Annotated in this window: 366 protein-coding genes, 4 tRNA genes, 7 rRNA genes, 1 other RNA gene and 6 pseudogenes (2 of these 384 cut by a window edge); 195 read left to right on the plus strand and 189 right to left on the minus strand. The window is 38.7% G+C overall.

Translation table 11 applies throughout. The annotated features are described in order from the left end of the window. The 13 genes from A3Q33_RS09640 to A3Q33_RS09700 all read right to left on the minus strand — a co-directional run. Nucleotides 1-296 carry the start of a polysaccharide deacetylase family protein gene (locus tag A3Q33_RS09640; protein WP_081179746.1) on the minus strand. 691 nt of this gene lie to the left of the window's left edge, so 296 of the gene's 987 nt are visible here — the first part of the coding sequence; the start codon lies at nucleotides 294-296; its stop codon lies beyond the left edge, outside the window. A gap of 3 nt (nucleotides 297-299) precedes the next feature. Then, on the minus strand, nucleotides 300-1,394 hold the full coding sequence (locus A3Q33_RS09645; protein ID WP_231295822.1) for a hypothetical protein: 1,095 nt from the start codon (nucleotides 1,392-1,394) through the stop codon (nucleotides 300-302). 71 nt (nucleotides 1,395-1,465) lie between these two features. Beyond that, the gene (locus A3Q33_RS09650; RefSeq protein ID WP_081179747.1) at nucleotides 1,466-2,638 is read right to left on the minus strand and encodes a glycosyltransferase family 2 protein; all 1,173 of its coding nucleotides are present in this window, start codon (nucleotides 2,636-2,638) and stop codon (nucleotides 1,466-1,468) included. Then, a complete protein-coding gene (locus A3Q33_RS09655; RefSeq protein WP_081179748.1) occupies nucleotides 2,638-3,162 on the minus strand; it encodes a serine O-acetyltransferase in 525 nt (174 codons plus the stop codon). Before A3Q33_RS09655 ends, A3Q33_RS09650 begins: the two co-directional genes overlap by 1 nt. A gap of 1 nt (nucleotide 3,163) precedes the next feature. Then, the gene (locus tag A3Q33_RS09660) at nucleotides 3,164-4,357 is read right to left on the minus strand and encodes a glycosyltransferase family 4 protein (RefSeq protein ID WP_231295823.1); all 1,194 of its coding nucleotides are present in this window, start codon (nucleotides 4,355-4,357) and stop codon (nucleotides 3,164-3,166) included. Beyond that, the gene (locus A3Q33_RS09665) at nucleotides 4,357-4,599 is read right to left on the minus strand and encodes a polysaccharide deacetylase family protein (RefSeq protein WP_081179749.1); all 243 of its coding nucleotides are present in this window, start codon (nucleotides 4,597-4,599) and stop codon (nucleotides 4,357-4,359) included. The genes A3Q33_RS09660 and A3Q33_RS09665 overlap by 1 nt, the downstream gene beginning before the upstream one ends. A gap of 169 nt (nucleotides 4,600-4,768) precedes the next feature. Continuing rightward, complete coding sequence (locus A3Q33_RS09670; protein WP_196798077.1) at nucleotides 4,769-4,939, minus strand: polysaccharide deacetylase family protein; 171 nt, start codon at nucleotides 4,937-4,939, stop codon at nucleotides 4,769-4,771. 88 nt (nucleotides 4,940-5,027) lie between these two features. Next, the gene (locus A3Q33_RS09675; RefSeq protein WP_081179751.1) at nucleotides 5,028-6,185 is read right to left on the minus strand and encodes a glycosyltransferase; all 1,158 of its coding nucleotides are present in this window, start codon (nucleotides 6,183-6,185) and stop codon (nucleotides 5,028-5,030) included. Continuing rightward, nucleotides 6,175-7,515 (minus strand): phenylacetate--CoA ligase family protein, encoded by a 1,341-nt coding sequence (locus A3Q33_RS09680; protein ID WP_081179752.1) that lies wholly within the window; start codon nucleotides 7,513-7,515, stop codon nucleotides 6,175-6,177. Before A3Q33_RS09680 ends, A3Q33_RS09675 begins: the two co-directional genes overlap by 11 nt. Before the next feature lie 553 nt (nucleotides 7,516-8,068). Next, a complete protein-coding gene (locus tag A3Q33_RS09685) occupies nucleotides 8,069-8,710 on the minus strand; it encodes a polysaccharide deacetylase family protein (RefSeq protein ID WP_081182488.1) in 642 nt (213 codons plus the stop codon). Between the two features lie 341 nt (nucleotides 8,711-9,051). Further along, nucleotides 9,052-10,149, minus strand: a complete 1,098-nt coding sequence (locus A3Q33_RS21025; protein WP_081179753.1) for an acyltransferase family protein — start codon at nucleotides 10,147-10,149, stop codon at nucleotides 9,052-9,054. Nucleotides 10,150-10,201: 52 nt separating this feature from the next. After that, a complete protein-coding gene (locus A3Q33_RS09695) occupies nucleotides 10,202-11,530 on the minus strand; it encodes an O-antigen ligase family protein (RefSeq protein WP_081179754.1) in 1,329 nt (442 codons plus the stop codon). 92 nt (nucleotides 11,531-11,622) lie between these two features. Next, the gene (locus A3Q33_RS09700) at nucleotides 11,623-15,753 is read right to left on the minus strand and encodes an FG-GAP repeat domain-containing protein (RefSeq protein ID WP_081179755.1); all 4,131 of its coding nucleotides are present in this window, start codon (nucleotides 15,751-15,753) and stop codon (nucleotides 11,623-11,625) included. A 296-nt stretch (nucleotides 15,754-16,049) separates the two neighbouring features. On the opposite strand from A3Q33_RS09700, the gene A3Q33_RS09705 reads away from it, so the two are divergent. Then, on the plus strand, nucleotides 16,050-18,017 hold the full coding sequence (locus A3Q33_RS09705) for a tyrosine-type recombinase/integrase (RefSeq protein ID WP_081179756.1): 1,968 nt from the start codon (nucleotides 16,050-16,052) through the stop codon (nucleotides 18,015-18,017). 80 nt (nucleotides 18,018-18,097) lie between these two features. Here A3Q33_RS09705 and A3Q33_RS09710 read toward each other — a convergent pair whose 3' ends face one another. The 5 genes from A3Q33_RS09710 to A3Q33_RS09730 all read right to left on the minus strand — a co-directional run bounded on the left by A3Q33_RS09710 (nucleotide 18,098) and on the right by A3Q33_RS09730 (nucleotide 24,120). Next, nucleotides 18,098-19,621, minus strand: a complete 1,524-nt coding sequence (locus A3Q33_RS09710) for an oligosaccharide flippase family protein (protein WP_081179757.1) — start codon at nucleotides 19,619-19,621, stop codon at nucleotides 18,098-18,100. 95 nt (nucleotides 19,622-19,716) lie between these two features. After that, the gene (locus A3Q33_RS09715; RefSeq protein ID WP_081182491.1) at nucleotides 19,717-20,808 is read right to left on the minus strand and encodes a GNAT family N-acetyltransferase; all 1,092 of its coding nucleotides are present in this window, start codon (nucleotides 20,806-20,808) and stop codon (nucleotides 19,717-19,719) included. A 131-nt stretch (nucleotides 20,809-20,939) separates the two neighbouring features. Further along, entirely contained in the window at nucleotides 20,940-21,596 is a 657-nt protein-coding gene (locus A3Q33_RS09720) for an acyltransferase family protein (protein ID WP_155866745.1), read from the minus strand. A gap of 53 nt (nucleotides 21,597-21,649) precedes the next feature. Continuing rightward, complete coding sequence (locus A3Q33_RS21030) at nucleotides 21,650-21,904, minus strand: acyltransferase family protein (RefSeq protein ID WP_353615525.1); 255 nt, start codon at nucleotides 21,902-21,904, stop codon at nucleotides 21,650-21,652. Between the two features lie 281 nt (nucleotides 21,905-22,185). Then, nucleotides 22,186-24,120 carry an acyltransferase family protein gene (locus A3Q33_RS09730; RefSeq protein WP_081179760.1) on the minus strand — a complete coding sequence of 645 codons (1,935 nt, stop codon included), beginning with the start codon at nucleotides 24,118-24,120 and terminating at the stop codon, nucleotides 22,186-22,188. A 630-nt stretch (nucleotides 24,121-24,750) separates the two neighbouring features. Between A3Q33_RS09730 and A3Q33_RS09735 the strand changes: the two are divergent. Continuing rightward, nucleotides 24,751-25,142 (plus strand): annotated as a pseudogene (locus A3Q33_RS09735) (FAD synthase family protein). Between the two features lie 9 nt (nucleotides 25,143-25,151). Continuing rightward, on the plus strand, nucleotides 25,152-26,309 hold the full coding sequence (locus A3Q33_RS09740) for a CDP-glycerol glycerophosphotransferase family protein (protein WP_081179761.1): 1,158 nt from the start codon (nucleotides 25,152-25,154) through the stop codon (nucleotides 26,307-26,309). A gap of 137 nt (nucleotides 26,310-26,446) precedes the next feature. Here the strand turns inward: A3Q33_RS09740 and A3Q33_RS09745 are convergent, their stop codons facing one another. The 6 genes from A3Q33_RS09745 to A3Q33_RS09770 all read right to left on the minus strand — a co-directional run bounded on the left by A3Q33_RS09745 (nucleotide 26,447) and on the right by A3Q33_RS09770 (nucleotide 32,815). After that, nucleotides 26,447-27,604, minus strand: a complete 1,158-nt coding sequence (locus A3Q33_RS09745) for a CDP-glycerol glycerophosphotransferase family protein (protein ID WP_081179762.1) — start codon at nucleotides 27,602-27,604, stop codon at nucleotides 26,447-26,449. Between the two features lie 99 nt (nucleotides 27,605-27,703). Continuing rightward, nucleotides 27,704-28,567, minus strand: coding sequence for a glycosyltransferase family 2 protein (locus A3Q33_RS09750; RefSeq protein ID WP_081179763.1), 864 nt, complete (start codon nucleotides 28,565-28,567; stop codon nucleotides 27,704-27,706). A gap of 47 nt (nucleotides 28,568-28,614) precedes the next feature. Further along, entirely contained in the window at nucleotides 28,615-29,880 is a 1,266-nt protein-coding gene (locus A3Q33_RS09755; RefSeq protein ID WP_081179764.1) for a glycosyltransferase family 4 protein, read from the minus strand. Between the two features lie 2 nt (nucleotides 29,881-29,882). Then, nucleotides 29,883-30,704: a glycosyltransferase family 2 protein gene (locus A3Q33_RS09760; protein WP_081179765.1), complete on the minus strand. Its 822-nt coding sequence runs from the start codon at nucleotides 30,702-30,704 to the stop codon at nucleotides 29,883-29,885. Continuing rightward, nucleotides 30,701-31,696 (minus strand): glycosyltransferase, encoded by a 996-nt coding sequence (locus A3Q33_RS09765; protein WP_081179766.1) that lies wholly within the window; start codon nucleotides 31,694-31,696, stop codon nucleotides 30,701-30,703. The genes A3Q33_RS09760 and A3Q33_RS09765 overlap by 4 nt, the downstream gene beginning before the upstream one ends. A 24-nt stretch (nucleotides 31,697-31,720) precedes the next feature. After that, nucleotides 31,721-32,815: a glycosyltransferase family 4 protein gene (locus tag A3Q33_RS09770; RefSeq protein ID WP_081179767.1), complete on the minus strand. Its 1,095-nt coding sequence runs from the start codon at nucleotides 32,813-32,815 to the stop codon at nucleotides 31,721-31,723. Between the two features lie 121 nt (nucleotides 32,816-32,936). Here A3Q33_RS09770 and A3Q33_RS09775 point away from each other — a divergent pair, with 121 nt between their 5' ends. The 4 genes from A3Q33_RS09775 to A3Q33_RS09790 all read left to right on the plus strand — a co-directional run bounded on the left by A3Q33_RS09775 (nucleotide 32,937) and on the right by A3Q33_RS09790 (nucleotide 38,446). After that, the gene (locus tag A3Q33_RS09775; RefSeq protein WP_081179768.1) at nucleotides 32,937-34,007 is read left to right on the plus strand and encodes a glycosyltransferase family 4 protein; all 1,071 of its coding nucleotides are present in this window, start codon (nucleotides 32,937-32,939) and stop codon (nucleotides 34,005-34,007) included. After that, nucleotides 33,997-34,998, plus strand: a complete 1,002-nt coding sequence (locus A3Q33_RS09780) for an endonuclease/exonuclease/phosphatase family protein (RefSeq protein ID WP_081179769.1) — start codon at nucleotides 33,997-33,999, stop codon at nucleotides 34,996-34,998. Before A3Q33_RS09775 ends, A3Q33_RS09780 begins: the two co-directional genes overlap by 11 nt. A 44-nt stretch (nucleotides 34,999-35,042) precedes the next feature. Next, nucleotides 35,043-36,572 (plus strand): hypothetical protein, encoded by a 1,530-nt coding sequence (locus tag A3Q33_RS09785; RefSeq protein WP_081179770.1) that lies wholly within the window; start codon nucleotides 35,043-35,045, stop codon nucleotides 36,570-36,572. A gap of 740 nt (nucleotides 36,573-37,312) precedes the next feature. Further along, nucleotides 37,313-38,446, plus strand: a complete 1,134-nt coding sequence (locus A3Q33_RS09790) for a hypothetical protein (protein WP_081179771.1) — start codon at nucleotides 37,313-37,315, stop codon at nucleotides 38,444-38,446. Here the strand turns inward: A3Q33_RS09790 and xrt are convergent. Beyond that, nucleotides 38,432-39,838 (minus strand): exosortase, encoded by a 1,407-nt coding sequence (xrt, locus tag A3Q33_RS09795; RefSeq protein WP_196798078.1) that lies wholly within the window; start codon nucleotides 39,836-39,838, stop codon nucleotides 38,432-38,434. The two genes, A3Q33_RS09790 and xrt, sit on opposite strands and share 15 nt — an antisense overlap. A 360-nt stretch (nucleotides 39,839-40,198) precedes the next feature. Between xrt and prsT (A3Q33_RS09800) the strand changes: the two genes are divergently transcribed. The 3 genes from prsT (A3Q33_RS09800) (at nucleotide 40,199) to A3Q33_RS09810 (ending at nucleotide 47,014) form a co-directional block, all read left to right on the plus strand. Next, complete coding sequence (gene prsT, locus A3Q33_RS09800) at nucleotides 40,199-42,952, plus strand: XrtA/PEP-CTERM system TPR-repeat protein PrsT (RefSeq protein ID WP_196798079.1); 2,754 nt, start codon at nucleotides 40,199-40,201, stop codon at nucleotides 42,950-42,952. 215 nt (nucleotides 42,953-43,167) lie between these two features. Next, nucleotides 43,168-45,927: an XrtA/PEP-CTERM system TPR-repeat protein PrsT gene (gene prsT, locus A3Q33_RS09805; RefSeq protein ID WP_081179774.1), complete on the plus strand. Its 2,760-nt coding sequence runs from the start codon at nucleotides 43,168-43,170 to the stop codon at nucleotides 45,925-45,927. 220 nt (nucleotides 45,928-46,147) lie between these two features. Beyond that, nucleotides 46,148-47,014 carry a PEP-CTERM sorting domain-containing protein gene (locus A3Q33_RS09810; protein ID WP_081179775.1) on the plus strand — a complete coding sequence of 289 codons (867 nt, stop codon included), beginning with the start codon at nucleotides 46,148-46,150 and terminating at the stop codon, nucleotides 47,012-47,014. A 547-nt stretch (nucleotides 47,015-47,561) separates the two neighbouring features. On the opposite strand, the gene A3Q33_RS09820 is transcribed toward A3Q33_RS09810, so the two are convergent. From A3Q33_RS09820 to A3Q33_RS09835, 4 genes are all read right to left on the minus strand, one after another. After that, nucleotides 47,562-48,578, minus strand: a complete 1,017-nt coding sequence (locus A3Q33_RS09820; protein WP_081178157.1) for an IS110 family RNA-guided transposase — start codon at nucleotides 48,576-48,578, stop codon at nucleotides 47,562-47,564. A gap of 378 nt (nucleotides 48,579-48,956) precedes the next feature. Further along, a complete protein-coding gene (locus tag A3Q33_RS09825) occupies nucleotides 48,957-49,847 on the minus strand; it encodes a ThiF family adenylyltransferase (protein WP_081179776.1) in 891 nt (296 codons plus the stop codon). A gap of 83 nt (nucleotides 49,848-49,930) precedes the next feature. After that, nucleotides 49,931-50,734, minus strand: coding sequence for a PEP-CTERM/exosortase system-associated acyltransferase (locus A3Q33_RS09830; RefSeq protein WP_231295824.1), 804 nt, complete (start codon nucleotides 50,732-50,734; stop codon nucleotides 49,931-49,933). Between the two features lie 142 nt (nucleotides 50,735-50,876). Next, on the minus strand, nucleotides 50,877-51,698 hold the full coding sequence (locus A3Q33_RS09835; protein WP_081179777.1) for a patatin-like phospholipase family protein: 822 nt from the start codon (nucleotides 51,696-51,698) through the stop codon (nucleotides 50,877-50,879). A 111-nt stretch (nucleotides 51,699-51,809) separates the two neighbouring features. On the opposite strand from A3Q33_RS09835, the gene A3Q33_RS09840 reads away from it, so the two are divergent. After that, on the plus strand, nucleotides 51,810-52,574 hold the full coding sequence (locus A3Q33_RS09840) for a S1 family peptidase (protein ID WP_081179778.1): 765 nt from the start codon (nucleotides 51,810-51,812) through the stop codon (nucleotides 52,572-52,574). 51 nt (nucleotides 52,575-52,625) lie between these two features. On the opposite strand, the gene A3Q33_RS09845 is transcribed toward A3Q33_RS09840, so the two are convergent. The 3 genes from A3Q33_RS09845 to gpmM all read right to left on the minus strand — a co-directional run bounded on the left by A3Q33_RS09845 (nucleotide 52,626) and on the right by gpmM (nucleotide 56,244). Then, the gene (locus A3Q33_RS09845; protein WP_155866747.1) at nucleotides 52,626-53,390 is read right to left on the minus strand and encodes a divergent polysaccharide deacetylase family protein; all 765 of its coding nucleotides are present in this window, start codon (nucleotides 53,388-53,390) and stop codon (nucleotides 52,626-52,628) included. Nucleotides 53,391-53,489: 99 nt separating this feature from the next. After that, complete coding sequence (locus A3Q33_RS09850) at nucleotides 53,490-54,608, minus strand: murein hydrolase activator EnvC family protein (protein WP_081179779.1); 1,119 nt, start codon at nucleotides 54,606-54,608, stop codon at nucleotides 53,490-53,492. 94 nt (nucleotides 54,609-54,702) lie between these two features. Then, the gene (gene gpmM / locus A3Q33_RS09855) at nucleotides 54,703-56,244 is read right to left on the minus strand and encodes a 2,3-bisphosphoglycerate-independent phosphoglycerate mutase (RefSeq protein WP_081179780.1); all 1,542 of its coding nucleotides are present in this window, start codon (nucleotides 56,242-56,244) and stop codon (nucleotides 54,703-54,705) included. Nucleotides 56,245-56,507: 263 nt separating this feature from the next. On the opposite strand from gpmM, the gene A3Q33_RS09860 reads away from it, so the two are divergent. The 4 genes from A3Q33_RS09860 to gpsA all read left to right on the plus strand — a co-directional run bounded on the left by A3Q33_RS09860 (nucleotide 56,508) and on the right by gpsA (nucleotide 58,802). Beyond that, a complete protein-coding gene (locus tag A3Q33_RS09860; protein WP_081179781.1) occupies nucleotides 56,508-56,933 on the plus strand; it encodes a rhodanese-like domain-containing protein in 426 nt (141 codons plus the stop codon). Nucleotides 56,934-56,957: 24 nt separating this feature from the next. Beyond that, nucleotides 56,958-57,218: a glutaredoxin 3 gene (gene grxC, locus A3Q33_RS09865; RefSeq protein WP_094122788.1), complete on the plus strand. Its 261-nt coding sequence runs from the start codon at nucleotides 56,958-56,960 to the stop codon at nucleotides 57,216-57,218. Between the two features lie 63 nt (nucleotides 57,219-57,281). Then, nucleotides 57,282-57,791: a protein-export chaperone SecB gene (gene secB, locus A3Q33_RS09870; RefSeq protein WP_081179782.1), complete on the plus strand. Its 510-nt coding sequence runs from the start codon at nucleotides 57,282-57,284 to the stop codon at nucleotides 57,789-57,791. Between the two features lie 3 nt (nucleotides 57,792-57,794). Next, entirely contained in the window at nucleotides 57,795-58,802 is a 1,008-nt protein-coding gene (gene gpsA / locus A3Q33_RS09875) for an NAD(P)H-dependent glycerol-3-phosphate dehydrogenase (protein ID WP_081179783.1), read from the plus strand. Nucleotides 58,803-59,341: 539 nt separating this feature from the next. On the opposite strand, the gene trmL is transcribed toward gpsA, so the two are convergent. Then, the gene (gene trmL, locus A3Q33_RS09880; RefSeq protein ID WP_081179784.1) at nucleotides 59,342-59,806 is read right to left on the minus strand and encodes a tRNA (uridine(34)/cytosine(34)/5-carboxymethylaminomethyluridine(34)-2'-O)-methyltransferase TrmL; all 465 of its coding nucleotides are present in this window, start codon (nucleotides 59,804-59,806) and stop codon (nucleotides 59,342-59,344) included. A gap of 111 nt (nucleotides 59,807-59,917) precedes the next feature. Here trmL and A3Q33_RS09885 point away from each other — a divergent pair, with 111 nt between their 5' ends. Beyond that, nucleotides 59,918-60,841 (plus strand): cation diffusion facilitator family transporter, encoded by a 924-nt coding sequence (locus A3Q33_RS09885; RefSeq protein ID WP_231295825.1) that lies wholly within the window; start codon nucleotides 59,918-59,920, stop codon nucleotides 60,839-60,841. A gap of 32 nt (nucleotides 60,842-60,873) precedes the next feature. On the opposite strand, the gene A3Q33_RS09890 is transcribed toward A3Q33_RS09885, so the two are convergent. The 3 genes from A3Q33_RS09890 to A3Q33_RS09900 are packed head-to-tail and all read right to left on the minus strand — an operon-like array spanning nucleotide 60,874 to nucleotide 64,035. Beyond that, entirely contained in the window at nucleotides 60,874-61,884 is a 1,011-nt protein-coding gene (locus A3Q33_RS09890) for an alpha/beta fold hydrolase (RefSeq protein ID WP_155866749.1), read from the minus strand. Between the two features lie 49 nt (nucleotides 61,885-61,933). Next, the gene (locus tag A3Q33_RS09895) at nucleotides 61,934-63,334 is read right to left on the minus strand and encodes an ATP-binding protein (protein WP_081179786.1); all 1,401 of its coding nucleotides are present in this window, start codon (nucleotides 63,332-63,334) and stop codon (nucleotides 61,934-61,936) included. Next, a complete protein-coding gene (locus A3Q33_RS09900) occupies nucleotides 63,334-64,035 on the minus strand; it encodes a response regulator (RefSeq protein ID WP_081179787.1) in 702 nt (233 codons plus the stop codon). Before A3Q33_RS09900 ends, A3Q33_RS09895 begins: the two co-directional genes overlap by 1 nt. 172 nt (nucleotides 64,036-64,207) lie before the next feature. Here A3Q33_RS09900 and A3Q33_RS09905 point away from each other — a divergent pair, with 172 nt between their 5' ends. After that, nucleotides 64,208-64,693: a Spy/CpxP family protein refolding chaperone gene (locus tag A3Q33_RS09905; protein ID WP_196798080.1), complete on the plus strand. Its 486-nt coding sequence runs from the start codon at nucleotides 64,208-64,210 to the stop codon at nucleotides 64,691-64,693. Between the two features lie 3 nt (nucleotides 64,694-64,696). Here A3Q33_RS09905 and A3Q33_RS09910 read toward each other — a convergent pair whose 3' ends face one another. From A3Q33_RS09910 to rsgA, 5 genes are all read right to left on the minus strand, one after another. Next, nucleotides 64,697-66,562 carry a M56 family metallopeptidase gene (locus A3Q33_RS09910; protein ID WP_196798081.1) on the minus strand — a complete coding sequence of 622 codons (1,866 nt, stop codon included), beginning with the start codon at nucleotides 66,560-66,562 and terminating at the stop codon, nucleotides 64,697-64,699. A 123-nt stretch (nucleotides 66,563-66,685) separates the two neighbouring features. Beyond that, a complete protein-coding gene (locus A3Q33_RS09915) occupies nucleotides 66,686-67,072 on the minus strand; it encodes a BlaI/MecI/CopY family transcriptional regulator (RefSeq protein ID WP_081179790.1) in 387 nt (128 codons plus the stop codon). Between the two features lie 224 nt (nucleotides 67,073-67,296). Further along, a complete protein-coding gene (locus tag A3Q33_RS09920) occupies nucleotides 67,297-68,040 on the minus strand; it encodes a glycerophosphodiester phosphodiesterase (protein WP_081179791.1) in 744 nt (247 codons plus the stop codon). A gap of 44 nt (nucleotides 68,041-68,084) precedes the next feature. Then, on the minus strand, nucleotides 68,085-68,966 hold the full coding sequence (gene asd, locus A3Q33_RS09925; protein WP_231295826.1) for an archaetidylserine decarboxylase: 882 nt from the start codon (nucleotides 68,964-68,966) through the stop codon (nucleotides 68,085-68,087). Between the two features lie 29 nt (nucleotides 68,967-68,995). Further along, entirely contained in the window at nucleotides 68,996-70,033 is a 1,038-nt protein-coding gene (gene rsgA / locus A3Q33_RS09930; RefSeq protein ID WP_081179792.1) for a small ribosomal subunit biogenesis GTPase RsgA, read from the minus strand. A gap of 213 nt (nucleotides 70,034-70,246) precedes the next feature. Here rsgA and orn point away from each other — a divergent pair, with 213 nt between their 5' ends. The 5 genes from orn to A3Q33_RS09955 all read left to right on the plus strand — a co-directional run bounded on the left by orn (nucleotide 70,247) and on the right by A3Q33_RS09955 (nucleotide 77,365). Next, nucleotides 70,247-70,792, plus strand: coding sequence for an oligoribonuclease (gene orn, locus A3Q33_RS09935; RefSeq protein WP_081179793.1), 546 nt, complete (start codon nucleotides 70,247-70,249; stop codon nucleotides 70,790-70,792). Nucleotides 70,793-71,044: 252 nt separating this feature from the next. Then, on the plus strand, nucleotides 71,045-71,533 hold the full coding sequence (locus A3Q33_RS09940) for a DUF4442 domain-containing protein (protein ID WP_081179794.1): 489 nt from the start codon (nucleotides 71,045-71,047) through the stop codon (nucleotides 71,531-71,533). Between the two features lie 330 nt (nucleotides 71,534-71,863). Further along, a complete protein-coding gene (locus tag A3Q33_RS09945; RefSeq protein WP_081179795.1) occupies nucleotides 71,864-75,490 on the plus strand; it encodes a hypothetical protein in 3,627 nt (1,208 codons plus the stop codon). Next, nucleotides 75,487-75,693, plus strand: coding sequence for a DUF1289 domain-containing protein (locus A3Q33_RS09950; RefSeq protein WP_081179796.1), 207 nt, complete (start codon nucleotides 75,487-75,489; stop codon nucleotides 75,691-75,693). Before A3Q33_RS09945 ends, A3Q33_RS09950 begins: the two co-directional genes overlap by 4 nt. A gap of 22 nt (nucleotides 75,694-75,715) precedes the next feature. Beyond that, on the plus strand, nucleotides 75,716-77,365 hold the full coding sequence (locus A3Q33_RS09955) for a response regulator (protein WP_081179797.1): 1,650 nt from the start codon (nucleotides 75,716-75,718) through the stop codon (nucleotides 77,363-77,365). Nucleotides 77,366-77,397: 32 nt separating this feature from the next. Here A3Q33_RS09955 and queG read toward each other — a convergent pair whose 3' ends face one another. Continuing rightward, a complete protein-coding gene (gene queG / locus A3Q33_RS09960) occupies nucleotides 77,398-78,543 on the minus strand; it encodes a tRNA epoxyqueuosine(34) reductase QueG (RefSeq protein ID WP_081179798.1) in 1,146 nt (381 codons plus the stop codon). A gap of 517 nt (nucleotides 78,544-79,060) precedes the next feature. Between queG and tsaE the strand changes: the two genes are divergently transcribed. From tsaE to A3Q33_RS10040, 16 genes and pseudogenes are all read left to right on the plus strand, one after another. Beyond that, nucleotides 79,061-79,546: a tRNA (adenosine(37)-N6)-threonylcarbamoyltransferase complex ATPase subunit type 1 TsaE gene (tsaE, locus tag A3Q33_RS09965; protein ID WP_081179799.1), complete on the plus strand. Its 486-nt coding sequence runs from the start codon at nucleotides 79,061-79,063 to the stop codon at nucleotides 79,544-79,546. A 102-nt stretch (nucleotides 79,547-79,648) separates the two neighbouring features. Then, the gene (locus A3Q33_RS09970; protein ID WP_081179800.1) at nucleotides 79,649-80,968 is read left to right on the plus strand and encodes an N-acetylmuramoyl-L-alanine amidase; all 1,320 of its coding nucleotides are present in this window, start codon (nucleotides 79,649-79,651) and stop codon (nucleotides 80,966-80,968) included. Between the two features lie 7 nt (nucleotides 80,969-80,975). Next, on the plus strand, nucleotides 80,976-82,943 hold the full coding sequence (gene mutL, locus A3Q33_RS09975; protein ID WP_081179801.1) for a DNA mismatch repair endonuclease MutL: 1,968 nt from the start codon (nucleotides 80,976-80,978) through the stop codon (nucleotides 82,941-82,943). Between the two features lie 12 nt (nucleotides 82,944-82,955). After that, nucleotides 82,956-83,912, plus strand: a complete 957-nt coding sequence (miaA, locus tag A3Q33_RS09980; RefSeq protein WP_081179802.1) for a tRNA (adenosine(37)-N6)-dimethylallyltransferase MiaA — start codon at nucleotides 82,956-82,958, stop codon at nucleotides 83,910-83,912. A gap of 106 nt (nucleotides 83,913-84,018) precedes the next feature. Further along, nucleotides 84,019-84,267, plus strand: coding sequence for an RNA chaperone Hfq (hfq, locus tag A3Q33_RS09985; protein ID WP_081151180.1), 249 nt, complete (start codon nucleotides 84,019-84,021; stop codon nucleotides 84,265-84,267). A 33-nt stretch (nucleotides 84,268-84,300) separates the two neighbouring features. Further along, nucleotides 84,301-85,587, plus strand: coding sequence for a ribosome rescue GTPase HflX (hflX, locus tag A3Q33_RS09990; RefSeq protein WP_081179803.1), 1,287 nt, complete (start codon nucleotides 84,301-84,303; stop codon nucleotides 85,585-85,587). A gap of 82 nt (nucleotides 85,588-85,669) precedes the next feature. After that, nucleotides 85,670-86,821, plus strand: a complete 1,152-nt coding sequence (gene hflK / locus A3Q33_RS09995; RefSeq protein WP_081179804.1) for an FtsH protease activity modulator HflK — start codon at nucleotides 85,670-85,672, stop codon at nucleotides 86,819-86,821. Between the two features lie 3 nt (nucleotides 86,822-86,824). Beyond that, nucleotides 86,825-87,709 carry a protease modulator HflC gene (hflC, locus tag A3Q33_RS10000; protein WP_081179805.1) on the plus strand — a complete coding sequence of 295 codons (885 nt, stop codon included), beginning with the start codon at nucleotides 86,825-86,827 and terminating at the stop codon, nucleotides 87,707-87,709. A 256-nt stretch (nucleotides 87,710-87,965) separates the two neighbouring features. Then, nucleotides 87,966-88,151: a DUF2065 domain-containing protein gene (locus A3Q33_RS10005; RefSeq protein WP_081179806.1), complete on the plus strand. Its 186-nt coding sequence runs from the start codon at nucleotides 87,966-87,968 to the stop codon at nucleotides 88,149-88,151. Nucleotides 88,152-88,277: 126 nt separating this feature from the next. Then, nucleotides 88,278-89,576 carry an adenylosuccinate synthase gene (locus A3Q33_RS10010; protein ID WP_081179807.1) on the plus strand — a complete coding sequence of 433 codons (1,299 nt, stop codon included), beginning with the start codon at nucleotides 88,278-88,280 and terminating at the stop codon, nucleotides 89,574-89,576. A gap of 617 nt (nucleotides 89,577-90,193) precedes the next feature. Continuing rightward, a pseudogene (locus tag A3Q33_RS10015) lies at nucleotides 90,194-90,886 on the plus strand (IS110 family RNA-guided transposase); the annotation flags it as partial. Between the two features lie 667 nt (nucleotides 90,887-91,553). Next, complete coding sequence (locus tag A3Q33_RS10020; RefSeq protein WP_081179809.1) at nucleotides 91,554-92,795, plus strand: malic enzyme-like NAD(P)-binding protein; 1,242 nt, start codon at nucleotides 91,554-91,556, stop codon at nucleotides 92,793-92,795. Nucleotides 92,796-93,093: 298 nt separating this feature from the next. Beyond that, nucleotides 93,094-94,518 carry a sigma-54 interaction domain-containing protein gene (locus tag A3Q33_RS10025; RefSeq protein ID WP_081179810.1) on the plus strand — a complete coding sequence of 475 codons (1,425 nt, stop codon included), beginning with the start codon at nucleotides 93,094-93,096 and terminating at the stop codon, nucleotides 94,516-94,518. Nucleotides 94,519-94,707: 189 nt separating this feature from the next. Continuing rightward, nucleotides 94,708-96,087, plus strand: a complete 1,380-nt coding sequence (gene ccoG, locus A3Q33_RS10030; RefSeq protein WP_081179811.1) for a cytochrome c oxidase accessory protein CcoG — start codon at nucleotides 94,708-94,710, stop codon at nucleotides 96,085-96,087. Between the two features lie 145 nt (nucleotides 96,088-96,232). Continuing rightward, nucleotides 96,233-96,646, plus strand: coding sequence for a VOC family protein (locus A3Q33_RS10035; protein WP_081182501.1), 414 nt, complete (start codon nucleotides 96,233-96,235; stop codon nucleotides 96,644-96,646). A 388-nt stretch (nucleotides 96,647-97,034) separates the two neighbouring features. Next, nucleotides 97,035-97,292: a hypothetical protein gene (locus A3Q33_RS10040; RefSeq protein ID WP_081179812.1), complete on the plus strand. Its 258-nt coding sequence runs from the start codon at nucleotides 97,035-97,037 to the stop codon at nucleotides 97,290-97,292. Nucleotides 97,293-97,409: 117 nt separating this feature from the next. Here the strand turns inward: A3Q33_RS10040 and metJ are convergent, their stop codons facing one another. Further along, nucleotides 97,410-97,754, minus strand: a complete 345-nt coding sequence (gene metJ / locus A3Q33_RS10045) for a met regulon transcriptional regulator MetJ (protein ID WP_081151198.1) — start codon at nucleotides 97,752-97,754, stop codon at nucleotides 97,410-97,412. 230 nt (nucleotides 97,755-97,984) lie between these two features. On the opposite strand from metJ, the gene metB reads away from it, so the two are divergent. Both metB and metL read left to right on the plus strand, forming a co-directional pair. Then, nucleotides 97,985-99,142 carry a cystathionine gamma-synthase gene (metB, locus tag A3Q33_RS10050; RefSeq protein WP_081179813.1) on the plus strand — a complete coding sequence of 386 codons (1,158 nt, stop codon included), beginning with the start codon at nucleotides 97,985-97,987 and terminating at the stop codon, nucleotides 99,140-99,142. Between the two features lie 105 nt (nucleotides 99,143-99,247). After that, nucleotides 99,248-101,755, plus strand: a complete 2,508-nt coding sequence (metL, locus tag A3Q33_RS10055) for a bifunctional aspartate kinase/homoserine dehydrogenase II (protein ID WP_081179814.1) — start codon at nucleotides 99,248-99,250, stop codon at nucleotides 101,753-101,755. Between the two features lie 165 nt (nucleotides 101,756-101,920). On the opposite strand, the gene A3Q33_RS10060 is transcribed toward metL, so the two are convergent. After that, on the minus strand, nucleotides 101,921-102,565 hold the full coding sequence (locus A3Q33_RS10060) for a TorF family putative porin (protein ID WP_081179815.1): 645 nt from the start codon (nucleotides 102,563-102,565) through the stop codon (nucleotides 101,921-101,923). 360 nt (nucleotides 102,566-102,925) lie between these two features. On the opposite strand from A3Q33_RS10060, the gene rpe reads away from it, so the two are divergent. Together rpe and trpS are read left to right on the plus strand one after the other, a co-directional pair. Beyond that, nucleotides 102,926-103,597 (plus strand): ribulose-phosphate 3-epimerase, encoded by a 672-nt coding sequence (gene rpe, locus A3Q33_RS10065; protein ID WP_081179816.1) that lies wholly within the window; start codon nucleotides 102,926-102,928, stop codon nucleotides 103,595-103,597. A 51-nt stretch (nucleotides 103,598-103,648) separates the two neighbouring features. Next, nucleotides 103,649-104,653 carry a tryptophan--tRNA ligase gene (gene trpS, locus A3Q33_RS10070; RefSeq protein WP_081179817.1) on the plus strand — a complete coding sequence of 335 codons (1,005 nt, stop codon included), beginning with the start codon at nucleotides 103,649-103,651 and terminating at the stop codon, nucleotides 104,651-104,653. A 176-nt stretch (nucleotides 104,654-104,829) separates the two neighbouring features. Here trpS and A3Q33_RS10075 read toward each other — a convergent pair whose 3' ends face one another. Both A3Q33_RS10075 and A3Q33_RS10080 read right to left on the minus strand, forming a co-directional pair. Further along, nucleotides 104,830-105,798 carry an FHA domain-containing protein gene (locus A3Q33_RS10075; protein WP_081179818.1) on the minus strand — a complete coding sequence of 323 codons (969 nt, stop codon included), beginning with the start codon at nucleotides 105,796-105,798 and terminating at the stop codon, nucleotides 104,830-104,832. Then, nucleotides 105,789-107,042, minus strand: a complete 1,254-nt coding sequence (locus tag A3Q33_RS10080) for a S1 family peptidase (protein ID WP_081179819.1) — start codon at nucleotides 107,040-107,042, stop codon at nucleotides 105,789-105,791. Before A3Q33_RS10080 ends, A3Q33_RS10075 begins: the two co-directional genes overlap by 10 nt. 427 nt (nucleotides 107,043-107,469) lie before the next feature. Here A3Q33_RS10080 and A3Q33_RS10085 point away from each other — a divergent pair, with 427 nt between their 5' ends. The 4 genes from A3Q33_RS10085 (at nucleotide 107,470) to A3Q33_RS10100 (ending at nucleotide 112,061) form a co-directional block, all read left to right on the plus strand. Then, complete coding sequence (locus A3Q33_RS10085; protein WP_081179820.1) at nucleotides 107,470-109,548, plus strand: bifunctional diguanylate cyclase/phosphodiesterase; 2,079 nt, start codon at nucleotides 107,470-107,472, stop codon at nucleotides 109,546-109,548. 445 nt (nucleotides 109,549-109,993) lie between these two features. Then, nucleotides 109,994-110,386: an MmcQ/YjbR family DNA-binding protein gene (locus A3Q33_RS10090; protein ID WP_081179821.1), complete on the plus strand. Its 393-nt coding sequence runs from the start codon at nucleotides 109,994-109,996 to the stop codon at nucleotides 110,384-110,386. A gap of 439 nt (nucleotides 110,387-110,825) precedes the next feature. Beyond that, the gene (locus A3Q33_RS10095; protein ID WP_231295851.1) at nucleotides 110,826-111,437 is read left to right on the plus strand and encodes an HAD family hydrolase; all 612 of its coding nucleotides are present in this window, start codon (nucleotides 110,826-110,828) and stop codon (nucleotides 111,435-111,437) included. Between the two features lie 33 nt (nucleotides 111,438-111,470). Further along, complete coding sequence (locus A3Q33_RS10100; RefSeq protein ID WP_231295827.1) at nucleotides 111,471-112,061, plus strand: CIA30 family protein; 591 nt, start codon at nucleotides 111,471-111,473, stop codon at nucleotides 112,059-112,061. Between the two features lie 38 nt (nucleotides 112,062-112,099). On the opposite strand, the gene A3Q33_RS10105 is transcribed toward A3Q33_RS10100, so the two are convergent. The 3 genes from A3Q33_RS10105 to A3Q33_RS10115 all read right to left on the minus strand — a co-directional run bounded on the left by A3Q33_RS10105 (nucleotide 112,100) and on the right by A3Q33_RS10115 (nucleotide 113,969). Further along, nucleotides 112,100-112,846, minus strand: a complete 747-nt coding sequence (locus tag A3Q33_RS10105; protein WP_081179823.1) for an SDR family NAD(P)-dependent oxidoreductase — start codon at nucleotides 112,844-112,846, stop codon at nucleotides 112,100-112,102. After that, nucleotides 112,809-113,234: a thiol-disulfide oxidoreductase DCC family protein gene (locus A3Q33_RS10110; protein WP_081179824.1), complete on the minus strand. Its 426-nt coding sequence runs from the start codon at nucleotides 113,232-113,234 to the stop codon at nucleotides 112,809-112,811. Before A3Q33_RS10110 ends, A3Q33_RS10105 begins: the two co-directional genes overlap by 38 nt. 84 nt (nucleotides 113,235-113,318) lie before the next feature. Then, the gene (locus A3Q33_RS10115) at nucleotides 113,319-113,969 is read right to left on the minus strand and encodes a flavin reductase family protein (protein ID WP_081179825.1); all 651 of its coding nucleotides are present in this window, start codon (nucleotides 113,967-113,969) and stop codon (nucleotides 113,319-113,321) included. Nucleotides 113,970-114,233: 264 nt separating this feature from the next. On the opposite strand from A3Q33_RS10115, the gene A3Q33_RS10120 reads away from it, so the two are divergent. Then, complete coding sequence (locus tag A3Q33_RS10120; protein WP_081179826.1) at nucleotides 114,234-115,250, plus strand: ABC transporter substrate-binding protein; 1,017 nt, start codon at nucleotides 114,234-114,236, stop codon at nucleotides 115,248-115,250. 13 nt (nucleotides 115,251-115,263) lie between these two features. After that, on the plus strand, nucleotides 115,264-116,586 hold the full coding sequence (locus A3Q33_RS10125; RefSeq protein WP_081179827.1) for a GGDEF domain-containing protein: 1,323 nt from the start codon (nucleotides 115,264-115,266) through the stop codon (nucleotides 116,584-116,586). A gap of 55 nt (nucleotides 116,587-116,641) precedes the next feature. Here A3Q33_RS10125 and A3Q33_RS10130 read toward each other — a convergent pair whose 3' ends face one another. From A3Q33_RS10130 to A3Q33_RS10150, 5 genes are all read right to left on the minus strand, one after another. Further along, a complete protein-coding gene (locus A3Q33_RS10130; protein ID WP_081179828.1) occupies nucleotides 116,642-118,408 on the minus strand; it encodes a sugar phosphorylase in 1,767 nt (588 codons plus the stop codon). A gap of 14 nt (nucleotides 118,409-118,422) precedes the next feature. Continuing rightward, a complete protein-coding gene (locus A3Q33_RS10135) occupies nucleotides 118,423-119,649 on the minus strand; it encodes a glycosyltransferase family protein (RefSeq protein WP_081179829.1) in 1,227 nt (408 codons plus the stop codon). A 13-nt stretch (nucleotides 119,650-119,662) separates the two neighbouring features. Next, nucleotides 119,663-120,520: an HAD-IIB family hydrolase gene (locus A3Q33_RS10140; protein WP_081179830.1), complete on the minus strand. Its 858-nt coding sequence runs from the start codon at nucleotides 120,518-120,520 to the stop codon at nucleotides 119,663-119,665. Further along, the gene (locus tag A3Q33_RS10145; protein WP_081179831.1) at nucleotides 120,517-121,398 is read right to left on the minus strand and encodes a kinase; all 882 of its coding nucleotides are present in this window, start codon (nucleotides 121,396-121,398) and stop codon (nucleotides 120,517-120,519) included. The genes A3Q33_RS10140 and A3Q33_RS10145 overlap by 4 nt, the downstream gene beginning before the upstream one ends. A 283-nt stretch (nucleotides 121,399-121,681) precedes the next feature. Continuing rightward, nucleotides 121,682-122,554 (minus strand): LysR family transcriptional regulator, encoded by an 873-nt coding sequence (locus tag A3Q33_RS10150; protein WP_081179832.1) that lies wholly within the window; start codon nucleotides 122,552-122,554, stop codon nucleotides 121,682-121,684. Between the two features lie 94 nt (nucleotides 122,555-122,648). On the opposite strand from A3Q33_RS10150, the gene A3Q33_RS10155 reads away from it, so the two are divergent. From A3Q33_RS10155 to A3Q33_RS10175, 5 genes are all read left to right on the plus strand, one after another. Beyond that, nucleotides 122,649-123,152: a lactoylglutathione lyase family protein gene (locus A3Q33_RS10155; protein ID WP_081179833.1), complete on the plus strand. Its 504-nt coding sequence runs from the start codon at nucleotides 122,649-122,651 to the stop codon at nucleotides 123,150-123,152. Between the two features lie 317 nt (nucleotides 123,153-123,469). Further along, complete coding sequence (locus A3Q33_RS10160; protein WP_196798082.1) at nucleotides 123,470-123,742, plus strand: hypothetical protein; 273 nt, start codon at nucleotides 123,470-123,472, stop codon at nucleotides 123,740-123,742. Then, nucleotides 123,742-124,008, plus strand: a complete 267-nt coding sequence (locus A3Q33_RS10165) for a DUF3081 family protein (RefSeq protein WP_231295828.1) — start codon at nucleotides 123,742-123,744, stop codon at nucleotides 124,006-124,008. Before A3Q33_RS10160 ends, A3Q33_RS10165 begins: the two co-directional genes overlap by 1 nt. After that, nucleotides 124,005-124,220 carry a TIGR02450 family Trp-rich protein gene (locus tag A3Q33_RS10170; RefSeq protein WP_081179835.1) on the plus strand — a complete coding sequence of 72 codons (216 nt, stop codon included), beginning with the start codon at nucleotides 124,005-124,007 and terminating at the stop codon, nucleotides 124,218-124,220. Before A3Q33_RS10165 ends, A3Q33_RS10170 begins: the two co-directional genes overlap by 4 nt. A gap of 471 nt (nucleotides 124,221-124,691) precedes the next feature. Continuing rightward, entirely contained in the window at nucleotides 124,692-126,884 is a 2,193-nt protein-coding gene (locus A3Q33_RS10175) for a hypothetical protein (protein WP_081179836.1), read from the plus strand. Between the two features lie 111 nt (nucleotides 126,885-126,995). Here A3Q33_RS10175 and A3Q33_RS20970 read toward each other — a convergent pair whose 3' ends face one another. Then, complete coding sequence (locus A3Q33_RS20970; protein ID WP_286160903.1) at nucleotides 126,996-127,130, minus strand: hypothetical protein; 135 nt, start codon at nucleotides 127,128-127,130, stop codon at nucleotides 126,996-126,998. A gap of 409 nt (nucleotides 127,131-127,539) precedes the next feature. Then, nucleotides 127,540-127,956: a DUF3429 domain-containing protein gene (locus A3Q33_RS21035; protein ID WP_081179837.1), complete on the minus strand. Its 417-nt coding sequence runs from the start codon at nucleotides 127,954-127,956 to the stop codon at nucleotides 127,540-127,542. A 132-nt stretch (nucleotides 127,957-128,088) separates the two neighbouring features. Between A3Q33_RS21035 and A3Q33_RS10185 the strand changes: the two genes are divergently transcribed. The 13 genes from A3Q33_RS10185 (at nucleotide 128,089) to A3Q33_RS10245 (ending at nucleotide 139,068) form a co-directional block, all read left to right on the plus strand. Further along, nucleotides 128,089-128,604: a DUF2878 domain-containing protein gene (locus A3Q33_RS10185; RefSeq protein ID WP_081179838.1), complete on the plus strand. Its 516-nt coding sequence runs from the start codon at nucleotides 128,089-128,091 to the stop codon at nucleotides 128,602-128,604. Continuing rightward, nucleotides 128,594-129,211 (plus strand): chalcone isomerase family protein, encoded by a 618-nt coding sequence (locus A3Q33_RS10190; RefSeq protein WP_081179839.1) that lies wholly within the window; start codon nucleotides 128,594-128,596, stop codon nucleotides 129,209-129,211. The genes A3Q33_RS10185 and A3Q33_RS10190 overlap by 11 nt, the downstream gene beginning before the upstream one ends. Beyond that, entirely contained in the window at nucleotides 129,208-129,768 is a 561-nt protein-coding gene (locus A3Q33_RS10195) for a DUF3833 domain-containing protein (RefSeq protein ID WP_081179840.1), read from the plus strand. The genes A3Q33_RS10190 and A3Q33_RS10195 overlap by 4 nt, the downstream gene beginning before the upstream one ends. A gap of 243 nt (nucleotides 129,769-130,011) precedes the next feature. After that, a complete protein-coding gene (locus A3Q33_RS10200) occupies nucleotides 130,012-130,587 on the plus strand; it encodes an LON peptidase substrate-binding domain-containing protein (RefSeq protein WP_081179841.1) in 576 nt (191 codons plus the stop codon). A gap of 69 nt (nucleotides 130,588-130,656) precedes the next feature. Beyond that, nucleotides 130,657-131,319 (plus strand): sigma-70 family RNA polymerase sigma factor, encoded by a 663-nt coding sequence (locus A3Q33_RS10205; RefSeq protein ID WP_231295829.1) that lies wholly within the window; start codon nucleotides 130,657-130,659, stop codon nucleotides 131,317-131,319. Further along, nucleotides 131,312-132,001: a ChrR family anti-sigma-E factor gene (locus A3Q33_RS10210; RefSeq protein ID WP_081179842.1), complete on the plus strand. Its 690-nt coding sequence runs from the start codon at nucleotides 131,312-131,314 to the stop codon at nucleotides 131,999-132,001. Before A3Q33_RS10205 ends, A3Q33_RS10210 begins: the two co-directional genes overlap by 8 nt. An 11-nt stretch (nucleotides 132,002-132,012) precedes the next feature. Continuing rightward, nucleotides 132,013-132,972: a YbgA family protein gene (locus A3Q33_RS10215; RefSeq protein ID WP_081179843.1), complete on the plus strand. Its 960-nt coding sequence runs from the start codon at nucleotides 132,013-132,015 to the stop codon at nucleotides 132,970-132,972. A 19-nt stretch (nucleotides 132,973-132,991) separates the two neighbouring features. Continuing rightward, nucleotides 132,992-134,395 carry a deoxyribodipyrimidine photo-lyase gene (gene phrB, locus A3Q33_RS10220; RefSeq protein WP_081179844.1) on the plus strand — a complete coding sequence of 468 codons (1,404 nt, stop codon included), beginning with the start codon at nucleotides 132,992-132,994 and terminating at the stop codon, nucleotides 134,393-134,395. 91 nt (nucleotides 134,396-134,486) lie between these two features. After that, entirely contained in the window at nucleotides 134,487-134,966 is a 480-nt protein-coding gene (locus tag A3Q33_RS10225; RefSeq protein ID WP_081179845.1) for a nuclear transport factor 2 family protein, read from the plus strand. After that, complete coding sequence (locus A3Q33_RS10230) at nucleotides 134,963-135,733, plus strand: SDR family NAD(P)-dependent oxidoreductase (RefSeq protein ID WP_081179846.1); 771 nt, start codon at nucleotides 134,963-134,965, stop codon at nucleotides 135,731-135,733. Before A3Q33_RS10225 ends, A3Q33_RS10230 begins: the two co-directional genes overlap by 4 nt. After that, on the plus strand, nucleotides 135,730-137,016 hold the full coding sequence (locus A3Q33_RS10235) for an NAD(P)/FAD-dependent oxidoreductase (protein WP_081179847.1): 1,287 nt from the start codon (nucleotides 135,730-135,732) through the stop codon (nucleotides 137,014-137,016). The genes A3Q33_RS10230 and A3Q33_RS10235 overlap by 4 nt, the downstream gene beginning before the upstream one ends. Beyond that, on the plus strand, nucleotides 137,009-137,839 hold the full coding sequence (locus tag A3Q33_RS10240; RefSeq protein WP_081179848.1) for a DUF1365 domain-containing protein: 831 nt from the start codon (nucleotides 137,009-137,011) through the stop codon (nucleotides 137,837-137,839). Before A3Q33_RS10235 ends, A3Q33_RS10240 begins: the two co-directional genes overlap by 8 nt. A gap of 2 nt (nucleotides 137,840-137,841) precedes the next feature. Then, a complete protein-coding gene (locus A3Q33_RS10245) occupies nucleotides 137,842-139,068 on the plus strand; it encodes an SAM-dependent methyltransferase (RefSeq protein ID WP_155866750.1) in 1,227 nt (408 codons plus the stop codon). Between the two features lie 104 nt (nucleotides 139,069-139,172). Here the strand turns inward: A3Q33_RS10245 and A3Q33_RS10250 are convergent, their stop codons facing one another. The 4 genes from A3Q33_RS10250 to A3Q33_RS10265 all read right to left on the minus strand — a co-directional run bounded on the left by A3Q33_RS10250 (nucleotide 139,173) and on the right by A3Q33_RS10265 (nucleotide 144,259). Then, nucleotides 139,173-141,308 (minus strand): sensor domain-containing protein, encoded by a 2,136-nt coding sequence (locus A3Q33_RS10250; protein WP_081179850.1) that lies wholly within the window; start codon nucleotides 141,306-141,308, stop codon nucleotides 139,173-139,175. A gap of 4 nt (nucleotides 141,309-141,312) precedes the next feature. After that, a complete protein-coding gene (locus A3Q33_RS10255; RefSeq protein WP_081179851.1) occupies nucleotides 141,313-141,807 on the minus strand; it encodes a Rab family GTPase in 495 nt (164 codons plus the stop codon). A gap of 158 nt (nucleotides 141,808-141,965) precedes the next feature. Further along, a complete protein-coding gene (locus A3Q33_RS10260) occupies nucleotides 141,966-143,723 on the minus strand; it encodes an OmpA family protein (RefSeq protein WP_081179852.1) in 1,758 nt (585 codons plus the stop codon). Beyond that, nucleotides 143,723-144,259 carry a hypothetical protein gene (locus A3Q33_RS10265; protein ID WP_081179853.1) on the minus strand — a complete coding sequence of 179 codons (537 nt, stop codon included), beginning with the start codon at nucleotides 144,257-144,259 and terminating at the stop codon, nucleotides 143,723-143,725. Before A3Q33_RS10265 ends, A3Q33_RS10260 begins: the two co-directional genes overlap by 1 nt. A gap of 793 nt (nucleotides 144,260-145,052) precedes the next feature. Here A3Q33_RS10265 and A3Q33_RS10270 point away from each other — a divergent pair. The 3 genes from A3Q33_RS10270 to A3Q33_RS10280 all read left to right on the plus strand — a co-directional run bounded on the left by A3Q33_RS10270 (nucleotide 145,053) and on the right by A3Q33_RS10280 (nucleotide 149,491). Further along, nucleotides 145,053-146,636, plus strand: a complete 1,584-nt coding sequence (locus A3Q33_RS10270; RefSeq protein WP_081179854.1) for an alkaline phosphatase — start codon at nucleotides 145,053-145,055, stop codon at nucleotides 146,634-146,636. Nucleotides 146,637-146,660: 24 nt separating this feature from the next. After that, complete coding sequence (locus A3Q33_RS10275; RefSeq protein ID WP_081179855.1) at nucleotides 146,661-148,475, plus strand: alkaline phosphatase; 1,815 nt, start codon at nucleotides 146,661-146,663, stop codon at nucleotides 148,473-148,475. Nucleotides 148,476-148,783: 308 nt separating this feature from the next. Next, complete coding sequence (locus A3Q33_RS10280; RefSeq protein ID WP_081179856.1) at nucleotides 148,784-149,491, plus strand: hypothetical protein; 708 nt, start codon at nucleotides 148,784-148,786, stop codon at nucleotides 149,489-149,491. Between the two features lie 3 nt (nucleotides 149,492-149,494). Here A3Q33_RS10280 and A3Q33_RS10285 read toward each other — a convergent pair whose 3' ends face one another. Next, nucleotides 149,495-150,460, minus strand: a complete 966-nt coding sequence (locus A3Q33_RS10285; RefSeq protein ID WP_081179857.1) for an NAD(P)-dependent oxidoreductase — start codon at nucleotides 150,458-150,460, stop codon at nucleotides 149,495-149,497. Between the two features lie 82 nt (nucleotides 150,461-150,542). Continuing rightward, nucleotides 150,543-151,025 (minus strand): putative 4-hydroxy-4-methyl-2-oxoglutarate aldolase, encoded by a 483-nt coding sequence (locus A3Q33_RS10290; RefSeq protein ID WP_081179858.1) that lies wholly within the window; start codon nucleotides 151,023-151,025, stop codon nucleotides 150,543-150,545. Nucleotides 151,026-151,211: 186 nt separating this feature from the next. Between A3Q33_RS10290 and prmA the strand changes: the two genes are divergently transcribed. The 6 genes from prmA to purD all read left to right on the plus strand — a co-directional run bounded on the left by prmA (nucleotide 151,212) and on the right by purD (nucleotide 157,780). Beyond that, entirely contained in the window at nucleotides 151,212-152,093 is an 882-nt protein-coding gene (gene prmA / locus A3Q33_RS10295; RefSeq protein ID WP_081179859.1) for a 50S ribosomal protein L11 methyltransferase, read from the plus strand. A gap of 196 nt (nucleotides 152,094-152,289) precedes the next feature. After that, the gene (gene dusB, locus A3Q33_RS10300) at nucleotides 152,290-153,267 is read left to right on the plus strand and encodes a tRNA dihydrouridine synthase DusB (RefSeq protein ID WP_081179860.1); all 978 of its coding nucleotides are present in this window, start codon (nucleotides 152,290-152,292) and stop codon (nucleotides 153,265-153,267) included. Nucleotides 153,268-153,272: 5 nt separating this feature from the next. Continuing rightward, nucleotides 153,273-153,560 carry a DNA-binding transcriptional regulator Fis gene (gene fis, locus A3Q33_RS10305; RefSeq protein WP_044832893.1) on the plus strand — a complete coding sequence of 96 codons (288 nt, stop codon included), beginning with the start codon at nucleotides 153,273-153,275 and terminating at the stop codon, nucleotides 153,558-153,560. A gap of 218 nt (nucleotides 153,561-153,778) precedes the next feature. Beyond that, the gene (purH, locus tag A3Q33_RS10310) at nucleotides 153,779-155,374 is read left to right on the plus strand and encodes a bifunctional phosphoribosylaminoimidazolecarboxamide formyltransferase/IMP cyclohydrolase (protein WP_081179861.1); all 1,596 of its coding nucleotides are present in this window, start codon (nucleotides 153,779-153,781) and stop codon (nucleotides 155,372-155,374) included. A 226-nt stretch (nucleotides 155,375-155,600) separates the two neighbouring features. Further along, entirely contained in the window at nucleotides 155,601-156,428 is an 828-nt protein-coding gene (locus A3Q33_RS10315; protein WP_081179862.1) for a class I SAM-dependent methyltransferase, read from the plus strand. 65 nt (nucleotides 156,429-156,493) lie between these two features. Next, nucleotides 156,494-157,780 (plus strand): phosphoribosylamine--glycine ligase, encoded by a 1,287-nt coding sequence (gene purD / locus A3Q33_RS10320; RefSeq protein ID WP_081179863.1) that lies wholly within the window; start codon nucleotides 156,494-156,496, stop codon nucleotides 157,778-157,780. Nucleotides 157,781-157,890: 110 nt separating this feature from the next. Here purD and A3Q33_RS10325 read toward each other — a convergent pair whose 3' ends face one another. Continuing rightward, on the minus strand, nucleotides 157,891-158,634 hold the full coding sequence (locus A3Q33_RS10325; protein WP_081179864.1) for a hypothetical protein: 744 nt from the start codon (nucleotides 158,632-158,634) through the stop codon (nucleotides 157,891-157,893). 804 nt (nucleotides 158,635-159,438) lie between these two features. On the opposite strand from A3Q33_RS10325, the gene A3Q33_RS10330 reads away from it, so the two are divergent. The 7 genes from A3Q33_RS10330 (at nucleotide 159,439) to epmA (ending at nucleotide 166,479) form a co-directional block, all read left to right on the plus strand. Continuing rightward, nucleotides 159,439-160,983 (plus strand): 16S ribosomal RNA (locus A3Q33_RS10330). Nucleotides 160,984-161,096: 113 nt separating this feature from the next. Then, nucleotides 161,097-161,172 (plus strand) — tRNA-Ala (locus A3Q33_RS10335). Nucleotides 161,173-161,206: 34 nt separating this feature from the next. Then, nucleotides 161,207-161,283, plus strand: a tRNA-Ile gene (locus A3Q33_RS10340). Between the two features lie 494 nt (nucleotides 161,284-161,777). Further along, nucleotides 161,778-164,670: ribosomal RNA gene (locus tag A3Q33_RS10345) — 23S ribosomal RNA — on the plus strand. Nucleotides 164,671-164,826: 156 nt separating this feature from the next. Next, nucleotides 164,827-164,941, plus strand: a 5S ribosomal RNA gene (gene rrf, locus A3Q33_RS10350). Between the two features lie 98 nt (nucleotides 164,942-165,039). After that, nucleotides 165,040-165,154 (plus strand): 5S ribosomal RNA (rrf, locus tag A3Q33_RS10355). The 16S, 23S and 5S rRNA genes sit together here with 2 tRNA genes alongside, the layout of an rRNA operon. Nucleotides 165,155-165,501: 347 nt before the next feature. Further along, complete coding sequence (gene epmA / locus A3Q33_RS10360) at nucleotides 165,502-166,479, plus strand: elongation factor P--(R)-beta-lysine ligase (protein ID WP_081179865.1); 978 nt, start codon at nucleotides 165,502-165,504, stop codon at nucleotides 166,477-166,479. 177 nt (nucleotides 166,480-166,656) lie between these two features. Here epmA and glnG read toward each other — a convergent pair whose 3' ends face one another. From glnG to glnA, 4 genes are all read right to left on the minus strand, one after another. Further along, nucleotides 166,657-168,063 (minus strand): nitrogen regulation protein NR(I), encoded by a 1,407-nt coding sequence (gene glnG / locus A3Q33_RS10365; protein WP_081179866.1) that lies wholly within the window; start codon nucleotides 168,061-168,063, stop codon nucleotides 166,657-166,659. Further along, complete coding sequence (glnL, locus tag A3Q33_RS10370; protein WP_081179867.1) at nucleotides 168,063-169,148, minus strand: nitrogen regulation protein NR(II); 1,086 nt, start codon at nucleotides 169,146-169,148, stop codon at nucleotides 168,063-168,065. Before glnL ends, glnG begins: the two co-directional genes overlap by 1 nt. 77 nt (nucleotides 169,149-169,225) lie before the next feature. After that, on the minus strand, nucleotides 169,226-169,753 hold the full coding sequence (locus A3Q33_RS10375) for a DUF4124 domain-containing protein (RefSeq protein WP_081179868.1): 528 nt from the start codon (nucleotides 169,751-169,753) through the stop codon (nucleotides 169,226-169,228). Between the two features lie 122 nt (nucleotides 169,754-169,875). Beyond that, a complete protein-coding gene (gene glnA / locus A3Q33_RS10380) occupies nucleotides 169,876-171,282 on the minus strand; it encodes a glutamate--ammonia ligase (RefSeq protein ID WP_081179869.1) in 1,407 nt (468 codons plus the stop codon). Between the two features lie 345 nt (nucleotides 171,283-171,627). Here glnA and typA point away from each other — a divergent pair, with 345 nt between their 5' ends. From typA to dtd, 6 genes and pseudogenes are all read left to right on the plus strand, one after another. Next, nucleotides 171,628-173,445, plus strand: coding sequence for a translational GTPase TypA (gene typA / locus A3Q33_RS10385; protein WP_081179870.1), 1,818 nt, complete (start codon nucleotides 171,628-171,630; stop codon nucleotides 173,443-173,445). Between the two features lie 629 nt (nucleotides 173,446-174,074). Beyond that, nucleotides 174,075-174,257 carry a hypothetical protein gene (locus tag A3Q33_RS20735; protein WP_081179871.1) on the plus strand — a complete coding sequence of 61 codons (183 nt, stop codon included), beginning with the start codon at nucleotides 174,075-174,077 and terminating at the stop codon, nucleotides 174,255-174,257. A 38-nt stretch (nucleotides 174,258-174,295) separates the two neighbouring features. Next, a complete protein-coding gene (locus tag A3Q33_RS20600; protein ID WP_155866751.1) occupies nucleotides 174,296-174,460 on the plus strand; it encodes a hypothetical protein in 165 nt (54 codons plus the stop codon). Nucleotides 174,461-174,683: 223 nt separating this feature from the next. Continuing rightward, nucleotides 174,684-175,562, plus strand: coding sequence for a virulence factor BrkB family protein (locus A3Q33_RS10395; protein ID WP_231295830.1), 879 nt, complete (start codon nucleotides 174,684-174,686; stop codon nucleotides 175,560-175,562). 64 nt (nucleotides 175,563-175,626) lie between these two features. Then, nucleotides 175,627-176,588 (plus strand): annotated as a pseudogene (gene pip / locus A3Q33_RS10400) (prolyl aminopeptidase). Next, the gene (dtd, locus tag A3Q33_RS10405) at nucleotides 176,589-177,026 is read left to right on the plus strand and encodes a D-aminoacyl-tRNA deacylase (RefSeq protein WP_081179873.1); all 438 of its coding nucleotides are present in this window, start codon (nucleotides 176,589-176,591) and stop codon (nucleotides 177,024-177,026) included. Nucleotides 177,027-177,041: 15 nt separating this feature from the next. Here dtd and A3Q33_RS10410 read toward each other — a convergent pair whose 3' ends face one another. Next, nucleotides 177,042-177,812: a spermidine synthase gene (locus tag A3Q33_RS10410; RefSeq protein ID WP_081179874.1), complete on the minus strand. Its 771-nt coding sequence runs from the start codon at nucleotides 177,810-177,812 to the stop codon at nucleotides 177,042-177,044. 57 nt (nucleotides 177,813-177,869) lie between these two features. Between A3Q33_RS10410 and A3Q33_RS10415 the strand changes: the two genes are divergently transcribed. From A3Q33_RS10415 to A3Q33_RS10425, 3 genes are all read left to right on the plus strand, one after another. After that, nucleotides 177,870-178,766, plus strand: a complete 897-nt coding sequence (locus tag A3Q33_RS10415; RefSeq protein ID WP_081179875.1) for a bifunctional GNAT family N-acetyltransferase/hotdog fold thioesterase — start codon at nucleotides 177,870-177,872, stop codon at nucleotides 178,764-178,766. A gap of 101 nt (nucleotides 178,767-178,867) precedes the next feature. Next, a complete protein-coding gene (locus A3Q33_RS10420) occupies nucleotides 178,868-179,344 on the plus strand; it encodes a nuclear transport factor 2 family protein (RefSeq protein WP_155866752.1) in 477 nt (158 codons plus the stop codon). A gap of 53 nt (nucleotides 179,345-179,397) precedes the next feature. Beyond that, complete coding sequence (locus tag A3Q33_RS10425) at nucleotides 179,398-180,273, plus strand: Rossmann-fold NAD(P)-binding domain-containing protein (RefSeq protein ID WP_081179877.1); 876 nt, start codon at nucleotides 179,398-179,400, stop codon at nucleotides 180,271-180,273. 772 nt (nucleotides 180,274-181,045) lie between these two features. Here the strand turns inward: A3Q33_RS10425 and A3Q33_RS10440 are convergent. From A3Q33_RS10440 to hutC, 7 genes and pseudogenes are all read right to left on the minus strand, one after another. Then, entirely contained in the window at nucleotides 181,046-182,062 is a 1,017-nt protein-coding gene (locus tag A3Q33_RS10440) for an IS110 family RNA-guided transposase (RefSeq protein WP_081178032.1), read from the minus strand. Between the two features lie 389 nt (nucleotides 182,063-182,451). Further along, complete coding sequence (locus tag A3Q33_RS10445) at nucleotides 182,452-183,390, minus strand: SPFH domain-containing protein (RefSeq protein ID WP_155866753.1); 939 nt, start codon at nucleotides 183,388-183,390, stop codon at nucleotides 182,452-182,454. Continuing rightward, nucleotides 183,387-184,306, minus strand: a pseudogene (locus A3Q33_RS10450) (SPFH domain-containing protein). Before A3Q33_RS10450 ends, A3Q33_RS10445 begins: the two are co-directional and overlap by 4 nt. A 63-nt stretch (nucleotides 184,307-184,369) precedes the next feature. After that, nucleotides 184,370-184,822 (minus strand): NfeD family protein, encoded by a 453-nt coding sequence (locus A3Q33_RS10455; protein ID WP_196798085.1) that lies wholly within the window; start codon nucleotides 184,820-184,822, stop codon nucleotides 184,370-184,372. A 254-nt stretch (nucleotides 184,823-185,076) separates the two neighbouring features. Continuing rightward, nucleotides 185,077-187,089 (minus strand): urocanate hydratase, encoded by a 2,013-nt coding sequence (gene hutU, locus A3Q33_RS10460; RefSeq protein ID WP_081179881.1) that lies wholly within the window; start codon nucleotides 187,087-187,089, stop codon nucleotides 185,077-185,079. An 18-nt stretch (nucleotides 187,090-187,107) separates the two neighbouring features. Continuing rightward, complete coding sequence (gene hutH / locus A3Q33_RS10465) at nucleotides 187,108-188,625, minus strand: histidine ammonia-lyase (RefSeq protein WP_081179882.1); 1,518 nt, start codon at nucleotides 188,623-188,625, stop codon at nucleotides 187,108-187,110. Nucleotides 188,626-188,648: 23 nt separating this feature from the next. Further along, a complete protein-coding gene (gene hutC / locus A3Q33_RS10470) occupies nucleotides 188,649-189,359 on the minus strand; it encodes a histidine utilization transcriptional repressor HutC (protein WP_081179883.1) in 711 nt (236 codons plus the stop codon). Nucleotides 189,360-189,589: 230 nt separating this feature from the next. Here hutC and hutI point away from each other — a divergent pair, with 230 nt between their 5' ends. Further along, nucleotides 189,590-190,825: an imidazolonepropionase gene (gene hutI, locus A3Q33_RS10475; protein ID WP_081179884.1), complete on the plus strand. Its 1,236-nt coding sequence runs from the start codon at nucleotides 189,590-189,592 to the stop codon at nucleotides 190,823-190,825. A 73-nt stretch (nucleotides 190,826-190,898) separates the two neighbouring features. Next, a complete protein-coding gene (locus A3Q33_RS10480; RefSeq protein ID WP_081179885.1) occupies nucleotides 190,899-192,998 on the plus strand; it encodes a GGDEF domain-containing phosphodiesterase in 2,100 nt (699 codons plus the stop codon). Here the strand turns inward: A3Q33_RS10480 and rraA are convergent, their stop codons facing one another. Then, nucleotides 192,999-193,484, minus strand: a complete 486-nt coding sequence (rraA, locus tag A3Q33_RS10485) for a ribonuclease E activity regulator RraA (protein WP_081179886.1) — start codon at nucleotides 193,482-193,484, stop codon at nucleotides 192,999-193,001. It abuts the gene before it with no gap. A 171-nt stretch (nucleotides 193,485-193,655) separates the two neighbouring features. Here rraA and A3Q33_RS10490 point away from each other — a divergent pair, with 171 nt between their 5' ends. Then, complete coding sequence (locus tag A3Q33_RS10490) at nucleotides 193,656-195,656, plus strand: putative bifunctional diguanylate cyclase/phosphodiesterase (protein WP_081179887.1); 2,001 nt, start codon at nucleotides 193,656-193,658, stop codon at nucleotides 195,654-195,656. Between the two features lie 99 nt (nucleotides 195,657-195,755). On the opposite strand, the gene A3Q33_RS10495 is transcribed toward A3Q33_RS10490, so the two are convergent. The 5 genes from A3Q33_RS10495 to priA all read right to left on the minus strand — a co-directional run bounded on the left by A3Q33_RS10495 (nucleotide 195,756) and on the right by priA (nucleotide 201,842). Further along, entirely contained in the window at nucleotides 195,756-196,154 is a 399-nt protein-coding gene (locus A3Q33_RS10495; RefSeq protein WP_081179888.1) for a gamma-butyrobetaine hydroxylase-like domain-containing protein, read from the minus strand. A 27-nt stretch (nucleotides 196,155-196,181) separates the two neighbouring features. Then, a complete protein-coding gene (gene hslU, locus A3Q33_RS10500) occupies nucleotides 196,182-197,510 on the minus strand; it encodes an ATP-dependent protease ATPase subunit HslU (RefSeq protein WP_081179889.1) in 1,329 nt (442 codons plus the stop codon). A gap of 23 nt (nucleotides 197,511-197,533) precedes the next feature. Beyond that, nucleotides 197,534-198,052, minus strand: a complete 519-nt coding sequence (gene hslV, locus A3Q33_RS10505; RefSeq protein WP_081151324.1) for an ATP-dependent protease subunit HslV — start codon at nucleotides 198,050-198,052, stop codon at nucleotides 197,534-197,536. A 202-nt stretch (nucleotides 198,053-198,254) separates the two neighbouring features. Then, nucleotides 198,255-198,809 carry an SPOR domain-containing protein gene (locus A3Q33_RS10510; RefSeq protein ID WP_081179890.1) on the minus strand — a complete coding sequence of 185 codons (555 nt, stop codon included), beginning with the start codon at nucleotides 198,807-198,809 and terminating at the stop codon, nucleotides 198,255-198,257. Nucleotides 198,810-199,613: 804 nt separating this feature from the next. Then, complete coding sequence (gene priA, locus A3Q33_RS10515; RefSeq protein WP_081179891.1) at nucleotides 199,614-201,842, minus strand: primosomal protein N'; 2,229 nt, start codon at nucleotides 201,840-201,842, stop codon at nucleotides 199,614-199,616. Between the two features lie 235 nt (nucleotides 201,843-202,077). Between priA and rpmE the strand changes: the two genes are divergently transcribed. The 3 genes from rpmE (at nucleotide 202,078) to alr (ending at nucleotide 205,330) form a co-directional block, all read left to right on the plus strand. After that, nucleotides 202,078-202,290, plus strand: a complete 213-nt coding sequence (gene rpmE / locus A3Q33_RS10520) for a 50S ribosomal protein L31 (RefSeq protein ID WP_077286181.1) — start codon at nucleotides 202,078-202,080, stop codon at nucleotides 202,288-202,290. A gap of 535 nt (nucleotides 202,291-202,825) precedes the next feature. Continuing rightward, on the plus strand, nucleotides 202,826-204,244 hold the full coding sequence (gene dnaB / locus A3Q33_RS10525; RefSeq protein ID WP_081179892.1) for a replicative DNA helicase: 1,419 nt from the start codon (nucleotides 202,826-202,828) through the stop codon (nucleotides 204,242-204,244). Nucleotides 204,245-204,250: 6 nt separating this feature from the next. Next, a complete protein-coding gene (gene alr / locus A3Q33_RS10530) occupies nucleotides 204,251-205,330 on the plus strand; it encodes an alanine racemase (RefSeq protein ID WP_081179893.1) in 1,080 nt (359 codons plus the stop codon). Between the two features lie 182 nt (nucleotides 205,331-205,512). Here alr and A3Q33_RS10535 read toward each other — a convergent pair whose 3' ends face one another. The 9 genes from A3Q33_RS10535 to A3Q33_RS10575 all read right to left on the minus strand — a co-directional run bounded on the left by A3Q33_RS10535 (nucleotide 205,513) and on the right by A3Q33_RS10575 (nucleotide 214,718). Continuing rightward, entirely contained in the window at nucleotides 205,513-206,160 is a 648-nt protein-coding gene (locus tag A3Q33_RS10535) for a DsbA family oxidoreductase (protein ID WP_081179894.1), read from the minus strand. Between the two features lie 100 nt (nucleotides 206,161-206,260). Further along, entirely contained in the window at nucleotides 206,261-206,818 is a 558-nt protein-coding gene (locus A3Q33_RS10540) for a carboxymuconolactone decarboxylase family protein (protein WP_081179895.1), read from the minus strand. A 393-nt stretch (nucleotides 206,819-207,211) separates the two neighbouring features. Beyond that, nucleotides 207,212-207,850 (minus strand): TetR/AcrR family transcriptional regulator, encoded by a 639-nt coding sequence (locus A3Q33_RS10545; RefSeq protein WP_081182512.1) that lies wholly within the window; start codon nucleotides 207,848-207,850, stop codon nucleotides 207,212-207,214. A 160-nt stretch (nucleotides 207,851-208,010) separates the two neighbouring features. Next, complete coding sequence (locus tag A3Q33_RS10550) at nucleotides 208,011-208,433, minus strand: secondary thiamine-phosphate synthase enzyme YjbQ (RefSeq protein ID WP_502687246.1); 423 nt, start codon at nucleotides 208,431-208,433, stop codon at nucleotides 208,011-208,013. A 495-nt stretch (nucleotides 208,434-208,928) separates the two neighbouring features. Continuing rightward, nucleotides 208,929-209,393: a chemotaxis protein CheX gene (locus A3Q33_RS10555; protein ID WP_081179897.1), complete on the minus strand. Its 465-nt coding sequence runs from the start codon at nucleotides 209,391-209,393 to the stop codon at nucleotides 208,929-208,931. A gap of 76 nt (nucleotides 209,394-209,469) precedes the next feature. Further along, nucleotides 209,470-209,970 carry a DUF6702 family protein gene (locus tag A3Q33_RS10560; protein ID WP_081179898.1) on the minus strand — a complete coding sequence of 167 codons (501 nt, stop codon included), beginning with the start codon at nucleotides 209,968-209,970 and terminating at the stop codon, nucleotides 209,470-209,472. Beyond that, entirely contained in the window at nucleotides 209,970-212,336 is a 2,367-nt protein-coding gene (locus A3Q33_RS10565; RefSeq protein WP_081179899.1) for a M1 family metallopeptidase, read from the minus strand. Before A3Q33_RS10565 ends, A3Q33_RS10560 begins: the two co-directional genes overlap by 1 nt. A gap of 413 nt (nucleotides 212,337-212,749) precedes the next feature. Continuing rightward, complete coding sequence (locus tag A3Q33_RS10570; protein WP_081179900.1) at nucleotides 212,750-213,247, minus strand: DUF6436 domain-containing protein; 498 nt, start codon at nucleotides 213,245-213,247, stop codon at nucleotides 212,750-212,752. A 4-nt stretch (nucleotides 213,248-213,251) separates the two neighbouring features. Beyond that, complete coding sequence (locus A3Q33_RS10575; protein ID WP_081179901.1) at nucleotides 213,252-214,718, minus strand: methyl-accepting chemotaxis protein; 1,467 nt, start codon at nucleotides 214,716-214,718, stop codon at nucleotides 213,252-213,254. A gap of 653 nt (nucleotides 214,719-215,371) precedes the next feature. Between A3Q33_RS10575 and A3Q33_RS10585 the strand changes: the two genes are divergently transcribed. The 10 genes from A3Q33_RS10585 to A3Q33_RS10625 all read left to right on the plus strand — a co-directional run bounded on the left by A3Q33_RS10585 (nucleotide 215,372) and on the right by A3Q33_RS10625 (nucleotide 222,645). Beyond that, nucleotides 215,372-216,540, plus strand: a protein-coding gene (locus A3Q33_RS10585) for an IS3 family transposase (protein ID WP_155866728.1) whose coding sequence is annotated in 2 segments (ribosomal slippage) — nucleotides 215,372-215,618 and nucleotides 215,618-216,540 — 1,170 coding nt in all. Because the reading frame shifts where the segments join, the coding sequence is not laid out codon by codon here. Nucleotides 216,541-216,609: 69 nt separating this feature from the next. Then, the gene (locus A3Q33_RS10590) at nucleotides 216,610-216,915 is read left to right on the plus strand and encodes a hypothetical protein (RefSeq protein ID WP_081179903.1); all 306 of its coding nucleotides are present in this window, start codon (nucleotides 216,610-216,612) and stop codon (nucleotides 216,913-216,915) included. Between the two features lie 174 nt (nucleotides 216,916-217,089). Continuing rightward, nucleotides 217,090-217,452, plus strand: coding sequence for a MaoP family protein (locus A3Q33_RS10595; protein ID WP_081179904.1), 363 nt, complete (start codon nucleotides 217,090-217,092; stop codon nucleotides 217,450-217,452). A 378-nt stretch (nucleotides 217,453-217,830) separates the two neighbouring features. Beyond that, on the plus strand, nucleotides 217,831-218,817 hold the full coding sequence (dusA, locus tag A3Q33_RS10600) for a tRNA dihydrouridine(20/20a) synthase DusA (RefSeq protein ID WP_081182514.1): 987 nt from the start codon (nucleotides 217,831-217,833) through the stop codon (nucleotides 218,815-218,817). 826 nt (nucleotides 218,818-219,643) lie between these two features. Continuing rightward, the gene (locus A3Q33_RS10605) at nucleotides 219,644-220,507 is read left to right on the plus strand and encodes a sulfurtransferase (RefSeq protein ID WP_081179905.1); all 864 of its coding nucleotides are present in this window, start codon (nucleotides 219,644-219,646) and stop codon (nucleotides 220,505-220,507) included. Nucleotides 220,508-220,930: 423 nt separating this feature from the next. Then, entirely contained in the window at nucleotides 220,931-221,224 is a 294-nt protein-coding gene (locus A3Q33_RS10610) for a hypothetical protein (RefSeq protein WP_081179906.1), read from the plus strand. Between the two features lie 13 nt (nucleotides 221,225-221,237). Then, on the plus strand, nucleotides 221,238-221,900 hold the full coding sequence (gene pspA / locus A3Q33_RS10615; RefSeq protein ID WP_081179907.1) for a phage shock protein PspA: 663 nt from the start codon (nucleotides 221,238-221,240) through the stop codon (nucleotides 221,898-221,900). Between the two features lie 23 nt (nucleotides 221,901-221,923). Beyond that, on the plus strand, nucleotides 221,924-222,055 hold the full coding sequence (locus A3Q33_RS20975) for a hypothetical protein (protein WP_286160889.1): 132 nt from the start codon (nucleotides 221,924-221,926) through the stop codon (nucleotides 222,053-222,055). 3 nt (nucleotides 222,056-222,058) lie between these two features. Beyond that, nucleotides 222,059-222,271: a PspC domain-containing protein gene (locus A3Q33_RS10620; RefSeq protein WP_081179908.1), complete on the plus strand. Its 213-nt coding sequence runs from the start codon at nucleotides 222,059-222,061 to the stop codon at nucleotides 222,269-222,271. A gap of 35 nt (nucleotides 222,272-222,306) precedes the next feature. Then, entirely contained in the window at nucleotides 222,307-222,645 is a 339-nt protein-coding gene (locus A3Q33_RS10625) for a hypothetical protein (protein ID WP_081179909.1), read from the plus strand. 93 nt (nucleotides 222,646-222,738) lie between these two features. Here A3Q33_RS10625 and A3Q33_RS10630 read toward each other — a convergent pair whose 3' ends face one another. Then, nucleotides 222,739-223,476, minus strand: a complete 738-nt coding sequence (locus A3Q33_RS10630) for an enoyl-CoA hydratase-related protein (RefSeq protein ID WP_081179910.1) — start codon at nucleotides 223,474-223,476, stop codon at nucleotides 222,739-222,741. Nucleotides 223,477-223,545: 69 nt separating this feature from the next. On the opposite strand from A3Q33_RS10630, the gene A3Q33_RS10635 reads away from it, so the two are divergent. Genes A3Q33_RS10635 through A3Q33_RS10645 form a run of 3 tightly spaced genes read left to right on the plus strand, consistent with a single transcriptional unit; the run spans nucleotide 223,546 to nucleotide 225,776 of the window. After that, the gene (locus tag A3Q33_RS10635) at nucleotides 223,546-224,013 is read left to right on the plus strand and encodes a copper chaperone PCu(A)C (protein ID WP_081179911.1); all 468 of its coding nucleotides are present in this window, start codon (nucleotides 223,546-223,548) and stop codon (nucleotides 224,011-224,013) included. 8 nt (nucleotides 224,014-224,021) lie between these two features. Next, nucleotides 224,022-225,014 (plus strand): DUF2333 family protein, encoded by a 993-nt coding sequence (locus tag A3Q33_RS10640; RefSeq protein ID WP_081179912.1) that lies wholly within the window; start codon nucleotides 224,022-224,024, stop codon nucleotides 225,012-225,014. Nucleotides 225,015-225,020: 6 nt separating this feature from the next. Then, complete coding sequence (locus A3Q33_RS10645; RefSeq protein ID WP_081179913.1) at nucleotides 225,021-225,776, plus strand: TIGR04219 family outer membrane beta-barrel protein; 756 nt, start codon at nucleotides 225,021-225,023, stop codon at nucleotides 225,774-225,776. Nucleotides 225,777-226,189: 413 nt separating this feature from the next. On the opposite strand, the gene A3Q33_RS20980 is transcribed toward A3Q33_RS10645, so the two are convergent. Further along, entirely contained in the window at nucleotides 226,190-230,062 is a 3,873-nt protein-coding gene (locus A3Q33_RS20980; protein ID WP_196797941.1) for a S8 family serine peptidase, read from the minus strand. A gap of 817 nt (nucleotides 230,063-230,879) precedes the next feature. On the opposite strand from A3Q33_RS20980, the gene A3Q33_RS10655 reads away from it, so the two are divergent. Further along, nucleotides 230,880-234,815, plus strand: a complete 3,936-nt coding sequence (locus tag A3Q33_RS10655) for a rhombosortase-dependent M36 family metallopeptidase (RefSeq protein WP_081179915.1) — start codon at nucleotides 230,880-230,882, stop codon at nucleotides 234,813-234,815. A 156-nt stretch (nucleotides 234,816-234,971) separates the two neighbouring features. Further along, nucleotides 234,972-235,553 (plus strand): hypothetical protein, encoded by a 582-nt coding sequence (locus tag A3Q33_RS10660; protein ID WP_081179916.1) that lies wholly within the window; start codon nucleotides 234,972-234,974, stop codon nucleotides 235,551-235,553. Nucleotides 235,554-235,650: 97 nt separating this feature from the next. On the opposite strand, the gene hslO is transcribed toward A3Q33_RS10660, so the two are convergent. Both hslO and hslR read right to left on the minus strand, forming a co-directional pair. Then, nucleotides 235,651-236,508 carry an Hsp33 family molecular chaperone HslO gene (hslO, locus tag A3Q33_RS10665; RefSeq protein ID WP_081182517.1) on the minus strand — a complete coding sequence of 286 codons (858 nt, stop codon included), beginning with the start codon at nucleotides 236,506-236,508 and terminating at the stop codon, nucleotides 235,651-235,653. Between the two features lie 9 nt (nucleotides 236,509-236,517). Continuing rightward, complete coding sequence (hslR, locus tag A3Q33_RS10670; RefSeq protein WP_081179917.1) at nucleotides 236,518-236,931, minus strand: ribosome-associated heat shock protein Hsp15; 414 nt, start codon at nucleotides 236,929-236,931, stop codon at nucleotides 236,518-236,520. A 201-nt stretch (nucleotides 236,932-237,132) separates the two neighbouring features. Here hslR and gspC point away from each other — a divergent pair, with 201 nt between their 5' ends. The 12 genes from gspC (at nucleotide 237,133) to A3Q33_RS10730 (ending at nucleotide 248,735) form a co-directional block, all read left to right on the plus strand. Then, a complete protein-coding gene (gene gspC / locus A3Q33_RS10675; protein WP_081179918.1) occupies nucleotides 237,133-238,086 on the plus strand; it encodes a type II secretion system protein GspC in 954 nt (317 codons plus the stop codon). Nucleotides 238,087-238,103: 17 nt separating this feature from the next. Further along, the gene (gene gspD, locus A3Q33_RS10680) at nucleotides 238,104-240,191 is read left to right on the plus strand and encodes a type II secretion system secretin GspD (RefSeq protein ID WP_081179919.1); all 2,088 of its coding nucleotides are present in this window, start codon (nucleotides 238,104-238,106) and stop codon (nucleotides 240,189-240,191) included. A gap of 2 nt (nucleotides 240,192-240,193) precedes the next feature. Beyond that, nucleotides 240,194-241,810 (plus strand): type II secretion system ATPase GspE, encoded by a 1,617-nt coding sequence (gene gspE / locus A3Q33_RS10685; protein ID WP_081179920.1) that lies wholly within the window; start codon nucleotides 240,194-240,196, stop codon nucleotides 241,808-241,810. Between the two features lie 81 nt (nucleotides 241,811-241,891). After that, the gene (gene gspF, locus A3Q33_RS10690) at nucleotides 241,892-243,115 is read left to right on the plus strand and encodes a type II secretion system inner membrane protein GspF (protein ID WP_081179921.1); all 1,224 of its coding nucleotides are present in this window, start codon (nucleotides 241,892-241,894) and stop codon (nucleotides 243,113-243,115) included. 2 nt (nucleotides 243,116-243,117) lie between these two features. Next, nucleotides 243,118-243,552, plus strand: coding sequence for a type II secretion system major pseudopilin GspG (gene gspG / locus A3Q33_RS10695; protein ID WP_081179922.1), 435 nt, complete (start codon nucleotides 243,118-243,120; stop codon nucleotides 243,550-243,552). Between the two features lie 34 nt (nucleotides 243,553-243,586). After that, nucleotides 243,587-244,216 (plus strand): type II secretion system minor pseudopilin GspH, encoded by a 630-nt coding sequence (gene gspH / locus A3Q33_RS10700; protein WP_081179923.1) that lies wholly within the window; start codon nucleotides 243,587-243,589, stop codon nucleotides 244,214-244,216. 19 nt (nucleotides 244,217-244,235) lie between these two features. Further along, on the plus strand, nucleotides 244,236-244,610 hold the full coding sequence (gene gspI / locus A3Q33_RS10705; RefSeq protein WP_231295594.1) for a type II secretion system minor pseudopilin GspI: 375 nt from the start codon (nucleotides 244,236-244,238) through the stop codon (nucleotides 244,608-244,610). A 47-nt stretch (nucleotides 244,611-244,657) separates the two neighbouring features. Continuing rightward, nucleotides 244,658-245,287, plus strand: coding sequence for a type II secretion system minor pseudopilin GspJ (gene gspJ, locus A3Q33_RS10710; RefSeq protein WP_081182519.1), 630 nt, complete (start codon nucleotides 244,658-244,660; stop codon nucleotides 245,285-245,287). Next, nucleotides 245,280-246,296: a type II secretion system minor pseudopilin GspK gene (gspK, locus tag A3Q33_RS10715; protein WP_231295596.1), complete on the plus strand. Its 1,017-nt coding sequence runs from the start codon at nucleotides 245,280-245,282 to the stop codon at nucleotides 246,294-246,296. The genes gspJ and gspK overlap by 8 nt, the downstream gene beginning before the upstream one ends. Next, a complete protein-coding gene (gspL, locus tag A3Q33_RS10720; protein WP_081179926.1) occupies nucleotides 246,296-247,528 on the plus strand; it encodes a type II secretion system protein GspL in 1,233 nt (410 codons plus the stop codon). The genes gspK and gspL overlap by 1 nt, the downstream gene beginning before the upstream one ends. Continuing rightward, a complete protein-coding gene (locus A3Q33_RS10725; RefSeq protein WP_081179927.1) occupies nucleotides 247,525-247,992 on the plus strand; it encodes a type II secretion system protein M in 468 nt (155 codons plus the stop codon). Before gspL ends, A3Q33_RS10725 begins: the two co-directional genes overlap by 4 nt. Then, complete coding sequence (locus A3Q33_RS10730; RefSeq protein ID WP_081179928.1) at nucleotides 247,992-248,735, plus strand: type II secretion system protein N; 744 nt, start codon at nucleotides 247,992-247,994, stop codon at nucleotides 248,733-248,735. Before A3Q33_RS10725 ends, A3Q33_RS10730 begins: the two co-directional genes overlap by 1 nt. A gap of 62 nt (nucleotides 248,736-248,797) precedes the next feature. Here A3Q33_RS10730 and A3Q33_RS10735 read toward each other — a convergent pair whose 3' ends face one another. Continuing rightward, the gene (locus A3Q33_RS10735) at nucleotides 248,798-249,292 is read right to left on the minus strand and encodes a hypothetical protein (RefSeq protein ID WP_081179929.1); all 495 of its coding nucleotides are present in this window, start codon (nucleotides 249,290-249,292) and stop codon (nucleotides 248,798-248,800) included. A gap of 338 nt (nucleotides 249,293-249,630) precedes the next feature. Between A3Q33_RS10735 and A3Q33_RS10740 the strand changes: the two genes are divergently transcribed. Beyond that, on the plus strand, nucleotides 249,631-249,837 hold the full coding sequence (locus tag A3Q33_RS10740) for a CsbD family protein (protein ID WP_081179930.1): 207 nt from the start codon (nucleotides 249,631-249,633) through the stop codon (nucleotides 249,835-249,837). Nucleotides 249,838-250,273: 436 nt separating this feature from the next. Here A3Q33_RS10740 and A3Q33_RS10745 read toward each other — a convergent pair whose 3' ends face one another. Further along, nucleotides 250,274-251,389: a DUF748 domain-containing protein gene (locus tag A3Q33_RS10745; RefSeq protein ID WP_081179931.1), complete on the minus strand. Its 1,116-nt coding sequence runs from the start codon at nucleotides 251,387-251,389 to the stop codon at nucleotides 250,274-250,276. Nucleotides 251,390-252,153: 764 nt separating this feature from the next. Here A3Q33_RS10745 and A3Q33_RS10750 point away from each other — a divergent pair. After that, entirely contained in the window at nucleotides 252,154-253,089 is a 936-nt protein-coding gene (locus A3Q33_RS10750; RefSeq protein ID WP_081179932.1) for a YihY/virulence factor BrkB family protein, read from the plus strand. Nucleotides 253,090-253,325: 236 nt separating this feature from the next. Here A3Q33_RS10750 and yrfG read toward each other — a convergent pair whose 3' ends face one another. After that, on the minus strand, nucleotides 253,326-254,003 hold the full coding sequence (yrfG, locus tag A3Q33_RS10755) for a GMP/IMP nucleotidase (protein ID WP_081179933.1): 678 nt from the start codon (nucleotides 254,001-254,003) through the stop codon (nucleotides 253,326-253,328). Between the two features lie 171 nt (nucleotides 254,004-254,174). Here yrfG and nudE point away from each other — a divergent pair, with 171 nt between their 5' ends. The 3 genes from nudE to A3Q33_RS10770 all read left to right on the plus strand — a co-directional run bounded on the left by nudE (nucleotide 254,175) and on the right by A3Q33_RS10770 (nucleotide 256,216). Next, complete coding sequence (nudE, locus tag A3Q33_RS10760; protein WP_081179934.1) at nucleotides 254,175-254,732, plus strand: ADP compounds hydrolase NudE; 558 nt, start codon at nucleotides 254,175-254,177, stop codon at nucleotides 254,730-254,732. After that, nucleotides 254,729-255,553 carry a 3'(2'),5'-bisphosphate nucleotidase CysQ gene (gene cysQ, locus A3Q33_RS10765; protein WP_081179935.1) on the plus strand — a complete coding sequence of 275 codons (825 nt, stop codon included), beginning with the start codon at nucleotides 254,729-254,731 and terminating at the stop codon, nucleotides 255,551-255,553. The genes nudE and cysQ overlap by 4 nt, the downstream gene beginning before the upstream one ends. Before the next feature lie 81 nt (nucleotides 255,554-255,634). Beyond that, nucleotides 255,635-256,216 (plus strand): YceI family protein, encoded by a 582-nt coding sequence (locus A3Q33_RS10770; RefSeq protein WP_196797942.1) that lies wholly within the window; start codon nucleotides 255,635-255,637, stop codon nucleotides 256,214-256,216. A gap of 145 nt (nucleotides 256,217-256,361) precedes the next feature. On the opposite strand, the gene A3Q33_RS10775 is transcribed toward A3Q33_RS10770, so the two are convergent. From A3Q33_RS10775 to A3Q33_RS10790, 4 genes are all read right to left on the minus strand, one after another. Continuing rightward, entirely contained in the window at nucleotides 256,362-256,598 is a 237-nt protein-coding gene (locus A3Q33_RS10775) for a YheU family protein (protein WP_081179937.1), read from the minus strand. Then, on the minus strand, nucleotides 256,595-257,566 hold the full coding sequence (locus A3Q33_RS10780) for a hydrolase (protein WP_081179938.1): 972 nt from the start codon (nucleotides 257,564-257,566) through the stop codon (nucleotides 256,595-256,597). The genes A3Q33_RS10775 and A3Q33_RS10780 overlap by 4 nt, the downstream gene beginning before the upstream one ends. 520 nt (nucleotides 257,567-258,086) lie before the next feature. Beyond that, nucleotides 258,087-258,809 (minus strand): tetratricopeptide repeat protein, encoded by a 723-nt coding sequence (locus A3Q33_RS10785; RefSeq protein ID WP_081179939.1) that lies wholly within the window; start codon nucleotides 258,807-258,809, stop codon nucleotides 258,087-258,089. 83 nt (nucleotides 258,810-258,892) lie between these two features. Beyond that, on the minus strand, nucleotides 258,893-260,794 hold the full coding sequence (locus A3Q33_RS10790) for an ATP-binding cassette domain-containing protein (protein WP_081179940.1): 1,902 nt from the start codon (nucleotides 260,792-260,794) through the stop codon (nucleotides 258,893-258,895). Between the two features lie 189 nt (nucleotides 260,795-260,983). Between A3Q33_RS10790 and A3Q33_RS10795 the strand changes: the two genes are divergently transcribed. Next, nucleotides 260,984-261,130 carry a YheV family putative zinc ribbon protein gene (locus A3Q33_RS10795; RefSeq protein WP_196798108.1) on the plus strand — a complete coding sequence of 49 codons (147 nt, stop codon included), beginning with the start codon at nucleotides 260,984-260,986 and terminating at the stop codon, nucleotides 261,128-261,130. Nucleotides 261,131-261,280: 150 nt separating this feature from the next. Here the strand turns inward: A3Q33_RS10795 and A3Q33_RS10800 are convergent, their stop codons facing one another. The 11 genes from A3Q33_RS10800 to A3Q33_RS10850 form a co-directional block, all read right to left on the minus strand. Beyond that, on the minus strand, nucleotides 261,281-261,823 hold the full coding sequence (locus tag A3Q33_RS10800; RefSeq protein WP_155866755.1) for a hypothetical protein: 543 nt from the start codon (nucleotides 261,821-261,823) through the stop codon (nucleotides 261,281-261,283). 95 nt (nucleotides 261,824-261,918) lie between these two features. Beyond that, on the minus strand, nucleotides 261,919-263,214 hold the full coding sequence (locus A3Q33_RS10805; RefSeq protein WP_081179943.1) for a YHYH protein: 1,296 nt from the start codon (nucleotides 263,212-263,214) through the stop codon (nucleotides 261,919-261,921). A 231-nt stretch (nucleotides 263,215-263,445) separates the two neighbouring features. Next, complete coding sequence (locus A3Q33_RS10810; protein WP_231295606.1) at nucleotides 263,446-263,910, minus strand: hypothetical protein; 465 nt, start codon at nucleotides 263,908-263,910, stop codon at nucleotides 263,446-263,448. A gap of 11 nt (nucleotides 263,911-263,921) precedes the next feature. Continuing rightward, entirely contained in the window at nucleotides 263,922-264,212 is a 291-nt protein-coding gene (locus tag A3Q33_RS10815; RefSeq protein ID WP_081179944.1) for an EF-hand domain-containing protein, read from the minus strand. Nucleotides 264,213-264,363: 151 nt separating this feature from the next. After that, nucleotides 264,364-265,029: a response regulator gene (locus A3Q33_RS10820; RefSeq protein ID WP_081179945.1), complete on the minus strand. Its 666-nt coding sequence runs from the start codon at nucleotides 265,027-265,029 to the stop codon at nucleotides 264,364-264,366. A gap of 9 nt (nucleotides 265,030-265,038) precedes the next feature. Beyond that, on the minus strand, nucleotides 265,039-266,538 hold the full coding sequence (locus A3Q33_RS10825) for an ATP-binding protein (RefSeq protein WP_081179946.1): 1,500 nt from the start codon (nucleotides 266,536-266,538) through the stop codon (nucleotides 265,039-265,041). 435 nt (nucleotides 266,539-266,973) lie between these two features. Further along, nucleotides 266,974-267,600, minus strand: a complete 627-nt coding sequence (locus A3Q33_RS10830; RefSeq protein WP_081179947.1) for a methyltransferase family protein — start codon at nucleotides 267,598-267,600, stop codon at nucleotides 266,974-266,976. 66 nt (nucleotides 267,601-267,666) lie between these two features. Further along, nucleotides 267,667-267,843 carry a DUF1272 domain-containing protein gene (locus tag A3Q33_RS10835; RefSeq protein WP_353615498.1) on the minus strand — a complete coding sequence of 59 codons (177 nt, stop codon included), beginning with the start codon at nucleotides 267,841-267,843 and terminating at the stop codon, nucleotides 267,667-267,669. Between the two features lie 71 nt (nucleotides 267,844-267,914). Next, nucleotides 267,915-268,334 (minus strand): Replicative DNA helicase, encoded by a 420-nt coding sequence (locus A3Q33_RS10840; protein ID WP_081182524.1) that lies wholly within the window; start codon nucleotides 268,332-268,334, stop codon nucleotides 267,915-267,917. 241 nt (nucleotides 268,335-268,575) lie between these two features. Then, complete coding sequence (locus tag A3Q33_RS10845; protein WP_081179949.1) at nucleotides 268,576-268,797, minus strand: SlyX family protein; 222 nt, start codon at nucleotides 268,795-268,797, stop codon at nucleotides 268,576-268,578. Continuing rightward, nucleotides 268,794-269,792: a WD40 repeat domain-containing protein gene (locus A3Q33_RS10850; protein ID WP_231295617.1), complete on the minus strand. Its 999-nt coding sequence runs from the start codon at nucleotides 269,790-269,792 to the stop codon at nucleotides 268,794-268,796. The genes A3Q33_RS10845 and A3Q33_RS10850 overlap by 4 nt, the downstream gene beginning before the upstream one ends. Nucleotides 269,793-269,911: 119 nt before the next feature. On the opposite strand from A3Q33_RS10850, the gene bamJ reads away from it, so the two are divergent. Beyond that, nucleotides 269,912-270,670, plus strand: a complete 759-nt coding sequence (bamJ, locus tag A3Q33_RS10855; protein ID WP_081179950.1) for a BamJ family beta-barrel-assembly machinery protein — start codon at nucleotides 269,912-269,914, stop codon at nucleotides 270,668-270,670. Between the two features lie 130 nt (nucleotides 270,671-270,800). Here bamJ and A3Q33_RS10860 read toward each other — a convergent pair whose 3' ends face one another. After that, the gene (locus tag A3Q33_RS10860; protein ID WP_081179951.1) at nucleotides 270,801-271,406 is read right to left on the minus strand and encodes a short chain dehydrogenase; all 606 of its coding nucleotides are present in this window, start codon (nucleotides 271,404-271,406) and stop codon (nucleotides 270,801-270,803) included. 165 nt (nucleotides 271,407-271,571) lie between these two features. On the opposite strand from A3Q33_RS10860, the gene A3Q33_RS10865 reads away from it, so the two are divergent. Continuing rightward, nucleotides 271,572-272,456: a LysR family transcriptional regulator gene (locus A3Q33_RS10865; RefSeq protein ID WP_081179952.1), complete on the plus strand. Its 885-nt coding sequence runs from the start codon at nucleotides 271,572-271,574 to the stop codon at nucleotides 272,454-272,456. A 223-nt stretch (nucleotides 272,457-272,679) separates the two neighbouring features. Here A3Q33_RS10865 and A3Q33_RS10870 read toward each other — a convergent pair whose 3' ends face one another. Both A3Q33_RS10870 and A3Q33_RS10875 read right to left on the minus strand, forming a co-directional pair. Continuing rightward, nucleotides 272,680-272,838, minus strand: coding sequence for a YqaE/Pmp3 family membrane protein (locus A3Q33_RS10870; protein ID WP_081179953.1), 159 nt, complete (start codon nucleotides 272,836-272,838; stop codon nucleotides 272,680-272,682). Between the two features lie 129 nt (nucleotides 272,839-272,967). After that, entirely contained in the window at nucleotides 272,968-273,351 is a 384-nt protein-coding gene (locus A3Q33_RS10875) for a DUF4112 domain-containing protein (protein WP_081179954.1), read from the minus strand. Between the two features lie 403 nt (nucleotides 273,352-273,754). Here A3Q33_RS10875 and A3Q33_RS10880 point away from each other — a divergent pair, with 403 nt between their 5' ends. Together A3Q33_RS10880 and A3Q33_RS10885 are read left to right on the plus strand one after the other, a co-directional pair. Beyond that, a complete protein-coding gene (locus A3Q33_RS10880; RefSeq protein WP_081179955.1) occupies nucleotides 273,755-274,297 on the plus strand; it encodes a hypothetical protein in 543 nt (180 codons plus the stop codon). Between the two features lies 1 nt (nucleotide 274,298). Then, entirely contained in the window at nucleotides 274,299-276,317 is a 2,019-nt protein-coding gene (locus A3Q33_RS10885) for an alpha/beta hydrolase family protein (protein ID WP_196797943.1), read from the plus strand. A 720-nt stretch (nucleotides 276,318-277,037) separates the two neighbouring features. Here A3Q33_RS10885 and A3Q33_RS10890 read toward each other — a convergent pair. From A3Q33_RS10890 to A3Q33_RS10930, 9 genes are all read right to left on the minus strand, one after another. Beyond that, entirely contained in the window at nucleotides 277,038-278,189 is a 1,152-nt protein-coding gene (locus A3Q33_RS10890; protein ID WP_081179957.1) for a hypothetical protein, read from the minus strand. After that, the gene (locus A3Q33_RS10895) at nucleotides 278,186-278,686 is read right to left on the minus strand and encodes a DUF4365 domain-containing protein (protein ID WP_081179958.1); all 501 of its coding nucleotides are present in this window, start codon (nucleotides 278,684-278,686) and stop codon (nucleotides 278,186-278,188) included. Before A3Q33_RS10895 ends, A3Q33_RS10890 begins: the two co-directional genes overlap by 4 nt. Before the next feature lie 96 nt (nucleotides 278,687-278,782). Continuing rightward, on the minus strand, nucleotides 278,783-279,550 hold the full coding sequence (locus A3Q33_RS10900; RefSeq protein WP_081179959.1) for an HAD family hydrolase: 768 nt from the start codon (nucleotides 279,548-279,550) through the stop codon (nucleotides 278,783-278,785). A gap of 350 nt (nucleotides 279,551-279,900) precedes the next feature. Further along, nucleotides 279,901-281,634 (minus strand): replication endonuclease, encoded by a 1,734-nt coding sequence (locus A3Q33_RS10905; protein ID WP_081179960.1) that lies wholly within the window; start codon nucleotides 281,632-281,634, stop codon nucleotides 279,901-279,903. Further along, entirely contained in the window at nucleotides 281,624-281,896 is a 273-nt protein-coding gene (locus A3Q33_RS10910) for a hypothetical protein (protein WP_081179961.1), read from the minus strand. The genes A3Q33_RS10905 and A3Q33_RS10910 overlap by 11 nt, the downstream gene beginning before the upstream one ends. After that, on the minus strand, nucleotides 281,889-282,095 hold the full coding sequence (locus tag A3Q33_RS10915) for a helix-turn-helix domain-containing protein (protein ID WP_081179962.1): 207 nt from the start codon (nucleotides 282,093-282,095) through the stop codon (nucleotides 281,889-281,891). The genes A3Q33_RS10910 and A3Q33_RS10915 overlap by 8 nt, the downstream gene beginning before the upstream one ends. Before the next feature lie 119 nt (nucleotides 282,096-282,214). Beyond that, nucleotides 282,215-282,958 (minus strand): hypothetical protein, encoded by a 744-nt coding sequence (locus A3Q33_RS10920; RefSeq protein WP_081179963.1) that lies wholly within the window; start codon nucleotides 282,956-282,958, stop codon nucleotides 282,215-282,217. Between the two features lie 73 nt (nucleotides 282,959-283,031). Next, entirely contained in the window at nucleotides 283,032-283,523 is a 492-nt protein-coding gene (locus A3Q33_RS10925; RefSeq protein WP_081179964.1) for a hypothetical protein, read from the minus strand. A 12-nt stretch (nucleotides 283,524-283,535) separates the two neighbouring features. Further along, a complete protein-coding gene (locus A3Q33_RS10930) occupies nucleotides 283,536-284,861 on the minus strand; it encodes a tyrosine-type recombinase/integrase (protein ID WP_081179965.1) in 1,326 nt (441 codons plus the stop codon). An 875-nt stretch (nucleotides 284,862-285,736) separates the two neighbouring features. Here A3Q33_RS10930 and hemE point away from each other — a divergent pair. Continuing rightward, a complete protein-coding gene (gene hemE, locus A3Q33_RS10935; RefSeq protein ID WP_081179966.1) occupies nucleotides 285,737-286,804 on the plus strand; it encodes a uroporphyrinogen decarboxylase in 1,068 nt (355 codons plus the stop codon). A 252-nt stretch (nucleotides 286,805-287,056) separates the two neighbouring features. Beyond that, on the plus strand, nucleotides 287,057-287,551 hold the full coding sequence (locus A3Q33_RS10940; RefSeq protein ID WP_155866756.1) for a hypothetical protein: 495 nt from the start codon (nucleotides 287,057-287,059) through the stop codon (nucleotides 287,549-287,551). A gap of 24 nt (nucleotides 287,552-287,575) precedes the next feature. Here the strand turns inward: A3Q33_RS10940 and A3Q33_RS10945 are convergent, their stop codons facing one another. The 3 genes from A3Q33_RS10945 to A3Q33_RS10955 all read right to left on the minus strand — a co-directional run bounded on the left by A3Q33_RS10945 (nucleotide 287,576) and on the right by A3Q33_RS10955 (nucleotide 290,774). Then, nucleotides 287,576-288,067, minus strand: coding sequence for a SixA phosphatase family protein (locus tag A3Q33_RS10945; protein ID WP_081179968.1), 492 nt, complete (start codon nucleotides 288,065-288,067; stop codon nucleotides 287,576-287,578). 76 nt (nucleotides 288,068-288,143) lie between these two features. Further along, on the minus strand, nucleotides 288,144-289,586 hold the full coding sequence (sthA, locus tag A3Q33_RS10950; protein ID WP_081179969.1) for a Si-specific NAD(P)(+) transhydrogenase: 1,443 nt from the start codon (nucleotides 289,584-289,586) through the stop codon (nucleotides 288,144-288,146). Nucleotides 289,587-289,655: 69 nt separating this feature from the next. Next, the gene (locus A3Q33_RS10955; RefSeq protein ID WP_081179970.1) at nucleotides 289,656-290,774 is read right to left on the minus strand and encodes a fatty acid desaturase; all 1,119 of its coding nucleotides are present in this window, start codon (nucleotides 290,772-290,774) and stop codon (nucleotides 289,656-289,658) included. Between the two features lie 231 nt (nucleotides 290,775-291,005). Between A3Q33_RS10955 and fabR the strand changes: the two genes are divergently transcribed. Beyond that, nucleotides 291,006-291,662, plus strand: coding sequence for an HTH-type transcriptional repressor FabR (gene fabR, locus A3Q33_RS10960; RefSeq protein ID WP_081179971.1), 657 nt, complete (start codon nucleotides 291,006-291,008; stop codon nucleotides 291,660-291,662). On the opposite strand, the gene trmA is transcribed toward fabR, so the two are convergent. The 5 genes from trmA to A3Q33_RS10985 all read right to left on the minus strand — a co-directional run bounded on the left by trmA (nucleotide 291,643) and on the right by A3Q33_RS10985 (nucleotide 311,361). Continuing rightward, nucleotides 291,643-292,737, minus strand: a complete 1,095-nt coding sequence (gene trmA / locus A3Q33_RS10965) for a tRNA (uridine(54)-C5)-methyltransferase TrmA (RefSeq protein ID WP_081179972.1) — start codon at nucleotides 292,735-292,737, stop codon at nucleotides 291,643-291,645. The two genes, fabR and trmA, sit on opposite strands and share 20 nt — an antisense overlap. Nucleotides 292,738-293,317: 580 nt before the next feature. After that, nucleotides 293,318-297,070 (minus strand): TonB-dependent receptor, encoded by a 3,753-nt coding sequence (locus A3Q33_RS10970; protein WP_081179973.1) that lies wholly within the window; start codon nucleotides 297,068-297,070, stop codon nucleotides 293,318-293,320. Further along, nucleotides 297,070-310,278 (minus strand): OmpA family protein, encoded by a 13,209-nt coding sequence (locus A3Q33_RS10975; RefSeq protein ID WP_081179974.1) that lies wholly within the window; start codon nucleotides 310,276-310,278, stop codon nucleotides 297,070-297,072. The genes A3Q33_RS10970 and A3Q33_RS10975 overlap by 1 nt, the downstream gene beginning before the upstream one ends. Before the next feature lie 19 nt (nucleotides 310,279-310,297). Next, nucleotides 310,298-310,534, minus strand: coding sequence for a hypothetical protein (locus tag A3Q33_RS10980; protein WP_081179975.1), 237 nt, complete (start codon nucleotides 310,532-310,534; stop codon nucleotides 310,298-310,300). Between the two features lie 380 nt (nucleotides 310,535-310,914). Beyond that, entirely contained in the window at nucleotides 310,915-311,361 is a 447-nt protein-coding gene (locus A3Q33_RS10985; protein ID WP_081179976.1) for an RNA recognition motif domain-containing protein, read from the minus strand. Nucleotides 311,362-312,503: 1,142 nt separating this feature from the next. On the opposite strand from A3Q33_RS10985, the gene A3Q33_RS10990 reads away from it, so the two are divergent. From A3Q33_RS10990 to A3Q33_RS11030, 9 genes are all read left to right on the plus strand, one after another. After that, nucleotides 312,504-314,048, plus strand: a 16S ribosomal RNA gene (locus A3Q33_RS10990). Nucleotides 314,049-314,170: 122 nt separating this feature from the next. Beyond that, a tRNA-Ile gene (locus A3Q33_RS10995) sits at nucleotides 314,171-314,247 on the plus strand. 113 nt (nucleotides 314,248-314,360) lie between these two features. Continuing rightward, nucleotides 314,361-314,436, plus strand: a tRNA-Ala gene (locus A3Q33_RS11000). A gap of 417 nt (nucleotides 314,437-314,853) precedes the next feature. Beyond that, nucleotides 314,854-317,747: ribosomal RNA gene (locus A3Q33_RS11005) — 23S ribosomal RNA — on the plus strand. Nucleotides 317,748-318,011: 264 nt separating this feature from the next. Further along, a 5S ribosomal RNA gene (gene rrf / locus A3Q33_RS11010) occupies nucleotides 318,012-318,126 on the plus strand. A gap of 411 nt (nucleotides 318,127-318,537) precedes the next feature. Next, nucleotides 318,538-319,776 (plus strand): IS4 family transposase, encoded by a 1,239-nt coding sequence (locus tag A3Q33_RS11015; RefSeq protein ID WP_231295619.1) that lies wholly within the window; start codon nucleotides 318,538-318,540, stop codon nucleotides 319,774-319,776. Between the two features lie 888 nt (nucleotides 319,777-320,664). Continuing rightward, entirely contained in the window at nucleotides 320,665-322,476 is a 1,812-nt protein-coding gene (locus tag A3Q33_RS11020; protein WP_081179977.1) for an assimilatory sulfite reductase (NADPH) flavoprotein subunit, read from the plus strand. Then, a complete protein-coding gene (gene cysI, locus A3Q33_RS11025; protein WP_081179978.1) occupies nucleotides 322,476-324,218 on the plus strand; it encodes an assimilatory sulfite reductase (NADPH) hemoprotein subunit in 1,743 nt (580 codons plus the stop codon). Before A3Q33_RS11020 ends, cysI begins: the two co-directional genes overlap by 1 nt. After that, entirely contained in the window at nucleotides 324,211-324,972 is a 762-nt protein-coding gene (locus tag A3Q33_RS11030) for a phosphoadenylyl-sulfate reductase (protein WP_081179979.1), read from the plus strand. Before cysI ends, A3Q33_RS11030 begins: the two co-directional genes overlap by 8 nt. A 104-nt stretch (nucleotides 324,973-325,076) precedes the next feature. Here the strand turns inward: A3Q33_RS11030 and A3Q33_RS11035 are convergent, their stop codons facing one another. Continuing rightward, nucleotides 325,077-325,988, minus strand: a complete 912-nt coding sequence (locus tag A3Q33_RS11035) for a TIGR03899 family protein (protein ID WP_196797944.1) — start codon at nucleotides 325,986-325,988, stop codon at nucleotides 325,077-325,079. A 516-nt stretch (nucleotides 325,989-326,504) separates the two neighbouring features. Between A3Q33_RS11035 and A3Q33_RS11040 the strand changes: the two genes are divergently transcribed. After that, nucleotides 326,505-328,727: a bifunctional diguanylate cyclase/phosphodiesterase gene (locus A3Q33_RS11040; RefSeq protein WP_081179981.1), complete on the plus strand. Its 2,223-nt coding sequence runs from the start codon at nucleotides 326,505-326,507 to the stop codon at nucleotides 328,725-328,727. 78 nt (nucleotides 328,728-328,805) lie between these two features. Here A3Q33_RS11040 and A3Q33_RS11045 read toward each other — a convergent pair whose 3' ends face one another. Next, nucleotides 328,806-330,002 carry an MFS transporter gene (locus A3Q33_RS11045; RefSeq protein ID WP_081179982.1) on the minus strand — a complete coding sequence of 399 codons (1,197 nt, stop codon included), beginning with the start codon at nucleotides 330,000-330,002 and terminating at the stop codon, nucleotides 328,806-328,808. A 157-nt stretch (nucleotides 330,003-330,159) separates the two neighbouring features. Here A3Q33_RS11045 and A3Q33_RS11050 point away from each other — a divergent pair, with 157 nt between their 5' ends. The 3 genes from A3Q33_RS11050 to fadA all read left to right on the plus strand — a co-directional run bounded on the left by A3Q33_RS11050 (nucleotide 330,160) and on the right by fadA (nucleotide 334,004). Then, a complete protein-coding gene (locus tag A3Q33_RS11050) occupies nucleotides 330,160-330,444 on the plus strand; it encodes a MazG nucleotide pyrophosphohydrolase domain-containing protein (RefSeq protein WP_081179983.1) in 285 nt (94 codons plus the stop codon). Nucleotides 330,445-330,650: 206 nt separating this feature from the next. Further along, entirely contained in the window at nucleotides 330,651-332,825 is a 2,175-nt protein-coding gene (gene fadB, locus A3Q33_RS11055; protein WP_081179984.1) for a fatty acid oxidation complex subunit alpha FadB, read from the plus strand. A gap of 15 nt (nucleotides 332,826-332,840) precedes the next feature. After that, the gene (gene fadA, locus A3Q33_RS11060; protein ID WP_081179985.1) at nucleotides 332,841-334,004 is read left to right on the plus strand and encodes an acetyl-CoA C-acyltransferase FadA; all 1,164 of its coding nucleotides are present in this window, start codon (nucleotides 332,841-332,843) and stop codon (nucleotides 334,002-334,004) included. Nucleotides 334,005-334,140: 136 nt separating this feature from the next. On the opposite strand, the gene A3Q33_RS11065 is transcribed toward fadA, so the two are convergent. Continuing rightward, nucleotides 334,141-334,689, minus strand: a complete 549-nt coding sequence (locus A3Q33_RS11065; protein WP_081179986.1) for a GNAT family N-acetyltransferase — start codon at nucleotides 334,687-334,689, stop codon at nucleotides 334,141-334,143. A gap of 162 nt (nucleotides 334,690-334,851) precedes the next feature. Here A3Q33_RS11065 and A3Q33_RS11070 point away from each other — a divergent pair, with 162 nt between their 5' ends. Then, nucleotides 334,852-337,026, plus strand: a complete 2,175-nt coding sequence (locus A3Q33_RS11070; RefSeq protein ID WP_081182530.1) for a prolyl oligopeptidase family serine peptidase — start codon at nucleotides 334,852-334,854, stop codon at nucleotides 337,024-337,026. A gap of 75 nt (nucleotides 337,027-337,101) precedes the next feature. Here the strand turns inward: A3Q33_RS11070 and A3Q33_RS11075 are convergent, their stop codons facing one another. After that, the gene (locus A3Q33_RS11075; protein WP_081179987.1) at nucleotides 337,102-337,977 is read right to left on the minus strand and encodes a LysR family transcriptional regulator; all 876 of its coding nucleotides are present in this window, start codon (nucleotides 337,975-337,977) and stop codon (nucleotides 337,102-337,104) included. Between the two features lie 86 nt (nucleotides 337,978-338,063). Between A3Q33_RS11075 and A3Q33_RS11080 the strand changes: the two genes are divergently transcribed. Continuing rightward, nucleotides 338,064-338,492 carry a PACE efflux transporter gene (locus tag A3Q33_RS11080; protein ID WP_081179988.1) on the plus strand — a complete coding sequence of 143 codons (429 nt, stop codon included), beginning with the start codon at nucleotides 338,064-338,066 and terminating at the stop codon, nucleotides 338,490-338,492. A gap of 219 nt (nucleotides 338,493-338,711) precedes the next feature. Here A3Q33_RS11080 and A3Q33_RS11085 read toward each other — a convergent pair whose 3' ends face one another. The 6 genes from A3Q33_RS11085 to A3Q33_RS11110 form a co-directional block, all read right to left on the minus strand. Then, entirely contained in the window at nucleotides 338,712-339,638 is a 927-nt protein-coding gene (locus tag A3Q33_RS11085) for a manganese-dependent inorganic pyrophosphatase (RefSeq protein ID WP_081179989.1), read from the minus strand. A gap of 197 nt (nucleotides 339,639-339,835) precedes the next feature. Beyond that, nucleotides 339,836-340,837: a cytochrome d ubiquinol oxidase subunit II gene (locus A3Q33_RS11090; protein ID WP_081179990.1), complete on the minus strand. Its 1,002-nt coding sequence runs from the start codon at nucleotides 340,835-340,837 to the stop codon at nucleotides 339,836-339,838. After that, nucleotides 340,837-342,201, minus strand: coding sequence for a cytochrome ubiquinol oxidase subunit I (locus tag A3Q33_RS11095; protein WP_081182532.1), 1,365 nt, complete (start codon nucleotides 342,199-342,201; stop codon nucleotides 340,837-340,839). The genes A3Q33_RS11090 and A3Q33_RS11095 overlap by 1 nt, the downstream gene beginning before the upstream one ends. Nucleotides 342,202-342,359: 158 nt before the next feature. After that, nucleotides 342,360-342,902 carry a GbsR/MarR family transcriptional regulator gene (locus tag A3Q33_RS11100; protein WP_081179991.1) on the minus strand — a complete coding sequence of 181 codons (543 nt, stop codon included), beginning with the start codon at nucleotides 342,900-342,902 and terminating at the stop codon, nucleotides 342,360-342,362. A gap of 329 nt (nucleotides 342,903-343,231) precedes the next feature. Beyond that, nucleotides 343,232-344,770 carry a methyl-accepting chemotaxis protein gene (locus A3Q33_RS11105; protein WP_081179992.1) on the minus strand — a complete coding sequence of 513 codons (1,539 nt, stop codon included), beginning with the start codon at nucleotides 344,768-344,770 and terminating at the stop codon, nucleotides 343,232-343,234. A 265-nt stretch (nucleotides 344,771-345,035) separates the two neighbouring features. Further along, nucleotides 345,036-346,004, minus strand: coding sequence for a class 1 fructose-bisphosphatase (locus tag A3Q33_RS11110; RefSeq protein ID WP_081179993.1), 969 nt, complete (start codon nucleotides 346,002-346,004; stop codon nucleotides 345,036-345,038). Between the two features lie 291 nt (nucleotides 346,005-346,295). On the opposite strand from A3Q33_RS11110, the gene A3Q33_RS11115 reads away from it, so the two are divergent. Further along, entirely contained in the window at nucleotides 346,296-348,731 is a 2,436-nt protein-coding gene (locus A3Q33_RS11115; protein WP_081179994.1) for a zinc-dependent metalloprotease, read from the plus strand. Between the two features lie 111 nt (nucleotides 348,732-348,842). Further along, nucleotides 348,843-349,658 (plus strand): agmatinase, encoded by an 816-nt coding sequence (gene speB, locus A3Q33_RS11120; RefSeq protein WP_081179995.1) that lies wholly within the window; start codon nucleotides 348,843-348,845, stop codon nucleotides 349,656-349,658. 135 nt (nucleotides 349,659-349,793) lie between these two features. On the opposite strand, the gene A3Q33_RS11125 is transcribed toward speB, so the two are convergent. Then, on the minus strand, nucleotides 349,794-350,759 hold the full coding sequence (locus tag A3Q33_RS11125; RefSeq protein WP_081179996.1) for a DMT family transporter: 966 nt from the start codon (nucleotides 350,757-350,759) through the stop codon (nucleotides 349,794-349,796). A 516-nt stretch (nucleotides 350,760-351,275) separates the two neighbouring features. On the opposite strand from A3Q33_RS11125, the gene A3Q33_RS11130 reads away from it, so the two are divergent. After that, the gene (locus A3Q33_RS11130; protein WP_081179997.1) at nucleotides 351,276-352,721 is read left to right on the plus strand and encodes an aminotransferase-like domain-containing protein; all 1,446 of its coding nucleotides are present in this window, start codon (nucleotides 351,276-351,278) and stop codon (nucleotides 352,719-352,721) included. Between the two features lie 21 nt (nucleotides 352,722-352,742). Then, nucleotides 352,743-353,936: a multidrug effflux MFS transporter gene (locus A3Q33_RS11135; RefSeq protein ID WP_081179998.1), complete on the plus strand. Its 1,194-nt coding sequence runs from the start codon at nucleotides 352,743-352,745 to the stop codon at nucleotides 353,934-353,936. 89 nt (nucleotides 353,937-354,025) lie between these two features. On the opposite strand, the gene A3Q33_RS11140 is transcribed toward A3Q33_RS11135, so the two are convergent. The 4 genes from A3Q33_RS11140 to aroQ form a co-directional block, all read right to left on the minus strand. Then, the gene (locus A3Q33_RS11140) at nucleotides 354,026-354,199 is read right to left on the minus strand and encodes an oxidoreductase-like domain-containing protein (protein ID WP_081179999.1); all 174 of its coding nucleotides are present in this window, start codon (nucleotides 354,197-354,199) and stop codon (nucleotides 354,026-354,028) included. Nucleotides 354,200-354,288: 89 nt separating this feature from the next. Beyond that, nucleotides 354,289-355,635, minus strand: coding sequence for an acetyl-CoA carboxylase biotin carboxylase subunit (gene accC / locus A3Q33_RS11145; RefSeq protein WP_081180000.1), 1,347 nt, complete (start codon nucleotides 355,633-355,635; stop codon nucleotides 354,289-354,291). Between the two features lie 23 nt (nucleotides 355,636-355,658). Next, the gene (gene accB / locus A3Q33_RS11150) at nucleotides 355,659-356,099 is read right to left on the minus strand and encodes an acetyl-CoA carboxylase biotin carboxyl carrier protein (RefSeq protein WP_081180001.1); all 441 of its coding nucleotides are present in this window, start codon (nucleotides 356,097-356,099) and stop codon (nucleotides 355,659-355,661) included. 131 nt (nucleotides 356,100-356,230) lie between these two features. Further along, the gene (gene aroQ, locus A3Q33_RS11155) at nucleotides 356,231-356,683 is read right to left on the minus strand and encodes a type II 3-dehydroquinate dehydratase (protein WP_081180002.1); all 453 of its coding nucleotides are present in this window, start codon (nucleotides 356,681-356,683) and stop codon (nucleotides 356,231-356,233) included. A gap of 291 nt (nucleotides 356,684-356,974) precedes the next feature. On the opposite strand from aroQ, the gene A3Q33_RS11160 reads away from it, so the two are divergent. The 3 genes from A3Q33_RS11160 to A3Q33_RS11170 are packed head-to-tail and all read left to right on the plus strand — an operon-like array spanning nucleotide 356,975 to nucleotide 361,081. Continuing rightward, nucleotides 356,975-357,427, plus strand: a complete 453-nt coding sequence (locus A3Q33_RS11160) for a hypothetical protein (RefSeq protein ID WP_081180003.1) — start codon at nucleotides 356,975-356,977, stop codon at nucleotides 357,425-357,427. Between the two features lie 43 nt (nucleotides 357,428-357,470). Then, nucleotides 357,471-358,628 carry a hypothetical protein gene (locus A3Q33_RS11165; RefSeq protein WP_155866757.1) on the plus strand — a complete coding sequence of 386 codons (1,158 nt, stop codon included), beginning with the start codon at nucleotides 357,471-357,473 and terminating at the stop codon, nucleotides 358,626-358,628. A gap of 2 nt (nucleotides 358,629-358,630) precedes the next feature. Continuing rightward, the gene (locus A3Q33_RS11170) at nucleotides 358,631-361,081 is read left to right on the plus strand and encodes a putative bifunctional diguanylate cyclase/phosphodiesterase (RefSeq protein ID WP_081180005.1); all 2,451 of its coding nucleotides are present in this window, start codon (nucleotides 358,631-358,633) and stop codon (nucleotides 361,079-361,081) included. A gap of 91 nt (nucleotides 361,082-361,172) precedes the next feature. On the opposite strand, the gene A3Q33_RS11175 is transcribed toward A3Q33_RS11170, so the two are convergent. After that, nucleotides 361,173-363,044, minus strand: a complete 1,872-nt coding sequence (locus A3Q33_RS11175) for a protein-disulfide reductase DsbD (RefSeq protein ID WP_081180006.1) — start codon at nucleotides 363,042-363,044, stop codon at nucleotides 361,173-361,175. Between the two features lie 5 nt (nucleotides 363,045-363,049). Next, complete coding sequence (locus A3Q33_RS21040) at nucleotides 363,050-363,109, minus strand: hypothetical protein (RefSeq protein WP_353615526.1); 60 nt, start codon at nucleotides 363,107-363,109, stop codon at nucleotides 363,050-363,052. A 187-nt stretch (nucleotides 363,110-363,296) separates the two neighbouring features. Between A3Q33_RS21040 and A3Q33_RS11180 the strand changes: the two genes are divergently transcribed. From A3Q33_RS11180 to groL, 3 genes are all read left to right on the plus strand, one after another. Then, nucleotides 363,297-363,806, plus strand: a complete 510-nt coding sequence (locus A3Q33_RS11180; protein WP_081180007.1) for an FxsA family protein — start codon at nucleotides 363,297-363,299, stop codon at nucleotides 363,804-363,806. Between the two features lie 119 nt (nucleotides 363,807-363,925). Then, a complete protein-coding gene (locus A3Q33_RS11185; RefSeq protein WP_081180008.1) occupies nucleotides 363,926-364,216 on the plus strand; it encodes a co-chaperone GroES in 291 nt (96 codons plus the stop codon). A 71-nt stretch (nucleotides 364,217-364,287) separates the two neighbouring features. After that, nucleotides 364,288-365,937, plus strand: a complete 1,650-nt coding sequence (gene groL / locus A3Q33_RS11190; RefSeq protein WP_081180009.1) for a chaperonin GroEL — start codon at nucleotides 364,288-364,290, stop codon at nucleotides 365,935-365,937. A 526-nt stretch (nucleotides 365,938-366,463) separates the two neighbouring features. Here the strand turns inward: groL and A3Q33_RS11195 are convergent. Next, nucleotides 366,464-367,069, minus strand: coding sequence for a short chain dehydrogenase (locus A3Q33_RS11195; RefSeq protein WP_081180010.1), 606 nt, complete (start codon nucleotides 367,067-367,069; stop codon nucleotides 366,464-366,466). Nucleotides 367,070-367,237: 168 nt separating this feature from the next. On the opposite strand from A3Q33_RS11195, the gene A3Q33_RS11200 reads away from it, so the two are divergent. Together A3Q33_RS11200 and A3Q33_RS11205 are read left to right on the plus strand one after the other, a co-directional pair. Further along, complete coding sequence (locus A3Q33_RS11200; RefSeq protein ID WP_081180011.1) at nucleotides 367,238-368,122, plus strand: LysR family transcriptional regulator; 885 nt, start codon at nucleotides 367,238-367,240, stop codon at nucleotides 368,120-368,122. Between the two features lie 387 nt (nucleotides 368,123-368,509). Then, nucleotides 368,510-369,677, plus strand: a pseudogene (locus A3Q33_RS11205) (IS3 family transposase). 148 nt (nucleotides 369,678-369,825) lie between these two features. On the opposite strand, the gene A3Q33_RS11210 reads toward A3Q33_RS11205, so the two are convergent. Beyond that, nucleotides 369,826-370,803, minus strand: a complete 978-nt coding sequence (locus A3Q33_RS11210; RefSeq protein WP_081180012.1) for a tetratricopeptide repeat protein — start codon at nucleotides 370,801-370,803, stop codon at nucleotides 369,826-369,828. Between the two features lie 111 nt (nucleotides 370,804-370,914). Beyond that, on the minus strand, nucleotides 370,915-371,355 hold the full coding sequence (locus tag A3Q33_RS11215; RefSeq protein WP_081180013.1) for a DUF6326 family protein: 441 nt from the start codon (nucleotides 371,353-371,355) through the stop codon (nucleotides 370,915-370,917). A 282-nt stretch (nucleotides 371,356-371,637) separates the two neighbouring features. Between A3Q33_RS11215 and A3Q33_RS11220 the strand changes: the two genes are divergently transcribed. Beyond that, nucleotides 371,638-372,858, plus strand: a complete 1,221-nt coding sequence (locus tag A3Q33_RS11220; protein ID WP_081180014.1) for a helix-turn-helix domain-containing protein — start codon at nucleotides 371,638-371,640, stop codon at nucleotides 372,856-372,858. 150 nt (nucleotides 372,859-373,008) lie between these two features. Here the strand turns inward: A3Q33_RS11220 and A3Q33_RS11225 are convergent, their stop codons facing one another. Then, nucleotides 373,009-373,893 carry a LysR family transcriptional regulator gene (locus A3Q33_RS11225; protein WP_081180015.1) on the minus strand — a complete coding sequence of 295 codons (885 nt, stop codon included), beginning with the start codon at nucleotides 373,891-373,893 and terminating at the stop codon, nucleotides 373,009-373,011. A 288-nt stretch (nucleotides 373,894-374,181) separates the two neighbouring features. On the opposite strand from A3Q33_RS11225, the gene A3Q33_RS11230 reads away from it, so the two are divergent. Then, complete coding sequence (locus A3Q33_RS11230; RefSeq protein ID WP_081180016.1) at nucleotides 374,182-375,012, plus strand: sulfite exporter TauE/SafE family protein; 831 nt, start codon at nucleotides 374,182-374,184, stop codon at nucleotides 375,010-375,012. 115 nt (nucleotides 375,013-375,127) lie between these two features. On the opposite strand, the gene A3Q33_RS11235 is transcribed toward A3Q33_RS11230, so the two are convergent. The 6 genes from A3Q33_RS11235 to A3Q33_RS11260 all read right to left on the minus strand — a co-directional run bounded on the left by A3Q33_RS11235 (nucleotide 375,128) and on the right by A3Q33_RS11260 (nucleotide 385,328). After that, nucleotides 375,128-376,201 (minus strand): methionine synthase, encoded by a 1,074-nt coding sequence (locus A3Q33_RS11235; protein WP_081180017.1) that lies wholly within the window; start codon nucleotides 376,199-376,201, stop codon nucleotides 375,128-375,130. 42 nt (nucleotides 376,202-376,243) lie between these two features. Continuing rightward, nucleotides 376,244-377,221: a DUF1852 domain-containing protein gene (locus A3Q33_RS11240; protein WP_081180018.1), complete on the minus strand. Its 978-nt coding sequence runs from the start codon at nucleotides 377,219-377,221 to the stop codon at nucleotides 376,244-376,246. A 719-nt stretch (nucleotides 377,222-377,940) separates the two neighbouring features. Continuing rightward, nucleotides 377,941-380,994, minus strand: a complete 3,054-nt coding sequence (locus A3Q33_RS11245) for an efflux RND transporter permease subunit (RefSeq protein ID WP_081180019.1) — start codon at nucleotides 380,992-380,994, stop codon at nucleotides 377,941-377,943. Between the two features lie 10 nt (nucleotides 380,995-381,004). Then, nucleotides 381,005-382,075 (minus strand): efflux RND transporter periplasmic adaptor subunit, encoded by a 1,071-nt coding sequence (locus A3Q33_RS11250; RefSeq protein WP_081180020.1) that lies wholly within the window; start codon nucleotides 382,073-382,075, stop codon nucleotides 381,005-381,007. A 73-nt stretch (nucleotides 382,076-382,148) separates the two neighbouring features. After that, nucleotides 382,149-382,793: a MarC family NAAT transporter gene (locus tag A3Q33_RS11255; protein WP_081180021.1), complete on the minus strand. Its 645-nt coding sequence runs from the start codon at nucleotides 382,791-382,793 to the stop codon at nucleotides 382,149-382,151. 171 nt (nucleotides 382,794-382,964) lie between these two features. Next, the gene (locus A3Q33_RS11260; protein WP_081180022.1) at nucleotides 382,965-385,328 is read right to left on the minus strand and encodes a fatty acid cis/trans isomerase; all 2,364 of its coding nucleotides are present in this window, start codon (nucleotides 385,326-385,328) and stop codon (nucleotides 382,965-382,967) included. Nucleotides 385,329-385,622: 294 nt separating this feature from the next. Between A3Q33_RS11260 and A3Q33_RS11265 the strand changes: the two genes are divergently transcribed. Then, complete coding sequence (locus tag A3Q33_RS11265) at nucleotides 385,623-386,405, plus strand: hydratase (protein WP_081180023.1); 783 nt, start codon at nucleotides 385,623-385,625, stop codon at nucleotides 386,403-386,405. 118 nt (nucleotides 386,406-386,523) lie between these two features. On the opposite strand, the gene A3Q33_RS11270 is transcribed toward A3Q33_RS11265, so the two are convergent. After that, the gene (locus tag A3Q33_RS11270) at nucleotides 386,524-387,480 is read right to left on the minus strand and encodes an AEC family transporter (RefSeq protein ID WP_155866758.1); all 957 of its coding nucleotides are present in this window, start codon (nucleotides 387,478-387,480) and stop codon (nucleotides 386,524-386,526) included. Between the two features lie 273 nt (nucleotides 387,481-387,753). On the opposite strand from A3Q33_RS11270, the gene A3Q33_RS11275 reads away from it, so the two are divergent. Continuing rightward, a complete protein-coding gene (locus A3Q33_RS11275) occupies nucleotides 387,754-388,254 on the plus strand; it encodes a DUF3016 domain-containing protein (RefSeq protein WP_081180025.1) in 501 nt (166 codons plus the stop codon). A gap of 61 nt (nucleotides 388,255-388,315) precedes the next feature. Here the strand turns inward: A3Q33_RS11275 and A3Q33_RS11280 are convergent, their stop codons facing one another. Beyond that, nucleotides 388,316-388,612 carry a hypothetical protein gene (locus A3Q33_RS11280; RefSeq protein WP_081180026.1) on the minus strand — a complete coding sequence of 99 codons (297 nt, stop codon included), beginning with the start codon at nucleotides 388,610-388,612 and terminating at the stop codon, nucleotides 388,316-388,318. 174 nt (nucleotides 388,613-388,786) lie between these two features. Beyond that, nucleotides 388,787-389,815, minus strand: a complete 1,029-nt coding sequence (epmB, locus tag A3Q33_RS11285; RefSeq protein WP_353615499.1) for an EF-P beta-lysylation protein EpmB — start codon at nucleotides 389,813-389,815, stop codon at nucleotides 388,787-388,789. A 46-nt stretch (nucleotides 389,816-389,861) separates the two neighbouring features. On the opposite strand from epmB, the gene efp reads away from it, so the two are divergent. After that, the gene (efp, locus tag A3Q33_RS11290) at nucleotides 389,862-390,431 is read left to right on the plus strand and encodes an elongation factor P (protein WP_081180027.1); all 570 of its coding nucleotides are present in this window, start codon (nucleotides 389,862-389,864) and stop codon (nucleotides 390,429-390,431) included. A gap of 99 nt (nucleotides 390,432-390,530) precedes the next feature. On the opposite strand, the gene A3Q33_RS11295 is transcribed toward efp, so the two are convergent. Both A3Q33_RS11295 and A3Q33_RS11300 read right to left on the minus strand, forming a co-directional pair. After that, nucleotides 390,531-390,872, minus strand: a complete 342-nt coding sequence (locus A3Q33_RS11295) for a DUF4389 domain-containing protein (RefSeq protein ID WP_081180028.1) — start codon at nucleotides 390,870-390,872, stop codon at nucleotides 390,531-390,533. Nucleotides 390,873-391,112: 240 nt separating this feature from the next. Continuing rightward, entirely contained in the window at nucleotides 391,113-393,431 is a 2,319-nt protein-coding gene (locus tag A3Q33_RS11300) for a S9 family peptidase (RefSeq protein ID WP_081180029.1), read from the minus strand. Nucleotides 393,432-393,610: 179 nt separating this feature from the next. On the opposite strand from A3Q33_RS11300, the gene A3Q33_RS11305 reads away from it, so the two are divergent. The 4 genes from A3Q33_RS11305 to panP all read left to right on the plus strand — a co-directional run bounded on the left by A3Q33_RS11305 (nucleotide 393,611) and on the right by panP (nucleotide 398,158). Continuing rightward, nucleotides 393,611-394,552: an ABC transporter ATP-binding protein gene (locus tag A3Q33_RS11305; RefSeq protein WP_081180030.1), complete on the plus strand. Its 942-nt coding sequence runs from the start codon at nucleotides 393,611-393,613 to the stop codon at nucleotides 394,550-394,552. A gap of 5 nt (nucleotides 394,553-394,557) precedes the next feature. Further along, the gene (locus A3Q33_RS11310) at nucleotides 394,558-395,331 is read left to right on the plus strand and encodes an ABC transporter permease (RefSeq protein WP_081180031.1); all 774 of its coding nucleotides are present in this window, start codon (nucleotides 394,558-394,560) and stop codon (nucleotides 395,329-395,331) included. 43 nt (nucleotides 395,332-395,374) lie between these two features. Next, the gene (gene trmB, locus A3Q33_RS11315) at nucleotides 395,375-396,064 is read left to right on the plus strand and encodes a tRNA (guanine(46)-N(7))-methyltransferase TrmB (RefSeq protein ID WP_081180032.1); all 690 of its coding nucleotides are present in this window, start codon (nucleotides 395,375-395,377) and stop codon (nucleotides 396,062-396,064) included. Nucleotides 396,065-396,529: 465 nt separating this feature from the next. Continuing rightward, nucleotides 396,530-398,158, plus strand: coding sequence for a pyridoxal-dependent aspartate 1-decarboxylase PanP (panP, locus tag A3Q33_RS11320; RefSeq protein ID WP_081180033.1), 1,629 nt, complete (start codon nucleotides 396,530-396,532; stop codon nucleotides 398,156-398,158). Nucleotides 398,159-398,258: 100 nt separating this feature from the next. On the opposite strand, the gene panC is transcribed toward panP, so the two are convergent. The 8 genes from panC to A3Q33_RS11360 form a co-directional block, all read right to left on the minus strand. Further along, nucleotides 398,259-399,107 (minus strand): pantoate--beta-alanine ligase, encoded by an 849-nt coding sequence (panC, locus tag A3Q33_RS11325; protein ID WP_081180034.1) that lies wholly within the window; start codon nucleotides 399,105-399,107, stop codon nucleotides 398,259-398,261. 59 nt (nucleotides 399,108-399,166) lie between these two features. Then, nucleotides 399,167-399,961 carry a 3-methyl-2-oxobutanoate hydroxymethyltransferase gene (panB, locus tag A3Q33_RS11330; RefSeq protein WP_081180035.1) on the minus strand — a complete coding sequence of 265 codons (795 nt, stop codon included), beginning with the start codon at nucleotides 399,959-399,961 and terminating at the stop codon, nucleotides 399,167-399,169. A gap of 57 nt (nucleotides 399,962-400,018) precedes the next feature. Continuing rightward, on the minus strand, nucleotides 400,019-400,510 hold the full coding sequence (gene folK / locus A3Q33_RS11335) for a 2-amino-4-hydroxy-6-hydroxymethyldihydropteridine diphosphokinase (protein ID WP_081180036.1): 492 nt from the start codon (nucleotides 400,508-400,510) through the stop codon (nucleotides 400,019-400,021). Continuing rightward, nucleotides 400,510-401,814, minus strand: coding sequence for a polynucleotide adenylyltransferase PcnB (pcnB, locus tag A3Q33_RS11340; protein WP_231295639.1), 1,305 nt, complete (start codon nucleotides 401,812-401,814; stop codon nucleotides 400,510-400,512). Before pcnB ends, folK begins: the two co-directional genes overlap by 1 nt. A 217-nt stretch (nucleotides 401,815-402,031) precedes the next feature. Then, a complete protein-coding gene (gluQRS, locus tag A3Q33_RS11345) occupies nucleotides 402,032-402,916 on the minus strand; it encodes a tRNA glutamyl-Q(34) synthetase GluQRS (RefSeq protein ID WP_081182537.1) in 885 nt (294 codons plus the stop codon). A gap of 32 nt (nucleotides 402,917-402,948) precedes the next feature. Then, a complete protein-coding gene (gene dksA / locus A3Q33_RS11350) occupies nucleotides 402,949-403,389 on the minus strand; it encodes an RNA polymerase-binding protein DksA (RefSeq protein WP_081180038.1) in 441 nt (146 codons plus the stop codon). Between the two features lie 297 nt (nucleotides 403,390-403,686). Next, entirely contained in the window at nucleotides 403,687-404,397 is a 711-nt protein-coding gene (gene sfsA / locus A3Q33_RS11355) for a DNA/RNA nuclease SfsA (RefSeq protein ID WP_081180039.1), read from the minus strand. An 88-nt stretch (nucleotides 404,398-404,485) separates the two neighbouring features. Next, nucleotides 404,486-405,325, minus strand: coding sequence for a hypothetical protein (locus A3Q33_RS11360; RefSeq protein ID WP_502687188.1), 840 nt, complete (start codon nucleotides 405,323-405,325; stop codon nucleotides 404,486-404,488). Between the two features lie 194 nt (nucleotides 405,326-405,519). On the opposite strand from A3Q33_RS11360, the gene pepB reads away from it, so the two are divergent. Then, nucleotides 405,520-406,827: an aminopeptidase PepB gene (pepB, locus tag A3Q33_RS11365; RefSeq protein ID WP_081180040.1), complete on the plus strand. Its 1,308-nt coding sequence runs from the start codon at nucleotides 405,520-405,522 to the stop codon at nucleotides 406,825-406,827. 316 nt (nucleotides 406,828-407,143) lie between these two features. Here pepB and A3Q33_RS20610 read toward each other — a convergent pair whose 3' ends face one another. The 3 genes from A3Q33_RS20610 to A3Q33_RS11380 form a co-directional block, all read right to left on the minus strand. Next, nucleotides 407,144-407,302 carry a hypothetical protein gene (locus tag A3Q33_RS20610; protein ID WP_155866759.1) on the minus strand — a complete coding sequence of 53 codons (159 nt, stop codon included), beginning with the start codon at nucleotides 407,300-407,302 and terminating at the stop codon, nucleotides 407,144-407,146. Between the two features lie 96 nt (nucleotides 407,303-407,398). Beyond that, on the minus strand, nucleotides 407,399-407,800 hold the full coding sequence (locus A3Q33_RS11375) for a hypothetical protein (RefSeq protein WP_081180042.1): 402 nt from the start codon (nucleotides 407,798-407,800) through the stop codon (nucleotides 407,399-407,401). A 110-nt stretch (nucleotides 407,801-407,910) separates the two neighbouring features. Further along, nucleotides 407,911-408,486 (minus strand): 2'-5' RNA ligase family protein, encoded by a 576-nt coding sequence (locus A3Q33_RS11380; RefSeq protein WP_081180043.1) that lies wholly within the window; start codon nucleotides 408,484-408,486, stop codon nucleotides 407,911-407,913. Between the two features lie 167 nt (nucleotides 408,487-408,653). Between A3Q33_RS11380 and hrpB the strand changes: the two genes are divergently transcribed. After that, nucleotides 408,654-411,245 (plus strand): ATP-dependent helicase HrpB, encoded by a 2,592-nt coding sequence (gene hrpB / locus A3Q33_RS11385; protein ID WP_081180044.1) that lies wholly within the window; start codon nucleotides 408,654-408,656, stop codon nucleotides 411,243-411,245. A 60-nt stretch (nucleotides 411,246-411,305) separates the two neighbouring features. Here the strand turns inward: hrpB and A3Q33_RS11390 are convergent, their stop codons facing one another. Both A3Q33_RS11390 and yddG read right to left on the minus strand, forming a co-directional pair. After that, a complete protein-coding gene (locus A3Q33_RS11390) occupies nucleotides 411,306-412,838 on the minus strand; it encodes a S10 family peptidase (RefSeq protein WP_081180045.1) in 1,533 nt (510 codons plus the stop codon). A 254-nt stretch (nucleotides 412,839-413,092) separates the two neighbouring features. Beyond that, complete coding sequence (gene yddG / locus A3Q33_RS11395) at nucleotides 413,093-413,992, minus strand: aromatic amino acid DMT transporter YddG (RefSeq protein WP_081182543.1); 900 nt, start codon at nucleotides 413,990-413,992, stop codon at nucleotides 413,093-413,095. A gap of 527 nt (nucleotides 413,993-414,519) precedes the next feature. Here yddG and A3Q33_RS11400 point away from each other — a divergent pair. Next, nucleotides 414,520-416,637, plus strand: a complete 2,118-nt coding sequence (locus tag A3Q33_RS11400; protein WP_081180046.1) for a putative bifunctional diguanylate cyclase/phosphodiesterase — start codon at nucleotides 414,520-414,522, stop codon at nucleotides 416,635-416,637. A gap of 224 nt (nucleotides 416,638-416,861) precedes the next feature. On the opposite strand, the gene A3Q33_RS11410 is transcribed toward A3Q33_RS11400, so the two are convergent. Beyond that, nucleotides 416,862-417,272, minus strand: a complete 411-nt coding sequence (locus A3Q33_RS11410) for a hypothetical protein (RefSeq protein ID WP_081180048.1) — start codon at nucleotides 417,270-417,272, stop codon at nucleotides 416,862-416,864. Between the two features lie 258 nt (nucleotides 417,273-417,530). On the opposite strand from A3Q33_RS11410, the gene A3Q33_RS11415 reads away from it, so the two are divergent. Together A3Q33_RS11415 and A3Q33_RS11420 are read left to right on the plus strand one after the other, a co-directional pair. Then, complete coding sequence (locus A3Q33_RS11415) at nucleotides 417,531-420,104, plus strand: TonB-dependent receptor plug domain-containing protein (RefSeq protein ID WP_081180049.1); 2,574 nt, start codon at nucleotides 417,531-417,533, stop codon at nucleotides 420,102-420,104. 178 nt (nucleotides 420,105-420,282) lie between these two features. Further along, on the plus strand, nucleotides 420,283-420,615 hold the full coding sequence (locus tag A3Q33_RS11420; protein ID WP_081180050.1) for a PBPRA1643 family SWIM/SEC-C metal-binding motif protein: 333 nt from the start codon (nucleotides 420,283-420,285) through the stop codon (nucleotides 420,613-420,615). A 196-nt stretch (nucleotides 420,616-420,811) separates the two neighbouring features. Here A3Q33_RS11420 and miaA (A3Q33_RS11425) read toward each other — a convergent pair whose 3' ends face one another. Continuing rightward, a complete protein-coding gene (miaA, locus tag A3Q33_RS11425) occupies nucleotides 420,812-421,726 on the minus strand; it encodes a tRNA (adenosine(37)-N6)-dimethylallyltransferase MiaA (RefSeq protein WP_081180051.1) in 915 nt (304 codons plus the stop codon). A gap of 184 nt (nucleotides 421,727-421,910) precedes the next feature. On the opposite strand from miaA (A3Q33_RS11425), the gene mrcB reads away from it, so the two are divergent. Together mrcB and A3Q33_RS11435 are read left to right on the plus strand one after the other, a co-directional pair. Next, nucleotides 421,911-424,274, plus strand: coding sequence for a penicillin-binding protein 1B (gene mrcB / locus A3Q33_RS11430; protein WP_081180052.1), 2,364 nt, complete (start codon nucleotides 421,911-421,913; stop codon nucleotides 424,272-424,274). Between the two features lie 187 nt (nucleotides 424,275-424,461). Further along, nucleotides 424,462-424,869, plus strand: coding sequence for a hypothetical protein (locus A3Q33_RS11435; protein WP_081180053.1), 408 nt, complete (start codon nucleotides 424,462-424,464; stop codon nucleotides 424,867-424,869). Nucleotides 424,870-425,306: 437 nt separating this feature from the next. On the opposite strand, the gene dolP is transcribed toward A3Q33_RS11435, so the two are convergent. From dolP to A3Q33_RS11455, 4 genes are read right to left on the minus strand one after another with little or no spacing between them, the layout of a single operon-like run. After that, the gene (gene dolP, locus A3Q33_RS11440) at nucleotides 425,307-425,885 is read right to left on the minus strand and encodes a division/outer membrane stress-associated lipid-binding lipoprotein (RefSeq protein WP_081180054.1); all 579 of its coding nucleotides are present in this window, start codon (nucleotides 425,883-425,885) and stop codon (nucleotides 425,307-425,309) included. A gap of 1 nt (nucleotide 425,886) precedes the next feature. Continuing rightward, nucleotides 425,887-426,477, minus strand: coding sequence for a phosphoheptose isomerase (locus A3Q33_RS11445; protein WP_081180055.1), 591 nt, complete (start codon nucleotides 426,475-426,477; stop codon nucleotides 425,887-425,889). A 42-nt stretch (nucleotides 426,478-426,519) separates the two neighbouring features. Further along, entirely contained in the window at nucleotides 426,520-426,894 is a 375-nt protein-coding gene (locus A3Q33_RS11450) for a YraN family protein (protein WP_081180056.1), read from the minus strand. Continuing rightward, nucleotides 426,881-428,743, minus strand: coding sequence for a penicillin-binding protein activator (locus A3Q33_RS11455; protein WP_196797945.1), 1,863 nt, complete (start codon nucleotides 428,741-428,743; stop codon nucleotides 426,881-426,883). The genes A3Q33_RS11450 and A3Q33_RS11455 overlap by 14 nt, the downstream gene beginning before the upstream one ends. Before the next feature lie 77 nt (nucleotides 428,744-428,820). Between A3Q33_RS11455 and rsmI the strand changes: the two genes are divergently transcribed. After that, nucleotides 428,821-429,672, plus strand: coding sequence for a 16S rRNA (cytidine(1402)-2'-O)-methyltransferase (gene rsmI, locus A3Q33_RS11460; protein WP_081180058.1), 852 nt, complete (start codon nucleotides 428,821-428,823; stop codon nucleotides 429,670-429,672). Between the two features lie 3 nt (nucleotides 429,673-429,675). On the opposite strand, the gene A3Q33_RS11465 is transcribed toward rsmI, so the two are convergent. Further along, nucleotides 429,676-430,329, minus strand: coding sequence for a glutathione S-transferase family protein (locus A3Q33_RS11465; RefSeq protein WP_081180059.1), 654 nt, complete (start codon nucleotides 430,327-430,329; stop codon nucleotides 429,676-429,678). A 100-nt stretch (nucleotides 430,330-430,429) separates the two neighbouring features. Here A3Q33_RS11465 and rnpB point away from each other — a divergent pair. The 5 genes from rnpB (at nucleotide 430,430) to A3Q33_RS11490 (ending at nucleotide 439,173) form a co-directional block, all read left to right on the plus strand. Continuing rightward, nucleotides 430,430-430,863: RNase P RNA component class A (gene rnpB, locus A3Q33_RS11470), an RNA gene on the plus strand. A gap of 533 nt (nucleotides 430,864-431,396) precedes the next feature. Beyond that, nucleotides 431,397-432,545, plus strand: a complete 1,149-nt coding sequence (locus tag A3Q33_RS11475; RefSeq protein ID WP_081180060.1) for an ATP-grasp domain-containing protein — start codon at nucleotides 431,397-431,399, stop codon at nucleotides 432,543-432,545. Nucleotides 432,546-433,039: 494 nt separating this feature from the next. After that, entirely contained in the window at nucleotides 433,040-436,465 is a 3,426-nt protein-coding gene (locus A3Q33_RS11480) for a S8 family serine peptidase (RefSeq protein ID WP_081180061.1), read from the plus strand. Between the two features lie 525 nt (nucleotides 436,466-436,990). After that, the gene (locus A3Q33_RS11485) at nucleotides 436,991-438,007 is read left to right on the plus strand and encodes an IS110 family RNA-guided transposase (protein WP_081178157.1); all 1,017 of its coding nucleotides are present in this window, start codon (nucleotides 436,991-436,993) and stop codon (nucleotides 438,005-438,007) included. 536 nt (nucleotides 438,008-438,543) lie between these two features. Further along, entirely contained in the window at nucleotides 438,544-439,173 is a 630-nt protein-coding gene (locus A3Q33_RS11490) for a DUF5610 domain-containing protein (RefSeq protein WP_081180062.1), read from the plus strand. Nucleotides 439,174-439,217: 44 nt separating this feature from the next. On the opposite strand, the gene A3Q33_RS11495 is transcribed toward A3Q33_RS11490, so the two are convergent. Then, nucleotides 439,218-439,589: a helix-turn-helix domain-containing protein gene (locus A3Q33_RS11495; protein ID WP_081180063.1), complete on the minus strand. Its 372-nt coding sequence runs from the start codon at nucleotides 439,587-439,589 to the stop codon at nucleotides 439,218-439,220. A gap of 225 nt (nucleotides 439,590-439,814) precedes the next feature. On the opposite strand from A3Q33_RS11495, the gene A3Q33_RS11500 reads away from it, so the two are divergent. Then, the gene (locus tag A3Q33_RS11500; RefSeq protein ID WP_502687247.1) at nucleotides 439,815-440,060 is read left to right on the plus strand and encodes a TIGR03643 family protein; all 246 of its coding nucleotides are present in this window, start codon (nucleotides 439,815-439,817) and stop codon (nucleotides 440,058-440,060) included. 128 nt (nucleotides 440,061-440,188) lie between these two features. Here the strand turns inward: A3Q33_RS11500 and putA are convergent, their stop codons facing one another. After that, entirely contained in the window at nucleotides 440,189-444,025 is a 3,837-nt protein-coding gene (gene putA / locus A3Q33_RS11505) for a bifunctional proline dehydrogenase/L-glutamate gamma-semialdehyde dehydrogenase PutA (protein ID WP_081180065.1), read from the minus strand. Nucleotides 444,026-444,622: 597 nt separating this feature from the next. Between putA and iadA the strand changes: the two genes are divergently transcribed. From iadA to A3Q33_RS11530, 5 genes are all read left to right on the plus strand, one after another. Then, on the plus strand, nucleotides 444,623-445,792 hold the full coding sequence (gene iadA / locus A3Q33_RS11510) for a beta-aspartyl-peptidase (RefSeq protein ID WP_081182545.1): 1,170 nt from the start codon (nucleotides 444,623-444,625) through the stop codon (nucleotides 445,790-445,792). Nucleotides 445,793-445,886: 94 nt separating this feature from the next. Then, nucleotides 445,887-446,624, plus strand: a complete 738-nt coding sequence (locus A3Q33_RS11515; RefSeq protein WP_353615527.1) for a cyanophycinase — start codon at nucleotides 445,887-445,889, stop codon at nucleotides 446,622-446,624. Between the two features lie 222 nt (nucleotides 446,625-446,846). Next, nucleotides 446,847-449,666 (plus strand): cyanophycin synthetase, encoded by a 2,820-nt coding sequence (gene cphA, locus A3Q33_RS11520; protein ID WP_081180066.1) that lies wholly within the window; start codon nucleotides 446,847-446,849, stop codon nucleotides 449,664-449,666. Between the two features lie 198 nt (nucleotides 449,667-449,864). Then, complete coding sequence (locus A3Q33_RS11525; RefSeq protein WP_231295641.1) at nucleotides 449,865-451,598, plus strand: Mur ligase family protein; 1,734 nt, start codon at nucleotides 449,865-449,867, stop codon at nucleotides 451,596-451,598. Nucleotides 451,599-452,123: 525 nt separating this feature from the next. Next, entirely contained in the window at nucleotides 452,124-455,207 is a 3,084-nt protein-coding gene (locus A3Q33_RS11530; RefSeq protein WP_155866761.1) for a TonB-dependent receptor, read from the plus strand. A gap of 146 nt (nucleotides 455,208-455,353) precedes the next feature. Here the strand turns inward: A3Q33_RS11530 and A3Q33_RS11535 are convergent, their stop codons facing one another. Beyond that, nucleotides 455,354-455,629 carry a hypothetical protein gene (locus A3Q33_RS11535; protein ID WP_081180068.1) on the minus strand — a complete coding sequence of 92 codons (276 nt, stop codon included), beginning with the start codon at nucleotides 455,627-455,629 and terminating at the stop codon, nucleotides 455,354-455,356. Between the two features lie 176 nt (nucleotides 455,630-455,805). On the opposite strand from A3Q33_RS11535, the gene A3Q33_RS11540 reads away from it, so the two are divergent. Together A3Q33_RS11540 and A3Q33_RS11545 are read left to right on the plus strand one after the other, a co-directional pair. Next, on the plus strand, nucleotides 455,806-456,168 hold the full coding sequence (locus A3Q33_RS11540; RefSeq protein WP_081180069.1) for a DUF3461 family protein: 363 nt from the start codon (nucleotides 455,806-455,808) through the stop codon (nucleotides 456,166-456,168). Nucleotides 456,169-456,377: 209 nt separating this feature from the next. Then, nucleotides 456,378-457,115, plus strand: coding sequence for a sulfite exporter TauE/SafE family protein (locus A3Q33_RS11545; protein ID WP_231295651.1), 738 nt, complete (start codon nucleotides 456,378-456,380; stop codon nucleotides 457,113-457,115). Nucleotides 457,116-457,428: 313 nt separating this feature from the next. Here the strand turns inward: A3Q33_RS11545 and A3Q33_RS11550 are convergent. Together A3Q33_RS11550 and A3Q33_RS11555 are read right to left on the minus strand one after the other, a co-directional pair. After that, a pseudogene (locus A3Q33_RS11550) lies at nucleotides 457,429-458,459 on the minus strand (YeiH family protein). Nucleotides 458,460-458,883: 424 nt separating this feature from the next. Then, nucleotides 458,884-459,924, minus strand: coding sequence for a porin (locus A3Q33_RS11555; protein ID WP_081180071.1), 1,041 nt, complete (start codon nucleotides 459,922-459,924; stop codon nucleotides 458,884-458,886). A 364-nt stretch (nucleotides 459,925-460,288) separates the two neighbouring features. Here A3Q33_RS11555 and A3Q33_RS11560 point away from each other — a divergent pair, with 364 nt between their 5' ends. Further along, nucleotides 460,289-461,373 carry the 5' portion of an aminotransferase family protein gene (locus A3Q33_RS11560; RefSeq protein ID WP_081180072.1) on the plus strand. The gene runs 304 nt beyond the window's last position, so only the first 1,085 of its 1,389 coding nucleotides appear in the window; its start codon is at nucleotides 460,289-460,291; its stop codon lies beyond the right edge, outside the window.

Raw genomic sequence — 461,373 nt, forward strand, 5'->3', positions numbered from 1 at the left:
AAGTAACCATCGTCAAACGTTATGTAAGCAAGTTTATTATCGACTACCTGACCATTATTTATTAAGTTAATAAAGTGAGCTTGAGTTATAATCTCAAAATTGTTTTTAATAAAATAAAGGTGTTTTTCTAAGTCTTCCGCGCTACATGAAAAAACATTAGGATCATATTTACAAGCATCTGCATCGCCTATGCGGTGAAAATTAAAACAATAAACACCATTTTTTCGATAATTCCATAACGTTTTCGTCATACCTAGATGACGGAAGATTCTAGTTTTAATTTTACTAAACAGCATGCGCTATTTCGCAATAAAAGTAGGTTTGGGTAATATATAATCACGATATTGATGAGGACTTCCTACCTCATTTGCCTCAGCGGCTTTAATCATATTGAACATTTCCCTACTATTAACGTAATGCAATTGGTGACGGGCACCATCGTTATATTTGGCTTCTAAATAAGAGAACATATCATCGACAGGCTTTCCTAATAGAACGTCCATATCCCTTTCCTGTGTGCCATGGGTATGAACTTTAATAAATACCCAGTCAGGTTTACCTTTAACATGTACATTGGCTTCTACCCATAAATCAACGCGCTTTTCGGTAGGCTCCATACCTTTGCGAATATCAGAGTTTTCAATTTGAGGGAAAATGCCTTTTTTTAATTTTTTCCAGTTCAACATTAATGGGCCATTAACGATCATAAGATCACCCCATGGACTTCCACCAACTTTAACATCAACCCCTGTGTTATGAGATTTAGGTTTAAGGGCATCATCCTTAGCGTAATAGATACTGTTTATTGTTTTTGGTTGTGTACCATGAGGCGCTGAAGGGTAAGTAAAGTCAGCGTAACAACCGGTTTCTTTTAAGACAATTAGCTCGTCGTTCACGCCACAAAGCTTACCGTTATGGCCTGAATTATCTAATGTCCAGTTACCATGAATAAAACCATACATTAATTGCCCTGTTTCTGGGTGATGAGATAAGGCACCATGGTCGTTATGTAGCACATGACAAAACTTGGTAATAGAGGCTCTAAGGTTATCCGACGTATCATCATCATGATGCAGGTGAACTTCTATTTCACCGAAGCCTTCGCGGCATAAATTAGCTATTTTATCTAAATGTTCTACACGATATTCTTCTTCTGGATAGAAGAATGTATGTTGTGGGTGTATACCATTAGCATCAGCGTGCTTACTTGCCATTGCAGGGTACTCAGCACACCAACGATCAACACGGCTACGCTCTATATCAATACTATTCGGCTTACCCCATTGTGGCTCGTAATGGTCAACAAAAGAGAAAATTATATGTTTTGTATTTGCTTTGTTGTGTAAAGGCTTACTCATTTGCTGCTTAATATATTGTGGCAGCCACTCCTGCATGTTTTTCTTTTTTAAAATAAGAAAAAATAGATATGAAGCTAATATAAATAAAAAGAAAAATAAAATGATCACTAGCGAGTTGTCCTTTGCCAAGTTCCTTGAACGTTGGAACTAAAATATTTAATAAATCCGCGCATTAATGCCAGGTTCATTGCTACAAAAAATGCTAAAAGTGCTATTAGCGTGGAAGTTTTTTTACCCTTTGCTTGTCTTTTTATGCCATAAAATGCCATAAAATAAAAAACTACTTGTCCAACCAGTATAACCTGATAAAAAATACTATCGAGTAGCATAACATTGGTAATTAGTGCTAACAACATCAAGTGTGGTACAAACCAGCGGCATACCTTGTGGCTAATATATGCAATAAAACGCCACCCTAATAAGGGATTTAAAGCCCAAGACATCTTGAAAAAAGCTTGATAGTTACCTAAACCAATACGCACTCTTCTACCTTCTTCTTCGGTAAGATTAGGCGCAATTTCTTCAATAGCAATAGCTTCAGGGTCATAAACCAATCGAAAGCCTTGCTTAGCCACATTCATCGCAATTTGAAAGTCATCAACAATAGTATTAGCCGGTAATGGAATAAAAAGTGACTTTCTAATAGCATAAATAGCGCCATTGGCACCTTGCAATGCATTCAGCCTAGATTCATGGAATTTTAACACTTGCTCATAACGCCAATATACATTGTCTTTATTGTCACCTGTGTCGCCATCAACTAAGTGAAGTTCACCACACACTGCGCCAATGTTATCGTTGTCAAAGTGCCGAGTTAATTGTTGGATTGTATCCGACTGAAAGTGTGTATTAGCGTCAGAAAATATGATAATTTCGTCAGCTGTTTTTTCAACCAAGTCATTTAAAACACTCATTTTTCCGCGGTTTTCTGTAAAAATATGTATTTGTAAATTATCACTGTCAAATGCTGATAATATTTCAGCCGTTTTATCACTACTACCATCTGAACCAATCAATAACGTTAGCTTTTCTTTTGGATAATCTAGGGTTAATAGGTTCTCTACTCGGGCTTTGATACAAGACTCTTCATTATAGGCAGCAATAATAATGGAAACTGCAGGATAATCTTCTACCTCTAACGTGCGACGTTGGCGTCTGCGCCATAAATACTTGGTATCGCTAAAGGCCTGTGCAATGCCACTAAAAGTAAACAAAACTAACGGATAAATAAAATAACTATAAACAATAATTGCGACGCAAACCCAAAATAACGCTTCCATTAAATGTTTGCTCCGGTATTTTTTTTCTCATACGGCTTAGCGGGTATACCCAACATAGTTGCGCCTTTATTTGCATTTTTTGTCAGTACAGCATTAGCGCCGATTTTTACATCGTCGGCTACGGTTAACGCGCCAATAATTTTCGCACCTGCACCAACAAATATATTGTTAGCTAGAATAGGAGATTGGCCTTTTTCATCGCCAATAACTACGCCGCTTTCTAGGGTAATATTATGACCGCCAACCACTTTGGAATTAATAACGATACCAACAGGGTGCATAATAACAAAGCCAGCAGCAAAATCAGCGCCACTACCAATAACGCAACCATTTAAAAATTTATTAGCCCATTGAAAAAAGTAAGCTAACAAGCCAAGTCGGTGGGTTGCACACCATCGCATACACCTATAAAGCACATTAGCGCTTGTACCGTCAGCCATGCAAATTCTAAGCATACTTACATGTGCACCGTCATCAGCAAAAATTTGTTGTTTTCTTTTTAAATCAGCCTTTAAATCACGCATCTTAATTATTATCTCGTTTAACTAGCGACAATAACTGCGCAGCGTTATGTTTCCATTGGCGCTCTCTTTCAATATAAGCACGAGCATTTGCTCCTACGGCTTTATGCGCTTTTCTGTCATTAACAATTTCGAAAACCTTGTCTATGCAGGCTTGTTTATCGCCGGCAGGAAATAACCAGCTTGTTTCATTGTCTTGAACAACTTCGGCAATAGGGCTAAAGTCTGGGGCAATCATGCCTTTGCCCATAGCCATAAATTCAAATAGCTTCATTGGCGAGCCATAGTCATTTGAATCGGGTAATATACCTAGATCCATGGCTGACAAAAAGGATGAAACTTCATGATGCGGCACTTTACCAGGTAAAATAACTTGCGATTCAACACCTGCTTCAATAACCCTATTTCTAATGCCCTCAAAAGCGACACCATCGCCTACGAGTAATAATACTAATTCTGGTGTGTCTTTCAATCGTTGGCAGGCTAAATCAACAAACCAGTCAATACCATGCCAATGAACAAATGCACCTACATAACCCAATACGATTTTGTCTTCAATGCCGAGTTTACTTCTTAACGCTGAGCCTGAAGTTTCATCAATAATAAACTTGTCTAAGTCTGCGCCATTAGGCGACACAACAGAAGGTGCAATTTCGCCATAAGCTTGTTCTGCCACTTCCTTAAAACGTGTTGAAATAAATACCAGTCCAGTAGCGTTTTTAAAAATCCAGCCTTCTATTTTTTCTGCTAGCTTTTTAAAGGTTAATAAACGCACACGTTGAACTTGGCAAGAGTCGTTAATTTCTAACACTATAGGTAAATTATGCCTTTTTGCCCACCAAACACTGGAAAACATAAATAAAGAATAACGCTCGTAAATAAGAGTAATTTTTTTTTCTTTAACGGTTCTACGTAAACGAATGACGGCAATTAAATTAAACGCAAGCTCAAAAATTTCGAAAACAAACTCTGGTACATGTTTAGTAAGATCAGAAAGTAGTGAAAAGCTACTTTTTCGGGTCGGCGCTTGCTGAACTTGCTCAGTGCTCGCGCTTACTTCTTCAGCTTCAGGCTCAGCCCCCGGTAAAGACAAAATGTCGACATTATTATTTAACTGCCGTAAGCCTTTAACCACCCCACGGATATGCACGCCTTCAGCGCCTCGTCCACGGGTTCTATGATGAAATAATATGTTCACTAGTATTTATTCTCCAGCGCTTTAAAGCTATAACCTTGTTCAAGGCATTGCGGAATTAGTATGTCAAGTGCATCAATGCAGCATTCGTCGTCATGTAATAGAGTAATATCACCAAGTTTAATAGGGTTTTCTATTAAACGTTCAGCAATTTTATTGGCAGGCTGTTCTAAATAGTCGTTTGAATCTCGACTCCAGTGCACAGCCGTTATTTTTTTCAATAACAGTGTTAATATTAAGTGCATATCCTAACGTCCTTGAGGTGCTCTAAATAATGTACAAGGTTTGTCTGTAACTTTTTCAATAATTGTATTAATTTTCATTTTTTAGCACCTGACATTTCATGAAATTCAGGATGACTATAAGAGTGATATGCGATGGTGTGAGCGCGATCATGTATCTCATTAAGTAAATCTAAATTTTTTCTGCTCGACTACCCAATATAAAAAATGTCACTTTAATTTGATATTTATCGAGTAAATCTAATAAAGGCTCGATAACGCCGGGAACAGGCCCGTCGTTAAAGGTTAAATAAAGTACTTTTTCTTGTTGATTTTTGCTCAATAAAAATAACCGTTCGGACAATTTAATCGCCCTAAGAAGATATTTTAATACAACGAGCATTAAATCATAGTTCCATTACTTGGGTATAATTACATTGTAACAGTAACAATTAAGAATCATACCCTTGAGTGTCAACATTCATTAAGATTTTAAGCAGTTGATGTTTGTTATTTCCCCACGTAAATTGTTGGCTATGTTGTTGTATTTTTACCTGATCCCATTCTCGTGATAAAATATAATCCAAGCCTTTTGCTACGGCCGAGTCACTTCTGGCTGAAATTACCTTGCCACAAATACTTTCATTAACAACTTCAGGAATACCACCAACATTACTGACCAAAACAGGTGTACCGCAAGCCATGGCTTCAAGTACTACATTAGGTACGCCTTCGTTATAACTCGGCAATGCTAATACACGGGCTTGGCTAATAAGTTCAGGTAATTGGTTGTGATCAACACCACCTAATAAAACTACTTGGTTACTTATCGATAATTTTTCTGCTTGGCTGGAAATTTCATTACGTAAATTACCCGGCCCAGCATATAACAATTTAAGGGTAGGGTGTTTTTCACTTATTGCAGCAAAGCCTTTAAGTAGCTCAATTACCCCTTTTTCTTTTTTTAAATTGCCAACATATAAAATATAATTATCAGGTTTGTTGTTAGATACCGCATGCTGAACTTGAAACTTTTGGTGATCAACGCCGTTGTAAATAACATGTATTTTATCTTTGTTTATACCCATCGCTATCATTTCATCGGCAAGGGCTTGCGAAACTGACAAAATACCTAAAGCTCTTTTACTGGCATTAACTATTTGCTTAGCGCGTGCGGGTATTTTGCCATGGAGGTTAATGTCACTACCATGGACCTTAAAATAAAAGTCACACTTAAATAGTTTACTGATCCAACTCGCCGCTACGGCTTCAGGAAAAGCCCAACTAGCTAATATTTTTTTGGGTTTTTTACGCTGCAACCATAAACCAGAGTGCAGCATGATAGAGACAAACATCATGGCGCTATAAAATCGGCGACCAAATTTCGGCAGGTAAAAATACGGCACGTATCGTAAGTGCTCTGTTTGTTTAATATCTTTTCTATGTGCAAACCAATCAGGAAAGGCAATAGGCACCAAAACACTTTTATTAAAGTCATCATCGAGTTGAGCAAATTGTTGTCGGTTGAATGTTGCTCGATTGGGCTCCCATGGTAAAGGATATAAATTAGTGATTATGACCAACGATGGTTTATTGATATCAGACTTCACAAATAGTTACTCTGTGCTTGCCACTAACGGTTAACGGTATGTCATCAACCAACTTAAAAATGAGCTGTAACTCGTTTTCAGCGTACTTGTTTATCTCTTTGGCTATGTCATTTTGGTTTTGTTCAGTAAAATGCTTATTGGTAATCAATAAAATCTGTAAGCTAGATATTTCGCTTTGCCTAACTTGAAATTTATCAATGCCGTTAAATTCTTTAAATAAATGTGGAAAAAGCTCACCAGGAATTGATTTACCCGACGCCGTTTTAATAATATCAAGTTTACGACCATCAATGCTGCTCATAATAGGCAAAGGATTATTACACCCGCAAGGCTCGCTTATTAGCGTGGCTCTGTCACCATTAACATAGCGAATTAATGGCATACCATAATTATATAAATCGGTAACAACCAAATCGCCAGACTCGCCGGTTATCGATTGCCCTGCATCATCAACAGTTTCTACTACTAAGTGGTCACTATTAATATGGAGGTTTTTGTTTTCTTGGCACTCTGCCGACATAAGCATAAATTCACGGCAACCAAAAGTGTCATAAACTTCACAATTAAAAGCTTTTTCGATAACTTCTCTTTGAAAATCATGCAATGGCTCGGCGCCCGTAAGCATTGTTTTAGGAGAAAATACCGATATTTTTTGTTCAATAATATATCGAGCTAATTCATATAAAGGGTTCACATAGGAAACCATTGCAGTGGGTTTATAGCTATTTATTTCATCAATATAGGTATGCATGTTACTCGTGTTCATGGCAAAAGAGTTAAGCATTTTTCTATTATAAAATCGATGGTACAACCTGTTTTTTATACTTTTTAGCAATGTTGGTTGACCAATGTCAGCGCCCCAAAGGTATAGCGTTTTTTGCCCTAAACCTGCGCCTAACCAACCATAACCGCGCCACATAATAGCTTCTCGGCGTGTATTGCTTTCAACATCAAGCTCAAAACGAAATGGTTGTCCGGTAGAGCCACCAGTCGCTTTTTTAATGTTCTGTTCAGCGTTAGTTGCGACAATGGCTTGGTAATGTTCAGTAATATCATTCTTAGTAATTAATGGTAACTTAGCAAAGTCCGACATAGAGTTAATGTCAGCAATGGAATGTATCCCAAATTTTGCCCAATGCGATGGATAGAAGCTGGTATGTTTAAATGCATGTTCAAGTAGTTTTTGTAGCTCACGCCACTGATGTTGTTTTAACGCTTCAGGAGACCAAGTTAAATGTTCTTCATAATTGGTGATATGCTCAACAAGGTTTTTACCTTTAACAAGTTCATATGTCGGCATTAAAAAATGACGAAAAATTGAGGTATACATCAGTAGAAAACTTCCTGTTATTTAAAGTAGCGTTAATCGATTGAATTTAACAAATTAAGTATATGAAAGTAACACTTTTATTGATGATACACTCACATTATAATGACGTGAGTGTATCATCAATAAAAAAGCACTAATTGTTATCGCTTATATAAAGCTATTAGCACAGTTAAGTATAAGATTAATTTGCAATGCCCTCATCTTTAAAGTGGTATTTATACTCATAATTTGATGGGCTAAAGCCTGAGGGATTTAGTCCATCAAAGTCATAAGCCATAGCCCAAAATTAAAAAAAAGTGTTAAAATCGGCTATTGTAGGTTTTATGTCAATCAAGCACGAATTGCATAATTAAATCATCAGACATACAGTATCAATGAAGTTAGCGGTAAGAATTAGTGGTAACGACCAAACTCAATTGTTTTTCCAACCTAATTATTTAAAAAATCTCAACATATATGTGGATACTATTATCTGGTTGCGTCAAGCCTTTAAACTATCTCGGCTAAATTACACCTTATAAGTCTGTAACAGTACTATGACGAAATAATATGCTTAATAGTGCTTGTTATCTAGTGCCTTAAGATTAAACCCTTGTGACTGCCATAAAGGAATTAAAGTTCTCAGTGCTTGAATACAACGAGGGTCATCATCATGAAATAGAACTATATCACCCGCCTTAATGGGATCGTCAACAAAACGCTTAACAATATCGCTCGGCTGTTCTTTGCGAAAATCCATTGAATCTCGACTCCAGTGTACCGCGGTAATTTTTAATCGAAATAATTGAAAGAGTAACTTTATATTCCACCTGCCCTGAGGCGCACGAAATAAAACACAATTTTCGTTAGTAATTTCATTTAGTACTTTGTTGGTAGTAAAAATCTCAGTCAGTTGTTGCTTCAATGATATCTTATGAAATGGAGGATGGTTATATGAGTGATTTGCCAATGTGTGGCCACGACTATGTATGGCTTTAATTATTTCCGGATGACTTTTAGCACATCTACCCAAGATAAAAAATGTAGCTTTTACCTGAAATTCATCTAATAAATTGAGAAGTTCAACAGTTATACCTTGAACAGGTCCATCGTCAAAAGTTAAATAAAGTGTTTTTGATTTTTTTCCTCCATCGATCAAAAAAACACTGTCAGGTAACAGCTTAGATCGAATGAAATAGCTAATTTTATTTCGCATTAAACATTTAGCCCATTGAAAAATGAAACAATATAAAAACATTGTAACAGCAATTAAAACTTTGCCAAAATAACTTTACTGTTCAAATTAGTTAATTAATAGTGACTCAATAAGTTGGCGTTTATCATCTTTCTGGGTAAAGTTTTGGTCATATTGCTTGATGTGATTTGTATCTCAACGCTGTTTGTGTATAAATTTTAATGCCAGCACTGCAGAGATTTTATCGCGAATTTTTATTAATTTACCACAAATTTTTTCGTCTAATACACCAGGTGTGTTATTAACATTTGCTACTAACAAGATCGTACTATTAATATTTACAGTTTTTATTTAGGGGCTATTTATTTTCCGTTAAATAAGAGCTGCATTAGCTTGAATTTTAAGACAACTCTCATATGAATAACAAGTGTAATGGTAATCGTAGATGTAATAAGTATTACAAAGCCTAGGAATAGATCTATATCGTACTTCACTAATATCAAGGCTATCAGTACGACTATTATATTATGAAATAAATAAACACTATATGATGAATTTGAAAGAAATAACCACATTTTGGATGGCGTATTCGCAAATAAATAAAATATTTTAAATATTATAGATGAAGATAGCCATGCGATTAAACTTTGCGAATAAACTCTTAATAAATCATTAATAAATAGGCTGTCAAAATTAACTACAAATCTTAGTGTGTATGCGATAGTTAAAAGAGTAAATAAAGAGAAAATGTTAGCTGAGCTAAATTTTTCTAATAACTTTGGAGAATTAAAAAGTAAAACACCAAAAATAAAATAAGGTAAATATGATATTACTTGGTACATATCAATGGCATTAAAATACGTTGAATATAAAGGAAAGCCTATTTTATTTAGCCCAACAATAGCAATAGAGCATAAAGGCAATAACAACATCAATATTTCAATGGGGGGCTTTTCAAGTACTGTAAATTTGTGACAGATTTTTTTTATTGAATCACTAAAAAGGTAACAGACAATCCCTGATACGAGAAAATACAGAAGTAAATTAATCAGAAACCACAGGTGCGATAACCAATTGCCTGATATAAAAAAGTCATAGAAAGAAAACAACTGTTGATTAACAGTACTGAGTATAAAGCTTTGTAATAAGTTAAGTATAAATATTGTGACTAATAAGGGCACGAGAATACGCTGTAATTTACTACTGATAAAGGCTCTAACAGTTTGTCGTTGCAACATCATTAAGCAGAAAAAACCTGAGATAATAAAAAAAGCAGGCATTCGAAATGAGTGTATAAAAGTAATAAAATAACTAAAAAATGGGTGTGTAGTATCACTAAAAACCAGCCAGTTTTTATTGGGGCTGTACACTTGTGATGAGTGAATAAAAATGCCCAACATCATTAGAACACTTCGCATAGCATCCATGTAATAAAATCTCATGGGGTTTGCCGTCAACATAAAGTAACTTTTTTAATAAACTTCACACACTTTTTCATTGCATGTTTCACTATTATAATCCTACTTTTAATGCCATATAAACAGCAACTATAATTACCCAACAATAAAGCATAGACTTAATAACCATGTCCTTGCAAAAAAGCATTTTTAGTTCAGGCCTTAACGTAAACAATCTAATGTGGCTTGCCGTTAACATACCTAAAAATATAAAGAGTAATAAAGTGAATTGGCGACTTAAAAAGAAGGCCGTGATCATAAAGCCTAACATTGAAAAGAATAATGCCTGATTTATTTTTACTTCAGCAGCGTAAGCTATTTTAGATTCATCGCTAATATCATCACCGGGTAAATTGGCAAACTCTTTTATCACCTTATAGGAAGCTAGCATACAAAGTATTATAACGCCGGCCCAAAGTGAATACCCGGGAATGCCCATCTCACCTGCAACATGTATATAAGAATTATGTGCAACAAGTTCATGATGGTCCATGAAATTACCTTTGCCAACCCCAAATATTGGATTGTTTAATAGCATAAGTATGCCAGAATACCAGGCCTCTAATCGACCGTTTGCAGACGACTCTGAGGAAGACATACCGCCAAACTTGGCTAATAAAGTGGCAACTATAGGTGCCATAATTATGGCAAATAATATTAATCTTGCTCCAGCCTTTTTAATCATATAATAACTGCAAATTACGCCAATTACTCCTAGCAAAGTGCCTCTTGAGCCGGTCATCCAAACACCGTAGCAAAGCAAAGCAAATATTAAGGGCATTATTACTTTATTTAATGCGCCTTTTTCACTGTAAAAGTAAGCTAAAAATGCAATATTCATAACTAAAAACATACCTAAATCGTTAGGATCACCAAAAAAACCTAAATAAGTAATCCGCATTTCAGATCTACCTACGGAAAATGAGTCACCTAAACCGTACCCAAACGTACCATCAAAAGATTGCTGTTGAATGTAACCGTTGTATACCATAATTAAAGCGGCAGCTATTGATACATACATCAGTAATTTTTGTCGAGAAATAGAAGTAATTAAACTGCTATACAAGAAAAATGGGATAATTGAAGCCACAAAAAACTTTTGGGCTTCCTCAATGCCTCCCATGCCCCAGCCATTTAAAAATGCTGAAATCATAATTAACGGTGTAAATCCCAATAACATATAATGTTGAGGCAATATTGTGATCGGCCTTAATGACGTTAAGGTAAATAGAAAGGCAAGAATTGCAAAAACCTTGATCACTATATATTTTGAAGTTTCATAACTAAATTCATGCGGGCGAATTAATACAGCAATGGTGTAAAGCACCAGAAAGAAAAATGCTAAAGTTGCATTTTTTTCTTGGGTCGGGAAAGTATGTACCATAATTATTTAAAAATCCGTAATTCTATTTATTTTTTGTAAGTCATATTTATCTGACTGAAGTTATCAATTTTTTGTTATGATTTATGGCAGTTTTAATCAGGTATTATGCATTGCTGTTTACTGCTTTCTATTGGCCAACCTTTGCCTGGCGACCAGGCTTTTAGTAAGCAACCATCCCTATATGCAACAAGCTCCATGTCCACAGAAAGCTTTGAATAATTATAAGTAGGACCGTTATGCGGAAATTCTACCACTAAATCGACCAAGGTTGCATCACCTAGACCTGCATGTGCGATAAATCGAGCGTCGGTTACGTTGTAGTTACCGAGATAGCGAGTAGCTAAAATTTGTTTTGAAGCAGAGTCTTTAATAATAAACTTAGTATGATAACCATCCGTATTTTGATTTAAGCCTCTTGCCCTTAGCTTAAGCCAATGGTTTGCATTGGCATTGTTTTTGTATAAGCGTAACCCTTTAACATCACCAATACCATTACTTAAAATAGCTACATCTAAAAAACCATCGTTATTCCAGTCAGCAATATTTCCCCATGGGCGAAAAACGTCTACACCCGCACCACCATTTTTAATTAAATTTTTGATTGTAGTAAACGTACCATCGCCATTGTTTTTAAAAAATCGAGGGCTATTTTTATAGCTTTGAGACATAGTCATAAAATCTATGAAGCCGTCATTATCAAAGTCACCAGGGTATATACCTGCGTAAGTTGTCCAGTAGGTGGTATTTCTTAAAGAACCATCTGTCCACGAGCCACCACCTGCTTTTTCGGTAACATTAGTAAAGGTACCATTACCATTATTTCTCTGTAAAGATAGATAAAATTCTTTATCTTTAACTTTAGGTCCCCATTGTCCGCTGCCAAATAATACATCCATATCACCGTCATTATCGTAATCAAGCGATACTTGCATATTGCTTGTTGGTCCTCTTTTACTTCGAATGAAATCTTGTTTTGTGCTTGTAAAAGCATAATTAAAGGCATCGAAATCACGAGCAATTGGGTTATATCGCCAATATCCGTAGGCTTCTCCACTGACAATATCAGGCCAAGAGTCACCGTCAACATCAGCGACTAAATAAGAACTCGATTTAAAGCCAGGTGATATATCGTTCAGCAACTCTGGAATTATAGTGCTATTAGTTATGGGATCATATATGCGCCTTCGAAGAGGAGAAGCCGTTGCAGAGGCTATAAGCTCTATTTTACCGTCGCCATTTATATCTAATGCAGTGCATCTGTTCTTACCTCCTCTACATCCAGTCACTTCACTTTTATAAACGGGTGGAGATCCAACTGCTATGCTACTCAAAAGAGGGTATATCACCGAATTACCTCCATCGGCATCCGAACCAAAGAAGTCCGGTAATCCCGACTTCTTGCCAGTAATATTACTAAATATATAACGAGACGTAATTCGACCACTACTTTTCTGTGAATACTTACCTTCAACATTGGAATAATATGAAAAAGTGTTCTTACAGTGACCATTTAACGTTTCATGCAACCACATCTGGCTACTTCCCGCGTTGTCATTATGTGTGCCAACAAATAAGTCTAAACATCCATCATTATTTACATCAGGCATTCCTATCCAGAAAGGTTGATGGGCAATTGGTCCGTAATTTATAGCCTTTTCGGTAACATCTGAAAACGATAGTTTACTGTATGAAGAATGAGTAGACGTAAATACTTTTGTGAGTTGGTAAAAAACGGACTGCTTTACGGGAACTTGGCTATTTTCTGGGATTATTTCAGTTACTTTCGTCGGTATTAAGTTATGAAGAGCATTTTCTTTTACCCACTGCCATGTTCTGATTGAATTTGATCTATGCTGCCAATTAAATAAACGATAAACATTTGAAAAAACGTCAGCACATTGAACATGCGCCCATCCTTCAATTAACTTATCAATACGCGACGCTAATTTTAATTGCTTTTGGGCGTCAGGCTCAAAATAATAAGCGGTTGCTAAAACGAGCACTGTTTCAATGTTATGCGTGTCAGAATAGTATGGCCAAAAGTTATTACTCGTAATGGTTTTATCATCAGCCCATTTACTGGCAAAATAAACTAAATCAGTTTCTTTTGCTGTTTTATTGCAGCTTTTTGTGTGAGTTTGCTTAGCTTTACTAAAAGCAGACTTTCGCTGGTATTGGTTATTACCCATATAACGAGAGGTAAAACCATGTTCCTCAACGGCATTACCTAGCCTTCGCAGCATTTCAGGAATTTGTTTATTCTTAGTTACCCAATAACTTTGCCATAAAAAATCGCTAATATTTTCACTCATCCATGGCGAAAAAGCACGATCATTTGCATTGCTTAAAGGTGCACTTTTTTCGCTATTATTACCCTCATGAACATTATAACTATGTTCGAAGCCGCCAGACTTAGGCCGCCAATTATTTGCTAAATCCCAAGGCTTTACTGTTTGCTGCATATCGGCGAGCGAAGCTATTCGTTGGGTCAAATGGTCTAGTATTTTACTACTACCCGTCATTTCATAAGCAGAAATTTCAGCTAAGCCAGCCATACCTGCACCACGCTCTGTAAAACCTTCGTTTTCTTTATCATAGGCATCTCTACTGGCATATTGATTCCAGCCCAAGTCACTTTGTAACGCCATATCAATTATTAACGAATTATCCCACTGACTATTATCACCTACTAAAGCCCAAGCCAATTTTGCTTGTTGCGGTGCTATATATTTACCATCGGCACAAGCAACACCTTTCCAAAGCCAACATCCTCTTCCTCCTGCTTTTGCTGGCGTAGCGTCATCGTTACGGACCTTAGAAAAATAAAACTGTTTACTCAGAAATGCTTCTTTTAAAAACTCTACCCTACCTGTTGTTATATAAACTTTAAAATAGGCAGACGATCGATCAAATAACCAGTTTGCACCACTGGATTTACTAAAGTTTAAATTACCAGACCAACGGTTGAATTGTGCTAACTGGTATTTTTCAAAATTATCATCTATTGCGGGCGCAGGTAAGTATGGCGGTATTAAGCCGGAAAGTGATAGATAGTGTGTATCATGTAGGGCAAAAATTCTAGGGTATGGCATATAGGCTTTGGTTTCATCTGACGTTGCCCAGCCATTTTTATGTGCTATTTCGGTTAAATCATTACGCGTATTTCGACCTAAATTGGTAACCGAAAGAATAATATCGCCATGGCGCATATCAATATTTTGTAATTGAATAGTAACTGAGCGAATTGAATTGTCTTGCCAATGCCACTGTAAACCCGGCTTCGCAAATATAGCTTGTTCAATACCATTGATTGAAACGTTTAATTCACTGGTGTTTTTAACCACACCTTGCGCTAGGGGTAAGCCAAAAGTAACGAGTTCATTATCCTTTGGGACTATCTGGCCATCTGCAGTTAATCGAACACTCGTATTTAAAATACTAGAGCTTAAATTATTAGCATTGTGTAGGCTTTTTGAATTCACAGGTAATATTTTTTCAGCGCTAGTGGCAGGCGGTTTTGGTAAAATAGTGACAGTTAGCTTATCTTCTGCGCTTGCACCTTTATTGTCAGTTACCTTTAATGAGAATGTTAGGGATTCTGCAGCAGCTACCTCAGGGGCAATAAAGTTTGTTACTTTACTGCTTGGAGATAAAATACTTACATTCGTGCCTGAAAGTTGCTGCCACAAATATTGCTGTATTTTACCATCAGAGTCGTAACTGTTAACACTACTAAGCGCTATGGTAGAGCCGCTAGCGGCACTAAAGTTTTGTTGCGTATGTGCAAAAGGGTAAATGTTGTCTGAAGCTGGCGTAATGGTCACGTTTATAAAACTGCTTGCGGTACTACCTTGGTTATCGATTACCGTTAAATTAAATTTCAGTGTCGTTATTTTAGAAAAATTAGGCGCAACAAAGTTAATGTCGCTTTCGCTCAAGGTATTTATTACTACAGGGTTACCCGATGTTTGTTGCCATAAATAGCCTGCTATTTCGCCATCAGGATCTTTACTTTGCTCGCCGTAAAGTGTAACTAACTCGCCAGCATATACGTGTAAATTTTCACCGGTAACCGCAATGGGTTGTTGGTTTTTTGTTGGTTCAATTTTTATCGGTTCAGCAATAGGTAATGATATTTCTTTATTATCACAAGCGATAAGGCTAAACAGCAACAGCGTAAATAAAAGTTTTAGGTTGATGAATTTCAGTGAGGAAACAAGCATGAATTAACTAGCCCTAATATATTACTTTTTATGAAGACGTTGAATAATCAATGCTTTGATTGAATATTTTAATCAGTATAATGATAACTAATCTATTTACCAACATTTCAAATTAGAAAGTGAACAACCCAGACTTTACTCGAGACCCAATAATTTATAATTTAACTTCGTTATATGTGATTATGGGCAAAGACCAAACATAGACATTATCAATAAAGCCTCTTACTCTTGATTTTATGATGATTAAATATCACAAACGTGAGTAATAGCTAGTGTCGTACGATCGGAGCGTAGATGTGATATCTCCTGTATATCAAAGCCAAAATACAGCATTAGAACCCAATATTCAAAATGAAATACTGCAAGCAAAAAAGTGGCAGGTACTCATAGGTACATTCCTATTTGTGCTTATATTATCGTTAATTTTGGTATGGGCCAGAGATAATGTTTTTCAGAGCCAAGCTACTATTCAGTTTTCTACTATGCAGACAACTAATGAGCAAGCTTCAGCTACACCGAACGCAGATAGTTTACTGAACTTGCAACGTCTAACTAGTAATAGACTATTAAAAGCCGTTAATCGCAGTATATTGGTTAATTACGGTATACAAAGTAATGTGCAATTACTGAATGAAATGCTAAGTGCAGAGCTCCAAAGCGGCCAAATTATCAACTTAAAAGCAACAGGTAATAAACCGGAGCTATTAAAACCCATTTTGTCTACCTGGTTAGCAGAATACCTGAAGGCTTTTAGTGCTGAAAGTAACAACAATAATGCTGACAGTATAGTAAAAATAACCGCCATGCTTGCAGCGTTAGAGGAAAAAATATCACAGCAAAAAATAGCGTTAGTTACCTTCAGCCAAGATAATAATATTGTATCGCTTGAACGTGACGAAAATAGAATTTTAAATAAAGTAAATTCGATTGAAAAATTACTACATACGGCAGAGCAAGACTATATAAACCATCAAGAAGTCGTGAACCGTATTAAGTATGCTGAAAAAGAAAATAGCTTGATTATTCACCCTAAAGACGAAGTAATTCTAGGCTCAATAAGTCAAAATATAGCTGCACTTGAAGATCAACTCAGTGAGCTGTCTGAAAAATACACCCGAAAATATATGGAGAAAGATCCTCTGATAATATCGATGCAAAAGTCGTTATTAAACTTTCAAAATCAGCTGGCAGAAAAAAGCTTATTAAGCCAAACAATGTTTATAGAAGAGTCTAAAAACAATTTACTGGTAGCAAAAGCTAAGGTAAGTCTATTAACCGAACAACTCGACACATTCAGTGTACAAGCGCAAACGTTTAATCATAGTTTAAAAGAATATGCGCGTTTAAATACTGCCTTGGAGCAGTTAGAAAACCAAGCGCAAAGCTTAAAAAATAACTTGCTAGCGCAAGAAATGCAGCAAGTAGTAAATCCCGAGTTTAACGTGCTTGAGCAACCTTTTGTGCCTAGTTACCCTATAGCACCGAATAATAAAAGAGACTCTTTAATTAGCGTGGTGGTATCGGCTATTATTTCGCTCTTGGCGTTGTTTTTATTTAGTTTTATTGTACGGCAAAAGCAGGCATCAACCGTTTTTACGAACTATACTGTGGTGCCCAATGAAAGAGGCGATAATAGGCAGCTTCTTAATCAACAATCGACAGAGTTGCTTGTAAATCAGGCTGAAAACAAAACTCAAAATGAAGCTGAACAAGGGCTGCTGGAACAAAAAGTAGCTATTGAGCACTTTCGGTTATTAAGCACTGCAGAATGTCAAAAATTACTATCTTATTCTAGTAAACAAGGAAAACTTCTAATTTTGTTAGTCTTAAGTGGCGTTAATATTAAAGAGTTATTGCAAATTAAGCTAAAAGATTTTGATCTAGAAAAAAACACCCTTAAAATTGACGGGGAGTTCGTCAGAAATATAGCCGTACCACAGGGCGCCAGTTTACTCATTGCTCAAGTGATACAGTATAAAAGCACACAAGACAGAATTTTTGATGCAGATTATTCTGTTGAAGCACTCTCGCATTTAATCATTAATAGTGCCCATGACGCTGAGCTAAATGAGCCAGATAGTATAAGCTTAGAAGACTTACAGCATACCTATCTTACTTTTTTATTGGAGCAAGGGGTAAAGTTGAATGAACTGGAGAAAATAGCAGGATATATTAACCCTGCTCAGTTGTCGCTTTATCGTAAAGCTACAAATCAAGAATTGCTGGAAAATACTGAGTTGCTCACCATTTATCCTATTCATTAAAATAAGTCTTAAATTATTAAAAATACTTACCTTAATCGCGTTGTTTTCTATATTTAACTGAAAATAACGCGTCCTATTATTTATCTTTCTTTTAAAAACCTGCTCTTAATTTTGGGGGGTAAGCGCTCAATTAGATGTTTTAGCAGTATTTTTTTAATACCTTTATCAAGTAATAAAACCCAACAAATAACTACAATAAACGGGAAGGCTAACGTAGCGGATAGGAGAAACTCTAACCAAGTGTTAACAGCCAAATACTCTAGTAATTTACTGCCGGCAATACCCAAACCAACAGTTAATAATACAGACTTTGATAAACACCAATAAAGCCCTCGCATATTAAAGTTATTATATTTTTTAAAGAGAAATATCTTGGCAAATACATTAAAAATAATACTGTTAATTAACCCACCTATGGCCAAACCAATTAGACCATATTTTAATCCTAGAAGAATGCTTAAGGTAATGTTGAATATTACAGCGGCGATAGTGATAACCGATATATATTTATGATTTGCCTGCGCAAATAAAACCGTGTTCGCAGAACTGCTAAAAGCAGAAAACAAAGATGAAACCACGGCTAAATACAATAAATTAACCGCGTATTCAAATTCTTGCCCTACCCACAATAGAATAAACACTTTCGCAAAAATAAATAATGACAAAAATAAAACCGTTGAGCAGAATAAATTAATGCTGGTTGTTTGAATAAATAACTTTTCCATGTTTTCATTACGGGCAGCTTTTTTATTAAATAAAGGCGAAAAAACCCCTGTAATAGAGCTAACGAATGCTGCTGTATGCATAATTAAATTACTGGAAATGCTGACCAAGGCTAAAGAGGATAAATCAAATAATTGGGTAATAATTAACGGACGAGATTTTGTGCCAACAGTACTAGCAACACCGTTAACAACTAAGTGTTTTGAGTAAGCAAATAAGTCAATAATTTCTTTTTTGCTGGCAAGTTTAAAGCTAAACCTAAGATCAGAAAATAAGCGTTTAGCATAATAAATTTTTATGGTGTTGGTTAATACATCACTAGCAAGTGTTGCGGCTACAGCGCCCCAAATGTTCATGTCTGACAGGAGAATAAAAACCAAAACAGCTTTTACAATAGCGTTTAACGACGATATATTTGCATCAATATCGAACCGCAACATACCAGAAAAAATACCATGAAAAGGGTTCATCATAAAGCCCCAAAGCACTTTAACCGACAATACTAATAAAATATCAATTAATGTAATTTGGTCTATGCCTTCAACGCCAAAAATAGCGGGTACTGAGGTTAAACCGATTAAAGCTAATACAGAAAAACCGCCTAAAACAGTAAAAAGTACCATGCTGGTTGAAAAAATCACATTTACACGTTTTTTATCGTTTAACTCTAAGGCTTGTACTATTTGGCGCTGTACTGCTTGAGGAAAGCCTAAATCTACAACATTAAACCAGCCCAATATAGATAAAATTAATAGCCATAAACCATAGTGGGTACTACCTAGTTCATTAATAAAAAAGGGCGTTAGTAAAAAAGAGGTAACGACGATAATTCCACGTTCAAGAAACCGAAAAAGAGAGCTAGTGAGTAATTGTTTTTTCATTGAATGGAATGCTTAGCTTGTATAAAGTGATTGTAAGAAAGATAAGCGTTTTAGCTTATTTTAATTATTATGATAGTAATAAGGCTTTATAACATTTATTGACTCATAAATCGTGAAAAAAATAGATGCCTGACTTTATTAAGCACTTTGCTTAACAATAGTTTTGCAGGGTTTTTAACAACGGTTACCGACAACATAGCCCGCGCATTCGCATTAAACTGTGCTTTATAACTATTATTTAAACCGCCCATCATAAAATCGTAATACTTTTTAGGGCAGTTTGTTATAGACCAATAATGCAGAAACAACCCCGGTGACAGTTTGGCAAAATTTTCTTCGTCCCAGCCACTTTGATAAAAATGATACGTGTTATCAATAACTAAATAGTAATGAATAGCAATGGGTTGTTCATCTATAAAAACAGCGCTCATGGCTATTGAATCGCTATCTTTATCGCGTAACGTCTTATGAAAATCATTAAATTCAGCTGCCGAAAACGCACCCGTTTTACCTTTGTTGTGCCAGCGATGTTGGTGATAGCTTTTTAATAATTCCCATGCATTATTGTATTCTTCAGCAGTAAGCCAACGCACAGTTGAATTAAGTTTAGCCAACTGATTTTTACAGCGATTAATGCGTGAACGGGTATTTTTACTTAGTTGTATAAGTTGCCACTGTGTATTATCAACAATATATTGTGCGTAATGGCGTTGGGTTAAAGCCCCTTTAATATAGGGTAATATTTTAGCAATATGGGAGTCTGCGAAAACAGCTTTAACAACGCATTGGTCAAAATTAAGTTTATTAATTTCATTTACTAGCAACGGGTAAACTGTTTGTTCATATCCTTCTTTAACAAAACAATCTAAATATTCAAGCGCGGCTTCAGCATACTCGGGTTCACCTTGGCCGATTAAATGCAATGTTTTGGTAAAGGGGAATAATTTACTCTTTTCTATGAAAAATGGCGCTAAACAAACTAAGTTATCGCCTTGGTAACAAGCGAACGACTGTAACTGCCAATTTTTCTGCCAATAGCAGTTATACCAATTACTTAGCAAGTAAGAATTGCCGAGCAACACCTGTTTTTCATTTGAACGTTTAAGCTCTAAAAATAAAGCTGTTAACTGATCATACGAGGTGATCAGGAATAAATGTATACCACCTCTGTTAGTAATTGATTTCATATACAATATGTTTCTTTTGTTTAAATTTTTTGGGAATATTTTAGCCACGTTAATATTTAATATCACTGACCGCAGTGCTTTTCCTAAATCGTCAACCAACATACAGATATTAGGTAAATTCAATTAGCGTATTACTTTTTTAGCAAGAATGTTTGTGCCGGCAATAAAAAAAAACTGTTTGTTATTGTTGCAACGGTTCGGCTTGATAGAAAAAAGGTCAAGAGTAAAGCCGAAATAAACAAAGCAATTAATGCAAGGATATTAGACGTATTACTTAAAAATTGAATTATCCCTATGTAAATGGCAACTTTAACAAAAAAACCATGCCAGACATATACAAACAAAGAGTTTTGACCACGTATCGTAAATGCAGACTCTTTATTTGGCATGAGCATTAGAATCGCAACAGATGAGATAAACGAAATAAAATATAATAATGAGCGAATAATAAAGGAATACCAATCCATATTACCGAGCTTTTCATATGAGAAGCTACCAAATAACCATTGATGAGGTAAGTCTTTAAACCACCAAAAAACTATAAGATTGAATATAAGCATTGCAAAATAAAACACTTTTGGAATTTTGATTAGGTACTTATTTGTTAGAAACGCCGAACCTAATTTATACCCTAAAATGAAAAATGGGAAAAAATAAAGTGTTCGAGAAATACCTAAGAAATAACCAATAGTTCCAATATATCCCGCAGATAAAGAAATTACGATACTAATCAATAATGGATATTTAAACTTCATGATTATTGGAAGGGAAATTTTCCAGATAAACATACTAAATAAGAACCAAAGAATCCAATACGGCTGCCAGTTTAAAGTGTATTGACTTATTGACTTATTGACTTATTACTTATTAGATTGACGATTTCGTATAAAATAGTGAAAACTAAAAATGGGACTATTAAGGTTCTTATATTTTTTGTCGTTTGTTCATCAGTCATATCTAATTTTGTTAAAACCCCTGCCAAAATAATAAAAACAGGCATGTGAAAAGAGTAAATAAACATATAAATAGTTTTTATAAAATCGTTTTGATTGATGAGTGGTTCAATGAGGTGACCAAATACAACAAGAAAAATCATTGTAATTTTCACATTATCAAAAACAGTATTTCGTACCACTTTATTCCCCTATAAATTTTAAGTTTAGACTTCTCACAACTTTTCATGTAATACATACTTTTAAATAGCTATGTGTAACTAAGTAAAAAGAGAACTTGCACTATGTATTTAGAGGCTATGCCTGCAGGCGACATAATTAGAGCAATTGTTATATATTAGTTTAAGCTATGTCTAATTATGCCAACCTGCGAAAATGTACTTACATGAATTACTTTAGGTCACTTAACGAGCAGATGTCTGCTCTATTTAGTACTAATTGTGATTTGAATTAAATCTATATCTTTCAGTAATTTTATGGATCCTTCAATTGATAAGTGCCCACCATCTCTATATATAAAAGTATCTTCTGTGTACACCTCGCATGTTTCATCTCCACATAAATAATCTTGTAACCAAATTACTTTAGATACTTTTTCTATTTCTTTTAGAAAAACATTTACAAATTTTTGATACTGTCGGTAGTCACTATAATCAACTTTGCAGCTTTCCCTCAATAATATGCCTGGGCCATGTTCTCTCTCTAAGCATTCACCTACATTAAAACCAGTTTTAGGAAGCGGAGAGAAAACAATTGGTGTGATTTCCATTTTCTTTAGCTCTAGAATTGTCCTCTTAAAAGATTTTACTAATAGCTCATAATTTGCTTCAGTTAAGCCATTATGTGTTAAATAATTATATCCGTTAGGTTTTAAATAGTTATTGAATTTGGAGCTAAGTACTACATGGGTAATACCTTGATGACTTTTTATATAATCTAAAGCTAGATCATTAAACTCTAAACATTTTTTAGCCCAAACTGAATCATGTACTTTAGTTATTGGAGCTAGTCCTACTATAGGGCCACAAGAATTTTTTGTGATTTGCGTTAACTTCTTATTCTTAATTGATAAGCCAGGAACTAAATGCATCGCATAGCTATCACCCCATATAACAACGTTAGGCTCTTCTCCTATAGTACAAGCACTGTACAATTTTTTATTGTCGTCAAATGAACCGTTACACACTTTGCTTAAACCACGATTAACTCTTTTGATATGAGTGAATTTATTTTCGATATTAGAAACTGTATATGCAGAAGTTACTGGAATCATTAGCAAAATAATTGTTGCTATTATTGCTACCTTCCAACTAGAAAATAATTTTTTAAATTTTCCAATTCTAAAAGGAGTTTCTACATACCTAAATTGGATGTATCCGAAGAGAATAGAAGAAATTATTAATATTATTTTTGTGCTTGTTGGCACATCACCTACATAACTTAAGTAGGCAAAAGCAAATAACGGCCAATGTACTAGGTATATGGAGTAAGACCAATCACCAGCTTTCTCAATAAAACGTATAATAAAATGTTTAGGTAACCAATCTTGCTTGCCGATTAAAATTATCATTGTTGATATAACGACAATAACTGACTCAATACTTGGATGCTCATTATTAATGCTTATAGAGCAACTAAAGCAAATAAAGATTAATGATACTACTTTTAAAAACTTAGGTACCTCAATCTCAGGTTTGTTTAACATTACCCAAGCACATAAAGAACCACCTAACAGCTCCCATGCCCTTGTAAAAAGAAGATAAAAAGCCCATTCGGACTTGGATGAACCGGATATTCTCCACAAAAACGGGGCATCTTGGTTTTCACTATATACCCATGAAAAACACCAATATAAACTTATTACTGTAAGTATTGTAATACCAATTAAACGATAATTTTTGGGTAAAAGGTAAAGTGTGATGGGGAGTAAAAAATAATACTGCTCTTCTAAAGATAATGACCAAATGTGCAGTAAAGGTTTTCCTTCAGATGCATTTTCAAAATAACCAACTTGTGAAGGAAGTACCATATTGGCAGTGAATGTCAATGCCCCTATTAGTTGATCTAAATATTCAATCCATTGCTTGTTATTCAGAACTATCAAACAGAGTAAAGTGGTAAAAAATAACGTGCTATACAAAGCAGGAAGAAGCCTTTTAGCTCTTCTTAAATAAAACTCTGAAAAGAGAAAAGAGTTATTATCTAGTCCTTTTAATATAATGGATGTAATTAGGAAACCAGAGAGGACAAAAAAAACATCTACTCCAAGGTACCCTTGATTTAACAAGCCTAAATTACTGTGATACAGAACAACAACTAATACCGCTATACCCCTTAAAAATTGTATATCTCTTCTCAATTTTCAAATCCCTTCATAAAATATTTGTCTTTGCATTGTTATGTATTAAAAGTGATTACGTAACTAAATAATTTTAGCTAAGACCTTTTTGTTAGGTAACTCAGAATTATTGTAAACAATAGGCAATAAAGAATGTACATGCTAGCGCGAAAATTATATTAAACTATATATGTTGGTATCGCCAGCGACCAAATTTAAATAGGCGAACAGTCCCGTCAGTAAATAAAGCATGAATACCCCACTTTCGTATCAAAGTGCGCGGTTGGTACCGCTCATAACAGCCATAAAATACTAAGCCAGCATTTAACCTTACTTCAAAAGTTTAACTGGGTTAAAAGTGTTTTATCTCCGGTATCAGCAAACTCATTAACATTGGGACAAATTTATGGGCTTTTAGCAATGATTACGAAGGTAATACTTTCTAAAATAAAACAATTAGTGAAACACCGGGCAGAAAAGATAAAAAACAAGCTAACCTTGAGTAAAGGCTAAGCGAGCTTAAATAAGCCCATAATACTAATAAATGAACGTTTGTCATTATAAATATTAATTATTTGTTAAATATAATTCAATATGCTCATGACTTAATGTAGGCTAATAATAATTATAGTTTTAAGAAGAGTAAATAGTATGAAAACAGTATTAACGTTTGGGACGTTTGATGTATTTCATGTGGGACATGTCAATATATTACAAAGAGCGGCAGCATTAGGAGATACTTTAATTGTAGGTGTTTCAACGGATAGCTTGAATTTTGATAAGAAGGGTAGAAATCCTATTTACAATGAAAATGATAGGATGAAAATTATTAATAGTCTTCGTTATGTAAATTTATGCTTCCCAGAGACTTCTCTAGAACTTAAAGCTGAGTATATTAAACATTATAACGCTGATGTATTGGTAATGGGGATGATTGGAAAGGTAAATTCGATGAATTTAAGGATATATGTGAAGTTGTCTATTTAGAGCGAACACCTTCTATATCTACAACGGAATTGATTGAAATAGTTAAAGAACGATAGAGAAACAGCATGGATTATCGACAAATAAGGCTTCGTGGTGGGACGTTACATGAAAAAATTTCGCGTAAATTTCATAAATTACTTCCACACGTAAACAAAGCCAACGGCGACTCTAAAAATAGAGTGATGTTCTACTTCTTTAAAAATGTGCACATACCTATATTGATTCCGTTATATGTCAAATTAAAACAATCACACCCAGAAGTTGAAATCTGTTTTGGTTATAAATCATACGCACCGAAAATAAGAGCTGGTTTTTCTACTGAAGAACTAAAGGTTTTGAGGTCTTATGGAGAAAAAATGTATATAAACCCCAGCCATGCTGAGGCTCGGGTTACGTTTGTAGCAGACGCGGTTTATGACTGGGTTTTCGGTTGCGGTAAAATCGTAAATGTTGGTCATGGAATATTATCTAAAGGACAATATTATTTAGATACAGAGTTGGCTCGTCGCGAAGAAAGAGCAGATTTGGTATGCGTACCTGGTCAATATCATAAAGAAGCTCTACAAGGTGTTATAACCACCCCTGTTATGGTAACAGGTATGGCTAAGTTAGATAATTTATTTAATGGGTCTATCTCACGATCTGACGTCGAAAAATCGATTGGTCTTCAGGGGAGTAATCGAAAGTACATATTGTTTGCGCCAACATTTAATGAGGAGCTATCAGCTATTCCTTTTGTGAAAGAAGATATTGCTGATATTATTCCAGAAGAAAATTTTAGCTTAATTATTAAGTTGCATGGCTCTACTAAAAATGAATATGTAGTGATGTATGAAGAGTTAGCTAAAAGGGATGATAGGATTATTCTTGTGCGTGATTTAGATTTGACGCCCTTAATTATATTAGCTGATATTATGATTTCTGATGTATCGTCAGCGATTATGGAGTTTGCATCAAAGGATAAACCTTTAGTGCTATTCAATAGCCCAAGACAGAAAACATATCAAAACTACAACGAAAATAGCATTGAATACAAATTTCGTGATTTGGGTATTGAAGTAAACGATTTAAATGGCATAAAAGAGGCTGTAGAACGAAGTATATTAAATCCGCTTGAATTCTCTAGTAAAAGAATTGAGTATACTAATTTGCTTATTGCAAATAAAAGTAAAGCAGATGCTTGCGCTAATATAATAGAAGAAAGTCTCCAGCGTTTTTTATAGCATATAAGTATTATTGAAAATAATGAGTGACCAGCCACTGGGTTAACGCTTAATGGCTGGATAGGCCCTGTATCAATATTCAGGTTTAGCTGGTTTTTTGATCTTCCTGATTTTTTAGGCATCAAATAACTAGAGTTTTATAATTCTACTAACTGTTTAAAAAGTGCTTCTGAATATGGAGTGTCTGTATTTAATGGGGGGTTGTGGAAGCGCAATTTTAGTTCTTGGTATTCAGTTTGATACATATCAGTAACACCATTATTTTTAATTTCTAACAACCTTTCTATTATCTGTGTCCAATTCATGCATGAGGGACGAAGGGTAACTTCATCATAATTAAAGTATAGTTCCCTTTCTTTCTTTAAGTATGTTTCCATATCAAATGGAGCAAATATAATAGGCTTATCTGATAATAAAAAATCAAAATAAATGCTTGAATAATCAGTAATTAAACAATCATAGTCAGCTATAGTTTCGTATATATCTCTTCCTAAATCAAAACGTATAGTTGATGATTGTTGAATTAATTTTTTTAAATCCTGAGGAGGTTTATTCACAGGGTGCATTCTTAGTACTAACTCTATATGATTACTTGCTAGCAGAGTGTCTATAGCCTCAAAGTTAAACCCGTATTTAACAAAAAGATCACACTCTTCACCTATCTCACCTCTAAATGTAGGCATGTAAATACACTTGAATTTTTTATTTTTTATACGCTGAATTGGTGGAAAAAAAGCATCGTTTCGCGGGAAGCCTGTGAGCAACGTTTTTTCCAAGGGCATCCTAAAGGCTTTTGCAAGTACTTTTTGTGTAACCGGACTAGTCGCTATTAAGTAATCATAGCTATTATTAATGTATGGCGTCATTTTGTTTTTAGTTTCTTGTTCAAAAGTGTCATACATAATATTTTTCAATGGTATGCCATGCCATAATTGTATAACTTTAGCTTTTTTACCAATCGATGGGGCAAACAAGTCTGAATGTGTAGATTGACAAACCAGCACTAGGTGCGCATTTAATTGAAGCCAAATACCTTTTAACGATAAAAAATAATGAGACTCATAGCCTAAGTCATTTATTTCTCTTACAATTTCTTTATCTTTAGAAATCCAAATAGCTCTAATATTTTTTTGATGCTTATTTACATAGTCGAATAAATAACGTGAGTTATCGCTATAGTGTTCACCAAACCAAGAGCCAAAAACCCATATTTTTTTATTTTTGGGTAGAATACTTGCGAAATAATAAATGGCTAGCTTCAAAAATAAAAATAGTTCGTGTGTTATGCGATTCATATGCTCTCTAATTTAATCAGTTTATTATAATAACTTTAGGTTAATGGGGTTATATGGCGACCATCATTATTTTACTTAAGTTAGGTAGTTTTATACAAGTTACTTTAGTTTTTTTAGTAAACGCCAATAAAGAGGTGTCATTATTTTATATAGAAAATTATTTTTAAATTTAATATATTCCCAATGTTTAAGAATATTAATATAAATTAAACTTTTTATAACAGCGCGAGATGCTTTAACGCCATTGTTCAGAATATCTGATGAGCATCTCATTAAGGGGAAGTATCGCGTTAATATTGACACTTCATCTCTTTCAATACTTTTAACATAATTTTGAGTATGTGTTTTTTCTCTGTGTATAAGAACTTCATCCAATTCATGGTGTTCACCATATTGTAAATTTCTGGCGCATAGAGACCAATCCCAAGCATGAAAGATTTTATGTGGCATGCTTTTTTTTAGGTGCTCGGTTCGAAAAAGACCATACATACGTGAATTATCAGATGGAGATTTTAGGTACTTAGCAATACGCACATTTGTATCGCCAGTAATAGGATAAGTACCAGTAGAAACACCCTGAAAAACGCCATTTTCATCTTCAAAATTACATTTAGATGAAATTAAGGTGCAGTTTTTATTTTCACGCAAATATTGTATCGATTTATTTAAAAAATCAGTATTCCAATAATCGTCGCCAGCCAACCATGCAAAATAAGGTGTTTGGGCATTATCTAGTACAAAATTGAAATTCTTAAAATAGAGGTTTTTAGATTGGCGAAAAACCTCTATTCTCGGATCATCAATACTGTCTAATATGCGTGTAGTTTCATCTGTAGACCCATCGTCTGAAATGATAAGTTTCCAATGTGTATACGTTTGAGCTTTTATAGAATCTATCGCTCTATTTAACGTAGAAGCATTATTATACAGTGGCATGCCGATGGTAATTTCCGTAGAAGACAAGATACCTCCTCTTATATATAAGTTAGAATGAATGAGTTAATAAGCACTTATTTATTACAAAACAATTGATTTATTCTATTTTTTTGTGATATTTCTCGTTCGAAAATATCTTTGGCTAAATCAAAACCAAAGTTTTCTTTTACAAAAACACGTGCGTTAGCTTCAATTTCGTGGCGCAGTAGTGGTTGTTCTAAGTATTTCAGACATGCTGTTATGTATTCTTCAGCCGTATTTGCAATGATAAAGTCTTTTTCATGCTTTCCTTCTATCCCTTCAGCACCAATGGTTGTTGAAATAACTGTTCGGCCATATCCCATCGCTTCAAGAATTTTAATACGCGTACCACCACCAAAACGTATAGGCACTATAACTATATCAGCCTGCATGTAGTAATCTTTTACGCTTTCAACTCTGCCTGTTACTGTAACGCCTTCTATTTCATCTAGTTTTATTACTTCTTGTTCTGGCGATGAACCAACAATATATAATTGAATACTATTGCCTGATTTTTCTTTTAAAGTGGGTAATACTTCTTTGCAAAAAAATTGTACGGCATCTACATTAGGGAAGTAACTCATAGCGCCCAGAATTAATATGGATTGAGTGCCATAGCTTTCCGGTAATTTCTCAGGAATGTAAATGGTGTTTGGCATGGCTACTATTTGGGCTGAACTATTAGGTAATGTCTGTAATTTTTTCTTGTCAATGTCAGAGCAAACCCACACTGAATCAAACGATTTTACATACTTACGTTCATGCTTAGCGGCTAATTTGCTCTCAATAAGCACGGATAGATATTTTTGAAAGCCTGATTTATTTCGAGTGATAGCTAAACTTCGTCTTTTGGCAATTGACTCTATATCGTCATAATCTACGGTTGAATATTCTATTTTACAGTTTAGTGCCTTTAAAACGAATGGGTGTAACCAAGCAACTCCAATACGAAAGAAAAGACCGTAAGAATAATGTTGTTCTTTGATTTCAGATAATACAACCCTAAATTTAGCGGTGTTAGTTGCAATACTTAATGGAATAAGTAAAAGATTTGCAATACGCCATATTACATAGGAACCAGGGATTTTTTTAAATTTTTTGGGAGTGTCACTATAAAATGGCACAGATAGCCAAGTGACTGAATTTACGTTTAAACCACTAAAGTTTAAGGTTGTTTTTTTATTATTTACAATTATAACATCAACTTGATATTGCTCTGTAAGAAGGTTCAAGTTTCTGTATGAACGCTGCTGTATGCCAATACCATACCTATCGGGAACTACGGGTGTAACATAAAGAGCTTTTCTATTTAATTTCATTTTTATTTTACCGTTTTATCAAATAGGCATATGATTCTACCAATTAAATAATAAATTTTTTGTTCTAATCCTTGTGATTTTCCACCAGCGGTCATACAAGTTTTGTACATAAAGAAATACTTTAATTTTGGGTGTTTGTTAAATAGCGATTTGTGTTTTTTGAGTAGTTGCCTGTGGCCAATAAAAATTTTGCGGCCATTTGATGAAATATTACCGTGACCCTCTCTGCGCAAAAAAGCTAAAGGCGCTTTCAAGAAGCCAATATGCTCTTCTGCAATAACTAGCCTAAGTGTAATGTCATGATCTTCAGAGCATTGTATATTTGTGTCAAAGCCATTTACTTTTTCAAAGGCACTTTTTTTTATTAGCCATGAAGTGGGTACAACATGGCTCGAGACTAATAAGTCTTCGATAGTCAGTTTTGTTGGTTTGTTATCAAAGGTTGCAATAACCTCTTGGCCAATAAAGGTTTTTATAGCTGTATGGCATGAACTGAACTCAGGATTGTTTTGTAGAAACTCTAATTGTAGCTCCAGTTTTTCAGGTTCCCATTTGTCATCAGCATCCATAAACGCGATATAGTCACCTTTAGCACTTTTAACGCCTGTATTACGTGCTTTAGCAGGGCCTCCATTTTGCTCTAAGCTGATAACTTTTAAGTCTTCAAATTTACTTAAGAAATTTTCAGCTTTAGCGCCACAGCCGTCAATAACTACAATGATCTCGAGCGGTAAAAGCGTTTGGGCTTTAATTGAGTTATAAGCTTCTTCAAAAAACTCTTCTGCATGATAAAACGGTATAACAACACTTATAGAATAGTTCATTTAAACTCCTTATTAATAAAGAAGTTAATAGATTTTTCTTCAGGATCTTTCACTGGATCCCAAACGGGCTTTATCATTGTTTTTATTTTGGCGGCAACGCGAGTAATATTGTTAGCAAGACCTATAGGTATATGCAACCAACGACAATACAAGAAAATTCGACGTCGAAATACCCAATGGTACATTGCTTCTTCTGCATAAAATTTATATCCCCAGCGTTGCTCAAACAGTCGAGAGGCTTGCCAAGTTAGGCTTTTTTTCCAACGAAAGAAAAAGAAACGCATATCAGCATATTCCATACGTGTACCTAAATTATCAAAGATGACAATTGAATTCGGCTGAGAATATATTTTAAGCCCCATTTTCTTTATTTGCATTGCAATATCAATGTGCTCTCTAATCACCATTTGAGGTAATTCAAGTTGCTTTAATACTTGGGTGTTAAAAAGTACACCGTGAAGTTCAAACATTTCTGATTGGGTGATTTCTTTTGGAATATCTTGTGGAAGCGCACGCCTAAGATGCTTTTTTTCAATAAGATAGTCTTCACCATTAATGGTTAAATAGGTAATTTCATTGGTGAACAAATGATTACGCAAAGGCGCGCCTATATCTACACCTGCTTTTTCCAATGTTAATGGGTTAACAACGGCAACGTCTGCACGCTCTGCTATTTCAAGTAGAGGAGGTAACCAGTTGTCTGTAACATTAGAATCATTATCAAGAAACATGACATAGGGTGTTGTAATATCGCCTCTAACCTTCCTTACTGCCTCCATAGGAATGATTAAGCCCATTTTTATTAGCTCTGCATTCTCTTTAGTGGCGAGTAATTTTTTTAGCTGTTTTTTTATTGCTGCAGGGTAGTCAAGATCGAGCACTTTTAAATAAAAGGGTTGTGTGGTGACATTGTATAAATTTTCTATACATTCAATAACACCAGAATATCTGTCTCTTGGGGTAATAACGACGGTTACTTGTACGTTTTCCATTATTTATTTTCCATATGTGTTTTATTAAATAACGCGCTTAAAAATTTCAATGTATTTATCAACCATATTCGTAAGAGAAAAATTTTCAACTATGCGTTTATAGCCGTTATCACCATATTGCGTTCGTAATGTTGTTGAGTTTATCAAAGTTTCTAAGGCTTTTTCTAATGCTTTCGGTGAAGCAGGTGGGACTAAAATTCCGGTTTCTTGTGAAACTACAATCTCTTTAATACCACCCACGGCTGTAGCAATTACCGGTTTTGCTTTGGCACCAGCTTCAGCAAAAACTAAACCAAAGGCTTCTTCTATTGAGGGTTGTATAAATATATCGCAGGCCTCTAGCCACGTTGGTACATTTTTGATTTGGCCGAGAAAGGTAATACTTTTATCAATATTGTGTTTTAGCGCTAAATCTGTCAGTACTTTTTTCTCGGTAGGCGAGCCTTCTCCAGCGATATAAAGGTGTATATTTACATTGGTGTTTATTAGGTTCGCCAATGCGACTATCGTATCTTGATGGCCTTTAATTGGGCCTAAATGACCAATACTCAATAGTGCTATTTGGTCGGTAGCTATATTTACTTCATTACGTGCGTTATTAATTGAAACTTCAGTGGGCTTTTCGCCAATGTTTGCACCACCATGCACCACATGGCATTTTTCTTTAGGCAAGCCTAAATTATTGGTTAGCAATGAAAGTCGGTCATAAGAAACTGCGATATATTGTGAGGCAAATAATTTAATTAATTTATTGACCGTATTAGGTTGGTATTTCGATAAGTCGGAACGGTGAAAAGTTGCAATGGTTCTTACGCCACAGGTAAAGCCCGCAACACTTGCATATAGTTGACTAAATTCACAATGAGCGTGAATAAGGTTAATTTTATGCTGTTTTATTATTCTTCTTATTTGAAGGACTAGTTGCCAATTAATACCCTGTGCTTTTTCAATAACTTGTAAATTTGGGATGTTAACCCAGGATTCGGGTTTAGAAAAACATAACGGAACAGTATATATTTTTTGTGCGATTAATCCCGATACGGTATCAGAAAACCTTGTTGTTCTGCCGCCTTTTTCTAGACTCTGAACAACTTCCAAAACTCTTATTGGGGTAGTCATTTATTTATACATCCTTGGCATAAATTGTAAATATAATATTGAACATATCAATAGTGTTGAAACTCAATTATCATTCTACCTAGTTTTATAAATATATCTAAATTAATTCAAGAAAATAACTATGCAAGACAAAAAATTAGGGTTAAAAGTTGCTCATATAGTGGGCAGTTTGAAGGTTGGCGGCGCTGAACGTTTTGTGATCGACCTGTGTCGCACACAAAAGCATAACGGGCAACAACCGATAATTATTTCATTGGGCCAACCTGGAGAGCAACTTGAAGCTGAATGTGCGGCGGAAAATATAACTTTTTTTAGTAGTAGTCGTTCTGCTATTTTCAAATTAATTCAAGTATTCATTCGTTTCAAAAAAGTAGATGTTCTGCATATACATAGTCCTCATGCTTTAAAGTTTCTTCAGGTGGTTATTCCTTTTTTCAAAGGAAAACTTATTTACACCCGCCATGGCGCGGCTCCACTTAAAGCTGAACATTGGAAGAAGTTGCATGTGAAAGTTCAGTCTTGTTTTAATGCAATTACCTTTGTGTCACAAGAAGGCATGGAAAACTTTAAAAAGCAGCACCATTTACCTGAGGTTCCTCATTCTGTTATCGATAATGGCGTGATAATTGATCCCATAAGAAGCATTACCCAAAGTAGTAAAAAGATAAAGCTAGGCTCAGTAGGGCGAATGATACCTTTAAAAAATCAATTAGGTCTATTAAAAGCGGTTAATATTCTTGATGTTGATTTGCAAAATAGCATTGAACTACATTTTTTTGGCGACGGGGATTGTTTAAAAAGCTTAATGGCTTATAAGGAACAAGCGATACCAAATGTGGCGGTTACTTTTCATGGCATGGTTAATGACAGAGAGATAATATATTCAAACATTGACGCACTAGTTGTTTGTTCAGAAACTGAAGGTTTGTCGATGGTTATTATTGAAGCTATGGCGAATAGAATTCCTGTTATTGCAACGAATGTTGGAGGCAACCCTAAACTGGTTGTAGACCAGAAAACCGGTTGGCTATTTGAATATGACGATAATAATAAGCTAGCAGAAATTATTAGCAGTATAGAAAACGATAAAGCGATTTTAGAAACCTTAGGGCTTGAAGCCTTTAATTATATAAGTGCTAATTTTTCGATACAGTCATCTGCGGAAAAGTATTTAGCACTTTATGAAAAATAGCACCAAGTCACTTTTGAAACCTTTAAGCCAAGCATATTTTATATTTTGTTGTTTTATGTGTGCTTTGGTTACGTTGTTACCTTGGTGGCCGGCTAATGGCATACTCACTATTCCTAAATATGCGCTATTATTTGGCCCCCGCTGGTGGTTATTGCTTTGTGTTATTGGCTTGTTCGTTTTTTGGCGTTATTTGTCAAAACGACAGTGGCAGTTTTCTGCTTTATTACTTTTGTTATCGCTTAATTATTTAGACTTTCAACTGCCTAGCGTAGGTTCATACTTTTCAAGTTCAACTTCAACTTCAGAAATATCAATATTAAGTGCTAATATTGGCGGTGGAGGGTCAAAGAAAGAACTTGATTTTATTGGCTTTAGTAAAGAACCCGACATTATTTTATTGCAGGAAGCTAGAAGAGTAGAGCTTGATAAGTTATTTAATGATTATGATTTTAAGGAGTGTGTTTCAGGCTTATGCATTTTTAGTAAATACCCATTCAAACAAGTTAAAGTGCTTAGTAGAAAGCTATTTCAAGGATGGGGGATCTTTGCCGTTTTTTATGAAATTGAAACTCAGTTTGGCTTGGTTTCTTTAGCTAACGTGCATTTTGAAACGCCTCGCTCGGTGCTTATGGGCTTAATACATCGTACCTTTGATTTTTCATTGGCGAATACAATAGAAAGTAATCGACAATTTGAAGCCGAGTTAGTCAGCTTGTGGTCAGAAAATAAAAGTCACACCCTAATTGCGGGTGATTTTAATATGCCCGAAGATGAAAATACTTATCAGCGAAATTTTGCGCATTTAAATAACGCTATTGGCACCAAAGGTATTGGCTTTAACGCCACCAAACATACCGTGTGGCACGGGGTAAGAATTGACCATATTTTATATTCTGACGACTTTACGTTAAAAACTGTTGAAGTTATTGATGCAATAAATGGCGATCACCGGCCAGTATTTGCTACTTTTAGTGTAGGTAATACCAATTAAGTACAGTCTTAGTTTGGTTGGTATCGTTAATATAAGGATTTATGATGTTAAAGTTAGCGCTTATTGCTGTTTATATTGTTTTATGTGTTTTTTCAAATTGTAGCGCTAGCGCTGAAAATAATATTACATTTGATGTTAGTAGCATTAAAAACGCATCAGTTGAAGGTTCGTTATTTTTATTGTTACCTATGCCAAATCAGCGCATTTCTTTGGCCAGTAAGTTTTCGCTAACCGAAAATAGCAACCCGATTAAAGCTAGCTATAAGGTGATTAATACTTGGCCATCGTTGAAAAAAGAGCAATTTATTCGTTTGCTGTCGATTGAGGTTAGTGCCTTACAGCATAGCGCTAAAACAATGACTCTTAATTGGGATAGTTCAGATAAAGCACTTTCTGTTCAGCAGATTAATGCAATTGAAAGTAATGTAAGCCAGCTTGTTTATCCTTCAAAGCCGTGGTTGGTGCAAAGTATATTACTGCACCCTGAACAAGCTGTAGACAGTGATTGGTATACAGAGCCGCAGAAAAAATACGCCTACTATATAACGAACCAAGCCTTATTAACTAAAAAAGGTTATCCCGCTCGCAAAGCAAGCCAATGGTTGTATGACCGCCCTCAAGCTATTTATCAATTGTTTTTAATGTCTGGTGAAAATGAATGGCTAACTAAAGCCAATGAGCTTACAGATTTTTATATTAATAATATTGATGAAAGTGGCTTATTCGTACTGAAAAAAAGCTTTGACGCGAAATATTTAATGCCCAAAGGCTTGTTGTATCGGTATTTACTTAGCGGAGATGTTGAAGCAAAAAACACCTTAAAGCGAATTTTTGAGCGTTCATTTGATTGGAATGAAAGCTATAGTTTAAGGAGTGGGTTTTGGACTGAACGTAACCAAGCTGCAGCGTTAAATGTTGCTGTTTCGTATTGGGAACTAACCAATGATACCGGCGCGCTAGCTCGTATCAATGACATTATTGATGCCACTGTGAAAATGACGTTTAACCCTGGTAATGATTGGGCGTTAAGAGGTTGCCCTCAACATGGCTATAAATCACATGAGGGTTGGGGTGATGATACACCTGCATGTTCGCCTTGGATGATGGCTTTATTAGGTGATGCCTTGTGGCGCTTCTATCAACTAACGGGTGATGTGCGTTCAGCGTCATTAATTGATGCCTTTGGCGACTTTGTTTTAAATTATGGTATTTATTATGGTAATGCCAGAGTTAAGAATATTGTTATTCCTAAATATATTGTGTCAATTAACAACCCTAAGCAAGAAGAGTTGAATCAATGGACCGATCCGCAACATGCTTGTGATGTCGCCGCATTACTGGGTAAATCTGCATATATTAAGAAAAAAAATAATCAGGATAATTTTCTCGTAAAAACTTTATTTAATGCATTATTAGAGCAATGTGCAGGAATGTATACTAGATTAAAAAAAGCACAAGAAAACGAACGTGAGAAAAACTACTGGGGTCTTAAGCCGCCGCGACGTTTTGGTTGGATGTATTCAACAACCAGTGATTTACCTTGGTTAAAAGCCGAATTGTTGAATGATTATTAATATTCAAATAATTTTACCTAGCGAGTACTTGGTTTACAGGCTAGGTTTTAAATGCCAATTGTTTATGTAGGCCAATTGTTTATGTAGGTCGGACTTCAGTCCGTCAACCGTTCAGCGGGCAACAATGCCACGTTGGGCAATTGTTTATGTAGGTCGGACTTCAGTCCGTCAACCGCACAGCGGGCAACAATGTCACGTTGGGCAATTGTTTATGTAGGTCGGACTTCAGTCCGTCAACCGTTCAGCGGGCAACAATGCCACGTTGGGCTACTGTTTATGTAGGTCGGACTTCAGTCCGTCAGCTGTACAGCGGGCAACAATGCCACGTTGGGCTATTGTTTATGTAGGTCGGACTTTAGTCCGTCAGCTGCACAGCGGGCAACAATGCCACGTTGAGTTGTTTTTTATGTAGGTCGGACTTCAGTCCGTCAACTGTACAGCGGGCAATTAACTTGATGTGCCGCTAACATTACAGCAAATTACGGTATGGTTTTGGGGCTTTACATAGATTAAACGGTTAAATTTCATTTAACTTGATGGACTAAAGTCCAACCTACAGAGGGCCTACGGGTGTTGATGTTATGTTGGGCTATTGTTTATGTAGGTCGGACTTCAGTCCGTCAGCTGTACAGCGGGCGGTTAACCTGAGGGATTAAACACTGGTCTGTCAATAATCAGTTCTAATTTAATTGGCATTTAAGCTTATAATTAATTTTTAGGGATAATCACTGGAGAGGGATATGAACAAAAGTTTTGCTTTATTATCGAGTTTTATACTATTTTTTATTGTCGGTTGTTCAGATTCTGAACAGGCTTATAGCGGTGCTAATGATGGTGATTCGCTGCAACCGTTAATTAAAGTAAATACACAAAACTTCGACGAGTTTCCGTTTCATGATGTGCCTGAGTGGCGCTATGATACTGCCGAATATCAAGGGCCTTACTCTGAGTCTGGTGAGTACTATCAAGAGCAAAACATTATCGCCCCAACTGCGTTAAGAAACACGGTGCCCATTGGTAAGGGTGATTGGCTTGTTGCTGAGCTTTATACTCGAACCGAAAAACCTATTGTGCTTGATTATATCGATGTTGTTGCAGATCCATATAATGCTAAAAACCAAGTGTTAAAAATTAGTACACCAGATCATACTGATGGTGTCGTGCTACGTTCTAAAAACCCGCTTCCCCCTAAATACCGTATTAGTTTAAAAGTTGGTTTTGCAAATTATGGCGATGAGTCAAAACTGAATGGTTATAACGATGGAACCGAAAGTGCTGGGCCTTGGAGAAAGTTATCAAGTGTTGGTCATAACGGTTTTTACTGGTTAGCTATATTAGATAGTCCACCTAAGCCTCACAATAATATTTGGATACACCATCATCGAAAATTTGTGATTGATAGTTGGAATCGAAAAAACTTTAATCATACGGTTAATGTGATTGCACTAGACGGAAAAAGTGAGACGCATCAAGCGTTCGGTAAAAAGTTTATTAGTTATGTTGATGGTAGTTGGCAGAAAATATCTGATGTACCTGTTGATTATTACTTACCTGATGAATGGTACACCGTTACCTTTACACGTACGGCTTCATATTATGAATATGCTATTAAAGGTCGATTTAAAAATGCCGGGCAAACTATATATACCGATAGAATAGATTACCGTGAAAACTGTATTTATCATTACAATCAAACACCAGAAGAATTAGTGCCTAATTGTATTGATAATCGCCAACAAGTGTTCTCGGGTAAAAGTTTTACCGCATGGCCCAGTGGCAGTGCGTATCCCGAATATTTTATGTTTGGCGAACCTCATATCAATTATTATGAGGGTAGCGTTTTAGTTGATGATATTACCTTAGAGGTTTTGTAACTCAACTTCGCAATTACGTTGCTTACAAGGTATAAACTTCCAATGTAGCTTTGTCTGATTAATATTCTTGATCGCCGTTGTTAATCGGGCGATTTTAAAGGCGGTAAGTGACGAAAATAGTTGCTTGTTAATTTCATAACTGGCAACAACCACTGCGGTTTCACCTGCATTGAATATTTTATGTATTTTCTGGTTTCGGCGACTCTCTTGCCCAAAAGACTTCCAACCACTAGGGATTAAGTCATTCTCGTAATAACTTGGCTTACCATCTAAATCTTTCCCATTAAAAAAATAGGTAAGCTCAGTGGTGTTGTCATTTGAAGATATATTGTTCATAACAAATGCATAAAAATGAATTTGTGGCTTTATTTCAAACTTAGTATCGCTTGTTAATTTATCAGCGGCAGGAGCCGGTATTAACATTGTGCTGAACGTTGTTGATGACAAAGCCAGTATGAATAATAATACGGCTAAAGATGGCTTATTTATGCTGCGTTCAACTTGGGTTGTATTTACATGTGAAGTTGTTTCAGGCTTGGAATCCGGTTGTTGGGCTGTTAAATCAATATCAGAATTTTTGTTGCCCCACCAAAACAAAATAAACATAAAAGGAATAAACAAATACCAACCAAAGGTATTATGATCTTCCATTAAACTACTTTCCATATTGGTGTATTCACCAATTAGTATGAGTGCCGTTATTCTTATCCAGTTTGTCAGTAGAGCCCCAACAATAGCGAGGGTAAAAAAAGCTACTGCTTTTGTGGTGTTTTTAATATAAAGAAACCTAAATAGCGAGCTTATCGCTAAAGAGACGATCATATACCTTAAGCCACTGCAACCATCGGCTATTTCAAAAACGCCAGCAGGAATGGTTACAAAGTTACCTTCTACATATGTGGGCACCCCTGTAAAGCTCATAAAGTAGGTGACTACGCTGACAGATATATCTTGCAGTATATTGGTAAGCATGCCCCAAACGGGCATGATGAAAATTAGAAATATGCTAGGGAAAACTATGTATCTGTTTAATTGATAAAGCATATTAATACTAGACACTAGCACTGCTAAAAGAGAACACCAATAACCTAAACTTATTTGTGCATTACTCGTTATAAATAATGCTAAACAAGAAAAAACAAAAATTAACGTTGCGGGAAGCGATAAGGACTTTCTGAACGTTAGCTTTCCTGATTTTTGCAGTACATAAAACAAGTATAGTGAAATAATCGGAATCAAGTATGCGTGAGAGTATGTGCCATCATCAAAACTATGTCGCCATAATGTGACTAGAATAGGAATATTTAATAATGAAACGATAAAAGATATCAGCAAGATGCCTAAAAGAGGTGTTTTAAATAAAATGCTAGCGCTTTCAATTTTTTTATTCAATTTTATCTACTTTATTTATTATATAATCAGGAGAAGAAATGAAAAACTTGTTTAAAAGTCAGCACTACTGTTTATTACAATAATATAACTTTTTATTGAAGTTTGTTCGGTATAACAATGTAAGTTAACAATGTTTTAATGTTTTGTCTTTATTTAAAGATGAATAATCGGTTATATTTAATAAATACAACAAGTAATGATTTTTACAGATTGATTTTTATCTAAACAATCACGTTAAATTTACGCTTAACTTTGTTTAAAAGTTCTTGAGAATTTATTTGCTAGACTACTTTAATTCGTTGAAAAGTGCATACTACGAATAATAAAATAATTAATAATAAAACACAGGGAGTTGATAACTTGAAACTCAATCAATTAGCAACGTATTTTGGGATTGCTGTTTTTGTATCTGCTTGCGGTGAAAGTGCAACTTCACAAGAGCATATTGCTAAAGCGAAGTCTGCAATAGAAAAAAATGAGTTAAGTAGAAGCGAAATAGAATTAAAAAACGCATTGAAAATTGATGGAAAAAACGCGGAAGCGAGATTTTTACTTGGTCAGTTATATTTATCACAAGGCAATAGTTTAGTTGCTGTTAAAGAATTAGAGCGAGCGCATTCATTAAACTACGACGTTAATAAGGTTGTGCCTTTATTGGCTAGGGCTTATTTATTAGCTGAAAGTTATGAAGAGATATCAAGCCTGTCTGAAGATGCTAAAAACTTAATGGTTGATAGTAAGATTAAGTACTTAGCTTTTAAGAGTATTGCTGCAATACTTAGCGAAAAAATCGAAGCGGCTCAGAAAATTACCCTGCAAATAACTTCACTGTCTGAATCTAATTCCTATGCACTTTTAGCTAATGCATATATGAATTTTGCCGAAAATAATAATGATGAAGCGCTTTCTTTAGTATCAGAAGCTTTATTAGCTGATCCTAAAAATGTTGATGCGTTATTATTAAAAGGACATATTTCTTTTGCTTTAAATAAATTTGATCTTGCCGTAGAAAATTATAAGCTATATGAAAGTTTTCAGCCTAAAGTAGGTGTAACTAAACTATATATAGCCAACTCATTATTACGTGACAATAAATATGATGAAGCTGAAAAATATGCCGATGATATTCTTGCATCCATAAGTGATCAACCTATTGCAAACTACGTAAAAGCCGTTGCAATGTTCGAAAAAAAGGATTTTGCACTTGCAAAGTCGCATGCAGAAACTGCGCTTAATCAAAACTATAATTTACCGGCGTTAAAATTAATTGCCGGCACGAGTGCATTCAATTTAAATAATTATGAAAGTACTTATCATCACTTAAACGCTATCGCAAAAAAAATGCCCGCAAACCATTATTCAAGAAAAATACTGGCGATAAGTCAACTTCAATTAGGGTTAATTGATGATATCAATGAAACACTGATAGGTTTTAACCCGACTACTTCTGAAGAAGTGAGCTTTTTATCTAATTTAAGTTACCAACTTGCTGAGCTAGGGGCCATTGACGAAGCTAAGGTTATAGCTAAAAAAGTTAATGAAAGTTTAACAGAATCGAATGAAGATCAAAGTATTCGTGGTGGTATTTTAAAGTTAATGTTAAATGATCCTTCAGGTATTGAAGATTTAGAATTAGCGCTTGAAGAAAATCCGAGTCTTGAAGATGCAGAGCTTGTTATTGCTTATGCAGCATTACAAACAGGTGATTATGATAAAGCGCTTAAAGTTGCTAATAAGTGGCAAGAAAAACAGCCTGATCTTGCTGGTAGTTATAATATGCTTGCGGCTGTTTACATTGCGCAACAAAAAAATGACTTAGCTACGCAAGCCTTACAAACCAGTTTACTTAAAGAGAGCAATAACTTATTTGCGCTTACCGAGTTAGCGAAGCTTAACTTTACTGAGGGTAATAAAGAAGAAGCTGAAAAGTTTTCTCAGCTAGCGGTTGAGCAATATCCTAATAATGCTAAGGCTTTGCGCTATTACTATGCGTCAAAACCTGGTGAGCAAGCTTTAGCTAAAATTAAGCACGCTTATCAAGAGAGTAGTGATAATATTGTATTAAGTTTGTTATATGTTGATGCACTTATTAATTCAGGTGATTTGACAGAGGCGTTAGTGGTTTCAAATGCGATTAAAAGCAGCGTTAAGACCCCGAAAAAAGCTTGGTTACAACGTGTATCTATTTATAAAAAGCAACAGAACGAGCTGCAATTAATAACTACCATTGAAAAATGGTTGCAGGTAAATCCTTATCACATAGAGCCTGTGTTACTGCTTTCTGAATATTATATTAAACAAAAACAAGCAAACAAAGCTTTACAATATTTAGATAAAGCTTTGTTAGAACATCATCAAGACAACCTGACTTTAAAAGTTGTCAAAGTACAAATATTATTAGATACAGGTGATGCCTATGAAGCCAAAAAACTTTATCAAGATCCTCAGTTCGATAAAATTAAGCCAGCACTTAAATCAGGCTTAGAAGGGCGTATTGCTTTTATTGAAAAAGACTTTGAGGAAGCCGTTAAAAAGTTAACTGTATTTTACAAAGCTTATCCTTCAAGCCAAAATGTAATATTACTCGCGCTAGCTCAACAAAGGGCAATAAAAGCAGAAGAAGCTATAACTACTTTAGAAATATTTCTTGAAAAAAATGACTCCGCTGACCAAGTTCGTGCTCTTCTAGCTAACTTTTATCTTCAGGAACAACCTGAAAAGTCGATACCTCTATATGAGGAGATGTTATTAGAGAATCCAAGCAATGTTGTTTTTCTTAATAATTTAGCTTGGCTGAATCTTGAAAATAACAATGTAGAATTAGCATTGAAGTACTCTGCCGAAGCAGCTAAATTAGCACCTAAGCACCCAAGTGTTCTAGATACACGAGGAATGGTGCTACTTAAATCTGGAGATAAAGAGACAGCATTAAAATCTTTGGAACATGCTTATGAGCTCTCAAAGGGGAGTGATATAAATATTGCACTCAATTATGCAGAAGCACTTATTTCAAACAAAAAAAATAAGTCTGCACTTTCTGTTTTAAATCGTTTAAATATTAGCGATCCAAAGCAAAAGCAAAGGCTAAAACAATTAATAGCATTAGCAAACTAAGTTTTTATAACCAGATAACTCGCCAGTATTTATGATCAGGAAGTAAGTTTGTAAACTCAATATTAACTGCAGGTCGGTAGATTTATTATTTACTTGACCGGCTAAGCTTAAATGCAAACTTATGACTGCAGAATAAGTTAATAAATATATGTTTATTTAGTAATTATGAGCGAAAATCTGGACGTTTGCACAATCAAAAAATTTAAGGAATTTATATGTATATCAGCAGTAAACCAAAACTCGCTATTTCAGCTTTGTTATTATCAACAGTGTTGCTTGGGTGTAGTGATAGTAAAACGCCAGCGGAATATTTAAGAGAAGCTAAGGTTGCCTTTAATGATGGAAAAGACAGTACAGCTATTATCAGCTTAAAGAATGTTTTAAAATCAGAAGGAAATAATGCAGAGGCGCGGTTTATGCTTGGCTCCGTTTATGCACAACAAGGTTTATGGGAAAGTGCAGAAAAAGAATTATCACGTGCGAATGAAAATGGCTATGTAGAAGGTGATCTAATTTCTCTGCTAGCTAAGGTTCAGTATAACTTAGAAGATTCAGCAGCTATTGAAGACTTACTTGCCAACAGCGAACGATTAAGTGCTAAAACCAAAACAGAAGTAAAATCTTTTTTGGCAATGGCGTACTTGAAAGAAAACGATATCGCTCGTAGTAAAAAAGTCTTAATTGATTTATTAGCAACAGGTATTGATTCTAAACATATTCAACTAGGTAAGGCTTTACAGCTTTGGTCGGAAGATAAGGCTGAGCAAGCACTCGAGGTTGTTGAAAATTTATTATTAGACAACCCTAACTTTCCAGAAGCCCTAGAATATCAAGGTTATTTTCTTTTCACGGTAGGAAGAGCTGATGAATCTGCTCAATCCTTTAATTCATATCTAAATATTCATCCGCAAGCTAATCAAATACGCTTGCGTTATATGATGTCATTAGCTAAAGCTTCAAAATTCGAAGCAGCAGAAGAGCAAGCTGATTACCTTTTGGAAATAAGCCCTATTAATCCTTTAGTAAATCAAGTTAAGGCGCAAAGCCGGTTAATTGAAGCTGAATACATACTCGCCAAAAAATTTGCAGAAATTGCACTAAAAAGCCAAGATGATCTTATCAGTGCTAGCATTGTTGCAGGTTACAGTTCTTATAAACTAGGTCAATTAGAAATAGCTTATAGCCACTTAAAGAAAATAAAAAATAGATTATCCATGTTGCATCCAGCACGAAGATTACTGAGTGCAATAAGTATAGAGATAGGCTACGTTGATGAGTCCTATGAAGACATAAATAATGCGCCTAGTGATGACCTAGATGTTGAGCTATTGTCTGTAACTTCAAGTCAGTTATTTAAACAGGGTGAAATTGAAAAGGCTGGCCATTTATTGGAGAAAGCACAAGAGCTTGACCCTTTAAATAGCCAGTTGGCCTACCAAAGAGGTCTGCTTAAAATGGCCGAAAACGATCCAGAGTCAATCCGTTTTTTTGAACAGGCGATAAAGAATGATCCTGAGTTTTCACAAGCTATTTCTCTACTCGTTATGGATCATTTAAAGAAAAGTAATTTTGACAAGGCGTTAGAAGTTGCCCGTTCTGCAGCAGCAAGTAACTTTGTTTTATCTAAAACTTTAGAAGGCGTTACCTTTAAAATGCAAGGTGACCTTAAGTCAGCAGAGCAAGCATTTAATGATGTGTTAAGTAAAGATCAAGAAAATGTACTCGCATTATTTAATTTAGGTAATATTGCAGAAAGTAATAGTAATACCGAGGCAGCTGTTGAGTTATATAAAAAAGCACTTATGGTTGATGGTACAAATGCGCCAGCCATAAATGCTATTTATCGCATTGGGCAAAACGACAAACATAATGTACTAATAGATAAGCAACTTACAGATTTAGCAGAAAATAAAATGTACTCTCCTGAAGTAAGTATAATTCTTGCTGGATTTTACATGCGTGATGATAAACATGATCAAGCAAAATCAGTGTTATCTAAATCATTACAGAGACACCCTGACGACTTTTCATTGAACATAGTCCAAGCCAAAGTGCTGGCGTTACTTGGTAAGGGAGAATTGGCGTTAGAAAAATTGGATCGAATGATTTTTACTTTTCCACAGGCGTTGCAGGCAAGAAAACTTAAAGTTGCTATACTTAATGCTAGAAAAAATAACTTTGAAACTATTCAAGCACAAGAGCTCATAGTGAAAGAGGCACTAGGAGGGGAGGATGAAGTTTTAAACTTAGCCTTCTTGTATCTGCAAAATAATAATGTAGAAAAAGCAAGGCAATTACTAACGGACTTGCCTGATATGTCTAGTACTTCTCCAAAATATAATGTAATTATGGGGAAGTTTTCTATATCGAAAGCAGACTTTTCTCAAGCAATTCGTTACTTGAAACAGTCTTACGAACAAGTACCTTCAGCCCCCATTCTTTTGGATCTAGTTTACGCGATGCAGAAATTGAATATGAGTGATGAGGCGTTGGCGCTAATTCTTGCTTTTGAAGAAAACAATGAGTTAACTGTTGAACTAATGCTGCAACAAGCTGAACTATATTCTTTAAAAGAGCCGGAAAAGGCTTTAGCAATATACGAACATTTAGCAAACAAAACTAATGGGCATTATGTAATGTTAAATAACATTGCTTATGTACTGATGTTACAGAATAAGCTTGAAGAAGCACTGAGCTATTCAAAAAGAGCACTTGCGAAAGCGGAAAAGGTACCTGCCGTTAACAATACACATGGTCTGATATTGTTTGAAAAGGGAAATATTTCAGAAGCTATTAAATACCTCCAAAAAGCTTATGAAACAGATTTAACTAATCATAACTATCTTGTACATTATATTCAGGCATTATTTGCAGATAAGAATTATAGTTTAGTAGATAAGCTTTTAATAAAGATTGATAAAAATATGCTAAACAGTGATTCATTAAAAAGGTTAGCAACAATTAATTTGGACTGAATAAAGTCAGTTAAGTAATGAAAAAGCTATTTAAGTGTCAGGATTTTTTACAGTAATGTGTTCGTGATGTTTCGAACTAAAATAAAATCCTTTTTTATCAGTAGCTTGTAAAGTTGGCACGATGGGTGCATTATATTTAAAGTATATAGACTGCTAATTTTTAGTTACTCAAACTAGATAACTAAGTTACAGAAGCTTTTAATTTAAATGGAGATATAAAATGAAAAAATTATTAACATCAGTTGCCGTACTAGCTAGTTTGTCAGGAACTGCAGTTGCTGATCAACTTACTTGGGATGCTACTTGGGGTGCAAGCACTTCAGCTGGCGTTCAGTTCCCTATTAGTGAGTTTGTTATTGCGTACAACTCTCAATCTTTAGTAACAGATAATGGCGACGGTGTATTAAGCGCTGGTGATACAATCCAGTCTTTTGGCGGATTTGGTCCAAATGGTTTTAACTCATTTGCTAGTGGCTTAGAGACTCAAGGGTTAGGCGGTTTGGATATGAATAACATAGGTAGCTTTTCACCTAATCCATTTCCAACTATGCCAGGTTACGGTAACGACTACGCATTTACATTTTTCTTTAATGATTTAATGGGTACTTTTAACGGTTCTGATTTCGTTTATAATTCAGGTACTTTGCAGTTTGGTCTTGTGTCTCTTGTACCGGCTAACACAGGCTTATCAGCTGGCTTTCATAACTTATTTGACTTGAACATTAGTTCTGGCGGTCCTGTAACTGCTGCTGGACAAGTAAAACAAGTATTTAACGGTACTGTTGGTAACTTTGCTAATAATGCAGGTAGTGATTTTTCAATTACTAATACAGGCAAAACTAAGACTTTAGCTGATTGGGCTGCCTTAGGTGATGTTCGTTGGGGAAGTAACCAAACGGTAACTGCTGGTTTTGCTGGTTTCGCTTCTACTCCACTTGATATTAAATTTGATAACAATGGACAAGCTGTTCTTGCAGCAAACCATACTGGTCGTTTTAGTATGCAAGTTCCAGAGCCTACTACCATTGCTATTTTAGGTTTAGGTTTATTAGGTATGGCTGGCGCATCACGTCGTAAAGCTAAATAAGCTAAAACTATAAAAGTTATACTTTAATTAAAACCGCCATATGGCGGTTTTTTTTTATCTTTAGAATATTAATATTATGTCGTATTGATGTATTATTTATTTGGTAATGAATAGCCAACCGATTGAATTTACACATCTGCTTTCTCAGTAAGTAATACCAAATGTAATAAGTTATTGACCAATTTTAAGCGAGGATAAATTGTTCAAGAATACATGTTTATTGTTCCAGACTAAACATAAGTACCTGCATATATGGACCCACTCCGTTTGCAAGACATTTAATCGTTATGTAAGAGAAAATCATTGCTCTCATATATCCGGCCTGTTTATGAAGGATTTTTACCTTCTGGCCCCGATGGTTGTTTGCGCTCACACTCCTCATCATCCCTCCGGCTTTTTTATTAGCCAATGCAGGTACCAGGTTTTGTGCAAGCCAGTCTGACTATCTTACCATCCGATTAATTTATCTTTTGCAACTGAAGTAAAAGGGTTTTACTGTTATCTCATCACTGAAACCAATCTAACTTGCTTCAGTTTTGAGCTTTATTTATATAGCCGGGCGATAACTTTCCCCCTTCGCCATTATTACCCAAGCCATTCTTGCTATTTTATTCGCCACAGCAACGCATGCTTTGTTGTGTCCTCGTCGGGATTTTAACGCTTGTGCCCACAAACTAAATCGGTCAGTTTTGTTTTCACTGTGCCTTAATACTGCCCGGGCCCCGTGGATGTATAGTGTTCTTAAATAACTATTACCGCGTTTACTTATACCGAGTAAGGTGGCCTTTCCACCCGTTGAATGCTGCCCAGGAACAAGCCCAAGCCATGCCGAAAAATGTCGACCATTTACAAAGTCTTTTCCATCTCCTGCAGCTGCATAAGTAGCGCTAGCTGTGATTGCTCCAATACCTAATATTTCATCTAAGCGAACACATATTTCATTTTCTTTATTCATCGTGTTTAAGCGAACTTCACACGCTTTAAACTTCACTTCTGTGACTTGAAATTCAAGCCATAACTCATTAAATATCTCCCGACTTAAATACGTTAACTCATTTGTCGCATCCTCTAAAATATCCGGCAGTTCATTGCGAATTGCAGAAATACCTTTATTGATGACAATGCCATATTCTCCTAACAAGCCTCGTATCTGACTTGCTAATGCTTTACGTTCTTTCTTTATGCGTTCACGTTGTCGATGGAAGTTTTGAATATCTTGTTGTTCTATCGATTTAATTGGCACAAACCTCATGGTCGGGCGTTGCGCTGCCTCTGCAATACCTTCGGCATCGTTATAATCATTTTTATTGCCTTTAACGAAGGGTTTTACATATTGAGGCGCAATAAGTTTTACTTGGTGCCCCAATTCAATAAATTTTCTAGCCCAGTAGTTCGCACTGCCACAAGCTTCCATTACAATTAGGCAAGGCTCTAATGTTGCCATGAAACTCAACACTTGTTTTCTTCTTAATTGTTTCTTTTTTACAAATCGCCCATTTTTATTCACAGCGAACATGTGAAAAATTGATTTTGCAATGTCTAAACCGATTGTAGTAATCTTCATGTTGATCCACTCCGCTTTTATAAATGATTGTTATCACTTTCATTTTGGCCCTAAAGAGGCCGGAAATAAAGTTGGAGTGGGTCCATACCATTATCCCTGCAGGCAAGGCGTTTGATTGATTAGGGCATGGATGCCCGTAAGTAGAACAATGCAGGAGCAATTGTCGAGTAATAGCGGACGTGTGTGATTGAAAACAACGCAGTTATTGATGATTTAAACCGCCTTAAAATGGTCGATTATTTATTTCAATTGGTATTAATATTCAATGAGGATTATAGGGTTTTGCAGAGGGTAGGGTAATTTCAGCGACATACCCTAGATTTTATACAAAAAAACCGCTAATGCGATTTTTTATGTATAAATTAAGGTTATCAAAAGTTAATTACTGTCTTTTAATAATTCTTTAACGCGCCAAAACATAAAACGTTGTAACCAGTTTCTATTACCCCAAGGGCGCCAAGTTTTAATTAAGTTGTTTCGGTAGGCGTCAAAATGCATACCATGGGGTGCGTGAATAACGTCACCACGTTTTAGCAATATTTTTAATACATTGGTGCACAATGTTCCTGCTGCAAGAGATATACCCATGCAGGTTGATGGCACCTTCTTCTTAAGAAAGTTAACAGATGCTCTATCAACTAAATAATGGCGTTGCTGAACTGAAGGGGAAACACCGATAACAAAGCGGATAATATTGTCATTGAATATTTGTGCTTTTTCTTCTTCACTGGCATTTGCTGCTGCATCAACAATGGCAAAATATTCATCAAAAGACATTTTGCCAGGTATAAAGACTAAAAACGCGGTTCCCATGCCCATTGGGGCAGCTGTAATTGCTGGAATACCCATTTCGTAACAACGGCGAAATACTTTTCGTCTAATTTCTAAAACAAAAATATCAAGACTATCTACGTAGATATCAACACCTTCTAAAAATTCATCAAGATTTTCTTCATTGATACCAGCGTTGAAGTTTTTAATGGTAGCTTCAGGATTAATACCTCTTATTGTCTCTTCCATAACAGCGGCTTTAGCTTGTCCCAAAGTTGACATGTTAGCACCAGCTTGGCGGTTAAAGTTGGCAACATCATATTCATCAAGATCAGATATATGAAAATTTCCAATACCTAAGCGTGCTAATACTATGGTGTGATCACCCCCCACACCACCTAAACCACCGATAGCAACTTTAGTGTTTCTAAGCTTTTGCTGTTCTTCTTGAGTAACCCAGCCAATATTTCGAGAGAATGCTTCTTCATAATTAAACATGAGGATCCTTATTTATTAGAAAATCAATTTTGTAGATAACACTAAAAATAGTCTTACTGTTATAAAGCTAATATAAGATTGTATTATTTGAGTTGACTACTAATTTCTTTTTGAATTATTTTATAAAGGCATTTAAATCCAGGGGATAAATTTTCCATAAAAATAGATGGATTAATATAGTATGCTGCCCGTAAGCCATGGTAATCAATAGCTTCACCCAGTTGTACAAAGTTAATACCTACAAACCTCATACTACGTGCTAGCCTTGGTTCCATCATAACATAAACATGTTTAACTCCAGTGTCGGTGCTCATTGTAGCTGCCGCCATATAAAGCCCAATGGCGATAAATGGAAAGCAACGAAGTTCAGTTTCTGAGTAGGTTGGTACGTTAATCGCACCCACGGCAGAGCCTTTGAATTTATCTGTTTTACGTCGTCTAAAATCAGCTTTAACCGCGAGGCGAGATATTTCAGCTATTTCTTCGCGTGGAAAGTTACTTGGGTGTAATTCTGTATTTTGGATAGCCTCCATACAGTACTTTTCTATGGGCAGTAGTTCAGTTTCGTTTGCTGATTTAACTACTCGTACACAGCTGGTATAAGTATTAGAAGGCTTGTGTTTGATCATTGAAAAAATGGATTGGGCGTCAAACTCATCTTGTTCTTTGCCTTCAGCTTTAACTTTTTCAAAGGCTAATTCTTCGCAATAAACATTATGACGAATGCGGAAAACCTCGTCACGTAACTCGTCGTTTCCTGCAAATTCTGGTTGTAAAAATTGGGTAAAATGTTCTGCAATCTTCATTGCATCATTATTAACTTTAATTGATGCAATACGTTTTGTGATCCCCCAATTACCGGGGCGTTTAGTAACTTCTTGCTCCAATTCATTATTTTCTCATTTTATTAGCATTTTATTAGGTTAAACACATTAACCATTTATAATTATTTATTTATAGCTGTATAATTAATTTAGCATTTTATGCATAGATTATGAAATAAATTTGTTAAGTATTTTTAATAACTGTTTAGCTACCATGTCCAGTTTTCATAGGCACAATTTCCATAGCAGTGTGATAGCCGACATCAAATAATGCTAGTTTCTTCTCTTCACTCATACCAAAGTCTACAGCGGAAGATAAGCCCGCATTAATAATTATAGTGTTATGCCAAAATTCGTTATTGATATACTCACGAGATATCGTCGTCATGAAAGTACGAATTAGTAGCGTTACATAATTTATAATAGGAAACATTCCATCAGTTTTTAGCTCATCATATTCATGTTCACCACGCAGGCGAAAACACAGTACGGGTGTGCCATCCATGGCCCAATCTCGGTGCAGGGCATCTTCTGATAAAATACTGCCATCGACCATCAAATGATTGCCAAATTTTTTAAAACTAAATACAAGCGGTATCGACATAGAAAAACGTACAGCCAGCGACACCTTCATGCCTGGAGTTCTTTTACGATCAAAAATAACAGGACGCCCTGTTTTTACATCAGTCGCTACAATATGTAGATTGCAATTAAGGTCATTAAAAGTTTTACCATCAAGATGTTTATCGACCCATTGTTCAAAAACATCACCAGAACTTAAGCCACCATTACGTATTAAGCTTATTATTGAGAAACCTTTAAATTGATTATAGTCAGTGGTTAGCGCTATCTTTTTCATTTCTGTTATCGAAAGCCCAGCGGCGTAAAAGCTGGCGATAATACTGCCTCCCGAAACGCCAACAATGTGAGAAAAGTCGATATGTAAATCTTCTAATGCTTGCAGTACGCCAATATGAGCGGGTAAGCGTGTCCCTCCGCCGGCTAAAATAGGCACTATATCTACCACTGATCGATCTCCTTTTTTTATTATTATTTAATTATGGGCAAAAATATAGAAATCGCTAGTAAACAATGTGCTAAGTTCAGTTAAAGTGTACTTTTTTAAAAGAGTTAAGTTATGAAGCGTTTATTACAAATAATGATGTTTTTTGTGCTGATATATAGCTCAGTAGCCTTTGCTAACTTGGTTGATACCGTTAGCATGGTCAAGCCGTCTGTCGTTGGTATTGGTATATATACCCCAACAGGTCGACAGAAAAACCAACTTTTTGGTACTGGTTTTGTTATTGGTGATGGCACTTATATAGTTACTAATAATCATGTTATTGATAAAGAGTTAGATGATGATTTATTACAAAAGCTAGCTGTTTTTACCGGTAAAGGGCCTGCAGCTAAAGTTAGGTTGGCTAAGTTGATTGCGACTGACGAAGAGCACGATTTAGCTATTCTAAAAATTGAAGGTCAGCCTTTACCAGCATTAACTTTAGCACAAAGTAATTTTCTTCGTGAAGGCAGTAGTATTGCATTTACTGGCTTCCCTATTGGCGCGGTACTTGGGCTTTATCCTGTTACACATCGAGGTATTATTGCTGCCGTAACACCAACTATTATTCCGGTTGATGACTCAAGACAAATAAGTATTGCCATGCTTAAACGGTTAAGAGACCCCTATTTAGTGTATCAATTAGATGCCACCGCATATCCGGGGAATAGCGGTAGTGCGATGTATGATGTTAAATCGGGTGAAGTTGTCGGTATTATTAATAAAGTTTTTGTGCAGGAAAGTAAAGAAACAGTGATCAGTAAGCCAAGCGGTATTACTTATGCCATACCTGTTAAATATCTACATGCGCTACTTAAAAAACATAATATAAAGCGTTAGTTAGCTTTGCAGTGTCAAAAAATTTTACACTTTTAAAATACAAAAATTAGCTTAATCTTCAGCGTTTAGTTGCTGGTTAAGCATGGCTGCTTTATGGCTAAGTAATTTGGATATGGGTACTAGCTCGATATTATTTTTCTTAAGTAATGGTAAAAATTGACGTAATGCACTGATGGTTTCAGGATGTGGGTGAGCAATAGCCACCACGGTTTGATAACGTTTAGCATCTCGAATTAACTGTTTGAATTGTCGACGAATATAGTTATGCTCTAATTTATTATCGAGAAAAATATGACGATGTAAGCTTGGCACACCAAAACTTATCGCAACTTGTTCCGCTTTGCTGGCGCTGGTTGTTACACTGTCAATAAACACTAAGTTTCGTTCACGCAGAAACTGCATGGTCCAAGCCATGGGTTGATATAACTCGGTTAGTTTGCTACCCATATGGTTGTTAATACCCAAGGCGAAAGGAATTTCATTAAAAGCGTTGGTTAAGCTTTCGCGAATACCATTTTCGTTCATTGTGCTGGTTAATGCGCCAGGCCCTAATTTTTTACCATTTTTGGCTTCCATGGGAATATGCAAAATAACATCTTTGTTTTTCGCTTGTGCTTTTAACGCGAGTTTTTTGCCATAAGGGGTATGGGGAAGAATGGCATAGCTGATATTGCCAGGTAAATATAGCGCTTGTGCATCGCTTTTTCGATAACCAATATCATCTATAATAATCGCTACTTGTGCTGTTTGAGCATAAAGTAAAGTCGGGAAGAGTAAGCTTAATGTCAGCAGGAATTTAGGCAGTAATCGAAGCACGGTAAATTGTTCTTATAAGAAGTCGTTAGGTAGAATAGCAGTTCAGATGTTCAAAATCGACCTGTTCACTACATAATGTAATTGAATTTATAAACAAGATTACTTACACCAGAGTTTTGGGTTAACAGCTATGCCTGTGTGTCTAATTTCAAAGTAAAGGCCTGAATTGGTTTGGCCGCCACTTTGTCCAACTAAGGCTATTGGTTCACCTGCTTCAACACGATCGCCAACAGATTTGAGTAAGGCTTGATTATGACCATATAAACTCATGTAACCATCACCATGATCAACAACGGTGACTAGCCCGTAACCTTTTAGCCAATCGGAGAATAAAATAGTGCCATTGTGAATAGTTTTAACTTCTCGGCCAATGGGAGCTGAAAGAAATACCCCTTTCCATTTTAAATAGCCTTGCTTGCTTGAGCCAAAACTATGATTGATCCTTCCTTTAACAGGCCAACTGAGCTTATGTTTTAATTTACTTAATCCGACTAAATTTTTTGCCTCTTTAGCCTTTTTTGCTTTCTCTGCATCAGCGGCCATTTTTTTCAATAAGCTTACTAATGCCGATTCTTCACGTTCTAACTTGGCTAGTTTTTGTTGTTCGGTCAGGGCTTTTTTATTTAGCGCTTGTAATGTTTGTTTTTGTTTTGCTTTCGACAGCTCGAGAATTTGTTTTTGCTGGCTTTGGGTTTGCGTTAATTGGCTTAATTGCTCGGCTTGTTGCTGGTATTGTTGAGTTACGTCATTTAATTGCGTAATTGTACTTTTAAATGCTTCAATTTCTTTAATACGCGCTGTATTAAGGTATTGATAATGGGTAATAGTACGCTGCACGCTACTGGGTTTTTCTTGATTAAGTATGAGTTTTATATAATCGTGATGACCAGTCGAATAAGCCGCTCGCAGTTGCTTAGCTAATATTTGTTCTTGTTGTTTTTTAGCGAGTTCGAGTTGCTTTTTTTCTGTACTTAGCTGGTCTAGTTTCTTACGTGTGGTTACCAACTCACTGGTGGTATTGGCTAAATTTTTGGCAATTTTTCCTATCGCCAAGTCATCAGTTTTCAACTGTTGCTCTAGGTCACTAATTTCAACATTAGTGCTTGAAAGATTTTGTTTTTGTTGATTAATAGCTTGTTGAATATCAGAAAGTTGCTGATTTGTTTTTGCATTGTTATTGGTGTCTGCTTGCGCAAAAGTATTAAGCGATAAGCACATCAGAATTAGCCCAATAAAAAAAACATAGCCAGTGTTATACCGGCTACGTTTCAATATTGGGTTGTAGATATTCACGTATACAAACACGTTATTGTTAAGTTAACTTTAATAAGTTACTTCCTGTCATTTCTTCGGGTTGTGCCATATTCATTAATGATAAAACCGTTGGGGCTATATCACTAAGCGCGCCAGTTTTTGCCATTGTTGCGTTTCTACCAACATAAATTAACGGAACCGGTTCACAAGTATGCGCGGTATGGGCTTGTCCTGAAACGTTGTCCATCATTTGTTCTGCGTTGCCGTGGTCAGCGGTAATTAAACACTCACTGCCCGTTTTGTCTATGGCGGTAACTATTCTACCAATACAAGCGTCGACAGCTTCACAAGCTTTTACGGCAGCATCGAAATCACCGGTATGACCCACCATATCACCATTTGGATAATTACAAACAATAAAGTCGTGATCGCCGCTTTCTATGGCTGCTACTAACTTGTCGGTTAATAGGGTGGAATTCATTTCTGGCTGTAAATCATAAGTGGCGACTTGTGGAGAAGGGACTAATATGCGTTCTTCACCTTTAAAGGTATCTTCTTTACCACCGCTGAAGAAAAAGGTTACGTGCGCATATTTCTCGGTCTCTGAAATTCGCAGTTGAGTTTTGTCATGTTTCGCAAGCCATTCGCCTAATACGTTGTGAAGTTCGACCTTTGGAAATGCACAGGGTGCATCAATATCAGCCGCATATTCGGTTAGCATGACAAAACCACCGAGTTTAGGTTGTGCTTGACGCTTAAAACCTGAAAATTCTGGGTCCGTAAAACAGCGGGTAAATTGACGAGCGCGATCGGCTCTAAAATTCATAAATATCATGGCATCGCCATCTTCTACCTGAATTACATCACCTTTTGCGTTGGTAATTGCTGAAGCTTTAACGAACTCGTCATTTTCATCACGTTCGTAAGCTGCGTGCAAAGCGTCAGTTGCTTTGTTGTATTGGTATTCGGCCTGACCTGAAACCATTAAATTATAAGCTGATTCGACGCGATCCCAACGTTGGTCTCGGTCCATAGCATAATAACGGCCAATAACTGAGGCGACTTGTCCACATCCTAGCTGAGCAAATTTTTCTTGGGCTTTTATCAGTGAAGCTTCAGCGCTGCGCGGTGGCGTATCGCGACCATCTAAAAAGGCGTGTAAATAAATCGCCGTAGCACCTTTTTCAGCCGCCATTTCTAACATGGCAAAAATATGGTCTTCGTGGCTATGAACGCCACCGGGAGATAATAGACCAAAAACGTGTATCGCTTTATTGTTGCTTACGGCATTTTCTACTGCGTTAGCTAGCGTAGGGTTACTTTGAAACTCTTTATCTTTAATCGCTTTGGTAATACGAGTGAAGTCTTGATACACAATACGACCAGCACCCAAGTTGACATGACCAACTTCAGAGTTACCCATTTGTCCGTCAGGTAAACCAACCGCCATGCCAGAGGTTTCAATCAGCATATTGGGCTTATTCGCCATTAAGTTATCTAATACTGGGGTATTGGCATGAAAAATAGCATTTGATTCTGTGTTTTCTCTATATCCCCAACCATCTAGAATAATAAGAACGGTAGACTTCTTGTTTGGCATCACGGCTTCCTTTATACGAGCAAAGATAGATAAATTAATACGAGTTAAAGATAAATGAAAATAATTTTCAGCTGCAGTATATCAAGACACGAAGTGAATATCTTCTGTCTGTTTAGACAAAATGTTTCAGTTTTAAGATCAAAATATAGCGTTAAGCGCCAAGTTATTTCAAAATTGTGTTTTTCTATGAAAAGTTCAGTTTGGGTTTAGTTTATTAGCCTGTATACTGTGGAAAATTTTTAGTTAATTAGAATATAAAACTTATGGATCAACTTATTACTTTCGCAATGAGCCAGCCTTTACTTAGTGGAGCTTGGTTAGTTATTGTTTTAATGATTATTGTCATTACCATTAAAATTCAAATGTCGCCTATTAAGCAATTAAGTACACAGCAAATGACTTTTTTAATTAATAGAGAGTCTGGCGTTGTGGTTGATAGCCGTAGCGAAAAAGACTTTAAAGCCGGTCACATTGTTGATGCTGTGCATCTTGGTAATGAAAAAGTCACTAAAAATGACTTCACTAGTCTTGAAAAACATAAAGATAAGCCCATTATTATAGTATGTAGTGCTGGACTTAGTGCAAGCAAAGTAGCTAATCAACTAGCAAAAGCGGGTTTCACTCAAGTCAGTATACTTAAAGGTGGAATGAGTGCTTGGTTAAGTGCGGGTTTACCAGTAACTAAGTAGTAAACAATTAAACAACGGATTATCATAATGGCAGTTGATATATATACTAAAGCGACTTGTTTTTATTGCATGAGAGCGAAAGCCTTATTTGCAGATATGAACGTTGCTTACAATGAAATAAAAATTGACGGTGATGCACCGCTGCGTGACAAAATGATCAAACGCAGTCAGGGCGCTTCAACCGTGCCCCAAATATTTATTAACAATGCCCATATTGGTGGTTGTGACGATTTATTTGCATTACATGCGCAAGGCAAATTAGCTTCACTTTTAGCCTCAGAGTAAAAGTGAAAATATCTTAGAATAAAATGCCAATAAATAATGGCGTAAATATAAAGGAAGAACAACATGGCTGACGAAATTCAAAACGGCGCAGAAGCGACTACTGAGCAACAAGCACCACAATTTGCTATTCAACGCGTTTACACAAAAGATATCTCATTTGAAACACCAAATTCACCGGCAATTTTTCAAAAAGATTGGAAACCAGAAGTACAGTTAGATATTGATACTAAATCAACTAAACTGGCTGATGATACTTATGAAGTGACGTTATCATTAACGGTTACTGCTACGGTTGAAGAGCAAACTGCTTTTCTAGCTGAAGTACAACAAGCCGGTATTTTCACCATTGGTAATCTTCCTGAAGCGCAGTTAGCGCATACCATTGGCGCATTTTGCCCAACAACATTATTCCCATATGCTCGTGAAGCCGTTGCCAACTTAGTTAGCCGTGGGTCATTCCCACAAATTAACTTAGCTCCGGTAAACTTTGAAGCATTATTCGCAAATTATGTACAACAACGTGCAGCACAAGCGAATGCAGAACAAGCATCTGCAAGCACAGAAACTCACTAGTTTATGAGCCCTGTTCTTGCTGACATTTCAGTTATTGGCGCTGGATCTTATGGTACCGCGTTAGCAATATGCTTAGCGCGTAATGGCCATAAAACACTGCTTTGGGCACGTGATGAAATTCACGTGGCTGAAATGGCGAGTACGCGTGCTAATGAAAAATATTTACCGGGTAGCAAGTTTCCTGAAGCATTAGTGATTAGTAATGATTTAGCAAGCGTAGTCGGCGCCAGTAAAAATATTTTATTAGTGGTACCTAGCCATGTTTTTGGTGAAATGTTAACGCAAATAAAGCCTTTTTTGAGAAAAGATGCCCGTTTAGTTTGGGCAACTAAAGGTTTAGAGCACGATACAGGGCGTTTACTGCAAGACGTAGCGCGAGAAATTTTAGGTGACGATATATCGTTAGCTGTACTTTCTGGACCTACCTTCGCAAAAGAAATGGCAGCAGGATTACCAACAGCGATATCTTTATCGTCAACAGACGATGCCTTCGTTGATGACATATCAAACTTATTACACTGTGAACGCACTTTTCGTGTTTACAGCAATAAAGACTTCATTGGTGTGCAACTAGGCGGCGCGGTTAAAAATGTTATTGCGATTGGCGCTGGAATGGCTGATGGCATTGGTTTTGGTGCTAATGCACGCACTGCTTTAATTACCCGTGGCTTAGCCGAAATGACCCGTTTAGGCTGTGCGTTAAACGCAGAACCTTCAACATTTATGGGCATGGCAGGATTAGGTGATTTAGTGCTAACTTGTACCGATAACCAGTCACGCAACCGTCGTTTTGGTTTAGCTTTAGGTGCGGGCGCAGGCGTTGAAGAAGCAATAGCAGATATTGGTCAAGTGGTAGAAGGTTATCGCAATACCAAAGAAGTCTATATGCTGGCCCAGCGAATGGGCGTAGAAATGCCTATAGTAGAGCAGGTTTATCAAGTGCTTTATTGCGGTAAAGATGCCAGATTAGCTGCTGCAGATTTATTATCACGAGATCGTAAATTCGAATAATTGCTAATAAACGCTAATTTGACGGCATAAATGCCGACCTACAACAGATAATCTCAACCTATTTCTGGCTTATTCTTCGATTAATTTATGCCATAAATTGTAGGTTAGGCTTTAGCCCATCAGATTTATTTCGCTAATTTATATGTGATTTTTGTTTAATTAAATATAGATTTGACGGCATAAATGCCGACCTACAACAGATAATCTCAACCTGTTTCTGGCTTATTCTTCGATTAATTTATGCCATAAATTGTAGGTTGGGCTTTAGCCCATCAGATTGATTTCGTTATTTTATTTGTAATTTATATGTGATTTTTTTGTTTAATTAAATATAGATTTGACAGCATAAATGCCGACCTACAACAGGTAATCTCAACCTGTTTCTGGCTTATTCTTCGATTAATTTATGCCATAAATTGTAGGTTGGGCTTTAGCCCATCAGATTGATTTCGCTAATTTATATGTAATTTTTTTGTTTAATTAAATATAGATTTGACGGCATAAATGCCGACCTACAATTATTTAAATCTTTCTCTATACTACACCGAATTTTCAAAACCTAATTGGCGCCATGCTTCATAAACAATTACAGCTGTCGCGTTGGATAAATTCATACTACGGCTATCTTTTAACATCGGGATCCTGATTTTGTCTTGATCTGGGATCTGCTGTCTAACATCTTCTGGTAAACCGCCTGTTTCAGAGCCAAATAACAAATAATCTCCGGCCTGAAAGCTGATATCACCGTAATAGCCGGTTGATTTTGTGGTGACTGCTAACACACGCTTAGGTTTTTCAGACTCTACAAAGCTTTGATAATTTGCATGACGTTTTAGGGCGGCAAACTCATGGTAATCTAAACCCGCTCGGCGCAATTTTTTATCTTCTAGGTCAAAGCCGAGTGGCTCAATTAGATGTAATCTAAAGCCAGTATTAGCACATAGGCGGATAATATTGCCAGTGTTGGGTGGGATTTGAGGTTGAAATAAAACGACATCTAACATAGCAAGTGCTTAATAAATTGTATAATTAAATGGTATTATACAGGCCTTGAGGCGAATGCTTAAGCTTTGCTTTTACAATCTTAAGTAATATTTATCAACAAGGAGGACTCAGTGCCGGAAAACAAGATAGATTCCAACCAATATGCATACTTGGTTAAGTTGGCAGCTTTTGCCGCTACAACAACCGCCATGATACTAGTGGTGTTGAAGCTCTATGCTTATTTTGTCACTGACGCTAGCGCGATGCTGGCTTCGGCCACCGACTCGATTTTAGATTTATTTGCTTCAATTATGAATGTAGTTATTTTACGTTTCGCTTTGGCCCCTGCCGATAAAGAACATAAATTTGGCCATGGTAAAGCGGAAAGTCTAGCAGGACTAGTACAAGCCGCGTTTGTTCTCGGCTCGGCATTGTTACTGGTGTTTAATGGTGTTGATCGCATTATTAACCCTCAAGAAGTTGTTCGCACGGAAGTCGGTATTGTCGTGTCAATTATCGCCATTGTGATGACGTTAATGTTGGTGATATTGCAAAAATATGTCATAAACCAAACCAAGTCTGTCGCCATTAGCGCTGATGCTTTACATTACCAATCTGATTTAATTCTGAATTTAGGTGTACTTGCCGCACTGTTTCTAAGCCAAGGTTATTGGTTACAGGCTGACGGGTTTTTCACCGTTGCAGTCGCCATATTTTTGTTGCTTGGTGCCGGTAAAATAATTTGGACGAGCGTCCATCAATTAATGGATCATGAGCTTACCGCTGAAGAGCTTAGCATTATAAAGAAAATTGTTTTAGCACATGAGGGTACTCATGGGCTACATGAGTTAAGAACGCGACAAGCAGGGCCAGATCGTTTTATACAATTTCATTTAGAATTAGATGGTGAGTTATCTTTATTAGAAGCTCATACCATTGGTGAGGCTATTGAAGTTGAAATTATTGAGGCGCTAGCCCCTTGTGAAGTTTTTATTCACCACGACCCTTTGTCAGCGGCCAATCATCAGGCGACAGATGAAATAAAACGAGTATAAATAACTAAGCCTAAGTGAAATTTCAGCATGACTTATTGATGTTGCTTAAACCACGCGATGGTTTGATCTATCGCGCTATCACGGTATTTATCTAGTTCAAAAAAAAGCTCGTGGTAGGCGCCAGCTATAATAACGGGTTTACCTTCTGGGCAAGATTTATAATTGCTTTTATAAAGCCGTTGGCAAAAAATGGCTTGCGCATCATTATCTACAATGTGTTCGCTACCGGCTTGTAACATTTGTATCGGTAGCGACAACTTATCAATATCAATGAGTAAATTGTCTGAATTTATAATAGCTTGCTCTAACCAGTTAAATGTTACACCGCCAAGTTTTAGCTCTGGCTGTTCGTGATACAAGGCTTGAAAACGCTTAAAACGTGGCTCTGAATGCATTAAACGATTTTCAGTAAATGTACTTTTATTGATATCGTTTTGACCGAAAAAATACCATGGCGTGTCAGACAGCAAACGGTTTATTGTTGAGCCAGTTTTAATTAATGATTTCGCTAGCCAATTAGGCGTACCACCACGTGATATTGCTATCATTGGTGAGCTTAAAGTAAGTGCTTTAATATTATTTGGATAAAGTTGTAAATACCTTAAAGCAATTGCTCCGCCCATTGAGTGTGCGAGCATGTAAGCGTTTTTGTTTTGTTGCGGATGCAGCTCAGGTAACACAAGGTTAAGCAATTGATGTAAATCTTCAGCGTATTGATCAAACTTTTCGATATAACCTTGTAAGCGGTTAGGTGTTAAACGCGCTGAAAGTCCTTGTCCACGATGATCTATGATGACACTATCATAGCCCTGGTTGTCGAGGTCAAATGCTAGCTCTTGGTATTTCAGGTAACTCTCTGAACGGCCAGGTACAATAACAATGTAAGGCTGTTCAGGTCGTTTAAAATTAGTCGCATAAGCAATACTTTTGTTGTCGTCGGTTGTGAATGACGCTTGCTGAACTGATTGCCAGAAGGTTGCAATAGCGATTGCTTTTTCTGTTGTAAGTGCTCGCTTACTTTCTGCGCTAATGTTATTAGCCATTGCTGGAATTCCTAAAAATAGCCAAAATAAAACTAGTGGATAAAATTGCTTATAATTCACTATTTTTGCTTATCTCTAGCGGTAATTCAATGATAACCGTTAGACCATTTTGGTTATTATTTTGCGCGCTAATATTGCCGTTGTGCGCCACAATGGCTTGTTTGGCTATCGCCATGCCTAAACCCGTGCCGCCTGTAGCCCGATCACGCGCTTGAGCAACGCGATAAAAGGGTTCAAACAACTTAGGTAAGTCGTCAGCGGGCACACCAGTGCCTGTATCTATGATTTCAATAATGTAATTCGCACTTTTTTTGCTTAAATTAACACTTACTTGATGATTGTTATGGCTATAGTTTATCGCATTGATCAAAATATTATTAATGGCGCTAGACAATAAGTTTGGATCTGCTTGCAGTAACGCTGGCCCTTGTGATTCAAAGCATACGCTAATCGACTTTTCATTCGCGATATATTGCGCATCTTCAATGCAAAGGCTTAATAGCTGATTAAGATCTACTGACATTAGCTCCATTTGGCTAATGGTATTCTCCAACCTTGATAAGGATAATACATTTGAGATCATATCATCGAGTCTAGTGATCTCAAGTTCACATCGTTGTAAATGTTTATGTAACAAAGCCTCTGTTATATTATCCTGTTGAGCAAGCCCTAGTGCTATTTGTAATCTAGTCATTGGTGAGCGTAATTCATGAGAAACATCGGCCATTAGCCGTTGATGCGAGCCAATATTTTGCTCTAGCTTTTCAGCCATTAAGTTGAAACTTACCGCGCAAGCGCCAATTTCATCATTACGTTGCGCAATTAAGGGGATGCGAGTACTAAACTCACCATCACCAAAACGTGCCGCCGCTTTTTGCATAGCAATTAATGGTTTGGTTAATGAGCGAGTAAGTAGCCACAGCAAAAAGGAGCTGATAATGATCGGAATAGCTATGCGCAGCCATGTTGGCATGCGTTGTATTATGCTACCAAAGCGAGGCTTTCGGTCTCGACTTGCTAGATATAATTGATAGGGAGTACCAGCAATATCAATCGCTATTGGCCCTGTCATACGATAAAACTCAAATTTTATAGTGGTTATACTATCGAGGTTATTCTCGGTTAAAAATTCTTCTAAACTCGCGATTTGCCATCTGTCAGAAGAAAGCACTTCATTTGTGCGGGCGTTTTTTAAAAGTAATTCACGGCCTTGTTTTTTCGACAAAACTGACAGCACTTTTTCGGTTGTGGCGGCTGGGGTGAGTGTCAATTGTTGTTTAACTCTTTCCATTCTATCGATATCAGAATGATGAGTCGGGATAATAAAGCTTTTAGTTCTAAACTGTTCAGAGACTAATCTTGTGATGCCAATGGTTAAAATAACAATTAACCAAAAATAGATAAATAGCTTAGCGCCTATTGAAGAAAATTTGCTGGGCAATTTAAACATTAATTTAACTCTCCAGCTAAGAAGATATAGCCAGCGCCACGAATAGTTTTAAGTTTGTCGCTCGGGCTAAAAGGCAGTAATTTACGTCGAATATTACTGACATGCATATCTATACTGCGGTCGAAAGCACTTAACTTACGTTTTAAAACTTGCTCTGAAATTTCATTTTTACTGACAATTTCACCTGGTTTTTCCATTAAATGTTCAATGATTTGGTATTCAGTACCTGTAAGCTCAATAAATTGGTCGTGACAACTCACTTGTCGGGTCGCATGGTTGAGTTTTACGCCGTTAACGAACAATGCTGACGTTTGCTCTTTACTGTTTTTTACTATGTCTATTCGTCGAAGAATGGCGTTAATACGCGCGAGTAATTCGCGGTGTTGAAAGGGCTTAGGCAAATAGTCATCAGCGCCAAGTTCTAGGCCTAATATTCGTGAGGCATTATCACCTTTAGCGGAAAGCATTAAAATAGGGGTTTTATGATTACCACCTAAGGCTTTTAATACTTCAAAACCGGTTAATCCTGGCATCATAACATCTAATAAAATTAACGAAATTTTATTATCAAAGGCTTTTTCTAGCCCTGAAATACCGTCATGGCAGCTGACTAATTCAAAGCCTTCTGTAGCGAGGTAATCCGTGAGTAATTCAGCAAGTTCTTTGTCATCATCAATTAATAAAAGTTTATGCTTGTTCATTGTTATTCCCGCTAATCTTATATGTCTAACGAATTAATTCATTTGTCCGATGAGTATTATAATAACGTATAACTTAAAGGCCGATTGCTTTCTTTACAAAACATTTACGTTGGTTTGCGTTTCTTTTCGTTGCACAAATTATACTGGTGTTGAATTAATTGAGGAACTAATTATGCAAATACAAAAACTGTATTCAAAAATAAAACCATACGCAGCTATGAGTGTGCTTGTGCTTGGTATCAGTAGCCTTAGTGTTAATGCTATGGGCCACAAAAATGACAACCATAATCCTGAGAAGAGTCAACAGCAGGGCGAAGGTCATAACAAACAACATGCAATGATGAAAAAGCATTTGCATCGTTTAGCTAAAAAGCTCGATCTAACGTCAGAACAACGCAGCGAATTAAAGGTGATTTTTGCTGGAATAAAAGAAGACAGGATAGCGCAAAAGCCGGATCTTACTGGCTTTAATGAGCAAGTAAAATCTTTGTTACAAGTCAGTAAATTTGATGAGAATAAGTTTGAAGCTATCTATGCAGAATTTCAACCGACTTTTCAAAAAATGGCGATGGACAAGGCGAAGATTCGCCATGCAATTATGCAAGTCTTAACACCAGAGCAACAGCAGAAATATTTAACTATGGGTAAACATCGTTAAGATTTAATTTAAAAGACTAAACGAGAATATTTTAGACATTTTGCTTTCTACCGCTCGGCCATTTTCTTTGGCGGGTAGAAAGCGCCACTTTTCCATCGCTTGGCGAATGTTATTTCGAAAGTAGCTGACTTTATTTTTAGTTTCAAACTGTATGTCTTTCACCCGACCTTTACTGTCTATATTAAACTCCACCATTATCTCTAATTCGATACCTTTTCTTTTTGCTGACGTAGGATACTTAGGTTCAGTTGAGTCTACTAATTGCGCTGCTACAGTTTTGGTCTGCAAAGCTTTATGTTCAACGCTATTATTGCTGAGCTTACCTTGACTAAAACGTGTATTTCTTAATTGGGCGTGATTGTCAGCTTGCTCTTGGTAACTAAAGCCATATTGTGTTCTGTTTAAGGCCGTTATTGCGTTTTCTCTGGGGATCACAGGCTCATTTAATAGCGTGCTAATTTGCTGGGAATATGAGTTTTCTTTTGTTGAAGTCAGCTTCGAGTCAGTGCGTTCAAATGCTAATTCAGAATTAGATTTCGTTTTTGCTATTTGGGCTTGCGGATTAACCGGTGTCATCTTTGTTAATGCTGGATGGTATTGAGCCGTATTGTTTGTATCAACTGCATTCATGTGAACAATAGGTAAGTCGTTATAATAATCGCTATTTAGTGGATTACTCTTTACATTTAGCGACGTTATCGGAGCTTTTCCCGCGATGCTAGGTGTTACTTTTTGCATTTTTAATGAGGCCGATACTTTATTAAGCGCCGCCGGTTCGCTAGGTGCTGACTTATCAATCGCTAATAAACGCTTAGCAAGTGAATTGCCAGTCGTTTGTTGAAAAGTTAGGGGAAGATGCGATATGGGGCTTTTAGTCAGCGTTGCTGCAGAGTTATGTAATGAAATGCTACCTGACTGTAAATCAATAATGGGTAAATTTAATGAGTATTTTGAAAATAAAAATACAATGGTCAATAAGATGGTGAATGAAGCAAGCCACTTACCTGAATCGGTTGTTTTTGTGCAATGTTGTTGCTTACCTAGTAAACGAACAACCCGTTGTTTTAAGTCACCACCCGAAGCGGCCATAGCCATGTTTGGTATCGTGTGGTGGCGATGCTTTTCACATAACGATGCAGTATCTGCCAACGTATGTGCATAGGCAAGTGAACTACCGCAGTGTTGCACGGCAATATCATCGCTACAATACTCTCTCTCGTTTCGCATTTGTTTTGAAACCCAACTCACCGCGGGATGAAAAAACAATAATATTTCCACAAGAGTTTGAAAGAAGTTGACCAAATAATCGTGACGTCGAATGTGCGCTAACTCGTGCAATAACAACATATCTAATTGTTGTGGGGTTAAGCCCGACAACATGCTAAATGGAATAAGTACTACGGGCTTTAGCCAACCTATTGCCATTGGCACATCGGTTTTGCTTGAAAGCAGTAGGGCGACGTTTCTCGTTAAGCCGACTTTAGCGATCAGGACATCGAACCGCTTTTGCAGGGTAATATCGACAGCCGTGCAGCCCTGAAGGGGTAATTTATTAACATTATACAGTTCAATTATTAATTTAAGTGCTAGCACAATAACAATTGCAAGCCACACCATTGCCAGTGCAGGTAAATATTCTAGCCATTCCATATACCAAACGTTCGCGGATATTTGTTCCAGATAAAAATTTTGGTCAAGTAAGGGCAAAGCATGCACAAAATTAGTCGCTTGACGATAATCAATATCGTAAACAATAAAAAAAGTGATGATAGGTAAAATAAGGTTAGCGAGCATCGCTATTGAGCTTAAAGCGTAGCGTAATTGGGATTTTTGATAGGATATGAGCGACAGTAAAGCTTTTAATACCACTGCAATTAGAACTCCTTGCCATATAAAATGGATAAGAGTAATGGCTAACGCAGCTAATAATGGACTGTGTATTAAGCTTTCCTGAAACATGCCTATTTAAGTTACCTTTTGAGTATTAGTTATTTATGATTGTTGTTCTAATTCATTGAGTAACTGTCTAATATCTTCAATTTCTTCTTTACTGGTGGAGTTATCTAACGCACGCATGACTAATTTAGATGTTGAACCGCCAAAGGCTTTTAAGACTAAGTCTTTTAATAAAGACGATTGCGTAACCATTTCACTATTTGCGGGGGCATAAACATGTGCTCGGTTGCTTTCATCGCGAATAACGAGGGTTTTTTCATGCATTATTTGTAGTATTTTAAGTACAGTAGTATAGCCTGTTGTTTGCGTTTGGCTAACTGTTTCATGGATTTGTCGAACCGTTGCAGGTCCCATTCTCCAAAGAATATTAAGCAAGGTTAGTTCCGCCTCTGTAGGCTTAATATTTGATTTATCTCGTAACATTGAGATTCCTTAAGGCAAATTTATCTAGAATTATTATACCAAGCGGATTATTTATTTTTCACTCAATGAGAATTAATCAATTTGGTATTGTATACGAAAATAGTCGTATCTTATTTCTCTATCCTAGCTTGAGACGAATAAATGAGCAATAGCAATTGCCCAATAGTTCCATTTAATTGTTAATAAAATAGTCAAAAGTGTTTATATTCAGTGACTCGGCAGTGTTAAGTCAGCGCCAATATTGTTTGACGTGAGCGCAATGGGAAGTTTGTAAATATACCGTCTACTTGAAAATCAAGGCATTGCTTGATTTGATCTGGATGATCGACAGTATAGACCCAGACTTTTAAACCTCTGCGATGAGCGTCATTAATGATTTCTGGATTCACACACTCAATTGAAAGGTTTACCATACTAACCTTTAATTGTTGGCAAAACTCAGCGTAATTAATCGGGCAACAAGCGATTAATGCGGCGGTGGTAATTTCAGGCAAATAATTTGCCACATAAGCAAGTGCGTGATGATTAAATGAAGAAATAACAAGTTGTTGAAACGTTATTAATTTACGTGCTTGAGCATGTTGAATTACTGCTTCGAGCTTTCGCATTTCGTTGGCTAGCTGAGCACCTTGTGTTGCAGACTTTAGCTCAATATTGATCTGGCATTGGATATTAATACATTCTAAAGCTTGCTTTAAGGTACAGATATTGTACTTGGCGTTAGGTGAGGTGTGAATAAGTTCATCGAGTGGTAATTGATTAAAATGGACCTTTTCTTTGCCATTATCGCCGTTACTGTCTTTAATTTTAAGGTAGCTGTCGTGTAGGAGAATAAATTCTGAGCTGGGTTGATGAAATTGCACATCAAACTCAATAGCGTCACAACCCTGTATTAAGGCTTGTTCAAAGGCTAGCAGTGAATTTTCAGCAAACTCACCACTAGCACCTCTATGTGCAATGACTTTCATTTTATAAATCTCCAGCACTGAGATTGAAAGTCATAGGGTATAAATTACGCACTTTCATCTGCTTTAACTAAATCTGCATAATGTTCACCAAGGCGAGTAACGGTTTCTGGCCCTGCTGCTTGGTTAAATTTAACCATATTTGGCGCGAAAGTTGTAACCACCGTAGAGCCTAATTTAAATCGGCCCATTTCAGCGCCTTTTTCTAGCGTTATCGCACTGGCGCCTTCGCTAGGATATTGCCAACGAAATACATCTTTACCCGCCGGTGGTGTGATAGTACCGCCCCATACAGTTTCGATGCTGGCGACTATTGTTGCACCTACCAATACCATTGCCATTGCACCATGTGCGGTATCGAAAATAGCCACGACTCGCTCGTTTCTGGCAAATAGGTTAGGAACATTATTTGCCGTTAACGGGTTGACTGAAAATAAATCGCCGGGTACATAAATCATTTCACGTAATGTACCGGTTATAGGCATATGAATGCGGTGATAATCTTTTGGCGCAAGATAAATACATGAAAATTCACCGTCTTGAAAAGGCGCTGCCGTTGCTTTATCGCCACCAAGTAAAGTTTCTAAGCTGTAATTAAAGCCTTTTGCTTGAATAAGTTGTCCTTGCTCAATAGGGCCTTGTTGACTTATTGCGCCATCAACAGGATAACAAACGGTATTTGGATCATCGAGAATAGTACGTGCGCCGTCTTCAAGTTCACGGGTGAAAAAGTCATTAAAGGTTTTAAAATCAGTGGCATTTTTTAGTTTAGCTTCTGCCATATTAATATCATACGCTTTAATAAATTTACTGATGGCCTTAGTGGTTAGCCAACCGGCTTCTGCGGCAGCAAATTTACCGACAAGTCTTGAGATGGCATGCTTTGGCATCATATATTGCAGAGCGATTTTTATTTTATTAACTAACACTATTATTCCTTAATTTTTATATTGTCTGTTTAATCATTAAAACGCGAGGTCAGGGTATTATCACCTAAACTGGCTAATATTTTTTGGAAACTGGCTAAGCGTTCAGGGAAAATTTTACCTTCGTCTTTAGCGGCAATTAACGCACATCCAGGATCGTTTTGGTGCTTGCAGTCACGAAATTTACAGGTGCCTAAATATTCGTCAAACTCGATAAAACCATTACTGACTTGCTCGGGCGATAAATGCCATAAGCCAAATTCTCTTATGCCTGGTGAGTCGATTAAATCGCCACCTTGTTCAAAATGATACAGTCGAGCAACAGTAGTCGTGTGTTGTCCTAACCCTGAGTTTTCTGAAACAATTTTCGTCACCACACCTAGTTCAGGCATTAAGGTGTTAGTGAGTGTTGACTTACCCACACCAGATTGACCAACAAAAACGCTAGTATGTTGGCTAAGCTGCAACTTTAACTCAGCAATGCCTTCGCCGGTTTCGTTACTCATATAAGTGACTTGATAGCCAATTTTACGGTAAATATTTAATTGATTTTCAATAGCTTCACGGTTGCTATCATCGAGTAAATCAACTTTGTTTAATAAAATCACCGGGGTAATACCGGTTTGTTCTGCTGCAACTAAATATCGGTCGATAATGTCAGCATTAAAGGCTGGTAATACCGATGAAACAATCAGAATTTGGCTTATATTGGCGGCAATATGCTTAACACCGTCATATACATCGGGACGGCTGAGAACAGAGTCTCGTTCGTGTACCGCTTCAATAACACCTGAGATACTGTGTTGAGTTTCTTTTCCTTTACGCCAAAGGACTTTATCGCCACAGACTAAAGAGGCAATACTGCGGCGTAAATTACAACGGAAAATTTCACCCTCGCTGCTTTCTACATCGGCATGTTGACCGAAACGGCTAATCACTGTACCTGTTTCAGTCGCCGCGAGTTCGTCATCTTGCCACTGCACTTTTTCAGTAGATTTACGTAACTTCTTACTTTGGTTAGCTTTGATCTGTCGCGCTTGACCTTTAGTCAGTTTTTTGGCTTTAGCCACAAGTTAGTCTCATTTTTATGTTATCTCAGTATTTGGGTATTAATCTGTTAAGGTTACCGACAAATAATTTTAATCATGCTACATTTTGACGTATTATATACCCAAGCATTGCATAAATGCATGTGTAATCGAGCCTTTTAAAGACACTACGCCAAGTAGATGATTTAATAAATGGGTCTGACTTGATGAAAAGTAGTTAACGTAGGGAAAACAATGAACGCGAATGATAGCAATTTAATTTGGTTAGATTTAGAGATGACAGGCCTTGAACCTAAGACTGATGTTATCTTAGAAATTGCGACAATAATTACCGATAGCCAACTTAATGTTTTAGCTGAAGGCCCCGTGTTTGCTATTCAACAAAGCGATGACGTGTTAAATAATATGAATGCGTGGTGTATTGAACATCACGGTAAATCAGGGTTGACACAAAGATGTCGCCAAAGTACCACGAGCTTAGCGCAGGCAAGTGCTAAAACGTTGGCATTTATAAAGCCTTATGTTACTAAAGGTAAGTCACCTATGTGTGGCAATAGCATTGGACAAGATCGACGTTTTATTAATAAGTACATGCCTGAATTTGAAGATTACTTTCATTATCGCAATTTGGATGTCAGTACCATAAAAGAGCTGGCGCGTCGTTGGAAGCCTGAAGTGTTAGACAAGGTGGTAAAAACCGGCGCCCATTTAGCGATGGATGATATTCGCGAGTCTATTGCGGAAATGAAAATTTATCAGCAACACTTTTTTAAGCTTTAAAAGCAAAGCTTAACCACATTATCGCTTATAAAAAGACGCCATCGCGTCTTTTTTCGTTTTAACTATTAAAAATGAGCAGTCAATTAATATACTTGGTATAAATCAGGAAAATTTCACTGGCATAAAATTAATGGCTTTATAAGTCCACTAACTTGTCCGTCACGTTCTAGCTAATCATAAAAAATACTTGCAGGTCTGACCAGTATGGTTAACAATAAATAGTCATTGTGCACACATTCATCAAGGATATTTATGGTTAATCGCTTCAGTCGGGTTGTTAATAATATTAAAAAATTACCGAAAGTCAGTCATTCGTTTTTCTTGACGAAATTATTCTGTGCTCAGGTTAAGTATGCCCGCACGTCAAAGGTCACTCTGATTGAAATAGAGCAGCAGCAAGTGAAATTGTTGATGGTCAATCGCAAAAGGGTGCAAAATCATATTGGTGGAGTGCATGCTATTGCCGCTGCACTAATAGCTGAATCTGCCACCGGTATTGTCTTTGGGCTGAATTTACCAGATAGCTGCCTGCCATTATTAAAGTCGATGACCATTAACTATCAGCGCAGAATGCAAGGTGACTTGACTGCAATTGCAACCATTTCAGATGAGCAAATAGCACTTTTAACGCAAGAAAAAGGCAATATGGAGATTGCGGTAACTATTACTGATGAGTCAGGTGAACAACCGATTGAGTGCCTGATGACATGGGCTTGGATCACCAAAAGAGCTAAAAGCTAGGATACCATCTACTTGGTTTATTTTAGCGATACACTTTGCTCTATGTCATACCAAGCTGATGAATAATTGAGCTAGGTATGACGCATAAAGTTAAACTAAAAATATTCAACTGCCATTTTTAGTTTAATTTGACTGATTAATCGCGTTTTTTTGTCATAAAAAAAGTGACTGTTTAATTAGTCAAATCGCTATTAGTCGTTGCTAATTAATGTTAAATCCATACACTGTCATACAGCAAAGCCGTTTCATAATTTTGTAAATTTCGCTGAACAGGTTTGCCTATTTAAACTGCCCATTATGTGTTTGACTTGTTAGGAAATTACCTCGTTCATGGATTCAATACAGCCACTATATCGTCAACTAACTAGCCGATTTTATTTATTAGCCTTAAGCTTCTTCTTACTTTTTTTTGTGGGGTTTTCATTATATTTTCAATATGTTCAAGATTTAGTTGGACTTAAATCTCAACAATTCCCTGCCATTGAACAACATAGTCAACGGCAATTACTTCTGAATAAAAATGATCGATTACTAAATAACATTATCACCAGTCAATCCCCCACAAGGTTTGATGAAGATTATCAATCCTTGAAAGAAAACTTGAAAAACATTACCAAACTAAGTCAATACAATAGGCTGTTATTAGAACAGCTAACCCATCGTTTGCAAATACAGGCAGAAAATATCTCGAGATTGAGTGAGAATAATCTGAGAAATCTTCAGCTTAAAGATAGTGTTATTATACAGCTGACTCTAGTCGCTGACAGTTTATCTAATTTAATCACTGATCAAACAAGGCAACAAAAAGTATTATATCGTCAAATTAATCAAGAAAAATCTACTGCCAGAATCGCGATTGTTAGGGCAAAGGAGCTCAGTAGTCTGGTTGATAGCTTATATATTAATCGTGAATTACAACAAGGAATAATTGATACTTTAGTGATGTTTAATCAGGTTGATTTGCAATATGATTTAGTAGAATTTGATTATATTCAGCAAAAAATTCAGAGTGTTATAAATTATTTTTTGGAAAATTCGAACGATACAACTAATAAAACTATCGATGAAAACGCATTGATTGAGCAAGTAACTGCCCTTAACAAACTATTGTTTAACGAGCAAAATACCTTTGCAAAATGGCGTGGCCAATTACGTATGGCAGCTGACTTTCAAGCTGTATTAATTAAACAGAGAGATGAGTTAAGCCCATTACTTGATAAACCACTTGTCTTGCAGCCGCTGAAATCTTCGAATGTTGAGCAGCAGTTATTAACATTGTTGGCAAAAGGTAATATTGATTTGCAGCCTAAACATTACGTCTGGTTTATAGGGTGTGTTTTTGTTCTGCTTGCTATAATTTTTATCAGCTTGATTTTTAGTCTGCGAAGAAAAGTTCAGCGCTTTGGTGTGCAAAGCACCGATGTCGTTGAAAAGTTTGTGGCTACGGGAGAAGTTTTAGTAAAAGTACCAGGGGTTGAAGTCACACAAATTATTAATTCTATCAAACAGCTGTCTAAACCTCTACACAGTGAGGCGGACTTTCAAGAGCAGCAAAAAAATCATCAAATGTATACTGCGCTTATGTCTCGACATACAGGCAAGGTTTTTTGGCAATTGCCTACGTTATCGAAAAAGCAGCAACAACAATTGCGTGCTTTATTAGGTATAAAATTCACTAGCAAACATTGGCGTAAGTGTTTTAGTAGAGTAGATGTACTTGCAATTTTGACTCTTGCGCGCCAAGCCAAAAAGAATAATAGTGTCGAAAGAATATCCTTAATCAGCAATCAAAAAAAAGCTATAGCCTTAACTATCGAATACATTGAGGGCGCATGGTGTGGTAGCTTATGCAATGCAGAAAAAAATCGTGCTCTTAAAGATGAAAAAATACAATTGCAGGAACAAATTCAACAGCAAAATCAGGCAGATAAGCTTGCTATTATCGCTAATAGTAAAGAAGCATTATCCCTAACCAATAATGTCCTGATTTTAAGGCAGATGCTGTCATTAACTCAGGGTGATGAACCGCTTGTCTATCAACTGTTGCAGAAACTTGTTCGTTTGAATGAACAGTATAAAACCCGAGCACAATTGCGTGTTGACCACTTTGTTTTAACTTTATCTACGGTGTCATTGGCCAATGAAATGCATACCGCATTGACCAATGTTAGTTTGACACAAGTGAAAAACAACAATCATGTCTATTTAAATATGGCAGATAACTTGGCTGCTACAGTTACGCTTGAAAGTGAATTATTTCAATCAATGATAACTACAATATGCCAAGAAATGTTAACTGATCAATATGGCGTTGAGCTTAATGTTAATCTGCAAGTTGTTGATGTAAATAGCGCTCAACAAACGGTAAAAATGAGCTTTGTAATTAATAAAGCATCACATGTTCAGACATCACAACGAGTGATTAATGCATTAGCGCTTAGTGACGAAATAAGTACTGATTTAGGTGCTACTACCTATCATTATTTGCAAGATTTAGAGCTAGTCTTCAATGTAAGCAATAAAATTAGTGAATCCTTGGATTTAGGAGGTAAATTTTCTTTTACTTTACCATTTGCCGTAGCCGGAGACTTGAGCCAACCAAGTAAAGACAAGGCAGTTAAACTGGCAAAGTGTTCGATTTTAGTGATTGCGACTGACAAACTAAGTCGAGAAAGAATTTGTCAACAGTTTAGTGATAGCAAAGCTTTAGTAGAAACGATGCAAGACTTATCGTTATTTCAACGACAAATTAGCATAAAGCACTTAACGAAAAATCGCTTAGATGTTGTTATTTTATCGCCCGAAGTGTATTACTCAGATTACGACTTAATCACCCAACATTTAGCTAGTTTACCGGCTAAAGTACAACCTAAAATAATGGTTATTCAACCATTTAATTGCGGAGCATTAAAAAGAACTGGTTTTTTTTCAGTTTCCAATCTGCCTTGGTATACCGATGAACTCATTACTAGAGTTGCTCAGATTTTAACTGAGACTAACAATATTAATTTATCTGTTGAACCGGAAATATTCTCACCGTATAGATTTTCCCCTTCGCTAGTGGAAGTGTTGCTTGGTGTATCAGAGCCCAATAAATATGGTGTTTTGATTAGGATATTGCATTGGCTAGGTTTACAGGTGACCTTGGCTTCTGGGCCAGCGCAGCTTGAGCGTCTATGGCTGTCGGGGCGATTTTCAGTCGTTATTTCCGAATTCCCGGCCTTTGATTTCAATACCATAGATTCATTGAACGCTGTACGTGGTGTTTTTGCTTTGCAAAAAAATAGTGATAATAAACAAGATTTTTTCGACGCACTTAATTTGCCAAAGCTTTGGTATGGAGATTATTTAGCGCCCGCATTAGATATTCAAAAGTTAACACAGCAGCTGTCTCCTTGGTTAAAGTCAGATATTAGCATGGGTGAGGGTGCTGATTTTGTAACCCCTAGACGACAACAGCGTCAGCAAGCGGATAAGATAAATACAACACAAAGTCCTTCATCTGTGAAAGCTGATGTTATTTCAGAACCAGTTTTGAGTATGGCTGAGATTGAGCAGCCTTTTGACTTCCCTCTAGATTTAGAGCCAGAAAGTGAACTTACAGGTGATGCTTTTGATTTAAGTAAATACGCACAAAACCAAGGCTCTGCTGAATTAGCCGCTTTTATGATAGATGAATACTTAGCTGATATTAGTGCCAATACCCAAGCGTTAAGCAAAGCTATTGATGAGCAAAATTATGATTTGGCAGAACAAATTTTACAATCGTTAATCAAACTGGCAAAAGTGATTGCTGCCACACCTTTATTAACGCAATGTGAGGAGCTTAGCCAAATGATAATAGCAAGTCGTACAGAGGGTGATTTATCCCCACAACAAAAAGAAGCATTGCAAGGTCAGCTAAATCAACTCAAACTATGTTTAGTACAGTTAACTGAATTTGCAGAAGCGATATGAGTGTAGAATACCACCAGCCAAAAGATAATATTGAAGATATTGCTAGCCCTTGTGTGCGTAATTGTTGTTTAAATGAGCAAGATGTTTGTTTAGGCTGTTTTCGAAATATTGATGAAATTATGGCATGGCGCCAACTTGATGTAGCTGCAAAGAAAGACGTGCTTAATAAGTGCCAACAACGTCTAAAACTGCACCTAAAATAACAGCCTGAGACCAAGGTATAAAATGGAAGAAGTTGAGAAAAATACATTAGCACAACTCGACCAACTCAATGTTTTAGTTATTGATGATAACTTGCTAGTGCACAGTATTCTAAAAGAAAGCTTATTTGCGCTTGGCATAAAGGAAGTGCGTTGTGTACAAAATGCCTACTATGGCATTAGGTTGTGCGATGAAATGTATTTTCATATTATTATTTGTGCATTTAATGTTAAAAGTGACAAAGATGGTTTCCATTTATTAGAAGAATTAAAGTTTAGAGGTCATGTAAAAAAAACCACGGTATTAATTTTCCTCAGTACAGAAACAAATGAATCATTAGTTAACTCTATTATTGAGTTACAACCCGATGACTTTTGGACAAAACCGCTAGCAATTAACAAAGTACGAACTCGTTTCATTGCGATATTAAAGATCAAACAAGTTCTGTTTAATATTAATAGTGCGATAGATAAAAAATCTTACGCCAAAGCACTCTACTATGCCGATCGTCACCTTAATAATGAAACGCTTGCACAATACCACCCTAATATTAACCGTATTAAAGGTGAGTCGTATCTGGCCTTGCGCGACTTTGCAGAAGCAGAAAAATTTTATAGCCAATTATTTAAACAATATAAGTATTCTTGGGTATATTTAGGTTATGCCAAAGCCTTATTAAAACAAGGTCGTTTAGATGAAATTAGCGACATGATAAAAACCTTGATTGATAAGCCAGACACGCGCTTTGGTGCGCACGATATGATGGCGCAGTATTTCATTGAACAAGAAGAATACGAACAGGCCTACGAAGAAATTAAAAAAGCCATGGCACTTGCGCCGAGAAATATTGAGCGTAATAAAAAGTCATGGGATTTAGCGCGCTTAACTCATGACCATAAAGGGCAATATGTAGCAACGCGAAACATCGCTCAACAAGCAAAAAACTCTATTCATGATTCTCCAGAACTTATACTAAATGTCATTAGATCAGGCATTGACCTAGCCTGCGCGACTCCAGATGAAAGCGCCAATGAGATATTGCAACAAACCGATCGTTATATCAGACAGTTTGAGCATGATCGGCACGATGCGAACCTTTTTAAGCAACAATTAATTGTTGTAAAAGCCAGATTACACAACGTACGCAATGAGCGAGATAAAGCGACAAAGTTGGTTGAAAATCATATGTCACTTCAGCCCAGTTCCGTGGTAGAAGATAATTTAGATCGCGTTAAAGTATTGCATGAGTTGGGTATGCGTGAGGACGCTATAGATTTGCTTGAAGCCATTAATAATCAGATTGCTGGTGATTCCTTGAATAGCCAAGTTGTTAGGCGTTACATAGCGCAAGAAAGCGAACAGCGTGAAGAAATACACTTTACCGCCAAAGAGCTGAACAGTATGGCCGTAGAGCATTTTCAGAAGAACCGCTTATTGCCGGCGCTCGATGCCATTAAACAGGCATTAAAGCTCAGTCCAAGTAATCTCAAACTGCTGTTTAGTCAATTAAAAATATTGATAAAAATTAAGCAGGAGGAGCAAGATATACCGGACCACATAGTCTTGGCAGAGGGAATTATCGCTATGCTTTCAAGCCAAAATCTTGAAGGTAAAAGCTTGGTGGCTTTTGATGATTTGTTGATTAAGTGGCAAAAAGTAACCAGTGAAGGTTAGCCCTAAATACTCGTGATTTATTCGTATGGATATTAAGCGTCCCGCGGCATGCCTTTTTCAACCGAGCGAATTAACCGTGCGGTTAAACGCAAATTTTGATCTTTAACAAGCGCTTGTTGTTTTAATTTTTGCTGGGCTAATGCCCATTCTATATGTTCGGCCACCATAGCCTCTGTATTTGGCAGTTTTTCCGTTAATGCGATGACATTGTCCTCAGAAAAATCAGCGTTACCTAAAGCAACGGCAATATTGCGCTGCCAGCTTTGAAAGCCAATACGGCGAATAGGCGAACCTTCTGTCTTATTTAAAAATATGGCTTCGTCCCAAGCAAATAATGTCAACAGTTCTATATTGTCTAAGTTCTGTCGAGGTTTAAAATCATCTTCACTGCCTAGTTTTGCGAATTTGTTCCAGGGGCAAATTAATTGGCAGTCATCACAACCATAAATTCTATTACCAATTAACGGCCGAAACTCTTCCGGGATCGCCTCGCGCAACTCTATTGTGAGATATGATATGCAGCGCCTTGCATCGACAACATAAGGTTCGACAATTGCTTGGGTTGGGCAAATTTTTATACAGGCCACACACGTACCGCAGTTATTTTCTGCTTTAGTGTCAGTTATTAAGGGAATATCAACCAGTAGTTCACCAAGAAAAAACCACGAACCGGCTTGCTTGTTAATCAGTAATGAATGCTTTCCGACCCAGCCTAAACCTGCTTTCTCGGCAAGGGGCCTTTCTAGAATTGGGGCGGAATCAACAAAAGGGCGGTAGTTCAGGTTTTCACAATGGGCTTTAACTTTTTCACCTAATTGCTTTAGGCGTTTACGCATTAATTTATGATAATCGCGGCCTAAAGCATAGCGACTGATATAGGCGTGATCCCGACTCTTTAAAATACGAGCAAACTTAGCATCGGTAGGTAAGTAATCCATGCGAACGCTGATCACATTAAGGGTGCCTTCCACTAATTCTTTTGCTCTAGCACGCATTAAGCCATGACGGGCCATATAATCCATATTGCCATGATAGTTATTTTCTAACCAACGGGTTAACGCGGCTTCGTGCTCAGATAAATCAACATCGCTAATACCTACTTGTGAAAAGCCAAGTTCTTGACCCCAAAGTTTGATTTGGTCGGTTAAATTTTGATAATTAATAACAGGTGTTGTCATAGCGGTAGAATATTAAAATGATAAAGGTGATATTGAAAGTGCGACAAGGTTAACACATCGCGATAATAAGGTTAATTCAAGCGGACGACTGGGATGAAAGTATTGCTAGAAAATAGCCGTAATAAGCCGATGGCAAGTGATATTATATCGCAGAGAATATGGAGGATTAATTCAATCGACATGTATTTTGTCATTAGTGACAAAGGGGTTATCAGTTTGATTAATTAAGTGTGCTACTTTTCATGAGGAAAAACGGATCATGACAAGGCATAAAATGTAGTCAGTAATTATTCTACTTATAAATTTTATAACGCCGTGGTTATTCATTTTAACTATTAAAAATGAGCAGCTAATTAATCAACTTGGTATAACTGTATTCAAAGCGCTGCAGCTGATATTATTACAAACACTTAAGGTTAGCATGCTGACAAAATAGTGAGCTATAGCGCCTAAATTGAGCTGCTAATTAATGGTAATTGTGCAGCAGATAAGATACTTTAGAAGTAATAACGATACGATGAATAATATAGTGATAAAACAAACCTTTATATTAGCCGATGAACGGGCAACAATCGCTTTAGGTAAAAAATTAGCAAATATTGTAAAAGTTGAGCTTAAACAAGGGGTTATTGTTTTTTTAAATGGTGACCTTGGTACTGGGAAAACCACGTTAACCCGGGGGTTTGTTCAAGGTATGGGCCATGTTGGTAATGTTAAAAGCCCAACTTACACCTTAGTTGAACCTTATGATTTGCAAGACTGGCAAGTTTATCACTTTGATTTATATCGTTTAGCAGATCCTGAAGAATTAGAATATATGGGTATTCGAGATTACTTTAATAGCAATTGTTGTAGCTTCATTGAGTGGCCGGAAAAAGGTCAGGGTATGCTGCCAGAGCCTGATATGATTATCGATTTAGCCTATCATGATGAGCAGCGTCAAGTTTCATTGCAGGCCAAAACAACATTAGGTGAGCGCTTGTTATCAATTTTAGCGCCGTAAACCATTTTATTAATCGACAGTTTTCAGCGAAACGTACACAAGTTAAACAATATAATAAGAAAAACAGTAGATAAAAAAAGTTATTATGGGGTAATAAACACAATGCGTTTAGCAAGTATTGTAAAAAAATTAACGGTGTTAGTTACGCTTTGGCTCGCCTTAACAGCGACTGTTAACGCAAGTAATAGCATTGAGAGTGTGCGGATTTGGCCAGCGCCAGAAAATACCCGCATTGTTTTTGATCTCACTGAAAAACCAGACTTTAAATACTTTTCATTAAAATCTCCACAGCGCTTAGTTATCGACTTTAAAAATAGCCGGAACAATGCGGTATTAATGTCTGCAATAAAAGCGGATCGCCGAGTTCAGAAAATTCGAACCAGCAGATCAAAAGAAAAAGGTACTACACGTTTAGTACTCGAATTGGCGGAAGACTATAAAGTTTCAATATTTCCATTGGCGCCTGCTGGACAATATAGTGACCGTTTGGTTATTGATCTTTATGATAAAAATAGTCAGCCGATTGCGACCCATGATAATAGCCAAGGTAAACGAGACATCGTCATTGCTATTGTCGCTGGTCACGGTGGTGAAGACCCTGGTTCAATTGGCGCTGCAGGTACTTATGAAAAACGTATTACGTTAAACATAGCCCAAAAACTTGCTAACTTAATCAATCAGAAGCAAGGCCTAAAAGCGGTGATGATCCGCAGTGGTGATTATTATGTTGACCACAATCGTAAAACTGAACTGGCGAGAAAGTCGAAAGCTGATCTACTTATTTCCATTCATGCGGATGCCTTCACGTCATCACAGCCTAATGGTGCATCGGTGCTAGTTCAAGCAACACGCCGTGCTGATTCAGAATTTACCCGCTGGATTCAAAATAGAGAAAAAAACTCTGAGTTATTAGGTGGTGCTGGAGAAACGATCAGAAGCACTAAAGATAATAACTTAGCGATTGCCCTTGGCGACATGAAAAAAGAATACACCATGGCGAGTAGTTACGATTTTGCCGAGCATGTTGTTAAACAGCTAAAAAAAGTGACCAGACTACATAAGCATAAACCTGAACGATTAAGTTTAGCGGTGTTAAAATCTTCAGATATCCCGTCAGTATTAATTGAAACTGGCTTTATCTCTAACCCAGAAGAAGAAAGACGACTGAATAATAGTAATCATCAACAGAAATTAGCTAATGCAATATACATTGCCGTTGATGATTATTTCTCTCGAAATCCACCTGACGGTACCTTAATGGCAGCAACGCGTACTCGCGAGCACAAGGTCAGCCGCGGTGAATCGCTTTCTGTGGTTGCCCAACGTTATAAAGTCTCCATCAGGCAATTAAAATCAGCCAATAACCTCAAATCTAATGTCGTTAGAATTGGCCAAACACTAAAAATACCACAGGCAGATTAACCCTCGCATGACCATTGCAATATTACCCGCTCGCCTCGCTAACCAAATTGCCGCAGGCGAAGTGGTTGAACGCCCAGCTTCCGTTGTTAAAGAACTCGTAGAAAACAGTATTGATGCTGGCGCGACCACCATTAGAATTGATATTGAAAAGGGCGGTGCAAAGCGCATTCGTATTATCGATAATGGCAAAGGTATTGCCAAAGATGAATTAGCGTTAGCCTTGAGCCGACATGCCACCAGTAAAATTAAAGACCTTGACGATCTCGAGGCGATTAGTAGCTTGGGGTTTCGTGGCGAGGCGCTAGCCAGTATCAGTTCTGTTGCTCGCTTAACTTTAACCTCTAAACCTGAAGCACAAGAGTCAGCTTGGCAAGCGAATGCCGAAGGACGGGATATGGCGGTGTCGGTAAAGCCGGCGGCGCACCCGAACGGTACGACAATAGATGTTAGCGATTTATTCTTTAATACCCCGGCCAGACGTAAATTTTTACGCACTGAAAAAACAGAATATGCTCACATTGAAGAAGTGATCAAACGTATTGCCTTAGCCAATTTTGATATTAGTTTTGTACTTACGCATAACCATAAAATAATTAAACAATTTAGGGTCGCTAATTCAACTATTCAGCGTAGTAAACGCGTTGCGCAAGTTTGTGGTCAAAAGTTTATTGATAATGCGATAGAAGTTAACTGTGAACATAATGGCCTGCATTTACATGGTTGGATTGCCCAGCCGAGTTATTACCGTAATCAAAATGATCTAAGCTACAGTTACGTCAATGAACGAATGATGCGCGATAAACTGATTAATCACGCTATTCGGCAGGCTTATGCTGACTTACTGCCTAGCGACAGTTTCCCCGCATTTGTATTGTTTTTACAGCTTGATTTTCGTGAAGTGGATGTGAATGTGCATCCGGCAAAGCATGAAGTTCGTTTTCATCAAGGGCGCTATGTACATGATTTTATTTATTCTGTTTGTAATCGCGCATTAAAAAATGACCTAGATCTCAATGACAATAACAGTCGTGTCGATAGTAGCACTGGCGAAATATATTCTGCTACGAGCGATGAGGAAGTCCATCAACAAGTTGACACTCAAAGTGCCAGTTTTATTACCCCGTTAAGGGCTAGCGCTGATAGTGAACAGCAATCAAATTCTTCAGCGAGTTATCAATCGGCAAGCAATCCGGCTGAGTATCACAATGAGGGTAAAAACCCGCGTGGCAGTGCAAGCTTTTCGCGCGCCAGTGGGCAACATTATTCCACAAAAATTCATCCCCAAGCGAGTAAAGCCTACAGCGACTTAATGACCCCCCTAGCCTTGGATACACAAGTTACCGAGCCTAAGTTAACGCCTGTAGCTGACACCATAACAACAGAAGCAAGTATCTCTGCTTTAGTGACTGAAAATGAGATAACTGATACAACAAAAATTTTATTTTGGCAGGCGCCACATTATTTAGTATTTCAACAACGCGAAACCTTACGTTTATTGTCAGTAAAGAAACTTGATCAAATACTAAAATTACAAGTTATCAAACAACGCTGGCATGAAAAGCTGGTTAGCCAACCCCTATTACTGCCAATAAAAATATCGGTTAGTGAAAAAGTCGCTACATTTGTGCAAATAAATGAAAATCAATTTCAGCATATTGGCATGGACATTCGTCAGCTAAATGCCGGTACATTACAAATCCGACAGTTTCCTGCTTTGCTCAGAAATAAAGATATTTCGAAAAGTTTTGATAAGCTAATTAAACAGTTAGATGTTGAAAATAGTGACGATATACATGCAGAAATTGACTGGCAAATGGCGTTAGCTGCACTTATGTTAAGTGAAGAAGGCACTCAGGCTTATGCGTTGCAAGTTTGGCGAAGTGGAGAAAGTCACTTTAATTGTCAATTTGAGCAGCAACTAAGGTTGAATTCTGTCGCTATCGACCTCACATCTTCTATAAATCAGATAGAGTAAAATATTACCGTAATGACTAACGTGGCAAACCATCAAAACTTGGACGTGAAACAGCCGCCAGTTATTTGTTTAATGGGGCCGACTGCATCAGGTAAAACGGCTTTAGCCATGGCTTTATGTGATGCGCTACCCTGTGACATTATTAGTGTGGATTCAGCATTAGTCTTTAAAGGTATGGATATTGGTACGGCAAAACCAACAGCAGATGAATTAGTTGCATATCCACATCAATTGATCGACATTAGAGATCCAAGTGAAAGCTATTCTGCCGCAGACTTTTGCCAAGATGCGCTCAAAGCCATAGCGAAAAGTCGAGCAAATGGCCGTATACCTTTATTGGTCGGCGGTACTATGATGTATTTTAAGAGCTTAATTGAAGGTATTTCACCACTGCCTGAAGCTGACAAAAATATTCGTAATGCCATAGCGTTAGAGGCGGCTGACAAAGGTTGGCTAGCTATGCACGAAGAGCTACAGCGCATTGACCCAGTTTCAGCCGAGCGTATTCATCCTAATGATCCGCAGCGACTGGCTAGAGCAATAGAGGTATACCGAAAAACTGGTAATACTTTGACACAATTGACTGAAGTAAAAGGTGATAAAGTTAGCGGAAATGTTTTACAGTTTGCAATAGCACCAAAAGAACGTAGCGATTTGCACGCGAGAATTGAATTACGTTTTAAGCAAATGATAGCGCAAGACTTTGAACAAGAAGTGATCGCCTTGAAACAGCGAGGTAATTTACATCTTGATCTACCGGCAATTCGCTGTGTTGGTTACCGACAAATGTGGCAACATTTAGCGGGTGATTATGATCGAGATGATATGATCTTTAAAGGTATTTGTGCCACACGTCAATTAGCTAAACGGCAGTTGACTTGGTTACGAAGTTGGCAAGATTTACAATGGTTGCATATGGAAGACGAAAATAATTTAAAACTTATTTTATCGGCAGTAAGCAAACTTTAAACATTGATGTATAATTAAGTTAGTTGAGTATTTACCAGCTAGTTTTATTGATTAATTTTAATCTAGTATTTAATTTTTACTAAAAATAACAAAAAGGGACAAAATAATGGCAAAGGGGCAATCTTTACAAGACCCATTTTTGAATGCGTTACGTCGTGATCGTATTCCAGTAGCAATTTACTTAGTTAATGGCATTAAACTACAAGGGCAAGTAGAGTCATTTGATCAATTTGTAATTTTACTTAAAAATACCGTTAGCCAAATGGTATATAAGCACGCTATCTCAACAGTAGTGCCAGCGCGAGCAGTAACCACTATGCCAGCCCCACAAGCGAATCAGGATTTAGAAGATTAATGCAAAAAACTAGTATTGTATGGAGTCGCTCATTTGTTTGATAGATATCAGGCAGGTGAGCAGGCGATACTTGTTCATTTAGATTTCCCAGATGATAATACCCGCGAAGACATTCAAGAGTTCGAAATGCTTGTGGATTCTGCTGGTATAACCGCGTTAAATACGATTACAGGTAAACGCAATACCCCGCACCCGAAATATTTTGTTGGTACAGGTAAAGTACAAGAAGTTGCTGATGCTGTGCGTATGTACGATGCGAACATTGTTCTGTTTAATCATAGTCTGTCGCCCTCTCAAGAAAAAAACATTGAAGCTTTATGTCAATGTCGTGTAGTTGATCGCACCACGTTAATTTTAGATATATTTGCCCAACGAGCTCGCACCCATGAAGGTAAATTACAAGTAGAATTAGCGCAGTTGCGTCATATGAGTACACGACTGATACGCGGTTGGACTCACTTAGAGCGCCAAAAAGGTGGTATTGGTTTACGCGGACCAGGCGAAACACAACTTGAAACGGATAGACGTTTATTACGTGACCGTATGGTGAGTATTCGCAAACGTTTAGAAAAAGTTGAGAAGCAACGCCAACAAGGTCGTCGAGCAAGAACTAGAGCCGAGATCCCGACCATATCATTAGTGGGTTATACCAATGCTGGCAAATCAACCCTCTTCAATAAAATTACTCAGGCTGGGGTCTACGCAGCTGACCAATTATTTGCCACTTTAGATCCTACTTTACGTAAAATTGAAGTAGATGATGTTGGTCGTGTTATTCTTGCTGACACAGTAGGATTTATAAGACATCTGCCCCATGACTTAGTGGCAGCATTTAAAGCAACGTTAACCGAAACAAGAGAAGCAGAGTTGTTGCTTCATATTATTGACATTGCCGACGAGCGTCGAAGTGAAAATATTGAACAAGTAGAAGAAGTTTTAAAAGAAATAGAGGCGGGCGATGTCCCACAACTATTAATTTGTAATAAAATAGATCGGTTAGATGATGTTGAGCCGAGAATTGACCGTGATGATCAAGGATTACCTATTCGTGTTTGGCTGTCAGCACAGCAAGGTATAGGTATTGAGCTTTTATTTCAAGCACTTGCAGAGCGATTAGGTAAACAAATCATCAATCATTCACTCTGTTTACCACCCAGTGCGGGTAAACTTCGCGGCCAACTTTATCAGTTGAATTGTATTACAGACGAACATTATGACGAGCAAGGTAACTGTCTATTAGATATAAAGTTACCCGTGAGAGAGTGGAATCAGTTACTAAAACAAGACGGATCAGAAATAGAGCACTTTATTCAAACTTAACAGACTGATATATTACGTGAAACGCAGTGTTTTATCGTTTTATAGCAGTTAGCGCACCAATTTTTTTATAGCGGAGAATAGCATGGCTTGGAATGAACCGGGGAATAATGAAAAAGATCCCTGGAAAAATAAAGGTGGCAAGAACCAAGGCCCACCTGATTTAGATGATTTATTAAAGGATATCGGCAATAAATTTGGCGGTATATTCGGCGGCGGAAAATCAGGAGGCGGATCTGGAAAAAGTTTTTCTAGTATCGGTATCATGGTCGTGCTTGTTATAGCTATTTTGGCTTATGCCTTTGCTGGTTTTTTTACCATTAAAGAAGCTGAAAAAGGTATCGTTTTACGCTTTGGCCAATACGCTGGTACGGTAGAACCAGGTTTGCGTTGGAAATGGACGTTCGCTGAACGTATTATTCCCGTTGATATGCAAACCACACGTAACCTTCCTTCTTCGGGCTTTATGCTGACGAAAGATGAGAATGTTGTGCGTGTTGAAATGGAAATACAATACCGCGTTGTCGATTCACGTAATTACGTTTTTAGTGTTACCAATGCCGATGAAAGTTTAAGTGAATCACTGGATAGTGCTTTGCGCTATGTTGTTGGTCATGCAAACATGGACGACATTTTGACCAGTGGTCGAGAAGCGGTTCGTCAAGCGGTTTGGAAAGAGCTAGAAAAAATTATCGAACCTTATAACTTAGGTTTGATCGTTGTGGATGTTAACTTTAAGGACGCGCGTCCGCCAAACGAAGTTAAAGATGCCTTTGATGATGCTATTTCTGCGCAAGAAGATGAAGTTCGTTTCTTACGTGAAGCTGAAGCTTATGCTCGTGGTATTGAACCGCGTGCCCGTGGTCGTGTTAAGCGTTTAGAGCAAGAAGCTTTAGCTTATAAAGCGCAAATACTACTTGATGCTGAAGGTGATGTGGCTCGTTTTAACAAGTTATTACCTGAATACAAAGCGGCACCTGAAGTTACTCGTCAGCGTATGTATTTAACGTCGATGGAAAAAGTATACAGCAACACCAGTAAAGTTATGGTTGATGTTGACGGTGGCAATAACATGATTTACTTACCACTAGATAAAATTATGCAGCAGCAATCTGGCGGTCAACGTGTTAATGAACAATCATCATCACCGACGACGATAAACCAATCGTCAAAAAGCAATAATACTGCACCAACATTATCCGGTCGTAACGACCGTTTCAATAATGGGAGAGACTAAGCCATGAAGAATTTTCTATTGGCAATTATTGCCTTAATACTTGTGCTAACGGTTTCGTCTGTTTTTGTGGTAATTGAAGGTCAACGTGGTATTGTTTTCCAATTCTCAAAAATTAAACGTGACGGTGAAACCGGCGATATGAAGGTGTATGAACCGGGATTGCACTTTAAATTTCCGTTTATTAACCAAGTACGTAAACTCGATGCACGTATTCAAACCTTAGATGACGCGCCAGATCGATTCGTAACATCTGAAAAGAAAGATTTGATGGTCGACTCATTTGTTAAATGGCGTATCGTTGACTTTTCTACTTACTATTTACGTACAACAGGCTCAATTGAGAATGCTCGTGCGTTATTGAAGCAGAAAGTTAACAACGGTTTGCGTACCGAAATTGGTACACGCACCATCAAAGATATTGTCTCTGGTGAACGTGATGACATTATGGCAAAAGCATTAGAAAGTGCAGCAAGTAGCCGTGAAGATTTAGGTATTGAAGTGATTGATGTTCGTATCAAAGCTATTAACTTACCTACTGAAGTCAGTACCTCGATTTACGAACGTATGCGTGCTGAACGTACCGCTGTGGCGAAAGAACATCGTTCACAAGGTCAAGAGCAAGCTGAAATCATTCGTGCAACTATTGATGCTAAAGTTACCGTAATGTTAGCGACAGCGCAGAAGAACGCACAAGAAGTTCGTGGTGAAGGCGATGCCTTAGCAGCGAAAGTTTATGCTGACTCTTATAGCCAAGACGCTGAATTTTATAACTTCTTTCGTAGCTTAGAAGCTTATGAGAAAAGTTTTAGCTCGAAGAGTGATATCTTAGTGGTTAAACCTGATAGTAACTTCTTTAATTACCTAAAAGATGGTAAAAAAGCGAAGTAACACTAAAGCTTAACTTCTAATTTAAAAGCCATGACATTGTCATGGCTTTTGTGTTTTTATAAGCGAGTAATACCAATTGAAATAAATAATCGATCATTTTAAGGCGGTTTAAATCGTCAATAACTGCGTTGTTTTCAATCCCAATAGCCCGCTATTACTCAATCAAACGCCTTATTCTTGAACAATTTATCCTCGCTTAAAATTGGTCAATAACTTATTACATTTGGTATAAAACCCGCCCGTTAAGGAAAATTACATGTTATATACGCTGATAATGGCAGTCGCTATTGCGTTAATTATTGAAGGGCTGATCCCGGCACTTTTCCCCAATAAATGGCGCGCTTATGTTTTAAAATTAGCCAATGAACCTGTGAGTACTATCCGGCAAATTGGTGTTTTTTTAATCGTGATTGGAGCAATTCTATTTTGGGCAGTAAATTAATTCTGTTGCTAACTCTGCACTATTACTAGCTTTTTTTTTATCGCATTAAAAATCAACAATTATTGCTTGGACTCAATATTGATATTTGATAGAATCCCCGCCTAATTTTCTTACCAATATGTGAACATGGGTAAAAACGTCGTAGTTCTAGGCACCCAATGGGGTGACGAAGGTAAAGGTAAAGTCGTCGACTTACTTACTGATAAAGCAAAATATGTAGTGCGCTATCAAGGTGGCCACAATGCGGGTCATACACTAGTCATTAACGGTGAAAAAACCGTTTTACACCTTATTCCATCTGGCGTATTACGTGATAACGTAAAATGTTTAATTGGTAACGGTGTTGTTCTTTGTCCAAAAGCACTTATGACAGAAATGGCAATGTTAGAAGAACGTGGCGTACCAGTACGTGAGCGTCTTTTAATTAGCGATGCATGTCCGTTAATTCTTCCTTACCATAATGCATTAGATGCAGCTCGTGAAAAAGCGCGTGGTAGCAAAGCTATTGGTACTACCGGTCGAGGTATTGGTCCAGCTTATGAAGACAAAGCTGCTCGCCGTGGTTTACGTGTTGGTGATTTATTTTGCGCAGAGTCATTTGCGGTGAAATTAAAAGAAATTATGGAATACCATAACTTCGTATTAACCGAATACTACAAAGCTGAGCCAGTAAGCTACGAAGAAGTACTTAGTGATGCTATGGCCGTTGCCGAAGTCATTAAAGGCATGGTGGCTGATATCTCAGAAATGCTAGATCAAGCGCGTAAAGCGGGCGAATCTATCATGTTTGAAGGTGCTCAAGGTACATTGCTTGATATCGATCACGGTACTTACCCATATGTAACGTCGTCAAATACAACTGTTGGTGGCGTTGCGACCGGTAGTGGTTTTGGTCCTCTTTACTTAGATTATGTACTTGGTATCACTAAAGCATACACGACACGTGTTGGTTCGGGTCCATTCCCTACTGAATTAGATGACGAAGTGGGTCATCACTTAGGTACTGTAGGCCATGAATTTGGTGCTACAACTGGCCGTGAACGTCGTTGTGGTTGGTTTGACGCCGTTGCCATGCATCGTGCCGTACAAGTAAATAGCATAAGTGGTTTTTGTTTAACTAAGCTAGACGTTTTAGATGGCTTGAAAACATTAAAAATATGTACAGGCTACAAAACAGCTGAAGGCGACATTATTACTGTGCCACCAACAGCCGCTGAAGGTTATGAAAAAATTACCCCAGTGTATGAAAAAATGCCAGGTTGGAGCGAAACAACTGTGGGCGCAACTTCTATTGATGCATTACCAGCCAATGCTATTGCTTACATCAAACGTATTGAAGAAATTACCGGTGTACCTGTTGATATTATTTCAACCGGCCCAGACCGTGTTGAAACTATGATTTTAGTTAATCCGTTTGACGAATAACTTAATCTCATTGTTTTAAGTACTTTTAAAAAAACCACCTTCTAGGTGGTTTTTTTATGTACAGGATGTACGGTATATCGCGGGTATACGGATGCACAGGGCCTGTATGTATAAAGTAGGGTCAGATACACATTAATTGATATTGGTGGCTTTGGTCATTGTAAAGAGTGAATGTTGAGCTCAGAGCTTGACCATGTTGCTCGCTTTAGAGGGTATCAGGCAACTAAAATTTAATGTGTATCTGACCCTACTTTATTTGCTCCTACTTTATTTTGGAGAAAGCATAGAAGGTCTTCCTTTGAGCCTAACACTATCAAAGCCCGACAAGCCTTTTGTCAAGTAAGCAGTGACACAAGGATTAATACCAATTGAAATAAATAATCGATCATTTTAAGGCGGTTTAAATCGTCAATAACTGCGTTGTTTTCAATCACACACGCCCGCTATTACTCGACAATTGCTCCTGCATTGTTCTACTTACGGGCATCCATGCCCTAATCAATCAAACGCCTTGCCTGCAGGGATAATGGTATGGACCCACTCCAACTTTATTTCCGGCCTCTTTAGGGCCAAAATGAAAGTGATAACAATCATTTATAAAAGCGGAGTGGATCAACATGAAGATTACTACAATCGGTTTAGACATTGCAAAATCAATTTTTCACATGTTCGCTGTGAATAAAAATGGGCGATTTGTAAAAAAGAAACAATTAAGAAGAAAACAAGTGTTGAGTTTCATGGCAACATTAGAGCCTTGCCTAATTGTAATGGAAGCTTGTGGCAGTGCGAACTACTGGGCTAGAAAATTTATTGAATTGGGGCACCAAGTAAAACTTATTGCGCCTCAATATGTAAAACCCTTCGTTAAAGGCAATAAAAATGATTATAACGATGCCGAAGGTATTGCAGAGGCAGCGCAACGCCCGACCATGAGGTTTGTGCCAATTAAATCGATAGAACAACAAGATATTCAAAACTTCCATCGACAACGTGAACGCATAAAGAAAGAACGTAAAGCATTAGCAAGTCAGATACGAGGCTTGTTAGGAGAATATGGCATTGTCATCAATAAAGGTATTTCTGCAATTCGCAATGAACTGCCGGATATTTTAGAGGATGCGACAAATGAGTTAACGTATTTAAGTCGGGAGATATTTAATGAGTTATGGCTTGAATTTCAAGTCACAGAAGTGAAGTTTAAAGCGTGTGAAGTTCGCTTAAACACGATGAATAAAGAAAATGAAATATGTGTTCGCTTAGATGAAATATTAGGTATTGGAGCAATCACAGCTAGCGCTACTTATGCAGCTGCAGCAGGTACTTATGTTTAGTCTGGAACAATAAACATGTATTCTTGAACAATTTATCCTCGCTTAAAATTGGTCAATAACTTATTACATTTGGTATAAAATCCTTTGTGTCGATGCACGCAACAATAATTTATAGCCTATGGTATATCACGATCAGCAGACGTTAATACTAGGGCATCAATGCTTGAACAGATAAATCCACCATCACTTGTTATCTCAATCTGCATTAAAAACCAACCAGGTAGTTTTGGATATCAACAGGCCGATACAGAAAATATTTCGCTTGTAGACTATTTTTAGGACAATTTCTGTGAACTGTTGCTATGTTCTGGTATCTGTCATGAAATGATACAAACGTGAATCAATGCGAGTAAGAATAAGTGCTATAAGCATTAACTTGATCATTAACTTACTTATAATTTGATAAAACATTCTAATCGCTATTTATCTATGAATAGTTAGTTATATATGTAGAATATTCACCTAGCTTATATGAAATATAAAATTCTTAAAGCTATATTAATTATAGCTTGTAGCTAATTAATATATACAAAATAGCTTGAAATTAGCCAGCGCATTGCAATAACATGTAAACAACAATAATAGCTTCAACTAAAACTCAAAGATAAGACGCACGAGTTAAACTCATCTAACACAAGGAATAGACATGACAGATCTTCGCCAACAAGCACTTGATTATCATCAATACCCAACGCCGGGCAAAATTAGTGTTGAATTAACGACGCCAGCTGAAACAAGCAAAGATCTCTCACTTGCTTATAGCCCTGGTGTAGCTGAGCCTGTTCGTGCCATTGCTGAAAACCCAGATGATGTTTACAAATATACCGGCAAAGGTAATACCGTTGCCGTTATCACCAACGGTACTGCTATTTTAGGCTTAGGTAACTTAGGGCCAATGGCGGCTAAACCGGTCATGGAAGGTAAAGCTTTATTGTTTAAACGCTTTGCAGGCATCAACTCATTTGATATTGAAGTGAAGCATAAAACGGTTGAAGACTTTATTAGTACTGTTGCCAATATTGCTGACAGTTTTGGTGGTATCAACTTAGAAGATATCAAAGCACCTGAATGTTTCGTGATTGAAAAAGCACTAATTGAACGCTGTAAAGTACCCGTATTTCATGACGACCAGCATGGTACGGCGATTGTAACGGCTGCAGGTATGATTAACGCACTAGAAATTCAAGGTAAAGAATTACGCAATGCCAACATTGTTTGTATGGGCGCGGGTGCTGCCGCAATCGCTTGTATGGAGTTGTTGATTAAATGTGGCGCACAACGTGAAAAGATTTATATGCTCGACACTAAAGGTGTTATTCACACTCGTCGTGACGATTTAAATGAATATAAAACGTTATTTGCTAACAATACCGATAAACGCACCTTAGAAGACGCTATTGACGGTGCTGACGTGTTTGTTGGTGTATCTGGGCCTAATGTATTGTCAGCTGAACATGTTAAGCTGATGGCCGCTAAGCCAGTAATTTTTGCTTGTTCGAACCCTGATCCAGAAATTAAACCAGAACTTGCTTTAGCAACGCGTGATGATTTAATTATCGCGACAGGACGATCAGATTATCCGAATCAAGTAAACAACGTGCTATGTTTCCCATTTATCTTCCGTGGTGCTTTAGATGTTCGTGCTCGTACCATTAATGATGAAATGAAAATTGCCGCTGTTCATGCCATTCGCACCTTAGCAAAAGAACCAGTACCGGCTGCAGTATTAGCCGCTAGTGGCAGTGACAGCTTAACCTTTGGTAAAGATTATATTATTCCTAAGCCGATGGACTCACGCTTACGATCAGCGGTAGCCATTGCGGTTGCCCAAGCCGCTGTTGACTCTGGTGTCGCCGCCTTGCCAATGCCAGATAATTACCAAGGTTAATGGTCACGCGCTAACGCTCTTAAACAAGTAGCATTAGATCGAGAGTGAAATAAAAGGGAAGCTTATTGCTTCCCTTTCTTTTAGGCACTTTTTAACTTAAGCATTGGTGACGTCAAGCATGGGAATAAATTAATAAGAGTCAATATGCTTGGCACGATTTGCTGCCGTGGTTAATAAATTGCTATTATTACAGCTATTGCCAATATAGCCACGTTATATCGTGCCTTAAAGTAAGCCTCGATATTTAGCGTAAATAATGTCGTTGTTTGTTAGCCAGTAAGCCACTTTTGGAATATCAATGGATAAAGAAATTAAAGCCTATCTCGCCGATTCCGACCTATTACTGAATGCCGTGGGTGAAGGTATTTACGGTTTAGATACACAAGGGCGAGCTATTTTTATTAATCCTGCCGCAGAAGCTATGACCGGCTGGTCTTGCGTTGAATTATTGGGACAAAATATTCATCAGTTTCATCATCATAGTTATAGCAATGGTGAGGTTTACCCTGCTTGTGAATGCAAAATATTTAATACCGCGCTTGATGGTATTTCTCGACAGGTTAGTGGTGAGGTGTTCTGGCGTAAGGACGGCAGTAGCTTTCCTGTTGAGTACACAACGCGGGCGGTTTATAAAAACAACCATATTATCGGCGCTGTTGCGGTATTTCGTGATGTTAGTCAGCAACAGCAAATTGAATTGGCACTGCGCAGTGCTTTGGAAAATGTACAATCGCTTACTGAGCAACTTCAAGCTGAGAATACCTATTTACAGAACGAGTTAGCGCAAGAATGGTCGTCTGCTGGTTTGGTGGGTAGAAGCCCAATAATCACGAAAATGTTGTCACAAGTAGAATTAGTTGCACAAACTGATAGTACCGTCCTGATATTGGGAGAGAATGGTACAGGTAAAGAATTGGTTGCGCGTAATATTCATGCCTTAAGCCAACGTAAAAATTCTACAATGGTAAAAGTTAATTGTGCTGCATTTACCCCTAGTTTACTTGAATCTGAGTTATTTGGTCATGAAAAAGGCGCATTTACTGGGGCAACCGAACGACGCAAAGGCCGTTTTGAATTAGCGAATGATGGTACGTTATTTCTTAATGAAATTGGCGAATTATCCATGGAAGCACAAGGCAAGTTACTGCGGGTATTACAAGAGCAAGAGTTTGAAAGGGTCGGCGGAAGTGAAACTGTTAAGGTCAATATACGGGTTATCGCAGCCACTAATCGAGATTTATCGGCGATGATTACCCAAGGTACATTTAGAATTGACTTGTTTTATCGGCTTAATGTTTTTCCGGTTACTGTACCGCCGCTGCGTGATCGACAAGAAGATATTCCATTGTTATCACAAGCGATTATAAGCACACTGAATAAAGCGTTAGGTAAAAACATCAGCGCTATTAGTAACCGTAGCTTAACTCAGTTAATGCAATATCAATGGCCGGGTAATATTCGAGAATTACAAAATGTACTTGAACGCGAGATGATTTTAACTAAATCGACGATTTTAAATTTTAACTTTAAAATATCGTCAAAATCACTTGCTCCTCCGGTTATTGAAACCTTAGCACAACTAGAAGCACGCTATATCTTAAGTGTGTTAAAAGCCTGTAAATGGCGTATTGGCGGTGAAATTGGTGCCGCTAAGCAGTTAGGATTACCTGAAAGTACACTACGCTCTCGTATGAGTAAATTGAAAATTGTACGGCCTAATTAATATTTTTCATTCAAAATGATATTTAGGCACGATATATCACAAATACACGATATATCGTGCTTATTGGTGGGCACTGCGAAGCGTTGATACATTTAAATTAACCTATTAAACAATGAGTTAATTTAAATGTATAAGTTGGTTCATATTTTGCTATTGGCAACTATCCTAACGTAGTTTTAGTAGTAAACCATGAAGTTTGATTTTAAAGCAGAAGATTTGATCATTAAGCCGTACAAATCTGAATCCTCAGTCTATGTTCGTAAACAAAAAGGTCGTTATCAACGTATTCGACAATTCACCGGCTTAGTCTTTGTTTTATTGTTTGTCTTGATACCTTGGCTTAATTTTCAAGGCAATCAGGCTATTTTACTCGATATTGGTCGGCAACAGTTTCATATTTTTTCACAAACATTTTTTCCGCAAGACTTTATCATTTTAGCGGGCTTATTGATTGTGAGTTGCTACTTACTTTTTTTTCTAACCACATGGCTTGGGCGAATTTGGTGCGGATATACGTGTCCTCAAACTGTATGGACCTTCAGCTTTATTTGGGTTGAAGAATGGTTAGAAGGTACTCGTAATCAACGTATTAAACGTAATGAACAGCCATTAACGTTAGATACATTAGCGAGAAAATCTGCCAAGCACTTTATTTGGGGGTTAATAGCTTTTTTTACTGCGACAACGTTTATCAGCTATTTTTTGCCCGCCCGCGAACTGTATCTTGATTTACTAGCATGGCAATGGGATGGGCTGACAACTTTCTGGGTGCTATTTTTTGCTGTTTGTACATACGGCAATGCCGGTTGGTTACGTGAAAAAATGTGTATTTACATGTGCCCGTATTCACGCTTTCAATCAGCTATGTTCGATAAAAATACCCTACTAGTTGCTTATGATAAAATGCGTGGTGAAAACCGCGGTGCGCGTAAACGTAACCAACAGCCAAAAGACCTAGGTTTGGGCGATTGTGTGGACTGTAACCTGTGTGTGGAAGTGTGCCCAGTGGGTATTGATATTCGTAATGGCTTGCAATACGAGTGTATTAACTGCGGTGCTTGTATTGATGCCTGTGATCAAACCATGAGCAAGTTTAATTACGCCAAGGGTTTAATCAGCTATACCAGTGAAAATGCACTCCAAGGTACCAAGGTTCAATTACTACGACCTAAAATTATCGGCTATGGTGTGATGTCGTTATTAGCGATGGCGTATATGATTTTTACTATTCAAGTGCGGGTGCCGATTGAGTTTTCTATTTTACGGGACCGTGGCACGTTATTTCAGCTCGATTTTCAAGATAACGTGACGAATAGTTACTTATTGAAAATTACTAATAAATCAAAAGTTGATCGGCAATTTAAGATCACGGTTTTGGAAAAAGTTGTGAGTTTAAGTGTTGACGGCAACGTGATGATCAAAGCCGGGGAAATCGCCAGTGTGCCTGTACATTTTACGATGACCCCGGAAAACATCAGCCAACAAATTACGCCAGTGACTCTGACTGTTGCCGTTGATAATATGCCGGATATTAAGGTTGTTAAACCAACCAAGTTTTTTTCAAATTAATTAACTAGTGGCTCGTTATGATGAAAAAAGACCTCAACGTGAGGTCTTTTTTAATTAAATCATGCAAAGTTAATTACGAAGAAAAAAATACGCTAGAATGGCGTTACTTGGACTATGAGTAGAGAAAATGAATAAAGAACAAAGCATGACTAAACCAATCAAACAAAGCATATCGAATATTGCACTCGTGGTCGAAGATTACGACGATGCGATTGAATTTTATACCAAAAAATTAAATTTTGAGCTCATTGAAGATACTGACTTAGGCGCTGGCAAACGTTGGGTACAAATATCTCCTCCAAATTCAGTTGGCACTAATCTCCTGCTGGCTAAAGCCAGTAATGCTCAGCAACAACAATCAGTCGGCAACCAAGCGGGTGGGCGAGTATTTTTGTTTCTACAAACTAATGATTTTTGGCGTGATTATGAAGCGATGAAAAGCCAAGGCGTTGAGTTTACTGAAGAACCCCGTATTGAAGCATATGGCACAGTAGTTGTATTTAAAGACTTGTATGGCACTAAATGGGATTTACTGCAGTTGAATAATGCTGGCGGGTAATGGCTGATAAAGTATTAGCTTTATTGATTGAAACTACGCAATATTAAATAACGGACCAGAGCTTATACCAAATGTAATAAGTTATTGACCAATTTTAAGCGAGGATAAATTGTTCAAGAATACATGTTTATTGTTCCAGACTAAACATAAGTACCTGCATCCCTGCAGGCAAGGCGTTTGATTGATTAGGGCATGGATGCCCGTAAGTAGAACAATGCAGGAGCAATTGTCGAGTAATAGCGGGCGTGTGTGATTGAAAACAACGCAGTTATTGACGATTTAAACCGCCTTAAAATGATCGATTATTTATTTCAATTGGTATTAGTGGCAAAACTGTAGATCTACATCCATAATAGATTAAATTTTATACTTTAAGAATGGTCGCAGCATGGAAGCAAATATAAAAATCAACACCGTTATACGTATTTTAGGTGGGTTAGTCTCAGTGCTATTTTTATTCACGGTTTATATTTCATTGTTTTCAAATGGTAAAATGGCTGTAGATATGGGGATTTCTGGTTTTATTTTTATACTACTTGTAGCCCCTGTCTGCATTTATGGTTACATTTCAGGTAAAATATTAGATAAGCTGCCAACTAATTTAGTCGATGTCATTAAGGGAAAGATATTGAGAGATAAGGATTAAGACTAAGTATATAAATACCTAATTGACTCATTTAAAATGGGCTCAACAATTTTTTGGAATAAAAAAGGCGCATTAAGCGCCTTTTGTCATTGATAAACCCAGTGTTTAATTACCCGATTAATCTTCTGTTTCTTCTTCAATTTCTGTTTCGTACTCGCTAAAATCCGTTACACCTTGGGCTTCTAAGGCTCTACGTACACTGGCGGGTAATTTTTGTGTGTTGTCTTTTGCTAAGTCACTATCGTCTGGCAAAGGCTGGCCAGTAAAAGCATGTAAAAATGCTTCACATAATAGTTCACTGTTGGTCGCATGACGCAAGTTATTGACTTGTCGACGTGTACGTTCATCAGTGAGCACTTTTAAAACACGTAAAGGGATAGACACGGTGATCTTTTTTACTTGTTCACTTTTCTTCCCGTGTTCGGCGTATGGGTTAAGATACTCGCCATTCCACTCTGCCATGAATATTCCTCAAACTTAAATGATTACGAAAAACTTATATTTAGCTTGTCTGGTATACCAGTTAGCGATAAGTTTATTCTTACTAGTTGATTTTACTGGTTGTGGGGCGTGAGTCAATAACGAATGTGTAGAAGTTTAGATGTCTAAAGTTCTTGACCCCAGAACTTAAACCATTTAGATTGATAGACGTCCAAACATCTAAATAGAAAAGTACCAATACTGGAGTACACATGAGCGAGAAAAAATTTGCCACTACCGCTGTTCGAGCGGGCATTAATAGTGACCAACAACACGGTGCTGTTATTCCAGCTATTCACCTTTCAAGTACTTATGCATTGAAAGGTTTTAATGAAAAACGTCAATTTGATTATTCACGTACCGGTAACCCAACACGCGCCACTTTTGCGCAAGCTATTGCAGAGTTAGAGCAAGGGGCTTTAGGTATTGTTACCAGTACGGGTATGTCAGCAGTACATCTTATTTGCCAATTACTGAGCCCGAAAGATACGGTTGTTATTCCACATGATTGTTACGGAGGTAGTTTTCGCTTATTTACCCATTTGGCAAAACGCGAGCTGTTTAATTTAGTGGTGGTTGACCAAAACGATCAAGCGGACTTATCACAAGCTTTGGCGAAAAAACCTAAATTAGTATTAATTGAATCGCCGAGCAACCCTTTGCTGAGGTTGGTAGATATAGCGGCCATAACAGAACAAGCCCATAGCGTGGGGGCATTAGTTGCGGTGGATAACACCTTTTTATCACCTGTTTTACAGCAGCCACTTTTACTGGGCGCCGATATCGTTTTTCACTCTACAACTAAATACATTAATGGACATAGCGATGTGGTTGGTGGTGTTTTAGTTACCAAAGAACTAGCGTTAGGTGAAGAACTTGCTTGGTGGGCAAATTGTATTGGCATTACAGGTTCAGCGTTTGATAGCTTCTTAGCGTTACGTGGTTTGAAAACATTGCCGATCAGAATGAAGCAGCATCAAATAAACGCTAATGCGGTCGCCGCATTTTTGCAGAAACATTCGGCTGTTGAAAAAGTTTATTTTCCAGGCTTAGCTGATCACCCACAACATGCTTTGGCTCAAAAACAGCAACATGACTTTGGTGCCATGATGAGCTTTGAACTTAAAGGTGGTGTTGAAGCCGTTAAAGTCTTGTTCGATAAACTAGAATTTTTCACCTTGGCACAATCATTAGGCGGTGTTGAAAGCTTAATCAGTCATCCATCGACCATGACCCATGCCGGGATGGAAATCGAAGCCCAATTGGCTGCCGGTATTACCCAGTCATTAGTTCGAATTTCAGTAGGTATTGAAGATATAGATGACATGCTTGCTGACCTTTCTCAAGCGCTTGATGCAAGCCAACTGTAATTCAGTTTGATGCGGTGCTTAGTCTTACTCATTCGCAAGAAGGAGACTAAGCACAAAGTAAATTTTTAAATCGGGCTGATAAATACAGTGGCCCTTGGTAATAAAATGATTGATTCTAATGCAGCGGTAACGCTCAGCCCTTCAAAAAATAAATTGGTCAAAGTTGGCTGCAATGTTCATAAGTTTGGTGGCAGCAGTTTAGCGACAAGTGCATGCGTTGAACGTGTGGTTGAAATTATTCGTCAGCATTGCCAGCTAAATGACATTATTGTGGTGTCTGCCAATGGTAATACGACTGATGCATTATTTAAACTTTATCAAATTGCCGTTGAACTCCAAGAAGTTACCTTGCTTAGTCCTGAAAAAGCAGGGGCGAGTAAAGAAGTAAGTTCCTTAAATATGCCGTTACTTGAGGCTATTGCAGCACTAGAGACTGCACAGGCAGCGTTAATTGATGAGCTATTAAATGCCAGTAGCGCCGCGAGATTAAAAAGCTTACTGAGTGACAACATTGGCCAAATATCAGCAAACTTACTGAGTGATCCTGTGAGTTATGAAAATGACTTATTAGCTTTTGGTGAGGTTTGGTCAGCAAGATTGTTATCGTCAGTATTGAGTGAAAGTGTTTGCCCTAGCTATATGTTAGATGCGAGAGATTTTCTCTTACTAGAGGATGAAAAAAATTGCGCTATTGACTATAGCACGAGTGAAAAAGGCTTTGCGAAGCGTAGACAACAAGAAAAATTGGTCATAGTAACTGGCTATATTGCGCGGAATAAACAACAGCAAGCTTGTACTTTGGGCCGTAATGGCAGTGATTACTCAGCAACCATAATGGCAGCATTGTCTGGTGCGCGTAACGTAACGCTTTGGACCGATGTTGATGGTATTTACAGTGCCGACCCACGTATTGTGCCGTCTGCGAGAAAGTTGCACCGCCTTCCGAATGCAGTTGCCAATGAACTTGGCCGCTTAGGCAACCCTGTACTGCACGCAAAAACCTTACAACCATTAACCAATCATAATACCCATTTGCATGTTGCCAGCAGTTTTGCCCCCGATATTAGCGGTAGTGAAATAGGTAAGTTTGGCCAAATAGCAAAACAAGAGCTGTCAGTCACCAGTTTGAACGATTTAATATTAGCAAAATCGACCAGTTTCTTAGCTAAGTCAGGAGAGTTAGCGGTGACTGAGTTCTCACCGATTTGTTCTAACCTTGACGAAGGCTACATAGTTGTAACGCAGGAGCAGCAAAAGTCGGTTAGCCAATGGCTAGCAAGCCATGACACTGAAGTCACTTTTAAGCCCGTGGCGATTATTGCCATTGTTGGTCATAGCGTGGCAAAACAAGGTGATATGCGCGCGCGATTTAAAAGGGCGCTTAAACATCAGCAAACCTTACATTTTTTACATTCTTTTAATGAACATAGTTATATTGCCATTTTACCTGAGCTTTGTTCCAGTGAAGTGCTAAACAATGTACACGCGGATATGACCAAAGACGCAAAAAACATAGCGCTTGTCGTCGCAGGTTTAGGTAATATTGGTCAACGATTTTTAACCATGTTACCAAAGCAAATTGCACGTGTTTCAGGCTTAGAAAATGTTCATTTAGTTGGCTTAGTCGGTGCGAGTAAAGCGTTGATAAATACCGATGGCATAGATGTAGCGAATGCGCTGGAGCATTATCAACAACAAGCGCAAAAGTATGATAGCGAACAATTATTAGCTTGGTTAACTAGTCATCCTTATGATGAATTGATTATTGTTGATATCACACCCAGTGAAGCTTTTAGCCATTTGTATCAAGAGTTTTTTGCCCGGGGTATACACGTTATCGGCGCGAACAAATGGGCCGCGTCTTCGAGCACTGAAAACTATCAACAACTGCTCAGCACCGCTGAAGACAATAAGAGTATTTGGCTGGGAAATACTACGGTTGGCGCTGGTTTACCTATTAATTCAACGATTAAAGAATTGTTGAATAGTGGCGACAAAATATCGGAAATTTCTGGCATATTTTCTGGCACGTTATCGTGGTTATTTCAGTATTACGATGGCGTAACACCATTTTCGGCACTGCTAAGTGATGCTTTATCGCAAGGCATTACAGAGCCAGACCCACGCGAAGATTTATCAGGTAGAGATGTACAACGTAAGTTATTAATACTCGCTCGTTCTGCTGGTTTTGAGTTATCGTTAGCTGACATTGACTGTCAAAGCCTAGTACCAGAAGACTTGCGTGATATCTCATTAGCAGAATTTCTTGAACGAACGTCAGAGCTTGATGAAATGTTTTTATCACGTTTAAAACAGGCGCAAGATAACGCTTGTGTTATTCGTTTTGTCGCCAGGTTTATAAGTGAAAACGATCAGCTGACAGCGAAAGTGAGCTTAGAAGAATTAAGCGAAACTGATGCCTTTGCGCAGTTAACCCCTTGCGATAACGTCTTTCAAATTAAAAGTGATTGGTATCAAGATAATGCCTTGATTATTCGTGGTCCGGGCGCAGGGCGTGATGTAACGGCGGGTGGTATTCATGCCGATTTGGTGACTATTTGTCAGCAATTAAATCATCGTTATCAGCAAGTTAAAATTAAAGGATTAAACTAAAGGATTAAACTAAACCGGCATATAAATATCGAAGATAAATTTACGAGCTGGTTGATTCAATGACTAGCACTTATCGGCGTTTAGAAGTAATCAAGTGTTGATGGATATATTAAAACCATCAACACTTTATTGTGCAATATTTTGTCAGCGTTCTGTCGCTAAATCTTAAAAAGATTTACCAATGCTAAATACTAAATTTTCGTCACTTGTCGAGCCAGATAATTCTTTTGAGTTTGCGACAATGGCAATACCTACATCAAAACCAGACACTTCTGTGCCGTAGCCAACTTCTAGGTAATCACCGTCAAAATCTTTACCCCAAGTACCATAAAGGGCATAAAAACCTTCATGTTCAACTTTAGCCGTTAAAAAGTCATAGTCTTGGTCTGCACCCGCTTCTACTTCCCATTCACCCACGTTATAAGTAAACGAGAACATTCCGTAGCTTAACCCTAAGTTTACTTCATTATAAGAGGTGTCGAAGTCACCTGTGTATTGGTAACTAGTAAAACCAACGTTATAGCCTAAACCACTGTCAAGTTCGCCATTGTAACCGCCATATATATCGACTTCTATGCCGGCTTGTACGTCAGCTCCCCATGCACCAATATAAAAGCCACTATTTTCATAATCAATACCAGCACTAGCGGAAGCGGTATCTGTTTGTACTACGCCACGAAAGATATATTGTGATACCACGCCAACATTAGCACTTAAGCCTTCTATGTCAGTAGCAGATGCAGCAGTTGAAGCAAGCGCAGAAGTCGCTAGGAGCATCGAAATTGATAAAGAGATAATTGATTTTTTCATGTTTTAGTCCACTAAGTTTTTATAATTGTTGTAGCTATTGCAAAGACAATGCCTGTATGACCGATTTTATAACAAATAATATTATATCAATAGCTTATGGTTGTTATTATTTATTTTGAGCTTAAATTTAATCGAAGGTTTGTGCTGAAGTGGTGCAAATACAGTCGCTTATGTTCAAATAAAGTGCACCGTTTGTGCTGAATAATTAAATACAATTATGGACGATTTAGCCAAAAGATTAAAATTTAAACGTTATCTTGCGATGTGCATTACATTTAATATCTATTTTTGTCGCTGATCTCAGTCGCAAAATTTGTACAATTAAGTTAAAGTAGCGCAAATTTTGTCAAGGTAATTACTATGTCTGATTTTCTTATTGCTCCATCAATTTTATCTGCAGACTTTGCTCGCTTGGGCGAAGAAGTTGCAAACGTACTTAGCGCTGGCGCTGATGTTATTCATTTTGATGTTATGGACAACCACTTTGTGCCAAATCTTACCTTTGGTTCAATGATATGCAAGTCACTACGAGATTACGGCATTACGGCTCCTATTGACGTACATTTGATGGTAAAACCTGTCGATAGCTTGATCCCTGATTTTGCTAAAGCAGGCGCTGATATTATCACTTTTCATCCTGAAGCTAGCGATCATATTGATAGAACATTACAGCTAATTAAAGATCACGGTTGTAAAGCAGGTTTAGTGTTAAACCCTGCAACACCGCTGCATGTTTTAGATTTTGTAATGGATAAGCTTGACGTTATTTTATTAATGTCAGTGAATCCGGGCTTCGGCGGTCAATCGTTTATTCCAACTACCTTGGACAAACTGCGTTTAGTACGTGAGAAAATTGACGCCAGTGGGTACGACATTCGTTTACAAGTAGATGGCGGTGTTAAAGCTGACAATATTGCTGACATAGCCAAAGCCGGCGCCGACATGTTTGTTGCGGGTTCAGCTATATTTTCAAAGCCAGATTACAAAGTTGCGATTGATGAAATGCGCGCAGCACTCGCGACAGTGAAATAATTAACAGTTAATTAATCGTGTAAATAATTCAGAAAAATTGAAGGATAAAAAATGAGTAAACCTATTGTACTAAGTGGCTGCCAGCCGTCAGGCGAGTTAACCATTGGTAATTATCTTGGCGCGTTAAAGCAATGGGTCAGCATGCAAGATAGCCACGAATGTTATTACATGTTGGTTGATCAACATGCGATCACTGTTCGTCCAGAGCCTGAAGCGTTACGTAAAGCGACTTTAGATGGCTTAGCGTTATATCTAGCCTGTGGTGTTGATCCTGAAAAAAGTACTATTTTTATTCAATCTCATGTGCCAGAACATGCCCAATTGAGCTGGGTATTAAATTGTTACACGCAAATGGGTGAACTAAATCGCATGACCCAATATAAAGATAAGTCTTCAAAATCTGAAGCTAATATGAACTCTGGTTTGTTTACTTATCCGGTATTAATGGCAGCAGATATTTTATTATACGGCGCAAACAAAGTGCCAGTGGGCGATGACCAAAAACAACACTTAGAATTAGCGCGCGATATTGCGACACGTTTTAATAATTTACACGGTGAAACGTTTAAAGTGCCAGAACCTTATATTCCAGAGTTTGGTGCCCGTGTTATGAGCTTATTAGAGCCAACGAAAAAAATGTCAAAATCTGATGCTAACCCAGGAAACTTTATTGGTTTATTAGAAGATACTAAGAAAATAACTAAGAAAATTAAACGTGCGGTAACTGACTCTGACGAGCAAGCCAATATCTATTTTGATGTAGCTGAAAAGCCGGGTGTATCTAACTTGTTATCACTTTTATCATGTACAACCGGTAAGTCAGTAGCTGAGCTTGTACCTGAATATGAAGATAAAATGTATGGTCACTTAAAAGGTGATGTTGCTGAAGCCGTGGTTGCTTTACTTGCGCCTATTCAAGAGCGCTATCATCAATTTCGTAACGACCAAGCGTATTTAGATGAAGTTATGCGCAAAGGCGCTGACAAAGCCTCTGCACGCGCCAGTAAATTGCTTGCTGAGGTTTATAAAGCGGTTGGTTTTATCGCCAAACCTTAATAAAGCTTGTACTGCGAAAAGCCTAAAACTAAAAAGCCTGAATTTATTCAGGCTTTTTAGTTTTAGGCTTTTCGCTTCAGAACACTGGCTTTAAAGGCCTTGTTTCAAGTACATAATTTAAAAACACCTTATTTCTAGTACCTTATTTCAAGTAAATAGCAAAGTGCAATATATCGCTATTCTTTACTGTCTTCTTCTGCGCTTTTCGTGGCTTTTTCAAATAACTTACTCGCGTCATTTACAAACGTCTCAACATCGCTACTTGGCGCGAATATGAAGGCTGGCGACATTATGGTGGTGTCGAACTGTGGGCGCGGATTAAAGTCCGGTTGCTTACTCATTTGTATTATAAAACTGCCGCCAAATAACAGCAGTATCAAACATGAAGCCACAACATTTCTACGACGTAAAGTCATGTGAAAGCCGACATAGCAGTTAAGCCAAAATAATCCAAACGCTAAAAGTAACGGAATAATAGATAACAACCAAAGCATTGAAAAGTTACTAGAAGTATTAAAATGCACAATGTTTTCAAAAATATCACTGAGCCACATCAAGTTGAAGAAGATAAAGCTAATGCCCATTTGGGTCCAAAAACGCGCGTCGTGTTTGGTTAAATGCGACACTAATGCAATACCTGCGGGCCATAAGGCAAAACCTAAGGTTAAGCCGATGGTTGGCACTAGCATTTGCGTTAGGGTAACTTCGTTAGCATTGTTTAAATTAATGATCCAACCACCAATTAAGGCAAATAAAGTCATGCTCAGTGCAAGCACTACTGGGTGGCGCGCTAAGTTGATTAAGCTATCGAATGGACTGATGGCAATACTTTCTGAAACCGGATGGTTAGGGAAAACAAAGCGTACTTGGCTTTTGCCAATGGTGATAATATCGCCAGAGCGCACTTGGTGTTGAATAACGTTTTCTTTGCTGTCTTCAATAAAACTACCATTAATAGAGCCTTGATCATCCACCAACCAATGTTCGCCATTAAAATGCAGTTGTAAGTGCTCAGGGCAAACATGTGGGTCACTAATAATAATGTCGTTATCGTAACCGCGCCCGATGGTAATGTTATTTGGCGCAAACTTATGGCGGCTTAATAATTTGTGGCCATGACTAAGTTCTTCGATAATTATTTCCATGAAACCGACTCCATAAATTTAGCTAAAAAGGCTAATGAGGTTTCTTGTGCAACACCAGAAATAGTAAAATGGCTGAGCAACGCGTATTGTTCGTGATCTATCGATATGGCAATGTACAGCACATCGTAAAGTGCAGGGAAATCTTTATAAGCGCGGGTACAAAACACCGCTTTATTATTGATATTACTGGTTTGAGGCATCACAAGGTCATGGTGACATTGATATTCAGTCACATCATCTTTACCGGCAAGATTACCCGGCGCAACTTGATTCAATTGACGTTCAAAAATATGATAAAACTTAGTGCTACCAATTTTATCTGACTCCATATAACGGTATTCCATTTCTAAAGAACCGGTAAAGAAGTCAGAAGAAATATAAGTATTTTCATCTAAATCGCAATTAGCAACGGCGGCCATAATTTGGGCATCCGCTTTGTCTGAGTTCGACTCGCCCCAACAACGCACAAAAGGTACATCGATGGTGGGAATTAAACCTCGACCTAATTGTTTTAGTTGCCAATTACTGTTCAAAATAGTGGTAATTAGCTTTTCTTGATTTTGCATCAGCTGGGCCGCCATTTGTTGCTCAATGCTTGTGGGCGGGCTCTGTTTATATTGTACGTACAGCGCATGTAACTTGTCGTGCGGTACTAAAAAGCCGATTTGATTACCCGACGTGGCAACATTAATACCGACAACTTCGGTATTTTTGTTAACAACCGGGCCGCCACTCATACCTGAGTTAACCGAGCCAGTAAAATGAATGCGGTCGTTAAATGATTCATTCTTTAAACCATTATACGTGCCCGGTACCACTATCATGCCTAAATCATGCGGGTTACCTAATGAATACAATTCTTCACCTTTGGTCGGTGCTTGCTGAGCTATCTGAAAATAAGGCATTTCAGAAGTGACTTCACGTTGCACTATAGCGAGATCGTTAATCACATCAACGCTCTTTAAGGTCAGTGCCGCTTTATTACCTTTGTTGTCTAAATATTCTATGGTGTATTTATGAGGATGACGCGCAAAACCTGAAATAACGTGATAGTTAGTGGCAATAAGGCCATCACTGCTAATTTGAAAGCCTGAACCAATAGATGACTTTTCGCCACTGGCTTTGTCGATTAAGCGAATTTGATAAAGCGAAGGGGCCAATTGTTTAAAAATTTCCTCGGCCTGCTCAACTGCGACACTTAGGGTACTAAAGCACATAAGTAACAGAGCAAAAATAGCTTTCATTGAATATCCTTTTTTATTATTACTTTAGGAACTGTTTGATCTTTAGGCAAAGCAGAACTTATCTGATGACCATTGTGCCAGTGTAATCAAATTTGTCATCTTTTATCCGACAAAATGACGGTTTTGTCTGTCGCGTTGCAAAGTTCATAGCAACGAAATGAAAAAGCGTATGGAGAATAAGCATTTCTGGGACGAGAAAGTTAGCATAAAGCGGCATAAAGTGATCAAGCAAATACACCTCCTCTTTAAATTAGTCTAGCGCTCGATGAGTTATGCAATATTTTCGTTCGAAATTTATTACATAACAAACTGAAATTAATAAGCTTGCTTTATAGCCTGTGATGAAAAAGTAATCATATAGATATAGGCTAAATTCATTTTATCTGTCTATTATTAAGTTAATGCGATTATTGGACTTCATCTCAATATGAAATCAAAAAAAGTTGTCAGTGCCTTAAGCCATGAATATGTTATTAATGATCCACTACACCAATTATTTGATGCAGTGAATGCTATTTCTGTTCAAGGGTACGACGAGGAACGACGTGTAATTTATTGGAATAAAGGTAGCGAATTACTTTATGGCTATAACAATGAAGAAGCGATAGGGCAAAAAATAGAAGATCTTATTATTCCTAAAGCAATGTCTGATTTCGTGATTGAAGCACATAAAAATTGGATAAAAAATGATATAGAAATACCGGCAGCAGAGCTTACTTTACTTGATAAATCAGGTAATGATGTCTGTGTTTTTTCAAGTCATGTAATGTTTATAAATCAATATAATAACAAGCAAATGTATTGTGTTGATATCGATTTAACAGACGTAAGGCAAGCGCAAGAGCAAGCAATATTTAAAGAGCATATGCTTGAAACTATATTTGAGGCTATACCCGATTTATTTTTCTTGATGGATTATCACGGAACTATTATAGATTATCATGCCAGTAATAAAGGTAGCCTGTTCGTAGCACCAGAGCAGTTTATCGGTAAAAATATGGCAACTATTTTACCTGCAGAAGTTACTCGAAAATTTCAGCGCTATATTGACAAAGCTTTAAAGCAAGAAAATATGATAAGTTTCGAATATGAACTTACTTTACCTCAAGGCATCGTTTATTTTGAGGCAAGAATAATCCACCTGCCGACATATAAACAAATCATGATTATTATTCGTGATATTACCGAACAACATAAAACCGCAGAGCTTATTCGTCACCAAGCTTATTATGACAGCTTAACTTTATTGCCCAATCGCTTTTCTGCACTCGACCGATTATCAAAAATACTGCTTGATGCACAAATATATGATGAGCAAGCCGCGGTGCTTTTTCTCGATTTAGACGACTTTAAAAAAGTGAATGATTCATTAGGTCATGAAGTTGGCGATAAACTTCTGATTGAATCGGCCAAGCGGTTACAGCAGGTATTACGAAAAGTCGATACGGTTGGTCGCTTAGGTGGTGATGATTTTATTGTTTTATTACCGGGATTAAATGATGCCCAGAGTGCGTTAGTTATTACTGAAAATTTACTTAAAACTTTTAGAGAGCCTTTTAAGGTTGAGGGTAGGGAATTAATACTGACCTTAAGTATCGGCGTAGCTATGTACCCTGAAAATGGTAATAGTGCTTCTGACTTGTTACGCAATGCTGATACGGCAATGTATCAAGCAAAATCTTTAGGGCGCAATACTTACTCATTTTTTACCAAAGAAATGAATGTCATTATTCAACGCCGTTTTGAAATTGAACAACAAATGCATGGAGCGTTAGAACGTGAAGAGTTTGAATTATATTATCAGCCACAATTTGATGTAAAAAGTGAAAAAATTATTGGTGCCGAAGCCTTATTGCGTTGGCACAATCCAACGCTTGGCAACGTTACACCAGAGGAGTTTATTCCTATTGCTGAACACACGGGCCTTATTGTTCTAATAGGTCGCTATGTTATAACACAAGCCTTGTGCTTTTTAAGTGCATGGCAAAATATTGATCAACAAAAATACACGATGGCAGTTAATTTATCTCCACGTCAATTTAGAGATTCTAAGCTACTGAGTATTATAAAAAACAGCCTGGATAAGGAAAATATTAACCCTAAATATTTGGAGCTTGAAATTACTGAGGGGTTATTAATGGGTGGGCAAACTTATGTTAGCGACGCCTTAGTTGAAATAAATGGACTGGGTATCAAGCTATCAATGGATGATTTTGGTACCGGCTATTCTTCGATTAGTTATTTAAGACAATACCCTTTTGAGGTATTAAAAATTGATCGAAGCTTTATAAGCGGGATAACAGTCAGTAAGGCAGATTATGACTTAGTTAAAGCCACTATTGCCATGTCACATAGCTTAGGATTAACCGTTGTTGCAGAAGGTGTAGAAACGAAAAAACAACTGAAATTATTGCACGAGTTAGGCTGTGACTCAGCACAAGGTTTCTATTTAAGTAAACCAATATCGGCCAAACAATTACTTGATTTTTCAGCCTCATTTTTATAATTAGTAGGCCTGGTTTTTACCTTTGTCATTCAATGTTTAACGAGTGGCACTATGTTTTTTTTTGAAGCATAAAGAGTAACAGCTATCATTTATGATTGGTTGTGATGAAAAACACTGATTTAAACCATAATCAGCGACGTTCACCACTGTCCATTATTTAATGCTCAATTCACGTTAATATCGTGCTGTTTGTTTGCACGCCAGCGCAAATATTCTATCAAGTTTAAGGGGTGTTTAAGTGAAATTTTTTGCCCTATATTATGATTTTAAAATAGCCAGATAAAAGCGTTAAATATACATGTGTTGGTTTTTTATCCTTGATTATAAAAGAATTAAAATATCGATAGATAAAAATAATTAGTTTTTATCTATCGATATTACTTGTTGAAAGCTAGTTATCAGCATACGCTATTACTAACCCACTTTAAGGCGCAGTATTGAAATTATGGATAGCATACAAGCAAAGCGTTATTTACTTAATAAATTAGAAACAATTGAATATTTTCCATTTGGCGATGATGTCAGTGTTTTTAAAGTAAAACATAAAATGTTTGCGACATTAGCGTTAGGTAAAGGGACTGAAAAAGGAACCGGTGGTAAAATGGCCGGGCATTATTGTGTTAATTTAAAGTGTGATCCTGAAGAAGCTGTTATGTTGCGCGATATATTTAGTGCAGTTATACCTGGCTATCACATGAATAAAGCACAGTGGAATACGGTGATATTAGATGGTTCAATTCCACAAGGTGAGATTGAGCGCATGATTGATAATTCTTATATGTTGGTAGTGAGCAAGATGCCTAAGAAAGATCAGGCTTCGCTTTTAATGCACTTATAGCATCGTATTTGTTGAAATTTTAGTTAGCTGTAGAATAGTCGATAATTTATGTTAATTGGCATAATTACCCGTTTGACGAAGTTTAACTTTATATTATTTATGTGTAACTTCGATACGACAAAATTCAATATTAAGGAACTAATAGCCTCTACAGCAGGTTATTTGTTGCCTTAATTAGTTTTTTCTTCCAGTGCAGAGCGCTTATTCACCTCAGGTATCTTGTTTAAATGCTTGCTGGTAAATCATCAATGGTGGCAAGTTATTAACTGACACTTTTACCTTACGTTGGCAAAGTTTGATCTTAATTTTATTTTGAGACGTATATTTTGAGACGTAAATTTTACAACGTAATATAATCGTGCTGATTGATAAAAATAAAACTTAATTCACGCTTGTGGTTAATTTACCGTGATTAAAATAGGAGTGTTTACCATTGTTAGTGAATAAATTATTGGGCGTGATATTTGATCTAGATAATACCTTGGTTTCTTCCACCTTGAATTTTCAGCAGATAAGGGCTGATTTGGGTTGTGATAACGATATCGATTTATTAGATTTCGTTGATGCTTTGCCAGAAGAACAGCGTATTGTTGCCCATAATTTAGTCGTTGAATATGAAATTAATGACGCGCTGAATGCAAAAAATCTTCTTGGTACTGAAGAACTCCTCGCACTGTTAGCTCAGTTAGATATTCCTTGTGCTATTGTCACACGAAATTGTCGTGAAGCGGCATTGATCAAAATGCAAAATAACAACATTGATATTGAACTGCTATTCACAAGAGCAGATCATAAAGCTAAACCCGCACCCGATGCTTTATTGCATTTAGCTCAGTTGTGGCAAGTAAAGCCTGAAAATTTATTATATGTTGGTGACTACTTATATGACCTGCAAGCCGCAAAAAATGCTAATACTATGTCATGTTTAGTTACACATGGCGAAACGCTTGAATATGCTAGCTTGGCCAATATTGTAGTAAACGAGCTTACAGAGCTAAGTGATGGTATTACTAAAGTTTTTGCTGGTGAGCCTGCCGATTTTTCTGGTTAGTAATCATATTTTATAAATGAATAGGCAAGCATAATGCGAGTTGCACCTTATGTACTTTTATTCTTTCCTCTGCTCGCCGGCGTTTCCGCTGCCAGCAACGAGATGCAGCAAGCGCTTATTACTGACAAAAAAGAGTCTACCTTTATGATTGATTTTACCGAGCAACATAACCTTGAAAATTGGCGCATAACTAATGATGGAGTTATGGGAGGAAAATCCCAAGGGCATTTTTCATTACAAGGAAATAAAGCGGTTTTTGAAGGCAATATTTCGCTGGATAATAACGGCGGCTTTAGTTCAGTATTTCGTTCGATAGAACCTTTGTCTAAAGGCCTTAAGACTGTAACGATCAATGTACTAGGTGACGGATTGACGTATCAGTTAAGAGCGAGCGTAACACTTGATGGTTATCGGTTGGCTTATAAACAGCACTTCAATACGGTTGTAGGTCAACAAGAAGAATTAACCTTTATACTGGCTGATTTTCAAGCATCGTTCAGGGGGCGTAATATTTCTAACGCACCCGTTTTATTAGCAGAAAACATCATCGAAGTGGGGTTTTTAGTGACAAGAAAGGCTGCAGGACCGTTTTCATTAGCGATTTCAAGTGTGGCTTTTAAATAAGCCAGTTCGACATTTTTTCAACAACAGGCTTACCAAAACTACCAATTAATGACTTCACCCTGCCAATCGAGATAACTTGCTGTTTGGTCTAATGGCGCTTTTTCAACAATATCTAATAGCTGTGTAGCGACAAACTCTGAGCTGAAAAGCTTATTAGCTGGGACATTCTTTTGGAATGGTTTTGATAGTGGCGTATCTGTTGTCCCTGGGTGAAAAGCAATTAACTTAATGTTTTTCGCTCTGCGGGCTAACTCTATTGCCGCGGTTTTAACCATCATGTTTAATGCCGCTTTTGATGCCCTATAGCTATACCAACCCCCTAAACGATTATCACTGATACTGCCAACTCGGGCACTAAATAGCACGAATTTGCAGGGTGACTTCCCTGTCAATAAAGGGGTTAACTTTTGTATCCACAACATTGGCGTTAAGGTATTTGATGTTATAACTTCCATAAATGCTTGGGCGTCAAAATCTTCTAAACGCTTTTCTGGTTGAATAGTGTCATTATGCAGTATGCCATTACAGACAAATACGCGAGTTATTGGCGCATGATCATGTTGTGCTAATAACCTTATGGCTTGGTCTATAGACTGTGGTTGGTAGTCTTTAAGCATAATTTTGGTAACATTATCTGCTAGAGTTTCGCTAGTTACTGACTCATTATCCACTAAGCCTCGACTGATCAATAGTAAACCTGTGCTTTCTGAAGTCTGTATTTGTGTGGCAATGGCTTTACCAATATTGCTATTTGCGCCGATGATCAGTGTTTGTTCGGTTGTCATAACATGTTCCTGAAGTACAGTGAGTGGTTTTAATGTTAAATACTTTGGCGAGTAACGCTGAAATTTGATGACGGTATTTTGCTAAACCTAAATATGCCCAGTGGCTAATGGTTTTAATTATAGGCCAATTTAATGGTGCAACCCAAAAGCCTTTACCTACTATAGTCCAAGCCCTATGTGTAACCTCAAGCCCAAGTAAAATTTGCCCGTTGTAGTACCCATGCAATATTTTCATAGCGGCGTCAAAACTAACGCTAGGGTAGCGTGTAGAAAAATCGCTTTGGTGTATATCCACTAAGTGAATAGTATTTTCTTTATCATGCTTTTTTAGGTGCGCCATTTCAGTTGCACATAGCGGGCAGTTGCCATCATAAAAAATTGTTAACATGAAATTATCCCCGTAAGGTTTATATCACCTTAGCTTATCTTTAGCTTATCTTTAGCTTATCTTTAGCTTATTTTTAGATTGTTTTTAGGTCTTGCCATCGATTGAAATTTTTGTCGGTAATATACCTGGCTTAGCATAACTTAAACGTGAGAGTCGCTTACTGGTATGGTAACTGTCGAGCCCTGAAACCATTACGGTGTTTAATGATTCAATATCAATATAACCGTCCGTCCTAATCGCTGCGCTATCACAGAGAATATCGGTTATCTCGCCAATGACTAACAAAGTATTATTTAGTCGAATTGGCACTATTTCGTTAAGCTTTAAAGCATATTTTAGCTGGCTTTCTTGTACGAATGGCGCATCTACATTGTCGATAAAGTGTGGCGTTAATCCGGTTTGTTTAAATTCACATTCGTCATCACCATAGCGTGCCGATGTTTGATGAGCAGCCTGCCAAAAATCGGCATTAACCTGATTAATGGTAAACTGTCCTGTTTGCTGAATATTTCTTAAGGTATGTCTTTCTACGCTGTCAGGACGTGAAATAAATCCGACTAAGGCCGGAGCTGCGCCAAGATGAAATACGGAGCTAAAAATTGCCAAGTTATTAATGTTTTTATCATCGCGAGTACCAATAAGGTTGGCGCTTTTAAAGCCAGACAAGCTATTAATAATCTGAACTCTATATTGTGGATCCATTTTTAGCAGTTCTTCGTGATTAATATATTTCATGTAAGTAATGTCTGGTAAGTTGTATCTTATATTCCATTACGTAATGGATAGCATTTTCGATCACCTCTGTGTTTTGGCTTAGTGAGAAGATAAATTAATTTTATGACTTCAATTAGCTTTGTCACGTGGCTTAGCGGTAGTAATTTTTACCGTAATTAAAAAGCAGTTTGAAATTCAACTGCTAATATTATTATTTAATAGCTTATCGTATTAAATGTGTACCATCTTAGCCCATCATAAAAGTGAATAGGAAAAAACCAAAGATTGAAAAACTTCTCTGAAAAACACTCACTAGCATCTTACATAACCGTGCTCATTATTATTGGTATTGGAATAGCTTATTTTTATTTACAACATCTTGGGCATCAGGAAAAAACCTCTATTACAATTGCTGTTTCTAAAACCCCACTGTCTGCACCTTTTTATGTTGCTAAAGCGATCCATGCTTTTGATGATACTTGTGTCAAAATTGAATATGATCAGGTGATAGGAGGCCATGCCGCATTTGAAAAAGTGATGAGTGGTAAGGTTGATTTTGGTACCAGTTCTGATTCTGTTATTGCTTTTCAAAGTTTAACTACACATAAGCCGTCCTTTGTAACCCATGCAATGTTTGTGCAATCAGATAATGACGTGAAATTAATTACTCGCGCCTCTGAAAATATTGAATCTACAAGTGATCTCAAGGGAAGAAGAGTCGGAGTGACTAAAGGCACATCCAGCGAATATATTTTAAGTACCTTGTTAGCGATTGAAGGCTTAACTATTGAGGATATTGAGTTAATCGACTATAAGCCAGAACAATTACTACAGGGCTTTAGTAATGGGGAGGTTGACGCTATTCTTCCTTGGGAGCCTTTTGCTTTTCAAGCACGACAACTGCTCAATAACAAAATAAAAATTCATGATACTAAAAGCTTAAGTACGCTGAGCTTCAATTTACTTTCTCAAACAGCAAATAACCAGCTCGTAGAAAAAGCACAATGCGTGATCGAAGGTTTACGACTGGCCATTGACTATATTGTCTCGAATCCTAAAGAATCTAAAAAAATAGTGGTAGATGAACTTCAAGTAGACCCTGCGTTTATTGAGTGGGTATGGTCTGATTATATTTTTAAGCTTAGCTTGAATCATTCACTGATATTAAATATTAAATCTCAAGCTATTTGGGCCATGGAAGCAAAATTAGGGGAGTATAACAGTGTTTACAATTCTGAGCTTTTTGTTGATAGTAGGGCGCTAACAAAGGTAGAACCAGGATCTGTGAATTTATCACTGTAAATAAGGATATTTTATGAAGTTAAGCTTACAGCAGCACATATACTCTTTTACACTCAGTAGCTGTTTATTTTTTATTGTACTTGTTATCAGTATTCTATGGTCAATTCATGTGGTAAATATTGCCTTAGAAAGAGAAAGGTATGCCAATAAAATTGAGAATCATGCCAATATTTTAAAACAATTTATTAGTAGTGAAAATATATATGCTAGCGACTTTAATACCGATAGTTGGTTGGTTTTAGATCGTGAATTTAGTGCGTTATTGAGACTACCCCCAAGTTTGACGCCACAACAACAAACCATTCAAAATAGTATTGAAAGTCAGAATAAAAATGTACTGCGCTTATTTAATGCCATCAATAAAAATAAATTAATAAATGCAGATGACAAAATAAAAACCCATTTAAAAGTGAGATTAATAACACAGTTAGAAGCGATAAAAGCCGACTCGATGCAGCTATACAGAACCGTGCAAGTCGATGTAAATAATGTTATTCGACAGCAGGTTATACTTATTTTATTTATATTGTCTCTGAGCCTTTTAATTTTAGTTTTTGGTGCTTTTAAGTTAGGGAGAATATTTAGAACCTCACTTAAAGAAATTAAATTAGCTTTTGCAAAAAATCGCAGCGGAAACTTCCAGAAAATACAACTGACTAATAAATCGGAAGAGTTTGACAGTATCGCTAACGCATTTAACGACATGAACAAAGAGTTAAGTGAAACCACTATTTCTTTAGAGTCAATGACTCAAATTGTCGCAGAAAGAACCCAAGTACTTGAACAGTTATCTAATACTGACCCGTTAACTGAAGTGGCCAATCGCCGAGCGCTATTTGAACGAGGAAATGCTGAGTTTTCTCGTTTTCAACGCACTAAAAACAAGTTTACGGTTATATTACTAGATTGTGATCTATTTAAAGATGTAAACGATCAATATGGCCATTCATTTGGCGATGAGGTTTTAAAGCACCTGTGCAAAGTATGTACTGGAGAAATACGCAATATTGATTTTTTTGCTCGTTATGGCGGAGAAGAATTTATAATTCTTTTACCTGATAGTGAGCTAAGTGGGGCCGTAAAAACCGCTGAGCGCATTCAAATATCTTTAGCAAATAATGGTATTACATTTCAAGGTAAAGATATTGGTGTGACTTTAAGTTTAGGTATTTGTTCGGTTAACGACCAACATAGTAACTTTGAAGACGTAATAAAAGGTGCAGATATTGCCATGTATAGAGCCAAGGAAAATGGCCGTAACAGAATCGAAGTTATAGAGGTTGACTCGTTACGTGATGCAGCTACAAGTGATGCTGTTACTGAAGACAGCATCTAACTTTATTTCAACGCGTGTTGATCTTCCCCCGATAAAACGGACCCATTTTACCTGGTTATGCATTGTGTTTGTTATGCATGCCGTTTGATATCCATACTGTTTGATAAGGAGACAACATTAGCGCTTGCGTTAACTCGGTTATTTCTTCGCCGCTAATCAATTCTACCCAGTCTTCTGTAACGATTAGGTTAAGCTCACTTAAGGGTAATGTGACAGGTTTATCTGAAATATTACTGACACAAAATATGCTTTGTTTTCTATTCTGGCTTTGTCGCCAGAAGCCAAATAATTTTAAGCCTAAATGGAGCGTAAATTGGGTGGCATTGGGATGAAATGCTGGCTGTTTTATGCGCTTACTTAATAATGACTTTAACGTTGAAAGCACTTTTGCATGATGTAAGTTATTATCCGCTAAGGCCAGTTCTAATGCATCTTCATCCCAGCGGTGTCGGTTAATCGAGCGATTATTGTGGGTATTAGCAAGTTTGTTATAATCGTTTTGTGTCCCCAGCATACTGTGAATATAAATCCCTGGAATACCTTCGAGGGCAAACATAATGGCATGTGCACAAATAAAACGTTCAAAATTCCACTGATCTTTACCTTTAACGGTGCCTTGCAGTGCATCATAAAGCGCCACATTCATTTCATAAGCTTTTTGCTCGCCATTGTCTGACGTTCGCCATGAAATTTTACCGCCAAAGCTTTCGACAGTTTGCACTAAATTATCAAGCTCAGCGTCACTTAATAAGCCTTCAGCTGGGCGTAAGCCAATACCGTCATGCGAGGCAATGAAGTTGAAATACATAGTACCGTCTTGCGAAGGTGGCATACTCATAAGCCAGCGCTTTAAATGCGTACAGTTACCGGTCAGTAATGTGTTGATGAGCAAAGGAGGCAACGAAAAATTATAAATACCATGCGCTTCATTTGCGTTGCCAAAGTAGGTTAAATTTTGGGTGTTAGGGATATTGGTTTCGGTAATGATAATAGCTTTGGGGTCTGCAGACTCAATTAACGTGCGTAATAATCGCACAATTTCATGCGTTTGAGGTAAGTTGATACAATCGCGACCGACAATTTTCCATAAAAATGCAATGGCATCAAACCTAAAAATTTTAACGCCGCTATCAAGGTACTGCCTGATGATGGAAGTAAACGCTTTTAATACTTCGGGGTTACGAAAGTCAAAATCTACTTGGTCGTGACTAAAGGTACACCACACGAATTTTTGCCCCTGACCGGTAACCACCTCTTTTAATAAAGGCGATGTTCGTGGTCGAACAACGATAGATAAATCATCGTCTAATTGTGCGGTAAAGAAAAAGTCATGGCCTTGTCCTTCCCCTTTTATAAAATTGTCGAACCATGCACTGCGGCTTGAGCAATGATTAATCACTAAATCTGACATCAGTTGATAATGTTGACTTATTTCAGTGATATCTTGCCAACTGCCTAAAGATTCATTAACCGAAGAGTAATCGATTACCGAAAAGCCATCATCAGAGCTGTAGGGAAAAAATGGCAAAATATGCACACTATTGATAGTGGCTTTCACATGATTATCTAAAAACGTTTTTAATGTATGTAACGGTTGATGACCTGTTTTTATAATACTGTCACCATAGGCGATCAACACAATATCAGTTTCCGACCAATGATTAGTAAAAGGCTTTGGTGGCTCCATATCGCCAGATAATTGCATAATATCAATCAGAGCATCAGCAATGTTATGTGTTGACTCTTTAAGTGTTACATCTTGATAAATAGTCGAAAGCTGTTGAATTAATTTGTTTTTTAACGGTTCACTCTGCGCTGACATAGTCGACAATTCCCTTAATTTTGATTAAATTCTTGGTTATCTAGCTCTACTGCTTCTTTTAGTTGCGATAAAATATCAGGAATAGCACTAATAACGCGATTCCATGAAGGAATAAATGGCGTTTCCATTGGATTTTCTAAGAAAGTATTGCCCGCCGTTAAAATATTTTGCGCAAACATTTCAACCGCTTTTTCTTCACTATGAATATCGAGTTCAAGCCCATTCATCATTGCGTCATTTCGGTAGGTTTCAACGTAATCTAAAGCAATACGATAGTAAGTTGCTTTTAATGTTCTAAATTTTTCAGCGCTGAACGTTTCACCTTGAGTAGCGAGCTTACGAATAAAGGCTTTACTGATATCAATCGACATTTTTGACAGACCGCCAGCCGTATTATCTAAAGACAAGTCCTGATGTTTATGGTCGTAAGTGGCGGCAATATCTACTTGGCATAAGCGGTTTGGTGAGTAGTTGCGATACATTTCAGATAATACGCCAATCTCTAATCCCCAGTCACTTGGAATGCGAATATCACTTAATACATCGCGACGAAATGAAAACTCACCGGCTAAGGGATACAAAAAGCTGTCCATATACTCAAGATAATCACAATGGCCAACGGTTTTTTTCAGGGCTTTAATCAATGGCGTAACCAATAAACGAGAAACACGGCCGTTAATTTTTCCACCAGCAACGCGGGCATAAAAACCCTTGGCAAATTCATAATTAAACAATGGATTAGCCACTGGATAAAGGAGTCGGTCAAGTAACTCTTTTTCATAAGTTAAAATATCACAGTCATGCAGCGCAATAGAGTCAGCTTTACCTGAAGATAAAATATAGCCCATGCAATACCAAACGTTTCGTCCTTTACCTAACTCTTTGGGTGCTAAACCTAAGGCTTGTAATTTCGCATCTATTGCTTGTAGTCTTGGGCCGTCATTCCATAATACGCGGTGATGTTGAGGTAACTGGCCAAAAAATGATAACGCGTGTTTGTATTGCGCTAAATCTGCGCGGTCTAAGCCGATAACTATTTCTGATAAATATTTAACGTCTTTAATTTTACTTATAATATCTGGTAAAGCCTTACCCTCTAACTCGGAAAATAGTGACGGTAAAATTAGCCCTAATGAGCGTGATTTTGAGAACGCTAGTAACTCATCGGCCATATTTTCTGGCGCGCGTTGAGCTAAGTTATGTAACGTGGTAACGGTTCCATTTTGATAAAAGTCAGCCATGATTTACCTCTGATTAAATTGAGTGTGAACTTTGTTGTGCAGCCAGTAGTTGCTCTGCCAGGAGTTGCTGTATCGATTCTGCCCAGCCTTTGGGGCCATATGCTCGGCTTTGACTAGTTTTATATTGTCGATACAATAGCGGGAAATCATGAACGGGTGAGCGTATTTGCACAGCTATGTCTGCCGCGTCTAACATGGGCGTGTCATTTTCACCGTCACCTAAGGCAATGGTGTAGACCGAACTGTTATCGTAATGCTCTCGATATTTCTCGGTTAACCAAATAAGTGCTTGGCCTTTGTCACAAAAGCCTCCCACATGGATAAACCTTCCGCCATGAACGACGCTAGCGCCTAATTCAACTAGATGTTCTATAAAGGCTTTTTTTGTTACCTTATCACCCAACCATTGTATTGCTTCACCGTATTGTCGCTGCTTTGCTCGTTCAGCTTGTGCTAAATTTAAACCCGTTATGCTGCTTAACTCTGCGACCGATAACGATGTAAATCCTCGATAATACTGACTATATTCACGACTAAGCACCGAAAGTAAATTTAGCCAATGCTGCCTAGGTAAGCAGAACGATTTAACCCAATAGTTACCGATAATCTCGGTATCTTCGGGCTGTGAATTAAAGGTGTTGATTGGGATGAATATAGCGGCGCCATTCTCGATAATAAATGGCGTATCAAGTTTGAGTTCAGCATGAATTACTTCAAGTTCAGCAAATGTTTTACTGGTATTTAAAATCACCGGAATGTTGGCACTGCGTAATTGTTGCAGTGTTAGATCAGCAGCCGTTGATTGATAATTGTAATGGTCAAGTAATGTGCCGTCTAAATCGCTGAATATAATGGCTTTTTTAGTAGTCATACATCTTTCACTATCGGCAAGTTTGTAATGTTTCTAGCGTAATCTAGATAAAAAATAGCATCAGCGGACTGTGAAATAGTATTACATGCTTGCACGCTAAGCCTTTGAAAATATTGCGTGAAATTTAGAATGCCAGCAGATTTCATTATTTTTGAATTCGCTAAACCGATATTTTTGTCTTTCAATTTTTGTTCTTGCTCTAAGCGCCATTTATATACGCAATCGAATGAAGGCGCCTGTAGTGCTAACCAAAAATCCATCTGTTCATATAACGGTTGGTAATTAAGTTTTAGCTGCTTATTGACATAATTGCGCCAGTCACCGTTAGCATCGTGCTTGAGTTCAAGTTCATTGACCGGGGCTTTTAATTGTTCGTCTGTTTGTGGTTTAACACCCCAGCACCATCCTTCTAATAAAATAATATCTATCGGGTATTCAACTGCTTGCCATTGCTCTTCAGGGAAAGGTTCGTCAGTTGCTTTGTTGAATCTTGGAATAGAGAAGCCGGTACTTTTTGTTTTTAACTTTTTTAAAACCCCTTCTAACATGTTCATGTCATGGGTGCCAGGCACACCTCGAGTTGCTAATAAGGGATGAATATCATGTGCTAATTGTTGGCGTTTTTCGCCTGTGAAGTAGAAGTCATCTAACGACATTACAACAACATTTAATTGATGTGCTTTTGTCAGATATTCGGCAATGAAATCAGTGAGTGTTGATTTACCACTGCCTTGACAGCCATTAATACCGACAAAATAAGCATTACTACTTTTTGTAAACTGGCTAAAAATTCGCTCGGCGAGAGGTTGGTAATAGTCTTTCGCTGTTTGTCTAAATTTTTCAGGTAGTTTGTGTTGTTTAATAAAAGTTGAAAGCATAATTTTCACCGTAGCTAAGTATTAATATCATTATACTTTCAACTCTTATGCCACTATCTTTAATGTGTTATTTTTGATTGTAGGATGTTGTAAAATAATGAATATTTTGTTTTCCGGAATGATTGCTGAGAAATGTTAAGCTGGGCATATGTGCACCATAGAAACTAATTGCTCCAGATTGGTGCAATTAGTTTCAGTATTTATTCAATAGCGCTAACGGAAAAGTGGTCATTGAGGAGGCAAAATAGGTTGGTGTTAAGCCAGTTAGTTTAAGTGATGTACTCTAACCGATGAAATTGATAATTGCCTTTTTAATAAACTTACTGCGATTGTTTTTAAGCGAGTGACGGTTCTGACATAGATACAGTGTTTCATCTACCGAGTGCGTTAACGAATGTATTTTTAGGTCTTGAGGTTTACTAAAGGCATTGGCCGCATGTAAAGGTAGAACGGTAAAACCAAGTCCGCGGCTAACAGGCTCAAGAATTAAGCTAATTTGATTTGAAAAACCTCGGTGCTCAAGCTGGTTAATATGCTCAAATTGGGTATAGTTTTTACTGAGTAACAACTGAGCATGATGCTGGCCATCAGGATGCCCTATAAAGCCGATTTTTGTCAGTTGTTGCCAAGTTATAGTCCTGACTTTATTTGAAGTAACCAGCACCAATGGTTCAACAGCAACTTTTTGACTGACAATATTCTCTGCTTTACTCAGTTCAGTGACCAAGCCAATATCAATTTTACGTTCAGCTAAGTCTTGTTCTATATTTTTATTTGGCGCAAATTTGTAGTCGATAGCTAATTGACTGTGTTGTTGCTGTATATCGAGCATATAAGGATATAACTTTAAGCCAATACTGCCCGGCGAGGCAATTTTTACCGTGCCAGCATAAGGATTATCTTGTTTGATTGATTTTTCTAACTCGGCTGAACTCTGTAATAAATTTTGCCCTTGTCGGTTCAGTTTTATACCTGCGTCGGTAAGGGAAAAAGACTTACCCTCGCGGATCAGCAATGGCGTGTTTAGTTGCTGCTCTAGTTTTTTTATCTGTTGACTGACCCCTGACTGGGTCATAAAAAGCAGATCGGCAGTTTTAGTGAAGTGGCCAACATCAACTAATGTGCAAAATGTTTTTAACCATACAAGATTTATCACAACAAAACGTACTCATGATTATAATTAATGATAATTTTTCATAATTTATAATGTTACCTATAATTTGTCCATCAAATTAAAAGCGGTGATTAACATGAGCAAAGCATATCCAAGAACATTTTCACATATTGGCATTTCAGTACCGAGCGTCGAAAAAGCAGTTAAGTTTTATACTGAAGTGTTAGGTTGGTATTTAATTATGGAACCAACAGAAGTTGTTGAAGACGACAGCGCCATCGGACTTATGTGTACGGATGTATTCGGTGCTAATTGGGAAAAATTCAAAATTGCCCATATGTCGACTGGCGACCGTATCGGCGTAGAGTTATTTGAATTTAAAAATCAGCAAAATCCAAAAAATAATTTTGAATACTGGAAAACTGGTGTTTTTCATTTTTGTGTGCAAGATCCAAACCTTGAAGAGTTGGTGGAAAAAATCGTTGCTGCTGGCGGTAAAAAACGTATGGCAGAGCCTCGATACTATTACCCGGGTGAAAAACCTTACCGTATGATCTACATGGAAGACCCGTTTGGTAACATCCTAGAAATTTATAGCCATAGTTATGAATTAACTTATGCCCAAGGTGCATACCAATAATGTAAACTGCTCTGTTGAACCAAGCGTGTTGAACCAAGCGTGTTAAACCAAGCGTGTTAATAGACTAACCGCTTGGTATTAATATCCATCTCATCATCATTTCTTCTGATCAAAAACAGCGGCTACATTTAATCATTAATACATGAAACTATTAAAATAATGCTCATATATGGCTGATTTTAGGGTGTATAAACAGTCCATTTCATTAATAAAGTGATTATAAAAATAGATACTATTGAACTTTTTTGAAAATTGAACCGTATATATTGCTAACAATACAAGCAATTTATATGAGTAATAAACCAGGGAGGTTTATTGTGCAATCAAGTTCAAATTCAACCACCATTTCGCCACCGATGATTATTGGTGTTGCCAATACCAATCATTACCTCGTTGGTATCGTCGATTTAAATAATAATCTTGTCGGTCTAAGACAAGACTCAGCCGAAGTAGTCGGTTCAATAGTCGAAGCAAAAGCGTATTTACGTGGTAATAATATTTTTTCTGCATTGCTTGAGCTAGACTGCACTATTGATGACATGTGTGGTCAATCAAAGAGTAACCGTTATAGACAAAGGATTTTATGCTAATGATGAAAAACAATAATGTCGCGTTAAGCGATTTATTACAGGTGTTTAATCTCGTGACTACCCAAGGTAGTAAAACTGATGGTAATTATGAATTTCAAGGCATAAAAGCTTGGCATGATTTTGATGGATATACTTGTTTTTTAGGTTACAAGGATTTGACCTTAACCTTGTTGTTCCACGGTCGTTACACTTTTGATTTTCAGCAGCAAGAAACGATGGATGCATTTTTAGTCAAGATAAACAAACTTTTGGCATTAGCGTCATGAACAGAGTTAACCCCAAAGTACTGTTGCATAGCAAGTGGACCAAGCTGAGTGTTGAAAATCGTGAAAAACATTTTGTGATTACACAGGTAGAATTTGATGAACAGAAAAATGTTATCGAATGTTTAATCACTGCGGTCATTAATAATAGTGAATACGCTATAAACTGGCGCGATTTAAAAGAACCTAAACTTTGGCGCTTTGGCTGGCAATAAATTTTGCTTGTTTTATTTATGGCGGCTATGAGCACTTTGCAGATATTTCAACGAACCTGACCCCGCAGCTGGTTTTTCAACGAACCTGCCCCCGCAGTTGTATGCTTTCAATCAAGGTAGGGTCAACTATGCTTGCTAGTGTGTAAATGAATAATGTTTTGAATCGAACAACCAGATATATCACTGCTATATAATTTCATCCTGCTTAAATCTGCACCGAGTATCAGTCAGCAAGCTCTAAAATCAAGAAAACACGACTTGTTACATCGGATAGGCATATTGGTTTATTTTACCTATACTCCTAAAGGAAAACATGGCTGTGGGTAACCTTAATTTTTTATGTAAATTCACTGCTATTCTTAGAAGTCATACACATTTAAATATAATGTTACTCATTGAAGTATAGAATTATTATGCTTGTTGAGCCAGGTGTGATAGTAGAATTTAAATTATATGTTGGAGGCTTCTAATATGACAATTTTAATGGAAATGCGAAGAAGGAATGTTTTTAAAGTTGCAAGCGTCTATTTAGTAACTTCATGGGTGCTACTTCAAATCATATCCGTGATTGCCCCAGCCTTAAATCTTCCTCCGGCTTTTTTAACTATTTCTGTAGTTGTATTAGGATTAAGCTTTCCGATCGCATGTATATTTGCATGGGCTTTCGAATTGACCCCCGATGGTTTAAAACGCACCGATGGATTGGACGAAAGTGAACTTTCAGCATCATCGAATGACCAAAAACTTAACTACGCCATACTAACAGCGTTAATAATCGCCGTTTGCTATATAGGATACGATTTCATATTTAACAACATCAAAGATGATCCATTGTCATATTCTTCGGAATTAGTAGAGTTAAATGACAAGGCGCCTGCTGCAGCAATAAATAAAACCAGAAACGCTGCCGCGGATGGGACAAAAGAAAAAATATATTCACTGGCAGTGCTGCCTTTTATTAATATGAGTGACGATAGCTCTCAAGAATATTTTGTTGATGGGCTTACCGAAGAATTACTAAATAGTCTGGCTAGGGTCGAATCGCTTAAATTAACGGCGCGCACCAGTAGTTTCGCTTTTAAAGGACAAAATATTGATATTCGAGAAATAGCCACAAAACTAGATGTTCAATATCTAATCGAAGGCAGTGTTCGTAAAAGTGGTGAAGATATTCGAGTATCGGTTCAGTTAATAGAAGCCAGTAGCGGTACTCACCTTTTATCAGATACCTTTGATCGAAAACTAGTTAACGTGTTCACATTACAGGAGGAGTTAAGTGAGCAAATAGCCGCTGCATTGAGGCTGACATTAGTCCACGATGATGATAGATACAAAAGTACGGTAGAAAAATTAGACTACATAGCCGTTGAAAAATTAGTAACTGCTCGCGGGCTTTCAAACGATCATTCAGAAGAATCATATATCAAAGCCATAAACTCTTTAAAACAGCTAATGAAACAGTACCCTAATTCAGCCTCAGCAAAAGGGTTATTGGCCTATATGCAACTTGGACTCACTCGTATTGGAGAGCCTATTTCATCGGCTGAAGAGCAAGTTGAACTAGCCCAACAAGCACTAGATATAGATCCTAAGAACGAAGATGCGTTAGTTACTCAAATGATGATTTTTGAAGATTACCCAAACTCATTTGAAAAGGCTGAAGAGACTTTATGGCGACTAATAGGCTTATATCCTGCTCGTTCTATATATTTTGAATATATGACAAAGTTTCTTCTATATACGAAGTCTGCAACTTGTGAAGAGATTCAATCTTTCCTTCAAGATTATGGTGATGGAAAGATAGCTAAAACACGCCAAGTACAATTCGAATTCGCGATGCTTGAATGTTTAAATCCTGAAGCTGCATTAATTAAGCGAGAAAGTATCATTGATAACTCCATTACTGCCTTAGCAGACTCAGCAATATTTGAAAATAATTTTTTCAAAGCAAAAGAAGCAGTTCGGACCAATCGAAATCCACGTAATATTATTATGTTTATATTTTTTCTATACCATTTAGGTGAATTCGAAGATGCAGATAACTTAGGTAAAAAAATCAATCCCAATGAAGATGGATTTTGGAGTACTTATTATGTCATTACGTCTTATATTTATGATCGGGTCTTGTTAGTTAAACCAATGGATAAGTTGGATTTTATCACTGGAGACGGTCGGAATCGATCTGATTTAAAATTTTCGTTAGGACTAGCCAAACAAGCAGCAAATGAAAATAGGGTTAAAACCCTAAAAGAATACATAAAAAACGTCCCGGAATTCCCTCAAACAATAGCTAACATCGACTATTCTGCAGGTTTAATGCTACTGCATTATCATGCTGGTCACATGCAGGAAAGTAAGGAAATAGCCGCTCTAGGTTACCAAACGCTTGACCAATATAAGCAAAAATCAGCCAAATCATATCAATATCACAGGTTTGGTTTTTACTCATTTTTGTTTGCTCTATACAGCGAGCAATTTTCGGAGGCGAAACTCATATTAGAAAATGATTTGTCCGAAGAGAAAGTAGAGTTTTTCGGGTTAATGGGGATTGGGTTTGATAAATTTATGCTGTCACCGTTGGCCGAACAAGAAATTGTTCAGGAATACTACAAACGCATAGAAAGGCATCGTAAAACTTCAAGAGTTAAATTCGAATTAGACTAGAAGACTAGGTCTTAACCACTACACTCATAAAAGCAATGTTATTAGCCAGCACAGGACAAGTACCTGCGGGGACAGGTTCGTTGAAATGTCTGGTATATATGAACATTAGTTTTAGTTATCAAAGCACTGAACGTCCGCAATGTCGGATAAGCCGCCTTTAAAGCCTAAAGATTGAACGACAGCAATGGTGGCATAGCAGTCTATTTTCCAACCTAAAAAAGGTAAAAATGGACTTCTTTGTGGCATGTTTGATCATTACCCTCCTTTTTTTAATGACGAAAAGGTCGGCCCTTACCGTTATAAAAATAAGTGCTAACGACGACATATATTCAAGTTCTTCTACATATTGTTGAAATTTTATGGCCAATCTAAAAACTATTATGTAGTTAATTATGATGATGTTTCGTGGTAGGTATTGAGTTTTAATTACTGGCAGTTTTAATGTAAGAAGATGGAAAATTGATGTAATTATTCATTAATGCTTGCAGAGATAACGTATGCTATTTGTAATTCTTCGTTCCTGTTGATTTAAACTCTCCTGATTGACTGACTGACTGATTGACTGACTGATTGACTGACTGATTGACTGATTGACTGATTGACTGATTGACTGATTTAAAGATAAAGACGATTTCATCTTTCCTATCTATGTTTGCTAAGTACACCAAAATATAAAAGCAATTATATGAATTATGACTACTAGAGATGTCAGGTGTAGGCGCATTTGTAAATAACCGTGGTTTTCAGGTTCCACATGATCAAAGTGGTATTCACACAACAAAATTAGTAAATAAAATTTCGCAAGCGCTACAAGTGCAATGTAGTGGGGTAATAGCAGTGTAAAAAAAGCGAGTACACTGAAAACATTACTACAGAGTTGCAATTTAATACTCTGATTGTCGTTATGTTTTCGCCATAGGGTGCCGGCAATAAAGCTGAGAATAATTGCACTGTAAAAAATAAACAATTGCACCGCAGAAATATTGAACAACTCCTCGTTGTATGCGCTAAAGGCAAATGTTAGTAAAAAGGGAGATAACCCTAAATATCCTAAATATTGTTTTGTTTGCATAGTAATACCTTGTCAATGCTTGTTGATTTATATACGGGTTTCATCAGCAGATAGATCATATAATTATTTACAAACTAATCTTATTTTCATTCTTGTACGTATAAGTAATTAGGATGCTTAAAAGGCTTAATTATGAGAATAAACGCTGCATTATGGAGTTTAGTCGGGTTCAATATCGCTTGGTTTGGACTGGTTTTTATTGGGAATTCATTTATCCCTATTGCTGGTATTTTACTTGGCGCCCAGCTTTGGTACTTTCAAACAACTAAAAACGAATTTGCGTTAATTTTCCTGATTGCTACTCTGGGTGTTTTGCTAGATTTTGCCTTGGTATATACAGGTGTTTTTATTTTCCCAGACACCAAGGGTATTCCTTTTTGGCTTATAACTCTTTGGATTGTTTTTGCCGGAACGATAAGACACAGCTTGGCGTTTCTTAATAACTCGAAAATATTACAATTTTTTATAGGTGCGTTATTGGCACCTTTAAGTTATATCGCTGGCGCGAAATTATCGGTGGTTTATTTAGTACCATCTTTAGGTTTTGGGTATGTATTGCTTGCCTGTTTGTGGGGGCCGTTTATGGTCGTTATTTTCAGTATAAGTCGCTGGTTGCTCATATTAGAGGAGGAAAACCATGTTAGTTAGTTTTAAGGGTATTCTTAACGTTGTAACGTTAGCCTGCTTATTTTCATTGGACGCTATAGGCAAAGACGTTAACGAAATTGATAGCAAAAGCATCACAAGCGAGATAACTTGTCGCGTTGGCGAGTCAACATCACTTATGGCTAAAGACTTAACTGGGCCTTTAATCGACCAACAATTTACCTTATTGGGCAAAGCTAAATTTTCAGTGCTATTTTGGGATATTTATGAAAGTTCACTATTAACTAGTGATGGCCAACCACCTTTTAGTCATTTATGTCAGCACGCATTATTTGAAATCGATTACTTAAGAGATATCAGTAAAAAGGAATTATTAGATAATACGATTTCGCAGTGGCGACATTTATCGCTTAATGAAGACGAATATGTAGATTTTTTACCTTTACTAGAAAATATATGGCTAGATATTAATGAGGGCGATAGATTGTCAATGCTAAGCCAAAGGGATAAGACCATATTTTATTTGAATCGGAAAAACATAGGTGAAATCCAAAGTTTAACTTTTGCTAAAACATTTCTGGGTATTTGGTTAGACAAAAACACCAGTGAACCTAAATTACGACAACAATTATTAGGAGATAGTATATGAAGCAATATGTAAAATTGGCGGTAGTTTTTTGCTTAGCGTTCACTCTTTCAAGTTGTACCGCTCCTTTAGACGACTATCAAGCAACATCGCCTAAACTCGATATTCAACAGTACTTCTCTGGAAAATTAATTGCATGGGGAATGGTACAAGATTACACCAGTAAAGTTACGCGTCGCTTTTGTGTCGAGCTTGAAGGCGAATGGCAGGGTGATGATGGCTTATTAAAAGAAGTGTTTTACTTTGATGATGGTGAAATTACCTATCGAGACTGGCAATTAAAGAAATTAATGCAAGGACAATACTTAGGTAGTGCAGCAGATGTTGTTGGCGAGGCTACTGGACAGCAAAACGGTTTTGCCTTTCAATGGCAATATGACTTACTGGTACCAATAGATGGTGATGAAATTCAGCTTTCACTTGATGATTGGATGTATCAGATAGATGAATACCGCGTTTTCAATCGTACTAAAATGAAAAAATTTGGTGTAACCGTTGCGGAACTAACGCTATTTTTTGATAAACAACTACCTGTGAAAAGTTGTCAGGAAGCTATTTAATATCATGAAATATATAGTGATTATATTCATAAGAACCATTTTTATACCGCTAAGGTACGATAATAAAATTAATTGATGTTTTTTTGATCTTTTTTATCTTCAATACGTATGACTAATATATGCACAAAATTATCCACTCGCTGTGTGTTCCCCTTGCCTCTTTATGAGGCTTTTTTTTGATCGTTTTTTGCCTTTGCAACGTATAACCATTATCTAACCACTAACATTAGTTACTTTAATCTTATGGCTACAATTAATTTACCTATTTTTCCGTTACCAATATTTTTATTGCCGCAAGGGGTCACTCGACTGCGAATTTTTGAAAAGCGTTATTTAAAAATGATATCTCAGGCCATGAAAAACCAAGGCTTTGTGATTGTTACGCATGACAATGATGAAAAAACTGATACCGAGCAAGTGGGCAGTTGGGTAGAAATTATTAACTTTGACCAGGGCCAAGACGGTATATTGCTGATTGATGTTCACTGTAAGTGCTTAGTTGATATTAAAGCTATTAGCCAAGATCAAGATAATTTACATCATGGCGATGTTACGGTTAAAAATCATTGGCCAGATACTGGCCTAGACCAAACCACCGATAAGTTAGCGGCGTCGTTAAGTAAACTTTTTAGTGAAAATACTGAGTTAAGTGCACTGTATCCAAAACAGCATTTTGAGCATGGTGATTGGGTGGTTGCGCGGTGGTTAGAAATATTACCGGTCGAACTTGCGGAAAAAAGTTTATTTGTTAATAAAGACTCATTTAATCAAGCGAAGCAGCTTTTAGAACGTATTATTTTATCTGAAGATAAAATATAAACAATAAAGTGATCTAACCCTGTTTGTGTTGCGTATTGGCGACTATAAGTAAAATAAATGGGTTAAATCATGCAGTCGTTACATTTAGAAGTGCATTCAGTGTTGCCAAGTCATAAAACAGATGCTACATGTAGTAACATGACTAAAGCTACCTCTAGTAACATGACTAATAAAATCGATCATCCCCAACTTTGTCAATGGCTTAAATCAATAGCTGATGACAGAGACAAACAAGCATTTACTGAAGTGTTTAGTTTTTTCGCGCCCAAAATAAAACGCATTACCCAAGGTAAAATTAGCAGTGAAGCCCTGGCCGCTGAAGTGGTACAAGACACCATGACTAACGTATGGCGAAAGGCACACTTATTTGACGACAGTAAAGGTGCGGCAACTACTTGGGTTTATACCATCATGCGTAACGTTACTTTTGATTTGCTGCGTAAAATGAAAGCGAATAAAGAAGATAATCTCAGTGATGACATTTGGCCACTGGCTGAATCTGCCAATATTGAAGAAGAAGTGTTTAGCGATCACATACAAAGTCGTAATTTAAAAGGCATAATTGAAACTTTGCCAGAGAATCAGCAACAAGTGGTAAAAGGTTTTTATTTTATGGAAATGTCACAAGAGCAGCTTGCTGTTCATTTAAATCTACCACTTGGCACAATAAAATCTCGACTCCGGCTCGCACTCGGCAAACTGAAATTGAAATTAGGAGAAGACCATGATTAAGCACCACCCTGCATTTGCGTTGTTAAAAAGTTTTGTGGATGGTGACTTACCAGCTTCGCTTGCCGCGGGCATAGCGATACACGCTGACATGTGTCAACTTTGCCAAGGTAAAATAGCGCATTTAACCGAGCAAGTTGCGGAAGCCAGTTTTGAGCAAGACTTATTAGCTCAACCTGCTGTTACTGATAATAAAATTTCACCTGAAGTTTCAGAAATGAGTTTTGATGAAATTATCAATCAAATTACTGCTACTGATGATATTGAGCCTGTTAAAGTTATTCCAGAGGAACGTTTGATCAGCTTTAAAGGTATGGAATATACCTTACCTAATACATTGCGAAATATGGACTTAGGAAGAACGGCTCAAATAGGTAAGCTCTCTCGCGCGCGCATAAATTTAGGTGAAGGAGAAATTCATACTAATTTATTGCATATCGGCCCTGGTGGTTCAATACCTGAGCACACCCATAAAGGCTTTGAACTGACATTATTGCTAGCCGGTACTTTTGCTGATGAACAAGGTGAATATGTAGCTGGCGACTTTATCATGCTTGATAAACGCCATCAGCACCAGCCAGCCACTGAACATGGCTGTCTCTGCTACACTGTTGCCAATGATGCACTACACTTTACACAAGGTATAAATAAGCTACTAAATCCTATTGGTGCTTTTATTTACTAGTCGAGGTGGCTATGTATAAAGATTTTGGTAAAGAAGATGTTGTTATTGGTATTAGTGCTTGCTTAATCGGTGAAAAAGTAAGATTTGATGCCAGCAACAAACCGTCAAATTTCTGCAACAAAGAACTCGGGCAACATGTAACTTATAAAGCTTATTGCCCTGAAGTAGCCGTTGGTATGCCAATACCTCGGCCAACTATTCGTTTGATTAAAGATGAACAAATAATAAAAGTTTCCAGACCCGACGGCTCTGGTGATGTAACTACTGCCATAAAAGCTTATGGAAAAAAAATAGCATCTATTTCTAAAAACCTTAGCGGTTATGTCTTTTGTGCCAAAAGCCCAACCTGTGGTATGGAACGGGTAAAAGTATATTCACCTTCGGGCGATCCATTGCAAGCCCAAGGTGTTGGTGTGTTTTCACGAGAAATAATGAAGGCTAACCCGCTATTACCTTGTGAAGAAAATGGCCGTTTAAATGATCCTATTCTTAAAGAAAATTTTGTTGCTCGTGTTTTTGCTTATCGTCACTGGCAAGCTGTTGTTGAATCGGGTGTTAGCAAGCATAAACTGACCAGTTTTCATGCCCAATATAAGTACACGCTAATGAGCCATGATCTTATTGCATACAAGCAGCTAGGGCGTTTGTTGGGGAGTGCTGATATTGCTGTTGAAGAAATGGCCGCGCAATATATTTCTGGCTTAATGACCGCATTAAAGCTTGTTGCAACACGGAAGAACCATGCCAATGCGTTGTCTCATATTCAAGGCTATTTCTCTAAGCATTTAAATAAAGATCAGCGTAAAGAATTATCACAACAAATTGATGCTTATCGTGAAGGTTTAATGCCGTTAATGGTGCCACTGACCCTGATTAATCATTACTTATTAGAGCATCCTAAGTCTTATTTAGCTCAACAAGCGTACTTAAACCCTTACCCTGAGTCGTTAAAACTAAGATACGGCTATTAACCCATTTAATTATTAAGGAATGTCCTTGTTACTTTGGTTTCGCAACGATATTAGAATTCACGATAATCCTGCCCTAGATTATTTCCTCGAGCAAAATAAAGGCGCTGAGACGGCTAAGGCGATCTTTTTTGTCAGTGAAAAACAATGGTTAGCTCATGACTGGTCTGCAATAAAAATTGATTTTATTAAGCGTCACGTTAATGCGTTGGCTGAGCAGTTGCTGTCGCTAAATATTACCTTAGAGGTTGTGCATTGCGATGACTTTTCGGCGCAAATTTCATTTTTACAACAATATTGCCAGCAGCATAATGTTAGTGAAGTGGTGGCGAATCAAGAACTAGAGTTTAATGAAAAGCAACGGGATAAGTCTTGTATTGAGCAAGGTATTCCGCTGCGTATGTTTGAAAGCGATGTCATTGTCAAAAAAGGCAAAGTGTTAAACAAAACTGGCGAGATGTACAAGGTATTTACCCCTTACAAACGCGCTTGGTTAACCTATGTAAAGCAACACGGTTTTGATTATCTTGGCAAACCTAGCACAAGGGTTTCTAAGCAGCAGAGTGATGAAGTAAAGCTAACGTTTAAGGCGCCTTTAAGTTGTGCAGGAGAATCTGATGCATGGCCTTTAGCTGATCAAGTTGAACAACAAGTTATTCCAGAATTCTACGAATACAAAGTCGCAAGTTATGGCAAAAAACGTGATTTTCCCGCCATTAAAGCTACGTCTGGCTTATCACCCTACTTAGCGATAGGTGCTATTAGCCCTCGTTATTTACTGTTGTTATTTATTCAGCGTTTTCCTGATATTTTAGTTGCCTCAGACAGTGAGGAGTTTACTTGGTTAAACGAACTAATTTGGCGAGAGTTTTACCGTAATTTAATTTTTCACCGACAAAATCTCTCTAAACATCAATGCTTTAATCCTAAGTATCATGGCGTTGTTTGGCCTAATAATAATGAGCTGTTTACACTGTGGTGTCAGGGTAAAACCGGTTACCCGCTGGTCGATGCTGCAATGAGGCAACTTAATCAAACAGGGTGGATGCATAATCGATTGCGTATGGTGGTAGCAAGTTTCTTAACAAAGCACTTACTGATTGATTGGCGCTGGGGAGAAAAATACTTTATGCAGCAGCTTATTGACGGCGATCTTGCTGCAAATAACGGTGGCTGGCAGTGGGCAGCAAGTACCGGTTGTGATGCACAACCTTACTTTCGGGTATTTAACCCGATAAGACAAAGCGAAAGATTTGATCCAAAAGGCGAGTTTATACGTAAATTCATACCAGAGCTGGCGCAGTTGCCTGATAAAGAAATTCACTTTCCTCATCAGTATATTGCTAAAGAAAAATTATCACTTTATTGGCCGGCAATAGTGGATCACAAAGAAGCTAGATTAGCGGCACTAGATTTTTATAGATAGCTAGTTAACGACTTTGAGATATAAGGTATCCGATGGCTAAAATTCACATGCTTTAGTCGAGTGGATATATCGCCAAATATGAAGAGTATTTATGTCAAATCAAAAGGTTACGATTCCTGCTGACTTAAACAGCCCACCACAATATTCACTGTGGTTGGTTAAGTTTATCGAGACTTACCAAAAGCTCTCAACTGATAATTTACACTTGTTAGCGGACGTTTATCACCAAGACATCGTATTTATCGACCCAATGCATCAACTTGAGGGTTTTGAACAACTAAAAATTTACTTCAATGAACTTTATCAAAAGCTTAGTTATTGTGAATTTACTATTGAGCAAGTAATAGCGCAAGATTCAGAGGCTGCTATTTATTGGAAAATGAGTTTTCAGCATCCTCGATTAAACTCAGGAAAAGTCGTCAGTGTTCAAGGTAGTTCGCATCTTAAAGGCTGTGGCGATAAAGTTATTTACCATAGAGATTATCTTGATTTAGGCGCTATGCTGTATGAGCAACTGCCTTTTTTAGGACGTGTCATTCGCTGGCTTAAAAGCAGGGCGGTAACAGAATGAATAATCGGCGTACCATTCTCATTACCGGTGCTACTTCTGGTATCGGTGAGTCTTTATTACATCGCTATATTGCCAAGGGCTATCAGGTAATTGCTTGTGGTCGAAATGAAGAAAAGCTTCAACAATTGGCTCAGGGGAATACTCATGTTATCCCACTTGCTTTTGATATGACTGATACCGAACAAGTCTGCAAAGCCGCCAATAAACTTAACGAAATAAAGCACATCGATATTTTAATGCTTAATGCCGGCGATTGTCGTTATATCGACAACGCTAAAGCGTTTGATGGTGCACTGTTTGCCAGTGTTATTGCTACAAACTTGCAGTCTTTGGGTTATATGCTCGAGCGTTTTCTGCCAAAAGTAGCTAGCGGAGGACAGGTGGTATTTGTTAGCTCTAGTGCCACTATTCTGCCTTTTCCGCGGGCCGAAGCTTATGGCGCGTCTAAAGCTGGAATAGATTATTTAGCTAAAAGCTTACGTTTAGATTTAAAAGCAGAAAATATAGCGGTTACCTTAGTTCATCCGGGTTTTATCAAAACACCATTAACTGACAAAAACGACTTTCCTATGCCGTTTTTACTCACCAGTGAGCAAGCGGCTAGTCGTATTTATCAAGGGGTTAGTGCTCGAAAATCTTATGTGCACTTCCCAAAAAGATTAACCTTAATAATGAAATTTATCGCACTGCTACCTGACTTTATTTGGCAGGGCATTGCGTTAAAAAGTGAAAAAAATAATAAAAATGTAAGGAATGATAAGCAATGAAGCGAATTGCCATTATAGGTGCAGGTGTGTCAGGTTTAACTGCCGCTTATTTGTTATCGAAAAAGCATGATGTCAGTGTTTTTGAAAAGTCGGCTCATATTGGCGGACATACTGCCACGGTTGATGTTGAGTTAGCAGGGCAGCAATATGCTATTGATACTGGCTTTATTGTTTTTAATAATAAAACCTATCCTAACTACTTGGCGTTACTGGACGAAATTGGCGTTGGTAAGCAAGAAACCGAAATGAGTTTCTCGGTACATAATTCAGATACCGGCATGGAATACAATGGCCATAACCTGGACACGTTATTCGCTCAACGACGTAATATATTCAATCCAAAGTTTTGGTGGTTGGTTAAAGAAATTCTTAGGTTTAATAAGTTGTGCAAGCAAAGTTACCATGCGAAAAACTATGATCAGAGCTTAACTTTAGGCGAGTTTTTACGAGAAAATGAATTCGGTTACTATTTTGCAGAACATTATATTTTACCGATGGGTGCAGCTATTTGGTCTAGTTCATTGGTACAGATGCAAGAATTTCAATTTCATTTTTTTGTTAATTTTTTCCATAATCATGGCTTGTTAAATATAGCTGATCGACCGCAATGGTATGTTGTGCCGGGTGGTTCAAGAAGTTACTTAGCTCCGTTGTGTAAGCCATTTGCCGATAATATTCATCTTAATGCTGATATTCGCGCTATAACGCGAAACAATAACGAGGTGCAGCTATGTTTTGCTAATGGCGATGTACAAACCTTCGATGAAGTCGTACTAGCGTGTCATTCAGATCAAGCTTTGGCGCTACTTGGTGATGATGCTAGCCAGCAAGAGCATGAAATACTGGGAGCTATACCCTATAGCGAAAACTCAGTCGTGTTGCATACCGATATTAATTTATTACCCAAAAGAGAAAAAGCATGGGCGAGTTGGAATTACCAGCTAAGTGCTGATAGAACCAAACCTGCCAGCGTTACTTACAATATGAATATTCTGCAAGGGTTGAGTTCGCAGCATACCTTTTGCGTAACTTTGAACCAGCGTGACGATATTGAAGCCAGCAAAATATTACGTGAGTTTACTTATCATCACCCCGTGTTTTCAACTAAGTCGATTAATGCTCAACGACAACGTCTAACAATATGTGGTCAAAGCAATACTCATTTTGCGGGTGCATATTGGTATAGCGGTTTTCATGAAGACGGTGTACGTAGTGCGGTAGACGTTGCGCAACGATTTGATTGTTATTTAAAAGAAACTGAATTGAAAATAAACAATGGTTGAACCTTTATCACATAGTCGTATTTATCGGGGCCAAATCAGGCACAGACGATTTACGCCTAAATCGCATAGCTTTAGTTATAAATTATATATGCTCGCGCTAGATGTTGATGAAATGCAAGCCGAGCAAAGCCCGCGAGGGATATTTGGTTTTTCTTGGTTCAACTTGTTGAGGTTTAAACAGAAGGACTACCTTAAAGGTGAACCTAAAAGTCTTAAGCAACGTATAAAGAATAAAATAGCCACGTTATCGGGCGCTGAAGATATAAGTCGTATAATTATGCTCGTTCAGGTCAGATGCTTGGGACTTTACTTTAGTCCGGCAAATTTTTATTTTTGTTATAACGGTAATGATATCTGTACGCAAGTATTGGTTGAAGTCAGTAATACGCCATGGAATGAGCGGCATTATTATTTAGTACCGTTAGAAAATAGTGTTAGTAGTAACCAAGATTCAACGTCGCATATTACGGATAAAAATTTTCATGTGTCACCATTTATGGATTTAAACATGTGTTATAAATGGCTTATTAAACCGCCAATGGTTAGTCGCTCACAATTATTGGTGCATATAGAAAATCATCGTAAGGGTGTTGAAGACGCCGGTAATATTAAAATAGACCGGAAAATTTTTGATGTAACCATGAATTTAACCAAAGCGCCATTCACGGCGGCGTCATTATGGCAACTCTGGCTTAATATACCGGTAATGACATTAAAAATAGTGTTGGGCATATACTGGCAAGCCATGAAGCTATTTTTGAAGCGCATACCATTTGTTGGTTATCAAAAAAGTAAAATAACAAAACCAAAATCAGGAGATTAGTGTTGGAAAACGTATCAGGGATAAAAATAAAAAAACAAGCTAACTGGTTAGATAAACGTTGCCGTAGTTTAGTTTTCTCAGCTTTTGCAAAAATTAACTATGGTCAAATTGAATTAGTTGATAATGCACAGCGTTTTCTTTTTCCTGAGTTTGCTGAAAATAAATCCTTACTTGGTCGTATCAATATACATGACAGCAGCGTCTATCGAGATTTTGTTAAAGGTGGTTCTATTGGCGTAGCCGAAGCTTATATTGCTGGAAAATGGAGTAGCCCAAATTTAACGACTGTTATTCGTATATTTGCTCGCGCTCAGCAGGAAGTCGATAGTCTTGAAAAGCAAAAACCTTGGCTAACTAAGCTTAAATATGCCTTGCTTCACCGTCGAAATCGCAATAGTCAGACAGGTTCAAAAAAGAATATTCTTGCGCATTACGATTTAGGAGATGAACTTTACAGTCGCTTTCTTGACCCTGAAATGATGTACTCATCAGCTATTTATCCTAACAAAGATGCAAACTTAGCGCAGGCACAAATACACAAAATGTCGACTATTTGTCAGCGTTTGGAGTTAACCGCAGATGACCACTTATTAGAAATAGGTACAGGTTGGGGCGGGTTAGCTATTTACGCCGCTCAGCATTATGGTTGTAAAGTTACCACGACGACTATTTCTGATGCACAGCACGCATATGCTAAAAATCGCATTGAACAATTAGGGCTAACAGAAAAAATTACGCTGTTAAAACAAGATTATCGTGACTTGACTGGTGAGTTTGACAAACTGGTTTCAATTGAAATGATAGAAGCCGTTGGCTTTGAATTTTTACCTAGCTTTTTTAAGCAGTGTAATGAAAGGTTAAAGCCAGGCGGAAAATTATTAATTCAGTCAATTACCATTGCGGATCAGCGCTTTGAGCACTACAAAAATAATGTTGATTTTATTCAGCGTTATATCTTTCCAGGTGGGTTTTTGCCCTCTATTTCTGTGTTGACAGGGCATCTGACTGAGCATACTGAATTAGTCACAGAGTCGATAAGTGATATAGGCCTAGATTATGCAAAAACGCTATCTCATTGGCGCGAAGCATTTTTAAAGTCTTGGCCTGAGCTTAACCCTTTTGGCTATGATGAAGAGTTTAAGCGACTTTGGCTTTACTATTTTGCTTACTGCGAAGGTGCTTTTCTTGAACGCTCAACCAGTACGGTACACTTAGTCGCAAGAAAGTAGTGGAGTTATATTACCCCAATGACTAAATTTCAGTTATTGGGGTATTTAATGTATCCAGTGTTTAGCTTCGTTCGCCTGAGGTCGAGATACTTTTTACTGATATTTTATAACGATTGTTCATTGAGTAGCTTGATAAAGTAATCTACATTAATGGGTCGGCTAAACATGTAACCTTGTACTGAGTTACATGCATTGTCTACCAGAAAACTCAATTGCTCTTGGGTTTCAACACCTTCTGCTGTAACACATAAATTTAAGTTGTGTGCCATCGCAATAACCGCACGTACTATCGCTTTATCGTTATCGTCAGCAACAATTTCTTTAATAAATGTACGGTCAATTTTTAAATAATCTAAAGGTAATTTTTTTAAATACGACAGTGAACTGTAACCGGTACCAAAGTCATCAACTGACACACTCATACCAATCGTTCTTGCTTTACTTAATAATTTTTCTGCTACGGAATAATCATCAACTAAAACATCTTCTGTTACTTCTAGCTCTAATAAACAGGGATTAATTTCATTATCGTAAATACAAGCGCTTAAGTATGAAAACAACGTGTCATCAGCAACTTGAGATGGAGACAGGTTCATTGATATTTTAATATTAAAGCCGAGTTCACTTATTTCTTTGGCTATTTGACAAGAACGGCTAATTACCCACTCACCAATCGCAATAATCAAACCACTTCTTTCTGCGACTGGAATAAAGTCATCAGGATTTATTAAACCTTTAACTGGATGGTTCCAGCGGATCAATGCCTCAGCTTTGTTGATACAATTAGTTTTAATATCGATAATAGGTTGCAGGTACAGTTCAAATTCGTTGTTCTTGATTGCCTGCCTTAACTCTTGTTCTATTATTATTATATGGTGTGAAGCATCTTTCATTGATTGTGAGTAAAATTGGATCGAATTTTTTTTATTTTTCTTACCGTTATAAGCGCTTAAGTCGACAAATTTCATCAATTCTTCAACACTTTGCGCATCTTTTGGGTAATTGGCCGCACCAATGCTAATGCTGACATTAAAGCTTTCTGTTGTTGTCGAGTGAAACGGCTTATTGATACTATCAATGATGCGCTGTATCGCCAGTTTACAGGCTTTTTGGCTATCGATATTATTAATAATTATTGCAAACTCATCGCCGCCAACTCGCGCAATAAAATCTGAAGTTTTTACCGCAGCGCTGATACGCTTGCTTAACTCTATTAGCAGTTTGTCGCCTTGGTCATGGCCATAAAACTCGTTGTGCCGTCTAAATTCGTTAATATCAATATACAGTAAATAAAACGGTCGATTGGAAGCTATGTGTTTCTCTAGCATTTGCAAAAAAGAAAATCGATTTGGAAGTTCGGTTAACATATCTTGCAGGGCAAGTTGCTCATTTCGCTGCACTAAGTGCTTTATTGTACTGATGTCGTTGGCGAATATTATCCAATTCTCTACTTCATTGAGCTTATTTTTAACGGGATAAAAGCCTACCTTAAGCCACTTGAGTGTCGATGGCGGGGATATCCAACATAATTCACCATCCCAACTAGAGTTAGTTGACAAAATTCGTTCGTATTCAGGCAATTGGTTTTGCATTAACCTAAGAATAATCTCAACGGGACGAGCAGACTCTGTAGAAACGAGTGAGTCTTGATCAAAAAGTTTGAGTGCCGCTGAGTTTTCAATATTTGTGGTGAAATCAGTACTGGCAATTAAAACGGCAAACTCTGCATTTTCAATGACTTTCGTGAGAGTCTTTAATATATTACTTTGCTCTGGTGGCTGTTTTAAAATAGACAGTAAGCGGGTATGCAAATACTCATTTTTTAAAAAAAGTCGATCGTAGGACAATAAAACTTCACGAGCTAACTGTTTTGTTTTTTGCTGAAATTCGAAATCTTCTCGTTGATTGGTTATGACTAGAAGATTGTGTTGTTCATGTTTTATGGCGATCGCTTCTAAATACAGTTCTTTATTGTTTTGAGTTATTTCGGTCCATAAGCCAGAGCGTAATTTACCATTCTCACTAGCTTGCCATATTGATTTTGCATCAAAAAGGAAGTCGAGTAAAAATGGCGTATCCTCATTAATCGTAAATGGCTGTTGGTTACTCGATTTTGGAAATAAATCACTTGCCCACTCACCTTCGCCTTCCATCCATTTTACTGTGCCAGCGTTAGTGTCGGTAACTTCTAAAACAATTTGTTCTAATGCATTTATGACTTTATTAAGTAGCGATGTCATCTTATTAACTCCTTAATAATAGCTTTGCTAAGCCGGCAAACATTTCTTCTACATTTGCCCCGGTTTTAGCACTGGTCGAAAACTGTAGATCAAATAAGTTTTGATAAGACTTGTTTTCATTGTCATCCATATTCCAAGTGGCAGGTAAATCGCTTTTATTGATGGTCAATATTGCCGGACAGTTGGTGACTTGCTGAGCAAGGGTGTGGATGTCTAAACCTTCATGTAATGAAGTTGTACGTGTTTGATCAACAACGATGATATAACCCGCAGCACCACGTAAGTACCTTTCTTGGAAAGCGTTATAAGTGTCATTACCTTCCATGTCCCAAATCATGAACTGTACTTGTTCATTCTCTATAGAGATGGTTTTTTTGTCAATTTTTACACCAATGGTCGTAAGATACTTTTCACTAAAAATACCTTCTACAAATTGTTTGACTAAACTTGTTTTTCCAACACTGGAAGCCCCTAAAAGGCAGATTTTCTTTTGAATCAAAGCGTCATCTCCATGTTCGACAGCTTGCTGGTTTTGCTTGGCTTTTAATTCTCGCTAAGTATCAATTATATAAGCACGATAAAGTATGAGTAAAATACTACACCTATTTACAAAGGAGTCACCCTCTAATTTTTTTAATCATTATTTATATGGATAACTTAATCATTATTTATATGGATAACATTGAACATAACGGTTCTTGCCGTACTACTGATATCGGTAATTTCTATTTGGCCCAAGCCTAAAACGAACATTTTATCTTTATTTATACCTTTGAGTTGTAAAACATCGGCAGCATTGTTTGCTCTTTTGAGACTAATCACATTATTTGCAGTTTTATTGCCGGTATTATCACTGCTGCCCAATATTAATAAGCCAAAATTGATGTTAAGTGCTTTGGCTATTGGAGTAAGTTGCTGTGTATATTGATAAAGCCGTTGTAATGACAGTTGCATTTCGGGCGTGATGGTTTCAACAGCAACCGGGAAATTTAGCTGGAGTGAAGCAATTCGGCCAATAAGGTCATCAAATATTTGTTGCTGTATTTGCTGACTTTCTAACATTGGCATGGCTGATGCCAGTGTTAATTGTTCGGTGCTTAAGTTTTTATCGGGCGTAAATCCTGCTATGGCTAACGCATTGAGTAACTGTTCTGTTTTTGTTATCTCTAAACTGCCCGAAAGTTCAAGCATATCGTTTTGCCAAGTAAAGGTAATATTTGGGTATGCTTTAATTATACGCTGCGCGCGTTGGCGCAAAATTGGCGGATCAAAAGAGTAGTAATTTCGTTCATTGAGATTGAACAATGTCGCATTCATTTCATTATTATTAAGCCAGTCAGTAATATTCAAGGCGTCAGGGTCGCGTAAAATATCTAATGTTATATTATCAAGACTGTGTATTTTAAGTTGTTTGATCATGACGCCGGGCTGGGCGTCTAACTGCATTATTTTTTCGTGAAGTTGAGTGCTTTTTAGCCAGTTATAGCTTTGGTATCCTGCGTATAGCAATATGAGTAAAACTATTCCCCAGGCAAACCAAGGTGTTTTTTTCTTATCGGGGGTTGCTGTTTTCTGCTCTGATAATAAGCAGTCACGCAGTTGGCTGTCGGTATTTTCAAACTGTTGGTTATCGCCATTAAAGCTCTTCAGTTCTTCAATGTACAAACTATGGATGTTTTCTACCGTTAACTGTAATTGGTCACTTATACTTTGAGGGGGATTTCCGCTTACGGCGGCAACAACAAGCGCACTTGGGCCTGGTTTTATCAGTAAGTTAAAGTTTTCGGTACTGACCGATTGTAATTGTTCTTTGAGTCGATCATCGTTAGTTATAAATGAGTCACCTACAAAGTCATTAATAGCTGTTAGCATTGCCGATACGACGTCGGCATCACTTTTGTTTTCATTATCTAATGCGACGGTATTTAAAAGTAAGCCGGTTTCTCTATGAATAAGAAAAACATGTTCGACTCGATAAACAAAGGTTTGAGAGGCAGCATACTGTGCGTAACTAACGCCACCTTGTCGAGCTCTAATCCGCCATTTTAGCCCTTTTATTGTCAGACTGTTTTCCAATAGCTGATTAGTTTTTTCCATAAAGTCACTGAGAAAAGCAGCAACAGATTTTCTGACTAAACTACCAACAATGGGATATAAAGAGATAACCATTTGCTCACTATTGTGAGCAACAGATATTTGTACTGAGTCTTCGACAAAAGGTTGGAGTACTTTATCTACTGATTTATCTTGTTTTTGCCTATCACGTAGCGCCTCGGTAATAACCTCGGCTACTATTTTACGCGCATCTTTTTTTATACTATCTGTAATTCTACTATTGTCTCTACCCAGCAGCAGAGTGCGAACTATTTCTAGTTGTTGCGCTGACTCAGCTTCTTTTGATGCATCGGTTGGCATTATAGTTGGTCATCTTCTAAGTTAATCGCCATGGTTGCCAGTAATTTAGCCAGTGTTTTTCTATCGGTTTTTGACGAACTAAGCGCATTTGATACTGTTTCAAGATGGTTTTTCAATTGTTCCAGTTGTTCATTGAAGTTATGCGAGAGTGTTTGGCTGCCACTATCAAGTGACTGTTCCATCGTTTTAAAGTCTTGCTGGGTCGCGGTGGCAAACATTTCATGTTCAGACGCTAAATTGGCAAGATCTTTTTGAATAACCAATTCATTATCATCATGGGTTTTATCTAAGTGCTGTATTTGTCGCTCAATATCAGAAAATCGTTGGTTGATATTTTCCTGCATTTTATCTAAGCGCTGGGTAAAATTAATGCTTTGTGTATTGAGTGCGTGCTCCAAATCACTACGCGTTAATGCAATTTGTTTTTTTAATTGTTGCTCGGCAACGCCAAATACAATTTGTCTAAGCTGGTCAAGCTCATCAACAGGCGCTTCGTTTTGTTCTGGTTCTTTTTTAGTGTTTTTATTGTTAGACATCTACTACATTCCATTTTAATTAGACTTTTATGATAAATTTAGTGTAACGCAAAATTCTAAAACATCCTGTTTTTCACGTGTTTAGTTATTTAAAACCGTACTTATCTCAACATTATTACACTTGTTAATGTTTGTCTAGAACTCGAATGTAAAGTGGCTGCTTATTCTCTATTATCAGCGCAATGGTCAGCTGAATAATTCACCAGTAGATTTATTTTGCGATCTTAATTTTCATAGAAAGCTATTGGCTGCTAGCGCGAGGCTAAGGAATGTAAAGAATCGTAAAGTGCTGAACTAAGTATACTCGCGCTGACTCTATGGTATAGCAAGTCGATTAATTGAGTTGTCCTAAAGCACTTATCGGACGACGAAACCCTGACAAATAAACTTTACTGTGGAGTCATTTATGCAGCATGATAATCAACGAAATACGGCAAAACTGCCCGTTATTCAAACAGAAATTGTGGCTTTATTTCTGTTACTGGTTGCGATTGCCCTGGTAGTATAAATAAGCGTTAATTTTAGATTTACGCTGTTAATTCAAATATATTTGCAGCTATACGGCAATCTGCAGCTATACGGCAATCTGCAGCTATACGGCAATTTAAGTCGCATATAAAACCAGATAGCCCCTCACTCTCTAATGGGTTGTCATATTTATGCTATAAAACTTTCATCGTCCGTTCATATTTCTTTTACCTTACTGTCATTTTTAGTGATTAGCATGCTCGTGTTGTTAGTGCATGTGCATTAGCAAAACTATATAACTAAAAATAACACTAAAGGAAGCATTATGAACTCGACATGGGTTTCACTTTCAGCTTTGTCATCTTTTTTACTCTCTAGCGTCGCCGTCGCTGGCGTTTTACCTAATGTACAAAAAGACAGTCCGTGGTTTGTTGATGGCCAGCAAGCAGTCATGGCTAAAACTAAACTAACAACACGCAATAAAGCAAAAAATGTCATTTTATTTGTCGGTGACGGTATGGGGCTTTCGACCTTAACTGCAGCACGTATCTTAGACGGACAAAATAAAGGTCAATCGGGTGAGGAGGGCTATTTAAGCTTTGAAGCGTTTCCTTATTCTGCACAAGTTAAAACCTATAATGTAGATGCACAAACACCCGATTCAGCCGGAACGATGACGGCGATGATGTCAGGTGTTAAAACGGATGTTGGTGTCATTGGTGTAGATGAAGATATTGAGCGCGGTGATTGTTCAACAGTAAGTGGCAATGAATTAGTCACGTCACTAGAGGTTGCTGAAATTAAAGGTTTGTCGACGGGTATTATTTCAACAGCGCGTATTACTCATGCCACACCTGCGGCAACTTATGCAAAATCAGCTGACCGTAACTGGGAAGATGTTTCCGATATGCCAGAACCCGCTGTAACCGCAGGATGTGTAGATATAGCTACTCAGCTTATTGATTTTGAAAAAAACCTCGAACAACGTTTCCCCGGTGTTGATGTTGATGGCATTGAAGTAGCATTTGGCGGTGGTCGCCGCCACTTTTTACCTAAAGATGCGAGCTTTAACAGCGCTGATGCTGTAAGTGCTATTGAGGGTGATCGTACTGACGGCGTAGATTTAACCGCTAAATGGCAAGCGCAATATCAAAATGGTCAATATATTATTGATCAAGCCGGTTTTGACGCGATCGATGCTAGCAGCACTGAGCGCGTGTTGGGCTTATTTAATGAATCACATATGCAATATGAAGCTGATCGCAGTAATGATATTGCCGGTGAACCTTCACTCACTGAATTAACCAGTAAAGCGATTGATATTCTCGATAATAATGAAAAAGGTTTTTTCCTCGTTGTTGAGTCAGGACGCATTGATCACGGTCATCATGCGGGCTCTGCGTATAACGCTTTAACAGATACCATCGAATTCGCTAACGCAGTGCAAGCTGCTATCGACAATACTAATCCTGAAGAAACATTAATTTTAGTAACCGCTGATCATAGTCATGTATTTACTATCGCCGGCTATCCTAAACGTGGCAATCCCATCTTAGGCAAAGTGGTTAATGTTGGTGCAACTGAGCCTGCTTTAGCGGGAGACGGAATGCCATATACCACGGTGGGTTATACCAATGGTAAAGGCTTTAGAAATTTGGTCAACGAAACAGATGCCGATCTTACTTATAGCGCTGATGCAGTGGCTGGGCGTCAAGACTTAACGATGGTTGATACTACTTCAACAGGTTTTCATCAAGAGGCCACTGTGCCGCTTAGCTCAGAAACCCATGCAGGTGAAGATATAAGCTTACATGCTTCAGGGCCAGGAGCTCATTTAGCGCAAGGCGTCATCGAGCAAAGTGTCGTGTTTCATATCATCAATCAATCTCTTGGCTTAATTGCTAAATAATCGGCTAATCGAAAGGAATTAATTATGAAATCAGTAAAACTTTTATCTTTAGCCGTATTGGCTGCATTAGCGGGTTGTGGTGGGGACGACGGTAGTAATGGCGCTGATGGCAATAGTGGTATTAATAGTCTAATTAGCCAAACGTTACTAAATGTTGGTGATGCACAATGTCTTAATGGCGGTGTTCAAATTGACTCAGGTTTAGATGATGATGGCTCCGGCGTATTAGATGTTGGCGAAATCGACGCGACAGAATTTGTCTGCTCGCCAACATTAACGCAAGCGCAAGGCTCGGCATTAACCGCTACGACAAACAACTTATGGTATGAGCAAGGACAAAGTGTTTTAGCGCAAGCTGAACTTAATGCTCAATCTTTGATGAATACCAAAGGTAAGGCTAAAAACGTTATTCTCTTTGTTGGTGACGGTATGGGTATTTCTACTGTGACTGCTACTCGTATTTTAGCAGGGCAACAACTCGGAAAAATGGGGGAAGAGCATCAACTAAGTTTTGATAAATTCCCTTTTTCTGGTTTTGCAAAAACGTATAATGTTGATGCACAAACGCCAGATTCTGCTGGCACCATGACCGCGATGATGTCAGGGGTGAAAACAGATGTTGGTGTCATTGGCGTATCTGAAGCTATCAGCCGAGGTGATTGTTCTACGGTATCAGGGAATGAGCTAGTAACCGCATTAGAACTGGCAGAAATAGCGGGAAAATCAACAGGTATTATTTCTACCGCTCGTATTACGCATGCCACACCAGCGGCGACTTATGCTAAATCTGCCGATAGAAACTGGGAAGATATCTCTGATATGTCAGCAGCAGCTGTTTCGGCTGGTTGTATTGATATTGCCGCACAACTTATTAGTTTTGAAAGTGATATGGAAAGCCGCTTTGCTGGCGCCGATGTTGATGGTATTGAAGTCGTATTGGGCGGTGGAAGAAGACACTTTTTACCCAAAGATGCATCATTTAATAGTGCCGATGCGGTAAGTGCCATAGAAGGTGATAGAACGGACGGCCGCGACTTAACCGCAGAATGGAAAGCGCAATATCCAGCAGGTAGTTATGTTATCGACCAAGCAGGCTTTGATGCGGTTGATGCTAATACCACGGCAAGACTCTTTGGTTTATTTAATGAATCTCATATGCAATATGAAGCGGACCGCGGCAACGACATTGCCGGTGAACCTTCTTTACGCGAGATGACCAGTAAAGCGATTGATGTGCTGGATAATAATGAACAAGGTTTTTTCTTAATGGTTGAGGCGGGTAGAATCGATCATGGTCATCATGCCGGCAGTGCACATGGCGCGTTAACCGACGCAATGGCTTTTGCCGATGCTGTAAAGGCGGCGGTCGATGCAACTGACCCCGAAGAAACCTTAATTATTGTTACGGCCGATCATAGTCATGTTTTCACTATGGCAGGCTACCCCAAACGTGGTAATCCTATTTTAGGTAAAGTGGTTGGGGTTGGTAGCACTGAGCCAAGCTTAGCCAGTGACGGTATGCCTTACACCACATTAGGTTATACAAATGGTAAAGGCTTTAGAGATTTAGGGGCAGAAACAGATGCGGATGCAGGCTATAGCGGCGACGCTGTTACTGGGCGTGAAGATCTCGCTATGGTAGATACTAATTCGCCAGGTTTTCATCAAGAAGCCTTAGTGCCAATGGGCTCTGAAACTCATGCCGGTGAAGATGTTGGTATTTATGCCCAAGGGCCTGGTGCGCATTTAATTACGGGTACTAATGAGCAAAGTGTTATTTTCCATGCGATGGACTATGCCGCAGATTTGGTCACAAAAGCTGAGCAAGCGATAAACTAAGTGTTTGCTGTTCTCTATTGTTAGGTCGGGAAGTTGTCGGATTAAAAAATGACAACTTCCTTTTATTTATATCAATTTGATTAATTAAGTGATCTACTTTTTCATGCGGAAAAATGGATAATGACAAGGCATAAAATTTAGTCAGTAGTTTTTCTACTTCTAAATTTTATAACGCTGTAGTTATTCATTTTAACCATTAAAAATGAGCGGCTAATTAATCAGCTTGATATTATACCTAGGCTGCCTCAAGACATTAAAGATTTTATATTGAAGAGTCTGGTGATTATTAATTAAAAATTGGTTTTATTATGAAAATTATTGTCGCATTATTATTCACGATATCTTTAAGTAGCAACGCCAGTGAGTGCGAAATTTCACCCGATTTGCTCAGCGCTTACTATCAGCTGAGCACTCAGCCCTCTAATACCACAGCGATTAAAAAACCTGTTCCGCAATTATTTGAATTACACCGCGAGGCTAAAGTGGTGTTACATCGTAATATAAGCAAGGGTGTTGATGAGCTGTGGACAAAAAATGGTCATCGATTGTCGCTAAGTCGAGTGTTTGAAAAATATCAGCATGTGATTGAATATCAATCCAATGAACTGAGATATCAACCACAATGGCAAGATGTGTTTCAGTTAGTCGTGACACCTGAGCTAAAAAACATGCAATTTGTCGAACAGAAAAATACCGGTTGTCTGCTTGAAGAGCACTATATATTGAAAGATAAACACAAAGAGTATCAACTGACTTGGTTACCAAAACTACGCCTAGTAAAATACTTTCAATTAAAGGACGTTAAGTTCACACGACAATGGCAGTTAACAAAATATCAGCCCAATGATGTAGAGAGGTTGTCGCTATTTAAACAATATTCAACTTATCAAAGTACAGATTATGCTGATATTGGTGATAGTGAAGATGTACCCTTTTTAGCGAAGATGATTAACCAAGGTTTTTCTGTGCCTGTTCACCATCATACAGGCCCAGTGAATAATGAGCATCGCCATTAAGTGCTAGCTACCGCTGTATATATGCTTTTTGGTGAAAGGGCTTTGTGACAAGGTTTTATTTTCGGGTAATTCGATAGTACCACTCAATAAGTATATAACCTTCTCGCCTTGCTCTGCTAAATCTAAAACGTGTTGCACATTAATTAATATGTTTGAGGCTATGTCTTGAGGATACTTACTGGCGTCACGTCTAATATATTCGATCAGGTCAGTATTAACTTCTTTGTCATAAAAAACGGCATCGGCAAATTGCATTTCGCGATGAGCATTAAGGGTCAAGTCGTCTGGATTACCATTACCGGTATGTATAAAAACAATTTCACCCTTGGGTGGTGGTGTTTGTGTTTTTAAACTGGCAATTAACTGTTGTTCAGCCAACGTTGTTTTACCCGATAAAATAGCTTGTCCGATACTGCCACGCAAAGTGCGCTCCCAAAAAGTACGACGGTCACGAATACTTTTTACCCGCGCTTTAACATGATCTCTAAATTTAAAAGAAAAATCAGCTAACTTGCCGTAGCTATTGGGTAATGTTTTCTCGATTTGCTCACGTAACATTCGCAGGAGAATAGGGGCACTACCAGAACTCGACATTGCTATAATAATAGGACTTCGATCAATAATGGCTGGTGTTATATAGGTGCATAGTTCCGGTTGGTCGACTACATTGGTGAGTAATTTTAATGCTGTGCTTTCTGCAGCTACCGCGCTATTGACTTCACTACTGTCTGTTGCAGCAATAACAATATTAATGTTGTGAAGATGGCCAGGCTGATAATTATGTTTGAGCCAAGTTAATTGATGCTCATTTACTAAACGCTCAACACTACTATTAAGCGTTTCAGACATAACAGAAATGTTAGTTGTCGATTTTAATAGTAACTCTATTTTACGAGCTGCTACTTCGCCACCACCTATAATCATTGCGTTTATATGTTTGGCATCTAGGTATATGGGGAAGTACTTCATTATTAATCTCTAACTCTGGCGTTATGTTGAATTTTAGCAATACAGACTTTACTAAGGGTGTTGTCATAAAAGGTTATTGTCATTAAAAGGTTATTAGTGCTTTGCTAATGGCTAAGCCATTACTATCACCATATATATATTGACCAGGCGTAAAGCTTAGGTTGGCAAAGCTAATAACTTGGTTAACTTCACCTTTGCCTAGCTTTTCAGTTTTAATTGGGCAGCAGCCAAGTGCTTTTACTGCGATGGGCAAGGTAGCTATGGTACCCGCATCACGAATACAGCCATTAATCACAATGGCCTGCCAACCATTTTTTACGGCTAGCTCGGCTAACATGTCACCGAGTAAGGCATTAGTGATACTTGCTTTACCATCAACGACCATCACTTTATTACTGCCATCAGTAGCAACAAGCTCTTTAACTCTGGAATTATCGTTATAGCAGCTAACGGTAACAATTTCGCCATGGAATATAGTATTCCCACCGTAGTCTTTAAAGATAGGAGCAGCCAAAGAAAGCTTATCAGCATGGTCGTCGAATAAATCGGGGAGAAGATCTAGCATTTTAATCCTTACAGTGTGAATAATTAAAGTAGGCGACTGTGCTTATATAAGTGTTAACTACTAAGCTGGCAATGTTCATTAAGACATCAAGTTTATCGCAATTATTAGATTAGTATATGGCTAAAGTGGCTGTTTTGTCGCGGTAGAGAATGATAAACTAGCAAAAAAATTTTAATGAGAAGAAACATGCCCTGGATCCAGCTTAGATTAAGTGCTGATGAAGAAACTGCCGAAAAATATAGTGATTGGCTCAGTGCATGTGGTGCACAAGCCGTTACCTTTATTGATGCTAAAGATACACCTATATATGAGCCTCTACCTGGTGATGAAGTTATCTATTGGAATAATACCGTCGTGATGGGCTTATATGATGCGGGTCATGATATGGATAAAGTCTTGAATTACTTAAAAGGTATTCATCCAGATAAAGCCAATATGGCATATAAGCTTGAGCAACTTGAAGATAAAGACTGGGAACGCGAATGGATGGACAACTTTCATCCAATGAAGTTTGGCCAACGTTTATGGGTATGCCCTAGTTGGCGTGAAGTGCCAGATCCGAGTGCAGTTAATGTTATGCTCGACCCCGGCTTAGCCTTTGGCACCGGAACACATCCAACCACCGCTTTATGTTTAACTTGGCTTGATGGCTTAGACCTTGAAGGCAAAACCGTCGTCGATTTCGGTTGCGGCTCAGGTATCTTATCATTAGCCGCGCTGAAATTAGGTGCGAAAAAAGTTATCGGTATCGATATTGATCCACAAGCACTACAAGCCAGTTTAGAAAACGCAAAACGTAATCAATGTGAAGACCGTTTAGAATTATTTCTTCCTAAAGACCAACCTGAGTTTAAAGCTGATGTGGTCGTGGCAAATATTTTGGCCGGACCATTACGTGAACTTGCACCCGTCATAATTGAGTATGTTGCTAGTAAAGGTGTGCTTGCTTTGTCTGGAGTTTTAGAAGAACAAGCCGAACAATTACAAACCATATATGGTGAATTTTGCCAGATGGACCCGATTACTATTCAAGACGAATGGGTACGTTTATCAGGTGTTCGTAAATAGTTGTACAAAACACCTTAAAAAGTGAGCAGCTTTTGTTATCAATTTGTACAAAAACTGCTCGCAATAACACTTTATAAAATGTCAATATGAAAAACGTGAAAAAAAGCACTTTTTGTTCAATTTATATCCTTTTCAATCCCAAAAAAAACACGTAAACTTAGCGCCCTTTTGAATAGTAGCTCAAAAAAACAACAGCGTGAAGATAGGTCCATACACTTTAGCAAGCAATACCATGCTTGCACCCATGGCGGGAATTACTGATCAACCTTTCAGGCAATTATGTTGTCAGATGGGGGCAGGGTTAGCAGTATCAGAAATGATGTCATCTAATCCTAAGGTGTGGAATACCGGTAAATCTCAACGCCGTATGTTGCATAGTAAAGAAGCAGGTATACGTTCCGTGCAAATTGCCGGTTCAGATCCTGAAGAATTAGCTTTTGCTGCTAAGGTCAATGCTGATAATGGCGCTCAAATTATTGATATTAATATGGGTTGTCCGGCAAAAAAGGTAAATAAAAAATTAGCAGGTTCAGCGTTATTGAAAGAACCCGCGTTAGTCGAGCTAATTATTAAAGCTGTGGTGAATGCGGTAGATATTCCTGTAACGTTGAAAATTCGAACTGGCTGGTGTGAAAACACTCGCAACGGTATTGAAATAGCCAATATTGCTGAGCATAACGGAATACAATCACTTGCTGTGCATGGACGTACTCGTAATGACTTTTATAAAGGCAATGCCGAGTACGAAACCATTAAAGCAATTAAGCAAGCGGTGAATATTCCTGTTGTTGCTAATGGCGATATTACTTGTGCGGAACAAGCGGAACAAGTGCTGAATTACACCGGGGCTGATGCCATTATGGTTGGTCGCGGTGCCCAAGGGAGACCTTGGATTTTTCGAGAAATTAATCATTTTTTGAAAACGGGTAGGCATTTGTCTGCTCCTTCAACGGAAGAAGTACGTTCAATTTTAATTGGGCATGTAATGGAATTACACAAATTTTACGGTGAATTTATGGGTGTACGTTTTGCCCGTAAACATGTTTCTTGGTACATGCAAACGCATGAACAAGGAAAATCGTTTCGTTCTATTTTTAATGCACTCGAGTCAGTTACTGAACAACTTGACGCATTAACTATGTATTTTGATAATTTAACTTTAGAAAGAGTCTGAACTTTATGTTTGAACAAAATATTTCCTCTCCATTTATTACCGGTGATCTACAAACTCAGACAAAGGCCTCGCCTTTACGCACACAAGCGAAAGTAGCTATAAAAAACTACTTGTCACAGTTAAACGGTAATGACGTTGATGATATGTACGACCTTGTACTTTCAGAGATAGAAGCGCCAATGCTTGAAGAAGTAATGCAATATACGCGTGGTAACCAAACCCGCGCTGCTAACTTATTAGGTATCAACCGCGGTACTTTACGTAAAAAGTTAAAAAAATACGGCATGAACTAAGAAATAAGGCAGGTTAGCCTGCCAATTAAAAGCACCCTCGGGTGCTTTTTTGTTTTTAGGGATGTAAAAGTTATCCAAATAGTCAGCTTTTACATCCGGCTAACAGTAAATAAGCATAACAATGATAATGGACGCGATTTAGCGTATTTCAACGCTACGGACATGTGTCATAAACCAGACAACCATTTAATTTTAATTTATAGGTAATTAGAAAAACCATGGATACACCACGCCCTATCAAACGTGCACTATTAAGTGTTTCAGACAAAACCGGTATTGTTGAATTTGCTCGCTCGTTATCAGAAAAAGGTGTCGACCTTTTATCAACAGGTGGTACTGCGAAGTTATTGGCTGAAAATGGCATTAAAGTTACAGAAGTATCTGATTACACAGGTCATCCAGAAATTATGGATGGTCGAGTTAAAACCTTACACCCAAAAGTTCATGGTGGTATTTTAGCGCGTCGTGGTATCGACGAAGCCGTGATGACTGAAAATGATATCAGCGCAATTGATCTCGTTGTAGTAAACCTTTACCCATTTGCCAATGCCGTTGCTGATGAAAATTGTTCATTAGAAAATGCCATTGAAAACATCGATATTGGCGGGCCAACTATGGTGCGCGCCGCCGCTAAAAATCATAAAGATGTGACTATTGTCGTCAATGCTCATGATTACGACCGTGTTTTAGCTGAAATGGCGGTGAACAATGGCTCTTTGGTTTATCAAACTCGTTTTGACTTAGCCATTGCTGCCTATGAACATACTGCTGCTTACGACGGTATGATTGCTAATTACTTTGGTAAAATGTTACCAGCATATAACAGTGATGAAGCTGTTAGCGTTGAAAAACAAAAATTCCCACGTACTTTTAATAGTCAGTTTATTAAAAAGCAAGATTTACGTTACGGTGAAAACTCGCATCAAGACGCAGCATTTTATGTTGAGGCAAGTCCTGAAGAAGCTTCAGTTTCTACGGCAACTCAACTACAGGGCAAAGCCTTATCGTATAACAACATTGCTGATACTGATGCCGCTTTAGAATGTGTTAAAGAATTTGATGAGCCAGCATGCGTTATCGTTAAACATGCAAATCCATGTGGCGTTGCTATTGGTGATGATATTTTAGCGGCTTATGAAGGCGCGTATAAAACAGACCCTACGTCTGCATTTGGCGGCATTATTGCGTTTAACCGTGAGTTAGATGCAGATACAGCCCAAGCGATTGTTTCTCGTCAATTTGTTGAAGTTATTATCGCTCCAAGCATTTCTGATGCTGCTGCAAAAATTGTGGCGACTAAACCTAACCTGCGTTTATTAAAATGTGGTCAATGGGATACTAAAACTACAGGCTTTGACTTTAAACGCGTTAACGGTGGGTTATTAGTACAAGATACTGATCAAGGTAGCGTGACAAGTGATGACTTAACGGTAGTAACTAAACGTCAACCTACGGCTGAAGAAATGCGCGATTTACAATTTTGTTGGAAAGTAGCGAAATATGTTAAATCAAACGCTATTGTTTACGTTAAAAATAGCACGACTATCGGTGTCGGTGCTGGCCAAATGAGCCGAGTATATTCAGCGAAAGTAGCTGGTATTAAAGCCGCGGATGAAAATCTAGAAGTGGCTGGTTCGGTAATGGCGTCTGATGCATTCTTCCCATTTCGCGATGGTTTAGATGCAGCTGCTGAAGCCGGCATTACTGCGGTAATTCAGCCAGGTGGTTCAATGCGTGACAATGAAGTTATTGCCGCAGCAGACGAACATAATATTGCGATGGTATTCACCGGCATGCGTCACTTCCGCCATTAAATCGGCTGAATGAATAAACTATGCTCAGGTCGTGTTCTTACCTGGGCATAGTTGTTCCGAAAATCGAAATATACGTGTGTATAGCGCAAAATTCATATGTAGACACACGTAATTAAGTTTAAATGCCGTTTTTTGTCGATAAGATAAGACTTTCGGCACTGAACATCTGAAAGAAATCTGCTATAACTAGCTTCTATAAAAATTTACTAGTTAATGGAAGATAACAATGCATACAACAGCTCAAACGTTCAAAAAAGCTTTTACCGCGTCAATCGTGTCTGCAACTTTATTATGCTCTGGTTTTGTTAACGCTCATCAAGATGCACATCATCAAAGTCAGCTTGAACAAGCTATCGCTGGAGATCACCGCTCTGCAAATAACAAAGCACGTGATGAATACCGTCATCCGAAAGAAACGTTAGAATTTTTTGGATTTAATCCGTCAATGACCGTAGTTGAAATTACACCTGGCGGTGGTTGGTATACCGAAATTTTAGCGCCAGCAGTAAAAGGTAAAGGTAAACTTTACGGTGCTCAATACCCTGATACTGGCGAAGATAACTATTACAGTAATTCACGTAAACAATTAGTTGAAAAATTAGCGGGTAACGCTGTTTTTAGTGAAGTGGAATTGACAAACTTTGTGCCACGCCAAGCAAGTGAACTTGCCCCCGCAGGCACCGCCGATATGGTACTGACATTTCGTAATTTGCATAACTGGCGTGATGAGGGTGTAGAGCAAGCTTTTAAAGATGCTTACAAAGCATTGAAAAAAGGTGGCGTGCTAGGAGTGGTTGAACATCGCTTACCTGAAGGCGTAGATCCGAAAAGCGCAGTTGGCTATGTATCGCAAAGCAAAACTATTGAACAGGCAAAAGCGGCTGGTTTTACATTGGCAGCTAGCAGCGAAGTAAATGCAAACGCAAAAGATATGGCTGTTTATCCAAAAGGTGTTTGGACTTTACCACCAGTTTTACGCTTAGGCGATGAAGATAAAGCTAAATATATGGCGATTGGCGAAAGTGATCGTATGACATTAAAATTTGTAAAATAATATTGAATCGCTATAACCTGAGTTCGATAGGTTATAGCGACTTAACCAACTAGGAATTAAAGTTAATGAATGTTTTGGTAATTGGTAGTGGCGGTCGTGAACATGCTTTAGCATGGAAAGCTGCACAATCATCTTCAGTAACAAAAGTATTTGTTGCCCCGGGTAATGCAGGAACAGCTACAGAAGCTAAATTGGAAAATATCGCAATATCTACTGGCGATATCCCAGCCTTAGTCGACTTTGCTAAATGCAATCAAGTGGCTTTAACTATTGTTGGACCTGAACAACCGCTTGTCGACGGTGTAGTTGATGCTTTCCAAGCAGAAGGCTTAATGATATTCGGACCAAGTGCAAAAGCTGCACAACTTGAAGGTTCTAAATCATTTACTAAAGACTTTTTAGCAAGAAACAATATTCCAACCGGTAGTTATCAAAATTTCACTGAAATTGAACCTGCACTAGCTTATGTTCGAGCACAAGGTGCCCCTATTGTTGTTAAGGCCGATGGCCTTGCTGCTGGCAAAGGCGTTATTGTTGCAATGACACTGGAAGAAGCGGAAGACGCGATTCAGGATATGCTGGCTGGCAATGCTTTTGGTGACGCAGGACATCGCGTAGTGATTGAAGAATTTTTAGAAGGTGAAGAAGCCAGCTTTATTGTCATGGTTGATGGTAAAAATGTATTAGCATTTGCTACTAGCCAAGATCATAAGCGTGCTTACAATGGTGATAAAGGACCAAACACGGGTGGTATGGGTGCATATTCTCCAGCACCAGTTGTTACTCCTGAAATTCATCAACGTGCGATGAATGAAGTTATTATGCCTACCGTTGAAGGTATGGCCAGAGAAGGCGCACCTTATACTGGCTTTTTATACGCAGGCTTGATGATTGATACAGATGGTACGCCGAAAGTTATTGAATATAATTGTCGCTTTGGTGACCCTGAAACTCAACCAATTATGATGCGATTAAAATCTGATCTTGTTGAGTTGTGTATGATGGCTTGTCGTGGAGAATTAGACAAAGCAACGATTGATTTTGATCCACGTCCAGCCGTAGGCGTTGTAATGGCGGCAGCTAAATACCCAGCAAGTTACCCAAAAGGCGATGTTATTTCGGGCTTAGATACGAATAAAGCAACCGATCGAAAAACATTCCATGCCGGAACAGCTGAAAAAGATGGTGCTATAGTAACTGCAGGTGGTCGAGTATTGTGTGCAACAGCATTAGGTAATAATGTTACGCAAGCGCAACAAGCAGCCTATGAATTATTGCAGCAAATTTCTTGGCAAGGTGTTGAGTATCGAACAGACATCGCTTATCGAGCGATCGAACGTGAACAACGTTAATTGATGTCATGAAAAGTTGATAAAAAAAGCCCAGTAATTACTGGGCTTTTTTGTAGAACTTGTTCTGTGCTATATGTGTTATGCCAATTGAATTAGCAAGTGAGCAATGATTAATGTTCTAATTTAGCCAAGGTTTCTTTCTTAGCACCACCCGCGACAGCTGCAGCAATTGCAGAATCCCTATCAAATCCTGAGTCAATAGCCGCATTCACAATACCATTATTATGGCTATCAGAACTTTGAAGAACGGCAGCTTTAACTACAGTGTCGGCTTGATTAGGAAATAAAGCTAAAATATCTTTAACTATATTCGTTGCTTGCTCTGGAAGTGCTGTAATAGCCGCTGTTAAAATATTTAAAATTTTGCTTGGGTAACTAGACACAGTGTTATTTACAATATTACTGCTGTCGTAGGGTTCAGTACGTATAGCTACTCGAACAATATTTTCAATTTCAGTTGGATTAAACCGAACAGCAGTGTTAACTATTTCTTGAGCATACGCAGGTTCAGCTGTTATAGCTATTTCAACTAATTCACTACTCGGAGCTACTTTAGCTTTAATAGAGTTCTCTATTACATCACAAGCTAAAACGGGCTGTGCTGATAAAGCGCCCAACATAATTTGTCGATACTCTTCAGGATAGCGAGCGAAAGCAACAGCCATAACGACGTCTACTTTTTCTGGATAGCGTGAAAGTATTGCATGGACACTACTTTGTATTGTTCTATGTTTCTTTACTTGTTGGTTTAATATCTTAGCTATTAAACGTTCCTGTTTATATTCGGCAACATCCTTCGCCACAACCGTACTACTAATGCCAGCAAGCATTAACAAGATGAGTAATTTTTTCATTTGTTATGCTCTCTGCACAAACATCGTGATAAATTCCACTATGCTTGAAGGTTATTATTGTTATGTACAAATCAATATAGAGTATAAATTACTATATATCTCCTGTTTATTTGTACATAACAATAAACATTTTTAGGTAAACTGCTAACCGACTGCGGCTAACTACACACTTATTAGTCTGTAAACTAGTCGATTAGTTCAATTAAAAAGCAAACAAACACTTTTTTGAAATTAAATGCACTTTAGGTGTTGACGTGAGGCGAGAAATCTCTAAAATGCGCTCCAGTTCCAAGGGGTAACCCCAACGGGCTGTTTTAATAAGTTATCTAACGCGGTTTAGGCCAAATTAGTTAACGTAATGTTTTAAAGTAGGGTTTTGAATCTTCTGAAAAGAAAGTTTAAAAAAACGAAATAAAACGTTGACATTAAAACTGAGTTGCGTAGAATGCGCATCTCGCTTCAGGCAAGGCCTGCAGCAACGAAGCAAAGCGAATGAGATTTTGTTTCGGTTAGTTTTTTACTTCGAGTTTAAACTAACGTTCTTTAACAATTAGTTATCATGCAATTTGTGTGGACACTCACATTAACGTTGATTTTACATAGTTATCCTCGGATAACAAAAAAACAGCTTAATATGATGTCACACAAAAATAAGTATCATTTAGGTCTTCGGATTTAAATAATACGTTTTATGTAGTTACTTTCTTCTTTAGTCGGATAGAAAGTAACACGACAGAATTCATTGAGCAGATGTCTTTTCTTAGTTAACTTCGGTTAGTTAAGGTGAGCATCACAAACGATTTTTAATTGAAGAGTTTGATCATGGCTCAGATTGAACGCTGGCGGCAGGCTTAACACATGCAAGTCGAGCGGTAACAGAGATAGCTTGCTATCTGCTGACGAGCGGCGGACGGGTGAGTAATGCTTGGGAATATGCCTTTGAGTGGGGGACAACAGTTGGAAACGACTGCTAATACCGCATAACGTCTACGGACCAAAGGGGGGGACGCTTCGGCACCTCTCGCTCATTGATTAGCCCAAGTGAGATTAGCTAGTTGGTAAGGTAATGGCTTACCAAGGCGACGATCTCTAGCTGGTTTGAGAGGATGATCAGCCACACTGGGACTGAGACACGGCCCAGACTCCTACGGGAGGCAGCAGTGGGGAATATTGCACAATGGGCGAAAGCCTGATGCAGCCATGCCGCGTGTGTGAAGAAGGCCTTCGGGTTGTAAAGCACTTTCAGCGAGGAGGAAAGGTTAGTAGTTAATAACTGCTAGCTGTGACGTTACTCGCAGAAGAAGCACCGGCTAACTTCGTGCCAGCAGCCGCGGTAATACGAGGGGTGCAAGCGTTAATCGGAATTACTGGGCGTAAAGCGTGCGTAGGTGGTTTGTTAAGCAAGATGTGAAAGCCCTGGGCTCAACCTGGGAACTGCATTTTGAACTGGCAAGCTAGAGTTTTGTAGAGGGTAGTGGAATTTCCAGTGTAGCGGTGAAATGCGTAGAGATTGGAAGGAACATCAGTGGCGAAGGCGGCTACCTGGACAAAGACTGACACTGAGGCACGAAAGCGTGGGGAGCAAACAGGATTAGATACCCTGGTAGTCCACGCCGTAAACGATGTCAACTAGCCGTCTGTAGACTTGATCTGTGGGTGGCGTAGCTAACGCGCTAAGTTGACCGCCTGGGGAGTACGGCCGCAAGGTTAAAACTCAAATGAATTGACGGGGGCCCGCACAAGCGGTGGAGCATGTGGTTTAATTCGATGCAACGCGAAGAACCTTACCATCCCTTGACATCCAGAGAAGAGACTAGAGATAGACTTGTGCCTTCGGGAACTCTGTGACAGGTGCTGCATGGCTGTCGTCAGCTCGTGTTGTGAAATGTTGGGTTAAGTCCCGCAACGAGCGCAACCCCTATCCTTATTTGCCAGCGAGTTATGTCGGGAACTCTAAGGAGACTGCCGGTGATAAACCGGAGGAAGGTGGGGACGACGTCAAGTCATCATGGCCCTTACGGGATGGGCTACACACGTGCTACAATGGCAAGTACAGAGGGCAGCAATACCGCGAGGTGGAGCGAATCCCACAAAGCTTGTCGTAGTCCGGATTGGAGTCTGCAACTCGACTCCATGAAGTCGGAATCGCTAGTAATCGTAGATCAGAATGCTACGGTGAATACGTTCCCGGGCCTTGTACACACCGCCCGTCACACCATGGGAGTGGGTTGCAAAAGAAGTGGCTAGTTTAACCCTTCGGGGAGGACGGTCACCACTTTGTGATTCATGACTGGGGTGAAGTCGTAACAAGGTAACCCTAGGGGAACCTGGGGTTGGATCACCTCCTTATCTTGAAGTAAAACAGCTTAATGAGAATTCTCTTTCGAGAGTGTTCTACGAGTGTCTACACAAATTACATGATAACGAATTAGAAGAAGAAAACGTAAACCCTAGTATAATAAGGGGCTATAGCTCAGCTGGGAGAGCGCCTGCCTTGCACGCAGGAGGTCAGCAGTTCGATCCTGCTTAGCTCCACCACTTATTATACAAGTATCGATGTTTGATACGATGCAGGTCTGTAGCTCAGCTGGTTAGAGCGCACCCCTGATAAGGGTGAGGTCGGCAGTTCAAGTCTGCCCAGACCTACCAATTCTTCGTTACTCTGCGTTAGTTCGCAGCTCGTGTAGAAAACCTACACGTCGCTACCAACTGCATTGATTAACAAAGAATACATTTACTTCTTCAAAAGAATTGAATGACCAAACTTAAACTATCAAAGTTGATAAGTTAAGTTTGGTTTTTTAAACCAAGATTTATACCGAATGCGTGTATAAGTTTAGTTCTTTAACAATCTGGAAAGCTGATATAAATACCGGTATTTATATGATGAACACGGTGTCGCGCTGTTGTTCATAAATTATAAATACCAAGCTGTTATTAATAGGAATATCGCCTGTTAATAATGGTGATTACGGTTCCTCCTCGGAAACGTAATCAACCCGGTAGTAAATTTACTTTTACGAGTTAAATTTGTTACCACTCTTATTCAAGACACACTTTGTGTGCGTGAAAATGTCAGACTTTACAATTGCTGTGGATTAGTCTCCGCGGTGTACCAAATAGGAAACTACTTGGGGTTGTATGGTTAAGTGACTAAGCGTATGTGGTGGATGCCTTGGCAGTTAGAGGCGATGAAGGACGTGTTAATCTGCGAAAAGCTTTGGTGAGGTGATAAAAACCGTTATAGCCAAAGATATCCGAATGGGGAAACCCACCCAACGTAAGTTGGGTATCATTAAGTGAATACATAGCTTAATGAGGCGAACCGGGAGAACTGAAACATCTAAGTACCCCGAGGAAAAGAAATCAACCGAGATTTCCTTAGTAGCGGCGAGCGAACGGGAATTAGCCCTTAAGTGGTTTGTAAGTTAGTGGAATCTACTGGAAAGTAGAGCGATACAGGGTGATAGCCCCGTACACGAAAATAAACTTATCATGAAATCGAGTAGGTCGGCACACGTGAAACGTTGACTGAACATGGGGGACCATCCTCCAAGGCTAAATACTCCTAACTGACCGATAGTGAACCAGTACCGTGAGGGAAAGGCGAAAAGAACCCCTGTGAGGGGAGTGAAATAGAACCTGAAACCGCATACGTACAAGCAGTGAGAGCTAGATTTAGTCTAGTGATTGCGTACCTTTTGTATAATGGGTCAGCGACTTATATTCTGTAGCAAGGTTAACCGAATAGGGGAGCCGTAGCGAAAGCGAGTGTTAACTGCGCGTTTAGTTGCAGGGTATAGACCCGAAACCCGGCGATCTACCCATGGGCAGGTTGAAGGTTGAGTAACATCAACTGGAGGACCGAACACACGTATGTTGAAAAATGCGGTGATGACTTGTGGGTCGGAGTGAAAGGCTAATCAAGCCGGGAGATAGCTGGTTCTCCCCGAAATCTATTTAGGTAGAGCCTCGCACGAACACCATTGGGGGTAGAGCACTGTTAAGGCTAGGGGGTCATCCCGACTTACCAACCCTTTGCAAACTCCGAATACCAATGAGTGATATGCGGGAGACACACTACGGGTGCTAACGTCCGTTGTGAAGAGGGAAACAACCCAGACCGCCAGCTAAGGTCCCAAAGTACTAGTTAAGTGGGAAACGATGTGGAAAGGCATAGACAGCTAGGAGGTTGGCTTAGAAGCAGCCATCCTTTAAAGAAAGCGTAATAGCTCACTAGTCGAGTCGGTCTGCGCGGAAGATGTAACGGGGCTAAACTAGTCACCGAAGCTGCGGATTTGAACTTAGGTTCAAGTGGTAGGGGAGCGTTCTGTAAGCCGTTGAAGGTGAGTTGTAAAGCTTGCTGGAGGTATCAGAAGTGCGAATGCTGACATGAGTAACGATAAGGGGAGTGAAAAACTCCCCCGCCGAAAGACCAAGGTTTCCTGTCCCATGTTAATCAGGGCAGGGTAAGTCGGCCCCTAAGGCGAGGCGGAAACGCGTAGTCGATGGGAAACAGATTAATATTTCTGTACTTCTATATATTGCGAAGGAGGGACGGAGTAGGCTAGGTGAGCACGGCGTTGGTAGTCCGTGTGAAAGTACGTAGGCGGTTATCTTAGGTAAATCCGGGATTTCATTTAAACGCTGAGATACGAGACGAGACTCTACGGAGTTGAAGTCATTGATGCCATGCTTCCAGGAAAAGCTTCTAAGCTTCAGATATATAGGAACCGTACCCCAAACCGACACAGGTGGTTAGGTAGAGAATACTAAGGCGCTTGAGAGAACTCGGGTGAAGGAACTAGGCAAAATAGTACCGTAACTTCGGGAGAAGGTACGCTCTCTAATGTGAAGCCCTTGCGGCGTAAGCATCGGAGAGTCGAAGTAACCAGGTGGCTGGAACTGTTTATTAAAAACACAGCACTGTGCAAAATCGAAAGATGACGTATACGGTGTGACGCCTGCCCGGTGCCGGAAGGTTAATTGATTGGGTTATCTTCGGAGAAGCTCATGATCGAAGCCCCGGTAAACGGCGGCCGTAACTATAACGGTCCTAAGGTAGCGAAATTCCTTGTCGGGTAAGTTCCGACCTGCACGAATGGCGTAATCATGGCCACACTGTCTCCACCCGAGACTCAGTGAAATTGAAATTGCGGTTAAGATGCCGTATACCCGCGGCTAGACGGAAAGACCCCGTGAACCTTTACTATAGCTTGACAGTGAACATTGCTCCTACATGTGTAGGATAGGTGGGAGGCGTTGAAACTTTGTCGCTAGATGAAGTGGAGCCAACCTTGAAATACCACCCTTGTATGCGTGATGTTCTAACCTAGGGCCCTTATCGGGCTTGGGGACACTGTCTGGTGGGTAGTTTGACTGGGGCGGTCTCCTCCTAAAGAGTAACGGAGGAGCACGAAGGTTGGCTAAGTACGGTCGGACATCGTACGGTTAGTGCAATGGCATAAGCCAGCTTAACTGCGAGACAGACACGTCGAGCAGGTACGAAAGTAGGTCATAGTGATCCGGTGGTTCTGTATGGAAGGGCCATCGCTCAACGGATAAAAGGTACTCCGGGGATAACAGGCTGATACCGCCCAAGAGTTCATATCGACGGCGGTGTTTGGCACCTCGATGTCGGCTCATCACATCCTGGGGCTGAAGTCGGTCCCAAGGGTATGGCTGTTCGCCATTTAAAGTGGTACGCGAGCTGGGTTTAGAACGTCGTGAGACAGTTCGGTCCCTATCTGCCGTGGGCGTTTGAGAATTGAAGAGGGCTGCTCCTAGTACGAGAGGACCGGAGTGGACGAACCGCTGGTGTTCGGGTTGTTATGCCAATAGCATTGCCCGGTAGCTACGTTCGGAACTGATAACCGCTGAAAGCATCTAAGCGGGAAGCAGGCTTTGAGATGAGTTCTCACTGGAGCTTTAAGCTCCCTAAAGGGTCGTTGGAGACTACAACGTTGATAGGTTGGGTGTGGAAGTGCTGCGAGGCATTGAGCTAACCAATACTAATTACCCGTGAGGCTTAACCATACAACACCCAAGTGGTTTTAAGTTGTATGAAGTTTGACAACATTCGAAAGAATGACACGTACATAAAGAATTGAATAAGAATTCGAAAACAAAACGTATTTATCATCACTGAGACAATGTCTCAGTGATACAGCTTTCAAGATTGTACCCTTTTTGTCTAGCGACAATAGCGACATGGCCCCACCTGATCCCATTCCGAACTCAGAAGTGAAACGTGTTAGCGCCGATGGTAGTGTGGGAGTTCCCATGTGAGAGTAGGACATTGCTAGGCTTCTATTTAGAGAAACCCGTAGCTGATGCTACGGGTTTTTTGTCTAAAACCTTATGACTTAGCTAATTTTTAAGTTAATTAATTCATAAAGTTTTTTGTCTGATGACAATAGCGACATGGTCCCACCTGATCCCATTCCGAACTCAGAAGTGAAACGTGTTAGCGCCGATGGTAGTGTGGGAGTTCCCATGTGAGAGTAGGACATTATCAGGCTCCTATTTAAGAAGCCCGACTCGAAAGAGTCGGGCTTTTTGCTGTCTGCCTTTAAAACGTTTGCAGTATCGCTAAATTTCTATTAATTTGATTAATTAAAGGGACTTTATTGCTACGTTGCTACGTATAACGTGGCTTCCTCATTAGTAAAATTGGTCTTATACCAAATGTAATAAGTTATTGACCAATTTTAAGCGAGGATAAATTGTTCAAGAATAAGGCGTTTGATTGAGTAATAGCGGGCTATTGAGATTGAAAACAACGCAGTTATTGACGATTTAAACCGCCTTAAAATGATCGATTATTTATTTCAATTGGTATTACGCTAACTTAAAGGTAATTGTGTTATGTCATGGCAACCCAGTATGAATTGGCAAGATGCTAAAAAAAGGGCACAGGTATTAGCCCAAATTCGGTCATTCTTCTTAGTGCGTAATGTCATAGAAGTAGAAACACCTTTGCTTTCCCATGCAACAGTTACTGACGCGCATTTAGATGCTTTTGTTACTCAATATAACTATTCACCAGAAAGCCATTGTGATCAGTCTACGGCTCTATATGCTCAAACATCACCAGAGTTTGCTATGAAGCGTCTTTTAGCAAGTGGTTATGGCTGTTGTTATCAAATTTGTAAAGCGTTCCGTCATGAACAACATGGTCGTTTTCATAATCCTGAATTTACTATGCTGGAATGGTACAGGATTGATTATGACCATTTTCAGTTAATGGATGAAGTGGAGGCTTTGTTAAAGGTTATTCTCGATTGCCAACAAGTTGAACGTATCAGCTATCAAGATCTGTTTATGACACAAGTCCATATTGATCCTTTAAATACGGATAAACAGAAATTAATTGAAGTTATCTCAAAGCATAACAAGTTGAGCGATTGGTTAGAAAGAGAAGATTGTATTGATACATTACTGCAATTTATCATGGCTGAGTTAATAGAGCCTAATATTGGCAGTGATGTACCCTGTTTTGTTTATAACTTCCCAGCAAGCCAAGCGTCATTGGCAAAGGTTTGTAAAATTGATCCACGTGTAGCAGAACGGTTTGAATGTTATTTTAAAGGTATTGAGCTCGCGAATGGTTTTCATGAGTTAACAGATGCTGAACAACAAAAATTACGTTTTGGGAAAGATAACGACTTTAGAGCGAGCTTAGGCAAAGCTCAGCATGCAATAGACGAAAATTTTATCTCAGCACTAGAGCACGGCTTACCATCTTGTGCTGGTGTAGCACTCGGTATTGATCGATTGGTCATGCTTGCTATATCGGCAAGTAAAATAGATCAGGTTATTACCTTTGCAATTACGGATGCATAACTTATGTACGTGTTGCCAGATTACTTTGATAATTTTACTACAGTGGGCAGTTAGTTAAATTAGTATTAACTAACTATTCTGTTACAGGCTCCAATCTATTTATCAATTAAAGTACTTTATATTTAGCTTTTTCCCTGCGTATAAAGTAGATCAGTAAAATCATAATGTTGGTGTTGATCAATCTGGCATATTTAATTCTTTTAATTTTCTGGTTAACGTATTTCTTCCCCAGCCTAAACGTTTAGCCGCTTCTTGTTTATGTCCTTGCGTGTGCTGTAAAGCACTCTCCAATAATACTTTTTCAAATTCAGGCAATGCTTGCTCAATAATGTTACTTTTTCCTGTAGATAATTCAGTGTCGACCCATTTTTTCAGGCTATCTTGCCAACTACCATTTGAATCTTTCACAGTAACGGGCTTAACAGTAAGCTCGCTAGGTAGGTCTGACATCAAGATTTCTTTACCACTAGCCATAACGGTAAGGAATCGACAAATATTTTCTAATTGTCTAACATTTCCGGGCCATTCGCAGTGTTCTAAATATGACAAAGTACTTTTATGTAAGGTTTTAATTTCTACTGTTAGTTCATTTGCTGCTTGTTTCAAGAAATGCTGTGCTAACTGACTAATATCTTCTTTTCTTTCTCGCAGGCTTGGTATTTGGATCCTGATAACATTGAGTCGATGAAATAAGTCATCACGAAAGTCACCACTCGTGACTCGTTCTTCTAAGTTTTGATGGGTAGCAGCGATTATGCGTACATCTACTTGAATCGGAGAATGGCCACCCACACGATAAAATTGTCCGTCAGCTAAGACTCTAAGTAGCCTTGTTTGAATATCCAGTGGCATATCACCTATTTCATCTAAGAATAGTGTGCCTTGATGTGCTTGTTCAAAACGACCATGTCGCACAGCATTAGCGCCAGTGAATGCGCCTTTTTCATGTCCAAATAACTCAGATTCGATTAAATCCTTTGGAATCGCAGCCATATTCAGCGGTATAAAAGGTGCGGCTGAACGCGGGCTGTGCATATGCAATGCATGTGCAACTAACTCTTTACCTGTCCCTGACTCACCATTGATTAATACACTAATACTTGAACGTGATAGCCTGCCGATAGTCCGAAAAACTTCCTGCATTGATGGTGCAGCGCCGATAATACCAACAGCGTCTACTGAGGGTACTTTCTGCTGTGTCTTAGATTTTAATTCACGCGCATGTGTTAAAGCTCTATTAGCTAGGGTGACAGCGTCTTCAATATCAAAAGGTTTTGGTAAATATTCAAATGCACCACCTTGATAAGCATTCACGGCACTATCAAGATCCGAATGAGCGGTCATGATAATAACCGGAATATCAGCAAACTGATCATTGATTTTTCCTAATAGTGTCATGCCATCAATATTTGGCATGCGAATATCAGAAATAATTACCTCAGGTTGAGTGTGTTCTAATGCGATTAAAAGATCTTCTGGATTATGAAATGTGCCCACGCTTATATTGGCATTTGACAGGGCTTTTTCTAGCACCCACCTGATTGAGCTATCATCATCGACGATCCATACTTGTTCGGTGACCATTATTTTATCTCGCTTTCAAAGGGTATTAAAATAGTAAACTCTGTATGCCCAGGTCGACTTATACAGGATAATTTTCCGTGATGTTGATGGATAATCGTTTGGCATATTGAAAGCCCTAAACCAGTGCCAGATGCGCGACCTGATACCATAGGATAGAATAGGGTGCTTTGAATATGTTCAGGAATGCCGGGTCCATTGTCAATTATGCTGATTTCAGCACAAAGCTTTATACGTTTACCATTGATGGTTTTATTGCTTGCTGCTCTTGTTCTTAGCGTAATTTTACTTGCACCATCTAATGCTTGAATGGCGTTATGTACAATATTAATAACGGTTTGCTGAATCTTATCTTGGTCGAAAGTTAATTCGGGTATTGAAGGGTCATAGTCCCGCGCTAATATAATATTTTTAGGGTTATCAAACTTTGTCAGTTGGAAAACTTTTTCAATAACGATATGAATATTTTGTAATTTCATAACGGGTAATTGGTTAGGACCCAACAGTCGGTCAACTAAATTTGTTAACCTATCAGCCTGTTCTATGATCATCGCGGTGTATTCTTTTTGCTCGACGTTTAACTCTAAATCTAATAATTGCGCTGCACCACGAAGACCACCGAGCGGATTTTTAATTTCATGCGCAAGACCGCGGATAAGATCACGAGCAGACTCCCATTGTTGCTGTTGAAATGCTTCAGCACTGATATGTTTTTGATGATCAATTTGTTTGAATTCTAATAAAATATGGGGATGTTGATCAAAGGTAACGGAAGAGGCGGTGATTTCAACGGTGATTTGTCGCTGATCAAAAAATTCAATTGTAACATCACTATCGCTAAACTCTTGACCTGTGGTGAGTAACTGCTGCAAGCGAGCGTTGTTGATTGGGGTGTTGTAAAATACTTGTTCGATGGGCAGTCGGTATAGTTTACTCAAACTTTTCACCAGTAAGGCTTCTGCAGCGGGGTTTACATAGCAAATGTTAAGTTCATGATCTAATACCACAACGGCCGTTACCATTTGGTTAGGTAAAGATTGTTGGTAGTGTTTTTTTATTTTTTTTAAATTTACAACGTTACTAGACATTACCTTTCCTTGCACTAAAATGGTGCGTTAAGTAACGAGTGTAAATAAAGATGGTGCAATATGCACTGAATTATGGGCTATTTTGCCTTGTTAACCGATATTCTGTGCATATAAAACGTTACTGGGAGAGATGTTGCAATAACCTTGCCTTTATCGTCAATTAAAGACATTTTTATTTGGTGCTCACCACGATCAATATTTCTAAGTACAAACATCGAGTGTGTTTGTGGCTTTTTATAGGGCTTGTCGTCCAAATATAACTGTATTTTAAGACCACGTTTGAATATAGGCTTAATTCGACCTGAAACATATGCAGAGCCAGTATTATCCCTAACAGTTGCATTGTTTTCGGGTTGAACTATTTCTACTTGATAATTGTTATCAATCGCTTTTGGTTTAATATCTAAGATTGAAGTATCAATTGAGGATTTAACCGTGTTTGGTTCTTTGATATCGACTTCTTCAGCACCAGGCTTAGGGCTATCTGAGAAAACTAGCACACCTTGCTCGTTTCGCCATACATAAACTTTAGCAGAGCCAGCAAACACAGACAAAGCTTGCGTGAGCAATAGAAAGAAAATGCAAAAACGTGCAATGTTAATCAAAAGTAATAATCCTGTTCCGTAGGTTTAGTGTTAATTACGTATAATCTATCCAAATTATTACAAATGTACCACAAAAAAAGCTCACCGAGGTGAGCTTTTTTTATTTCTGCTATTTGAAATATCTACACGCTGTAGTACATATCAAACTCAACAGGATGAGTCGTTTGATTTAACAGCTCAACTTCTTTACGCTTAATACCAATGTAAGCATCGATCATGTCTTTATCCATAACGCCACCTTCCGTTAAGAAGTCCATGTCATTTTCTAAAGAATCTAATGCGTCAGTTAATGAAATAGCAACTTGTGGAATAGCTGCTGCTTCTTCTGCTGGTAAGTCATAAAGATCTTTGTCCATGGCATCGCCAGGATGGATTTTGTTTTTAATACCGTCAAGGCCAGCCATCAACATTGCTGAGAAACCTAAGTAAGGGTTCATCGTTGGATCAGGGAAACGTACTTCAATTCGCATTGCTTTAGGCGATGGAACAATTGGAATACGAATTGACGCTGAACGGTTACGAGCTGAGTAAGCAAGCATCACTGGTGCTTCAAAATGTGGTACTAAACGCTTGTATGAGTTAGTAGAAGCATTGGTAAAGGCATTTAATGCTTTAGCATGTTTGATGATACCACCAACATAGTAAAGTGCCATTTCAGATAATCCGCCGTACTTATCACCCGCGAATAAGTTTACACCGTCTTTAGCTAATGACTGATGAACGTGCATACCTGAACCGTTATCACCTACTAATGGCTTAGGCATAAATGTTGCTGTTTTACCGTAAGCGTGAGCTACGTTATGAACAACATATTTGTATATTTGTACTTCATCTGCTTTTAAAACCATGGTATTAAAGCGACAAGCGATTTCGTTTTGACCGGCTGTTGCTACTTCATGGTGATGTGCTTCAACAACTAAGCCCATTTCTTCCATAACTAAACACATAGCTGAACGTAGATCTTGAGAAGAATCTACCGGTGACGTAGGGAAGTAACCACCTTTAACGCCAGGACGATGTCCCATATTGCCTTCTTCGTATTCAGTACCAGAATTCCAAGCCGCTTCTTTATCATCTATTTTATAGAATGAACCACTCATGTCAGTATGGAAACGAACATCGTCAAAAACGAAAAACTCTGGCTCTGGACCGATTAAAACTGTATCTGCAATGCCAGTGCTACGCATATAATCTTCAGCGCGTTTAGCTACTGAACGAGGATCGCGGCTATAGCCTTGCATCGTTGTAGGTTCAAGAATGTCACAACGAACATTTAATGTTACTGCTTCAGTAAAAGGGTCAAGTACTGCAGATTCAGCTATAGGCATCATCACCATGTCTGATTCGTTAATACCTTTCCAACCTTCAATAGAAGAACCATCAAACATTTTACCGTCTTCAAAAAAATCTTCCGTAACTTGATGATGAGGAATTGAAATGTGTTGCTCTTTACCTTTTGAATCAGTAAAGCGTAAGTCAACAAATTTGACGTCATGTTCTTTAATTAAATCTAAAACTGCGTTTGACATTGAAAGTCTCCAGTGTAGTTAGTGCTTAAATGTTGAAAAACTTAATTCTTTATTGTCTGTGCTTAAGCGAATACTGTGCCAAAGCTAAAGTCATTGAAATATATAACTTTAATATTATTTATTAATTTAGCTTGCACCACAACCGTGCGTCTGTTGCTGCATTGTGGTGCGTATGCTCTAATTTAATCATTGGCAGTATAACAACAGAATAATATTTTGTTATTATATTTTTCTATCATGGTGTCTTTGCTGAGACTTCTGCTGTATAATACGCGCCCAATTGTAGCCCTATTTCGTTAAATTGCTTGAAGTAGCAAAAAACGATAGTAACAGCGAGTAACGCCTGTGTTAGATAAATTAAGAAATGTGGCAATTATTGCTCACGTTGACCACGGAAAAACCACTTTAGTTGATAAATTACTTGAGCAATCAGGTACGCTAGACGCCCGTGGCGGTCTAGAAGAACGTACGATGGACTCAAATGATATCGAAAAAGAACGTGGTATCACAATCTTAGCTAAAAACACGGCTATTAACTGGAACGGCTACCGTGTAAACATTGTAGATACTCCTGGCCATGCTGATTTCGGTGGTGAAGTTGAGCGTGTAATGTCAATGGTAGATTCAGTGTTACTTATTGTTGATGCGCAAGAAGGCCCTATGCCACAGACGCGTTTCGTTACGAAAAAAGCGTTTGCTCAAGGTTTAAAGCCAATAGTTGTTATTAACAAAGTTGATAAGCCTGGCTCTCGCCCTGATTGGGTAATGGACCAAGTTTTTGAATTATTTGATAACCTTGGTGCTACTGATGAACAACTTGATTTTAAAGTTGTTTACGCTTCAGCAATCAATGGTTGGGCTACGCTTGAAGAAGGCGAAACTGGTACAGATATGACACCACTTTTCGATACTATTCTTAAAGAAGTGCCTGCACCAACAGCGGATCCAGACGGTCCATTCCAAATGCAAATTTCTCAACTTGATTACAGCTCTTACTTAGGTGTAATCGGTGTTGGCCGTATTACGCGCGGTAGTGTTAAACCAAACCAACAAGTGACTATCAAATTAGCAAACGGCGGCGTACACAATGCCAAAGTTGGTAAAGTATTTGGTTACTTAGGTTTAGAACGTCATGATATCGAAGAAGGCTTTGCCGGTGACATTATCGCCATTACTGGTTTAGGTGAATTGAAAATATCAGATACTGTTTGTTGTCCTACAGAAGTTGAAGGCCTACCTGCATTATCAGTTGATGAACCAACAATCAACATGACTTTCCAAGTAAACACTTCACCATTTTGTGGTAAAGAAGGTAAGTATGTTACTTCACGTAATATTAAAGACCGCTTAGAAAAAGAATTAATTCATAACGTTGCTTTACGTGTTGAACAATTAGAAGATGCTGATAAATTTAAAGTATCGGGCCGTGGTGAACTTCATTTAGGTATTTTAATTGAAAACATGCGTCGTGAAGGTTTTGAATTAGCGGTATCTCGTCCAGAAGTTATTATTCGTGAAATTGATGGTGAACTACAAGAACCATACGAAACAGTAACCATTGATGTTGAAGAACAGCATCAAGGACCTATTATGGAAAAAATGGGTGTTCGTAAAGCTGAACTAACTGATATGGCACCTGACGGTACTGGTCGTATTCGTATGGATTTCATCATGCCAAGTCGTGGTTTGATTGGTTTCCAAACTGAATTCATGACATTAACATCAGGTTCAGGCTTAATTTATCATACATTTTTTGAATACGGACCTCACAAAGGTGGCGAAATTGGCCAACGTAAAAATGGTGTAATGGTTGCTAACGCAACAGGTAAAGCATTAACTAACGCTATCTTTAACTTACAATCACGTGGTCGTATGTTGATTGGACACGGTATTGATATTTATGAAGGTCAAGTTATTGGTATTCATAGTCGCGATAACGATTTAACCGTAAATGCCCTTAAAGGTAAGCAGCTAACAAACGTTCGTTCATCAGGTACTGATGAAGCACAAACGTTAACGCCACCTATCATAATGTCACTTGAACAAGCATTAGAGTTTATCGATAACGATGAGCTAGTTGAAGTAACACCTGAAAGCATTCGTATACGTAAAAAATTCTTGAAAGAGAATGATCGTAAGCGTGAAGGTCGTTCACCTAAATAACTTAATAAGTTAATTGCGAAAACAAGCCACCTGAAGAAATTTTGGTGGCTTTTTTGTGTCGACTAAACCAGAAAAAAGGTCATTGAAGACGCCGTTTGTGTAAGACATATCTCAAATATCTATTAGTAATGTGCTTAATAATTATTAATGTATTCAATAAAATCATTTAAATTCAATTGACTACTGCTTATTTTTTGTTAAATTATCTGTTTTTAAAAAATTTATTATTTAATCGTCCCCTCCTACCTTTTAGAAAGTTTATTAACTGCTATATTTAGGCTATGTAATATCAAGTTATTTAATTATTTCTAGATTTCATACTAATTTCATTAATTAAGTGATCACTTTTATACGTAGGAAAAATGGCCCAATACAAGGTGTTTATTTTAATCACAGGTTGTTCAGGACAATATGCGCCTGCATTGTCTAATAAGCTGCATTATCCATGCAGCGATAATGATTAAATAAATAACGCAGTAGTCGGTGGTTTTAACCCGTATAAATGCTCAGATAATAAATGAGTGGGTATTACACCTTGTATTTATCCATTTAACTTCATGAAAAATGAAGAGCTCTGAATGAGTCAATTGGTAAAAGGTTAATCGTATGTACCTTAGGAGGCAATAATCATGGAAGCAAATAAACTAGCAAGGCTAAACTGCCTATTTGAGAAAGCTGTTACCAATAATACAAAATTATTAGAAAAGCACGAACTAGATGAACTATACAATGAATTTATCAATGACGGGCGAGAGCCCATAAAAAGTACTATAGTCGCGTTTCCTAAAGGAGTAAGGCGCTCAGCTAGCTAAAATAATATTCATAATTAAAGAAAAAGGATAATTTCTTCATGTCACCAGAACAACTGAAAACGTTACAAAAATTAAGTAAGCTATTTGAAGAAGGCGCTGCTAACCCTAGCCATATTAAGCAGTTATCGTGCTTATTAGCTGAAATCAATCAATTATCGAACTGGCCAGAAGAAAACTTAGAGCAGATTTATTTCTCACGTTAAAATATTTTTTATATCTAATAAAACCTAGCGACTCTTTGATTTGCTAGGTTTATTACTGCGTTGTTTATACCCTGTCACCCATTAAAACACACAGAATAACGTGCGATATATCAGTTATTATCTTAGATATAAGTAACTGAAAGATAAAATTATTGAGATTATGACTACCGTTATTTTATACATTGCCTTAATATAAATATAATGGCTCTAACTAGTAATGTATATGCACCCAAAATTAGAAGAATTAAAACACCATCGATATGCCGGACCTGCGCTTGGCTTTTTATTATTGTTTATTGAAAACTTTAAAACTGAACGCATTCATGTCACGGCTGGCTATTTATCTTATGTTACCTTGATGTCATTGGTGCCATTAATTGTAGTGATGTTGTCTATGATGACCGCTTTTCCAATTTTCTCCGAAATACGTCAATTAATTGAAAATTTTGTCTATTTGAATTTCGTGCCAGCCTCTGGTGATGTAGTACAAGAGCATATCACTGGCTTTGTTAGTAACGCCTCTAAAATGTCAGCAGTTGCAATAAGTGCATTATTTGTGCTTGCCATGATGCTAATTTCCGCAATTGATAAATGTTTAAATAAATTATGGCGCGTAAATGAAAAGCGTAGAATGATTACATCTTTTTCAATGTATTGGATGGTGTTAACTCTAGGCCCAGTATTGGTCGGCAGTAGTTTGGTGATTAGCTCCTATATTATTTCGTTAGTATCGATAGGGGACTATGATTTATTAGGCATCACCAATATATTTGTCCGAGCGCTACCTTTAGTTGCTTCTACAACGGCTTTTTTCATCTTATATATGGTCGTACCAAATAAAGTGATTCCGGCAAAATTTGCTATTGCTGGAGCTATTTTAGCAGCCGTTTTATTTGAAATAGCTAAAAAAGCGTTTGCTATTTATGTAACACAATTACCTTCTTACCAAGCCATCTACGGCGCGCTATCCAGTATTCCTATTCTGTTTTTATGGGTGTATTTGAGCTGGTTAGTGGTGCTTGTTGGTGCATTGTTTACCGTATCATTAGAAGATTTCGATAACGAAAAAAAAGCTGAGCAATCTAAGCAAGATGCGGATTAAAAAATAATTATTTCAATCGTATTAAACCGAATAGATTTTATATAAGGAACAGTATATGTCTAGAATGCTTTATCCAAATATTGCGGTTTATCAGCAAGAATGGCTTGACGTCGGTGATGGCCATCAACTTTATCTTGAACAGTCAGGTAACCCAAACGGTATCGCCGTTGTATATCTTCATGGCGGCCCTGGTAGTGGTTCATGCAAAGATCATCGACGATATTTTGATCCCGAAAAATATCGGATAATTTTATTTGACCAACGCGGTTGTGGGCGCTCTAAACCATCGCCTAGTATAAGGGAGAATACCTCAGCTCATTTAGTTGCTGACCTTGAAGTCATTCGCAAGCATTTAAGTATCTCGCGTTGGTTAGTGTCTGGTGGATCATGGGGTCTACTTTAGCGTTGCTTTATGGCATTGAATACCCAGAAACTGTACTAGGTTTTATTTTAAGAGGTATTTTTCTCGGCACACCGGCTGAATATCATTGGTTGTATGGACAGGATGGAGTGGCAGGTTTTTTTCCTGAATACTATCGTGAATTTACAGCGCAACTTGATGAATCTAAAACCCATGATGTTCTGCAAGGCTATTATGATGTACTTACGGGTACTAATGAAATAGCCGCTACGGCAGCCAATAAAGCTTGGTGTTTATGGGAGTTAAGACTGTCATCAATAGAACACCACTCTATTGATATTCAACATATTGAAGATCCGCATCAAGCGTTATGTAAGGCGAAAATATCTAGCCATTACTTTATTAATAAATGCTTTATTGATGACGGTTTTATTTTAGCCTCCATTGATAAAATTAAAAGCATTCCAGCCATTATTCTACACGGACGCTATGACATGGTCTGTCCATTGCGCAGTGCCGATATGTTGGTACAACAATGGCCAAACGCACAATTACAAATCCTCCCTAGGGCAGGGCATAGCGGTTTTGAATCACAAACTATTGATGGTTTCTGCCAAGCAACAGATACGATGGCAAACTTTATTGCAGAACAGAGTACAGAGTAAATGATAGCATTGATGCAAAGAGTGACCGAAGCAAGTGTTAGCGTCGATAATAACGTTGTTGGTGAAATTGAGCAGGGGTTATTAGTACTATTAGCGATAGAACCAGAAGATACCCAAGCAAAAGCAAAACGCTTGGCCGAGCGGGTCGCGGGCTATCGAATATTTTCCGATGAAAACGGAAAAATGAATTTAAATGTTAAGCAAATTGGTGGTGAAATATTGGTGGTTTCACAGTTCACTTTAGCCGCGAATACCACAAAAGGCATGCGACCTAGCTTTACCAGTGCTGCACCAGCAAAGTTGAGCGATGAACTGTATCAGTATTTTTGTACACACTTACGCAGCCTTGGCTTTCGTGTACCTACAGGGGTTTTTGGCGCAGACATGCAAGTGCGGTTGTTAAATGATGGTCCGGTAACTATTAATTTACAAGGTTAATGTGGCTAATGCCGGTTAATTAGCACTCATGTGTTGGTTAAAAAATTTCCGCCACCTCAGGTATTGTACTGAAGGGAGGTAGGTAGCTTTTGAACGTTTTTTTACGTTATCTATCATCCAGTGTTTTGGCAGTAAATGAATAACCACATTGAGATAGCGTGGTATATGAAAATAAATAATATGGTGTGAACTTTGTAGTTGCCTTAAAATAGTCAAGCAGAGGTTAATTTCTTGGTCATCAAGGTCAGGTAAGTTAATCGTTAAACACCCATTATCCTGCAAGTTGTCTATCAGTGCGGTTAACAGGTCAACTCTGCTTTGAAAGCTTTTAGCGTGATGTTGATAAACATCACAAATGTGCCAGTCAACAGCTAACTCAGTTGCGCATTGTGTTTGTTGCAGCCAAGCTAAAGCTTCGCTATTCTCAACCACTATAGGATGTTTCATTGGGTTAAAGTAGCGTTGAAAGCAAGCAATAACTGTTTGAGAAAGTTCAATGCTTATCACGTGAATATCTGGATGTAATGTACTTAAAAACCGACTTAAATTGCCTCCCCCAAGACCAAGCTCTATTACTTTTTTGGGTTTAAAAAACAATAAAGGTAACAACGCCGCATAGTGATGCGGAAGGGTTAATTTTTCAGGGCAACGTAAATGCATAACACTTTGGATAACATCGTCAAATGCTAACCAGCGATAATGTTCATTTTCGCTAATGGTTATTTGGTCTGCCGTGTTACTGAGGTAAACTAGTCGACCTTGGTTAACATGTTGAGTAAGTTTCACGTGTTGTTAAATTCCCGAAATAATTATATTTCACTGGTATAAGATTAATTATAGACAATGTACAAATGTAGATCGCCGAAAAATGAAGCTGAACTAGCCCAGTATTATCAACTACGTTGGCAAAGTCTTCGCAAGCCTTGGCAACAGCCAATTGGAAGCGAAAAAGATGACTTGGAAGTGCAATCATACCATCGTGTCATCGTTGACGATATGGATAACATCATTGGTGTTGGACGGTTGCATAAAAGTGGGCAAGAGCATGCGCATATTCGTTATATGGCTATAAGTGAAGAATTACGAGGCAGAGGGCTTGGCAAGTTACTTATCAACGAATTAGAGCATGTAGCGGCACAAGCAGGGATTAAAACTATTGAGTTAAATGCTCGCACCAATGCTATTGGATTTTATCAGTCGTTAGGGTATGTCAATAAAGGTTATTCACATACCCTTTATGAAAATGTAAGCCACGACAAAATGATTAAAAGCATATCGTCAACAGTTAGACATTTATCTCAAATTGCCGATGACTTACAGCAACTTTGGCATCAAACAATTCCTCTTAGTAAAGCGATGAATATTAATATTTGTTATTTTGATCAAGAAATACTACTTACTAATTGCGAACCCAGTTTTAATAAAAACCTGCACAACACCATGTTTGCAGGCAGCATATATACCTTGGCAACCCTTACCGGTTGGGCTTGGGTATATTTTGCGTTGCAGGCGCAATCACAGCAAGCTGATATTGTGTTAGCCGAAGGGAATATTCGTTATATAGCACCTTTGGGTGGTATTGCGCATGCTCAAACCTCGTTAAATCTAGTCACGGGCAGCGTAGCACCTTTGTTAGATGGCAAGAATGCTCGCTTTAATATCGACGTTGAAGTCTGTTGTGGTGATAAAGTTGTAGCACTATTTACAGGTTCATATGTCGCTATGGCCAAACGGTCATAGTTGGTTTGAAGAGATAAAGCGCATTTAAAAATGCAAAAAACCAATCAGGTTATAACTCAGTTATTATGACCATAAATTAATCAATAATAAGAACGGTCAGTATGTATAAATTAATGCTAAGTTTCATGTTTTTCAGTCTATTTACAAGCTCGGTATCGGCATCAAATAATGAGCATAATGAGGTGCTTGATAGCTTTCACCAAGCTGCTAGCGAAGCAAACTTTGATAAATACATGAGTTTACTTGCTCAAGATGCTATTTACCTTGGAACTGATAGCGGGGAACGCTGGAATAAAAACGAATTTTCTGCTTTTGTTATGCCTTATTTTAATCAAGGTAAAGGCTGGTTATACGTGCCCATTGAGAGAAATGTAACGCCGACTCAAGCAAGTAACATTGTTTTTTTTGATGAGTTACTAGAAAATAAAAACTATGGCCGTTGTCGCGGAACTGGTTTGTTAATTAAAACGCCACAGGGCTGGAAAATACTACAATATAATTTATCTATTCCAGTGCCGAATGCTATTGCCAGTGAAGTTGTCGAGTCTATTAAAGTATATCGAAAAACACATAAATAAAGTCAGACAAATTATCATCGTTGTGTAATGTAATTTTCGGAGAAATTTCAAATATGAGTGTTAGTATTATTGGTTGTGGTTGGTTAGGGCAGGCTTTAGCGAAACGTTTACTCGCTAGCCATACCGATATTATGGCTAGTTATCAATCACCACAAACCGGTGAACACCTTAGCGTACTGGATATACCTGCGACTCAACTTATCTTACCACTTGTTGATGACGTATTGCGTAGTAACCACCTGGATAATTTGGCTGGTGTAGAACCGCGTTTATTTCAAAAAAATGTATTAATTATTGCGATACCGCCCCAATTAAAAAAAGGTCGGTTAGATTATCCTTTGAAAATTCAACAACTGGTGCATTTGGCTGAATTAGGTAAAACTCAACACATTATTTTACTGAATTCGACTGCCATTTATAACGGTTTAGCTGGGCGAGTAGATGAAACCAGTGAGCTTGATGTAACCGCCGAGAAAGTAGGCAGTTTGCTGGCGGCAGAGCAAGCGGTTAAAAAATTCTCTAAACGAGTGCATATTTTGCGACTTGCAGGCCTCGTTGGACCTAATCGTCACCCAGGGAAATTTCTCCAGGCAAAACGTATTTTTGAAAATGCCAGTGCAGCAGTGAATTTGGTGCACCAAACAGATGTTGTCAATATTCTAGAAAAACTGATCCAACTCGATAGTGCTCAGAGCAAACAAAATATTTATAATGTTGTTAGTCATACTGACAGTAATCGACAGCGCTATTATCAAGTAGCTGCGCAAGCTTTAAGTTTGCCTGTGCCTAAATTTGCAATTGAGCAACAGCAAAACGAGGGAAAGAAGATTATTGGTGCAACATTACGTGGTGAATTGTCTTACGATTATGTACATGACGATTTGCTTTACTGGTTAAAAGACGAAAATCACGAGTTAGACAATATTTAAGGTCTGACTGCTGAATAAGTTAAGGTTAAAATGCTATGGCGAATAATGTCATTACCAAGCTATTAAAAACAATATATCAATATAAAATGATCTTGTTGTTTTTTGTGCTGTGGGCACATGTGTCCTTGTTAAATTTATTTTTTGTAAACTACAGTGGTCCGGTTTTTCTTTGGGAGCAAAATAGTCAGTTTTTGACGATTCAAACACACTTTTTAATAGCGCTAATAACGACTTTTTTCTTTTTAGCAGTGACAAAGTTAAGACTGATGAATCGTAACAATTCCTCCAAAATCAGTGATAAAATATGGCTCACTTGTTCCGTGCTTTTATTAGCATCAATAGTTTTTTTACTGATCTGAATTGACTGATATTTAACTTTATACCAAATGTAATAAGTTATTGACCAATTTTAAGCGAGGATAAATTGTTCAAGAATACATGTTTATTGTTCCAGACTAAACATAAGTACCTGCATATATGGACCCACTCCGTTTGCAAGACATTTAATCGTTATGTAAGAGAAAATCATTGCTCTCATATATCCGGCCTGTTTATGAAGGATTTTTACCTTCTGGCCCCGATGGTTGTTTGCGCTCACACTCCTCATCATCCCTCCGGCTTTTTTATTAGCCAATGCAGGTACCAGGTTTTGTGCAAGCCAGTCTGACTATCTTACCATCCGATTAATTTATCTTTTGCAACTGAAGTAAAAGGGTTTTACTGTTATCTCATCACTGAAACCAATCTAACTTGCTTCAGTTTTGAGCTTTATTTATATAGCCGGGCGATAACTTTCCCCCTTCGCCATTATTACCCAAGCCATTCTTGCTATTTTATTCGCCACAGCAACGCATGCTTTGTTGTGTCCTCGTCGGGATTTTAACGCTTGTGCCCACAAACTAAATCGGTCAGTTTTGTTTTCACTGTGCCTTAATACTGCCCGGGCCCCGTGGATGTATAGTGTTCTTAAATAACTATTACCGCGTTTACTTATACCGAGTAAGGTGGCCTTTCTACCCGTTGAATGCTGCCCAGGAACAAGCCCAAGCCATGCCGAAAAATGTCGACCATTTACAAAGTCTTTTCCATCTCCTGCAGCTGCATAAGTAGCGCTAGCTGTGATTGCTCCAATACCTAATATTTCATCTAAGCGAACACATATTTCATTTTCTTTATTCATCGTGTTTAAGCGAACTTCACACGCTTTAAACTTCACTTCTGTGACTTGAAATTCAAGCCATAACTCATTAAATATCTCCCGACTTAAATACGTTAACTCATTTGTCGCATCCTCTAAAATATCCGGCAGTTCATTGCGAATTGCAGAAATACCTTTATTGATGACAATGCCATATTCTCCTAACAAGCCTCGTATCTGACTTGCTAATGCTTTACGTTCTTTCTTTATGCGTTCACGTTGTCGATGGAAGTTTTGAATATCTTGTTGTTCTATCGATTTAATTGGCACAAACCTCATGGTCGGGCGTTGCGCTGCCTCTGCAATACCTTCGGCATCGTTATAATCATTTTTATTGCCTTTAACGAAGGGTTTTACATATTGAGGCGCAATAAGTTTTACTTGGTGCCCCAATTCAATAAATTTTCTAGCCCAGTAGTTCGCACTGCCACAAGCTTCCATTACAATTAGGCAAGGCTCTAATGTTGCCATGAAACTCAACACTTGTTTTCTTCTTAATTGTTTCTTTTTTACAAATCGCCCATTTTTATTCACAGCGAACATGTGAAAAATTGATTTTGCAATGTCTAAACCGATTGTAGTAATCTTCATGTTGATCCACTCCGCTTTTATAAATGATTGTTATCACTTTCATTTTGGCCCTAAAGAGGCCGGAAATAAAGTTGGAGTGGGTCCATACCATTATCCCTGCAGGCAAGGCGTTTGATTGATTAGGGCATGGATGCCCGTAAGTAGAACAATGCAGGAGCAATTGTCGAGTAATAGCGGGCGTGTGTGATTGAAAACAACGCAGTTATTGACGATTCAAACCGCCTTAAAATGATCGATTATTTATTTCAATTGGTATTAGTTTGGTACGAGCATATCAAGCTGTGATTCAACTGTTATATTGTAGCTCATAAAAAAGCCTGACTTTTAATGTCGGGCTTTTGCGTATTTAGGCACTTTATAGGTATTGTATAGTGAGAAAATGGATAGCGTTAAGGCTTATTATGAATACCTGCTGTTGCAAGCCATTGCTTAAAGTCGAGCAAGTTTGCTGGCAGAATAACCTTGGTTGATGGCTGACTTAAGCCTTTCATTTGTTGCAGGTATTGCTCACTTAATTGCATATCTAATGCTTGCTGACCACCGGGTTGTTCAATGGCAGCAGCCAATTTACTAATAGAGTCGCCGGTCGCTTGAGCAATGGCTAATATCTCTGCTGCTTTACCTTCCGCGGAGTTAATTCTACGTTGCTTTTCACCTTCAGATAAGTTAATTAATTCTGTCATTTTCCCTTCTGAGCGATTTATACGACTGGCTCTATCCCCCAAGCTTTTTGCTAAAATAGCACGTCGTTCACGCTCGGCATTCACTTGCATTTCCATGGCATTACGCACAGTAACGGGCGGTGTAATATTTTTAATTTCGTAGCGATGGACTCTAATGCCCCAGCTTTCTCCAGCTTTATCAAGTACCTCAACGACTTTAGCGCTAATAATGTCACGTTCTTCAAAAGTACGATCTAGCTCTAAGGTCCCGATTACCGAGCGTGTTGTAGTTTGGGCGAGTTGCATGGCGGCGAAGCGATAGTCAGTAATACCGTAGCTGGCTTTTACCGCATCAATGACTTGAATGTAAATAACGCCATCGACCTCAACATTAACTTCATCCATTGAAAAGCACTCTTGCGGCGGCACTTCTATGGTTTCTTCTTTTAAGTCTTGAATAAATGCCACGCGATCAATAAAAGGTAACAACAAATGAAAGCCGGCTTCTAAGGTGCAGCGATATTTTCCTAAACGTTCAACAATATAAGCTGATTTGGTGGGTACTAAACAAATAGCTTGGAAAAATTTATAGGCAAGGTATAAAAAGATAAATGCCCAAACAGCCAAAACGGCTAAATCGAGCGTATTTCCATCGAGTGCTATCATGATTTTGCTCCTTGAATGTTTTGCGTTACTTTTTCCATACCCTGAAAAAAACCTTCTAATTTAGCGACTTCAGTTGGCACGATAGACACGTCAGCCGTTTTAAGAATATTGCCTGTTTGCGAGATAAATTGTTCTAATAAACGCATTTTTATCGCTTGGTCACCACTAGGTAAAGCCGCTGCTTTAGCAATTAAATTAATACCTTCTGCCGAAGCCTGAGTAAGAATAGCTATTTCTTGTGCTCGACCGTGAGCTTCATTGATTTGTTTTTGTTTATCACCCTCAGACAGGTTTATTGCTTCTTGGCGCTCACCTTCAGACAAGTTGATAGTCGACTCTTTTTCCGCTTCCGCAAGCGTAATTTCAGCACGCTTTTGGCGTTCAGCTTCCATTTGCTTTTCTAGCGTATGAATAACATTGTCTGACGGTGTTATGTTACGCACTTCATAGCGTAAGACTTTAATCCCCAAGGATCAGAGGCCTTGTCAATTTCACGCACTATAGTTTCATTTAAGGTGTCGCGTTCAGAAAAGGTTTGACCCAAGTTTAATTTACCGATCTCTGATCGCATCGTGGTTTGCGCTAAGTTAATGCTTGCACGACGATAATCTTCGATACCGTAACTGGCTCTTTCACCGTCCATTACTTGAATATAAACTAAACCGTCGACACTAATTTGCACGTTATCGCGTGAAATACAGCTCTGCGCCGGTATATCTAATACTTGCTCACGGGTTTCATGACGATAAGCTACGCGATCTACAAAAGGGATTAGAAAATGTAATCCCGGCGGTAAAACAGCGCGAAATTTTCCTAAACGTTCAATGACACAAATTTCTTTCATTTGTACTACCAGTACAAGTTTTAAAACGATAAAGAGTACTGCTAGTAATACAAATGTAATAGTCGCTAACATAGGTATTCTCCTATTTTATTTAGTATTGTTTGAATTGACTTAAATGGATTAATTAAGCGCGTGTTATTTACTGGCTTCAACCACTAATGAAATGTTTTCTTTGCAAACGATGTCGGCTTGGCTACCTGCTTTGATAATAGACCCGTCGCCTAGTGCTGTCCAAGTTGTACCTTGATATTCAACTCGACCTGGATGTGTTCCAGGGCCTATTTGTTCAAGCACGAGGACTGATTTTCCGTAAATATCTACCTCTTCATAAATATTTTCAACGACAGTTTCACCAGGGAAGTATCGTTGTGTAATAAAGTAAACTAGGATCAGTAGGAAGGTTGCGACGATAAACCAAGTGGTTAGCGTTAATATCCAAGTATCAAGAATTTCTTGTTGTACGCCAATAGCGACGATTAATGACGCTATGCCTAAATTGAGTAAGATACCACCGGGCACGAAAATCTCTAGACAGGCAAATAAAATAGCCAAGATAATCCAAGTTTCAAAAAATAGTATGTATTCCATTACCATCTCCAAGATATGAGTACTGTTAATCTAAAGTTAACAGCGATTCCTTCAAAGTAGCAACTACGACATATTATGTCAAGCGTGTTGCTTTACTTACCTTTGATGCTAATCGGTGAATGCTTTATGCAGTATGACGATACACCGTACTTTTTTGCATATAAAAAAACCGGCTGATGCCGGCTTCTCTTTATTTTGATAGGTTTTTAATGCAACGCATGAAATTCATACTTTGAAAATTAAGCACCTGCTCCTTAAAGTGATAAGTTATCTAAAATATCATCTTCTACTAAGTTGGCTAAGGTGACTTTTAGCTTTGGTGTGCGCGCCATTTCACGTTTTATAGCAAAGTTGGCTTCGGCATTACGTGCCCAGCTGCGACGAGCAATACCATTATTAACATCAAATAGTAACATTGATTTTAATCGGCGCTCTGCTGCGTCTGAGCCGTCGAGTAGCATACCAAACCCCCCATTAACCACTTCACCCCAACCAACGCCGCCACCATTGTGGATTGAAACCCAAGTTGCGCCACGGAAACTGTCACCAATAACATTATGAATCGCCATGTCGGCCGTAAATCGGCTACCATCGTAAATGTTTGACGTTTCACGAAATGGTGAGTCAGTGCCACTAACATCGTGATGATCACGACCAAGGACAACAGGGCCAATTTCACCGGTATTAATAGCATCGTTAAAGGCTTTTGCAATTTCCATACGACCTTGCGCATCAGCGTAAAGAATACGCGCTTGCGAGCCAACCACTAACTTGTTTTGCTTAGCGTCTTCAATCCAGGTGATGTTATCTTGCATTTGTTGCTGAATCTCTTCTGGCGACTCTTGCATGATTTTTTTCAGCACGCTTGCAGCAATAGCATCGGTTTTGTCTAAATCTTCAGGCTTACCCGAAGCACAAACCCAACGAAATGGTCCAAAACCATAGTCAAAACACATAGGTCCTAAGATATCTTGCACGTAAGAAGGGTATTTAAAGTCAATGCCATTTTCTGCCATAACATCGCCACCCGCGCGTGATGCTTCTAAAAGAAAAGCGTTGCCGTAATCAAAAAAGTACGTGCCGCGTGCGGTATGTTTGTTAACCGCATCAGCATGACGTTTTAATGTCGATTGTACTTTTTCTTTGAATACTTCCGGTTCTTCACGAATCAATCGATTTGATTCTTCATAACTAATATCGACAGGATAATAGCCACCTGACCATGGGTTGTGCAGTGAAGTTTGGTCTGAGCCTAAATGAATATAAATCTCGTGTTCGTAAAAGCTCTCCCAAACATCAACGATATTGCCAATATAGGCAATTGAGACAACTTCTTCGTTCGCTTGCGCAGTTTTAACGCGTGCAACAAGTTCATCCATGTTATCAATTAACTCGTCAACCCAACCTTGCTGATGGCGCTTAGTTGCTGCATTTGCATTAACTTCTGCACAAACAGTGACACAGTTAGCAATATTACCTGCTTTAGGTTGCGCGCCACTCATGCCGCCTAAGCCCGCAGTAAGGAATATTTTACCTTGCGTTTTTTCACCCTTGTTGAGTACTTTACGAAAAGCGTTCATCACAGTAATGGTTGTGCCATGTACTATGCCTTGTGGACCAATGTACATAAATGAACCTGCGGTCATTTGGCCATATTGAGTGACACCTAAGGCGTTAAACTTTTCCCAATCATCAGGTTGAGAGTAGTTCGGGATCATCATACCGTTGGTAACAACTACACGTGGTGCATCTTCCGACGACGGAAATAAGCCCATCGGGTGACCAGAGTATAAATGTAAGGTTTGATCGCTTTCCATCTCACTTAAATACTTCATGGCTAATAAATATTGTGCCCAGTTTTGGAACACCGCACCGTTACCACCATAAGTAATTAGCTCTTCAGGGTGCTGCGCCACGGCTGGATCTAGGTTATTCTCAACCATCAGCATAATAGCAGCAGCTTGCTGACATTTTGCAGGGTAGTCAGCAATTGAGCGTGCTTTTAAGTGATAGCTAGGCTTAAAGCGATACATGTAAATACGGCCAAAGTCTGTTAACTCTTTTGCAAATTCTGTTGCTAGTTCCTGATGCCACTCTTTTGGAAAGTAGCGTAGCGCATTTCTTATCGCTAACTGCTTTTCAGCTACAGAAAGAATGTCTTTACGCTTAGGCGCTCGATTAGCGTCAGCAGGGTATGGCTTAGCAGCAGGTAGCTCACTAGGAATACCCTGTTTTATTTCATTTTGAAAATTAATGGCTGTTTCCATGGTTATTAACTCCCCTTATTATGCATCAAAGCTAACGGTAAATGCTTGAGATCTAACTAATGCTATCATGGCATCAATATCAGGTTTTAATAGTCTATCTTCTTCAAGTTTTGCCACTTTCGCTCTGATCACTTGGAAGTTTTTCTCAATAATGTCTGAACATTTATTAGGGCGTCTAAACTCAATCGCTTGTGCAGCATACATAAGTTCAATCGCAATAATTTTTTCTAAATTGCCTAAGATCTGATTAAACTGTCGACTTGAAATACTGCCCATAGACACATGATCTTCTTGCCCCATTGATGTTGGTACACTGTCAGCAGAAGGTGGAAAACAAAGCGATTTGTTTTCGGTTACTAACGCCGCGGTAGTATATTGCGGGATCATCATGCCTGAATTTAAACCGCCTGAAGCGGTTAATAAACGAGGTAAACCATGTAAACCTTCTAACAATAAGTAACAGCGACGGTCAGAAATATTACCCAGTTCTGCACTCGCAATCGAGGCATAATCAAGCACCATAGCTAAAGGTTGGCCGTGGAAGTTACCACCCGAAATAGCTTCTTCACTGCTGATAACGATAGGGTTATCAGTGACAGAGTTCATTTCAATTTCAGTGAGTTCATTTAAATGCTTATAGGCGTTACGAGATGCACCGTGAACTTGTGGAATACAGCGCAGTGAGTATGGGTCTTGCACACGTCCACAGTTGGTGTGAGATGACATGTTTTCAGAGCCAGTAAAGAACATTCTCATGCGTTCAGCAACTTCTAAATTACCCGGGAACGGTCGAGTAGCGTGCAGTTCTTCTCTAAACGGCGACTGACTACCTTGCATGCCTTCGATGCTCATTGCACCGGTTAAGTCAGCTAAATTTAGCAAGTAACGCATCTTAGTTAAGCCAGTGATAGCGTGCGCTAAAATAAACTGTGTACCATTAATTAACGCTAAGCCTTCTTTTGCGTGTAATTCCATTGGCGCTAAACCATGCTCTTTTAGTGCTTGTGCGGCTGGGATTATTTTGTCAGCTTGTCCTGCTTTGCTTTGCCAGAACTCGCCTTCACCGAGCAACGGTAAAAATAAATGTGACAGTGGCGCTAAATCGCCTGATGCGCCTACAGAGCCTTGCTCTGGAACAACAGGGATAAGGTCAAGTTCTAGAAACGCTAACATTCTTTCAACTGTTTCTAAACGAATGCCTGAAAAACCTTTGCTTAGTGCATGTACCTTGGTGATCAACATCAGTTTTGAAATAGCTTTGTCAATCGGTTCACCCACACCAACTGCATGCGTAATTAGTAAATTCGTTTGCAGTAAATTGGTTTGTTCAGGTGTAATTTGCGTATCACATAACGGCCCGAAACCGGTATTAATACCATATACAGCGACATCGGATGCCGCCATTTTATCAACTCTTGCACGACTGATATTAATTTTATCTAACGCTTCTTGGCAAAGTTCTGCTTTGATACTGCCGTTGGCAATACCATTAACAATATCAAGATCTAGATGGTCGATACCGTATTTAAATGTCATCTTAATGCTCCTAAACTAAAAAACTAAAAAATTAAGTGGCTACCTAAGCGGTATTTATTACCCGGTGCCGTTAATATGGCTAAGCTGACAACACCTTGACTTGACCAGGTACGACGCTTGACCTGTAAACAAGGGGTAGTATTGCTAATAGCCAATAATTGGTTGATTTCATCTTTCGCTAAGACAGCCTCCACTTCATGTGTGGCTTCTGTTAGTGGCGCTTCTGATGATAAATATTCATGGGGTGTTATTTGTGTAAAGTCTTGCTTGAGATAATTAGCGACTAATTTGGGATTAACAAAGCGTTGCTCTAATTGAATAGGTGAATTATTTTCAAAGTGTAGTACGCTTGAGAAGTAGGCTATGTCACCGGCTTTAAGGGACAATAATATTGCTATTTCTTCATTAACTTCAACGGCCTTTAAGGTCAGTTGCTCAGCATGATATTGATGCCCACGGTCATCTATCTCATCTGCTATATTTCGGATTTCTAATAATGAAGACTGGGATTTAAAGGTCGCAACAAAAGTGCCAGAACCTTGTGAACGCACTAACAATCCTTGCTCTGTTAGCTCTTGTAAAGCACGACGTGCGGTCATTCTACTAACAGAGAACTGTTCCGACAGTTCATTTTCCGAGGGCACTTTACTATGTTCAAGCCACTGTCCTGACTCTATTTTTCCACAAATATATTGTTTTATAACTCTATATTTTGCTATTTTTACTTGTGTCATTGTCATGCCTAATGCTGGATAATGTGTAGAGTAACTCTTAACTTGTATATACAATCTCACTTTTATAGCGCGAGGTCAATAGTTGTATATACAAGCTTGCTTGTTAATTTGCTATCAGTTAGAGTTAATTTATTAATAAACGCTAATCTTCTTAACGCCATGGGTTATTCGTCATGGTGTTTATCAATGTAACGTTAAGATTAGTCATTAACCGATAATTTGGAATTTTTATGTCGACTGAAACACAAACTTGGCAAACGCTTTGGACAAATGTCAATTTAGCTACCATGACCGAAGGTGCAACAGGTTACGCCAGTATTGAAAATGGTGCGATAGCCATTGCCAACGGAAAAATTGCTTGGCTGGGCACTAAAGCCGAGCTACCTAGTTTCGATGAAAAAAAGGTGCAAGTAATTGATGGTAAGGGCGCTTGGCTAACCCCAGGTTTAGTCGACTGTCATACCCATATTGTTTATGGTGGCAACCGCGCTAATGAATTTGAAATGCGCCTTGAAGGCAAAAGTTATGAAGAAATTGCCAATGCCGGCGGAGGTATTGTTTCAACGGTTAAAGCTACTCGTGCAGCGAGTGAGACTGAGCTGTTCAACAGTGCTTTAAAACGTTTAACAACATTGCACCAGCAAGGCGTTACTACCATTGAAATTAAATCAGGTTATGGTTTAGACACCGATAATGAAATTAAAATGTTAAACGTCGCCAAAAAACTTGGCCACACATTACCTGTAACAGTACTTAAAACATTTTTAGGTGCCCACGCCTTGCCTGTTGAGTACAAAGACCGCGCGGATGCATATATCGATTTGGTCTGTGAAGAGATGATCCCTAAAATATCGGCAAAAAACTTGGCTGATGCCGTTGATGTATTTTGTGAAGGTATCGGCTTTAGTTTAGCGCAAACCGAGAAAGTGTTTAGCGCGGCAAAAGCGCATAATTTGCCTATAAAAGTACATGCTGAACAGTTATCAAACTTAGGGGGGACTGAGTTAGCCGCAAAATACCAGGCACTTTCTTCAGATCATATTGAATTCCTAGACGAGGCTGGTATTAAAGCGATGAAAGAAGCTGATATGACGGCAGTTTTGTTACCGGGTGCCTTTTACTTCTTGCGCGAAACTCAATTACCGCCAATGGAGCTGTTACGAAAACATGGGGTAAGTATGGCTATTGCCACCGACTCAAATCCTGGTTCATCGCCGATAAGTTCTCTGCAACTTATGCTGAACATGGCTTGCACATTCTTTAGATTAACACCTGCAGAAGCGCTTGCAGGCGTTACATGCCATGGCGCTAAAACGTTAGGGCTTGCTAAAAGCAAAGGGCAGCTGGCGATAGGCTTTGACGCCGATATTGCTTGCTGGGATATAGAGCAACCAGCCGAGTTATGTTATCAGTTTGGTGTTAATCCTTTGACTCACTTAATGCAAGCAGGAAAAATGGTTATTTAACGCATAATTTACTTGGTGCGTGGTTACTGTACAAAAGCTAGCGGATTGATTAGTCTAAGGAGATGTTGTCGGTTTGGGTTTTGTTATGGCTAGCTACAGTGCTGCGCGCCTTGTTATGTTTTCTTTGTTTGCAATCATTTTAAGCTTCAGTTTTATCTCCTTTGAAGCCAGTGCTGCGAGTGAGTCTTTCTCATTTATTGAGTTTAATATTGCCTTTGTTTTAGGCTTAAGTTTACCGGTATTATTAATGGTATTTATCATTAAACCTAGGCCGGCTATTAAAAAACGTTTACCTGTTTTGTTGACCATAGCTTTACTTGGTTTGCTGTATTCCTTGAATTTTCACCCTCAAAATCACCTTTATACTAGTTTAATTTTTGGCTGCTTAATTTTCCAAATAATCAGTTATTGGTCGTGTAATTATCATCTTGTTGGCAAAACCTTAAGTTCCAGCTTTAGCCTGAAAAATGGGCTTTTCTTTGGACTCTTTTGTATATACATATTTGCACTTTACTCAGCCGTAGTAAGTGCTTCAGTTGCTTGGCTGCTTATGGCGAGTGTGCAAGTTATTATTACGCTGATCTATATTTGGTTATCTCGAAATACCAGTCACGAAGTTAATATTCGCTCATTAACTTTACTGGCCATTAATATCGTTTTTGCCGCGGGCATTTATTTTTGGCTAGCAGGGAACTTAGCATTAAACTTACTTGTTGCGATTAGCGTGACAACGTATTTGTTAGCCATGGCGAATGGCTGCTGGCACATAATTACTACTTTAATTACGCGAGAAAACGATCACAAGGCGCTGTCGACTCGACCACAGGTTCAGGTGTCTTACGACCCAACAACCAACTTGCCTAACTATCAATATGCCTTATCTTTTTTTGAGCAAAGTATCGTCAACAACGATTCTGCCCGTTATGCGGTCATTATCTTTAAACCTATAAATTTTCAACAAATTAATGGTGTGTTAGGTCATCATAATTCAGATATTTTACTGTTACAGCTGGCGTATTGCTTACAAAAATCGATTGAAAGTAAAGATGAGTTACTGAACTTTTCAACACCAGAGTCGCCGGTTAGGCTTGCTCGCTTGCAAGGACTTCATTTTTTACTCGTGATGGATGTGTCACAAACCAAGCACAGTGAAGATCTTATTATTGAACAACTTTGTAAAGAGCTTGCGCTTGCTGTACCAGGACCGATGAGTTTTAAAAGTTTTTCGTCATTTTTTAAACTAGCTTTTGGTGTTGCTTTTGTTGGTCAAAATAGCCATAACCTGACTGAAGTTATTTCCTGGGCTGAAGACGCATTATTGCAAGCTGAAAAACAGCAAAAATTAGTCGGCTTTTTCAATCAAGAGATCGCTATTTTTAATCAGCAACAATTGCATAAAATGGAACAGCTCAAATATGCCATTCAACATAATACGTTGCAGTGGAGCCTTCAACCTCAAGTGAAAGTACAAAGTAAACGCCTTATCGGCTTTGAAATGCAAGTCAGCTGGCAACGCCAAGATGATGAGATTTTAAACCTTGCTGATATGATGGTGATTGCTGAACAAAGTGGTGATTCTTATACCTTGAGTCGACAAATAGTGAGTCAGGCCTTTAAGGCGATAGCCGAGCTTCAGCACTTAAATATGTCGATACCCGTTGCGATTAAGTTACCGGAGAATAGTTTATTAGAACCTGATCTTATTGATTATATTGAACAACAAGCAGAGACGCATAACGTTGATTGTCAGTGGCTGATGGTGGAAGTTCAAGAGGCAATATTGCTAATGTCTTCACCCCAAGCTAAAGCGAGTATTGATCAGCTAAAATCACTCGGGGTTAAGATTTCTATTGATCAATTTTCAGGTAGTTACGAAGCCTTAAGATATATTCGTCGCATGGCGGTGAGTGGCATTAAAATAGATTGTTATTCTCTCGCAAAAGCGACAGCAGGCTCTTCTGATAAAGCCATCATCAATGCGCTAATTACCTTAACACGCAAAATGGATCTACCATTAATTGGTACTAATATTAATGTCATCGCAATCGAAGAAATGTTTATTGCAATGGGAGGGGAATTTGGTCAAGGGCAGCGCTATAGTGCAGGAATAACCCAAGAAGAATTACCATACTGGTTAACAGCATGGCAAAAACAGTATCCTGATAATGCTTAACTAGTCGATATCTAAGGGATCTGGAGATAAAATGACACCCGTATTATCTGCATAAATATGATCGTCAGGTAAAAATGTCACGCCAGCAAAGTTTATAGCTAGATCGCTTTCACCAATATTACTGGTGCTTGCGCCAACGGGAATCGACAGTAAACCTTGAATACCAATATCAATATCTTCTAAAGCGTCAACGTCGCGAACGCTGCCAAAGCAAATGATGCCTTCCCAGTTATTTTTCGCCGCTTGCTCTGCAATATTAATATCAATAAGCGCCCGGCGTGTTGAGCCTCCACCATCAATAACCAATACTTTACCCGTGCCGTCAGTTTCGGCTAACTCGGCGATCAAGCCATTATTCTCAAAGCACTTTATGGTTACAACTTTTCCACCAAACGAGCTTCTGCCACCGTAATTACTAAATACTGGCTCAAGTACATCGATTAAATCAGTGTAAATATCACACAGTTCTGAAGTGTTGTATTCCATTGTAAGTATTTCCTAATAGCGTTCATTCTTAACTAGTATAACGGCTGAATACATAGGCACAACCGCTAAGCCATTATAGTTACTAAATAAATATTGAAAGCGTTGTTACTTGTAATTAGTTAAAAAACATTATTTAATAGCCAATATTATCTTCTAATAAGAGTTGTATTTATGGCTGATCGGGAATTTGCCCATAGCTTAATTTATTCTACAGAAACTCTTATTTTTAGCATACTTGCCTTACTTCTCCTTGCTTATTATCGTGGTTTTGGCCGTACTTATGTCAAATTTTGGCTGATCAGTTTATCGGCTCTAGCTGTTAATCAGCTGTCGCTTACCTTTGAGAGTATTTTTAACCAACAAGAAGTCGGTAGCTTCATCGATATTACTATCGCGTTATCACGGCAAATTAGTAACTATTTATACTTCTTGTTTTTAATGCTAGGTATTTATAGTGCGACGAAACAAAAGAAAATATCATCTCAAGTAATATCTATAGGTGTAATCGCCGCTATTGCTATCGGTACAGTAGCTGCATTGCTTTATGGTTTTGACAGTAATAGTGTTTTTAATCGGTTTTACTTGCGTGAAAGTCTAGCTGCTTTCATTTTTGGCTGTGGATTTATTACCACAGCATGCTATTTATTCTCCTCTAATATCAAGCACTTTTCTGGAAAAATTTTATTAATTTTCTGCTTCTTAGTCGGTGCTCGATTTGTTGCATTTTCATTCGCATCGGTTGTGTCTTTGACCGAAGACTGGTTTCGACACTTAACCGAATGGTTGATTTATGTCGATTTGGGTATTCATACAACGTTAGGCTTTATTATACTTATATGGATGCAAGGTGCGGAAAGGCATATCGCTGATACAGCCATTAATCGAGCGAAATATTTAGATAAACATGATGCCTTAACTGGCGTATTAAATCGTGAACAGGTACTTGAAAAATTAACCAACGAAATTAAAATTGCCGAAGATGATGGGAAAAAGCTTTGTATTTACTTACTTGATATTAAACGTTTTAAATTCGTTAATGACACATATGGTTTAAAAGTTGGTGACTTGATTTTAGGTGAAACCGCTCGTCGACTGAATCATAGTTTACTCAAACCCAAAGTGGTGGGGCGTTTGAGCGGTGACTCATTTTTATATGTAATTGATTATGACAATGAGCAGCAACAATTAACGGCAGTAGATCACATTCACGCGTTAATTACGCGACCTTACCAAGTTGCTCAGCAAGAAGTTCACTTACAATGTAGTGTGGGTTATTGTGATTTCCCGTCGGATGCGAATAATGCCGATGACCTGATTCAAAAGTCGAACTTAGCGATATTTCAGGCTCGAAGTCATAATATTCAAAGTGTTAAATATGAAGCTGGCATGCAGTCACATGGCCGGCACTTACTCGTAATGGCAAAAGAAATTCGTCAAGCTATCACGAATGAAGAGCTAGTTTTACATTTTCAGCCACAGTTAAATTTGAAGAATAATCGTTTAGAGGCCGCTGAAGTCTTAGTGCGCTGGCAGCACCCTGATAAAGGTTTATTGGCACCAGGACAATTTTTTGATGATATAGCAGCTCTCAACCTCTTTAGTGAGTTAGATAACTATGTACTGGATAAAACCTGTCAAACGATCGCTAAATGGTACAAAACTTATAGGCGGCGCGTGCCCTTAGCAATAAATATTACCGCTGATGAGTTTCAAGCCACAAACTTTATTCGTAATATTAAATTATTGTTAAAGAAATATGAAATTCCGCCAATTTATCTTGAGTTAGAAATCACCGAAAATGTCGTTATAACGGATATTGAGTTAGTGATGAAAACCATCATAGAATTGCAAAATATGGGGATCAAAGTCTCGATTGATGATTTTGGCACAGGTTATTCGTCTTTAGCTTATTTACGACGGTTGCCGATTGATAAAATAAAAATAGACCGCAGCTTTATTCAAGAAGTGGCGTCTAATGACTCTGATTTAACCATCGTAAAAACCATGATTGAATTATCACATGGTCTGGGTAAACGGGTGTTAGCAGAAGGGGTTGAAACAAAAGAGCAGCTGCAGTTATTACGCAACATTGGCTGTGACGCCGTACAAGGTTATTTTATTAGTAAGCCGATAAGTGAAGAAGAGTTTACTAAGTATTTAAAGCGTAAGTAATTTTAGTTAACTATGCCATGTAAACCTTGAACTAAAAAAGCTAACTTTCATATTAGTGCGTTGTATTTACTACTTAAGTATTTATTACTTAAGCGCTTATTACTTAACTTCTTTAATTTCTATTGTTGCCTCTCGACTGTTTGCTGCGCTGGCGCTTTGAATGTAACCTTGCCAACGTTGTTGATACTCCACACCTAATAGCTGTAAATAATCGCCACTATAAATATTGCTATGGTTATCATCAAAAATGAATCGGTAGCCATGTTTGCCCACCGATTCAATCTTTAGCAGCTTTACTTGTTTCTTATGATAGACCTTAGGCGTTAAGCCTGTTGCTTGGCCCTTGTCGTCGGTTGGAGCAAACACGCGTAAATATTCAAAGCTTAAATCAATAGCCTTATTGCTATCTTGCTTCGTACTTTCAAGCTCATTATTAGCGAAAAGTACCGACAAACTTGCGGTAGTGTTATTGATCACAAAGCGGTTAACTTTACTCATGTTTAACTCCTAGCTCTATATTTTACGTTATAAAATAAAGCGACTTAGATCTTCATCTTTAATCAGGTCAGATAAGATATTAGCAACAAAGTCAGCATCGATGAGAATCGTTTCACCTGCACGGTCATTGGCGGTAAACGAAAGCTCTTCGATTAAGCGTTCCATCATAGTGTGTAAACGACGTGCACCAATATTTTCAGTGCTTTCGTTAACTTGCCATGCAGCATTTGCAATGGCTTGAATGCCGTCTTTACTAAATGAAATATGCACGCCTTCAGTGGCTAGCAAGGCAATGTATTGCTCAGTCAACGAGGCATTAGGCTCGGTTAAAATGCGCACAAAATCATCAGTAGTTAAGGCTTTTAATTCAACACGGATCGGCAAACGACCTTGCAGTTCTGGGATCAAGTCAGATGGTTTTGACATTTGAAATGCACCAGAGGCTATAAATAATATATGGTCAGTTTTGATCATACCGTGCTTAGTGCTAACCGTAGAGCCTTCAATTAACGGTAATAAATCTCGTTGCACGCCTTCTCTTGAAACGTCAGGACCTGAGCTGTCACCGCGTTTACAAATTTTATCTATTTCATCAATAAATACGATGCCGTTTTGTTCAACTTGATATATCGCTTTTTCTTTTATGTCGTCTTGGTTAACAATTTTAGCCGCTTCTTCTTCTTGCAATGCTTTTAAAGCATCTTTGATTTTCAGCTTACGTTTCTTTGTTTTGTCACTCGACATGCTTTGGAACATGTTTTGCAACTGCGAGGTCATGTCTTCCATGCCCGGAGGTGCCATGATTTCAACACCCATCTGTGGTGCGGCTAAATCGAGTTCAATTTCTTTATCGTCAAGTTGACCTTCACGTAGCTTTTTACGGAAAACTTGGCGAGTAGAGCTATTCTCTGGTTGTTCGTCATTACCAAAGCCGTCACGGGCAGACGGCAATAACACATCTAAGATACGCTCTTCAGCCGCTTCTTCGGCTAAATGTTTAACACGCGCCATTTCTTGCTCTTTGGTCATCTTAATGGCCATATCAGCAAGGTCGCGAATAATCGTTTCAACTTCTTTACCGACATAACCCACTTCAGTGAATTTAGTTGCTTCAACTTTAATGAAAGGCGCGTTGGCTAACTTTGCTAAGCGTCGGGCAATTTCTGTTTTACCGACACCAGTAGGGCCGATCATCAGAATGTTTTTAGGGGTAACTTCAGCGCGCAACTCTTCATTAAGTTGCATTCTACGCCAGCGATTTCTAAGGGCTATGGCGACCGCACGTTTGGCGTCGCTTTGACCAACAATGTGGCTATCTAATTCGTGAACTATTTCACGTGGTGTCATATCTGACATATTAATTCCTTACAAATTGGCGGTTATAGTTCATCAATCACGTGTTGCTGATTGGTGAATACACAAATATCACCGGCAATTTTTAATGATTTTTCAACAATTTCTTTCGCAGAAAGGTCGGTGTTTTCAAGTAATGCTGTGGCGGCAGATTGTGCGAAGTTGCCACCACTACCAATGGCAATGAGGTCATTTTCAGGTTGCACAACATCACCATTACCGGTGATGATCAGCGACGCGGTTTCATCGGCAACTGCCAATAACGCTTCAAGTTTGCGCAGCGCGCGATCACTTCGCCAATCTTTAGCAAGTTCAACGGCCGCTTTGGTCAAATGACCTTGGTGCATTTCTAACTTGCTTTCAAAACGTTCAAATAGGGTAAAGGCATCGGCTGTGCCGCCAGCAAAACCGGCAAGTACTTTGCCATTGTATAAACGGCGTACTTTACGCGCATTGCCTTTCATTACAGTGTTGCCAAGGGAAACTTGACCATCACCACCTATGGCAACTTTGCCATTACGTCTGACAGAAACAATAGTAGTCACAATTAACCTCTTACATATTGCCAACTGAGATAGTCGGCTTGTCTAATGTAGATTAGATAAGGGGTAGCTTGTGCTTTTTCAAGGGAGCGGCGGTGAATAATAACAAGTAAGAGATGAATAAACGTGGGGATAGCTGTCAGTTTTTAGCTGTCAGCTATCAGTTTTACTATCATTTTTGCTATAGGTTTTGATGTTAGGTTTATTAATCCCAGCCCCATATTTTACAGCCGTGTACTGAGTTATTTTTTAATTTGTGTTTGTCTTTTTCTGCTTCACGCTTTTTCACGTATGGGCCTAAGTACACTTTATACCAGACTGATGATGTACCCGTGGCTTTACTGACTTGTGCCTCTAAACCGGTGAAAGCTATTTTTGCTTTTAATGACTCGGCTTGTTTACGGGTTCTAAACGAACCACATTGCATTTTATAAGGGCCTTTTTGGGTGACCTCATACTCGCCAACTTCAACTTCTTTGCTTTTTAGGTCGTCAACATATGTCCACTTTTCTTCGGGAAGTTCCGGTAGCTCTGTTGTTTTCTGCTTAGCCTTGATTATTTTAGGCGCAACAACGGTGTCAGGCTTTACATCTTTAATACTCCACAACATATAGCCAAAACTGGGTATAGCGACAATAAGAAAAGCGGCAATTAATTTCACTTTTAATGAGGTGCCTTCGGCCGGCTGCTCATTTTTTTTATAGGGACTTTGCTTTTTATTTTTTGCTCGAGAGCGGGAAACGTAATCTTGATGTGCCATGGAAAAATTTATACCTGAAGACTTTCGCCAATTCTAACCAACTGGTAAGGAAAGATCACCCATTGAGTGCATTAATTGTATAAAACACATTCTACGCTATCTCCTTTTTCTCTGCTAAATAGATTTTTATTTTTACAGGGAGGAAACAATGAAAAAAGAATGAGTAGGAATAAGGGGGGGTGAAGATAAGTTTTTAGCTGTCAGCTGTCAGCTGTCAGTAAGTTAAAATAAGTTTTAATATCGGTTTTGCGGTGCTTTTCCTTCTTTAGTTTCCTGCTTTTCTCCCTGTTAAATATTTTTTTTGTACAAGGAGGAAACAATGAGAAAAGAATGAGTAGGAATAAGGGGGGTTAAAGATAAGTTTTTAGCTGTCAGCTGTCAGCTGTCAGTAAGTTAAAATAAGTTTTAATATCGGTTTTTCGGTGCTTTTCCTTCTTTAGTTCTCCTGCTTTTCTCCCTGTTAAATATTTTTTTGTACAAGGAGAAAACAATGAGAGAAGAATGAGTAGGAATAAGGAGGGGTGAAGATAAGTTTTTAGCTGTCAGCTGTCAGCTGTCAGTAAGTTAAAATAAGTTTTAATATCGGTTTTGCGTTGCTTTTCCTTCTTTAGTCCTCCTGCTTTTCTCCCTGTTAAATATTTTTTTGTACAAGGAGGAAACAATGAGAAAAGAATGAGTAGGAATAAGGAGGGTTGAAGATAAGTTTTTAGCTGTCAGCTGTCAGCTGTCAGTAAGTTAAAATAAGTTTTAATATCGGTTTTGCGGTGCTTTTCCTCCTTTAGTCCTCCTGCTTTTCTCCCTTATTTACCAGCTTAAGTCTACTGGGTCGATATCAATTGACCATCTCACTTTTGATTGCCATTCATTATTGGCACTTTGATGAATAAGTCTAAATACGGCTTGGTGTAGTTGTTTTCGCGACTTGGCTTGCAAAATTAAGTGGAAGCGAAACTTACCGGCCTTTTTCTCCATCGCTGCAGGCACAGGGCCAGCAAACTGACAACCTTCAAAAGGGACTTCTGTCATTGCACGCAAAAACTTTTCTGGATAAGAAGGGTAATTTGCTTCGGCTCTAAACAAGGCCTGAAAACTAAACGGTGGCAATAAAGCTTGTTGGCGCTCTATCAGCGCTTGTTTTGCAAAATGTTGATAACCATTATGAACCAAGTCTTGTAATAACGGGTGATCAGGGAAGTTACTTTGTACCATCACTTTACCGGGTTTACTTGCTCGACCGGCTCTGCCTGATACTTGTACTAAAAGTTGCGCCATATGTTCAGCCGCGCGAAAGTCATAGCTAAAAAGTGCGCCGTCAACATCAAGCACTGCTACTAAGGTAACATCAGGAAAATGATGGCCTTTCGCGAGCATTTGCGTGCCAATCAATAGTTGATGCTCTTTATTGCCCACTTCTGTTAATAACTTCGCTAACGCGCCTTTTTTACGTGTGCTGTCTCGGTCGATTCGTACGGTAGAGTAATCAGGAAATAGCGCACTGATTTTTTCTTCTAATTGTTCGGTACCTTGTCCTATGGGTTTAATGCGTACGCTACCACAACTAGGGCACTGTGGAGGTATACGCTTTTGACTGCCGCAATGATGGCAAATCAGCAGCCCTTGGCCTTGATGTAAAGTGTAAGGTTTATTGCAACGTTGGCAGTCGGCTACCCAATGGCATTCTTGGCAGTTAATAGCTGGCGCATAACCACGGCGATTGAGAAAAATTAAGGCTTGCTCACCACGGGCAAGGGTATTTTTAATCGCTTGTTTTAAGGTGCCGGAAAGACCATGTTCCATTTGCTGTTGTGCAACATCAATTAAGGTGATCTTTGCAGTTGAGGCATTACCAGCACGTTTACGTAATCGGTGATAATGGTACTTTCCCGATAAGGCATTTTGCAGCGATTCAAAGCTCGGTGTTGCACTGCCCAGGATAATAGGGATATTAAGTTGTCTGGCTCTTAAAATGGCAATGTCGCGCGCATGATAGCGAAAACTATCTTGCTGCTTAAATGAGGCATCGTGCTCTTCATCAACAATGATCAGGCCTAAATCATGTAGCGGTGTAAAGATAGCTGAGCGGGTACCAATAACAATGGCGGCAGTACCACGTTGGGCTTCTAACCAGGATTGCAGGCGTTCTTTGTCATTCAAGCCTGAGTGATGCAAGCTAATTGGCACATTAAAGCGTTGCTCGAAACGACTTAAAGTTTGTGGTGTTAGGCCAATTTCAGGTACCAATACTAAAACCTGCTGACTTTTTGCCAATATTTGTTCTATAGCTTGTAAATAAACCTCGGTTTTACCACTGCCGGTTATCCCGTCGACTAAGTGACAAGAAAACTGCGATTGCATTTCTTTTACCGTGGCAACAATAATCGCTTGTTCAGCTGATAATGCCAGCCTATTGTCTTGCTGCAATGCTTGCTCTTGCCACTTAAATTCAGCGACTTCACGGGGCTTACTATAAATAAATTGTTTTTTCTCTAGCGCATTAAGTTGCGCTTTATTAAAACCAAGCGTTAATAACTCTGACCATGTCATGCCTTGGTGTTGCTTCAGCATAGTTAATAATTCAGCTTGTTTAGGCGAGCGTTTCGCTGTGGTTGCTTGCTCTTCTTCGCTTAAATCTGTTTTTGTTAACCAAATGTGTGGCAATTCAACATCAGGCTGTTTTATTTGACGTAATAACACGGGTAAGGCTTGCTGAAATACATCGCCAATCGGGTGATGGTAATAATCGCTGCAGCGCTGAATAAAATTAAGCAGTGTTGGTGAGAAACTAAAGTTATCAGTTACTCGGCTAAGTACTGACTTTATCTTTGCTGGCGCATATTCTGTACTTTCATCTATCGACAAAACAATCGCTACCACTTGGCGAGAGCCAAAAGGCACAATCACGCGTTCACCTAACGTTATAGCTTTAGTATTTAATTCGGCAGGTACTTTGTAAGTAAACAACTGGCGCATAGGAACCGGTATTGCGACTTGCACGTATATATCTGTTGAAGTTATTGCCAAAAATACTGTCATATAGAAAACCAAATGTTGTGCACATTCTACTGCTAAATAGCACAATGCCAAGCTAGAAAATTATCCTATTTATGTTTTTATGAAATAAAGCCAAAAATGCTCAAATTTTTAGCAATTTTTATTGCTATGGGGGTGATGATCCTATAACATTCGCCTCCATTATTTTTAACTCGTATGGTGCTTGGCAGCAATAATGACTGATCAAGTGGCGATACGGCCTTAACAGAGGTTTCCCATGAAAGACGGTATTCATCCAAATTATGTAGAGTTCAAGGCAACTTGTTCTTGTGGTAACGTTATAACAACTCGTTCAACTGTAGGTAAAGACTTACATTTAGACGTATGTTCAGAATGTCACCCATTCTACACTGGTAAGCAAAAAGCTGCTGAGACTGGTGGTCGTGTTGATAAATTCAACAAGCGTTTTGGTGCTCTTAGCAAGAAGTAATTCTGCTAATATACCAGATGAAAAAGCACCTTTAGGTGCTTTTTTTTTATGTTAAGCACGAGCGTTTTGCTTCGTTCACTTGGCTTTGGAAGAGTAGCAGTGTCAAAAATCAAGCAAAATCCATATATAACAACTTCACACTAATATTTTTTACTATAATTATGTTTACTTTTCTTAAAAATTTTTCACTCATGATGTATAAGCGAGCTTTAACTTAAATACTAACGTTGGCGGTAATAAAGTTAATCACCTGTTCACTTTCTGGGGCGTTAACTTGAAGCGCTTGAATGGATAGATATTTATCTCTAAAAGGCAAAGTTCACATGATATTTATTTATGTTTACCTTCGCTCTAACCACTATTTTAAATCTCTTTCTTGGTTAATTTTAATGAAATAATTCTTTTCAATTTTCATTTTGCTTAAGGGTAATTTCTGCTACATTAGCCCTCTTTATTTTCGAATAATTTTATAACGCTATTGAGGGAAAATTTTCTTTAATTAGCAGAGATTATCGCCAAGCATTTAAGGTGTGATATGGCCGATCGCAAGCCAGCCAAGTTTAGCAGAAACAACCAATTTCCTCGAGATAAACAAATTGACGAGTTAAAGGTTCCGCCGCATTCATTAGAGGCCGAGCAATCAGTGCTGGGTGGTTTATTATTAGATAATGAAACTTGGGATCGCGTAAGTGAACGTGTTGTCGCACAAGACTTCTACAGTCGCTCTCACCGCATTACCTTTGAAACGGTTGGTCGGTTAATTGAGTTAGGTGAGCCCGTCGATTTAATTACCTTATCTGAAGCGCTGGAGAATGATCAAAAGCTTGATGATGCTGGCGGTTTTGTTTACCTCGCCGAAATGATGAAAAATACGCCCAGTGCCGCCAACATTACTGCCTATGCAGATATTGTGCGTGAGCGTGCAGTAACGCGTGAAATGATCAGCGTTGCTAATGAGATTGCTGAAGCCGGTTATGATCCTCAAGGTCGCAGTAGTGCTGACTTACTCGATTTTGCCGAAACTAAGGTTTTCGCGATTGCAGAGCAACGTGCGAATAAATCTGAAGGCCCAGAAAATATCAGCTCAGTATTAGAAAAAACAGTCGATCGAATTGAAAAGCTTTGTGCATCACCAACGAACGGTGTCACAGGGGTTTCAAGTGGCTTTACTGATCTAGATAAAATGACCGCAGGTTTCCAAAAGTCAGATTTAATTATTGTTGCTGGTCGTCCGTCTATGGGTAAAACGACTTTTGCGATGAACTTGGCCGAAAATGCCGCCATGACCGAAGACAAACCAGCGTTAATCTTCAGTTTAGAGATGCCCTCAGAACAGTTAATGATGAGAATGCTCGCCTCGCTTGGCCGAATCGATCAAACTAAAATACGTACCGGGCAATTAGAAGATGAAGATTGGGCTCGCTTATCATCAACCATGGGCTTATTAATCGAAAAAGGTAAAATGTTTATTGATGATGCCGCGGGTTTAACACCGACAGACGTGCGCTCGCGAGCTCGACGTATTGCGCGTGACCATGGCGGTATCAGTTTGATCATGATCGATTACCTACAATTGATGCGCGCACCACAATTTTCCGATAACAGAACCTTAGAAATTGCTGAAATATCAAGATCATTAAAAGCCTTGGCAAAAGAATTAGAAGTGCCGGTTGTTGCGCTATCTCAGCTTAACCGTGGTTTGGAGCAACGTGCTGATAAACGTCCAATTAACTCGGATTTACGTGAATCAGGTTCCATTGAGCAAGATGCCGATTTAATCATGTTTATTTATCGTGATGAGGTTTATCACGATGATTCTGAATACAAAGGTATGGCTGAAATTATTATTGGTAAACAACGTAACGGCCCAATAGGACGAGTACCTTTGACCTTCCAAGGACAATTTTCTCGTTTTGATAACTATGCTGGCCCGCACGTTCTAGGTGAAGATTAAGCTCTAATGGCATTACACACAGCAACAGCAGTTATTGATTTAGAAGCGTTAAGCAATAATTACCGACTTATACGCACATTATCACCAAATGCTAAAGTGTTAGCGGTGCTTAAGGCTAATGGTTATGGTCATGGGTTAGAGCTCATTGCTAAAGCACTGCCTAATGCCGATGCTTTTGGTGTCGCACGTATTGATGAAGCGCTTGCCCTTAGAGCCGCAGGCGTTGTAAAGCCTATCGTGTTGCTCGAAGGTTTTTTTGACCAAGAAGATATCGACACGTTAGCTGCAAATAACCTACAAACCATCGTGCATAATGAGCAACAGCTAGCGGCTATTGTTAATGCTAATTTAGATGCACCATTAAAAGTTTGGCTGAAAATTGATACGGGTATGCATAGACTCGGTATTAATCCTGAGCAAATAACCGACTTTTACCAAGCATTAAGCCAATCCAAAAATGTACAACAACCCATTGTGTTGATGAGTCATTTAGGTTGCGCAGATGACAAAGCTAATACAGCGACTACGCAACAAATTACCTTATTTGATGAACTCACTGCTAACTTGCCGTTAGAGAAAAGTTTAGCTAACTCTGCTGGTGTTTTGCTTTGGCCAGAAAGTCATTATCAATGGATCAGACCAGGCTTATTGCTTTATGGTGTTTCACCCCTATCAACAGATGCTGGTATTGACGGTATTTCGCCGGTGATGACCTTGCAATCAAGCTTGATAGCTGTGCGTGAAATCGCCGCAGGAGCAGCGGTAGGTTATGGCGGTAATTGGATTAGTGAAAAAAACACCAGAATAGGAGTAGTTGCTATTGGCTATGGTGACGGTTATCCCCGTCATGCTCCGAATGGCACACCTGTACTGATCAATGGTCGACGTGTGCCATTAATTGGCCGGGTATCGATGGATATGATTACGGTAGATTTAGGCGCTGAAAGTGAAGACAACGTAGGCGATATTGCTACGTTATGGGGCAAAGGTCTAGCCGTTGAAGAAGTGGCTGTATTTGCGACAACCATCCCTTACGAGCTTTTATGTAATATTACCCGCCGGGTGCATATTCAGTTAGCCAAGTAGTCATAGTTGAGTGCAGTTGAGCGCAGTTAAGCATAGTTTAGTATAGTATGAATAAATTACAGTGGTGATCCACAGCACACTGATAATGATACTTTAAAAATATTATCAGTGGCTTATGCAATAATTTATTAGCCCGCATACGGCGTTAAATTAGCTAACGCTAGTATAACGCTATGACTTTTTTATAAACTTTCCAGCTCGTCTGCTAAAACTTGTTTAAACGTTTCTATTGGCTGGGCTCCCGCAAGGGCACTTTTGCGATTAAAAACGACGGTAGGAACGGAAGATATGCCGACTTTTTGCCAATATGATTCTTGCCCAATAACGTGTTGAATAGCTTGGTTGTCATGCAACTTAGCCATTGCCTCTTTAACATTTAGTCCAACAGCTTCTACTTCTAGGGCTAATATTTCACGATTAGAAACATCTTTTTTCTCAGTAAAGAAAGCAGAGAATAATCGCATTTGTAACGCCGTTTGTTTGCCTTGAGTTTTAGCGTATTCAAGTAAAATATGAGCGTCACGAGTATTAATTATTTTCATCCCTTCAAAGTATTGGAAGTCAAAATCAACAGTTTTTCCGTGTGCTGTCATCTCAGCTCTAAATTCGGCACTACTTTCAGGGGTAGATCCATATTTTCGCGCTGAATGTGCGCCTAATTCTTCACCTTCTAATGGCATGTCTGGATTTAGCTCGAAGGGTTGCCATTCGATCTCTACTTTATCTTCCAACCCTAATTCGATAATAGCTTTATTTAAGTTACCGTAACCGATAACACACCACGGACATACGACATCAGAAATGATATCTATCTTAATTTTGTTACTCATATTATTTCTCATTAATAGCATATTAGCGACGTAAGAGTGTTTGGATAAAAGGCTGCCAAATCATTGTGAGATGATTTGGCAGCCAAACAGATTTGCTAAATTATTTTACCGCTTTTTTCCAAGGAAATTTATTGAACGGTTCGTCAACCACTGTACCCGCTATGTGGTTAGTATAATTGCTGATCACTTTTTGAGACAACCCTAAAATAATTTCTAATAGTTGTTGCTCGCCGTAACCTGCCGCGTAAAAATCGGCTAGTTCTTCAGCTGATATATGACCACGATTACGAACAAGAATTAATGTTGTATCAAGTAAAGCTTGTAGCTTTGCTGTTGGCATTGGCTGTTCATCACGTAACGCTTGAATTAAAGCAGCGTCTACTTTCATAGAGTGTGCAATTGCAGTATGAGCAGGAACACAGTAGTTACAGGCATGCTCAACATTAATACCTTGCCATACAACGGTAAGTTCTTCTGCATTGAACGACGTATTAAGGAAAAGTTCATGTAATATTTGATAAGCATCTAATACATTAGGTGCGCTAGCTAAAACACCGTGTAAGTTAGGTAACATACCGTATGCGCTAACAGATTTTTCTAAAAGTGCTTTGCTTGCTTCTGGTGCTGATTCAAGTGTGTGTGTCGTTAATGTAGTCATGGAAAAGTACCTCAATAATAATATGGTGTAACAACAAGTCGGTGTACAGGACATTGGTTGTTTATAGTTTTAAAAGATAACAACCAGCTTAAATATTTGTACCGGTCGGTAAGTAATTGGTAGATATTGTACCGATCGGTAATTTAAAGTCAACAACTAACCTGAAATAATTTATCAATTGAAAGTTTTAGTGTTTAGTCATTTAATTATTTGGAGGGTGCATTAAAAGAAATCGACGTTAAAAGTACAGCATGCGGAGTACGAATGACTTGAGTGGGCTTTTGTTTAATGTAAAGGCAGCGGGGCGAGAACGAGTGATCACTTATGGTAATTTAAACTCACTATTAAGCATAAGTGAGTATGAATTTTAAACTTTGTAAGGCTATTCTATGATTATTGTAAGGTAGTGCTTGGTTTAGCGAGGTTAATATGGCTACTAAAGACACCGGCTAAAATAGTATCAATAACAAACGCTAATTCTGTTGATGTTACTTTAGAGCGAGCCATTGCCGCAGTGCCTTTTAATGCCGTATATAAGCTCAATGCGTTACCTGCAGCATTTTTATTTAAACCGAGTGAGATTGCTTCTTTATCGCTGGTAAAGAGATCGGTAAATAAAGCTTTTGGCGCGGCCTCTATGTCGATAAGTAACTTTGCCGCTGCTTCCGGTATATCACCGCCGGCCACTTCAGATTGGCACAATACAAGGTAACAACCTTTTGGTTGCTCAGTGCTACATTGCATCCCAACAATCGACATCATATAGTTTTTTAAACGTGTTTTTAATGGCATGTCTGGCGTAAATAAAGCATCTAGGTGCACTTTCATATTATTCTCAATATAGTGCTGAGTCGCTTTAATAAACAAAGTTTCTTTATTGCCAAAGGTACTATACATGCTGGGCTTGTTGATATTCATACTTTTAGTTAAGTCGGCTAAAGAAGCACCAACAAAACCTTTCGCCCAAAATACCTCCATGGCTGCTTGCAATGCAGTTTGCTCATCAAATTTTCGTTTGCGTCCACTAACCACAACAATCACCCCTAATTAACTTCAATTCCTATATTGTACCTAATGGTATGTTTGAGTTCAATATAACAAAAAACTTTAATGTAAAACTAAATAGAAAATAGTGCTAAATATTAGTTATAACGGCTGTTATCGCTAGTTTAAGCTAGCCTGAAGACATAGTTCATTCACCGCTAAGCGTAACGACTAGTGTTCTTGGACCACCATAATCGCGGTGCTCGCCAAGATAAATACCTTGCCAAATACCTAAGTTCATTTGGCTATTTTTTAGTGGAATGCTGACACTACTTCCTAACGTACTGGCCTTAATATGCGCTGGCATATCGTCGGGGCCTTCATAGGTGTGACGATAATAAGGGGCATTTTCAGGCACAAATTGATTAAAATGACGCTCCATATCATCGCGAACGGTTGGATCTGCATTTTCATTAATCGTGAGTGATGCGGATGAGTGCTTAATGAAAAGGTGTAACAAGCCAAATTTAACGGGAGAAAACTCAGCTAACCCCCGCTCAATATCTGCTGTAATCAAATGAAACCCCCGTGAATAAGGTTTTAGTGTTAACTCTATTTGCTGCCACATAATTTATATTACTCCATTGTGTTGACTGTTTTATTCTTTCACATGACGTACATGTATGTAAGTCATTAGCGTAATGCAGGAGCAATTACCTAGACGGCTGAAAACGGCTAAGAACGACGACATGGATGTTCTTACAGGGAAGTAAGTCATTAGAGTAATGCATGGAGCAATTACCGAGATGGCTAGGAACGGCGACGTGCATGGATGCACTAATGCCGTGAAGCCATGTTCTTACATGGATGTAAGTCATTAGAGTAATGCAGGAGCAATTACCGAGATGGCTAGGAACGGCCTGAACATCGTCATTCTTTCACATCCATGTGATCATGACATTGCCGACATGGATGTTGGTACTTAGTTTTTGTCTGGAACAAAAAAACTGACCGTTCATCGACGTGCATGGATGCACTAATGCCGAGAAGCCATGGATGGCTAGGAACGGCCTGAACATAAAAAAGCCTCGTATTAAACGAGGCTGATAATTGGTTTTAAGCTGTGCTATTTATCGAAGCTAAATTCGATATATGCATTACCAAATTCTGATGTGAGCGGAATGATAACAATTGGACCATCAGCCATGTGATGAATAGAGTGATTAGGGCCCGAGACTACCATGGGCGTTGCCATATCGAATTCTATCCCTTTTTCACTCAGCATACGTTTTGCGCCACCGGTAACCATATTGGTAATTTCACCAACTAAATCAGTAATCTCATCATTGACTTCATCAGGGCCTTCACCGACCATTTTTTTCATCGTAGCGAGTGCTAACTTACTTTCAAAGGTTATAGATAAAGAGCCTTTAGTTTGCTCGCTCACCATGCCGATTAACCCTGAAACATCACCTTTAGCGATTTCATTATTTTTCAGACGAGGTTTTTCAGGGATTAGATCCATTTGCGCCATGGTGGACATAACGTTAAGCATCGAGGAAAGAAAGGGGTTAATAAACTCTGCATTCATGAATGTTATCCAAAGGCCTTTTTAATGTAGTGATTCAAATTTGCACATCGATGAACAAAATTTAAATATGACTATATTAGTTATTATTTTTTATTTCATTAATAATAACTGATCTTTTGAAAGTTAGGCTACCTTTTATCTGCTTATCACTAAAATTAACGGTATTGACTTGTTTAACGTTACGCTCGGTTAGTAGGCTATTAGTTATTTTGAGACCTATTAACGCATGATGAAACTCAGCTTCTTGATAAATAAAAATATTACCCTTACTTACCTCAAGACCTACCCAATTTAATGCGATGGTTTGATCTTGATAATGCAGTTGAAAACGCGCTTCAACATATTGGCGAATAAAATTTTCGTAATCTGGGTGAGCAACTGAGAAATGGATCTGTTTAGCGTCGGCAATTGCATTGTCAATATCATGAGCGGTTATTTGATGGATAACTTCAATCGATTGGCTTCGCTCATTAAGCGACAAATCAGTGATGCTAAAAAAGTAACGGTGGGCAACCGCATTTGCGGCTAGCCCACACAATAGCAAAACAAAAAAGCGTTTAGCTAGGTTTAACGACATTATTGCTGTTCAACCTCTTCCTTTTCTTCTTCGTTTTTATCTTCTTTTTCATTAGTGCTTTTTAATTCAACATTATAGTCGCGCATCATGTCTTCTTTCTTGCGCTTGTATAAATCAAAGCGAGATTTAATTGGACGTGCAGGCCAGTAGTTGTTGCTTACATCTACATCAGCCGTTTCCCAGTTAGGGTCAATTGCGATACCCGTTAATTCTTTTTCACGAACAAGTAATTTAGATACTACCTTGCTGTTACGACGCCAAATTTCAGCCGGTATTGTTACGCGTTCAGTGGTATTGTCAGCATAAGTTAGTTCTAAAATAATCGGCATAACTAGGCCACCTTTATTTTCAAAATCAACAATGTAGAAGTTTTTTTCGTCAACAAGTAGGTCTTTTTGCCATTGCTCTAGCTTTGCATTACTTTTGTTATATTTGTTACGTGCTGCATTGGTAGCAGTAAACTTATCATGCTCATTGTAAAAATCTAATAATTCAGGTTTATCGTCTGTTCTAACCCACTTATCTTTATTACGAACTTTACTGATGAAATCAGGTTTTTCGTTGTCTAGCGCACGTTCCCACGCTTCTTCTGTATCTGGATTTTGACTATTTGGACGATACAAATGAATATTACCTAAGGCAATATCAACATGATCTGTGGTGTAGAACCAACCACGCCAAAACCAGTCTAAGTCAACGCCTGAAGCATCTTCCATCGTACGGAAAAAATCAGCAGGGGTAGGGCGTTTAAACTTCCAACGTTGTGCGTATTCTTTGAAAGCAAAATCAAACAATTCACGGCCCATAACGGTTTCACGTAAAATGTTTAATGCCGTTGCTGGCTTGCCGTAAGCGTTGTTACCAAATTGCAAAATAGATTCTGAGTTAGTCATGATAGGGACTTGGTTGTCACTTTTCATGTAGCTGGTAATATTGGCAGCATCGCCGCGGCGAGATGGGTAGCCTTCTTCCCATGCTTGCTCAGCAACAAATTGTAGAAAAGTATTTAAACCTTCATCCATCCAGGTCCACTGACGTTCGTCAGAGTTAACAATCATTGGGAAATAGTTATGGCCCACTTCATGAATAATAACGCCAATTAGGCCGTATTTAGTTCTACGAGAATAGGTTTTTTCACCGGTTTCTTTATCTAACGTCGGGCGTGGGCCGTTGAAAGTGATCATCGGGTATTCCATGCCGCCAACAGGACCATTAACAGAGATAGAAACAGGGTATGGATAAGCAAAAGTATACTTATCATACTGTTCCATTGTATGGATTATCGACTCAGTCGAATATCTTTCCCATAACGGATTACCTTCATTCGGGTAGTAAGACATCGCCATAGTGTCAGTTTTACCGGCTTTATAACCCTGTGCATCCCAAATAAATTTACGACTTGAGGCAAAAGCAAAATCTCGTACGTTTTTAGCTTCAAATTCCCATGTTTTGGTTTTAGTGGCACGAGATTTTTCGTTTTCTAAAGCTTCATCAGGCGTAATAATTAATACTGGCTTATCAGCTTTCTTTGCTTTTGCTAAACGATCACGCTGAGTTTTTGTTAATACGTCTTTCGGATTTTGTAAAACACCAGTCGCTGCAACAACATGATCAGCTGGAACAGTAATGCTAACGTCATAATCACCAAATTCTAAGGTGAATTCACCGCTACCAATAAACTGCTTATTTTGCCAACCCATTACATCATAATAAGCCGCGGCACGAGGAAACCAGCTAGCAATTTCGTAAAGGTAATTATCGTCTTCTTTAAAGTATTCGTAACCAGAACGACCGCCTAAAACTTTTTGCTCATGTAACTGGTAATTCCAATTAATATTAAGCTCTACGCTATCACCTGATTTAAGTGCTTTTGGTAGATCGATTCGCATCATAGTGCCATTAATAACATAACTTAAAGCTTTACCATTAGAACCGGCCACCTTAGTAATGTCGTAACCACCTTGAAACTCGTCTGTTTCAATCACATTTCGCAGGCCACTGTAAGTAATTTTTTTACTTGGGGCTGTACGGGTAGTTTTCGCTCCAGCATCGTCTGCTAATTTATTTTGGTCTAATTGTAACCATAAATAACGTAAAGTATCAGGAGAATTGTTAGTGTAATCAATGGTTTCGCTACCTGACAAGGTTTGTTTCTCGTCGTCTAACGTAATATCAATTTTATAATCAACCTCTTGTTGCCAATATTGATGGCCAGGTGCGCCAGAAGCTGTACGGTATGTATTGGGTGTTGGTAAGTTTTCTTCCAACTGACGAAATTTATCATCACTTATACTATTTTTTGCTAAAGCGTTGCTACTAACAGCTACACATAAGCAAATTAAGGCAGATTTAATTGAGTGTTTCATGACTTTCCTGCTGAATTTGAATCGAATAAATTTTATTATTAACTACTCTTTATAACATTTTTTTAACTAATTGGTTAGGCTGTATAATTGGAATATGCGATAAATTGTTGAATAAACACGTTGAGTTGTTACTTGGCTATACTGACGGGCTTAATTAAGGGCTTACGAGTATTTATTTGTGACCTTACCATGAGGCGTTGCTCAAGATTGAGCTTAACGGACTTGTTTTTAATATCATCAGTTATTTGAACATTTTTTCTGTTTAAAACTTATTTAGTGAGTGTTTACCTTGCATATAAGGCAGAGTGGCAAGTTATTGAAATTATTGGGTTTGTTTTAGTTGCTTTAGTTGTTGAAGTTGTTGAAGTTGTTGGAATTGTTAAAGTTGGTGAGATTTTAATGTATTTTAGGAATTACACTTTACAATAGCAGCCTTCGGCCTCTTTAATAATGAGGTTGGCATCATAGCCTTTGATAAAATTATTTAATATGGTTTGTGCGTACCCTGAGGTTTGTGAGCAGGCTAATCCTTCACCGTAAGGGCCAAAATATACAATCTCTCCACTGTTATTTAAAATGGCGACTGACGGCGTTGCAGGCACAAGCATATGATCTTTAATGTTAATATTTTTAACGCTAAAATTATTAGCTTCAGCCATATTGTTGATGTCTTGAATATGCGCTTCGCTATATTGCTGACATTGACAATTAGGCTGATAAAAATGCAAAATTGTATTGTAGTCTGTGGGCTCAATATACTGCTTGAGTGAATTCGCAAGTTGTTGATGCCCAACATCACTTAATTTATTGTCAAAATTGAAACTAACTAATTTACTATCAATAAAATAGACAAATGCTGCAACCGTTACACTTAGCCAAATAAAAAGCACAGATAATTGAGTTGTAGTCATATGTTTACTTAAAACGGGCAATATTACTTCCCATATCAATAGCACTTTGAGAGACCTTAAGCGATTCTTGGTCTAATATTTTTATTTTATCAATATCACTTTGAACTGTGCTTTTCAGTATTTCTACGCTTCTAGCTATATCGCTAGTGGTTAATGCTTGTTGCTCAACAGCCTCTGCAACATTTATCGATACAGCACTTGCTTGCTCTACTAAATTAGACGCTTTAAATATTTTACCTTCAGCGTTATTAGCACTATCGATAACAGATTGAACTATTTTTAAGCTGCTGCCCATAGAGTCAGTGGTAGATTGTGAATAAGTTTGAAGGATACTTAAGGTAGCGCCAATTTTATCTGTGCTTTCCTTTGTTCTATTTGCGAGTGCTCGCACTTCGTCAGCAACTACAGCAAACCCTCGGCCTTGCTCGCCAGCTCTTGCTGCTTCAATTGCGGCATTTAATGCTAATAAGTTTGTTTGATCAGCAATGCTGGTAATTTCAGACAAAACATTAGAAATTGCCTCAGTTGAGTTAGCTAATTCAGTCACTTGTTCACTGGTTTTTTCCAGTGCAACCGTTAAGTTTTTATTGTGATTATTAATCTCAACAATGTCTTCATTAGTTGCTTGGGTATAATCATTAGCTTCTTGCATTTGATTACTTAATAAGTTTGTTTCTGCAGAAATTGATGTCACCGTTACTGACAATTCTTCTGCAGATGCTGCGATAGCATCAGTTTCCAGCTGCCTTTGTTGTGACGAATTATCTAAATCTACTTTCGTTTCTATAAGCTTTTGCGCGTTATTGTTAAGTTCTATTACTTGCGTTTTTACACTGCCGATAACTCGAGATAATAAGGCGAGTAAATCATTAAATGATAATAATGTAGTATCTTCTTGTGCATCTGTTTTTATATTTAAATCAATAGCGTGTGAATCTAAAGTCAGCTTTTTGGTCACCAGGGCTAATTCTTGTCCAATTCTATTTACCTTTGCCATCATGTTGGCGATATAGCCGGCAATAAGCGCTTCTGCTGAAGCATAAACGGCATGAATTACAACCGTTGAAGAGGCGAGTCTATCTTGGGTGAATACAAAAACACCGAGGTTATTGGTTTGTAGAACATAAAAAGAAACATGGTGTATTAATACAACTAAAAGTGCGGTAATAAATACTCGCCAATCTTGATAGATAATTAAAAAGGCCATCAAAATGAATACTTCAAAATGGGCTTCTATCAAGCCGTTTGTTTGATGAATATGCAATGCGGCGAATATCATCAGGGCGATTGCAGAAACATGCCGGGTAATCGCTAAATTAGGCGCTGTTTGATTAAAGAAAATGGGTACTAGTAATGCAGGCAAACCAATTATAAAGGTCGGTAAATATGAATTATAATAGAAAGACAAAAATAAACTTTCGATGAACAATGCACTAAGTAAATATATAAAGATTTTGTTTGTTTTATTCATTTTGACCCTAGAATGGAGAAAATAGGTTTATTATTAATAAACTTATGCGTTACCGTTAAGATTATCAGTATATTAGCTTTTATGGAATTTATTATAGCTCAGTAATATTGGTTACTAGCGGCATGAAAGTTAGTAAATCACTGCAATATTTTTGCTCATCGAGCAAACTATCAACAGGAACAACGCTATCACCTTATAAACCAACCTAGCAGAAACGTGATACTCAATATCTCCTTGTTTTAGAATATTTACTGACTATAAGCTTAATAACTTTACTGATTGTTTTTACAGTAATAAAATAGCTGTAGCTTCGAACTCTATTTACTATGTATGCCAATACTCTTTAACAGTAAATAGTATTTTTTATAAAAGGATTTTTATGTTTTCAAAATTTCTAAAATCAATATTGGTTTTTAATCGTTCACAAAATCAAGCGCCAAACTTTATGCTAGTCTATTTTTTAATATCGCTGGTTTGGCATTATCAATTTTTCATTACTTTTGTGGGCAGCAATGGCGATTTTAGTCATAGATTAAATGCAGCTGTAACGGAAAGCTCATTTCAATATGGCCTCGTTTTCTTCTTCACTTTGACGTGGTCTAATTGATTCGACTACCTCAGTTAAGACATAATTGACTTAACTGGAGATATAAATGAAAAACCGTAAAACTTATTCAAAAGAATTCAAACTAGATGCAATCACCCTCGTTAGGGATCAAAACTATCCTGTAGCTGAAGCTGCTAGAAATCTAGACGTCAGTGCGCAAGTGCTTGGCCGATGGATCAAAGAAGCTGAAAATGATGATGGTCATGCTTTTAGAGGAAATGGAAAGCTTACGCCAGAGCAAGATGAAATCCGTAAACTTAAAGCCCAAGTCAAGCGCCTAGAAATGGAGCGTGAAATATTAAAAAAAGCGACGGTCTTCTTTGCAAAGGAAACGAAGTAATATATTCGTTTGTTGCCCAACATAAGAAGATCTGGCCCGTGATACTGATGTGTCGCGTATTGGGTGTAAGAAGTAACAACTATTATAGTTATCAAAAAAGAAAGGCTCAAAAGCCCATTGATACAACGCATCAAGAGATGTTGGAATGGGTAAAAGACATCGCTAAGTTTAGCGACAATACTTATGGCGCAAGACGTATTCAAAAATCCTTAAATGCACTTAGTTACCCTGTTAGCCGCAGAAAAACAGCGCAGTTAATGAAAGAGGCGAATGTTTGGGTGCGTTATAAGAAAAAATATAAAGCAACGACAAATAGCGAACACAACAAGCCCATTTATGCGAACGAACTTGAGCAAAACTTTGATGTTCAACAACCTGATCAAGCGTGGGTGCAAGATATTACCTACATCTGGACTTCAGAAGGCTGGCTATATTTGGCGATAGTAATCGACCTATACTCGCGTAAAGTTGTTGGTTGGAGCATGGGCACACGGATGAAAGCTCAACTTGTTTGTGATGCGCTCACGATGGCAATGTGGCAACGAAAACCTAAGGCAGGATTGATAGTACATTCAGATCAAGGCGTTCAATATGCGAGTCATCAATATAGGCGAATACTCAGGTTACATGGCTTTGTGGGCAGCATGAGTAAGAAAGGTTGCTGCTGGGATAATGCGGTAGCAGAGAGCTTCTTTGGTAGCTTAAAACAAGAGCGCGTACATTGGCGTAACTATCAAACCCGTTATGACGCTCAACAAGATGTGATGAACTACATAACGATGTGGTACAACAGCAACCGATTGCACTCATATCTGGGCTACCAAAGTCCAAATGTGTATGAAGGCAAAGAAAGAGAATTGAAAAAGGTAGCTTAACGAACTTAACTGGGGTGTCTGAATTTAGTTGACCAGGTCACTTTACTGTTTTTTATCGTGCGTTTGTTGGTGTTATATTCCGTTAAGAAAGCCGACCAATATATCGAGGCAGACGAACCTATTGAAGCTAAAATAGGCAGCGACCAGGTTTTCACTGAGAATAAAGACGTAGTGCGTTTATTGGCGTTATTGGAAGAAACCAAAGCACAATTAGCCAAAGTAAAAATACGTGAAGCTAAAGCGCAAGCGGATAAAACCGCGACAATAAGTAAAATGCTGGCGGTGCAAGCAGAATTAGACATTGCACAGGCTGATATTGCGATATTAAGTAAATCTAATGAAGATCTCAGGACTAAGCAAAAATTATCAGCTTAGAAATGAAAGTGACAAAATAGCAATAAAAAACTCAGTGAACAGTGCATATATGCGTAAGTAATATACATTAAGAGAAATATTCTAATTAACTCTAAAAAATTAATTGCCAATAAATAAATATTGAGATAAAAATACGAACTTAACTATATTGATATTTAATTAGAGTTTATTTAAATGGCTACTTTAGCATTGTCACAAAAAAGTTTTAACGTGGATAGAAATTTTTACGATGATAGAAACTATCCTCGTGGTATGAAGCGTTCGGGAGATTTTACCTTGGCTGAGGCTGAGTTATTAGAAAAGTTTGGTGTTGCATTGATGGCACTTTCTTCGGGCACACGCTTGCCTGTTACGGAAGAAGAGCAACATTTTGTTGACGTTTGTCGTGGTAATACGACTGTGGGTAACACAATTGAAAGGGCTTGGTTAAAATATCAAAACATAATTTTAACCCCGAAACAATTCCATACTTTGTTTGGACGAACTAAAATTGAGGCAGACGAAGAGATTGAGTCAGACCCTGATGACTTAGACTAACCCGCTGCTCTTAAACTACTTTAGTGAAGAGAATGATGAGAATGATGAGAGTGATGAGAAGTCACGTTTGAAAACTTAGTTGGCCTAATGATGAATTGGGCCAACCATGCCTAAATCAGTTACAGGCTCAACTCTAAACTAAATGAGGACTAAACCGTCTTAGATAATATCGATGTCATTATATTCACTCAGTTGAAGTAGTTAACTTGGTTGAAAACCATGTTATAAAAATAGCTATCAGCTATCAAAGGTGTCAGAGCATTCACTTGATATTATTTCTTTTGTTTAGCATCCCCAAAGCCTTTATAATTGGCGAATATTCCAGTTGTACCATCTACAGCTACATTCGCATTAAACTTAAAGGTTTTTTATAACTTTATGATCTCACACAAACTTTCCATTGCTCCTATGCTAGATTGGACTGATCGTCATTGTCGTTATTTTTATCGGGTAATGTCTAAACAAACCGTGTTGTATACCGAAATGGTTACCACGGGTGCAATTTTACACGGTAAAGGTAATTATTTAGCGTACAACAAAGAAGAGCATCCATTGGTGTTGCAGCTGGGTGGTAGTGACGTAAATGCGATGACTGAGTGCGCTAAAATTGCTGAGCAACAAGGTTACGACGAGATAAACATTAATGTTGGCTGTCCGTCTGATCGTGTGCAAAACGGTAAGTTTGGTGCTTGTTTGATGGCGGAGCCGCAATTGGTTGCTGATTGTGTTGCTAGCATGCAAAACGCGACTAGCATCCCAACCACGGTTAAGTCGCGTATTGGTATTGATGATTTAGACAGTTATGAATTTTTGCAGCAGTTTTTAACCACGGTTAGCGCTGCCGGTTGTCAGCATTTTATTATTCATGCGCGCAAAGCTTGGCTGAGTGGCTTAAGCCCTAAACAAAATAGAGATATTCCGCCACTTGATTACGATCGGGTTTATCAACTTAAACAAGATTTTTCAGCACTTGATATTTCAATTAATGGCGGTATCACAACCTTTGAACAGGCTAATGATCATATGCAACACATTGATGGGGTGATGATTGGTCGTGAAGTTTACCAAAACCCTTATATGTTAGCGCAAGCTGATAATGAGATTTGGCAGGCGGGCACTGAGGTTAAATCACGCCAAATGGTGCTTAATGAAATGGCCGAGTATATTGACCGCCATGTTGTCAGTGGAGGCCGTGCATGGCATGTGGCAAGACACATGTTAGGTTTATGTAATGGTTTAGCGGGCGCAAAACAATTTCGTCGTTACTTAAGTGAAAATGCCAATGCTGAAGGCGTTGGTGGTGAAGTGCTGCATCAGGCTTTTGATAAAGTTTTACAGCTTAATCCAACTATAAGTTCAATCTAGTAGAAAGGTCGGTTCAGAGCGTTAAATTAAACAGTTTAAAGTCTGAACATTAACCCAAATTACACATATTTTAATGTCCCGATATCGAAACGTTATTTCTCGATTTCGGGATGCTCTCATCAGTTCTTCGGCTTTAATAGCAAGTTGATTAATTAACTGTTCATTTTTAATGGTTAAAATGAACAACGACGGCGTTATAAAATTTATCAGAAGCATAACTAGTGACTACAGTTTATGCCTAGTCATTATCCATTTGTCCTCATGAAAAAGTAGATCTCTTAATTGTTCAAATTGGTATAATAACATTGACGAAAAATCTCACTATAAATTGGTAAATTTAACCACATCGTTGTCATAACACTAATTACTGTGATTGTTTTCACAAATCTATAAAATTAAATTTAACTTAAAAACAATGAGTTAGTGTTTTTATCGAACCTTGGCACAACCTTTGTAAGTGTTTACGCAACTTAACTAATACCACGTTAAAAATAAAGCGCGATAAACGGCTTAAAAGGATTGATACAATGCCAAGTTTAACCATGTTATTTACTCTGTTTATGTTACCCGGTGTTTGTTTGCTGGCGACTTCGTTTATTGTCGCTCGTTTAGAACAAAGTAAATTGTAGAATATATTTGATGACGAGGTTTATGGCACTTAAGTCATAAACCTCGTCAGCTAAACTTCATACTATCCCATATCCCATCCCTCATATCTTATATCTCTTCCCTCATACCCCATCCCTCTAGATAAATACTGTACTTTCACTTAGATCTCGGCTAATTTTGCAATATATCTGTAAGCCATTGGTAATAGGGCGAGTTTATGACGTATTTTCAGCAATTAATTTCCTGTGTAGATTTGCACGCTATGCTTGGTAGTAAAGATTTGGTGGTACTTGATGCGAGCATTCCTCCTGTGGGAAACATGGCTGCGCCAGAATACAGTTGGCCAGATTTTCGTATCCCAGGCGCTCGCCGTTTCGATTTAAATGAAGATTTTTCAGACTTATCTAGTACATTACCCCACAGCATGCCAACAATGTCACATTTCGAGCAAGCGGCTAAAGCATTAGGTATTAACCAGCAAAGCCAAATTGTGGTTTATGATGATTTAGGTTTGTTTTCTGCAGCGCGTGCTTGGTATATGTTTAGATCGATGGGACATAAAAATATTGCGGTATTAGACGGCGGTTTACCTTATTGGTTAAAACTTAAAAAACCTGTTGCTGAATTACCGTCGGCTATCAACGAAACTAAAAAGCAATCTATCGGAAATTTTATCGCTAAAGCACAGTCCGATTTCTTTTGTGACTGGCGTGACGTTGAAGTTCAAACACAATCGCAAGAAGAACTTATTCTTGACGCTCGCGCTAACCGCCGCTTTAAAGGCTTAGATGCTGAGCCTCGTGCTGGTGTGAGAAGCGGTCATATGCCTAATGCGAAAAACTTGCCTTACAACGATTTGTTAAAGCAAGGCTTGTTCAAATCATCTGAGGAATTAACCAAAATATTTACAGATATTAATGTCAATGAAAAAGCCATGATCATGAGTTGTGGCTCAGGTGTTACTGCCTGTGTGTTAGCGTTAGCGGCAGATATAGTTGGGCTTAAAGGTGTGCGTGTATATGATGGTTCATGGAGTGAATGGGGCACCTTACCCAACACAGAAGTTGTAACCTCTCGCTAATAATAAATAAGTGTTAATGCGTACGCGCCTTTCTTTTTTCTGATAGTCATTGCAATAAAAACCCTCACTCAGTGCTGAGTTCATTATTCAATGGCTATCAACCTTACGGCTTCGATTATGTCGTCATCAAATTCAGTCATCCACCCCCTAACTATTTAGCCGTAATTCTTCTTCTTTCCCTAAATAACTTAAGCTAAACCTATTGGTCAATTTCACTATTTTTAGTGTAGATATTGACCAAATAATAGCTTGACATAATATGTCTTGTTTTTTGTTTTCAACTGGTGTTTATTATAAAGATAATAATAACAGTGGCTTAAAGTTTTTTATCTACTTGGCACAGCACTTGTAATAGTAATGATAGTTACCAACACGTTGAGTTAAATTTTTACTCTTCATGTTACTCACATAAGGATATTAATAATGAAACTATTACAAAGTAAACAAGTATTAAGCACCGTTTTATTATCTTGTACGTTGCTATTTACGATCAACGCTTCTGCACAAGAGGCTTCTTTAGAGAAAAGTTTAGCAGCAACGGTACAGGCACAAGGACAAAAAGTGCTGCATGATTTATCAGCGGAACTATCGCAATCAATCAAAGCTGAGTTAGATCGTTTTTCAATGCGCTATAGCACTGTGGAAACTCAAGAGTTAGCAGCGGTTGTAGAGCCAAAGAAAGCTAATCCACAAAAACAACAAACTTCAACGTATTAATAGGAGAAATACCATGGGCATGTTTTCAAGATTCACTGACATTATTAACGCCAACATCAACGCTATGTTAGACAAAGCAGAAGAGCCGGAAAAAATGATCAAGTTGATCATTAATGAAATGGAAGAAACACTCGTTGAAGTGCGTTCGGCAGCCGCAAAATATATTGCAGAAAAGAAAACGGTTATGCGCAATATTCGCGAAATGGAACGTCGGGTTGAAAATTGGCACACAAAAGCTGAGCTTGCTTTAAATAAGGGCCGTGAAGATTTAGCCAAGTCAGCACTAGTTGAAAAACAAAATTGTACACAAAAGCTGACTGAGTTTAATGCAGAATTAGCGCAAATTGATGAATATTTAACGGCGGTTCAGCATGACAACCAACGTTTACAAGATAAGTTAACTGAAGCAAAGCGCAAGCAAGAGGCTTGTTTAATTCGCCAACAATCAGCAGAAGTACGTTTAAAAGTTCGTGAGAAAGCCGTTATTCATAATATTGATGAAGCCATTAATAAGTTTGAACGTTATCAACAAAAAATTGATCGTGTTGAAGCAGAAATTGAAGCCTATGATATGACGTCGTCAAAAGATTTAGATAGCCAATTTCGTGCGCTAGAAAATGATGAAAATATTGAGCAAGAGCTTGAACAACTAAAGCAAAAAGTAGCTAACGGTTAATAAGTGAACGCGTAGGTATCAACATGGCATCGTCGTTATGGATAATTACTGGTGTTATGTTTATCGCGCCAGTAATCGGTTTATTTATTGGCGCATTGTTAGTGTTTATTTTTAATATAAAATTTAAGCGTTCCCAAGGCGGGCACGAGGAGTAAATCATGAGTTTCGACCGAGAGTATTCAGTTCATAAAACCTTAACTAAAGACCTAGTACATAAAAAATTGTCAGGGGTTTGTGGCGGTATTGCCAGGCATTACAACTTACCTCGATTAGCGGTTAGAGTGGGTGCGATTGTTGCGTTATTAATGTTTCCTGTTGCGACCGGTGTCGCTTATTTAGTCGCCACGTTGCTAATACCTAATAAGTCTTAAGTGTGTTTTTTTAATTTAATGCTGGGGAGCAAGGTATGTCATTTTTTAAATCATTATGTTTAGCTATATTTGCCACAATTTTTTTAACTTATGTATTAGGTGTCAGCTTTATTGAGTTACTTGATGTTGACATTTACATGGGAGAACACATAGTTGAACCTTTAAAAGCGATTAGCGTTTCAGCATTGGTGGTAGTTATGCTGGTGCTAGTTGCGATAGCTATAGCGATGAGCGTATTTGGTTCATTGATTTTTGTTGCTATGCTGGTGATAGGTAGCGGCGCTATGTTATTGATTGGTGTTTTTTGGCCAATATTTTTAATCGCCGGTGTTATTTGGTTATTAGCTCGAGATAAACGCCCTGTACAATGTTAGTTTGGGTTTAATAACGCCAGAAAATTAAGCTGAAAGTAATAGGCTATTACGCTCAGCTTTGGGTAATAAAAATAGCACCTGTTACAAACAAAGTTATTTAAAGAAGCTCGCTAAAATAGATTTACATTCTTGAGTATTAACTAAACGTTTAAATTGCTCTGCTTCACTTGCCATTACTTGTGGCAAAAGCGCTTGGGTATTTGCTTTCATTAGTTTTCTGCTGGTAAGTAATGCGTCTAACGGTAATTTAGCGATACTTTGAGCGGTATTTAAAGCGGTTGATAGCAATGTGTCTTCAGCGCAAATTTCATTAATTAAACCATAATCTAGTGCCTGTTCGGCGGTGAAAATTTTGCCTAAAACTAACAGTTCAAATGCACGGTTGTGGCCAATGCGCAAAGGTAATAATAAACTCGAACCTGCTTCAGGGCATAGGCCTAGTTGGGCAAAAGGTAATTTAAACTTGGCGTTGCTGGCGGCATAAACCATGTCACAATGTAAAAGTAATGTGGTGCCTATACCAACAGCTGGCCCAGCCACTGCGGCTACTAAGGGTTTTTCTAATGCAGCAAGCGCTTTGATCAAATCGAATGCGGCTAAGTCGCCACTTTCACTACACTTAATAAAGTCATGTAAATCGTTTCCAGCACAAAAACACTTTTCGTCACCTTGGATCAATACACAACGAATATCATCTCTTTCATTAGCAAGGGTAAATAAACGGCACAGTTCGATATACATGTCGTTGTTTAGGGCGTTTTTTTTGTCGAGTCGGTTAATACTGATAAGGAGAACACCATTGTGTTCATTTGAAGTAATTAAGTTATCCATTTCGTTCAAGCTTGGTTACAATAGTGATGTCGAATCATAATATGGATAAAAAAGGATGTATAGCAGCTTATGAGGAATGTATTTTTAGCCATAACTTCACTGATTATATTAGTGAGTAGTGTTTTTTCCAATGTTGGGTATGCAAGCGATAACACCGAAATATTAGTTGAAAATGGTTACGCTAGGGAAAGTATTCCTGGTACAACAATTTCTTCAGCTTATATGACGATAAAAAACTTATCAGCAAAAAATATCCGCCTTATCGCAGCATCAAGCGTGGTCAGCGAGCGAATTGAGATTCATCAACATACCATGGTCGATGGCTTAATGCGTATGCGCCAACGCGATTATGTCGAAGTTTCAGCTCACAATATTACCGAATTTCAGCCTTCTGGTTATCATTTAATGATTTTTGATTTAAAACATCCCATAAAGGCGAAGGAAAACATCATCATAACTTTACATTTTGACGATCAATCTCGCATTGATGTAAATTATACTGTTCAAGGTCTTAAGCAGAAAAAGCACCACCACTAGGAGTCGTTATGAAAGTTAATATTTCAACAAAGGCAGTTATTTCAGGATTTTTAGCGCTATTTTTTGTGCTTTATTTACTTGGCGTTTATTGGAGCTTTGAGCCTGAGCAATTTGATATTCGTACTGAAGTGACTAAAGCCGCAACGGCAGAAAATGTTACTCCAGTTGTGGGTTATGCCACTACAACAGCACTTATTCGCGTCACTGAAACTCTATTGAATAAGCCCGGTGGTTATTTAGCTAATGACGCGCTGCCACCATCAGTGTTTTTAGATAACATTCCTTCATGGGAGTTTGGCGCACTGGAAATGATCAGAGATATGTCGCTAGTGATGCGACAAGAGTTTAGCCGCTCTCAATCTCAGTCAGCAGAAAATAAAAATTTAAAAGTAGCACAACCTCAGTTCAATATTGATCACACCAGTTGGGCTATTCCTAGTGCCGAGGGCGAATACAAAAAAGCAATTAAAGAGTTATATGCTTACAGAACGGCATTGACCCAAGTAAATAATCAATCAGCTCAGTTTTACGCGCGTTCTGATAATTTACGTGGTTGGATACAAGAGGCAACTAAACGCCTAGGTAGTTACTCGCAACGCTTAAGTGCCAGTGTTGGTCGTGAACAAATTAATGTTGACCTAGCTGGTGATAGTACGGCAAAACAATCAACATCAAGTGCAGCAAGCATGCAATTGAAAACAAGTTGGTGGGCGATCGATAATGAATTTTACGAGGCGCGTGGTGCTTGTTGGGCTTTGTTGCATTTTTTAAAGGCGATCGAGGTAGACTTTAATGATGTGCTAGCACAGAAAAATGCTAAAGTTAGCGTTAAACAAATTATTCGCGAACTGGAAGCAAGCCAAGAGCCAATGTGGAGTCCTATGGTTTTAAATGGCGACGGTTTTGGTATGCTCGCTAATCATTCTTTAGTAATGGCTAATTATATATCACGTGCAAATGCTGCACTGATTGATTTAAACGACTTATTGAGTCAGGGATAATAAAACATGAAAAAAATAGCGCTAGCGGTAACACTTGCATCGATTTTATCAACTAATGTACAAGCTGATGCTTTAGGTATTTACTTGGGTGGCCAAATTTGGGACAACCAAGCTTCTGGTACTTTTGGCGATGGCAGCTCACAAGTTGACTTTAATTTAGTTGATGAAAAGCAAAACAGTTTTTTCATCGCCTTTGAGCATCCATTACCATTAATTCCAAATATACGTATTGCTTCAACTGCTTTGGAGACAAAAGGTAACAAAACACTAAATACTGAATTCGAATTCGAAGGTGAGACGTTCAGTCAAGGTACCAATGTTAATGCTGATTTTAACGTCAGCTATGTTGATTACACACTTTATTATGAATTATTTGATAATGACTTAGTGTCATTTGATATCGGTTTAACTGGCCGTGACTTTGACGGTGACGTAACCGTTTCTGCAAGCTCTGGCGCTAATTCACAATCAGGCTCTGTTTCAGTTACTGACATCGTACCTATGTTATACGCTAGAACTAACGTGGGTTTACCTTTAACGGGCTTTAATTTATATGCACAAGGTAACTTTTTATCAATTGATGATCACACGCTTTATGACTATGAAGTAGGCGTGAGTTACGAACTTATTGATAACCTGGCTATTGATGTAAATATTAATGTCGGTTACCGTGCAGTTAAGTTGGAGCTAGACGACTTAAACGACCTTTATACCAACATAGAATTTGATGGTGTATTTCTTGGTACGACCATCCATTTTTAATGGTTAAGTAGCATGTATTAAAAAAGCAGGGCTGAGAGATCAGGCCTGCTTTTTTGTTATCTGTTTTGTGAGTTTTTTAAATAAAGTATTCAATAATGCTGCGTAATATCAATAGAATAAATAATCCACCTTGCTAATCTAGTCTAATATCTAACATCTAACATCTAACATCTGTTATCCACTATCGAATATCTATATCGCCTGCAGGACTGTTCTCTGTCAAATGAGTAATCGCTCCGACAATCCCCCAAATCGTTACATCCATATAAAAACATGCCTTCTCAGCATTAGTAAATCCTTTTACGCTGATGCAGATACTTATGCTTAGTCAGGAACAATAAACATAAGTACCGAAGATATTTATCCTCACTTACCATAGATCATTGATCTAATCCTCTGACCTAATTCAATGGTTATAACTCAACTTTTGAGGCACTATTGTGTCTTTTACGATGAACTAATAACAGTGGTAAGAGTATTAACATAAACCAGCCTAGTGAACCCGACCCCGAGCTGGCCTCTTTCTTATCTACAATTGAAATCGAAACAACCTTGGTGTCGGAGTTGCCGTTAATGTCACTGACCGTAAATTGAAACGATAGTCTTTCACTCTCGGACACTTGCGGTGCTTGGAAGCTCATCGTGTTAGCATTTTCGCCGAAACTGACCGATGTACCAGTATTTTGTGTCCAAACATAGGTTAAGTCGTCTCTATTACCATCAGAAGACATTGAACCATCAAATGTGACTGAACCACCTTCAGATACCGTTGTAGGACCTGTTACAACAGCAACAGGGGCGACCTCTGCCACGCCAAAACTAAAAGTAGATGTTTTCGTGTCACTACCTAATGTGTTGGTCAGGGTCAGTACATTATCGGTACCAGCTCTAAACGGAATCAGATCAAACCCTACAGAAAGAGCGTTTGTTGACAGACCAACCGCACGGGTAATTGTCCAGGTAATGGTATTATTTGCAACAACACCCCCATTATTTACATTAGCGATTTCTTGATCGTCACTGATCGAAGCTGACAGAGTATAAACTTTGTCAATATTCGTTAAGTTAGGAGCAATATTAAAGCTAATTGAGTTGGTTATACCTGGCGTCATCGCTTGATTACCTGCCGCTAAATCGTCGGTAACCACGACTTTTACATCTGGCGCACCTTGTACAATGCTCCAAGGTATTTTAATACTTTCAGCATTCGTGCTTGTTAACAACATTAAGCCGTTTACGTTACCGACATCGCTCCAGTTAAAGGTCAGGTCAAAATCATTTTCACGCTCTATGATCGTTGTCGACACTGAATTACTGATTGAGCTGTCGTCAAGGTAAGTTGATGAAACAGTGACTGCTACATTGTCCGACGCACCTTGGCTTGAAGCCGTGAAACTATCTACTGCAACGAAATAAGTGCCGGCAGGTAAATCAATAAAGGAAACCGCTTCATTTGAATCAGAGCCACTACTTTCTGCAATAGTGTTCATCGAGGAGTCTAGTACACGTAAATCAACATCAGGAGCAGCAGATGATATTTTGAATGTTGCGTACGGCACTGTGTCGGCAAATGTTACTGTTGTAGAGTTAGTGCCCTGATCAGGTACAGACAAAACTTCTTCTAACACCGCTTGTGACTGATATAACGTTGAAGCTAGTCCAGATAGTGTTTTTGAACTCCAATTAGCATAGGTGATCTGTCCGGCTGAGCGATTAGCAACAATGACAATTTTACTCGGTAAATTATTCTCAGCTACTTTCACTAGTACAGGTAGTCTAGCATCTGGCGTGTTTTCGGCCGTTAAGGTAATCCCACCAAAGTTCCATACGTCTACGTCAGCTTGGCTAACATCAGCACTAACGGTAATCGTTTGTTTTTCACCCGCGTTAATATCGAAACTTGTAGGTGTCACGGTTAATGTCATTTTATTGTTAGCAGAATTAGCTGTCGCAGCTGTAACAGTCCAACTTGCGTCTTTGGTCGCTATAAATGTTCGGGTCCATGAACATATATCAATACATTTTGTATTGCTCATCGAAGGTATATTTAACGATGATGGAACACCAGCCATACTCGGATCAGCTTTAAGGTAGTTCCCATTGGTCTCCTCCATGATTAAGCCAGAATTAGCTGCCAAATTCACACGAATACTACCAGACCCCATATCAAAGGCATCGGCTGCAGTTGTATTGTCCTCTTTGCGCACATCGGTAACGGCGGTTAACATCAAAGCGGATCGAATATTATCTGGAGTCCACGTTGGATGCGCTGATTTTAACACCGCTGCAGCACCTGCAACATGCGGGGCCGACATAGACGTACCATTCAAGAATGAATAGTCGGCTGGCGATGTGCCTGAAACATCATGCCCGTATTGCTGATCTGAATAGGCGGCATAAATTGAAACACCCGGTGCAGTTACCGAAGGCGTCATGATATCTGGCACAGTTAAATTTGGCCCACGAGATGAGAAACTAGCCATATTGTCAGCTTGACCAACATTGAGTTTTAGTGCCGGATCTATAGACAATAGTATTGTCGGATTTGCAGTTATATCTGCTAATAAATCAGCACCAGAATTTTCAGAAATCATCACCGATGGAATTGAGGTGGTTTCTAACTGTCCCATTATAATTGAACTATTTCCATCTCTATTGTTATAAATAACAACAGCAGATGCCCCAGCTGAAGTGGCATTGTTTACTTTAACTAAGAAGTCACAATCGCCACGTTGAATTACCGCTATTGAGTCCTTGAATGTATCTGGAATAAATTCTTCGCAACCGTCTTCGTTAGTTGCATTCACATTGATTGCTGCGATTGGCTTAGCTGATATAACGCTACTAATGAGCGGACCCGTACCATCAGTAAAAGAGTAACTTGTCGTATTAAAGGTAAGAAAATTATTTAATGATCTACCATGAGTTGAAGCGCCTACAACGGTATACCATGGCGCATTTTTAACTGTTGAGAATGCCTCTGGGCCGCTGTTGCCAGCTGAAACCGCTGAAAATATCCCAGCTTCTTGGGCGGCTAAGAAACCTAACTCGGCTGAACTTCCCCAAGGGTCTCCACCGCCACTAATTGAATAGTTTATAACATCAATACCATCCACTATTGCATCATCAAGTGCCGCAATAATTGCTGAAGTCGGGCAACCAGTATAAGTGTCACCTTCGTCTCCAGGGCTACATATTTGATAAGCAACAATATTCGCATGTGGCGCTACGCCAGAAATTTGTTCAAATGAGAAAGACTCATCAACGATACCATCGCTTTCCGTAGCACCATTTTCACCGGAAACTAAAGCTGCATTTTTGATAATATTCCCACCAGCAGTACTTGCTGTATGAGAACCATGGCCGCCGTAGTCTTCACCATTTTTTGCCGGTGGTGGAGAGCCAAATACGGTGGTATCATCATAGGCGTTGGTAATTACCGCGTATGAACGAACACCAATCAACTTGTCATTACACATTTCAACAAAATTGCCTGCACAATCACCTACATAATTACCTGCACCCCACGGGTTGGTGTGGTCGTAACCATCACCACCGATATCAGCAAATGAAGCGTGGTCTGAGTTTATACCGGTATCAAAGATGCCAATGATTACCCCTTCGCCCATATTGACCGCACCTTGGCCTTCGCCGCTCCATACTTGAGTTGCCCCCACATGAATCGGCCCTGTGTCGGTATCAACATATTCCATTCGCTCACGTTCAATGTAAGCAACATCATCCAGTGTAGACAAAGCCTTTGCTTGTGATTGAGTTAAGCTCACAGCCATGCCGTTAAAGGCATTTTTATAACTATGAATAAGGTTAAGTTTCGCACCTATTTTACTATTAGCTTGAGCAAGAAAGTTTTGCTGCTTATTCTTTAAAAAATTTGAATATTCAATCGTGGCCTTAGATGAAAAGTCTATGCGTAAAGAATTTCTAACTTGTTGAGCACTTAATTGACTCGTTGATAATTGCGCATATAAGTCTTTTTTTACAACTTTAGGTGTAGTGGCTGGGAAACCTTGAATGCTGCCATCGTACGTGGCAATGGGCATGTCTTTTAAACGCACAATATAGGTATGTTTACCGGGAGCTAAATTTTCTTCGGGATTAAATTTCCTCTTAATATTACTGACTACAGTACTGCCATGACTGGCAGTTTTAATTTTTTTTGGTGTATCCGTTTTTAGTATCTGGCGTGTGTTATCGATATTTGCCATTGAACTGAGAGTGACTGTCATTAAGGCTGTCGATACTGCGAATGCGATTTTTTTTCTCACGTATACCCCCTGAATTTTTAATGCGAACTTCATATGTAGCTGATGTACTTATTGATAAATCTACATTATCAAAAGCTTTATATCTATTATTAACGGCAAAATTAATTATGCCAATTTAGTGTAAAAAAGGTGCGTTGCTTAAATAGTTAACCAGTCAACTCAATGTGAACAAGCAGCCATTAGCGTTAGATTAAAAAAGAAACCCTTTATTTATCATAGACCATGCTTTTGATTATAGCGGTGATTTAATTTTTCAGTATTATTTTTATAATATATTTATCATTTAATATTAATATAAATTTACAGCATAAAATGTGAAAAATAGCATTGTCGACAGACAGAATAAATATTGGCAAATACCGGCAGTATTAGTAAATTTTCAACTCGCATTAATATAAAATTAAATGATAGGGCGCAAAGCGTTTCTCAGAGATTCAAAGGTAGTATGTTAGCAGAAGCGGCAGCTATTATTAGATATTAGAAGATTATAAAGCCAATGCAAAAGTGCGCTGTGCTACTCAAGTCGCTTATGCCAATTTCGAGTTTTATCTCATCGCTGTGGAAACTTTTATTCATGTTTGTGTGGATACGCGATTTATTATTCTGCTTTAAGCCAATCAATATTATACAAAGAGCAATTAACGACCACTTGTAATATGTAAAATATTTGTATCTTATGTTATTTTTATGTAAATAAAGCCTTGAAGTAAAGTTCAAATAATGTCATAAAATGTAATATATTCTTGATGTTGAGGGTTTGGAAAACCTTCAACATCAAGAATATAACAAAATTGTAATTAACAAATAAAGGATTAACATGAGCTTTAAAAAAACATCTATCGCCACTTTTGTCGGTGCCGCACTTGCAACAGGCGCGTTAAGTGCCTCTGCTAGTGATATCAATAATGCAATATCATATAAATCAGCTGAAAATTTAATTGCGAGCACTAAAAAGCAATATGACAATACGGTAACCAAAAGCGGCATGCGTAATCAGTTCGATGCACAATTAGGTCAAACCACATTTCAATGGGCAGGGAAAAATACGGTACTTGTAAACATTGGCGCAATTTCTGCCGAACATCAAAACACTTATGCAGCAGATTTTTATTTAGAGCAGCTTACGGGTCTTACATCAGCAAAACAAAGTTTAGCAAAGCCAGTTTTAGCTAATATTCATGACACTGGTCGTGGCGCTAAAATAGCCAAATACAAACAAGAGATTGCTGGTGTAGAAGTATTCAATCGTGAATATAACATCATGATGGATCGTGAATTTAATTTAGTAGCATCTTCGGGGTACTTGGTAAGCAACAATGCGGTTAAATCCGTGTCTTCTTTTCTAAAAGGTAAGGAGGATGCGTTTGGTGACGCGGCTAATTCTATTAGTGCAGCATATGCAGCTATGGGTGGCGATAGTAAGTCGGTCACATTAACAACTAAATCATCATCCAATAAATATGAAAAGTTCGCTGTAACGAATACTTCTACAAATAAAGTTTTACTAGGTGAACCTCGCGCTAAAAAAGTATTTTTTGAGCATAAAAACAAATTAGTTGCATCTCACTACGTTGAAGTAGAAACAGGGGCAATTGATAGCCGTAATTCAGAGTATTTTGGTTATGTTGTTGCCGCTAAAACTGGCGAAGTATTGTTTAAGAAAAACTTAACTAGCCATGCTGCGGACTTTAATTACCGTGTCTATGCGGACGCCGAAAGCAAAAAACCTTGGGATAGTCCTCACGGTGAAGTGATGCCGGCACCTGCAGGTCAAGATGTTGATGCATACTTAACTACTGAGTATATGGAAGCACCTTTAGTTATGCTTAGTCATGGACCTATCAGCACAATGGATCCGTGGTTAGCTGACGACGCAACTATGTCGACCGGTAATAACGTTAATGCTTATGTTGATGCAATTGCACCTCAAGGGCTTACGAACGGCGATTACATGGCAGAAGTAACTAGCGCAAATACTTTTGACTATAAGTACGATGATACAGAAGCCGAGTATTCAGTTAATAACCGTAAAGCAGCGATTGTAAACTTGTTTTATATGAACAACTACTTACATGATGATTATTATGATCATGGTTTCGACGAAATGTCTTATAACGCGCAAGAATCGAACTTTGGTCGTGGTGGTGAAGAAGGTGACCCACTTAACGTAGAAGTACAAGATAACTCAGGTTTCGATAATGCAAATATGTCTACACCAGCAGATGGTGGTTCGCCACGTATGCAAATGTTTTTGTGGGATACCACATCTGCCGTAAATGGTGTTGATTATGGTGTTACTTCAACATCTCATTCAGAAATTGGCCTCTTACCTAATGTTGGTTTTTCAGTATTCGGTCCAGAGGTTTTTAATATCACAGGCGACTTAGTTCGTCTTGAAGATAGCACCGCACACGTAAATGATGGCTGTGAATCAGCTGTGAATGCCACTGATTTAGTTGGAAAAATAGCCGTTATTGATCGTGGTTCATGTGGCTTCGTTGATAAGGTAAATAGTGCACAAGCGGCTGGTGCCATTGGTGTTCTCATTGCGAATAATAAAGATGGCGATGATACTTTTACCATGGGTGGAGCTGATGCTGAGATTACTATTCCTAGCATGATGATTTCTCAGGATGCAGGTGTTGCAATATATGCAGTGTTGGATAGTAATGAAACCGTTACTATCGATATGTTTAAAAACAACCTAACGCGTGCATTTAAAGATAGTTCATGGGATAACGCAATTGTAGCGCACGAATGGGGTCACTATATTAGTAACCGTCTTGTAGGGAATGGTTCAGGTTTAAGCAGCTTGCAAGCTCGCGCTATGGGTGAAGGTTTTGGCGATTTCCATGCCTTACTACTTACCACTGATGAAGCGGATAATTTAGTGCTTGGTAATGAAGGTTATGCAGGAGGGCATGGTGCAATTACCTATGTATCAAGCTTTACAAATGGCATTCGTCCTTTTCCATACTCAACGGATATGGAAATCAATCCATTGACATTTGAAGATGTAGGCTTGTATCCCGAATTAGTACATTCGCCTGGCTCTATATGGGCAAATATGTTGTGGGAATCAACGGTCGCAATGATCAATGATAAACGCCATACATACGCAGAAGCTAAAAATTTGATGAAAGATTATCTTTTAGCCGGTTATAAAATGATGCCAATGGCACCAACATATACTGAAGCGCGTGACGCAATTCTTTCTGCAGCATATGCGAATAATCCAGAAGATTACAAACTTATCCTCGCTGCATTTGCTAAGCGTGGTATGGGGCTAGGTGCGATTTCGCCAAGTAGATTTGATCTTACTCATGGTGGTGTTATTGAGTCGTATAAAACTGAACTGGATACATTCACCGTTACCGAACATACAATAAACGCTAACTATGAAGGTCTAATGACAGGGTATTGTTCTAATGACAATATCCTAGATAAAGGCGAGACCGGTACTGTGAGCTTTACTATCAAAAATGGTGGTAATGCAGGATTAACGGGTGTTACGGGTACTGTAGTAGTTGAAAGTGGACATGACGTAACTTTTGCTGATGATGGTGTAGTGGTATTAGGTGATGTAGCAATATTTGGCACAGCTACAAGCTCGCCAGTCGAGTTTACGCTTAATGGTGCGAGTACAGGTGATGAATTAGTACTTAAGTTTGTACCTGATCTTGAAGATGGTATGGAAGCTTCAGAGTATCTGCTAGCAACGACAGTTAACGTTGACTTTGTTAAACGTGAACTAGTTGGCACTTCACAGTATGAAGATTTAAACACTTTATCTCGTTTAAATGACTTTACTGAAACCGTTTTGCAAGGCGGTGACATGGCTACAGGCACTTTCTTTTTAGATCAATGGGATGCAGATGACGGACTAATTGCTGCAACAGGTCATAGCTTTACATCTGACGTAGCATATCAAACCCGCACGATGTCAGTTGGCTTTGACGGTGATTACTCTATTGAATTCTGGCACTTATACAATATGGAAAGTGGCTATGATGGAGCCGTTGTTGAAGTGAGAGTTAATGGTGGTGACTGGGCAGATGTAGAAAGTATGGGAGCAGTTTTTGAAGGTGATGGTTATACCGACACTGGCCTTGAATTTACAGAGGCAGCAATTGCTGGTCGTGATATGTTTTCTGGTGTTAATTCAGGCTGGGAAACGATTAACTTTGGTGAAAGTTTAAATGGTAACCAAGTACAGTTTCGCTTCCGTATTGCAACGGATTCGGCTTATGTACCTGATCCGATCTCTGGGTTTGCTGCCGGTTGGTATATTGATGATATAACCTTTACTAATATCCAAACGAGTATTTTCACTGACGTAATTGCCGGTGATACTAATGCTTGTGATAACCGTTTACCTACAGTTAATGTTAGTGATGATCAACGAGTTAAAGAAGGCACTAGCGTTAACATGACGGCTGAAGGTATTGATCCAAATGACGATGCGCTTACTTACACCTGGACACAGGTTTCTGGTACAGCGGTAACCTTGACAGCTGCAGATACAGCCGCTGTAAGTTTTACAGCTCCTGAACAGTCTGCAGGTAGTGAAACACTGGTGTTCAACGTTGAAGTAAATGATGGTACAGGTTCGGCAAATGGTAAAGTATCTATTACCGTTGATGACGTCCCAACACCTTCCCCAGCTGTAACACCTAAGATTAAAAGTAGTGGGTCTACAGGTTTAATCGCTTTATTATTGTTACCATTGGCGTTATTCCGTCGTCGTAAATAGTAGTAAATAAGACAATTAAGTGAATAGTTGGCTGCTTGTTCAGCCAACTATTTTGTACTTACTATTTATCTATTATATTATTTTTAACCATTCATTCGGGGTAGATGTTTTAAGTCACATTTCGTGATAAGAACAAATCTAAATATGGGATTCATAATGTATCAACCATTGTTAATATCGTTAAGCTTGATAGGCCTTTTAAGTTCATGTTCAGATAATACTAAGGAACAGTCATATCAAGATACTAATAAAAACCAAGGTTTAGGCGCGCAGAATTCTGCAAAGTCGGATAATTCTAAACCGGTTTTAGAACATGTTAACCCAGCAGAAAAGCAGCTAAGTATTATGAAGTTAGAAGCAATTGAAAAAAATAAAGCTGTAGCTAAAAAATTAAATTATCAAGATAAAAGTATTCGCTCAAAACATTTAACGTTTAATAAAGAAAAATTTGAATTGCTCTCTCCTGTCGCAGAAAAAGGCGCTAAACTATTTAATCTATCGATCCATGAATACGGCATAATGAAAGGTAGTATTGTGGTGGTGGTTGATAATACCTCGCCGTTTAAAGCAGCTTATTTCTCAGAAGTTTTGATCACCAAAATTGCTAAAGACACCTATCGTTTAACGCCAGATACTAAGCTGGAATTGATGAACCTGTATAAAACTCTTAATAATATGCCTGAGTTTAAGGTAATAGAAATGGAAATTGATTACAGTCCCATCTTACAAGAGGAATGAACGTACGTGGAATACGTTACTTGGAATGTACTAGCATTAGTTTGCCAATAAAGTTGTGTAAATTGACAAACTAATCTGTAAATCTATTTATATTTAACTAGTGTTTTGTGTGATTTAAGTACGGTTGCAATTTTACATCATCAAAACTATAAGTAGTCATACAATAATCACAAGTCATCGAAACACTGCCTTGCTCGGCAATAATACTTTCTAGCTCACTTGGCTCTATTTGAGAAATAGTGCTTAAACACTTTTCTTCTGAACAACTGCACTTATAGCTTACGGCTTGGGGGTCAAACAAACGAACTTCTTCTTGATGATATAAACGATACAACAAGTCTTCAGTAGCTAATGAAAATATTTCTTCAGGCTTAATGGTATTGGTTAATTGGCACAAGTGCTCAAAATCGGCTTGTTGTTGCTCTTTTTCGCCAGCGTCAGGCAGTAATTGAATTAACGTACCTGCTATTTGTGTGGTTTCTTCATCGGTAAATAGCCAAATTTTAGTGGGTATTTGTTCTGAAACTTCAAAATAATGCTCTAAACACTCAGCTAAGGTATCTTGCTCAAGTGCGACAACTCCCTGATAAGGTTCGCCATTTTTTGGACGAATAGTAATGACCATATTGCCCTTACCGATAAGTTCTTTAAGCGTTGTAGCTTCAGATTCGCTTGCCATACGAGCAATGCCACGCATTTCTTGATGATTATTCCCATTAACGGCCAAGTAACCTATGGGACCATCACCTTGAAGTTGTACGGCAATTTCACCTTCAAATTTTAACGTTGCTGTCAGCAGGCATGTTGCTGCTACCAATTCACCTAATAATTGCTTAACGCCTAATGGGTAATCATGTGCGGCAACAATGTCTTGGAACGTTTGGCTTAAATTCACCAATTCACCGCGAGCATGTAGGTTGTCAAATAAATAGCGATTTAAGATATCTTTTTGCATGGCCACTGTTTATATCCTTTCTTTTAAATGCCGAATTTGTCGACGTTGTTTCTTGTCAGGTTTAGTGTCACTGGCTGGGCTGAGGAGAATACCCTGCTGGCGTGCTAAATTGTTTTTTTCTCGTGTTTCAATGCTTTCGGTTGTTTCTTGATAAAGAGTTTGGGCAAAGCTAGCATCACGGCGTTTATCAGCCAAAGCGATAACAATGACATGCTTTTCTTCAAAGCCTTGTCGTATGGTGATGCGATCACCTAATGCTACCGCTTTGCCAGACTTACTGCGTTGGCCATTATAAAATACTTTACCGCCGTCAATCATTTGCTTTGCAATCGCACGGGTTTTATAGAACCGCGCCGCCCATAGCCACTTGTCTAAGCGGGTTGACGTATTACTTAAAGCCTCATTAACCTTAGGATTTACCATAGTTTTACTTATACTCTATGTACACATTGGAATTTGGCAAAAGTTATCACAACCGTAGTGTTTACGCTAGTTAGAATGCATTTCTTTACAAATATTTAACTATTTATAGTTAAAAAATAATATGACGTCTTGTTGCCAAGCGTTTGGTCAAGTATCATCAAAGTGAATTGAAATTTACAGATAATAAAAAAATTATAAAAAATGACATTATCGAATAACCTAACAAGCGCGTTTGAGCAGTTGCCTAAGCTACCGCAACAAAAAATCACCCAAGTCATTATTGTGGTGTTGCTTTGCTATATTGCCTATTTGTTTGCACAAATAACTTGGCTTGGGCTTTCAGATTCTGAGCAAAAAACGCGTTTAACGCTAAATGGATTATCGTCTGTTTCTGCTGCACCAAAAAAAGAAGTTCAGGTTGAAGCTATTCAATCACTTAATCTCTTTGGTGTTTATTCTCAACAGAAAGAGGTTGTTGAAGAGGTTGTTGAAGACGCACCTGAAACGCGACTGAACCTGATTTTAACCGGGGTTGTGGCCAGTAGTGACAAAGCTACTGCAGCAGCCGTTATACAAAGTGCTGGCAAACAAGAAACTTACAGTATTGGAGAGAATATAAAAGGCACTCGCGCGAGCTTAGAAAACGTTTTTAACGATCGGGTAATATTAAAGGTTTCGGGCAGCTTTGAAACTTTAATGTTTGAAGGTTTAATTTTTGATAAAAATGTCAAGCCAGTTCAGCCACGCTCTAGCAAGTCAGTAGGACCACAATTAACAAAAACCTCTGACGAAGATTCGTCATCGCCTAATATTGTCGATCAACGAAATAACAAAGCACTCACTCAAGTGGCTACATCACTACAAGAAGAGTTAACGAGCGACCCTGGTAAGATTACCGACTATTTAAAAATTTCGCCTAAACGAGAAAACGGAAAAATAACCGGTTATCAATTAATGCCAGCAAAAGATCCAACTTTCTTTCAAAATGCGGGTCTTAAGTCTGGTGATATAGCGGTACAAATGAATGGTTTCGATTTAACAGCGCCGCGCGAGGCGGCTCAGGCACTTCAGTCTTTAAGAGAACAACGCGAAGTTTCGCTGTTACTTGACCGTAATGGTGACATGACAGAAATACTTTTCAGTATAGATAATTAGAATAAAAGGAATAATAAATGCGCAAATTATTAAGCGCACCTTGGTATAAACGTAGTCTTACCGGGGTTGTTACTGCAGTTTTACTCAATAGTGTTTTGCTCTCTACCAATATAAATGCCGCTGAATATTCGCCAAATTTCAAAGGCACAGAAATAGCGGAATTTATTAATATTGTTGGCAAAAATTTAAGAAAAACCATGATCGTCGATCCTAACGTTCGCGGTAAAGTTAATGTACGAAGTTATGACTTGTTAACTGAAAAACAATATTATCAATTCTTCTTAAACGTGCTAGAGGTTTATGGTTTTTCTGCTGTTGAAATGGACAATAATATTGTCAAAATCATTCGTAATAAAGATGCAAAAACCTCTTCTATCCCGGTAGTTGGGAATGAAAACCCCGGTGCTGGTGACGAAATGGTTACCCGCGTTGTTGAAGTTAAAAACGTAACCGTACGTGAACTTACACCTTTACTACGTCAATTATCAGATCAAGCCGGTGGTGGTAACGTAGTTAACTATGATCCTGCCAATGTTATTATGTTGACTGGTACTGCTGCGGTAGTTAATCGTTTAGTGCAAATTATTGAACGAGTTGATAAAGCCGGCGACCAAGACGTACAGATCATTAGTTTGAAATATGCATCTGCTGGCGAAATGGTACGTATTGTTGAGGCCATGAACAAATCGGGCCAAGGTAAAAGTGCTGGAACACCGACCTTTTTAATTCCTACCATTGTTGCTGACGAACGCACCAACAGCGTTATTGTTAGTGGCGAAGTAAAAGCGCGTGAACGCGTAGCAAGATTAGTTTCGCGTTTAGACAGTGAGCTAGAATCGAACGGTAACACGCGGGTTTATCATTTAAAGTACGCAAAATCAGAAGACATGGTGAAAGTGCTGCAAGGCGTTAGTGAATCTATTGAAGCTGACACATCAACAGCAAGTAGCACATCGCGAAAAAGCAAAACCCGTAATGTCAGTATTGATGCTCATGAAGATACTAATACCTTAGTTATTACCGCACAACCAGACATGTTACGCTCATTAGAAGCGGTTATTCGCCAGTTAGATATTCGTCGTGCTCAAGTACTTATTGAAGCTATTATTGTTGAAATATTTGAAGGCGACGGCATTAATTTAGGCGTGCAGTGGTATCACGAGTCAGGCGCTATGTCGCAATTTACCAATGGTGTTACGCCAATAAGCTCTATTGCAGCAGCAGCTGAAGCTGCCAAATCTACGCCTGGTACATTAGGTTCTACCGTTACGTCAGAAAGCGGTGCTGTTACAGTTAATCCTAATCAACCCGATACAGAAGGTGATTACAGCCTAGCTGCTCAAGTACTAGGTTCAGTTAGTGGCACATTGTTCGGTATTGTGAAGAACGATTGGGGCGCAATTATTCAAGCGGTAAGTAGTGATACTAATTCGAACTTACTCTCTACGCCAAGTATTACCACGCTAGATAACGAAGAAGCTTACTTCATTGTTGGTCAAGAAGTGCCGATTATCACTGGCGCGCAAACCGGTAGCAATAACAGTAACCCTTTCCAAACAGTTGAACGTCAGGAAATCGGTATTAAATTGAAAGTTACGCCACAAATAAACGAAGGCAGTGGTGTACAGTTAACTATTGAGCAAGAAGTCTCTTCAGTAAGTGGTGCAACGGGTGTTGATATCTCAATCAACAAACGTGAAATTAAAACCACGGTAATGGCAGATGATGGTGCGACAGTAGTGCTGGGCGGATTGATTGATGAAGACGTTCAAGAAAGCGTACAAAAAGTACCTTTACTTGGCGATATACCGATCCTAGGTCACTTGTTTAAATCAACCAGTAATACCAAGCGTAAACGTAATTTGATGGTGTTTTTACGACCGACTATTGTTCGTGATGGCAAGTTGATGAATGACTTAAGTAGAGAGAAATATAACTACATTCGTGCGATTGAACTTCAAAAGAAAGAAGCGGGTCTTGAATTAATGTCGGATGAGAAACTGCCTATTTTGCCGACATGGAATGATCAACTGTCATTACCGCCGTCGTTTGATGAATACATGAAAAAGCGTGATGAAGAAAAATCGTCGGATGAAAGCGAATAGCTATGAGTGATATTGATCCGCAAACACAAGCTTTTGTTGTTGCAAGTGAAAAAGCTGCAAGTGAAAAAGCCGCAAGCAACAAAGCTGCAAACGAAACGGCTAGTGATGAATCATCATCACTAGCCGTAAGTGACATTTTAAAGGATGAAAATGTTCGCTTCCGACTACCTTTTGGTTTTGCCAAACGCCAGAGTGTACTGGTGGCAAATGAAAACGGTGAGTTGCGTTTAGTCTGTACTGAATCACTCAGTGCTGATATTTTGTTAGAAGTTCGTCGTGTACTAAAAGCACCTTTTACGCTAGATATAAAAAGTGCAGAAGAGTTTGAGCAATTGTTAACGATTGCTTATCAACGCGATTCTTCAGAAGCCCAACAAATGATGGAAGATATTGGCAACGAGGTCGATTTATATTCACTTGCCGACGAAATGACAGAAACCGAAGATTTATTAGAAAACGAAGACGATGCACCGATTATTAAACTAATCAATGCTATGTTAAGTGAAGCTATTAAAGAAAATGCGTCTGACATTCATATTGAAACCTTCGAACAAGCACTGCAAATTCGCTTTCGTGTTGATGGCGTATTACGTGAAGTGTTAAAACCAAATCGTAAATTAGCTTCATTACTCGTTTCTCGTATCAAGGTTATGGCGAAGCTCGATATTGCGGAAAAACGTATTCCACAAGATGGCCGCATTTCTTTAAGAATTGCAGGTCGAGCGGTTGATGTGCGTGTTTCAACTATGCCAACCGGCCACGGCGAGCGTGTGGTTTTACGCTTACTCGATAAAAACTCTACCCGATTAGATTTGCAAGACCTCGGCATGACCGACGGTAACCGTGCGCGTTTTTCTGAATTAATTGAAAAACCTCATGGCATTATACTGGTAACCGGGCCTACAGGGTCAGGTAAAAGTACCACTTTATATGCAGGCTTAAGCCAAATTGACAGCAAAGAACGTAATATATTAACGGTTGAAGACCCGATTGAGTACGCGATTGAAGGTATTGGGCAAACTCAAGTTAACACCAAAGTTGATATGACATTCGCACGAGGTTTACGCGCGATATTGCGCCAAGATCCTGATGTAGTCATGGTCGGTGAAATTCGTGATTTAGAAACTGCTCAAATTGGTGTGCAAGCGAGTTTAACGGGGCATTTAGTCTTATCTACTTTACATACTAACACTGCTGCCGGCGCCATCACGCGCATGGAAGATATGGGTGTTGAACCCTTCTTACTTTCATCAAGCTTATTAGGTGTTTTGGCACAACGTTTAGTCAGAACTTTATGTCCGCATTGTCGCGAGTGTACCGCTACATCGGCTGAAGAACGCAAGTTATTGCAACTTAGCGATGACGATACCGCGCCAATATATAAAGCTGTTGGTTGTGAAGAATGCAACTTTAAAGGTTATAAAGGCCGAACCGGTATTCATGAACTGATTGTAGTTGATGAGAAAGTCCGTGAATTAATTCATAACGGCAAAGGCGAGCAAGTGATTGAAAAATTCATTCGAACATCAACACCAAGTATACGTCGTGATGGTTTTGATAAAGTGATGCTGGGTGAAACAACCATAGAAGAAGTATTACGTGTGACGCGCGAAGACTAAACAGTCGCGCTTCTCAGATAAAACAGTCGCATAACCAGGTAGTAAACTTGGTACTGAACTAGGTTAGATAAATTGTAAATTATGGCAGCATTTGATTATCAGGCAGTAGACAGCCGAGGCAAAAACAAAAAAGGGGTTATTGAAGGTGACACCCCTAGGCATGTGCGTAATTTACTGCGCGAACAGGGTCTAATGCCCATTGAAGTTACGCCATGTTTGCAAAAAAGTAAGCAAGAAAGTAAAAAGTCTTTCTTTAGTGGTGGTAAAAAAATATCAGCATCGGAGCTAGCATTAATCACACGGCAACTATCAACCTTGGTTGAATCAGGCTTACCCATTGAAGAGTCATTAATGGCCGTAGGTGAGCAGTGTGATAAAAACACCTTAAAAAGTATGGTGATGGCGGTGCGTACTAAAGTCACTGAAGGATATGGCTTAGCTGAAAGCATGGCAGAGTTTCCTCAGGTGTTTAATCGCTTGTTTCGTGCCATGGTTGCAGCAGGCGAAAAATCGGGCCACCTTGATAAAGTATTAGACCGTTTAGCCGATTACACCGAAAAGCGCCAACAACTTCGCTCTCAGCTCATTCAAGCCTTAGTTTACCCCGTTATTATGACGGTAGTGGCCACTGGCGTAATCGCCATTTTGCTGACTGCCGTAGTACCAAAAATTGTTGGCCAATTTGAACATATGGGGGCTAACTTACCCGCTACCACTAAGTTCCTAATTGCCAGTAGTGACTTTTTACGTGACTATGGCTTAGTTATTGTTGTCATTGTTGCTGCGCTAATGCTTCTTTGGTCACAATTGTTGAAAAAAGACAGCTTTAGGTTTGCTTATCACAAGCGCTTTCTTGCTATACCTGGCATAGGTAAAGTGGCAAAAAGCGTCAATACCGCAAGATTTGCGCGTACCTTGAGCATTTTAACCGCGAGTGCCGTTCCTCTATTAGAGAGTATGAAAATTTCTGGTGAAGTACTCGACAATTTATACATTAAGCAAAGCGTTAAAGAGTCAGCTGACAAGGTCAGAGAGGGAACCAGTTTGCGGGTCTCTTTAGAGCAAACTAAACTGTTTCCACCAATGATGCTACACATGATAGCCAGTGGTGAAAAAAGTGGTCAGCTTGAACATATGTTAGGGCGAGCTGCCGATAACCAAGACCGTGAGTTCGAGGCTGTTATTAACATATCATTAAAGGCATTTGAGCCGGCATTGATGGTGGTAATGGCAGGTATTGTATTATTTATCGTTATGGCTATTTTACAGCCAATTCTTCAGTTAAATACGTTAATAGGAAATTAGAAATGAAAGCAGTAAGAAATATTCGAGGTTTTACCCTTTTAGAAGTGATGGTTGTTATTGTAATTTTAGGTATTTTAGCCAGTATGGTGGTACCTAACTTAATGGGCAGTCAAGAGCGCGCCAATATGCAAAAAGCCGTGTCAGACATCAATGCTTTAGAAACGTCTTTAAGCATGTATAAAATGGATAACTATAAGTACCCAAGCACAGAGCAAGGCTTAGAAGCATTAGTGACTGAAACTGATATTGAGCCAATGCCACGCCGTTTTCCAGAAGGCGGCTATGTTAAGCGTTTACCGAACGACCCTTGGGGCAGCGAATATCAACTACTAAATCCGGGTGAGCATAGTGCAATGGATGTTTTTTCTATGGGACCAGACGGTGAACCGGGTACAGACGATGATATTGGTAACTGGAATTTAGGCGATTATCAATAATCAGTTTTTGTTGATCATTGATTACTGACATACTATGACGCTAAATAATGACCATTTGTCGAAGCAAAAGCATCGAATTCAACAAGGTTTTACCTTAATTGAAGTGATGCTAGTCATTGTCTTGATTGGCGTGATGGTCTCTGCGGTACAATTTTCATTTTCGGGTAATAAACCTGAACAACTATTAGAACAAAACAGTGCCCGCTTTGCGGGCATTTTTGACGTTGCAGCAGAATACGGCCTGCTAAACAATGTCGAGCTAGGCTTGTTTATTGAAGAAAACAGTTATCAGTTTCTCGGTTATGACGGCGTCAGTTGGTCTCCCATTGCAGATAACCCTTTATTCGAAGTTTATACTTTACCTGAAGGTATCGAAATAACCTTGCAGCTTGATGATCTACCTATTGAAGCGCCTCAACTTTTCGATTCTTCAGTATTAATCAATGAAGATGAAGAAGAGAGTTTTACTGACGATGCGGAAAAGAAAAAAACTATTCCGCAAGTCTATATGCTTTCTGGCGGTGATATTACTCCCTTTAGTTTAACGTTTTCATTGGCAGACTTCGCTTTTGATGGCGATGAAAATATTAGTTTTAAAGTTTCTGGCATTTATACCACACCACTCACGATAGAAGGGCCATTAGTGAATGCGGACTCTCGTTAATTTTAGTGTGAATTTCAGCGTGAATAAGCTACAAAAAGGCTTTACCTTAATTGAGGTTATGTTGGCGATGGCGGTGTTTTCAATTGCGGGTATTGCAATTTTAGGTACGGCAGACACAAACGCGAGAAATTTAGGTTATTTGGAAAGTAAAATTATTGCGAGTTGGGTCGCATCCAATCAACTAGTTGAAGTCACTTTAGATACCTCGTGGCCACCAAAAAACAATAAAAAAGGTAAAGTAGAGCTAGCAGGGCAAGAATGGTTTTGGCAACAAAAAGTAGTGCAAACAAATGACAAAGACATGCGTGCTATTGTAATGGAAGTGCGACTTGATGAAAAAAAAACAACGTCATTAACCAGCTTAATGACTTATGTTTCTAAGCAAAGCCAATGAAATCAGCCTTCATCAATCATTCTGCTTTAAAAGGTAGGGCGAGCGTTATGTCGAAGCACAGTCAAGGCTTTACATTACTTGAAGTACTCATTGCGATAGCCATTTTTTCGGTGATCAGTATGGCCAGTTTTAGTATTTTTGAAACTGTACTCAATAGCGACACATCGACCAAAGCTCGCACAGACCGAATTAATGAATTACAACGCGGCTTTTTAATCATCGAACGTGATATGTTACAAATAGCTCGACGAAGTGTGCGTTTAAACGGTGAAGCACCCCTGACAGGTTTTTTACACACGGACACTGAAAGCTATACTACCAGTGAGCAAGCAATAGCATTTGTTCGCCATGGTTGGACTAATCCGGGCTTGTTGTTACCTCGTAGTGATATGCAATCAGTGGCGTATCAATTAAATGAGAATATTGTTGAGCGTGTACATTTTAATTTTGTAGACGCCGTTTTAGGTGAAGAGCCAAAAGTAAGACCATTAATCTCTCAGGTAGAAAGCTTAAATTTTGAATTTTATGATGGTAAAAAATGGCAAAAATCATTGCAAGAAAACACGGTGCCTATGGCCATTGCAATTGAACTAGACACAAAAGATTATGGCGTTATTCGTCGCCAATTTATCGTTGCTGGCGATAATCTGCAAGGTAAGGACGAAAGCCGTGATTAGCATTTGTACAGGAAAGCATAGACCCAAAGGCGTCGCGCTAATTACTGTTATGCTTATTATTGCGTTAATTGCCATCTTAGCGACGCAAATGACCGCGCGTTTACAATTACAAATGCAACGCACCACTAATATAGGCTCAAACCAACAAGCTTATTGGTATGCTATGGGCGCTGAAGCGTTTGCAAAAAGAATATTAATACAATCTTTTGAAGCTGATGCAGAAGTGACTCATTTAGGCCAATTGTGGGCGCAAGGAGAAAATACTTTTCCCGTCGACTTTGGTCAGATCACCGGTGAAATAACGGATCTAAATAGCTGTTTTAATCTAAATGCGTTACGAACCAACGATGATGACGCCAGCGGTAATAGTAATAATACAACGATAAAATCGCCAGCAAGACTTGCTTTTGAAGAACTGTTAATTGCAATCAGTATCGAAGGTGTTGGCAGTTTTGAAGCAGAATATATGGCTGATGCCTTAACTGACTGGTTAGACGCGGATGGCAGTATTTCAAGCTCAGGTGGCGCTGAAGATAATGATTATGCAGCGAAAGAATTCCCTTACTTAGCCGCCAATAATTATCTTGCCAGTATGGCAGAGTTAAGGATTATTGAGCATTTTACTGTCAATGTTATCGATAAGTTAAAAGACTACGCTTGTGTTTTGCCTAATACCAACCTAAATCAGATAAACATTAATACCATTGCACAAGATCAGCCTGAAATACTTGTAGCCATGTTAGGGATAAGTCAAAATGAAGCATCGCAAGCATTATCTTCTCGTGGAGAAGAGGGCTTCAAAAGCGTCGATGAATTTTTTAGCTTAAGTGAGTTGAGTAAAGCTAATATACCAGCAGAAAAAAAACAATTATTTACTGTTAAAAGTGAATATTTTAAGCTCAAAACAACAGCAAGCTTTAATAACAGTTACTTTGCTTTGAATTCCATTATGAAAGTAGACAATAAAAATAATATAAGTGTGATCAGTCGCATTATAGGACGAGAATAATGGGTGAAACCTTATTTATCCGTTTAGGCAGCCAAGCTGAAAATAAAATTCACTGGCTGATTAAAATCAACGGACAAGAAGATATTATCGCAAGTGGTGAATTACCCAATGCGCGCGAGTTAGCACAACTAACTGAAAAATCCTCAGCTCGAGAAGTTGTGGTTTTTGTACCCGCGAGTGACGTTGCCATTAAAAGCTTGAAAGTACCTGGCTCATCTCAACGCGCTATTCGTTTAGCCGCACCATACATGCTAGAAGAAACGCTAGCACAAGATGTTGAAGAGCTGTGCTTCACTTTTAATGACACTAAACACGACGAACAGGGTAATAACTGTTTTGTAGCTGCGCTTGAACGTAAGCAATTAGAGCTTTGGTTACAGTGGTTGGCCGATGCAGAGATATTTTGTAAATTAATTATCCCTGATGCGTTAGCATTGCCGTTTGATAACCAAAATAGCAGTGCAGTCATGCTAGGCGAACAAGTATTAATTAGGCTTGGCGAATGGCAAGTTATGTCGTTTGAAGCTAATGCTTGGCCCATTATTGCTAAGTACTTTACTGGTACCGGTGAGAGTAAAAATGCCATTATGGCCTACTCATCGTTATCGCAAGTGCCCGCTGATATAAATGTTGAGTATTTACCCGAAGAACTGCCATTAGCTATTTTGGCGAATAATCACTCGCGTAAATTCAATTTGCTACAAGGTGAGTTTCAAATCAAAGAAAAGCGCTCAGCAGCCAGTGTTAATTGGCTTTGGGTTGCAGGTATTGCGTGTTTCGCTTTGATGATTAATTTTACCCTTAAAGGCGCAAAACTCTATAACTTATCTCAACAGCAGTCAGCTATTGAAGCCGATATTATTGAAAATTATAAAGCGGCATTTCCTGAAACTAAACGGGTTAAAGTGTCGACTGTTCGCTCACAGTTACGCCAAAAATTAGCCGAAGTTGGCAACAGTGATGAATCTGCAGGATTTTTATCATTGCTAGTTAAGCTTGAGCCCGCTTTGGCCAGCGTACCTGAAATTAAACCCCAAACGTTAAAGTTTGACGGCAAACGCCAAGAAGTGCGTATGCAAACAATCGCTAAAGATTATCAATACTTTGAAAAGCTAAAAGTTGCCCTTGAAAAAGCAGGGTTAACGGTTAATCTTGGTGCTCAAAATAATCAAGGTGACCAAATCTCTGGCTCATTTAGTATTACAGATACCGCATCAAAGGGGCGCTCATGAAGACTTGGTGGCAACAGTTAAATATTCGTGAACAACGTTTGGTATTGTTAATGTCGGGAGTTATTTCGATATTTATTTTATATGGTCTTATTTGGCAGCCGCTGAATGAAAACATTGCTCAGCAAAAGTTAAAAATAGAACGCCAACAAGCCTTATTAATGTGGGTTGAAGAAAGTACACAACGCTATCAACAAGCAAAGCGTAATAGCAGTGGAAGTTCAGGCGCAAGTTTGTCGAGTATCGTTAATCGCACGTCCAGAGCTAATAATATAATCATCACACGTATGCAGCCTCAAGGTGATGATCTACAGGTGTGGATTGATGAAATCTCGTTTAATCAGTTATTAACTTGGTTAGAAAAATTAGCCAGTAGAGATGGCCTGCAAGTAAAGAATATAGATCTTAGTTTAGCTGACCAACAAGGTGTGGTCCGTGTTCGTCGATTACAGTTAGGAAAAAATTAATGAAAAAGAAGTTTGCTTATACAGCAATTTTTTTCACCGCGTATTGTGTTTTTGTTCTAGCGTTAATGCCTGCAAGTTGGTTAATGGCGCAAATTAAATTACCTAAAAATGTCGCGGTCTCCGCTATTGAAGGCACTGTTTGGCATACCCGTATTTTACAAGTTATGGTGGACGACGTTGTTATTAACCAAGTGCAAAGTTCTTTATCGTTAATGTCGGTGTTAATGCTTGACCCTAAACTTGATATTACCTTTGGTAACGCTTTAGTCAATGGTCCTGAGGGACAGCTGACCATAAGTGGGTTGTTGTCAGACATGGTGGTTGAAGATGCAGAAATTAACCTTCCTGCAAACACGGTGGCCAAAAGACTTAACTTAGCAATTGATATTATTGCCCATGAACAACTGCAACTTAACATTGAGCGTTTTATTATTGGCGCGCCAATATGTAGCGAACTACAAGGTGATTTGCGATGGCAAAATGCCGCCGTTACTGCATTCGAAGAAAAAGTTCAGCTCGGCGGGCTTTCGGCCAAGTTAACGTGTGATAAAGGTGAACTTATTGCCGATATCGACCCTAATAACAACTTAGGGCTAAGCTATCGTGCAGAGTTAAAGCAAGGTGGCCGTTTAGCGGGTAATGGTTATTTAACGCCTGCAGCTAAATTTCCTGAGCAATTAAAAGCAACATTAAGCTTTTTAGGTAAGCCTGATAATCAAGGTCGTTATCGTTTGAAAATATAGCGTTCAAAGCGAAAAAAAAGGCAACAATAGTTGCCTTTTACTGTATTGCTGCCGCTATAAACTTATGCGGTAGAAACGTTTACAGCACCCGCATGCTCAAGTATGTCTTTAATCTTATCTTTGTTATCGTCGGTGTAATTGATACCAATTAACACTGAGCCCTTACTAATAGCATCTTCATAATACTTAAGTTCATGCTCAGGAATAAAAGCACCAATAATAGCACCAATGGTTCCACCTGCAGCAGCACCGGCACCACCGGCAGCTAATGCAGCAACTAATGGGCCAGCGATAAGTAAGCCAGCACCACCGGTCGCTACGGTACCCACAGCAGTAAAACCAGCAACTACAGCCGCTAATATACCAGCAGAAGCTGCACCAATAACACTACCTTCAGCGGCTTTGCTGCCTTCATCTATGGCAAAGTCGTCTTTGGCGTATGAGTCGTTAGCGACTACGCTAATTTCACTATTCAGTATGCCAATCTTTCCTAAACGATGAATAGCTAAACTGGCTTTAGATGAATTTTCAAATAATCCTGTAATTACTTCACTCATTATATTTCTCCATTTAGTTAACTTATTTGGTATTAAATACTTGTATTGCGTATAAGTAGAAGCAAACTTTGCACCAAAGTTATTAAAATTAAAGTTGTTTAAAATTAGTGAGTTAAAGGTTTAAAATAAAGCTGCGGTGGTTAGAAGTAATCAGTATTTGTAAATAATTCATGATTATCTGTAATACTTTCATAAAAGTGCATGTTTTTAACTGCTAACCTGGAGTATTGGCCCATGTTATAAGGGGTTGACACGCTGGCGCATTTTTTGCTTTTCAGTAGGAGTACTTTAGTTTTAGTACTATTTACCACCTAATCTGAAATTACAGGAGAACAGCTATGAACAAAGATACTTTTGAAGGAAAATGGAAACAAGTGAAAGGTGAAGCCCAAAAGCAATGGGGTGATTTAACCAATGATGACATGGACGTAATAAACGGTCAGCGGGAAAAATTAGCAGGTAAGCTCCAAGAGCGTTATGGTAAGTCAAAAGAAGAAGCAGAAAAGGAAGTTGATCGTTTCTGCAAGGATAACGATTGCCAATAGATTTAAGCTTAAATTTATTAGTTAAATTATAGCTTAGAGCTGGACTGACAGATCCAACCGTCTGTCAGTCCACTTTATAATAAATTTATTAAACCTGAACATTAAAAAGAGATTTACTATGGGTTACCGGCACGACAACACCTGTAACTATTTAATTCCTGCCCACCTAAATAAATATAATTCTGTAAATCAACAGCATATATTGAGAATAGACTTTTCTGAACTCTTCTTACTTAGTTCTACAAACGCGATCTTTGGTGGTACTTTAAACCAATGTTATCGCTTTCATGTTTAAATACCTAGCTTCAGTCTGAAACGATTAATCTGAACCTATCACGCTTTTAATTATCGCTAAGTGGTGTAAATAAATATCAGTTATGTACATAGTTTTTACTCAGCCTACTAAGTTCGTAGACTAGTTTTTTATCTGTTAAGCTCAGTTTTGATTATTGCCATCTTCAATATCTTTAGGTGCTTCAAGCCCAGGTATGGAGTGTTCTACTTTGAGGCTATAAGCCTCAATAAATGCGTTTTTAAGTATACCGTAAATAGCATCCAGAACAGACACACTAGGATCGTCAAGTGATCCCTTAATGGGCAAACGTGTTGCAACTAAGTCTCTACTGTCATTTTCGAATAAGCTAGCTAATGCCCCCCCAATCAAATCAACTAAAAGTAAAACAGGATTATCACCATCTTCAACCACGTCTTCATGCCAAGAGAAAACATCTAATTCATATATCCCCGCTTTAACGTAACCGTTAAGCTCACCATCAACAGACTTTAATTCGCTAGCCATATCAATTTGGCCTGCTTCAAAATCAAAAGGGGCATAGTACTTAATTATTTCATCAATATAAGCCACCGGAAGCTTAGCCATTTCAAGGTTGATATCAAAAGTTGGCTTTGTTGTATTAGGGTCAAAGCTTGCGTTTAGCACAAGTTTAGTGCGGTTTTGTATATCGCCTGTCATATCAACTTTAGCAATGGTGCCCGGACCTTTAGCGTTGGCTATATTAGTGACATTGAGCTGAATATTTTGTACCGCTAGCTCAGCGCGTTTTAGTTTTGACTTAGCGTCGATGGTAAAAGTGCCACTTTTTATGGTCAGCTTATTTATCGTAAAAGGACTAAGGTTTCGGGCTAAGCCTAACCATGTTTTTTCATCGGTAATAGCTTTCGACTCAAACACTTTATCTTGAGGTCGGTCATATAAGCTGACCACTGGCTTTACTAAAACTATAGCAGTAACCAAGTGACCCTTTAATAGGGCACTCCACAATATTGAGATATCAATACGCTCTGCAGTAAATAAAGGTAAATCTTGCCCGTCACCGGTCTGACGAATATTAGCCTGATGTATAGTATAGGAACCCATAAAAATAGCTAAATCAACATCGGCTACTGTGCCACTAACACCATCAGTTTGTTCAATGGTTCGGTTTACATACCAGGTAACTAAGCTTGGTGCTGAAATTCTAACAATGAGTAAAAGAAGTAACACGGTGGTAATGACGACAGAAGATATTTTAATCGACTTATTCCAATTCATATTTACATTCCTTTTACTTAGTGATTAGCAATTATTTTTAGCCATGACTCAAACAATATGGATGATACTGGGCATGTAGCCCAATAACATTAGAGAATATTCAGTAGTAAAGCTTTAGTTATTCCTACCTTTAGAACACTCCAATAGGGGGTAATCATATAGTGGTAAAATAGGCGAAATAACGATTTTTTACCGTGTTATTGGCTTAAACTGATTTAATAAATACAAATAAATTTGTGCTACATCTTTATCCACTACGTTTCGATACTACTTAGTAAAGTATTAAAGCAAATGCTATACCAGCGATTTTTATAACGCATGGTTAAGTTATAACGTATTGATTTTTGGTTTTTTTTAATCTATGGCAGGCACTATCTAGAGCATGTATACATCAAATTATGTAATCGCTGGAGTAATAATTTAGTTTTTTTGTAATCTTTACCCAAAAGGTGAGTAAATGTGATGGTTCTGGTTGTGAGTAAACCGTACAAATTTTGTTTCAGAGAATATTGTAATGATTGCAATATTCAGTTGACCGCAGGTCAATGCAACATAAGAGTCATAAGCAGTTGACACCTTATATAGCCTAGCTTTATGTGTAATTTTTATCAATTACATTAATTTAGGTGGAATTGATACAAATTACGATTAAAAACGTATATCACAAAGGGTGGTATTTAAATTGCTAACAACTACGCAGAGCTACATAAAATTGTAAATAGACTACGAAAGTAACAGACGATAAAAATAGAGGTTTAACTAATATGAGTTCAGACAATAAAGTTATGCACCCAAAAGAGTTTTCGCTAGCAAACTGGTGGCAAATAACCAAGCGCGTTATGCACAAGGTTGAGCAAGACAATATGTCACTTATCGCTGCGGGTGTGGCGTTTTATTTTTTATTAGCTATTTTTCCATTATTAGCAGCCTTAGTGTCTATGTATGGCCTTTTTACCGATCAAGAAACCCTTATTCAGCATATGAATCTTTTGGTTGGTGTTATACCAGAGCAAAGTCGGGAAATATTAGAGGCTCAGGTTGAAAGTATTCTATCGACTGATGATAGTGCATTAAGTTTAGGCTTTTTATTTAGTTTTTTATTGGCTATTTGGAGTGGTGGAAAAGGCTCTGTTGCGTTAATTAGCGCATGTAATATAAGTTATCAGGAAAGTAAAAAACGTTCATTTTTCAAAATGGTGCTAGTGCGAACATCACTTACACTTGCAACCATATTAACAATGCTCTTGATGCTACTCATGATTGTAGTTATTCCATTAGCGCTCAGTGTACTCGGCGAAACAAGCGAATCATTATTAGGCTGGATCACTTGGCCAATATTGTTAATTGTATTTAATTTTTCGCTTGCCAGTTTATACAAATACGCACCTCATCGTGCATCAGCTAAATGGCGTTGGACTACGCCAGGCGCATTTTTAGCTACCTTATTTTGGCTAGTAGGATCGTATTTTTTCAACTTGTACATTACTGACTATGCCAGTTATAACGAAACTTATGGTTCAATGGGTGGAGTAGTCATTTTATTAATGTGGTTTTATGTCACCGCTTTTACTATTTTACTGGGTGCTGCGATCAACGCATCTACAGAGTTACAAACTGAAGCAGATACCACCACTGGCACTGACAAACCTAAAGGAGAAAGAGGGGCGTATGTCGCTGACAATGGCCCTGAAGACTTGTAGAAATAAATGATTTATCGATAGGTTTGTGTTGTGAAATATATATGTTGTTAAATATATGCGTTGGTTAGCAACTTACTGATAAATTGATATTATATTGAGAGTAGTCAGAAATTTTTGTCATAGTGGTTATCAGTAACTACTATAAACCACGATAAATAACTATAAATGACAACTATAAATGGCAAAGATGAGTAAACTACTCAATATGTGTAGCTAGGTAAGTAATAGTAAGGGTATTAATTGTTACGCTTACTATTCTTAATTTCTGTTAGTAAAACACTGTAATCGGTAATTGACGGGTAATCATGGAATACATTGCTGGCTTTTTTGCTATCTGGATTTGCTACCGCCAATAACTGCCCAATGCCATAGGTTTTTGCCGAATCAAGTATAACTAGGCTGTCATCAACAAAAAGTGTGCTTTTTAACGCAAAACCATGTTTTTCTTGTAAACGTTGCCAGAGCACTTGCGACTCTTTCGTTACCCCAAATTCGTGCGTAGAGTACAGCGTATCAAAGTACTTATCTAATGATGTACGTTCTATTTTTAGCGATAAACTGTCAGGGTGAGCATTGGTAACAAGCACTACGTCACGGCCTGATGACTTTAGCGCGACTAGAAAATCATGGGCGTCAGTGCGTAATTGAATTAAATGCTGTATTTCACGTTTTAAGTCGGTGATCGACAATTGTGTTTGCTCAGCCCAATAATCTAGGCAGTACCAATCTATTGTACCTGCAACTTTTTGGTAGTGAGTCATGAGTGATGCTTTAGCCTCAGCCAAACTTACGCCGTGCAATTCGCTGTAGCGTTGTGGTAAATGGTGTAGCCAAAAATGGTTATCAAAATGCAAATCGAGTATCGTGCCATCCATATCCAGTAAAACAGTTGAAATTTTTGACCAATCAAGCATAGATTTTTCCCTAGGAACACGTTTATTATAGGTTATCGAAATTAGATAAATTTTAGCGAGATTGCTATTATACCCAAGCATCTTGGTTATGTATTCAATGTTATCGTGCTATGGTTAAACTTTAGTTTTTCTATAATAAATATCACTTAAGTTGTTGCAATAAAGGGCGTTATGACAACAAAAAAAGTACTACCTCAAATTACAGCACGCAAGCAGGTTGCTAAAAGTCGTTTATTTGCCATTGAGCAAATCGATTTAACCTTCTCTAATGGCGAAAAGCGTGAATATGAATGTATGTCTGGCAAAGGCAGAGGAGCAGTGATGATCGTTCCTATGCTAGATCAACATACCATGTTACTGGTGCGAGAATACTGTGGCGGCACCCATACTTATGAGCTCGGCTTTCCAAAGGGGCTAATTGATGCTGGCGAAAGTGCGGCAGAAGCGGCTAATCGTGAATTAAAAGAAGAAATTGGCTATGGTGCTGAAAAATTAACATCAGTCCATACCGTTGCCATGGCCCCAGCATTTTTTGATGCTAAAATGACTATTTTTCTCGCAGAAAATCTCTATGCCGAAAAGTTGCCCGGTGATGAACCAGAAGCGTTAGAAATAGTACCTTGGCCACTAGCAAATTATCGTCAGTTATTGCAAGAGCAAGATTTCAATGAATCGCGCAGCATTGCCGCTTTGTTATTAGTAAAAGATCACTTAGGAGGTATTTTATGAACCAAGAAAGGTTACTGTCTATAGCACTCGAAAGTGCCAAAAAAGCGGGGCAAGAAGTCTCTCGTTATTATAAAAATGGCAATTATACCGCCGAAATAAAAGACGATAACAGCCCAGTGACGAGTGCTGATATCGCTGCAAATGATATTTTAATGGATGAGTTAAAAAGATTAACGCCCGATATCCCCATTATTTCTGAAGAAGTAGGGGCATTAGACCTTGCCCAACGAAGTAAATGGGCGCGCTATTGGTTGTTAGACCCTATTGATGGCACCGGTGAGTTTATTGCTGGCAGTGGCGACTTTGCGGTTAACGTGGCGTTAGTTGAGAATGGTTGGCCAAGTATTGGTGTTATTCATGCGCCTGACCATCAATTAACGTATTATGCGCAAAATAATTTGGGTGCCTTTAAAGAAAACGATTCAGGTAGTCATAAAATACAAGTGGCGCATTATGATGGCCAACGTCGTATTAAAGTGGCGATCAGCCGTCGCCAAGATATTAACTTGATGGGTCAGTACTTAAATAGCGACTATGACTTCGACCATGTCGCTTTAGGTAGTTGCTCGCTAAAAAATTGCTTAATTGCCGAAGGCGGAGCTGATTGTTATTTACGTGTTGGACCAACAGGTGAGTGGGATACCGGCGCAAGTCATTGTATAATAGAGCAAGCTGGCGGTAGTATTATCGACAGTGAATTTAATCCGTTAACTTATAATCAACGTGAGACTTTGATGCAGCCTGATTTTTTATCGTTAGGGAATAAAGAAATTCCTTGGCAAGATATTATTAAACAGCATAAAGCAACACGTAAAATTTAATAACAACCTAAACCATAAATAACTCGTTATTTGTTTTGGGTCTAAATACCAGGTGAAAACCTAACAGACATGGAGTACATAATGCGCCAAACAGCTTTAATTTTAATTACCTTACTTGCGATTTCGACAAGTTTACCGGCTTTAGCTGCATGGAAGCTCGACGATTCAAGTTCTCAACTTAGCTTTATGTCAGTTAAAAAAGAGACTATTGCCGAAAATCATAGCTTTACAAAACTTTCAGGAAATATTGACGAGCATGCACAAGTTAATATTAGTGTTGATCTAGCCAGCGTAGATACCAATATTGCTATTCGTGATGATCGAATGAAAAACTTCGTTTTTGAAACGAGTAAATATAGCGCAGCAAGTTTCACTACCGCGCTTGATAAATCATTACTTAAAAGCTTAAAAGTTGGTCAAGAAAAAAAGCTAAGTATCAGTGGTACAGTCGCTTTTCATGGTCAGCAACAACCGGTAACTATTGACGTGAATGTGGTTAAGTTAAGTGCAGATAAAATATTGGTGAATACGATAAAGCCATTTTTTATTCAAGCGGATGCTTTTGGCGTAGTAGCCGGCATTAATAAACTTAAAGAATTAGCTTCTCTACCGAGTATCAATTATGTCGTGCCGGTAAGCTTTTCAGTAGTATTTACTCGTTAAGTAAATACGGTATTACTCTTTATTAAAGGCACTTAATCAGTGCCTTTTTTATGGATAAAATATAGTGCTTACAGAGTGTTTATATAGTGTTTATATAGTGCTTATATATTGATTAAATAGTGCTTATATATTGATTAAATAGTGTTTAAGCGCTTTCTTCAGCGTCTTCTACAAATTGATCTGCGGGCAAAATATTAACCGTTTCATGTAATTCAGAGTAAACCAAAAGCGCGGTGCCTTGTTTTAATTGCTGATGTACTTGGGCTATTTTATCGTTTAGCGATACATCTTCACTACCATATTCAGTACCTTCTCTTAGGACAAAATTTTCTATAATGGCACTTAAGGTCTCGGCAGTTAATTGTTCTAAAGGAATAATCATAAATAGCTCTTAAAAAACTCGGGTATACGTTGCTCTAGCCAAAATTGTGGCTTAAAGGGATTTTTACCACTAATGAAACCAACATGACCGCCGCGAGTACTCACTTCAAATGTAATCTGTTTCGGCAAGGTCGTAATAGCGGTGGTATTTTCATGACATAAAAATGGGTCATCGGTCGCGTGAATAATCAAACATGGGGTAGATATCTGTTTAAGCACATCTCGACCACTCGCTTGTCGATAATAGTCGTTTGCATCAATAAAGCCATTAATAGGTGCGGTGACCATTTGATCAAAATCACGAATAGAGCGCACTTTATTTAAATGGTTTCTATCTATATTACTCAGTAAATTGGCATTTATTTTTTTAACCGTACTTGCTCTAAGCATATCAACTAAGTACTTTTGATAAACACGAGAAAAACCTCGGTTAATTCTGTTGCTGCAACTTGATAGGTCAAGTGGAGCACAAATAACACAAGCAACTTGATAGATGTTCTCTTTGTGCTCAGCTAAATATTTTGTTAATACATTACCGCCAAGTGAAAAACCAATAATGGCTTTTTTTGCTTGTGGGTAATTACTAGCAAGGTATTGGCTAAAGAAGTCTACATCACAAGTTTGGCCGCTATGATAGGATTTAGCCATGCGATTAGGTCGACCGCTGCAACCACGAAAATGCATTAAAACACCGACCCAACCTTGCGCTTTAATGGCAGATAACATGCCTTTTGCATAATGGCTGTTTTTTGAGCCTTCTAAGCCATGTAATACTGCAACAATAGGGCGAGAACATGTTGGGTTGACCTGTTCGGTCCATGCCAAATCTACGAAGTCACCATCGGGTAACTCTAACGTTTCAGTCGTAGTGTCAATAGTGTGACCACGCCTGAAAAACTTAGCGGCAATGGTTTGTAAGTGAGCGTTTTTTAGCCACCAAGCTGGGCTGAAAGAACTTTTGGTAAACATAACGAGGTAATAGCGTGTAATACAAAAGTTTATTGTACGTTAAAATTTAGCTATTGCCCACCGTTTGGCAATGCCTGAACTCGGTACCTATTATTGCTAATAAAGGTCGTTAGCAATAATGGCAAAAAGCTACGTTATTTTATATCGTCATTAATTTGTTTTAAGAAGTAATAAACGTAAAAGCTACAAATGCCTAGTACAGTGGCTAAGCCAATAAATGAAATTATTACGACGGGGTCGTTCAATAGCATATCTACAAAATTCATAACTTACTCCAATAAGTCTCTTTGTTAGGCAACTATTATAAGTAATAATCAAGTACCGCTTATTGATGTAGATCACGTTTAACACTTCTTATGATGTGGGATGGTTACGACGTTAGCGCTTTAATTTTCAGTAGTGCGAAGAATTGATATTCCAATAGATTTGGCAGAACTTTATACCAATTTGAAAGCTAAAAAAAACCCGCTAACGTTTGTGCGGGTTTATTTTATATTTTAGGATTTTTTAGGCGTTAGCCTTAAGGAATTTGTCTTAACTTCAATTCTCTTTGTTCGACTATTTTCCGATAAATAGCATCTGCTTTTTCACGGCTAGCTTTAATTTCGTCAACGGTTAACTTATGCTCGTCCATGTCGCGACTTTTTTCCGCCATTCTATAGGCGTTTTTAGCGGCAATAATATTCCAAATATATGACATTTCTGTGCTTTTAGCGACGCCTTTGCCTTCAAAATACATTAAGGCAAGGTTAAATTGTGCAAGGGCATAATTTTGATCAGCCGCTTTTTGGTACCAGCGTGAGGCTTGTAAATAATCACGCTGCACACCGCTGCCGTTATAGAGCATTACGCCTAAGTTGAACTGGGCGCGCGGTAAGTCTTTCTTGGCCGCTTTCTCCATTAATGCATAAGCACTTTTTAAATCTTTTTTAACGACTTCGCCTTCACTGTAAAGCAAAGAAAGATCGAACAAAGCTTCTGAATAATTTTGTGATGCGGCTAAATGAAATAACTCTACTGCCTTGCTGCTGTTTTTAATTACGCCGTAACCGTTTAAATAAATCAATGCCATTTGATATTGCGCCGGAGCATATTCTTCGGCAACTAAAGGTTCAAATTCAGCAATCGCGGCTTTAAATTCACCACGGTTTAGCTCATATATACCTAAATCTAAATCGGCGCTATATGCAGAACTCTGAGTCATTAGGGCAAAGCTGAGTGCTAGTAAGGTCAATTTTTTCATTATAATGTCCTATATTCCAGTGTGGTCGCCATTAAATGCAGTGACAAATGTCTTGCTGCAATATATTAAGTGTAGCAATAAATTTATAATGCTTGTGACATTATCTCTTCAATTTGTTCTTCAAGGTCAAGCCATTGCATTTCATTTGCCTCTAGCGCTTGTGTAAGCTGTGCTTGGCGTTTTAGTAATTCAGTAAGTTTAGCTTTGTGTTCAGCTTGATAAACCTCAGTATCGGCTAGATTAGCTTCAACATCTGTTAACTCATCTTGATTTTGTTGTACGAGTTTTTCAAATTTATCGGCTTGTTTACGTAGTGGCGACGCTTTTTTACGTAATTCTGCTTGTTCTTTGCGTTGTTGTTTTTTATCGACTTGTGGCTCGCTGACCACTTTGTTAGCTTTTATTGTTTGTTTTTTATCGTCGTTTAACCATTGTTGGTAATCATCAATGTCGCCGTCAAACTCTGTTACGTGTCCATTAGCCACAATATAAAATTCATCAACACAGGACTCTAATAAATATCTGTCATGGGCAATCAGAATAATAGCGCCATCAAAGTCTTGCAGCGCTAACACCAAGGCTTGGCGCATTTCTAAATCAAGATGGTTAGTCGGTTCATCTAATAACAACAGTTGTGGTTTTTCTAAGACAATAAGCGCTAATACTAAGCGTGCCTTTTCACCACCCGACATCGTGCCGACTTTATCTAACGCTTGGTCGCCACTAAAACCGAAACGACCTAAAAATGACCGTGCTTGTAACTCGGTTATATCCGGTTTTGCACGGGTTATATGCTCAATGGCACTGCTGGGTAAATGCAATTGCTCTAACTGATGCTGAGAGAAATAGCCCACACGCAAATCTTGCGCGCAATAACGCTCGCCTTTAAGCAGTGTTAAATCACCGGCAAGTGACTTTATTAATGTTGATTTACCGGCACCATTGCGGCCCAGTAAGCCAATACGGCTGCCTGGCACTAATGTCATGCCTACATCATTTAAAATAATGGCTTCATTACTGTAACCACATTGGCTCTCAGTTAATGCCAGTAGTGGGTATGGCAAAGTATCAGGTTGTTCAAAGCTAAAGGTAAATTGGCTATCAACATGTGCTGGCGCCAAATCAGGTAGTTTTTGTAGGCGCTTTAACCGACTTTGCGCTTGTTTAGCTTTACTGGCTTTAGCGCGAAATCGGTCAACAAAAGAGGTTAAATGTGCGACTTCTTTTTGTTGCTTTTGATACTGAGCATCTTGTTGGGCTAAATGCTCGGCGCGTTGGCGTTCAAAAGCACTGTAGTTACCAGAATAAAGTTTTGCCGTTTGATGCTCAATATGAAGAATTTGTCCGATAACATCATCCAAAAAGTCACGGTCATGCGAAATAAGCACTAAGGTCCCGGTGAATCTTTTTAACCAACGTTGTAGCCAAATAACCGCGTCTAAATCTAAATGGTTGGTGGGTTCATCAAGTAGCAATAAGTCGGCACGACTAATCAGAGCTTGAGCTAAGTTTAAACGCATTCTCCAACCACCAGAAAACGACTTTACTGGGTTTGCTAGCTGCTCTTGCACAAAACCTAAACCGTGTAATAACTCGCCTGCGCGTGCTGGTAAACTGTAGCCATTAACGGTATCAATTTGGTTGATAATTGTTGCTTCAAGTGTGCCGTTATCGTCGGCGCGCGCTTGTTCTAATTTTGCTTCTAACTGGCGAAATTCAATATCACCATCCATAACATAATCTAAAGCAGAACGGTCTAGCGCGGGTGTTTCCTGCTTAACGGTGGCAATTTTCCAGCTTGTTGGCATAGAAAGGTTGCCCATATCTGCTGGTAGCGCACCTAACAAGCTCGCAAATAAAGAAGATTTTCCACAGCCGTTCGCCCCAACAAGCCCAACCTTATGATTTGGATGTATAGTGAAACTTGATGATTTTATGAGGTATTTTGCGCCTCGGGCTAAACTTAAATCTGTAGCTATGATCATTTATCGTGTCTCATTTTAATGCAGGTCGCTATTGTCGCTTTTCCTTAGGGGGTTGTTCAAGGTAAAATAGAAGCACTGAGCATATATCTTGCTAAAATTAATTAAAAACTAATTAAATATTAAATAAAATTGGGTAAATAAGTGAAAAAACGATTTATAGCAGGAGCAACCTGTCCAAAATGTAAAGAAATGGACACCATGGGGCTAATTAAAGAAAACAGCGTTGAGACAGTAACCTGTGTAAGTTGCGGCCATCAAATGTCTCAACCTGAAGAACATGTAGTACAAGAAGTTAGACCAAACGAGCAAGTCATTGGTATTTTTAAGCAAGAATAAATATGTTAGCTAAACGATTTACCGTTTAGCTAACTAAAGCTTATTTCTAACTTATTTCAAGCATTAACTTATCGAAAATGCCCTTGACCTGAAAATATGAGGTAACTTGGCTATTTATGTTCACAGTTAATAAAGTAAATGGGCTAATGCTTAAGTTTTGAAAATTATGATTTTAGGCTTCTTTTCATCAATTTCGAAAACTTGTTTGCTACCATCTTGTTTTCTAGTCACTGTGATTTTTAATTTTTCTTCATCAGCACTTTTACCAAAAAGATTTACTTGATATTCCAGTGTGCTATTGGCGTTGTCTAATGAAAAACGGCCCATAACAACGAGCTGAGTCGCCGGTTCGTTTGGCGCATGATGAGACATTACTGGCGAAAGCATTAGCCCCTTTAAGGCTAGCTCAGCAGTTTCATCTTTTAACATAATGTTGCTTTGCACTGTTTTAATGATAGCAGGGCGATGTAATGCAAACTCTTCTGAAGAAAGCTTACCGTCTTCATCGTCATCAATACCTGAAAATGCTGAAACAGGTACTGAAATTACCATGTAAACCCCATCTTCTTTTATGTTTAAAGTACCTTGCTGCGCAACCATTACATGAGCATATAAAGCTGAAGAGAAAAGAAAATTGAATAGTATTACAAATATAATTTTTGGTAAAAGAGGATTTAATTTCATTTCAAACATCCGGTTAGTCTACTGAGCAAGCTCGCTAATAAGGCGTGCGTGTAATTATTATAATTAAAGCCGGTGGTCATTTATCGGCTTTAATTTTTAAGCGTTTATGGTGGTGGCATTCCACCTGTAACTTCAACTTCGCCTTTTACACAGCGTTGAAAGTACGGGTAACTATCTGTAGCAAAGTAATGGTATATACCTTCTGGAAACTCAGGTGTAACACCTACTCGACCATTACATTCATCTAAATCGCCTGAGCCAGCAACATATTCCCAGTCTTGTGCGAAAGTGCCTAGTGAATATATATCTGTGGAAGGGCGTGAAGTGCTAACCTCACTTTTTAATTGATAACTACCGGTTAGTAACTTAATTGATGATGTGGCATCACTGGCAATACTATAACCGTAACGCGCATAAATAGGAAAGCCATCAGCCGCCCAGCCTATAATGGTCATGGCAGTGTCACCGCCACCTTGCTTAGTTATAAAACCTTCTGGCATTCCATGATAATGGTAAGTGCCACCAGGTTGAACATGAGCATTGTTGTCGTCGGTGCCAAAATTAAAGTTTGAATGACCTAATGCTTCAATACTCCAATTGCCACTGTTATCTATTAGGCTACAGTTGTCGCCTGAGTCGTCGCAGCTACCAGCCGTACCCGCATCTATTTTTACGCCATTAAGTACATAACCGGTAACACCGCGAGGGCCACCTAGTTCTGTAGCTGTTGTTGATTCTTCTGGTGATAAGGTAAGGTTTGCTGAAATGTCTTGAGATGAAATAGCATTGGGATTACCTTCATTTGGAAACTCTCCAACCTCATGATCGGGTATTCCGTTAGCACTTAATAAACGCTCACTATCGCTACAGCTCCACTGCGACATGCTGTCGTCGAGCACATAAATAGAATCATTGTATTCGTTATAATTGTAGTCACATAATACCCCGCTAGTAGAGCTTTCGGATACTTGTGAAACGACTATTTCAACACTATCAACTTCGCTATTTAACTGGCTATCATCAACGGTTAAATTAACCACATAACTCCCCACAACATCAGCAACGAAAGTAGGGGCAATGTCTGTTTCATTCGATAATGTAGCAACACTGCCATTAGGTATGCTTGAAAAACCCCAAGAGTAACCTAGAGTATCACCTTCAGCATCACTACTTAGTTCGCCAGAAAGCGTAACGGTACTATTATTGAATACTGACTGATCGCTACCAGCATTAGCAACGGGGGCGGTATTAGTTGTAGTTGTGTCAGTATCAGTACTCGATTCACTATCTGAACTGCTGCCACCACAAGCGGTTAATGTTGCTAAGGTAGATAGTAATAAAAGCTTCGCTATGGCTGATGTGGATGTTGAGCTTTTCAACGTATTAATATTTTTTTTCATTGTTAACGTTACCTAAATCAAAGTTGGCTAGATTGGCGTTATCATAAAATTAAAATGTGCAGGAAATGTGCAAAAAATATGGAATATTTAGGAAAATGAAATTTAAAATAATAAATATAAAACCCAATAAATTGAAAAACGCTTGTGCTAAAAATTTAAAGCTAGTTTAAGTATAAATAAGCTAGCTTTGAACTTTATTAATATATTAAGCACGAATATTAAGGACAGGTACTAAGCAGTGGTATTAATAATGGAATCACCTTCTTCTAAGTCAAATTTTTCGAATACCTGAGCTAATATCGACTGTTTATCTTCATCGCTCAGGCTATTGCCATTATTTTCTGACAAGGTTTCTTCTAGAATTTCTGCAAGATAATCAAGCATCGAGGTTATTTCGTCGGCACTTTGTTTTGGAGGTGGAGGTGGTCTACTACCTTCTGAAACATTGGCGAGTTCACCTATGCTTTTGGCGTCAAAACCTGCGCTAGATAAAGCTTTTTCAAGTGCAGCGCCCGGTTGAATATTAGCTTGAGAAAATGTTTCAATAATACTTAAAGCGTCTTCTTGGCTAAGATTATCAGTATCAAACTCAGATAAGGTGTCAGAAATTAATGACTGCTGTTCTGAAGTTAAACTTTGCTCTGACCTAAACGGTGGTGGTGGCATTGAGCTGTTTAAATTAGTTGTATTAATCAATTTACTTCTCCTTAGCGCTTTTTTTTAGCAGATGGACGGTGGTTTTTAAACTCAGTTTTACTAATAACACCATTATTATCGCTGTCGATTTCATTAAAAATAGTTTGATGATCGCCATGAGGTAATTCTTGCTGAGAAAACTCGTCAAAGTCGACTTCACCGTCGCCATTAACATCTATTGATGAAAAAGCCGGTGGAGGTCCTGGTCGTTCTCTATTTTGTTCTTGCGCTTGTGCCGGAGTTTGACTAAATATAACGGATAGAAACGTTATGGCTAATACGGTTTTTGATTGCATATTCATAATGTGTTGTTAATCCTTATCCTAAATTAAGATATAAAGTTACCAACAGAAAATGCAAAAAATGTGCAAACAAATAGAAAGATTAGTTAAATTTTGTAACTCATTCTTTCATTAAAGGATTAAAGGATTAAAGGATTAAAGGATTAAAGGATTAGAGTACTAAGCGATAACCCGTACCATACACCGATTGTATCCAGTTTTTACCATTACTAATGTCACTGAGCTTTTTACGTATTTTTTTTATGTGACTATCAATGGTGCGATTATTGACGATGCGATGATCTGAGTACATATTTTGCATCAGGTGATCTCGGGTAAAAATACGCTCGGGTTTACCTGCTAAAGGTTTTAGTAGCTGAAACTCAACAGAAGTGAGTGATACTTCGTGATGATGAAACGCCACAGTTAATCTATGTTCATCGAGTATCAGCATGTCTGAAGTATTGTCGATAGTTTGCGTTCGCCTAAGTACCGCTTTTACTCGGGCTACAACTTCACGCGGGCTAAAGGGTTTGCAAATATAGTCATCAGCACCTAACTCTAAACCAAGTAAGCGATCTATTTCTTCAACTTTAGCGGTCACCATTAAAATAGGGACATTTGAAAATTGTCTTATCTCTTTGCACAAATCTATGCCATTTTTACCGGGCAGCATTATATCGAGCAAAATAGCTTTAGGTTGATTTGATTTAACCCAGGCAATAACTTCATCACCATGGTGAATTAAGTGCGTACTATATTCAGTAAGTGCAAAATAATCTGCTAGTAAATTAGCAAGTTTAATTTCATCTTCTACGATTAATATCGAATTGGGCATAGGGTTTCTCTAAGCTAAAGGTAGGGTAATAATAATCGCTAAACCACCCAAAACAGACTTTTCAGCACTAATTTCTCCTTGATGAGCGATAACTATATGCTGACAAATAGATAAGCCTAAGCCAAAGCCACCCGTTTCTCTATTTCTCGAGTCTTCTACGCGATATAAATATTCGAATAAATGTATTAGGTGCTGTTCATCAACGCCAATGCCATTATCTTCAAACCTAAGAGTAACAGTGCCCTTGTCATTTCCTGCTGAATTTTCTGCTAACTTATTAACGATTACTGAAACCTTAAACTCACTTGCTTTAGCGTACTTAATACAATTATTAATTAGATTTTCAAATAATTGATAGAGCCTAGTTTTATCAGCATAAATCATAACTTCTTTGGCATTTAATTCAAGCAGAAGTGCAATGTTGGCATCTGATAAATAGCCACGATACTTACCAGCTTCGCTTTTTATTAATTGCACTAAATCTTCATGTTGTTTGCGATAGCCCATGCCGCCAATGTCAGTACTCGTTAGTTGATTCAAATCATCAATTAAGCACTGTAAATGTTTAACTTCATCATTAGCAGAAGCAATATTATTATGGGTTAAGGGCCTTACTTTATCGAGCATAGCTTCTAACTCACCGCGTAATATGGCAACAGGCGTGCGCAACTCATGCGATATATTGGCTAACCAGCGTTTTCTTGCATTTTCATTTTTAGCCAATGTCAGTGCCAACTCATTAAAATCTCGGCTTAACTCACTGAGTTCGTCGTTTCTATTTACCTGAATAGATTGCTGATAATCGCCTTGGGTAAGTTTATGCATACCGCGGGTAATAAGCTTAATTGGTTCAACTATATGTCGGGCAATAGGAAAGGTAACCAGTGCAACAAGGCTCATCATCAAAAAGGCAATTAGCCATAAATATTCTTGCTGTTGCTCAATAAAATCAACTTCATAGCCCTGTGTTAGCTGATTCCGTTTTGAAATCGCAAAAAAACCGACTACGCTTTCATCAACCTTTAGGCTAATTTTTGTATACTCTAAAGTGGGTAGGTAAATACCGGCAATTAATGTTTCGTTAATATTTAATAATGCATAATGTGCGTCACCTTTTGGTGGACGAGGAGGAAATTTATCTAAACTATTATGACGAGGAGGAGGTCGATTCTCAGGCTGGTGCGGTTGAAAACTCGGCTTAATAAATGGTTTTCTGTCGTCATTAGCAGGTTGGCTATTTTTTTCGATATCAAAGTCAGTATCTGCAAGTTGTTGAGAGATTAATTTATGAAACCTGCGATGTTTACCGGCCATTGAAAGCCAATTATTCTCAATTTTGTATTCATCAGTTAACTGAGTTAAAACCGGTTGTAATGTTTCTACCTCTTTTGAAATAACATATTCAACCATACCCTTGTCGATGCTCCACTGCATCAAGGATACCAAAACGGTCACCAATACCAAGCTAAAGCTGAACAAAAAGAGAAACAGTTTATTTTGAATTTTCATAGCACACTAATAATCTTAAATTTAATAAATAATGCGGTTTAAACCACTACTTTCACGAACTAATACACTAAAAGCCATGCCATATTTACGTCACTTTTACGCCAACATAACTTATGCACAAAACATAGGATAACAATACAATGTGCAAAAAATATGCATTATTTATATTAATATCGTTGGTGTCGTTTAAAAGGAGAGATTGACTAAGCTTATAAGTCTAACTATCAGCATTATTTTTTAATGCCAATAGGTGATGTACGTGAACGTCCATTTTCAAGAGTAAACAATGATGAAGCCTGCACTTCAGCTTTGCCTTTTATAACGTAGGCTGAGCCTTTTTATTCACTCAGCCCAGCAGATGCAGCAAAACACAACGCTGACGTAAATAATAGGGTTGGGAGCCGTATTTTAATCTTCACTGATTGCCTTTTACACTTATAACCAACGACGAACGCTCGTTTGATATGTTTTATATTTATTAGCGAAAATTTCTGTTAAATGACGTTCTTCAGCCAGTGTTTGTTTATATAGTGTATACAAACCAATTAACAGGCAAACCAAAGTAAAAACAGAAGGTAATGCTAAGAAAAAACCTAATTGCGATAATGCCACGCTAACAAAAATGGGGTTACGTGAATACTGAAAAAAACCATCGGTAATTAGTGCTTCTGGCCCTTTAGGGTCGATGCCTGAACGCCATTTTCGCTTCATGCTAAAGTGGATGATAATAGTCAATAAAAAGCCGATAGTTAACAAAACATTGCCCGTTATTAGAATAACCGCATGGTCTAAACTTGGTAAAATACCCAAGTAATTATCAAGGTTGGGGAAAAATAATCTGAACAGGCAAACCAGCCATATCGTTACTCTAAATAAACGAAATGTCATATGATTCCACCAGCTAGAACAAAAGCGTTGCCCTGGGAAAATCAACTCAGTATTGGATTTTTTTTGTGAGAAAATTACTCTCACCGTATAAAAAATGGCGACCGAAGAGTAAAAAACGGCTAGATATAAACGGGTAAATTCTATTATTGCAGAGGTGTTATCAGGAGAAATCATGGGTTGTTTTTACATCCTTGCTTTTTTACTATCCGTGAAATAAATGCCGGATTATTATTGTTATTATTATGCCGATATCGAACGGGTAGGTCGTTGTACTAAGTTACCAGAACAGTTGGGAGATACAAAGCGGTAAATATTATCGCTGCACTGCAAGCAAAAAGTACATTCAAAACTACCAATGAAAGCATCGTGTGAGTGCGCTGGCAAATCTTTATCACCGCACTCACCAATAGATTTCAATATTAACCGTTGAGTTGCATTTCGCTTCTCAACGATGTGTAGTTAATATTATGATATTGAACTAAGGCGTTTTACGCGTTTTTTAACTCTTCCAATAAGTCGTGAATTTCCGCTTTTAATTCTTTATCAGCAATTTTATTACAACTGATTTTAGCTTGTTCTAAATACTCAATTGCGCCAGGTTTATCATCTAATTCAACTTTTAACGCCGCGATTGAAAAACCAATAGAAGAGCGGAAATCTTTATCGTTAATTGTTTCAGCCTTAACTAAAGCTTGCTGATAAATAGTAATGGCTAGGGGTAAGTCATCGGTAAAGTCAGCCAGTGTTTCCCATTGAACTGGGTGGTCTTTATCGGTATTTTCATTTTCCTCACAAAGTTGTTTTAACTCAGTGTAAAAACCATCGAATTTGGCTTGGTTTTGCTCTTCAGCAGCCGCCATTAAGTGATCAGTGAGGAAAAGCACTCGTTTGTATATTTTGGTGTTCATGCTGCGGCCTTTTTCAGTATCTTTCAATTTTTGTAAACCAATAAGTGAGATTATAGTGCTTTATAGCGTCTAATCCTAAACTTGTTTAGCCAGCGGCAGGGCACTTCGGGTAGCTTAATTGTTGAAAATTAAAATACGTTAGTGTCGCCATTCGGCTTTGACTTGTTAGCTTTAGAATAGCTCTGTGCGTTAACCTATGAACTTAACTTATCTTTAGTTCATAGTGCTTAGCGCATAGAAATTAATAGTGCGGTGGTGGTGGCTCTATCTCATCTTTGCCTTCGTGATCTGGAGTGTTGTCTTTAATTCTATTCGCGATTAAGGCGACTTGAAGCTTTAGCTCTGCAAGCTGACTTTGATGTACGGTTATTTCATTGTTTAACTGATCGATGAGATCATCTTGAAATGCGTTGCGTGTTTCAAGCGTTTCAATTGCTTTAGTTAATTCGTTAACTGATTTCACTGTTTATTTACCTGCCATAATTCGGCGTATCCTGAAGAGCTTTCAGTGATTACTTGGTTATTATCCCTAAAAGCGACACTATAAACAACTGCTCCAGCAGGTCTAATATCATCGCGTGGCAAAACTCGCCAGCTAGTTAAACGCTCACCCGTAGCAATATCCCATATACTTACCTTACGTGAAGGTGCGCCCGTTAATAGCTTAGTGCCATCAGGAGAAAACTGCACAGCACTAAAAACTTCTTGGCGATTAAAATATTTTAACTTAGAAATTAACTTACCGGTTTTTAAATCCCAAATATTTGCCGCCTTTTTACTGTCGGCGGTAAAGGCGTAACGGCCTTTGGCGTCAAGTGCCACCATAGTTACGCGGCTAGGGTGGTTAAAACGATAAATTACTTGTCCTGATACGGTATCCCATACATAAGCAACAAAATCATTAGAGCCAGAAAGTGCAATTCGGCCATTAGGTAACATATCAACAGCATTAATTTTTTCTTGGTGGCCCAAAAACTCTAAACGTCGACCGTTGGCAATCGTAATGTGCACGACTTTACCGTTACTTTGCCCAATCAGCAGGTAGTCACCATTATTTGACACGGCAACATCGCGAATAGTCGACTCTGTTATTGACCAAAAACCTTCTGACAGGCCATTTTCTATATTCCATAATGAAAAGTCATGGCGATTGGCGGTTATTGCATGGCTATTATTATCGGCAATATCGGCTACCAAGACTAAGTTATCTGCGCTATTTTGCTGTTGCGACCAGTTATATTTCAGGGCGTTATTGTCTAAGTCCCACAAACTAATGCCGTGATGAATAGATGAAACGACACTAAATTTAGCGTCATTAGATATATTTGCAGCGTAAGCTCCCTCTACCGCATGCTGCCATCTTTGCGCTGGCTCTTGGCCTACCGGCTGACAAGCTGCTAGCAAAGCTAATAAAAACAGTAGTTTGGCTTTAATAAGTGTTTGGTTACAGTTTAACAAAATATTAATACTTTTTTCTTAGGGCATTTATCGTTAGTATAAGCCGCATTGTTTAACAATTCACACATATTTAAATGACTTAGCGGGGATTTCTGGCTAAGTAGTAAACGGAGATGTACATGAAATTTTTTAAACCGACGTTAGTCGCTATTGCTTTATTATCAGTTATGGGTTGTCAAGAACCAGTTAAGCAAGAAGAACAAGCTGCTGCGCTTGATACAGAAATACAAAAACAAGCCTACGGTTTAGGTGCTTCAATTGGTATGTACATGGAGCGTAATTTAGAAGAGCACGATAAATTGGGCTTAACGTTAGATAAGTCACTTATTATCCGTGGCTTTACCGATAGCATGGACGGCAAGTCTCAAATAGAGCAAGAAGACATTCAAGCGTTGTTGATGAACTTAGATCAAGCAATGAAAGCAAAGCAAAAAGAGCAAGCAGCTGTTAGCTCAGAAGCAAGCTTAGCTGAAGGTCAGGCATTCTTAGCAGAAAATGCTAAAAAAGAAGGCGTTAAAGTTACTGAATCTGGTATTCAATACGAAGTTATAACAGCAACTGACGGCGAAAAGCCTGTTGCTACTGACACAGTAAAAGTTCACTACGTAGGTACTTTCCTTAATGGCGAAACTTTTGATAGTTCTGTAGAGCGTGGCGAACCAGCAGTGTTCCCACTTAACCGTGTTATTTCAGGTTGGACTGAAGGCGTGCAGTTAATGTCAGTGGGTTCTAAATTCAAATTTACAATACCTTCAGACCTAGCTTACGGACCAAATGGCAACCCGCCACGCATCCCGGGTCACTCAGTATTACAATTTGATATTGAATTATTAGAAATTCAAAAGCCAGAAGCAGCAGCACAAGTTGGCGATCAGTAGATAAAAGCTTTTACTGCTTTTTAAATATAAAAACCAACCGTTTAGGTTGGTTTTTTTATCTGCGCGATTTAACTATATTTTTTATCAATACCACACTCTTGCGCTTAACCGGCAATATCCTTAATAAATATTAAGCGTCTACAACAATAACTTCACCGTTAATAAAACCATCTACTGAGCGTTCAAAAGCTTTACCCACTAATGTACTCGGTACAGGTTGGAAACCAGGCATCATCTCACCGTATACATCCCATGCTTCAGTTAACACCGTTGGGTTAACTACATTAATACGCGTGTTTCTTGGCATTTCTAACGATACTATTTTAACAAAAGTATCAATAGCGCCACTGGTTGTTGCATCTGCAATGGCAAATGGAATTGGTTTTTTATTTAAAATACCGCTAACTAAAGTAAACGACCCACTATCAGCAATATACTCTTGGCCAATTCTAACTAAGTTAATTTGCCCCATCATTTTACTCATTACAGTTGTCATCCACTGTGCTTCAGTCATCTCACTAAAAGTAGCGTACTCACAAAAACCAACGGTATTAACTACAGCATCGAATTTGCCAACCGTTTCATACAAAGCTCGAATAGACCGCTCATCAGTAATATCAACAATATGGTCAACATGGCCAGAACGGCCCGCTGTAATCACTTTGTGCTTACCTAAACCTGTTAACGCCGCTTGACCCATTTTTCCTAACGCACCGATTAAAATAACTGTTTTCATTTGATTCTCACTGTTAATTACTATCAATTTGGTTGAATTGATTTGATGGATAGATAATAAAGATATCTACAAACAATTAGAAACAATGAGTTTTTGTTAGTGATACAAGAGATTATGGTTATGTGTTAATTTATCAAAAGATAAAGTTAATAATGGCAAATACATATGAGTAAGTTAGACAGGTTAGATCTTAAGCAACTAAGGGTGTTCCAAGCCTTAATACAAGAAAAAAATGCATCAAAAGCGGCTAATCAACTAGGCCTTACCCAACAAGCGGTAAGCGAGCACTTAAAAAAATTGCGCGATGTTTTCGACGATAGACTGTTTCTGAGAAAAACCAATGGCTTTGTGCCAACGCCATTTGCTGAAAACTTAGCTATTGGTGTCGACAAACTACTACTTGAGTTTAGTGCGCTGCTATCCCCAACAGTGTTTAACCCTGAAACAATCGAGGGCACTTTTGTTATTGCTGCGACCGATTATGCTCAACAGGTAGTATTACCGGGGTTAATATCTCAATTAAGAAAGAAATCGCCTAAGTTAAAGATCATTGTTCGTGACTTTGAATTAGATAAAGTGAATGAGCTAATGGAGAGTGGCAAAGTTAATTTAGCCATAGCATTTCCTGACTATATTCCTGACAGCTACCCCATTATAAAGCTTTTTGAAGAACATCACGTATGCGTTACCTCACCAAAGGCATCAATAGCGAATAAAACGCCAACCCTTGCTGAAATTGCAAGTTACCCCAGTATTATTGCATCTCCTTCACGACCAAACTTTAAAGGCTCGATTGACGATTGGTTCAAAAAGTTCGGTTTAAAACGAAATGTTGTTGTATCTGCACCATGTTTCTCAATTGTACCCATGTATTTAGAAACCACAGACTCAATCGCTTTTTTACCATCACGAGCCATAACAAGCTTAGATCTAATCGAAATTGCGCTTGAAGAATCACCTGACAGTTTTGATGTTATCGCCGCTTGGCATCCTCGTTATAATGAAGATGCGTTGCAAAAGTGGGTGGTATCATTGTTAAAGGCTGAGTGAGTAATAGCGTATAACGACAGTTAATTGCACCTGTATTTAAAAAGAGGGGTTTGAAGCTTTAGGTAATAAGTAAATTATTGCTCGCACATTGCTTACATTTCAACGAACCTGACCCCGCAGGTGTGACCCCGCAGGTGTTAATGACGCCGTTTTAACGACGTTAAGTGTTACTGTCGGCGGCATTTTTCAATATATTTTGTAATTTTTACACAGCGTACATGAACTATTTTTTAGCAATAATCCATACGGCATGAATAATGCCGGGCAAAAATCCAAGTAAGGTTAGGATAATATTTATCCAGAAATGCTTACCAAAACCAACTTGTAGAAATACGCCTAAAGGCGGCAGAATTACTGCAAAAATTAAACGAATAATATCCATAATAAACTCCGATGTGTATGTTGTTTCATTAATTAATAACTCATTATGTTGAGCTATCTGACTTATTGTTTTAAGGATAATGGTTTGTCATCCTACAAACACTAACAGTGAATATTGCAATAATTATTCCTAGTCGGCTTCTACGGCCTCTTTTTGTTGATTATTCTGGCTTAACCACCATTCTTCCATAATACGTACATTTTTCAGGTTAGATTTATAAAACAAGTCGGCTACATCGCCAACAAAAGGAATAACGCCTAACAGAAAATCAATCGCAATATTTTTTAACATGGTCATTCTAAGGGCTAATGGCACTTGTATTTGCTTAGCCATGTCAACAATGGTGAGCGATACACCCACCATAATAAAGTCTCCCACAACAGGGATAAGGCCCACCAAAAAATCTAATCCTAAGGGAATACCTACTATAGGAATGCGAATTTTAGAGTCGGCCATATTAGCTAACTTCTGGGCTTTTAAAAGGGCTTTAGGTGCTTGTGCGAACTCGTTCATTTATTTCCTTCATCGTTTACAACTTTATTGATTATCGCCAACGAATTGATGTTTCCTACCATTCAGCGATCATGGTTAATATTCGGCTAAGCTTGGAGTTAAGGTTGAAGTTAAGGTTAGAGCTAAGATTAGGATTAGTTGGGGATATTAGCCAATAAATATTTCTCAGTTTTGACGCTATAACTCACCCTACAACATCAATACCTACGTCAACAGGTAACATTAAAGCATCTTTACCAAGAGAGTAATATTATTAGATTGTGATTGCTAATTTGCGGCTCAGCAAGCACTAGTCGCCAGTAATTATATTTGAAATCAATAGTCTTCAAGCATTATTTATTTGCAAGCTGAGAAGTAGCGAGTAAACTGTTGTATAAAAATCACTCAAAAACAAGGATCGATTTTGAAACTACTGACTTTTATTTTACTCTTTATTTACTCTACATTGAGCTTCGCCCAAGAAAATACCCCCATTGAAGCACTTGGCCAAAATGAAGGCTATGCGATTATTGCTATTTATAGTAAAGGCTATGCCGAGAAAATTGTCCTTGAAGGGGCTGGCTTTGGTAACACACATACTTTTGGCCCCTTAGATTATGAGCAACATTTTAGTGTCGTAAAACTAAAAGCGGGGACCTATCATTGGGAAAAGGTACACAGAAAAATAGGACAGTCGCTCACGCAAACCACACGATTTGATGAATTGGATTTAAGTTTTAATGTTGAAGCGGGCAAACTTAACTACACGGGGTTGTTAATGTTTGAAACGGATAATAATCAGTCTTCCGCAAAAATATTAAATCGCACCAGTATTATTTTGTCGATCACCAAGCAAGATTTTCCGCAGTATTTAAAGCAATTTTCGGTAGTAAATGGTATCTACCCAAATGACCAATATATCGGTTTTTTCCTCAATAAATCTAAGCCTGTACAGCAAGGAGAATAAAATGAAATTTTTACTTTTTGCTCTTCTCATGGTGCAATTTAGCTGCTTTAGCCAGACGACTAGTGACATAAAAGAACAGTCTGCACGTTCAAATAACACGGCAATAAAAAACTTTTTTATGAAAAGTGACTTCTCAAATTTTAGCCTCAGCCCTTCGGGAGAGTTTGTTGCTTTTGTTAAACAATCTACTGAAAAATACAGTGTTTTTTTGGTAAATGTAAAAAGCGGCGCAGAATTTGAAATTCTACGTGCCGAGCAATTTTCAATTGAACATGTCCGGAAAGAAAACTATATACGGACAATAAAGCATAAAAATGAAATTACCAATATTACGTGGCTAGGTAGCCGTATTATTGCCGTTAGAGAAAATTCTAAAGGCAAATTTCGTCGTTTTAAAATTGTAAAGTTAGATGTTGCCCAAGATGATGTTATCGTCGATAAAGTCAATTATTTAAATCATGACGGCTATTGGATAGACCCTGTTGTTAGCAGTAACAGTCGCGCTATTTTTGCCAAATATAAAGCCAATGATGAAAATGACATTGGCTATCATGTCGATTTATACCAATTACAATTTAAAAATAAAAATTTAGATGGTCAAACACGTAATACAAAACGCTTGAATCGTGGTGGTGCAAAATTACCACATTGGTTAATTGATAAAAAAGGCCATCGCACTGCAGGTATTCGCTATGTTGAAAGAAAGCCTGAGCTATTTATTCGCAGCGGAGGTCGACCTCAATCATACCGCTGGAATCATGTTTGGACCGGCAATAAAGGGGATTATTTCCTGCCGGTTTTATACGATGAACAAACGTCATCATTGTATGTATTGACCAACCATAATAGCGACAAAAAATCACTGCAGATATTCGACTTATCAAGCCATAGCATACGAGAAACGGTTTATGCACACCCCAAGTATGACCTAGACGGTGTAATGATAGCCCATGATTCAGTTAAGGTTTTAGGCGTTCGATATATTGAAGGTGGCATAGTAAATCAGCATTATTTTGATGATAGACTGTTAACGCACAAAACGGTTTTGGCTAAGCAATCAGCTGCCGACAACATTTATTCTATAGACGCTGCGATAGACAATGATAATAGATTATTCAGTGTTTCAGGCAGTGATAATAGTGGTGAAGTTTTCGTTTACCGCGAACAGACAAATGATTATAAGTCGCTCGCGGTGCTTAAGCCTTGGCTTAAAAATGTCGCTTTACAAAAATCAAAAGTGCTGACCTTAACAACGGCTGATAAAAGTACGATTGAAGCCTTTGTTACCTTGCCAGAAGCCATTACTAACCCGCCACTACTGGTTATTCCCCATGGCGGCCCCATTGGCGTAAGTGACTCGCGGTATTACTCCCCCGAAATACAAGTGTTAGTCAACGCAGGGTTCGCCACTTTACAAGTAAACTATCGTGGCTCTGCAGGATATGGCAAAAAGTTTAAGCAAGCTGGTATGGGGCAGTGGGGACAATTAATTGAAGATGATATTGAATTAGCCCTGGCACATGTTAAAAGTAATTTTGCTATTGCTAAAGACAAAGTGTGCATTATTGGCGGCAGTTATGGCGGCTATTCAGCACTATACAGCGTTATTCGCTCACCTGACTTATATCAATGTGCCGCTTCTTTCGCAGGAGTAACTGACCTTGCTTTATTGTTTCAACGTTCAGATGTTGAAAACGATGATGATATACAAAGTCAATTAAGAGAAATTGTTGGTGACCCCAAAATAGAGCAAGAGAAGCTATTTACCTACTCACCTATATATCACGCCAGTAAACTCACCAAGCCGCTTTTTATCGCTCACGGCACCGATGATAATGTGGTGGATATTGAACACGCGTACCGATTAAGGTTTGCTCTAAAGGCCTATAAAATTAAGCATAAGTGGTCAGTATTAGACGGCTTCCGACATGGCTTTGATACCCCCGAGCAAGCCGACTATTATTACTCACAATTAATTCCCTTTTTAAATAAGTATTTAAAAGATCAAGATGTGGAGTAATGGGCTTTAGAGAAGCCGTTATTTCTGGTTTTAGAAGTACTTAACTTAAGATGAGAAAAAGCGAATTTTAATCGATTAAAATTCGCTTATTTATTTTCTGGCATTTATCCGCTACGAGACTTATACCAAATGTAATAAGTTATTGACCAATTTTAAGCGAGGATAAATTGTTCAAGAATACATGTTTATTGTTCCAGACTAAACATAAGTACCAGCATCCCTGCAGGCAAGGCGTTTGATTGATTAGGGCATGGATGCCCGTAAGTAGAACAATGCAGGAGCAATTGTCGAGTAATAGCGGGCGTGTGTGATTGAAAACAACGCAGTTATTGACGATTTAAACCGCCTTAGAATGATCGATTATTTATTTCAATTGGTATTACTAGAGTGTGATGGTATTTATCGTCGCTATTTATTTTAGGCAATAAAAAAGCCTTACCGAAGTAATATTTAAATGTTCACTAAGATGTTGTAATTATTGAGTTTAAAGTTTTTTGTTTTTGTTCGGGATTCTTTGGGGATGCCTTGGTGATAATCTTAATTCATTAAAAAATTATGCTAGCTTAGATGCACAATTATAATTTAGGGCTATTAAGCAGTTTTTAGCCCTGATTTATTAATAGGATGAAACCATGTCTTTTTAGGTTGTGTATCGCCTCCTCAATGTGATGAAGAGGTGTCCAGTAAAATGGTGAACTTCATATTCGGTTTAGAAATTTGTTAGGTTTGCTCTGTTAAATATATTGTATTGTCGATAACTCTAAAGTTAAAGGCATCGAGTAAGCGGGCTGATCTTGGAGTTACATTTAAAACTCCTTTGCAACTCACTAAATGTGAACATTCGTGAGCATGTACAGCTTGCCAGTAATTATCAAGAGGTAACTGAATTACAACGTTTTTATCTACTCCTCTTACTAGTGATTTTACAGTTATTTCGCCATACTCATCATCAGGTAAGTGTTTCATTTTACTCACAAGCCCATAAGCTTCATATTCCTTAATCGTATACTTTCCCTTGTAGTACGAAGAAGCAATCTCTAAGAACTGGACTTTTGATGGCTTGAAAGAAAACTGCTTCGGTAACTCTTGATGATCACTTTCAGATCCAGCTAGAGTAATAATTATATTGAATGACCTAGTTTTATTTGAACCACTTAAACCACATAATGCATCACATAAATTCGCACTAACCCCCTTATCAATAACTTCTTCGAAATCATATACATTAGAAGATTTCTCATATTGTTCAATCGAGTTAGAAAGCGCTTGAAGACTTCTAGATAAATTATTAGTTACAGATCTAGTAATGGATACATTATCTTCATCAACTTGGCTACTATCATAAAATTGAATTGGGGCAATAAGGTTAACGATAAAGCTTCCAACTTCTGTTTGCCCAAGCCTCAATTGATTTAGATAGTCTTGAACGTCTTTGCTACGTTGACCAGAAAAATGTCTTTTTTTCTTAAATGTTGATAATGTTGAAGCTAATAATAAATCTCTAGCTTTTTCTACTAGTAATACACCATCATCTATCGGAATTGAACCCCCTTCTACATCATCATGTACAACACGTACCTTAACTAAATCGGAGTAAAAATTTGTAATATCAACTGCAATATCTTGTAAAGATCTTTTCTCATATTCAGCTAAAGCTTTTAATGCATCATAAACCCTTTGTTGATATGCTTTAATATCAACAGATAAAGGCTGTATTACCTCAAAGTCATAAGATTCAGGCTCTTCTCTGTGCCAAATTAATGCATGCTCAAAAATGTTCCCATCTCTTATCCATCCTTTAGACTCAAGATAATCAGATAGTCCATTTGGACTTATTTCTATTATAAATTTATTATCAATTATAGAACTCATGCTGCGACCCCTCTAATACTTGCCAACTCCATGAGTTCAATTAAACTTTCTGCAGTCAATAAGTTAACCTTGGGTATGTGTAATGTTACAGTTGTATCATTGCAACTATCTGGCAATTCTGACAGTGACATCCAATAACAGCAGTGTTTTAGTTTTGTATGATCTTTTTCGTGGGATAGCCAACCATCCGTTTCTGTTGGTACAGCCAAAACAAATAAATACCTAGGACATAATAAGTCATCACCACGTAAATCATTATAGTTTTTAATCGATAATTGATATGTAAAGTAGTCATCACAACCATTATTTTTTGCAGTGCATTTAAGCTGAATTTCTAATTGTGGATTTCGAATACCAGCACTAAAACCACGACCTTTTAAAATCAAGTCAACGCTATCATCATCAACATCAGGTATTGAGGACCTGAAACCTACTTGTGCGGCTAGAGCTCCAACGAAGGCTCGGCTAAATAACTCTTTTCTTTGATTAGTATCCATAGCTCATCTGATATATGTGAAAAACCTAAACGCCTCATTCAGAGGCTCAATATTGTTAACTAAAATTAGCGAGGCATGCGCAATAGCCAGCTGTATCTAGTCCTGCTTAATTGATTTGCTATGTTTTTTTTCTTCTTTATCTAAATTATCAATACGCTCAGGGTTACTGTCGCTCCAATTATCTGCAAAGCCTTTACTTAAACTTCCGATTGCTTGATCAATAAACTTAGCAATCTTTATATTAACTTTAGTTTCATTATTTTCACCGTCTGTATGACTTTCATAATCCCAGAATTTTGCGCTGATTTTTGTAGTTATAGCTTCACCTGCCATTGTTTTAACATTTATTTCTAAAGGCACAGAACCTAATAATACAATTAAAGGAACTGCCGTGGCTGTTGATTTATACCACGGAGGGTCAATTAACAACGCATTATCTTCTAAATAAGATAATGCAATATCGTATTCTTTGTTTGCGAGTTCATAGCTAATCGAGGCTTTTGAACGATTGGGATTTTTTATTGAAATTATGTGGTTTTCATCAATGATTGGAAAACCTATTTCTTCAAGGTTTTCAATTAGCTTCTTGACGGGTTGATCATACCTTATATAACCACCCCTTGTTTTAATGTGTTCCACTAAGTCTCGACTGTACTTTGATATTACGTCTAATGCTTTTTGTTCAATGGATTCATCTTCTAGCTTTGCAATACCATTTGCTAAAACAATCATTAGAGTTAATGTCGAGTTAGAGGATAAAACAACAGGAGAGTCTTTTTTTTCTATAAATGTACTATTTGCAAGCCATAAAACAGCTAACTCTGCGGGACTTAATTGCTTGATTTTGTTCATTTGATCATCCATGAACGATTAAACTCCGATTGAAATATAGCAGACTGTTATGAATGATTTTCAATAATACTCGACTCATAACCCTTAATTAATTGTAGTTAATATCCCACAATTTCAGAGCTTTAGAAACTAAAATATAATATTTTTGTTAAAGTTTAAGGGGTACTTAGAAGTATCAGTAAAATCCAGTAGTCCCACCACCATTATTACTAATAATATTAATATACTTTGTTGGATACTGTTATTCATTTTGATTTCTGAAACCGCCCAGTATTATGACATGATTAAATTATTAGAAAAAATGAATGTAATTATTATCAATGTCTAGGCTCGTAACTTGTTAATATAGATAGTTAGTACAGTTATTTACAGAACTCCAAGTTAGAACAAACTACGTTCGTTCTTTCTAAACGCCAACTGAAAAATCTAGTGACAATCATTTGACCTTGAAAATAAACACCCTTAATACTTTGTATTATATTTCCGTCATAAAACCCAAGTTTACACTCGCCAGTTTCGCTATCGAAAGATGTATCATAGGCTAGCTTAATTGGTTGATCTTTACGTTTACAAAACACGCCACCCATGGCAGTAATATAATCATCCCATTTACTTTCATCAGCGGCTATTCGCGCTTTTTCTAATACTAAATCTATACCAAGTGATTTTCTTAATCGTCTTAATTCACGCCACACCGTCACAGAAGCGCCACCAATTTGCTGAAACTGACGAATGCACCATGTAGAAGCCCAAGCATCAACACGTTGCGCTGCAGTGATAGGGTCTTCACCATAAACGCCTTTATCAAGGCATTTACCATCTATATTCTTTGAAACGTATTTCGCAACATAGCCGGTAGCTGAACCTTTCTTTGGGTCAATTAATTTAAAGTCGCAACGATTTTCAAGTGCTCCTCTTTCATCACCATCTTCTTGCAGCGCGTAATGGCTTATAACGCCTTTTACGCGTTCTACTTGCTTGGATTCAACAAAAAGAATTAAATGCCAGTGGGGAGTGCCATCATGCTGCGGTTCAGCAATTCTGAATCCGTAGGGTTTAATATTTTCTCGATTCCATTGGGCGCGAACCTTTGCCCATACATCGCATAAATATTGGTTAGCTTGATAAGGCGTGAAGTCTTGATATTTAGGATTAGGTTTGCCTGATTTTGCAAACACAGCATGATACTTAGAAGGGCAGGTAATGGTAATAAAAATACCTACGTGATCGTGCGATTTTGATAAATCTTCAAAACCACGTAAACGTAACATTAATTCAGCTTTTCTTATTTCTGGGTTTGATACGTTTAAATCTGATAATTCCTTTAGTGTAAATTGCTGTCCAACGTCATTCATTACTGATATTGAGCTAAGTAATTCATCGTTACGTGCTCTTTGCTGTTTTCGATTGTTAACGGTTAAGTCACTGGCATATATTTGAGCATGTTTACTGACTAAGCCTAACTTAATGGCCGCTTGTTCGTAGGCTTGCTTGAACACTTTTCTAAGGCTGGGAATCCACCATCGTTTATCACACATGCGTTTTATAGCGCCTAATTCTGTTACGCCTTTTTTCGTAAGTGATATTTTTTTAAGTCCAAACGATTCAACATATTCTGTTAACAGTGGGTAGATATCGCTTGTGTTCGTTACGGAAATTTCCGTTAACGGAATATTGGATTCCGTTACGTTAACGGAATTTGAATCTTCATTCGATTCTGTTAACGATTTACTTCGTCCCTTAACATTATGATGAAGTGCTATTCTTCTACAGCGTTCGGCACAGGCAATCGCAATATATCGAATTTCGTCTTCGTTAACGGTTAATGTCAATCGAAGCTTTTCAGGTAAGTAACTAACTAAGCTTTCTGTCATGGTACGAATATAAGTATTTTTTTCGTAACGAGTTTTTAGCTTATTTGCCTTATCTAACACATGCTTTTTTAATACGTCAGGTAATTTGTTCAAACAATTAAAGGTAAACTCTACATCTCGTCTATCAGCGGGGCAGGTGTGCCATTCAGTTGAAAGGAATTTATCGTCTTGATAAATAGCTGCGATTTTATTTAGTTGAGTTTCAATGTGTTTATTCTGCATCGAAACACTCCTTAAAAGTTTTTATACCAAATTCATTGATTGAGAAACGCTTATATTCAATCGCCAAAATCGTAATTGTTTTACCAGAAATAAGCCCTTTAGCTTTTAAGTCTCTCAAATCACCTTTTTTGATTGAAAGCTCTTCGTTACGGTTGGTAATGATTTGGCCAAATGTATTACCAAGCTCAATACAAACATCAGCATTTAAACCGTTATAAAACCAACGCAAATAATTAAGGTTATTAGATGTGTAGTTAGGCATAACGGCTATCCGTTTCTAATAAATTATTTAAGCCTTGTTCGATAAAATTGTTGATGTCAGAAAGACGGTATTTAACTCTGCGGCCAATTTTTACAAATGGTAGAGGGTAACGTGCAGTGCAGCGCCAAACTGCTAATGTACCAATGGTGACACCTAAAATATCTGCTGCTTGCGTGGGGGTTAGTAAATTTTGATTCATTTGATACCTCGAATATGTATTAGTATTAATTTCGAGGTCACTATGATTTTGTTAGCTTGGTGTGTAACTGCGCGTGACAGTGAGAAATATCTTTATCACAGTGAGAAAGATATTTTTGCTTATTTATTCTTAGTTTCGGCTAATAGCCATTTATAAATGGTTTTGCTGGCTTGGTATATCCCAGTGAAGTGAAAGTTTTGAGTTTTACCATAATTAAACACTTTTTCTGTAATGTCTTCGGCAGCTTGATTAGCGTTTCTGTATGCTTTTTCGTGAAATAATTGCAAAGCATATAAACGAGTATTTTCTTTTGCTTGCCATCTTTTTGACTGACCGAGTTTAGCCGCTTTACGGGCGGTAGTGCTTTTTACTTCTTTTTGAAATGCTTGGCTTTGTATTTCACCTAAAAAACGTTCGGAATTTATAACTTCTAATAACGCCAATTCTAAAAGCTTTTTCCCTGCGTTGGTGTGACCGACTAAAAAAGCAGAAAGGGCGTATCTAATATATTCGATTAGGTTTGGTGAAATACTGTCGAGCTTTTCAATCAAACTTGAGTAATCAGGCGTTTTTACTGAGCCACTGTTACTAATATTAAACTCTACTAATGCGGCCACACTTTCATCTAATAACTTTGCCATTACCTTTTTGTTAGGTAAATCACCGCCGTTGCGTTCAATAATAGGTTTGAAAAATAATGCCGTAATGTCGACTAATTCATCAACAAACATTTTTAGATTCGAAGTTACTACGACTTGCATATTTTTTACTGAGCCAAAAGTTTTTAATAACTCTGCAGCTTTATCTTCAGCTAATAAAATTTTTGATAGCGATTGCTTTATTTCTTCAGGGGACATTTTCATTATAGTTTTTTCTTTTATTACCTAGCTGATTTCTTGTTGCAAATGAACAGAATTTAGAAATGAGGAGCATGTTTTATTGGTCGTTTTTTTGAATTCTCTGACAAACTTTATCTCGCTTTGCTAACAGTTCTTTATTGCTACTTCCCATTGCCTTTAATATTAATTGATTACAGGCTTTTTCGTTGGCGTTTACTTTTATGGTTGATGTGCTAGAGATGGATGCGACCATAGGTTTGTATTTCACAGCAGCGTTACAGTACATACGTTTATATTGAGCTTTTGTGTTATTAGGTTTTTTAAGTCTTGATAATTCGTTACAAATGTCTGAAAAAAGTGATTTGGCTTTGATAGTACATGAAGAAAACCTTATGGTGTTTTGCTGATAAGTAGCGCAAACGGAATCATCTTTAATGCGCCATAGTTGGTGCTGAAATGAAATTTTCTCATTTTTGTATTCAATGACTATTGGGGTAATATCTAAATTTACGCTTTCTCTGTAATGGCCATTTATATCGGTACTTAATGATAATAAATAAGCTGAAAGTAATGAGCTGATCGGTTCCATCCGAAATCCTTTTTAATTTTCTAAATAGTCCAATACTGATAGGCATTCATCTTCAGATAGTTTGCTGATTTTTTCAAGCAGCAATTCTTTAGGTGTTAGATTTCTTTTTAGTTGGCCACTGGCAATTTGCAATGCATCAGTCGCTTTTTGTACACCAGCTCTAATTGTATCACCAGATAAGTGAGCATAAGACTTGGCCGTTGTCGAAATATCAGAATGGCCTAGGCTTTTTGATATAGATAAAAGGTCAACACCTTCTAATGCTTGCCAGCTCGCTAATGTTTTTCGCATCGTATGCGGTGTGATTCGCTTAGTTGCATCGGTGCTATCTAAACCTGCTCGTTCTATTATTCTTTTCCAATAACCTGAAATATCACTTTTAGTTGATAAGTGGCCTGTTTTGTTACCTCGTTGTTTGGTGGCAAAAACATAAGGGGAATTATCAAAGTCTTGTTCGTGACTGATTAATCGTCTTTTAAGGATTTCTATTGCTGGCGTTGCTAACTGAGCATGGTAAACCGTTTTAGTTTTTGTTTTCGTATGTGGGATAGTCCATACACCGCGCTCAAGATCTAATTCGTCCCATTCCATACTATAAACATTGCCTTTACGTTGGCCTGTGTAAATTAGTATTTGAACAACATCTTGGTAAATTGGCTTCTCTTGATTTAATGAATCAAATAAAGCGGCAATTTCTATTTTGTTTAAAAATCGAGTTCTTGATTCGATGCGAACCTTAGATATACCAGAAAAAGGATTACTTTTAACTAGTTCATGGCTTTCGGCAAATTTAAACATAGCTCTTAATAGCGCAATAGAGGCGTTAAAAAGTCCAGCGGTTAACTTTGCCTTGATATCGTCAGTTATACGCAAGGCGATCGCGTGAGTTACTTCTTTAGCGCGATATTTACCAATGCGAGGTTTTACGTGTAGTTTCCATGTGCGACTAAAGTCTTCTAGCGATTTAAGTCTACGCTCACCCACTTTTATTCTAGCTCTGAAGTTTTCTTCATATTGTTCGTATAGATCAACAGTGGTTAAGTTTTGTAGCTGTTGCTCTCTTTTTTGTGAGGTTGGATTAATACCATTTTCAAGCAGTAGTATTTTCTCTCTAGCCTTTTTCCTCGCTTGTTCAATAGTATTGGCAGGAAATCGTCCCAAAGTAACCCTGACATATTTGCCATCAATCTTTTTAGCTACAGAGAATGATTTAACCCCAGAGGCCGTAACCCGTAAGGTTAGTTCAGGTATTTTAGTGTCTCGGTATTCTGCGCGGCCTTGTGTTGGAAGCGTGATTTTCTCTAATGAAGCAATTGTGAAGTTAAAGCGACTAGACATTTTTAATCCGTTATAAATGCTGGGGATACTCTGGGGATACTTTAAAGGTGTATTTCGGTCAATTTCGGTTAAATTGCATTAATACTAAAAATTAAAGAATCGCGCTGTAGCCCTTGTAAATTAATGTCCGTTAATCTTATCACATTATTTCAGGCAATAAAAAAGCCTTACCGAAGTAAGGCTTGAAATGCTCGCTGTGTGGTCTAGTAAACTAGCTTCTTTTTATTTATTTCTTTATTTTTATTATTGTTTTTCTTTAGCGCGGGACATTTATAGCAAACGCCTTTTCTTGGTGCAACAACTTTAATAGAGCATATATTCCACGAACTTTTTCGTATAAGCCGTGTTAAAACCGGCTGCTATCAAGCCGGTTTTTCAGTTCTGAAAGCATATCAAGTGCAAAGTTTAATTTTCAATCGGTTTACATTTTTTTAAAATAGGTAATTAAATGTAAAAAACTGTTACCTATCAAGTTGTAAGGTATTAATGGTTAAATTTTATAAAAATGGCTAAAAAATATATAATCTGGTGTACCACTTTCGTGGTTTTATAATCTCATGTCCTATTTCTTAAGGTCTTGGTGGCAAAACGTACAAATTTAATTTTAAAAAAAATTAAATTATTTTTAGTTAAATAGATATAGATAATGAATGTGCTGTTTTATTAAGCTAGAGCTATTTTGTTTTTTATAACATTGGTTGTCGTATTTTAGGTGATTTTCGCCATAGCTTTTTACTTAAGGGCATAAAATCACGGTTAATTTGTAAAATATTTCAATATGAATGCCATGAACGACCGTAGATTTGATTTGGGAGATAGATCAATAAAATTTGAAGTGTTAGAATGCGCGCATATTATAGCGGAGAAGACTTTTCATGACTGAATTAAAGAACGATACGTATTTACGTGCGCTATTGCGCCAGCCTGTTGATTACACACCTGTTTGGATGATGCGCCAAGCTGGACGTTATTTGCCTGAGTATCGTGAAGTGCGTAAAGGTGCTGGCGATTTTATGTCGGTTTGCCGTGACGCAGATTTAGCTTGTGAAGTTACTATTCAGCCATTACGTCGTTTTCCATTAGATGCTGCCATTTTATTTAGTGATATTTTAACGATTCCTGATGCTATGGGCTTAGGTCTATATTTTGAAACAGGTGAAGGGCCTAAATTTGAACGCCCAATAACGTGTAAAGCTGATATAGATAAAATTGGTATTCCAGATCCTGAAGGCGAATTGCAATACGTTATGAATGCAGTTCGTACTATTAAGAAAACGCTAAACGGTGATGTACCGCTTATTGGCTTTTCGGGTAGCCCTTGGACCCTTGCCACTTATATGATTGAAGGTGGCAGTTCAAAAGCTTTTACTAAGATCAAAAAAATGATGTTTGCAGAGCCACAAACTTTGCACTTGTTACTTGATAAGTTAGCCGACTCGGTAATTTTATATTTAAATGCCCAAATTGCTGCTGGTGCTCAATCGGTAATGGTATTTGATACTTGGGGTGGTGTTTTGTCACCTCGCGATTATAAAGAGTTTTCTTTGCAGTATATGGCTAAAATTGTTGATGGTTTAACTCGCCATAACGATGGTCGTAAAGTACCAGTAACATTATTCACCAAAAATGCTGGCATGTGGTTAGAAGATATAGCAGCTACAGGTTGTGATGCTGTAGGTCTTGATTGGACAATCGATATTGAAAATGCCAAAGCACGCATTGGTGATAAAGTTGCTTTGCAGGGCAATATGGACCCGTCAATGTTATACGCGCCATTGCCACGTATTGAACAAGAAGTATCGAAAATCTTAACAGGCTTTGGTGAAGGTGGCACAGGCCATGTATTTAACTTAGGCCATGGTATACACCCTGATGTAAACCCTGACCATGCCGGACACTTTATTGAGTCAGTGCATCGTTTGAGCAAGCCATATCACTTATAAGTTTTAACGCACATGAGGTATTAACTATCTCTGGTGTGTTTAAGCACAATGTATTGAATCAAAGGAGCTTTAGGCTCCTTTTTTTTGTGCTTAAATATTACGAAGACAAATTGCATTTATGAGCAGGGCTATTTTAGCCGATAGCGTTGCGCGGGTAACGAGCAAGCTTTTATAAGTTGTTATCCAGTAGAGGTTATTATTTTTAGATTAAGGTATGCTTAAAGCAGATATAGATTCTAAATGGACAATATGATGACGTACAAAAAAAACCTTTTATCTACCTTGGTGATCACTTTGTTACTTAGTGCTTGTGGCAGTAGTTCAAGCGAGAGTGAAACAGATAAAACAACAAAAGCTGATGAGCCGAAAGTAGAGAATAGTCAGGGAAATAGCCCTGAGCAAGCAGCGACTGAGCTTGTTGCTACGCCAGTTAAAAGTGGTGATAAAATAACAGGTCATGAGATGGAAGACTTAAAGCACAAATTAAAAGATGAATTTAGTGGCTGGCAACGCGGGCGTGTTCAGTTCTTAAATTTGGAAGGTGGCTTTTACGGTATTATTACCGACTCAGGTAAAAAAATATTACCGATGAATATGGCCAAAGAGTTTGCTCAAAATGGCGCGGTTGTTCGTATTAAAGGCAAAGTAAAAAATGTGATGACTATTCAACAATGGGGCACACCGTTTACGATTACCGAAATAGAACTTATAACACCAGGTACTAAAGGCAATAGTGCGGATATGTAATGCTAAGTAGGTTTTAGCAACAAGTTAGCGACAAATTAGCGGTAAAGTGAATAACGTTAAGGTTTTTCCGCTGTTGCTAACTTGAATTTGATACAGGTTTCGGTATTGTTTTTCTGTTATATCTTCAACAGTTAACTCACTAAGTAATGCCGACAATTGTGGTGTTGTGTTGCTGTGACCCACCACTAACGTGTTTTCTTTTTGTTTGAGTAACTGTTGTGCAAACTGGTTAAGGTTTGCGGGCGAATATTGCTTTATTGCCAGTTTTTGCTGTTTAGCAAAGGGGGCGGCTGTCGACATAGTTCGTTGGTAGGGCGTGCTGTATACATGCTTTATGTTTGTGTGTTCTAGCATACTGGCAATTTGCTTTGCTCTTAATTTTCCACAGCGTGTAAGTTTAGGATCGTCTTTTACCGCTTGCTTTTCTGCATGGCGAACTAAGTAAATACTAAAACTGTCTTGTGCAAGTGTCGGTAAAACAAAAAAGCACAGTGCGACCAATAAACTATATTTCATAAACTTTCCGTTTGGCTTTAATAAACACAATGTCGATAAAAGGGCAGCTTAGTAACTAATGCTGCCCGGTGTTATATTAAAACAGTCTGTTTAGCCCATTTAAGGCTGCTACCCTGAAAGCTTCTGCCATTGTTGGATAGTTAAAGGTAGTTTCCACAAAATACTCAATGGTATTGCCACCATTTTTTTGCTGCATAATGGCTTGACCGATATGAATGATCTCGGCTGCGTTTTCACCAAAACAATGAATACCTAATATTTCTTTGCTTTCACGATGAAAGAGTATTTTTAAAGAGCCAACTAAATTATTAGATATTTGTGCGCGGGCTAAATGCTTAAACTGCGCCCGACCCACTTCATAAGGTATTTTGGCTTCTGTTAGCTCTTGCTCGGTTTTACCGACAGAGCTAATTTCTGGAATAGTATAAATACCGGTAGGAATATCAACGGTAAGTTTAGCTTTACCATCGCCTTCTAACATTGCGCTGGCGCAAATTCGGCCTTGATCAAACGCGGCACTGGCTAAACTTGGATAACCAATAACGTCACCCACTGCAAAAATACCTTCAACTTCAGTTTGGTAAGCGTCGCTAACTTTTAATTGTCCTCGTCCATCTGCTTTTAAACCGGCATTTTCAAGTTTTAAGTCAGCGGTGTTACCGGTACGCCCATTGGCAAATAATAAACAGTCGGCGCGCATTTTTTTACCTGACTCTAAATGCACAATAACGCAGTCTTCATTAGTTTCTACGCGTTCAATTTGCTCACCGTGGCGAATAACTACGCCGTTGTTCCACAGGTGATAACTTAACGAGTCTGACATTTCGTCATCTAAAAAGGATAACAAGCGATCACGGGTATTGATCAAATCGACCTTGACCCCTAAGCCGCGAAAAATACAGGCATATTCACTACCAATAACACCAGCACCGTAAATAATGATTTGGCGCGGAGAATGTTCTAGCGACAATATGCTGTCGGAGTCATAAACCCTTGGGTGAGAAAAGTCGACATCGTCAGGTTGATAAGGGCGAGAGCCTGTGGCAATAACTATTTGTTTGGCGGTAATCGTATCGATTGTACCGTCTGTGCGTAATACTTGAATGGTATTTGCGTCAACAAACGAAGCTTCACCGTAATAATGCTCTACTTGGTTACGATTATAGAAGCCACTGCGTAAATTAACTTGCTTGCGAATAACCGCAGATGCATGGCCTAAAATATCTTGAAAGGTAAGTTGTTTAGCATTTTGACCGGCATTAAATAGCGGATTGGAGTTGTATTCAATAAGTCGGCTAACTGATTGGCGCAATGCTTTTGAAGGAATAGTGCCCCAATGCGTACAACCTCCGCCAACATGATGGTAGCGTTCAATAATAGCAACACGCTTATCTCGTTTAGCTAAGTTCATGGCAGCGCCTTCGCCACCAGGGCCTGTGCCTATTATGATGGCGTCGAAATCATAGCTTTTAGTAGAACTTTTGCTTTTCTTAGTCTCAGCTTTTGCTTGTTTACTCAACGGTTAACCCTTTAATTCCTGCTTCAATGGTAAAAATTTTAGCAGGAATTAAATCGAACGTAACTGTTTTTATGCTAGTTTTTCTACCATATTCTGCCAGCTTCGCTGTTGTTCAGCTAATCGTCGCTTAATTTCTTGGTATTGGGCCACGACATCTGAATTCTCGACATCTGCCATTAATTGATCACGCTTAGTGGCAATTAACGCTTTGCGTACAGCATAAAACTCGTTGATTTTATGGATAAGTTCATCATATTCATGCTGCAATCTTTCTAATAATTGCTCGGCGTCAGGGTGGGCTGCTAGCTTTTGCTGACTACGTAACAAGATCATCGATAAACGCGCTTTTTCGATTTTAACTTCAGGTGTTACGCGTAATTTCGAGGTTAGCTTTAAATGCTCACAACCTTTAATTAGCCACTTTGTTGGGTCAAAATGCCACCAACGAATACCATTACGATAGTCGTTTTCGAATATATGATGGTAGTTATGGTAGCCTTCACCAAAAGTAAAAAAGGCTAAAACGCCATTATCGCGTGCGGTATTTTTATCTGTGTAGGTTTGCTTGCCCCAGATATGTGCTAACGAGTTGATAAAAAACGTAGTGTGATGGCTTAGCACTAAACGTAAAAAGCCAAGTAACAACAAGCTGTTGATCATATCACCGTGCCATAAGCCGAATAAAATCGGTACGCCGAAGTTCATTAATATGGTCAGTAATAAATAGTGTTTATGCTGCCAAACAACAATAGCGTCTTTTTGCAAATCGCGAACGTTGTTGTAGTCATTATATTTAGCAGGTTGGTGATCTCTTAGCATCCAGCCGATGTGCGAGTGCCAAAAACCCATTTTTGCCGAATAGGGGTCAACATTATTTTTATCGACATGTTTGTGATGAATACGGTGATCTGAAGACCAATGTAAGGCGCTGTTCTGAAGCGCAAATGCACCACCTAAGGCGTAAATTAGTCTTAAAGACCAATGGGCTTGATAAGTTCTATGGGACCAAAGGCGATGATAACCCGCCGTGATTGACATGCCACAATAGATAAAGCAGATAATCGCGGCGGTAATTTCTGTGCCATCAAAGCCATGAGTAAACGCACGGTAAGGCACTGCGATTGCAGCAAATAAAAAGGTAATGCTAAATACAAATACATTTAACCAAATAATAGGTGGTTTTTTCATTAATTATCCATCTAGGGGCTAAGCACCGAAAATTATTTCGGTGTACACATGTACGCTATTCTATCTTTACTCGATGCTGAGTCAAGTGCTGATGATGAATTTTTCGAGATATTAACCGTTAATACTTTTGTCATCACAACGCGTTTAGCATCAATTTACTAGCATTGTTAACGATTTTAAGTATCATATCAGCCTAGTTTTAGGGTGAAATAAATATTAGGTGTATTGGCGATGAGCGGTATTCGAGCACTTCAAAAAGAAAAAACGCGTCGTCAATTAATTGATGCAGCTTTAGGGCAACTGAGTAGTGAACGAAGTTTTTCTAGCCTTAGTTTACGTGAAGTCGCCAAAGAAGCTGGTTTAGCGCCGACTTCTTTTTATCGCCATTTTTCAGATATGGACGAATTGGGTTTAACTTTAGTTGATGAAGCCGGTTTAACCTTACGCCAGTTAATGCGACAAGCTAGGCAGCGCATTGAAAAAGGTGGCTCTGTTATCCAAATTTCTGTCCGTACTTTTATGGAGTTTATTGAAAATAACGGCAATATATTTCGGCTGTTATTACGAGAACGTTCAGGCACATCACCAGCGTTTCGTGCGGCGGTTAATCGCGAAATTCGTTATTTTACTTTAGAGCTTTGCGACTACTTACAACAAGCTAATAAGCTTGATGCTGAAATTGCTTATTTGCAAGCCAATGCTGCCGTCACTATTGTTTTTAGCGCCGGCTCTGATGCTTTAGACTATGATAAAAAAGACTTAGCCCAATTAGCACAACGAACAATTAAACAATTGAGGTTTATTGCTCGTGGTGCATTTGAGTTTAGCGGCCGAAATGAAAGCCGTAACGAACTGCGCAGTAATAAAGCTAAAGGCGTGACAAAATAACGCCTGTTTCTACGTGATGGGTATAAGGGAATTGGTCGAATAGGGCAAAGTGCTCTATTTTATGAGTTTTAACCAGCTCTGTTAAATTATCACGCAGTGTTTCAGGGTTGCATGAAATATAAATAATGCGCTCAAAACGAGACACTAGCTCAACACTATCAGGATCAAGACCAGCTCGCGGCGGATCAACCAGCACGGTTTGGTAATTGTAGCTGGTTAAATCAAAGCCTTCTAAACGACGAAATACGCGTTCGCCGTTCATTGCCTGACTAAAGTCCTCACTCGCCATTCTTACAATATCAACATTGTCTAATTTGTTAGCGGCAATATTAATTTGTGCCGATTTTACTGACGTTTTTGATATTTCTGTGCCTAATACGCGATCAAAGTTTTGTGCTAAGGCGATACTAAAATTACCATTACCACAATAGAGTTCAATTAAATCGCCACCGAGGTTTTTAGTCGCTTTTTGGGCCCAAAGTAACATTTCTTCATTTACCTTGGCGTTGGGTTGAGTAAAGCTGTTTTCAACTTGTTGGTAATGAAACTTCTCGCCATTTACCGTTAAGGTTTCCATCACAAAGTCTTTGTCTAATACCACTTTTTGCTTACGCGCTCGGCCAATAATATCAACGGGCGCTATGGCAGATAAACGTGCTTTTAATTGTTGGGCTTGTTCAATCCATTGTTCGTCTAACTGCTTATGGTAAAGCAAGCTAATTAACACTTCACCACTGAGTGTTGATAGGAAATCAACTTGGAATAAGCGTTGGCGTAATACATCATTATGTTTTATGTCGGCTAGTAATGCGGTCATAAATTGGTTGATTAGCACACTAGCAACTGGGAAGTCTTCTACCTTGTATTTTTCTTTGGTCTCACTATTAAACATAATGTAGTAGAGATCATCACCTTCATGCCAAACTCGAAACTCAGCTCGTTGACGGTAATTTAAGGTAGGCGATGGATATATTTCAAATGTTGGCAAGTCAAATTGAGCGAAAGTGCTTGAAATACTTTGCTGTTTTTCGTCAAGCTGCTGTTGATAATTATCGGGATGAATATGGCTAAACATTGAAATACCTTGTTGAAAGTGGACATCGCTACCTGATGAGGCGGAGATTCTAGCGAGAGCCCAATTTTTGTCTACTAAATAATGGCTGTATTCTAGAAGAATTCGCTTTTTAAGCATAGCCCTTAGTCAAACAAAACGGTTTTATTCTCAAAAACCGAATGATATTTAGCCCAGAAGTGGTGTGGAATGTAATTTCGAATAAAGTAATAAATGAGTTTGTGCGAGTACTTGCAAGCAGGTGTTTGATACTAAGCTGTTTACATTAACGATGACTGACTTATCAGCAGATAAAATTTGTAGGTCGGTATTTATACCGTCATATTCACCCACCTAACACCTAACACCTAACACCTAACACCTAACACCTAACACCTAATATCTAACATCTAATATCTAATATCTAACATCTAACATCTAACATCTAATATCTAATATCTAATATCTAACATCTAACACTTAATACCTAACATCTAATAAGCACACCGTCATTAATCAGGTTAAAGCTAACGTTAATTAACTTTAACCTGTGCGCTATATGCTATGTGTTTTGGCTAAAAATTTAACCTAATATAAGGTAGCTTTAGTATTTACCCACAAGGTTGATAAACCAGCCTTTATACTCGTAGTCAGTAAGTTTTAAGTCGTCACTAAAATCAGTAAAGTTGTAACCAACACCCACTTTAAAGTGTTTGCCTATATGGCGATCTAATCCTACAAGCCAGCCATTACGCGTTGAGTTATCTTCAACAACTTTTAAGGTACGAAACTCTAGCAATGCATCCCATTGTTTTACGATATGGTAGCGAGTTTGTAATGCAGAGAAGTTAACCGTGCTTTTAAATAATTCGCCAATACCACGACCTGAGCGTAATTCACCGGTTCTGCGACCCAGTTTCGCGGCAAACTCCCATACAGGGTTGTAACGATAAGTGCCTTCTAAAGTATAAATGTCTGACTTTTGATCGGTACCAAAGTTAGTTTGTGCTAAACCTCGTAAATCGTAAAGGTAGGTGTATTTACCTAATAAATTCCAGCGGTTGTTATCAAAAGGACGATAAGCAAATCCGACACTCGCTTCAGTAAATGTGGCATTAGCATCTGGGCTTATTTGGTCTTCAGTATCAGAATAGTTATATTTAGCTGCTACGCGCCATGAGTCGTTCACTAAATAGTTTAAACGGTTAGTGGTTAGCCATTGCGTGCGTTCTTCAGCACCTTGGTCTTCACGGTACTCTAGCTTAGTTTGCCATTGCATATCTTTGTCACGAAAGCCTAACGAAAGACTTGCAGCGTCACGCTCTACGTTGCCAGCAATTAATGTTAGTTCACCGTGTTGTAACGAGCCGCCTAAATTCCAACCTTGGCTGAGCAAGTAATTCACACCAAACACATGCACAAAACCTGATTCATTTTTTTCATTAATGGTTTGGGTTTCATTAAACACGTTCAGGCTGTCTGTAACTCTTGAGCGATGACCAAACGTAAGGCCATTAGTATCGTTCGATGCTAAAAGTGGGCTCGTAGTGTCGGTTGACCAACTATAACGACTGTAGAGGTTGTGATCGCTATTGACTTGGTAATCAATATCAAGCGCTGCAGTATCACCACGATGGCCTGTTGCGTATTCTGCACCTATGCTAGAGCGACTCTCAAGTATGTACTTACCACCTAAGGTGATTAAGTCGTTGTTTTCATAACCGTCGTCAGCATCAATGGTGCCTTGGGCAATACCGTAAAGTTCAAAGCTTGGTGTTAAACGTTGACGATAACCAAGTGCAGCTAATAAACCGGTTTGAGATTGCAGGTTTTGTTGCTCTTTTATTTGTTTAATTTCGGCGCTGATATTACCGCTGTTATCAAGATTTTGTTGCACAAATAAACTGATTTCTTCGCGCGCATTATTACCTGATTCTTGCTTAGTTATGCTAGTGCTGTAATGACCTGTTTGGCTATACTGCCCGCTAACTTCAATGCCTTGTTCGGTAATGTCTTCGGTTAAATCACGGCGAGCAATTGAAAACCCAGCGCCGGTGTTTTTGTGCCATGCCGCTGCGGTCAGTTCTTGCTCGGTGTAACCTAAAGCTTTTAGGTTAGCTCTTGCTTCAAAACTTAATGCATCGCCTGATTTATCATTACCTGTTAGCTCGTCGTCAATAATATTCATTTGCTGGAAGGTTAAACCGCCATTGTCTGAATAAAATATCGGTGCCTGGTTGTTGCGGGTATTGCTGTGCTCAATTTTAATATAGCTACCTTTACCGGCTTGCAATGTTAGGTCGGCACCCGCAAGTTGATAGTCGTTACCTGCACGATTTTCGTCGACATAGCTTAAACCTACGGCAATATGATCGTTAAACCAATGTTTAGCACGGCCACCTGCGGTTAAGTGGTCAGCACTAAAGCCATTAGGTAAGTATTCGTAATCAACTAAAAGCAGTAATTTATTACCGTCGAGAGGTTGGTCACGAATAATGCTGTTTTGACTATCACGCGAGAAACTCAATAATGGGCGCGACAATATTATACGCCCTTGTATTTCATCCACTTGGTAATCAGCGTCGCGGGTTAATTCAATACGGTCAACGGTTAAACCGGTATCTGGGTTTCTAACTTCTATCGCTAATTTGTCAGAGCCCGCTAATATGTCGGTATGTTTTAAGTAATAGATACTACCGCCTGTACCTAAAAATTCACTGTGACCTAACGCGGTTTGCGCTTCTGAGATAAAGGCTTTTAATTGGCTTTTTTCTTGACCATAAGCGTTTGACTCGGTTGATTTCCAGTTCAGCGCCGCGCCGTATAAACTACGATTGTATTGGCTGTATTCTGTGTCGGTCATGCCGGTGTTGTAATTACCCCATAAGGCGAGTGACTTGTCCCAGTCAACACGCACATAAAAACGTCCTTGGGTGTCAACGTCACGCGTGGTGGTTGAGTCGTCACCGTAAACGGGATAATACTTATCAGGGTCTAAACGGCGGAAAATATCGACCGGGTCTTTATCTAAAAAGCCATTAAAGAGTTGTGATAATTCACGCTCTTGGGTATCAGCATGGGCTGTTACCAAATACTTACCTTTGATTTTACCTTTCAAATAAAATGCGAGACGGCCTTCGATAAGCAAGTCGTCATCGTATCTGTCGTCACTTGCAAGAGGCTCTATATTGCCGGTAACTTTGTTTTCACTGATATTAATATCAGCAAGCGCCGCTAAGAACATGTACTTTCCTGTCACATCGACTTTTAAGGGTTTAGTTACTGTGCCTTTTTCACCACTAATGGTTAGGTCAAATACATAGCTGCCGATAGGTAATAAATGTTCGCTGGCAAACTTTCGCTCTAAATCTACTGGGTAGTTTTTGCCATTAATTTCAACATTGTAACCTTCAGGAATATCTTGGCCAAAAATACGAACTCGACTACCTGTAATGGGAATGTTTTGCTTGATCAACTCATTAGCACCAAAGGTCGTGTTTGCAGAACTGGTTGCAGAGGTTATATTGGTCGATGTCACTTGTGCCGTTTCTTGGCTATTGAACTGGCTTTGTGTCGAGCTAGTTGCCTGAAGCGATTGTTGGTTGTTACCTTGGTTAAGGTAAGTACCACTGTCGTACGCCTCAGGTGAAATCAGTTGTATTAGTTTGCTTTGCGTTTCATCCATGTTGCCTTGAGCATCAAAAGCGCGTAATACATAACGTAAACTGTCGCCAGCGATCATATTGCTCAACGTTGAAGGCGTTACTTGCCATGAAATTTCGCCATGGCTGTCAAGATCGGTTAATTCGCTACTAAAGAGTGGCGTAATTAAATCAACATCGTTACCTTTGTAGACCACTAATTCTAGATGTTCTATAAAAGCAGGGTAGTTGGTAAAGTAATTAAACTTGGCGTCGTAATTATTAATACCATCAAACTTTATCGCTTGCGGGGCGCTAATACTTAGCCTAGGTGCAGTAATGGCTGGATCTTCTGTTGCCCAAAAAATACCCCCCAGTGGCATTCTAACCAAAAAGTTGCCACGCACTTGGGTTTTGGCTTGCTTTACTGCGGGTATTTCTTCTCTAGCCTCATGACTAAGGGCTAACTCAACACGGCGATCAGCTGGGTCATTTTTATTACGCGAAGCTTGCTCGCCTTTACTGATAATTTCAACACTAAAGCCCTGAGCCGTTTTACAAGCTGCCGGCGGGCATATAGGTGTTTGTTGCTCAGTTTCAATTGTCGTATCAACCGTGGTGGTTTTTTCTGTATTAGCATAAGTGTTAGTAGCACTAGTAATTAATAGCGCGGTACAGCAATAAGCTAATGAATGACGTTGGATAAAGTTTCTCATTATTTATCCTCCTTCATTGAATTCTCGGTGTCGATTTTTTGTATTTTAATAGTCAGTTTTTCCCAAGCTTGTGCAGGCATTCGTGTTTTTAATTGCTCGAATACGGCTTTCGCACGACGTAAACCTAAGGCAAGGTTGTAATGTTCTACTCCACTACTGTCAGCAAAACCGGTAATGGCTAAATAGCCTTTTTCGGCACTGGCGAGTTGCTCAGCTATGCTATTTAGCAGCGGTTGATATTCTGCTTTTACGGTGCTTTTGTTAGAGTCGAAAAGTATGCTTCCAAGCTTAGTCTCGTTCGCGATATTAATGATCGGTGCAAAGTTGCCATCGACTTCTTCAACTAAGTCGACACTAAAAGCAGGGCGAAGATCTTCACGTATTAACGGCAATAACCATTGATAGGTGTTGTTGGCTCGCTGATAAGCTAGGGCTTGAGTATGCGCTTGGCCAATAATTTGAATTGTGCCGCCTTGATACTGATTAATGGTATCTGACATTTGCGTTAACCAAACTTTATGCTCAGCATTTAACTCAGCACTGCCTTCATTAAACAGTAAATCACCGAGTTTGATTAAGGCGTGTTGCTCACCGCCATCAAATTGTTGCTTGGCCAGTTGAATGGCAAAATCAAAACGCGTGGGTAAACCTTGAGTAATGCGTTTAACTCTTGGGTTTTCACTGACAAAAGTACTTTCTGGCGGCAAGGTGGCTTTATCAACTTTCATATAGAAGTTACGACCACGCGCTAAGTTAGGAACGTCAACAGCTTCTAGATGGAAACGTCCGTGTAAGTCAGTTTCTATATATAAACCTTCAACGGTCGCCACTCTAACACCGGGAATACCAATTTCTTGAATACCGTGGTTTTGTATAATAAGGTCAACTTGATAATGCCCGTTAGCTAACACCGTTATGTTGCGCTCAATGCGTAAGTCTTGTGCAGTCAGGCCTTTTGCCACTTCTCCCGTAGGATTTGATTCGCTATTACCTTGGCTACTCATCGTAATATGAGTACCTTCTGCGGTGGTTAAGACTAAATTATCACTAAAAGCTAAGTCGCGCAGTTGCTGACGAATTATTATTTGATGGTTATTGGCGTTATCAGCTTCACTGCTGCGACCCGTTAAATCACCTAAATCGATACCATGATTAAGTGGCGCGCTTGCATCATCTAATTGGCGTTGGCCATCTGCATTAATGATGAAAGTGCTGTTGGCGACATAACTGCTTTCGCTGATACCGCCTTGAATAAATAACGCTGAGGCATTGGCGCTGTCTTGCCAATTATCGCTGTCTCTATCGTCAAACACTTTGCCTAGAATAGTAACTTCTTCAAAGTCTGGATCTGCACCAACGATAACCGTAGCCGTGGCTTCGTTACCGATAGGCGCACTGCCAAGGTAGGGTGAAACACGGTTAATATGTTTACCACGAGCAACACCGGCACCTACGCGCAGAATATAAATAAACTCAACACTAGACTCTGCCGGTACGTCAATACCTGAAACCGTTAACGGTTGGTTGCTGGTTAATTGCATGGCGCCGTCTGCATCGTTGGTATATGCCGAGTTTTCAACATAAGTAAAACCGGCAGGCAGATAATCAATCAAGGTCAGGTTTTCAACATCAACTTCGCTAATGTTTTCAATTTGAATGCTATAGCGTATTAAGCCACCAATGAGTGTTTGCTTGGTGTTAGCACTCTTGGTTAAGCGGATCATGCTTGGGTTTACACCAATTTTATCAACAGCAATGTGGTTGTTGATCACATCAGGATCACCTTGCGCCAAGGTAAATGCCATGTAATAAGTGGTGTCATCACCTATTGCCGGTGCCATCGCAGAATTCGATAATGCAAATGGGTTTTGAAGACCTGTAGGATCTAGCACTCCTGCTTGTGGCAATATTAGGTTCGAATGGCTTGGCTGATATTCTTCTTCAGGTGCTGTTACTACTAAAGTAAAGGTGTCGTTGTGTTGACACGCAGGATCAGCCCCTAAGAATAATAAGAAGAAGTAGTAACCGTCATCACCGGTAATTTGGTTCTGCTGGTTAGGCAGCAAACAAACATCAGGTAATGCGGTACCGTTACTATCCACCATGGTAACTAAGGTATTAGCAACAGGAATACGAGTAAGAGAGTCGTAAACTACGCCACTTGGGTCAACAGGTACTGGAATATTAACCGATTCATTCGCGGGTATTGACGATGTTGTACTGAAAAAGGTTGTGCCGTTTGGTGTAATAAAGTCAACGGTATAGTCACCTTGTGGTAAATTTTCTATTTGAAAGAATCCGTTTTCATCAGTTACGACGGTTGCGACAATATTACCATTGGTGTCAGTGACTTGTATGGTCCATCCAATAAGTAATGGCTCACCTTCGCTCATCTCATCATTGCGATCACTATCTATCCAAACGGTGCCTTGCAAGCTACCTGCAGGTAATTCAAATGGTGTTGGATCATCAGTACCACCGCTAGTGTTACCTGGGGCGCTGGGGTTGTCGCCACCGGTAGTTGGGTTATTACTTGCGTTAGTACCACTATCAGATAAGTCATTAACTTCTACACCACCTGAAGAGGTACCTAAAGCTTGTGCTTGGTTGGTTATTATACCTTTTGCTTCTTCTGCGCCAGGGTTCAGCTCAAGAGTAAAGCTAATATTAATACTTTGCCCTGGCATTAATCGACCACTAGTTCCATCAAATAAATTAGTTGGGAAATTAGCATTTAAGTTTGGCGTTTCTTCAGCTGTAGAAGCGGTAATTTCTGCGGCTTCACTGATACTCACATAAGCACTACCAAACCTTGAACTAACATCATCAATAAGCTGGATATTAGTTAGCGGAACGTCACCATTGTTTTGAATAACCAAAGCAAATGGCACGTCAAAGTTACCGACACTACCATTTACGGTAGGTACTATTTCACCGCTAACCGTTTTAGCAACACCTATGGCAGGGGCTTCAGTAAAAGTAACTGGCGTTGCATCGTTATCGCTGCCGTCACCATTATCACCAGAAGTATTACTACCATTATCCGAGTCATCATTTACATCTGCGCCACTTGGGCTTTGTGCTGATGCTACAGCCGTATTGTTATATGGACCAAGATTTTCGCCCGGCGTTACAGTCAACTGCAATACAATGGTATCTTTTGCTGCAACAGCAAAGCTTTGGTTGGCTGCAAAAACGTTAGTGTCGCTTTCGCCATCAAAATCAGCATTAACACTTAAGGTGTTTGCGCTGAGTGAATTAACGCTAAAAGTTGCTGGCGCAGGGAAGGTTGCGCGCAAGTCTTCGACAATTTGCACGTTAGTGAGTGAGATATCACCGATATTCTCAACCACTAATTGGTAACTTAAGTTATAACTACCGTCACTATTATTAACAGGCTCAGCGACTAATAATTTAGCAATACCAATGGCAGGTGCTTCAGTAAAGGTAATAGGTGTTGCATCATTAAATCCACCATCTCCGTTATCGCCTTCAGGGTCGACACCGTTATCTGACGTGTCGTTAATACTGCTGCCACTTGGGCTATTACCTGATGCTTGCGCACTGTTGTTATAAGGGCCTAAGTTATCGGCTGGCGTTAACTCAAGCACTAACGTAATAACATCACTCGTCCCTAGTGCCAAGCTTTGGTTCGCTGCTAATAAAGTAGTGTCACTATTACCATTAAAGCTGGTGTTAACCGCGAGAGAAACACTGCTCAATGACGTAATCGTATAGATACTTTGATTTTGGAATGTACTCATCAAATCATCAACAACTTGCACATTATTTAATGCGATATCACCGGTGTTTTTCAGATTGAAAGTATAAGTTAGTGCATAAGTACCATCACCATTATTGCTGACATTGGTCATGGCTTTCGCAACGCCTATGGCTGGCGCTTCGGTAAAGGTTACGGGTGTTGCATCATCATTACCTCCGGCACCATTATCGCCTGAGGTATTACTACCGTTATCCGAGTTGTCAGTTACATCATCACCACTTGGGCTTTGACCTGAGGCTGCGGCAGTATTGTTATATGGTCCTAGATTAGCCCCCGGCGTTACGGTTAATTGCAATAAAATAGTATCTTTTGCTGCCACAGCTAAGCTTTGGTTGGCAGCAAAAACGTTAGTGTCGCCTTCGCCGTCAAAATCAGCATTAACACTTAAAGTATTGGCGCTGAGTGAATTAACGATAAAGGTGGTAGGCGCAGGGAATGTTGCGCGTAAGTCTTCGACAATTTGTACATTACTTAGCGAGATATCACCGATATTTTCTACCACTAACTGGTAACTTAAGTTGTAGCTGCCATCGCTGTTGTTCACAGGCTCTGCAACTAATGCTTTGGCTATGCCAATGGCCGGTGCTTCAGTAAAGGTAAGCGAGGTTGTATCTGCAAAGCCACCATCACCGTTATCGCCAGCCGGATCATTACCATTATCAGACACATCATTGAAAGTATTACCGCTAGGGCTAGTTCCAGAGATGGTGACACTATTATTGTATGGCCCTAAATTATCTGCAGGTGTAATGATAATAGATAGGTCAACAATTGCCGTGCCGTTTGCAGCTAACGTTTGAGAAACCGCTAAAAGGCTGGTGTCGGTATTACCATCAAAGCTACCATTAACATTAAGCTGTGCGCTACTTAAATTAACTACGCTAAAGGCGCTTGCATTAGCGAATATGCTGGCAAGGTTTTCATCGATTTGCACATCGTTAAGTACGATATCACCGGTGTTTTTTGCATTAAACTGATAGTTAACTTGATAGCGACCATCACCCAGATTGTTAATGTTTGATATAGCCTTAGCAATACCTAAAGCAGGTGCCTCGCTAAATGTTACTGGCGTTTTATCAGCATCAGTTGTACCCGCTTCATTATTACCTGAGGTATTAATGCCGTTATCTGATATATCGCTGATATTATTGCCCGCAGGACTTTGTGCGGTCGCTGTTGCGGTATTTTCGTACGGCCCTAAATTTTCCCCTGGCGTAACGGTTAATTGCAGCAAAATAGTATCGCTGGCGGCCACGTCTAGGTTTTGATTCGTGGCAAAAATATTAGTGTCGTTTTCACCATCAAAAGCAGTATTTACACTTAAGCTATTTGCACTCAGCGAAGTAACTGTAAAAGCCGTTGGTGCAGGAAAAGTTAGACGTAAATTTTCAATAACTTGGACATTACTTAGCGTAATATCACCGATATTTTCTACCACTAATTGGTAGCTTAAGTTGTAGCTACCGTCGCTGTTATTTACGGGCTCAGCTACGAGTGATTTCGCTATACCAATGGCTGGCGCTTCAGTGAATGTGTAAATTGTGGGATCATTTTCACCGCCACTGCCGTTATTGGTTATTGGGCTGCTACCATTATCAGAGTCGTCGTTTACAATATTACCGCCTGCACTGTTAGCACTGGCTGTTGCGGTATTACTGTATGGACCTAATGTGGAGCCAGGAGTAACAGTCACTGGTACTAAAATGGTGGCAGAGGTATCAAAGGCAAGATCTTGGCCGGTAGCAAGTAAATTACTGTCGCCTGTATTTAAGCCGTTAAAAGCATTATTCACACCAATATCAGCGCTGCTAATAGTGCCAACCGTAAAGTTAGCACCTGCAAACGTGGTTGATAGTGGCTCTGAAACTTGCACTGAATTAAGCGGTACATCACCATTGTTACGTACAACAATGCTGTAAATAAGGCTATAACTACCATCTTCATTATTGGTTACAGGTCCGCTAATTTCTTTAGCAATACCTATAGCTGGCGTTTCTGTAAAAGTGACAGGTGTTGGAGTGGCTAAACTACCATCGCCATTATCCCCATCGGCATCAGTACCATCATCAGAATCATCACTAATTACTGCACCACTTGGACTTGTGCCATTCACTTTTGCGGTATTATTGTAAGGGCCTAAATTTGTACCCGGCGTAATGGTGACAGTAAGATCGAGTGTGGCAGAAGATGAGGCCAATGCACCAGAAGTTAATGTTTGATTCGCCGCAAGTAAGTTTTTATCACTATCGCCATCAAAGTTCGCATTTATGGTGAAGTTGTTACTGACAATATTATCAACTTGAACCGTTGCAGGTGAAGGATAAGTAACAGTGAAATCTTCAATAATTTGCACCGAGTTCAACTCAATATCACCGTTGTTTTGCACTAGCATTGCGTAGGTTAAGGTATAACTACCGTCATTGTTGTTCACGACTGATGAGCTAATTCTTTTCGCGATACCTATGGCAGGTGATTCATCAAAGTTTACTGTAGTGGCATCATCAGAACCGCCCGCACCGTTGTCACTTTCTGGATCACTACCTGCATCAGATACATCGCTAACGCTTGCACCACTAGGGCTATTACCACTTGCTGTAGCACTGTTGCTATAAGTTGACGTACTACCAGGCGTTACGATGACCTTAACCGAAATCGTTTCTTGAGCGCCAACACTCAAGCTTTGGTTCGCTGCCAGTAAGTTTGTATCCCCATTACCATTAAAGTTACTATTAATGGTCAGTGTACCTGCTGTGCTTTTAGCATCAACCACAAAGATAGCACCACTAAAAGTGGTACTTAAATCGTCTACAACTTGTACATTGGTTAAGTTAATAGCCCCTATATTTTTCACTACCATGTCGTAGGTTAAAGTATATGTGCCGTCACCGTTGTTGGTTGGACCTGCGCTGATACTTTTTGCAACACCAATAGCTGAACCTTCAACAAAAGTAATAGGGGTTGAGTCCGCTAAACCACCAGAGCCATTATCAGTTTCTGGATTGCTACCGTTGTCAGAAATGTCGGTAACACCTGCACCACTTGGGCTGGTCGCACTTGCCGTTGCACTGTTGTTATAGGCGCCTAAGTTATTTCCGGGCGTTACGGTAACGGTTAATGCGATTGTTTCGCTGGCGCCAACGGCTAAGTTTTGGCTTGGCGCTAATAAGTTTTTATCGCTATTGCCATTAAATGCATTGTTGATGGTGAGCGTACCGGCGGTGCTTTTAGCATCAACCACAAATGTTGCACCGCTAAAGGTAGTATTTAAATCGTCTTCGACTTGAACATTGCTTAAGTTAATAGCACCTGTATTTTTCACGACCACGTTATAGGTTAAGGTATATGTGCCATCACCATTGTTGGTAGGGGTTGCACTGATAGCTTTTGCTACACCAATAGCTGGGTTTTCAACAAAGGTTACTGGCGTTTTGTCAGCCAAACCACCCGAATCATTATTGGTTTCTGGGTTTGTACCATTATCAGAATCATCAGTAACACTTTCACCACCTGGACTTTGTGCTGAAGCAACCGCCTGGTTTTCGTAATTCCCTAAGGTAGTGCCCGGCGTAACAGTAACGGTTAGGCTAATGGTTTCACTGGCACCCACGACTAAATTTTGACTCGAATCTAATAAATTTTTATCCGTATTGCCATCATAGGTACTATTAATCGTAAGTGTACCTGCGGTGCTTTTAGCATCAACCACATAGCTAGCACCACTGAATGTGGTATTTAAATCATCGACGATCTGCACATTATTCAGCGTAATATCGCCGGTGTTTTTCACCACAATTGAGTAAGTCAGGCTATGTGTACCATCACCATTATTGGTTGGGCCTGCGCTGATAGCTTTAGCTACACCAATATCAGGGGCTTCAGTAAAAGTTACTGGCGTTGGATCATCAACACCGCCACTATTATTATTGGTTTCTGGGTCAGTACCATTGTCAGATATATCGTTAGCAGTTGTGCCACCAGGGCTAGTACCGCTTGCAGTAGCATTATTGCTATAACTTAAAGTAGTACCCGGAGTTACGGTAACGGTGAATGTTATTGTTTTGCTCTCGCCAATGGCTAAATTTTGGTTTGGTGCTAATAAGTTTGTATCATTCCCGCCATTATAATTATTGTTTATGCTGAGGCCATTTTCTGCACTTTTAGCATCTACTACATAATTCCCGGCACCAAACATGGCTGTTAAATCATCGACTACCTGTACATTAGCTAAAGCTGTTTTACCGGTGTTTTTTATGACCATTGTGTAGGTTAACGTATGCGTTCCGTCACCGTTGTTGGTTGGACCATCGCTGACCGTATTCGCAATATTAACCTTTGGTGATTCGACAAAGGTAATGGGGGTAGGATCTGCTAGCCCACCGCTGCCGTTATCAGTTTCTGTGTTTGTGCCGTTATCAGAAGTGTCGCTCGCAATACCATTTGGGCTGTTTGCATTGGTAGTCGCGCTGTTGTTATAAGTTAAGGTAGTACCAGGGCTGACGGTGACTTGTAAGTTAATGATACCGCTAGCACCGACAATTAAACTCTGGCTGGCAGCTAAAAGGTTGGTGTCAGTGTCGCCGTTGTAGCTGTTATTTATGGTGAAATCAGTACTCGTTGGTGTGCTTACACTAAAGCTATCAGCGCTGGCAAAAATAGTAGATAAATTATCAACTACTTGTAGATCAGTTAGATTTACGTCACCGGTATTTTTCACAGCAAATTGGTAATTAAACGTAAATGTACCGTCGCCATTATCAACTACTGGTCCATTAACTGACTTTGCTAAGCCTAATGCAGGGTCAACAGCAAAAGTGACTGGCGTTGGGCTAGCATCATTACTTGGACCGTCATTGGCTGGATCTGGGTCGCTGCCATTAACGGAATTATCACTAGCGGTATTCGTCACATCACGGGCACTTTCGGCATTTGTAACAGCACTGTTATTAAAGGTACCAAGATCGTTGCCCGGACTTACCGTAACAGCAATATCTACCGTTTTTGTAACGCCAATTGCGAGTGTCGAAGACGTCGTATTATTGATTAATGTTTTATTGGTAATGCCATCAAAGCTGCTATCAACCGTAAAGTCGGTACTGGTAATTGAGGTAACATCTATATCACTTGAAGCAATAGGGCTGAAAGTAGCCGCAAGATCATCGGTAAGCTGAATGTTAGTTAAAGATACATCGCCGCTATTTTCCACATAAAAACGATAAACAAGATCAAAGGTACCGTCAGCAGGATCAAAGGTATTGCTGATTAACTCTTTTGCTACGCCAATAACCGGTGTTGATGTTGTTGTTGCTACGCTCATTGCGGTTTGTGTGCGGTAATTATTTAAAGGTGCGCTTGTAGAAGTAACAGGATTGTTGCCTGTGCCGGTTGTAATATCGGCAAAGTTACGTACGTTTTCAGCTGCCGCACCCGTTTGTTGTCCGGCATAATCAATATCGGTATTCGCTGTTAAGGTTGAACCGGGTTTAACAGAAGCTTGTAAGTTGGTATCAAAGGTTATCGTTAATGTTGCCGCAGGGTCCATGGCAAAAGTGCGGTTAATACTCAGCAGGTTACTGTCTGCGCCACTAACGGTAAAGTCAGTTGCACTTATTGTGGTTGTTAGATCTGTATTATCAACTACACTGCCAGTGCTTAAAACATCCAATGAGGTAATGTTTTCAACGCCATCAGGTAATTGAATTTGCCAGTTGCCGCTGTCACCATCTTGAATTTGAAATGCTTGAGCTAAACCGTCGTTTGTTAGTACTAAAGTCCATTTAAACGTTGGTGTTTCATCGGTACGGTTATCAACGGTGCTAGGTGTTGTTGCACTGGTCAGTGATAGTTTTGGCTCAACGACTTTAGCTAGTATATTACTCGAAACCGAGTTTTGTACGGTACTTAATAATACTTCAAATTGATTTGATAATATTACATTTTGTTGGTTTGATAATTGGTTTTTAACCAAAGCAGAAAACTCAATAACAATATATTCAGTATCGCCATCAGCATCACTGTTTGTTACGTTACCTATATCAAAATCAACAGAATTTTCTGATGTGCCTAATGTAGGAGTTATTACACAGTTGGGAGTTACAGTATTTTCAGGATCTGGTTGAGCAGATGCTCCCGTACATAGACCAGCACCTAAACTTGACGTTAAATTTCCGTCGCTAACTAATGCAATAAAAGCGCTACTAGGGACATAATCAAGACCTGCAGGTAAATTATCTCTGATAATAAAGTTGTCAGCGGATCCTTCTGGTACGGAAACCACTAAACGATATTTAATCTCTTCACCAACTGAAAGTAGTCGTTCTGAACCGCTCGCACCTGAACCTGCTTCACTGGTATGAGTGAAATTAGTGCTAACAATAGATTTTACTGAGGTGGTTAATTCAACCGTAACGGTTGCAGAAGCGGTAGTTTGATAGCTTTTTTCAGTGCCTGGACTTGAGTCGGATAAAGTACTACCAGCCCCTTGTAAACTGGTCCATTTCAAGGTCGCGTTGTTGGTAATATCTTGACCTGGTGAAGCTGCAGTTGAAACATTCGCTTCATAAGTAAACACACAGCTTTGATTGGCTGCTAGTTTATCAATAGTGAGTTTAATACCTTGGTTAGCTGTATCAGTATCGTCAAAACTTTTGGTCCCTGCTGCACAGGCTCCATATGCTGCGCTATTGGTTTTATAAATTAATTCTTGGGGTAAAATATCATCTAAGGTAATATCAAAAGCACTCGCGTCAGCACTTGCCGGAGCGGTAATGGTTAATGTGTAAGTTATAGCGTCTCCGGCATCACCACCTGCGTTACCCGCGCTTTTGTCTAGGGTTAATGTCGGGTCTACACGCTTTAAGTTTAGTGCGGATGAAGTATAAGTACCTGTGCTGTCAGTATATGTAGCGCTATTGTCAAAAGTGTCATTGCCTGCATCGACTTTAACAGCATTAATTTCAAGTACGATATACTCTACATCAGCGTCATCATCGCTATTGGTTACTGTGCCTAAATCAAAACTAGGATCATCACCTGCAGTAAAAGAGCCTGCAGCAATATCACAATCAGGCGTGGCACTAGCACTTGCTAATGTATATGGACAAACACCAGTACCTGGGTCTGTTGCAATACTTGAGCTTAAGCCAGGCCCAACAAAACCAATTTTCGCACTACCATCATTTTGATAAATTAGCTCAGGTGGTAATAAATCTGTTAGGTTGACTGTGCTGTGAACACCTTCAGGTATAGCGGAAACAATATGAAAACGTGCTATTTCACCAATGGCTAACTCATTAGCGGTACTATCCACTTCTGATGTAGCAACTAATGTTTTATCAACACTAGGGCTGATACTAGTTACTGTAATTATACTTTCTCGTACAGGGAAAGCAGCTTTACCTTCACCGGCGGCAAAGGTCATTTGAGCAGTGTTGACTATGTCAGTATTAGCGGCAATATTGCTATTAACATTACAAGAAAATGTCAAGGTTGCGACAGCTGCTGCAGCTAAACTTCCTTCATTAACTGATGTATCGCTAAGTATAAGACCATTAACTAGATCTCCTGAAAAAGCACCACTACCTCCAGCTCCAACCAATACAGGGGTAGTACAAGATGCTGAGTCAAGCGCACTGCCAAACACATCAGTTACTGTTACATCAAAAGCATCAGCTCCACCGATGTTTTCTAACGTTATTTTATAGTCAATTGGATCACCAGCATCTAAATCTGTCGTATCACTGGTAATCTCTTTTGTTACTGTAACATCAGGCGCTCGAACCGTTATTTGTGTCACTGTGTTATTTTTTGCGTTATCAACGGCGGTATTATTGGTTTCGGCGTTTAATAAGTTAGCCAGGCTTAAACCATCAGCATAAGGCTGGTTGCTAGCAACCGCATAAACATTGACAACAATATTCCTTGAATTCGCGGTACCAGTATTAATGTTGCCAAAGTCAATGTTAATACTGTTTGAACCGCCATCGCGGGTAACAGTAAAGTCACCATTATATTCAGACGAGGCATCATATTCTATAAAGTTACCCGCAGCAGCTGACCCAGGATAAGCGCTTGAACTTGTTTGTGTTGCTGCTGGAAAATCTGTAGCGGTAAATACGGGAAGGGGTAATACATCGGTCAGTATAACGTTGTTTGCATCACCTGAGGGTATTGTCATCGTTAGCTGAAAATGTACAACATCACCAGGCTTCACCGTGCTTGAGCTGATAGTACTTTTGCTGATAGTAACATCATCAATGGTCACCGAGGCACTAGAGCCTTCAGTACAATTTTGTGCTCCGCTAGCATCACTAAGGCCGTAAGTTGCGGTAACGCTATTGTTGATAGTGTCACGCGTCAGTATGGGGTCGCCATTGTCATAACTTTGATCAATAACCGCGGTATAGGTTATTGTACCGTTTTCAGCTGGGCCGATTTCACCTCCAGCATCGGTAATAGCCTTTAATATATTTGCATTTTCAAAAGTTGATGAAGTACCAGGAACTAAATAAGGAACTGCTAATGTAGTAGTAGCACTTACGGCACCATTATGTACAATTGATAACTGAATTTCATTACTACCAAGATCACTGTAACTAATACCATCCTCTAGAATATCAGTTACGGTAAAGGCACTAATACCATCAATATACTCAGAAGTTTGATAGGCGTATGTATAAGTAATAGTAGAGCCAGGCGTACCACTCCCGCTAGCACTTTTTCTTAACACCAAATGCTTTGCAGAGTTAATTGCAGAATCGCTATTACAAGTCATAGCGTTTAAGGTATCGGTAATATACACATCGAATTCTGCGCGGATATCCTCAGAAATGCCATTTGTACCCGTTTCTGATGTACACGTTATATTAATATCAACTGCATTGCCTACACCGGTATCAGATTCTAGGGTCGCCTCGTCTGGCGAAATACTACAAGTCGTAGCGCCCACAATATTTAAAGGACCAACGTACTTAACATTGCCTGGTAGCGTAATTGTTGGAAAAGTTACTGGCGCGACTGTAGCGGTTGAAGCAATATCCGCAATTGCAACAATCGGATACTTCCATGCTGGACCCGGTGGATTTTCACCTTCTGGTTGTGTGTCTGATATCGAATATTTAATTACCGTGGGCGTAAAGTTATTGGTATCAGCAGTACCAACGATAGTGTCTTCGCCTTTTGTACCCGTGGCTGTATCGCCAAATTGGAAGCCTGGTACTATGCCGATGGCATTAGTTTGTAATATATTGGGTTTGGCATTTAAATTGACATTAAGACAAACCTCTACATCTAAAGGCTCCTGAGTACCTGAAACAGAACCAACAGGTATAGTAAGGGCAACTAAACTTCCACCCTCAGTTCCGGTAAAAGCTGAGCCAGAAATAGGATCGTTTAAGGTACCAGTCGCTGTATAGGTTTGGTTAGACACTAGTTCTAAATCAAGACCACTAAAAGTAGCTGACTGATAGGTTATCTTCTGCTAACTGCAGCAAATAATAAGGGCCATAGCCGATATCTGCTGACCCATTGGTAAAATTAGCGTTAAAACAGAATTGCTCACCAATAAATGATTCAGCAGGAGACGAATTAGCTACAGTAGGCAGTGATGCAGCAAAAACTGAGGGAACACTGATTAAGAAAAGAAAGATTACTTTGGATAATAGCTGAAAAATTTTATTAGGCATTGCATTCCCATAGACAGGTTATAATTATTAGTTGTTGAACTTCCATGTTGAAACACTTTTTAACACTTTATTTCAAATTGATATTTTTGTCACTACTTTTTAATAAAAAAACAATATAAATCAATGCGTAAAAGTAATATAAGTACTTTAAAAGGTGATGTAGATAATATTCTACATTTTCGGTTGTAGCATGAAATATTGATAGTAAGTGGAATAGACTAGTGTTAAGAAAACAAGTAGTCAGAGTATTTAAGGAAAATATAGCAGAATCAGTATCAGTATCAGTAATGATGCACCAGATATAAAAATGCCGCTCAATTTTAAGTGAGCGGCATTAACAATGATTTAAGGCTTGGTGGTGCTAGATAATAGTCAAAAAGTTATTCAACAACCTGTTCTGGTCGTTCTTTTGCTTCTCGAACTTTTAAAGTTCTTTGTTGAAACTCACTGTCATTTAAAGACGCAACAGCTTGTTCAGCATCGCCTGCTGATATTTCAACGAAACCAAAGCCGCGTCTTTTTCCAGTATGTTTATCTTTCATCAATCTTACAGACTGAACTTGACCATACTCAGAGAATAATTCTCTTACTGCTGCTTCATTGGCTCTATACGGTAAGTTACCAACGTAGAGTGTACTGATGCTTGTGTCTGCTTCTTGTGCATTTGTTTCGGCTTTTCCAACTAAGGGCGCGATAAATGCACAAACAAAAGCAACAACTGCAACGCTCATACTGGTAAGTTCAAATACAGTACTGTTAGCTAAAAAGTAAATAGCGACAGAAAATACTAACGCAACAATTAGCGTTAATGCTTGGGGAGACTTCATAATGGATACCTAATTATTATTTTATAAAAAACTTAAATTGCAATTCTATGTTACCCACCTTTTGGTAATGTGCAAGAATAAGTGTGATTTTTATGCAATTTATTCAGGTAAGTATCTTTTGGGGTGTCCAATTGTAAAAAGGTGCGTTATGTGAGTTCCTGATAAAGTTGCTACTCTATATAGTACTTATAAATCTCTTTGTTTTACATAATCTGACGTTCACCATGATTTTCGCCTAATAACTTACTTTTTAGCACAATAGGGTAAATCGAATTTGAAGCTATACTTGAATGTCGATTAAGTCTTTAACACATCAGGTGACTTTCGTTTATTCACTATATAAAGGGGAGCCACTTAGTTAATATTGATATTAATGCAAATGCGCCCATATAAAGCCTAATTTGAGAGAATGAAAGTTATAAGCCAGCCACCAATCGACATTAAATTCAGTACAGGTAAGTAACTAAGCGCATGTGCTGAATGCTATTTAAACGGCTATAGCTCAATAAAAATGCTACCTGTGCAAATAAAAAGCAAACAAACATCTTTTCGCAATTTAATTGCATTTAGGTGTTGACGTGAGGCGAGAAATCTCTAAAATGCGCTCCAGTTCCAAGGGGTAACCCCAACGGGCTCTTTTAATAAGTTATCTAACGCGGTTTAGGCCGAATTGGTTAACGTAATGTTTTAAAGTAGGGTTTTGAATCTTCTGAAAAGAAAGTTTAAAAAAACGAAATAAAACGTTGACATTAAAACTGAGTTGCGTAGAATGCGCATCTCGCTTCAGGCAAGGCCTGCAGCAACGAAGCAAAGCGAATGAGATTTTGTTTCGGTTAGTTTTTTACTTCGAGTTTAAACTAACGTTCTTTAACAATTAGTTATCATGCAATTTGTGTGGACACTCACATTAACGTTGATTTTACATAGTTACCTATTTCTTCGGAAAGAACGTAACAAAAAAACAGCTTAATATGATGTCACACAAAAAATAAGTATCATTTAGGTCTTCGGATTTAAATTATACGTTTTATGTAGTTTTTATCTTCTTTAGTCGGATAGGTAAGAACACGACAGAATTCATTGAGCAGATGTCTTTTCTTGGTTCACTTCGGTGAGTTAAGGTGAGCATCACAAACGATTTTTAATTGAAGAGTTTGATCATGGCTCAGATTGAACGCTGGCGGCAGGCTTAACACATGCAAGTCGAGCGGTAACAGAGATAGCTTGCTATCTGCTGACGAGCGGCGGACGGGTGAGTAATGCTTGGGAATATGCCTTTGAGTGGGGGACAACAGTTGGAAACGACTGCTAATACCGCATAACGTCTACGGACCAAAGGGGGGGATGCTTCGGCACCTCTCGCTCATTGATTAGCCCAAGTGAGATTAGCTAGTTGGTAAGGTAATGGCTTACCAAGGCGACGATCTCTAGCTGGTTTGAGAGGATGATCAGCCACACTGGGACTGAGACACGGCCCAGACTCCTACGGGAGGCAGCAGTGGGGAATATTGCACAATGGGCGAAAGCCTGATGCAGCCATGCCGCGTGTGTGAAGAAGGCCTTCGGGTTGTAAAGCACTTTCAGCGAGGAGGAAAGGTTAGTAGTTAATAACTGCTAGCTGTGACGTTACTCGCAGAAGAAGCACCGGCTAACTTCGTGCCAGCAGCCGCGGTAATACGAGGGGTGCAAGCGTTAATCGGAATTACTGGGCGTAAAGCGTGCGTAGGTGGTTTGTTAAGCAAGATGTGAAAGCCCTGGGCTCAACCTGGGAACTGCATTTTGAACTGGCAAGCTAGAGTTTTGTAGAGGGTAGTGGAATTTCCAGTGTAGCGGTGAAATGCGTAGAGATTGGAAGGAACATCAGTGGCGAAGGCGGCTACCTGGACAAAGACTGACACTGAGGCACGAAAGCGTGGGGAGCAAACAGGATTAGATACCCTGGTAGTCCACGCCGTAAACGATGTCAACTAGCCGTCTGTAGACTTGATCTGTGGGTGGCGTAGCTAACGCGCTAAGTTGACCGCCTGGGGAGTACGGCCGCAAGGTTAAAACTCAAATGAATTGACGGGGGCCCGCACAAGCGGTGGAGCATGTGGTTTAATTCGATGCAACGCGAAGAACCTTACCATCCCTTGACATCCAGAGAAGAGACTAGAGATAGACTTGTGCCTTCGGGAACTCTGTGACAGGTGCTGCATGGCTGTCGTCAGCTCGTGTTGTGAAATGTTGGGTTAAGTCCCGCAACGAGCGCAACCCCTATCCTTATTTGCCAGCGAGTTATGTCGGGAACTCTAAGGAGACTGCCGGTGATAAACCGGAGGAAGGTGGGGACGACGTCAAGTCATCATGGCCCTTACGGGATGGGCTACACACGTGCTACAATGGCAAGTACAGAGGGCAGCAATACCGCGAGGTGGAGCGAATCCCACAAAGCTTGTCGTAGTCCGGATTGGAGTCTGCAACTCGACTCCATGAAGTCGGAATCGCTAGTAATCGTAGATCAGAATGCTACGGTGAATACGTTCCCGGGCCTTGTACACACCGCCCGTCACACCATGGGAGTGGGTTGCAAAAGAAGTGGCTAGTTTAACCCTTCGGGGAGGACGGTCACCACTTTGTGATTCATGACTGGGGTGAAGTCGTAACAAGGTAACCCTAGGGGAACCTGGGGTTGGATCACCTCCTTATCTTGAAGTAAAACAGCTTAATGAGAACCTCGGTTCTACGAGTGTTCACACAAATTACATGATAACGAATTAGAAGAAGTCCAAACATCTAAGCTTCGGACAACAATTCTTGAAAGAGAAATAGGTCTGTAGCTCAGCTGGTTAGAGCGCACCCCTGATAAGGGTGAGGTCGGCAGTTCAAGTCTGCCCAGACCTACCAATTTACGCTTTTTACGGCGTTGGAATGATACTCGTGTAGAAAAGCCTACACTTCGCATCCTTCCGCCTTGTAAAAAACGTAAATCTGAAGTTTTAATCTGATGTTTCCCATTCGGGGCTATAGCTCAGCTGGGAGAGCGCCTGCCTTGCACGCAGGAGGTCAGCAGTTCGATCCTGCTTAGCTCCACCACTTCTTCAAAAGAATTGAATGACCAAACTTAAGGTATCCTTCTCGAATGAGAGTGATAAGTTAAGTTTGGTTTTTTAAACCAAGATTTATACCGAATGCGTGTATAAGTTTAGTTCTTTAACAATCTGGAAAGCTGATATAAATACCGGTATTTATATGGCAAACACGGTGTCGCGCTGTTGTTTGCAAATTATAAATACCAAGCTGTTATTAATAGGAATATCGCCTGTTAATAATGGTGATTACGGTCCTCCTCGGAAACGTAATCAACCCGGTAGTAAGTTTTTACTTTTACGAGTTAAATTTGTTACCACTCTTATTCAAGACACACTTTGTGTGCGTGAAAATGTCAGACTTTACAATTGCTGTGGATTAGTCTCCGCGGTGTACCAAATAGGAAACTACTTGGGGTTGTATGGTTAAGTGACTAAGCGTATGTGGTGGATGCCTTGGCAGTTAGAGGCGATGAAGGACGTGTTAATCTGCGAAAAGCTTTGGTGAGGTGATAAAAACCGTTATAGCCAAAGATATCCGAATGGGGAAACCCACCCAACGTAAGTTGGGTATCATTAAGTGAATACATAGCTTAATGAGGCGAACCGGGAGAACTGAAACATCTAAGTACCCCGAGGAAAAGAAATCAACCGAGATTTCCTTAGTAGCGGCGAGCGAACGGGAATTAGCCCTTAAGTGGTTTGTAAGTTAGTGGAATCTACTGGAAAGTAGAGCGATACAGGGTGATAGCCCCGTACACGAAAATAAACTTATCATGAAATCGAGTAGGTCGGCACACGTGAAACGTTGACTGAACATGGGGGGACCATCCTCCAAGGCTAAATACTCCTAACTGACCGATAGTGAACCAGTACCGTGAGGGAAAGGCGAAAAGAACCCCTGTGAGGGGAGTGAAATAGAACCTGAAACCGCATACGTACAAGCAGTGAGAGCTAGATTTAGTCTAGTGATTGCGTACCTTTTGTATAATGGGTCAGCGACTTATATTCTGTAGCAAGGTTAACCGAATAGGGGAGCCGTAGCGAAAGCGAGTGTTAACTGCGCGTTTAGTTGCAGGGTATAGACCCGAAACCCGGCGATCTACCCATGGGCAGGTTGAAGGTTGAGTAACATCAACTGGAGGACCGAACACACGTATGTTGAAAAATGCGGTGATGACTTGTGGGTCGGAGTGAAAGGCTAATCAAGCCGGGAGATAGCTGGTTCTCCCCGAAATCTATTTAGGTAGAGCCTCGCACGAACACCATTGGGGGTAGAGCACTGTTAAGGCTAGGGGGTCATCCCGACTTACCAACCCTTTGCAAACTCCGAATACCAATGAGTGATATGCGGGAGACACACTACGGGTGCTAACGTCCGTTGTGAAGAGGGAAACAACCCAGACCGCCAGCTAAGGTCCCAAAGTACTAGTTAAGTGGGAAACGATGTGGAAAGGCATAGACAGCTAGGAGGTTGGCTTAGAAGCAGCCATCCTTTAAAGAAAGCGTAATAGCTCACTAGTCGAGTCGGTCTGCGCGGAAGATGTAACGGGGCTAAACTAGTCACCGAAGCTGCGGATTTGAACTTAGGTTCAAGTGGTAGGGGAGCGTTCTGTAAGCCGTTGAAGGTGAGTTGTAAAGCTTGCTGGAGGTATCAGAAGTGCGAATGCTGACATGAGTAACGATAAGGGGAGTGAAAAACTCCCCCGCCGAAAGACCAAGGTTTCCTGTCCCATGTTAATCAGGGCAGGGTAAGTCGGCCCCTAAGGCGAGGCGGAAACGCGTAGTCGATGGGAAACAGATTAATATTTCTGTACTTCTATATATTGCGAAGGAGGGACGGAGTAGGCTAGGTGAGCACGGCGTTGGTAGTCCGTGTGAAAGTACGTAGGCGGTTATCTTAGGTAAATCCGGGATTTCATTTAAACGCTGAGATACGAGACGAGACTCTACGGAGTTGAAGTCATTGATGCCATGCTTCCAGGAAAAGCTTCTAAGCTTCAGATATATAGGAACCGTACCCCAAACCGACACAGGTGGTTAGGTAGAGAATACTAAGGCGCTTGAGAGAACTCGGGTGAAGGAACTAGGCAAAATAGTACCGTAACTTCGGGAGAAGGTACGCTCTCTAATGTGAAGCCCTTGCGGCGTAAGCATCGGAGAGTCGAAGTAACCAGGTGGCTGGAACTGTTTATTAAAAACACAGCACTGTGCAAAATCGAAAGATGACGTATACGGTGTGACGCCTGCCCGGTGCCGGAAGGTTAATTGATTGGGTTATCTTCGGAGAAGCTCATGATCGAAGCCCCGGTAAACGGCGGCCGTAACTATAACGGTCCTAAGGTAGCGAAATTCCTTGTCGGGTAAGTTCCGACCTGCACGAATGGCGTAATCATGGCCACACTGTCTCCACCCGAGACTCAGTGAAATTGAAATTGCGGTTAAGATGCCGTATACCCGCGGCTAGACGGAAAGACCCCGTGAACCTTTACTATAGCTTGACAGTGAACATTGCTCCTACATGTGTAGGATAGGTGGGAGGCGTTGAAACTTTGTCGCTAGATGAAGTGGAGCCAACCTTGAAATACCACCCTTGTATGCGTGATGTTCTAACCTAGGGCCCTTATCGGGCTTGGGGACACTGTCTGGTGGGTAGTTTGACTGGGGCGGTCTCCTCCTAAAGAGTAACGGAGGAGCACGAAGGTTGGCTAAGTACGGTCGGACATCGTACGGTTAGTGCAATGGCATAAGCCAGCTTAACTGCGAGACAGACACGTCGAGCAGGTACGAAAGTAGGTCATAGTGATCCGGTGGTTCTGTATGGAAGGGCCATCGCTCAACGGATAAAAGGTACTCCGGGGATAACAGGCTGATACCGCCCAAGAGTTCATATCGACGGCGGTGTTTGGCACCTCGATGTCGGCTCATCACATCCTGGGGCTGAAGTCGGTCCCAAGGGTATGGCTGTTCGCCATTTAAAGTGGTACGCGAGCTGGGTTTAGAACGTCGTGAGACAGTTCGGTCCCTATCTGCCGTGGGCGTTTGAGAATTGAAGAGGGCTGCTCCTAGTACGAGAGGACCGGAGTGGACGAACCGCTGGTGTTCGGGTTGTTATGCCAATAGCATTGCCCGGTAGCTACGTTCGGAACTGATAACCGCTGAAAGCATCTAAGCGGGAAGCAGGCTTTGAGATGAGTTCTCACTGGAGCTTTAAGCTCCCTAAAGGGTCGTTGGAGACTACAACGTTGATAGGTTGGGTGTGGAAGTGCTGCGAGGCATTGAGCTAACCAATACTAATTACCCGTGAGGCTTAACCATACAACACCCAAGTGGTTTTAAGTTGTATGAAGTTTGACAAAAGTGTAGGAATACACACATCACGCATGACAATTGTGTGAATAAGAGATTAAGAACAAACGGTATTTACAGCTTTCTAAGATTATTAATTGTTAATCACTTGCGCAGGTAAGTGACGAATTGACAAAGCCGCAAATGAGCGTGACACGGAGTTGAGTTTACTCAATGAGTATCTAAGCGATTGTAGCAATGCCGTCAATTTGGTAATTAACAAGCAAGTTTTTGTCTAGCGACAATAGCGACATGGCCCCACCTGATCCCATTCCGAACTCAGAAGTGAAACGTGTTAGCGCCGATGGTAGTGTGGGAGTTCCCATGTGAGAGTAGGACATTGCTAGGCTTCTATTTAGAAGAGCCCGATTCGAAAGAGTCGGGCTTTTTGCTTTCTAGGATTCCAAACTTCAGCTATCAGTTTTAAGCTGTCAGCTGTCAGTTTAAGACATAAAAAAAGCTATAAGTTTTGAGCTGTCAGCTATCAGCCACAAGACATTAGTGATTGCTATATTTTTACTGACAGCTTTAAACTTAAAACTATTTCAATAAAGTAGGGTCAGATACACATTAATTTTTAGTTGCCTGATATCCTCTAAAACGAGCAATATGGTCAAGATCTGAGCTTAATATTTCCTCTTTTACAATGACCAATGCCACCAAAATCAATTAATGTGTATCTGACCCTGACCTATCCCCACAAATAAACGATAAGAATCAATAAAATAATTTAAAAAGCAGGGAACATTCATGACGTTTAGTGATCAGATCTATCGCCAAACAAATACAACCAGGAAACGCCATGAATGTCCGCTCTATTTTGAAGAAAACAATTACGCTTGTCACCCCTAAAATGCACGCCCGTCGCAGAACTTCATTAATAAGTTCAGTTGATAGCTTATTAAATGGTGCCTCAGCCACGGTGACTAACCTTGGTAGAGGAATAAATTCTAAAGCAAAAGAAAAGCACCGGATAAAACGCGCTGATAGATTGTTATCTAACACCAATTTACAAAATGAGTCCTTTTCTATTTACCAAGAACTCGCCAAATACACGGTTGGCAAAGCCAAGCGGCCGATTATCTTAGTCGATTGGTCCGATTTAGATGAGTATAAAGGCCATTTCTTACTGCGCGCTACTTTAGCGTCACATGGAAGAGGTATATGTGTTTATGAAGAAGTGCACGACATTAGCACTAAAGAAAAACCCCAAACGCACATTAAATTTTTGAGCCATTTAGCAAAGGTTATCGATAAAGACTGCTGCCCTATTATTGTCAGTGATGCAGGATTTAAAACACCTTGGTTTCGATCGGTATCAGCTAGGGGCTGGGATTATGTAGGAAGAGCACGTTTGCCGAACTTCTATAGTTTAGATGATTCAAATTGGCAGAGCATTACCCATTTTTACAAACGGGCAACCACCTGTCCGACGTCTTATTCTGGGACCATTGCCAGAAGCAATCCTTTGAAATGTCGATTAGTACTTTATAAGCAGAAAAAGAAAGGAAGAAAAGATATGAATCAACTAGGTGCACCGAGGAAATCAAAAACCTCAAAGACTTATAGAAAGTCAGGAAACGACCCATGGCTATTGGCTACATCGTTGCCACAGGGGAAACAATTAGCAAAACGAGTCATGAAAATTTATCGTTTACGTATGCAAATTGAAGAAGGATTTCGAGATATGAAAAGTCATCAATTCGGGCAAGGATTTGAGTACAATAAAACAACTAAAACGAGTAGATTATCCATACTCATTCTATTATCAAGCATTGCGCACTGGTTATTAATGGCGATAGGATTAGCGACAAAAAATGAGAATAAACATAGGCAATACCAAGCTAACAGCTTGAAGAGTGACACAATACTATCGCTGCATTTTATTGGACTGCGCGTTGTTGCGGACAGGTATGCAAAGTTAACGATAAAGACGTTTTTAAAAGCGGTCAGGCAGCTCCACTTATTTGGTGGAGCTTATATCATTGAGAGACTCTGATATTTTGTGGGGATCGCTCAGTATCTGACCCTACTTTATAGAAGAGCCCGATTCGAAAGAGTCGGGCTTTTTGCTATCTGGGATTCCAAACTTCAGCTATCAGTTTTAAGCTGTCAGCTGTCAGTTTAAGACATAAAAAAAGCTATAAGTTTTGAGCTGTCAGCTATCAGCCACAAGACATTAGTGATTGCTATATTTTTACTGACAGCTTTAAACTTAAAACTATTTCAATAAAGTAGGGTCAGATACACATTAATTTTTAGCTACCTGATATCCTCTAAAACGAGCAACATGGTCAAGCTCTGTGCTCAACTTACCCCTTTTACAATTACCAAAGCCACCAAAATCAATTAATGTGTATCTGACCCCACTTTATACGAAAGTGACGGGCTTTTTGCTGTCTGGGATTTAAAAAATTGAAGCTATAAGTTTTGAGCTGTCAGCCACAAGACATTAGTGACTACTAGATTTTACTGACAGCTTTGAACTTAAAACTATTTCAAGTATTAGTAAATCCCTGCATGTCAAAAGCTCGCTTCACAAAGTAGGCCCTTTGCTGTCTTATTGATTACACGGAATAACGATGAATGTAATAGGAGTTTTGTTAATTACGTGGTCTATTTTAACCGATATAAATGATCAGATAATTAGTGATATTAAGATTAATGGCAAAACGGTTATTTTTTAACGTCCAACAGTTTTAAATTTCTGATATATATCGGTTTAAAGCAACAGGTATAGCAGGAATTGTGGCCTATTTTATAAATAAAACTCTCGTTATAATTTCCTATATTCTATTTTTGCATAAAAAAGCCGTTTCTATTCTTTTTCTTTAGAAGTTAATCAGTCTATCCTAGCGGTATTAATTAGTTATGGGTGTAAGTTGATATGTTGCCGGAACAGCAAAAATTAAACCAAACAATGCTAGATACCAACCAATTGGCATCTTTTAAGCAAAGCATAAACGATCTTTCTCCGCTTCAATTAGCGTGGGCTAGCGGTTATTTAGCCGCAAAAGCTGAAAATGTAAGTACTGTTGCAGTTCCAGCTGCAGTTGCAAGTGCAGCGTCACCAACATTAACTATTCTGTATGGTTCACAGACCGGTAACGCTAAAGGCGTGGCTAAAGGTTTGGCTGCAAAAGCTAAAGCAGAAGGTTTGAGTGTTGAATTAAAAAGCATGGGAGAAATTAAGCCTAAAGCGATTAAAAATATTACTCACTTATTAATCGTTGCCAGTACCAACGGCGAAGGTGAAGCACCTGATGATGCCATAGCGTTACATGAATTTTTGGCGTCTAAAAAAGCGCCTAAACTAGACCATTTGCATTACAGTGTTTTGGCTTTAGGTGATACAAGCTATGAGTTTTTCTGTCAGACAGGTAAAGACTTCGATCTTAATTTAGAAAAGCTAGGAGCAAAAAGACTTGCTCCTCGAATTGATTGTGATGTTGATTATGATGCCGATGCAAATACTTGGACAACTACAGTAATCACACAAGCTAAAGCATTACTTGAAAGTGAGATTGTCGCGAGTAATGTAGTGACGTTAGCAAGTGTAAATAACGCCGAAGAGCTTTACACAAAGCAAAGTCCTTATGTTGCTGAATTATTACTTAGCCAAAAAATTACCGGCCGAGATTCTGCTAAAGATGTTCGACACATCGAAATAGATTTAGGTGAATCTGGACTAACTTATCAAGCAGGTGATGCTCTAGGCGTCTGGTTTGATAACTCTGTTGCACTAGTAGATGAACTTATTACAGAACTAGGGCTTGATGACCAAGATAAAGTTGCCGTCGCAGATGAAAGCTTAACAATTGCCGAGGCATTAAAAACAAAATTTGAAATTACACAAACTTCAATACAGTTTGTCGACTTTTGGGCTAAGAAAGCACAAGCCGAAAATTTATTGGCAATTTTAGATGATAAAGCAGCACTACGTGAGTATGCGGCTAATCATCAAGTTGTTGACGTTGTTAAAGCTGCACCATTACCGAATGAAACAAAGCTAAATGCTCAAGAATTTGTAGATGCGCTACGTAAAATAACCCCAAGGTTATATTCTATTGCGTCTTCTCAAAGTGAAGTTGAAGAAGAAGTGCATTTAACTGTTGGACTAGTTCAATACGAAACGGATGATGCAAATCGACAAGGCGGCGCTTCTGGATTTTTAGCTAATGGCATCGAAGAAGGCGGAGAAGTAAAAGTGTTTATTGAACACAATGACAACTTCCGTTTACCGGCTAACAATGAAACCCCTGTAATTATGATTGGCCCTGGTACGGGTGTTGCTCCATTTAGAGCGTTTATGCAAGAACGTGAAGCGACAGAAGCTACAGGTGATAATTGGTTGTTTTTTGGAGACCAAACCTTTACACAAGATTTTCTTTATCAAGTTGAATGGCAAAACTATTTGAAATCTGGTTTGTTATCTAAAATTGATTTAGCATTTTCTCGAGATCAAGCTGAGAAAATTTATGTTCAAGACAGATTATTAGAAAACGCGGACGAAATATTTGCATGGTTAGAGCGAGGCGCACATATCTACGTTTGTGGTGATATGAGTCGAATGGCTAAAGATGTTGAAGCTGCGTTGCTAACTATTATTGCAACCAAAGGTCAACTATCTGAAGAACAGGCAACTGAATACTTAAAAGATTTACGTGACGTTAAGCGTTACCAGAAGGATGTATACTAATGACTGACTTGACTAATAAAGATCAGGCAAACGGCCCTTTAATTGTCGAAGGTAAACATGCCGATAATGAAAGATTAAAAGCGGAAAGTAATTACTTACGCGGCACGATAGCTGAAGATTTAAAAGATAACGTAACCGGTGGTTTTACGGCTGATAATTTTCAGTTGATCAGAACACACGGTATGTATCAGCAAGACGATCGTGACATTCGAAATGAACGAGCTAAGCAAAAGCTTGAACCATTACATAATGTGATGCTGCGTGCTCGTATGCCTGGTGGTATTATCACGCCAACGCAATGGTTAGCAATTGATCAGTTTTCACGTGAAAAAACCAGTTATGGCAGCATCCGTTTAACGACTCGTCAAACGTTTCAGTTTCACGGCGTATTAAAGCCTAACATTAAGTTAATGCATCAAACATTGAATGAGTATGGTATCGACTCTATTGCTACGGCAGGTGATGTAAATCGTAATGTGCTTTGTACAACTAACCCGGTCGAGTCTGAGTTACATCAGGAAGCTTATGAGTGGGCTAAAAAAATTAGTGAGCACTTATTACCTAAAACTCGCGCTTACGCTGAAATCTGGTTAGACGGCGAAAAAATTGAAGAAGGCAAAGATGGTAAAGAAGTAGAGCCTATTTTAGGGCCAAACTATTTACCACGTAAATTTAAAACTACGGTTGTTATACCACCGCAAAATGATGTTGACGTTCACGCTAATGATTTGAACTTTATTGCCATTGCTAAAGACGGCAAGTTGATCGGTTTTAATGTGTTAGTGGGTGGTGGTTTAGCCATGACCCATGGTGACAAGTCAACTTATCCTCGTAAAGCGGATGATTTCGGCTTTGTTGAGTTGGCGAAAACTTTAGATGTAGCCGCCGCTGTAGTTACTACTCAACGTGATTGGGGCAACCGTGTTAATCGTAAGAATGCAAAAACTAAATACACTTTAGACCGTGTTGGTGTAGATACCTTTAAAGCTGAAGTTGAAAAGCGTGCAGGTATTACTTTTGCTGAAAGTCGTCCTTATGAATTCACGGGTCGAGGTGATCGTATTGGTTGGACGGAAGGCTTTGATGGTAAAAACCATTTAGCGTTATTTATTGAAAATGGCCGTTTACTAGATAAACCTAATTTACCTTTAAAAACCGGTATGGCTGAAATAGCGAAAATCCATAAAGGCGATTTTCGAATGACCGCAAACCAGAACTTAATTGTAGCTGGTGTGGCAAGTGAAGATAAAGCTGAAATAGAACGTTTAGCCAGAGCACATGGCTTAATGGACGATGGAGTTTCTGTCCAGCGTAAAAATTCAATGGCCTGTGTTGCATTTCCTACTTGTCCACTGGCAATGGCTGAAGCCGAGCGCTACTTACCTGGCTTAGTGACAGATGTAGAAGCAATATTAGCTAAACACAATGTAGCCGATGAAAGTATTATTTTACGTGTTACGGGCTGTCCGAATGGATGTGGTCGTGCGATGTTGGCTGAAATAGGTTTGGTCGGTAAAGGCCCTAGTAAATACAATATGCATTTAGGTGGTAACATTGCGGGTACACGTGTACCTAAAATGTACAAAGAAAACCTGAATGAAGAAGATATTTTACTCGAAATTGATAGCTTAGTGGCGCGTTGGGTTGCTGAGAGAAATAATGCTGAAGCTTTCGGTGATTTTGTCATTCGTGTAGGTATCGTTGACGAAGTAAAAGTCAGCAAACGGGATTTTCATGACTAATATTATTAAAGCGAGTATACCGCCTGTGATCAGTAATAAATTCCCTGCATCTTTACCAGAACCTTGGTTAAAGCAGTGGAACGAACTATTAGAGAAACAGTCTGCAACACAGCGAGTAGAGTGGGCGATGGAGAACTTACCATCGCAATTTGTTTTATCATCCAGTTTTGGTATCCAATCTGCGGTGATGCTACATATGCTGACCCAGATTGAGCCTAATATTCCGGTATTAATTACTGATACGGGACATTTGTTTCCTGAAACTTATCAGTTTATTGAAAAAATGACTGAGCGATTGAATTTAAATTTACAAGTATTCAGTGCTAAAGAAAGTGCAGCATGGCAACAAGCTAAGTTTGGACAAGAGTGGGCAACAGATGAAGACTCTTTAAAAGCATATAATCGACGTAATAAAGTTGAACCGCTAGAGCGTGGTTTAAGTGAGTTGCAAGCGGGTACATGGTTTTCAGGTGTTCGTCGTCAGCAATCAAGTCATCGTGAAGGCTTATCAGTCGTAAGTATTTTACGTGGCCGCTTTAAAGTACACCCTATTATTGATTGGACAAACAAAGATGTTCACCAATACTTAACGGCGAATAACTTACCTTATCACCCATTGTGGGAAGAAGGTTATGTCTCAGTGGGCGATGTGCATAGTACACGACCATTATCGGCAGGCATGGATGAAAGTGACACACGCTTTTCTGGCATGCAAAGAGAATGTGGTTTACACACCGACGGTGATGGTATTTAAACTATTGCGATAAAAAGAATGCGCGCGTCGCATTCTTTTTTGTCATTTAGCCCAGCCCTCAACATTCACACCTTAGTTTCTATCGATAAATATCTTATTTTGTATTAGCCCTCAATAATAAAATTTTCAGATAATTGCGTTTTTACTGCGTTTATATAACTCACATCTTGATTGTCAGCAATTAAGTGCGCGAGTTCTGTGCCAATGGGGGTAAATTTATAAAAGGTGAGAATACAGGCCGATTTTTTAGCTGTGAAGCTAAGTTGTTTGCCATTATAGTTAAATTGCAGCTTCTCCCCCTTTGTAAGCGAGTGACTTTCTGTTTCTTGTTCAAACAATAGATGATTATCAGCCAATGTTAATATATCAGCGTAGCTTAACCCTACTTGGTTAAGGTCAAGACGCTGTTGTCGCTGCTTATTAAAGAAATTAAATAATGTAGGGATTTGATAAGCGCCACTGATCACGCGGATATTTTTTTTGCGTGTATCTGTCATCGCTAAGCTACAAGCTTTTGCTAGCAGCTTTGCTTCAGTGATGCTCATGGTTCTAAATGTTTGAAGCGTTTTCAATGAAAAAGAACCTGGTTGGGATACTTCGCCAGCTAAGATCTTCGCCCATAACTCTTGCATGCTTTTATTGCTGATACCCTCAGCAAGTGTCACAAACGAACTAAACCAATCTTGGTCAGCTCTGTCGGTTATCGTCTCATCTGAGCAATATTGAATGGCACGTAAGACTATCGCTTCCATATTTTGCTGTTTACGTAACTCGTCGATATTTTTACGTCGATAAGCCCTATCTTCCAAAGGGGCTTGCTTGTTTTCAGGTAAAAATGCAGCGTTGAGTGAGAATTTTTTCGCCAACACTAATAATTGTTTTTGGGAAGAAGCATTAGCGGTGGCACTCGCATTACTTTTTGATCTGATCGCGGGTTCGTCATGTTTAGCTACATCGCGTGTGCTGTTTTCCACGGGATGCTCAATTATGTTGTTTTCATCAGTCGAATTCGACACCAGATTTATCCTTTAAAACTCTTAAATGCTGTAAATGCGAGCATAATATCGCCAAAAATTAATTATAGCGCAAATTTAAATTTTACTCATAACCTTAAATTTATAAGCCTATATCAATATCATTCACTATTTTATCATCGCCGGAGGATAAAGCGTTCGGTGGCGATTGTTGTAATATTTAATCATTAGAACATGTAGTTAGGTAGGAAAGTAGCTTATATTTTATTGTTATCTCTGTGTATAACTGAAACCATATCACCAATGAAATGAGCATTACTTTACAAACAGTAAAATATTATCTTTAATTTATAGGTGTTTAAGTTTTATTGCGGTATTATTTTTGTATATACAAAAGATTTAATATCAATAGTACTCGTTAATAACAATATTATTAAAACGAAATGTTGAATAATCTTAGTTCGACTTTTATTATGTATTAAATATGATAACAATTTTTAAAGAAATTGCTGATCAAAAATTATGCTAGTTGTTGTTTACTAGTACCTTGAGGATGATATGCAAGTTTCCGAAAACACCAACGATGATTTTTTGTTTATCGATGATAGTGATGAAGATGAAATATTTGATTCAGCTATAAAAGATACTTGGAAAGTCTTAATTGTCGATGATGATCCTGAAATTCATTCAGTAACTCAACTTGCCTTATCGGATCTGATCGTTTTAGGTCGACATTTAGAATACGTGCATGCCTATTCCGGTCAAGATGCTTGTAAACTTATTGAAGAACATGAAGATATCGTTCTAGTGCTACTTGATGTAGTTATGGAAAGTGATGATGCTGGACTCACTGTTGTTAAACATATACGTGAACAATTAAAGCGAGTTGATATTCGTATAGTGTTACGTACGGGACAACCAGGCTATGCACCTGAAGAAAGCGTAATTAAAGACTACGATATAAATGATTACAAAACTAAAACTGAATTAACTCGCCGTAAATTAGTGACCACGGTTTATGCTGCCATTCGTTCATATCAACAAATTGACTCAGTTACTAAAAATAGACAAGGCTTAGAAAAAATTATTGGCGCTGCTGCGAGTTTATTAGAGCTGCATACGGTGCATGACTATGCGAATGGCGTGTTAGCTGAATTAAAAATGCTTGTTGATACGAGTAACGGTATTTTTTGCGCGCGTGGACAAGGTATTGTTGAAGGCGCTGATGATTTAAGTTTGTATATCCTTGGCCAAAGTGGTTTATCTGAAGCTAAGGTGAAACAAAAACTGACCACATTTGACAATCGAGATGTAATTAGCCAAATCACCAGTTGCTTCCAACAAAAGCAGCATTTTTTTGCTGTGGATTCTGCATCATTTTATCTAGCCAGTGGTGGTTTTAGAGCCGTAATTCATTTAGAACTAGATCAAGCCTTAACAACCATTGAAATACAGCTTATTGAAGTTTTCCTGACAAATATTGCTACGGGTTATGAAAATGTTCATCTATTTCAAAAACTCCGTAATGCCGCTTATAAAGATTGGTTAACTGAATTACCAAATAGATTAGATTTCGTTAATTTATTAGATAACTTTTGTCAAAGTGATGATGATTTAGTCAGCGCACTTATAGACCTTAATCATTTTAGTGACATAAATGACGGGCTTGGACAAGATGTGGGTAATCAACTTCTGATGGCAGTATCTGCACGCATTCGAGCATTAAGTGAGGACAATCAACTAGCTCGTATTGGTGCGGATGTTTTCGGTATTATTGGTCCCAAAAAATGGGTGAATCCTGAAACATTAACGGCGCTCTTTAGTCAGCCATTTTCCGCTGGAGAACAAAGCTTACTTATTAGTGCAAGTTATGGTTTTTGTTCAAAAAAATCAGCTGGTTCTCGTGGTGTAAAAGTACTTAATCAAATTAATATTGCGCTTAATTTAGCCAAAAAATCTCTGCATGAGCCTTATGTTTATTATCATCAAGAGATGGAAGATAAAACACTGTGGCGTTTAAGTATGATAAGGCAGTTGCGAACTGATTTTGCTGATAATCGTCTGGAACTGTTTTATCAACCGCAATTAAGCTTAACAACAGGTAAAATCATTGGTGCAGAAGCTTTACTGCGCTGGAAAACCGCAGATGGTAAATTTATTTCACCTGCGGTATTTATCCCTTTAGCTGAATATTCAGGCTTAATTATTGATATTGGCAATTGGGTTGTCGATCAAGCGTGTCAGCAGTTAAATAAGTTGGCAGCGAGTCAATTTACCGATGTTAGTATCTCGGTTAATGTGTCTATCCCTCAATTTAAACGCGAAAATTTTGTTAGTACCGTTATTGAAATAGCACAATCGCATAAAGTTGATACGAGTAAATTAGAGTTGGAAATAACTGAAAACGTATTAATGGATGAACCTCAGATTATTATTGACGCTCTAGTGAAACTAAAAGCAGAAGGCATTAGTATTGCGCTTGATGATTTTGGGACTGGTTTTTCGTCATTAAGCTACTTACAAAAATTGCCTTTAGACCGATTAAAGGTTGATCGTGCTTTTGTTAGTGATATTGCCGAGCCGGGCGGTTCAATTATAGCCGATACCATTATCAATTTAGGTAAGCAAATGAGCTTGAAAGTCATTGCTGAAGGCATTGAAACACTAGAACAAGAAGCAGAACTCAAGCTCTTGGGTTGTGATGAAGTTCAGGGTTTTTATTATGCTAAACCTATGCCGTCTGATGAGTTCTTTAGCTGTTTAGAAAAAATAAACCGATAGCGTCTAGGTGAGTGCTATCGGCATTACTTTCTAGCTTAACCCTAGAAACCTAGCTTAAATTGAGTTTACACGTTTTACTTAAAGCACTTGTTCCACAAGTGCTTTTTCTTTTGTGCGAAATTCGACATTTAGGCTTGGCGCGAAAGGCATAAACAAGGTTAGCAATAAAGAGCAGCAGGCAAATCCAGCGCCAATATAAAATACCCACGAAGCATTCACTATCCAAACCATGCCAAGTAAAGCCGGGATAACCACGGCTGCAATATGATTAATGGAAAAGCTAACGCCGGCACTTGCGGCAATATCTTCGGGTAAGGCTATTTTTTGAAAATAGGTTTTTATTGCAATCGCCAGTGCGAAAAATAAATGGTCGATAACATAAAGCACAGCGGCGATATTAGCATTCTCGACTAAGCCATAAAGAATAAATAGGATAGTTAGCCCTATGTACTCAAACTTTAAAACATTACGTTCGCTGACACGTCCAATAAATTGCCCGATTTTGGCGGCAAATAACCAGTTAAATACATAGTTAATCATAAATAGTGCGCTGACATCGGCGACACTATAATTGAATTTTTCTACCATTAAAAAACCAGCGAATACGACAAATATTTGTCTACGAGCGCCGCTAAAGAATGTTAAAGCATAAAAGAGCAGATAACGTTTTCGTAAAATTAATCGACGTGATTGTTCTACCGGTGGAGCAAAATATGGAAATGATAACGCTAGTGCAATAGTAAAAATGAGTGCGATGCTGCCGAACAGTAAATAGGTGGCTTGATAGCTCCATGCGAATTGTTCCATTAATAGCCATATTCCACCAAAGGCAAGTAACGAGGCGATCGATTTTACGGATAAAGCTCGACCCAAAAAATGTGCGGTTTTGTCTTTGCTGATCCACTGTAAAGTGAGGGACTGATTAACAGTCTCAAAATAATGAAAACCAACCGACATAATGACCGTGGTTAGGTATAAGCCAATGACCGACGGGAAGTAGCCAGTCGCCGCAACACCCAAGCTAGTTAAGCCAAGTGAAAGTAGTGCTAACCTTTGTTCTTTAATAAACAGTAAAACATAAATAGCGGTAAAGGCGAGGAACCCCGGCACTTCTCTTAAACTTTGTAATATACCTATTTCTACGCCGGTAAAGCTGGCTTGTTCAATAACAAAATTATTAAGCATTGCCATCCAGACCGAAAATACTAAAGGCATAATAAATGCCATTGCGAGCAGTAAATTTTCTGGTGAACGTAACTTCGCATTTAATGGCATTTTAATTTCAGTTTGATGGTATTGACAGCGGCAGATTATTATATGTTAATTGCGGATAAAACACACGATTAGCACAGTGAGATTATTGCTGATAAAGACTCAGTTTTTCATGCTAATAAAATAATAATCAGTTAATTAAGTAACACTTGAGGCATTTATGGATATTAATAAAATAGCAGAGCTTAACTATCAGTGGGTCGAGCGAATGGGGTGGCACAATAAAACCACCTTGGAAGCATTAGCTTTAGTTGCATCGGAAGTTGGCGAAGCTATAAATGAATGTCGCGGTGAAAAACCGACGGATGATTTTGCTGAAGAACTCGCAGATATTGTGTTGAGAGTGCTAGATATTGCGCATTGGCAAGGTATAGATATGGAAAAAGAGCTACTGGATAAAATGAAAAAAAATGAACAAAGAGGTACTCGAGGCCGCATTAAGTAAGGGGGTGAAATAAATTAATACACTTAATTAAAACGCTTGTTTAAAAAAGTTTGCTTTCCCTTTCCTTTCAAGGCAAACTCATTGACACTTTATTTCTTTTACTCGTTAATTAAATATATGAGTAAGTTAAATATTCACACGCTCGGTAGTAGTCTATGATTACGTATTACCAGTCAATCGACCCACAAAAAGTCAGGAGAGTAGGCATGTTATTTCAAGGCAAAAGCCTTTCTGCCAAGTTGTTAGATGATGGCATTGTCGAATTTAAATTCGATGCACAAGGCTCAGTTAACAAATTTGATCAGGCAACGTTTAAAGAATATATCGCAGTTGTTGATGCGATTAATAATTGCAGTGAAGCAAAAGGGGTTTTAGTTACCTCTGGTAAGTCTTCTTTCATCGTTGGTGCTGATATCACCGAGTTTTTAGAAATATTTAAAAAACCTGAAGATGAGTTACTGCCTTGGATCAAACAAGGTTCTGATGTTTTTGACTCATTTGAAGATATAAACCTTCCGACCGTTGTCGCTATTAATGGTTTTGCCTTAGGTGGCGGTTGTGAAATGAGTTTGGCTTGTGACTACCGTATTGGTGATACGTCGTGTTCAATCGGTTTACCAGAAGTAAACTTGGGTCTAATCCCTGGTTTTGGTGGAACTGTGCGTTTACCTCGTGTTATTGGTGCTGATAATGCCATTGAGTGGATGTCGACAGGTCGAACGTTTAAAGCCGAACAAGCGATGGCCGTAGGTGTACTTGATGCCGTAGTTGCTCCAGAACATTTGCGCGAAGCCGCAATCAAGATGCTAAATCAAGCGATTGCAGGCAAACTAGATTGGCGCGCTAAACGCCAACCTAAATTAGAAGCATTAAAGCTTTCGCCAACAGAAACAATTATGACCTTTAATACCTGTAAAGGCATGATAGCAGCGAAAGCCGGTAAGCATTACCCAGCACCAATGGTGATGGTTAAAACGATTGAAGCAGCCGCCAGTTTAGGCCGTGAAGGCGCAATGGCATTGGAAAATGCTGGTTTTGCAAAATTAGCGAAAACCGATGTAGCTACTGCTCAAATTGGCCTGTTTATGGCTGACCAAGTTGTTAAAGGTAAAGCTAAAAAAGCGGGTAAACAAGCCACTAAAGCTGTGAATAAAGCGGCAGTATTGGGTGCAGGCATTATGGGCGGTGGTATTGCTTACCAGTCAGCTTATAAAGGCACGCCAATTATCATGAAAGATATTAACGACCAAGCGCTTGATTTAGGTCTAACAACGGCTGCTGGCATTTTAACTAAGCAAGTTGAACGCGGCCGCATGAGCGTTAAGAAAATGGCTGGCGTACTCAATAGCATCACACCATCATTAAGTTATGACAGTGTTAAAGATGTTGATATTGTCGTTGAAGCGGTAGTTGAAAATCCAAAAGTTAAAGCGATGGTACTGGCTGAAGTTGAAAGTCATGTGAGTGAAGATACTATTGTGACTTCTAACACGTCGACTATTTCAATTGATTTATTAGCACAAGGTCTTAAACGCAAAGACAAGTTTTGTGGCATGCATTTCTTCAACCCGGTAAACAAAATGCCATTGGTTGAAGTTATTCGCGGTAAAGAAACTTCTGATGAAACTGTTGCTGCTGTTGTGGCTTACGCCGCTAAAATGGGTAAATCACCGATTGTTGTTAACGATTGTCCAGGTTTTTACATTAACCGTGTTTTATTCCCATATTTTGCAGGCTTTAGCCAATTAGTACTTGAAGGTGCTGATTTCGTCGCAGTTGATAAAGTGATGGAGAAACAATTTGGTTGGCCAATGGGCCCGGCATATTTACTTGATGTTGTGGGTATTGATACTGCTGATCATTGTACAGGCGTTATGTCTGCTGGTTTCCCAACCCGTATGTCTAAAATTGATAATGACCCAGTAAGTGCTTTATATAATAAAGATCGTTTGGGTCAGAAAAATGGTAAAGGCTTCTACGATTACGGTAAAGATAAGCGTGGTCGTCCAACAAAAGTAGCAGCTCAAGTAGCTTATGACCTGTTTGCAGGTGTAAGTACCGGCGCTGAGAAAAAAGACTTTAGCTCGGATGAAACTATCGCACGTTTGATGATCCCTATGGTGAATGAAGTTGTACGCTGTTTAGAAGAAGGTGTAGTAGATACTGCAGCTGAAGCTGACATGGGCTTGATATACGGTTTAGGCTTTCCTCCATTTAGAGGCGGTCCAATTCGTTACCTAGAAACTCTTGGATTAGATAACTTTATTGCGATGGCTGATAAATACGCGCACTTAGGCGAAATTTATCAAGTTACTGATGGACTACGCGAAATGGCGAAATCTGGTCAGTCATATTTTACAACCGATGTTAAAACAGCTTAAGCGAAGGAGAAAATCATGAAAGAAGTCGTTATTGTCGATTGCATCCGTACCCCAATGGGGCGCTCAAAATCCGGTGTTTTTCGTAATGTTCGTGCTGAAACTTTATCAGCACATCTAATGCAACAACTCTTAGTTAGAAACCCTAACTTAGACCCTGCGTTAATTGAAGATATTATTTGGGGTAACGTTAAGCAAACTAAAGAGCAAGGTTTCAATATTGCTCGTAATGCGCAACTGTTAACTGATATTCCAAAGTCTACCGGTGCTGTTACCGTGAACCGTTTATGTGGTTCATCGATGCAAGCACTTCACGATGCAACCACCAATATTATGGCCGGTCAAGGCGATGTATTTTTAGTGGGTGGTGTTGAGCACATGGGTCATGTACCTATGATGTATGATGTTGATTTTGACCCAGCACTGAGCAAGCATATTTCACGTGCCGCTGGTAACATGGGCTTAACAGCTGAGTTACTTGGCATGCAGCACGGTATTACTCGTGCTGAGCAAGACGCTTTTGGCGCTCGTTCTCATCAACGCGCTCATAAAGCTATGCTTGAAGGGCGTTGGGCGAATGAAATTGTGCCAACTTTAGGTCATGACGCTATGGGCGCTTTAACGCTGATTGAGCATGATGAAGTTATTCGTCCTGAAACAACTATTGAAAGTTTAGCGGGCTTACGTCCGGTATTCGATCCGGTAAATGGTACGGTAACGGCAGGTACTTCTTCTGCGCTTTCTGATGGCGCTTCTGCAATGTTAGTCATGTCAGCAGAACGTGCAAAAGCGATGGGCTTAACACCACGCGTTAAAATTCGTGGTATGGCTATCGCAGGCTGTGATCCATCAACCATGGGCTTTGGTCCAGTGCCAGCCACTAAGAAAGCATTAAAACGTGCCGGTTTAACCTTAGCTGATATTGAACTTGCTGAATTTAACGAAGCATTTGCTGCCCAAGCCTTGTCTTGTGTACGTTCATTAGGTTTAGAAGACAAAATGGATGACATGATTAACCTTAACGGTGGCGCAATTGCTTTAGGCCACCCACTAGGTTGTTCAGGTACGCGTATTTCAGGTACGTTAATTAACTTAATGGAAGCGCAAGACGCTAACATTGGTTTAGCGACTATGTGTATTGGTTTAGGCCAAGGTATCGCAACGGTATTTGAACGAGTGTAGCGTTTATTCAATATGCTTAGTTAAGTTTTTTATTTAATTAAATAAGTTAGCGATATGTATGAAGCCCAACCATTGTTGGGCTTTTTTGTCTGTACTCATTGGACCTTATTCTCGTGCCGAAGTAAAAAGTATAATCTTAGGATTGATTATTCTCAACGCGATACAGCACCACTTCAGAATTTCCTAGCTGTGCGTCAGAATGAATATACGATTTAATATATGCCATACCGAGTTTTTTCATTACCGCAATTGAACCAAGGTTATCTTTTACGGCTATAGCACTAAAGCTTTTATTTTCTTGCTGTTTAGCAAGTAATTGTTGAATGTGAATCGCGGCTTCTGAAGCTAAACCTTTGCCCCAAGTAGACTGTAAAAAACGCCAACCTAATTCAATGTCATGCCACTTAGGATTGTCGGAAAAAAAATCCATTGGACGCACTAAAATCCAGCCAATATCCTCTTGAGTATCTATTACAGTAACTTTCCATAATCCCATACCTTTTTCGATGTTTTTATAGGCACTGTGTCTTGGGATAAACACTTGGCGAATGTCTTCGCGCGAGGTCATGTTACCACCGTTGATATAGCGCATAACTTCCGGATTTTTATCTAGCTGAAAAAGAAATTCGCTATCGCTTTCATCAATAAGCTGATAACTAAGTCGTGCTGAATTTTTGATTTTCATGTTTGCGCCTTTGATTACTTTTTAAGAGCTTAATCATAATGATTTATTATTATGATTTCATGTGATTTATTAGGCTTAACTCAGTTGATTCGGTGGACATCGATTATTGCCTGCCATATGATTGATAACAATATATTAACAACTTTATTTGTTTGGGAAATTATGATTTCTAAAAAATTAATACTAAATTCTGCTGTGTTAGTCGCATTGTGTGGCTTATCGGGCTGTAGTCAAGATACAACAGCGACTCCGGCTTCGGTGAAAGTAGCAAGTATAGGCGATGAAAGTACAATGATAACTTATCCAACAACGAAAAAAGTGGCTGTTGTTGATGAATACTTTGGCACAAAAGTAACCGATAATTATCGTTGGCTAGAAGACGATATGAGCGCCGAAACTGCTGCATGGGTCAAAGCACAAAATAAAACGACTTCCGCATATTTAGAGCAAATACCTTATCGCGATAAAATTAAATCACGTCTTGCGGCTTTATTAGATTATGAAAAAGTAGGTATGCCGTTTATTGAAGGTGACTATAGCTACTTTTATAAAAATGATGGTTTACAGAATCAATATGTTTTATATCGTCAAAAAGGTGATGCAGCAGCGGAAGTTTTTCTAGATCCTAATACTTTTAGTGAAGACGGCACGGTTTCTCTAGCCAGTATTGAGTTTAGCGAAGATGGCGCTTTGGCCGTTTATTTAATTTCTGAAGGCGGAAGCGATTGGCGTAAAGCACGTATTATTGATACGAAAACTAAAGCAGTGCTTGAAGCTGAATTGGTAGATATTAAATTTAGTGGTTTATCTTGGTTGGGTAATAAAGGTTTTTATTATTCTAGTTACGACAAGCCTAAAGGTAGTGAGTTATCAGCGAAAACGGATCAACATAAACTTTACTATCACGAGCTTGGCACCGCACAATCAGAAGATAGCTTAGTTTTTGGTGGCACAGACGCACATAAACATCGTTATGTTAGTGGTGAAGTGACTAAAGACGGTAAATATTTATTGGTATCTGCAGCGGTTTCAACTTCAGGTAACAAGCTTTTTATCAAAGATTTAACCAAAACAAACTCACCATTGATTACGGTTGTTGATAACACTGACTCTGACACTTATATGGTCAACAGTAATGGTGATGACTTATTATTTGTCACCAATATGGCTGCACCTAATAAACGTGTGGTTAAAGTTAATGCGTTAAAACCAGCACCAGCAAACTGGCTAAATGTTATTCCTGAAACTGAAAATGTTTTATCGGTTTCAACCGGCGGTGGTTACTTATTTGCTAAATATATGAAAGATGCCACATCTTTTATTCAGCAATATGACTTAACCGGTAAGAAAGTTCGCGATATTGCATTACCTGAAGTGGGTACAGCTGGCGGCTTTAGTGGTAAAAAGTCACAAAGCAAAATTTATTACTCGTTTAGTAATCAGAAAATACCTTCAACCACTTTTACTTTAGATGTTGCAACGGGTGAATCTGTTGTACATATGAAATCGAAAGTAAATTTCGACAGCGATAACTTTGAGTCAAAACAAGTTTTTTACAAGTCTAAAGATGGTACGAAAGTACCGATGATCATTACCCATAAAAAAGGGCTAGTGCTTGATGGTAGTAATCCGACTATTTTATATGGCTACGGTGGCTTTAATGTCAGCCTGCAGCCGCAATTTAGTTCAACCCGTGCAGCATGGTTAGAATTAGGTGGCGTATATGCTGTAGCTAATTTGCGTGGCGGTGGCGAGTACGGTAAAAAATGGCACAACGCGGGTACAAAGCTTAAAAAGCAAAATGTCTTTGATGACTTTATTGCTGCCGCAGAATATCTGATTACAGAAAAAGTAACTTCTTCAGACAAACTTGCGGTAATGGGCGGATCTAACGGAGGCTTGCTAGTTGGCGCAGTAATGACGCAACGTCCTGAGTTATTTAAAGTGGCATTACCGGCGGTTGGTGTATTAGATATATTGCGCTACCACACATTTACCTCAGGTGCTGGTTGGGCTTACGACTATGGTAAGTCAGATGATAATGCCGAAATGTTTAACTATTTACTAGGTTACTCGCCGGTACATAATGTTAAAGCGGGCACGCATTATCCCGCGACTATGGTAACAACAGGTGATCATGATGATCGCGTAGTGCCGGCGCATTCATTTAAGTTTGCTGCTGAGTTACAAGATAAACAAGCTGGCGCTAATCCAACCTTAATTCGCATTGAAACAGATGCGGGCCATGGAGCCGGTACGCCAATCAGTAAAACCATTGATCAGTATGCCGATATTTACGGTTTTACTTTATTTAATATGGGTGTGAAAGATATTTAACTCTTAGTGCTAATACCCTTTGTACCAAGCCCAGCAGTGCTGGGCTTTTTTACGCTAGTTAATACTATAAGAATGCTATAAGCGGTTACGTAATAAACTTCTAAGGGTTTTAAAAATGGCTAAATCACTGTGTCTTTGATGCTGCAATACGTCAACATTCGCCTGCCAGCCGATCTCTTCGAACTCTAAAGGTAACTTTACTATCTCTGATGATTTTACTGGATCGGCGGCGACATGGTTTGGCAATAAACACCAACCATGTCCTTGTATTACTAACTCTAACAATAAAAAGTAATTGTCGGCAAACCAAATATCAGGACTTATTTTTAATTGAAAGCTACTGGTTTTCGTATTTCGAGAGCGAATAAGTAACTGGCGGTGCAGCCTTAATTCATCAATGTTTTTACATTTAAGCTTCGCCAATGGGTGGCTTTTGGCAACATACAAATCAAACTTTACCGAACCAACACATTCAAAATCTAAATAACTTGGCATGCCGAGTTCGCTAAAAACAATACCAATTAACGGCTGTTCAGTATTTAACATGTCAATAATATCGAAACTTGAGGCGCTTAAGAATTCCAACGTTACATTAGGGTATAGGATTTGAAGCTGGTCAATGGCTGTGGTGATATTTTTAAACGGTATACCCTCATCAAGTGCAATAGTAATTTCGTTGGGCGTATTGTCGTTTAATGCAAGCGCAGAGCTTTGCAGGCGTTGATGCTGATTTAGTAATGCTTGAGCATGCGATAATAATTTTTTACCCGCTAGCGTTAATAAAGGGTAACGGCCTGAGCGATCGAACAACGTTGTATTGCAGTCTATTTCGAGATTTATAATATGTTGACTAACAACGGATTGCGCTTTATTTAATTGCCGTGCTGCGGCTGAAAATGACCCAGTTTCTACTGTTGTTACAAAAGCTTGGAGTTGATCAATACTAAACATATCGCTTTACCAGATACAAGCTGACTGTAATGTATCTTTATTTTGAATGAAAATAGCCTTGTCGTCACGAATTATAGAGTTAAATTATGAAAAAAACTGAGAGAGTATTTCAAGCTGTATTTTTTGAAGTTTGCATGTTGGCCATTATGGTACCTTTATCGGCCATAATTACCGGTTTTAGTGCCGGAAAAATGATTACGGTAAGTGTTGCTTTATCTATTTTTGCTATGTTGTGGAATTATATATACAACATAATTTTTGATAAGTTAATGGGCGAAAACCGTATTGACAGAAGTATAGTTGTTAGGGGCTTTCATGCCTGCTGTTTTGAGTTAGGTATGGTGATAATTACCTTGCCGGTATTAGCTTGGTATTTAAAAATATCTTGGTTAGCTGCGATTACCTTAGAGGCCGGGTTTTTAATATTTATACTAGTTTATACGTTTACTTTTAATTGGCTATACGACCGCTACCAGCCCTATAAAAGGTGGTTCAGCAAAGAGGTATTACTTTAAATATAAATATAAAGGCATTTACTGAGAGATGCTTAGCTTACTTTTTTCTTGGATAAATTGGTTATTATAAATGTTTGCCGAGTTATTTATTCAGCATAGTTTTATCTGTAGTTATGGATAGTTATAGACAGTTATAAGTGTTCACAATCGGAGTCATTAAAAAAGCCTGACGATTGTCAGGCTTTGTACTTGTATAACTGCTTGGGATATTTAAGTTATTTACTTAGCAAAGGTATTTTGCAACGGTGGTACAACTTGCTTTTTACGGCTCATTACACCCGGTAACCAAACTTTATTATCAACTAAGCTAATATCGTAAGCTTTTTCAACGATGCTGGTATCGTCACTTACTACGAGAAGTTCTGAACCTTCTTGCATAATGTCAGTAAGCAGCAACATTACGGTATGACGATTACCTTCTTCTTTAACGGCTTGTAAGTCAGCATGTAAATCAGCTTTCATCTCATCAAACAAGGCTAGGTCGATAACTTCTAGTTGGCCAATACCTACAATGTTATCGCTCATATTGAAATCTTTAAAGTCACGTAATACTAACTCACGTACTGGTGTACCTTGTACTGAAGATTTAACCGTGAACATTTCCATGCCCAAACCTTTGTAATCTTCAATGCCGGCGATTTCAGCCAAAGCTTCAACACATTTAATATCAGCCGTAGTGCAAGTTGGAGATTTAAAAATAACGGTGTCAGATAAAATAGCGCACATCATAGCACCAGCAATGTTTTTAGGAATTTCAACATCGTGAAAGTCATACATCATTTTAATAATAGTATTGGTGCAACCTACCGGACGAACCCAAATTTCTAGCGGAGTAGAAGTGGTAATATCACCTAATTTATGATGATCAATAATGCCTAACACTGTGCATTCATCAATATCGTCAGGGCCTTGTATGCGGTCTGAGTGATCAACAACATAAATACCGTCTGTATCAGCAAAGTTTAACTTAAGCTCAGGTTTTTCTAATCCAAACTTCTCTAAAATAAAGGCAGTTTCAGGTGAAAGTTCACCTAAACGTGCGGGTTTTACATCTTCACCAATCGTTGTTTTCAAATATGAAAGCGCGATGGCTGAGCAGATTGAATCTGAATCTGGTACTTTGTGACCTACGGCATAAGCTGGCATAAATTGCTATCTCCAAGCTCTGCTAAGTTAATAACGGAGCGAATAAATGAGTTCTGTCTAGAATATGGCGCGTATTCTAGCAAAATTTCTTAGTGTTAGCCTAGTGACTATTTGCACTCTTTTCGTACAACTTTAGTCACTAAGGCTAATGGTTAAGCTTAATGGTTAAGCCGAGTAGTTAAGCCTAGTAAGTATGCCTAGTAGTTAAGCTTAGTGGTTTTACCCCAAAACACTTTATAAGAAAATATGGTGTAACCAATAATCATCGGCAAAACGACTGCTGCACCCACAAAAATAAACCATAATGACTCTCTAGAGCTTGCTGCTTCAAATATGGTTGTTTTAAAGGGGACTATGTACGGATAAAAGCTGTAGCCTAAACCACAAAAACATAGAATAAATATCATAACTGCGGCTGTAAAGGGGAGCCAGCAACCAAGATCATTTTCCATCGGCACTTTGTCTAAATAGCGATGTACGGTTACAAATGTAAAGCCAAGTAATAAGGTGATTGGCACCAGCATTATCGCTTGTATTCCGCCTAACCATTTATCCATAATTTGTTGGTCAATTAATAGATTAGTTAAACATACAGCGACAATACCAAAGGCCATAAGTACATTGGTATATTTTGCCCATTTTGCAGCACGGCGCTGTAACTCACCTTCGGTTTTCATTACTAACCATGCCGCACCGATAAAGCAATAACCTGCCGTTACACAAATAGCTGACAAGGCTGAAAAGCCCAGAGATAACCATGTATCTTCAAACGAGGTGATGTAGCGACCCAACATGTAGCCTTGTGATAATGTTGCTAATAAAGAGCCAAACTTAAAAGCATACTCCCATTTATTTTTATCAGCACTTAGCGCTTTGGTGCGAAAGTCGAACGAAACACCACGTAAAATTAGCCCAGCTAACATCAAAGCGGTCGGCAGATACAATGCTTGAAATATGAGAGAGTAGGCATTAGGGAAGGCAATCAATAATAAGCCGATAGCCATAACGAGCCATGTTTCATTGGCATCCCAAAATGGCCCGATTGAATAAATCATCATATCACGTTGTTGAGGGTTGTCTAAAGGTAGTAATACCCCAACGCCCAAGTCGTAACCATCAAGTATCGCGTAAACTAAAAACGATAGGCCCATTAAGCCAACGAAAACGATTGGTAGCCAATCTACTGTTGCGGATATCATTATTTTTCTCCTTCGTCAGCTAAGGGGATATTAGGTTCGATAGACGAGCCTGCTTCAGTCAATGATGCATTTGATTTTTCTAATATTACTGCTCGATTCGCCATAACAAATAAAGTGCGAATGTAGGCAATCAGTAAAAACACATAAATAACTAGATACAAAGTTAAAGACATGGCTATATTCTCAGGCGGCGTAGTCGTAACAGCGTCTTTGGTACGCAATATGCCAGTCACTAAGAATGGTTGTCGGCCAATTTCTGTAACATACCAACCAGCTAATGTTGCTAGCCAACCGGAAAATGTCATGGCAATACCTGTTTTTAATAACCAAGGTGGGTAGCGTTTTTTGATGACATACTGGTATGTTGCTAGCCAAGAAAATATCAGCATCAATATGCCAATGCCTATCATTATCCTAAAGCTGAAAAATACGGGGGCAACAGGTGGGTGTTTATCAACAAAGTCATTTAAGCCTTTGATTTCGCCTGCTGAGTCATGAGTTAAAATGATACTGGCCATATTGGGCACTTTTAATTCAAAGCTATTTTCTCTTTTTTTCTCGTTAGGTAAGGCAAATAATAATAACGGAACATTGGCTTCGGTGTTCCAAGCTCCTTCCATAGCCGCAACTTTTGCAGGTTGGTTTTTAAAAGTATTTAAACCGTGTAAATCACCTACAAAAATTTGTATTGGAATTAAGACTGCGGCCAAGACCACGGAAAAATTTAGCGCTTGTTTTACTGACTTTTTATTATCGCCTTTGATCAGGCGATAAGCAGAAATACCCGAAATTAGAAATGCAGTGGTTAACCCTGAAGCGAGCAGCATATGCATAAAACGATAAGGCATAGAAGGGTTGAAAATAACCTCAAGCCAGCTCGTAACATGGGCTACACCGTCAATCATCTCAAAGCCGGCTGGCGTATGCATCCATGAGTTGAGTGATAAAATCCAAAATGCCGATAAAGTGGTACCAAAAGAAACCAGTACGGTGGCAATGGTATGGACGCGATTAGAGACTCGGTCCATCCCAAACAGCATAATTGAAAGGAATGAGGCTTCTAAAAAGAATGCCGTCATTATTTCATAGCCAAGTAAAGGCCCCGCTATATTTCCAACGGTTTCCATATACCCCGGCCAATTAGTACCGAACTGAAATGACATAGTAATGCCACTGACCACGCCAATACCAAAGGTTAAGGCAAATATTCTGACCCAGAACCGATAAACGCGTAACCAACTATCGTCTTGGGTTTGATTAAAGCGAACCTTGAAGAACAACAATACCCAACACAAGGCGATATTGATGGTAGGAAATAAAATATGAAAACTAATGTTGGCAGCAAATTGAATGCGGGAAAGCATGAAACTTGTGTCGTTAGCAAGAGCTGATGCATCTAACACGTGATGTACTCCATTTAATTAAGTAAAGTGCTTGTGTAAACGACAGACGCTTTAGTCCTGTCGTTTTAATTCTTTTAGCCATATTCTATGTAATAAAATAATGGCAATTTTAATAGTTTTTATCGTAGTAATAGCCTGTCTTTTACATCTAATATTTTACTAATACCTTCACCCAACTTGAGTAAAGCGGACAGTTTTTCTGAAGACATTCCTTGCATCTCATTAGTCCAAAGCGTCACCATTTCCATCAGGTCATGCATTTGTTTAACGCGCATTTGTGCGTATTCATCTGATTCATTGCTAGGCTGTTCCATTAAGGCATCACGCAGTGTTGATAAAGTTGGGTCTAACTCGCGCTTTCTGCGTTCAACAACTAAGGTGCGAGCAATCTCCCAAATATCACTAGGTGCTGAAAAGTACTCTTTTCTGTCGCCGGGAATATGGTGGAGTTTAATTAAGTTCCAGGCCTTAAGCTCTTTTAAGCCCATACTGACATTCGAACGCGAAATTTGTAGAGCTTCACTGATTTGATCGGCATTAAGAGGCGATTCGGTCAGGACAATAACGGCGTACATTTGTCCTAGCGTGCGGTTTAAACCCCAACGCGAGCCCATTTCGCCAAAGTGCAACACTAATGATTGAGTCATAGCTGTAATTTTCATATTTACTGTTGTTTCTGTATTTTCAGTAATTTGTGAAAATTGTAGTCTTTTTTTGATCTAAGTCAAGCTTTTACCAAATATAAAAGGGGAGTTATGGCGAGTTTTAGTACTTTTTTTAACGTTAAATTACGGGCGAAATATAGAAGATTGAAGGTAGTTGATAGGTTAAATTCTTACTGAACTGAACTGAACTGAACTGAACTGAACTGAACTGAACTGAACTTGCACGTGGTTAAGCCGTTAAAAAATTAATCATATAAATAAAAAAGGCTACCAGAGTAGCCATTTTAATAAATGAAAGTTTTACCGATATAAGCGTAATTTATCTGTTAACTAAAATTGGTGCTAAGCTCTTCGATTGCTTCGGCATTTTTATTCACTTCAATACTTTTATTTGATACTTCAGCAGCCAACTGAGTGTTACGTTGAGATATATTGCCGATATTATGAATGCCTTGAGTGATCTGCTCAGCAACCACACTCTGCTGCTCTGAAGCCGTAGCAATTTGCGCTGTCATATCATTAACATTTTGAATATTATCAATAATATTTTGCATGGCTTGCTTAATAGCATTAGATTCAGCAGAACATTCATCTGCATTGGTTTTATTGGACATCATGACTTGATTCCAAGACTTCAATGTTCGCTGCAATTCAGAAACAGATAGCTGTATTTGTTCAGTCGCACTTTGTGTTCTACTGGCCAAGGTTCTTACTTCATCAGCAACCACGGCGAAGCCTCTACCTTGTTCACCTGCTCTTGCTGCTTCTATTGCCGCATTTAAAGCCAGTAAGTTTGTTTGATCCGCAATACCTTGAATTTCACTCATTACAGTCGATATTTTATCAACATCAGTCACTAATTCAGTCGCATTATTAGCGGCATTTTCAACATCAGTGGCGAGTTGGGTAATTTTATTTTCACTGCTCTCTATGGTGACAATATTTTGTAGACAGTCGGCTTGGACTTGAGCCACTTTATCATGTGCTAAGGTGGTACTTTCGCTAACTTCGCTTATCGTTGTACTCATTTGGGTGATAGCGGAGGAAAATTGGCTAATATGCTCATTTTCTTCTTTGATGCCACTGAGCATTTCGGTTGACGTTTGAGCAAGTTCGTCGGCAAGTTTTGCTAGTCTTCTGCCTGAGTCGTTACTGCGTCCAAGGACTGTTTTTATTCTAGCTTTGTATAATTCTGCCGGGTAATTAATGATGTTGAGAATACCTTTACCTAGATATACATGTCGTGACGGGCTATCAAACATTGATTTTGTTTTACCAAGGTGATTGGGGATTTTTATGAGTTCTTCGGCAAAAATAAATATGATTAGCGCAAGGCAGCCTAATAATATTAAAGTGGATGTTATTGTACCAACGAGCATCCAATCCATCGATATCGCTGCTATAACACAAATAAGTGCCACAAATCGTTTGAGGGGGATATTGGCATGTAAATCCAATATGGGTTTGTCGTGGTTTAGTTTATCGTAAAGTAATTGTGCTTGAACTTTTTGTTGATCACTTGGAAATGCTCGAACAGATTGATAACCGGTAATTTGCCCCTTGTTAAAAAGAGGGGTTACGTAAGCGTCCACCCAATAGTAGTCACCGTTTTTACAGCGATTTTTAACCATGCCACGCCAAGAGTCACCACGTTTTAACTTTTCCCATAGATCTTTAAAAGCTGCTTTGGGCATATCAGGGTGGCGTACAATATTGTGATGTTGGCCAATTAATTCTTCTAAACTATAGCCGGCTATTTCACAAAATTCAGGATTAGCATAAGTAATGGTACCGTTTAAATCGGTGGTAGAAACAAGTTGCTCTTGCTCGGTGAAAGTACGCTCAATAGTCGTGATATGGCTCATAATCCCATCGTCCTTGTGAAAATTTTGCTAGGATATTCATCGTACTACTATAGATAACGTTAGTCACTTTTTATAATGTACGGCTTTAAAATGTAACAATAAAAATTACGACTGACTAATTCAAATGGGGCGTAATGCATACCAACTTAATTTAATGAGAGAAATTATTAAATTATAAATCCATAAAAGCTAGAAATAAAAACACCTAGCATTCTAGGTGTTTTTTGGCTGAAACTTTCAGTGCAAGCTTAAATTCATTTGAGGTTTATTTGTAGTAACTTAAGCAAACTTCTACTTCATTTTTTGATCCCATGATAACTTCAACGCGTTGATGAATATCTGTTGGGTCCATATCCATAATCCGTCCTTTGCTCGTCATGGCTAAGCCACCAGCTTGTTCAATTAAAAAACTCATAGGGTTAGCTTCATACATTAAACGCAATTTATAAGGCTTTTCAGGGTTTTTATTATCGGCAGGGTAAGTAAATAAACCTCCACGCGTTAACACACGGTGAATGTCTCCGACCATAGCCGCAATCCAGCGCATGTTGAAGTTTTTACCGCGCGGGCCAGTATTACCAGCGAGTAAGTCGGTAATATAATTTTGCATTGGGGCTTGCCAAAAACGTTGGTTAGACATATTAATAGCAAATTCTTGGGTATCTTTTGGTACTTGTACATTACGTTCGACTAATGAGAAGCCGCCGTGCGTTCGATCTAACACGTAAAAGTGAGTACCATTGCCTGTTGTCATTACAAGCATAGTTGCCGGACCATAAAGTACATAACCAGCACAAATTTGCTTATTACCAGACTGCTTAAACATGTCAGGATCACTGGCATCCATATCAGCGGGTGCTTCGTGAATAGAAAAAATAGTGCCAATTAAAGAGTTAATATCAATATTTGAACTGCCGTCTAATGGATCAAATGAGACTAAAAACTTGCCATTTTTTTCACCGGCGACAGAAGTATCTTCTTCTTCAGAGGAAATGGCTTTAACCAAACCTGACTCTAGAAGAATGTCTTTAAATAAATCGTTGGCTACAACGTCGAGTTTTTTTTGCACTTCACCTTGAATATTTTCATCAACGGTAGAGCCCATAACATCGCCTAGATGAGCTTGGCTAACAAGGAATGAAATTTCCTTTGTTGCCGCTAAAATGGTTTCTATTAATGAAATTAAATCTGCTGGTACATTATCTTCACGTAAAGCGGGAGCTAGTCGTTGCATTGGGTTACCTAATTACTTTAGAGTCATACTCTTATGACGGAGTATATTGTATTTAATTTTCAATGTTATGATGTATTATCAAGTCATCAAAGTGCCAATTATTATCAATTTGACTAATTAAGATGTCTGCTTTTTCATGCTAACCATTAAAAATGGACAGATAATTAATCAACTTGCTATTAGGCGATTATAACAAGAATAGGGTGATTTTTAGTACCTATAATCATTTTAATTTTAGCTCAGGGGGAGTTTTTATAACTCACTCGATTTTACTTAAAACAGGGATATTAAATGAAGTTTTTCATTAAGCTATTAGTGTTGTTTTTTTACTGTGGGTTGTCAGTACAAGTGCAGGCGAAAGCAGAAGAAAGTTACGCTGAATTTATTAAAAACATGCAGGTTCAACAAGGCTATTTTTCTTTTTACCTTGATGATAAAACAGGTAAAGTATTTTTAGAAATTGAGACGTTTGAACAAGAGTTTTTATTTCAAAGTGGCTTGCCACACGGTATAGGTTCAAACGATATTGGCTTAGACCGCGGTCAACTTGGTGACACGAGATTAGTTCGCTTTGAAAAAGTAGGTGACAAAGTGTTTTTACGCCAACTTAATACTTATTTCCGTGCCAATACCGACAATAAGCTGGAGAAGCAGGCGATAGATGAAGCATTTGCCAGCTCAATTATTTGGGGCTTTAAGGTTAGCCATACTGCAGCAGATAACAGCAAAACCTTAATTGATTACACGCCGTTTTTATTATCAGATATTCATAACTTGTCTGAACAATTACAGCGCAGTAAGCAGGGCGATTATAAAATTGATAGTTCACGCAGTGGCGTTTATAAAAAGCGAACGAAAGCTTTTCCACATAACACCGAACTAGAAGCCACGGTTACTTATACGGGGTCGAAAGCAGGTGCGTATTTACGATCAGTTACACCCGATGCCTCAGCCGTTACAGTTAATTTACACCACTCGCTGATCAAATTACCTGATGATAATTATCAAACGCGAAAATTTCACCCTTATAGTGGCTTTTGGCAGCATTCCTATGCTGATTACGCCAGCGCAATCGACCAGCCACTGATTAAACGCAATATTCCTCGTCACCGTTTACATAAGAAAAATTCATTATCGACAATGAGCGAAGCCGTTGAGCCGATTATTTATTATTTAGATGCTGGCGTTCCTGAACCGGTTAAGACGGCATTGTTAGATGGCGCTCGTTGGTGGGATCAAGCCTTTTCTGCTATTGGTTATAAAAATGCTTTTCAAGTTAAGTTATTACCCAGTGACGCTGATCCTATGGATGTTCGCTACAATGTTATTCAATGGGTACATCGTGCAACGCGAGGTTGGTCTTATGGCTCATCCGTTATTGATCCCCGTACCGGCGAAATAATTAAAGGCCATGTAACGCTAGGCTCTTTGCGTGTTCGCCAAGACTATTTAATTGCTTTAGGTCTAACGTCACCGTTTAATCATGCTGATACTGATACCAGCGCTATGAAGGAAATGGCTTTGGCGCGCATTCGCCAACTATCAGCTCATGAGGTTGGACATACATTGGGCATAGCGCATAACTTTGCTGCCAGTGTTAATGACCGAGCGTCAGTTATGGATTATCCTCACCCATTAGTTACCATTGATAATGGACAAGTTAATTTAGCTAACGCTTATGCAGAAAATATTGGTGATTGGGATAAGTTTGTTATTGCCTATGGCTATGCTGATGTTGCAACTGACCAAGAAGCACAGTATTTGACTGAGTTGGTCGCAGCAACTCAGCAAAAGGGCTTAGCATATGTTTCTGATCCTGACGCAAGGCCGCAATCAGGTGCGCATGCTACTGGTCACTTGTGGGACAATGGCAAAGATGCTGCTAAAGAATTGATGCGAGTATTAGATGTTAGAGCCCTCGCATTAGAAAACTTTGGCTTAAACAGTATTCCTATGGGCACACCTATGTCTGAGCTTGAACAGGTATTAGTGCCGATTTATAATTTTCACCGTTTTCAGGTGGAAGCTACTGCAAAATTAATTGCCGGTGTTGACTATGGTTATCAACTGCGCAGCGAAAAATTTACTAATCAACAACAAATGGTGGCAGGTAACTCTCAACAAGCAGCACTTGATGCTTTACTGGTTACTCTTTCAGCAAAAACATTAACACTGCCAGCTAAAATTACGGCTTTAATACCACCCAAAGCCTATGGATACAGCAGAGATAGAGAGAGTTTTACTAGTCAAACAGGCATAACATTTGATCCTATCAGTGCTGCAGAAGCAAGTGCTAAACAAACCTTGTCGCTTTTACTGAATGCTGAACGATTAGCGCGGTTGCAGCAGCAAAGTATGCTTGATGAAGAGATTCCATCAGTAGCATTTTTACTGAACAAAGTGGTAGATAATTCCGTGAAGTCTGCGCCGAAAACCGCAACACAGCTGTTGGTACAGCAACGGATAAATCAGCAATTGGTCGAGCATTTAATTGCACTCTGGCATAGCAAGGCATTAGTGCCAGAAGTAAAAGCTGAAGTTTATGTGACATTAGTTGATTTATCACAATGGTTAACTGATAAGCGAAGCACGCGGAAATACAAAGGTGCTCATGCCCACTTCCAATTATTAGCGCAGCAAATTAATTACAGCCTAGGGCATGATAAGTCGTCTGCTCCTGCATCTAAAATAACACTACCGCCAGGTTCGCCTATTGGGAGTTATTAAATACCGTCTATAAAAGTAAATCAGTTATATGAGCCATTTTTAGTGAATAATTAATCATGGCTCATCAAGAAAATACGCGGTATTAAAATGCACTTCAGTAAAGGCAATAACATGACAGAAAACAAAACATTTAAAGTCGCACTTTTAGGCGTACCATTTGATGATAACTCTTCATTCGAGCGCGGGCCTGCATTAGCTCCAAGTAAGATTCGTGAAGTGTTAAATCATGGTTCATTAAATGGAGCTACAGAGTTAGGTGTGAATTTGCGCGAGTCGAAGCAATGGCTTGATGCTGGTGATGTTAATATAGCGCCGTCTGATGATTTCATTGTTGAAATAGAACAACGTTGTGATCAGCTATTATCTGAAAATACCCGGATATTAACTTTAGGCGGTGATCACAGTATTAGTTATCCTGTTCTAAAAAGTTATCGCAAATTTTTTGATAAAATAACCATATTACATATTGATGCTCATTCTGATTTATATGATTCCTTCAAAGGTAATCGTTACTCAAACGCCTGTCCTTTTGCCCGAGTGATGGAAGACGGTTTATGTGAGCGCCTAGTACAAGTTGGTATACGAACGTTAAACTTGCATCAAACCGAGCAAATAACAAAATTTAATGTCGAATCTTTAGAGATGAGACATTGGCCATTATCGCAGCCGTTAATATTTGAGCATCCTGTGTATCTGTCACTTGATATCGATGGTATTGACCCTGCTTTTGCACCCGGGGTTTCACATCGTGAGCCTGGTGGTTTAACAAGCCGTGAAGTGATCAATCTTATCCATCAAATAAATACACCACTTGTCGGCGCTGATATTGTCGAGTTTAATCCTAATAAAGATATCGACAATATGACCGCTCAATTGGCTGCAAAGCTAGTGAAAGAAGTTGCCGGTAAAATGCTTATTGAGCTCTAGACTTTGTACCCTTTATTTTAGCAAGAATAAAAGAACGGCGCTGAACCGGAAGGTATTCAGCGCCGTTGTGCAAAGAGCACTTAGTGGTAAGTGAACTGCGTAAAAAGTTTATCTGTTTGGTAAAGTTAAATATGCTTATAAGCGCTGTGCTTTCATGTTCGTGTGCTCAATATTCGGTTGTTCTGTTTTATAATCATGCGCTTGTGTAAGGTTATCATTTGGTAACGGCTTCTTCGTCCGAATAAGCACCACCAGGTTACCAGCTAAGATAAAGAATAAGCCTGCAAAGGTATATGTAGACCAAGCAAACCCTTCAACAATCGTTGAAATGATAACAGCGACCGCTGGAAACATAATCGAAGCATAAGATGCCTTGTGAGCACCAATATTATTGAGTAATGTTAAGTAGCTAGCAAACGCAATAACAGAGCCAAAAATAGTCAAATAAAGTAATGAGCTAACGTAGGGGAATGTATAGTCAAAGTTGAAGTTTTTACCTTGAATAACAACGACTACCGCCATAAAAATTGCACCGTATGCCATCCCCCATGCCATTGCAGGTATAAGTGGTAATTTCATTTGCTGATTCTTCATTGACAACATGTTGCCTGTAGATGCGATCAAAGTCCCCATTATGCAAAGCCCTAAACCTAATAAGGTCTCGGGACCTAACTGAGTGTCACTTATTTGAGGCCAAAATAGTGTCACAATGCCTAATAACCCCAACGCACCGCCGACATAGACTTGTTGTGTTATTTTAGTGCCATACCAAATTCGAGCATTGAAAACGTTAAAAAACATGATCATTGAAAAGGCAATGCAAGTTAATGCCGAATTAATGTGTTGTTGTGCAGAGTAGAGAAAATAGTAGTTGAAGCTAAATAAAGTGATGCCAAAAAGGAAAAACTGCAAATGATGGCGCAACGAAAACTGTAAAGTTAAGCCTTTAAATTTACAGTAGGTAAATAAAATAATAGCCGCCAAACCAAAACGATAGACAATAGAAACCTCTGGTTCAACACCACCTAATTGGTAATTGATTGCTATCCAGGTAGATCCCCATATCAACACGGTAATTATGTATAAAAATGTGTTGTTCATTTTAATCCCTTAGCGGTATAGCAAGCGAAAAATTCGCTGTGAAAAAGTAAGTTATATCCATTTTATTAATTAAGTGATCTACTTTTTTATGAGGAAAATTGGATAATGACAGGGCATAAAATTTAGTCAGTAGTTATGCTACTTATAAATTTTATAACGCCGTAGTTATTCATATTAACTATTAAAAATGAGTAGCTAATTAATCAATCGCATATTGCCGCAGATGATTGCTTGCAACGTTCTAGCTTCGGTTTTTATGTTGCTTATGTTGTTTATTAATGAATAAGAAGCACAGCAAAGTGTCCATGCGACGACATAGTACTGCACTTTTGTATACGGTATTTCCGCGATAATGCAATATCGATATCTTTGCTAAGTATTCACCGTAAATTCAATTTAGGTTTCAACTTCAACAGAACTTTCTGCCGAAACTGCCCACTCGTCATGCATAGACATTTTACCGATTTTTTGTTTTAATAACATACACAGAAAAATAAAAATGCAACCTATACAGTTATGCGATTAGTTGACAAGTCTGCTCCCGACTTCTTATATCAACAAGTGATCGACTTTGTTGAATATCAGGAGAAAATTGGTGCCATAAAGCCAGGTGATAAACTGCCAAGTTTACGTAAGCTTAGTCGACAATTTGAGATTAGCGTGCCGACAGTGAAACAGGCATATCTTGAACTTGAGCGTCAAGGTGCTATTTCAGCACGCCCACAGTCGGGTTATTATTTAAAAGCTAGACAAGCACGTACGTTATTACCAATGCGCGCTAAATGGGCTAGCTGCGAGCCTGTTGAAATATCATGCCGCAGCTTAATCGAACAGGTTTATGAAGCCGTGCACATGCATGATTCAGTTGCCTTAGGTATTTCCAATCCGGTACATGCACATCCTCCTGATAAAACACTTGCGAGAATGATGCGCTCGGTGCTGAGCCGAGTTTCTGAAAAAGCCGTGAGTTATGGTCCTATTAATGGCGATCCTAAATTACGCATGAATCTAGCTTTTCGTTATCAAGAACATGGTGTTTTGGTTAACCACGAAGATTTAATTATTACTAATGGTGCACAAGAAGCTCTATCTATTGCATTACAGTGCGTTGCCGAACGAGGTGATATTGTTGCTGTTGAATCTCCTTGCTACTTCGGCCTAATTGAACTTATTGAAAGTCTTGGAATGAAGGTTTTAGAAGTTTATACCTGTACAGAAGAGGGCGTATGTGTCGCCGAATTAGCTAAAGTTATTGAGCAACATCCGGTCAAAGCATGTTTGTTTTCAACTGCGATTAGCAACCCGTTAGGGTCAATGATGCTTGATAATGAACGACAAGCAATGGTCAAGTTGCTGGAGAGAAATAACATAGCGTTAATAGAGGATGAAGTTTATAGCGATTTGTATTTTACTGAGCACCGACCTGTGCCGGCACAGTTATATTCAGAAAAAGGTTTAGTATTAACGTGTTCATCTTTTTCAAAAACAGCGGCACCAGGTTATCGCGTAGGTTGGTTGTTACCCGGTAAATTTGAAGAAAAAGCTAAGCGTATTAAAAGGGCGCAATCGTGTTCTACCTCCATGTTACAGCAATGGACATTAAGCGATTACTTAATGAGTGGTGAGTACGATAGGCATTTACAGGTACTTAGAAAAACCCTGCGCTATAACTGTGAGCGAATGCGTGCGTTAATCGCACAGTATTTTCCAGAACAAGTGTGTATTTCAAAGCCTAAAGGCGGCAGTGTTTTGTGGGTTCGTTGTCGCTCACATGTTGATACCAGCCAGTTTTTTAAACAAGCCATTGCTCAGGGGGTAAACTTTGCACCGGGAGAAATTTTTTCACCTTCTGGAAAGTATAAAAACTATATGCGCATTAGCTACGGTGTGCAGTGGAGCGAAAAAATAGACCAAGCTATACAGGTACTTGGTAAGTTAGTTCATGATTATCCTGAATCGTAAAAACACTAGGAAAAAGTACCAGTGACAGAGCACAACGGAAAAATATCTTTAACATTAATATTACCTTTATTAGCCGCGATAATCGCGGTTTCTCCTTTAGCCATTGATATGTATTTGCCTGCCATGCCAGAGCTTGCTGAGTATTTTTCGACAAAAATGCCGTTGGTGCAAAACAGTTTAAGTATTTATTTATTAGGTTATGCTGTTGGGCTCTTAGTTTTTGGACCGATGGCAGACAAATACTCTCGTCGAACGTTAGTTATGATTGGCTTATTGGGCTTTATATTGACAACGTTGGCATTAACATTGGCACAAAACATTGAACAATTTATCGCCTTACGATTTTTCCAAGCATTCATCAGTAGCGCTGCGACTGTAGTTGTGCCTGGAATTATTCGACAGCTTTACGGTAAAGATACTGCAAAAGGATTATCGTATGTCAGCATGATCATGATGCTGGCGCCAATGATAGCCCCCAGTATTGGCAGTATATTGCTGCTGGATAGTTGGCAAATGATATTTTATGTCTTGGCGGGGTATGCGTTTATTGTTTTTATTTGCAGCTATTTTTACTTACCTGATGTTAAAACCGCTAAAACAACTGCGACTTATAGTGTAATTAAACGTTATAAAATTGTTTTTAGTAACCGTGCCGCCCGTTTCGATTTATTGACTATTATGATGGTGTCGTTAGCTTTTTTCAGCTATATAACCGCTATTCCATTTGTATATTTAACCATATTCAAGGTGTCTGAATTTGAGTTTAGTGTGTTATTTGCTATTAATGTTTTGGCTTTAATGTGTGCACACTTTATTAATACAAGGTTGGTCGGCCGAGTAGGCTCTCGAAAAATGTTACGTTTTGGTGTCACACTAGCAGGCGTGGCGGCAACAAGCTTATTGATAGCTAATATATTTACTTTACCTCTACTATATTATGTCTTGGCAATTTTACCGTTAATGGGCAGCTTATCGATGATTTCGGTTAATGCTGACGCCTTAATTTTACAAGAGTTTGTTGAACATACCGGCACTGCTACAGCAGTAAATGGCACTTTACGTTTTGGTATTGGCGCGCTTGCAGGGCCTATTTTAGCTGTGTTTTATGATGGCAGTACCTTACCTTTTGTACTTTTGATGGCAGGGTCTATTTATCTTGTTATTATCTGTCAGTTAATACGAAGTCGGCAGAATAGTTCGATTGAGGAAGTATAAAAAATTATAGCCAGATTTTTAATGGCTTATGGTTAATGGGGTATGGCACGATTAAAAATTTAAATCATAATCATCATTGCCTGATAAGGTTAATCGTCAATTTTAGGGAGGGTCTGATCTTCGGCGGCTTTTAATGCCACTTGCTGTAAGCGCCACTTTTTTCGCTCTGCGTAGTAATGATCCCACACACAAGGGTTACATGCACCACCACCACAACAGTCGTCATCGGCTGGAGGTAAAGGTTTTTCTAGTAATTCAGTCATAAGGTTTACAGCGTTATTCTATTGTTAAATTTATTATAAATAAAAAAAGCTCTGCACGCAGAGCTTTTTTTCAGATAACAGCTTTAGTTTTATTCTAACTCAGAAAGCTTCTTTTCAAGGTAGTGAATATTAGCTCCACCATTGATAAAGCCTTGGTCACTTAAAATGTCTTGGTGCAAAGCAATGTTGGTTCTAATGCCATCAATAACCAATTCACTCAATGCATTACGCATACGGGCAATAGCAACATCACGGTTATCACCCCAAGTGATCAACTTACCGATCATGGAATCGTAATGTGGAGGCACTGAGTAATCTGCATAAATATGCGAATCCCAACGAACACCTAAGCCACCTGGAGAATGAAAACGCGTTATTTTACCAGGAGATGGGATGAATGAACGTGGATCTTCAGCGTTGATTCGACACTCAATTGAATGGCCCGATATTTTAATATCGTCTTGCGTATAAGACAGTGGTTGGCCAGCAGCAACACGAAGTTGCTCTTTGATCAAATCAACACCAGTAACCATTTCAGTTACAGGATGCTCTACTTGAATACGCGTATTCATTTCAATGAAATAGAACTCGCCGTTCTCATATAAAAATTCAAAGGTACCCGCACCACGATAGTTGATTTTGATACAGGCATTACAACAGCGCTCACCAATTTTCGCACGCATTTCAGGTGTTATACCAGGGGCTGGCGCTTCTTCAACTACTTTTTGGTGACGACGTTGCATTGAACAGTCGCGCTCACCTAAGTGAATTGCACCACCTTGACCATCGGCCATAATTTGAATTTCAACATGACGTGGGTTTTCTAGGAATTTCTCCATGTAAACCACATCATTATTGAAAGTTGCTCGCGCTTCAGTTTTTGTTAACTGAATAGATTCAATTAAATCTTCTTCATTGCGAACAACGCGCATACCACGACCACCACCGCCGCCAGAGGCTTTGATGATTACTGGATAGCCAATGCGTCTACCGTGCGCTAAATTTGCTTCAGCATCTGAAGTTAATGGGCCATCAGAACCCGGTACACAAGGCACGCCAGCGGCTTTCATCGCTTTGATTGCTGAAACTTTATCACCCATCAAACGGATACTTTCCGCCTTTGGTCCAATAAATGCAAAACCAGATTTTTCTACTTGTTCTGCAAAATCAGCATTTTCCGCAAGGAAACCATAACCTGGATGAATCGCTACAGCGTCAGTTACTTCTGCTGCAGTAATAATAGCTGGAATGTTTAAATAACTATCCATCGCCGAAGGTTTACCAATACAGATGGTTTCGTCGGCTAATAATACGTGTTTAAGACTTTTATCGGCCGTTGAATGCACAGCAACCGTTTTAATGCCAAGCTCTTTACAAGCACGTAATATTCTTAAGGCAATTTCGCCGCGATTGGCGATAACAACTTTATCTAACATGAAAATACCCTTAATGGTTGGGCTTATTCAATGATGAATAGCGGTTGATCAAATTCAATAGCGTCTTCGTTTACCGCTAAAATTTGTTTGATTACACCTGATTTATCGGCTTCGATTTGGTTCATCATTTTCATCGCTTCTAGGATACATAAGGTATCGCCAGAATTAACGTGCTGGCCAACTTCAACAAATGCAGGTGCATCAGGAGAACCGGCAGAATAGAAAGTACCTACCATTGGAGAGCGAACAATATGCCCAGTTACTACTGGAGCAGCAGCTTCGGTTGCAGCAACAGGAGCGGCAATTGGCGCAGGAGCAGGCGCTGCATGCATCATCGGAGCCGCGTGCATAATTGTACCGCCACGGCTAATGCGTACTGATTCTTCACCTTCAGAAATTTCTAATTCGTTGATGCCAGACTCTTCAACCAATTCAATTAACTTTTTAATTTTACGAATATCCATTTGAATACCTTTTTTATCATTATTAAATTTATGTGTGAAACTTAAATGAACAGTGCCACTTAAGTGTTTATTTACTTTTCCCAACTGGACATAATTACGACTACGTGAGCAATAATTTCATCCGTTTGGTGTTATTTGTTTTTTTCTAACCAATTTGTTGCAGCAGCCAAGGCATATTCATAACCTTTGGCTCCTAAGCCGCTAATAACGCCGACGGCAATATCGGATAAATATGAATGCTGCCTAAATGACTCTCGCGCATGCACATTGGATAAATGTACTTCAATAAAGGGTATGTTAACTGATAACAATGCATCCCTGAGCGCAACACTGGTATGCGTAAAAGCAGCAGGATTTATTATAATAAAGTCTACCTTTTCAAAACTTGCATGAATTTCGTCAAGTAATACATGCTCAGCATTTGACTGTTTATGACTTAGCTCTACATTTATTTCATTGGCAATGCTTGCTAGGTTTGTCATAATTTCAGTTAACGATAATGAACCATAAATAGTAGGCTCACGCTTTCCCAACATATTTAAGTTAGGACCATTTAGAACTAAAATGTTAAACTTTGTAGTCATCTTCGGTAAAAACACCATAATTGATATGCAATAATAGCATCATGTCACATTTAACTATGTGATTGAATTAATTTTGACGAAATTTCAAAATTAATCTCATTTGACGATTATTATAGTGTTTTCGCAGAATATAGCAGCAAAATACTGGTCTAATCACTTGCAAGGCAAAATAAAGAGAATTAATGTTAGGTAAGTTATGATAAGTTTACTAAAATAAATGTTATAGGAATTTTAATTAATTCAGGGATTTAACTGATAACGGGATAAGTAAGTTATTATTTAAATGTTGTCGTGTCGTATTCTGTTAATTACAAGGATGAAAATATTAAAACCATCTTTATTCATATTGTTGCCGTTATTTTACTTTTTAGTCCACGAGTTAATGCAATAAATGTTATTTCAAATATAACGGCCGAGACTACAACGTTGTCTGTTACACAACTGCGACGAATTTACTCTATGAGGCAGGTCCATTGGCAAAATGGTATTCCTATCGTAGTGTACGTTCTTGCAAGTAAAAACCCGCTACATCAACAATTTTGCAGAGAACAATTACGCTTGTTTCCTTATCAACTTGATCGTATATGGCACAAACTAACATTTTCGGGCTATGGTGTTGCCCCTATTGAAGTCGCTGATGAAAGCGAGCTTATTCATGCCGTAAAATCGACTAAAGGTGCTATTGGTTATGTGGAAAATTTATTGGAGGTCAAGGATGTTAACATCATTAAAATTGATGATTAGACCAGAAAGATTATCAAACTATCATCTTATAACGCTGCTGAGCATGTGCTTATCATTAAATTTGCATGCTGCTGAAATTAAAAGTCAACCGCTACAAATTCATGGTTTTGTTGCACAAGGTGTGATTGATGCCAATAACAGTAATTTCATTAATACTGATGAAAGCATTTCTTTAGAGCTAACTGAAGTCGGTATCAATGCATCGTATCAGCTCAATGATGATTTTCGCATTGCAGGTCAAGCTGTCTATCTAAATGGTGGTAAGAGGTATCATGCAGGGGTGCGTCTAGATTACTTACTGTTGGAATGGGACGCTATTCATAATGAAACATGGCGAGCAAGCTTTTATGTTGGGCGTGTAAAAAACAATCATTGGCTATACTCCAGTACACGCGATATTCCTTTTGCCCGTCCATCAATTATTAATCCACAAGTTACGTATTTTGATGGCTTTCGGGATGTGGCTGTAGGTGGTGACGGTGCAGCAATTAAGCTAAGTTATAATGATGATGCCTTTGGTGAAATAGATTTCAATTTTAGCCGAGGTAAAAGTGCTATTTCAGATGATCAGGCTGATATTATTCATGGCAAGTTTGCGCTAGGAAAAATCGACCATGATCTTGATGCGCAAGCAAGTATTTATTGGCGTCCTGCATATTCCCAGTGGCAATTTGGCGTTTCTGTGAATAACTCATCATTTAGCTATAATCAAGCGGAGACTGATAATTTTTTTGATAGTGATTTTGTTTTTGAATTTTACACCGCGAATGCACTCTATGAAGGTGAGTTTTGGCAATTTAGTGCCGAGCTGGTACAAGAAAGACAAGTATCAGATGGATTTTATTTTCCCGAATATCATCGTGATGAAATAGGACAAGGTTACTACGTGCAAGCGAGCTATAAGGTAGAAAAAGATCTATCTGTAATGCTGAGACATGAGAGGTTCTATGTTAATAAAGACGATAAAAACGGCTCTGAATTAGAACAAAATTCGGGTGGTTTAATCCCTGCATATTTTGGCTTTCATAATGATACTATGATTGGCCTTTCATATGACTTTTCAAATAATTTTCGGGTGAATGCTGAATACCACTGGATGCAAGGCGCAGCTCGATTATCTCCCGTAATACTGCCAGATCCTATCGCGAACGATAGTAAAAACTGGCAGGTCTGGGCTATTCAATTTATGTATTGGTTTTAAACATGAAAGCGAACTTTGTCAGTGTTAGTGTCAAACTTTTTGTTCTGGTGGTGAGTGCTTTATTACTATTAAGCTTAGCAATTTCTATATTATCCGTTTCTCGGCTTGATCAAGAGTTCTCTGAATATCAAAGTAATAAATTACGTCAAGGTAATACACAGTTTGAAACGCAAAGTAGAATTGTTAGTGACCAGGTGCGTAGTTGGTTAGAATCATTCACTGATCTGATACAATTAAAAAATCAACTTGATTTTGATCGCGCAGCGCGTGCTTTGGAACAACAATTTGATTCACTGCAACTCAATTATAATGTCGAAGCATTGTGGTTAGTGTCAGATGATTTCAAGCCTATTTATCAATCAGCACCTTTAACTAATGAAGTGCTTGCTAGTGTAAAAAATGTGAGTGAAAGCTTCTCTCCAGACAACTATTTAAGTTGTGTGCAACAGTGCCAGCAACTTGTGTCGATTCCAATATTGAATGCGCGTGGAGAAATGGCCATTGTCACTATAGCTATTTCTTTTGTTGATGTGATATATGCCATCAATCAAGCGTTAGAAAACCAAGTGGCGATTGTCGCCTTTGATAAATCACAAGATGTGACATTAGCGCAGGCTGATATTATTAACTCGTCTGCCAAAGAATTGATGCATGCACTTTTTAGGTTAAATCAACCCTCTGATTTATTGTCAAAAGTAAAAGAAGACGGTTTACAGGTAGAGTACCAACAAAATAGTTATTTAATTAACATGTTGCCGCTCGCGTCTTCACCATCTCAAAATTTTTATATGGCTCAAGTTGATAATGTCAGTTCATTTACTGAAAAATATCAAACTTATCGCATGCAGTTTATATTGTCAGCGTTAGCTATTTTTATCATTTTAGCCCTTTTGGTGCATTTTGTTGCCGGGCCTTTTACTAAAAGACTATTAATACTTTCAGACATATTACCTTTACTGGCGCGCAAGAAATTTGACCAATTTCGCGCGGTTAAAATACCCCAATCTAAAATTTTTCCTGATGAAATAGATGTGCTAATTAATGCCACAACTGATTTAAGCTACGAATTAGAACAATTAAATATTGAAGTAACACAAAAAACTAAAGAATTAGAAAATATTGCTATGTATGACCTATTAACTGGGTTACCCAATCGCAATATGTTGAACTTCCAATTACGTAAACAATTAAAAAGTACGGCGGGTAATAACCTCAATTTTGGTCTTATTTTTCTTGATTTAGATGACTTTAAAAAAGTTAATGATAGTCACGGTCACGGTGAAGGCGATAAATTACTGGTTGAGGCGGCGAATAGAATAAACCTGAGTGTGACTAATATGGGAATGTCATGTCGATTTGGTGGTGACGAATTTGTTATTTTATTGAACGAGAATACCTCAAATGAGCAGGCTGAAGACCTAGCTAAAGCGATATTAAAAAGCTTTCAAAAGCCTATCAAAGTCAATGGTGCAATGTTTTATGTGACTTGCAGTATTGGCATCGCGATGACTGAAGGCAGTAAGATACAAGCGAGTGAGTTGGTCAGTCATGCCGATATTGCCATGTACGAAGCGAAAGATCACGGAGGTGATCGCTACTTCATCTATCATGGTGATATGTTTCAACGTGTTGCGCATAGAGTGATGATGGAAGGGGAAGTAAAACAAGCGCTTGCTAAAGGGCAGTTTAGTTTAAGTTTGCAACCTCAACTTGTGGCGAAAACCAATAAAGTGCATGGTTTTGAGGCCTTATTACGCTGGCAACATCCTGAGCGTGGAACGGTCTCACCAGATGATTTTATTCCGCTATTAGAAAACTCTGAACATATGATATCTCTAGGCTATTGGGTTATTCGACGCTGCTTTGAGTTATACGTTCGCATGCGGGATATTGGTTTAAACGATGTAATAATTGCGATTAATTTATCTGCAGCACAGTTTACTGACGTTAACTTGCAGAGTTATTTAGAAGCGTTACTGAAAGAATTTGACCTAGATGCTGAAAACTTTGAACTTGAGTTAACCGAACACACGTTAGTTAAAGATATTGATAAAGCCATAGTCACAATGGATGCGCTGCGCTTATTAGGCTTTAGTTTTGCGATTGATGATTTTGGCACCGGCTACTCTTCTTTAGCTTATTTAAAGCGAATGCCAGTTGACGTGATTAAAATTGATAAGAGTTTTGTTGTGGGTATGTTAGAAAACCATGCTGATTTTCAAATAATTATGTCAACGATTGCCATGGTGAAAAACTTAGGGCTGACTGTCATTGCTGAAGGGGTTGAGACTAAAGCCCAATTACGCACCTTGACTGAAAATGACTGTGATCTTATTCAAGGTTATTATTTCGCAAAACCCATCCCTGAAGTAGAGCTATTTGATTTTATTGGTCGAGAAATTGTTAATGGCAACTGGAAGGTGTTGGCGAATTCAAACACTATTATTAATTAACTTAGTCACCGATGATAATTTTTTTAAAAAAAAGCGCCTTGTGGCGCTTTTTTGTTGTAATAACAATGATCAAATTATTCAGGCGAGGTAGTTATGGCAAAAAGGTTTTATCCACATGAGCTGTAAATTCATCCGCTGCCATAAAACCAGTAACCCTGCGCTGTGGCAATTCATTACCCTCTAAATCAAAGAATAAAATTGACGGCAAGCCGAAGATGTCAAACATAGACATTAACTCAATACTGTCTTTGGAACCGGTGTCGGTCAAATCTATTTGTAGTAAAACAGAACCGGCAAGTGCTTGCTGAACATTTGCTTCAAAAAACGTGTACTCTTCAAACTCTTTACAAGCGACACACCAATCAGCATAAAGATCTACCATCACAGTTTTACCTTGCGCATTAGCTTTTGCAATGGCTTGATTCATCTCGGTTAAGTTCTTAACATGCACAAAACCGTTTAGTTCAGTTTGTTGTGAGACTGAAAAGTTAGTGGCAGGATAAACTAGCTGATAAGCTTTGTTTGCGCCGATAAAGAAAACTAAAAAGATTAAAATACTACGCAAGCCAAACCCAAAAGTCTTAGCTGAGTCTTGGTTTACCGTATAAAAGTAACCGGCGGTCGCTAGAATAAGCGCTATCCAAAGCACGTCGATAACCATCGCAGGTAAAAATCGCTCTAGTAAAAATATCGGTACGGCCAAGAGTAATAAGCCAAAAATATTCTTAATCACGTTCATCCAGTTACCCGCTTTAGGTAATAACTTACCACCCGAACTACCTAGTATTAGTAAGGGTAAGCCCATACCTAAGCTGAGTGCATAAAGTGCAGATGCGCCCAACAGTATGTCACCTGATTGCGAAATGTATAACAGCGCACCGGTCAATGGCGCTGTAGTGCAAGGAGAAGCCACTAAACCCGAAATAGCACCCATCACTAAAACACCGAAATAAGATCCGCCTTTTTGATTACTACTCACTTGATTCAACTTGTTCTGCCAGCTGCTAGGTAGAGCCAAATTAAATATACCAAACATAGAAAGTGCTAAAAAGATGAATAGGGTGCTTAAGGCAATAAGTACGACGGGGTGTTGGAACATCGCTTGAAATTGCGCACCGGCAATCGCTACCACAATACCGAGTAAAGTGTAGGTGACAGCCATACCTTGCACATAAGCAAAAGATAGGGCGAATGCTCGCTTAGTTGACAGTTTTTCACCTTGGCCAACAATAATGCCGGTTAAAATAGGATACATAGGGAAAACACAAGGGGTAAAAGATAACAGCAAACCACCAATGAAAAATGCCACTAGCGTTAACCAAACACTATCACTTTTTAGCATGTCGACTAATTGATGTTGTTCGCTGCTGTTTGCACTTGAATTCGTCGTGTTGATAATTGTTGCAGGGTTGCTTGAGTCGGTAGCCGTTTTATCGGCATTATTGCCGCCAAGTGCTGATAAAATACTGTCGGCATTATTGGCAGTGCCAGAAACTAAATCGACTTTACTTAAATCAAGTGTTTTCTTTGTTGGCGGATAACACAAGCCTTTGTAAGCACAGCCTTGATAACGAATAGTAATATTTGCATCACTATTGGCTTGAGATATATCGATAGTAAAGGCTAATTGGCCGGTAAATATTTGTTGAACACCAAAGAATTCATCTTCATGGTGTTCACCTTCAGGTAGGTTTACTGGCACAATAACAGCGTTTTTAGCTGTAAATTTAAATTGGTGACGATACAAATAATAACCGTCAGCAATATTAAAGCTGACTTGTAATTTATTTTTTTGTTGGTGAAAATCAAAAATGAAAGCATCATCAACTTTTAAAAACTCGTTGTCATTACTAAAGAGTGATGAAGGAGAGCTAAAAATTGATTCTTGAGCATTTGCCAAGGGCGATATAGCAAAAGTTAAGCAGGCCAGCATTAACCAAAAAACAGTAACAACTTTTTTCATAACCGTTATTTTAAAGACTCGATGATCCAGTTTAAATAATGATGATCACCTTGCTGGATGTTCAAAGTGATAACTACAGGAATACTGTATGGTCGAACAATAATATATTGTCAGTTTACGCTAAAATTTTTCATTGAGTAAGGTGTCAGTATAATTGATGTTCACTGATCGAAAATACCTAAAAAGCTAGCTTGCTTGAAAAAGACCCGTTAATCCCCATATTAGTTTCATTAAAGAATTTTAGGAGTTGACATGTTTCGCCTGTTATTTGTATTTTTTATTATTATTCCCATTATTGAAATAATTGTCTTGATGCAGGTTGGAGCCGTGTTAGGTGTTTGGCCAACCATTGGTATTGTTATTTTAACTGCATGGATAGGGGCTAAGTATGTTCGCCAACAAGGGCTTGCCACTTTAAACTCAGTACAAACAAAAATGGCCCAAGGGCAAATGCCCTCAGATGAAATTGTCACCGGTTTAATGTTATTAGTGGCCGGTGTTATGCTAGTAACACCTGGCTTTGTAACTGACTTTCTTGGTTTGAGTTTATTAATCCCCGCGGTGCGTCAAGCTATTGCAGGCAGTGTTAAATCACACATAACAACCAACAGTGCTAGCCAACAAAGTTTTCAGTTTAATGGTCAAGGCAATGTTTATGAACATGATGACGTTTCCGACCAGCAAGATAATCCGTTTCAAGGACATATTCAACCGCCAAACAAAGGTAAAACTTTAGACGGTGAATTTGAACGCAAAGATTAAAAAAATATGCCGGTGGGCTTGTGAAGTTTTATTTAATCCCCATCTTACTTTTACTAATTAATAACAACAAAATTAAAATTCTTAATTTTTTATTAAATTGAACATCTCAGGAGAAAAAAATGAGTATTCGTCCATTACACGATCGTGTGATCATCAAACGTAAAGAAGTAGAGTCAAAATCTGCCGGCGGTATCGTATTAACAGGTAGTGCGGCTGAAAAATCAACACGTGGTGAAGTAGTTGCTGTAGGCAAAGGCCGAATTCTAGAAAACGGTGACGTGCGTCCGCTAGATGTAAAAGTTGGCGACCAAATAATCTTCAGTGAAGGTTACGGCATGAAAACTGAAAAAATTGACGGTGAAGAAGTTCTAATTTTGTCAGAGTCTGACATTTTAGCCATCGTTGAATAATTAACAATTTTCCACTCATTTTATTGTACTGATTCACTTTGGTACAAAACAGAATATAAGGAACCATGAAAATGGCAGCAAAAGACGTATTATTTGGTAACGACGCCCGCGCAAAAATGCTTAAAGGTGTCAACATACTTGCAGACGCAGTAAAAGTTACATTAGGCCCTAAAGGTCGTAACGTAGTGTTAGACAAATCATTTGGCGGCCCAACGATCACTAAAGATGGTGTATCAGTTGCGAAAGAAATCGAATTAGAAGATAAATTCGAAAACATGGGCGCACAAATGGTTAAAGAAGTTGCTTCTAAAGCCAATGACGAAGCAGGTGACGGTACAACTACGGCAACTGTTTTAGCACAAGCGATTGTAAACGAAGGTTTAAAATCAATTGCTGCAGGCATGAACCCAATGGATCTTAAACGTGGTATCGACAAAGCAGTTATTGCTGCAGTTGAAGCACTTAAAGGTTTATCACAAGAATGTAACGACACCAAAGCCATTGAGCAAGTAGGTACTATTTCTGCTAACTCTGATGAAACTGTTGGTAAAATTATTGCAACCGCAATGGACAAAGTAGGCACTGAAGGTGTTATTACTGTTGAAGAAGGTCAAGCCCTAACAGACGAGCTAGACGTTGTTGAAGGCATGCAATTCGACCGTGGTTACCTTTCTCCATATTTCATCAATAACCAAGAAAGCGGTAGTGTTGAATTAGAAAACCCTTTCATCTTATTAGTTGATAAAAAAGTATCTAATATCCGTGAATTGTTAACGACACTTGAAGGTGTTGCTAAAGCGGGTAAACCACTACTTATTATTGCTGAAGACGTTGAAGGCGAAGCACTTGCTACATTAGTAGTGAACAACATGCGTGGTATCGTGAAAGTTGCTGCTGTTAAAGCACCAGGTTTCGGCGACCGTCGTAAAGCCATGTTACAAGACATCGCAACATTAACAAAAGCGACTGTGATATCTGAAGAAATCGGTATGGAGCTTGAGAAAACGACTTTAGAAGACTTAGGTCAAGCTAAACGTGTAGTTATCTCTAAAGACAATACAACGATCATTGACGGTATTGGCGAAGAAGCTGAAATTAAAGCTCGCGTTGCACAAATTCGTGGTCAAATTGAAGATTCTTCTTCAGATTACGACAAAGAAAAATTACAAGAACGTTTAGCTAAATTAGCTGGCGGTGTTGCGGTTATCAAGATTGGCGCAGCAACAGAAATGGAAATGAAAGAGAAAAAAGCCCGTGTTGAAGATGCATTACATGCAACTCGCGCAGCGGTTGAAGAAGGCGTAGTTGCTGGTGGTGGTGTTGCACTAGTTCGTGCTGCAGACGCCATTAAAGACTTAGAAGGTATTAACGAAGACCAAACACACGGTATTAACGTAGCTATCCGTGCAATGTCTGCTCCTTTACGTCAAATCGCAACTAACTCAGGTGACGAAGCCTCAGTAGTATTAAACCAAGTACGCACAGGCGGCACAGGTAACTACGGTTACAATGCTAGCAATAGCACTTACGGCGATATGTTAGAAATGGGTATTCTTGACCCAACTAAAGTAACGCGTAGTGCATTACAGTTTGCTGCCTCAATTGCTGGCTTAATGCTAACAACAGAAGCAATGATCACCGATGCACCAACGAAAGATGCTGGTGGCATGCCTGATATGGGCGGCATGGGTGGTATGGGCGGAATGGGCGGCATGATGTAATAGATTTTAAATCTATAACTGAAGCTTTAACCGTTTAAACGAAAGCCTGAATAGTGATATTCAGGCTTTTTTATTGTTTATTGAGAGTCTGTAATAAGCTCATTGCCGACAGTGGAGTGCATCTCAGAATGCTAATTGATGCTACAAAACGGTCAGTTATTGAGAGCCAAATTCTCTCCTACAACGGGACCTCTTATTTATGTTAATTTATTAACGTAAACTAACTGTACGACAGCGGCTAATTAAACTTTTATGTCTCAATATTTTTTACAAATCTGATTCACTTCTTCTTGTTCTACTACCGATTTTTCGTAATCAGAGCGTTCAAAATTGCTACAACCTGAGAGAAGAATGCTAACTAGTACTAGAGTATATTTATTCATTATGTATTCCTAAGCGATAAATTTGTATCTTGTAAATCGAGCGCTATACAGTCTGATGATTTAGAAACAACCTGTTCAATTAAAAACAAGTGTTACTCGTAGCGTTTGAGAGCACCTTATTTTAGTGCCCTCAGTTGAATGTACTAAGCGTCTACGAAAATAACTTCGCCATTAATAAAGCCATCTACTGAACGTTCAAAAGCTTTACCTACTAACGTTCCTGGCACAGGCTGAAAACCAGCCATCATTTCACCGTATACATCCCATGCTTCAGCTAATACCGTTGGGTTAACGACATTAATACGGGTATTTCTTGGCATTTCTAACGAAACAATTTTTACAAAAGTATCAATTGCACCGCTTGTCGTTGCATCAGCAATGGCAAATGGAATGGGTTTAGTATTTAAAATACCACTGACTAATGTAAATGAGCCACTATCAGCAATGTACTCTTGTCCAATTCGCACTAAATTTATTTGCCCCATCATTTTACTCATCACCGTAGTCATCCATTGTGCTTCAGTCATTTCTGTAAATGTAGCGTATTCACAAAACCCAACCGTATTCACTACGGCATCGAAATGACCGACCGTTTCATATAAGGTTCTTATAGATTGTTCATTGGTAATATCAACAATATGGTCAACATTACCAGAGCGTCCTGCTGTAATAACCTTGTGGTTGCCTAAACCTGTTAATGCCGCTTGCCCCACTTTTCCTAACGCACCGATTAAAATAACTGTTTTCATTTGATTCTCTCTCTTAACTTCTATCAATTTGGTTAAACTGATTTGATGGAGAGAGTGTAAACACCATGCTAAACAAATTGAAACAAAGAGTTTTTGTTAGTGATACAAGAAAATATGGTTATGTGTTAGATTGCCGCATACAGTAGGCAAAAGTAATGGCAGATAGATATGAGTAAGTTAGACCGATTAGATCTTAAACAATTAAGAGTATTTCAGGCCCTCATACAAGAACAAAACGCATCAAAAGCAGCCAATCAGTTAGGCTTAACTCAACAAGCTGTAAGTGAGCATCTAAAAAAGTTACGTGATGTTTTTGATGATAGATTATTTCTGAGAAAAACGAATGGCTTTGTACCAACGCCATTTGCTGAAAGCTTATCTATAGGCGTAGACAAACTTCTAAATGATTTTACCGCACTTTTATCACCGAAAAGTTTTGATCCTAAAACAATCACAGGCACTTTTGTCATTGCTGCGACCGATTATGCCCAACAGGTTGTATTACCGTCATTAATATCTTTGCTCAGAAAAGAATCCCCTAAGCTGATGATAATAGTTCGTGATTTTGAGTTAGACAAAGTTAATGAGTTAATGGAAAGTGGAAAAATTAATTTAGCAATCGCATTTCCTGACTATATTCCAGATAACTATCCAACCGTAAAGCTTTTTGAAGAACATCATATATGTGTTGCCTCACCCAATGCATCTATCGCACATAAAAGCCCTACTCTTGCTGAAATTGCGAGTTACCCAAGCATTATTGCTTCACCTTCACGGCCAAATTTTAAAGGTTCTATTGATGATTGGTTCAAGAAGTTTGGCCTAAAACGAAATGTTGTAGTATCTGCACCATGCTTCTCTATCGTACCAATGTATTTAGAAACCACCGATTCAATAGCTTTCTTACCTTCACGAGCGATAACAGGCTTAGATTTAATAGAGATTAAACTTGAAGAATCACCTGATAATTTTGATGTTATCGCTGCTTGGCATCCTCGATATAGTGAAGATGCGTTACAAAAATGGGTAATATCACTGTTACAAGTTGAGTAATAAATTATTTCATTTACCAATTATATGTGCAGATAAGGTAGTCATTACACATGATGACCTATAGAAAAAAGTTTGCCAACATCAACTAAACGAACTTTAAAATCTAGCCAAAGCAATTAAATGAATGTCGGGAATGGTGGCTAAGCAAACAGGGAGTAGTAACAATTTTAAACTCTGTGTTGGAATAGTGGTGAACTACGATGAAATTTTAAAATACAGTTTATTTTATTATTTTTCAATAACTTAATTAAGCCATTTGAACGGTTGGCGTATGATGTGGGGTATCCCACTTTGTGGATTATATTTTTTATATAAGTATCAGTTTGACGTGGTCTAATTGATTCGACTACCTCAGTTAAGACATAATTGACTTAACTGGAGATATAAATGAAAAACCGTAAAACTTATTCAAAAGAATTCAAACTAGATGCAATCGCCCTCGTTAGGGATCAAAACTATCCTGTAGCTGAAGCTGCTAGAAATCTAGACGTCAGTGCGCAAGTGCTTGGCCGATGGATCAAAGAAGCTGAAAATGATGATGGTCATGCTTTTAGAGGAAATGGAAAGCTTACGCCAGAGCAAGATGAAATCCGTAAACTTAAAGCCCAAGTCAAGCGCCTAGAAATGGAGCGTGAAATATTAAAAAAAGCGACGGTCTTCTTTGCAAAGGAAACGAAGTAATATATTCGTTTGTTGCCCAACATAAGAAGATCTGGCCCGTGATACTGATGTGTCGCGTATTGGGTGTAAGAAGTAACAACTATTATAGTTATCAAAAAAGAAAGGCTCAAAAGCCCATTGATACAACGCATCAAGAGATGTTGGAATGGGTAAAAGACATCGCTAAGTTTAGCGACAATACTTATGGCGCAAGACGTATTCAAAAATCCTTAAATGCACTTAGTTACCCTGTTAGCCGCAGAAAAACAGCGCAGTTAATGAAAGAGGCGAACGTTTGGGTGCGTTATAAGAAAAAATATAAAGCAACGACAAATAGCGAACACAACAAGCCCATTTATGCGAACGAACTTGAGCAAAACTTTGATGTTCAACAACCTGATGAAGCGTGGGTGCAAGATATTACCTACATCTGGACTTCAGAAGGCTGGCTATATTTGGCGATAGTAATCGACCTATACTCGCGTAAAGTTGTTGGTTGGAGCATGGGCACACGGATGAAAGCTCAACTTGTTTGTGATGCGCTCACGATGGCGATGTGGCAACGCAAACCCAAGGCTGGATTAATAGTACATTCAGATCAAGGCGTTCAATATGCGAGTCATCAATATAGGCGAATACTCAGGTTACATGGTTTTGTGGGCAGCATGAGTAAGAAAGGTTGCTGCTGGGATAATGCGGTAGCAGAGAGCTTCTTTGGTAGCTTAAAACAAGAGCGCGTACATTGGCGCAACTATCAAACCGTTATGATGCTCAACAAGATGTGATGAACTACATAACGATGTGGTACAACAGCAACCGATTGCACTCATATCTGGGCTACCAAAGTCCAAATGTATATGAAGGCAAAGAAAGAGAATTGAAAAAGGTAGCTTAACGAACTTAACTGGGGTGTCTGAATTTAGTTGACCAGGTCAATATACTAAATAAAAGCTTAGTTCTTTAAAGCTAATCTTTATAGTGGCAGTTAAAATGGCTTAATGAATAATCATTAAGCCATTATTTATCAGTTGTTATAGATTGGATTAACTGATTTTTTCTATTCGCTTTTGAATTGCTTTTTGTAAGCTTTTGTCTGAAGACTCCTGAACTAAGTCTTTATATAATCGTATCGCTTTTGATTCTTCGCCCTGCGATTCAATGATATTAGCGAGTCTAAATTTAGCCCAGTTTTTTGAAGGCATGGAGGCAGAAACATTCGCTTCATTAAGGTATTGTGTAAAAGCATCTTTACCTTCATCAAAATTACTATCGCTTAGTATGCTTGTTCGGCCTAATTGAAAGATAGCACTATATTTTGCATCCTGCTGTTTCTCAGTAGAGGTCGCCATATTGGCAGTTTTACGAAAATAAATTAAGGCCTCATTGAAGCTTTCGTTTTCCTGATAGTAAAGTCCAAGTTGATAATATAATTCGGGCTCATTGACAAAATTTAGCGCTGCCATTTTTATTTCTTCATTAAATTTTATCGTGTTTTCCATTTTTCCATGAACTTGTATCAAGGCAATAGTACCTGCTAACGCATTTATTCCTTTTAACACTTGAGCATGTTGCAATGCTTGATTTATATCACCACCAAGCATGCTTGGTGCATTAATATGAAATCTAATTAAGGTACTGCGATATTCAATATTTTCTGGTGCTAGCTCAACAGCGGCTTTAAATGCTTTTTTTACTTTTTTAATATAACCAGTCAAACTAAAAATGCTGCTCGCTTCAGCTTGTTCCGCCATAATTTTTGCATAGGTAAATTGCACCTCCGCATTTTTAGCGTCGAGTTCAATTGCCTGCTTAATATATTCTTCGGCCTCATCCCACTCTCCACTTTTTGCAGCTATTAGAGCAAGATAAAAAGGCTTTTGATAACCTTTATCGCTTTGCTTTAACAGTATGCTTTTAGCTAATGGTAAGTTTCCATTTTCGAATGCAGTTATGCCTTGCTCTATGCTGGCGTATAAAGGATGACTTACCATGCATACGAGTAGTAAAATTAATTTTTTCATTTGTAAATTCCATTTTTTATCTATTGTAGAGTGTCACGTAAATTGAACTATCACTCATCTAATCAGCGGTACTCGTTTTGACCTGCCTTACTTAACCATTACTAAGAATACTTAGTTATTAATTGCGTTATCCTCAACCGTTGGCCAGTTCCATGCGTACCAAACAATCGCCACTGAAATTAAAATCTCTATTGCGGTTAAAAATAAGTAAAACACCCAAGTTTCTGTCAAATTAGTCGCAATAAGCATAATGATATAAAGCGTGCTCAGTATTATGTTGAGCCAGCGATTGACTTTAGGCTTAGCCACTAAGGTGAAAAATATCATCACACTGGGTATTGCTATTAATAAAGCCACGGCAAAAAACTGAGATTGCGTTTCAATTGTCGCCTGAACTTCCATCGCTTTTGCTAATATGCCAGGTACATAAATCTGTATATAGTCGCCATAGACATAACAAAACATAACCGCAATCCAAAGCGCTGAAATTTTCAATTTTACGTTTATTTGAAAGTCTTCAAAAACTTTTTTTGTACTCTTTATAGAACTCATTTATAACTCCGTTTCTCATTTTTTATGCCCCATTTAACAGGTTAAAAGTAGTGGTTAATATTATTAGTGAAGGACAATACCCATCTTTTTTATTAACACTTCCACAATGACAAGATAACTAAGGGGCGTTATTGCAACTTGTCCGTGATTGATTAAATAATAGGTTTTATAAGAGCTTATGTCGTCCGAGACTAGAAGCGCGGACACTTTTTTAGGTGTATTTGTAGATAATGAGGTAGAATTCAACGCTTAAATATTCAAGTGTGTAAGAAGGTATGAAATTTGACAGATCCTATCGTAATGATTATCAGCATGGTTATGCTAGGACAGGTATTGTTAAGCGTTCCGATTCTTCTGAGCCGAGCAATGAAGTCAGCAATTTTTTTACCTTTAGCAATGTTTTTACTTGCCAATAGCACTATAGCACTCGTGCCAGTTGTTAATGCTCAATTTCCTGACTTGAGTCAATTGTACAGCGCGATAGTTTTTCCTACGCTTTTTTTGTTGTGTCCCTGTTTATGGTTTTATCTTGAAGGGATAACTGCTGAAAAACCTTGGCAGCTAAACCGTAAACAAACACGCCACTTTGTGCTTTTATGGCCAGCCTTAGTCACCAGTGTGATGATTATGCTATTGCCGAGAGGTGTGTATACAGACATATTTATTGACGATATTGACGCGGTTACTCCCTTAGCTATCGCCACCGTTATAGGTTTATTGGTCATGATGATGCTCTGGCTTGGGCAATGCATTTATATCATGGTGCGCATTATTTACCGTTTAATTACTTATCGTAAACAGTTAAAAAATGTGTTTTCTAATCATGACGATAAAGCACTTAACTGGATGAACTGGCTATTATTGATTGCGATTAGCACATGGCTATTTTCTTTGGCTACGGTGTTTTCTTCAAACTTGTTTGACAACTTCTTATTTAATATAAGAACCGAGAGCTTTCTTTCATTACTACTAGTCTGGAGCTTGGCCCACTTTGGCTTGCAACAAAAACCCGGGTTTACTGGCTATAGTGAAAGCGTCGATATTACGGCTCCAAATAAAGAAACTCAAAACAAAGTAGTTCAAGAAAAAGAAGCTCAAAATAATGAGGACAATGTTGAAATGAGTTCTCCAATGAAGTATCAACGTTCAGCGCTTGATGCGGTGCAATCAAGTCGTATTGCAGATAAAATTAATAACATTATGAGCAATGAACAGTTATATTTAGATTCAAACTTATCACTGCAAAAACTCGCAAACCATTTAGCTATTTCGCCCAACTATATCTCACAAACGTTAAACGAAACGCTATGTACAAACTTTTTTGATTTCATCAATAAGTGGCGTATTGAAGCCGCTAAACCTAAAATATTAGCCAATCAAGACAGTGTGCTACATGTCGCGCTTGAGGTTGGCTTTAATGCGAGATCTTCTTTTTATAAAGCCTTTAAGCAAGAAACTGGAAAAACTCCAAGTGAGTTTCGTAAACAAAATAGTTCATATTGAAAACCACTAAATATGTGCACACATTTATCTATAGAACTTAACGAGTGCTTTTGATGAAAGCAACTAAATAACCCGACAATAAGAAGCTATTTTATTGAAGGGTGGCAGGAAATATAAGTAATATAAGCTAATGATAGAAGGATAAATATATTATTTTGTTTTTTTAGCCTGCGTGATAAAGTCGTTTAAGTAGTCGATATGCTGTTCATCTTTGCGAATACCGACAAAAATCTGTTTACGAATGCCACTCTCTCCAAAACGAATACTCTTGATAGGCATTGTCTTTTCATACTCATCGACTAACCAACCAGGTAAGGCGCAAACACCTCTACCAGCAGCCACCATTTGTAACATGATCTCTGTGGTTTCTATGTATTTATGTTTTTTTACTGAACATTTTGCTGGATTGAGAAATTGACTAAAAATATCGAGCCTTAAAGGTTCAACAGGATAACTAAAAAGCACTTCATCGTTTAGTTGCTCAGGCAATACAAAACTTTGATTTGCCAGTGGGTGAGACGCAGAAACGACGAGTCTATGTTCATAGTCAAAAACAGGTATGTATTCTATTTTAGGTTTAAAGAGTGGGTCAGGTGTAATAAGTACATCTATTTCGTAGCTAAGCAAAGCACCTAAAGCACCGAACTGGAATTCTTGCTTCACGTCCATATCAATATCTGGCCACTGCTCTAAATAAGGCTTAATTACTCTGAGTAGCCATTGATAACAAGGGTGGCATTCCATGCCAATGCGTAATGACCCCATTTCACCTTTGGCAATCTGGCTAAGTAATAACTCGGTGTGTAAAAATTGAGGCAACACCCTATTAGCCAATGTTTGAATGCGCTCTCCTGCAGCGGTAAGACGCAGGTTTCGACCCTCTTTTTTCCAAATTTGTGTAGCAATTTGGCCTTCAAGTTTTTTGATACTATGACTTAATGCAGATTGAGATAAGTGTAACGAATCAGCAGCTTTAGTTAGGGTGCCATGTTCTTTTATTGCGGTTAGTATTTCTAAATGCATCCTTTCTAACACCGGTTAACTCCTTTTTTGCTGTTTATCAGCTTTAATGATGAACGATATTCATTGATTGATGAAATAATATCATTTTATTAATCAAACAAGTTTTTTATAATGGGTATAGGAATAAATAATGGCGACAATACGTTTTCTTGGGTTTTGCCAGCAGTAAACTGCTTGGAGATTCTAAAACTGTTGTATAACGTAACGTCTGAATATTGTAGGCGGCAACGGTACCTTGATTCGAAAGTAGGGTTTTTGCCGCGATTAAAAATAGCATCATAAAAAAAGAAGTCATCGTTAATGTATATCATTGAATTTATCACGAATAATATCTCAACCCTTTTTGCATTGATTACCACAGGTGTATTTGCAGGGATTTTAGCTGGCTTACTCGGCGTAGGCGGCGGAATCGTCATCGTACCTGTATTATTTTTTTTGTTCCAGAGCTTTGGGGTATCACCAGAGACTGCAATGCTAGTTGCAACCGCAACTTCATTGGCGACTATAGTACCAACGTCTATTAGCTCAATTCGTTCCCACCACCAAAAAGGGAATGTTGATTTTGACCTACTCAAACGTTGGGCGGTATTTATTCTTATAGGTGTATTGGCGGGAAGTTGGTTGGTCACTCGCGTTGAAGGTACGATACTGACATTACTGTTTGGCGTGATAGCGGTATTATCAGCACTTAATATGTTGCTTAGAACAGGTAAGTCGGCACTGTATCAAAAGCTACCGGGTACAGCAGGGCAAACGATCATGGGCACATCGATTGGTTTTTTCAGCTCTATGGTAGGGATTGGTGGCGGTACCATCTCAGTACCATTGCTCACTCTCTATAATTATCCTGCTCATAAAGCCATTGGCACGGCTGCGGCAATAGGGTTAATTATCTCCTTGCCTGGTGCATTAACCATGTTAACTTTAGGTAGTACACCTGTTGATGCTCCTGCGGGGACGTTTGGCTTGGTAAACCTAGCAAGCTTTGTTTGTATTGTGCCGCTAACCGTATTATTTGCTCCTGTTGGGGCTTCATTGGCAGCAAAGTTAGACGCAGTAAGACTGAAGAAAATCTTTGCCTTCGTACTACTTTTTACCGGCTTACGCATGCTAGCGCAGCTATTTTTGTAAGACTCTCGCTTCTTAGCTCTGAACTTTAATCATTTAACTTACAGCTTATAACTTACAGCTTACAGCTTGAAGTTCAGAGCTTGAAGTTCAGAGCTTGCAGCTCTGAACAAACCTATTATTTAGCGAGCTCTTTTCGAATAATTTCCGCACCGGCACTTAACGCGTTTAATTTCCCTCTTGCTACCTCGCGAGGTAAAGGTGCCATGCCGCAGTTAGTGCAAGGATAGAGCTTATCGGCATCTACATACTTAAGTGCTTCTCTAAGGGTTTTGGCGACTTCCTCTGGGGTTTCAATAGTGTTACTTGCAACATCAATAGCACCAACCATTACTTTTTTACCGCGAATAAGTTCCAGTAAATCCATTGGCACATGAGAGTTATGACATTCTAGCGAGATAATATCGATACTAGATTTTTGCAATTTAGGAAACGCTTCTTCATATTGTCGCCACTGTGAGCCTAATGTTTTTTTCCAATCGGTATTGGCTTTGATGCCGTAGCCATAGCAAATATGTACCGCGGTTTCACACTTTAGTCCTTCAATTGCTCGCTCTAAACACGCAATACCCCAATCATTAACTTCATCAAAAAACACATTAAAAGCAGGTTCATCAAACTGAATTATATCTACCCCTGCGGCTTCTAATTCTTTAGCTTCTTGATTCAGAATTTTGGCAAATTCCCAAGCGAGTTTTTCGCGACTTTTATAATGGTCATCATAAAGTGTATCAATCATGGTCATTGGGCCCGGCAAAGCCCACTTAATAGGCTGACTAGTTTGCTGGCGTAAAAGTTTGGCATCTTCAACAAAAACTGACTTAGGGCGAGAAACTGGGCCAACTACTGTAGGCACACTTGCCTCATAACGATCACGAATTTTAACCGTTCTACGATTCTCAAAATCTACGCCGGTAAGGTGCTCAATAAAGGTAGTTACAAAATGTTGGCGCGTTTGCTCACCATCACTGACAATATCAATGCCTGCTTGTTGTTGCTCATGCAATGACACCAGTAAGGCGTCGTGTTTACCGTCAATTAATTCATCGCCTTGTAATTTCCAAGGTGACCATAGCGCTTCAGGCTCTGCAAGCCATGAAGGCTTAGGCAAACTGCCTGCAGTTGATGTTGGTAGTAATATTTTTTCTGTAAGGGTTTTGTTAGCTCTAGTTTTGTTGATAAGTGTTGTCATAATAAATACCGTTGTACCTTTTTATTCATTTAGCTGTGTTATTTAAAGCGCGTAACTAGCAGACCACTGCTGGAGTACTTTTTGATAAGGTTTGATGAAGTGCTCTTCAGCAAATTTACCCTGTTTAATCGCTAACTTACTGCGCTCTTCTTTGTCATAAAAAATTTGCGTTAATGAATGATCTTGGTTCTTTAAATTGGGTTGATATACATTTCCGGCCACAGCATTGGCATTATAAATTTCAGGTCGGTAAATCTTTTGAAATGTTTCCATGGTGCTGATGGTACTTATCAATTCAAGGTTACTGTAATCATTAAGTAAATCGCCAAAGAAAAAGAAAGCTAAAGGTGCAACACTCTTAGGCGGCATAAAGTATCGAACTTGTAAGCCCATTTTTTTGAAGTATTGCTCAGTTAACGATGATTCATTAGGCTGATATTCAAAACCCAATAAAGGATGTTGATTGCCCGTTCGAAGATAAGTTTTGTTATCAGAAACACTTAAACAAATCACAGGTGTTTTTTTAAAGTGCTTTTTATACGTGGTTGAATTGACAAAATATTTGAAAAGCTTGCCATGTAAATCGCCAAAACCATCTGGAATGCTAAATTGAGTTTGGCCTTTATTATGTTCTGACAACAACACACTAAAATCATAATCTCGTACATAAGAAGAAAAATTATTTCCTACAATGCCCTCAATGCGTTCGCTGGTTTGATGATCAACAACCGTAGTTTTTAATACTTCAATCGACGGAAAAGCCTGTCCGCTGTGCTCAATATCTATATCAACAGAAATGATTTCAAGCTCGACAGAATAACGCTCGCCTTTGGGATTATCCCAATAGGCGAGGGCATTGAAGCTATTGTCGATCATCTTTAGCGCATTGCGTAAATTCTGTTGGCGGCTCTCACCTCTAGCCAAATTAGCAAAGTTAGTTGTAATGCGTGTATTGTCTGAAGGATGATAGTTCTCATTGAGACAAATGTTCTTAATCGTAAAAGTAAAATCTTGATTCATGATGATTTAGTATCCAATTTCTGTAATAAAACCTGAATGTATTTCATGCTCTTTTTGAGCTTTGCAATTTCCTTTTCTGATTTTCTCTGTCAGTAGTCTGCTACAGTTTTTTTGGTTTATGCCTAAAGGCTTAATTGAAAACCAGCTGTAATAATGTCTAAAGTTAAAAGCAGAGTGTGTTTTATACGTGGTTAGTTACATGAAAAAAATTGATTTTATTTCATGAATCTATGATTTAAATTCATGAGTTTGTGTTTTTGTAAGTTTCGATAGTTAATGACTATTATTTCGGGAGGGGAGGGCGAGTCCACATTTCGTCTAAATCTGATTATTGATCAGTACTACTCTTGAGAATAATTATATTCTTTTGGAGTTATTAAAATGTGAATATTACCGCACGCCTTATTTCTTCGATAATAAGTTGAGTGGATAGGTAACGTTAGGCTGTAATGGTTGAGTAGATGTCGCTAATAGTAGAAGTCATTATTGATGTAATTGCCGGGAGTGAGTCAAGAGTAGTCAATTATGTAACTATTCAGGCTGCATGGGTGAAACAAATAAAATTGCTTTGTCTTTCATTTAATAGTGCTGGAGATGCACTAAATATGTTGGATTGAGTCAAAGCACTTAAGCTAAAACTCAATCCAAATATATATGTGGTTACCTATTTTTAATTTTGAGAATAAAGTTTCTTACAAAACTTTATTCTCAGGGAATAACTACGCCGTTTCCTGCGGCGATATCTTCATAAATATTACATAGAGCACCGGAATTAAAATTAAGGTTAACAGCGTTGCGAATAGTAAACCAAAGACCAATACGACTGCCATAGACTGGAAGAAGGCGTCAAAATACAGCGGTATAACACCTAAAACAGTGGTGAGTGTGCCCATCATTACAGGGCGCATTCTGCTGCTGGCTGAATCTACTACCGCGTCGAATCTTGCTTTACCTTGCTTTATTTCTACATCCATTTGGTCTACTAATACAATAGCATTTTTAATCAGTAAGCCAGACAGTGAAAGTAAGCCTAATATACCCATAAACTCTAGCGGTATTTGTGTCGTAACTAGCCCAACGACCACGCCAATCAGTGCTAGCGGTACCACTAACCAGATAATTATCGGTTGTTTGATGGCGTTAAACAGCACGACCACAATGAGCACCATGGCTAATAAGCCTAGTGGGATAGTAGAGCCTAGCATTTCATTAGACTCTTTTGACTGTCCGTACTCACCATCCCATTCCAGCACATAACCGTCGGGTAATGAAATAGCTTCAATTTGAGGTTTAATTCTATTGAAAACTTCGGATGCAAGTTGGCCCGATACCGGATCTGCTTGCGCCTTTATCGTCCATATTCTATCTTCACGTTTTAAAATTCCGTCGCGCCAAATGGTTTTAAAGCCATCGGTCACTTGCGCTAATGGCACCGTTTTTCCGGTCAGTTGGCTCAGCACTTGAATGTTACTAATATCGGTTATCTGCAAACGCTCTTTTGCTGGTGCTCTAACAATGATCGGGATTAGTTCATCACCTTCACGATATAGCCCTACTGTTTGACCGGTAAAATTTTTCTGTAAGGCATCAGCAATGGCTTTGCGATCAACCCCTGCTCGTTGTGCATTCACTGCTGAGTATTGCGGTTCAATTACTCTAACTCGTTGTCGCCAAGTATCCTTAATCGATAGCGCGCCACCGTCTTCAACCATAATGGTTTTGGCTTTACTTGCTAGGTCTCGCAGCACCGAAGGGTCTGGTCCTTTAAAGGTGGCCTCTATTTTGGAACCACCTCCTGGCCCCATAACAAAGCGCCATACCTTGCCTTGGGCATCAGGAAACGACTGGTCAATGTAGTTTTGTACTTGCGGTAACATCGTATCAAGCTTTTTGTAATCATCGACTTTGGTCAGTATTTGCCCGTAAGAGCTGTTGGGTGACTCACTACCGTATATCAGCATAAAGCGAAGGCCACCACCACCAATCAATGTTTGTACACCTTCAACACCTTCAAGCTTTTGAATATAGGCTTCTAATTGCAGCATATTCTTTTTGGTTTTTTCAATATCGGTGCCTTCAGGTAGCCAAAAGTCGACGACCATCTGCGGCGTGGTTGACGCAGGGAAAAAGCCAGATTTAACGAATTTAAACCCCCACATTGAGGTGGCAAACATACCGATAACAATAGCTATGGTTAACCAACGATGATGCAGTGCACCCGTAATAAGGCGCTGATAACCCGACATGAGTATATTTGGTTTTTCTTGGCTTTTTTCAACACTTTTGTCTTGCTTAAACAGCATATAACAAAATAGCGGTGTTAGTGTTACAGCGAATAACCAACTGTATAAAAGTGATATTAAAATCACCCAAAACAAGTGTCCAGTAAACTCTGCGGTATCGCCTGGCGCTAAACCTATGGGGGCAAAGGCGACTATACCGACTAACGTCCCGCCCAATAAAGGCCATTTAGTTTGTTTGACGACTTCAGTCGCTACGGCTAATTTCTTCTGGCCTTTCTTGATGCCAACAAGCATGCCTTCAGTGACTACAATCGCGTTGTCTACCATCATACCCAAGGCAATAATCAGTGCGCCCAATGAGATACGGTGCATGGGTATGCCACTTGCATCCATAGTGGCAAGGGTGGCAAAAATGGTCAGTAGTAATACCGAGCCAATGACAATACCTGAGTTTAAGCCCATAAAAATAAGCAGGGTAACCATGACAATGATCAGGGCAACAATGACGTTGACAACAAAGTTATCTACTGAGGCCTGCACAACTTCGCCTTGATGATAATATTCATGCACATCAATACCAATGGGTCGGCGGCTTTCTGCCTCAATAACCTTAGCGTCAACCCGATCATAGACCTTAACAACATTGGTACCTAAAACGCTTGCAACGCCAAGAGAAATAGCCGGTTTACCGTTATATCTAACCAGCTTGGTGGTTGGAGATTGAAAACCACGATAGACGTTGGCAATATCTTTTAAATAGATGGCTTTACCGTCACCGGTTGCGCTAATTAATAAATTTTTGATGGTATCAACAGAGTCGATTTCACCGGTAAGGTCGATAAACACTCTTTGCTCGCCAATTTGCGTGTTACCGGCGCTAACCATAGTGTTCTGTTTGTCTAGAATTGAGTAAATATTATTAATTGATACACCCAACGCGGCCACTTCTTCGCGGGCTATTTCAACAAATATTCCTTCTTGTTGGACTCCGGTCATGGCAACCTTCGCTACACCCTCAACCTGTAATATATCGCTCTGCAGGTTTTTTGCGTAAGCATGAAGCTCGTCAGGAGAATATCCCTCTGCGGTCAGCAAGTAGCTTAGCCCATAAACATCACCAAAATCATCTAATACTATCGGTGTTCCTACGCCCGGTGGCAGCGATGATTTGGCATCGTTAATTTTATTTCTGAGCTTGGTCCATATAATTTGTAATTCTGATTTTGTTTTTGAAAACTCAGACTTAATATCAACTTTTATTTCGGATTTACCGGCTGAAGAGGTAGACGATATTGAGTCAACTTCTTGTAATTCTTGCAGGGCTCGCTCTAAACGTTCAGTGACTTCTTCTGCTACTTCTAACGGACTTGCACCCGGGTAAGGCACGAATATTTGAGCGGTACGTATGATGAATTCAGGATCTTCAAAACGTGCCATATTTTGATAAGAAGAAAAACCAAAAGCTATGGTCAAACAAATAATAATGACGCTAATGAGTTTATTTTGAATGGTTAACTTTGCAATATCCAAAATAGCGCTCCTAAGATTTAGACCAAGAGCTAACAATCATGCCCTCGGTTAAATAATTTGCACCTGCACCGACAATAGTTTCACCTGCATTTAAGCCACTGGTGATAACCAACTCTTCACCAATACCGTCAGCAATAGTGACTGGAGCTTTGTTAACTTGCATTGAATCAGTGGATACTTTCCATACGTAGTGCTGGCCATTTTCTTGGAAAATAGCAAATGTTGGCACAGCAACGGTGTTAGCTTTTGACGGGCTAGAGAATTTAATTTGCAGGCTTGCATTCATGCCTGGCAAGATGTTTAAGCCTTCGGGCGCAGTAAAAACGAATCTAACTTCATAAGTTTGGCTGGCGCTATCAGCTTCAAGATTTGCACGTCTGTAAGTTGCATGAATAGGCTCATTAGGTGCCGCATCTAACAGCACAAAAGCTTGTCTGTCGGTTCGTGTATTAACGGTGGCAACAATTGAGGCAGGAATATTCACGATTGCCTCCATTTGTCCTTTGCCAAACAAGGTTAAAATATGTTGGCCTGGTGTAACATTCTCCAGTACTTTAACGGGTACTGCAGCTACTATTGCATCATAAGGAGCAATAAGCGTACTGTCGGTTATGGCTTTTTGAGCTGAATCATAAGTGGACTCAGCGACTTCTTTTTTTGATTTTAGTTGTTCTAAGTCGCGGGCAGATATTACGCCTGTTTTTGACAGGGTAGTGCCGCGAATAAAGTCGCTTTCAGCGGCTTCAAACTGAGCTTTGGCAGAGTTTAACTGATTAACAAATCCGCGTTTCTCTAACGACGCTAATTCATCGCCTTTGGCAACATCTTGCGCCGCAATAACATTCAATTTTTCCAGTTTACCGCCAACTTGAAAATTTAGCTTTGAGCTATGAACAGCATCGAGTGTCGCTGGGTAAGTAAACACTCGCGATTCGTCGGCACTTGCAATGGTAATCAATTTAACCGGGCGCGGCGCGGCTGCAGTTTTTTCTGCTATCGGTTGTTCGCTACAACCGCTGATAAAAGCGAGTGCAGCTACACTTAATATGAATAAGCGCGATGAGTTAGATGTTATTGTCATATTGAATTTTCCATTTTGATAGCCGCTTAAGTAAGCGACTAGTTTTACAGTGGTCGACACTAGCAACCAAGGTTTAAAAAAATGAGCGTATGGTGTTAACTACCATATCTACACCTATGCTAATGAGAAAGAACCCCATTACTTTTGTCATGGCTAAAATACCGTTAACCCCCATAAATTTGACGACTTTAGTCGCGGCGCTTAATACTATCCAGCAAATAAGTGCAGCCGCAGCAATACCGACTATAACAACGATGTAGCCATATAATTCGTCTTGCAAAGTCTCGGCGGTATTTATTCTTGCTGCCATGGCAATCACAACAGATATAGCGCCAGGGCCACTCATAGAAGGCATTGCTAGCGGCATAAATGCAATATCATTTGCGGTTGTTTGTTGAGCAGTGCTACCCGGCATGGATATTGGCGCAGGAAACAGCATTCTAAAGCCTAGATAGCCAATAATGAGTCCGCCCGCAATACGAAGAGAAGTGAGCTCAATACCAAAAAATGCGAGTAATTGCACACCAAATATTAAAAAAACGCTCAACAGCAAAAACATATAAAGCGTGGCTAAATTGACTGCTTTTTGTCGTTCTTGCTTACTAAAATCTTGGGTAAGCGATAAAAACATCGGCGCAGTCGAAAAAGGATTAGCGATTGGAATAAGTGCGGCAACCACGAGTAAAATATAACTTAAAAATTGTAGAACTTGTTCCATTTTTTGGCACCTCAACTACGGGCTTTAGGTTATTAAAGACCATAAATAATAAATTATCCTGAAATTATTCATCAGTATTAAGCTGAATAGTCGAACATACTCTACCTTACCTTTATATTAATAGAGGTTAGAGTAATAGCTCTAGCTCAAGGGATTGTACACCAAGCAACTTTACCTATTCTGTAAGCGATTGTAATCAAACAGTCCAGCTTTATAAGGGTGCTGTTTTTTATTGTCTGCATGTACGGCATCGCTATGCTGCCAAAAGTTAGGATCGGTTCTGCGTATGGCATAGTTGTCCATTAATTTTTGATAGTCAGCGGTTGTGCTCAATGCCATTACAGATTTAACGTAATTATTTAATTGTGATTCGCTCACATTAACGAATACATCAGGGTAAGCGCCTACCAAGCCACTAGTAACCGTAATGGTATCTTGCTCAGGTAAACGGTTTTCATCTTCACCTAACAAGCTTGTTATATTACTGTGGGCATTATTGCGCAGTACAGAATAGTAATGTGTTTGTTCTTCGCCTTGTATTGATAAAAAGGTAATTTGTGGCATTAAGGTAACGGGGCCGCCAACTAAGTGCTGCAATTTATCAAGCGCTTTACGATGACTTTTTGGGGTACTTTTATTGACCAAATTATTATCCGTCACTAATACCGGTTTTACCTTTTGTTTTAATAACTGATAGAGCTCCTGTTTAGGCTGCTCTGTTTGATAATTTATACCTGAAGGTTGAGAAAACAATTTATGTGGAGCCATCAAGTATTCTTTTTGACTGTCAGATACGCCTTGATACCATTTGTTTAGTTCGGCTTTTCGGGTTTCAGGCGGTAATAATGCCAGAAAGTTAAATTCACCTTCTATTCGCAAAAAGTCCATATATAAACGGGTATTTAATTGATGACCAATATTGCCATATACGTCAAAACCAGCGGCTAATAGGTAGTGAATACGTTCTAACAAACCATAGTCAATTACCCAAGATGTTTGAGGAGGACGACCGACTAAGCCTTTAACCACGGTTGCTGAGTCAATATGGCGAAAAATAGTTAATGCAGCATTAGTGTTGTCGCCGTCACCTGCCCAAATTTGATCTGTTGTTAGATGCTCGCCATTAGGGAATGCTTTATTCATTCTTGTGGCTTTAGTGTGCATATACGAGCGCTGAAGCTTAGAGTACTTCAACCAGTTAGTAATGATATAGGCATTGCTTTCTGCAGCAGAAGGTAAGGCTAAGTCATCTTGTTGTTCGCTATAAAATGCCGAGTGATCTTTGGCATTTTTTTCATTTGGATTGACAAAGAATACCCAAAAATGATCGTTAATTACATTCAATGCGACTTGCCCTCTACAAACAGGGCTTTTAATGAAATTCATGATGGTAAATTCTGCTTCTTCTAGCAAAAATTTATAACGAGAAATAGAGGGTATTGCTTCAAAAGCTTTAAAAGGGTTTGAAGCTACTTCCGGCTGATATGAAGGTAAAGTTTTTACTTGGTAGTTATCTTGAAAAAATAACTGCGTAAATGTTATTAAACGGTCATTGTTTAATGCATACGGCATGTGAGTTTTTTCTAATATGCTGCCTTGCTCGCGCCATAAACGATAATAAACTCGCTCAACACCGGGATCGTCATAAGGTCGTCGGGTGGCAATAACGTCAATGGGTTGGCCAGGTGGCGTTCTAGAACGTACGACTTTAAAGAATTCCCCTGCAGGCAATTCAGAAAAATAAAGGTGAGCGATAAACCAATGCTCGTATAAATATCGACTGACGAGTTTTTCTTTTAAAGAGTCACCGTTTAAGTAGTTTTCCCAGGTAGCTATTTGGGCAATATAATTGTCTTTTAATGGTGGCAGTGGTGCCATTTTTGCACCGTTACGTAACCAATCTTGCAAAATTTTATCTTCAGGCTTTGATAGTGCAGGCAAGCCAAACGGCATACCCCAATCTGGATAGTTTTGCGCGTAATTATCCATTTCAACGTCTGTTGGACACTGCTGCTCTCTATCTAACGAGAAGTTAAATTGCTTAGGTAATATTGTACCTTTTGGCAGAGGGTGCTGTTGTTTAAGTGAGAGTAATCTCGACATTACGCTTGCTTGCTGATTAAGAGCTGGCGACTGTTGACGTTCGTTGAGTACGCCATAAAAACCGTTGTTACGCCATGCCTGAGTGCTGTCATTATCTACAAATAAGCGCTGTGGTGTAGCGGCTAGGAGTCGAGTTCCGTCATACACTAAATCTTTGTTTGCACCTCGGTCTATACCTTGTGCAGACGATAGTTTCAATTGACAAGGTGCGTCGTAACAACCATGGCAAACAACACAGCGCTGTTCAATAATTGGCTGTACTTCATCATGATAAAACTCGGCTTGAGGTGAGTTATTTACTACCATACGTGCTTGAGGTTCTGCTATGCCGAACATATCATCAAATTGGCTATTGGCTATCATGGCGCAGCCGCCTAAAATTGTAATGATAGTTATAAGTAAAGCAGTTTTAGACTTCGGAAAAAATTTCATAGCAGAGAAAATACTTATTAGGTTGATGTAATGTGACAATAAAGCCCAGTATTATAAACGAAATATCAGGCGCAACGCTACCTACCCAAGATTAGCTGAGAGGCATGATGAGTTAATACGAGTCTACAATATATTAAGATCATGTTTTAAAGTGGAATATCTATTATATTAACGATCCATTTTTCAAAGTTTTCCGTCTAAGCTTTAACTAGAAACTGGTGTGTTATCAATGTAGAGTTAACTTTATTTTTATGACTTATCCACTAAAAATTATCTACTAAAAAGTTAATTCCTATGACACCAGAAAAGTTTACAGAAGCTGCACAGCAGTTTTTAGCACGAAGAGTTTCCGGTACAAAAACTTACCGTTTAGCTGATGTAATTAAACCGCTAACAATTGAAGAGGCATTAGCGGTTCAACAGGAAATAATTAAGCTTCGCCCTGACGTTGTAGCAGGTTGGAAATGTTTATTACCGTTGGCAGAAGACAAGCTTATTATTGCGCCAATTTTCAGTGAAACCATGCAAAAGGGTGAGCAATGTTGGTTAATGAAAGATAATGCTAAGGTTCGAATTGAACCTGAAATTGCCTTTGTACTTAGTAAAGATTTACCTGCACGAGATGAAGAATACTCTGAAGCCGAAATAGATGAGGCTATTGGCAGTTGTCATATGGCGTTAGAGTTAATACAAAGTCGTTTTGCCGAAGACTCAGATGCATTGTTCCCTGAGCGCTTGGCAGACTGTTTAGCAAACCAAGGGTTATATATTGGTCCTGAAATTGATAGAACAACAGCATTTTCTGCTAGTAAAATTTCGCTTTTTATAAGTCAAACTGAAAAAAGTGGTGAGTTAAGCGAGCAAATATTTGATGGTGTTCATCCTAACCCATTACCGCAACTTCCGGTTTATTGGGCGATAAACTTTATGACAAAACGTGGCACTACCTTTAAGCAAGGCGAAGCATTAACAACAGGTTCGTACGCGGGTGTAGTTGAATTAGATTTTGATAAAAAAACGCACATTGAATATGCAGGTATTGGTAAGTTCGACGTTATTTTTAAAGAACTAATTTAATCATCGACTTTTCATAACATAGTAAACGAGGAAATCGAGTTACCTGCAATGCCGTTAACTCGATTATTTAGCTCGCTTATCTTTATCAGTAAACTTAATGAAAAATATTTTACTAAAGCTAAATTAACGCGAAAGATTTGAGAATCGCTAAACCAATGCTGACGGTAAATAATGACGCCACTGTGCTCATCACAATAATATTGGCAGCTAATGTTTCATTACCTTTCATGGCTTTTACCATTATGTAGCTTGCCGCAGCTGTTGGGGTGCTAGACATTAAAAATAGTATACCCAAATCCATTGATGAAAAACCACTCGCATAACCGATAGAAGTAATGATAATCGGCGTTACAATCAGTTTGGCGATAACCGCGACTGAGGCGACAACTTTAGTGTCTTTCATATCAGAAAACGACAAACTAGCGCCAATGCAAAGTAGGGCTAAAGGTAGGGTAAGTTGCCCTAAATAATCTCCTGTTTGCATTAATACAGGATGCACCGGTATATGCCGTAAGTTAATAATAATACCGAGCACAATACCTATGATGAGTGGGTTTTTAGTGATACTGACCATCATTGCGATGAAATTAAGCTTTTTATCCGTTAGCGTTGTCGTTAAGGTGTAAATAGACAAAATGTTATACACCAGCGACAATACTGACATAACAATAGACGCTTTAGCAATGCCTGCTTCCCCATATAAATTGACACAAAGTGCTAAACCGACAATCGCTAAATTTCCACGAAAAGCCCCTTGCACATACACGCCTTTATCTCGCGGGTTTTTAACAAAAACAAACGCCGTTAGCGTTAATAGCAAAAATACCAGTAAAGTGGAAAGCGACGCGGTCGCAATAGTGCCAGGGTCAAATACCGTAGCGATATCAGTTCTTATCATACTCATGCCAAGCAAAACAGGGAGTGATATTTTAAACACCAGTATTGACGATTGATCGACAAATGCTTTACCAATTACACCATAGTGCTTAAGTATGCCACCTATCACAACCATCATAAAAATAGGGCCGGTAACAGAGAAAGATAAATTGAGAGTAGATAGAAATTCAGTTAGCACAGTTGGCTCAGTTATTTAGGTGGAATTAAGAAAGTGCACAGATTAACCAAAAGTGCTTTGTTTGTATGGCACTACAGTGTAGCGATTAAATAACTGTTAAATTAATAGTCTTGGCTGTGGCATGTTCTAATCTAGATCCATTCAGGACTTTATTTGCCTGAAATATTGCAGAATTCATAGAGTGTAAAATAGAAACGAAAGTAGCTGTTCCAGTGAAAGGAACATATTGAAGTGTTTTAGGTATATACTGAAGTAAATAAAGAGGACGAAATCATGACTAAATTTATTACATGTTTGTTGAGCTTAGCTATCGTTATAAGCCAAACACCGGCAGTACAAGCCGCACAAGTTGAAGTTAAATGGACAAATCCTGATAAATATACTGATGTTGATGCTGGCGAAGAGCACCGTCAACACTTTAAAGATAGAACTTTTAAAGCGTTTGAAAAACACTTTGCTAAGTTGGCTGAATCATTACCTGAAAATCAGAAGCTTATTTTTGATATTACCAATGTAGATTTAGCTGGTGATGTTAATTTTGGTGGAATAAAGCGTATTCGTATTGTAAAGGATCTGTTTTTTCCACGTATGGAATTTAGTTATCAATTATTAAATGCTGATAATAGTGTGATTAAAAGCGAAGAGGTTTCCCTAAAAGATATGGGATTTATGATGCATAGTGGCTTGAGATATCGAAATCAAACCTTAGGCTATGAAAAAGCGATGCTTGATGATTGGTTTAAAAAGAACTTTGAAAATGACATGGTTAAGTAGCTAGGCTGCTTAGGCATAAAAACGCAGCTAAGCTGCGTTTTATGTTTCAGGATCAGCGAGTTTAGCTTTGTTCGAATTTAGCTAACACGGTAAATAATTGCTCAATCTTTTTTACAATATCGATCAGTGCTTGCTGATCTGAAGTTTTCTGCCAATAAATTAAATCATTCGCTACTTCTTCAACATAAGGTTGAAAAGTATTTGCTGAACATTTAAAGCCAGCGTCTTTGGTAAATATGGCTGCAAAGCCAGCTTGTTTAGCTTCACGTAGTGTTGTTAACGTGGCGTCTGCTGTTAGTGATTGTTTTAAAATTATCGAAATATTATCAATTAATTGTTTGTGTACTGCTTCGCTCATAATGACTCATTTTCGTGTTGTATTTCCAATGGCGTTATTATGCCAAATTGATTCGGTTTTTGTTAGTCCTGCTGCCATTTCTCTGACAAGTTTCAATTTTAAATAACAGAACAATAGCCGCACCGATAACAAAACGGTTAATATTTTTAATTCTGTGTATTTAAATAGGGACTGTTATGTCAAATTTATGGGGGTTTTGTTTGCTTCTCCGGCTATTTCTCTAACCAGTTTCGGCATTAAATACCCGGGTAATATCGCCATCAACTCCAATGTGATTTTTTTTGCTTCAGATTCGCTTAAGTCGAAATGGGCCACGCCTTGCACTTTATCAAATAAATGTAAGTAATAAGGCATAATGCCGACATCAAATAAGCGTTCACTTAATTCAGCTAATGTATTGGCGTTGTCATTTATACCTTTTAACAATACGCTTTGATTAAATAGTGGGATTCTAGCGGCAAGCAAAGGTTCAAGGGCTTGCGAAACATTGCTGTCGATTTCATTGGCATGATTAACATGAAAAACGATCACAGGTTTAAGCCTGGTTAGACTTAATGCCTTGACTAAAGCAGGGGTTATTCGCTGAGGAATAACAATCGGTAAGCGGGTGTGAATACGCAAACGGGTAATATGTGGAATTTTTTCAATTTCAGCAATAAGCCATTGTAGATGTTCGTCATTAGCCATTAATGGGTCGCCACCACTAAAAATAACTTCGTTGATCTCTACATGACTTTCAATATAGTCGAGCGCTTGCTGCCATCTTGCTTTGTTAGGGCTGTTGTCAGCATAAGGAAAATGGCGACGAAAACAGTAGCGGCAATTAATCGCACAACCTGTTTTAACCATCATTAACACGCGATGTTTATATTTATGCAGTAATCCTGGTGCCACAGTGTCATGTTCTTCCAGTGGATCTTCATTATATCCCTCAGTAATTGAGAACTCTAAATCCAATGGCATGACTTGCTTTAGAATAGGGTCGTTAATGTCGCCTTTTTTAATGCGAGACAATAATGGCCGCGGGACACGGACCGGAAATAGTTTACGAGCAGCAAAGTGCTGTTGATAGTTTTCTGGTGAAATATCGACCAACTCTAATAAGGTTTTTGGATCGGTAATTACATTTGCTAATTCTTTTTGCCAAGAAGTGTGCAATTTCTCGGTGATTTGGGTTATTATTTGCGGCATTTCTATATTCAATTTTTAACCTTTACGTGTACAGCGTGAACGAGCGAGCATAATAATTATGGCTAATTTTAGCACTAACCAGTTCAAAGCTGGACTTAAATTAATGATTGATGGTGAACCTTGTAACATTATCGATAATGAAATCGTAAAACCAGGTAAAGGGCAAGCATTTAACCGTATTAAAATTCGTAAGTTAATATCTGGCAAGGTATTAGAGAAGACTTATAAATCAGGTGAAAGTGTTGAAGGCGCTGATGTAATGGACGAAGACTTAGGCTATTTGTATGCTGATGGCGAGTTTTGGCACTTTATGAACAACGAAACCTTTGAGCAAGTTGCTGCCGACGAAAAAGCGGTTGGTGATGTCGCTAAATGGTTAGCAGAAGGCGATGTTTGTACCATTACTTTTTGGAATGGTAATCCTATCTCAGTTGATCCACCAAACTTTGTTGAATTAGAAATTACTGAAACTGACCCTGGTCTTAAAGGCGATACCGCGGGTACGGGTGGCAAGCCAGCAACTTTAGCTACAGGCGCTGTTATTCGTGTACCGCTTTTCATTCAAATTGGTGAAGTGGTTAAAGTTGATACGCGCACAGGTGACTACGTTTCACGTGCGAGTAAATAGCCCTTTGTTATCGAGTTAACTTCATTTAGAAGTTAGATAAACTAAAAAGCTCACTTTGGTGAGCTTTTTAGTTTTCATATTTTGACTTTTTCCTGGTTACTATACGTGCTCTGCAGGCGGCACTCGTGAAGTGCGACCGTCTGGCCAATCCGTAAAAGGGAATGGGTAGGTTTCTGAATTAATCGTTAAAAATTGATTAATTTGGTAACTATAGCTATTTAAACTTTGCCCAAGCATTAATAACTGGCTATTAGGTTTATTGGTAAATAGCATAGTTATAAATTGGAAAATGGCGATTAGGGTAATAAAAAGGCGAATAAAGCCACTAATAAAGCCAAAACACAGCATGGCTAGCCCACGTTGCCAAATACCGGGGTTTTTCCATGACTTGTTTGTGGTTTTATCTTCGTCGAATAATTCATTTTCTAAATCAGCTCTCATACATAACTCCAAATTATAGTGTATTCATTCATTTGCTATACAGGTAGATAATGCAAAGTCGAAGCCATTATTTATATCTAAATTTATCAATGGTTTAATTAATTATTATTGTGCTAACATTGTTAATACAATAACTATTTAGTGAAAATCACTAACTTTCGACAAGAAAGTAAAAAGCCTGCAATTGCAGGCTTTTAGATACAGCAGTGTGTTTATTACACTAGGTTTATATTCAGTAAACTACTTTAAATGTTCATTAAAGTAGTTTGTCATCATGGTTTTTAAATGTAGCGTTGTGCCTTCACCTTCGCGAATACCGTGGCTGCGATTTGGGTACGACATAAAATCAAATTGGCGGTTATGTTTTATTAACTCATTAATTAAACGTTCAGTGCCTTGATAATGCACGTTATCGTCACCTGTACCATGTATAAGCAACAACTTACCTTGTAGGTTTTTAGCATGCGTTATGGGTGAGCCTTGTTTATAGCCTTCGGCATAATCAGTTAATAGTCCTGAATAACGTTCTTGGTAGATACTATCGTAGAGACGTTGATCTGCCACTGGTGCTAACGATATGCCTACTTTATAAAGTTCAGGGTAGCGAAATAGCATATTTAAGGTCATAGAGCCGCCGCCAGAATGGCCCCAAATACCGACACGGTCTAGATCAATATACGACCACCGTTCAGCCATTGCTTTTAGCGCGTCAGCTTGATCGCGTGATGACAGAATACCCACGGCGCCATAAATGGATTTACGCCATTCTCGACCTTTGGGGGTCGGTGTGCCGCGATTATCAATTGAGGCAACAATGAAACCTTGCTCCGTCAACATTTGATCCCAAAAGTAAGCATTACCACGCCATTTATCTTGCGCTGTTTGTCCAGCGGGCTCGCCGTAAACATAGAAAATAATCGGATATTTCTTACTCGCGTCGAAGTCAGCAGGGCGCATGATATAGCCGTCAAGCACGACACCATCTTGTGCGGTTACCTGAAAGAACTCATGGTCAGGTTTTGCTAACGTTGCCAATTGCTCATTGAGTTTTTTGTTGATCATTAACGGATGTTTTTGTTGATGTCCTTCGACTTTAATCAGCTGTTTTTGGCTAGGCTGAGTAAAACTAGAGTGCGTATGAATAGCCCACTGACCATCTGGCGACATTTGGTAGCCATTTGAGCCTGAATATTGCTCAGGTGTTATACGTTGGTTTGATAACGTACCATCAAGTTTACTGCGATATAAATAGCGTTGAGCGACATTTTCAGGTGACGCTATAAAATAAATCCAACCATTCTTCTCATCAATTGCTTGCAGGTCGGTAATATCAAATTCACCTTGGGTTAAGTTAACCATGTTAGCGCCATCGCGAGATACTTTGTAGATATGGCGCCAACCACTGCGTTCACTTTTCCAAATAAAATCAGTGCCATTTTCTAGCCATTTCGCGTCATCGTAAAAATCTAGAAAGTTTTCTTCTTGCTCGGTGAGTATCAGATCGACTTCACCATTATTGATATTCGTTAGATAAAGCTTGTTCGTATCTTGTTTACGATTAACGTGTTGAATGAGTACTTGTTCAGAATTACCAGACCAGTTCATGCGCGGCACATACATTTCACGTGAATTATGAGGTAGTTTTGCCCAGGTGGTTTGAGCACTTTTAAGATTAACAATGCCAATTTTAGCTAAAGCATTCTCTTCACCCACTTTTGGATAAGGAAACTTAGTTAAAGTCGGATAAAGCTCATCGGTATTGTTGATCATGATGAAGTCTTTACTGCCCGCCGTATCTAATTGCCAATAGGCGATATTTTTGCCATCAGGGCTCCAACGAAAGCCGTCACGAATAGAAAACTCTTCTTCGTAAACCCAGTCAAATAAACCATTAATAACGCCATTACCCGCATCGTGAGTTAATTGCGTTATTTTGCTATTGGTAAGTGTTTCTACATAAATATTATTATCAACCACATAAGCAACTTTGTTGCCATCAGGTGAGAATTTAGCAAACATTAAGCTGCTGTTTTTCACCGATTTACCGCCTAATTGACTCAGCGTATTCGTTGACAGATTTAATATCCAATAATCACCGCGGCTGTTTGAGCGCCAAACTTTTTTACTGTTGGTATAAATAAGGACTTGCGTACGATCGTCTGACCAAATGTAATTATCGATGTCTAATGGCTTTTCTTTGCCAGCAGGGATGAGCTGTTCTGCAAAAATGAGTATTTGACGATTTAAGGTGTTTGGATCGTAAAAAACGATATCTTTACCCATGCTTTCTGTTTTTTCTGCTGCTTGGGGATCGTCTTGCTTAATTATTTTGGTTTTTTCAGATTTTTCAATAGCAGTATAGCCACTGCCATCGGCTAACCAGCGAATTTGTCCAAGCCACTGTGAAGTAAATTCACTCTCTTTATATATACGTTCAACGGTTAAAGGCACATCGGTTACACTTCTAGTTGTGGCTTGCTCTGAAGTACTCTGGCAAGCGATTAATGACGTGGATAGTACGGTTAATGTGCACCACCGTGATATTTTTCTTATAAACATAGATAATCCTAAATTTTTCTATTACTTTAAGTTTTATACCATGGCAAGGCAAACGCATTCATCGCGAGTTTTTGTTAGTTCATCATTATTACCCGCTAACTTAAAGGACTTGCTATTATATGTTGAAAAAATCTAACTTGCCCCCACGTTAAGAGCACGCAATTTTTTTGAGGTTCGCTATGCTATCAGCATTGAAAATATCTGGATTAAAGAAAACCTATAAAGGTGGTTTTGAAGCACTTAAAGGGATCGATCTTACTGTAAACCAAGGAGACTTCTTTGCTTTACTCGGCCCTAATGGTGCAGGTAAGTCCACTACCATAGGTATTATCACGTCTTTAGTGAATAAAACTGCCGGTAAAGTTGAAGTTTTTGGCCATGATATTGATCAAGAACTTGAAACTGCGAAAAGCTTTATTGGTTTGGTACCACAAGAGTTTAACTTCAATCAATTTGAATCGTTAATGAAAATATTGGTAAACCAAGCTGGATATTATGGTGTTGAACGAAAAATAGCGGTTCAGCGTGCTGAAAAATATTTAAAGCAATTAAATTTATGGGAAAAGCGCAACGATGCAGCCCGTATGCTTTCAGGTGGTATGAAGCGTCGATTAATGATTGCTCGCGCATTAATGCATGAGCCTCAAATGTTGATACTCGACGAACCTACTGCCGGTGTCGATATTGAACTTAGACGTTCAATGTGGGAGTTTTTACGTGTGCTAAATAAACAAGGCATCACTATTATACTTACCACGCATTATTTAGAAGAAGCAGAAATGCTTTGTCGCAACATTGCCATTATAGACTCCGGTATTATCGTTGAAAACACGGATATGAAATCGCTATTAGCTAAATTAGATGTTGAAACTTTTGTTTTCGATTTAAAGCCGAATAGCGCACCTAGCGAGTTGGCAGAATTAAGTTCTAGAGTTATCGACGGTCACACCTTAGAAGTTGACGTTAGAAAAAGTCAAACCATTAATTCAGTGTTTACCGAGCTAAATAAGCAAGGCATTGAAGTGTTGAGTATGCGAAATAAGAGTAATCGACTAGAAGAGCTATTTGTAGGGCTAGTGGGTAGCGGTCAAGCAGCAAGCAAAAGCGCAAATAAGGAATAAATATCATGGCATCATCTAGAAATATCATTGCGCTTAAAAGTATTATGCACAAAGAAATACACCGTTTTATGCGTATTTGGGTGCAAACATTAGTACCACCAGCTATTACTATTAGCTTGTATTTTGTCATATTTGGTTCATTAATTGGCTCGCGTATTGGACAAATGGGTGGCTTTGATTACATGTCATTTATTGTGCCGGGTTTGATCATGATGAGTGTTATTACTAACTCATACTCCAATGTCGCCTCGTCATTCTTCAGTGCCAAGTGGCAGCGAAATGTTGAAGAAATGCTAGTGGCACCTGTGCCAAATTGGGTGATTGTTGCGGGTTATGTTGGCGGCGGAATGGCACGTGGTATGTTAGTGGGCGCTATAGTCACAATAGTCTCAATGTTTTTTGTTGATATACAAATACATAATATTTGGGTGATTATTGTCACGGTTGCACTTACTTCAGCTACCTTTGCTTTAGGCGGATTAATTAACGCTATTTTTGCGGGTAGTTTTGACGACATTTCTATTATCCCAACGTTTATATTAACGCCGCTAACTTATTTAGGTGGCGTGTTTTATTCTATTAGTTTGTTACCTGATTTTTGGCAAGGTGTCTCACAAATTAACCCGATTGTGTATATGGTTAATGCCTTTAGATATGGCTTTTTAGGTATATCTGATGTCAGTTTAACCTTGTCATTTGCAGTGTTGGGCGTTTTTATTGTCAGCTTATACACCATTGCTATGGTGTTAATTACTAAAGGTATTGGTTTAAGAAGCTAATATTCACCCTGCGTTAAATATTGAAATTATAGGTAAGTATGTAATGAACAACACAGAAATAACGGGTGACTCTAAAGCCATTGTAACCAATCAACCTGGTATACATGAAAAGCTGGCTGAGATTGTTAATAAACACATTACGCACCCGTCACAAAAGCCGATACAAGCGCATACTCAGCAAGCCTTTGATGAGATAAATGAGATTGTTCAGGCCTTTTCTGGCGAGATCATTCTCGATTCGTGTTGTGGTGTTGGCCAAAGTACACGTTTATTAGCAAAACAAAACCCCGATGCCTTGGTGATAGGCGTCGATAAATCAGCCCATAGAATTAACCGTAATGTTGATGAAGTTGAGCATGATAACGGTGCCGGAAAAGTTGATAATTATCACTTAGTACGTGCAGATTTAAATGACTTTTATCGTCTTGTTGTAGCCGCGAACTGGCCGGTAACTAAGCATTATATTTTATATCCAAACCCTTGGCCGAAAGCTAAACATATACAACGTCGTTGGCATGGTAGTGCGGTTTTTCCTCAAATTATTGCGGTCGGACAAGAAATTATTTTACGCAGCAATTGGCTACTTTATTTAGAAGAATTCCAATTGGCAGCAGATATTTTAACTTTCAAAGGTGAGATAACAAGGGTGAACGTTACTCAGCCTTTAACTCCTTTTGAAGCCAAGTTTCATGCTAGTGGTCAGCCATGCTGGCAATTACACATTCTTAAATAATACCAGCGTTACACTAATGACAATTATTGGTTAATTTAACAAAAAATTAGCCAATAATTGTATTGAAATAATATTGTTTTTAGCGGGTAATTATTTTTTTATATTGTATTTCAAATAGTTAAATATATGGCCTGAATATTGATATTACTTACTATATCAACGTGAAATTTAGGATGAATACCATGACTAACAATATAAAAAGAACTGTATTTATGATGGCTTTAAGCAGTTTGGCCATAGTTGAACTTGGATTAGTTTATATCGCGACTTTACTGAGTTAGCCTGAACCAATACATAGTGCTCGCATTATTTTACTGTAGAAACTTAAAACTAACTTCAGTTTAGGTTAGTTTTAAAGCACGGTTCATGATGAAAATAACGAGACTTTTGACTGGTTTTTTATTAAAGTGCCGATCTTATATAAATATCAGCTTGCTTAGGGCAAGTCGTTAATAGTGAATATGTATGACGGTGAATAAACGCACAGCAAAAGTTTCTGAAGAGTCTTTACATCGTATTTTTACCATTCCTGTTGCACCCAATTCTACACTGGGTCGCATAGAGAATGAGATATCTCAAAACTTGGCTGGCTTCCTAGGTGCACATATTGCAGCGACAGAACAAGCCTTAAGCGAAATTGAAAAAGATTTTGCTGACTCGCAGATCCCTGAAACTCCTGCTTTTGTTTCAGATCACATGCACCACTTACTTGATAAGCTTGTGTCACAGTCTGTTCATACCTCCAGTCCAAATTTCATTGGTCATATGACCTCCGCATTACCGTACTTTATTTTACCTTTATCAAAGCTGATGATTGGCTTAAATCAAAACTTGGTGAAAATTGAAACGTCGAAAGCATTTACCCCAATGGAACGGCAAGTGCTTGGTATGATGCATCGTTTAGTTTATCAAGATGAAGAGCCGTTTTATCAACAATGGATGCATAGTGCTAATCATTCACTAGGCGCATTTTGCTCAGGCGGCACTGTCGCTAATTTAACGGCACTTTGGGTTGCACGTAACAACTTATTAAAGCCGGACGGTGAATTTAAAGGAGTAGCGCGAGAGGGCTTGTTTAAGGCACTTAAACATTATAACTATGACGGTTTAGCTATCTTAGTGTCAGCTCGTGGTCATTATTCACTGAAAAAATCAGCAGATGTTTTAGGTATAGGGCAAGACAGTGTTATTGCTATTCCAACCGATGAAAATAATAAAATTGATTGCCAACTGCTAGAAGAAAAATGCCAGGAGTTGGCGCGTGAAAATATTCAAGTTCTCAGTATTGTAGGCGTTGCAGGCACAACAGAAACCGGCAATATAGACCCGCTTGATAAAATGGCTGACATAGCTCAACGCTATAATGCGCATTTTCATGTTGACGCCGCCTGGGGTGGCGCGACTTTATTATCGAATAAATACCGACCATTATTAAAAGGTATCGAGTTAGCTGACTCGGTCACTATTGACGCACACAAACAAATGTATGTGCCGATGGGGGCAGGGCTAGTAGTGTTTAAAAACCCGGCCTCTGTTGCTGCGATTGAACATCATGCGGAGTATATTTTACGCAAAGGCTCAAAAGATTTAGGGAGCCATACTTTAGAAGGTTCACGTCCTGGTATGGCGATGTTAGTCTATGCAGCTTTGCATGTGATCAGTCGTCCCGGCTATGAATTACTGATTAATAGCAGTATTGAAAAAGCTAATTACTTTGCGCAATTAATCGAGCAGCATGCTGATTTCGAATTGGTTACTAAGCCTGAATTATGTTTATTAACTTATCGCTATAATCCAAGTAGTGTACAAAAATTGCTGGCTAACGCTAGTGATGTTGAACAAGAAAACATTAATGTATTGCTGGATAAATTGACAGAATTCGTCCAAAAAAGACAACGTGAAAATGGTAAATCTTTTGTTTCTCGTACCCGTATTGAAGTAAAAAAATACCAAGGGCGCAAAACTTTAGTCTTTCGTGTTGTTTTAGCCAACCCGTTGACCACCCAAACTATTCTACAAGATGTATTAGCTGAACAGACGTTATTGGCACAAGAAAGTGAACGCTTTTTACCTTTATTGTTGTCGATGACCTAAACGCTTATTTTCAGGAAAAAAAAAGCGACTTACAATGTAGTCGCTTTCTTCTCTAAATGTGCAATGTAATAGTCATGCACTCATATTCTAGCCAAATGGCTTAAGCTAATTTAACTTGTAGATTATCGATTAACCTTGCTTTGCCACAATGTGCAGCTGCGAGAATAACTAATTCTTTATCGTCTTCACTTGCTGGCTGTAAAGTGCGAGCATTGCAAATATGAATATAATCAGTTCTCATCCCTGCATTATTAATATACTCAGCGGCTTTTCTTGCCAAACCAATAAAGTCATTATTATGTTGAATTTCTTTCGCTAACCATTGAATATTTTGACTTAAAGCTGCAGCGATTTCTTTTTCTGTTTCACTTAAATAGTTATTACGAGAACTTAACGCTAAGCCAGAGGGCTCTCGAACGGTTTCGACTGGTATTATCTCAATCGGCATAGATAAGTCTTCAACCATGATTTGAATGACTTGAATTTGTTGGTAGTCCTTTAGGCCAAAACAAGCAATATCGGGTTGGACTAAATTGAACAACTTACAAACAACGGTTGTCACACCACGAAAGTGCCCAGGACGACTTTCACCACAGTAGCTTTGAGAAACATTAGGCACCTCAACATAGCTTTGGTTATCTAAGCCTTTAGGATAAATAATAGCGGGCGTTGGTGTAAATAATAAATCACAACCAGCAGCAAGTAGCTTTTCTTTATCCTCAGGCATTGTGCTTGGATAATTGTCGATATCTTCATTGGCACCAAATTGCATTGGGTTGACAAAAATACTGGCAACCACTTTATCGGCAAGTAACTTGGCTTTTTCTACAAGGGCAATATGCCCTTTATGTAAGTTGCCCATGGTTGGCACAAAAGCAATTTTAAGACCTTGCTGTCGCCAGAGATTAATTTCGCCGCGTAAATTCGAAATTTTTTCAATTGTTTGCATGGTTATTCTACTTTCTACTCGATGTTGAAGACTGTTGTTTAAATGACAATTAGTTTCAGCTATTTAAAAATATGTTCAGGGCCAGGAAAGTTACCCTTGCTGACTTCGTCAATATACAACTCGATTGCTTTTTTTATATCGCCAGTATCGATTAAAAAGTTGCGTGAGAATTTTGGCATGTAACTACAAGAGATACCTAGGGCGTCATGCATGACTAAAATTTGTCCATCAGTATCTTTGCCTGCGCCAATTCCAATTGTCGGTATCGACACGGTTTCTGTAATAGCTTTACCCAAGCTACTTGGAATACACTCAAGTACTAATAACTGTGCGCCTGCAGCTTCTAATGCTTTGGCATGTTCTATCATCTCAAGGGCTTTATCACTCTCTCTACCTTGTACTTTAAAACCACCAAATACGTTCACCGACTGTGGTGTTAATCCTAAATGAGCACAAACAGGGATACCACGCTCTACTAGGCCTTTTATCGTTTCTTCTAACCATTCACCGCCCTCAAGCTTTACTATACTAGCACCTGCTTGCATTAGCTTGGTGGCATTGATATAAGCTTGCTCAGTGGTCGCATAGCTCATAAAAGGCATGTCAGCAATAATAAGGGTGTTTTCCACGCCGCGCTTTACACTTTGTGTATGATAAGCCATGTGGTCAATATCAACAGGTAGGGTGTCGTCATGGCCTTGTAAAACCATGCCTAGTGAATCACCGATCAATATCGCATGAATACCTGCTTGATCAAATATCTTTGCAAAACTGGCATCATAGGCGGTAATAGTGGTAATTTTTTCACCTTGTTGTTTCATTTTTATTAAGGTGGCGGTTGTTATTTTAGCCATATTATATTCCGTTGGTTATGATGCATCATTAATTTTGCTAATTTTAGAGTTGATATTCTAACCTAACTTACTGTGAATTTTTAGTCCATTATTATCAATCTGATTAGCCAGTTCTTGAATACTATCACAGTCAGGTAAAACTAAATTGGGTGCGATCTCAGCTAACGGAAGTAAAACAAACTCTCGAGACTTCAAGCCATAATGAGGAATTGTTAAACGTTCTGTGTTAATTATTTGCTGATCAAATAAAAGAATATCTAAATCTAGCACCCGAGCGCCCCATCGATTGTCCTTACGCACTCGACCGGCATTGTTTTCAATACTTTGTAGCTGCTCAAGTAATTCTATCGCACTTAAACTTGTTTCAAGCGCGACTACTGCATTCATGTAATCAGGTTGATCTTGCGGCCCCATAGGGCGGCTGTAATACAAAGAAGACACTAAAGTTACCTTGCATTGTTCGAGTTGCTTTAGCTTATCCAACGCAGAGCATATCTGCGCTTGTGGATCAGATAAGTTACTGCCCAAACCAATGTAGGTTAATGACATTACGCGTCGCTACTCGAACTTTCTACGCGAGGCTTTCTACGTTTTCGTGTTGTGCGTCGAGGTCCATTTTTATTAGGCACGATACTTTTTACCATAACTTGCTGTGTTTCGGCATTGCTCTCTTGGAAGTCTCCCCACCACTTGGCAAGTTCCTGAAGCGAAGAACCTTGTTCTGTATGGTTATCTGCAGCAGTTTCTATTTCGGCGCGCAGTAACAAAAAGTCATATCCGGCTCTAAATTTAGGATGTTCAAGCGCTTTAAATGCTCGTTTGCCATCTCGGCGGGCTAATTTTTCTTGTAAAATCCAAATATCTTTCATTACCGCTTGAAAGCGCTTTGGTATTGCAATGCTGCGTTGTTGCTCTGACATTACTTCACTTAAGGCACCAAAAAATGCATCTTGTGGCGTGAGTTTAGTTTCACGATTTAAGCGTTGTATGTGCTCTTGCATGGGGTACCAAAGCATTGCAGCGAATAAAAATGCTGGCGTAACTCGCTGATCATTATTAACACGATAATCGGTATTCTTCATCGCTAAAGCAATGAAATTGGCTAAATATACCTGAGATTTTTGATTAAGTTGTTGATCAACAGCTGGAAAAAAGTACTGAAATAAACTGTAATTTCTAAGAAGATCGAAGTTTTCTACCGCTTTACCTGACATAAACAGCTTTAAAAATTCTTCAAACAAACGCGCTGGTGGAATATTCGCCATCAGTGGTGCAAGAGATTTTATTGGTGCTTTGGTATCAGCATGAATTTCCATGTCTAATTTTGTGGCGAAACGAATTGCACGCAACATTCTAACCGGATCTTCACGGTAGCGTGTTTCAGGATCGCCAATTAAGCGGATTTGTTTAGCGTAAACATCTGCAACACCATTAGCAAAGTCATAAACTTTAAAGTCTTTAGCTGAGTAATAAAGCGCGTTTATGGTGAAATCACGACGTTCAGCATCTTCTTCAATACTGCCATATATATTGTCACGCAATAGCATGCCATCTTCACTTTGCTTAGACGTTTTTTGACAGTTTTTATCTTCATCGCTGTCGTGATGCCCCCTAAAAGTGGCCACTTCAATAATTTCGCGGCCAAAAACAATGTGTGCAAGACGAAAACGGCGACCAATAAGTCGACAATTACGAAACAAAGCCTTAATTTGCTCTGGGGTTGCGTTGGTGGCAATATCAAAATCTTTAGGCGTTAAACCTAAAATTATATCGCGGACACCACCGCCCACTAAATAAGCGTCATAGCCGCCTTTATTTAAGCGATACAATACTTTTAAGGCATTGTGACTCATGTGTTTTCTTGATACAGGGTGCTGATCACGAGAAAGTATAATTGGCTGTTCAAATGATGGCTGTTTAGAACTGTTTTTTCGTGCTTTTCCGAGTACTTTTTTACACAAGTTGATGACGCTTTTGATAATGGTGGACCCCAGTTTTATCATTAAATTTCTCGCGCAATGATATAACAGTGTAAGGGAAAAGAGAATGAAAACAGTGTGAAAAAACGGCTTATAAAACTATTTCTTGTGATTTTGGCACTTGCATGATTGACCAGTGGGTGATCGCCCAGCTTAAAAGTTCAGTGACACTGGCGTATTTTAATTCTTTAGGGGGTTGTTGACCTAAGAATGTTAAGGCTGATAAGAGGGTAGGTATTGGATTTTTTTTATCAATTTCAGGCGCGTTATTTTGTTTGCTTAATTTAAAACCTGCTGCGGTTACCGCTAGTGGAAAGTGGCCAAACTTAGGGGCGGTATGTTGCAATATTTGATAAAAACTTAATTGCCGCGCTGTCGGTTCAAGCAAGTCACAACCGCGGATAACATGGCTAATATTTTGATAGATATCGTCAACGACTACCGCTAATTGATAAGCAAATAGGCCGTCTTTTCTTAATACAATAAAATCTTCTTGAGCAAGTGCTGTGTTGCACGTTACTTGGCCTTGAATAAGGTCATTATATTGTGAGATACCCAAGCTATTAATTACGCGAATTGCACTGCTATTTTTGGGGTGCGCTAGTTGTCGGCAATGGCCTTGGTAGATGCCACCTGCTGCTTTAATTTGAGCGCGAGTACAACAACAATAATAACTTAGATTTTGTTGTGATAACTCGGCCAATACTTCACGATAAACCCGACTTTGCTGACTTTGGTAAAGTACATCTTCATCCCAATGTAGACCAAAAAGTTCTAGTGTTTTAAGGATTTCAGCACTTGCACCTGCTTTTTCTCGAGGAGGATCAATATCTTCAATTCTGACTAGCCATTGGCCGTTATTATGTTTTGCGTCTAGATAACTTGCCAAAGCCGCAATGAGTGAACCGAAGTGTAAAAAACCGGAAGGGGAAGGAGCAAAGCGACCACGGTATTGTTGAGCAATATCGGGTCGCAAATATTTATTAAGTTCCAACAAGTTAGAAGGTGTTAGCCTGCTAATTGACGTTCTTTGATTTCTTGTAAAGTTTTACATTCAATACAAAGGTCAGCCGTTGGACGGGCTTCTAAACGACGGATGCCGATTTCGATGCCACAAGAGTTACAAAAACCAAAATCGTCATCTTCGATAAGTTGTAAGGTTTTTTCAATTTTCTTGATCAGTTTACGTTCACGATCACGTGTACGTAATTCAAGACTGAACTCTTCTTCTTGAGCCGCTCGGTCAACAGGGTCAGGAAAGTTTGCTGCTTCATCCTGCATGTGCGTTACGGTACGGTCTACTTCTTGACGAAGTTGTATACGCCACGCGTCTAGAATTTTCTTGAAATGTTCTAGTTGCGCAGCGTTCATGTATTCTTCTTTGGACTTTTCAACGTAAGGGTTAACGCCTGCTAATGCTAAAATACCCAATGTTTTCTGTGTTGGCATGGTAATTCTCCTAATGCTACTAGACCTAAATCGATGAATATAGGTTACTTCATGTAACTTCATCGCTTGGTTGCAACCGCCAATTTATATAGGCTTAAAATATCCCACATATATTGTGTTAGCTCATACGAAATTCAAGGCTGAATTGATAAATAATTACGATAAAAATGATAAATATTTTTTAATTTAAATCGCTGTCTAAACTTTAACCAAGGTGACAATAAATTTTGAGCAAGCTCTTTTAGCAAGTTTATAGCCCTCCCGTCAATCATTATCGTCGCTATTTATTTGTTGTCGTTAAAGTATTACCGGCGCTTTATTGGCTAAAGTGACAATAAAACTGGTTTCCGCTTTTTGGAATATAGCTTTGTAAGCTATGATTTCAACGCCTTGTTGGCTCGCTTCACGCAATAATGTTGTGTATTTGGCATCAATATGTTCTGCAGGTTTTATATCATTGATACCAGAATGAAGTATGGCAAATAAAAGTACGGCTCGGTGACCTTTTTCTGCCATCGCTATTAACTCACGTAAATGTTTTTGCCCACGTAGCGTAACTGCATCTGGAAAATAGCCTTGATCTTCTTCTAATAAGGTAACACTTTTGACTTCAATAAAAGTTTCACGGCCGGCTTTATCTACAAGGTGAAAATCAATTTTACTATTTTCTTCACCATATTTTACTTCACGGTTTAATGTTTCAAAACCTTGTAACTCTGTAATAGTGCCATTTAAAATAGCTTGTTCCGCCAATTGATTTGCGCGAATGGTATTAACACAAATAAAATGATTTTTGTCAGTTTGTGTTAATTCCCAGCTAAAGGGATATTTCCGTTTAAGGTTGTCAGAAGTGCTATACCAAACTGTATCATCGGGCACAGCACAGCCAGTCATAGCGCCTGTATTTGCAACATGGATTGTACAATCACTTCCATCTTCTAAGGTAATGTCGGCAAGAAAACGTTTGTATCGTTGAATTAAGCTGGCTTTTTTAAGGTTAATTTCCATTGAGCTAAATATGTTATAAATTTTGCTTATTTTACGTTATACAGCGTTGAACTGCTAATTGCTTAGCAGATCTCTTATTTACTTTCAGTTACCTAGGTTGGCTGAGGTTGATATTTTTTGCCATGTACAAATCGTCATACTTCAAACCTCCGTTGCCATAAGGGTGTGACTTTGGGCCGGTATTACAATTCATTAAAAAATAAATAAGCGGTAATTCTCTTGCCATTCTAAATGTGGCATTTGAAAATACTTTTGTTTGTTTGGGGAACTCATCTCCGCCTTGAATGTAGAGATCATACTTTTGTCCGTTGTCACTTATTGAAGCATTATTAACTACATACCATATTTGATACCAAGTGCCTGGTATTAAAGGTTTCGCATCTTTTTGGCTCAGTGGGTTGATAATATTAGCGTAGCCTTGCTGCACTTTTACCATTAGCGCGCCAGTATTGACCCGGCCGTTAGATTCAGTTTTATCGCTTACTCTAATCGTAGGCTCAAAGGCATTGTAATCGTTGAGTTCAATATCCATTGGCTGCATATTACTGAGACCAAAAGCATGGTTATTAGGAAATGATTCAACATTTATTCGGCTATAAAAAGTATAGGTTTCTCCTACTTCTACTGGTTTGGGTAACTTTTTATAAGTTAAGGCTTTTCTGTTGCCTATAATATTATCTTCAGCTGGCTTTTTAATGAGGTATGAGTTTGCATGCTGACTTTCACGCCTTTGTTCTGTTACTTGAGGATTAGCTATTTTAGGTGAAGTGTCATTTTTAGTATCTGCTTTAGTCCAAGCTTGAGCGCTGTTTATTTGTTCAAAATTGTCTATTAAGATCCAAGCGTTTCCTTGTGCTTGAGAATAACTTGATAAAAATAGCAAAATTACCATTAATAAATAAGTAAATTTATAGTGACTCAAGCGCATTTATTTGAAAACCTTATTTTGAAAATATTATAATATAAAAGCTTAAAAATATTAATCTATTAAAGCTTTATTGACTGATCTAATATTTAGTATGAACCGAATCAAAAATCCTGTTTGGTCAACTAAGTGTTTAGGTTAATTATTTACTTATGTAGTGTAAACTATCAGCTTAAAATAAATGTAAAGGCGATAACATGACAACAGTTAATTCCGCTCCAGTTTCAATAACGTTAACAACAACTAATAATGCACAGGGTTGGCAGCAAGATAAAACACTGCAAATTTCTGAAGATAATATTGCTATTTATTTACCTCAAGATGCCGCTTATCGCTTACGAAAAATTCAAATGGCAGCGCGCAAAATAGAAAAATTAGACATAGAACATGCAGCTTTAGCAGGCGATGCATGGGATGAAGCGAGTCAGTGGGCATTTGCTTTAGGTTTTAGCTGTGTCAATAAATTAGAAAACATCAGTTTTTGTGGTGAACCAGCCTTAATCGAGCGCTTGAACAATAAATTAGCTGTTTATGCTTGGAGTCGTGACTTAACGAATCAAACACCTGCTGAGCTTTACCCATTAAAGTTGGCACAATTAGCCTCAGACTATATTAAAAACCTTGCACCAGAGCATGTTTCTACTCGCCTTATTCAAGGTGAAGCGCTGAAAGAACAACAATGGATGGGTATCTACAACGTTGGTAAAGGCAGTATTAACGAACCATGTTTGCTTGAGCTTGATTTTAACCCTACTGGTGACAACAACGCACAGGTAACCGCATGTTTAGTTGGTAAAGGAATTACTTTTGACAGTGGTGGTTATAGCATTAAAAGTAACGCCGGTATGTTTGATATGAAATGCGATATGGGCGGTGCTGCGGTTGTTGCTGGCGCGTTAGCTTTGGCAATGAAGCAAGGTTTGAATCAACGAGTTAAGTTGTACCTTTGCTGTGCAGAAAACATGATCAGCCGCGACGCTTATAAACTTGGCGATATTATTACTTATAAAAATGGCGTAACTTGTGAAATTGCTAACACCGATGCAGAAGGTCGTCTTGTACTTGCTGATGGCTTAATGGCGGCAAGTGAAACAGGCGCGCCAATGATTATCGATGCGGCTACGTTAACGGGCGCTGCAGTTGGTGCAACAGGTGGTGATTACACGGCATTATTCGCACTTGATAATGACGCAGCAGCAAAAGCACAAGCTTCAGCAAAAGCTACCGGTGAAGCAATTTGGCAATTACCTTTAGAGCCTTGGCATCAAGATAAATGTCCATCGGTATTTGCTGATACGGCAAATAGTCGCACAGTAAAAGGTGGTGGTGCTGGTGGTGCAAGTAATGCTGCAGGATTTTTATCACGCTTTGTAGATAATGGCGGTGCTGGTTGGTTACATTTTGATTTAGCAGGCGCGTATAACGGTGCTGAATCTGGCTTATGGGCCGCGGGCGCAACTGGTCTTGGTATTGCTACTATTGCAGATTTGATATCTAACCATTAGCACCCTGATAATAACGCATTGATGAGGATGGCGGAGGTTACGAGCCTTGGCTATTCGCAAGCGGTGGCAGTGGTGTAAAAAGCTGAGACTGATCCCGCTATTTGTTAAGTGCCCAGCAAAAATATATATTTATGCCTTGATGCTGATCTTCAGTTTCAAGGCATATTGCATTAGTCGGTCGTTATTTATGCTGCCAACTTGCAGGGAAGCTAAAGATCTATTTTTACAGTAATCTGTGCAACTATCAAAAACTGAAATAATATTTTCGTTGGTATTTAAAAGGTAAAACCATGATTAATTATACTTACGTGGGATATTACATTTTGTTTTCATTGGTTTTAGCGGCTGTTGCATATTTTGTATTGCAAACTAAAAGTCCTAAGCCTCTAAAAGATGCATTATTCATTTTACTTGCGATGGTTTTTCCACCGTTAGCGTTAATTATCTTTTTATATACTTTTTTTAAAGCACCCAAATAATCGCTATAAAATTACTTCCTAGCGATGGTTGATAAATTTTAGTATTGGCTTTAATTGGCTGATATTGGGCTATTGTTGATTTTCTAAACTTGTTAGCTGCGTTGTAAATATTGTTCTAACCAAGATTTTGCACTGTTGATATCGCTAAATACGTAAAAGGTAATATTACAGGCTTGATAAATTCTTCGTAGTTGTAATTGTTGAATATCGGCAGTGCTGCTATCAATTAAAACACTCGCGTTGGCGACTAACCCCTGTTTTACACGGTATTTATTGACCTTGATTAGCGCTTCTTCAGCTTCAGGTGAAAAAACACTGTTACCATAAAAAGCAATTAATAAGCCCCAAGGTTGACCAGAAAATTGATCACAAGCGCTGTACATATCCTCGATGTATTTTTCTGTTACGCGGTCATTAAATGGACCAAAGGCTTCTACTTGTAAAATGTTCGATCGCGATGCTATTGAATATTTATCTTCTACTATGGTTTCCATTGTCCAACTCCATTTCAAACAGGGTGCTAAGTGATAGCAGTATTTTTCACTCTTGCCAAGTAAGCATAGATTTAAATTATTGCCAGTTTTATTTGTATATAAAATAACCGTTAAATGTTTATTTTCCAAGTTTTAACTGGCTCATATCTTACGCCTTTCTCAGAAGAATATGAGTGATACAAGCTAAAGCTCGTAATACTTAATCGTTGTTTAAACGCTATTTCTTGCAGGGGGATGTTGGTGTTAGGCAATGAAAATTTTGCTTTACGATATAAGCTTAGATGCGGCTGATAACCGTTGTTTTTAATCGATATATCGCAATTTAAGCTTAATTCCACCATCGTTTTATTTACATAAATTAACCAGTCAGGGCATACCGTTGGCATAAGATGTAATACTTGAGCGGTTTTGAAATAACCCACCTTTGACAATAGCAAAGACAAGGTTTTAGTGTTTTCAACTAAAGGCTTTAGTTGTTGTTGAATCATGTTGTGCTGCTGGCTAATTAATTGCTCTAAATTCGCTTGTTGATCGTCACTGACTAAACCGAGAAAGGCCAAGGTTACATGAAAGTTTTGCTTATCAATTGCTCTAAAGGGTAACGGTAAATATTGCGCTCGCCATTGAGCAATTTTCTCTTTATCAACGCCTGAAATATCTAAGGCAAGAAACATGCGTTTATTCATTACTACTCCTTTCCTTAGATACATAATAAAAGTGATTATTGTTTTAGCTATTTACAATTTAAAAATGCTTTTAATTGCTTAGACATAATTGTCAATTAAAGCTACAACCTTGATATGTTAACATTACAGCCATAAAACTTTAAATTTACAACAACGCTATATAATTTATGACGCTAACGGCCAAAAAACTGCCTATCGATGATATTAAAGATGATGTTATTGCGGCATTAAATCAGTATCAAACTTTATTGTTAACCGCGCCTCCAGGTGCGGGGAAATCAACTTGCTTACCGTTATGGTTGTTAGATTTAGCTTGTTTATCGGATCAAAAAATATACCTTTTGCAGCCTCGGCGTCTAGCGGCAAAAAATATTGCTTGTTACTTAGCGCAGCAACTCGGTGAAAGTGTTGGCCAAACTGTGGGTTACCGGTTACGTAATGAAAGTAAAACTTCAAAAAATACCCGACTAGAAGTTATTACTGAAGGTATTTTAACGCAAATAATTCAACACGATGCAGAACTGTCTGATTGTGGTTTAGTGGTTTTTGATGAGTTTCATGAGCGTTCACTCAACGCCGATTTAGCTTTTGCGCTTACGCGAGATATTCAACAAGGCTTGCGAGAAGATTTAAAAATTCTGCTGATGTCAGCCACCTTAGCGACAGAAGCGATAAATCAACAACTGCCTGATGCGATAGCGCTAGAAAGTAAAGGCCGTAGTTATCCGGTTGATATTAGTTATCAAGCGCCGAGTAATACCCGGTTTTGGCGTCAGCATGCGTTATCAGTGTTGAAATCTGTAGTAAACACACACCAAGGTTCGATATTAATGTTCTTGCCCGGCACTGGCGATATTCGCTATTTAGCTGAGCAATTACAGCCATTTATGCCTGAAAATATGGCGTTGTGCCCATTGTATGGCGAGTTATCATTACAACAGCAGCAGCAAGCTATTGCTCCTGCGCCACGAGGTCATCACAAATTAGTGTTAGCAACCAATATTGCTGAAACTAGTTTGACTATTGAAGGTGTCGATTTAGTTATTGATGCTGGTTTGGAAAATGTTGCTATTTACGATGCGCAAACACTGAACAACAAATTAAGCCAACGTAGTATTGCAAAATCGTCAGCCATTCAGCGAGCAGGTCGAGCAGGGCGCTTACAAGCGGGTCATTGTATTCGCTTATATAGTAAAGAAGACTTTGAGCGCAGAAATGAGCAAAGTGGTAGTGAAATTCAACAAGCAGATTTACTGCCCATGCTAATGGAAGTCGCAAGGTGGGGAGCAAATGCTTGTGCACAACTGCCGATGATCGAATTGCCCAATGCTAAAAATGAGCAATTAGCTTGGCAGGAGTTAGCCAACTTAGGGTTGGTGTCAGCGCAGCACCAGTTAACCGCAGACGGTAAATTGGCGGCGGTTTTTCCTTGTCATCCACGATTTGCGAAAATGTTGTTAGCGGCAGCACAGCTTGAACAAAGTCAAAAAGTTGAACACTTATTAACCCTAGCTTGTTTATATGCGGCTTTATTAGAAGAACGCGACATTTTTAGTGCAGAGCAGCGGGTAGATAACTGCGATATAACGCAGCGGATCATACAGCTTTTACAGCAAGCGAAAAGGCCACAACATCAACGAATAATTCAACAAGCTCAGCGTTTATATCGAGTGGCGAACCAGCAACGTAGTCACATTAACAATAATAAAACTGCTGACAGTGCCAACGCCACAAAGCGCTTTTGTAATAATGCTACACAATTGCCGCTAGAGTGCAGCGGCTTATTATTGATGCTCGCTTACCCGGAGCGCTTAGCTAAGCAAAGAGACCATCAAGGTCATTACTTAACCGCTTATGGTAAAGGATTAGTCATGAGTAACAATGATGCTTTAGCTGATAAAAAATACCTTGTTGCGGTGCAATTTTTTCAGCGTCAACAAACCTTATCTATCGCTTTAGCCGCCGAGATTAGTTTATCGCAAGCACTTAATTGGCAAGTGGCCGCAGTAGACAGCAAAACACAGCTTCATTTTGATAATAAGCAAAATCGCATACGTTGTGCTAATCAACAAGTGATTGGTTCACTCGTTATCAGTGAAGAAAACACCACGCAACAACTTTCGGCCGAGTTGTTAGTTGAATGTTGGTGTCAACAAATTCGAAAACGCGGGCTCAGTTGGCTTAAAATTGACGAACAAACACAGCAGCTGTTATTACGCTGGCGCTGGCTAAATCAAACGCAAAGTCACTTAGCTTTTGCAGATGTAAGTGAAGCCTATTTGTTAACTAGTTTAGAACAATGGCTAGGGCCGTATTTAGCTGATATAACGAGTAAAGCGCAACTTGATAAACTTAATTTAGCTGAAGTATTACTCAGTCAGTTAAATTATCAACAACAGCAAGTATTTAACCAGCTTGCCCCCAGTTACTTTACCGGGCCAACGGGGCGGAAATGTAGAATTCGATACAGCTTAGAGCAAGCCCCCATTGTTTCTTTACCTATGCAGGAGTTATATGGCGTGAGTACTACGCCATCAATTGGCGACAGCAATCATAATAGCCAAGTCGCCTTGATTATCGAACTTTTATCGCCAGCACAGCGCCCCATTCAAATAACCCAAGATCTAGTGGCATTTTGGCAGGGTAGTTATCGCGAGGTGCAAAAGGATATGAAGTCAAAATATCCCAAACATTTTTGGCCAGATGACCCCGCAAATGCAGAAGCAACAAGAAAAACTAAACGACATGTTAAAGGCTAAGTGAGCAACATTTCGCCAATGTAAGCTCACTCGCGTTGGATTATCAGATTTGAATATTACTTACTGTATTTGTTGTTGAATAAATGCCCTTGTGTCATGCAATAAGTCTATTCGGGTAGGCTCATTTACGTACATCATATGACCACCGTGATAGTATTTGTATTGAATTTGTTCAGACTTTATTCCATGACGATTTAAGGTGTATTCAGCATCAAAAAATGGTGTTACTAAGTCGTAGTAGCCAGAAGCAACAAACACTTTAAGCGTAGGGTTAATACGCAAAGCCTTTGATAAATCGTGAGACGTGTTGACGTAAGTGGGCTCCCAAGCTTTATTTTTTGGTGCGGTGCGCCAACTCCACTGACTCGACAGTTCATCATCTGCGGGTGATAAATATGTGCGATTCCAATCGACACCCAAATCACTACGAATATAGCTCATTAGTGCTGAGTTGAAGGCCGATGAAATGGCGCGACTGGCATCATAATCAGGCGTTGCTTTTAAATCATCAACTTCGTCTACCGTGTAACGTGCGTCTAGCAAACCTATCGATAAACCTTTGTCTCTTAAAAGCTCTTTAGCAAAATGAAAGCCTTGAATACGTAAGTCTGCTCTATCAATATACGTTGGTGTAAGGCCAGTAAAATAGGCTAATCTATCGTTAATATGGTTTTTAGTTGCTTCACTTATGGTATTGCCTTTGAATAATGCCGGCATTAACTCATCAGTGGCAAATGCCCGTGCTTCGGTAAGAAAATTAGCCAAATTTTCAGGTTTTGGTTTGACTTTATCATGATAAACAGCGGCGGCTGCCATCGTTGGTAAATAAGTAATATGAGAGATTAAATTATCTCGAATATAAGGGCTCGAGCCTTGATAATCTAATGCTTGCGAGATAAAGATGATACCGCTTAAGCTAATTGATAAGTCGTGCTCTAAAATTTTAGCGACCGCTGCTGCACGAGTTGTGCCGTAACTTTCGCCCAATAAAAAGCGAGGAGAATTCCAACGGCCATTTTCGGTGATCCAAGTTCTAATAAATTCTGCCATCGAAGCAGCATCTTCATTCAATCCCCAGAACTCTTTACCTTCGTGTTCCCCTAAGGCGCGAGAAAAACCGGTACCAACAGGGTCAATAAACACTAAATCTGATACGTCGAGTATAGATTGAGCTGTATCTAAAATTGGGTAAGGAGCCGCGCCGGGAAATTGCGCATCGCTAGGTACTTTTACGCGTTTGGGTCCAAATGCGCCCATGTGTAACCAAGTAGAAGCCGAACCTGGTCCGCCATTCCAGATAAAGGTAACGGGTCGATTCTCTCCTTTCTTATTATTTTTTTTGGTATAAGCAAAAGTAAAAATACTTGCGGTTTCTTTACCATGTTTATCTCTTAAGTAAGTTTCACCAGCTGTTGCCGTATAATTAATACTTTTGCCATTAAAGCGACCTTTATGTTCACTTATAAATTGTTGCGCTTGTGGTATGGGGTTGATCTCTTTTTGCTCTTTGACATTATCTGCGGCATAAACAGCACCACTAAAAATCATAAAAAGGTTAATACAGATGAGTCTGAAGTGGGATTGAAATGACATAGGTGCTTCCAAATTTAATAATATCAGTTATTTATAGGGGAGGTACGTATGATTGTCAATTTATAAGGGAGAGTTTTAGTGGTTAACTTTTGTTGCGAACTCACAGTCGTGGTGGCTTGTTTTAGCTGATTTTTAAGCCCGATCTGGCTTGAAAATTCCAAGTCAAAATGCGCTATAAAATTAGCTTTACCTGAGTCATGACAATTACATTATAACCTCGAATATCAAGCCAACACCTGCCTATTTGCTCTAGGCTAAATAAGCTTTTTAGTTCTAGTGACTAAAAAGCAAATAAGTGAACCTAAAGTGACCAGAGCAACACCTTGCCAAAATGAACCTGTTAGTGAGATAGATAAATACACAGAAGCAAAAAGCGTAGAAAATACGGGAGTAAAATAAGACAAGGTTCCTAATAAAATCATATCTGCACCGATTAAGGCTTGATTCCACAAGGCATAACCGGCTCCTATTACGATACCAGAAAGTAACAAGGTTAAAGTAGAAGGCAAGGTGAACTGTAAGCTCGGTTCAGTACTGAAGATATATTGTACCCAAAGCGTTATAGCGGTTGCGCTAAAAAAAAGTGTAATCGCGTTTTTCCCGTTACTGATGTTTTGTGTTACTACACAATAAATCGCCCAAATTATGGCTGCTGAAAAGGCCATGAAATAGGTCAGTGGATTGTCTGAAATATTGCTCATTAACGTGCTGACTGATATACCTTGGTCGCCAGAAATACACCAAGCCACACCGGTAAATGCCAATAAAATACTGGGATAAACTAAAATGTTTATTTTTTTATTACTGAGTACAACACTCAAAAGTACAGTAAGCGCAGGCCATAAGTAATTGATAATAGCCATTTCCATCGCTTGATGCCGACTATTAGCCATGCCTAAAGATAAGGCAAGGCAGACTTCATAAGTAACAAATAATCCACCACCAATAAATAGATAACGTTTTGGATAATGCTTTATTTTTGGTATTCCCATAACAGACATTAAAAAAATAGCACTAACGGTGTACATCAAAGCTGCCCCGCCAATAGGACTAAATAGCTCAGATAAATCGCGAATTAAAGCCGTTACAGCACTCCAAAGTAGAATGGCGATAACACCATAAAGCGTGTACTTATTTTTATTAATAAAAGACATACAGAATAAAGGTTTTAATGGCATATGAATTAGGCGAACACTATCACGGTTTAGGCAAATAGATGCAATAGGCTAAAACAATTTTTTGGCCATTTTACAGCTGCTTCAATGTGTTACATAAGTTTGTACATTAATGTCCCTAACCCTACTCACATCAGCCAGATAAACCTATTAGCACATAACAAACTAAGAAAAGCACTATTTATGAAATGTTAAACAAACCAGCATACTTAGCACTACTTTACGTTTTAGTTAGCAAGTCAACAAAACATGAATCATTAATTTTACGGTTTTATAGTCAGTTAATGTTGTTTAAATTTTTATAAATTTTGGTCTTTTAGAATTTAAAGCTACAAAAATTGCAAAAATTAAGGCTTAGCTCTAAAGTTTTAAAGGGAGGGGCGATTAGGTTAAGTCAGTGTTGTGTGTTTAATGCGCAGATTAATCGATATTTTAAAACAGTATCAGCACTTTTAACGATCACTTATGCGATCTATCTAACGAGGTCTAACTAGGAACTGTTTAACATGGAGTTTGATAAGAATAAAAATATATCGCCATTTAATAAATTTCCCGGGAATCCTCATGATATTGAGGAATATCTGCGGGCTATTTTTAATAATGCAGGAGATCCAATATTCGTCAAAGATGAAGAGTTTAAATTTATTCTGGTTAACGACGCTTTTTGTCGCTTTTTTGAGTTGCCTAGGAGCCAAATAATCGGCTCAACACTTGCTGAAAGCTTTCCACCAAACGAGATGGAACATTTTTTTGAAATCGATAGACAAGTACTAGAAAAAGGGCAAGAAATATTATGTGAAGAGACACTTTCACCAACAGGTGTTGAACCTAAAAGAGTCATGACAAGAAAAAATCGATTTATCGATGCCAAAGGTAATTATTTCCTTATTGGCGTCGTTCACGATATTACCAAGCGCAAGCATATCGAAGAAAATTTAAAGCGCGCGGCCAGTGTTTTTAGTCACGCACATGAAGGTATCATGATTACTGATGCGGAGGCGACAATCACCGAAGTCAACCATGCTTTCAGTCGAATTACTGGCTATACGTCAGAAGAAGTCCTAGGTAAGAATGCAAGGATTCTTCAGTCAGAGCGACACTCGACAGAGTTTTATACTGAAATGTGGCAAATACTACTAGCTCAGAACTATTGGGAAGGAGAGGTTTGGAATCGTCGTAAAAATGGCGAAATTTATCCCGAAAAACGAACCATCAGCGCCGTTAATAATGCTGAAGGTGTTGTGCAACATTACGTTTCATTGTGTACTGATATTACCGAGATGAAAGTGCATCAAGATCAATTAGAGCATATTGCTCATTACGATCTACTGACTAACTTACCAAATCGTGTTTTACTCGCAGACCGATTATCTCATGCTATGTTGCAGTGCAGTCGCCACCAGCAGGCACTTGCAGTGGTATTTCTAGATTTAGACGGCTTTAAACATATTAATGATACTTATGGTCATAATGTCGGTGATGAGTTGCTCATTGCCGTCTCCGTTCGTATGAAAGCGGCCTTACGAGAATGTGATAGCTTAGCGCGTATAGGCGGTGATGAATTTGTTGCTGTAATAGCAGATTTGAGCGCAGAGGCAGATTGTGAGCCAGTATTAGAAAGGTTATTGTTAGCCGCGTCAAAGCCTGTCACCGTTGGTAGTGTGGTATTGAACGTCTCAGCGAGTATAGGGGTTACTTTTTATCCGCAAGATAATGTCGATGCTGGCCAGCTCATGCGCCATGCTGACCAAGCCATGTATGCCGCTAAAGAGGCAGGTAAGAATCGCTTTCACTTATTTGACACCGCGCAAGATGACGCCATTAAAGTGCAGCGAGAGAGCTTAGACACTATTCGTGTGGCTTTAGATAAAGGATACTTTGTACTCCATTATCAACCTAAAGTGAATATGAAAACCGGTATCGTAATAGGTGTTGAAGCCTTAATTCGGATGCAGCATCCAAAACGAGGGCTCTTAAATCCAATCGAATTTTTACCTATTATAGAAAATAATCCGATGAGTATCGAAATAGGGGAATGGGTAATCGATACGGTACTAACACAAATTTCTGAATGGCAAAAAATGGGCCTTAAAATACCCGTTAGCACAAGTGTAAATATTGCAGCAGTACAATTACAACAGCCTGACTTTGCACAAAGATTAACAATACTACTCGCCGCTCACCCTAATGTTGAACCAAGTCTTTTAGGATTAGAAGTACTGGAAACTAGTGGCTTAGATGATGTACATCATGTCTCAAAAATTATGAATGCTTGTTTAGCGCTTGGGGTACAGTTTGCCTTGGATGATTTTGGCACTGGCTATTCGTCCCTCACTTATCTGAGGCGATTACCAGCCAACTTAATTAAAATAGATCAGAGCTTTGTGCGAGATATGTTAATTGATAATAATGATTTGGCTATTGTTGAAGGCGTTATAGCCTTAGCGAAATCATTCAAACGTGAAGTTATAGCTGAGGGAGTTGAAAGTATTGAACATGGCTCAGCGCTATTGAAACTCGGTTGTAATTTGGCACAAGGTTATGGTATCGCCCGACCGATGCCAGCGAGTGACATTCCTGTGTGGGTTAATAATTGGCAACCTGATGCGCGTTGGCAGTTATAAAGCGCAGAAATAAAATATGTTGAACGTCTATCAGATATTAAATAAGTGTAATGGAATGGCAAAACGCCGTGTTCAATTATTGATAATTGAACACACTGATTATTCTAGTTCAAGAGATAATTGTTTTATTATCCCGTTATACAATGTGCATCAAAGTAAAGCTCATCAAAGTAAAGCGCATCAAAGTAATAGGCTTATTATTAATTTAACAGAAAAAATCGAAGTTATTCGTTATCTTCTAAGGCTTTTTTAGCTTTAATTGATTGAGCAATGCCTTTAAACTCGTAAGTTGGGTAAATATCCGTTTCGAAAATACCCCACGCTGACTTTTCAATGGCTAAGTTAAGTGTTCGTAAATCTTTTGGAGCAACTTTAAGGGTAATTACTTGCCCTAAACCCATCATGACATACCATGAGTCTATTTCCATGCCTTTGGGCGGGAATGACTGCCAAAATCGGTTCTCATCCATTTTCTTTTGCAGTTCCGATAAGCTTTTATCTTGTTGGTGTTTAAGTACCACGGTGACTAATATTTTATCAGTATTAATGGTGTATTCTTCAGCGGCTATTGAGCTTTGTACAAAACCGGTAACACATAAGATAGGAATGATAATAAATCTAAGATATTTTTGCATAATAATACGCTGCTGTATGAATGAAATTTTATCTTCGCACGGTATATGTAAAATAAACAGAAATTTAAAGTGAGTTAAATTTAAGCTGTATAGCCCTTGTCGAAATAAACTGTTTTTTAATTTTTAAATTATGAAATATTTGTTGTTAATGTTTGTCATTTATCTATGCTATATATGTGAATAATAATACAGGATTTAGGTGGTGAATAAAGATAGACTGAGGAAATGGAAGTATATGGAAATTAACGACAATAGGAGATGAAAAACATGACACATGCTAAAAATATAAAATCAAAGCTTTGCTTAGTTGCATCAGCAATCGCTTTATCTGGTTTATCAGCAACGACATTCGCCACTAAGGCTATTGCTGAGGAAGCTAAAATTGACCAAGATATAGAGCAAATTAGCGTAATTGGCTCTCGACGACTTGGACGCAGTATTGAAGACAGCCCAGTGCCCATTGATATTATCGACTCTGATTCAATTATGAACACGGGCCTTACCGAAACCAATCAAATTTTAGGCACTTTGTTGCCAAGTTTTAACTTTCCACAGCCTTCTATTACCGATGGTACTGATCATGTTAGACCTGCCCAATTAAGAGGTTTAGCGCCAGATCATACCTTAGTATTAATTAATGGTAAGCGCAGGCACAGCAGTGCTTTACTGAATTTAAATGGCTCTTCTGGTCGAGGCTCATCCGCTGTCGATATGAATGCAATTCCCGCTAATGCCATCGAAAGAATTGAGGTTTTGCGTGATGGTGCCGCGGCTCAATATGGTTCAGACGCCATCGCTGGTGTCATTAATATTGTCCTGAAAAATGCCGATAGTGGCGGCTCAGCGTCCGTCACTTATGGTGCTAACGTCTCCACGATGGATGGTGTACCAGATTTAAAGTCAGTTGATATTGGTAATAATGGCAACTTAGCTTTTACGGAAGGTGGTGATCGAAAAGTTACCGATGGTCAAACCTTAACATTAAGAGCTAACGCAGGTTTTGCGCTTGGTGAAGACGGCTTTGTTAATGTCTCAACTGAGTTTCGTGACCGTCGTTCAGCAAATCGTGCTGACTATGACAAACGCGAAAACTATGCTCGACTTAACGATGACAGTTTAGACCCGCGTGAACTCACGGTAAATAGATATAACCATACTTTTGGCAATGGCGATGTAGAAGATTTCGCGCTTTTTATTAATAGCGGTTATACCCTTAATGCCGATGCAGAGCTTTATGCTTTTGGCTCGTACAGCGCAAGAGACGGCGAAGGTGGTGGTTTTTATCGCCGCGCAAATGATTCGCGCAATGTGCAAAGCATTTATCCAGATGGCTTTTTACCGGTGATCACGTCAGATATTGTTGATTACTCAGGTGCTGTCGGCGTTCGTGGTTATATCAGTGATTATAATTACGACTTGTCAGTGGTCTACGGTAAAGATGAGTTTCAATTTGGTGTTATTGATAGTTTAAACACTTCATTTGGTCCTACGAGCCAAACTGAGTTTGACGCCGGCACGTTAACTTACGATCAATTAACATTGAATGCTGATTTTAGCCGAGAAGTTGACGTTGATATATTTGACAGTAGCCTCAATGTTGCTTTTGGTTTTGAATATAGAAATGAAGGTTATCAAATTGAAGCGGGTGAAGCGGCTTCATATGAGCAAGGAACTTTTGGCCGTGGTGGTGAAGTTACTGACCCAGTAAATGGTCCTTTTGGTTCAGCAGGCTCGCAAGTTTTTCCAGGTTTTACGCCTGAATCAGCTGGCGATAATAGTCGACATAATGTCAGTGCCTATATTGACTTAGAAGCAGATGTTACGGAAATGTGGAATCTTACCATAGCAACGCGCTATGAAGACTATTCTGATTTTGGTTCTACTGTTAGTGGTAAAGTTGCCAATAGATTCACATTGAGTGATGAGTTTGCTGTGCGTTTATCGGCTTCAACAGGCTTTAGAGCACCTTCTTTACAGCAACAGCACTTTACCTCGATTTCTACCGTTTTTGTTGATGCAGTACCAACCGAAACAGGAACGTTTGCGCCAAACAGCGATGTAGCTTTAGCGCTAGGCTCTCCAGGCTTAGACGCTGAAAAATCGGTTAGCGTTGGTGGTGGCATCACTTGGACACCGGTTAGTGAGTTTAGCTTGTCGGTAGATTACTACCACATTGATATTGACGATCGTATTGTCTTATCGAATAACTTATCAGGCCCTGAAGTAGAAGCCTTACTAGTTGGTACTGGTGCTAATCGTGCACGATTTTTCTTGAATGCTATCGATAGTACGACCAAGGGTGTTGATGTAGTGGCAACTTACTCTATGGATATTCAAGATATGGGCAATTTGTTACTTAATGCAGCCTTTAACTACAACAAAAATGAAGTGACCAATATTATTGATCCTCCTGCGGTATTGCAAGGTGCTGGATTTGATCAAGGGAACCTTTTTTCTGGCAATGAATTACGTCGCTTTGAAGTTGGCTCTCCAAAAAGTAAATTGAATTTAAGTGCGGTATGGAATAAAGATAGTTGGTATGCCACCTTAAGAGTTACTCGTTATGGTGAAACACAAGATCCGTCTGAGAATCCTGAGCTAAATGAAGTATTGCCAGAAAAATGGCTGACTGATCTTGATGCTAGTTATGCGGTAACAGACAATGTTAAATTGACCTTAGGGGCAAATAATATTTTTGATGTTTACCCTGATACAACACGTGAATTGGTTGATGATGTTTCCACCTTTTCTAGGTTGTTTGCGTATTCAGGCTTTTCTCCATTTGGTTTTACTGGAAGATATGTCTACGGTAAAGTTAGTGTAACTTTTTAGCCGCTACCTAATAGCTTGAGGAGCACTCGCTGCTCAAGCTTTATTTTTACTTACTTTCGCTAAAAGAGTCAAGACTGAAGTTGCTAAATTGAACAGTCGACTATTTTGCATTTTACGTTATACTGCCGCGCTCAAACCTAGTATTTAAATTAAAGTATTTCATTTAGCGGAGTTCATCATGCACGATCTGTATTACAAAGGCCGTATCCATACCAGAGTAAACCATGTAAAAACAGGTTATAACACCAAGCGTGCTGTTAAGTTGGGTACAGAAAAACATCCGTTAACCTTAGTGGTTGCTAGTGAAGAAAAGAAATTAGAATTAGCTGCCGTAGTCGCAGAGAATGAATTATTTGCCAATATTACGGTAGATAGCACTGCTGATGAGGATATTCTTGAATTGACCGCGATTCTAAATAAGCCAACGACCACGACCTTTGAAAAAACGCCAAACCGTAATGATCCTTGCTTGTGTGGTAGTGGTAAAAAATATAAAAAGTGTTGTGGCTAATTAATCAACTCTTGTTATAACAATAACTTATTTTCAAATAGACTTACATGACGCTGCTCACTATTTTATGAGCCGCGTTGGTTAAGCTTTTCTTTATTTTACACCTTAGTGATTAGCTTTCTATTGTGTACATTCAAAACTATAGGTCTACACTTTTAGCCGCTAACGGCCAGCTTGTTAGTGTTTTTGTCTTGTCCTAACTGTGGCTATTTAATTGTGCTATTACTGCCATTGCTTGAGTCACTGTATTCTTATCACCGTCTAACCAATGAATGTTAGCGCCGTTACGCTCTAATCGTCGCAGCCAAGTATCTTGTTTTTTTGAAAATTGATGGATAGCTGAGTTCAGTTTCTGAAAACAGTCATTTTTGCTTAATTTTCCCTGTAAATGTTGCGCAATGTAGCGATACTCTAAGCCATAAAAATATAAGGTTTCCCAACTAACACCTTGAGCATGTAATTGTGCTACTTCTTCAATAAGGCCTTGTTCCATGCGTTGCTTTAAACGCAGGGTTATGCGCTCACGAATGACTTCTCTTGGCCATTTTATAGCAAATATAAGTGGTTTAAGGGCAGGGAAGTCATTAATTGTATCTTTAGCAGCTAGCTCTCCCTGTGCTATTTCAATCGCGCGGACTAAGCGATCACGCTCGATAAGGTCTGTGGTGTTGTGTAAATTTGGTTTCAGTTGCATTAACTGCTGAGTTAATTGCTCATGGCTGAGCGGAGCGAGTGTTTCTCTAAGTGATTTATTCTCAGGCACTTCGATTAAACGATAACCTTTTAGAATAGAGTCAACATAAAGCGCTGAGCCGCCAGCCATAATGGCAAGTTTATTTTTATCGCTAATTTTTTCATAGGCATTGATAACATCTTTTTGAAAATCAAAAATGTTGTATTCGTAACCGGGATCGACAATATCAATTAAGTGATGCTCAATTTCTTGATATTCTTCGAGATCTTTACCACTGCCGATATCTAAACCGCGATAAACTTGCCTTGAATCGGCTGAAATTACTTCACCATTTAGCATTCTAGCGAGCTCGACCGCGAGTTTGGTTTTCCCTGACGCTGTTGAACCAAGCACAACGAGCATGTTAAATGCAGACATAGCTAACCTATAAATATTGATCAAAATTAATGGCTGAATTATATCGTTAATTTTTGCTGGTGACGACCTAACTCCTTGCTTTAAAAATTATCGTTTGGGATATAGTCTTAGCTAGATTATTATATCGGCTTAATCGCTTATCTAAAGGCACTTTAATAAAGTATTAAAAAAGTATGAATAAAGTATGACAGCCAAAAAAAATGTTTCATCAGCGACCCAAAATTCAAAAAGTGATAAATCTAAAGCCTCACAAGCACCAGTAGGAAATAGCGATAGCCGCTTAAAAAGAATCCTACGTTGGTCCTTTTGGTTTATGGTTAAAATGTCGGTTCTTGTCGTATGTGTGCTGTTTTTTTATAGTATTTATCTTGACGGAAAAGTGCGTGATAAGTTTGAAGGACAACGTTGGCAAGTACCCGTTCAAGTTTTCGGCGCTATTGAAAGTTATAAAGTAGGAAGCGAGTTAACGCTTACTAACTTGCGGCAGGCCTTATCAGCAAATCGATATAAAAAAGTCACTACTGTGCTACGCCCTGGCGAATTTGCTTTATCAACGAATCGCGCCATTATTTATCGTCGCGCATTTGACTTTGGTGCGGGTATGGAAGCGGCCACAAAAGTTACCCTTGATGTCGCCAATGGTAAAGTTAAGGCGTTGTATTTAAATGATGAAAAAGTTGAGCAATTACGTTTAGAACCACTGTTAATAGACCGTATTTTGCCTGAAAGCAAAGAAGATCGGGTGTTAGTTTCATTGCAAGCTGTGCCGACAAGGCTATTAGATACCTTGTTGTTAATTGAGGATCGCGAATTTTATTTTCATCATGGTGTTTCTCCTTTGGGGATTTTAAGGGCACTATACCAAAATTTAATGGCAGGTCGAACGGTGCAGGGGGGCAGTACGTTAACGCAGCAACTAGTTAAAAATATGTTTTTAACTCGCGATAAAACCTTATGGCGTAAAGCCAATGAAGCGATTATGGCGCTGATATTGGAGTATCGATATAGCAAAGACCAATTACTAGAAGCGTACATAAATGAAGTCTATTTAGGCCAACATTATGCTAATGGTATTTATGGTTTTGGGCTAGCGGCAGAGTTTTACTTTGGTAAGTCAATTCAGTCACTTAATTCAGAACAAATGGCGATGATTATTGGCCAAGTAAAAGGGCCAAGTTACTATGACCCATGGCGCTTTCCAGAACGCACAATTAAGCGTCGAGATTTAGTCCTCAGGTTAATGTATCAGCAAGAAATTATTTCTCAAAATGAATTTGAGCGTGCAGTAGAATCGCCTTTATCCATTAGAAAAAAGCGCCGTGTAAAACAGCAAAAATTCCCTGCTTATCTACAATTAGTTAAAGCTGAACTGTCACGGCATTTATCCGAATATCAGCAACAATCTGGTGTCAGAGTGTTTACCGGTTTTTCAATCAACCAACAGCTGGCAATGCAAGCAAGTATTGATGAAAAATTACCAACGTTAGCGCAACAGTCAGCCGCTGAATTACAAGTCGCGATGGTAGTGTCTGATTTTAAATCAGGCGTAATTCGTGCTTTAGTCGGGGGCAAAGAGGCCGGTTATGCTGGTTTTAACCGTGCGCTACATGCTAAGCGACCTATTGGTTCGTTAATAAAACCTGCCGTATTTCTTGGTGCTTTAGAGCGTTACCAACGCTTTAATTTAGCTACGTTAATTGAAGATAAAGCGATTACGCTTTCAAGTGAAGATGGCCAAGCTTGGCGACCAAAAAATTATGATGGCAAGTTTAGAGGCCAAGTACATTTAATTGACGCCTTAGTATCAAGCCTGAATGTGCCAACAGTGAATTTAGGTATGCAATTGGGTTTAGATAATGTAGCACAAGCCATTCATTTATTAGGCTATCAGGATGATATTGTAACTCGACCATCTATGTTGTTGGGCTCATTAAATATGTCCCCCATGGAGATAAACCAACTCTACATACCTGTTGCTAATAATGGCGTTGCAGAAAAGTCACACGCGATAGAGCGTATTGTTAGCGGCCGTGGTGAAACTTTATGGCAGTTTAAAGCTTTAGGCCAACAAATTATTTCGACACAAGCGGCTTATTTACTCGATTTTTCGTTAAATAAAGTCACAACGTCAGGCACGGCGCGTTCGTTAACTTGGCGCCTTAAAGATAAAAATATCGCGGGAAAAACAGGCACAACCAATGATCTACGTGACAGTTGGTTTGTTGGTTACGACAATGAATTGTTGGTCACCACTTGGGTAGGTAGAGACGATAACAAGCCAACTAAGTTAACCGGTAGCAGTGGCGCACTGGTATTATTTGCTGAATTTATGCATAAAACTGGTGCGGTCAGTCGACGTGCCAATGTGCCGACAAGTGTTGAATTAGTGCGCTTTGATAACAAAAGTGGCCGAGCGGTCACTCAAGCCTGCGACAATTCACAACTACTTCCAGCTGTCACCACAGGTTTAATTTATGAAACAGAATGTGAAGAAGCGCCGACAAAGAATAAAAAGAAATCTTGGCTAGAAAAATTATTTGGCAATTAGTTTTATAGTGAATTCAATTGCTAAGCATTTGGCATGTGATTTTCGCTATTTTGTTAGTTGAATAACCCCTCATACACACTATGGTTAAAAGGTAGCCAATTATTTATTGCCGATAATCAATGGCGGCGTAATATATAGCTATACTAAAAAGTGCAAATATAAGAAGTACTTGTATGAGAGGAGCATAATGAAACATAGATTAAGCTTTGGTTACTTTACATTACTCGCTGAAAATATTGTTGAAGTCACTATCGACGAAGGCATTGAGTTGTCACTTGAAATGGTAGAAGAGTGTGATGTGTTTTTTAAAGCACATATTTTTGGTAGTTTTGGCATGCTTATTAACAGAATCAATGATTATACTTATAGTTATGAAGCGCAATTATCCATAGGCTCTTATGAGGGGTTAAAAGCCATTGCTTTTGTTTATTACTCAGATAGAAGCAAAGTCATTGTAGAAGAGTTAAATCTAACTCGCGCATATGATAAGTGGAATAGTTGCAGTTTCTCAGGCTTAGAGCTCGAATGGCAGCAAGCATTTCAATGGTTAAAGCATGAATTAATAGGTAACGAACAACCCGCAAGCCAAGCATAGAGTTGTATTATTTAAGGAAGAATATTTTTCGTACATTGTAAATAAATAATGAAAAATACAAAAAAAAAGCAAACCGATAGGTTTGCTTTTTTATGTTTAGCTCTCTCTGACATCCTATCTATAAAACACTGTGCGTCTCGGTAATTGCTTTGCGCATTACTCAAAGATTTAGTTCCTGCAATATCATACACACCGAAGAACGGTGAAACACACTCGCATCAATGTGTATTAGTGACTATGTTCAGGAAGAACGGTATGTCACGTTCACATCGATATGTCTTAGTGACTATGTTCAGGAAGAACGGTATGTCACGTTCACATCGATGTGTCTTAGTGACTATGTTCAGGAAGAACGGTATGTCACGATCACATGGATGTGAAAGAGTGACGATGCTTAGTTGAGAGTTAACCCCATACAGGTTAATAAATTATTCAATTTATTTTTCTGTCACATATTCAAATATTTTAAATACTCGGTTAACACCGCTGACATTGCGAGCAATATCGACGGCAACGCTCGCTTGTGCTTTAGTGACTAAGCCCATAAGAAACACTTCACCATTTTCTGTGACCACTTTAATATTGGTAGCATCTAATTTTTCAGTGCCAAACAAAGAGGTTTTTACTTTTGACGTTAGCCAAACGTCATTCGTTTTTGTGGTAAAAGATGTCGTGTTACTTATGCGAATTTGGTTATGAAGTTGTTTGACACCATTAACCTCATTTATCGCTTTTATCGCTTGATCACGCAAATAGCTATTAGGCGCTTGCCCAATAACCAAGACACTGCCGTTAACACTAATCACTTGTAAGTTGGTATTGTCACTTAACGCGTCGCTTTTTCTAAGCTTTGCCTTCGCATCAATTTCAATTTTTTGGTCGTCAATTTGATTACCCAAAGAGCGGTTGTCGGTTGCAACACTGGCACCACCAACAACGCCAACAACAGCGGCAGCAACACACCCTTGAAGTAATACAGCAAGTGTAATTGTGCTGACAATTGATTTTATCGACATACTAGCCCTCAGTTTGCGGAAACAAAGTAGTATCTATAATGTCACATAAGCAGTGAATAACCACTAAGTGGACTTCTTGAATTCGCGCTGTGCGGCTTGATGGCACACGAATTTCAACATCATTTTCACCCAGTAGGCCTGCAATGTCTCCGCCGTCGCCACCCGTTAAGGCAATAATAGGCATGTCGCGAGATACTGCTGTTTCGATGGCTTTAATAACATTTCGAGAGTTACCACTGGTAGAGATGGCGAGCAATACATCACCATTGTTACCTAGCGCGCGCACTTGCTTAGAAAAAATTTCATCAAAATGGTAGTCATTACCAATTGAAGTAATGGTTGAACTATCGGTCGTTAAGGCAATTGCTGGTAAAGGCGGACGTTCAGTTTCGTATCTATTGAGTAGCTCGGCGGAAAAATGCTGGGCATCACCGGCTGAGCCACCATTACCACAGGCTAATATTTTATTGCCAGCTAATAGACTTTGTACCATCGTCATTCCAGCTTGCTCAATTGGCCCTGCCAATAATTCGCTGGCGGCAATTTTGGTTTGTATGCTTTCAGTAAAATTACTTTTTATCCGTTCTAACATGGTGGACTTAGCTCCGTTGTTTCAGTTCTTAAAAGGCATTGATTAAAAGGCATTCTTAAGCCAAGTAATTTCTGGGTTATTAATATCGCCTTGCATCGCGATAACATCGAATCGGCAAGGGGTATTATATTCATTTAATCCGGCTTGTTGCAGATAAAATGCCGCACATTGCTTAATTTTTTGCTGTTTTTTAATTGAAACAGCTGCGATAGCACCACCAAAGTGTGAATTTTTGCGGTATTTTACTTCCACAAACACCCAAGTGTCATTCTCAGTCATGATTAAGTCAATTTCACCACGGCGATTTTGAAAATTGCATGTCTGTAATAATAAACCATGTTGGGTTAAATAGTGAGCAGCTAATTGCTCACTATTTTTACCTGTGGTCACCGTGTTCGTTTTGTTAGTCCATAGCAAATTCTTGTACCTTGCTGCGGCTGTATTTGCCCCAAATTAAGCTACGGGTCAAAATGTTATCCTTGCCCAATTGCAATATGCCAGTTTGACCATAATGTCGGACATAAGTTTTATTTTGCATGGCAAAAATTTTATCAACTAACGCCAAACTGTCAAACCCCATGGCAAAAATGCTTTGTAAACTATCGCTGCGATTAGGCCAAAGTTTTTTAGCTTGTGCTGCTAAGGCTTTATTTTGTTGTTTACTGCGTAATTGCCAAGGCATTTCGGTAAATGTTAAGCCAGATAAATCACGATTATCACTTTTATCTATTTTAGAGCTGTGACTACGTGAACTTGCAAATACCGGGATTATATCGGCAAATGGGCTGATATTAACGTCAATATAAGGTTTTAAAAGCTTAGTTTCTAGTGGTAAGCCCACGACGTAAATCATATCAATATCTCGACGGTTACGTAATTCACTTTCAATTGAATACTTAATGTGGCGATTTAACTCTTTTGTGCGTTGCTGGCTGAGATCAACACCTAGGCTGGCTTTAAGTTGATTTTGCATTTTTGCATCACTATTAAAAAATACCGTTTCTGGTGCCTTACTTGTTATATGTTGCCATTGTTGGCTGAATGTCTGTGCAATACGTCGGCTGGCACTGTCTTGGTGGCTCAATATAATAGGGTACTGATACTGTTGACGACTGAGCGTTGTTGCCGCTTGAATTGCTTCATCTTCTGGTCGCATGGACAGCGCAACTTGGTGCGGCAGTAAAGTGGCGGATGTTGGTAAATTAAGTAAAAGCGTCGGGAGGGTTATCTCAGTTTGAGCTAAATAGCTGTTTACATTTTCCTTCAGTAGTGGGCCTATAACATAGTCGACGTTTAGCTCGATTAGCTTAGCATTTAGTGTCGTCATGTCCAAAGTTGTTGAATCAATAAAATGTAAGGTTTTACCGCTATCAATATCATAAGCTGCCAGAATACCTTGTTGGGCTACTTTTCCTGCGCGCTCTTGTTTACCTGACAGCGGAATAATAATGGCAATATTTTGATATTCATTGGTCATTGTGGCTTGTTGTTGACTTAAATTTGCAACAATATATTGTGCCGGATGCGTACTGAACTCTCGTTGCCACTGACTTAAGTAGCGTTGAAGTCTAGCATCGTCATTTCCAAATTTATTCGCAAAAGTGATCAGTTTGCTCCAGCCTTTAATGTTTGGCGGAGACATTTTTACTACCTGCTGAAGTTGCCATGGCGATAATTGACAGAATTGCTGCCAAATGAGTTCAATATCGCTATCAGTAGCTGTTGAATTACCAGCAAAGGCTCTTAAGTTTGCATCGAGTGCGACAATAGGCAGGTTACGTTGTGTTTGCACGTTGGCTAAGGTTTGAAAATAGTCCACGCGTTGAGCGAGTTGTGCTTCCTCTCTAATGCTATCGGCATTTTCCAAAGCGAGATAAGCCTCGGAAATTTTGGCTAAGGCTAAGTAGCTTTTAGCTTCAATAATGGCAAGTCGATATTGTTGTGTTGCTGATGGTGTCAGTACTTCAAGTTGTTTCGCTAACCAAAGTGCTTTATGTGGTTTAGCCTGCGCTAAATATAATTCACTGGCGTTTAATAACGACGTTACCGCTTCACCTTGCTGATTTGAAGAAACTTGTGATGAAGCTTGTGCAACTAATTGCTCAGCGGTTAAATTTGTTTCAAACGCTTGCGTAACTTCAGCTTGCTGATTAGCTGACTTGGTTGGTTTACTTTGCTTAGTTGTTGAACAACTGGCTAAAATAACCACTGCAGAAAATGCACAAAGGCCACTTTTATAAGACGAAAACCATTTAGTAAGTGTCAAAGTTAATAAATCCATACTTTTTAATAGTGCTTTATAATAAACTTCATCCTCTTCAGTCTCAACACAAGTATTTTATTATGTCGGATTCTCAAATTCTGCCCAGCACCTTATATATTGTTGCCACTCCCATCGGCAACCTAGGTGATCTTAGTCAACGGGCGCGAGATATACTCGAACAGGTTGATGTTATTGCCTGTGAAGACACTCGGCATACCCAACGTTTGTTATCGGCTTTTGCGATTAAAAATAAAACCATGTCGATGCATGATCACAACGAACGTCAGCGCCAAGAACAAATTGCTGCTTTGCTTAAAGAAGGGAAAAGTGTTGCGTTAGTGTCAGATGCCGGAACACCTTTGATCAGCGACCCAGGTTTTCATTTGGTGCGCCATTGTCGCCAACAAGGATTAAGTGTTTCGCCAATTCCGGGGGCTTGTGCGGCAATCGCTGCGCTTTCTGTCGCCGGCTTACCAACTGACCGATTCACATTTGAAGGTTTTTTACCGTCAAAAACAGGTGCACGACAATCAACATTGAACGCATTAGCCAATGAAACCCGTACCATGGTGTTTTATGACGCACCACGCCGCGCTATTGATACGGTTGAAGATATTGTTAAAACCCTTGGCGGTGAACGTTATGTGGTTATGGCGCGAGAATTAACTAAAACTTTTGAAACTATTCATTCTGACACCGCCGAAAATTTATTAACCTTTTTGCAAGCCGATCCCAATCAACTTAAAGGTGAAATGGTACTGATAATTGAAGGCAAAAAAATCGATCCAAATGATATTCCAGCCCATGTTGTAGCAACATTGAAATTATTATTGACAGAAATGAAACCTAAAAGGGCTTGTGCAATAGCAGCAGAAATTCATGGAGTGAAGAAAAATGCGCTTTATGAGTATGCTTTAGCAATGAAAGAGTAGCCTTTATTCAATAGTAACTGGTTTTATTGCGTATTCACTGATCTCTTGCCCTTTATCTTTTATCGCCTTAAAGCTTTCTCTACTTTTAAGTCTTTGTAGGTAAGCTTGTGTTTGTGGTTGATATTGCGCTGCAAGTCCGAGTAACTCTCCTAAATAAAGTGCATAACCTATACTGATATCAGCCATGGTAAATTTATTAGCGACCAAAAAATCATTATTTTCTAAGTGGGCGTTTAAGCGTTTTAACCGCGCTAAATACCAAATGGCATAATCTTGAACAACTTGTGGCTGCTGACGTTCAGGTTGTTCAAACTGGCTATAACGTAAAACTAATGTTTGTGGAAATGTTAGGGTAGCATCACTGCTAAATAGCCAATTAAGGTAGGCTCCGTATTCAGGATGCGTAGCTGGTAGGGTAAAGTCAGTTTGTTGATAACGCTCAGCAAGATATAACAACATCGCACTTGATTCTGTCAGCGTAGTATCACCATCTTTTAAAAAAGGTACTGTGCCTAGCGGGTTAGTTTCTAAAAATTTTTTGTCTAAAAAGCGCGGAGGAAAGCGCAATGAGTGTAGCTTATATTCAAGCCGCATTTCTTCTAAAGCCCATAACACCCGAAGTGAACGAGTATTGTGACAATGCCAAAGTTCGATCATAGATAGCGCCTAATTAATTTTTTGAAAATACTATAGCAGTCAAGCCCTAATAACGATATTTAATTTAGACCTTAGCAAAAATATGGGGTAGAATGCGCGCCGAGTTGACGAGACAATCGCTGCTTTATCGTTGTGCCGCTTATTTATAAGCGGTAGACAGATAGGGGGGAGGAAAGTCCGGGCTCCAATGAGCAGGGTGCCAGGTAACGCCTGGGGGGCGCGAGCCCACGACAAGTGCAGCAGAGAGAAGACCGCCGATGGTTACTTTTTCGAAAGTTTCACAGGTAAGGCTGAAAGGGTGCGGTAAGAGCGCACCGGATTGCTGGTAACAGTAATTGCAGGGTAAACTCCACCCGGAGCAAGACCAAATAGGGTTTCATGACTACGTTAACGCAAGTTATCATAGTATAAGCGTGGCTCGCGTGGAAACCGGGTAGGTTGCTTGAGCCTTAGAGCGATTTAAGGCCTAGACGAATGATTGTCACTTTTCTTCGGAAGAGATACAAAACCCGGCTTATGCGTCAATCTCACCAATTTTACAATAAGCCTCGATAGCAATATCGAGGCTTTTTTGTGGGTGATGTCCAAGTTATTCCTCCTGGTTTTCTTATTGTTTCCTCCTTGTCCTGAAATGTGAAAAAAAAATAATTCACAGGGAGAACAGAATGAGAACTGAATAAGAAGTGAAAAGGCGTTGGCTAATTAAAGCCAAATTAAATGTGATATCCGATGCTGTTTTGGGTTTTCATCCTAGTTATTCCTCCTGTTTTTCTTATTGTTCCCTCCTTGCTTGTCTTGAAATGAGAAAAATAAAATAATTCACAGGGAGAACAGAATGAGAACTGAAGGAGAAATTAAAAAAAATAAGGGTCTTTAACAGTCATGTTCAATGTAACGATGTGATAGTCGACAATAATTTCTTCAGTGTGTCCCTAGTTATTCCTCCTGCTTTTCTCCCTGTAAAAAATCAAATAATGCACCAGCAAAAAAATCAGATATATAAATGCCGCTAGATTGACTAGACTCATTAAATAGCAATCTAAGCTTGTAATTATCGAGGATATTTAATGGCTAATGTATTAATTGTTGGTAGAAGAGGTCGGTGCTATCGCGCGGCATTAAGAATGGGTCATAGCGTTTTTTTATGGAGCGACGGCCTTTTGCACGAAAGTCGAAAAGAAAAGTTGGCTGGTTGGATTGAAACACCCTTTAAAAGTTGCGAAAAGCGGCTTTTAACTTCTGATATCGAGGCTATTCGAAAATTTAATATCGAATTCGCTATTGCTGCGACAGAATCAAGTGTTGATATTGCGGCTATGATCCGCGAGGAATTCAAACTTACCGGTACACCGCTTAACATTACCAATATTTTGCATAATAAAAACGATATGAAGTTGGAAGCCTTAAAGCTCGATATACCCATTACAAAATTTCATCTCATTACCGATCAGGATGCACCTGAAGCGTTACTCGAAAAGTTAGGGTTGCCTCTGGTGGTTAAGCCTGTCGCTGAATCAGGTGCGACAGGTGTTATGGTGTTGAATAGTCTCAACGAGATCAAGTCACATGCAAAGCCTGGCATGCTGGCAGAAGCCTTTGTCGAAGGCGCTGAAGTCAGTGTGGAAACGTTTATTCATAATGGCCTGCCTATCTTTCACAATATCACCGAATACCTTCATCAATGGAAGAAATCAATCGTACCAGGCGCTTTTGAACAAGATTTAGCAGAAGCAATTATTAAAATAAACGATCGTGTTATTTCTGGGTTTGGCGTTAAAAATGGGATGACCCATGCTGAATTCTATTTGACCAAAAATGGTCCTGTCTTTGGTGAAATGGCAGTGCGCCCGCCTGGTGGCTACTATATGGAGCTTATTGAGTATGCCTATGGCTTCAATCCATGGAAAACTTATGTTGAACTTGAAACAGGATCGACACCAAAGCCTTTACCCGTTAAAGCGAAGAAATTTGCATGTGTTTTTATGGTCCACCCAGGGGCAGGCATTGTTGATGAAATTTCAGGCTTAGAACTGCTCAAGGAGCTTAAAGAAGTTGAACAATATAAGTGTAAAGTCGAACCTGGCTCTGAGGTTGGCGAGCGGGACAGTACCAGTAGTGAAGTTGGCCACGTACTTATGTCAGCAGATTCGAGAAAAATTTTGCTTGAAAAATTGCAGTTTGTTGAAGATCAACTGGTCATTAAGATGAAGCAATAGACCTTTACTTACTCCGTTTTAATATAAAATTTCAACGTTAAGTTTAGCAAATTGAACAATGCGACAAGGTAGCAATTAATGACTGTCAATTCGCATTAATTATTGCGTCATATTGTCTATTTCATGAAATATAAAATGATTAAAATGACACTCCAGTTCATACCTGAATAAGTAAACGCCTTATACTTCAATTAGTAGTGATTTGCTTATACTCAATGTTTGTTGAATGGCTATAAATGACCTATTCTTTCTAATGTTCATAAATAATATCTAATGCCTTTTAGATTTCCTACGCCAGTCCTATTGGTTAAACACAATCAATTACATGATAGGGGTTCAAAGTTAGTTGAGTCGTTTGAGTGAACTGGAAGTTTGTATTTTTTCTTTAAAGTCATATTCGGTTGATATTTAAGAAAATATTTTTTACCGCGATGTATTAGTGCTTCTGTTGTGCACTTCTCGGAAATTATTTCAAATAATTGGAGATAAAAACAATGATAGACCATAAAATTCCATCTTATTATTCGCACAATTTAAAACGGCTATGTAGCTTTTTTATCGCTATCTCTGTCGCCATTTCGGCTAATGCTGAAAATGTAAAAGTAACAAGCCACGAGTTCAACGCTAAGAGTATTGTTTCTGTTAATGAAAATTATAAAAAAGTTATAGCAGACAATGGTAAGGCGATATATATCGTCAGAATGAATGCACCTTCCGTCGCCAGTTATAAAGGTGGAATTGAAACATTCAGCGCAACCAACCCCGCAACATTAGGTGTTAAATCACTCAACGCCAACTCTAAAGCAAGTAAACAATACTCTTCGTTCTTAAAATCTAAACAAGTAGATTTAGTTGAACATTGTGAGCGCGCCTTTGGCCGTAAAATCGATGTGAAATATAAATATCAACATGCCTTTAATGGTGTTGCGATGGAATTAGATCAACAAGAAGCTAAAGCGTTAGCAACTTTGCCTAATGTTATTAGTGTCACCCAAGAGCGTATTGAATATCCTTTAACTGATGCTGGCCCTGCATGGATAGGTGCTGATAAAATCTGGCAAGGTAGCCATAGTAATAAACATCATGGCAAGCATGGGAAAAACCATAAAATGGGTTCAATGGGTGAAGGAGCCGTTGTAGCCATTTTAGATACCGGTATTAACCATGACCATCCTTCATTTGCTGATGTGGGCGGTGACGGTTACGATCATGAGAACCCATTGGGTTCTGGGAATTATATTCCCGGTAGCTATTGTGATACCAACCCATGGTTCTGTAATGACAAACTTATTGGTGCTTGGGATATGGTGCAAACGTCTGCCGATCCTAATTCTCCTGAAGACAGTGACGGTCATGGTAGTCATACTGCCAGTACCACGGCAGGCAACTTCGTAAAACCTGCGGTAATGTTTGCACCGACAGCTGATTTAAGTCGTGATATTTCAGGCGTTGCTCCTCATGCCAATATTATAATATATGATGTATGCGTTGATGGTTGTCCAGGTTCGGCACTATTAGCGGCGATTGATCAGGTGGTCATAGATTCAGCTAATCTTCCTAACGGTATTCAATCATTAAACTATTCAATTTCAGGCGGCGAAAACCCTTATAGTGACGCTGTAGAATTAGGCTTTTTAAATGCTACGGCTGCCGGTATTTATGTCGCCGTTTCTGCTGGTAATAGTGGTCCAGGTCCGGCAACTGTTGCTCATAACTCGCCATGGGTAAGTACTACCGGAGCAATGACTCATAACAGAAAAATAGAAAATGCCGTTGTGGATATGACCAGTGACGGAGATGCTTTAGCTAATATTTTTGGCAAGGGCTTTACCAGTGGTTATGGTCCTGCTCCTATGGTTTATGCGGGTAACTTTCCGACGGCTAATGGTTCACAAAACGATACAGCTCCAGAGCAATGTTTAGATCCGTTTCCTGCTGGGCATTTCAATGGCGAAATAGTAGTTTGTGATCGTGGTGAGATTGCTCGTACAGCAAAAGGTGCTAATGTGCTAGCAGGTGGTGCTGGCGGTTTTGTACTTGCCAATGCGGCGGCTAACGGCGAGGCTGTTGTTGGCGATGCTCACTTTTTACCCGGAGTACATTTGGGTTTCACCAACGGCGAAATCTTGAAAAATTGGCTAGCATCAAATGCAAGTACTATGGGTTCTATTCAAGGTTATTCACTCAATCTTGATGACGCTAATGGCGATATCACTGCTGGTTTCAGTTCACGTGGTCCCAATACCACGCTTGATATATTAAAACCTGATATTACTGCACCCGGTGTAGATATTATGGCGGCAGTTAATACGGACGGCGTCACTCCTTCTCCAGAATTTGCTTTCCTCTCTGGCACTTCCATGTCAAGTCCGCATAATGCCGGTAGCGGTGCTTTAGTCAGCATGTTGACTGACTGGACGCCATACGAAATAAAGTCGGCTTTAATGATGACGTCTAAATCTAACGACCTACTAAAAGATGATGCGATGACGCCAGCAGACCCGTTTGATGTTGGTGCAGGTAGAGTTCAATTAAACAAAGTATTACGATCAGGCTTAGTGCTAAGTGAGACTCCCGAAAACTTTTTGGCCGCTGACCCTGATGCGGGTGGAGATCCTCGCACTTTAAATATTGCCAGTATGCAAGAAAGTAATTGTGTGAGAACTTGTAGCTGGACGCGTGTTGTTACGCATACCGGTGACAGACAAGGTCATTGGAAACTAAGTGGTGACAGTGACACTATGCAAGTCAGTGTTTCGCCTAAAAATATCTCGCTTCGCCCAGGTGAAAGTGCCACGATTACAATCACTGCTGACACCACATTAGCGCCAACAGGATGGAATTTTGGTGAGTTAAAACTAGCAGCTTCGGGTCATCATTATGTTAACTTACACATGCCTATTGCCGTTAATACTAATAGAAGTTCATCGGCTAACTTATCAAAAACTGTCGATATGGCATCAGCGAAAGAAGGTGATGTGCTTAACTATGAAATTAAGGTAACAAACGGCCAATTGGTTGATGTTATTGATATCACTGACATGTTGCCAAATGGTATGAGTTTAGTTGATGGTTCAGTGAGCAGTACTATTACAAACGGCTCAGAAGCATCTGCTGTTAGCGTAAATGATGGTCAAATTGATTGGAGTGTATTGCTTGATGTTGGTGGTCTTGAGCTTCAACAATCACCGGCACCTTTTGGTTACTTTTCGTTAGCATCTTTTGGTGTAGCACCATTTGGTTGCCCAGCTAATTGTGATGATGGTGCATTCATTTTGAATATTCCACTATTTGACTACAATGGTCAAAGCTATTCCAGTGTAATTTGGTCGGTTAATGGCACCATTGAAGTAGGCACAGCAAGTGGTGCAGCTGCAAGTGCAACAAGCCAAAGCTTGCCCAATGCTTCAGCACCTAATAATATTCTTGCGCCGTTTTGGGCAGACTTAAATATTGGTGCTGGCGGTAATTGGTACGTAGCTGTGCTTGATGCAGGACCACAACAGTTCACTGTTTATGAATGGGAAAATGTCCCGTTTTTCGGAAATCCTATGACTTCTACTTTTCAAGTTTGGGTAGAAACGGGGACGTCAAATATTTGGTTTGTTTATGCCGATCTGCCCCTTCTTCCAGTAAATTTAACTGTTGGCATAGAAAACGATGACGGCACTGTTGGTGCGTCATATTTTGATAATGGCGCTGGAACAGCACCAGTACCTGGCGTAGACCTTAAAGTCGTAAGTTCTACAGGTGGTACCGCTACATTGAACTTCCAAGGCGAAATAGATCGTTGTCATAAAAAACATGACAATGTCAAAGTGAATGAAGTTCATATCAATGCGGGTGGTACTGTAGCAATGGCCTATGCTGCTACAACCTGTGAGACTAGAGGTAAAGGCAAGCGTGGTCGACAACATTAGAAAATTTATGCTTATAAACTAGTCAGAACAGTACTTAAGCTTAATACCGTTCAGTGAAATGATATTTCAATAACCATTGTTCGGTCTTCTTACTAATATAAAGGCTGCTGAATGTATTCAGCAGCTTTTTTTTAAAGTTTACTAGTTCATTTGATTTGCTGAAATAAAACCGCCATTCTTCACCACCCTCGTTATTAATATCATTATTCACTCGTACTACACTTAGAGAAAATGAGCACAATATATATTAAACTTACTAGAAGTCTATTATACCAATTGAAATAAATAATCGATCATTTTAAGGCGGTTTAAATCGTCAATAACTGCGTTGTTTTCAATCCCACACGCCCGCTATTACTCGACAATTGCTCCTGCATTGTTCTACTTACGGGCATCCATGCCCTAATCAATCAAACGCCTTGCCTGCAGGGATAATGGTATGGACCCACTCCAACTTTATTTCAGGCCTCTTTAGGGCCAAAATGAAAGTGACAACAATCATTTATAAAAGCGGAGTGGATCAACATGAAGATTACTACAATCGGTTTAGATATTGCAAAATCAATTTTTCACATGTTTGCTGTGAATAAAAATGGGCGATTTGTAAAAAAGAAACAATTAAGAAGAAAACAAGTGTTGAGTTTCATGGCAACATTAGAGCCTTGCCTAATTGTAATGGAAGCTTGTGGCAGTGCGAACTACTGGGCTAGAAAATTTATTGAATTGGGGCACCAAGTAAAACTTATTGCGCCTCAATATGTAAAACCCTTCGTTAAAGGCAATAAAAATGATTATAACGATGCCGAAGGTATTGCAGAGGCAGCGCAACGCCCGACCATGAGGTTTGTGCCAATTAAATCGATAGAACAACAAGATATTCAAAACTTCCATCGACAACGTGAACGCATAAAGAAAGAACGTAAAGCATTAGCAAGTCAGATACGAGGCTTGTTAGGAGAATATGGCATTGTCATCAATAAAGGTATTTCTGCAATTCGCAATGAACTGCCGGATATTTTAGAGGATGCGACAAATGAGTTAACGTATTTAAGTCGGGAGATATTTAATGAGTTATGGCTTGAATTTCAAGTCACAGAAGTGAAGTTTAAAGCGTGTGAAGTTCGCTTAAACACGATGAATAAAGAAAATGAAATATGTGTTCGCTTAGATGAAATATTAGGTATTGGAGCAATCACAGCTAGCGCTACTTATGCAGCTGCAGGAGATGGAAAAGACTTTGTAAATGGTCGACATTTTTCGGCATGGCTTGGGCTTGTTCCTGGGCAGCATTCAACGGGTGGAAAGGCCACCTTACTCGGTATAAGTAAACGCGGTAATAGTTATTTAAGAACACTATACATCCACGGGGCCCGGGCAGTATTAAGGCACAGTGAAAACAAAACTGACCGATTTAGTTTGTGGGCACAAGCGTTAAAATCCCGACGAGGACACAACAAAGCATGCGTTGCTGTGGCGAATAAAATAGCAAGAATGGCTTGGGTAATAATGGCGAAGGGGGAAAGTTATCGCCCGGCTATATAATAAAGCTCAAAACTGAAGCAAGTTAGATTGGTTTCAGTGATGAGATAACAGTAAAACCCTTTTACTTCAGTTGCAAAAGATAAATTAATCGGATGGTAAGATAGTCAGACTGGCTTGCACAAAACCTGGTACCTGCATTGGCTAATAAAAAAGCCGGAGGGATGATGAGGAGTGTGAGCGCAAACAACCATCGGGGCTAGAAGGTAAAAATCCTTCATAAACAGGCCGGATATATGAGAGCAATGATTTTCTCTTACATAACGATTAAATGTCTTGCAAACGGAGTGGGTCCATATATGCAGGTACTTATGTTTAGTCTGGAACAATAAACATGTATTCTTGAACAATTTATCCTCGCTTAAAATGGGTCAATAACTTATTACATTTGGTATTACGCAGCTCATAGTTCAAGTCGAGTCAAGTCCCCTTTGTTGTCCAAAATCGTTTTGTGTCTAAAATATATACAGATCGATACTTAAGTTATACTCAATGTTGCCGATACTTTTATATATGCTTTGATAAACTGAGGTAATTTTATGAGCGCTCCAATTAAAAACGATGCTACCTATAGTCAAGATGTTCGAACTTTAACAAAGGCACTGGACAAAACAGATAACAAACCAGTGGGGCAACAAGTATCTGAACTTGCGCATGATAAAAAAATTGACCAACCGCAAGACTCTATTTTTGTGAGTAGCAAAAAACAGCTTAATGCGGCAATTATAGAATCTTCACTGAAGTACAATACAACTGTTGGGGATCAACCGCTGTCATTGGTATTAAAAACGGCGTTACAAGGAATAAACGAAGCACTTAAAGCATCAGGGGTTGAAAACAATGTTGAAGAAGCCTATGAGTCGGGAGTTGATTTTAGCCCAGAAGCAACAGCAGAGCGAATTGTCTCTTTTAGCACTCAGTTTTTAGCTTCTTATCGAGTACAAAACTCTGAAATGAGTGAAGAAGAATCATTGACAGCTTTTGTTGATATTATCAGTAGCGGCATCGATCTAGGTTTTAGTGAAGCGAAAGATATTCTTGGTGGATTAAAAGTATTAGAGGGGGATGTTAGCGACAATATTGATAAAACCTATGCGTTAGTGCAATCGGGATTACAGGCATTTGTCGACGCGTTAAGTGCTAAAAAAGCAGAACAACTCGAGCCATAAATGTTATAAATATGAGAGTAGAGCAAGGGGGAGTTGGTATTAACCTAGCTATGTTTAAACTTACTTAACAGGCGCTTTGTATAATCAATAGCCTCTCGCTCAATGCGCCAAAGCGGATCAGGTTGGCCTTTCTTCGGCTTACTAAATATTGATTGAGCAAATTTAATGGCCTCTCGCTCGGTTTCGTTAATTTTGGAAGGCTTAGACTGTACAGTAGGCTTTTGTTCGATCCTGTCCTGCTCCTGCTTTAAATCGTCAATTGAGCTTTCAAATACAGCGGCAAGACATTTTAGTGATTCAGTCCCTGCTCGCTGCCCACCTTCAATTCTCTGGATAGTACGAGTACTTAAACCTGAATGGCGGGCAAGCTCTTCCTGTGACCATCCGTTTTCCAATCGACGTTGTTTAATATTCATCGTTTTATCCTATTGTTTTGTTCCTTTATGACAGGTTTATCAGCAAAAGCATACGACATTGTCACGACATTGCACGACATTACACGACAATGTCGGTATTTAACTGTAATAAAATTTCTAATATTTATATTGAAGGAAACTGGTCTTTTTTTGTTGAGTAGCCGTATTACCACCACGTTAATTAGATATTAATTAGGTATTAATTTTAAGGTGGTTTTTATGTCAATGTCTCCAGATGATGAATCAAGAATTATAGAAATGGCTTGGGAAGACCGAACGCCATTTGAAGCTATAGCGCATCAGTTCTCTATGCAAGAAAATGAAGTTATTAAATTTATGCGCCACCATTTAAAACCAAAAAGTTTTAAGTTATGGCGGGCAAGAGTGAGTGGGCGGATAACCAAGCATATAAAGCTTCGAAGTGACGAGGTAACAAGAGGTTACTGTCCTACGCAATATAAAAATCGCTAATGTCGAAGTTAGCTATCTGAACAATTATAAAATATTCTTTCGATTAATTATTTAATTTTAGCAAATAAAAACGGGCACCTATTGATGCCCGTTTTTTATCTAATACCACTAATTTGATTAATTAAACGTTAATCTTCTTCAACTAAAGTCATTAATGACGTGTTACCACCTGAAGCGGTTGTATCAATACTGACAGTTTTTTCAGTTAATAAACGTTGGATCAAATTATCAAAATATTCAGAACTGATCACTGGTAATATTGCACCTTGACGTTCCGCTAATTTTTCACTGATATAATGTTTACGATCACAGTTACTATCAACAACCACACCCGCTAATGCAGGGTGCGATAACATGGTTGATAAGTGACGTAAGCGGGCCACTTGAAATACCCCTGCATCGGCGCCGGTTGAAAGAAACTTATCTCTAAAGGCGATGGCTTCATCATAGTACAAGTCTGATACAACACTTATCACGGTATTACCCGTCGCTAAAGCCGTTACAATAGAAAGTACCCAGAAGTGAAAGCTCACATTTTTATCCGCAAAACAGATAATATTGCCGCGGTTTTCCAAATACAAAATATTAGACTCACCCGTTGGCCCAGGTAAGAATGTTGGCTTCTTCATGCGTTTTTCAATATCGATTAATTGTGCACGCGCTGATTTTAAGGTGCGGTTTAAATCGTCGGCTAAATCTTCAACAATATCAACATGGGCAATTTTTGCTAACAGTTGACGCACACAAGAAATACGGTTGTTAAGTTCGGTTAAACGCCATGCTTTTTCAGCCGCATTGGCTTTATCCATAAACAATACTGATTCTGCATCTGATTTTGCATCACCGTCTAGCGCTTCTACTTGTGAAGGCAATAAGTTAAATTGCTCAGCATCTGGTGTGGCTTTTTCTATCACTAAACGGGATAAATAATTTGGCCCACCGGCTTTTGGCCCAGTACCTGAAAGGCCTCGACCACCAAAAGGTTGCACGCCAACAATGGCACCAATCATGTTGCGGTTAATATATACGTTACCTGCACGAGACAATTTAGCGAGCTCGAACGCACGGTGTTCAATACGCGTATGAATACCCATAGTTAAGCCAAAACCTGTGCCATTAATTTTATCAACAACAGACTCTATGTCATTGCCTTTAAAGCGAACAACATGCACACATGGACCAAAAACCTCTTTCTTTAATACACTAATGTCGTCAATTTCATAAAGACGTGGCGCAAAAAAGAAATGTTCGTTTGCAGCAATGTTGTTGGTAATTTCATCGCCAATAGGGCATTGGTACAACAACTTGCCATGGTCTTTCATGTAATCACTGTGAGCATTAAGAGCAGAAAGTGCTTTTTGGTCAATTACCGGACCGATATCTGTGCTTAAGTATTCTGGGTTACCGACATGTAACTCAGCTAAAGCGCCTTTGAGCATAGTAATCACATCATCCGCGATATCTTCTTGTAAGAATAAAACACGAAGCGCAGAGCAGCGTTGACCGGCCGATTGAAAGCCTGAAGAAATCACATCATCAACCACTTGCTCAGGCAAGGCGGTCGAATCCACTATCATACAGTTTTGGCCGCCCGTTTCAGCAATAAGAGGTACTTGGTCGCCACCTCTGTCTGCTAAAGTTTGCGAAATAATGGTGCCCGTTTCAGTCGAACCCGTAAACATCACAGTTTGAATGCGCGCATCAGGAATAATAACGCTACCGACTTCGCTACCACGAGCAATCACCGCTTGTACTACGCCCTCTGGTAAGCCGACATATTTCATTAATTCAATGGTGCGCAGCGCAATTAAGCTGGTTTGCTCAGCAGGTTTAGCCAATACGGTATTACCGGTGGCAATAGCCGCGGCAACTTGACCTAAGAATATCGCTAAAGGGAAGTTCCATGGGCTGATACACAGCACAACACCACGCGCTTCTACGCGTTCGTCGGCCGCAATTTCAAGTGCTTGCTCGGCGTAGTAACGACAAAAATCAACCGCTTCACGCACTTCATCAATACCGTCTTGGGCAATTTTACCGGCTTCTTTAATACATAAAGCGATTAGCTCGTCAGTATGACGTTCAAGAATATCAGCAACACGACACAACAACGCGGCGCGCTCAGCTACTGGCGTTTGTGACCATGAAGTAAAGGCGGTTTGCGCCGTCTCTATCATCGCGAGCATGTCATCTTTACTATGGTGATGATGAAAGCCAATAATCTCTTTGTGATTTGCTGGGTTCATCACAGCGACAGCACCCGCAGGTAAGTCGTTACTCTTGATTTCGTTTGCTTCAAACCAATTATCTAATGAAACTTTTAACGGGGTAATAACATTAATATCCGTTAAGTCTAAGCCTTTAGAGTTATCACGGCCTAAGCCTTTTTTATCATGATATAAGGCAATAGGCTTGATGATTTGCTGGTTATATTTATCTTTTAAACGTTGAGTTTTTTCAACCGGATCTTCTAATAAAGACTCAACCGGCTGCGACTCATCAACGATAGCGTTAACAAAAGAAGAGTTTGCGCCATTTTCTAATAAACGACGTACCAAATACGCTAATAAGTCTTCATGATGACCCACTGGCGCGTAAATACGACATTGTATACTTTCCAATGACACAATTTGGTCGTACAACGAATCGCCCATACCGTGTAGACATTGGAATTCGAAACCTTCTTTATCATCACCGGCCAATTCAACAATCGTTGCGGCTGTGTAGGCATTATGGGTGGCAAACTGTGGGTAGATAGAATCTCTGTATTCTAATAATTTATTTGCACAGGCGTGATAAGACACATCGGTAGAAGACTTACGGGTGAAAACAGGGAAATGCTGAAGGCCATCTTTTTGAGCATTTTTGATTTCGGTATCCCAATAAGCGCCTTTAACTAAACGCACCATCATTTTACGGTTTACACGTAAAGTTAATTCACGTAACCAATCGACTACGAAAATAGCGCGTTTTTGATACGCTTGTAAGGCGATACCAAAACCATCCCAACCGGCTAAGTCGTCATCACTAAATACCGCTTCAATAATATCAAGCGAAATGTCTAAACGCTCAGACTCTTCGGCATCAACCGTTAAACCAATGTTATAGCTTTTGGCTTGCAAGCAAAGTGCTTTAAGTTTTGGCACAATTTCAGCCATCACGCGTGCTTGGTGAGTAAACTCATAACGCGGATGAATAGCAGATAGCTTCACCGAAATACCCGGCACGCGGCGTGGGTCATTTTTACCTGAAGCCCGTGCGACTTTACCAATGGTTTCTATTGCATCTTGATACGCTTTTAAATAACGGTTAGCGTCGTCCATGGTGCGCGCGCCTTCACCGAGCATGTCATAAGAGTAAACATAACCCTTTTGCTCTTTATCCGCTGCACGTTCTGTTGCCGCTACAATGGTTTCGCCCATCACGAACTGCTTACCCATAATTTTCATGGCATAGTTCATAGATTTACGAATAACCGGCTCGCCTAAACGACCGATAGTTTTTTTCAATAAACCAAAGCTGTCTTGTTTGCGTTTATCGGCATAATTCACCATAGCGCCGGTAATTAACAAGCCCCACGATGAAGCATTAACAAACAGTGATTCACTGCTGCCTAAATGCGTGCTCCACTGGCCTTGAGAAATTTTGTCACGAATAAGTACATCTTGGGTATGCTTGTCTGGCACACGCAGCAAAGCTTCGGCCAAGCACATCAAGACCACACCTTCTTCACTTGAGAGTGAATATTCGTTTAGTAAGGCGTCTATCGCACCGTTACCTGACTGGTCATTGCGAATTTTTAACACCATTTTACGCGCTCTTTCCCAAGCACGACTTCGGGCGCTGACGTTCACTTCAGCAAGGGGTAAAATATGATCTACCGCTGTATTCTCATCAATACGGTAGAATTCACGAATTTTTTGACGAGTTGGGCAATCTGAGACAAACGAACCATTAAAAAGCATATGCTTTTCCTCAAAATGACTAACGAATAGCTTGGTAAACGTTAGCGATAGTTACAATAGAAATAATTCGTGCATTCTAATGAAAACTTAACCGTATGTCCTAGTTAAATTTTAGTTTTAAGCCATTTAAAATAGCGCTAAATTACCTTATTTCCCTATAATGTATTTCAGGTTAAATGCTGCCAGTCAATTAGTGGTCACGATGTAGTAGTAAAGTGATTGTTTTTGCTAGAATTCACTTAAATATTTTCAACAATGTTGGTTGCTTTATATACTTGTCTAAAAACCCCTAATTCGCGCCCTAATTCGCGCCCTAAATCGCGCCATGAGTTGGCTAGTTTTATCAGGCAATTAATTTAAGTCGAATAGGTCATATCTTTAGTGTTGTAAATGCTGATGATGCTTTAAATAATTAAGGGTGTTCGCATAGTGACACTTGGTGGTCAAATATCTATTGTGTTACAATCTACGATTCCGCTTTCTCACTGCTCACATTGTTGGTTTTGTTTGTTAACTATTAAGTTTTATGGTTTAAAATAATTAATAAGTTAAGCTAAATACAACGTCACTTAAAATACCATGAAAAATAGCCAACCAATGCTCACATTATTACGTAATGTAAATATTTACGCCCCTAAGCCCCTTGGCATTAAAGATGTTCTAATTGCAGGTAATAAAATTGCAGCAATTTATGATCATGGAAAAGGGCAACTAGATATTCCTAAACAGTGGCACGTTAATGTTCTTAACTTTGACGGTGCGACGTTAACGCCAGGCTTTATTGATAGTCATGCTCATATTACCGGTGGCGGTGGTGAAGCAGGATTTGCAACGCAAGTACCACCTGTTGGCCTAACTGAGTTTACCCATGCGGGTGTTACTACCGTTGTTGGTTTGCTTGGCACTGATGATACGACGCGTAGTACTGAAAATTTATTAAGTCGAGTTTATGGTTTGCGTGAAGAAGGCTTATCCGCTTATTGTTGGACGGGAGGATATCACTATCCTTTAACCACTATAACGGGCAGCGCTAAATCAGATATTGTTTTTCTTGAACCGGTTATTGGTATTGGTGAATTTGCGATCAGCGATCACCGCTCTAGCCAGCCAACATTTGAAGAAGTGATCCGCCTTGCCAGTGAAACTCATGTCGCGGGTTTGATCACGGGTAAAGCCGGTATTATTCATTTTCATTTAGGTGATGGTGAAAAACGTTTAGCCTTAATTGAACAAGCAATTAGAGATACAGAACTGCCAGCGCGGGTGTTTAATCCAACCCATGTAAATCGCAATAAAGCTTTGTTTGAAGATAGTTGTAAGCTATTAACGCAAGGCTGTCATATTGATTTAACCGCATTTCCTGCTGGCACAGCTCAACCTGGTTGGGAAGCTTGCGACGCAATTGAAATGGCGATTGAAAGACAACTACCCTTAGAACAAATAACCCTTAGCTCGGATGGTGGAGGTTGCTTGCCTTGTTTTGACCCACAAGGTGAATTACTGCATATGGATTTTGGTCGAGCGAGTACGCTAGGAGAAACCTTAGTGGAAACTTTAAAGAAAGGTTTACCACTGGAGCAAGTTCTCCCTATGTTAACGAGCAATGTTGCTAATATTTTACGCTTTAAAAGCAAAGGGCAAATTGCCGTTGGTTTTGACGCTGATTTATTAGTGATGAATGAAAAATATGAAATTACTGATGTGATGGCGCAAGGTGTATGGCACAAGCAAAACAATCAGACAATTATCAAAGGTACTTTTGAATAGAGGTAAATATGTGTCCAGCTAAAACAATTGATGGTCAACAACGGGGATTTGTAATTCCCATCGGGGGGCAGAAGAGCGCGTTAAAGATCCTATTATTCTTCAACGTTTTGTTGAGCTATGTGGTGGGGAAGATGCATATATTGTTATTATTCCAACTGCTTCACAACTTGAAGAAACAGGGCCTAATTACGAAGATGTTTTTCATGAATTAGGCGTGCAAAAAGCAATTTCTTTGCCGATTAATGATCGTGAAGAAGCCAATAGTGATGAATACCTCGCTGAGTTGGATAAAGCTACAGGTATTTTTATTACCGGTGGCAATCAATTACGCTTGTCTACTATTTTGGGTGGCACTCCTGTCGCGCAAAGCATTCGTAAACGAAATGCTGATGGAGTTCATGTTGCAGGTACGTCTGCGGGTGCAGCCATTATGCCTGAGCATATGATCGCTGGCGGTCGCACGGGTGCATTACCTAATGAAGAAGGGGTTACTTTTGCTCCGGGCATGGGTTTAATTAATAAAGTTATTATTGATCAGCATTTTAGTCAAAGAAATCGCTTAGGACGTTTGCTCTCAGCTATTTCTTACAATCCATTTGCTTCTGGCTTAGGTATTTGTGAAAACACTGCTGCTTTTATTGACCCAGCAGGCGTTTTAGAAGTGGTTGGTCATGGTAGCATCACGGTAGTAGACCCTGCAGACTTATCGCATAGTTCAATGGCAGATGCGAGTAGAGGCGAAGCTATTACTTTAATCGGTCTTAAATTGCATGTACTTGGACCAGGCGCAACTTACTGTATCAACGAAAGAATAGCGACACCAGCAAGTTAAATTTTATGATAAAGCTCACCGAGAATTGGGTGGGCTTTATAATTTAATTACAACCACTTAAAGCAAATTTTAATTCCTCATTTCTCGCACAATAAAATATTTCCTCAAGTAGTATGTTCCCTATTCAAACCGTGGTATCTTTTCTAGACCGCGTTTAGTGTATCGGAATAATAAATAATAAATAATAAAAAATTCTCGTTAGAGTAATAAAAGGAAATCATGATGAAAATGCTCTCTTCCAACGTTTATGTTGGCCCTAATGTTTACGCTCATTTTCCTGTGATTCGCCACATCGTAGATATTGGTATTTTGGAAAATTACCCTTCAGTTAAATTGGGTACGGAATTTATTGACGGATTAATCACTAACCTGCCAAGTTTAGATCAGCACGGTTGCTCATATGGTGAGCCCGGTGGCTTTATTCGACGTTTAAAAGAAGACGAAGGAACCTGGATTGCCCATATATGGGAACACGTCACGCTCGAATTGCAATGTGTAGCCGGGACAGAAGTTACTTTTGGTAAGACCCGTACCACCGGTACCACCGGTGAATACAATATGGTATTCCAGTATAAACAACGAGATGTAGGCCTTGAAGCCGCCATTTTAGCGCGAAAACTTCTTATTTCATTAATGCCTGAAAATATTAAAGCCCAGCTGCAAACGACGCTTGAAGACGATTTTGATTTTCAACAAGAAATGGCTGATTTTATTCGCTTTGCACAACGCAAAGCTTTTGGGCCTAGTACACAATCACTGGTTGATGCCGCAGAAAAACGTGATATTCCTTGGTTACGATTAAACGAATACAGTTTAGTGCAATTTGGCCATGGTAAATATCAACAGCGCATTCAAGCGACTATTACCAGTGAAACTAAGCACATTGCGGTGGAGATTTCTTGCGATAAAGAGGATACCCATAACTTATTAAATGATCTTGGATTGCCTGTACCTCAGCAACGTATGGCGTACTCTGATGTACAAGCCGTGAGAATGGCAAAAAGTATTGGTTATCCAGTGGTGTTAAAACCGTTAAATGCCAATCATGGCCGTGGCGTTTCTATTGATTTAACGACCGAAGAACAAGTCATTACTGCGTTTGCTTTTGCCCGTGAACATGGCACAAGCCGAGCCGTTTTAGTTGAGTCGTTTTTAACCGGATTAGACCACCGAATGTTAGTAGTTAATGGCGAACTTGTAGCTGTCGCTAAACGTGTTCCGGGTCATGTTATTGGTGACGGCGTTAATAATATTAGTCAATTAATTGATATTATTAATGAAGACCCACGCCGAGGTGTTGGCCATGAAAAAGTACTAACGCAATTAGAGTTAGATACTCAAGCGCTGCGCTTGCTTCAAGAAGCCGACTTTACAGAAGCTACGGTATTACCTAAAGGCGAAATATTCTACTTACGTTCAACTGCAAACTTATCAACCGGCGGTACGGCCATTGATATGACCGACGTAGTACATCCAGATAATAAAACGATGGCTGAACGCGCGGTGCAAGCCGTTGGTTTAGATGTTGGCGGGGTTGATTTTTTAACCGCTGATATCACACAATCCTACAAAGATATTGGTGGCGGTATTGTTGAAGTAAATGCTGCACCTGGTTTTAGAATGCACGTAGCTCCAAGTGAAGGCAAGCCAAGAGATGTTGCCGGTAAAGTGATCGATATGCTATTTCCACCTACCTTACCGACGCGAATTCCTATTGCAGGTATTACGGGTACAAATGGTAAAACGACCACCTCTAGAATGTTATCGCATATTTTAAAAAATGCCGGACATGTGGTGGGTATGACCTCAACCGATGGCGTGTATGTTGATGGTCAGTTATCCGTGAAAGGGGATATGACAGGCCCAGTTTCATCACAAATTGTTTTACGTGATCCTGCGGTTGATATTGCGGTACTTGAAACTGCGCGTGGCGGTATTGCTCGTTCAGGTTTAGGCTATTTAGAAAGTGATGTTGCCGCTTGTATTAACGTCCAAGAAGATCATTTAGGGCTTAGAGGTATAGATACCCTAGAGCAACTCGCTGAAGTTAAACGTATTGTTGTTGAAGTGGCTAAAGACAGCGTCGTGCTTAATGCTGACGACCCACACTGTTTAAAAATGGCTGACCATACTAAAGCTAAACATATTTGTTATGTCACCATGAACACCGGCCATAGTTTAGTACGCGAGCATATTCGCGCGGGTGGTCGAGCCGTGGTATTAGAAAAAGGTATCAACGGTGACATGATCACCATTTTTGATAACGGCACTCACATTCCACTACTTTGGACGCATTTAATTCCAGCAACCTTGGAAGGTAAAGCGCTTCATAATGTGCAAAACGCTATGTTTGCAGCCGGCTTAGCTTATTGTTTAGGTAAGCCACTAGAGTCTATACAGCAAGGGTTGAGAACTTTTACCACCACTTTTTATCAAGCACCAGGCAGAATGAACGTGTTTGACGAACATAATTTTAGAGTGATACTTGATTATGCCCACAACGCAGATGGTGTGCGTTGTATGAGCGAATTAGCCAGCAAGTTAGAAGTTAAAGGTAAACGTATTACCGTGTTAGCAGGCCCTGGCGACCGTCGTGATGAAGACATTGTTAATATTGCGAAAGCTGCCGCCGGACATTTTGATATTTACATTTGTAAGGCTGATGATAATCGTCGAGGTCGTGCGGTAAATGAAGTTCCTGAAATGTTAGCTGCGGCGTTAAAAGGTGAAGGTATTAAAGCGTCACAAATACATTGTATTTCAGATGAAGTAGAGGCGATCAATAAAGGTCTTGAACTAGCCAATACGGATGACTTATTAATGGTTTTTGGTGATGCTATAACACGTTGTTGGAAGCAAATTATCAACTTTAATGGTGTTGGTGAGTCGGATCGTGAGGCAGAACAATCGCCACGTCAAACCGTTGTCTCTATGCTAGAAACTACAGAGCCAGACACTTTTGTGTTGGAAACAGGCATGAGAATTGTTACCGATGAACGTGGTGTGCGTTTGGTTTCTGAGCATGATGAAGACAGTGACTAAACTCAACTGAAAAGGGTTAACACTTTTGGACTTTCAAGCAAACTCTGATCAAGTTGCTGCTTTTTATGGCGCTATGTTTAATTTGGTTACTTTTAACAAGGCCAATGCTTTAAATATAGTATTCAATTACAAGCAACAGCTTGGGTATTTTTCGCTTAAAGGTCCTCAAACTCATATCTTAAAGTTGTTTGGGTATATATGAATAGAGAAAATATAACACTGAGCTTAGATGATAATCGTCGGCTGACCGGTAAAAATTTACTATCAGATCAGCCTGGCGCCATTATTGATGCCTTTGTCTCGGGTATTGATAAACTTATTGTGGTAAATATCTGGTCGATTTATGCTAATCGGTTACTCAAAGCGGTAAATTGGCCAAACGAAAAACTATACTCTCGTATCTTCGAAGACGGCATTACTATTGCCATAAGTGCTCCTTTGGATGCACTTTATGCTGCCTGTGATTTAAATGAATTGGCGTGGCAACTTACTTGTGAAGAGTTAACAAACACAGCGAATAAAGAAGAAATATCGGCAGCAATAACACGTTTGAAAACGACCATAGCAGAAGAAGTTAACCCTAAGTTACTCGAGTTAATTGAGCAGTCAAAAGCTAATAATATTGTTTACTTGGTTGACGATGATGAGTTTTCATTGGGCTACGGCACAACAGCACAATGTTGGCCAATATCAGCACTGCCTGAGCCATCAAGCCTAAACTGGTCGCAATATAAATCGATACCACTTGCTTATGTTACCGGCACCAATGGTAAATCGACTAGCGTGCGAATTATGTCGCAAATTATAGAGCAATCGGGAAAGTGTTGCGGTGTTACCTCAACCGATTTTATTCGTGTGGGTAACAATATCATTGATCACGGCGATTATTCAGGTCCTGGCGGGGCAAGAATGCTATTGCGCCATCCCGATACTGAAACGGCCATTTTAGAAGTTGCTCGCGGCGGTATTTTACGTCGTGGATTACCGATAGATAATGTTGATGCCGCTTTAATTACCAATATTGCTGAAGACCATTTAGGTCAATATGGCATTAATACCGTTGCCGCATTAGCCAAAGCGAAAGCCGTTGTAGCCAAAGGCTTGATGAATAATGGACAAAGCAGCGGCACATTAGTGCTTAATGCCGATGATGAATATTTAGTAGCGTTGGCGCCAGAACTCCCGGTGAATAAGTGCTGGTTTTCTTTGCATGAAAACAATACAACACTGCAGCAGCATAAACAAAAGGGTGGTGCTGTTTGTTTTGTACGTGATCAACAATTGATTTATGCCAATCACGATGAAGAGTCAATTATTATTGCTGTAAATGACATTCCAATGACATTAAATGGCGCCGCATTGCACAATATTCAAAATGCACTCGGAGCGATTGGCTTAGCTAAGTGCTTTAATATTGAAAATAAAGCGATTAAAGCCGCGTTATCTATTTTTGCTAGTAACAGTGAAGACAACCCTGGTAGAGGAAATCAGTTTAAGATTCATCAGGCGCAAGTGATCATGGACTTCGCCCACAACGTGCATAGTATGGAAGCCATGGCTGTTACCACGGCGAATATAAAAGCACAGCGTAAATTTTTAATGTTAAGTCATGCCGGTGATAGAACTGACACTGAAATCATCAATATGACGAAAACAGCGCTAAAAATGCAGCCTGACTTCATTATTGCTGCTGAAGTAGCGCCTTACTTACGCGGTAGAGAACTCGGCGAAGTACCTCAGCTAATTGTTGATACGGCGCTCGCCCATGGTATGAAAAAGTGTAACATTTTCACTTTTGATAGTCCGTTTTTAGGCACTAAATATGTTGTAGAACAGTTAGCTAAAGATGACTTAGCTTTACTTATGGTATTGTCTGAGCGCGACAAGATAACTGAACTGTTACTTGATAAATCTTCTAATACCTCTGTTTAATTCACCTCAAAAAATGAAATAATTGTAAGCTTGCTAATTTATCAGCAAGCTTAAACTTCCTCCTTAAATCAAATAGTTCATTCCTTCATTAATACCAATAAATTCCACTGATTTTATTCATTAGCAGCAATAAATTTTAATCTTTTATTAAAGGATTATTAACGTAGTTAGTTTGATTGGTAATATTTTTTGGTAATGGCGCTTAGTGGTTTTACTTTGTGCTGTCCTAAATAACTTTTTGTTATTTTTTCCTTGTTTTTTATGGGGTTTTATAGATTTAAAGTAGGGAAGGTAATTGATTGAATAGATGTTATTAATGATTTTTAAGTGTGTTTCATATGATTTGTTATTAATTGGTAATAGGCTTTTGGTTGTCTTTACTGCTTTTTTATTTTATTTGGTAATAATGGTTAATTGACATTGTAGTGTCAATTGGTTAGATTTGAATCAGATTGTGGTAAATGAATTTTACGTTTTAAACAATACAACTAAAAAACATAATAAGTGGAACTTGGGGAGAGTGACGTGAAATTGAATAAAATTAGTAACGTTCTAAGAGTAAATAGGTTTAATACTAAAGGTACGTCGGCGTTGTTAAGCTCTGCATTTGTTACCTTGTTAGCTGCACCTGTATATGCACAAGAACAATCAAGCACAAATGAAGCCGCTAAAGAAAGCAACATAGAGGTTATTGAAGTTAGTGGCATGCGCGGCACTATGACTCGCTCACTTAACGAGAAAAAAAATACCGCCGCTATTGTTGATGCAATTGCTGCTGCAGACTTTGGTGACTTACCGGGTTTATCTCTAGCCGATATTATTGAAAACATTTCAGGTGCTTCAAGCCATCGCTTAAAAGGTAGCCAAAACGAAGTCTCTATTCGTGGTTTAGGCTCTTATTGGGGCTATGCAACGTTTAACGGTCGTACTATTACCAATGCTGGTACAGGGCGTGCAGTAAACTTTAAAAAATTCCCATCTGACTTAGTTGATAAAGTTGTTATTTATAAGTCTCAACAAGCCGATTTAGTTGAAGGTGGTACGTCAGGCACTATTGAAGTTGCTGCATTACGTGCTATCGATTACGGAAAAAATGAAACGACTGTTGAAGCAACAGGAATTTATAATTCATATTACGGCAATGTAGATGGCGAAAATGTGAACCCTTGGGGTAACAAGTTTGTGCTTTCCACGGTGAGAAGTTGGGAAACAGAAGACTTTGGTAACATGGGTTTCACCTTAGGTGTTGTTTCGTCTGATGACTCAAATCCTGAAGAAAACTACGGTGGTAGTTCTCAAATGCAAGCCTGTGCACTTAAAGATTCTTCTGGTAATACAATTGTGCCAGATGAAAATGAGTGTGATGATGGCAACCAAGCGGTTTCTAGTGGTCGCCAAGGTCGATCGCCTGAATTAGGTAAAGATACAAATCTTGCTGATTTTGATCAAAGTTCAATTTTCTATGTACCAAATGATGCCTACTGGCGCACAGGTGAAGATGAAGATTCACGCACCAGCGTTGTTGCAACATTCCAATGGCAGCCTAACGACCAATGGGATATCAATTTAGATTACCAAAACTCTCGTTTAGAATATACCGAAGAACGTATGGAATTTGGTATTGATAACCGTCGCAGAAAGCTAGCAGACCATATTATTGCTGATGATCACACTTTGCTTTATGCAACTGGTGAAGCAAAGCCACAACTATTGGGTGAAAGCAGAAACCAAGTTGACGATTATGATGGTGGTGGTATTAATTTTGAATACTACCCAACAGATAATTTAAAGCTAGCTGCAGATTTTTCATATTCAAAATCATATCGCTATAGAGTTCGTCACCGTTCAAAATTCAAATCAGAAGACCGATATCAATACGAGTTTGACGCTCGTGACACCAATGTTCCTACCCTTACTTGGTTAGATAACGACCGTAATGGTCTTGGTGATGAGGGTTATAATGCATCAGAAGTGTTTGACCCAACGAGTGTACAATCATTTATTCGCTCAGACGGTGGTGCTTATGCAGAATATCGTCGTGCGAATGATGAACGCGAAGATAAAATTCTAGCGTTTAAATTTGATGGTGAATACACTTTAGATCATGATATTTTTGCTAGTGTTAAAGCCGGTGTTCGTTTTTCAAAAGAAAACTTAATTGATGAACAAACGAATGATGTTTCTTTACGATTAAGCGATGGCAGTCAAAAAACAGGTTCAACAGATACAGAAGATGATAACTGGGACGAAAATAACGTTGCAAGCCATAAAGCATTAACTGACGGTATTGTTGCTAACTGTTTTAATAATCACCAAAACGATAACTTATTTGACGAAGAAGGCGGCGGCGCTGGCGATTTCGTCACGTACGATGCTAAATGTTTTATTGGTCAAATGTTAGGTCAAATTCCAGGAAATAACGGCGATACCAGTTTTTATGATATTGGCGAACGAAATGACAAACGCGATGGTGCTGACCGTATCGTAGAAGAAAAAATCAGCGCTATTTATGCCATGGCTGATATCGATACACAATGGGGCGATTACCCTGTAACCGGTAACGTTGGTGTGCGTGTGGTTAAAACTGAAACACACTCTGACGGCTATGGTGACAAAGTTTTTATTACCACGGCTGAAGACGGCACCTTTAAAACTGAAATTAATACTTCAGGTGAAATTGAAGATGTAACATTAGACTCAAGTTACACAGAAGTATTACCCAGCTTAAACTTAACTTTTCAATTAAATGACGAGTGGTATTTGAAAACCGCACTTTATAGAGCTATGTCACGTTTTCAAATGAATGCTATGTCGGCAGGGGTAAGTTACGATATTTGTACTTCGTCGAGTGAAGATGAAAGTTGTAATAATAATTACTCTGAATCAATCTCAAGTGGTTCAGCAAATGGTAATCACATGAAGCCGTACCTGTCTAATAACGTTGAGGTCTCACTTGAGTATTACCCAAGTAATGATGCAGCAGTTACCTTAGCACTTTATAATAAAAGCTTTACGGGTGGTTATGAAACGGTACAAGAAAATCGAGATATTACGATATCACTTGATGGTGTAGATACAATATATCCGAATGTAACGCATTCAACAGTACAAACATCAGACGATTCTTCAACCATTCGTGGTATTGAGTTAACGGCTCAAAAACACTTTACTGAATTACCTGGAATATGGAGTGGTTTAGGTGCGAAGATTGCGTATAACTATGCCGAGTCAGATTTTGTAACACCAGAACCCGGTAGCCCAGGTTTAGTGGCTGATGCAAACTTATTTGGTTTTTCTAAAAACGTAGCGTCTGCTTCTGTTTACTGGGAAGGTGACCAACTTTCGATGCGTTTACTTTATAAGTATCGCTCAAAGTATTTTCAACCGAATAACTTACCATTCCCATCACGTTCACACCGTTATGTACAAGACAGTGATTACGTAGATTTTAACATCAAGTATAAAGTGACAAAAAAGGTATCAGTATCTTTGAAAGCACTTAACATATTAGATGAACCACAAGTAATGACACGCGGTAACGATACAACAGTGTCTGATTACTCTCGCTCAGGCCCTAAGTTTTATTTAGGTGTTAAAGCTAAGTTTTAATTTATAGTGAGTCATAATTAGGCCCTGTCTACGAATGTAGACAGGGCCTTTTAATTTTTAAATTAACTTGAAGCAACATTTAATTGAATCAAGGGTAAAGTTATTAAATAGAACCTGCTAATGACAGACGTTGACCTTAAAGCTCGCTATACCGTTAATGGTTCTGCCGTCGCTTGCTTCTTTTGTTCCAAGCTTGCCGCGGCCATTTTTCGGCCAAATAACTCCATTACATCGATATTTTTCTCTGGCGACTCACTCGCTTCATCTATCGCGTCTACCATTGCCTGAACGGTTGGCAGCGTCTTTTCAACTAGCTGTGTAATGTATGTTTCTGGTGTAGTGCCAGTATGCTTGTGATAACGATCAAAAAGTTCGACTGTTTCAGCTCGTAGCTCTATCTGAACATGTGAATTAGTAGCCATATAGTCCTCCAATTATGTAGTTCTCTACTATAGAAAGGGAGTATTAAAAGCTTTAGGGCCAGAGGTTTTCTTTTATTGGTGCCAGGCTGGATGTATGAAGTAAGCTAAATTGGCCCTAACTATAATCGGCCTGTGTTTTATTCTTAGTCAGATTAAAAACAACAACAGGTCGCTCAATGTCAACATATGATACTATCAATAAAATGGGGCTTAACGATGTTGAAAACATCAGTCACCATACGCTTAGCAGTAAAGGCAACGAGGATGTTTTAAAAGTATATTTAAAAACAGATGATGATTCAGTTTCTCCTGACAGTTGCTCCTTCCATTTTGAACGTACCAAACCAGGCTCAGTTGTAGACTCTTTAGACGGTAGTGATCCCTCCTTATTAGAAGCCGTAGAAGAGCTTAGCTTAATTACCAAGCAACAAAGTGGTTCACAATACCGAGAAAAATTACTGAATGACTTGGATAAGCTTGAATTGGTTTTAGCCTCAAAACTTAAGGAACTCAGAGCTGGATTAGACTTATTTGACTAGTCATCATAGTGAACCTTTTTAATCCTCTAGTATAGCGCTTAAACATAAGCTAAAATCACTTTCATCATCGCGCTAAAGTTCATTTATAATTTAAAAAACAATAGCTTGTAAAGTTATCAGTAGCTGAGCTTTTGTCATGCTTTATTCAGTCGAATATAACAACAAATGTTCCGATATTCTAATAGTGCCAATCGTAGAGATAACTGATTATGCTTGAAACCATACTGCCTTTTATGGCTATCTTAGCTATTGCAACTTATGTACAAACTGTGACAGGTTTTGCGCTTGGCATGATTGTGATGGGGGCGGTGACAATTATTGGATTGGTCCCCATTGCATTTACTTCAGTCATCATCAGTATAGTTTCGCTATTTAATTGCTTTTTCGTACTCAAAGGTGAATTTCGCACATTTGATTACTCGCTTGTGGCTAAAACGTGTATTGGAATATTCCCTGGGTTACTCATTGGTCTAATATTACTTGATTATATGAGCTCCTCATTTAGCGAGATATTACAATTATTGCTCGGGCTAACGATTATTATTGCAGGTCTGCTGATTATCTTAAAACCAGAGCCACTAAAGGAAAGATCGCAAGATTGGGCGTTTAGCTTTTCAGGGGTTGCATCTGGATTGTTAGCGGGATTGTTTAGTATGGGAGGTCCCCCTTTAGTTTATTTATTTTATCGCCAACCATTGCCGCTAAAAACTATCCGACTATGTTTATTAACTGTATTTTTAGTCAGTTCAGTAAGCCGAATAACGATGGTTGGTTTTCAAGGTGGTTTAAGCTGGGATATGCTTTTATTTGGCTTGTTATGTATGCCTGTTGTTATGGCGTTTAGTTGGGTAGGAAAACACTATCCACCACCGCTTAGTGCAAACAACATGCGCAGAGCCGCATTCACTTTACTGATTGTTATCGGGCTTGGTCTCATTGTCGCTTAATTTGTAAAAAATGACTGCTTTAGCTACCTGTTCAATGTCAGAAATAGCCCCATAATAACGAGCTAACTAATGGATCGCGTTGATGGCTCCTTCACAAAGTGAATTAATCCCCATTAAAGAATTGATTGTTACAAGGCTTTCCACTTAATGTACTGGCGAAGTAACGCAGTAGTTAGCTGTGTTAACCCGTAGGAATGATCAGATAAGATAAAGAATAGTTATTAATGTCGAATAGGGAATGATGAATTAGCCTGACCTGTAATGCTGTTTCAATAGCGGCATTTACCATACCGCTATTGAGTATTTTTTGTTATCAACGAGTAATATATAGAGCAACGGTAACTAGTGCGGCAAGAAATATCGTTTCAGTTACCATTAGAATAACAGGGCGCCACCCCATTGCCGCTAACTCTTTAAATGACGCTTTCATGCCTAAGCCAACCATGGCGACAATTAAACACCAGCGTGACAGGTCAACCATGGAGTCAGTGACTACCGGGGGACATAACCGCTGCTATTTACCAGTACTATCAACACAAAGGCAATTAAAAAACCCGGCAAAGCAACAGATGAGCCTTTTGTTTTTTCTTGGCCGGATTGCCTTGCGACTACAATAGAAATAATGAGTACAACAGGGACTAGCATCGCAACACGCAACAATTTAGTAAAAGTTGCAACATCACCAACATTATCTGAAATCATATAGCCGGCACCGACCACCTGAGCAACATCATGGATAGTTGCGCCCAGAAATATACCGCTTTCAGCCTCACTAAACCCCAGCACCGGTACTAGAATAGGATAGAGAATCATTGCAACGGTACTTAATCCTGTCACGCAGATAACAGTAAAAATAAGGTTTTTTTCTGACTCTTTGTCTTGTGGTAATACGGCAGATACTGCCAGTGCTGCAGATGCCCCGCAGATGCCCACTGATGCGCCAGCTAAAATGCTGTGAGCTTTGCCTAACTTAAGCCACCGACCAAGCACATAGCTGAAAAAAATGGTGGCGGGTACACCGATTAAAACAATAACAATTGGTGTAATACCTAAGCTCATTAACTGCTCTATGGTGATTCTGGCCCCAAGTAAGGCGATACCAAAGCGCAGGACGGACTTAGCTGAAAATTGAATTCCAGCAACGCAACTGCCTTCGGTGGACAAGTAGTTTAATGCCATACCCATTAACAAAGCATAAAGAATCGTTGGTCCGCCATGATGTTCCGAAACAAACTTAGCTGCCATGCCAATAACCAAGCAAAGAAGAAAACCAGGCATTAATGCTACAAATTTGCGCACTAATGGTGAGGTTTGGGTTAAAGACTGCTTTTGGGTGTGAGCCATGGTATCTCCGGAATCATATGGAAAGACTAATTTTTAAATCAGTTATTTATTATGCTTAAATTTAATCTAGCGGTGAGAAAACTAATGGATACAATGCTACTTTAACGGTTGGTCCAACAAATTCTCTTTGTTTAAGACTCGATTAAAGTGAACATAATTAATTGATATATAAGAAATGTACAGATAATGAGTTAAATTTATATATGAAAATATGAGCTCAAACTTAGTGAGTTATGAGAATTTAATAACATACATTACCTCTCTGGTTAAGGTTAAAAAAAGCTAATCTGAAGAGCTTTCTTTTCATGCGAGAGTACTTTGCTTGTTATTTGATATAGCTTTGTAAACGATTTACCTACCTGACAGGTATTTAGCTGCTCATTAGGTAGGTAAATAGTTCATTTTTGCTTAAGATTTAGATTTATTACGACTTCCACAAAATAGCTAAGTCATATTTGAAGCCGATAGTAAAAGCCGTTTCATCTTCAAAATTGTCATAATTTTTAGTCAGTACTTCAATATGTGTACGGAATTTTGGTGTAAATTGACGCTCAAGTGTCAAGTTGAAACCATCGTTACTCATTGATTGAAGCGTTGATACACCATCGTCAAAGTTATAGTAAGCGGCTTTTACTTTATATTTACTATTTATTTTATAAGCTAATGAAACGTCAAGCGTAGCAATTTCTTCTTCGTCCTGATACAAGGCAGCTAAATACAAGTCGTCGTTAATATGTTGGGCATAAGAAATCGCAACAGTTTCAACGTTATCGGCATCGGCAGCGTCAGTTGACTTGAAGCTTGCCGCTAAATGTAAGTCATTTTTATCGTAACCTAAACCAACAATTGACTGCTCTGCATAATCCACATCATTACCACTTTTGAATTTAAAGCCGGCCATAAACGTAATGCTGTCCCAAGAGTTTGCATAAGTCACTTGGTTAGGAGTGAAAAAGGCATCTTTACCTATTTGGTCATAAGCAAAAGGTGAAGCACGATGATTGAAAATATCTAGATACGTAGCGTGAAGTAAGTAATCTATCGCGCGGTCTTTACCAAAAGTTACTTTACCGTATGTACTACTAGATATGCCAACTGAGGCACGTCTAGCGGCACCAAAATCGCCGTTTTTAGCTATATCAAGGCCCCATTCACCATGTGCCATTGCTGTCCAGCCCCCACCTAACTCTGCTTCGGAGTAAATGCCGGCAAATGATAAGAAGTCTGTCACCTCAGTACGGTTATTATCTTCTTCATTAAAGTAGGTCAAACTTGGGCGAATGGTTGCGTAAAATTTAGCACTCATGTTTTTATCTGACTGGAGTTTAGATTGTGTTGCCGCTTGATTTTCTAAGTTTGTAATACGGTCTTCAAGCGAATCATCTGCCCATGCCATGTTTATTGAAGTGCCAAGGGCCGCTGTGATTAATAAGCTCGTACACAATTTTTTATTTGTTAAAGTCACTGTATTTCCTTAGGGTATTTTATAGTTATTTGATTGAGACTAAGTGTTTGACAAGTGTTCATGTTGTTTAATAATTCTCCATTTTTAAACATTATCAATACTGAGAAAGTCAGTGATTTTACGTAAGGTCCAAATTGTTCAGCTGAATGAGTCCAGTAATTTTTTGCTATGTCTGGTATCAAATTTGTTAAAGATCTGGTTCTAACGGCTATTTGCCAATGCGCAGTAATTTAAATGCCATAGACAAACGAACAGCAAAAATCTGTTTTACCTATAAACATTAAATTTCAACAGACAAAAACTGCACGTTAGGCAATATGCCGGTAGCTTTAACTAAATAACGGGCTCTTACGAGGGGATAATTATGACGTATAACAGCAATGAATTTGATGCACGAGATGTGATCAACAAAGATCGTAAACATATTTGGCATCATCTCACCCAACATAAGCCATTTGAAGAAAATGACCCTATGGTCATAGTTAAAGGCAAAGGTATGCGGGTTTGGGATGCTAAAGGTAACGAATATCTTGATGCAGTTTCTGGCGCTGTTTGGACTGTAAATGTTGGCTATGGCCGTACTGAAATAGCAGATGCTGTGAGAGATCAACTTGTTACATTGAACTACTTTGCACAAACAGCGGGTAACGTACCAGCGGCACAATTTGCAGAAAGATTGATTAGTAAAATGCCAGGTTTGAGCCGTGTTTATTATTCAAATTCAGGTTCTGAGGCAAATGAGAAAGCCTTTAAAATAGTGCGTCAAATTGCTGAAAAAAAATATGGTGGTGTGAAAAATAAAATTTTGTTTAGAGAGCGAGATTACCACGGAACAACGATTACTACCTTGAGTGCTACCGGGCAGTTCGAGCGTAAAAATCAATACGGGCCTTTTACACCTGGCTTTGTTGAAGTGCCGCATTGCTGTGAGTATCGCTCGCAGTGGGGAGAAGTCGCAGATTATGGTATACGTGCGGCGAATGAAATTGAACGGGTAATTTTAGAAGAAGGGCCTGAAACTGTCGGCGCCTTATGTCTTGAGCCAATTACCGCTGGCGGAGGCGTTATTGAGCCGCCTGAAGGTTATTGGGAACGTGTTCAGGAAATATGTAAAAAATACGATATTTTATTACATATTGATGAAGTTGTATGTGGTCTTGGCCGAACCGGCGAATGGTTTGGATACCAGCATTACGGCATTAAGCCTGATATGGTGACAATGGCTAAAGGTGTTGCATCAGGTTATGCCGCTATTTCTTGTACGGTAACAACAGAAGAAGTATTTGAAGCATTTAAAGAAGACGATGATGCTCGTATGGGATATTTCCGAGATATTTCTACTTTTGGCGGTTGTACCGCAGGGCCTGCAGCGGCTTTAGTTAATATGCAAATTATTGAAGATGAAAATCTACTGAAAAATGTTGTTGTTCAAGGTGAGTATTTGCGTGG

Source organism: Colwellia sp. PAMC 21821, from assembly GCF_002077175.1.
Classification (GTDB): Bacteria; Pseudomonadota; Gammaproteobacteria; order Enterobacterales; family Alteromonadaceae; genus Cognaticolwellia.

What these genes read in the sequence shown, in the direction of transcription:
- A3Q33_RS09755 (WP_081179764.1), bottom strand. Translation starts at nt 29,880, where the DNA reads ATGAAATTAAATAGAAAAGCTCTTTATGTTACACCCGTAGTTCCCGAT.
- hflC (WP_081179805.1), top strand. Translation starts at nt 86,825, where the DNA reads ATGAAGAATTTTCTATTGGCAATTATTGCCTTAATACTTGTGCTAACG.
- A3Q33_RS11360 (WP_502687188.1), bottom strand. Translation starts at nt 405,325, where the DNA reads ATGCGCTTGAGTCACTATAAATTTACTTATTTATTAATGGTAATTTTG.
- A3Q33_RS09790 (WP_081179771.1), top strand. Translation starts at nt 37,313, where the DNA reads ATGAACAAAAGTTTTGCTTTATTATCGAGTTTTATACTATTTTTTATT.
- A3Q33_RS11070 (WP_081182530.1), top strand. Translation starts at nt 334,852, where the DNA reads ATGATTTCTAAAAAATTAATACTAAATTCTGCTGTGTTAGTCGCATTG.
- A3Q33_RS11400 (WP_081180046.1), top strand. Translation starts at nt 414,520, where the DNA reads ATGGAGTTTGATAAGAATAAAAATATATCGCCATTTAATAAATTTCCC.
- A3Q33_RS10865 (WP_081179952.1), top strand. Translation starts at nt 271,572, where the DNA reads ATGAGTAAGTTAGACAGGTTAGATCTTAAGCAACTAAGGGTGTTCCAA.
- A3Q33_RS09775 (WP_081179768.1), top strand. Translation starts at nt 32,937, where the DNA reads ATGCAAGACAAAAAATTAGGGTTAAAAGTTGCTCATATAGTGGGCAGT.
- cphA (WP_081180066.1), top strand. Translation starts at nt 446,847, where the DNA reads ATGAAAATGCTCTCTTCCAACGTTTATGTTGGCCCTAATGTTTACGCT.
- A3Q33_RS10790 (WP_081179940.1), bottom strand. Translation starts at nt 260,794, where the DNA reads ATGATCATAGCTACAGATTTAAGTTTAGCCCGAGGCGCAAAATACCTC.
- A3Q33_RS11380 (WP_081180043.1), bottom strand. Translation starts at nt 408,486, where the DNA reads ATGAATAAACGCATGTTTCTTGCCTTAGATATTTCAGGCGTTGATAAA.
- hutC (WP_081179883.1), bottom strand. Translation starts at nt 189,359, where the DNA reads ATGACACAAGTAAAAATAGCAAAATATAGAGTTATAAAACAATATATT.
- A3Q33_RS10980 (WP_081179975.1), bottom strand. Translation starts at nt 310,534, where the DNA reads ATGCCTAATAAAATTTTTCAGCTATTATCCAAAGTAATCTTTCTTTTC.
- A3Q33_RS11475 (WP_081180060.1), top strand. Translation starts at nt 431,397, where the DNA reads ATGGCTAATGTATTAATTGTTGGTAGAAGAGGTCGGTGCTATCGCGCG.
- phrB (WP_081179844.1), top strand. Translation starts at nt 132,992, where the DNA reads ATGTCCTTGTTACTTTGGTTTCGCAACGATATTAGAATTCACGATAAT.
- A3Q33_RS10640 (WP_081179912.1), top strand. Translation starts at nt 224,022, where the DNA reads ATGAAAGTTAATATTTCAACAAAGGCAGTTATTTCAGGATTTTTAGCG.
- A3Q33_RS10075 (WP_081179818.1), bottom strand. Translation starts at nt 105,798, where the DNA reads ATGGAAATAATTATCGAAGAACTTAGTCATGGCCACAAATTATTAAGC.
- A3Q33_RS10780 (WP_081179938.1), bottom strand. Translation starts at nt 257,566, where the DNA reads ATGTTTACCAAAAGTTCTTTCAGCCCAGCTTGGTGGCTAAAAAACGCT.
- A3Q33_RS10725 (WP_081179927.1), top strand. Translation starts at nt 247,525, where the DNA reads ATGAAGACTTGGTGGCAACAGTTAAATATTCGTGAACAACGTTTGGTA.
- A3Q33_RS10900 (WP_081179959.1), bottom strand. Translation starts at nt 279,550, where the DNA reads ATGGATGATCAAATGAACAAAATCAAGCAATTAAGTCCCGCAGAGTTA.
- A3Q33_RS11115 (WP_081179994.1), top strand. Translation starts at nt 346,296, where the DNA reads ATGAAGTTTTTCATTAAGCTATTAGTGTTGTTTTTTTACTGTGGGTTG.
- A3Q33_RS10170 (WP_081179835.1), top strand. Translation starts at nt 124,005, where the DNA reads ATGAACAGAGTTAACCCCAAAGTACTGTTGCATAGCAAGTGGACCAAG.
- A3Q33_RS10455 (WP_196798085.1), bottom strand. Translation starts at nt 184,822, where the DNA reads ATGGAATACATACTATTTTTTGAAACTTGGATTATCTTGGCTATTTTA.
- A3Q33_RS09940 (WP_081179794.1), top strand. Translation starts at nt 71,045, where the DNA reads ATGGTTAATCGCTTCAGTCGGGTTGTTAATAATATTAAAAAATTACCG.
- prmA (WP_081179859.1), top strand. Translation starts at nt 151,212, where the DNA reads ATGCCCTGGATCCAGCTTAGATTAAGTGCTGATGAAGAAACTGCCGAA.
- rpmE (WP_077286181.1), top strand. Translation starts at nt 202,078, where the DNA reads ATGAAAGACGGTATTCATCCAAATTATGTAGAGTTCAAGGCAACTTGT.
- A3Q33_RS10270 (WP_081179854.1), top strand. Translation starts at nt 145,053, where the DNA reads ATGAACTCGACATGGGTTTCACTTTCAGCTTTGTCATCTTTTTTACTC.
- priA (WP_081179891.1), bottom strand. Translation starts at nt 201,842, where the DNA reads ATGACAGTATTTTTGGCAATAACTTCAACAGATATATACGTGCAAGTC.
- A3Q33_RS10175 (WP_081179836.1), top strand. Translation starts at nt 124,692, where the DNA reads ATGACAATTTTAATGGAAATGCGAAGAAGGAATGTTTTTAAAGTTGCA.
- A3Q33_RS09685 (WP_081182488.1), bottom strand. Translation starts at nt 8,710, where the DNA reads ATGCGAAATAAAATTAGCTATTTCATTCGATCTAAGCTGTTACCTGAC.
- A3Q33_RS10605 (WP_081179905.1), top strand. Translation starts at nt 219,644, where the DNA reads ATGACGTATTTTCAGCAATTAATTTCCTGTGTAGATTTGCACGCTATG.
- A3Q33_RS11125 (WP_081179996.1), bottom strand. Translation starts at nt 350,759, where the DNA reads ATGAACAACACATTTTTATACATAATTACCGTGTTGATATGGGGATCT.
- A3Q33_RS10920 (WP_081179963.1), bottom strand. Translation starts at nt 282,958, where the DNA reads ATGAAAATGTCCCCTGAAGAAATAAAGCAATCGCTATCAAAAATTTTA.
- A3Q33_RS11250 (WP_081180020.1), bottom strand. Translation starts at nt 382,075, where the DNA reads ATGACAATAACATCTAACTCATCGCGCTTATTCATATTAAGTGTAGCT.
- rpe (WP_081179816.1), top strand. Translation starts at nt 102,926, where the DNA reads ATGTCTGATTTTCTTATTGCTCCATCAATTTTATCTGCAGACTTTGCT.
- A3Q33_RS10750 (WP_081179932.1), top strand. Translation starts at nt 252,154, where the DNA reads ATGAGTTCAGACAATAAAGTTATGCACCCAAAAGAGTTTTCGCTAGCA.
- A3Q33_RS10235 (WP_081179847.1), top strand. Translation starts at nt 135,730, where the DNA reads ATGAAGCGAATTGCCATTATAGGTGCAGGTGTGTCAGGTTTAACTGCC.
- A3Q33_RS10860 (WP_081179951.1), bottom strand. Translation starts at nt 271,406, where the DNA reads ATGAAAACAGTTATTTTAATCGGTGCGTTAGGAAAAATGGGTCAAGCG.
- gspF (WP_081179921.1), top strand. Translation starts at nt 241,892, where the DNA reads ATGGCAGCATTTGATTATCAGGCAGTAGACAGCCGAGGCAAAAACAAA.
- A3Q33_RS10630 (WP_081179910.1), bottom strand. Translation starts at nt 223,476, where the DNA reads ATGGATAACTTAATTACTTCAAATGAACACAATGGTGTTCTCCTTATC.
- A3Q33_RS10260 (WP_081179852.1), bottom strand. Translation starts at nt 143,723, where the DNA reads ATGCCAACCGATGCATCAAAAGAAGCTGAGTCAGCGCAACAACTAGAA.
- A3Q33_RS09825 (WP_081179776.1), bottom strand. Translation starts at nt 49,847, where the DNA reads ATGTTTAATTATGAAGAAGCATTCTCTCGAAATATTGGCTGGGTTACT.
- A3Q33_RS11085 (WP_081179989.1), bottom strand. Translation starts at nt 339,638, where the DNA reads ATGCCAGCTTATGCCGTAGGTCACAAAGTACCAGATTCAGATTCAATC.
- A3Q33_RS09715 (WP_081182491.1), bottom strand. Translation starts at nt 20,808, where the DNA reads ATGAAATCAATTACTAACAGAGGTGGTATACATTTATTCCTGATCACC.
- dksA (WP_081180038.1), bottom strand. Translation starts at nt 403,389, where the DNA reads ATGCCAACACAGAAAACATTGGGTATTTTAGCATTAGCAGGCGTTAAC.
- hflK (WP_081179804.1), top strand. Translation starts at nt 85,670, where the DNA reads ATGGCTTGGAATGAACCGGGGAATAATGAAAAAGATCCCTGGAAAAAT.
- dusA (WP_081182514.1), top strand. Translation starts at nt 217,831, where the DNA reads ATGATCTCACACAAACTTTCCATTGCTCCTATGCTAGATTGGACTGAT.
- glnA (WP_081179869.1), bottom strand. Translation starts at nt 171,282, where the DNA reads ATGTCAAACGCAGTTTTAGATTTAATTAAAGAACATGACGTCAAATTT.
- A3Q33_RS10010 (WP_081179807.1), top strand. Translation starts at nt 88,278, where the DNA reads ATGGGTAAAAACGTCGTAGTTCTAGGCACCCAATGGGGTGACGAAGGT.
- A3Q33_RS10740 (WP_081179930.1), top strand. Translation starts at nt 249,631, where the DNA reads ATGAACAAAGATACTTTTGAAGGAAAATGGAAACAAGTGAAAGGTGAA.
- A3Q33_RS10940 (WP_155866756.1), top strand. Translation starts at nt 287,057, where the DNA reads ATGACGTACAAAAAAAACCTTTTATCTACCTTGGTGATCACTTTGTTA.
- A3Q33_RS09955 (WP_081179797.1), top strand. Translation starts at nt 75,716, where the DNA reads ATGGAAGAAGTTGAGAAAAATACATTAGCACAACTCGACCAACTCAAT.
- dtd (WP_081179873.1), top strand. Translation starts at nt 176,589, where the DNA reads ATGATAGCATTGATGCAAAGAGTGACCGAAGCAAGTGTTAGCGTCGAT.
- A3Q33_RS10100 (WP_231295827.1), top strand. Translation starts at nt 111,471, where the DNA reads ATGCGAGTTGCACCTTATGTACTTTTATTCTTTCCTCTGCTCGCCGGC.
- hslR (WP_081179917.1), bottom strand. Translation starts at nt 236,931, where the DNA reads ATGGTAAATCCTAAGGTTAATGAGGCTTTAAGTAATACGTCAACCCGC.
- A3Q33_RS10535 (WP_081179894.1), bottom strand. Translation starts at nt 206,160, where the DNA reads ATGAGTAACAAAATTAAGATAGATATCATTTCTGATGTCGTATGTCCG.
- A3Q33_RS10955 (WP_081179970.1), bottom strand. Translation starts at nt 290,774, where the DNA reads ATGAAAAAACCACCTATTATTTGGTTAAATGTATTTGTATTTAGCATT.
- fadB (WP_081179984.1), top strand. Translation starts at nt 330,651, where the DNA reads ATGTTATTTCAAGGCAAAAGCCTTTCTGCCAAGTTGTTAGATGATGGC.
- A3Q33_RS10655 (WP_081179915.1), top strand. Translation starts at nt 230,880, where the DNA reads ATGAGCTTTAAAAAAACATCTATCGCCACTTTTGTCGGTGCCGCACTT.
- A3Q33_RS09760 (WP_081179765.1), bottom strand. Translation starts at nt 30,704, where the DNA reads ATGAACTATTCTATAAGTGTTGTTATACCGTTTTATCATGCAGAAGAG.
- rsmI (WP_081180058.1), top strand. Translation starts at nt 428,821, where the DNA reads ATGTCGGATTCTCAAATTCTGCCCAGCACCTTATATATTGTTGCCACT.
- A3Q33_RS10110 (WP_081179824.1), bottom strand. Translation starts at nt 113,234, where the DNA reads ATGTTAACAATTTTTTATGATGGCAACTGCCCGCTATGTGCAACTGAA.
- A3Q33_RS11300 (WP_081180029.1), bottom strand. Translation starts at nt 393,431, where the DNA reads ATGTTTATAAGAAAAATATCACGGTGGTGCACATTAACCGTACTATCC.
- A3Q33_RS09695 (WP_081179754.1), bottom strand. Translation starts at nt 11,530, where the DNA reads ATGGTACATACTTTCCCGACCCAAGAAAAAAATGCAACTTTAGCATTT.
- queG (WP_081179798.1), bottom strand. Translation starts at nt 78,543, where the DNA reads ATGACAACACCTGTTATTAATTATCAAAATTTAACCGACCAAATCAAA.
- A3Q33_RS10415 (WP_081179875.1), top strand. Translation starts at nt 177,870, where the DNA reads ATGTACAAATGTAGATCGCCGAAAAATGAAGCTGAACTAGCCCAGTAT.
- pepB (WP_081180040.1), top strand. Translation starts at nt 405,520, where the DNA reads ATGACAACAGTTAATTCCGCTCCAGTTTCAATAACGTTAACAACAACT.
- A3Q33_RS21030 (WP_353615525.1), bottom strand. Translation starts at nt 21,904, where the DNA reads ATGATTTTTCTTGTTGTATTTGGTCACCTCATTGAACCACTCATCAAT.
- putA (WP_081180065.1), bottom strand. Translation starts at nt 444,025, where the DNA reads ATGCTTTTTAATGGTTCGTTTGTCTCAGATTGCCCAACTCGTCAAAAA.
- A3Q33_RS10610 (WP_081179906.1), top strand. Translation starts at nt 220,931, where the DNA reads ATGAAACTATTACAAAGTAAACAAGTATTAAGCACCGTTTTATTATCT.
- yrfG (WP_081179933.1), bottom strand. Translation starts at nt 254,003, where the DNA reads ATGCTTGATTGGTCAAAAATTTCAACTGTTTTACTGGATATGGATGGC.
- alr (WP_081179893.1), top strand. Translation starts at nt 204,251, where the DNA reads ATGGCATTACACACAGCAACAGCAGTTATTGATTTAGAAGCGTTAAGC.
- A3Q33_RS10890 (WP_081179957.1), bottom strand. Translation starts at nt 278,189, where the DNA reads ATGAGTTCTATAATTGATAATAAATTTATAATAGAAATAAGTCCAAAT.
- A3Q33_RS10555 (WP_081179897.1), bottom strand. Translation starts at nt 209,393, where the DNA reads ATGAATGCAGAGTTTATTAACCCCTTTCTTTCCTCGATGCTTAACGTT.
- A3Q33_RS10785 (WP_081179939.1), bottom strand. Translation starts at nt 258,809, where the DNA reads ATGAAAAAATTGACCTTACTAGCACTCAGCTTTGCCCTAATGACTCAG.
- A3Q33_RS09740 (WP_081179761.1), top strand. Translation starts at nt 25,152, where the DNA reads ATGGATTATCGACAAATAAGGCTTCGTGGTGGGACGTTACATGAAAAA.
- A3Q33_RS10155 (WP_081179833.1), top strand. Translation starts at nt 122,649, where the DNA reads ATGAGCAAAGCATATCCAAGAACATTTTCACATATTGGCATTTCAGTA.
- A3Q33_RS11165 (WP_155866757.1), top strand. Translation starts at nt 357,471, where the DNA reads ATGTGCTTATCATTAAATTTGCATGCTGCTGAAATTAAAAGTCAACCG.
- A3Q33_RS10215 (WP_081179843.1), top strand. Translation starts at nt 132,013, where the DNA reads ATGTATAAAGATTTTGGTAAAGAAGATGTTGTTATTGGTATTAGTGCT.
- A3Q33_RS10200 (WP_081179841.1), top strand. Translation starts at nt 130,012, where the DNA reads ATGGCTACAATTAATTTACCTATTTTTCCGTTACCAATATTTTTATTG.
- A3Q33_RS10635 (WP_081179911.1), top strand. Translation starts at nt 223,546, where the DNA reads ATGAGGAATGTATTTTTAGCCATAACTTCACTGATTATATTAGTGAGT.
- A3Q33_RS10885 (WP_196797943.1), top strand. Translation starts at nt 274,299, where the DNA reads ATGAAATTTTTACTTTTTGCTCTTCTCATGGTGCAATTTAGCTGCTTT.
- aroQ (WP_081180002.1), bottom strand. Translation starts at nt 356,683, where the DNA reads ATGACTACAAAGTTTAACATTTTAGTTCTAAATGGTCCTAACTTAAAT.
- metB (WP_081179813.1), top strand. Translation starts at nt 97,985, where the DNA reads ATGAGCGAGAAAAAATTTGCCACTACCGCTGTTCGAGCGGGCATTAAT.
- A3Q33_RS09765 (WP_081179766.1), bottom strand. Translation starts at nt 31,696, where the DNA reads ATGGAAAACGTACAAGTAACCGTCGTTATTACCCCAAGAGACAGATAT.
- hslO (WP_081182517.1), bottom strand. Translation starts at nt 236,508, where the DNA reads ATGCAAAAAGATATCTTAAATCGCTATTTATTTGACAACCTACATGCT.
- A3Q33_RS11415 (WP_081180049.1), top strand. Translation starts at nt 417,531, where the DNA reads ATGAAAAACATGACACATGCTAAAAATATAAAATCAAAGCTTTGCTTA.
- A3Q33_RS09890 (WP_155866749.1), bottom strand. Translation starts at nt 61,884, where the DNA reads ATGGCTAATAACATTAGCGCAGAAAGTAAGCGAGCACTTACAACAGAA.
- A3Q33_RS09700 (WP_081179755.1), bottom strand. Translation starts at nt 15,753, where the DNA reads ATGCTTGTTTCCTCACTGAAATTCATCAACCTAAAACTTTTATTTACG.
- accC (WP_081180000.1), bottom strand. Translation starts at nt 355,635, where the DNA reads ATGTTAGATAAAGTTGTTATCGCCAATCGCGGCGAAATTGCCTTAAGA.
- A3Q33_RS09840 (WP_081179778.1), top strand. Translation starts at nt 51,810, where the DNA reads ATGAAGCGTTTATTACAAATAATGATGTTTTTTGTGCTGATATATAGC.
- A3Q33_RS10510 (WP_081179890.1), bottom strand. Translation starts at nt 198,809, where the DNA reads ATGGCACATCAAGATTACGTTTCCCGCTCTCGAGCAAAAAATAAAAAG.
- gpmM (WP_081179780.1), bottom strand. Translation starts at nt 56,244, where the DNA reads ATGCCAAACAAGAAGTCTACCGTTCTTATTATTCTAGATGGTTGGGGA.
- A3Q33_RS11030 (WP_081179979.1), top strand. Translation starts at nt 324,211, where the DNA reads ATGACTAATATTATTAAAGCGAGTATACCGCCTGTGATCAGTAATAAA.
- A3Q33_RS10575 (WP_081179901.1), bottom strand. Translation starts at nt 214,718, where the DNA reads ATGAATAAAACAAACAAAATCTTTATATATTTACTTAGTGCATTGTTC.
- trpS (WP_081179817.1), top strand. Translation starts at nt 103,649, where the DNA reads ATGAGTAAACCTATTGTACTAAGTGGCTGCCAGCCGTCAGGCGAGTTA.
- cysI (WP_081179978.1), top strand. Translation starts at nt 322,476, where the DNA reads ATGACTGACTTGACTAATAAAGATCAGGCAAACGGCCCTTTAATTGTC.
- gspL (WP_081179926.1), top strand. Translation starts at nt 246,296, where the DNA reads ATGGGTGAAACCTTATTTATCCGTTTAGGCAGCCAAGCTGAAAATAAA.
- A3Q33_RS10930 (WP_081179965.1), bottom strand. Translation starts at nt 284,861, where the DNA reads ATGTCTAGTCGCTTTAACTTCACAATTGCTTCATTAGAGAAAATCACG.
- A3Q33_RS10490 (WP_081179887.1), top strand. Translation starts at nt 193,656, where the DNA reads ATGGCTGATCGGGAATTTGCCCATAGCTTAATTTATTCTACAGAAACT.
- A3Q33_RS10775 (WP_081179937.1), bottom strand. Translation starts at nt 256,598, where the DNA reads ATGATTATTCCTTTAGAACAATTAACTGCCGAGACCTTAAGTGCCATT.
- A3Q33_RS11175 (WP_081180006.1), bottom strand. Translation starts at nt 363,044, where the DNA reads ATGAAAAAAGTTGTTACTGTTTTTTGGTTAATGCTGGCCTGCTTAACT.
- A3Q33_RS11490 (WP_081180062.1), top strand. Translation starts at nt 438,544, where the DNA reads ATGAGCGCTCCAATTAAAAACGATGCTACCTATAGTCAAGATGTTCGA.
- A3Q33_RS10145 (WP_081179831.1), bottom strand. Translation starts at nt 121,398, where the DNA reads ATGCTTTCAACTTTTATTAAACAACACAAACTACCTGAAAAATTTAGA.
- A3Q33_RS09770 (WP_081179767.1), bottom strand. Translation starts at nt 32,815, where the DNA reads ATGACTACCCCAATAAGAGTTTTGGAAGTTGTTCAGAGTCTAGAAAAA.
- dnaB (WP_081179892.1), top strand. Translation starts at nt 202,826, where the DNA reads ATGGCCGATCGCAAGCCAGCCAAGTTTAGCAGAAACAACCAATTTCCT.
- A3Q33_RS09680 (WP_081179752.1), bottom strand. Translation starts at nt 7,515, where the DNA reads ATGTATACCTCAATTTTTCGTCATTTTTTAATGCCGACATATGAACTT.
- iadA (WP_081182545.1), top strand. Translation starts at nt 444,623, where the DNA reads ATGCTCACATTATTACGTAATGTAAATATTTACGCCCCTAAGCCCCTT.
- A3Q33_RS10105 (WP_081179823.1), bottom strand. Translation starts at nt 112,846, where the DNA reads ATGACAACCGAACAAACACTGATCATCGGCGCAAATAGCAATATTGGT.
- gspC (WP_081179918.1), top strand. Translation starts at nt 237,133, where the DNA reads ATGACATTATCGAATAACCTAACAAGCGCGTTTGAGCAGTTGCCTAAG.
- A3Q33_RS09850 (WP_081179779.1), bottom strand. Translation starts at nt 54,608, where the DNA reads ATGTGCTTATCGCTTAATACTTTTGCGCAAGCAGACACCAATAACAAT.
- A3Q33_RS11265 (WP_081180023.1), top strand. Translation starts at nt 385,623, where the DNA reads ATGACACCAGAAAAGTTTACAGAAGCTGCACAGCAGTTTTTAGCACGA.
- A3Q33_RS11260 (WP_081180022.1), bottom strand. Translation starts at nt 385,328, where the DNA reads ATGAAATTTTTTCCGAAGTCTAAAACTGCTTTACTTATAACTATCATT.
- A3Q33_RS10570 (WP_081179900.1), bottom strand. Translation starts at nt 213,247, where the DNA reads ATGACTACAACTCAATTATCTGTGCTTTTTATTTGGCTAAGTGTAACG.
- A3Q33_RS10595 (WP_081179904.1), top strand. Translation starts at nt 217,090, where the DNA reads ATGGCTACTTTAGCATTGTCACAAAAAAGTTTTAACGTGGATAGAAAT.
- A3Q33_RS10830 (WP_081179947.1), bottom strand. Translation starts at nt 267,600, where the DNA reads ATGATTTCTCCTGATAACACCTCTGCAATAATAGAATTTACCCGTTTA.
- A3Q33_RS10425 (WP_081179877.1), top strand. Translation starts at nt 179,398, where the DNA reads ATGAGTGTTAGTATTATTGGTTGTGGTTGGTTAGGGCAGGCTTTAGCG.
- A3Q33_RS09860 (WP_081179781.1), top strand. Translation starts at nt 56,508, where the DNA reads ATGGATCAACTTATTACTTTCGCAATGAGCCAGCCTTTACTTAGTGGA.
- A3Q33_RS11275 (WP_081180025.1), top strand. Translation starts at nt 387,754, where the DNA reads ATGACTAAATTTATTACATGTTTGTTGAGCTTAGCTATCGTTATAAGC.
- A3Q33_RS11375 (WP_081180042.1), bottom strand. Translation starts at nt 407,800, where the DNA reads ATGGAAACCATAGTAGAAGATAAATATTCAATAGCATCGCGATCGAAC.
- A3Q33_RS10800 (WP_155866755.1), bottom strand. Translation starts at nt 261,823, where the DNA reads ATGTTTGAAATGAAATTAAATCCTCTTTTACCAAAAATTATATTTGTA.
- A3Q33_RS10745 (WP_081179931.1), bottom strand. Translation starts at nt 251,389, where the DNA reads ATGAATTGGAATAAGTCGATTAAAATATCTTCTGTCGTCATTACCACC.
- A3Q33_RS10910 (WP_081179961.1), bottom strand. Translation starts at nt 281,896, where the DNA reads ATGCCTAACTACACATCTAATAACCTTAATTATTTGCGTTGGTTTTAT.
- A3Q33_RS11410 (WP_081180048.1), bottom strand. Translation starts at nt 417,272, where the DNA reads ATGCAAAAATATCTTAGATTTATTATCATTCCTATCTTATGTGTTACC.
- A3Q33_RS11215 (WP_081180013.1), bottom strand. Translation starts at nt 371,355, where the DNA reads ATGAGTTCTATAAAGAGTACAAAAAAAGTTTTTGAAGACTTTCAAATA.
- A3Q33_RS10895 (WP_081179958.1), bottom strand. Translation starts at nt 278,686, where the DNA reads ATGGATACTAATCAAAGAAAAGAGTTATTTAGCCGAGCCTTCGTTGGA.
- miaA (WP_081179802.1), top strand. Translation starts at nt 82,956, where the DNA reads ATGACTAACGTGGCAAACCATCAAAACTTGGACGTGAAACAGCCGCCA.
- A3Q33_RS11280 (WP_081180026.1), bottom strand. Translation starts at nt 388,612, where the DNA reads ATGAGCGAAGCAGTACACAAACAATTAATTGATAATATTTCGATAATT.
- A3Q33_RS11435 (WP_081180053.1), top strand. Translation starts at nt 424,462, where the DNA reads ATGAAACATAGATTAAGCTTTGGTTACTTTACATTACTCGCTGAAAAT.
- fis (WP_044832893.1), top strand. Translation starts at nt 153,273, where the DNA reads ATGTTTGAACAAAATATTTCCTCTCCATTTATTACCGGTGATCTACAA.
- A3Q33_RS09650 (WP_081179747.1), bottom strand. Translation starts at nt 2,638, where the DNA reads ATGGAAGCGTTATTTTGGGTTTGCGTCGCAATTATTGTTTATAGTTAT.
- hfq (WP_081151180.1), top strand. Translation starts at nt 84,019, where the DNA reads ATGGCAAAGGGGCAATCTTTACAAGACCCATTTTTGAATGCGTTACGT.
- rraA (WP_081179886.1), bottom strand. Translation starts at nt 193,484, where the DNA reads ATGGAATACAACACTTCAGAACTGTGTGATATTTACACTGATTTAATC.
- panC (WP_081180034.1), bottom strand. Translation starts at nt 399,107, where the DNA reads ATGCAAACAATTGAAAAAATTTCGAATTTACGCGGCGAAATTAATCTC.
- A3Q33_RS11230 (WP_081180016.1), top strand. Translation starts at nt 374,182, where the DNA reads ATGTATATCATTGAATTTATCACGAATAATATCTCAACCCTTTTTGCA.
- tsaE (WP_081179799.1), top strand. Translation starts at nt 79,061, where the DNA reads ATGAATAATATAGTGATAAAACAAACCTTTATATTAGCCGATGAACGG.
- panB (WP_081180035.1), bottom strand. Translation starts at nt 399,961, where the DNA reads ATGGCTAAAATAACAACCGCCACCTTAATAAAAATGAAACAACAAGGT.
- A3Q33_RS10540 (WP_081179895.1), bottom strand. Translation starts at nt 206,818, where the DNA reads ATGACTACATTAACGACACACACACTTGAATCAGCACCAGAAGCAAGC.
- gpsA (WP_081179783.1), top strand. Translation starts at nt 57,795, where the DNA reads ATGAGCCCTGTTCTTGCTGACATTTCAGTTATTGGCGCTGGATCTTAT.
- orn (WP_081179793.1), top strand. Translation starts at nt 70,247, where the DNA reads ATGAACGCGAATGATAGCAATTTAATTTGGTTAGATTTAGAGATGACA.
- trmB (WP_081180032.1), top strand. Translation starts at nt 395,375, where the DNA reads ATGAACAACACAGAAATAACGGGTGACTCTAAAGCCATTGTAACCAAT.
- A3Q33_RS09785 (WP_081179770.1), top strand. Translation starts at nt 35,043, where the DNA reads ATGTTAAAGTTAGCGCTTATTGCTGTTTATATTGTTTTATGTGTTTTT.
- hutU (WP_081179881.1), bottom strand. Translation starts at nt 187,089, where the DNA reads ATGGAAACAGCCATTAATTTTCAAAATGAAATAAAACAGGGTATTCCT.
- A3Q33_RS20735 (WP_081179871.1), top strand. Translation starts at nt 174,075, where the DNA reads ATGGAAGCAAATAAACTAGCAAGGCTAAACTGCCTATTTGAGAAAGCT.
- A3Q33_RS10945 (WP_081179968.1), bottom strand. Translation starts at nt 288,067, where the DNA reads ATGAAATATAGTTTATTGGTCGCACTGTGCTTTTTTGTTTTACCGACA.
- A3Q33_RS09820 (WP_081178157.1), bottom strand. Translation starts at nt 48,578, where the DNA reads ATGAAGATTACTACAATCGGTTTAGACATTGCAAAATCAATTTTTCAC.
- speB (WP_081179995.1), top strand. Translation starts at nt 348,843, where the DNA reads ATGACAGAAAACAAAACATTTAAAGTCGCACTTTTAGGCGTACCATTT.
- hslU (WP_081179889.1), bottom strand. Translation starts at nt 197,510, where the DNA reads ATGTCAGATATGACACCACGTGAAATAGTTCACGAATTAGATAGCCAC.
- A3Q33_RS10205 (WP_231295829.1), top strand. Translation starts at nt 130,657, where the DNA reads ATGCAGTCGTTACATTTAGAAGTGCATTCAGTGTTGCCAAGTCATAAA.
- A3Q33_RS10035 (WP_081182501.1), top strand. Translation starts at nt 96,233, where the DNA reads ATGACTAAACCAATCAAACAAAGCATATCGAATATTGCACTCGTGGTC.
- A3Q33_RS11535 (WP_081180068.1), bottom strand. Translation starts at nt 455,629, where the DNA reads ATGGCTACTAATTCACATGTTCAGATAGAGCTACGAGCTGAAACAGTC.
- A3Q33_RS11090 (WP_081179990.1), bottom strand. Translation starts at nt 340,837, where the DNA reads ATGATATCCGCAACAGTAGATTGGCTACCAATCGTTTTCGTTGGCTTA.
- A3Q33_RS10325 (WP_081179864.1), bottom strand. Translation starts at nt 158,634, where the DNA reads ATGAAAAAATTACTCATCTTGTTAATGCTTGCTGGCATTAGTAGTACG.
- A3Q33_RS10085 (WP_081179820.1), top strand. Translation starts at nt 107,470, where the DNA reads ATGAAATCAAAAAAAGTTGTCAGTGCCTTAAGCCATGAATATGTTATT.
- hutH (WP_081179882.1), bottom strand. Translation starts at nt 188,625, where the DNA reads ATGACATTTAAATACGGTATCGACCATCTAGATCTTGATATTGTTAAT.
- A3Q33_RS09645 (WP_231295822.1), bottom strand. Translation starts at nt 1,394, where the DNA reads ATGCAGGAGTGGCTGCCACAATATATTAAGCAGCAAATGAGTAAGCCT.
- A3Q33_RS10660 (WP_081179916.1), top strand. Translation starts at nt 234,972, where the DNA reads ATGTATCAACCATTGTTAATATCGTTAAGCTTGATAGGCCTTTTAAGT.
- A3Q33_RS10060 (WP_081179815.1), bottom strand. Translation starts at nt 102,565, where the DNA reads ATGAAAAAATCAATTATCTCTTTATCAATTTCGATGCTCCTAGCGACT.
- A3Q33_RS11390 (WP_081180045.1), bottom strand. Translation starts at nt 412,838, where the DNA reads ATGTCATTTCAATCCCACTTCAGACTCATCTGTATTAACCTTTTTATG.
- accB (WP_081180001.1), bottom strand. Translation starts at nt 356,099, where the DNA reads ATGGATATTCGTAAAATTAAAAAGTTAATTGAATTGGTTGAAGAGTCT.
- A3Q33_RS11100 (WP_081179991.1), bottom strand. Translation starts at nt 342,902, where the DNA reads ATGAAAATTACAGCTATGACTCAATCATTAGTGTTGCACTTTGGCGAA.
- A3Q33_RS11240 (WP_081180018.1), bottom strand. Translation starts at nt 377,221, where the DNA reads ATGAATCAAGATTTTACTTTTACGATTAAGAACATTTGTCTCAATGAG.
- prsT (WP_081179774.1), top strand. Translation starts at nt 43,168, where the DNA reads ATGTATATCAGCAGTAAACCAAAACTCGCTATTTCAGCTTTGTTATTA.
- A3Q33_RS10565 (WP_081179899.1), bottom strand. Translation starts at nt 212,336, where the DNA reads ATGAAACACTCAATTAAATCTGCCTTAATTTGCTTATGTGTAGCTGTT.
- A3Q33_RS20975 (WP_286160889.1), top strand. Translation starts at nt 221,924, where the DNA reads ATGGCATCGTCGTTATGGATAATTACTGGTGTTATGTTTATCGCGCCA.
- mutL (WP_081179801.1), top strand. Translation starts at nt 80,976, where the DNA reads ATGACCATTGCAATATTACCCGCTCGCCTCGCTAACCAAATTGCCGCA.
- A3Q33_RS11465 (WP_081180059.1), bottom strand. Translation starts at nt 430,329, where the DNA reads ATGATCGAACTTTGGCATTGTCACAATACTCGTTCACTTCGGGTGTTA.
- A3Q33_RS11080 (WP_081179988.1), top strand. Translation starts at nt 338,064, where the DNA reads ATGAAAAAAACTGAGAGAGTATTTCAAGCTGTATTTTTTGAAGTTTGC.
- A3Q33_RS09780 (WP_081179769.1), top strand. Translation starts at nt 33,997, where the DNA reads ATGAAAAATAGCACCAAGTCACTTTTGAAACCTTTAAGCCAAGCATAT.
- A3Q33_RS10090 (WP_081179821.1), top strand. Translation starts at nt 109,994, where the DNA reads ATGGATAGCATACAAGCAAAGCGTTATTTACTTAATAAATTAGAAACA.
- A3Q33_RS10560 (WP_081179898.1), bottom strand. Translation starts at nt 209,970, where the DNA reads ATGTCGTTAAACCTAGCTAAACGCTTTTTTGTTTTGCTATTGTGTGGG.
- A3Q33_RS11235 (WP_081180017.1), bottom strand. Translation starts at nt 376,201, where the DNA reads ATGACAACACTTATCAACAAAACTAGAGCTAACAAAACCCTTACAGAA.
- A3Q33_RS10230 (WP_081179846.1), top strand. Translation starts at nt 134,963, where the DNA reads ATGAATAATCGGCGTACCATTCTCATTACCGGTGCTACTTCTGGTATC.
- A3Q33_RS10825 (WP_081179946.1), bottom strand. Translation starts at nt 266,538, where the DNA reads ATGAAAATTCAAAATAAACTGTTTCTCTTTTTGTTCAGCTTTAGCTTG.
- A3Q33_RS10210 (WP_081179842.1), top strand. Translation starts at nt 131,312, where the DNA reads ATGATTAAGCACCACCCTGCATTTGCGTTGTTAAAAAGTTTTGTGGAT.
- hemE (WP_081179966.1), top strand. Translation starts at nt 285,737, where the DNA reads ATGACTGAATTAAAGAACGATACGTATTTACGTGCGCTATTGCGCCAG.
- A3Q33_RS09945 (WP_081179795.1), top strand. Translation starts at nt 71,864, where the DNA reads ATGGATTCAATACAGCCACTATATCGTCAACTAACTAGCCGATTTTAT.
- A3Q33_RS20970 (WP_286160903.1), bottom strand. Translation starts at nt 127,130, where the DNA reads ATGCCACAAAGAAGTCCATTTTTACCTTTTTTAGGTTGGAAAATAGAC.
- A3Q33_RS10115 (WP_081179825.1), bottom strand. Translation starts at nt 113,969, where the DNA reads ATGAAATATATTAATCACGAAGAACTGCTAAAAATGGATCCACAATAT.
- A3Q33_RS10735 (WP_081179929.1), bottom strand. Translation starts at nt 249,292, where the DNA reads ATGAGTGAAGTAATTACAGGATTATTTGAAAATTCATCTAAAGCCAGT.
- A3Q33_RS11180 (WP_081180007.1), top strand. Translation starts at nt 363,297, where the DNA reads ATGTTTCGCCTGTTATTTGTATTTTTTATTATTATTCCCATTATTGAA.
- A3Q33_RS11195 (WP_081180010.1), bottom strand. Translation starts at nt 367,069, where the DNA reads ATGAAAACAGTTATTTTAATCGGTGCGTTAGGAAAAGTGGGGCAAGCG.
- A3Q33_RS10420 (WP_155866752.1), top strand. Translation starts at nt 178,868, where the DNA reads ATGTATAAATTAATGCTAAGTTTCATGTTTTTCAGTCTATTTACAAGC.
- glnG (WP_081179866.1), bottom strand. Translation starts at nt 168,063, where the DNA reads ATGGTCACCGAACAAGTATGGATCGTCGATGATGATAGCTCAATCAGG.
- pspA (WP_081179907.1), top strand. Translation starts at nt 221,238, where the DNA reads ATGGGCATGTTTTCAAGATTCACTGACATTATTAACGCCAACATCAAC.
- A3Q33_RS09895 (WP_081179786.1), bottom strand. Translation starts at nt 63,334, where the DNA reads ATGTTTAAATTGCCCAGCAAATTTTCTTCAATAGGCGCTAAGCTATTT.
- A3Q33_RS11210 (WP_081180012.1), bottom strand. Translation starts at nt 370,803, where the DNA reads ATGAAAAAATTAATTTTACTACTCGTATGCATGGTAAGTCATCCTTTA.
- A3Q33_RS11295 (WP_081180028.1), bottom strand. Translation starts at nt 390,872, where the DNA reads ATGAGAGCTGATTTAGAAAATGAATTATTCGACGAAGATAAAACCACA.
- A3Q33_RS11495 (WP_081180063.1), bottom strand. Translation starts at nt 439,589, where the DNA reads ATGAATATTAAACAACGTCGATTGGAAAACGGATGGTCACAGGAAGAG.
- gspE (WP_081179920.1), top strand. Translation starts at nt 240,194, where the DNA reads ATGAGTGATATTGATCCGCAAACACAAGCTTTTGTTGTTGCAAGTGAA.
- A3Q33_RS11110 (WP_081179993.1), bottom strand. Translation starts at nt 346,004, where the DNA reads ATGCAACGACTAGCTCCCGCTTTACGTGAAGATAATGTACCAGCAGAT.
- A3Q33_RS11420 (WP_081180050.1), top strand. Translation starts at nt 420,283, where the DNA reads ATGCACGATCTGTATTACAAAGGCCGTATCCATACCAGAGTAAACCAT.
- A3Q33_RS10290 (WP_081179858.1), bottom strand. Translation starts at nt 151,025, where the DNA reads ATGCTAGATCTTCTCCCCGATTTATTCGACGACCATGCTGATAAGCTT.
- hrpB (WP_081180044.1), top strand. Translation starts at nt 408,654, where the DNA reads ATGACGCTAACGGCCAAAAAACTGCCTATCGATGATATTAAAGATGAT.
- A3Q33_RS10275 (WP_081179855.1), top strand. Translation starts at nt 146,661, where the DNA reads ATGAAATCAGTAAAACTTTTATCTTTAGCCGTATTGGCTGCATTAGCG.
- A3Q33_RS09665 (WP_081179749.1), bottom strand. Translation starts at nt 4,599, where the DNA reads ATGCACTTAATATTAACACTGTTATTGAAAAAAATAACGGCTGTGCAC.
- A3Q33_RS10265 (WP_081179853.1), bottom strand. Translation starts at nt 144,259, where the DNA reads ATGTCTAACAATAAAAACACTAAAAAAGAACCAGAACAAAACGAAGCG.
- folK (WP_081180036.1), bottom strand. Translation starts at nt 400,510, where the DNA reads ATGTCATTAACCTACATTGGTTTGGGCAGTAACTTATCTGATCCACAA.
- purD (WP_081179863.1), top strand. Translation starts at nt 156,494, where the DNA reads ATGAATGTTTTGGTAATTGGTAGTGGCGGTCGTGAACATGCTTTAGCA.
- A3Q33_RS10970 (WP_081179973.1), bottom strand. Translation starts at nt 297,070, where the DNA reads ATGAGAAACTTTATCCAACGTCATTCATTAGCTTATTGCTGTACCGCG.
- A3Q33_RS11200 (WP_081180011.1), top strand. Translation starts at nt 367,238, where the DNA reads ATGAGTAAGTTAGACCGATTAGATCTTAAACAATTAAGAGTATTTCAG.
- A3Q33_RS10315 (WP_081179862.1), top strand. Translation starts at nt 155,601, where the DNA reads ATGCATACAACAGCTCAAACGTTCAAAAAAGCTTTTACCGCGTCAATC.
- gspJ (WP_081182519.1), top strand. Translation starts at nt 244,658, where the DNA reads ATGTCGAAGCACAGTCAAGGCTTTACATTACTTGAAGTACTCATTGCG.
- yddG (WP_081182543.1), bottom strand. Translation starts at nt 413,992, where the DNA reads ATGTCTTTTATTAATAAAAATAAGTACACGCTTTATGGTGTTATCGCC.
- A3Q33_RS09655 (WP_081179748.1), bottom strand. Translation starts at nt 3,162, where the DNA reads ATGCGTGATTTAAAGGCTGATTTAAAAAGAAAACAACAAATTTTTGCT.
- A3Q33_RS11105 (WP_081179992.1), bottom strand. Translation starts at nt 344,770, where the DNA reads ATGAGCCATATCACGACTATTGAGCGTACTTTCACCGAGCAAGAGCAA.
- A3Q33_RS10820 (WP_081179945.1), bottom strand. Translation starts at nt 265,029, where the DNA reads ATGCCCAATTCGATATTAATCGTAGAAGATGAAATTAAACTTGCTAAT.
- A3Q33_RS21035 (WP_081179837.1), bottom strand. Translation starts at nt 127,956, where the DNA reads ATGCAAACAAAACAATATTTAGGATATTTAGGGTTATCTCCCTTTTTA.
- A3Q33_RS10040 (WP_081179812.1), top strand. Translation starts at nt 97,035, where the DNA reads ATGGAAGCAAATATAAAAATCAACACCGTTATACGTATTTTAGGTGGG.
- efp (WP_081180027.1), top strand. Translation starts at nt 389,862, where the DNA reads ATGGCTAATTTTAGCACTAACCAGTTCAAAGCTGGACTTAAATTAATG.
- sfsA (WP_081180039.1), bottom strand. Translation starts at nt 404,397, where the DNA reads ATGGAAATTAACCTTAAAAAAGCCAGCTTAATTCAACGATACAAACGT.
- glnL (WP_081179867.1), bottom strand. Translation starts at nt 169,148, where the DNA reads ATGTCTAGTAACGTTGTAAATTTAAAAAAAATAAAAAAACACTACCAA.
- A3Q33_RS11310 (WP_081180031.1), top strand. Translation starts at nt 394,558, where the DNA reads ATGGCATCATCTAGAAATATCATTGCGCTTAAAAGTATTATGCACAAA.
- A3Q33_RS10445 (WP_155866753.1), bottom strand. Translation starts at nt 183,390, where the DNA reads ATGATAGCACTCGATGGAAATACGCTCGATTTAGCCGTTTTGGCTGTT.
- A3Q33_RS10805 (WP_081179943.1), bottom strand. Translation starts at nt 263,214, where the DNA reads ATGAAAAAAAATATTAATACGTTGAAAAGCTCAACATCCACATCAGCC.
- A3Q33_RS11500 (WP_502687247.1), top strand. Translation starts at nt 439,815, where the DNA reads ATGTCTCCAGATGATGAATCAAGAATTATAGAAATGGCTTGGGAAGAC.
- secB (WP_081179782.1), top strand. Translation starts at nt 57,282, where the DNA reads ATGGCTGACGAAATTCAAAACGGCGCAGAAGCGACTACTGAGCAACAA.
- A3Q33_RS10285 (WP_081179857.1), bottom strand. Translation starts at nt 150,460, where the DNA reads ATGAAGTACTTCCCCATATACCTAGATGCCAAACATATAAACGCAATG.
- A3Q33_RS10770 (WP_196797942.1), top strand. Translation starts at nt 255,635, where the DNA reads ATGCGCCAAACAGCTTTAATTTTAATTACCTTACTTGCGATTTCGACA.
- A3Q33_RS10225 (WP_081179845.1), top strand. Translation starts at nt 134,487, where the DNA reads ATGTCAAATCAAAAGGTTACGATTCCTGCTGACTTAAACAGCCCACCA.
- A3Q33_RS10250 (WP_081179850.1), bottom strand. Translation starts at nt 141,308, where the DNA reads ATGACATCGCTACTTAATAAAGTCATAAATGCATTAGAACAAATTGTT.
- A3Q33_RS09970 (WP_081179800.1), top strand. Translation starts at nt 79,649, where the DNA reads ATGCGTTTAGCAAGTATTGTAAAAAAATTAACGGTGTTAGTTACGCTT.
- A3Q33_RS09710 (WP_081179757.1), bottom strand. Translation starts at nt 19,621, where the DNA reads ATGAAAAAACAATTACTCACTAGCTCTCTTTTTCGGTTTCTTGAACGT.
- A3Q33_RS10140 (WP_081179830.1), bottom strand. Translation starts at nt 120,520, where the DNA reads ATGACTACTAAAAAAGCCATTATATTCAGCGATTTAGACGGCACATTA.
- A3Q33_RS10875 (WP_081179954.1), bottom strand. Translation starts at nt 273,351, where the DNA reads ATGAACGAGTTCGCACAAGCACCTAAAGCCCTTTTAAAAGCCCAGAAG.
- A3Q33_RS09720 (WP_155866745.1), bottom strand. Translation starts at nt 21,596, where the DNA reads ATGTTTATCTGGAAAATTTCCCTTCCAATAATCATGAAGTTTAAATAT.
- A3Q33_RS10395 (WP_231295830.1), top strand. Translation starts at nt 174,684, where the DNA reads ATGCACCCAAAATTAGAAGAATTAAAACACCATCGATATGCCGGACCT.
- A3Q33_RS11140 (WP_081179999.1), bottom strand. Translation starts at nt 354,199, where the DNA reads ATGACTGAATTACTAGAAAAACCTTTACCTCCAGCCGATGACGACTGT.
- A3Q33_RS11020 (WP_081179977.1), top strand. Translation starts at nt 320,665, where the DNA reads ATGTTGCCGGAACAGCAAAAATTAAACCAAACAATGCTAGATACCAAC.
- A3Q33_RS11050 (WP_081179983.1), top strand. Translation starts at nt 330,160, where the DNA reads ATGGATATTAATAAAATAGCAGAGCTTAACTATCAGTGGGTCGAGCGA.
- mrcB (WP_081180052.1), top strand. Translation starts at nt 421,911, where the DNA reads ATGACAGCCAAAAAAAATGTTTCATCAGCGACCCAAAATTCAAAAAGT.
- A3Q33_RS10915 (WP_081179962.1), bottom strand. Translation starts at nt 282,095, where the DNA reads ATGAATCAAAATTTACTAACCCCCACGCAAGCAGCAGATATTTTAGGT.
- A3Q33_RS10080 (WP_081179819.1), bottom strand. Translation starts at nt 107,042, where the DNA reads ATGAAAGCTATTTTTGCTCTGTTACTTATGTGCTTTAGTACCCTAAGT.
- A3Q33_RS10020 (WP_081179809.1), top strand. Translation starts at nt 91,554, where the DNA reads ATGACAGATCTTCGCCAACAAGCACTTGATTATCATCAATACCCAACG.
- A3Q33_RS10795 (WP_196798108.1), top strand. Translation starts at nt 260,984, where the DNA reads ATGGACACCATGGGGCTAATTAAAGAAAACAGCGTTGAGACAGTAACC.
- A3Q33_RS11480 (WP_081180061.1), top strand. Translation starts at nt 433,040, where the DNA reads ATGATAGACCATAAAATTCCATCTTATTATTCGCACAATTTAAAACGG.
- A3Q33_RS10280 (WP_081179856.1), top strand. Translation starts at nt 148,784, where the DNA reads ATGAAAATTATTGTCGCATTATTATTCACGATATCTTTAAGTAGCAAC.
- A3Q33_RS11545 (WP_231295651.1), top strand. Translation starts at nt 456,378, where the DNA reads ATGCTTGAAACCATACTGCCTTTTATGGCTATCTTAGCTATTGCAACT.
- metL (WP_081179814.1), top strand. Translation starts at nt 99,248, where the DNA reads ATGATTGATTCTAATGCAGCGGTAACGCTCAGCCCTTCAAAAAATAAA.
- A3Q33_RS10925 (WP_081179964.1), bottom strand. Translation starts at nt 283,523, where the DNA reads ATGGAACCGATCAGCTCATTACTTTCAGCTTATTTATTATCATTAAGT.
- A3Q33_RS10440 (WP_081178032.1), bottom strand. Translation starts at nt 182,062, where the DNA reads ATGAAGATTACTACAATCGGTTTAGACATTGCAAAATCAATTTTTCAC.
- A3Q33_RS10620 (WP_081179908.1), top strand. Translation starts at nt 222,059, where the DNA reads ATGAGTTTCGACCGAGAGTATTCAGTTCATAAAACCTTAACTAAAGAC.
- fabR (WP_081179971.1), top strand. Translation starts at nt 291,006, where the DNA reads ATGAGCGGTATTCGAGCACTTCAAAAAGAAAAAACGCGTCGTCAATTA.
- epmA (WP_081179865.1), top strand. Translation starts at nt 165,502, where the DNA reads ATGTCATGGCAACCCAGTATGAATTGGCAAGATGCTAAAAAAAGGGCA.
- A3Q33_RS11445 (WP_081180055.1), bottom strand. Translation starts at nt 426,477, where the DNA reads ATGTTAGAACGGATAAAAAGTAATTTTACTGAAAGCATACAAACCAAA.
- A3Q33_RS11075 (WP_081179987.1), bottom strand. Translation starts at nt 337,977, where the DNA reads ATGTTTAGTATTGATCAACTCCAAGCTTTTGTAACAACAGTAGAAACT.
- A3Q33_RS21025 (WP_081179753.1), bottom strand. Translation starts at nt 10,149, where the DNA reads ATGTTGACGGCAAACCCCATGAGATTTTATTACATGGATGCTATGCGA.
- A3Q33_RS10840 (WP_081182524.1), bottom strand. Translation starts at nt 268,334, where the DNA reads ATGAACACCAAAATATACAAACGAGTGCTTTTCCTCACTGATCACTTA.
- A3Q33_RS10125 (WP_081179827.1), top strand. Translation starts at nt 115,264, where the DNA reads ATGAAGTTAAGCTTACAGCAGCACATATACTCTTTTACACTCAGTAGC.
- A3Q33_RS10730 (WP_081179928.1), top strand. Translation starts at nt 247,992, where the DNA reads ATGAAAAAGAAGTTTGCTTATACAGCAATTTTTTTCACCGCGTATTGT.
- A3Q33_RS10190 (WP_081179839.1), top strand. Translation starts at nt 128,594, where the DNA reads ATGTTAGTTAGTTTTAAGGGTATTCTTAACGTTGTAACGTTAGCCTGC.
- A3Q33_RS20600 (WP_155866751.1), top strand. Translation starts at nt 174,296, where the DNA reads ATGTCACCAGAACAACTGAAAACGTTACAAAAATTAAGTAAGCTATTT.
- A3Q33_RS10135 (WP_081179829.1), bottom strand. Translation starts at nt 119,649, where the DNA reads ATGGCTGACTTTTATCAAAATGGAACCGTTACCACGTTACATAACTTA.
- A3Q33_RS09810 (WP_081179775.1), top strand. Translation starts at nt 46,148, where the DNA reads ATGAAAAAATTATTAACATCAGTTGCCGTACTAGCTAGTTTGTCAGGA.
- A3Q33_RS10985 (WP_081179976.1), bottom strand. Translation starts at nt 311,361, where the DNA reads ATGAAGTCTCCCCAAGCATTAACGCTAATTGTTGCGTTAGTATTTTCT.
- A3Q33_RS10165 (WP_231295828.1), top strand. Translation starts at nt 123,742, where the DNA reads ATGATGAAAAACAATAATGTCGCGTTAAGCGATTTATTACAGGTGTTT.
- dolP (WP_081180054.1), bottom strand. Translation starts at nt 425,885, where the DNA reads ATGTCGATAAAATCAATTGTCAGCACAATTACACTTGCTGTATTACTT.
- A3Q33_RS09915 (WP_081179790.1), bottom strand. Translation starts at nt 67,072, where the DNA reads ATGTTACGAGATAAATCAAATATTAAGCCTACAGAGGCGGAACTAACC.
- A3Q33_RS09905 (WP_196798080.1), top strand. Translation starts at nt 64,208, where the DNA reads ATGCAAATACAAAAACTGTATTCAAAAATAAAACCATACGCAGCTATG.
- A3Q33_RS10185 (WP_081179838.1), top strand. Translation starts at nt 128,089, where the DNA reads ATGAGAATAAACGCTGCATTATGGAGTTTAGTCGGGTTCAATATCGCT.
- A3Q33_RS11065 (WP_081179986.1), bottom strand. Translation starts at nt 334,689, where the DNA reads ATGAAAATCAAAAATTCAGCACGACTTAGTTATCAGCTTATTGATGAA.
- A3Q33_RS09900 (WP_081179787.1), bottom strand. Translation starts at nt 64,035, where the DNA reads ATGAACAAGCATAAACTTTTATTAATTGATGATGACAAAGAACTTGCT.
- A3Q33_RS11485 (WP_081178157.1), top strand. Translation starts at nt 436,991, where the DNA reads ATGAAGATTACTACAATCGGTTTAGATATTGCAAAATCAATTTTTCAC.
- panP (WP_081180033.1), top strand. Translation starts at nt 396,530, where the DNA reads ATGACGGTGAATAAACGCACAGCAAAAGTTTCTGAAGAGTCTTTACAT.
- A3Q33_RS10905 (WP_081179960.1), bottom strand. Translation starts at nt 281,634, where the DNA reads ATGCAGAATAAACACATTGAAACTCAACTAAATAAAATCGCAGCTATT.
- trmA (WP_081179972.1), bottom strand. Translation starts at nt 292,737, where the DNA reads ATGTTTAGCCATATTCATCCCGATAATTATCAACAGCAGCTTGACGAA.
- A3Q33_RS11170 (WP_081180005.1), top strand. Translation starts at nt 358,631, where the DNA reads ATGAAAGCGAACTTTGTCAGTGTTAGTGTCAAACTTTTTGTTCTGGTG.
- A3Q33_RS09950 (WP_081179796.1), top strand. Translation starts at nt 75,487, where the DNA reads ATGAGTGTAGAATACCACCAGCCAAAAGATAATATTGAAGATATTGCT.
- A3Q33_RS10005 (WP_081179806.1), top strand. Translation starts at nt 87,966, where the DNA reads ATGTTATATACGCTGATAATGGCAGTCGCTATTGCGTTAATTATTGAA.
- bamJ (WP_081179950.1), top strand. Translation starts at nt 269,912, where the DNA reads ATGAAATTTTTTAAACCGACGTTAGTCGCTATTGCTTTATTATCAGTT.
- purH (WP_081179861.1), top strand. Translation starts at nt 153,779, where the DNA reads ATGGATACACCACGCCCTATCAAACGTGCACTATTAAGTGTTTCAGAC.
- A3Q33_RS11255 (WP_081180021.1), bottom strand. Translation starts at nt 382,793, where the DNA reads ATGGAACAAGTTCTACAATTTTTAAGTTATATTTTACTCGTGGTTGCC.
- hutI (WP_081179884.1), top strand. Translation starts at nt 189,590, where the DNA reads ATGTCGACTGAAACACAAACTTGGCAAACGCTTTGGACAAATGTCAAT.
- gspD (WP_081179919.1), top strand. Translation starts at nt 238,104, where the DNA reads ATGCGCAAATTATTAAGCGCACCTTGGTATAAACGTAGTCTTACCGGG.
- gspH (WP_081179923.1), top strand. Translation starts at nt 243,587, where the DNA reads ATGACGCTAAATAATGACCATTTGTCGAAGCAAAAGCATCGAATTCAA.
- A3Q33_RS11040 (WP_081179981.1), top strand. Translation starts at nt 326,505, where the DNA reads ATGCAAGTTTCCGAAAACACCAACGATGATTTTTTGTTTATCGATGAT.
- A3Q33_RS10870 (WP_081179953.1), bottom strand. Translation starts at nt 272,838, where the DNA reads ATGGATATTATTCGTTTAATTTTTGCAGTAATTCTGCCGCCTTTAGGC.
- A3Q33_RS10130 (WP_081179828.1), bottom strand. Translation starts at nt 118,408, where the DNA reads ATGTCAGCGCAGAGTGAACCGTTAAAAAACAAATTAATTCAACAGCTT.
- miaA (WP_081180051.1), bottom strand. Translation starts at nt 421,726, where the DNA reads ATGTCTGCATTTAACATGCTCGTTGTGCTTGGTTCAACAGCGTCAGGG.
- A3Q33_RS10240 (WP_081179848.1), top strand. Translation starts at nt 137,009, where the DNA reads ATGGTTGAACCTTTATCACATAGTCGTATTTATCGGGGCCAAATCAGG.
- A3Q33_RS11540 (WP_081180069.1), top strand. Translation starts at nt 455,806, where the DNA reads ATGTCAACATATGATACTATCAATAAAATGGGGCTTAACGATGTTGAA.
- nudE (WP_081179934.1), top strand. Translation starts at nt 254,175, where the DNA reads ATGACAACAAAAAAAGTACTACCTCAAATTACAGCACGCAAGCAGGTT.
- fadA (WP_081179985.1), top strand. Translation starts at nt 332,841, where the DNA reads ATGAAAGAAGTCGTTATTGTCGATTGCATCCGTACCCCAATGGGGCGC.
- cysQ (WP_081179935.1), top strand. Translation starts at nt 254,729, where the DNA reads ATGAACCAAGAAAGGTTACTGTCTATAGCACTCGAAAGTGCCAAAAAA.
- trmL (WP_081179784.1), bottom strand. Translation starts at nt 59,806, where the DNA reads ATGTTAGATGTCGTTTTATTTCAACCTCAAATCCCACCCAACACTGGC.
- metJ (WP_081151198.1), bottom strand. Translation starts at nt 97,754, where the DNA reads ATGGCAGAGTGGAATGGCGAGTATCTTAACCCATACGCCGAACACGGG.
- A3Q33_RS11525 (WP_231295641.1), top strand. Translation starts at nt 449,865, where the DNA reads ATGAATAGAGAAAATATAACACTGAGCTTAGATGATAATCGTCGGCTG.
- A3Q33_RS10495 (WP_081179888.1), bottom strand. Translation starts at nt 196,154, where the DNA reads ATGAGTAAAGTTAACCGCTTTGTGATCAATAACACTACCGCAAGTTTG.
- A3Q33_RS10645 (WP_081179913.1), top strand. Translation starts at nt 225,021, where the DNA reads ATGAAAAAAATAGCGCTAGCGGTAACACTTGCATCGATTTTATCAACT.
- gspG (WP_081179922.1), top strand. Translation starts at nt 243,118, where the DNA reads ATGAAAGCAGTAAGAAATATTCGAGGTTTTACCCTTTTAGAAGTGATG.
- A3Q33_RS10625 (WP_081179909.1), top strand. Translation starts at nt 222,307, where the DNA reads ATGTCATTTTTTAAATCATTATGTTTAGCTATATTTGCCACAATTTTT.
- groL (WP_081180009.1), top strand. Translation starts at nt 364,288, where the DNA reads ATGGCAGCAAAAGACGTATTATTTGGTAACGACGCCCGCGCAAAAATG.
- A3Q33_RS11130 (WP_081179997.1), top strand. Translation starts at nt 351,276, where the DNA reads ATGCGATTAGTTGACAAGTCTGCTCCCGACTTCTTATATCAACAAGTG.
- A3Q33_RS11095 (WP_081182532.1), bottom strand. Translation starts at nt 342,201, where the DNA reads ATGCTTTCCCGCATTCAATTTGCTGCCAACATTAGTTTTCATATTTTA.
- A3Q33_RS11045 (WP_081179982.1), bottom strand. Translation starts at nt 330,002, where the DNA reads ATGCCATTAAATGCGAAGTTACGTTCACCAGAAAATTTACTGCTCGCA.
- ccoG (WP_081179811.1), top strand. Translation starts at nt 94,708, where the DNA reads ATGAAGTTTGATTTTAAAGCAGAAGATTTGATCATTAAGCCGTACAAA.
- A3Q33_RS11185 (WP_081180008.1), top strand. Translation starts at nt 363,926, where the DNA reads ATGAGTATTCGTCCATTACACGATCGTGTGATCATCAAACGTAAAGAA.
- pcnB (WP_231295639.1), bottom strand. Translation starts at nt 401,814, where the DNA reads ATGAGTCACAATGCCTTAAAAGTATTGTATCGCTTAAATAAAGGCGGC.
- A3Q33_RS10195 (WP_081179840.1), top strand. Translation starts at nt 129,208, where the DNA reads ATGAAGCAATATGTAAAATTGGCGGTAGTTTTTTGCTTAGCGTTCACT.
- A3Q33_RS11305 (WP_081180030.1), top strand. Translation starts at nt 393,611, where the DNA reads ATGCTATCAGCATTGAAAATATCTGGATTAAAGAAAACCTATAAAGGT.
- A3Q33_RS10815 (WP_081179944.1), bottom strand. Translation starts at nt 264,212, where the DNA reads ATGAATATGCAATCAAAAACCGTATTAGCCATAACGTTTCTATCCGTT.
- A3Q33_RS09745 (WP_081179762.1), bottom strand. Translation starts at nt 27,604, where the DNA reads ATGAATCGCATAACACACGAACTATTTTTATTTTTGAAGCTAGCCATT.
- A3Q33_RS09920 (WP_081179791.1), bottom strand. Translation starts at nt 68,040, where the DNA reads ATGAAAGTCATTGCACATAGAGGTGCTAGTGGTGAGTTTGCTGAAAAT.
- A3Q33_RS10025 (WP_081179810.1), top strand. Translation starts at nt 93,094, where the DNA reads ATGGATAAAGAAATTAAAGCCTATCTCGCCGATTCCGACCTATTACTG.